This is a genomic window from Actinomadura terrae, assembly GCF_022751215.1.
Taxonomy (GTDB): domain Bacteria; phylum Actinomycetota; class Actinomycetes; order Streptosporangiales; family Streptosporangiaceae; genus Spirillospora; species Spirillospora terrae.
In genome coordinates, this window is the sequence record NZ_JAICDG010000004.1 from 343981 (window position 1) to 799907 (window position 455927).

At 70.7% G+C, this 455927-nt stretch carries 418 protein-coding genes, 3 tRNA genes, 1 other RNA gene and 7 pseudogenes; 197 read left to right on the forward strand and 232 right to left on the reverse strand.

Annotated features, from left to right (window positions below):
- The first annotated feature begins 682 nt into the window (after window positions 1-682).
- Together K2F47_RS26180 and K2F47_RS41795 are read left to right on the forward strand one after the other, a co-directional pair.
- Window positions 683-1342 carry a class I SAM-dependent methyltransferase gene (locus tag K2F47_RS26180; RefSeq protein WP_242907966.1) on the forward strand — a complete coding sequence of 220 codons (660 nt, stop codon included), beginning with the start codon at window positions 683-685 and terminating at the stop codon, window positions 1340-1342.
- A 458-nt stretch (window positions 1343-1800) separates the two neighbouring features.
- Window positions 1801-1962 (forward strand): DUF6192 family protein, encoded by a 162-nt coding sequence (locus tag K2F47_RS41795; RefSeq protein WP_372490933.1) that lies wholly within the window; start codon window positions 1801-1803, stop codon window positions 1960-1962.
- A gap of 1387 nt (window positions 1963-3349) precedes the next feature.
- Here the strand turns inward: K2F47_RS41795 and K2F47_RS41805 are convergent.
- The 6 genes and pseudogenes from K2F47_RS41805 to K2F47_RS26210 all read right to left on the reverse strand — a co-directional run.
- Window positions 3350-4975: pseudogene (locus K2F47_RS41805) on the reverse strand (DNRLRE domain-containing protein); the annotation flags it as partial.
- Between the two features lie 41 nt (window positions 4976-5016).
- Window positions 5017-7245 carry a DUF8189 domain-containing protein gene (locus K2F47_RS26190; RefSeq protein ID WP_242907970.1) on the reverse strand — a complete coding sequence of 743 codons (2229 nt, stop codon included), beginning with the start codon at window positions 7243-7245 and terminating at the stop codon, window positions 5017-5019.
- A 490-nt stretch (window positions 7246-7735) separates the two neighbouring features.
- Window positions 7736-9136, reverse strand: coding sequence for a glycosyltransferase family 39 protein (locus K2F47_RS26195; protein ID WP_242907972.1), 1401 nt, complete (start codon window positions 9134-9136; stop codon window positions 7736-7738).
- A gap of 537 nt (window positions 9137-9673) precedes the next feature.
- A complete protein-coding gene (locus K2F47_RS26200; RefSeq protein ID WP_242907974.1) occupies window positions 9674-10213 on the reverse strand; it encodes a dihydrofolate reductase family protein in 540 nt (179 codons plus the stop codon).
- A complete protein-coding gene (locus K2F47_RS26205; RefSeq protein WP_242907976.1) occupies window positions 10203-11117 on the reverse strand; it encodes a carboxylesterase family protein in 915 nt (304 codons plus the stop codon). Before K2F47_RS26205 ends, K2F47_RS26200 begins: the two co-directional genes overlap by 11 nt.
- A 5-nt stretch (window positions 11118-11122) precedes the next feature.
- Window positions 11123-12166, reverse strand: a pseudogene (locus K2F47_RS26210) (IS30 family transposase); the annotation flags it as partial.
- A gap of 1293 nt (window positions 12167-13459) precedes the next feature.
- Between K2F47_RS26210 and K2F47_RS40890 the strand changes: the two are divergent.
- Window positions 13460-13585 (forward strand): hypothetical protein, encoded by a 126-nt coding sequence (locus K2F47_RS40890; RefSeq protein ID WP_272497507.1) that lies wholly within the window; start codon window positions 13460-13462, stop codon window positions 13583-13585.
- Window positions 13586-14190: 605 nt separating this feature from the next.
- On the opposite strand, the gene K2F47_RS41505 is transcribed toward K2F47_RS40890, so the two are convergent.
- Window positions 14191-16041, reverse strand: a complete 1851-nt coding sequence (locus tag K2F47_RS41505; protein WP_242907980.1) for a recombinase family protein — start codon at window positions 16039-16041, stop codon at window positions 14191-14193.
- Here K2F47_RS41505 and K2F47_RS26220 point away from each other — a divergent pair.
- From K2F47_RS26220 to K2F47_RS26230, 3 genes are all read left to right on the forward strand, one after another.
- Window positions 15949-16644, forward strand: a complete 696-nt coding sequence (locus K2F47_RS26220) for a lantibiotic dehydratase (RefSeq protein ID WP_242908796.1) — start codon at window positions 15949-15951, stop codon at window positions 16642-16644. The two genes, K2F47_RS41505 and K2F47_RS26220, sit on opposite strands and share 93 nt — an antisense overlap.
- Window positions 16645-16835: 191 nt before the next feature.
- Window positions 16836-18545 carry a SpoIIE family protein phosphatase gene (locus tag K2F47_RS26225; protein WP_242907982.1) on the forward strand — a complete coding sequence of 570 codons (1710 nt, stop codon included), beginning with the start codon at window positions 16836-16838 and terminating at the stop codon, window positions 18543-18545.
- A gap of 309 nt (window positions 18546-18854) precedes the next feature.
- Window positions 18855-19178 carry a UBP-type zinc finger domain-containing protein gene (locus K2F47_RS26230; RefSeq protein ID WP_242907983.1) on the forward strand — a complete coding sequence of 108 codons (324 nt, stop codon included), beginning with the start codon at window positions 18855-18857 and terminating at the stop codon, window positions 19176-19178.
- A 35-nt stretch (window positions 19179-19213) separates the two neighbouring features.
- Here the strand turns inward: K2F47_RS26230 and K2F47_RS26235 are convergent, their stop codons facing one another.
- Window positions 19214-19678 carry a hypothetical protein gene (locus tag K2F47_RS26235; RefSeq protein WP_242907986.1) on the reverse strand — a complete coding sequence of 155 codons (465 nt, stop codon included), beginning with the start codon at window positions 19676-19678 and terminating at the stop codon, window positions 19214-19216.
- A 28-nt stretch (window positions 19679-19706) separates the two neighbouring features.
- Here K2F47_RS26235 and K2F47_RS26240 point away from each other — a divergent pair, with 28 nt between their 5' ends.
- Together K2F47_RS26240 and K2F47_RS26245 are read left to right on the forward strand one after the other, a co-directional pair.
- Window positions 19707-19943 (forward strand): hypothetical protein, encoded by a 237-nt coding sequence (locus K2F47_RS26240; protein WP_242907988.1) that lies wholly within the window; start codon window positions 19707-19709, stop codon window positions 19941-19943.
- A gap of 377 nt (window positions 19944-20320) precedes the next feature.
- On the forward strand, window positions 20321-21481 hold the full coding sequence (locus tag K2F47_RS26245) for a N(5)-(carboxyethyl)ornithine synthase (RefSeq protein ID WP_242907990.1): 1161 nt from the start codon (window positions 20321-20323) through the stop codon (window positions 21479-21481).
- A 23-nt stretch (window positions 21482-21504) separates the two neighbouring features.
- On the opposite strand, the pseudogene K2F47_RS26250 reads toward K2F47_RS26245, so the two are convergent.
- Window positions 21505-21849, reverse strand: a pseudogene (locus K2F47_RS26250) (fatty acid desaturase); the annotation flags it as partial.
- An 892-nt stretch (window positions 21850-22741) separates the two neighbouring features.
- On the opposite strand from K2F47_RS26250, the gene K2F47_RS26255 reads away from it, so the two are divergent.
- The 3 genes from K2F47_RS26255 to K2F47_RS26265 all read left to right on the forward strand — a co-directional run bounded on the left by K2F47_RS26255 (window position 22742) and on the right by K2F47_RS26265 (window position 24981).
- Window positions 22742-23317, forward strand: coding sequence for a DUF5994 family protein (locus K2F47_RS26255; protein ID WP_242907991.1), 576 nt, complete (start codon window positions 22742-22744; stop codon window positions 23315-23317).
- Window positions 23318-23704: 387 nt separating this feature from the next.
- The gene (locus K2F47_RS26260; RefSeq protein ID WP_242882264.1) at window positions 23705-24001 is read left to right on the forward strand and encodes a hypothetical protein; all 297 of its coding nucleotides are present in this window, start codon (window positions 23705-23707) and stop codon (window positions 23999-24001) included.
- 65 nt (window positions 24002-24066) lie between these two features.
- Window positions 24067-24981: a LysR family transcriptional regulator gene (locus tag K2F47_RS26265; protein WP_242882265.1), complete on the forward strand. Its 915-nt coding sequence runs from the start codon at window positions 24067-24069 to the stop codon at window positions 24979-24981.
- A 277-nt stretch (window positions 24982-25258) separates the two neighbouring features.
- On the opposite strand, the gene K2F47_RS26270 is transcribed toward K2F47_RS26265, so the two are convergent.
- On the reverse strand, window positions 25259-25894 hold the full coding sequence (locus K2F47_RS26270) for a fasciclin domain-containing protein (protein ID WP_242882266.1): 636 nt from the start codon (window positions 25892-25894) through the stop codon (window positions 25259-25261).
- Between the two features lie 53 nt (window positions 25895-25947).
- Window positions 25948-27609 carry a molybdopterin-dependent oxidoreductase gene (locus tag K2F47_RS26275; RefSeq protein ID WP_242907992.1) on the reverse strand — a complete coding sequence of 554 codons (1662 nt, stop codon included), beginning with the start codon at window positions 27607-27609 and terminating at the stop codon, window positions 25948-25950.
- A gap of 126 nt (window positions 27610-27735) precedes the next feature.
- Between K2F47_RS26275 and sigK the strand changes: the two genes are divergently transcribed.
- From sigK to K2F47_RS26295, 4 genes are all read left to right on the forward strand, one after another.
- On the forward strand, window positions 27736-28317 hold the full coding sequence (gene sigK / locus K2F47_RS26280) for an ECF RNA polymerase sigma factor SigK (protein WP_242907994.1): 582 nt from the start codon (window positions 27736-27738) through the stop codon (window positions 28315-28317).
- The gene (locus tag K2F47_RS26285; RefSeq protein ID WP_242882269.1) at window positions 28314-29024 is read left to right on the forward strand and encodes an anti-sigma factor; all 711 of its coding nucleotides are present in this window, start codon (window positions 28314-28316) and stop codon (window positions 29022-29024) included. Before sigK ends, K2F47_RS26285 begins: the two co-directional genes overlap by 4 nt.
- A 417-nt stretch (window positions 29025-29441) precedes the next feature.
- Window positions 29442-30650: a molybdopterin-dependent oxidoreductase gene (locus K2F47_RS26290; protein WP_242907996.1), complete on the forward strand. Its 1209-nt coding sequence runs from the start codon at window positions 29442-29444 to the stop codon at window positions 30648-30650.
- A gap of 1 nt (window position 30651) precedes the next feature.
- Window positions 30652-31155 carry a hypothetical protein gene (locus K2F47_RS26295; RefSeq protein WP_242907998.1) on the forward strand — a complete coding sequence of 168 codons (504 nt, stop codon included), beginning with the start codon at window positions 30652-30654 and terminating at the stop codon, window positions 31153-31155.
- Between the two features lie 23 nt (window positions 31156-31178).
- Here the strand turns inward: K2F47_RS26295 and K2F47_RS26300 are convergent, their stop codons facing one another.
- The 4 genes from K2F47_RS26300 to K2F47_RS26315 all read right to left on the reverse strand — a co-directional run bounded on the left by K2F47_RS26300 (window position 31179) and on the right by K2F47_RS26315 (window position 33933).
- The gene (locus K2F47_RS26300) at window positions 31179-31691 is read right to left on the reverse strand and encodes an STAS domain-containing protein (protein ID WP_242908000.1); all 513 of its coding nucleotides are present in this window, start codon (window positions 31689-31691) and stop codon (window positions 31179-31181) included.
- A gap of 258 nt (window positions 31692-31949) precedes the next feature.
- Window positions 31950-32705 carry a GAF and ANTAR domain-containing protein gene (locus tag K2F47_RS26305; RefSeq protein ID WP_242908002.1) on the reverse strand — a complete coding sequence of 252 codons (756 nt, stop codon included), beginning with the start codon at window positions 32703-32705 and terminating at the stop codon, window positions 31950-31952.
- A 68-nt stretch (window positions 32706-32773) separates the two neighbouring features.
- Window positions 32774-33523, reverse strand: coding sequence for a GAF and ANTAR domain-containing protein (locus K2F47_RS26310; protein WP_242908003.1), 750 nt, complete (start codon window positions 33521-33523; stop codon window positions 32774-32776).
- On the reverse strand, window positions 33517-33933 hold the full coding sequence (locus K2F47_RS26315; protein ID WP_242908004.1) for a hypothetical protein: 417 nt from the start codon (window positions 33931-33933) through the stop codon (window positions 33517-33519). The genes K2F47_RS26310 and K2F47_RS26315 overlap by 7 nt, the downstream gene beginning before the upstream one ends.
- Before the next feature lie 26 nt (window positions 33934-33959).
- Between K2F47_RS26315 and K2F47_RS26320 the strand changes: the two genes are divergently transcribed.
- The 4 genes from K2F47_RS26320 to K2F47_RS26335 all read left to right on the forward strand — a co-directional run bounded on the left by K2F47_RS26320 (window position 33960) and on the right by K2F47_RS26335 (window position 39403).
- Complete coding sequence (locus K2F47_RS26320) at window positions 33960-35300, forward strand: tetratricopeptide repeat protein (RefSeq protein WP_242908006.1); 1341 nt, start codon at window positions 33960-33962, stop codon at window positions 35298-35300.
- 89 nt (window positions 35301-35389) lie between these two features.
- Window positions 35390-36871 (forward strand): High-affinity nickel-transporter, encoded by a 1482-nt coding sequence (locus tag K2F47_RS26325; protein WP_242908008.1) that lies wholly within the window; start codon window positions 35390-35392, stop codon window positions 36869-36871.
- Window positions 36872-37108: 237 nt separating this feature from the next.
- Complete coding sequence (locus K2F47_RS26330) at window positions 37109-38686, forward strand: DUF4331 domain-containing protein (protein WP_242908009.1); 1578 nt, start codon at window positions 37109-37111, stop codon at window positions 38684-38686.
- Window positions 38687-39403 carry a class F sortase gene (locus K2F47_RS26335; RefSeq protein WP_242908010.1) on the forward strand — a complete coding sequence of 239 codons (717 nt, stop codon included), beginning with the start codon at window positions 38687-38689 and terminating at the stop codon, window positions 39401-39403.
- A gap of 183 nt (window positions 39404-39586) precedes the next feature.
- Here K2F47_RS26335 and K2F47_RS26340 read toward each other — a convergent pair whose 3' ends face one another.
- The 4 genes from K2F47_RS26340 to K2F47_RS26355 form a co-directional block, all read right to left on the reverse strand.
- Window positions 39587-40933 (reverse strand): hypothetical protein, encoded by a 1347-nt coding sequence (locus tag K2F47_RS26340; protein ID WP_242908011.1) that lies wholly within the window; start codon window positions 40931-40933, stop codon window positions 39587-39589.
- A gap of 77 nt (window positions 40934-41010) precedes the next feature.
- Complete coding sequence (locus K2F47_RS26345; RefSeq protein ID WP_242908013.1) at window positions 41011-41673, reverse strand: class I SAM-dependent methyltransferase; 663 nt, start codon at window positions 41671-41673, stop codon at window positions 41011-41013.
- Window positions 41670-42320, reverse strand: a complete 651-nt coding sequence (locus tag K2F47_RS26350) for a TIGR04282 family arsenosugar biosynthesis glycosyltransferase (RefSeq protein ID WP_242908015.1) — start codon at window positions 42318-42320, stop codon at window positions 41670-41672. Before K2F47_RS26350 ends, K2F47_RS26345 begins: the two co-directional genes overlap by 4 nt.
- The gene (locus K2F47_RS26355) at window positions 42317-43027 is read right to left on the reverse strand and encodes a glycosyltransferase family 2 protein (RefSeq protein WP_242908017.1); all 711 of its coding nucleotides are present in this window, start codon (window positions 43025-43027) and stop codon (window positions 42317-42319) included. Before K2F47_RS26355 ends, K2F47_RS26350 begins: the two co-directional genes overlap by 4 nt.
- Before the next feature lie 663 nt (window positions 43028-43690).
- Here K2F47_RS26355 and K2F47_RS26360 point away from each other — a divergent pair.
- The gene (locus K2F47_RS26360) at window positions 43691-44461 is read left to right on the forward strand and encodes a transposase family protein (protein WP_242908018.1); all 771 of its coding nucleotides are present in this window, start codon (window positions 43691-43693) and stop codon (window positions 44459-44461) included.
- A gap of 599 nt (window positions 44462-45060) precedes the next feature.
- Entirely contained in the window at window positions 45061-45381 is a 321-nt protein-coding gene (locus K2F47_RS26365) for a hypothetical protein (protein ID WP_242908019.1), read from the forward strand.
- Between the two features lie 60 nt (window positions 45382-45441).
- Here K2F47_RS26365 and K2F47_RS26370 read toward each other — a convergent pair whose 3' ends face one another.
- The 3 genes from K2F47_RS26370 to K2F47_RS26380 all read right to left on the reverse strand — a co-directional run bounded on the left by K2F47_RS26370 (window position 45442) and on the right by K2F47_RS26380 (window position 48660).
- On the reverse strand, window positions 45442-46164 hold the full coding sequence (locus tag K2F47_RS26370; protein ID WP_308198464.1) for a very short patch repair endonuclease: 723 nt from the start codon (window positions 46162-46164) through the stop codon (window positions 45442-45444).
- Window positions 46165-46301: 137 nt separating this feature from the next.
- Complete coding sequence (locus K2F47_RS26375; protein WP_242908020.1) at window positions 46302-47576, reverse strand: DNA cytosine methyltransferase; 1275 nt, start codon at window positions 47574-47576, stop codon at window positions 46302-46304.
- A 142-nt stretch (window positions 47577-47718) separates the two neighbouring features.
- A complete protein-coding gene (locus tag K2F47_RS26380) occupies window positions 47719-48660 on the reverse strand; it encodes an Eco29kI family restriction endonuclease (RefSeq protein WP_272497508.1) in 942 nt (313 codons plus the stop codon).
- 366 nt (window positions 48661-49026) lie between these two features.
- On the opposite strand from K2F47_RS26380, the gene K2F47_RS26385 reads away from it, so the two are divergent.
- Genes K2F47_RS26385 through K2F47_RS26400 form a run of 4 tightly spaced genes read left to right on the forward strand, consistent with a single transcriptional unit; the run spans window position 49027 to window position 54966 of the window.
- Complete coding sequence (locus K2F47_RS26385) at window positions 49027-51372, forward strand: ATP-binding protein (protein WP_242908021.1); 2346 nt, start codon at window positions 49027-49029, stop codon at window positions 51370-51372.
- A complete protein-coding gene (locus K2F47_RS26390) occupies window positions 51369-53030 on the forward strand; it encodes a DEAD/DEAH box helicase family protein (protein WP_242908023.1) in 1662 nt (553 codons plus the stop codon). The genes K2F47_RS26385 and K2F47_RS26390 overlap by 4 nt, the downstream gene beginning before the upstream one ends.
- Window positions 53031-53040: 10 nt before the next feature.
- Window positions 53041-53619: a hypothetical protein gene (locus K2F47_RS26395; RefSeq protein ID WP_242908025.1), complete on the forward strand. Its 579-nt coding sequence runs from the start codon at window positions 53041-53043 to the stop codon at window positions 53617-53619.
- Entirely contained in the window at window positions 53620-54966 is a 1347-nt protein-coding gene (locus tag K2F47_RS26400; protein ID WP_242908027.1) for a sigma factor-like helix-turn-helix DNA-binding protein, read from the forward strand.
- 1477 nt (window positions 54967-56443) lie between these two features.
- Here K2F47_RS26400 and K2F47_RS26405 read toward each other — a convergent pair.
- Together K2F47_RS26405 and K2F47_RS26410 are read right to left on the reverse strand one after the other, a co-directional pair.
- A complete protein-coding gene (locus K2F47_RS26405; protein ID WP_242908029.1) occupies window positions 56444-56926 on the reverse strand; it encodes a VOC family protein in 483 nt (160 codons plus the stop codon).
- Window positions 56923-57783 carry a sigma-70 family RNA polymerase sigma factor gene (locus tag K2F47_RS26410; RefSeq protein WP_242908030.1) on the reverse strand — a complete coding sequence of 287 codons (861 nt, stop codon included), beginning with the start codon at window positions 57781-57783 and terminating at the stop codon, window positions 56923-56925. The genes K2F47_RS26405 and K2F47_RS26410 overlap by 4 nt, the downstream gene beginning before the upstream one ends.
- A gap of 129 nt (window positions 57784-57912) precedes the next feature.
- On the opposite strand from K2F47_RS26410, the gene K2F47_RS26415 reads away from it, so the two are divergent.
- Entirely contained in the window at window positions 57913-58326 is a 414-nt protein-coding gene (locus K2F47_RS26415) for a VOC family protein (RefSeq protein WP_272497509.1), read from the forward strand.
- Between the two features lie 123 nt (window positions 58327-58449).
- A complete protein-coding gene (locus K2F47_RS26420; protein WP_242908032.1) occupies window positions 58450-58884 on the forward strand; it encodes a YdeI/OmpD-associated family protein in 435 nt (144 codons plus the stop codon).
- A gap of 77 nt (window positions 58885-58961) precedes the next feature.
- Here K2F47_RS26420 and K2F47_RS26425 read toward each other — a convergent pair whose 3' ends face one another.
- Both K2F47_RS26425 and K2F47_RS26430 read right to left on the reverse strand, forming a co-directional pair.
- Window positions 58962-59819, reverse strand: coding sequence for a helix-turn-helix domain-containing protein (locus K2F47_RS26425; protein ID WP_242908033.1), 858 nt, complete (start codon window positions 59817-59819; stop codon window positions 58962-58964).
- Between the two features lie 23 nt (window positions 59820-59842).
- Complete coding sequence (locus K2F47_RS26430; protein WP_242908035.1) at window positions 59843-60667, reverse strand: alpha/beta fold hydrolase; 825 nt, start codon at window positions 60665-60667, stop codon at window positions 59843-59845.
- A gap of 193 nt (window positions 60668-60860) precedes the next feature.
- Here K2F47_RS26430 and K2F47_RS26435 point away from each other — a divergent pair, with 193 nt between their 5' ends.
- Entirely contained in the window at window positions 60861-61568 is a 708-nt protein-coding gene (locus K2F47_RS26435; RefSeq protein WP_242908037.1) for a poly-gamma-glutamate hydrolase family protein, read from the forward strand.
- A gap of 53 nt (window positions 61569-61621) precedes the next feature.
- On the opposite strand, the gene K2F47_RS26440 is transcribed toward K2F47_RS26435, so the two are convergent.
- The 9 genes from K2F47_RS26440 to K2F47_RS26480 all read right to left on the reverse strand — a co-directional run bounded on the left by K2F47_RS26440 (window position 61622) and on the right by K2F47_RS26480 (window position 73024).
- Window positions 61622-66610, reverse strand: coding sequence for a DNA repair ATPase (locus tag K2F47_RS26440; RefSeq protein ID WP_242908799.1), 4989 nt, complete (start codon window positions 66608-66610; stop codon window positions 61622-61624).
- Window positions 66611-66749: 139 nt separating this feature from the next.
- Window positions 66750-68804: an SPFH domain-containing protein gene (locus tag K2F47_RS26445; RefSeq protein ID WP_242908039.1), complete on the reverse strand. Its 2055-nt coding sequence runs from the start codon at window positions 68802-68804 to the stop codon at window positions 66750-66752.
- A 41-nt stretch (window positions 68805-68845) separates the two neighbouring features.
- The gene (locus K2F47_RS26450) at window positions 68846-69496 is read right to left on the reverse strand and encodes a hypothetical protein (RefSeq protein WP_242908040.1); all 651 of its coding nucleotides are present in this window, start codon (window positions 69494-69496) and stop codon (window positions 68846-68848) included.
- A gap of 534 nt (window positions 69497-70030) precedes the next feature.
- Window positions 70031-70228 (reverse strand): hypothetical protein, encoded by a 198-nt coding sequence (locus K2F47_RS26455; protein ID WP_242908042.1) that lies wholly within the window; start codon window positions 70226-70228, stop codon window positions 70031-70033.
- Window positions 70218-70745, reverse strand: coding sequence for an RNA polymerase sigma factor (locus K2F47_RS26460; protein ID WP_242908044.1), 528 nt, complete (start codon window positions 70743-70745; stop codon window positions 70218-70220). The genes K2F47_RS26455 and K2F47_RS26460 overlap by 11 nt, the downstream gene beginning before the upstream one ends.
- Window positions 70746-70967: 222 nt before the next feature.
- Entirely contained in the window at window positions 70968-71204 is a 237-nt protein-coding gene (locus K2F47_RS26465; RefSeq protein WP_242908045.1) for a hypothetical protein, read from the reverse strand.
- 479 nt (window positions 71205-71683) lie between these two features.
- Window positions 71684-71866 carry an alpha/beta fold hydrolase gene (locus tag K2F47_RS26470; protein ID WP_242908047.1) on the reverse strand — a complete coding sequence of 61 codons (183 nt, stop codon included), beginning with the start codon at window positions 71864-71866 and terminating at the stop codon, window positions 71684-71686.
- Window positions 71867-72393: 527 nt separating this feature from the next.
- Window positions 72394-72633, reverse strand: a complete 240-nt coding sequence (locus tag K2F47_RS26475) for a hypothetical protein (RefSeq protein WP_242908049.1) — start codon at window positions 72631-72633, stop codon at window positions 72394-72396.
- 133 nt (window positions 72634-72766) lie between these two features.
- A complete protein-coding gene (locus tag K2F47_RS26480; protein ID WP_242908051.1) occupies window positions 72767-73024 on the reverse strand; it encodes a hypothetical protein in 258 nt (85 codons plus the stop codon).
- Between the two features lie 156 nt (window positions 73025-73180).
- Between K2F47_RS26480 and K2F47_RS26485 the strand changes: the two genes are divergently transcribed.
- On the forward strand, window positions 73181-73507 hold the full coding sequence (locus K2F47_RS26485; protein ID WP_242908053.1) for a DUF2795 domain-containing protein: 327 nt from the start codon (window positions 73181-73183) through the stop codon (window positions 73505-73507).
- Window positions 73508-73523: 16 nt separating this feature from the next.
- Here the strand turns inward: K2F47_RS26485 and K2F47_RS26490 are convergent, their stop codons facing one another.
- Both K2F47_RS26490 and K2F47_RS26495 read right to left on the reverse strand, forming a co-directional pair.
- Window positions 73524-74258: a formylglycine-generating enzyme family protein gene (locus K2F47_RS26490; protein WP_242908054.1), complete on the reverse strand. Its 735-nt coding sequence runs from the start codon at window positions 74256-74258 to the stop codon at window positions 73524-73526.
- A gap of 149 nt (window positions 74259-74407) precedes the next feature.
- Window positions 74408-75622, reverse strand: a complete 1215-nt coding sequence (locus K2F47_RS26495) for an MFS transporter (RefSeq protein WP_242908055.1) — start codon at window positions 75620-75622, stop codon at window positions 74408-74410.
- Window positions 75623-75761: 139 nt separating this feature from the next.
- On the opposite strand from K2F47_RS26495, the gene K2F47_RS26500 reads away from it, so the two are divergent.
- The 4 genes from K2F47_RS26500 (at window position 75762) to K2F47_RS26515 (ending at window position 77838) form a co-directional block, all read left to right on the forward strand.
- A complete protein-coding gene (locus K2F47_RS26500; RefSeq protein ID WP_242908056.1) occupies window positions 75762-75908 on the forward strand; it encodes a hypothetical protein in 147 nt (48 codons plus the stop codon).
- 111 nt (window positions 75909-76019) lie between these two features.
- On the forward strand, window positions 76020-76181 hold the full coding sequence (locus K2F47_RS26505) for a hypothetical protein (RefSeq protein WP_242908057.1): 162 nt from the start codon (window positions 76020-76022) through the stop codon (window positions 76179-76181).
- A 125-nt stretch (window positions 76182-76306) separates the two neighbouring features.
- Window positions 76307-76897 carry an RNA polymerase sigma factor gene (locus K2F47_RS26510; RefSeq protein ID WP_242908059.1) on the forward strand — a complete coding sequence of 197 codons (591 nt, stop codon included), beginning with the start codon at window positions 76307-76309 and terminating at the stop codon, window positions 76895-76897.
- Window positions 76894-77838 carry a hypothetical protein gene (locus K2F47_RS26515; protein WP_242908061.1) on the forward strand — a complete coding sequence of 315 codons (945 nt, stop codon included), beginning with the start codon at window positions 76894-76896 and terminating at the stop codon, window positions 77836-77838. Before K2F47_RS26510 ends, K2F47_RS26515 begins: the two co-directional genes overlap by 4 nt.
- Before the next feature lie 5 nt (window positions 77839-77843).
- Here K2F47_RS26515 and K2F47_RS26520 read toward each other — a convergent pair whose 3' ends face one another.
- The 6 genes from K2F47_RS26520 to K2F47_RS26545 are packed head-to-tail and all read right to left on the reverse strand — an operon-like array spanning window position 77844 to window position 85199.
- On the reverse strand, window positions 77844-78626 hold the full coding sequence (locus K2F47_RS26520; protein ID WP_242908063.1) for an enoyl-CoA hydratase/isomerase family protein: 783 nt from the start codon (window positions 78624-78626) through the stop codon (window positions 77844-77846).
- Window positions 78623-80134, reverse strand: a complete 1512-nt coding sequence (locus tag K2F47_RS26525; RefSeq protein WP_242908065.1) for an AMP-binding protein — start codon at window positions 80132-80134, stop codon at window positions 78623-78625. Before K2F47_RS26525 ends, K2F47_RS26520 begins: the two co-directional genes overlap by 4 nt.
- The gene (locus K2F47_RS26530) at window positions 80131-81516 is read right to left on the reverse strand and encodes a S41 family peptidase (protein ID WP_242908067.1); all 1386 of its coding nucleotides are present in this window, start codon (window positions 81514-81516) and stop codon (window positions 80131-80133) included. The genes K2F47_RS26525 and K2F47_RS26530 overlap by 4 nt, the downstream gene beginning before the upstream one ends.
- Entirely contained in the window at window positions 81516-83594 is a 2079-nt protein-coding gene (locus tag K2F47_RS26535; protein WP_242908069.1) for a S9 family peptidase, read from the reverse strand. Before K2F47_RS26535 ends, K2F47_RS26530 begins: the two co-directional genes overlap by 1 nt.
- A gap of 2 nt (window positions 83595-83596) precedes the next feature.
- Complete coding sequence (locus K2F47_RS26540) at window positions 83597-84508, reverse strand: electron transfer flavoprotein subunit alpha/FixB family protein (protein WP_242908071.1); 912 nt, start codon at window positions 84506-84508, stop codon at window positions 83597-83599.
- Entirely contained in the window at window positions 84501-85199 is a 699-nt protein-coding gene (locus K2F47_RS26545; protein ID WP_242908073.1) for an electron transfer flavoprotein subunit beta/FixA family protein, read from the reverse strand. Before K2F47_RS26545 ends, K2F47_RS26540 begins: the two co-directional genes overlap by 8 nt.
- A 254-nt stretch (window positions 85200-85453) precedes the next feature.
- Between K2F47_RS26545 and K2F47_RS26550 the strand changes: the two genes are divergently transcribed.
- The 5 genes from K2F47_RS26550 to K2F47_RS26570 all read left to right on the forward strand — a co-directional run bounded on the left by K2F47_RS26550 (window position 85454) and on the right by K2F47_RS26570 (window position 91885).
- Window positions 85454-86611, forward strand: coding sequence for an NAD(P)/FAD-dependent oxidoreductase (locus K2F47_RS26550; protein ID WP_242908075.1), 1158 nt, complete (start codon window positions 85454-85456; stop codon window positions 86609-86611).
- 111 nt (window positions 86612-86722) lie between these two features.
- Window positions 86723-88351, forward strand: a complete 1629-nt coding sequence (locus tag K2F47_RS26555; RefSeq protein ID WP_242908077.1) for an ABC transporter substrate-binding protein — start codon at window positions 86723-86725, stop codon at window positions 88349-88351.
- On the forward strand, window positions 88351-89304 hold the full coding sequence (locus K2F47_RS26560) for an ABC transporter permease (protein ID WP_242908079.1): 954 nt from the start codon (window positions 88351-88353) through the stop codon (window positions 89302-89304). The genes K2F47_RS26555 and K2F47_RS26560 overlap by 1 nt, the downstream gene beginning before the upstream one ends.
- Window positions 89301-90119: an ABC transporter permease gene (locus K2F47_RS26565; protein ID WP_242908081.1), complete on the forward strand. Its 819-nt coding sequence runs from the start codon at window positions 89301-89303 to the stop codon at window positions 90117-90119. The genes K2F47_RS26560 and K2F47_RS26565 overlap by 4 nt, the downstream gene beginning before the upstream one ends.
- Window positions 90116-91885, forward strand: coding sequence for an ABC transporter ATP-binding protein (locus K2F47_RS26570; RefSeq protein WP_242908083.1), 1770 nt, complete (start codon window positions 90116-90118; stop codon window positions 91883-91885). Before K2F47_RS26565 ends, K2F47_RS26570 begins: the two co-directional genes overlap by 4 nt.
- Before the next feature lie 4 nt (window positions 91886-91889).
- Here K2F47_RS26570 and K2F47_RS26575 read toward each other — a convergent pair whose 3' ends face one another.
- From K2F47_RS26575 to K2F47_RS26585, 3 genes are all read right to left on the reverse strand, one after another.
- Window positions 91890-93107, reverse strand: coding sequence for a PucR family transcriptional regulator (locus K2F47_RS26575; protein WP_242908084.1), 1218 nt, complete (start codon window positions 93105-93107; stop codon window positions 91890-91892).
- A gap of 17 nt (window positions 93108-93124) precedes the next feature.
- Window positions 93125-94366 carry a metal-dependent hydrolase family protein gene (locus K2F47_RS26580; protein WP_242908085.1) on the reverse strand — a complete coding sequence of 414 codons (1242 nt, stop codon included), beginning with the start codon at window positions 94364-94366 and terminating at the stop codon, window positions 93125-93127.
- A 109-nt stretch (window positions 94367-94475) separates the two neighbouring features.
- Window positions 94476-96299, reverse strand: coding sequence for an asparagine synthase-related protein (locus tag K2F47_RS26585; protein WP_242908086.1), 1824 nt, complete (start codon window positions 96297-96299; stop codon window positions 94476-94478).
- Window positions 96300-96548: 249 nt separating this feature from the next.
- Between K2F47_RS26585 and K2F47_RS26590 the strand changes: the two genes are divergently transcribed.
- Window positions 96549-97562: a hypothetical protein gene (locus K2F47_RS26590; RefSeq protein WP_242908087.1), complete on the forward strand. Its 1014-nt coding sequence runs from the start codon at window positions 96549-96551 to the stop codon at window positions 97560-97562.
- 6 nt (window positions 97563-97568) lie between these two features.
- Here K2F47_RS26590 and K2F47_RS26595 read toward each other — a convergent pair whose 3' ends face one another.
- The gene (locus tag K2F47_RS26595) at window positions 97569-97742 is read right to left on the reverse strand and encodes a hypothetical protein (protein WP_242908088.1); all 174 of its coding nucleotides are present in this window, start codon (window positions 97740-97742) and stop codon (window positions 97569-97571) included.
- Window positions 97743-97761: 19 nt separating this feature from the next.
- Here K2F47_RS26595 and K2F47_RS26600 point away from each other — a divergent pair, with 19 nt between their 5' ends.
- Window positions 97762-97947 (forward strand): protoglobin domain-containing protein, encoded by a 186-nt coding sequence (locus K2F47_RS26600; protein ID WP_242908089.1) that lies wholly within the window; start codon window positions 97762-97764, stop codon window positions 97945-97947.
- Between the two features lie 10 nt (window positions 97948-97957).
- Here the strand turns inward: K2F47_RS26600 and K2F47_RS26605 are convergent, their stop codons facing one another.
- From K2F47_RS26605 to K2F47_RS26690, 18 genes are all read right to left on the reverse strand, one after another.
- Window positions 97958-98488 (reverse strand): flavin reductase family protein, encoded by a 531-nt coding sequence (locus K2F47_RS26605; protein WP_242908090.1) that lies wholly within the window; start codon window positions 98486-98488, stop codon window positions 97958-97960.
- 9 nt (window positions 98489-98497) lie between these two features.
- Window positions 98498-98842, reverse strand: coding sequence for a cupin domain-containing protein (locus K2F47_RS40900; RefSeq protein ID WP_272497511.1), 345 nt, complete (start codon window positions 98840-98842; stop codon window positions 98498-98500).
- A 14-nt stretch (window positions 98843-98856) separates the two neighbouring features.
- A complete protein-coding gene (locus K2F47_RS26615) occupies window positions 98857-100299 on the reverse strand; it encodes a 4-hydroxyphenylacetate 3-hydroxylase family protein (RefSeq protein WP_242908803.1) in 1443 nt (480 codons plus the stop codon).
- Complete coding sequence (locus K2F47_RS26620) at window positions 100299-100952, reverse strand: DUF2848 family protein (protein WP_242908091.1); 654 nt, start codon at window positions 100950-100952, stop codon at window positions 100299-100301. Before K2F47_RS26620 ends, K2F47_RS26615 begins: the two co-directional genes overlap by 1 nt.
- Window positions 100949-101752, reverse strand: a complete 804-nt coding sequence (locus tag K2F47_RS26625) for a carbon-nitrogen family hydrolase (RefSeq protein ID WP_242908093.1) — start codon at window positions 101750-101752, stop codon at window positions 100949-100951. Before K2F47_RS26625 ends, K2F47_RS26620 begins: the two co-directional genes overlap by 4 nt.
- Window positions 101749-102420, reverse strand: coding sequence for a GntR family transcriptional regulator (locus K2F47_RS26630; RefSeq protein ID WP_242908095.1), 672 nt, complete (start codon window positions 102418-102420; stop codon window positions 101749-101751). Before K2F47_RS26630 ends, K2F47_RS26625 begins: the two co-directional genes overlap by 4 nt.
- A 53-nt stretch (window positions 102421-102473) precedes the next feature.
- On the reverse strand, window positions 102474-103964 hold the full coding sequence (locus K2F47_RS26635) for a CocE/NonD family hydrolase (protein WP_242908096.1): 1491 nt from the start codon (window positions 103962-103964) through the stop codon (window positions 102474-102476).
- A complete protein-coding gene (locus tag K2F47_RS26640) occupies window positions 103961-104920 on the reverse strand; it encodes an alpha/beta hydrolase (protein WP_242908098.1) in 960 nt (319 codons plus the stop codon). Before K2F47_RS26640 ends, K2F47_RS26635 begins: the two co-directional genes overlap by 4 nt.
- Window positions 104917-106458, reverse strand: a complete 1542-nt coding sequence (locus K2F47_RS26645) for a carboxylesterase/lipase family protein (protein ID WP_242908099.1) — start codon at window positions 106456-106458, stop codon at window positions 104917-104919. Before K2F47_RS26645 ends, K2F47_RS26640 begins: the two co-directional genes overlap by 4 nt.
- On the reverse strand, window positions 106440-107249 hold the full coding sequence (locus K2F47_RS26650; RefSeq protein ID WP_242908101.1) for an ABC transporter ATP-binding protein: 810 nt from the start codon (window positions 107247-107249) through the stop codon (window positions 106440-106442). Before K2F47_RS26650 ends, K2F47_RS26645 begins: the two co-directional genes overlap by 19 nt.
- A complete protein-coding gene (locus K2F47_RS26655) occupies window positions 107242-109158 on the reverse strand; it encodes a dipeptide/oligopeptide/nickel ABC transporter permease/ATP-binding protein (protein WP_242908103.1) in 1917 nt (638 codons plus the stop codon). Before K2F47_RS26655 ends, K2F47_RS26650 begins: the two co-directional genes overlap by 8 nt.
- A complete protein-coding gene (locus K2F47_RS26660) occupies window positions 109155-110096 on the reverse strand; it encodes an ABC transporter permease (RefSeq protein ID WP_242908105.1) in 942 nt (313 codons plus the stop codon). The genes K2F47_RS26655 and K2F47_RS26660 overlap by 4 nt, the downstream gene beginning before the upstream one ends.
- Window positions 110097-110134: 38 nt before the next feature.
- Window positions 110135-111751 carry an ABC transporter substrate-binding protein gene (locus tag K2F47_RS26665; RefSeq protein WP_242908107.1) on the reverse strand — a complete coding sequence of 539 codons (1617 nt, stop codon included), beginning with the start codon at window positions 111749-111751 and terminating at the stop codon, window positions 110135-110137.
- A gap of 160 nt (window positions 111752-111911) precedes the next feature.
- Window positions 111912-113099: an ROK family transcriptional regulator gene (locus K2F47_RS26670; protein WP_242908108.1), complete on the reverse strand. Its 1188-nt coding sequence runs from the start codon at window positions 113097-113099 to the stop codon at window positions 111912-111914.
- Between the two features lie 97 nt (window positions 113100-113196).
- Complete coding sequence (locus K2F47_RS26675) at window positions 113197-113961, reverse strand: SDR family NAD(P)-dependent oxidoreductase (protein WP_242908110.1); 765 nt, start codon at window positions 113959-113961, stop codon at window positions 113197-113199.
- A 65-nt stretch (window positions 113962-114026) separates the two neighbouring features.
- The gene (locus tag K2F47_RS26680) at window positions 114027-114623 is read right to left on the reverse strand and encodes a TetR/AcrR family transcriptional regulator (protein WP_242908112.1); all 597 of its coding nucleotides are present in this window, start codon (window positions 114621-114623) and stop codon (window positions 114027-114029) included.
- 19 nt (window positions 114624-114642) lie between these two features.
- Window positions 114643-115878 carry an FAD-dependent oxidoreductase gene (locus K2F47_RS26685; protein WP_242908114.1) on the reverse strand — a complete coding sequence of 412 codons (1236 nt, stop codon included), beginning with the start codon at window positions 115876-115878 and terminating at the stop codon, window positions 114643-114645.
- Window positions 115875-117272, reverse strand: coding sequence for a carboxylate--amine ligase (locus K2F47_RS26690; RefSeq protein WP_242908116.1), 1398 nt, complete (start codon window positions 117270-117272; stop codon window positions 115875-115877). Before K2F47_RS26690 ends, K2F47_RS26685 begins: the two co-directional genes overlap by 4 nt.
- A gap of 630 nt (window positions 117273-117902) precedes the next feature.
- On the opposite strand from K2F47_RS26690, the pseudogene K2F47_RS26695 reads away from it, so the two are divergent.
- Window positions 117903-118112, forward strand: a pseudogene (locus K2F47_RS26695) (glycosyl hydrolase); the annotation flags it as partial.
- Window positions 118113-118366: 254 nt separating this feature from the next.
- Here the strand turns inward: K2F47_RS26695 and K2F47_RS26700 are convergent.
- From K2F47_RS26700 to K2F47_RS26730, 7 genes are read right to left on the reverse strand one after another with little or no spacing between them, the layout of a single operon-like run.
- Window positions 118367-119623, reverse strand: coding sequence for a glycosyltransferase (locus K2F47_RS26700; RefSeq protein ID WP_242908118.1), 1257 nt, complete (start codon window positions 119621-119623; stop codon window positions 118367-118369).
- Between the two features lie 8 nt (window positions 119624-119631).
- The gene (locus K2F47_RS26705) at window positions 119632-120378 is read right to left on the reverse strand and encodes a YveK family protein (RefSeq protein ID WP_242908120.1); all 747 of its coding nucleotides are present in this window, start codon (window positions 120376-120378) and stop codon (window positions 119632-119634) included.
- Window positions 120379-120391: 13 nt separating this feature from the next.
- Window positions 120392-121672, reverse strand: coding sequence for a glycosyltransferase (locus K2F47_RS26710; protein WP_242908122.1), 1281 nt, complete (start codon window positions 121670-121672; stop codon window positions 120392-120394).
- A complete protein-coding gene (locus tag K2F47_RS26715) occupies window positions 121669-122421 on the reverse strand; it encodes a polysaccharide deacetylase family protein (protein ID WP_242908124.1) in 753 nt (250 codons plus the stop codon). The genes K2F47_RS26710 and K2F47_RS26715 overlap by 4 nt, the downstream gene beginning before the upstream one ends.
- The gene (locus K2F47_RS26720; RefSeq protein ID WP_242908126.1) at window positions 122418-124010 is read right to left on the reverse strand and encodes a lipid II flippase MurJ; all 1593 of its coding nucleotides are present in this window, start codon (window positions 124008-124010) and stop codon (window positions 122418-122420) included. Before K2F47_RS26720 ends, K2F47_RS26715 begins: the two co-directional genes overlap by 4 nt.
- Complete coding sequence (locus tag K2F47_RS41510) at window positions 124007-125323, reverse strand: O-antigen ligase family protein (RefSeq protein ID WP_242908128.1); 1317 nt, start codon at window positions 125321-125323, stop codon at window positions 124007-124009. Before K2F47_RS41510 ends, K2F47_RS26720 begins: the two co-directional genes overlap by 4 nt.
- On the reverse strand, window positions 125320-126759 hold the full coding sequence (locus K2F47_RS26730) for a sugar transferase (protein ID WP_242908130.1): 1440 nt from the start codon (window positions 126757-126759) through the stop codon (window positions 125320-125322). The genes K2F47_RS41510 and K2F47_RS26730 overlap by 4 nt, the downstream gene beginning before the upstream one ends.
- Window positions 126760-127313: 554 nt before the next feature.
- Between K2F47_RS26730 and K2F47_RS26735 the strand changes: the two genes are divergently transcribed.
- Together K2F47_RS26735 and K2F47_RS26740 are read left to right on the forward strand one after the other, a co-directional pair.
- Window positions 127314-128546, forward strand: coding sequence for a L,D-transpeptidase (locus K2F47_RS26735; RefSeq protein ID WP_242908132.1), 1233 nt, complete (start codon window positions 127314-127316; stop codon window positions 128544-128546).
- A 4-nt stretch (window positions 128547-128550) separates the two neighbouring features.
- The gene (locus K2F47_RS26740; protein WP_242908134.1) at window positions 128551-129138 is read left to right on the forward strand and encodes a GNAT family N-acetyltransferase; all 588 of its coding nucleotides are present in this window, start codon (window positions 128551-128553) and stop codon (window positions 129136-129138) included.
- Here K2F47_RS26740 and K2F47_RS26745 read toward each other — a convergent pair.
- Both K2F47_RS26745 and K2F47_RS26750 read right to left on the reverse strand, forming a co-directional pair.
- Complete coding sequence (locus K2F47_RS26745) at window positions 129116-129463, reverse strand: VOC family protein (RefSeq protein WP_242908136.1); 348 nt, start codon at window positions 129461-129463, stop codon at window positions 129116-129118. The two genes, K2F47_RS26740 and K2F47_RS26745, sit on opposite strands and share 23 nt — an antisense overlap.
- A gap of 80 nt (window positions 129464-129543) precedes the next feature.
- On the reverse strand, window positions 129544-129972 hold the full coding sequence (locus K2F47_RS26750) for a MarR family winged helix-turn-helix transcriptional regulator (protein WP_242908137.1): 429 nt from the start codon (window positions 129970-129972) through the stop codon (window positions 129544-129546).
- Between the two features lie 84 nt (window positions 129973-130056).
- On the opposite strand from K2F47_RS26750, the gene K2F47_RS26755 reads away from it, so the two are divergent.
- Window positions 130057-130794 (forward strand): SDR family oxidoreductase, encoded by a 738-nt coding sequence (locus K2F47_RS26755; RefSeq protein WP_242908139.1) that lies wholly within the window; start codon window positions 130057-130059, stop codon window positions 130792-130794.
- Between the two features lie 17 nt (window positions 130795-130811).
- On the opposite strand, the gene K2F47_RS26760 is transcribed toward K2F47_RS26755, so the two are convergent.
- Both K2F47_RS26760 and K2F47_RS26765 read right to left on the reverse strand, forming a co-directional pair.
- Window positions 130812-131474, reverse strand: a complete 663-nt coding sequence (locus K2F47_RS26760) for a response regulator (protein ID WP_242908141.1) — start codon at window positions 131472-131474, stop codon at window positions 130812-130814.
- Window positions 131471-132616 (reverse strand): sensor histidine kinase, encoded by a 1146-nt coding sequence (locus K2F47_RS26765; protein ID WP_242908143.1) that lies wholly within the window; start codon window positions 132614-132616, stop codon window positions 131471-131473. Before K2F47_RS26765 ends, K2F47_RS26760 begins: the two co-directional genes overlap by 4 nt.
- A gap of 133 nt (window positions 132617-132749) precedes the next feature.
- On the opposite strand from K2F47_RS26765, the gene K2F47_RS26770 reads away from it, so the two are divergent.
- The gene (locus K2F47_RS26770) at window positions 132750-134069 is read left to right on the forward strand and encodes an alpha/beta fold hydrolase (RefSeq protein ID WP_242908145.1); all 1320 of its coding nucleotides are present in this window, start codon (window positions 132750-132752) and stop codon (window positions 134067-134069) included.
- A gap of 9 nt (window positions 134070-134078) precedes the next feature.
- Here the strand turns inward: K2F47_RS26770 and K2F47_RS26775 are convergent, their stop codons facing one another.
- Entirely contained in the window at window positions 134079-134966 is an 888-nt protein-coding gene (locus K2F47_RS26775) for an NAD(P)-dependent oxidoreductase (protein ID WP_242908148.1), read from the reverse strand.
- Between the two features lie 120 nt (window positions 134967-135086).
- Between K2F47_RS26775 and K2F47_RS26780 the strand changes: the two genes are divergently transcribed.
- Together K2F47_RS26780 and K2F47_RS26785 are read left to right on the forward strand one after the other, a co-directional pair.
- Entirely contained in the window at window positions 135087-138248 is a 3162-nt protein-coding gene (locus tag K2F47_RS26780) for an AfsR/SARP family transcriptional regulator (RefSeq protein WP_242908150.1), read from the forward strand.
- Window positions 138245-139072, forward strand: a complete 828-nt coding sequence (locus tag K2F47_RS26785; protein ID WP_242908153.1) for an arylamine N-acetyltransferase family protein — start codon at window positions 138245-138247, stop codon at window positions 139070-139072. The genes K2F47_RS26780 and K2F47_RS26785 overlap by 4 nt, the downstream gene beginning before the upstream one ends.
- A gap of 3 nt (window positions 139073-139075) precedes the next feature.
- Here the strand turns inward: K2F47_RS26785 and K2F47_RS40910 are convergent, their stop codons facing one another.
- The gene (locus K2F47_RS40910) at window positions 139076-141844 is read right to left on the reverse strand and encodes a helix-turn-helix transcriptional regulator (RefSeq protein WP_272497600.1); all 2769 of its coding nucleotides are present in this window, start codon (window positions 141842-141844) and stop codon (window positions 139076-139078) included.
- A gap of 111 nt (window positions 141845-141955) precedes the next feature.
- Here K2F47_RS40910 and K2F47_RS26800 point away from each other — a divergent pair, with 111 nt between their 5' ends.
- Window positions 141956-142507 carry a hemerythrin domain-containing protein gene (locus K2F47_RS26800; RefSeq protein WP_242908155.1) on the forward strand — a complete coding sequence of 184 codons (552 nt, stop codon included), beginning with the start codon at window positions 141956-141958 and terminating at the stop codon, window positions 142505-142507.
- A 43-nt stretch (window positions 142508-142550) separates the two neighbouring features.
- Window positions 142551-142745, forward strand: a complete 195-nt coding sequence (locus K2F47_RS26805; RefSeq protein ID WP_242908157.1) for a hypothetical protein — start codon at window positions 142551-142553, stop codon at window positions 142743-142745.
- Between the two features lie 13 nt (window positions 142746-142758).
- Here K2F47_RS26805 and K2F47_RS26810 read toward each other — a convergent pair whose 3' ends face one another.
- The gene (locus K2F47_RS26810) at window positions 142759-143535 is read right to left on the reverse strand and encodes an MgtC/SapB family protein (protein WP_242908159.1); all 777 of its coding nucleotides are present in this window, start codon (window positions 143533-143535) and stop codon (window positions 142759-142761) included.
- A gap of 102 nt (window positions 143536-143637) precedes the next feature.
- Between K2F47_RS26810 and K2F47_RS26815 the strand changes: the two genes are divergently transcribed.
- Window positions 143638-145104 (forward strand): aminotransferase class I/II-fold pyridoxal phosphate-dependent enzyme, encoded by a 1467-nt coding sequence (locus K2F47_RS26815; RefSeq protein ID WP_242908161.1) that lies wholly within the window; start codon window positions 143638-143640, stop codon window positions 145102-145104.
- Here the strand turns inward: K2F47_RS26815 and K2F47_RS26820 are convergent.
- The 3 genes from K2F47_RS26820 to K2F47_RS26830 form a co-directional block, all read right to left on the reverse strand.
- Complete coding sequence (locus tag K2F47_RS26820; RefSeq protein WP_242908163.1) at window positions 145091-145897, reverse strand: polysaccharide deacetylase family protein; 807 nt, start codon at window positions 145895-145897, stop codon at window positions 145091-145093. The two genes, K2F47_RS26815 and K2F47_RS26820, sit on opposite strands and share 14 nt — an antisense overlap.
- Before the next feature lie 153 nt (window positions 145898-146050).
- Window positions 146051-147268 (reverse strand): FAD-dependent monooxygenase, encoded by a 1218-nt coding sequence (locus K2F47_RS26825; RefSeq protein ID WP_242908165.1) that lies wholly within the window; start codon window positions 147266-147268, stop codon window positions 146051-146053.
- A 183-nt stretch (window positions 147269-147451) separates the two neighbouring features.
- The gene (locus K2F47_RS26830; protein WP_242908167.1) at window positions 147452-148495 is read right to left on the reverse strand and encodes a helix-turn-helix transcriptional regulator; all 1044 of its coding nucleotides are present in this window, start codon (window positions 148493-148495) and stop codon (window positions 147452-147454) included.
- A 172-nt stretch (window positions 148496-148667) separates the two neighbouring features.
- On the opposite strand from K2F47_RS26830, the gene K2F47_RS26835 reads away from it, so the two are divergent.
- On the forward strand, window positions 148668-149048 hold the full coding sequence (locus K2F47_RS26835) for a VOC family protein (RefSeq protein WP_242908169.1): 381 nt from the start codon (window positions 148668-148670) through the stop codon (window positions 149046-149048).
- Window positions 149049-149146: 98 nt separating this feature from the next.
- Here K2F47_RS26835 and K2F47_RS26840 read toward each other — a convergent pair whose 3' ends face one another.
- From K2F47_RS26840 to K2F47_RS26870, 7 genes are all read right to left on the reverse strand, one after another.
- Entirely contained in the window at window positions 149147-149605 is a 459-nt protein-coding gene (locus K2F47_RS26840; protein ID WP_242908171.1) for a carboxymuconolactone decarboxylase family protein, read from the reverse strand.
- Window positions 149606-149692: 87 nt separating this feature from the next.
- On the reverse strand, window positions 149693-150007 hold the full coding sequence (trxA, locus tag K2F47_RS26845) for a thioredoxin (protein WP_242908172.1): 315 nt from the start codon (window positions 150005-150007) through the stop codon (window positions 149693-149695).
- Entirely contained in the window at window positions 149889-150383 is a 495-nt protein-coding gene (locus K2F47_RS26850) for a MerR family transcriptional regulator (RefSeq protein ID WP_242908173.1), read from the reverse strand. The genes trxA and K2F47_RS26850 overlap by 119 nt, the downstream gene beginning before the upstream one ends.
- 163 nt (window positions 150384-150546) lie before the next feature.
- The gene (locus tag K2F47_RS26855) at window positions 150547-151899 is read right to left on the reverse strand and encodes a glycosyl hydrolase family 18 protein (protein WP_242908174.1); all 1353 of its coding nucleotides are present in this window, start codon (window positions 151897-151899) and stop codon (window positions 150547-150549) included.
- A 133-nt stretch (window positions 151900-152032) separates the two neighbouring features.
- Window positions 152033-153280 (reverse strand): FAD-dependent monooxygenase, encoded by a 1248-nt coding sequence (locus K2F47_RS26860; RefSeq protein ID WP_242908176.1) that lies wholly within the window; start codon window positions 153278-153280, stop codon window positions 152033-152035.
- Window positions 153281-153304: 24 nt separating this feature from the next.
- On the reverse strand, window positions 153305-156358 hold the full coding sequence (locus tag K2F47_RS26865) for an ATP-binding protein (protein WP_242908178.1): 3054 nt from the start codon (window positions 156356-156358) through the stop codon (window positions 153305-153307).
- A gap of 1 nt (window position 156359) precedes the next feature.
- Window positions 156360-157367: a nitronate monooxygenase gene (locus K2F47_RS26870; protein WP_308198477.1), complete on the reverse strand. Its 1008-nt coding sequence runs from the start codon at window positions 157365-157367 to the stop codon at window positions 156360-156362.
- A gap of 42 nt (window positions 157368-157409) precedes the next feature.
- Here K2F47_RS26870 and K2F47_RS26875 point away from each other — a divergent pair, with 42 nt between their 5' ends.
- Window positions 157410-158315, forward strand: coding sequence for an NAD(P)-dependent oxidoreductase (locus K2F47_RS26875; protein WP_242908180.1), 906 nt, complete (start codon window positions 157410-157412; stop codon window positions 158313-158315).
- 5 nt (window positions 158316-158320) lie between these two features.
- On the opposite strand, the gene K2F47_RS26880 is transcribed toward K2F47_RS26875, so the two are convergent.
- Together K2F47_RS26880 and K2F47_RS26885 are read right to left on the reverse strand one after the other, a co-directional pair.
- A complete protein-coding gene (locus K2F47_RS26880) occupies window positions 158321-159421 on the reverse strand; it encodes an NAD(P)-dependent alcohol dehydrogenase (protein ID WP_242908181.1) in 1101 nt (366 codons plus the stop codon).
- A gap of 12 nt (window positions 159422-159433) precedes the next feature.
- Window positions 159434-160681: a cytochrome P450 gene (locus K2F47_RS26885; protein WP_242908182.1), complete on the reverse strand. Its 1248-nt coding sequence runs from the start codon at window positions 160679-160681 to the stop codon at window positions 159434-159436.
- 329 nt (window positions 160682-161010) lie between these two features.
- Between K2F47_RS26885 and K2F47_RS26890 the strand changes: the two genes are divergently transcribed.
- Entirely contained in the window at window positions 161011-161748 is a 738-nt protein-coding gene (locus K2F47_RS26890) for a PaaX family transcriptional regulator C-terminal domain-containing protein (protein ID WP_242908183.1), read from the forward strand.
- Window positions 161749-161758: 10 nt separating this feature from the next.
- Here the strand turns inward: K2F47_RS26890 and K2F47_RS26895 are convergent, their stop codons facing one another.
- The gene (locus K2F47_RS26895) at window positions 161759-162295 is read right to left on the reverse strand and encodes a carboxymuconolactone decarboxylase family protein (protein ID WP_242908185.1); all 537 of its coding nucleotides are present in this window, start codon (window positions 162293-162295) and stop codon (window positions 161759-161761) included.
- Between the two features lie 149 nt (window positions 162296-162444).
- Here K2F47_RS26895 and K2F47_RS26900 point away from each other — a divergent pair, with 149 nt between their 5' ends.
- Window positions 162445-163863 (forward strand): amino acid permease, encoded by a 1419-nt coding sequence (locus K2F47_RS26900; protein WP_242908187.1) that lies wholly within the window; start codon window positions 162445-162447, stop codon window positions 163861-163863.
- A gap of 48 nt (window positions 163864-163911) precedes the next feature.
- Here K2F47_RS26900 and K2F47_RS26905 read toward each other — a convergent pair whose 3' ends face one another.
- The gene (locus K2F47_RS26905; protein WP_242908188.1) at window positions 163912-164460 is read right to left on the reverse strand and encodes a UTRA domain-containing protein; all 549 of its coding nucleotides are present in this window, start codon (window positions 164458-164460) and stop codon (window positions 163912-163914) included.
- Between the two features lie 9 nt (window positions 164461-164469).
- A pseudogene (locus K2F47_RS41810) lies at window positions 164470-164676 on the reverse strand (GntR family transcriptional regulator); the annotation flags it as partial.
- A gap of 331 nt (window positions 164677-165007) precedes the next feature.
- On the opposite strand from K2F47_RS41810, the gene K2F47_RS26910 reads away from it, so the two are divergent.
- Window positions 165008-165274, forward strand: a complete 267-nt coding sequence (locus K2F47_RS26910; RefSeq protein WP_242908190.1) for a hypothetical protein — start codon at window positions 165008-165010, stop codon at window positions 165272-165274.
- 449 nt (window positions 165275-165723) lie between these two features.
- On the opposite strand, the gene K2F47_RS26915 is transcribed toward K2F47_RS26910, so the two are convergent.
- Window positions 165724-166911 carry an NsdA family TPR-like regulatory protein gene (locus K2F47_RS26915; protein ID WP_504913428.1) on the reverse strand — a complete coding sequence of 396 codons (1188 nt, stop codon included), beginning with the start codon at window positions 166909-166911 and terminating at the stop codon, window positions 165724-165726.
- A 185-nt stretch (window positions 166912-167096) separates the two neighbouring features.
- Here K2F47_RS26915 and K2F47_RS26920 point away from each other — a divergent pair, with 185 nt between their 5' ends.
- On the forward strand, window positions 167097-167345 hold the full coding sequence (locus K2F47_RS26920; RefSeq protein WP_242908194.1) for a hypothetical protein: 249 nt from the start codon (window positions 167097-167099) through the stop codon (window positions 167343-167345).
- Window positions 167346-167350: 5 nt separating this feature from the next.
- Entirely contained in the window at window positions 167351-167686 is a 336-nt protein-coding gene (locus tag K2F47_RS26925) for a hypothetical protein (RefSeq protein ID WP_242908196.1), read from the forward strand.
- Window positions 167687-167763: 77 nt separating this feature from the next.
- Here K2F47_RS26925 and K2F47_RS26930 read toward each other — a convergent pair whose 3' ends face one another.
- Window positions 167764-168363 (reverse strand): superoxide dismutase, encoded by a 600-nt coding sequence (locus K2F47_RS26930; RefSeq protein WP_242908198.1) that lies wholly within the window; start codon window positions 168361-168363, stop codon window positions 167764-167766.
- Between the two features lie 47 nt (window positions 168364-168410).
- Window positions 168411-168554 (reverse strand): hypothetical protein, encoded by a 144-nt coding sequence (locus K2F47_RS26935; protein ID WP_242908200.1) that lies wholly within the window; start codon window positions 168552-168554, stop codon window positions 168411-168413.
- A gap of 222 nt (window positions 168555-168776) precedes the next feature.
- Between K2F47_RS26935 and K2F47_RS26940 the strand changes: the two genes are divergently transcribed.
- The 6 genes from K2F47_RS26940 to K2F47_RS26965 all read left to right on the forward strand — a co-directional run bounded on the left by K2F47_RS26940 (window position 168777) and on the right by K2F47_RS26965 (window position 173085).
- Window positions 168777-169349, forward strand: coding sequence for an MFS transporter (locus K2F47_RS26940; RefSeq protein WP_242908202.1), 573 nt, complete (start codon window positions 168777-168779; stop codon window positions 169347-169349).
- A gap of 67 nt (window positions 169350-169416) precedes the next feature.
- Window positions 169417-170133, forward strand: a complete 717-nt coding sequence (locus tag K2F47_RS26945) for a YcnI family copper-binding membrane protein (protein ID WP_242908204.1) — start codon at window positions 169417-169419, stop codon at window positions 170131-170133.
- A complete protein-coding gene (locus K2F47_RS26950; protein ID WP_242908206.1) occupies window positions 170130-170639 on the forward strand; it encodes a copper resistance CopC family protein in 510 nt (169 codons plus the stop codon). The genes K2F47_RS26945 and K2F47_RS26950 overlap by 4 nt, the downstream gene beginning before the upstream one ends.
- An 88-nt stretch (window positions 170640-170727) precedes the next feature.
- The gene (locus tag K2F47_RS26955) at window positions 170728-171495 is read left to right on the forward strand and encodes a group II truncated hemoglobin (RefSeq protein ID WP_242908208.1); all 768 of its coding nucleotides are present in this window, start codon (window positions 170728-170730) and stop codon (window positions 171493-171495) included.
- 141 nt (window positions 171496-171636) lie between these two features.
- Window positions 171637-172185 carry a GNAT family N-acetyltransferase gene (locus K2F47_RS26960; protein WP_242908210.1) on the forward strand — a complete coding sequence of 183 codons (549 nt, stop codon included), beginning with the start codon at window positions 171637-171639 and terminating at the stop codon, window positions 172183-172185.
- A 75-nt stretch (window positions 172186-172260) separates the two neighbouring features.
- Window positions 172261-173085, forward strand: a complete 825-nt coding sequence (locus tag K2F47_RS26965; RefSeq protein ID WP_242908212.1) for an alpha/beta fold hydrolase — start codon at window positions 172261-172263, stop codon at window positions 173083-173085.
- A gap of 48 nt (window positions 173086-173133) precedes the next feature.
- Here K2F47_RS26965 and K2F47_RS26970 read toward each other — a convergent pair whose 3' ends face one another.
- Window positions 173134-174633, reverse strand: a complete 1500-nt coding sequence (locus tag K2F47_RS26970) for an alpha/beta fold hydrolase (RefSeq protein ID WP_242908214.1) — start codon at window positions 174631-174633, stop codon at window positions 173134-173136.
- A 144-nt stretch (window positions 174634-174777) separates the two neighbouring features.
- Here K2F47_RS26970 and K2F47_RS26975 point away from each other — a divergent pair, with 144 nt between their 5' ends.
- Together K2F47_RS26975 and K2F47_RS26980 are read left to right on the forward strand one after the other, a co-directional pair.
- A complete protein-coding gene (locus tag K2F47_RS26975; RefSeq protein ID WP_242908216.1) occupies window positions 174778-176919 on the forward strand; it encodes an MMPL family transporter in 2142 nt (713 codons plus the stop codon).
- Between the two features lie 67 nt (window positions 176920-176986).
- Complete coding sequence (locus tag K2F47_RS26980) at window positions 176987-177583, forward strand: acyl-CoA-like ligand-binding transcription factor (protein WP_242908218.1); 597 nt, start codon at window positions 176987-176989, stop codon at window positions 177581-177583.
- Between the two features lie 3 nt (window positions 177584-177586).
- On the opposite strand, the gene K2F47_RS26985 is transcribed toward K2F47_RS26980, so the two are convergent.
- Both K2F47_RS26985 and K2F47_RS26990 read right to left on the reverse strand, forming a co-directional pair.
- On the reverse strand, window positions 177587-177877 hold the full coding sequence (locus K2F47_RS26985) for a DUF1905 domain-containing protein (RefSeq protein WP_242908220.1): 291 nt from the start codon (window positions 177875-177877) through the stop codon (window positions 177587-177589).
- Window positions 177878-177927: 50 nt separating this feature from the next.
- Complete coding sequence (locus tag K2F47_RS26990) at window positions 177928-179388, reverse strand: aminotransferase-like domain-containing protein (RefSeq protein ID WP_242908222.1); 1461 nt, start codon at window positions 179386-179388, stop codon at window positions 177928-177930.
- Window positions 179389-179458: 70 nt separating this feature from the next.
- On the opposite strand from K2F47_RS26990, the gene K2F47_RS26995 reads away from it, so the two are divergent.
- From K2F47_RS26995 to K2F47_RS27010, 4 genes are all read left to right on the forward strand, one after another.
- Complete coding sequence (locus tag K2F47_RS26995; RefSeq protein ID WP_242908223.1) at window positions 179459-180976, forward strand: DUF885 family protein; 1518 nt, start codon at window positions 179459-179461, stop codon at window positions 180974-180976.
- A gap of 156 nt (window positions 180977-181132) precedes the next feature.
- On the forward strand, window positions 181133-182815 hold the full coding sequence (locus tag K2F47_RS27000) for an AMP-binding protein (protein WP_242908224.1): 1683 nt from the start codon (window positions 181133-181135) through the stop codon (window positions 182813-182815).
- Window positions 182812-184455 (forward strand): AMP-binding protein, encoded by a 1644-nt coding sequence (locus K2F47_RS27005; RefSeq protein ID WP_242908225.1) that lies wholly within the window; start codon window positions 182812-182814, stop codon window positions 184453-184455. Before K2F47_RS27000 ends, K2F47_RS27005 begins: the two co-directional genes overlap by 4 nt.
- A 205-nt stretch (window positions 184456-184660) precedes the next feature.
- The gene (locus K2F47_RS27010) at window positions 184661-185494 is read left to right on the forward strand and encodes a helix-turn-helix transcriptional regulator (RefSeq protein WP_242908226.1); all 834 of its coding nucleotides are present in this window, start codon (window positions 184661-184663) and stop codon (window positions 185492-185494) included.
- Here the strand turns inward: K2F47_RS27010 and K2F47_RS27015 are convergent.
- On the reverse strand, window positions 185440-186873 hold the full coding sequence (locus K2F47_RS27015; RefSeq protein ID WP_242908228.1) for an MFS transporter: 1434 nt from the start codon (window positions 186871-186873) through the stop codon (window positions 185440-185442). The genes K2F47_RS27010 and K2F47_RS27015 overlap by 55 nt on opposite strands.
- A 317-nt stretch (window positions 186874-187190) precedes the next feature.
- Here K2F47_RS27015 and K2F47_RS27020 point away from each other — a divergent pair, with 317 nt between their 5' ends.
- The gene (locus K2F47_RS27020) at window positions 187191-187820 is read left to right on the forward strand and encodes a TetR/AcrR family transcriptional regulator (RefSeq protein WP_242908229.1); all 630 of its coding nucleotides are present in this window, start codon (window positions 187191-187193) and stop codon (window positions 187818-187820) included.
- Between the two features lie 11 nt (window positions 187821-187831).
- On the opposite strand, the gene K2F47_RS27025 is transcribed toward K2F47_RS27020, so the two are convergent.
- The 4 genes from K2F47_RS27025 to K2F47_RS27040 form a co-directional block, all read right to left on the reverse strand.
- A complete protein-coding gene (locus K2F47_RS27025; protein WP_242908230.1) occupies window positions 187832-190024 on the reverse strand; it encodes an NACHT domain-containing protein in 2193 nt (730 codons plus the stop codon).
- Window positions 190025-190099: 75 nt separating this feature from the next.
- Window positions 190100-190294, reverse strand: a complete 195-nt coding sequence (locus K2F47_RS27030; RefSeq protein WP_242908231.1) for a DUF397 domain-containing protein — start codon at window positions 190292-190294, stop codon at window positions 190100-190102.
- 13 nt (window positions 190295-190307) lie between these two features.
- Window positions 190308-190493: a DUF397 domain-containing protein gene (locus K2F47_RS27035; RefSeq protein WP_242908232.1), complete on the reverse strand. Its 186-nt coding sequence runs from the start codon at window positions 190491-190493 to the stop codon at window positions 190308-190310.
- On the reverse strand, window positions 190484-191293 hold the full coding sequence (locus K2F47_RS27040; protein WP_242908233.1) for a helix-turn-helix domain-containing protein: 810 nt from the start codon (window positions 191291-191293) through the stop codon (window positions 190484-190486). The genes K2F47_RS27035 and K2F47_RS27040 overlap by 10 nt, the downstream gene beginning before the upstream one ends.
- A gap of 174 nt (window positions 191294-191467) precedes the next feature.
- On the opposite strand from K2F47_RS27040, the gene K2F47_RS27045 reads away from it, so the two are divergent.
- Both K2F47_RS27045 and K2F47_RS27050 read left to right on the forward strand, forming a co-directional pair.
- A complete protein-coding gene (locus K2F47_RS27045; RefSeq protein WP_242908234.1) occupies window positions 191468-191845 on the forward strand; it encodes an ATP-binding protein in 378 nt (125 codons plus the stop codon).
- Complete coding sequence (locus tag K2F47_RS27050) at window positions 191833-192201, forward strand: hypothetical protein (protein ID WP_242908235.1); 369 nt, start codon at window positions 191833-191835, stop codon at window positions 192199-192201. The genes K2F47_RS27045 and K2F47_RS27050 overlap by 13 nt, the downstream gene beginning before the upstream one ends.
- A 413-nt stretch (window positions 192202-192614) precedes the next feature.
- Here K2F47_RS27050 and K2F47_RS27055 read toward each other — a convergent pair whose 3' ends face one another.
- From K2F47_RS27055 to K2F47_RS27075, 5 genes are all read right to left on the reverse strand, one after another.
- Window positions 192615-193961, reverse strand: a complete 1347-nt coding sequence (locus tag K2F47_RS27055) for an HNH endonuclease signature motif containing protein (RefSeq protein WP_242908236.1) — start codon at window positions 193959-193961, stop codon at window positions 192615-192617.
- Between the two features lie 434 nt (window positions 193962-194395).
- Window positions 194396-197653 (reverse strand): NACHT domain-containing protein, encoded by a 3258-nt coding sequence (locus K2F47_RS27060; RefSeq protein ID WP_242908237.1) that lies wholly within the window; start codon window positions 197651-197653, stop codon window positions 194396-194398.
- Between the two features lie 185 nt (window positions 197654-197838).
- Window positions 197839-199272 (reverse strand): GntP family permease, encoded by a 1434-nt coding sequence (locus K2F47_RS27065; protein WP_242908238.1) that lies wholly within the window; start codon window positions 199270-199272, stop codon window positions 197839-197841.
- Between the two features lie 30 nt (window positions 199273-199302).
- Window positions 199303-200892, reverse strand: a complete 1590-nt coding sequence (locus tag K2F47_RS27070; RefSeq protein WP_242908239.1) for an N-acyl-D-amino-acid deacylase family protein — start codon at window positions 200890-200892, stop codon at window positions 199303-199305.
- Window positions 200892-202157, reverse strand: coding sequence for an amino acid deaminase (locus tag K2F47_RS27075; protein WP_242908240.1), 1266 nt, complete (start codon window positions 202155-202157; stop codon window positions 200892-200894). Before K2F47_RS27075 ends, K2F47_RS27070 begins: the two co-directional genes overlap by 1 nt.
- A gap of 126 nt (window positions 202158-202283) precedes the next feature.
- On the opposite strand from K2F47_RS27075, the gene K2F47_RS27080 reads away from it, so the two are divergent.
- The 3 genes from K2F47_RS27080 to K2F47_RS27090 are packed head-to-tail and all read left to right on the forward strand — an operon-like array spanning window position 202284 to window position 204533.
- On the forward strand, window positions 202284-203378 hold the full coding sequence (locus tag K2F47_RS27080; protein WP_272497513.1) for a sugar kinase: 1095 nt from the start codon (window positions 202284-202286) through the stop codon (window positions 203376-203378).
- A complete protein-coding gene (locus K2F47_RS41515) occupies window positions 203375-204127 on the forward strand; it encodes an IclR family transcriptional regulator (protein WP_242908242.1) in 753 nt (250 codons plus the stop codon). Before K2F47_RS27080 ends, K2F47_RS41515 begins: the two co-directional genes overlap by 4 nt.
- A 1-nt stretch (window position 204128) precedes the next feature.
- Window positions 204129-204533: a RidA family protein gene (locus K2F47_RS27090; protein WP_242908244.1), complete on the forward strand. Its 405-nt coding sequence runs from the start codon at window positions 204129-204131 to the stop codon at window positions 204531-204533.
- Here K2F47_RS27090 and K2F47_RS27095 read toward each other — a convergent pair.
- Window positions 204530-205306, reverse strand: coding sequence for an ABC transporter permease (locus K2F47_RS27095; RefSeq protein WP_242908246.1), 777 nt, complete (start codon window positions 205304-205306; stop codon window positions 204530-204532). The genes K2F47_RS27090 and K2F47_RS27095 overlap by 4 nt on opposite strands.
- 80 nt (window positions 205307-205386) lie before the next feature.
- On the opposite strand from K2F47_RS27095, the gene K2F47_RS27100 reads away from it, so the two are divergent.
- Window positions 205387-206226 carry a polysaccharide deacetylase family protein gene (locus K2F47_RS27100; RefSeq protein ID WP_242908248.1) on the forward strand — a complete coding sequence of 280 codons (840 nt, stop codon included), beginning with the start codon at window positions 205387-205389 and terminating at the stop codon, window positions 206224-206226.
- Here K2F47_RS27100 and mca read toward each other — a convergent pair.
- The 3 genes from mca to K2F47_RS27115 all read right to left on the reverse strand — a co-directional run bounded on the left by mca (window position 206223) and on the right by K2F47_RS27115 (window position 210823).
- Complete coding sequence (gene mca, locus K2F47_RS27105) at window positions 206223-207092, reverse strand: mycothiol conjugate amidase Mca (protein ID WP_242908250.1); 870 nt, start codon at window positions 207090-207092, stop codon at window positions 206223-206225. The two genes, K2F47_RS27100 and mca, sit on opposite strands and share 4 nt — an antisense overlap.
- Window positions 207089-208507, reverse strand: a complete 1419-nt coding sequence (locus K2F47_RS27110) for an MDR family MFS transporter (protein WP_242908252.1) — start codon at window positions 208505-208507, stop codon at window positions 207089-207091. The genes mca and K2F47_RS27110 overlap by 4 nt, the downstream gene beginning before the upstream one ends.
- Before the next feature lie 78 nt (window positions 208508-208585).
- Window positions 208586-210823: an MMPL family transporter gene (locus tag K2F47_RS27115; protein ID WP_242908254.1), complete on the reverse strand. Its 2238-nt coding sequence runs from the start codon at window positions 210821-210823 to the stop codon at window positions 208586-208588.
- A gap of 245 nt (window positions 210824-211068) precedes the next feature.
- Here K2F47_RS27115 and K2F47_RS27120 point away from each other — a divergent pair, with 245 nt between their 5' ends.
- From K2F47_RS27120 to rho, 4 genes and pseudogenes are all read left to right on the forward strand, one after another.
- Window positions 211069-212364: a sensor histidine kinase gene (locus K2F47_RS27120; RefSeq protein ID WP_242908256.1), complete on the forward strand. Its 1296-nt coding sequence runs from the start codon at window positions 211069-211071 to the stop codon at window positions 212362-212364.
- A complete protein-coding gene (locus K2F47_RS27125; RefSeq protein ID WP_242908258.1) occupies window positions 212328-212972 on the forward strand; it encodes a LuxR C-terminal-related transcriptional regulator in 645 nt (214 codons plus the stop codon). Before K2F47_RS27120 ends, K2F47_RS27125 begins: the two co-directional genes overlap by 37 nt.
- Before the next feature lie 63 nt (window positions 212973-213035).
- Window positions 213036-213905, forward strand: coding sequence for a hypothetical protein (locus K2F47_RS27130; protein ID WP_242908260.1), 870 nt, complete (start codon window positions 213036-213038; stop codon window positions 213903-213905).
- Between the two features lie 562 nt (window positions 213906-214467).
- A pseudogene (gene rho / locus K2F47_RS27135) lies at window positions 214468-215622 on the forward strand (transcription termination factor Rho); the annotation flags it as partial.
- Here the strand turns inward: rho and K2F47_RS27140 are convergent.
- The 3 genes from K2F47_RS27140 to K2F47_RS27150 all read right to left on the reverse strand — a co-directional run bounded on the left by K2F47_RS27140 (window position 215623) and on the right by K2F47_RS27150 (window position 220388).
- The gene (locus K2F47_RS27140; RefSeq protein WP_242908262.1) at window positions 215623-217116 is read right to left on the reverse strand and encodes a serine/threonine-protein kinase; all 1494 of its coding nucleotides are present in this window, start codon (window positions 217114-217116) and stop codon (window positions 215623-215625) included. It abuts the pseudogene before it with no gap.
- A 134-nt stretch (window positions 217117-217250) separates the two neighbouring features.
- Window positions 217251-218861 carry an acyl-CoA synthetase gene (locus tag K2F47_RS27145; protein WP_242908264.1) on the reverse strand — a complete coding sequence of 537 codons (1611 nt, stop codon included), beginning with the start codon at window positions 218859-218861 and terminating at the stop codon, window positions 217251-217253.
- Window positions 218862-219059: 198 nt separating this feature from the next.
- Window positions 219060-220388, reverse strand: a complete 1329-nt coding sequence (locus tag K2F47_RS27150; protein ID WP_242908266.1) for an esterase-like activity of phytase family protein — start codon at window positions 220386-220388, stop codon at window positions 219060-219062.
- Window positions 220389-220632: 244 nt separating this feature from the next.
- Here K2F47_RS27150 and sigE point away from each other — a divergent pair, with 244 nt between their 5' ends.
- A complete protein-coding gene (gene sigE / locus K2F47_RS27155) occupies window positions 220633-221178 on the forward strand; it encodes an RNA polymerase sigma factor SigE (RefSeq protein ID WP_242908807.1) in 546 nt (181 codons plus the stop codon).
- Window positions 221179-221342: 164 nt separating this feature from the next.
- Entirely contained in the window at window positions 221343-221891 is a 549-nt protein-coding gene (locus K2F47_RS27160) for a YceI family protein (RefSeq protein ID WP_242908268.1), read from the forward strand.
- Window positions 221892-221957: 66 nt separating this feature from the next.
- On the opposite strand, the gene K2F47_RS27165 is transcribed toward K2F47_RS27160, so the two are convergent.
- Window positions 221958-223301 (reverse strand): sensor histidine kinase, encoded by a 1344-nt coding sequence (locus K2F47_RS27165; protein WP_242908270.1) that lies wholly within the window; start codon window positions 223299-223301, stop codon window positions 221958-221960.
- Window positions 223302-223623: 322 nt separating this feature from the next.
- On the opposite strand from K2F47_RS27165, the gene K2F47_RS27170 reads away from it, so the two are divergent.
- The 3 genes from K2F47_RS27170 to K2F47_RS27180 all read left to right on the forward strand — a co-directional run bounded on the left by K2F47_RS27170 (window position 223624) and on the right by K2F47_RS27180 (window position 226967).
- Window positions 223624-225105: a glutamate-cysteine ligase family protein gene (locus K2F47_RS27170; RefSeq protein WP_242908272.1), complete on the forward strand. Its 1482-nt coding sequence runs from the start codon at window positions 223624-223626 to the stop codon at window positions 225103-225105.
- Window positions 225106-225213: 108 nt separating this feature from the next.
- Window positions 225214-225909 carry a response regulator transcription factor gene (locus K2F47_RS41520; protein ID WP_242908274.1) on the forward strand — a complete coding sequence of 232 codons (696 nt, stop codon included), beginning with the start codon at window positions 225214-225216 and terminating at the stop codon, window positions 225907-225909.
- Between the two features lie 62 nt (window positions 225910-225971).
- Window positions 225972-226967: a HAMP domain-containing sensor histidine kinase gene (locus K2F47_RS27180; protein ID WP_242908276.1), complete on the forward strand. Its 996-nt coding sequence runs from the start codon at window positions 225972-225974 to the stop codon at window positions 226965-226967.
- A 16-nt stretch (window positions 226968-226983) separates the two neighbouring features.
- On the opposite strand, the gene K2F47_RS27185 is transcribed toward K2F47_RS27180, so the two are convergent.
- Window positions 226984-227565 (reverse strand): NUDIX domain-containing protein, encoded by a 582-nt coding sequence (locus K2F47_RS27185; RefSeq protein ID WP_242908278.1) that lies wholly within the window; start codon window positions 227563-227565, stop codon window positions 226984-226986.
- Window positions 227566-228315: a GntR family transcriptional regulator gene (locus K2F47_RS27190; RefSeq protein WP_242908280.1), complete on the reverse strand. Its 750-nt coding sequence runs from the start codon at window positions 228313-228315 to the stop codon at window positions 227566-227568.
- Between the two features lie 272 nt (window positions 228316-228587).
- Between K2F47_RS27190 and K2F47_RS27195 the strand changes: the two genes are divergently transcribed.
- The 7 genes from K2F47_RS27195 (at window position 228588) to K2F47_RS27225 (ending at window position 233967) form a co-directional block, all read left to right on the forward strand.
- The gene (locus K2F47_RS27195) at window positions 228588-228797 is read left to right on the forward strand and encodes a hypothetical protein (protein WP_242908282.1); all 210 of its coding nucleotides are present in this window, start codon (window positions 228588-228590) and stop codon (window positions 228795-228797) included.
- Between the two features lie 179 nt (window positions 228798-228976).
- Window positions 228977-230557 carry a cytochrome bc1 complex cytochrome b subunit gene (qcrB, locus tag K2F47_RS27200; protein WP_242908284.1) on the forward strand — a complete coding sequence of 527 codons (1581 nt, stop codon included), beginning with the start codon at window positions 228977-228979 and terminating at the stop codon, window positions 230555-230557.
- 36 nt (window positions 230558-230593) lie between these two features.
- A complete protein-coding gene (locus tag K2F47_RS27205) occupies window positions 230594-231397 on the forward strand; it encodes a DUF4360 domain-containing protein (RefSeq protein WP_242908286.1) in 804 nt (267 codons plus the stop codon).
- A gap of 6 nt (window positions 231398-231403) precedes the next feature.
- Window positions 231404-232027, forward strand: a complete 624-nt coding sequence (locus tag K2F47_RS27210) for a DUF4360 domain-containing protein (protein ID WP_242908288.1) — start codon at window positions 231404-231406, stop codon at window positions 232025-232027.
- Window positions 232024-232638, forward strand: a complete 615-nt coding sequence (locus K2F47_RS27215; RefSeq protein WP_242908290.1) for a DUF4360 domain-containing protein — start codon at window positions 232024-232026, stop codon at window positions 232636-232638. The genes K2F47_RS27210 and K2F47_RS27215 overlap by 4 nt, the downstream gene beginning before the upstream one ends.
- Complete coding sequence (locus K2F47_RS27220; protein WP_242908292.1) at window positions 232635-233231, forward strand: DUF4360 domain-containing protein; 597 nt, start codon at window positions 232635-232637, stop codon at window positions 233229-233231. The genes K2F47_RS27215 and K2F47_RS27220 overlap by 4 nt, the downstream gene beginning before the upstream one ends.
- 70 nt (window positions 233232-233301) lie before the next feature.
- Window positions 233302-233967: a hypothetical protein gene (locus K2F47_RS27225; protein WP_242908294.1), complete on the forward strand. Its 666-nt coding sequence runs from the start codon at window positions 233302-233304 to the stop codon at window positions 233965-233967.
- 53 nt (window positions 233968-234020) lie between these two features.
- On the opposite strand, the gene K2F47_RS27230 is transcribed toward K2F47_RS27225, so the two are convergent.
- From K2F47_RS27230 to K2F47_RS27255, 6 genes are all read right to left on the reverse strand, one after another.
- Window positions 234021-235082: a S1 family peptidase gene (locus K2F47_RS27230; RefSeq protein WP_242908296.1), complete on the reverse strand. Its 1062-nt coding sequence runs from the start codon at window positions 235080-235082 to the stop codon at window positions 234021-234023.
- Window positions 235083-235495: 413 nt separating this feature from the next.
- Window positions 235496-237028 carry an alpha/beta hydrolase gene (locus K2F47_RS27235; RefSeq protein WP_242908298.1) on the reverse strand — a complete coding sequence of 511 codons (1533 nt, stop codon included), beginning with the start codon at window positions 237026-237028 and terminating at the stop codon, window positions 235496-235498.
- 14 nt (window positions 237029-237042) lie between these two features.
- Entirely contained in the window at window positions 237043-238233 is a 1191-nt protein-coding gene (locus K2F47_RS27240) for a serine hydrolase domain-containing protein (protein WP_242908300.1), read from the reverse strand.
- Window positions 238234-238346: 113 nt separating this feature from the next.
- A complete protein-coding gene (locus K2F47_RS27245) occupies window positions 238347-238544 on the reverse strand; it encodes a hypothetical protein (protein WP_242908302.1) in 198 nt (65 codons plus the stop codon).
- A gap of 113 nt (window positions 238545-238657) precedes the next feature.
- The gene (locus K2F47_RS27250) at window positions 238658-239803 is read right to left on the reverse strand and encodes a Cmx/CmrA family chloramphenicol efflux MFS transporter (RefSeq protein ID WP_242908303.1); all 1146 of its coding nucleotides are present in this window, start codon (window positions 239801-239803) and stop codon (window positions 238658-238660) included.
- 456 nt (window positions 239804-240259) lie between these two features.
- The gene (locus K2F47_RS27255) at window positions 240260-240712 is read right to left on the reverse strand and encodes a hypothetical protein (RefSeq protein ID WP_242908304.1); all 453 of its coding nucleotides are present in this window, start codon (window positions 240710-240712) and stop codon (window positions 240260-240262) included.
- A gap of 306 nt (window positions 240713-241018) precedes the next feature.
- Between K2F47_RS27255 and K2F47_RS27260 the strand changes: the two genes are divergently transcribed.
- Entirely contained in the window at window positions 241019-242005 is a 987-nt protein-coding gene (locus K2F47_RS27260; RefSeq protein WP_242908305.1) for a hypothetical protein, read from the forward strand.
- A 9-nt stretch (window positions 242006-242014) separates the two neighbouring features.
- Here K2F47_RS27260 and K2F47_RS27265 read toward each other — a convergent pair whose 3' ends face one another.
- The 4 genes from K2F47_RS27265 to K2F47_RS27280 all read right to left on the reverse strand — a co-directional run bounded on the left by K2F47_RS27265 (window position 242015) and on the right by K2F47_RS27280 (window position 243728).
- A complete protein-coding gene (locus K2F47_RS27265; protein WP_242908307.1) occupies window positions 242015-242254 on the reverse strand; it encodes a hypothetical protein in 240 nt (79 codons plus the stop codon).
- Window positions 242255-242329: 75 nt separating this feature from the next.
- Entirely contained in the window at window positions 242330-242557 is a 228-nt protein-coding gene (locus K2F47_RS27270; RefSeq protein WP_242908309.1) for a hypothetical protein, read from the reverse strand.
- A gap of 44 nt (window positions 242558-242601) precedes the next feature.
- Window positions 242602-243186 carry a hypothetical protein gene (locus K2F47_RS27275; protein ID WP_242908311.1) on the reverse strand — a complete coding sequence of 195 codons (585 nt, stop codon included), beginning with the start codon at window positions 243184-243186 and terminating at the stop codon, window positions 242602-242604.
- An 83-nt stretch (window positions 243187-243269) separates the two neighbouring features.
- Window positions 243270-243728, reverse strand: coding sequence for a hypothetical protein (locus tag K2F47_RS27280; protein ID WP_242908313.1), 459 nt, complete (start codon window positions 243726-243728; stop codon window positions 243270-243272).
- A 941-nt stretch (window positions 243729-244669) separates the two neighbouring features.
- Between K2F47_RS27280 and K2F47_RS27285 the strand changes: the two genes are divergently transcribed.
- Complete coding sequence (locus tag K2F47_RS27285; RefSeq protein WP_308198465.1) at window positions 244670-245413, forward strand: IclR family transcriptional regulator; 744 nt, start codon at window positions 244670-244672, stop codon at window positions 245411-245413.
- A 213-nt stretch (window positions 245414-245626) separates the two neighbouring features.
- Here the strand turns inward: K2F47_RS27285 and K2F47_RS41525 are convergent, their stop codons facing one another.
- On the reverse strand, window positions 245627-245989 hold the full coding sequence (locus K2F47_RS41525; protein WP_242908315.1) for a YkvA family protein: 363 nt from the start codon (window positions 245987-245989) through the stop codon (window positions 245627-245629).
- Window positions 245990-246310: 321 nt separating this feature from the next.
- Between K2F47_RS41525 and K2F47_RS27295 the strand changes: the two genes are divergently transcribed.
- Window positions 246311-247294: an alpha/beta hydrolase family protein gene (locus K2F47_RS27295; protein WP_242908317.1), complete on the forward strand. Its 984-nt coding sequence runs from the start codon at window positions 246311-246313 to the stop codon at window positions 247292-247294.
- A 3-nt stretch (window positions 247295-247297) separates the two neighbouring features.
- On the opposite strand, the gene K2F47_RS27300 is transcribed toward K2F47_RS27295, so the two are convergent.
- The 5 genes from K2F47_RS27300 to K2F47_RS27320 all read right to left on the reverse strand — a co-directional run bounded on the left by K2F47_RS27300 (window position 247298) and on the right by K2F47_RS27320 (window position 252111).
- Window positions 247298-247855, reverse strand: a complete 558-nt coding sequence (locus K2F47_RS27300) for a septal ring lytic transglycosylase RlpA family protein (protein WP_242908319.1) — start codon at window positions 247853-247855, stop codon at window positions 247298-247300.
- A 534-nt stretch (window positions 247856-248389) separates the two neighbouring features.
- On the reverse strand, window positions 248390-249100 hold the full coding sequence (locus K2F47_RS27305) for a hypothetical protein (protein WP_242908321.1): 711 nt from the start codon (window positions 249098-249100) through the stop codon (window positions 248390-248392).
- Between the two features lie 366 nt (window positions 249101-249466).
- Window positions 249467-250573, reverse strand: coding sequence for a ferritin-like domain-containing protein (locus K2F47_RS27310; protein WP_242908322.1), 1107 nt, complete (start codon window positions 250571-250573; stop codon window positions 249467-249469).
- Window positions 250574-250758: 185 nt separating this feature from the next.
- The gene (locus K2F47_RS27315) at window positions 250759-251367 is read right to left on the reverse strand and encodes an LURP-one-related family protein (protein ID WP_242908323.1); all 609 of its coding nucleotides are present in this window, start codon (window positions 251365-251367) and stop codon (window positions 250759-250761) included.
- A 120-nt stretch (window positions 251368-251487) separates the two neighbouring features.
- Window positions 251488-252111 (reverse strand): TetR/AcrR family transcriptional regulator, encoded by a 624-nt coding sequence (locus K2F47_RS27320; protein ID WP_242908324.1) that lies wholly within the window; start codon window positions 252109-252111, stop codon window positions 251488-251490.
- Between the two features lie 181 nt (window positions 252112-252292).
- Between K2F47_RS27320 and K2F47_RS27325 the strand changes: the two genes are divergently transcribed.
- The gene (locus K2F47_RS27325; RefSeq protein WP_242908325.1) at window positions 252293-252577 is read left to right on the forward strand and encodes a chorismate mutase; all 285 of its coding nucleotides are present in this window, start codon (window positions 252293-252295) and stop codon (window positions 252575-252577) included.
- Between the two features lie 15 nt (window positions 252578-252592).
- Here the strand turns inward: K2F47_RS27325 and K2F47_RS27330 are convergent, their stop codons facing one another.
- Complete coding sequence (locus tag K2F47_RS27330) at window positions 252593-253447, reverse strand: sigma-70 family RNA polymerase sigma factor (protein ID WP_242908326.1); 855 nt, start codon at window positions 253445-253447, stop codon at window positions 252593-252595.
- 140 nt (window positions 253448-253587) lie between these two features.
- On the opposite strand from K2F47_RS27330, the gene K2F47_RS27335 reads away from it, so the two are divergent.
- A complete protein-coding gene (locus K2F47_RS27335) occupies window positions 253588-254247 on the forward strand; it encodes an FMN-dependent NADH-azoreductase (RefSeq protein WP_242908327.1) in 660 nt (219 codons plus the stop codon).
- A 112-nt stretch (window positions 254248-254359) separates the two neighbouring features.
- On the opposite strand, the gene K2F47_RS27340 is transcribed toward K2F47_RS27335, so the two are convergent.
- Complete coding sequence (locus K2F47_RS27340) at window positions 254360-255115, reverse strand: SDR family oxidoreductase (protein WP_242908328.1); 756 nt, start codon at window positions 255113-255115, stop codon at window positions 254360-254362.
- An 81-nt stretch (window positions 255116-255196) separates the two neighbouring features.
- On the opposite strand from K2F47_RS27340, the gene K2F47_RS27345 reads away from it, so the two are divergent.
- Window positions 255197-255805, forward strand: coding sequence for a TetR/AcrR family transcriptional regulator (locus K2F47_RS27345; protein ID WP_242908329.1), 609 nt, complete (start codon window positions 255197-255199; stop codon window positions 255803-255805).
- A gap of 3 nt (window positions 255806-255808) precedes the next feature.
- Here the strand turns inward: K2F47_RS27345 and K2F47_RS27350 are convergent, their stop codons facing one another.
- Window positions 255809-256192 carry a YybH family protein gene (locus K2F47_RS27350; RefSeq protein ID WP_242908330.1) on the reverse strand — a complete coding sequence of 128 codons (384 nt, stop codon included), beginning with the start codon at window positions 256190-256192 and terminating at the stop codon, window positions 255809-255811.
- Between the two features lie 64 nt (window positions 256193-256256).
- Here K2F47_RS27350 and K2F47_RS27355 point away from each other — a divergent pair, with 64 nt between their 5' ends.
- On the forward strand, window positions 256257-256655 hold the full coding sequence (locus K2F47_RS27355) for a winged helix-turn-helix transcriptional regulator (protein WP_242908331.1): 399 nt from the start codon (window positions 256257-256259) through the stop codon (window positions 256653-256655).
- Here K2F47_RS27355 and K2F47_RS27360 read toward each other — a convergent pair.
- Together K2F47_RS27360 and K2F47_RS27365 are read right to left on the reverse strand one after the other, a co-directional pair.
- The gene (locus K2F47_RS27360) at window positions 256622-257335 is read right to left on the reverse strand and encodes a hypothetical protein (RefSeq protein ID WP_242908332.1); all 714 of its coding nucleotides are present in this window, start codon (window positions 257333-257335) and stop codon (window positions 256622-256624) included. The genes K2F47_RS27355 and K2F47_RS27360 overlap by 34 nt on opposite strands.
- 67 nt (window positions 257336-257402) lie before the next feature.
- The gene (locus K2F47_RS27365) at window positions 257403-257903 is read right to left on the reverse strand and encodes a hypothetical protein (protein WP_242908336.1); all 501 of its coding nucleotides are present in this window, start codon (window positions 257901-257903) and stop codon (window positions 257403-257405) included.
- A gap of 156 nt (window positions 257904-258059) precedes the next feature.
- Between K2F47_RS27365 and K2F47_RS27370 the strand changes: the two genes are divergently transcribed.
- Together K2F47_RS27370 and K2F47_RS27375 are read left to right on the forward strand one after the other, a co-directional pair.
- Complete coding sequence (locus K2F47_RS27370; protein ID WP_242908338.1) at window positions 258060-258392, forward strand: YnfA family protein; 333 nt, start codon at window positions 258060-258062, stop codon at window positions 258390-258392.
- A gap of 95 nt (window positions 258393-258487) precedes the next feature.
- Window positions 258488-258976 (forward strand): DUF4231 domain-containing protein, encoded by a 489-nt coding sequence (locus K2F47_RS27375; RefSeq protein WP_242908340.1) that lies wholly within the window; start codon window positions 258488-258490, stop codon window positions 258974-258976.
- On the opposite strand, the gene K2F47_RS27380 is transcribed toward K2F47_RS27375, so the two are convergent.
- Window positions 258964-259218 carry an aromatic-ring hydroxylase C-terminal domain-containing protein gene (locus tag K2F47_RS27380; protein ID WP_372490935.1) on the reverse strand — a complete coding sequence of 85 codons (255 nt, stop codon included), beginning with the start codon at window positions 259216-259218 and terminating at the stop codon, window positions 258964-258966. The genes K2F47_RS27375 and K2F47_RS27380 overlap by 13 nt on opposite strands.
- A 39-nt stretch (window positions 259219-259257) precedes the next feature.
- The gene (locus K2F47_RS27385) at window positions 259258-259599 is read right to left on the reverse strand and encodes an FAD-dependent monooxygenase (RefSeq protein ID WP_242908343.1); all 342 of its coding nucleotides are present in this window, start codon (window positions 259597-259599) and stop codon (window positions 259258-259260) included.
- 325 nt (window positions 259600-259924) lie between these two features.
- On the opposite strand from K2F47_RS27385, the gene K2F47_RS27390 reads away from it, so the two are divergent.
- Window positions 259925-260356 (forward strand): MerR family transcriptional regulator, encoded by a 432-nt coding sequence (locus tag K2F47_RS27390; RefSeq protein WP_242908345.1) that lies wholly within the window; start codon window positions 259925-259927, stop codon window positions 260354-260356.
- A 69-nt stretch (window positions 260357-260425) separates the two neighbouring features.
- Window positions 260426-260659 carry a hypothetical protein gene (locus tag K2F47_RS27395; protein ID WP_242908347.1) on the forward strand — a complete coding sequence of 78 codons (234 nt, stop codon included), beginning with the start codon at window positions 260426-260428 and terminating at the stop codon, window positions 260657-260659.
- An 8-nt stretch (window positions 260660-260667) separates the two neighbouring features.
- Here K2F47_RS27395 and K2F47_RS27400 read toward each other — a convergent pair whose 3' ends face one another.
- The 6 genes from K2F47_RS27400 to K2F47_RS27425 form a co-directional block, all read right to left on the reverse strand.
- The gene (locus tag K2F47_RS27400; protein ID WP_242908348.1) at window positions 260668-261177 is read right to left on the reverse strand and encodes a hypothetical protein; all 510 of its coding nucleotides are present in this window, start codon (window positions 261175-261177) and stop codon (window positions 260668-260670) included.
- A gap of 139 nt (window positions 261178-261316) precedes the next feature.
- Window positions 261317-263068: an SDR family oxidoreductase gene (locus tag K2F47_RS27405; protein WP_242908349.1), complete on the reverse strand. Its 1752-nt coding sequence runs from the start codon at window positions 263066-263068 to the stop codon at window positions 261317-261319.
- Between the two features lie 102 nt (window positions 263069-263170).
- Entirely contained in the window at window positions 263171-263707 is a 537-nt protein-coding gene (locus K2F47_RS27410) for a GyrI-like domain-containing protein (protein WP_242908350.1), read from the reverse strand.
- Window positions 263707-264462, reverse strand: a complete 756-nt coding sequence (locus K2F47_RS27415; protein ID WP_242908351.1) for a MerR family transcriptional regulator — start codon at window positions 264460-264462, stop codon at window positions 263707-263709. Before K2F47_RS27415 ends, K2F47_RS27410 begins: the two co-directional genes overlap by 1 nt.
- A 38-nt stretch (window positions 264463-264500) precedes the next feature.
- On the reverse strand, window positions 264501-265598 hold the full coding sequence (locus tag K2F47_RS27420; protein ID WP_242908352.1) for a CapA family protein: 1098 nt from the start codon (window positions 265596-265598) through the stop codon (window positions 264501-264503).
- Window positions 265599-265826: 228 nt separating this feature from the next.
- On the reverse strand, window positions 265827-266912 hold the full coding sequence (locus K2F47_RS27425) for a CapA family protein (protein WP_242908353.1): 1086 nt from the start codon (window positions 266910-266912) through the stop codon (window positions 265827-265829).
- Between the two features lie 221 nt (window positions 266913-267133).
- On the opposite strand from K2F47_RS27425, the gene K2F47_RS27430 reads away from it, so the two are divergent.
- The 3 genes from K2F47_RS27430 to K2F47_RS27440 all read left to right on the forward strand — a co-directional run bounded on the left by K2F47_RS27430 (window position 267134) and on the right by K2F47_RS27440 (window position 269793).
- Complete coding sequence (locus K2F47_RS27430) at window positions 267134-268588, forward strand: catalase (RefSeq protein WP_242908354.1); 1455 nt, start codon at window positions 267134-267136, stop codon at window positions 268586-268588.
- A 311-nt stretch (window positions 268589-268899) separates the two neighbouring features.
- Window positions 268900-269316, forward strand: coding sequence for a peptidase inhibitor family I36 protein (locus tag K2F47_RS27435; RefSeq protein WP_242908355.1), 417 nt, complete (start codon window positions 268900-268902; stop codon window positions 269314-269316).
- Window positions 269317-269376: 60 nt separating this feature from the next.
- A complete protein-coding gene (locus K2F47_RS27440) occupies window positions 269377-269793 on the forward strand; it encodes a peptidase inhibitor family I36 protein (RefSeq protein WP_242908356.1) in 417 nt (138 codons plus the stop codon).
- Window positions 269794-269887: 94 nt separating this feature from the next.
- Here K2F47_RS27440 and K2F47_RS27445 read toward each other — a convergent pair whose 3' ends face one another.
- Window positions 269888-270925 (reverse strand): SPFH domain-containing protein, encoded by a 1038-nt coding sequence (locus K2F47_RS27445; RefSeq protein ID WP_242908357.1) that lies wholly within the window; start codon window positions 270923-270925, stop codon window positions 269888-269890.
- Entirely contained in the window at window positions 270922-271362 is a 441-nt protein-coding gene (locus K2F47_RS27450) for an NfeD family protein (RefSeq protein ID WP_242908358.1), read from the reverse strand. The genes K2F47_RS27445 and K2F47_RS27450 overlap by 4 nt, the downstream gene beginning before the upstream one ends.
- A 376-nt stretch (window positions 271363-271738) precedes the next feature.
- Between K2F47_RS27450 and K2F47_RS27455 the strand changes: the two genes are divergently transcribed.
- On the forward strand, window positions 271739-272656 hold the full coding sequence (locus K2F47_RS27455; protein ID WP_242908360.1) for a Rieske (2Fe-2S) protein: 918 nt from the start codon (window positions 271739-271741) through the stop codon (window positions 272654-272656).
- Window positions 272657-272663: 7 nt separating this feature from the next.
- Here the strand turns inward: K2F47_RS27455 and K2F47_RS27460 are convergent, their stop codons facing one another.
- The 3 genes from K2F47_RS27460 to K2F47_RS27470 form a co-directional block, all read right to left on the reverse strand.
- Window positions 272664-272906: a DUF8836 family protein gene (locus tag K2F47_RS27460; protein ID WP_242908362.1), complete on the reverse strand. Its 243-nt coding sequence runs from the start codon at window positions 272904-272906 to the stop codon at window positions 272664-272666.
- A gap of 99 nt (window positions 272907-273005) precedes the next feature.
- Complete coding sequence (locus K2F47_RS27465) at window positions 273006-273776, reverse strand: sulfite exporter TauE/SafE family protein (protein ID WP_242908363.1); 771 nt, start codon at window positions 273774-273776, stop codon at window positions 273006-273008.
- A gap of 117 nt (window positions 273777-273893) precedes the next feature.
- A complete protein-coding gene (locus K2F47_RS27470; protein ID WP_242908364.1) occupies window positions 273894-274682 on the reverse strand; it encodes an ABC transporter ATP-binding protein in 789 nt (262 codons plus the stop codon).
- A 184-nt stretch (window positions 274683-274866) separates the two neighbouring features.
- Here K2F47_RS27470 and K2F47_RS27475 point away from each other — a divergent pair, with 184 nt between their 5' ends.
- The gene (locus K2F47_RS27475) at window positions 274867-275622 is read left to right on the forward strand and encodes an Rv1486c family protein (protein ID WP_242908365.1); all 756 of its coding nucleotides are present in this window, start codon (window positions 274867-274869) and stop codon (window positions 275620-275622) included.
- 54 nt (window positions 275623-275676) lie between these two features.
- Here K2F47_RS27475 and K2F47_RS41530 read toward each other — a convergent pair whose 3' ends face one another.
- From K2F47_RS41530 to K2F47_RS27500, 5 genes are all read right to left on the reverse strand, one after another.
- Window positions 275677-276387 (reverse strand): RDD family protein, encoded by a 711-nt coding sequence (locus K2F47_RS41530; protein ID WP_242908366.1) that lies wholly within the window; start codon window positions 276385-276387, stop codon window positions 275677-275679.
- An 88-nt stretch (window positions 276388-276475) separates the two neighbouring features.
- Window positions 276476-276916, reverse strand: a complete 441-nt coding sequence (locus K2F47_RS27485; RefSeq protein WP_242908811.1) for a DUF2752 domain-containing protein — start codon at window positions 276914-276916, stop codon at window positions 276476-276478.
- 451 nt (window positions 276917-277367) lie between these two features.
- A complete protein-coding gene (locus K2F47_RS27490) occupies window positions 277368-278153 on the reverse strand; it encodes a PP2C family protein-serine/threonine phosphatase (RefSeq protein WP_242908367.1) in 786 nt (261 codons plus the stop codon).
- A gap of 36 nt (window positions 278154-278189) precedes the next feature.
- On the reverse strand, window positions 278190-278864 hold the full coding sequence (locus tag K2F47_RS27495) for a response regulator (RefSeq protein ID WP_242908368.1): 675 nt from the start codon (window positions 278862-278864) through the stop codon (window positions 278190-278192).
- The gene (locus K2F47_RS27500) at window positions 278861-280012 is read right to left on the reverse strand and encodes a GAF domain-containing sensor histidine kinase (RefSeq protein ID WP_242908370.1); all 1152 of its coding nucleotides are present in this window, start codon (window positions 280010-280012) and stop codon (window positions 278861-278863) included. The genes K2F47_RS27495 and K2F47_RS27500 overlap by 4 nt, the downstream gene beginning before the upstream one ends.
- Window positions 280013-280251: 239 nt before the next feature.
- Between K2F47_RS27500 and K2F47_RS27505 the strand changes: the two genes are divergently transcribed.
- The 8 genes from K2F47_RS27505 (at window position 280252) to K2F47_RS27540 (ending at window position 288491) form a co-directional block, all read left to right on the forward strand.
- The gene (locus K2F47_RS27505; RefSeq protein ID WP_242908372.1) at window positions 280252-280920 is read left to right on the forward strand and encodes an SDR family NAD(P)-dependent oxidoreductase; all 669 of its coding nucleotides are present in this window, start codon (window positions 280252-280254) and stop codon (window positions 280918-280920) included.
- Entirely contained in the window at window positions 280917-282272 is a 1356-nt protein-coding gene (locus tag K2F47_RS27510; protein WP_242908374.1) for an MFS transporter, read from the forward strand. The genes K2F47_RS27505 and K2F47_RS27510 overlap by 4 nt, the downstream gene beginning before the upstream one ends.
- Window positions 282269-283303 (forward strand): S-adenosylmethionine:tRNA ribosyltransferase-isomerase, encoded by a 1035-nt coding sequence (locus tag K2F47_RS27515; protein WP_242908376.1) that lies wholly within the window; start codon window positions 282269-282271, stop codon window positions 283301-283303. Before K2F47_RS27510 ends, K2F47_RS27515 begins: the two co-directional genes overlap by 4 nt.
- 535 nt (window positions 283304-283838) lie before the next feature.
- A complete protein-coding gene (locus K2F47_RS27520) occupies window positions 283839-284576 on the forward strand; it encodes an ATP-binding cassette domain-containing protein (protein WP_242908378.1) in 738 nt (245 codons plus the stop codon).
- Window positions 284577-284579: 3 nt separating this feature from the next.
- Window positions 284580-285854, forward strand: coding sequence for a DUF7224 domain-containing protein (locus K2F47_RS27525; RefSeq protein WP_242908380.1), 1275 nt, complete (start codon window positions 284580-284582; stop codon window positions 285852-285854).
- Window positions 285851-286435, forward strand: coding sequence for a hypothetical protein (locus K2F47_RS27530; RefSeq protein WP_242908382.1), 585 nt, complete (start codon window positions 285851-285853; stop codon window positions 286433-286435). Before K2F47_RS27525 ends, K2F47_RS27530 begins: the two co-directional genes overlap by 4 nt.
- A 54-nt stretch (window positions 286436-286489) precedes the next feature.
- Window positions 286490-287341, forward strand: a complete 852-nt coding sequence (locus tag K2F47_RS27535; protein ID WP_242908384.1) for an ADP-ribosylglycohydrolase family protein — start codon at window positions 286490-286492, stop codon at window positions 287339-287341.
- Between the two features lie 292 nt (window positions 287342-287633).
- The gene (locus tag K2F47_RS27540; protein ID WP_242908386.1) at window positions 287634-288491 is read left to right on the forward strand and encodes a methyltransferase domain-containing protein; all 858 of its coding nucleotides are present in this window, start codon (window positions 287634-287636) and stop codon (window positions 288489-288491) included.
- 104 nt (window positions 288492-288595) lie between these two features.
- Here K2F47_RS27540 and K2F47_RS27545 read toward each other — a convergent pair.
- From K2F47_RS27545 to K2F47_RS27555, 4 genes are all read right to left on the reverse strand, one after another.
- Window positions 288596-288683 (reverse strand) — tRNA-Ser (locus K2F47_RS27545).
- 10 nt (window positions 288684-288693) lie between these two features.
- Window positions 288694-289038 (reverse strand): DUF952 domain-containing protein, encoded by a 345-nt coding sequence (locus K2F47_RS27550; protein WP_242908388.1) that lies wholly within the window; start codon window positions 289036-289038, stop codon window positions 288694-288696.
- A gap of 53 nt (window positions 289039-289091) precedes the next feature.
- Window positions 289092-289316, reverse strand: a complete 225-nt coding sequence (locus K2F47_RS41815) for a DUF397 domain-containing protein (protein ID WP_372490921.1) — start codon at window positions 289314-289316, stop codon at window positions 289092-289094.
- Between the two features lie 65 nt (window positions 289317-289381).
- Complete coding sequence (locus K2F47_RS27555) at window positions 289382-289645, reverse strand: hypothetical protein (RefSeq protein ID WP_242908390.1); 264 nt, start codon at window positions 289643-289645, stop codon at window positions 289382-289384.
- Between the two features lie 706 nt (window positions 289646-290351).
- Here K2F47_RS27555 and ffs point away from each other — a divergent pair.
- From ffs to K2F47_RS27590, 7 genes are all read left to right on the forward strand, one after another.
- Window positions 290352-290447, forward strand: an RNA gene (ffs, locus tag K2F47_RS27560) — signal recognition particle sRNA small type.
- 40 nt (window positions 290448-290487) lie between these two features.
- Window positions 290488-292962, forward strand: coding sequence for a DNA polymerase III subunit gamma and tau (locus tag K2F47_RS27565; protein WP_242908392.1), 2475 nt, complete (start codon window positions 290488-290490; stop codon window positions 292960-292962).
- A 273-nt stretch (window positions 292963-293235) separates the two neighbouring features.
- Window positions 293236-293703, forward strand: a complete 468-nt coding sequence (locus K2F47_RS27570) for a YbaB/EbfC family nucleoid-associated protein (protein WP_308198466.1) — start codon at window positions 293236-293238, stop codon at window positions 293701-293703.
- 79 nt (window positions 293704-293782) lie between these two features.
- Window positions 293783-294382 carry a recombination mediator RecR gene (gene recR, locus K2F47_RS27575; RefSeq protein ID WP_117397332.1) on the forward strand — a complete coding sequence of 200 codons (600 nt, stop codon included), beginning with the start codon at window positions 293783-293785 and terminating at the stop codon, window positions 294380-294382.
- The gene (locus K2F47_RS27580) at window positions 294375-294920 is read left to right on the forward strand and encodes a DUF5063 domain-containing protein (RefSeq protein WP_242908394.1); all 546 of its coding nucleotides are present in this window, start codon (window positions 294375-294377) and stop codon (window positions 294918-294920) included. Before recR ends, K2F47_RS27580 begins: the two co-directional genes overlap by 8 nt.
- Before the next feature lie 155 nt (window positions 294921-295075).
- Window positions 295076-295645, forward strand: a complete 570-nt coding sequence (locus K2F47_RS27585) for a hypothetical protein (RefSeq protein ID WP_242908395.1) — start codon at window positions 295076-295078, stop codon at window positions 295643-295645.
- Window positions 295646-295935: 290 nt separating this feature from the next.
- The gene (locus tag K2F47_RS27590) at window positions 295936-297210 is read left to right on the forward strand and encodes an aspartate kinase (RefSeq protein ID WP_242908397.1); all 1275 of its coding nucleotides are present in this window, start codon (window positions 295936-295938) and stop codon (window positions 297208-297210) included.
- A 26-nt stretch (window positions 297211-297236) separates the two neighbouring features.
- On the opposite strand, the gene K2F47_RS27595 is transcribed toward K2F47_RS27590, so the two are convergent.
- Entirely contained in the window at window positions 297237-299018 is a 1782-nt protein-coding gene (locus K2F47_RS27595; RefSeq protein ID WP_242908399.1) for a DUF2637 domain-containing protein, read from the reverse strand.
- Between the two features lie 258 nt (window positions 299019-299276).
- Here K2F47_RS27595 and K2F47_RS27600 point away from each other — a divergent pair, with 258 nt between their 5' ends.
- Both K2F47_RS27600 and K2F47_RS27605 read left to right on the forward strand, forming a co-directional pair.
- Window positions 299277-300371, forward strand: a complete 1095-nt coding sequence (locus K2F47_RS27600) for an aspartate-semialdehyde dehydrogenase (RefSeq protein WP_242908401.1) — start codon at window positions 299277-299279, stop codon at window positions 300369-300371.
- A gap of 623 nt (window positions 300372-300994) precedes the next feature.
- Window positions 300995-301663: a TetR/AcrR family transcriptional regulator gene (locus K2F47_RS27605; protein ID WP_242908403.1), complete on the forward strand. Its 669-nt coding sequence runs from the start codon at window positions 300995-300997 to the stop codon at window positions 301661-301663.
- A 9-nt stretch (window positions 301664-301672) separates the two neighbouring features.
- Here the strand turns inward: K2F47_RS27605 and K2F47_RS27610 are convergent, their stop codons facing one another.
- The 4 genes from K2F47_RS27610 to K2F47_RS27625 all read right to left on the reverse strand — a co-directional run bounded on the left by K2F47_RS27610 (window position 301673) and on the right by K2F47_RS27625 (window position 307266).
- Window positions 301673-302125: a hypothetical protein gene (locus tag K2F47_RS27610; RefSeq protein WP_242908405.1), complete on the reverse strand. Its 453-nt coding sequence runs from the start codon at window positions 302123-302125 to the stop codon at window positions 301673-301675.
- A 1449-nt stretch (window positions 302126-303574) separates the two neighbouring features.
- Window positions 303575-305347 carry a S9 family peptidase gene (locus K2F47_RS27615; protein WP_242908407.1) on the reverse strand — a complete coding sequence of 591 codons (1773 nt, stop codon included), beginning with the start codon at window positions 305345-305347 and terminating at the stop codon, window positions 303575-303577.
- Window positions 305348-305409: 62 nt separating this feature from the next.
- Entirely contained in the window at window positions 305410-306129 is a 720-nt protein-coding gene (locus K2F47_RS27620) for a serine hydrolase (RefSeq protein ID WP_242908408.1), read from the reverse strand.
- A gap of 354 nt (window positions 306130-306483) precedes the next feature.
- Window positions 306484-307266 carry a MerR family transcriptional regulator gene (locus K2F47_RS27625; protein ID WP_242908409.1) on the reverse strand — a complete coding sequence of 261 codons (783 nt, stop codon included), beginning with the start codon at window positions 307264-307266 and terminating at the stop codon, window positions 306484-306486.
- A gap of 277 nt (window positions 307267-307543) precedes the next feature.
- Here K2F47_RS27625 and K2F47_RS27630 point away from each other — a divergent pair, with 277 nt between their 5' ends.
- The gene (locus K2F47_RS27630; protein WP_242908410.1) at window positions 307544-307750 is read left to right on the forward strand and encodes a hypothetical protein; all 207 of its coding nucleotides are present in this window, start codon (window positions 307544-307546) and stop codon (window positions 307748-307750) included.
- A gap of 122 nt (window positions 307751-307872) precedes the next feature.
- On the opposite strand, the gene K2F47_RS27635 is transcribed toward K2F47_RS27630, so the two are convergent.
- The 3 genes from K2F47_RS27635 to K2F47_RS27645 all read right to left on the reverse strand — a co-directional run bounded on the left by K2F47_RS27635 (window position 307873) and on the right by K2F47_RS27645 (window position 309548).
- Window positions 307873-308016, reverse strand: a complete 144-nt coding sequence (locus K2F47_RS27635; protein WP_242908411.1) for a hypothetical protein — start codon at window positions 308014-308016, stop codon at window positions 307873-307875.
- A 216-nt stretch (window positions 308017-308232) separates the two neighbouring features.
- A complete protein-coding gene (locus tag K2F47_RS27640) occupies window positions 308233-308499 on the reverse strand; it encodes a hypothetical protein (RefSeq protein ID WP_242908412.1) in 267 nt (88 codons plus the stop codon).
- Window positions 308500-308660: 161 nt separating this feature from the next.
- The gene (locus tag K2F47_RS27645) at window positions 308661-309548 is read right to left on the reverse strand and encodes a DUF5753 domain-containing protein (protein ID WP_242908413.1); all 888 of its coding nucleotides are present in this window, start codon (window positions 309546-309548) and stop codon (window positions 308661-308663) included.
- Between the two features lie 132 nt (window positions 309549-309680).
- On the opposite strand from K2F47_RS27645, the gene K2F47_RS27650 reads away from it, so the two are divergent.
- Window positions 309681-310745, forward strand: a complete 1065-nt coding sequence (locus tag K2F47_RS27650) for a GlxA family transcriptional regulator (protein WP_242908414.1) — start codon at window positions 309681-309683, stop codon at window positions 310743-310745.
- A 12-nt stretch (window positions 310746-310757) separates the two neighbouring features.
- Here K2F47_RS27650 and K2F47_RS27655 read toward each other — a convergent pair whose 3' ends face one another.
- The gene (locus K2F47_RS27655) at window positions 310758-311390 is read right to left on the reverse strand and encodes an N-acetylmuramoyl-L-alanine amidase (RefSeq protein ID WP_242908415.1); all 633 of its coding nucleotides are present in this window, start codon (window positions 311388-311390) and stop codon (window positions 310758-310760) included.
- Window positions 311391-311935: 545 nt separating this feature from the next.
- Window positions 311936-312403: a hypothetical protein gene (locus K2F47_RS27660; RefSeq protein ID WP_242908416.1), complete on the reverse strand. Its 468-nt coding sequence runs from the start codon at window positions 312401-312403 to the stop codon at window positions 311936-311938.
- Between the two features lie 133 nt (window positions 312404-312536).
- Between K2F47_RS27660 and K2F47_RS27665 the strand changes: the two genes are divergently transcribed.
- From K2F47_RS27665 to K2F47_RS27675, 3 genes are all read left to right on the forward strand, one after another.
- A complete protein-coding gene (locus K2F47_RS27665; protein WP_242908417.1) occupies window positions 312537-313766 on the forward strand; it encodes a vanadium-dependent haloperoxidase in 1230 nt (409 codons plus the stop codon).
- A 150-nt stretch (window positions 313767-313916) separates the two neighbouring features.
- A complete protein-coding gene (locus K2F47_RS27670; RefSeq protein WP_242908418.1) occupies window positions 313917-314501 on the forward strand; it encodes an RNA polymerase sigma factor in 585 nt (194 codons plus the stop codon).
- Window positions 314502-314515: 14 nt separating this feature from the next.
- Entirely contained in the window at window positions 314516-315175 is a 660-nt protein-coding gene (locus K2F47_RS27675) for a Rieske (2Fe-2S) protein (protein WP_242908419.1), read from the forward strand.
- A 224-nt stretch (window positions 315176-315399) separates the two neighbouring features.
- On the opposite strand, the gene K2F47_RS27680 is transcribed toward K2F47_RS27675, so the two are convergent.
- The 3 genes from K2F47_RS27680 to K2F47_RS27690 form a co-directional block, all read right to left on the reverse strand.
- A complete protein-coding gene (locus tag K2F47_RS27680) occupies window positions 315400-315591 on the reverse strand; it encodes a hypothetical protein (RefSeq protein ID WP_242908421.1) in 192 nt (63 codons plus the stop codon).
- Between the two features lie 912 nt (window positions 315592-316503).
- Window positions 316504-316577, reverse strand: a tRNA-Pro gene (locus tag K2F47_RS27685).
- 535 nt (window positions 316578-317112) lie between these two features.
- Window positions 317113-318009, reverse strand: a complete 897-nt coding sequence (locus K2F47_RS27690) for a metallophosphoesterase (RefSeq protein WP_242908423.1) — start codon at window positions 318007-318009, stop codon at window positions 317113-317115.
- Between the two features lie 57 nt (window positions 318010-318066).
- Here K2F47_RS27690 and K2F47_RS27695 point away from each other — a divergent pair, with 57 nt between their 5' ends.
- Window positions 318067-318555, forward strand: coding sequence for a GatB/YqeY domain-containing protein (locus tag K2F47_RS27695; protein ID WP_242908424.1), 489 nt, complete (start codon window positions 318067-318069; stop codon window positions 318553-318555).
- A gap of 76 nt (window positions 318556-318631) precedes the next feature.
- Here the strand turns inward: K2F47_RS27695 and K2F47_RS27700 are convergent, their stop codons facing one another.
- Complete coding sequence (locus tag K2F47_RS27700; RefSeq protein ID WP_242908425.1) at window positions 318632-320968, reverse strand: penicillin-binding protein; 2337 nt, start codon at window positions 320966-320968, stop codon at window positions 318632-318634.
- A 316-nt stretch (window positions 320969-321284) separates the two neighbouring features.
- Between K2F47_RS27700 and K2F47_RS27705 the strand changes: the two genes are divergently transcribed.
- A complete protein-coding gene (locus K2F47_RS27705; RefSeq protein ID WP_156217217.1) occupies window positions 321285-321596 on the forward strand; it encodes a WhiB family transcriptional regulator in 312 nt (103 codons plus the stop codon).
- 1413 nt (window positions 321597-323009) lie between these two features.
- Here the strand turns inward: K2F47_RS27705 and bagB are convergent.
- Both bagB and bagA read right to left on the reverse strand, forming a co-directional pair.
- Entirely contained in the window at window positions 323010-324164 is a 1155-nt protein-coding gene (bagB, locus tag K2F47_RS27710; RefSeq protein ID WP_242908426.1) for an ATPase BagB, read from the reverse strand.
- A gap of 1012 nt (window positions 324165-325176) precedes the next feature.
- On the reverse strand, window positions 325177-326172 hold the full coding sequence (gene bagA / locus K2F47_RS27715; RefSeq protein WP_242908428.1) for an ATPase BagA: 996 nt from the start codon (window positions 326170-326172) through the stop codon (window positions 325177-325179).
- Between the two features lie 195 nt (window positions 326173-326367).
- Here bagA and K2F47_RS27720 point away from each other — a divergent pair, with 195 nt between their 5' ends.
- A complete protein-coding gene (locus K2F47_RS27720; protein ID WP_242908430.1) occupies window positions 326368-327435 on the forward strand; it encodes a slipin family protein in 1068 nt (355 codons plus the stop codon).
- Between the two features lie 578 nt (window positions 327436-328013).
- On the opposite strand, the gene K2F47_RS27725 is transcribed toward K2F47_RS27720, so the two are convergent.
- Window positions 328014-329264, reverse strand: a complete 1251-nt coding sequence (locus K2F47_RS27725; protein WP_242908432.1) for an MFS transporter — start codon at window positions 329262-329264, stop codon at window positions 328014-328016.
- 311 nt (window positions 329265-329575) lie between these two features.
- Between K2F47_RS27725 and K2F47_RS27730 the strand changes: the two genes are divergently transcribed.
- A complete protein-coding gene (locus K2F47_RS27730) occupies window positions 329576-330025 on the forward strand; it encodes a MarR family winged helix-turn-helix transcriptional regulator (RefSeq protein WP_242908434.1) in 450 nt (149 codons plus the stop codon).
- Window positions 330026-330458: 433 nt separating this feature from the next.
- On the opposite strand, the gene K2F47_RS27735 is transcribed toward K2F47_RS27730, so the two are convergent.
- Window positions 330459-331409, reverse strand: a complete 951-nt coding sequence (locus tag K2F47_RS27735) for an NADP-dependent oxidoreductase (RefSeq protein ID WP_242908436.1) — start codon at window positions 331407-331409, stop codon at window positions 330459-330461.
- A 115-nt stretch (window positions 331410-331524) separates the two neighbouring features.
- On the opposite strand from K2F47_RS27735, the gene K2F47_RS27740 reads away from it, so the two are divergent.
- The 5 genes from K2F47_RS27740 to K2F47_RS27760 all read left to right on the forward strand — a co-directional run bounded on the left by K2F47_RS27740 (window position 331525) and on the right by K2F47_RS27760 (window position 334936).
- Entirely contained in the window at window positions 331525-331980 is a 456-nt protein-coding gene (locus tag K2F47_RS27740; protein ID WP_242908438.1) for a winged helix-turn-helix transcriptional regulator, read from the forward strand.
- Window positions 331981-332062: 82 nt separating this feature from the next.
- Window positions 332063-332221, forward strand: a complete 159-nt coding sequence (gene sp36, locus K2F47_RS27745) for a Sp36 family protein (RefSeq protein WP_021591512.1) — start codon at window positions 332063-332065, stop codon at window positions 332219-332221.
- Between the two features lie 199 nt (window positions 332222-332420).
- Complete coding sequence (locus K2F47_RS27750) at window positions 332421-332882, forward strand: RidA family protein (RefSeq protein WP_242908440.1); 462 nt, start codon at window positions 332421-332423, stop codon at window positions 332880-332882.
- Window positions 332883-332972: 90 nt separating this feature from the next.
- Entirely contained in the window at window positions 332973-333860 is an 888-nt protein-coding gene (locus K2F47_RS27755) for an NUDIX hydrolase (RefSeq protein ID WP_242908442.1), read from the forward strand.
- Window positions 333861-334141: 281 nt separating this feature from the next.
- On the forward strand, window positions 334142-334936 hold the full coding sequence (locus K2F47_RS27760) for an MBL fold metallo-hydrolase (RefSeq protein WP_242908444.1): 795 nt from the start codon (window positions 334142-334144) through the stop codon (window positions 334934-334936).
- A 110-nt stretch (window positions 334937-335046) separates the two neighbouring features.
- Here the strand turns inward: K2F47_RS27760 and K2F47_RS27765 are convergent, their stop codons facing one another.
- Complete coding sequence (locus K2F47_RS27765; protein WP_067450375.1) at window positions 335047-335733, reverse strand: Crp/Fnr family transcriptional regulator; 687 nt, start codon at window positions 335731-335733, stop codon at window positions 335047-335049.
- 112 nt (window positions 335734-335845) lie between these two features.
- Here K2F47_RS27765 and nth point away from each other — a divergent pair, with 112 nt between their 5' ends.
- The 3 genes from nth to K2F47_RS27780 all read left to right on the forward strand — a co-directional run bounded on the left by nth (window position 335846) and on the right by K2F47_RS27780 (window position 338907).
- Window positions 335846-336601 (forward strand): endonuclease III, encoded by a 756-nt coding sequence (gene nth / locus K2F47_RS27770; RefSeq protein ID WP_242908446.1) that lies wholly within the window; start codon window positions 335846-335848, stop codon window positions 336599-336601.
- Window positions 336602-336833: 232 nt separating this feature from the next.
- Window positions 336834-337493 (forward strand): NUDIX hydrolase, encoded by a 660-nt coding sequence (locus K2F47_RS27775; protein WP_242908448.1) that lies wholly within the window; start codon window positions 336834-336836, stop codon window positions 337491-337493.
- Between the two features lie 217 nt (window positions 337494-337710).
- Window positions 337711-338907 carry a MarP family serine protease gene (locus K2F47_RS27780; RefSeq protein ID WP_242908450.1) on the forward strand — a complete coding sequence of 399 codons (1197 nt, stop codon included), beginning with the start codon at window positions 337711-337713 and terminating at the stop codon, window positions 338905-338907.
- A 289-nt stretch (window positions 338908-339196) separates the two neighbouring features.
- Here K2F47_RS27780 and K2F47_RS27785 read toward each other — a convergent pair whose 3' ends face one another.
- The 5 genes from K2F47_RS27785 to acs all read right to left on the reverse strand — a co-directional run bounded on the left by K2F47_RS27785 (window position 339197) and on the right by acs (window position 345025).
- Window positions 339197-339763 (reverse strand): DUF309 domain-containing protein, encoded by a 567-nt coding sequence (locus K2F47_RS27785; RefSeq protein WP_242908452.1) that lies wholly within the window; start codon window positions 339761-339763, stop codon window positions 339197-339199.
- 29 nt (window positions 339764-339792) lie between these two features.
- Window positions 339793-340716: an alpha/beta fold hydrolase gene (locus K2F47_RS27790; protein WP_242908454.1), complete on the reverse strand. Its 924-nt coding sequence runs from the start codon at window positions 340714-340716 to the stop codon at window positions 339793-339795.
- Between the two features lie 8 nt (window positions 340717-340724).
- Entirely contained in the window at window positions 340725-341159 is a 435-nt protein-coding gene (locus tag K2F47_RS27795) for a phage holin family protein (RefSeq protein WP_242908456.1), read from the reverse strand.
- Window positions 341160-341250: 91 nt separating this feature from the next.
- A complete protein-coding gene (gene nhaA, locus K2F47_RS27800) occupies window positions 341251-342489 on the reverse strand; it encodes a Na+/H+ antiporter NhaA (RefSeq protein WP_242908458.1) in 1239 nt (412 codons plus the stop codon).
- 571 nt (window positions 342490-343060) lie between these two features.
- Window positions 343061-345025 (reverse strand): acetate--CoA ligase, encoded by a 1965-nt coding sequence (gene acs / locus K2F47_RS27805; RefSeq protein WP_242908460.1) that lies wholly within the window; start codon window positions 345023-345025, stop codon window positions 343061-343063.
- Window positions 345026-345509: 484 nt separating this feature from the next.
- On the opposite strand from acs, the gene K2F47_RS27810 reads away from it, so the two are divergent.
- From K2F47_RS27810 to K2F47_RS27855, 10 genes are all read left to right on the forward strand, one after another.
- Window positions 345510-346280 carry a Fic family protein gene (locus tag K2F47_RS27810; RefSeq protein WP_242908462.1) on the forward strand — a complete coding sequence of 257 codons (771 nt, stop codon included), beginning with the start codon at window positions 345510-345512 and terminating at the stop codon, window positions 346278-346280.
- Between the two features lie 48 nt (window positions 346281-346328).
- Window positions 346329-346946 carry a pentapeptide repeat-containing protein gene (locus tag K2F47_RS27815; protein WP_242908464.1) on the forward strand — a complete coding sequence of 206 codons (618 nt, stop codon included), beginning with the start codon at window positions 346329-346331 and terminating at the stop codon, window positions 346944-346946.
- Between the two features lie 874 nt (window positions 346947-347820).
- Window positions 347821-348900, forward strand: a complete 1080-nt coding sequence (ssd, locus tag K2F47_RS27820; RefSeq protein WP_242908466.1) for a septum site-determining protein Ssd — start codon at window positions 347821-347823, stop codon at window positions 348898-348900.
- A 648-nt stretch (window positions 348901-349548) separates the two neighbouring features.
- The gene (locus K2F47_RS27825) at window positions 349549-350709 is read left to right on the forward strand and encodes a TadA family conjugal transfer-associated ATPase (protein ID WP_242908468.1); all 1161 of its coding nucleotides are present in this window, start codon (window positions 349549-349551) and stop codon (window positions 350707-350709) included.
- Entirely contained in the window at window positions 350706-351464 is a 759-nt protein-coding gene (locus tag K2F47_RS27830; protein WP_242908470.1) for a type II secretion system F family protein, read from the forward strand. The genes K2F47_RS27825 and K2F47_RS27830 overlap by 4 nt, the downstream gene beginning before the upstream one ends.
- Before the next feature lie 341 nt (window positions 351465-351805).
- Window positions 351806-352351 carry a type II secretion system F family protein gene (locus K2F47_RS27835; protein WP_242908472.1) on the forward strand — a complete coding sequence of 182 codons (546 nt, stop codon included), beginning with the start codon at window positions 351806-351808 and terminating at the stop codon, window positions 352349-352351.
- A 105-nt stretch (window positions 352352-352456) separates the two neighbouring features.
- A complete protein-coding gene (locus K2F47_RS27840; protein ID WP_242908474.1) occupies window positions 352457-352651 on the forward strand; it encodes a DUF4244 domain-containing protein in 195 nt (64 codons plus the stop codon).
- A gap of 26 nt (window positions 352652-352677) precedes the next feature.
- Entirely contained in the window at window positions 352678-353139 is a 462-nt protein-coding gene (locus tag K2F47_RS27845) for a TadE family type IV pilus minor pilin (RefSeq protein ID WP_242908476.1), read from the forward strand.
- A gap of 1249 nt (window positions 353140-354388) precedes the next feature.
- Window positions 354389-354754 carry an Rv3654c family TadE-like protein gene (locus K2F47_RS27850; RefSeq protein ID WP_308198468.1) on the forward strand — a complete coding sequence of 122 codons (366 nt, stop codon included), beginning with the start codon at window positions 354389-354391 and terminating at the stop codon, window positions 354752-354754.
- Between the two features lie 405 nt (window positions 354755-355159).
- Entirely contained in the window at window positions 355160-356422 is a 1263-nt protein-coding gene (locus tag K2F47_RS27855) for a hypothetical protein (protein WP_242908478.1), read from the forward strand.
- Window positions 356423-356712: 290 nt separating this feature from the next.
- Here the strand turns inward: K2F47_RS27855 and K2F47_RS27860 are convergent, their stop codons facing one another.
- Window positions 356713-357795 carry an aromatic ring-hydroxylating oxygenase subunit alpha gene (locus tag K2F47_RS27860; RefSeq protein ID WP_242908480.1) on the reverse strand — a complete coding sequence of 361 codons (1083 nt, stop codon included), beginning with the start codon at window positions 357793-357795 and terminating at the stop codon, window positions 356713-356715.
- A gap of 794 nt (window positions 357796-358589) precedes the next feature.
- Between K2F47_RS27860 and K2F47_RS27865 the strand changes: the two genes are divergently transcribed.
- Window positions 358590-358958 carry a hypothetical protein gene (locus tag K2F47_RS27865; RefSeq protein WP_242908482.1) on the forward strand — a complete coding sequence of 123 codons (369 nt, stop codon included), beginning with the start codon at window positions 358590-358592 and terminating at the stop codon, window positions 358956-358958.
- Window positions 358959-359060: 102 nt separating this feature from the next.
- Here the strand turns inward: K2F47_RS27865 and K2F47_RS27870 are convergent, their stop codons facing one another.
- A complete protein-coding gene (locus K2F47_RS27870) occupies window positions 359061-360080 on the reverse strand; it encodes a hypothetical protein (RefSeq protein ID WP_242908484.1) in 1020 nt (339 codons plus the stop codon).
- Window positions 360081-361234: 1154 nt separating this feature from the next.
- Window positions 361235-363559 carry a DEAD/DEAH box helicase gene (gene sftH, locus K2F47_RS27875; protein ID WP_242908486.1) on the reverse strand — a complete coding sequence of 775 codons (2325 nt, stop codon included), beginning with the start codon at window positions 363557-363559 and terminating at the stop codon, window positions 361235-361237.
- 248 nt (window positions 363560-363807) lie between these two features.
- On the opposite strand from sftH, the gene K2F47_RS27880 reads away from it, so the two are divergent.
- From K2F47_RS27880 to K2F47_RS27905, 6 genes are all read left to right on the forward strand, one after another.
- Window positions 363808-364161 (forward strand): STAS domain-containing protein, encoded by a 354-nt coding sequence (locus tag K2F47_RS27880; RefSeq protein WP_214615564.1) that lies wholly within the window; start codon window positions 363808-363810, stop codon window positions 364159-364161.
- Window positions 364162-364177: 16 nt separating this feature from the next.
- Window positions 364178-364618, forward strand: a complete 441-nt coding sequence (locus tag K2F47_RS27885; RefSeq protein WP_242908488.1) for an ATP-binding protein — start codon at window positions 364178-364180, stop codon at window positions 364616-364618.
- Window positions 364619-365820: 1202 nt separating this feature from the next.
- A complete protein-coding gene (locus K2F47_RS27890) occupies window positions 365821-368247 on the forward strand; it encodes a sodium-translocating pyrophosphatase (RefSeq protein ID WP_242908490.1) in 2427 nt (808 codons plus the stop codon).
- Window positions 368248-368730: 483 nt separating this feature from the next.
- Window positions 368731-369867: a hypothetical protein gene (locus K2F47_RS27895; protein ID WP_242908491.1), complete on the forward strand. Its 1137-nt coding sequence runs from the start codon at window positions 368731-368733 to the stop codon at window positions 369865-369867.
- A 52-nt stretch (window positions 369868-369919) separates the two neighbouring features.
- Window positions 369920-370453: a hypothetical protein gene (locus K2F47_RS27900; protein WP_242908492.1), complete on the forward strand. Its 534-nt coding sequence runs from the start codon at window positions 369920-369922 to the stop codon at window positions 370451-370453.
- 138 nt (window positions 370454-370591) lie between these two features.
- Window positions 370592-371065, forward strand: a complete 474-nt coding sequence (locus tag K2F47_RS27905) for a SixA phosphatase family protein (RefSeq protein ID WP_242908493.1) — start codon at window positions 370592-370594, stop codon at window positions 371063-371065.
- On the opposite strand, the gene K2F47_RS41535 is transcribed toward K2F47_RS27905, so the two are convergent.
- A complete protein-coding gene (locus K2F47_RS41535) occupies window positions 371062-373293 on the reverse strand; it encodes an FUSC family protein (RefSeq protein WP_242908494.1) in 2232 nt (743 codons plus the stop codon). The genes K2F47_RS27905 and K2F47_RS41535 overlap by 4 nt on opposite strands.
- Before the next feature lie 110 nt (window positions 373294-373403).
- Window positions 373404-374600, reverse strand: a complete 1197-nt coding sequence (serB, locus tag K2F47_RS27915; protein WP_242908495.1) for a phosphoserine phosphatase SerB — start codon at window positions 374598-374600, stop codon at window positions 373404-373406.
- A 575-nt stretch (window positions 374601-375175) separates the two neighbouring features.
- On the opposite strand from serB, the gene K2F47_RS27920 reads away from it, so the two are divergent.
- The 5 genes from K2F47_RS27920 to K2F47_RS27940 all read left to right on the forward strand — a co-directional run bounded on the left by K2F47_RS27920 (window position 375176) and on the right by K2F47_RS27940 (window position 382937).
- Window positions 375176-376543: a cytochrome P450 gene (locus K2F47_RS27920; protein WP_242908497.1), complete on the forward strand. Its 1368-nt coding sequence runs from the start codon at window positions 375176-375178 to the stop codon at window positions 376541-376543.
- 48 nt (window positions 376544-376591) lie between these two features.
- Window positions 376592-377701, forward strand: coding sequence for a terpene synthase family protein (locus K2F47_RS27925; protein WP_242908499.1), 1110 nt, complete (start codon window positions 376592-376594; stop codon window positions 377699-377701).
- A 1101-nt stretch (window positions 377702-378802) separates the two neighbouring features.
- Window positions 378803-379243: a MarR family winged helix-turn-helix transcriptional regulator gene (locus K2F47_RS27930; protein WP_242908501.1), complete on the forward strand. Its 441-nt coding sequence runs from the start codon at window positions 378803-378805 to the stop codon at window positions 379241-379243.
- A complete protein-coding gene (locus tag K2F47_RS27935) occupies window positions 379240-381021 on the forward strand; it encodes an ABC transporter ATP-binding protein (RefSeq protein WP_242908503.1) in 1782 nt (593 codons plus the stop codon). Before K2F47_RS27930 ends, K2F47_RS27935 begins: the two co-directional genes overlap by 4 nt.
- Window positions 381018-382937 (forward strand): ABC transporter ATP-binding protein, encoded by a 1920-nt coding sequence (locus K2F47_RS27940; RefSeq protein WP_242908505.1) that lies wholly within the window; start codon window positions 381018-381020, stop codon window positions 382935-382937. Before K2F47_RS27935 ends, K2F47_RS27940 begins: the two co-directional genes overlap by 4 nt.
- Window positions 382938-384609: 1672 nt before the next feature.
- Here K2F47_RS27940 and K2F47_RS27945 read toward each other — a convergent pair.
- Window positions 384610-385503, reverse strand: coding sequence for an NADP-dependent oxidoreductase (locus tag K2F47_RS27945; RefSeq protein WP_242908507.1), 894 nt, complete (start codon window positions 385501-385503; stop codon window positions 384610-384612).
- Between the two features lie 70 nt (window positions 385504-385573).
- Between K2F47_RS27945 and K2F47_RS27950 the strand changes: the two genes are divergently transcribed.
- Window positions 385574-386206, forward strand: a complete 633-nt coding sequence (locus tag K2F47_RS27950) for a TetR/AcrR family transcriptional regulator (RefSeq protein ID WP_242908509.1) — start codon at window positions 385574-385576, stop codon at window positions 386204-386206.
- Between the two features lie 665 nt (window positions 386207-386871).
- A complete protein-coding gene (locus tag K2F47_RS27955) occupies window positions 386872-387021 on the forward strand; it encodes a nitroreductase/quinone reductase family protein (protein ID WP_242908815.1) in 150 nt (49 codons plus the stop codon).
- Window positions 387022-387213: 192 nt separating this feature from the next.
- Here K2F47_RS27955 and pgl read toward each other — a convergent pair whose 3' ends face one another.
- The 3 genes from pgl to K2F47_RS27970 form a co-directional block, all read right to left on the reverse strand.
- Window positions 387214-387939, reverse strand: a complete 726-nt coding sequence (gene pgl, locus K2F47_RS27960) for a 6-phosphogluconolactonase (RefSeq protein WP_242908511.1) — start codon at window positions 387937-387939, stop codon at window positions 387214-387216.
- A gap of 335 nt (window positions 387940-388274) precedes the next feature.
- On the reverse strand, window positions 388275-388481 hold the full coding sequence (locus K2F47_RS27965) for a DUF397 domain-containing protein (RefSeq protein WP_242908513.1): 207 nt from the start codon (window positions 388479-388481) through the stop codon (window positions 388275-388277).
- 125 nt (window positions 388482-388606) lie between these two features.
- Window positions 388607-389350 carry a hypothetical protein gene (locus K2F47_RS27970; RefSeq protein WP_242908515.1) on the reverse strand — a complete coding sequence of 248 codons (744 nt, stop codon included), beginning with the start codon at window positions 389348-389350 and terminating at the stop codon, window positions 388607-388609.
- Window positions 389351-389536: 186 nt separating this feature from the next.
- Between K2F47_RS27970 and K2F47_RS27975 the strand changes: the two genes are divergently transcribed.
- The 3 genes from K2F47_RS27975 to K2F47_RS27985 all read left to right on the forward strand — a co-directional run bounded on the left by K2F47_RS27975 (window position 389537) and on the right by K2F47_RS27985 (window position 391426).
- On the forward strand, window positions 389537-390382 hold the full coding sequence (locus tag K2F47_RS27975; protein WP_242908517.1) for a helix-turn-helix domain-containing protein: 846 nt from the start codon (window positions 389537-389539) through the stop codon (window positions 390380-390382).
- A gap of 313 nt (window positions 390383-390695) precedes the next feature.
- Window positions 390696-391007 carry a type II toxin-antitoxin system VapB family antitoxin gene (locus tag K2F47_RS27980; RefSeq protein ID WP_242908518.1) on the forward strand — a complete coding sequence of 104 codons (312 nt, stop codon included), beginning with the start codon at window positions 390696-390698 and terminating at the stop codon, window positions 391005-391007.
- Window positions 391004-391426, forward strand: coding sequence for a GNAT family N-acetyltransferase (locus K2F47_RS27985; protein ID WP_242908520.1), 423 nt, complete (start codon window positions 391004-391006; stop codon window positions 391424-391426). Before K2F47_RS27980 ends, K2F47_RS27985 begins: the two co-directional genes overlap by 4 nt.
- 2 nt (window positions 391427-391428) lie before the next feature.
- On the opposite strand, the gene K2F47_RS27990 is transcribed toward K2F47_RS27985, so the two are convergent.
- From K2F47_RS27990 to upp, 6 genes are all read right to left on the reverse strand, one after another.
- Entirely contained in the window at window positions 391429-392691 is a 1263-nt protein-coding gene (locus tag K2F47_RS27990) for a CynX/NimT family MFS transporter (RefSeq protein ID WP_242908522.1), read from the reverse strand.
- Window positions 392692-393021: 330 nt separating this feature from the next.
- A complete protein-coding gene (locus K2F47_RS27995) occupies window positions 393022-393708 on the reverse strand; it encodes a FadR/GntR family transcriptional regulator (RefSeq protein WP_242908524.1) in 687 nt (228 codons plus the stop codon).
- Window positions 393709-393869: 161 nt separating this feature from the next.
- On the reverse strand, window positions 393870-395369 hold the full coding sequence (locus K2F47_RS28000; protein ID WP_242908526.1) for a helix-turn-helix transcriptional regulator: 1500 nt from the start codon (window positions 395367-395369) through the stop codon (window positions 393870-393872).
- Window positions 395370-395820: 451 nt separating this feature from the next.
- The gene (locus tag K2F47_RS28005; RefSeq protein ID WP_156217159.1) at window positions 395821-396345 is read right to left on the reverse strand and encodes a PH domain-containing protein; all 525 of its coding nucleotides are present in this window, start codon (window positions 396343-396345) and stop codon (window positions 395821-395823) included.
- Between the two features lie 254 nt (window positions 396346-396599).
- Entirely contained in the window at window positions 396600-396854 is a 255-nt protein-coding gene (locus K2F47_RS28010) for a hypothetical protein (protein ID WP_242908528.1), read from the reverse strand.
- A 164-nt stretch (window positions 396855-397018) separates the two neighbouring features.
- Window positions 397019-397657: a uracil phosphoribosyltransferase gene (upp, locus tag K2F47_RS28015; RefSeq protein ID WP_242908530.1), complete on the reverse strand. Its 639-nt coding sequence runs from the start codon at window positions 397655-397657 to the stop codon at window positions 397019-397021.
- 85 nt (window positions 397658-397742) lie between these two features.
- Between upp and K2F47_RS28020 the strand changes: the two genes are divergently transcribed.
- The 5 genes from K2F47_RS28020 (at window position 397743) to K2F47_RS28040 (ending at window position 399740) form a co-directional block, all read left to right on the forward strand.
- Window positions 397743-398036, forward strand: coding sequence for a hypothetical protein (locus tag K2F47_RS28020; protein ID WP_242908532.1), 294 nt, complete (start codon window positions 397743-397745; stop codon window positions 398034-398036).
- Window positions 398037-398191: 155 nt separating this feature from the next.
- Window positions 398192-398677, forward strand: a complete 486-nt coding sequence (locus K2F47_RS28025; protein ID WP_242908534.1) for a tRNA adenosine deaminase-associated protein — start codon at window positions 398192-398194, stop codon at window positions 398675-398677.
- 82 nt (window positions 398678-398759) lie between these two features.
- Window positions 398760-399197: a tRNA adenosine deaminase-associated protein gene (locus tag K2F47_RS28030; RefSeq protein ID WP_242908536.1), complete on the forward strand. Its 438-nt coding sequence runs from the start codon at window positions 398760-398762 to the stop codon at window positions 399195-399197.
- Between the two features lie 7 nt (window positions 399198-399204).
- Window positions 399205-399642, forward strand: a complete 438-nt coding sequence (gene tadA / locus K2F47_RS28035) for a tRNA adenosine(34) deaminase TadA (RefSeq protein ID WP_242908817.1) — start codon at window positions 399205-399207, stop codon at window positions 399640-399642.
- Window positions 399643-399652: 10 nt separating this feature from the next.
- Window positions 399653-399740, forward strand: a tRNA-Ser gene (locus tag K2F47_RS28040).
- A gap of 478 nt (window positions 399741-400218) precedes the next feature.
- Here the strand turns inward: K2F47_RS28040 and K2F47_RS28045 are convergent.
- From K2F47_RS28045 to K2F47_RS28065, 5 genes are all read right to left on the reverse strand, one after another.
- Window positions 400219-401106 (reverse strand): EamA family transporter, encoded by an 888-nt coding sequence (locus K2F47_RS28045; protein ID WP_242908538.1) that lies wholly within the window; start codon window positions 401104-401106, stop codon window positions 400219-400221.
- A complete protein-coding gene (locus K2F47_RS28050) occupies window positions 401106-401768 on the reverse strand; it encodes a B3/B4 domain-containing protein (RefSeq protein WP_242908540.1) in 663 nt (220 codons plus the stop codon). The genes K2F47_RS28045 and K2F47_RS28050 overlap by 1 nt, the downstream gene beginning before the upstream one ends.
- A 313-nt stretch (window positions 401769-402081) precedes the next feature.
- A complete protein-coding gene (gene dnaN, locus K2F47_RS28055; protein WP_242908542.1) occupies window positions 402082-403209 on the reverse strand; it encodes a DNA polymerase III subunit beta in 1128 nt (375 codons plus the stop codon).
- 82 nt (window positions 403210-403291) lie between these two features.
- Complete coding sequence (locus K2F47_RS28060; RefSeq protein ID WP_242908544.1) at window positions 403292-403798, reverse strand: methylated-DNA--[protein]-cysteine S-methyltransferase; 507 nt, start codon at window positions 403796-403798, stop codon at window positions 403292-403294.
- Window positions 403799-403812: 14 nt separating this feature from the next.
- Entirely contained in the window at window positions 403813-405282 is a 1470-nt protein-coding gene (locus tag K2F47_RS28065) for a DNA-3-methyladenine glycosylase 2 family protein (protein ID WP_242908546.1), read from the reverse strand.
- A 167-nt stretch (window positions 405283-405449) separates the two neighbouring features.
- Between K2F47_RS28065 and K2F47_RS28070 the strand changes: the two genes are divergently transcribed.
- Window positions 405450-405812 carry a nuclear transport factor 2 family protein gene (locus K2F47_RS28070; RefSeq protein ID WP_242908548.1) on the forward strand — a complete coding sequence of 121 codons (363 nt, stop codon included), beginning with the start codon at window positions 405450-405452 and terminating at the stop codon, window positions 405810-405812.
- Between the two features lie 178 nt (window positions 405813-405990).
- Here the strand turns inward: K2F47_RS28070 and K2F47_RS28075 are convergent, their stop codons facing one another.
- Window positions 405991-406752, reverse strand: a complete 762-nt coding sequence (locus tag K2F47_RS28075) for an SDR family NAD(P)-dependent oxidoreductase (protein ID WP_242908550.1) — start codon at window positions 406750-406752, stop codon at window positions 405991-405993.
- A 28-nt stretch (window positions 406753-406780) separates the two neighbouring features.
- Window positions 406781-408274, reverse strand: coding sequence for an MFS transporter (locus tag K2F47_RS28080; protein ID WP_242908551.1), 1494 nt, complete (start codon window positions 408272-408274; stop codon window positions 406781-406783).
- On the opposite strand from K2F47_RS28080, the gene K2F47_RS28085 reads away from it, so the two are divergent.
- Entirely contained in the window at window positions 408273-409079 is an 807-nt protein-coding gene (locus K2F47_RS28085; RefSeq protein WP_242908552.1) for a DUF4097 family beta strand repeat-containing protein, read from the forward strand. The genes K2F47_RS28080 and K2F47_RS28085 overlap by 2 nt on opposite strands.
- Before the next feature lie 77 nt (window positions 409080-409156).
- Complete coding sequence (locus tag K2F47_RS28090; RefSeq protein ID WP_242908553.1) at window positions 409157-410020, forward strand: helix-turn-helix domain-containing protein; 864 nt, start codon at window positions 409157-409159, stop codon at window positions 410018-410020.
- Here the strand turns inward: K2F47_RS28090 and K2F47_RS28095 are convergent.
- The gene (locus K2F47_RS28095; RefSeq protein ID WP_242908554.1) at window positions 410007-410384 is read right to left on the reverse strand and encodes a YrdB family protein; all 378 of its coding nucleotides are present in this window, start codon (window positions 410382-410384) and stop codon (window positions 410007-410009) included. The two genes, K2F47_RS28090 and K2F47_RS28095, sit on opposite strands and share 14 nt — an antisense overlap.
- Before the next feature lie 122 nt (window positions 410385-410506).
- Here K2F47_RS28095 and K2F47_RS28100 point away from each other — a divergent pair, with 122 nt between their 5' ends.
- Entirely contained in the window at window positions 410507-411700 is a 1194-nt protein-coding gene (locus K2F47_RS28100) for a methyltransferase (RefSeq protein ID WP_443611976.1), read from the forward strand.
- Between the two features lie 113 nt (window positions 411701-411813).
- Here K2F47_RS28100 and K2F47_RS28105 read toward each other — a convergent pair whose 3' ends face one another.
- Window positions 411814-412662: a helix-turn-helix transcriptional regulator gene (locus K2F47_RS28105; protein ID WP_242908556.1), complete on the reverse strand. Its 849-nt coding sequence runs from the start codon at window positions 412660-412662 to the stop codon at window positions 411814-411816.
- Window positions 412663-412775: 113 nt separating this feature from the next.
- Here K2F47_RS28105 and K2F47_RS28110 point away from each other — a divergent pair, with 113 nt between their 5' ends.
- From K2F47_RS28110 to K2F47_RS40950, 3 genes and pseudogenes are all read left to right on the forward strand, one after another.
- The gene (locus K2F47_RS28110) at window positions 412776-413552 is read left to right on the forward strand and encodes an alpha/beta fold hydrolase (protein WP_242908558.1); all 777 of its coding nucleotides are present in this window, start codon (window positions 412776-412778) and stop codon (window positions 413550-413552) included.
- Window positions 413553-413691: 139 nt separating this feature from the next.
- On the forward strand, window positions 413692-414483 hold the full coding sequence (locus K2F47_RS28115) for an SDR family NAD(P)-dependent oxidoreductase (RefSeq protein WP_242908560.1): 792 nt from the start codon (window positions 413692-413694) through the stop codon (window positions 414481-414483).
- Window positions 414484-414613: 130 nt separating this feature from the next.
- Window positions 414614-414937, forward strand: a pseudogene (locus K2F47_RS40950) (NAD(+)/NADH kinase); the annotation flags it as partial.
- Window positions 414938-415397: 460 nt separating this feature from the next.
- On the opposite strand, the gene K2F47_RS28125 reads toward K2F47_RS40950, so the two are convergent.
- Complete coding sequence (locus K2F47_RS28125; RefSeq protein ID WP_242908562.1) at window positions 415398-415862, reverse strand: MarR family winged helix-turn-helix transcriptional regulator; 465 nt, start codon at window positions 415860-415862, stop codon at window positions 415398-415400.
- A 55-nt stretch (window positions 415863-415917) separates the two neighbouring features.
- Between K2F47_RS28125 and K2F47_RS28130 the strand changes: the two genes are divergently transcribed.
- Window positions 415918-416832, forward strand: coding sequence for an LLM class flavin-dependent oxidoreductase (locus K2F47_RS28130; protein ID WP_242908564.1), 915 nt, complete (start codon window positions 415918-415920; stop codon window positions 416830-416832).
- Here K2F47_RS28130 and K2F47_RS28135 read toward each other — a convergent pair.
- Window positions 416810-417631 carry a class I SAM-dependent methyltransferase gene (locus K2F47_RS28135; RefSeq protein WP_242908566.1) on the reverse strand — a complete coding sequence of 274 codons (822 nt, stop codon included), beginning with the start codon at window positions 417629-417631 and terminating at the stop codon, window positions 416810-416812. The genes K2F47_RS28130 and K2F47_RS28135 overlap by 23 nt on opposite strands.
- Before the next feature lie 79 nt (window positions 417632-417710).
- Between K2F47_RS28135 and K2F47_RS28140 the strand changes: the two genes are divergently transcribed.
- Window positions 417711-418313 carry a TetR/AcrR family transcriptional regulator gene (locus K2F47_RS28140; protein ID WP_242908568.1) on the forward strand — a complete coding sequence of 201 codons (603 nt, stop codon included), beginning with the start codon at window positions 417711-417713 and terminating at the stop codon, window positions 418311-418313.
- A gap of 108 nt (window positions 418314-418421) precedes the next feature.
- Here the strand turns inward: K2F47_RS28140 and K2F47_RS28145 are convergent, their stop codons facing one another.
- Window positions 418422-418772 (reverse strand): hypothetical protein, encoded by a 351-nt coding sequence (locus tag K2F47_RS28145; RefSeq protein WP_242908570.1) that lies wholly within the window; start codon window positions 418770-418772, stop codon window positions 418422-418424.
- A gap of 294 nt (window positions 418773-419066) precedes the next feature.
- Between K2F47_RS28145 and K2F47_RS28150 the strand changes: the two genes are divergently transcribed.
- Window positions 419067-419918 (forward strand): patatin-like phospholipase family protein, encoded by an 852-nt coding sequence (locus K2F47_RS28150; RefSeq protein WP_242908571.1) that lies wholly within the window; start codon window positions 419067-419069, stop codon window positions 419916-419918.
- 294 nt (window positions 419919-420212) lie between these two features.
- Entirely contained in the window at window positions 420213-421424 is a 1212-nt protein-coding gene (locus tag K2F47_RS28155; protein WP_242908573.1) for a glycosyltransferase, read from the forward strand.
- A gap of 66 nt (window positions 421425-421490) precedes the next feature.
- On the opposite strand, the gene K2F47_RS28160 is transcribed toward K2F47_RS28155, so the two are convergent.
- Window positions 421491-422288: an alpha/beta fold hydrolase gene (locus K2F47_RS28160; protein ID WP_242908575.1), complete on the reverse strand. Its 798-nt coding sequence runs from the start codon at window positions 422286-422288 to the stop codon at window positions 421491-421493.
- A 45-nt stretch (window positions 422289-422333) separates the two neighbouring features.
- The gene (locus K2F47_RS28165; protein WP_242908577.1) at window positions 422334-423575 is read right to left on the reverse strand and encodes an MFS transporter; all 1242 of its coding nucleotides are present in this window, start codon (window positions 423573-423575) and stop codon (window positions 422334-422336) included.
- Between the two features lie 100 nt (window positions 423576-423675).
- On the opposite strand from K2F47_RS28165, the gene K2F47_RS28170 reads away from it, so the two are divergent.
- Window positions 423676-424248, forward strand: coding sequence for a TetR-like C-terminal domain-containing protein (locus tag K2F47_RS28170; protein ID WP_242908579.1), 573 nt, complete (start codon window positions 423676-423678; stop codon window positions 424246-424248).
- An 11-nt stretch (window positions 424249-424259) separates the two neighbouring features.
- Here the strand turns inward: K2F47_RS28170 and K2F47_RS28175 are convergent, their stop codons facing one another.
- Window positions 424260-425039, reverse strand: a complete 780-nt coding sequence (locus K2F47_RS28175; protein ID WP_242908581.1) for an NAD(P)-binding domain-containing protein — start codon at window positions 425037-425039, stop codon at window positions 424260-424262.
- Between the two features lie 37 nt (window positions 425040-425076).
- A complete protein-coding gene (locus K2F47_RS28180; protein ID WP_242908583.1) occupies window positions 425077-425529 on the reverse strand; it encodes a hypothetical protein in 453 nt (150 codons plus the stop codon).
- A gap of 83 nt (window positions 425530-425612) precedes the next feature.
- Here K2F47_RS28180 and K2F47_RS28185 point away from each other — a divergent pair, with 83 nt between their 5' ends.
- Entirely contained in the window at window positions 425613-426248 is a 636-nt protein-coding gene (locus K2F47_RS28185) for a TetR/AcrR family transcriptional regulator (protein ID WP_242908585.1), read from the forward strand.
- Window positions 426249-426441: 193 nt separating this feature from the next.
- Here the strand turns inward: K2F47_RS28185 and K2F47_RS28190 are convergent, their stop codons facing one another.
- A complete protein-coding gene (locus tag K2F47_RS28190; RefSeq protein ID WP_242908587.1) occupies window positions 426442-426621 on the reverse strand; it encodes a hypothetical protein in 180 nt (59 codons plus the stop codon).
- A 208-nt stretch (window positions 426622-426829) separates the two neighbouring features.
- Between K2F47_RS28190 and K2F47_RS28195 the strand changes: the two genes are divergently transcribed.
- Window positions 426830-429130 carry a sigma-70 family RNA polymerase sigma factor gene (locus K2F47_RS28195; RefSeq protein WP_242908589.1) on the forward strand — a complete coding sequence of 767 codons (2301 nt, stop codon included), beginning with the start codon at window positions 426830-426832 and terminating at the stop codon, window positions 429128-429130.
- Between the two features lie 163 nt (window positions 429131-429293).
- Here the strand turns inward: K2F47_RS28195 and dnaB are convergent, their stop codons facing one another.
- Entirely contained in the window at window positions 429294-432335 is a 3042-nt protein-coding gene (gene dnaB / locus K2F47_RS28200; RefSeq protein ID WP_242908591.1) for a replicative DNA helicase, read from the reverse strand.
- A gap of 341 nt (window positions 432336-432676) precedes the next feature.
- Between dnaB and K2F47_RS28205 the strand changes: the two genes are divergently transcribed.
- The gene (locus K2F47_RS28205) at window positions 432677-434005 is read left to right on the forward strand and encodes an MATE family efflux transporter (RefSeq protein ID WP_242908592.1); all 1329 of its coding nucleotides are present in this window, start codon (window positions 432677-432679) and stop codon (window positions 434003-434005) included.
- Window positions 434006-434419: 414 nt separating this feature from the next.
- Here K2F47_RS28205 and K2F47_RS28210 read toward each other — a convergent pair whose 3' ends face one another.
- Window positions 434420-434950 carry a GNAT family N-acetyltransferase gene (locus tag K2F47_RS28210; RefSeq protein WP_242908593.1) on the reverse strand — a complete coding sequence of 177 codons (531 nt, stop codon included), beginning with the start codon at window positions 434948-434950 and terminating at the stop codon, window positions 434420-434422.
- 98 nt (window positions 434951-435048) lie between these two features.
- Between K2F47_RS28210 and K2F47_RS28215 the strand changes: the two genes are divergently transcribed.
- Window positions 435049-435237: a hypothetical protein gene (locus K2F47_RS28215; RefSeq protein ID WP_052357975.1), complete on the forward strand. Its 189-nt coding sequence runs from the start codon at window positions 435049-435051 to the stop codon at window positions 435235-435237.
- A gap of 29 nt (window positions 435238-435266) precedes the next feature.
- On the opposite strand, the gene K2F47_RS28220 is transcribed toward K2F47_RS28215, so the two are convergent.
- The 6 genes from K2F47_RS28220 to K2F47_RS28245 all read right to left on the reverse strand — a co-directional run bounded on the left by K2F47_RS28220 (window position 435267) and on the right by K2F47_RS28245 (window position 439518).
- Window positions 435267-436175 (reverse strand): peptidoglycan recognition protein family protein, encoded by a 909-nt coding sequence (locus tag K2F47_RS28220; protein ID WP_242908594.1) that lies wholly within the window; start codon window positions 436173-436175, stop codon window positions 435267-435269.
- A gap of 226 nt (window positions 436176-436401) precedes the next feature.
- The gene (gene rplI / locus K2F47_RS28225; protein WP_242908595.1) at window positions 436402-436848 is read right to left on the reverse strand and encodes a 50S ribosomal protein L9; all 447 of its coding nucleotides are present in this window, start codon (window positions 436846-436848) and stop codon (window positions 436402-436404) included.
- Window positions 436849-436865: 17 nt separating this feature from the next.
- The gene (gene rpsR / locus K2F47_RS28230; protein ID WP_019631633.1) at window positions 436866-437102 is read right to left on the reverse strand and encodes a 30S ribosomal protein S18; all 237 of its coding nucleotides are present in this window, start codon (window positions 437100-437102) and stop codon (window positions 436866-436868) included.
- Between the two features lie 148 nt (window positions 437103-437250).
- Entirely contained in the window at window positions 437251-437847 is a 597-nt protein-coding gene (locus tag K2F47_RS28235; protein WP_242908596.1) for a single-stranded DNA-binding protein, read from the reverse strand.
- A 37-nt stretch (window positions 437848-437884) separates the two neighbouring features.
- Window positions 437885-438175, reverse strand: a complete 291-nt coding sequence (rpsF, locus tag K2F47_RS28240; RefSeq protein WP_242908597.1) for a 30S ribosomal protein S6 — start codon at window positions 438173-438175, stop codon at window positions 437885-437887.
- 1175 nt (window positions 438176-439350) lie between these two features.
- Complete coding sequence (locus K2F47_RS28245) at window positions 439351-439518, reverse strand: hypothetical protein (RefSeq protein WP_242908599.1); 168 nt, start codon at window positions 439516-439518, stop codon at window positions 439351-439353.
- Window positions 439519-439712: 194 nt separating this feature from the next.
- Here K2F47_RS28245 and K2F47_RS28250 point away from each other — a divergent pair, with 194 nt between their 5' ends.
- From K2F47_RS28250 to K2F47_RS28260, 3 genes are all read left to right on the forward strand, one after another.
- Complete coding sequence (locus K2F47_RS28250) at window positions 439713-440012, forward strand: hypothetical protein (protein WP_242908601.1); 300 nt, start codon at window positions 439713-439715, stop codon at window positions 440010-440012.
- Between the two features lie 75 nt (window positions 440013-440087).
- Window positions 440088-440858 carry a deoxyribonuclease IV gene (locus tag K2F47_RS28255; RefSeq protein ID WP_242908603.1) on the forward strand — a complete coding sequence of 257 codons (771 nt, stop codon included), beginning with the start codon at window positions 440088-440090 and terminating at the stop codon, window positions 440856-440858.
- 507 nt (window positions 440859-441365) lie between these two features.
- Complete coding sequence (locus K2F47_RS28260; protein ID WP_242908605.1) at window positions 441366-441758, forward strand: DUF4190 domain-containing protein; 393 nt, start codon at window positions 441366-441368, stop codon at window positions 441756-441758.
- A gap of 4 nt (window positions 441759-441762) precedes the next feature.
- Here the strand turns inward: K2F47_RS28260 and K2F47_RS28265 are convergent, their stop codons facing one another.
- Window positions 441763-442233 (reverse strand): barstar family protein, encoded by a 471-nt coding sequence (locus K2F47_RS28265; RefSeq protein ID WP_242908607.1) that lies wholly within the window; start codon window positions 442231-442233, stop codon window positions 441763-441765.
- A 194-nt stretch (window positions 442234-442427) separates the two neighbouring features.
- Here K2F47_RS28265 and K2F47_RS28270 point away from each other — a divergent pair, with 194 nt between their 5' ends.
- Both K2F47_RS28270 and K2F47_RS28275 read left to right on the forward strand, forming a co-directional pair.
- Window positions 442428-442889, forward strand: coding sequence for a hypothetical protein (locus K2F47_RS28270; protein WP_242908609.1), 462 nt, complete (start codon window positions 442428-442430; stop codon window positions 442887-442889).
- A gap of 216 nt (window positions 442890-443105) precedes the next feature.
- On the forward strand, window positions 443106-444035 hold the full coding sequence (locus K2F47_RS28275; RefSeq protein ID WP_242908611.1) for a MerR family transcriptional regulator: 930 nt from the start codon (window positions 443106-443108) through the stop codon (window positions 444033-444035).
- Between the two features lie 63 nt (window positions 444036-444098).
- Here K2F47_RS28275 and K2F47_RS28280 read toward each other — a convergent pair whose 3' ends face one another.
- From K2F47_RS28280 to K2F47_RS28295, 4 genes are all read right to left on the reverse strand, one after another.
- The gene (locus K2F47_RS28280; protein ID WP_242908613.1) at window positions 444099-445541 is read right to left on the reverse strand and encodes a glycosyltransferase family 87 protein; all 1443 of its coding nucleotides are present in this window, start codon (window positions 445539-445541) and stop codon (window positions 444099-444101) included.
- Window positions 445542-445649: 108 nt separating this feature from the next.
- Window positions 445650-448025, reverse strand: a complete 2376-nt coding sequence (locus K2F47_RS28285; RefSeq protein ID WP_242908615.1) for a transglycosylase domain-containing protein — start codon at window positions 448023-448025, stop codon at window positions 445650-445652.
- 776 nt (window positions 448026-448801) lie between these two features.
- Window positions 448802-451009, reverse strand: coding sequence for a transglycosylase domain-containing protein (locus K2F47_RS28290; protein WP_242908617.1), 2208 nt, complete (start codon window positions 451007-451009; stop codon window positions 448802-448804).
- 1269 nt (window positions 451010-452278) lie between these two features.
- Window positions 452279-452641: a DUF5318 family protein gene (locus K2F47_RS28295; RefSeq protein WP_242908619.1), complete on the reverse strand. Its 363-nt coding sequence runs from the start codon at window positions 452639-452641 to the stop codon at window positions 452279-452281.
- A gap of 350 nt (window positions 452642-452991) precedes the next feature.
- On the opposite strand from K2F47_RS28295, the gene K2F47_RS28300 reads away from it, so the two are divergent.
- The gene (locus K2F47_RS28300; RefSeq protein WP_242908621.1) at window positions 452992-453615 is read left to right on the forward strand and encodes a PadR family transcriptional regulator; all 624 of its coding nucleotides are present in this window, start codon (window positions 452992-452994) and stop codon (window positions 453613-453615) included.
- A gap of 73 nt (window positions 453616-453688) precedes the next feature.
- Complete coding sequence (locus tag K2F47_RS28305; RefSeq protein WP_242908623.1) at window positions 453689-454768, forward strand: inositol-3-phosphate synthase; 1080 nt, start codon at window positions 453689-453691, stop codon at window positions 454766-454768.
- Window positions 454769-455927 lie beyond the last annotated feature (1159 nt).

Here is a 455927-nt window from a genome sequence, read left to right on the forward strand (position 1 = left end):
GCGCCGGAAACACCTTGCGCTTTCAACATCCAGCAAGGAGAGGAAACGCAAATAGCTAACGATGGAACCATCGCCAAAACGCAATCGTTTTCTCACGCTTACGAGACCCTCCGAGAAAATTTCCTGATATTTGCTATTTTGTTCATTGCTCGCGCGTACTGTACTCGCCGCGTGCGGATCCGGTGCGTCTCCTGGTTCAGGGTTCTCCCAGGTTGCCGATCGTGCGCTGGTTCAGTCGGCTCATCGAGTCACCGATCCGCCCGTCGACCTCTTCGACCAGCGTGCAGGGCCCAGCATCGCGTTGCCGAGCGCGGTGGAGCGGGCTGGGGTCCGCCGCCCACCCGGGAGGGCACATCGGCCGCGAACCGGCCGCCGGCCTTGTCGAGGTAGCGGACGCGGGCGTTCGACCACCTGGTCGTCACCCCCGCCGCGGTCCGAGCCCGTGCTCTGCTGGCCGAGCGCCAGGGACAGGGCGGGGTCTACCACGCCGGGAGCCATCTGACCGGAATCGACAGCCAGGAGAGCGCCGTCGGCTCGGCGTTCGAGGCCGCACGCCGGAACGATCCCGCGGCCCGGCGGCTCAAGGAGATCTCATGACCGTACGGAGCCGATTCGACGAGTTGGCCAAGGTCTATGAGGACTGGCCGCCACGCCCTTCCGCCGCCACCTGGAAATGCCGAGCGTGTTCGCCGCGCTCGGCGACGTGCGCGGCTCCACCGTGCTCGACCTCGGCTGCGGCGCCGGGAACTACGCCCGTGCCCTCGCCAGGCGCGGCGCCGCCAAAGTCGTCGGCCACGACCGGTCGCTCGGAATGGTCAAACACGCCCGTAGGCGTGAACGAACCGCTCCCCTCGGAATCCACTACATCACCGATGAGTTTGGCGCCGACCTCCACCACGCCTTCGACGCCGTCCTGTCGGTGTATGTGATGCCCTACGCCACGACCAGGGACAAGCTCGCCGCAGTCTGCGCGAACGCCACCTGGCTGCTACGCCGGGGCGGGCTGTTCGTCACCCTTCCCATCCAGCCGGATTTCCCCTACGACGAGCCCGACTACTATCGCCGCTACGGCTTTCGCATGTACAGCGGGGAACGGCCCGCCGACGGAAGCCCCGTCACACTGGAGCTTCTGTGCGGTGGCCCTCAGGAGAGCGTCACGGCCCGCTACTGGAGCCACGACGCCCTCACCGGCGCGCTCTCGGATAACGGCTTCACCCAACCGGCCTTCCCGCCCTTCCAGGTGACGCCCGCGGGGTTCGAGGAACAGGGTCGCGACTTCTGGGACAACTATCTGGCCCGCCCCCACGCCTCCATCATCACCGCCAGATCACGCCGCGCCTGAGCGCCCTCTCCAAGGGCCGGGCACCGCCCGACGCGCCGCGAGCAGCTCCCAGGCCTGCGCTGACGCTCCGGCCGTGGAACACACGGGCAGCGAAAGGGCATCAACGAGTGTCGAACAACCGCTGATCTCGGTCAGAGGCGGTGGAGGTTCTGTGGCGTGGTCAGGAGCGGTAGTGGCGGGCGGCGGTGTCGGCGCTGACGTCCAGGGCGCGGCGATCTCGGTCCAGGTGGCTCCTGCGGCACGGTCGGCGGCGACGGCTGCGGCCAGGACGGCGCGGGCGTGGGCGATCAGTGGGAGCGCGGCGGTGGTGTATCCGGCGATCGGGCCGGTCTTCCAGCCGGTTTACTGGCTGGGGTGGGCGAGGTCTTCGGCGCGGGCGGCCGAGCGGATCACGCACACCGGCGAGCGTGGACCTGGTCGGGGCGTGTGCGGCGTTCACCGCGGCGGCGGGCCGGATCGTGCCGAGGTTGGGCGAGCACCACTTCACCCAGGAGGAGCGTGCCACGATCCACTCCAACCTGGAGCGGGTCCGCGGGGCGGCCGGGTGGATCGAGGCGGCGGTCGACACCGGCCGGGTCGGTCTGGACGCCGGGTTGGCGGCGCTGCTGAAGGGCGAGTGAGGCGGTCATGGCCGCGGTGGTCGACAACAGGTACGACACGGCGGGGAACCTGGTCAGCGAGTCCCAGACGGTCGACGGCACCACCCACACCACGTCCCACACCTACGACCAGCGCGGCCTGCGGACCTCCACCACCGACCCGCGCGGCAACGTGCCCGGCGCCGACAAGGAGGCGTACACCACCCGGTACGGCTCCGACGAGATGGGACGGCCGACCACCACCACCGGCGCGGCGGTGTCCGCGGAGAGCGGCGGCGGCGCTCCGCAGACCGTCCACCCGGTCCAGGCGATCGGCTACAACACGTTCGGCGAGCAGGTCATCGACCTCGGTGATCGATGTCGAGCGGCGGTCAAAGACGGAATGGTTACGATAATGCGTGAGGCGGTTTACGGTGATCATGAGGATATGCTCGACATCATGGAGTTGGTCGACGGGGACGAGGTGAGGCTCGACTTCTATCGGTCGTTGCCGCCGAGGAAGCGTGAGCGTCATTAGCACCGCGGGAGCCTGCGCGTGAGAGCGAATCAGTTCGCGCGGATCGAACTCGAGCGGCACGACTGGGCGAGCCGTCGGTGAGCTGACCGAGCGGGCCGTCGCGTCGACGGCGGCGGTGGAGAAGTTGCCGACCTGCGGGTCGAACTCGCGCTCCTGCGATCCGTAGGGGGCGCCCGCCACGTGCGAGGTCACCGCGGGCTGCGGCACGTCGGTCAGCAGCACCGACCGCGGCGACGGCACCTCCGACGTGGCGTCCTTGACGAAGGCGCGCCACTGGTACGCCTTGCTCCACACCAGCCGCCCCGAAGGCGGCGTCCACGCCGGGCTGCTCTGGTAGGCGGACGTCGTGCAGTTCACCGGTCTGCCTGCGGAGTCCTGGTCGCAGACCTCGAACTTGTACTGCAACGACGAACCGGCGGGGGCGTCGATGTCCACCGCCCGTGCCCACAACTGCGGTGCGAGAGTCTGCGCCTGGTATCCGTTCGGCGGGTACAGCTCCTGCACCACGGGAGGGATGTCGAAGACCTCCAGGACGATCCGTCCGGGAGGGACCTGCTCGTCAGTGAACACCACCCCGCCGCTGCGGACCATCGTGAAGTCCAGGAAGTACTTGCCCACCGGCATCGGCTGGATCGTCGCGTCCAGGGTCACCTTGCCGTTGCGCGGCACGTTCACCGGCAGCGACGCCGCACGCTGCTGCTTCACCGCCTTGCCGGTCTTCGCGTCGTAGGCGCGGTAGGCCAGGTAGTACGTGCTCGGCGTCCACGCCTCGGCGCTCAGGTTCGTGACGGTGACCTTCACCTTGCCCGCCTGGTTCTGCAGGACAGGCGGCTGCGGAACCGGGCTAGGAATGGAGTACCTGGCGTAGTAGGGGCTGTGCGTCACGTAGAGCGTGGGAGAGTTCGCCGTACTGGAGCCCGCGAAGCGCTTCCACGCGCGGTCGTCGGTGGCCGAGGCCCGGAGCGACAGACCGTTGGCGGGGGCTCCGTCCGCCCATCCCTGGACGAGCTTGCGGCCCGCCGACCCCAGGTTGAACAGGGTGCCCTTGGCCGGGCACCGGGACCGCGACTCCCCGAACGGGATATGGCCGTAGGCGAACGTCTCGTCCGCCATGGCGGCACCCACGTCCGGGCCCGGGTAGCTGTAGTTCGAGCCCGGCGACCACGACTGGGTCACCGGGTGGACGGTGACCTTCCTCGCCGAGCAGGACGCCGCGTCGAAGTTCACCACCTGCAACTGGGCGCCGTAGACCGTGTGGCCCTTCAACCGGTCGGCCAGGCCCGCCCACCTGAGGTAGGACGCGGACGCCGCCCCGTCCTTCTTGCCCACCAGCAGTTCGCTGCCGCCCGAGGACGAGCCGCCGCCGTGCACGACCATGCTGGAGTCGGCGCCGTCCGAGGCCACGCTCGGGTCGACCCGCACGGGGTACTTGCGCGCCGGGTCGCGCAACCAGGCGTCGTCCAGGTCGACGCGCAGCGCGGGACGGCCCTTCTCGGTCACCAGCCGGTAGGTCACGCCCGCCGATGCCGCGCCGTCATCGGAGGAGTCCCACATGAACCCGGCCGGGATCACGGCCCGCCGCCGGCCCGTCTCGTCGGTCAGCACGACCTGGGCTCCCTCGGCCCTCGCCGTCAGCCCTGTCAGCGAGAGCGGGAAGACATAGGTGCGCGGCGCGTCCGGTGACCGCAGGACGAGGGTCTCCTTCACCCCGCCCGGCGTGGCCTCCAGCAGCAGGCCGGTGCCGCCGGGCAGGGCGTCCGGGTAGTCCACGGCGCTGCCGGCGGCGCGGCCCCGAGCGGCGGAGCCGGCCGCCAGGCCGAACCCGATCGAGTGCCGGGCGTCCAGCCGCAGCGCGGCCACCTGGGACTCGTCCGCCCGTCCCGCGAGCCGGAGGTCCACCGCGTCCGCGCGGTTGCGCCAGCCCGTGCCGGCGCCGGTGAGCCGGGTGTCGATCGGCGCCCAGGCCCGGCCGTTCCAGTAGTTGACCGGGGTCTCCGAGAACGCCGTGGTCTCGGTCCCGTCCGGATTGGCGAACGCCCGTTCGCGCGCGCCGCGCCGCGCGGGCAGTTCCCGGCTCCGCTTCTCGTCGAAGCCCGTCGTCCGCGGCTGCGGCGGCGTCACCTGCCCTGCCGCGTTCCGCTGCCGCGGCACCGCCGCCCGGACGGGCCGGCGCTGCGGATACCTGCTCCGCAGCGTCGGCGGTTTCGTGCGGTTGCCGGGCCCCCGGACGAGATGCTCCTGGCCCGCCGCCGAACCCCACCGCTGCTTGGGCCTCTTGTGCGCGTGATGGCCGCCGTCCGGATGCAGCCGAACCTCCAGGCCGACGCTGTCACCGAGCGTCGAGCACGCGAGCCCGGCACCGAGGAGCAGCATCACCACCTTGCCGAGGAACGTCAGCCGCCCCACCGCCCACGGACGCGCCGCGCCCGCGAGCATGCCGAGCAGCGCCGACCCGGCCGCTCCCGGCCTGCGGAGCAGGCGGGGAGCGGCGGTCGCCGCTCTCTTCAGGCGAGACATCGCGTCCTCGGTTTCTCAGGTGCGGCGACCGGTCGGCCCCGTCAGCGGGTCGTCCGCGCGGGCGGCTTCGGCAGCGTGTGCCCCTGGAAGGGAGAACCTCCGCCCCCGTCACCGCGGGCCGAGACCGAGGAGCTCCGCGGGAAGTAGACCCGCGTCGTCTGGTCGGCGTCCCGGGCCAGGAACGCCCATGTCGGGCCGCTCGCCTTCGTGTAGGTGAACACGGTCGGATCCGTCTTCGGGGCGAAGGTGTCCTCCGCTCCCTGGGCGTCGATCCAGTCGCGCCACTCCCCGGCCCCCTGCGTCGTCTCGCCGGTGCTGTGGATCCGGCCGTCGGTTCCCAAGGCGAGGACCTCCGTCTTGCCCGCCGGGCTCAGTAGGGCCTGAGGCGAGCCCGCCACGACCAGTGAGCCGACCGTGTCCCACGCCGAGGGGAACGCGCCCGAGGAGTTCTGCGCGATGGTCTGGACCGAGCCGTCCGCCGCCCGGGCCACCACGCGGACCTTGTTGCCCGGGAACGCGACGACCGCGGGAGTCCCGGTGAAGCCCGTACCGGGGAGCGTCTGGCAACCGGACAGGAGCCCGCCGTTGTACAGCGCGGTCTGCAAGGTCCCGGACGACGTTCTGACGATGACCCGGACCCCGCCGCCCGTCGCCTCCGCCGCGGGAGTGCCTTGCAGGTCACTGAAGCCGAGCCTGATCCAGCCGCCGTATGCGGCGTTCGCGCCCGGCTGCGGCAGCGCCCAGAGCGCCCCGTCCGCGCCCACGGCGAACATCACCAGGGCGTCGCCGAGCCGGACGAGCGCGGCGTGCGAGGCCATCGCCTGCGGCACGGTCCCCCACGTCCCCCAGGCCGGCGGGTCCTTGGTCACCTGCGTGTTCGACCACACGTGCCCGGCGGTCGTGTGCTGCGCCGCGACCTGGAGCCGGCCGTCCTGCTGTTCGGCCAAGCCCGGCCGCCCGGTGAACTCCTCGCTGCCCGAGAGCACCGTCCACTGGACCGAGTCGAAGTTGTCGAGGTAGGACTGGTGGCCCTGAACGACCTGCCCGATGTTGTTGGTGTAGGCGTACTCCAGTGCGCCGAGTGACCCGGTGGCGACCGGGGACGCCTGGAGCGCCGCCGTCGGCGTGTTCCGCTCGACCGGCAGCGGCTCGGCCGGCGGGGACCCGGCACGAGTCGGCGCCCGGACCGCTCCCGCCTGCGTGCATCCCGCGGACGGGGTGAAGTAGACGTGCGCGCTCACCCACACCGTCACCGCCGAGGCGCCGGAGTTGTGGACCACCACCTTGCCGTCCGAGCCCAGCCTGGCGTTGATGAACCCGGTGAAGAAGCCGTTCGGCACCGGATAGCCGACCGTCCACTCCCCCGGACCCGCGACGCCGGACGGGCGGACGGTCACCGTCCCGTTGTCGGAGCCGTGCGCCATGACGGCGAGCCCCACCGCCGTCACGCCGGTCGCGGGCACGCCGCCGTGGCCGAGCGGCCCGACCGTCAGATCGGCGTTGGAGGCCAGGCTCACGTTGCCGACCAGGGACGCCGGCTGCACGGCCGTCGCGACCCCACCCGCGATCGGCGCGCCGGGCGCCGCGAAATAGCCCGAGACGTAGGCCCAGACGGTCGTGGGGACGGTCCCGCTGCGCCCGCTGATGGTCACCTTGCCGTCGGCGCCGACCGCGCCGATCACCAGGTTGCTCCGGTGGTTGCCGGGGATGACGCTGAGTTGCGTGTCGGTGGGATCGGGCGTCCCGGACGCGTGCACCGACAACTGCACCGCCGCCGTGGCGGAGCCGACCAGCGTGAACACCACGTGCGAGACGCCCGACGCCGGGACGCCGTCCTTGCCGAGCGGGGAGAACGAGTAGTCGCCGCCCGCCGGGACGTTCGCCTTGCTCACAACCTCTGCGGGCGTGACGCCGACGTAGGTCGAGCCCGCCGACGCCCCGGGGGACGTCAGCGTGTACCCGTGCAGCGTGACGTACGCCTTGGCCGCCACAGCGGAGGCGCCCGTGTTGGCGATCTTCACGTTTCCGTCGGCGCCGACCTTCGTCCACAGCAGGGTGTGGTCGTAGAGGTCCTTGTCGTAGCGGGCACCGTTCGCGTTCGGCTGCGCCGCGCCCGACGGGTAGACGATCAACGCGCCCTGCCCGGTCGTGGTCGCCTTCGCGGCGACGTCCAGGAGCACCGAGGCCACCCCCGAGGAGGGCGTGCCGCCGACGTCGGTGACCTTGACCGTCGCGGTTCCGTTCGCGGCGATGGCGATGCCGTTCGCCACCTGACCGCGCGCCTCATGGAACTGGCCTGCCGCGGCCGGGATCGAAGGGGCGGCCGTCGGTCGGGTCCGCGCCCCGGCGGAACCAGGATTGACCAGGGAGAACGTTCCGGAGAGGAGGCAGAGAACGGCACTGAGAAGAATTGTGGTACGCGAGCGGAGGGCGAAATCAGGCACATCGAATCCCCTGGAATGAGGCCCGATGGAAGCGTCTCTACACGTCGTTGACAAGGGAGTCAGATCGGCGAGTCCCGGTGATCGTAACCCCGGACGATCATCCCGTCCAGCCTCCGATCGGCGGCGAATCACCCGCCGCCACCTGGGCACGGCCAGCACATCGAGCCAGTTTTCCCGTCGTTCACTCGGCATTCACGTGATCTTTGGCCAAGAATTCCGGAACCGCTCGCCCCCGGACAGAGCTTCCTTGGAATGCACAGGGTCTTCAGGGCTTACTTGGCCAAAGGCAGCCAGAAAAACAGTGGGGAAGCCGTCCTCAGGTGCTCTTGCCGTTTCGCTGGAAGAGTGTTAGGAGTACGCCGCCGAATGACCATTTCTGGACAGTATGGAAACGCGGGTCTCTTTGCAGGGCCGTCCGGTTGTGCAGGGGGACGGGCGTCCGGTAGCGGTGGCCGGGCGGGGGGATCTCCACCACCCAGATCCGGGACCGCCCGGCGAGGGCGGCCTTGAACCGGGGCGTGGGGAGGTCCCCGCCGTGGTCGTGCAGCGGCGCCGCGTCCAGCCGGGCGAAGGCGTCGGCGTACGCGGTGGCGAACACGCGGCGGTCGGCGGGCAGGTAGACGACGGCGTCGCCCGGACGTGCGTTCTGCCGCAGCACCGTCGCGAGGCCGCGCAAGTCGTCCGGACGGCTGCGCGGCCTGCGCATCGCCGCCTGGTCTGGAAGGACCGCCACCGCAAGGCACGCCAGAGCCACCGTGGCGGCGGCGGGCGCGGCCCACGCCCGCCTGCCTGGAAGCCACTCGCCGGCCGTCGCCAACCCCATACCGGCCAGGAGCGCGAAGGCGCAGACGCAGTACAGGACGTAGCGCGGATGGTAAACGGGGTGGGCCTGCGAGATCGTCCACGCCACCGCCACCGGGACGAGCAGCCACGGCGCGACCAGCGCCACCGCGTCCCGGTGGCCGCGCCCGAGCAGCCCCACCGCGACGGCCGCCACGAGGACCGCCAGCACGACGCCTCCTCCGGCGATCAGCACGCCGAAGTCGTACAACGCTCCCGCGCCGGGGCGGCTCAGCCACGACACCTGCGTTCCCTCCTGGCCTCGCGCGGCCAGGACGAGCGGTACAACGGCGAGCACCGCCACGAGCGTCGCCGAACCCCAGTACGCGAGCCGGCGCAGCCGCCCGTCACCGTTCCAGAGCGCCACGGTCAGCCCATGCGCGGGCACCAGGAACAGGGCGTACAGGTGAAACCAGCCCATCAGTCCCATCGCCCCTGCGTAGGCGGCGTACCAGCCGACGCGGGGACGCGGATCCTCCAGCGCCCGCAGCAGCAGGTAGGCCGCCAGGACGGCGCCCGCGCTGACCAGCGCGTACTGCCGGACCTCCTGTCCGTACCGGCTGGTGATCGGCAGCAACCCGTACACCAGACCGCCGTACAGCCCCGCTCGCGCCGAGTGCAGCCGCCACCCCAGGACGGCGATTCCCACAGCCGCCAGCGCGGCGGCCACGGCGGACGGCGCCCGGGTGACGGCCTCGCCCGTCCCGAAGACCGTCACCAGATCGATCAGCAGGTAGTACAGGCGGTGGACGGCGTCGATGTGCGAGGTGAAGTCCCCGATGCCGCCGACACCGGAATGCCCGACGACGACACTGACCGACTCGTCCCGCCAATAGGTCGGCGTCCCTATTCGCCAGAGGCAGATCCCGAGCGTCACCGCCCCCGGAACCGCCCAGCACGCCCACCCCGGAGCTCGCCCCCGGGCCGCTCCGGACAACTCGGCGGACCTATGCCGATCGGCGACCGACGCCATGAATCCTCTCTCCGAACACAACGGCCGCGATGACCGGGTCGGGGTACGGCGCCCATGCCGTCATCGCGCGCGAACAACCGGCACAGGGCATCACCGACGCCCTTGTGGCGACTTCAAGAAGTAGCGCCTGAGAACCATAACCCTGTCCCGCCGAATCCCGGCGGTCCGGGCGATGTTCCACCCGCGGCACGCGGCCACCGGAAACGCGACCGTTTGCGTTTAGATGGACCAAAGCTCATGCAGGAACGAAGACGACATTACTAGGCCGACTACGGCTCCGAAACACTCTCATCGCACCGGACAACTCCCCTCGACCGACCAACGTTAATTGGCGGTGTCGAGGAGGAGTCCTACAGAAGACAGGCGTTGATCACGTCGGAGTGGTGCTGGATCTCCTTGAGTCGATGCTCGACCACAGAGCGTTTCAGCAGTGAGAGGAGGTCAATGACCGTCGACGGTGTAGGTGGACTGGACGAGTCCGGTGCCGAGGACGCGGGTCGAGCGGTGCGTGAGCGAGACGTCATCGTCCAGCGCGCCGGACAGGGGCAGGCCGCCGCCGAGCAGGATCGGCAGGGTGGTGACGGTGAGTTCGTCGAGCAGGCCCGCGCGCAGGCACGTCTCGATGCCCTTGCCTCCGTCAACGCAGACGCGCCGGGCACCGCTCTCGGCGAGGTCCTTCACGAGCGCGCCCAGGTCGCGGTGAACGGTGACGCGGGGATCGGAGCCCGGTGGAAGCCGTGTGCTGAGCACGGCCACGCGCTTGCCCGCGAAAGGCCACTGCCCCAGCGTCAGCGCCATTTCGTAGGTGCCCCGTCCCATGACGTGGGTGTCGACATCGGCGGCGAAATCCGAGTAGCTGGCGTCCCATGCCTGCTCGGCGTGCTCGGCGATCCACTGGATGTCACCGTCGGCGCGGGCGGTGTACCCGTCCAGGCTCGCGGCTACGAAGGCCACCGTGGTGAAGGGACGGTCACCGGCCACGCGCGCCTCCATTCATGCATGCGGTTTCATCAACTCTAGGCTGCGCGTGCCCCGCGCGCTGCTCGACCGTTCTGCCGACCCAGCGAGGACGCCACGGCCGACGGCGGTCGATCCGCCGTCGGCCGTGGGGTGAAACATCGCCCCTCTTACATCCTTCGTCTGGCCAGAGGTTCTTCCAGAACGTGTACCGGTGCTCCCTCGCGAAGTCGATCCGCCGGATGCCGCCCTCGCCGGGGGCGAGCACCTGGGTGGTGGCTCCTCCCGCCCGCCAGGTCGGCGCACCCGTGCCGTTGGGGTCGCCGGTGCGGGCGAACCTCGTCCAGTAGCCCGTCATCTGGTCGGCCAGGTGCCGCTGGGCGGCGGTCATCCGGTTCTCGTCGAAGTAGTCGGTTTCGAACTGGTATTGCAGTTCGGCGGCGTGGAACGCGCCGGTCGGGAAACCAGGGTCGGCGGCGTTCGCGACCCACGGCGCTTTACCGTCGGCGAACTCGTAGCCGTACGCGGGCACCCGCCTTGCGGCGGAACGGCCGAAGTCCGTTACCGAACGGGCGAACGAGGCGTCCGTGACGAGAGCGGACCATGCCTCGCTCGGCGAACCGTAGTTCCGGAGGGGGTACCGGGCCGGCACCTTCGGCGCCTTCTCCGCGCCGACATAGGCGCGCACGCGGGCGGCGTATTCCGCCTCGTTCGCCAGCGGGGGAACGCCCATGAGCTGCTGCGCGGCCTCGAACGTGCGGTATTCGTCGCGCGTCATACCGTACATGACCGGGACCTTCGCGAACCTGCCTTCGAGCAGCGCCCGCTTCGGCGAGTACGGGAGCACGCCCCCGCCGCCGTACACCGGCGCGAAACCGTACTCCGACTCCTTCAGCAGCTTCGACGTCGGCAGCGCGCGCAGGCACAAGGCGGCTGGTCAAGGAGCCTGATATCGGCGCTTTTGCCCAAGTACTGGCGCAGTAGTCCGTTGGTGTTCTCGTTGGTGCCGCGCTGCCAGGGGCTGCGTCTGCGGCAGAAGTAGACCGGCATGCCCGTCTGGGCGGTGAGCTGGGCATGATCGGCCATCTCCCGGCCCCGGTCCCAGGTGAGCGAGCCGCGCATCGGGGACGGCATCTGCTCGATGGCCCGGACCAGATGCGGACGCACCTGGTGGGCCTTGAGGCCGTCGGGCAAAGCGACCAGCCGGACGAGGCGGCTGGTCCGCTCCACGAGCGTAGCGACCGCGGAGGGACGTTTGTCCATGACCAGGTCTCCTTCCCAGTGGCCGGGCACGAGCCGGGTCTCGACCTCGGCAGGGCGCTGGCTGATGGGCACCATGTCCCGGATCTGTCCGCGGCCGCTGGGACGGCGAACGACGCGTGGATGACGCATGGTTCGTCCGGTGCGCAGCCGCCCGGTCAGTGTCCGGTTCAGTGCCCGCCGGCGCGGATCGAACAGCGATAGGTAGATCGTCTCGTGTGAGACCCGCATGCTGGGCTGGTCGGGGTAGGCCAGCGGGAGCCAGCAGGCGATCTGTTGCGGTGACCAGCGGCATTCCAGCCGCTCCTCGACGATCTGGCGCAGGGACGGGTGGATGGTCAGCTCGGCGGGCTTGGGCCGTCGCGCCAGGCTGGAGGCGCGGTCCTCGGCGTCCAAGGCGCGGTAGGGTTCGCGGCCGCCGTTACGGCGGACCTCCCGGTCCACCGTCGAGGCCGATAGGTTCAGCCGACGGGCGATCGCACGGCCCGAAACCCCGGACGCGATGCCCCGGGAGATCTCCTCCCGTTCGTGCAGCGTCAAGTGCCCCGCGGCACGGCGCTGGGCTTGGACCCGCAACCCTCCGCTTTGGGCCAGGAATCGCCGCACATGATGCTGCCCGGCCCCCACACTGCGGGCGATCGCGCGGATCGGCTCGCCTTACCTCCACTGCCGCCACAACTCGTCCTGCTGGCCGGGCGACAACCCGTAGTCCCGCACCACACCTCACCTCAAGGATCAAGATCATTAAAGGTGATGCCCTGACCCCCTTGAGCCCAAGATCGGTTTCTGGCCACTGGGCGCGAGCGTGCTGGGAGATGGGGAAGAGGTGCCCGGGAGGCGTTGGGAATCGTGTCGTGCTCGGATGCCGCCCCGGCTCGTTCGCGCTGCGGGGCCGGCTTGGACGCCTGCTCAGACGCGCGGCCCCAGCCCACCGTTCATCCCGGAATGCCGAGTGAGTCGTTGCTGGCCGCTCCGATCCTTCACGGCCGGAGTCGCGCACGACCAGAGCCGACTCCCCTCACCTGCAGAGACCATCCAACTCTAACGCCCTCACCCCCATCCGCTTGACATTGCGAGGAGCTCACTTGAACACCGCAGAGCAACCACAACCGTCTCCCACTGAACTGGCGCGGGTTCTGGGGCAGCGCGGAGAAGAGCGTTCCGGTACTGCCTCGCAGGGCGTGGTCTTCGGCTACGTCGACAATTCGAACGTCTGGATCGAGGTCCAGCCCTTCAAGAGGGCGGCCCAGCGCCACCCCGCGGGACGCGGGGCGGCGCTTCTGGTTCCCCGAGAAGTTCAGCTCGTGCGGACCGAGGATGCCGCCGACGAAGTCCGCCCGCTCGGGGTACCGCACCCCTGCTGCGCGCGGAGGGGTGGCGTTGGTGGTGATGGAGGACGGCGACCGTGTCGTCCAGCGCCAATACCGCCTAGGTGCTGTGGGAGACGAGAGGTGTAGCTCGGTCCGAGAAGTTCCACCTCCCCCACGTCGAACATGAGGGATGCGAGAACAGGAGGTCCCGATCTGCGCAAGGTTTGAGGTCTCTCCTCGCCTCCAAGAGGCCGTGTAAGGGTCCATTTAATTTCATCCCTGACACTTGGCCTTCTGCTCCCCGAGTAGCCCCTTTGGGCGATGACCTGGGACGATGCCCCGTTTTGGTCGTTCTGGTTCGATTCCGTATGACGATCAGCCAGCGCGGAGTGGTGGGCGATGGGTGAGGTTAGTTCAGGATGAACGCCCTGGTAGCAAACGGTGTGATGATGTTCTGACCGGTTCTGCCGCGTGGTTGGTGAGTGACAATCCCACCCAAACCCGGCGCTCGTGCCGACTGTACGTCTCGGGATGTGTACCGCCACGTTGCTAGACTCGCCGATGCTGCACCGGTTCTTGAACTTCGTCACGTCCACATCGAGGGTTCTCCGCCCGGACTTGTCCGGCCGAGCTCGCCGGATGATCTCCACCGGCGGGGCCCTACCGACCGGCCCTCATCGGTCGGAGATGTGAGGTCGCGATGGACCATGAGCAGGGCCGGTCAGTCTGGAAGCGACTGTACGAGTGGACGCGCAGACATGCGTGGCTGTTCGAGACCGTCATCAAGGTGATCGCCTGGGTGGTCATCGCGATGCACGGCCGCTAGTCGATTAAGGACGGACGCAGCAACGGCCTCCTGCCAGGGTCCCTAGGAAGATCCAACCGGCAGGAGGCCGTTTCACGTTCGGGCCGCGCAAGTGACTTGCGCACCTCCGTTGCAGCCCCGAGAGTACACCACCCCTCACATCACATCCGCAGGTGAGGGCGGGTTTCGGGGCAGTCGCACCGAGCCCATGGGCCGCTTGACCAGCGAAATGTACCCTGACTTACTGTGACCCACGTCACTGCCACGAGTAGCGCATTCGTGGCTACAAGGAATATCCGGTCATGTGAAAAATGGGTTTAAGGAAAGGCCGGACCTGGCCGGTAGATGCACTCCCATCCGCGAAGGCACCCCGCACCGCACCTAGCCGATCTTGTGCACGTTCCGCACCAGGCACTGCCGCCTTCCGATCGGTTCCGGCGCCCGTCGCCGTCTGCCATGAGGGCTCGGTTTTACGTCACGCGGCGGTCGGTGACGGTCATCATTCGTCGCCGATCCAGTCCAGGCCACCCCGGTCGCTCGCGGAGGACGGTCGCGGGCGAGGGGTGGTGGCCCTTCTTATTGCCCTGGACAGCCGTCGCCGGAGGCGCTGTTTCATAGGTGACCACCTATGAACCGGGTTCACTCCATCGGTTGACTAGGACTGCGGTGGCGGGGTCGACATCGTCGGCGTGAGCCAGCGTCGGCAGCTCGGTGCTGGCGAGCCCAGCCAACTCAAGGGCGGCCTGGGCGGACAGGTGGGCCGACCTGATGGATTGCCCATTGGCCACCGCGGCGTAGAACTGCGCGGCGTAGATGATGGCGTCACCGTCCTCGATCTCGTCGGCCATCCCGATGGCGAACGGCGCGATCTGCTCTTGAACCAGGCGGTCGATCTGCGCGGCGGAGTTGCAGGAGTTGAGTAGGACCAGCAGCGGCGGATCGTCGGTGGCCCTGACCGCCGAGGCGAATGCGCGGGCGGTGACTACCACGCCTTTGTGGTAGTCGTCGATCTCCTCCTCGAACTCGATCAGGTCGTCGTCGCTATGACCGGAGAAGTGCACGACGTGTGGACGGTTCTTGGTGATGCCGTCCAGCAGGTCCTCGGTCGTCGCGGCTGGCCGCACGTCGAGTTCGACGTAATCGCGCAGCAATGCGGATTCGACCGCTTTGCGGATGCGTTTCTGCTCGCGTCCGACGCACAGGGCGCGTTCGCCGCGCTCGGACGAAGAGCCCAGCAGGAGAATCCGTAGCTGCTCCGTCTTGGGAGCACGGATGTCGCGCATAGCCCTGTCCACCTTCGCCTCGACCGGGAACCGGCACCGGTAGTAGGCCTGGTCGTTGTTCCAATTCCCCTGCATCCGGCGCTCGCAGCATCCGCAGTGCAGGCATCCACGGAATGCGTAGGGGCGTCGGGTCCGGTGGGGCTTGTGGGTCGCCTGGCCGCGTCCGCGTGAGGCCAGGACGGCCTGGGCGCGTTCGAAGTCGGCGACCGACACCAGCGGTTCGTGGGCCTGCTGCTCGGACCAGACCCACTGGTCGCGGTCGTTCCAGCGCAGCTTGGTGGTGTGCCCCAGCGCGACGTCGTCGACGTCGAGCAGGACCTCGTCCTTGCGCTGCTTGTTCCACACCTGATGGCCGGTGTAGCGCGGGTTGGTGATGATGACCCGCACGGCCGACTTCGACCAGGCCACCTGTACCCGGTGCCGGTTGCGGCCCGGGTCGGCCGCCGATGGAGAAGGGACGCCTTCGCGGGTGAGTTCCTCGGCGATGTCGAAGATGCCCCGTCCGCCGATGAACTGGGCGAAGATCCACTTCACCATCAGCGAGAACGCCGGATGCGGGACCAGACGGCGCAGGCGTTTGCCGTCCGCCGCCTTGGCCGGGTTCGGATGCGGCCCGGCGTCGATCAACTCGTATCCGTACGGCGGGCGCCCGCCCAGATAGCGGCCCTCGGTCGCGGTGATCGCGGCCATCGCCGAACGGACACCGATCTTGACCCTGTTCCGCTCGCCCTTGGACAGGCCACCGAACACACCCATGATCATGTCGTGTGCTGCGTTGCCCGGATCGATCGCCCCGCCGACCTCGGGCACCCACAGCGGCACCCGGAAATGCTCGAACAGCGGGAAGGTCAGCGAGTACTGGTTGCCGTAGAAGGCCCGGTGCGGCTCACCCACAACGACCGCGTCGAAGTCGCGCCCAGCGCTCTTGAGCGCCTCGATCAGCGCCGAGGCCCGCGAGCGGCGAGCCCACGGGATCGAACGGGACTTATCGACGTCGAAGTACTCGGCGACGATCGTCCCGCCCTTCGGCTCGACGAGACCGCTCGCGCGGCGGAGCTGCCAGGCGCGAGATGCGGCCGGGTCCTGATGTTCAACTGCGTGATGCTGCCGACCGTCCAGGAACCGCTCGTGCGGTTCCTGACCGAGATCTGGACAGCGTGGACCGCGCCGTGCGTCCGGTTCGACTGGGGGCACGCCGCCGGCTTACCGTTCCTGCCCAAGGTCCGGCGTGGCCGCGCCGTCCTGCACCCGGCTCGCTGGAGCGTCCGCGCGGCCGCGCTGCCCGGCCGCACCGCGCCGTGGCCGCAGTGGCGAGACGCCTGGCAGCGGTACCGCGAACGGCACCGGCTGCCGCACCAGGTGTTGATCAGTGCAGGGCGCGGCGGCGATGACGTGCGATTGCGCCGGGACCTGGACGAGACCGCCCACCTGGCGGTGCTGCGCAGTCACCTGCACCGGCACGACGCCGCCGTCCTCACCGAAGCCGACGGACCGTCCGGCTGGATCGGCGGCAGACCGGCCGAACTCCTCCTCACCCTCACCTCCACCCCACCGCACCCCCGCCGCCCACCCCGACCTGTCCGCCCCGCCAGCACCCACCATCGATTCCAACGACTGGGACGACATCCCGCTCCGTCATCGTTCCGGGACGCGAGGTCAGAGCGGGCTGGCGACCGCGTGATCGCGCTCGCCTGGAGCCGCGCTGATCCAACGTTGCTTCTCGTCATCCACCCGACGTGTCGTGGGCGTCGGGGAAGGACGCCTTGGTCAGATTCGCGACCGAGATCGGTGGCCTGATGCCGCAGGAGATCCCGGCCCGTGCGGCATCCCCACCCGCCGCGGTTGAGCCGTCCAACGCCTGCCTGCTCCCCTCCCGCCGCCGACGATCTCGCCTGGCCATCTCACCTTCCTGAGGGCCGACCCGCGCCCGACGTGTTCCGGATGAACCGAAGGGAATGAGAGCTTGATGTCCGACTCAGGGGGTGCGGATGGCCGACCAGATGGACGATCGACCGGGCACGATTCATGACCGTCTCGTGGAGGCGATGAACTCCGGGGTTCTCGCCACCGACGGGTCCGGCCGGATCACGGCGTGGAACCCGCGCGCGCAGCAGCTGCTCGGTTACACCCGTGACGAGGTGCTCGGAAGACCCATGCACCGGTTTCTGCACCGGGACGCCGACGGGCACGTCCCGCCGGAACGGGACTGCCGCCTCCTGCACGTGCTGCGCACCGGTGTCCCCGACCACGGAGACGGCCAGAGATTCGCGCATCGCGATGGGCGGATGGTGATGTGCTCCTGGTCGTCCGCGCCGATCCACACCAGCGACCAGGCCGGCACCCGGCCAGACCCTGGTGCGGTGGCCGGGCTGGTCATCGTCTTCCAGAACGCCGCCGACCGGGTCGCGGTCGAGCGTGAGCGGCGCGACCGGATGGCGCAGGTGCAGCGGGCCAACTCCCGGTTGAGGCTGGTCGCCGAGATCACGACGGTGCTGTCGTCCACGTTGAACGAGGAGGAGCTGCTGCGGCGGCTGGTCCGGCTCGTGGTGCCCGCGCTGGGGGACTGGGCCGAGATCGACCTGCTGATCCCCGACGGCCGCGTCGAGCGGGTGGCCGCGACGCACCACGAGCTCTCGCCCGCCGACATCGCCGGGCTTGAGGGGCCGCTTCCGCCCCTCCCACGGACGCCGCGCGGACCGCTGGCCCAGGTGCTGCGCGGCGGCGCCGCGGTCGTCGTCAGCGGTGAGGCCGACGCGCGCTCCGACGAACCGCTGGGGGCCGCCCAGTACGAGTTCTTCCAGGCCATGGGCGCCCAGAACGCGATCATCGCCCCGCTGGCAGCGCGGGGTGAGACCTATGGCGCGTTGACGCTGGGCTACTCCCGTCCCGGGCAGGTCTACGGGCCGGACGACCGGCTCGTCGTGGAGGACGTCGCGCGTCGCACCGGTCTTGTGCTGGCCAACGCCCGCCTGTACGCCGAGCAGCGCAACACGGCCGAGGCGATGCAGCGCAACCTGCTCACGCCGCTGCCGCAGCCGGGCGAGCTGCGGCTGGAGGCCAGGTACGTGCCCGCGACCCAGGTCAGCTGGGTCGGCGGTGACTGGTACGACGCGTTCTCGTTGCCCGACGGCGGCACCGGACTGGTCATTGGGGACATCGTGGGCCACGACCTGCGCGCGGCCGCCCGCATGGCCGAGGTCCGCAACATGCTCAGAGCCCTGGCCTGGGACCTGGCCGGGCCGCCCAGCGCCGTGCTGGCACGCCTGGACGGCGTCATGGCCGCCGTCAGCGAGGCAGAACTCGCCACCGCCGTGTTCGCCCGCGTCGACGAAAACCCAGTCGGGCGATGGCGCCTGCTCTGGTGCAACGCCGGCCATCCCCCGCCCCTGCTGATCAGCCACGACGGCGGCACGCGCTTCCTGGAGGAGCACGGGGTCCTGTTGGGCGACCCTGACCTCACCGGAACCCGCCCCGACAGCACTGACCCCCTGCCACCGTCCTCGACCCTCCTGCTCTATACCGACGGCCTCGTCGAAGCCCGCGGCTCCGACCTGTCCGACCGTCTGACCAGCCTCCGCCGCCACGGCTCCCATCTGGCCCAACTCCCCTTGCCCGAGTTCTGCGACAAAATCCTGGAACGCATGGAGCCCGCCGGTGAGGACGACGTCGCGCTTCTGGCCCTGCGCGTCCCCGGCTGACGGCCACGGTCGCCGCGTCACCACCGGTTCGGTGAGCGTCCGCCGCAAGGTTCCGGGCAGCGTTCACGACACCGCAGCCGGCCGGAGGGCTCCGCCGTGGAGAGGGTGCTCGCACCCGACTGGCCGGAAGGCTTCGGCCGCTCAGCCCGGCGTTATGGGCGCCGGTGATGAGTTCCGCTCGACTTGGCGGTTTCAGGACGACGTCGGCGGCGATTGACTCGGAAGTGCCGTGCCCGGACCCACCGGCCGGACGAGGAGCGCCGCGAGGACGCGGAAGTGCCGCGAGGACGAGGGAGAGGAGAACCCCCTATGGGCACCGACCGTGGCAGGCGCCTCCAGGCCATGTCCCTCATCCCGGCGGTCAGCCCGAACGGATCGGCGCCGCGTTGCGAGCACCTCGACGGGCTGGCGCCGGTGACCCCGCGTTCGGACCGGTGCCCGGGCTGCCGAGCCCTCGGCGCCACCTGGACAAGACTGCGGGTCTGCCTGAACTGCGGCTGGGTGGCGTGCTCGGACGACTCGCCCAACCAGCACGGCCGAGCGCACTACCAGGAGACCGACCACCCCGTCGTCGGCGCCCTGGAGCCCGGATCGACGTGGAAATGGTGCTACGTCCACGGGCGCGAAGTCTGACCCGTCGGTGGATCCGCGGCCTCGGACCTCGTCGATCAGGTGGGGGACGGCAGGGCGGCGCACCGGTCCAGAAGGGTTTCCAGCCGTCCGCGACGTTCCTCGGTTTCCCGCACGCTGATGCCGAGTATGGCGGCGAGTTGCTCAAGGCCGACGCCCGAGACCTGGGCGGTGCCGAGGAGCCGCGCCTCGGCCAGGTCCAGGTTCGAGCGGAGCGCGCTCAACAGGATCAGTGCCGCTGCCACATCCATCGGGGGCGGGGCCTCGCAGCCGTCCCGCCGGGCTTGGCCGGACGCGGCGATGACCGCGTTGACGGCGGCGCTGTCGGGCATCGGCCGCTTCCTGGCCTCCCAGAGGAACTCATCCAGGCCGGTGGCGTGACGGGAGGTCAGATGGGCCCGCGCGGCTCGCACCTCCTCCGGTCGCGGGGCGGGAAGGCCGCCGGGCGGTGCGTCGCGGCCCGCCGTGCCACGGGCCCCAAGGTCATCGTTCATGCCGGTCATCAGTGCTTCTCCTCGATTTGTGGCGCACATGGCCACGGCTCAGCTCTCTCGGCGGGCGGGCGGGCGGGACGGCGGCGAGCGCGGCGGCGCGTGCCTCCGGGCCGACCGGGACGGCGCCACAGGCGGCCTCCACGATCGCCCCTGTAAGGACCGCGCGGCCAAGCTGGAGCGCCGTCCCGGACGGCCGAGCCGAGCCGGTGCCGTCAAATCGGTGGCGGCGTCGGCGGACGGCGCACGCGCGGCCGGGGAGGCGTCGATGGCGTGATCAGCGTTCAGAGCGTCCTCCAACGGCGGGGCGGTCGACGGCCCCAGCGGACCAGCGCGGCCGCTGGCAGTGACCGGCCTCATTCCAGCCAAGCCCGGTGATCTCTTCGCGGACACAGGCGATCGGTGAACGGCTCATCACGTTGGCTGATCGGCGGCACGACGGCACGGCGGGCACCGCCTGCCGTCCGGGGACGGGCGAGGTGTGCGTACACTGCGGGCACCCGGCGAATGAAGCCCCTGGCGGCAACGCTGACCGACCCGTCCGGTGGACGGTCCGGACTTCCACCGGTCAACGATCGGAGACTCCATGTCCGCCCGAAGCCAAGCCGGAGGGGAGACTTCGTCTCCCGGCCGTCCCCATGTCCTGACCGTCCGTTGAACGGCGGCGGAACGCCGACCGGCCCGACGCTCGGAGTCACCGCGCGATCGGGCAAGGAGAACGAGCGCCGGCAACCGATCCACCCGCTGCACCTCGACCGGCTCGCCCCCGCGCTCCGCTCGCGCGTCTACCTCGAACGCGGCTACGGCGAACGGTTCGGTGTCCCGGACGAGCACCTGGCACCGCACGTCGCCGGGCTGCTGCCCCGCGACGAGCTCATCGCCCGCTGCGACGTCGTCCTGATCCTCAAACCCCGACCCGATGACCTCAGGCGGATGCGTCCCGGTCAGATCCTGTGGGGTTGGCCGCACTGCGTCCAGGACCCGGAGATCACCCAGCTCGCCGTCGACGGGCGGCTGACGCTCATCGCGTTCGAGGCGATGAACCACTGGACGTCCGACGGCGGGTTCGCCTTGCACGTCTTCCACAAGAACAACGAACTCGCCGGATACTGCTCGGTGCTGCACGCCCTCGCCCTGACCGGGGCCACCGGCGCCTACGGGCGGCGCCGGCGCGCCGCCGTCATCAGCTTCGGCGCGACCGGCCGCGGCGCGGTCACGGCCCTGAACGCGCACGGCGTCCACGACGTCGACATCCTGACGCAGCGGGGCGTGAGCGCGGTCGGCTCGCCGATCCACTCGGCCCGGATCGTCCACTTCGATCGGGATCCGGACGACCCGGCCCGCACCCGGGTCCTCACCGACGGCGGTCTGGTCCCGGCCGCCGCCTTCCTCGCCCGGCACGACATCATCGTCAACTGCGTCCTTCAGGACCCCGGCGCCCCTCTGATGTTCGCCACCGGCGGCGACCTGCCGCTGTTCCCCTCAGGCACCCTGGTCGTCGACGTGTCCTGCGACGCGGGGATGGGCTTCGAGTGGGCCCGGCCGACCCCGTTCGACGACCCCATGTACACGGTCGGACGTGATGTCCGCCATTACGGCGTGGACCACAGCCCGTCCTACCTGTGGGACTCGGCGACGTGGGAGATCAGCGAGGCGCTGCTGCCGCATCTGCGAACGGTCCTCGACGGCCCTTCAGACCCGCGGGCCGGCGAGGTCATCGAGCGTGCCGTGGAGATCCGCGACGGCGTCGTCCAGAACCCCGACATCCTGTCCTTCCAGCACCGCTCACCCGCCTACCCGCACTCCCGGCTCTGACCACGGTGCGGCGATCCGTCCGGTCAGTACTCCAGTTCGGGACGCAGGGGCCCGCCGACCGCGTGGAGATGCCGCAGCACCTGCGCGTAGGAGTGGAGCAGACCCGTCTCGCAATAGGCGACGCCGTGGCGGCGGCAGAAGGCGCGCACGAGCGTTTGCGCGCGGCGCAGGTTGGGCCGCGGCATGGACGGGAACAGATGGTGCTCGATCTGGTAGTTCAGGCCGCCGAGCGCGAAGTCGGCGATCCGGCCACCGCGGATGTACCGCGCGGTCAGGACCTGCCGGCGCAGGAAGTCGGTCTTGTCGTTCCTGCCCAGTATCGGCATCCCCTTGTGGTTGGGCGCGAACGAGCAACCGAGGTAGAGGCCATGACCAGATTCGAGACGATCCTGACCGTGTAGTGGCCCGGCCGCCGGGCCACTAGCCCGGCTCGCTTCACCTCGCGGGACAGCAGCGCGTAGTCCCTTCCGCGCGGAGCCGCCTCCGCCCGGCCAGGGGCCGAGGGCTGGCTTCGGGGCGTGGGCTGGCCTTGGGCCGAGGCTGCCGCGCGGGTCGAAACGGCCGTCGTCGGACTCGTGGTCACACTGTCTTCTTCCAGCAGGGCGAGCGCCCCCTGAAAGGGGAACTCTGGTGACTCCAGTCAAGCTCAACGGCCTGGGAAACCGAAACAGGCGGTCCGAGCAGGGCCCATCAGCGGAGCAGATGGGCCGGGCCGGGCGGGTGGTCGAAAGCGTGGCGCCGCGAGCGTCGCGGCTGCTCGGACCCGGAGCGTGGAGACTGCTCCAGGGCCGTCCAACTCGGGGAGGAGCGGACGGCCCTGGAGCGTCCGGTCCCTTCCCCCAAGCAGTGGGACCGGTGGAATAACAGCCAAGCGCGACGATCCGAGGATGGACACAGCCAATCCATGCACACCCCATCACTCGCGCTGATAACCCGCCGCCTCGGCTGGAAATCAGCGGAAATGGAGGCCGGTTTCCCGCACCCGGACGGCTCTGGGCCCCGATGCGGGGGCGAATCACTCTGAGAATCTTAATATTTTCCCGTATACTGGCAATTATCGGGTAAGGTAAAAGTATCCGGCAAAATGACGACACAACCCGTTCTGAAAGTGATCCGTCACACCGGCCCGCGCCCGGAGAGGGAGTCGCGCGGACCTCGCACAAGCCGAGCCTCAGCGGGCGCAACCGCCCGCTGACCCGCAGGCGCCTCTTCTGAGAAACCACCCACCGCACCGGTCAGAACCCGAGGAAGGCACCTGCCATGTGGACCACCAACGAACGCCGCACCGCGATCAGCCTGTCGACACCCTCGACTCCACGGCTGCGGCTGCGCCCCGCGGCCCCTCCCGGCTCGGCGCGGACCGCGCTGGACGGCGCCTGGTGGCCCCGCTCGGCCGACCCGGTCGCGGAACTGCCGGGCCTGATACTGGCCCTGCAAGACCACGGCCCCATCGACGACCACCGTCCCATCACCCACGTCCTGCTCCGGAAGGACGACTGGGACAGCCGGCCCCGCAGGCTCCGCGTCGACGGCCCGGACGACACCCGCGTCGTCCGGCTGAGCTGGTTCGACTCCCTTCCCTCCGGGCTGCTCACCGCGATCCACGCCGACGGCCGGCGCGTCGACCTGTTCACCGTCCCGGCCGCCACGCCCTGGACCGAAGCCGAGGCCGCGATGAACCTGGCGATCCATCCGCACGACCACCTCGGCGTCCCCGGCCTGCTGGCCGCCCTCGTCCCACCCGGCCGGACGGCGCGGGCCGGCACTCCGACGGCCTCGGAGAGCGCCTGGGAGTCCGAGGGCGGGCGGCTCCGGAGAGACCTCGGGGCACGTTGATCCGGCCGCCGCCCGGTCGGCCCGCCATCGCCCCATCCGGTCCGGTACTCCTGCCTGCCACGATCGGTGATCGCGAGTGCGGCGGAACCGCCGGCGGGGGAAACAGCCGTTTTCCGAACGCCCCTTATCTCCGGAAGCAGGTTTGGCCGCCATCAGCCGGACCGGAGGTGCCGAGTGCGCGGAACAGGGAGCGGAGACGGAACTCCGCACAAATGTCGCGCCTTGCCCGTTCGATCGGTACTCCGGTTCCGGACATAAGGGTCCGCCGACGACCTGTGAGCAGACCGGGTCGCGCATTAGCGTGGACCGGCGTTCGCCACCCACTCGTGGCGGCGAACCGCTTATGCTGGGTAGTGGCGGGCTGTCGGAGCCGAGGAGATGAGTTCCATGAGCGGGATGGCGACCGATGTCTGGGTCGAGGCCGGCGGCGGCCATGACATCGTTCGCGCCGATGCGATCGTGATGCTCCGTCTGGACGAGACCGGGCGGTTGACCGCGCAGCTCCGCGATGACGCCAAGGTCAGCGTGCCCCTCCTGGAGGGCTCGTCCGGTGTCCGTCCGCCCGATGACTTCCATCGCCAGCTGATCCGGGCGGTCGCCGAACTCGCCGACTCCAGCGGTGGGCAGCTCGTCCGCGCACGGCACGAGGGCGGAGTCTGGCACTGGACCAGCGAACCCCTCTAGGGGGCCGAGCCACGAGGTAGGCTCGGCGAGCAGGCCTCGCTGTTCCAGCTCAGAAGGTGGGAGATGTGGAACTGCGCCAGCTCCGCTACTTCGTCGCCGTTTCCGAGGAGCTCAACTTCGGTCGCGCGGCGGCCCGTGAGCACATCGTCCAGTCGGCGCTGAGCCAGCAGATAAAGCGCCTGGAACGGGAACTGGGCGTACGCCTGCTGGAGCGCACCACCCACTACGTCGCCCTGACCCCGGCGGGCGCGGCCTTCCTGGTCGAAGCGCGGCAGATCCTGGCCCACGTGGAGCGCGCCGCCCAGGTCGCCCGGACCGCCCAGGGCACCTCCCCGGCACTACGGGTGGGCATCATCGACGCCAGCTACGACTCGATGCCGCAGATCCTGCACGAGGCGCAGGCGCTCTATCCCGACCTGGTGATCCACCAGGTGGAGGTCGGCGTCCCCGAGCAGTACCAGCAACTCCTCGACGGACGCCTCGACGTCGGCATCGGCCGCGCCGCCCTGGCGCCGAGCGGGATCGCCTCCCACCTGTTCCGCCAGGACCGGCTCGGCGTCCTGGTCCCCCGCAGGCACCGCTTCGCCGAACTGGACGCGGTGCCGGTCGAGGCCCTCACCCGGGAACCGCTGCTGCTGGCCGAGGAGATGAAGGCGCCGGAGTTCAACCAGTTCACCGTCGAGATGTGCCGGGCCGCCGGCTTCACCCCGAGGGTGCACCAGGGCACCGTCGACAGCGTCCACGCCGCCTCCACCCTGGTCGCCCAAGGCCGCTGCCTGTACTGCGTGCCCTCCTCCTGCATCTCCGCGCTCCCCGGGACGATCTGGCGCCCGCTGACCGAACCGGCCTCCTTCTACCCCTGGTCGATCCTGTGGCGCGTGACCGACGACTCCGACCACGTACGCGCCGTCGTCACCTGCGCCCGGAACATGTCCGAACGGCTCGGCTGGCTGGCCCCCGCGGACCAGGCGGCAGGCTGACCACCAGGACAACGACCGGTCCGGGCCCGCTCACGATGAGGGCCGGAGACCCCGGCCCCGCGATCACCGCGGTCGTTCGTCGAGCATTCGCCACCGGCGTGCCCTCCTCTCCGGAGCGGGTCGCTCCCGCCGCCCTTGTCCACGGTCCGGAGCGGGCCTCACGGAGGATGGGCACGGACGCTGCCGGCCCAGGTGAGGGCCCCGCGAGAAGTCCCAGCGCGCCCGGCGGTCGGGGCCCGAGTATCCGGGCCCCGACCGCCGGGGCGTGCGGCAAGGGTCACTTGGGGGGCATCAGGACGCTGTCGATGATGTAGACGGTGGCGTTGGCGGTGTGGACGTCGCCGCATCCCACCTTGGCGCTGTCGCCGATGGTGAACGATTCGCCGGAGCCGCTGGTCTTCAGCATCGCGCCGTTCAACGTCTTGAAGTCACCGGCGGACAGCCCGCTCGGCGCGACCGGCTGCCCGACGACGTGGTAGGTCAGAATCCCGGTGAGGGTCTTCTTGTCGTTCATGACCTTGTCGAGTGTCGCCTTGGGGATCTTCTTGAACGCGTCGTTGGTGGGCGCGAACACGGTGATGTTCTTGGCCGAGTTGAGCGTGTCCACGAGACCGGCCTGCTTCACGGCGCTGACCAGCGTTGACAGCACCGGGTTGTTGGACGCGGCGGTCGCCACGGGGTCGGTGGACATGCCGGTGAAGCTGCCCTTGCCGGATTTCGGGACGGCCGTGCACGCCGCGCCGAACGGCTGGTCGGCCGAGGGCGAGCTCTCCGCGGCGGTCGCCGGGGCCGAGCTGGCGGGGGCGGTGGTGGGGCCGTCGGCCTTGTCGTCGTCGTCGCTTGAGCAGGCCGACGCTGCGGTGGCGATGGCGGCTGCGGCCAGGACGCCGGCGGCGATGCGGGTGCGATACATGGGTGATCTCCTTGTGTTGGATTCTGTGTTGGCTGTCTCGAATGAGTGATGGTTCAGGTGATGGTGACCACCACCGAGTGCCAGCCCGTCGCGCCGTCGGGGAACGGCGGGGTGCGGTGCTCCGGCTGGGTGTGGCCGGTTCCGTCGGTGGCCCGGCAGCGGAGCGTGTGGGAGCCGGGCGCGGCGTCCCACTCGGCGGTCCACTGCCGCCAGGTGTCCAGGCCGGGGACGGGCGCGAGCCGCGCCTGCCGCCACGGTTCGCCGTCGACCTGCCATTCGACGGCGTCGACGCCGCGGTGCTGCGCCCACGCGGTGCCCGCGACGGCGACCCTTCCCGCTTTCACGTCGGCGAGCGGCTTGGGGACGTCGATGCGGGAGAACGTCTTGATCGGGGCGCGGTCGGCGTAGCCGCGTCTGGTCCAGTACGCGTGGTCGGTCGCGAAACGGGTGACCTTGAGGTCGACGACCCATTTGGTGGCCGAGACGTAGCCGTACAGGCCGGGGACGACGAGCCGCGCGGGGAAGCCGTGGGCGATCGGGAGCGGCTCGCCGTTCATGCCGACGGCGATCATCGCGTCCCGGCCGTCCAGGATCGTCTCGATCGGGGTGGACAGCGTCATGCCGTCCGACGAGCGGGACAGGATCTGGTCGGCGCCGGAAGAGATCCCGGCCCGGCGCAGCAGCGGCGCGAGCGGCGCGCCGAGCCAGCGGGCGTTGCCCGCGAGGTCGCCGCCGACCTGGTTCGACACGCACGACAGCGTGATGTCGCGTTCGATCAGCGCCAGGCGCAGCAGGTCGTCGAAGCTCAGCTCGACCGGGCGGGCGACCATGCCGTGGATGCGCAGCGTCCAATCGCGCGGGTCGACCTGCGGCAGCGTGAGCGCGGTGTCGACCCGATAGAAGTCGCGGTTGGACGTGCGGAACGGCGTCATCCCCGGCAACCGCACCTGCGCGGCCGGGGGCACCGGACGAGCCAGGCTCGCCGGTCGCGGCAGCAGCAGGTCCGCCCGGACCGAGGAGACGTCGCCGCAGTGCAGCAGCACCCGCCCGCCGACACCGCCGGCAGCGGCGACGCCGGCAACACCGGCACCGGTGAGCAGTACCCGCCGCCGATCGATCCCAGAACCTGCCCCGGAGGCGGGCTCGGGGTGCTTGGGGCGGCGTTCCGGGCCGTTCTCCCACTTCTCCTGGGGGCCGGTTGCCTCGTCTTCGCCCGGGGTAGCGGTGCCGTGGGCGGCTTCGCCTGCGGACACACGCTCGGGAGGTCGGATGCGTGAGGGACGAATCGACGGGCGGACACTGCGCGCCAGCAGGACCAGGGCCGCCATGCCGGCGAGCGCGCCGACCGCGGACGGCGCCGCGTCCACCGGCTCGGCGACCGGCCGGGTCAGCGCCGCGAAGACCCCGACGATCCCGAAAGCGGCGAGCCCGATCAGGCCAACGGCCAGGCGGCGCCGGCTCACCAACCCGATGACCAGCGCCGCGACCGTGATCCCGGCACCGAGACCGATCAGCAGGACCGTCTTGTCGTTGCTGCCGAAGTGGCGGATCGCGAAGTCCTTCAGCCACACAGGGGTGAGGTCGATGAAGCCCGCGCCCACCGCCAGCAGCGGCGACGCCGATGTCCGTCCGAGCGCACCGGCCGCGAGCTCCGCGATTCCCAACGCGGCCGCGGCGGCCAGGAGCCCGCGGAGCGCGGCGATGCCCCACCGCATAGGCTCGACTGCTCGTTTGCCTGTCACAACCGGTGTTCGGCGCCGGACGGCCGGTGGATGGGTCGGATCTTCGCCGCGTTCCGCACCCATCCTCGGGGCCGCCCGCACCGAACCATCGATGTGAAAATGAGAGAACCGGCCAAAACGCCGCAGCCGCTCGGCGGGGAGCCGCTGGACCTGGCCGACCTGCTCGGCCGCGTCGCACGCGGCGACCAGGACGCGTTCGGGCAGGTGTACGAGCGGCTGTCCGGGCCGATCTACGGGTTGGCGCTCCGGGTCGTCCGCGACCCCGCCCAGGCCGAGGAGGTCGCGCAGGACGTGCTGGTCGAGCTGTGGCGCAAAGCGTCGCACTACCGCCCGGACCGGGGCAGCGCCACGTCATGGGCGCTGACCGTGGCGCACCGCCGCGCCGTCGACCGGGTCCGCTCCAGCCAGGCCGACCGGGACCGCGAGGAGCGCTCCGCCGCGCCCGCCCCCGAGTACGACGAGGTCGCGGAGGAGGTCGGCACCCGGTTGGAACACCAGCAGGTCCGCCGCTGCATGCGCGGCCTGACCCCGACGCAGCATGAGTCGATCACGCTCGCCTACTACGGCGGCTACACCTACCGTGAGGTGGCCGAACTCCTCGGCGTCGGCCTCGCCGCCGTCAAGACCCGGATGCGCGACGGGCTCATCCGGCTTCGTGACTGCCTGGGAGTGCAGCCATGACCCACGACCCGCACGATCTCACCGGCGCGTACATGGTGGACGCGCTCACCGACACCGAACGGCGCCGCTACGAACGTCACCTGCCCCGCTGCACCACCTGTGCCGATGAGGTCGCCGGATTCCGCGAGACCGCCACCCGCCTGGCGCTCGCCGCCTCGCGGCCGCCCCCGGACGCGCTGCGCGGACGTGTCCTGGCCGAGATCGCCCGGACCCGGCAGTCGCCCCCGCCGCTCGCCCGCCGCCTGCCCTCCCCCCGCGCCGGCGGGCTGAGCCGGCTGGCTGCGGCGGCCTGTCTGGTGCTGGCCCTGGCCGGCGGCGGCGCCGCGCTGCACTTCCAGCGGGACGCCGACCACGCCCAAGCCCTGAACCGGCAGGTCACCGCCGTGATGACGGCCCCGGACGCGCACACCTCCACCGCCGGTGCGCAAGGCACCGCCGCCGTCACGGTCGTGTCGTCTCGATCGCTGAACAAGGCCGTCGTCACCACGTCCCGGCTGCCGCGCCTGCCGTCCACCAAGATCTACCAGATGTGGTGGCTCAGCCTGACGGCGCCGCGTTCGGCCGGAACGCTCGACCTGACGGAGAAGTCGCGTCCGATCATCACCGGGGGTCTCGGCAACGCGCGGAGCTTCGGCGTCACCATCGAACCGGCCGGCGGTTCCCCCCGCCCGACCAGCGCCCCCATCCTGACCCTCGACCTCGGCTGACCCACGACCTCAGAGCACAGGCCCAAGCAAACACCACCGTGGTTCCCGGTCACCTCGTGCCACCTCCGGCCGGGCAAAGACACGTGAGGGGGTGTACTCACGGCGCACTACATGACCGACAAACGCCCACAGGCTCGTTAGGACACCGCACCTGTGGGCACGACAAGCACTCCTGGCGACGCCGAAAAAGGGGGGGCCTTGCCATGAGCGGTATCGACCGTATCGCCGGGCAGCGACCAATGGACACCGCATCCGACGGCCTCATGGGCCCTCTCATCGGCGCCGTGCCACATGCCTGAACCCGACCCGCATCCCGGCGAAGGCGGCGGCGCGCCCGCCTTTCCGAAGGGGCTCTGGCGGGCCTTGGAGCGAGCCCGCCCGCCCGGGTTCGGTCGAACCCGGGCCTGGCGCAGCCCGTTGCGCGGACCCTGGCTGACCGCGATGTTCGGGTCGGTTCTGCTGGTCACGCTTCCCGTGGTGATCGTCACGGGGCTGGTCTCGTACGTGGCGTACGCGCCGTGGTTCGGGCAGGCGTACCCGGCCCATACCGGCTGGCTGCACCTGCCGTACTTCACCTGGCCGACCCGTCCCGCCTGGCTGTACCGGCTGAACCAGGGGTTGCACGTCGGCCTGGGACTGGTCCTGGTACCGGTCGTGCTGGCCAAGTTGTGGTCGGTGGCGCCGAGGCTGTGGGCTTGGCCGCCCGCTCGTTCGCTCGCCCAGGTCCTGGAACGGCTCTCGCTGCTGCTGCTGGTGGGCGGCATCCTGTTCGAGATCGTCACCGGCGTCCTGGACATCCAGTACTGGTACGCGTTCCCGTTCGACTTCTACACCGCCCACTACTACGGCGGGTGGGTGTTCACCGGCGCGTTCCTCGCCCACGTGACCATCAAACTGCCGCGGCTCGTCCGCGCGCTGCGCTCACGTTCCCTGCGCGGCGAACTCCGGACCTCGCGCACCGGCACCCGGCCCGAACCCGCCGACCCCGACGCGCTGGTGGCGGCCGACCCCGCACCGGCGACCCTTAGCCGCCGCGGCGTGCTGGCCGTGGTAGGCGGCGGCAGCACCCTGATCGCCGTGCTGATCGGGGGTCAGAGCATCGGCGGTCCCGCCAGGCGGGTGGCGCTGCTGGCTCCCCGCGGCGGCTACCGGGACACCGCGGATGACTTCCCGGTCAATCACACCGCGGCCGCGGCCGCGATCACGCCCGCCGACATCGGCGCGGGCTGGCACCTGACCCTGACCAATGGCGGGCAGGTCATCCGACTGGACCGGACGCAACTGCTCGCGATGCCCCAGCACACCGCCGCGCTGCCCATCGCCTGCGTCGAGGGCTGGTCCACCATGCAGACCTGGACCGGTGTACGGCTGCGCGACCTCGCCGCCCTGGTCGGCGCCGGGCACCCGTCCGCAGCTCACGTCCGGTCGCTGCAACGAAGCGGTGCCTTCAACCAGGCCACCCTTCAGCCCAACCAAGTCCGCGACCCCGACGCGCTGCTGGCTCTGAAGGCCAACGGCACCGACCTGTCCCTGGACCACGGCTACCCCGCCCGCGTCATCGTGCCCGCCCTGCCGGGCGTCCACAACACCAAATGGGTACGTTCCATCGAGTTTCGGGACAGCTGACATGCGGCACAGGCTGACGGCGATCAAGAGCTTCTACGGCGCCGCCCCGCTGCACCTGCTCGCCCTGACGGTGTGCTTCGCGCTGGCCGGACACGCGGCCGTGCGGACCTTCTCCGCCCCGCACTGGCCTTGGATCTTCGTCTGGTTCGCCGGTGCCGTCATCGGCCACGACCTCGTGGCGTTCCCCCTGTACGCTCTGGCCGATCGTTCGCTGGTCCGGTTTCTGCGGGCGCTGCGCCGCTCCCCGGCCATGACACCGCCGCTCGTTCCGGCGGTGAACCACATCAGGTTGCCGGCCCTGGGAACCGGCCTGACACTCCTGCTGTTCTTCCCCATGATCATCCAGCGGGGCCGGGCCACCTACACGGCCGCCAGCGGACGCACCCAGCAGGACTACCTCGGCCACTGGCTGCTGGTCACCGCCATCTTGTTCGCCACCAGCGCCGCCATCTACGCCCTGCGACTCAGCCACGCACTACGCCACCGTCCTGCCCCAGGCAACTGATCGAGGATCGAGGTGATGCCGGCTCAGCGAGCCCTGCCAGGCCACCCGTTCCAAGGCGCCGGTCGGTGGCCGGTGATGGCGTGAAGCGCGCCGTCCAGGTCGGCGTGGAGGGGCAGGTCCCGATCGACGCCGGTGAGGCGCAGGATGCGGGCGACCCTGCCGTGCGCGCCGGCCAGTTCCAGCGCGATCTGGTGTCCGCGGCACCGTTTCAGCGCGTTGACCAGGACGCTGATGCCGCTGGCGTCGCAGAAGTTGATCCCGGTCAGATCCACCACGACCGCAGAGGCCGCGGTTCGATCGGTGATCGCGGTGGTCAGGCGGCCCAGCAACCAGCTGCTATTGGAGGCATCGATCTCACCGGCCAGCCTCACCAGCAGTTCGCCACCGGTCAGATCGGTGGTCTGGAACCTCAAAGCGGACCCGCGGTGGCGGCCGTCGGCACTCCGCGTCCCAAAGACTCTTTCGCCGGCGAGCCCGATCTCATCCGGCTCCGCTGTGCCTTCGCCGAGCGTGACCCGGTTGTTCAGCTTGGTCATCGCGATTCCCCCCTGGCGCGGGTCATGATTGCCACCAGGGACTGGAGTGGCGAAAAGCCGATCTTCGCTGTCAGGGTCAGCCTCCCATGAGGCATGACCTTCAGCATCGAATGTAGGCGGCACGAAGCTCACCTTCAAGCGAACATCAGCACCAAAGCAAGGACGCCCCCGCGTTCGGCGGTCCCGACCGGCCAATCCACCCCATCCGGTACGGCGCCGGACCTCCGCGGCCACCAGAGGTCATGGGCCGGACACCCCCTAGTTGTTTCCTCTGGTCGTCGGCGTCTCGTCGGCCGCCAAGATGATGGGGTCCAAGTCGAGTTCGCCTCGGGTGATGGCGGCGGCGACTTCGGTGAGTTTGCGGTTGTTGTTGCGGGCGTTCAAGCGCATCGCTGTGAAGGCCCGGTCGACCGAGACCTGGGCGCGTTCGGCGATCATCCCCTTGGCCTGTTCGATCAGGACGCGGGTGTTCAGCGCGGTCTGTAGTTGCTGGGACAGCAGCGCCTGCTCGCGGGCCGCGCGTTCGCCGACCAGCCCGATGGTGGCGATGTCGGCGAGCCCCTGTCCCAGGACGGCGCTGTCGGTGTCCAGGGCGCCGGGTTCGGTCTGGAAGAGGTTGAGCGCGCCGATGACCTGGCTGCGGAGCCGCATCGGCAGCGCGTGGACGGCGGCGAAACCCCGGCGTGATGCCACTTCGGTGAAGGCCGGCCAGCGGTCGCGGTCGGCGCCGAGGTCGGCGGAGGACACTGGCCGCCCGCTGGAGTAGCACTCCAGGCAGGGGCCCTCGTCACGTTCGAGCTGAAACACCTCCAGCAGCCGGGTCTGTTCAGAGGACGCGGCGACCAGTTGCAGCCGGCCGGTCTCGTCGGACAGCACCAGGCCCGCCTGATCTATCTCCAGTAGTTGCACGCACCTCTCGGTGAGCAGGTGCAGGAACTCGATCACATCGAAATCGGCCACCAAGGTGTCCGCCAACTCCACGAACACCCGTGTCAACAACTGCTCACGCGCCACGCCGCGCTCCCTTCGTTCGTGGGCGGGCTCCCGTCGGCGCCGCCAGGCGGTTCGTCCATCGGCCGGATTCATTCATCGGGATCGGATCCCGCGGCGCCATCGGGCGTGAACCGCAAAACGCGGTCCAGCACCTGCTGTGCGATCTCGGCCAGGCTCACACCGGTGGCGAACGCGTGCGCACGCAACCGGGCCAACGCCTCGTCCAGGTCAGCGTTGAGCTGGACCGCGACCATCCCAGTAGCCTGATACACCTCCGCACGGTCCTGGCCGAGTCCACCGGGCACGGCCGGCGTCGATCGGCCGTCCGTGCCGTCCGATCCCACGGTGTCCAGGGTGACGGTCAAGGCAACGCGCGCGAACACCAGCGCATCGGCCAGTTGCTCCTCCGACAGAGGCCCGGGCTTTGCCCGGTGAAGGACCAGAACACCCGGCCGGATCGCGCCCGCCTGCAACGGGAAGGCGAACAACGCCCCCGCCCCCGCCGCGACCGCCGATGCCGCAAACCAAGGCCAGCGGGCCCCGGCCCCCACCGAACCCAGATCAGCGACCAGCACCGGACCACCCTGCGTCCAGGCATCCATGCACGGCCCCTCACCCAGACCGAATTGCAGATCATCCAACCGCCGAGCCACCTCATCGGTCGCGTACAGCAACGTCCGCTGCCCCGGAGCGGTGACCAGCGACAACGCCGCCCCGTCCGTACCCGCCGAGGGGGCAACGGCTCGGCACACGTGCCCCACCGACATCGCCTCGGCGCCGACCAGCCCGGCAATCAGGGACCACACCCGTGAAGCCCTGTCCTCGTCCTTGATCACCATACGGTGATCACCGCCTCACCACCCGAAGATCCAGGTCTCGCCCTACCGGCCTGTCCGACCAGCTGGTCCCGCGCCGCCGACAACGCCATTTCCCGACCTGCCGACGCCCAACCGTCCCAGAGCAGAGGGGTCAGTACTCCGGTGGCATCGACGATGTCGGAGAGGAACTCCGCCGTCACAGGAGTGGCCTGGTGAGGTGGTCGGCGCTGCCGCCGCTCGGCGAGGACCACGTCGGCGCGCCGGGCGCGGCGGTGGGCGCCAACGGCGACGGTGGCGAGCACGGCGGCGTTCAGGCCGTGGTCGAAGGAGGCCGCCAGGATCGGCAAATGACCGCGGACCGACTTCGGTGCTTCTGCAAGAAACCACCAAACCCGAGTCTGGCGGTCGCTGTCGGCGAATACCGTTTTCACTGAAGGGTATGTTGCGATTCCAGAGGATGAAGGATCGCGAGGAGACTGTGGGGATTTTGGTCAGCTGGCGAGGTAAGCGTGATTCCGGAGGTTTCGGGCGCCTGCGTTTTGCTGGTTTCGTGGTACTCGCGATCATTGTCGCAGTGACGGCTTCGGCCGTGGTCGGGGTCGTTCGCAGGGGCCCATCGACAGACTCGACCAACATCTCGGCGCCACATGGCGCATCCGATGCCATTACCCGCTATCAGTGGAGGCTACGCGAGGTTCCTGGCGACTACCGAACCTGGGCCGAATTGGGAGGGGCCTATGTCGAGCGTGCCCGGATCAGCGCTGACCCTTCATATTATCCCAAGGCAGAGGGGGCGCTGCGGCGTTCCCTGGCACTGCACCAGGCCGATAATTACACCGCGATGGTCGGCATGGGTGCCTTGGCCAACGCACGTCATGACTTCCGCTCCGCTGCACGCTGGGGCGAGCAGGCCAAAATGATCAACCCCGCCAACCCGGATGTCTTCGGGGTGCTGACCGACGCCTACACCCAACTGGGGAACTATGAGGCGGCCACCGCTGCGGTCAGCCGCATGACAACGCTGGCCCCAGGCGTGCCCTCCTTCACCCGAGCCTCCTACGACCTGGAAATACACGGCGACCGGGCCGGCGCCCGCAAGCTCCTCATTCAGGCCCTGCGGACCGCATACACTCCATCCGATATCGCTTACTGCCGATACTACCTGGGTGAACTGGCCTTCCATGCAGGCGAATTCGGCCAGGCCGCCCACCAGTACCGTCTCGCTCGTAGCGCGGACGACTCCTACACCCCGGCGCTTGAGGGCATCGCGAAAACCGCGGCACGGCGTGGCGACCACGGCCAGGCTGTCAAATTGTTTCAGGTGGTGGTGGGCCGTATGCCGCAGCCGCAGTACATCATGGAATACGCCGAGTTGCTGAATTTTCTGGGCCGCGAACGCGAAGCCGATCAGCAAAACCGGCTGCTGGCCGACTCCCAACGACTACTTGCCGCGGGTGGCGTGGCCGACCACCTGTCGGCCTCCCAGTACGCCGCCGATACCGGTGATGCCCGCGAAGCCCTCAAACGGGCCCGGGCCGAGTGGAAGCGACGCCATAGCGTGATCGTCGCCGATGCGCTTGCCTGGGCCTTGCACCTGAACAAACAGAACCGGCAGGCACTTGGTTTCGCGAAGGCGGCAACGCGGTTCGGTTGGCAGAATGCGCAATTCTACCGGCATAAGGCGGCCATCGAACGGGCGCTCGGCGAGCATGAGGCGGCCCGCCGTGACGACGCGAGAGCCGCCCGCGCCAATCCCCGTCTGGACGTGACGGTCCCCGCGTTGGGGCATCTGGCATGAATGGTGCAGGTCGGCGGTCGCCGATGCGCACGGCGCCGGTGGTGCCGGCGCGGGCAGGCCGGGCATCGGTAGACCGGATACTGGTCGGGATGGCTGTGCTGGCCTTGATCGCGGGCCTGAGTTGTGGATCGGCCGCTGCCGCGGCGGCGCACCCACTGGGCAACTTCACCGTCAACCACTATGACGGCCTGACGCTGCTGCCCGACCGCGTGGACAACCTCGCGATCGTGGACTCGGCGGAGATCCCCACCCTCCAGGAGCGAAGCACGGTCGACTCCGACCACGATGGCACGGTGACCTCCGCCGAGTTGGGAGTCTTTGCGCGGGATACATGCGCCCGGCTGGGCCGGGCCCTATCGGTGAAGGTGCGGGGCCGTGCACTGGCCTGGCGAATCGGATCGTCCTCCTCCGTCCACACCTCGGGCGCGGCGGGCTTGCCGACCAGCCGAACCACTTGCGCCATGACCGCGCCGGCATCCCTCAGGCCGGGGGACCAAGTGGAGTTCACCGATGGCTTCCGCGGCGACCGCATCGGCTGGCGTGAGATCACCGCGGCAGGGAAGGGCGTGCAGATCGACCACTCACCGGTTCCGCAGCGGAGCGTGAGCCGGCAACTGCGGCGCTATCCCGGCGACCTCCTGGCATCTCCGCTCGACGTGCGTTCGGTCACGCTGAAGGTCGGGCGTGAGAGCGGCTCCCCGAGGGGCGCGCTGCCCGATCTGCCCGCGGCCGACGTCGTGACCCGCACGTTGAATCATCTGACCCGCTACTTCGACTCGCTCGTCGCGGCCCGGCACCTGACCCTCCCGGTCGGGTTGCTCGCGCTGTGCCTGGCGGTCGTTCTCGGCGCCTCCCATGCCGCCATGCCAGGCCACGGCAAAACCGTGATGGCCGCCTATCTCGCCGGCCGCCGCGGGGGCCTGCGCGACGCCGTCGTCGTCGCCGCCACGGTCACCGTTACCCACACCGCGGGCGTCCTGGTTCTTGGTCTGCTTGTCAGCGGATCGGCGTCCTTCGCAGGCGAGTCCCTCCTGCGGGTGCTGGGCCTGGCCAGCGGCCTGCTGGTGGTCGCCATCGGCTTCGGTCTGCTGCGCAGCGCATGGCATGCCCGCCGCAGCCTCGGCTCGGTGGCCGGCCATCCCCAACCCGTCCTCGAACCGGTGATGGCAATGGCCGGCCACGCTCCCGACCCTCCACACGGGCATGGGCACGGGCACGGGCACGGGCGAGAACATCGTCAGGGTGGAGGCGTTAGCCGCACCTGGTTGCTTGGTCTGGGCGTCGTCGGAGGGCTGGTGCCCAGCCCCTCCGCGCTGGTGGTACTACTCGGCGCGATCGCGCTCGGTCGTACCGGGTTCGGCGTGGCGCTGGTTCTCGGGTACGGCGCCGGTATGGCCGCCACGCTCACCGCGACCGGTGTGCTGCTGGCTCGCCTCGGCCACGTGCTGCGCCGGGTGCCGTTCTGGCAGCGAGCAAGGAATCTGGCCGGTTACACCCGCTTCCTGACCGCCGGGCTGGTGATCGTTGTGGGAACCGGGCTTGCCCTGCGCAGCCTCGCCGGTTCCGCCTGAAGGCATAACCCCGGCCCCCACCCTGCCGCCTCGGTGAGACACATCAACGACTCACTGCGCGCAATACACCGCGATCGCGGCCTACCACCAGCATTCTTCAAAGAGTGATCAAGTAATGCTCCATGTTCCCTTCGGGAGCGTGTTCGTTTCGGTGGCCGGGTATGACAGTTCTGGTGATCGAATACGAGTATTAGCTGACCGGCGCCGTGTCTGTGCCGTGCCGAAGGGAACAGTGGAATGCTTCAACTGCGTGAGCGTGTGCGTGCAAGAAAAACTCTCATCGCGGCGACAACGGCGGGCACGCTCGGCGCGGCCAGCATGCTGGCCGCGCTAGGGCCAGGTACGGGCACGGCATCAAGCCACCGGGAGGCGCCGCTCATCGCCGGAGACCCACAGGCTGACAACACCGACGTGTACGCCTTCACCAGCCCCGACGCCCCGGACACCGTAACGATCGCCGCGAACTGGATTCCGTTCCAAGAGCCCAACGGCGGCCCGAACTTCTATCCTTTCGCCACAAATGCCCGCTACAACATCAAAATCGACAATGATGGTGACGGGGCCGCCGACATCACCTATCGCTGGACCTTCCGGAACGAGGACCGCCGGGGCAACGACACGTTCCTGTACAACAACGGGCCGGTCAGGTCGTTGCGCGACGCGACGCTGCTGTTCCGCCAGCACTACACGCTGACCGAGATCACCAAGGATCGGACCCGCACCCTGATCAAGGACGCGATCGCCGCGCCGTCCTTCGTCGGCAAGGCGTCGATGCCCAACTACGCCGCACTCCGGCAGCAGGCGATCGAGGCCGTGCCGGGCGGAGGCAAGACCTACGCCGGGCAAGCCGATGACTCGTTCTTCCTGGACCTGCGGGTCTTCGACCTGCTGTACGGCGGCGACCTGAGCGAGACCGGCACCGACACCCTCAGGGGCTACAACGTCAACAACCTCACCCTGCAGGTGCCCAAGTCGGCCCTGGCGCTCAGGGGAAACACCAGCCGCAACCCCGTGGTCGGCGTCTGGGCCACCACCGACCGGCAGGGAGCAGGCGTCGGGGTGGGCAAGGCCCCGGCCGGCCAGTACCCGCAGGTCTCCCGGCTGGGAAACCCGCTGATCAACGAGGTCATCTCGCCCGCAGGTCTCAAGGACGCCTTCAACCGGCTGGACCCCTCGCAAGACCACACCGTCAAACCGCTGGTGAACCGTGTCCTCGACCCCGAAGTGCCGCGGCTGATCGAGAAGATCTACAAGATCAAAGCGCCCGCCGTCCCGCGCAGGGACCTTTCAGAGATCTTCCTGACCGGCATCTCCAAGAACTCCGGTGGCCCGATCAAGGCCGACCTCAACTCGCAACTGCTCAACAAGGACGTCAACACCAAGCATTTCACCCCGGCCGAGGAACTACGGCTGAACATGGCCGTCCCCCCATCCTCCGAACCGAACCGGCTCGGAGTGCTCGCCGGCGACCTGCAAGGCTTCCCCAACGGACGCCGACTCGCCGACGACGTCGTCGACATCGAGCTCCAGGCCCTCGAAGGGGCGGCGCAGACCGGCAAAATCGTTCCGGCGCTGGCCAAGGGCGATCGCGTCAACACCAACGACAAGCGCTTCGGCCACTCCTTCCCCTACCTCGCACTCCCGCACAACAGCGGGTCAGGCAGCGCCATGCCCAACGGCGGAGCCGCCACCGGCGGCGGATCCACCTCGGGCCTGCAACACCCCGGCCTGCTCGGCCTCGGCGCCGCCCTCATGACCGCCGCTGCCGGAGCGGTGATGATCCACCGGCGCGGGCGCACCATCTCGCCGGGCTGAATGATCCCGCGCACCGCAGCCGCGTGCCTCCACGCCGCGCTGGCCGCTTTGGGCCGCCGGGACCGCACTGTCCCGGCGGCCGCGGCGATGCTGGCGGCCGCCGGCGCCGGCGTCATCGCGTCCACCCTCGCCCTTCAACAGCACGCGCCGCAGCCACCACTCACCGCCGCGAACGCAGCGGCCCCACCACAGCAGCCTGCCTCGGCAGCACTCGCCGGCGAACCCGGGTCGTCGGCGCCCCCGCTTGACTACGCCGCACCGACCCGGATCCAGATCCCCGCGATCAAGGTGAACGCCGCGATAATCCCGATCGGCCTGCACGAGGACGGCAGCCTCCAAGCGCCCGTACTCGGCCCGGACTACGACAAAGCCGCCTGGTACACCGGCTCCGCCGCACCCGGCCAAGCCGGAACCGCAGTCATCGAAGGCCACCTCGACTCCGCCCGCAGCGGCCCCTCCGTCTTCTACCGGCTCGGAGCAGCACGACCCGGCGACGTCATCACCATCATCCGTGCCGACCACCACGACGCGACCTACAGAGTCGACACGGTCAGGCGGTATCCCAAATCCGCCTTTCCCACCGACACCGTCTACCGCGACACCGACATCCCGACACTCCGACTGATCACCTGCGCCGGCCACTTCGACGCCGACACCCACCACTACACCGACAACACCGTCGTCTCCGCCACCCTCACATCATCTCGTGGAAGCTGATGTGCCCCGAGTTCGCTGGTGCCGGCCTAACGGAATCTCATGGCGGTAGACGGGCCGGGACACCTCGGCCCACGGTCTGCTTGCCGAGCGCGGCTGTCATCTCCGGGGCCTCTTTGAGGCCGTCGTCGATCTCGCCTGTGATCGTTCCGGCCGGGTACGCCGGGGTTGGTCGCGGGCCGGTGGTCACCATGGGGACAGGACGAGGGCCTGGACGGTCAGCGCGGTCAGCGCCTGTGCGGCCAGCCAGCCGCGTGCCGGGAGGCGGTGCAGGGCGGCGGCGGGGATGATCCAGGCGGCGTAGGGGATCCAGATCCGTTCGACCTCACCCTTGGTCACTCCTGAAAGGTCCAGCGCGAAGGTGCCGAGCAGCGCCGCTCCGACCAGGAGCGCGATCGGCAGGTTCGGGTGCGCGGCCGCTGAGTCGATCTTCGAACCCGTCGACGGCCCTGGCGCCCCCGACCCTGACAGGAGGGCACGGGGGCTCCGCCGGAGCGTGTGCAGCGCCCCCGGGAGTGCGTAGGCGATGGCGGGGCCGGTGAGCAGGCCGAGGACGGCGAAGTCGGCGAAGGCGTAGTAGGCGAAGGAACGCTGCGCCGATCCGCGGCTGATCAGGTAGGTCTCGTGGGTGGCGCGGACCCCGTCCCACCACCAGAACCCGCCGGCGGTGAGCAGGGCCGGGACGGCGCCCAAGCCGCAGGCCAGCGCGACCAGGACCGGGGGGCGCGGGCGGCTGAGCACCACCACGGCCAGCGGCACGGCGTAGAGCGGCAGCAGGCCGTAGCTGAGGTAGGGCAGCGCGCCCAGCAGGATCCCGCCGAACATGGCGGCCACGAGGTCGCCGTACCGGTTGCTGCGGGCGGTCGCCACCGCCAGCAGCGCGGTTCCCCACGCGCCGGTCGCGAGGAAGAAGGCGTCCATCGTGGTAGCGATCCACAGCGCCGGCGGCGCGAGCACCAGGAATGGCACGGCGGCGCGGGCGACCCGTTCACTGGCCAGGCACCGCAGCGTGACGGCGATCGCGATGACCGCCGAGCTTCCCGAGCCGATGAGGAGCACCGCCGCCCAGCCCGTCCCGCCGAGCCCGGCCTCTTGCAGGAGCCACAGCACCAGCATGGGCAGCGGTGGGTGGCCGCGTACCTGGGTGGTGTAGCCGCCGAGCCTGTCGCTGAAGGTCGCCAGCCATGCCAGCGGATCCGGGCTGAGCTGCGGTAGTCCGGCGAGATACTCGGTCGGCGCCTTCAGCGGCTGAGTCAGCGCGTCCGCCCCGTCGGCGGCGGCCAGCGCGACCGCCCACAGCGCCGCGATCGCCCAGGCCGCCAACAGTGCCGTCGGCCAGCGAAGCCGTCGTGCCAGCGCCGGCAGCGCCGCGACGGCGACCGCGGCCACGGCCGCGGCGGGCAGCATCTGCCAGGTCAGCAACCTGGCGTGGGCGAACAGCGGCGGGAGCGGGTCCTCGGGCGCCAGTCCCGCCCGTCGCCGCCACCACCCGACGGCGAACGCCGCGGCGATCCCGGCGGCCCACACGGCCACCGCGATCCGGCCGGCTCGCCGCGCGCGCGGTCCGGGCGGGCCGGTTCCGGTGTGGCGCGGCCGGGGATCGGTAAGGGTCACGGCCGCCCAGCCGGACGGGGTGCCAGCGCTGGACGGAACGTTGCGGAGCGCAGGGCGACGAACCACCGATCCGCCTCCTGCCAGGTTCCGGTGATGGTCGCGGCGCAACCGGTGGCGACGCCATGGATCGCATCGACCGATACCCGCGCCCAGTTGAACCACTCGCCGACCCTGCCGGGAGCGCGCAGCCGCAACGGCTCGATCTGGGAGTCCGACCCCGGTGGTCCTACCTCGATCAGGACGCGTCCGCCGGGGGCGAGCAGGTCGAGGACCCGCCGCAGCAGCGTCTGCGGGTCGCCGCCGATGCCGATGTTGCCGTCGGCCAGGAGCGCGGTGTGCCAGTGTCCGGTGCCGGGTACCAGCCCGAACACGTCCCGGCACAGCGCGGGCCCTCCTGCCTGGACCGTGAGCGCCACCGCGTAGGGGACGACGTCGATGCCCAGCACGGGGACGCCGCGCTGGGCCAGTGCCACCGTCAGCCGTCCTGCTCCCGACCCGACGTCCAAGGTGGTGCCCGCGCACCGGGCCAGCAGTCCGCCGTCGCCGGGCCGCAGGGTCAGCCAGTCCTGGATCGGCAGCGGCCGGCGGCTCCCGTCGGAGTGCTCGATCTCCACCGGTGCGCGCCCTTGCAGCGCTTCCTCGTACAGTTCACCGATCACGCCGGGATGCTCCTGACTCCGAGCATCCGCACCGTCGCCGCGAACCGGCCCCGCCGGGCGGAGGCGGCGACGGCGGCGGCGTCGGCGGCGGTGTCCACGTCGGTCAGCTCCGGCAACAGCCTCACATCCAACCCGGCCGCCTCCAGCCGCGCTAGCTGCCGCGTGCCGGTGTCGGAACGCGACATCGGCACGCCGTACAGCAGCCGCACGTCGGGGCGGCGCAGCCCCAGCAGCCAGAACCCGCCGTCGCTTGCCGGCCCGTACACCGCGTCGGCTCGGCGCAGGGCGCGGCACGCGCGGGCGAGGAGCGCGGGCGTGACCTGCGGGGTGTCCATCCCGATCAGGACCAGCGGGCGGCCGTCGTCGGCGTCGGCGAAGGCGTGCGCGAGCCGCTCCGCCAGGCCGCCGCCGCGCTGCGCGATCACATGGAACCCCTCCGGCAGCCACGCCCCGGGCGTGCCGGCGAGCGCGAGGGTGCGGCGGCCGGCGGGAGCGGCGGCGACCGCGGCGAAGGTGTCGGCCAGCGCCGCCTCGGCCAGCGCCGCGGCCTCGGCGGGAGTGTAGGCGGGCGTCAAGCGCGTCTTCACCTGCCCGGGAAGGGGCTCCTTGGCGATCACGACCAGGTCCGAGGCCGGCGCGGCGCTCACGGGGTGACCTCCAGCAGGACGCGACGCATGTCGCGGACGGCGCGGACTGTACCCCCCAGGGTCCCGGTCACCTTCGAGGTCCCGGTACGGGGACGATAGGCCACCTCGACCTCGGCGATCCGCCACCCCGCGCGGGCAGCGCGCAACACCATCTCCAACGGGTAGCCGAAACGGCGGTCCGCCACGCCCAGCGCCAGCAGTTCGGCGCGGCGTGCGGCGCGCATCGGGCCGAGATCATGGAGCCGGGTCCCGGCACGCCGGTTCAGCGACCGCGCGAGCACCGCGTTGCCGAGGCGGGCGTGCGGCGGCCACGCGCCACGTCCGACCGGACGACGGCGCCCCAGCACCAGTCCGGGCCTGACCGGCTCCTCGGCCTTGCTCACGGATTGGAGTCCGTCAAGTGCGCCAACCAGCCGGGACAGTTCGGCCGGGTCCAGCGAGGCGTCGGCGTCCATCACGCACACCACCTCGCTGCGGGCCGCCAGCAACCCGGCGTGGCAGGCGGCGCCGAACCCACGCGTCGGCGCCGCGACGACCTCGGCGCCGCGGTCGGCGGCCACACGAGCGGACTCGTCGGTGGAGGCGTTGTCGACCACTAGGGCACGGAATCCCGCGGGCATCCGCGACAGCACCCACGGCAACGCCTCCGCCTCGTTGAGACACGGAAGCACCACGTCGATCACATGTCCGGCGCTACTTGCATTCATGCGATCACCCCCGTTACGGGCTGATTGCGTGCCCGCATAGCAGTCATATAATCACCAGGAGTAAGATCTTTGCCGCAGGACAGCCGCGCGAACCGCCCTCGGTTCGAGCCCGAGCCCGCTGGTAGGCAGGCAGCCGGCACAGTTGCCACGTGCGCCTCGGCAGAGTGCCGTCGGCGAGGAAGTGGGCATCGCGATCAGTGACCGGCCTAGGAGCGGTTCCGTGCGCCGACTCCAGCGCACGCGCACCTCGGGCGCTCCAGCCCAGATCACCGCGATCGCCCGTCGCCCGTTCCTCTCTGGCGCCATCGACCCCTCCCGGGCCAGAGGTGTTCCGGCCCTCTCCAGTGATTCGGAGCCGGAAGAGGCGCGGCTTGCTCGCTACGCACCAATGTGACTCACATCACTTCCGCTGTGGACCCGCTGCGGCGTGCGCACTCCGCCGCCAAAAGGTTGTTGACCGGTCGGTCCTCAACGAATCGGATGACCGGTTCATTGCAGTCTGGCCAGTAGCAGCGCCTACCGCACAGTGAGCCTTTTCAGCGGCAGTTGGGTGTGTGATGATCACAGCTTGATCGCGGGCGGCGTGGGCGGTGCCGGACGTTGAGAAGCCCCTGGTAGGACGGTTGGTCTCTCACAACGTCCCGTTCCCACCAGAGGCTTCACGTGCTTTTGTACCGTGCTTCGCTGTCGTTGTCACGTCGGACCCTGGCCTACGCCACCGGTGTCGTCCGCCGCCACCGCCGGGCTCTGGGCAGCAAGGGCCGGTGCCTACCTCCGGGCATGCAGGCTCTGATGACCCTGGTCTACCTGCGCAAGGGTGAGACCTACGCCGAGTCGGGCGCCGGATTCGGAGTATCGACCACCACCGCGTGGCGCTATGTCAACGAGACCGTCGACCTGCTCGCCGCCCGATCGCCCAGGCTCGGCGCGGCCATGGCCAAAGCGGTCAAAGCCGGGCTGCCGTACCTGGTGCTGGACGGCACCCTGATCTCGATCGACCGCGTCGCCGCCGACCGGCCCTACTACTCGGGAAAGCATCGCCGCCACGGCATGAACCTCCAGGTCATCGCCGCACCGGACGGGACCTTGCTGTGGGTGTCGGGACCGCTGCGCGGATCGGTCCACGACCTGACCGCGGCCAGGATCTGGGGCCTCATCCGAGCACTGGCCGCCACCGGGCTACTCGTGCTGGCCGATAAGGCCTACCAGGGCGCCGGCGTGCACATCCTCACGCCCTACAAAGGACGTGACAAGCCCGAGCGCCAGAAGGACGCCAACCGCGCACACGCCAGGCTCCGCGGGCCCGGCGAACGCGCGAACGCCCAGCTCAAGTCATGGAGGATCCTGCGGAAGCTGCGCTGCTGCCCCAACCGCGCCGGACACCTCGCCAACGCCATCCACACCTTGCAACTCCGCGAGACCGCATCACGCTGAAAAAGGCTCAGTGCATGCAGGGCTGCTGTGACCCCAGCGTTGTAGCTATGGCCGCGCTCTGCCATGGCTCTCCCTCGACGAGACTCTGCCGGTGCCCAATTGTTGCTACGGGCACTGACAGAACTTCACTGCCTAGCAGTACTTGCTGCTGAGCGTGCACTAAGATCCTTACCCTGAGTGCGCCGACGCCCGTCGCACGCCGCGAAGACACTGCCCATGTACCAATGCGCCACACTTTCTTCACCCTTTCCTGCGCCGACCACGCCCTGTCAGTCCCTGCATGCGATGTAGAGGGGTGCAAGGCCGAGTGCCAGAGGTGCGCATTGTTGACGGTGAGGTGGTCACAGCGCCCGAAGTGGGCGCGGATCTCACTTCAATCTCGGTGATGGCAGCGTTCGCGATCGGCGATGCCCGGCCGCAGCACGTTCGCTGAGGTAGAATGGTGTACGGCCGGTTACGCCCCGACCGTGATTAGAAGCGGTTTCCCGATGGGACACCAGCGGGGCCATGTGCTGTCGGTGCGTGTCGCCCCTCGGACACATTTTTGTACATGATCGCCCGGTTCCGCTCGGGTGATCACTGTTTTTCGGGGCAGGGTCGTGGATGAGGGGGAGCCCGAGGTTCCGGTAGATCTGGACCTTGTCCGCAGGGTCGGCGGTGCGCAGAACCTTGAGCAGGTCGCCGAACGTGGTGGTGAGGGTCACGATCTCCTCCTTGGTGAGGCGGTGGGGCCGCTCTCCGGTGATCTCGCGGAGCCTGGCCTGGTGGACGGCGCGTTGGGCCTGGATCTCGGTGATCCAGCCGGACACGACGGCCGGGTCACGCCACTACAGCGGCAGCCCTCGCCACCATCCGAAGTCGATCTTGATCTCGCTGACGGCCACAGGGAGCCTTCGAACAGCGGAGAGGATGTCGGTTAGCCGGACGCGGAGAAAGCGAAATCGCCACAGATGGCGATGATGACTTCTGCTTAGGCAAGATCACCGAAACGGCCATCGTAGCTGCCGGAGCTGCTCTTCCTCGCCCTGCCCCGCTTCGAGCTTCGGCCTTGGTTGGTGGCGGCTTCCACGATGGGCTCGACTCCGAACGATCTCTCGCACTCGAGTGGCGGCCTCGACGGGATCTTCATGCTCCCATACTCGTACCACCATCCAGCCGGCTTCGGATAGCTTCCGCTCGGTCTCTCTGTCCCGTTCACGATTGCGCTCTATCTTGGCGGACCAGAACTCGCTATTGCGTTTGGCGGGGCGATGATGTTCAGGGCAACCATGCCAGAAGCAGCCATCGGAGAAGACTGCGACCTTCGCGCCAACGAACACCAAGTCGGCAGTCCGTCGAATCTCCGGGATGGGACGCCGGTCGATGCGGTATCGAAGTCCAAGCGAATGGACAGCCGACCTCAACGCGAGTTCCGGCTTGGTATCCCGGCTGCGATTACCGCGCATCACCGAACGAACTGCAGGCGAACTCGCCCAGGATTCCGTCGGCTCTGGTGTCTCTTTGAGAAGTCCCTTGGCCGCTGCCATCTTCCATGCTTGCGCCAAGTTCTTCGCCCGTGTTTCTTGGTCTACCTCACCAACGTACACCTCAGGCGAGCGTCCCTTATCTGACCAGCGAAGATAGGCTCGTATACGCCGGTTCTTGCGCGGCAGCCGCAACGCGATTGACGCGCACGCGATACGCCCATCATCAAGATCAACCATGCGGCGCTCACGGCCACCCGCCGCGCGATCCTGCTCCGCGGTCCGCGCGGCCCTGTTTTGCCCTGGTCGCCCCTTCCAAGCCCTGTCAGGCGGCGGCTTATCCTTCCAGCGTCCGGGGTCAGCGCTTTCGAGAGCGGTCACCGCTGGGCCTCTGCCTCGTCGAGTACTTGGGCCACCGCCTTAGCGAAGACCTCGCCAAGCAGGACGGGCACCGCGTTGCCGAGTTGCCTCATCTGCTCACCGCGGGGCCCCTCAAGCTTCCACGTGTCGGGGAAGGTCATGACGCGTGCCGTCTCGCGGACCGACATGTAGCGGTGAGTCCCGTCGTCACGCAACATGACGGACTCACCTCCAGGTACCCCGTGGACACCGGCCTTGACGGTCTTGGCGGGACGGTCGAGCACGTTGGGGGTGTGCCCATCATAGATCCGGGCGCCGGGCCAGCCAATATGCTCTGTTACACCCCGGACCTTGCGAGGTTCACGGTTCAGCTGCTCATCTTTGATGTCTGGAAGCTTTGGCTCATTCTCGAAGTTGCCGGCGATCGCGTCACGTAGGGTTCTCCACGGCTTGAGGCCGTCGGAAACTAGAGCCTCAGGGGGGAGATCCGCCATGACTTTCTCCCGAACCTTCTTCCTGACTTTATGACGTTCCCAGTACTCTCCATTGGTCATGGAATGTATGAGGGCGTCGTTCGAGTGAGTCTCCGAGACAAGTTTTTCAAATTTTTCAAGGTCGACACCGAGGTCGGCCCGAAAGGCCACAATGATGATTCTGTGCCTAATCTGAGGTACACCGTAATCCGCCGCGTTCACGGGCTTCATAAAGACCTGGTAACGTCGGCGTGAATCAGAGGAACCGTCTTCGATACGCCGCCGCAAGATCGCGTCATGCTCTTGCCAGGCAGCACTCTCACTGCGCTCCTCGAAGGGTAGTTGCATCTCTCGGAGAATGTATTCAAAGTATGGCTTGAAGGAAGGGCGCAGCAACCCTCGAACATTTTCACATATAACAGCCTTGGGTTCCATTTCGCGGATAGCTCGAAACATCTCAGGGAACATGTTTCGTTCATCCTCGTCACCTTTGGCTACGCCGCCAAGGCTAAACGGTTGACATGGGGGGCCGCCAGCCAGAATATCAACTTTATCCTTCAGGTGGTCAAAATCGACCTTGCGAATGTCGCCGGACTTGAGCGGGCAAGGCTGACCGGGTTCGGGGATGTTCGGGACTTGTCCCTCGTCTAGCAGTTTGGCCCCGTTTGCTTGGAGCGTCTCACAGGCCCGCTTGGCGAACTCGTTGAACAGGAGCGGCCGGAAGCCCGCTCGCTCGACCGCCTGGGCCAGCCCCCCGCCCCCAGCAAACAACTCCACGCTCGTGCGGTCGTTGCCTGCCCCCTGCTCCTGCTCAGACATGGCGAAAGCATACCGCGGAGTTGTGGATCTTGCGACCCGCCCGTCGAAGAATTTTCAGGTCATACCGCTCCACCGACAGCAGCGCGCGCCGGGCCGCCACGAGCGTTGTGGACAACGCGGCGCGCCTCCCCGTCTCCGGGAGTCAGCCCGCCTCGTCTTCAGCGACTTCCCCGTGCTCCGCGTCGAGAACATTGCCTTCCGTCGCTTCCTCGGGATCAGGCTGCGCGCTAGCCGTGTCTCCGCGAGCGTCCACCCAGTCGTTCGGGCCGATGTCGACACCGAGCGCGGCGTTCTCGGCGATGAACGCGTCCACCCTGTAGACACGGAGGCGCTGGTCGCTCGCCCCCTTCTTCGCGGGAGACCAGATCATGTTCGCGCGCCGCCAACGCACCGCTCGAACTCGAGCCTCGCGCTGCGGATCCTCTTCCGGCAGAAGAGAGATCGCGATCCCGTCGCGGATACGATCTTCCATCTCCGCGCGGGTGAAGCGCCGGTTGCAGGTCCGGTTGGCCGCGCGAGGCCGTCCAGGATGAATCGTGTCCCAGATGGATCGAGCGTTGGTTCGTGCGGTTCCGGATGGGTTCGCGCCGAACCCGGGTATGAGCGTGTTCCAGAGAACGGGAGAGTACGCGCGGAGAAGCGCTCGCTCGCCGAGGACGATCCATACGTCGTCGAGGGGCAGGATTCGCACGTCGAAGTCGGTCAAGTTGAGGTTCCCCCCGCAGTCCTCTGCCGACGCCTCTTCGAGGCTCACCCGGTGCTTGCCGACGATCCGGTCGTACAGGGCGGGCTTCGCCTCGTCAGGAGGATCGCCATAGCTGCTGTTCCCTGCTTCGGCCTTGCCGACGTACACCGGAACGTCGCCGTCCTTCAACCGCTCGTAGAGTGGGAGAGACCCCGTGTAGTAGAGCGCGTACAAACCGGCTCCAGGGAACGAAGGAAGAGACTTCAGGGGGATCCGAGGTTGGTCGTCCAACGCCTCTCGAAGATTCCGGCTCAGTTGATCCAAGCTCAGTGGATCGAATCTGTCGCCGATCTCCTTGGGACGCGCGGGAGTGGAGTTGCGGCTGATCCGAGAAGGCATGATCAGAGGCTATCGCGAAATCCCTGACAGAAATCAATCTTTGAGTCAACCCGCCTCTGTCCGTCCAGCGCGATGAGCAGCCCCTGACCTAAGGTGATGTGAGCTAGTTCGTCACCTCGCCAGGCGATCGTCACCTCGCCAGGCGAAGGGCCCGAGCGAAGGGCCTCCGCGGGAGCGCCGAGCGAGAGGTGCGGCTGGAGCGATTCACCTCTAACACAATTCGCATAAATATGCAAGAACAACTGCAACCTCGTCGGTCCCACCGCATATCATCGGTGCCAACTCGATCCCGATGCTTGCGCGCGCCACCCTTCGGCGGTGCCGAGGGGTGGCGCGCCCAGCCGAGGATCAGAGACAGGAGGGCCGTTGAAGATCACACCGTCCTCCCGCATCCTCCGGATGCTGGGAGAGATTGAGTTCGATGAGTGGCAGTGCGTCGCCGAGTTGGTGGACAACTCCCTGGATGACTTTACCGAGATCGTACGCTCGGGAGTGCCTTGGGCCGGGGGCTTCAAGATCAGTGTCGCACTGCCCAGTCCCGGAGCCAAGCCCTCTGACGCCGTCGTGAAGGTCACGGACACCGGGCGCGGCATGAGCTACGAACGGTTGGAGCAATCCGTCCGGGCCGGGTGGTCCAGCAACGATCGATTCGACAAGCTCGGTCTCTTCGGCATGGGCTTCAACGTCAGCACCGCTCGTTTGGGGCGTCGCACACGAGTTCTGACCACCCGGCCAGGGGACGATCAGTGGATCGGCGTGGAGATCGACCTCGACCGTATCGGGGATGATTTCGAGGCCAGCGACATCACTGAGCCAAAGACGGACCTCAACGAGCACGGGACTCGTATCGAGATCAGCGGCCTTCATCCCGAACGCGCTGACTGGCTTCGGCGCAACGCGAGCAACCTCCGTGACACGCTGGGGCGCACCTACTCATGGATCCTCGACAACCAGCCCTTCGAACTCTGGGTGCAGGGACAGCGAGTCAGGCCACGGCGCCACTGCCGGTGGGGTGACGACCGGCACGTGATCTACGGCAGCGGCGCCTCCTCACAGAAGATCCCTGCCTACATCCCCATCGATGAGACCTTCGAACCAGCGGAAGCCTGCGCCAATTGTGGAAACTGGCAGACGCCTGACAAGGGAACGTGCGACCAGTGCGGTGGCGACCGCCTCACTCTGCGTGAGCGGCGGATCCATGGCTGGCTTGGTGTCCAGCGCCATTTGGACAAGCGCGAATTCGGTATTGATTTCCTACGCAACGGCCGCAAGATCCTCCAGTGGGACAAGCGGCTGTTCGACTGGAAGAACCCCAATGACCCACTTGGCGCTGTGGACACCGAGTATCCGATCGAGCTAGCCAACCAAGGAGGCCGGTTGATTGGAGAGATCCACCTCGATCACGTGCCGGTCACTTACCAGAAGAACGCGTTTGAGTACAGCGACCGCGGCTGGCGTGCCGCCGTGGACTTCTTGCGGGGGGTCGGTCCTCTTCAACCCGAGAAGGCCAAGAGACTGGGCTACCCAGAGAACACAAGCCCGCTCGGGCTCCTCTTCAAGGGATACCGGAGGAACGCGGCGGGGATGCGTTGCCTCGTCCCAGGTGACGGGACCCGGCCGATCCATGACTTGACCCGCCGCTGGGCGCAACTCTTCCATCGAGGAGACTCTGAGTTTCAGAGTGATCAACGGTGGTGGGAAGCCGTGGTCAATCACGAGGAGCAGAGCAAGAGGGCCAAGCTCGCGAAGGTCGAGGGGGTCTCCCAGAACAGGCCTGATGAGCTCGCCGTGCTGGAAGCACTCGGTGTCAACTCCGACGGCGCTCCCGATGTAGCGAGCGACTCGGCTCTAGTTCCGCCCAAGGCCGTGGCGGCATCACCCAAGCCCTCGAAGGAGACCGCCCAGGAACGAATCGAGCGTTACCACGCCGACTCCATAATCGTTCCTGAGCTGACCCGGGACTTCGGAATCCCGCGGGTCGGTGACCTTGTCGTCGAGACCCGCAGGCTCAGGACGCTCAGCCTCCGCGACGACAACGGACAACCCACACCCGCGCTCCTGGTCCAAGGACCCGGCGGCACCGCGACTGCTTTCCTGGACCCCGCCCACGACGCTTTCGCGAAGCTGGGAGTCGACGCGGCCGAACTACTGGTAGTGGAGATCGCCGCAATTCTCAAGGTCAAGGCTGATAGTGACCTCACCTACGCCCAGTTGGTCTCGTCACTCCGGGCCCACAGCCTGCCCGACTCGGCGCTGCGTATGGATGTGGTCTTCAGGCAAGCTCGGGAGTTGCTAACCGACGTCCGCAGGATGATGGCCGCCAGGATCGAACCCGATCCCGGGCGAGCCTTCCAACACCTGTCCCCCGACGAACTGACGGCCACAGAGAACGAGATGATCGCGAACGGTCAGGTCATGCTCACTCAGAAGCTTGGGGAGACTGGGGAGTTCCTGCTGTACGCTCCGCCTCTCTTCACGGTGAAGTTGTTGGAGGAGTGGCCTGAGGCATTCATGGACGGGAAGGTCTTCGCCGGCCCGTACGCCTCGCTCTCCTCCCCTTCGGCGCAGCGGCTCAGCCTGGCGAGGTTGTCTGGCTACCTCAACGACATCGCGACGTTGGTGAGCTTCACTGTTGACCTCGGTCCGCAGCAGCTTCAGCGGACCAGGCTCAGTATCCAGCTACTCGCCGACGAACTCGTGGCGGAAGCATGACGGGTGGGCTCCTCTCGGCCGAGGCTCTCCTGGAAGGAGGGCCTCGCGGACTACCGCGCGCGGTCGAGCGCGCACTGTGGCACCTGGGTTTCGTCGACGTGCGTGTAGTGGATGGCGCCGGTGACGGTGGCGCTGACCTGCTGGCGGTGCGCAGCCGTGAGCAGTGGGTCTTCCAATGCAAATGGTCCGCGAACCGGCCAATAGATCGCGAAGGTGTGGACGACCTTGAGCGAGCCCACACTCGCTATGGCGCCGACAGGTCGGTGCTGGTCACCAACACGGGACTCGCGAGATCAGCCGAAGAGCGCCGACGCGCGCTCGAAACGGTTGGCATCAAGATCTCGGTATGGGACGGCCCCACGCTGGGGGCGATCTGGGAGCGCATGCCCGATCGGGTAGCCGAGCAGTATGAGTTGCGTGGCTACCAACTCTCGGCGGCCGAGGCGATCCTGGCCGACCTGAACGGCACCGGCAGGGCCCTGCTGGTACTGGCCACCGGGTTGGGCAAGACCGTTGTCGGCGGAGCGGTTATCCGTCGGTACCTCGAAACGGATCCGAAGCTACCAATCCTCGTGGTCGCGCACACCAAGGAACTAGTAGAGCAGCTGGAACGGGCACTGTGGCGACATCTGAGCAAGGCCATTCCGACACGCCTTCTCACAGGCGACAACAAGCCACCCTCGTACGATGGCGTCCTAGTCGGCACGGTCGAGTCGGTCCTTGGCGTGGTCCGCGCGGGCTGGCGCCCGAGTCTCATCATGGTCGATGAGACCCATCACGTCAGCGAGAACGGAAGGTTCGCGGATCTGCTAGATCTGTGTGGCGACGCGGCCCAGTTCGGAGTGACCGCTACCCCGTGGCGTGGCGACAAGTTCGATATCACGGCACGTTTCGGCCCAGCGAGCTTTATGATGGGTATCGCCGAAGGGATGGCCGCTGGATACCTTTCCGCAGTCGACTACAGGCTCTTCGTCGACAACCTCGACTGGGAGACGGTCCGGCAGATGAGTCAGCATGGATACTCGATCAAGGAACTCAACCGAGCCCTGTTCCTGCCTCAGCGCGACGAAGAGATCGTCGAGCAGTTCCGGGAGACGTGGCGACAGACCCCGGACCCACGGGCCATCCTGTTCTGCCAGACCATCGAGCACGCGGAGCGGATCGCTACGTTGCTGTCCTTGTCGGACACCGCGTGGCACCGGGCGTCCTTCCTGCATAGCGGGCTGCCAAGACAACGGCGCCAGATCCTGCTGAACGAGTTCCGGCTCGGCCGAGTGCCGATCATCACCTGCGTCGACGTCTTTAACGAGGGAGTCGACGTCCCCGACGTCAACCTGATCGCTTTCCTACGCGTCACTCATAGCAGACGGATTTTCGTACAGCAGCTCGGACGTGGCCTACGGCTGAGCCCAGGCAAGAAGGCGCTCAAGGTATTGGACTTCGTGACGGACATCCGCCGAGTCGCCGCCACACTGGACCTCAAGCGCTCACTCGAAGCCACCGAGGCCGAGCATCTCCGGCTCCGACTTCCGTCTGGGTCCCGTATCGAGTTCAACGACGAGACTGCGGGCACCCTCCTCGACCACTGGATCCAGGACGCCGCAAGCCTGGAAACCGCAGCCGACGAAGTACGGCTTCAATTCCCCCCACCCCTCTAGGAACCCTCCTGTGACAATCAACCAGCGACTTCAGGGCAAGATCGTTCGACGTCTTTTTCAAGAGGCTGAGGAGATCGACTGGATCTACCTTCCTGACCAGAGGCGGACCGAGACGTACAACCAGTGGGTGCAGAACCCTGAGATCGGAGGGAGGCTGACAGAGTTCATGCCCGCCGCACAAGCGAGGGTTTGGATCAAAGACGGCCCCATGAAGGAGTTCGCCCGCGCCAGATTCGGTGTGGGGACCTACGCTCAGTACGTATCCAACCCCACCGCTGGCGCCAACCAACTGGTTCGGAGCGCTCTCGGCGAAGACTGGGAAGCGGACATAGAGACCAGGAATATCAAGCCTCTTCGACTCCGTGTCTACAAGGGCGAGGAGGAAGTCATGTTCACATGGGCTCCCTTCAAAGACTTCAAACACCTCGTCTGGGCTGCGATCAAAGCCAAAGCCGAGGGCAATGAGATGCCCTGGGTCTTGTGCGCACTAGGCTCCTTCGAGAACCCGATCCCCGAAGATATGAAGGCATTTCACCGTCGCGTTGCCCAACAGTGCCAGGTACGAGTGGTTCACGTGGAAGGGGTCTGAATGCCAGCGTTCCAGAACCGACTGTTCGTCGACGCTCACTGGTTGTCGACGGCATGGGCGGCTCTGGACGATCGGGCTCGAGACATGCTGGCACGCCGTCGCGGCAATCAGACCCTTGAGGCGATCGGGCGCGTTCACTTTGTCACTCGTGAGCGCGCCCGTCAGATCATCCGTACGGCCAGTGAGGCCTTGGTCACAACCGCCCGCGAGGTCGAGGAAGGCTGGCGCGAGCAGATCGACGAGTTGTTCCTTGACGCGCCTGCCGTGCCGGACACCGCACTCCGAGAAATCTTCCCCGACCCGGAGGGAACGGCCCGTTACACACTTCTGCGGGCTCTCGGCTTCGAGAGCCCGCGTACTTGGGCGGGCGCACTTCAGGGGTTCTGGACCCGTCTGCCCGGTGAGCTAGACAAGCTCTTTCGTGACCTAGCGAAGAACGGCCCGTACCGGTCGGCCGAACTCCGTTTCCGCGCCGTCGTCCTTGGCATCCCGGACGCCGTACCGATCGAGTCAGTCGCTTCCCACGAGAAGAGTCCCCTGACACGTGCCGAGCGGGGCGTGTGGGTAAGGCGCGGAGCACGCTCCCGCGATGCCGCATACCTCTGGCTGGCGGAGGAAGGCGCCCCGCGTTTCCTCGACGAGATCGTGGCCGCGCTCGGAGAGGGGCATCGAGCCGTACGGGAGTCCCTACGGAGGGACGATCGGTTCCGCCAGATCCGCCCCGAGGGAACGTGGGCGTTGGAGGAGTGGCCGCTCAACGGTGTCGGCGAATACCGCACCACTCTTGAGGTAGTACTCGCGGTGCTCGCCGAACTCGGCCCGATACCTAAGGCCCGTCTCATCACCGAGACTCGGCGACGCTACCCCGTAGGTTATAACCGCGTCGCGCAGTGTCTGCTCAGCGACCGTGTGGGGATCACCGCCGACGGCATGTGGGATCTCGTCGAACGTGGCGCCACGCCCGTGGAGGAGAGTGAACCCAGGCGCCCTGACCACGTTGTCGTTGACCTGGCCGGGAAGGTCCTGGGCTTCAGGATCCCTGTGGATAAGGACCTGCTCCGTGGTAGCAGTGTGGTCATACATCGCTGGGTCACTTGGCACTTGGGGCTGCGCCAGGCCCCAATGTCCCGGACGTTCAACCTCATCGGGACTTCCGGCGATCTGACGGTGACGCGCAATACCAGCGCCGCGCAGGTCTCCAGTCTGCGGGCCCACGTCGAGTCCATGGGCTTGGCCGAAGGGTGCGAACTGGCAGTGGTGCTTCGGCTGGAGGAAGGCTCGGCTCGACTCGAACACGCCTGCGCCCGCGAAACCTGTCCAACTCAATGGCACCTCCAAGAAGCGTGATCCCGAGCTCCCGCGGGAGCGACGCGCAGCACCCAAGCCCCATGAGATTCACAGGTAGCGCAACCTTCATCAATTTCGCAAGCACCCCTTTGCCCTCTCGATCAACAGGAGTACCTTTGCTTTCAAGCTATATCAAGGAGGCCGCTATGTAACCGGAGTGAGCATCAGATGTCACCAGGATCGCCGTCTTCCCGAGAGATAGAGGCGTTCTATTAAGCCTGCACCTAAAGCGGTTGCCGCAGAAATTTCCGCTGCGGCTCGAGCGTGTTGACGTGCGGGTTCAATGCTCCCGTTCATAGGGCGCACGCTTAAGGACAGTCATGGATAATTCGCGCACGTAATCCACGGCACGGGGAGATTCGTTCCACTTGCATCTAGTTCATCCCGGGCCAGGGCGTAACCATAATTCGATGTGCTTGCACACCGGGTTTATTTTCCCATGCAGGTCGGGAGGAAGGGGAACGACCCCTTCCTCCCGACCTGCATGGGAACGCTCGGCCCTCGATCCAACGCTCGGCTCACCACCTTCAGTGAACGCATGGCCTTGATGTCAGAGGCCAGCGCAGCGAGGGGCGGTCCTCCGCGGCGAACGGAGGACCGCCGGACAGCCCAACCACCCCACCGGTTCGTATCAGGAGGTCAGACCACCCATGAATGTGCCTTCCAGCCCGGGAGGAAGTCAAACCCCGCCTGAGAAGCCCCCGCGTCATCCCCGCAGGTGGAGGCGGATGTCCGCCATGATCGGGGGTGCCAGCGCACTGACACTCGCCACCTACCTCTATCCTCCGTCAGCCGCCCTGATCGCCGTCTGGCTCGGGGCGTGGGAAAGCTTCTACCGGCTCTCGCGTCGCCCACCGCAGGACTCAGACGACGACAAGTAGCCCTGTTCAGGACCTCGCTGCCGCCCGGACACTGCGCGACGGAGGCGGCAGCGAGGTGACCGCATCCCTCTTCACCGCGGTGAGGAGGTGCTTCGCCGTGAGGCGCCCCAGGGCAAACTTCGCGGAGGCGGTCGTTGCGGCGGGCCTGGTGTGGATCGCCCCCCGCTGCAGGCGATCCGCGACCTCGGAGACAAGATCACCGCACGGCGGATAGCCCGAGCTGCGGCCGCCCCGCTCGCTCCCGGAACCGAGCGGCCCGTCGAGGGCGCAGGCCCGCGACACCGATCAGCAACGACAGCGCGACCAGATTCGGAGCGTGCGGGCTCATACAATCTGATGGGTCCGCTGCAGGCTATGTGCCAATCGAAATGCGGTGGGACGCGCCGAGCGGTGAATGGGCTGGCCATGTGCTGTCGGGGCGTGTCGCCCCTCGGACACACACCATTTGCACATGTGGAAGCCGGGATGACCTTGGCTTCCACTTGCTGTTTCTGCTCGGTTTCTTTGATCTACTTCGTGGCATGGACGGCGTTGGCGCGGGTGTTGAGGGCGCGAAGCTTGTCGACTGACGTGGGGCCGCGCTTGTGTGGTCGTGTTTAGGGGGTTCGGCGGGCTGTTGTGACTTGTGCCTGCGGCTGGGTGAGCGTCTTGACGGCCGGGGGCGGTTGGGTGAAGCGCAGTGTGTTGCCGGAGGGGTCGAAGAAGGCGCAGTCGCGGACGCCGTCGGGCCGGCTGATCGGTTCTTGCATCACTTCGGCGCCCGCGGCCTCGATACGTTCGAAGGTGGCGTCGCAGTCGCCGGTCACGAAGACGAGACCGCCGCTCAGCAGGCCCCTGGCGATGAGGTCTTCGATGGTCTGCCGGTCGGCGGGTGAGATGCTCGGCTGCGTGCCGGGCGCTTGGAGGAGGACGCGCACGTCCGGCTGCGCCGGCGGGCCGACGCTCACCCGCCGCGTCCCCTCGGATCCGGCGTCGTCGCGTACCTCGAAGCCGAGCACGTCGCGGTAGAAGTCGAGCATCTCGTCGACGTCGTGGACGGTGAGGGCGCAGGACGAGAGCTTCAGGTCCGTGCCGGTCAACCCCGCTCCTTGCCGCTGGCGGAGAGGAAGACGATGTCGAGGGCGTTGATCCGCTCGGGGACGGTGTCGATGGCGATGCGGGTGATCTTCTCGTCGTGGACGGTGAACGTGAAGACGGCCCTCGGCCGGCCGCGGTGCGACCAGACGGCCGCCGGGACGCCGTCGACCAGGGCGAGCCGGGCGGCCTGAGCCCGTCCGGCGAAGAAGGCCGCCACCTCGCGGGCGCCGCGGACCTCCACGGCCACGGCGTCCGGATCGAGCAGGTCGAGCAGGGCGGCGAAGTCTCCACCGCGGGACGCGGCGAGGAAGGCCTCGACGATCTCCCGCTTCGGCGATCGCGCGGCATCGGACGCGTCCGCCGTTCCCCGCACCCGCTGCCGGGCCCGGCTCGCGAGTTGCCGGGCCGCCACGGGAGAGCGGTCGATGATGGCGCCGATCTCGGCGAACGAAAGGGCGAAGACGTCGTGCAGGACGAACGCGAGCCGTTCGGCGGGGGTGAGCTTGTCCAGCACCACCGTCAGCGCGACACCGACCGAGTCGGCCAGCAGCGTCTCGTCCTCGGGGCCGGCCTGGCCGTTCCGCTGCGGCGCGGCCGGCTCGGGCGGCAGCGACCCCGCCGACTCCTCGCGCCGGGCCCGGCGCGCTTCGAGCATGTTCAGGCAGACCCGGGCGACGATCGTGGTCAGCCACCCGCCCAGGTTCTCCACCTGGTCGGTGTCGGCGCGGCTGACCCGCAGCCACGCGTTCTGCACCGCGTCCTCGGCGTCGCTGGAGGAGCCGAGCATCCGGTAGGCCACCGCATGCAGGTGGTCCTTGTGCTCGACGAACCGTTCGCTCAGCCAGTCGGGTTCAGCCATCTGTCACGTTCCTCTGTCCGGTTCTGTCATACCTACTGACCGGCGAAACCACGTCGATGTGACAGCCGGGTCCTGACTCAGGACGTCCGGCCGGTCGTTACATACACCTGAAGCGCAGGGAGGCAGAGTATGAAAGCGCACGTCAGTTCGATTCTTCTCGGTGTCCGAGACATGGACCGGGCCAAGGAGTTCTACACCGAGGGGCTCGGCTGGAAGATCAAGAACGACTACGGCATCTCGGTGTTCTTCGAGTCGGACGGAGCCTCGCCCGTCGGCTTCTACGGCCGCGAGGGCCTGGCGAAGCAGATGGGCACGAGCCCGGAGGGCAGCGGCTTCAGCGGGTTGGTGCTGACCTACGTCGTCCGCAGCGAGGCGCGGGTCGACGAGGTCATGGCGGAGGCGCAGAAGGCCGGCGCCACCATCCTCAAGCCCGCCGGCGCCCTGCCGTGGGGCGGGTACGGCGGCACCTTCGCCGACCCGGACGGCTACATCTGGAGTCTCGGGTACAGCTCCCAGGGAACGGACCAGCCCTACGCGGAGTAGCCGACTCACGGCAGTCCGGGACGGCGCGGCGGGGCGCGCGCCGTGGCCGTCCCGGACGCGGCGATGGACGAGCGGGGAGAGCCGGCTCGGCGGCGAGTCGGGGGGACAGCGGGGAGGAAGATCATGAAGTTTCGGACCCAGGTCGAGCCACCCGAGCCCATGCGGGGGCTCGAAGTGCCACCCGAGGTGGTGGAGGCGCTCGGCGGAGGCGCGCGGCCGCCGGTGACGATCACCGTCAACGGGCATTCCTGGAGGAGCCGGGTGGCCATCATGCGCGGCCGCCACCTGCTCGGCCTCAGCAAGGCCAACCGGCAGGCCGCGGGCGTCGAGATCGGCGAGGAGGTCGAGGTCGAGCTGGAGCTCGACACCGAGCCGCGCGTCGTCGTCGAGCCCGCGGACTTCGCCCGAGCCCTGGACGGCGACTCCGCCGCCCGCGCCGCCTACGACGCCCTCCCGGACGGCCGCAAGCGCGAGCACGTCCGCGCCATCGAGAGCGCGAAGAGGCCCGAGACACGCCTTCGGCGCATCGAGAAGGCCATCGCGACCTTGCGGGGCTGAGGCTTCGAAGCGAGACCCCGGGCAAAATCATCGTTATGGGTCGCCCTGATCCGCGAAGCACCTGGTGACAGGCCGATTCACGAGGGGACGGGTGGTCGTGCCGATGACGCGGGCCATGCGACGTCGTCGATCGAGAGCCACGGCGCGGCGGCCACGGCGGTGGGCGTGAGACCGGTGAACGTCCTGGCCTCGCGGTGGAGGTGGGACTGGTCGACGTAGCCGCTCTCGGTCGCGGCGCTCGCGGGCGTGTGGCCCGCCGCGAGGAGGTGGGCGGCGTGGTCGAACCGCACCAGCCGGGCGGCGCGTTTGGGGGTGATGCCGAGCTGGGACCGGAAGCGGGACCAGAGGCGCTTGCGGCTCCAACCGACCTCGCCCGCCAGGTCGTCGACGCGCACGCGTCCCCGGCTGGTGGACGTCCGCCGCCAGGTGTGGGCGACTTCCGGATCGACCCGTGAGCGGGCGTCCAGCCGCCGTCCGAGGAGCTCGGCCGCGATCGCGAACCGTTCGTCCCACGACGCGGCGGCGCGCAGCCCGTCCTCGGCGCGGCGGGCGTCGCGGCCCCAGAGCTCTTCGAGGGGCGCCATCGTCCCACTGAGCTCGGTCGACGCGCCGAACACCGCGGCCGCGACGACGGGCTCCAGCCTGAGCTGGAGGTATTCGCCCTCCCCGCGCCCGGCCACCCGGAACTCGCCGGGGAGGAGCCCGACGACGATGCTGCCGCGCTCGCTCTGACCGCGGGCGTGGTAGGCGAGGCCGCCCCCCTCGCCCAGGTCGACGAGCACGGTGACGCAGGGGTGCGGGACCATGGCGATGTCCACGAGCCCCGGGGCGCGGGAACCGAACCCGGCCATGCTGACCCCCGGCAGCCGGTCCGCCGGGCGCGGGACCGCGATGTCCACCCGCGCCCAGTCGGGAGGTGTCCCGATCGGCGTCACGGGACCAGCTTATGCCGGGAGGATCACAGGGACGGTGTGTCGCGGCCCGCCGCCGCGAAGGCCAGCAGCAGTTCGCCGGTTTCCTCCGGCGCTTCGATGATGGGCAGGTGCCCGACGTCGGGCAGCGACTCGACCCGGACGTTCGGGACCGCCTCGTACTGCCGCGCCGACGCCGGGTCCCAGCGGGGGTCGGCCGCGCCGACGATCGCCAGCACCGGGACCTCCAGGTCGGCGAGGCGCTCGGGGACGCTCCGCTCGGTGATGTACGCGGTGTTCTCGCGCATCACCATCCGGAACGCACGGTAGGTGGTCCCCTGGACCTCGGCGACCAGGTCGTCGGGGACGTCCACGGGACGGGCGGCCGTCGCCATGATCCCTTTGCGGATCCACGCTTCCGGACGCCTCGACCAGATGAGCCGGCCGAACGGCGGGCCCAGCAGCACTCGTAGGATCAACGGCTGCGGTAGGAGCGCGTCGAGACTCGGGCCGGTACTGATCAGCGCGATCGACCCCACCAGGTCGGGACGCCGCTCGGCGAGCGCCGTGGCGACGTATCCGCCGCTGGAGTGCCCGGCCGCGAGGACGCGGCCGAGGCCGAGGTCGTCCAGCAGCGCCGCCACCCGGCCCGCCTGCCCGGGGACGTCGTAGGACCGCGCGGGCGGGGATTTGCCACAGCCCGGAAGGTCGACGCGGACGAGGTGGTGGTGGCGGGCGAGCGCCGGAACCATCGGCCCCCACGAAGCGCCCGAGGCCCCCGAGCCGTGGATGAGCAACAGCGGCGGCGCCTCCCGCGGGCCGTCGCGGACCACATGCATCCCATGCGCGTGCCCGACGTCATCTTCAGTCATACCGGGACTATGCAGGGGCCACCGGTCATCGGTCTTGGACAAATGTTCCCGGAGCCATGTGCTGTCGGGGCGTGTCGTCATCGGTGCTGGGGGCTGCCGGAGCGTAGGCCGGGAAGCAAGATCAAACCTTGTCCGTACTGGCGTCGGGTCTCCGTGCAAGGGATCTTGGGCTTTCGCAACGAGGAGGTCGGGGATGAGGAAGGCCGTGTCCATCGCCGGGATCGTCGCCGTGGCCGTGTACGGGCTGGGCGGGATCGCGCACGCTGCGGACGACAAGTACCAGAACTATGCCGAGCTCGCGCAGCACGAGAAGGAGGGCCAGGACTACCGGCGTACGCTCCGCGCGCCCGGCGAGCCGAAGGTCGCGCACATCGCGATCCACGGAGGTGCGATCGAGCCGGGCACCACCCAGCTCGCGGACCGTGCCGCCGCGTCCCACAGCGGTTACGCCTACTACTCGTTCGAGGGCATCAAGCCGTCCGGGAACGGGGACCTGCACATCACCTCGACGCGTTTCGACGAGCCGCGGGGACTCGCGCTGGCCCAGCGGGTCGACTACACCGTCTCCTGGCACGGCGCGGGCGGCAGCACGCCCCTGACCTACGTCGGCGGTCTGGACGCCGAACTGCGCGAACAGGTCGCCTGCCGGCTGGGCAAGGCCGGGTTCGCGATCGCACCGACGTCCCCCGACGACATCGACGGGAACAACCCGCGCAACATCGCCAACCGGAACCGCCGTCACAAGGGCGTCCAACTGGAACTGAGCACCGCCCAACGCAAGGCGTTCTTCACGGACGGCCGGCTCGACCGCGCCTGGATCGAAGACCCGGCCCACCGCACCGAGGCCTTCGAGAAATACATCAAGGCGGTCGACCAGGCCCTCTCCAACGGAGATTGTTGAGAAAGCGGCCTGTCGATGGGCCACTTAGGTTGTGGTCGCACTGGTGGCCCTGGCTATGGCCTATGGGGCTGATTGTTTTCGCTGTTGATGCTCCGGGACGAATGCCTGCCGTTGGGATGCTGTGCGGCTCGTTCGATGGCGGTCTGCACGGCCGCGACGCGGTCGGTGAGGAGGGTGAGGGCTCCGACGGCGCGGCCGACCGGGTCGTCGGTCGCGCCGCCGAGGGCCTGGGACCGCAGGTAGCCGGCCTTGACCTCGCTCCAGCGCGCCGCCTGCTCGGGAGTCGCGCGGCCGCGGAGTTCGGCGAGCTTCAGGAGGTTCGCCTCGGCGTCGCCGGTGAGGGTCTGGGCTTCGGCGGTGTAGTGGTCGTCGACGAGGGTGTCGAGTTCGTCGTCGTTCATCGCCGGGACGATCCGCTCGGCGAGCTTGTTCATGTTCCGGTACGACCCCTGGAACCGGAACGGGGGTTCGGTGCGGGACGCGTCGTTCTGGGCGGACGAGGCGATGTAGGCGTGGTTGACGGCGAGGACGACGTCGCGGGCGCGCAGGAGTTTGCGCAGCACGGAGAGGATCTGCTCCAGCTCCGTCCGGGAGTAGGGGTGGACGAGACGGTCGGGCCGTGCGGACGGGTCGCCCTCCGCCAGCCGGACGAGGAGCCGCAGGTCGCCGGGGTCACGGGCGGACAGCGGCGCGAGGACGGGGTTGGAGGTGAGGGCGTTCTCGATGTAGCTGAGCGCGAACAGGTCGTCGCGTCCGGACAGGACGTCGCCGAGGTTCCAGACGTCGGCGCGGTTGGCCAGCATGTCGGGTATCTGGAAGCGCGTACCCGACTCGGTGTAGGGGTTGCCGGCCATGCAGACCGCGAAGCGTTTGCCGCGCAGGTCGTAGGTGCGGGTGCGGTCGTTCCAGGTGCCCTCGATGCGGCGCTGCGCGTCGCAGAGGGGAATGAACTTTTGCAGCAGCTCGGATGAGACGTGCTGGATATCGTCGAGGTAGAGCAGCACGTTGGTGCCGAGCTCGAATGCGAGGTTGATCTTTTCGATCTCGCGGCGGGCAGTGGCGTCCGGCGCCTGGGCGGGGTCGAGTGAGGTGACGGAGCGGCCGAGGGCGGGGCCGCTGACCTTGACCATCAGCAGGCCGAGCCGTTCGGCGACGTACTCGATGAGCGTGGTCTTGCCGTAGCCGGGGGGCGAGAGGAGCAGCAGCATCCCCATCTGGTCAGTGCGCTTACCGGTTCCGCTGGCGCCGAGCTGTTTGGCCAGGTTGTCGCCGATGAGGGGCAGGTAGACCTCGTCGATGAGCCGGTTGCGCACGAAGGCGCTCATCACGGCGGGCCGGTGTTCGCCGAGGCGGAGCCTGCGCTGTTCGGCGGAGATCAGTTCGGTGCGGTGGCGCTGGTAGGCGCGGTAGGCCGGGACGTGTTCGCCGCGGAAACGGCGGACGCGCGCGAGCGTCTCGTCCAGGCGGAGGTCGAGGCTCCGGCCGGTAATCCTCGGGTGGGCGCCGAGCAGGCCGGTCGCGGTGGCGGTCAGGTCGGCGTGGGAGTCGTAGCGGACGGCGGTGCCGCACACCAGCATGGCGATCACCTCGGGGTGGTCGAGCCGGTCCGCGGCGCCGTAGGAGTCCAGCCACGCCTTGGCGAGGTGGTGGCGGGCGGGGAGCGCGGCGGTGTCGTCGCCGAGGGAGCCGAGGTCGTGGTCGAGTTCGTCCGACAGGGTTCCAAGTGCGGCGCGGAAGTCGCGGAGGAGGTCGCGGGCGCGGGCGCTGACGACGAAACCCGGTGGGGCCGCCGCGAGTTCCTCGAACAGGTACTCCCCCGCCATCGCGTCGGACGGCAGGTCCGTGGCCGCGCAGAACGCGGTGATCGCGGCGTTCAACTCGGCGCACAGGTCGTCCACCGCGTCGGGGCGGCCGAAGGCGGCGCGGGCCTGGGCCAGCGAGGCGGCCCGGACCGTCCAGGCCGCGCGGGCGGGCTCGTCGGTGCCGTGGTTCCAGAAGAGCAAGGCCGCGGCCCGCGCCGCGGCCGGGTACCGGAGCAGGGCGGCACCGGCGTGCAGGCGAAGGAGTTCGGTGAGGACGAGCGCGGCGTCGTGGTCGTGGACGCCCCGCTCGTAGCCCTCGTCGTACCGGGCCGACGCGATGTTCCGTACCAGGTCGGACAGGCCCGCCTCGGTGGCGGCGGCCTCGTGCAGCGCGGGCACGGACGGTTCGCCGGCACCGGTCCCGGCGTCCAGGAGGATCGAGGCGGCCAGGTACTCGGCCCGGTACACCTGCGGAGTCTCCGATATCAGGGGCTGGTCCCAGAACGGCCGGGTCCGCTGGAACGGCTCGTCCCGCACCTCCGCACGGTAGTCGGTGCCCGTCACGGCGAAGGCCATGGTCCCGGCGTGGGGCACGAGGGTGAGTTCGGCCGGACGGGTGTTGACGGCGAAGCGGTGGCGCCCGAGGCGGAGCGTCTCGCCGCCGTCGGCGTAGAGGTCGAGCCGGTCGCGGAGCGCGCGGCCCGCCTCCTGGCGGGCGGCCTTGACCCGGCCGTCCAGTTCTTCGGCGCGGACGTGGTCGCCGAGCGTGCGGAGTTCGGCGGCGACACCGTGCAGGCGGGCCACCGAGGGGTCGGTGGTGAAGTAGGTGTTGACCTCGTCCAGGGAGGTGAAGGCGGCGGCCCTGCGCTGGACGCCGGCGAGGATCCGCTCGGCCGACTCGGTCAGCCGGCCGGCGTGGCGGGCGCGTTCGTCCAGCAGCGCCTGCTTGCGGGCGGTGAACGCCTCGTAGACGTCGGTTCGCTTGGCCTCCAGTCGCCGGAGGAAGTCGTCGAAGTCGGCGAACCGGGCTTCCAGGCCTTCGACGCGCAGGAGCAGGCGTCCGAGTTGCTCGTCGCAGCGGTCGGGGGTGTCGGCCGTGGTGAGCGCGCCGGCAACGGCCTGGTCGAGCAGCGCGTGCTCGGCGGCGAACGCGGCGCGGCCCTCGGTGTCGAGCAGCTCGCGGCGGCGGGCGTCCAGCAGGGCGCGGGCGCGGTTGACGCCGGCCAGCACCTCGCCGATCCGTTCCAGGATCGCGGTGCGGACGGTCGCGTCGGCGATGTCGAGGCCGCCGACGACCTCGATGAGGATCTCCAGGCCCTCGGTCTGCGCGGCCAGCCGCTCGTGCACGGGCGCGGCCGCGGCGGCGGTCCCGATGCCTTCGGCCTCGGCCGCGAGCCGGTCGATCTCGGCGTGGTAGCCGGTGAAGGCGCCCTCGCCGCGCAGGAACGCGACCGCGCCCCGGCCGGTGTCGTCCTGGGCGCCGGCGAGGGCGGACGCCAGCTCGTCGATGCGGTCGTGGTCGGCATAGCGCAGCTCGCGCAACGTCTCCAGGTGGCCTCGGGCGCGGCGCAGCTCGGCGAGCCGGGCGACCCAGGCGTCGGCGGTGTCCGGCTCCTGCCCCCGGACGAGCCGGACCAGCGCCGTGACCGTGCCGGCGGCCTGCTCGACCGCCTCGCGCGCCTGCCCGGTGAGCGCCTGGACGTTGCCGTACTCGGCCAGGACCTGGTCGGCGGTCGCGCGGACCTGGGCGAGTGGGGTGAGGAGGTCCCCGAGCTCCCCATCGCCCAGCCAGTGGTAGAAGTCGGCGGCGCGGACGCAGGCGGCGATGAGCGCCTGGAACATCGGAGCGGACGGCGCCGTCTCCTCGGCCATCCGGGTCACCGCGAGGCAGTCGGAGATACCCCGGACCAGGTCGGCGTTGCCGACGCGCTCCAGCGGTCCGGTGCCGACCGGCTGCGCGGCGGCATGCGCGTCCGAGACGTACGGGGTCCGCCACACCTGCACGGGGTGGACGCGGGACGGCTCGTCGGAGAGCGCGCGCAGCACCACGAGCGTGCCATCGTCGAACAGCGAGTGGCCGTGGCAGGTGATCGGGGCGGCCACCCGCTCGCGGATCACGTTGTAGTGCAGCAGCAGCGACCGGCCGTCCGCGCGGGAATGGAACACGTACAGGACGTCCTCGCCGTTGGGCGAGTGGACGGCCCGCTCGTACTCCAACCCGGCGACCTCGGTGTCGAAGGTCTTGGCGGTCCCGGTGTCGAGGTAGTAGCCGCCGGGGAAGATGATGCCGCGGTCGTCCGGGAGCCGCCGGCACGCCTGCTCGATGCCGTCGAGCCGGACGACCTCCTTGGTGCGGGTGTTGAACACCAGATGCCGCCAGGCGCTCTCGTTGTACGGACGGATGCGCAGCAGGATCAGCGCACCGACCCGGGCATGGAGCACGTCGGCGTCGGCGAGGCTCTGCAACGGCTCGTCGACGGGCTCGGCGTGGATGCCGCTGTCCGTCTCGGTGTCGTCCTCGATCTTGACGATGAGGGTTCCGCCGGTGGTCCCGACGAACACCTCGCCCTCGATGGAGATGTGCGGGTGGCGGCCCTGGACGTGGTCCTCGCGGGTCGTCTCCGTCCAGTCGAAGTCGTGGGACGGCGGGAAGACGTGGTCGCGCTCCCCGCGGTTGTCCAGGTAGCGGACGGTGCCGTCGGCGCCCGCCGACCAGCGGAGCACGCGGACGTCCTCCAGCCGCGGGCCGGTCTGGAAGACCGCCAGGAGCCGGCCGTCCAGCCGCCGCAGCTGGAGCAGCCGGGCCTCCCGGTAGTACCGGTACATCTCGGCGAAGTCGCGCTCGAACCGCGGATCACGCAGAAGCCCGGGCGCCGCGCCGGGCCCTTCCGCCGTGAATACGAAGCCGTCCCCGTCTTCGTCGCGGGTGAGGCGGTGCAGCGCGAAGACGTCGTCGACGCCCGTCTCGGCGCTGAGCCCGGTGACCGAGTTGTAGCCGAACAGCAGGAGCCCGCCTGCCGACACGATGTCGCGGGGAACGCAGCTGTTCTCGGTGCGGATCCGCTCCGTCCCGAGCAGGCGCAGATCGGTGCCGCCGAAGACCTCCACGCGGCGGGCGTTCAGCGCCTCGGCACGCTCGGCCAACTCGGTCGCGTGACCCGCCAGGCGAGCGCGCAGCACCTCGTAGGTGCCGTGGTCAAGCCCGGTCCCGGCGTCCTCGGACGCCTTCGCCTCGGTCACATCCGCTTCCCCGGCGGCGAGCCCGCTCACAGATCCTCCTCCTGTCGTTCCACCCGACCGCACCGGCCCGCCGATGACCTCACCGGCCGTTCCGCACACCTGGACGGGGTCACCGGGCCCGGCCGGTCATTCGTGTGGTTCAGTGCTTGACCGCGTTGGCGGCCGGCGTGGGCATCTCGGCGAAGGACGCCTCGGCGAGCGGCACGTCCCCGAGCGGGACGTCGGCGACGCCCAGCTGCCGGGCCGTCTTCAGCAGTTCGCGCATCTTGCCGGTGTCCGGGCCGCCGGCCGTGATCTCCCGCATCAGCAGCGCCGACAGCGTCAGGTCCCGCACGCCCGCGCTGCCGAGCGAACCCAGCAGCCGCGTGACGTCGTCGGTGAAGCTCGCCGACCCGTCCAGCCACGGACCGGCGAGCGTCTGCGCCACCTCGGAGTTCCGCACGAACCCGTCCACGCCCTTGCCGAGCGCGATCGAGCCCATGAGGCGGTCGAAGAACACGCTCTCGCCGCCGACGATGCTGATGTCGGCCTGCTCCAGCCCGGTCGACAGCACCGCGGCCTGGGCCTCGGCGACCTGCCGCTGGACGTCGATGCCGGCCAGCCGGACCTCCTTCTCCGCCTGCAACCGCAGCCGGTACTCCTCGTGCCCGCGGCCCGCGTCGTCCAGCGCCGCCATCGCCGCCGCCTTCTCGGTGAGCCCCTCCGCCTCCGCCTTCGACCTCTCCCGGACGCCCGCCGCCTCGGCCAGCGCCTTCTCCCGGGTGACGGCGGCCTCGGCGCGTCCCACCTGCTCGATCGCCGCCGCGTCGCGCTCGCGCACCTGGACTTCGGCGAGCCCGGCCGCGGCGGCCTCCGCCTGCGCCCCCTCGGCCAGCCGCGTCTTGGCGTCGGCGTCCAGCTCCGCGGCCTGCCGGCGGGCCTCGGCGAGCGTCAGCTCCTCACGCGCCCGGTGGACGGCCGCGGCCTCGGCCGCCTCGGCCGCCTTGATGCCCTTGACCAGGTTCTCCTGCGCCTCGGCCTCGGCGCGGATGACCACGGCCTGGCGGGCCCGCTCGGCCTCCTCGACCGCGCGCAGCCGCTTGATGTTCTCCTCCTGCTCGGCGACGGTCCGCTCGACCGCGATCCGCTCCCGGATCACCTCGGCGATGTCCCGCTTCTGCCCCTCGACCTCCTTGTCCGCCGCGATCCGGGTCAGCTCGGTCTCCCGCTCGCGGGCGATGACCTCCAGCAACCGGTCCTTCTCGATCCGCTCGCCCTCGATCGCGATGACCCGCTCCCGGTTCTTCTCCGCGACCGCGATCTCGCGGGCCTTGTTCTCCTGCTGGACGCCGAGCTGCTCGTCGGTGCGCAGGTGCGCCGCCTGCGCGCGCAGCCGCTCCTCGGCCTGGACGCGCTGGGTCTCGGCCTCCTCGCGGGCCCGCACCGTCTCGATCTCCCGCTGCTGCCTGAGCTCGGCGTCCGCCTGCCGGCGCTCCAGCTCCAGGATCGCCTCCCGCGCCTCCACGTCCTGGCGGGCGATCTCCTTCTCCTCGTTGCGGGCGTGCTCGTTGGTGCGCACGTGCTGGATCGCGGTGAGCTCGGTGATCTTGCGGATGCCCTGGGCGTCCAGGATGTTGCTCTTGTCCAGCGACAGCAGCGACGTCTGCTCAAGGTGGTCGATCGCCGCGTCCTCCAGGCTGTAGCCGTTCAGGTCGGTGCCGATCACTTCGATGATGTGGTCGCGGAACTCGTTGCGGCGCGTGTAGAGGTCCTCGAAGTCCAGGTGCTTGCCGACGGTCTTGAGCGCCTCGGAGAACTTGGCGGCGAACAGTTCCTGCATCGTCGCCTGGTCGCTGGCGCGGGCGGTGCCGATCGCCTGGGCCACCTTCTTGACGTCCTCGACGGTCTTGTTGACCCGGACGAAGAACGTGATGCGGATATCGGCCCGGATGTTGTCCTTGCAGATCAGGCCGTCCCGGCCGGACCGTTCGATCTCGATGGTCTTCACCGAGATATCCATCATCTCGGCCTTGTGCAGTACCGGCAGCACCACCGCGCCGGTGAAGGTGACGTCCACCCGCTTGAGCTTGGAGACGATCATCGCCTTGCCCTGTTCGACCTTGCGGAACAGCCGGGTCACCATCAGCACCAGGCCGAGGGCGATGAGCAGGGCCACGGCGAGAAGCACGCCGAGCCCGATCGTGATGACGTTCATCGAAATCCCTGTCTACGGAGAGGAGGAGAGACGCGTGAGGATCAGGAGGGCGGACGGTCCGGAGCCATCGCCGCGTCGTACGGCATGACCCAGAAGAACTCGCCGGCCGCGTCGAAATCGAAGATCAGCGCCGTGCTGCCGAAGGTGAGGGCAGTCACCGGAAGGTCCGCTGCGGGCTGCCTGACCTGGACGGTGGCGATGGACCCGTCGGCCGCGGTGACCTCGGCCTGCCCGAAGTCCGGCCCGACCCGTCCCGTGCGGATGACGCACGCCAGGCCCACGAAGTCGCGCAGCGAGGTCTCCGCCCCGTCCTGGAAGACGCGGCGCAGCGGCAGCACGGCCAGCCGCGTCCCCAGCCAGGCACTCACCGACGCCACCACCAGCACGACGACCGAGAGCACGGCCGCCCCGCCGAGCAGCGCCGAGCCCGCCAGGCTGACGAACCACCCCAGCGAGACCAGCAAGGACACCGCCACCGTCGCCGGCACCCCACCGAGCCCGCCCGCCACCAGCAGACCGCCGAAGCCGCCGTCCTCGCCGCCGACACCGGCCCCTGTATCGGTGTCGGCGTCGAGGAGGTCGACCCCCAGGCCGCCGAGCAGCACCAGCGCCCAGTACCCGGCGACCACCATCAGAGAAAAGCTGAAAAGTACCGTCGGAAAACCGAGCACGGCGTCCATGAACTCGCCCATGTGAATGCACGCCTTCGCATCGAGGCCATGACTGATCAGACCGCCGCACCATGTGCGTGGCCAATCCAGAAAAGAAATGAAAAGCGCAGCTCAGCCGAGCGCGACGGCGCTCTGAGACTTAACTATCGGGGAAGGCGGTCGCCCGGAAGGCGACGAGAAGGCCGACTCGCATGGCCGTGACCTCGGTCATCGACATGGGGAGACGTAGCGCAGTGAAGTGGCTCCGGGGAGTCATCCGACCTCCTGATGGGAGACGTATCCTGTCTCGCCGACCAGGCTTCCCGGCACACCAGCGGCTACTTTAGCGCATTCTTGACACCCAGGAAAAGCCCCTTTTCCGCTTCCCACCCGCTAGCAAAAGCGCGCCCGAGGCCAGCCGGCCAGAACCCCGGAGCGGCCCCCAACGGATGCCCAAGGACGACCGGCGGCGGCGGTGTCCTCCGCCAGAGCAGCGCGCCCAGGCCACCGGCGAGGCCTGCGGCGCCAATGGCGCGAGGGCGCCCTGGTCCGCGGTTCCGTATCCGTACGCGGACGCTAACGATCCAGGGGGCCTGCGCGCTGCCTGTCGGGTAGCGGCTCTTCCTGATCGGCGAGGGCGGGGTCGAGGCCCATCTGGCGGTAGAGATCGTGGAGGTGCTGCTCGACGTCGATGCTGGCGTCGAGAGACTCGCGCCTGGCTGTGGATGCCTGCCGGAGGAGCAGGTCCACGTCCAGGTCCGGATCACGGTCCATCGCTCGCCTCCTTCCGGTTCCTGAGTTCCTGACCGAGGCGGCGCCGGGCATGGCGCAGCTGGGAGCGCACGGTCGCTGGCTTGTGGCCGGTCATCTCGGCGATCTCGCCAGGGGAGTAGCCGTCGATCGTCCAGGCCATGATCGCGCACTGCTCGGGCGCCAGCAGGCCGAGGAGTTCGAGTACGAAGCGGCCGTCGGCCTGCTGCGCGGCGACGTCGGGGGAGCCGGCGGTGCGGTGGTGGTCGACGTCCTTGAGGACGGCCTCGCGGATGCGCCGGCTCTTCTCGACCTCGCGCAGGAAGACCCTCTCGGCCACCTTGCGCGTGAAGGCGTGCGGGTACTCGATCTCGGGCCAGGCGCGCACCGCCGCCTGCATGGCCTCCTGCGCCACGTCCCGCGCCTCCTCTCGCTTGGCGCCCAGATTCATCACAAAGTTGATCAGCGGCGTGAAGTCGGTCCGGTAGTAGGAAGGAAAGCCCGTCAGGGACGACGGGTCGAGGCCCACCTTCTTCGGCATGCGCTAGCGCTCCATTCCATGGCTCGGGAGGGTGTTCCTAGAGCGCGCATCACGAAGCTTCCTTTCTAGGGGGAGGTGAGTGGGTGATGCGGCTGGCTGGTCAGGCCCCAGTACTGCCCAGACAGCCGCCCCCGTCCAAAGACCTCACTGATTAAGTACGCGCGGAGGGCTGAACGTGCAGCCCGTCCCCCAAGATTCTTTGAGGACGGGCTGCGGTGGTGTTCACCGGGGACGACGCAACGCGTAGACGATGACGAACACGGTCGCGACCACAGCAGCGAGCACGGTGACCAGCACGGATTGGGAGGTGGCATAGGCGGCGGGCACGCCGACCAGGGCGGCGTTCGCCACGATCACCAGCTTCGCCGGGTCGTCCCCCCGCTGCTCGCGCCGGTGCGGGTCCGGAGTGCCGTCCTGCGGAGGGGAACGGTGTGCACTCGGGTCGGTCTCGTCAAGCACGCCTGCCTCCTGATGCTGGATTCTCGCCGTCGTTGAAGAAGTGCTGACGCGCATCCAGGCGTGCAGCACCACCCGCAGCGTTGTGGCGGCCAAACAGCGGCACAGGGGTGGGGCTTGGAGGGGCGGATCGGCTCTGCTGCCGGGGGTTACTTGGGGGTGGGGTGGGGTGGGGTGGACGGGGCGGGCTTTCGATGCCGTAGGGGTCGGTGCCGTCGAGGTATTGGAGGTGGTGGACGGGGAAGTCCGACAGGTCCGCGAGGAGGGATCTGTCGCAGCCCCATTCGGGCTTCCGGGCTGTCGCCGTCCGGGGACGGGGCGCGCCAGGCGCGGTGGGGTGAGCCGTTGCGGGCGAGGAAGTCGGCTACTCGGGGGCTGCCCTGGTGGAATTCCTGGGCGGTGCTGCCGCCGTAGGCGCCGTGCTGGAAGCGGCCTGCCTGCTCGGACAGGCGCAGGCCCTCGCGCGAGTCGTCGGGGTGGGGTCAGACGAACGTGTGCGCCCGGGGCAGCTCGACGAGCCGTCCGTCCGGGGCCGTTCGGGTGAGTTCACGCGCCCACTTCTCGGTGAGGAGCCGGTCCTCGCGGCCCCGCAGGAGGAGGACGGGGACGGGGATTCCCGCCAGGACGTCCTCAAGGTGGTCATTGAGGGGTCGGCGCGCAGTCATTCCGGTCGGTGCGCATGGCTGAGATCGTCTGGCTTGGGCGGGGCGTTGAGCCGCCATCGGGCCAGCAGCCGGGGGATCGAGCGTCCGATCGGATCGATGGAGGGCTGGCCAGCGCCAACGCGACTGTCGCGTCTGGACGCTGGGCGGCGGCCTGCCGCTGTTGTGCCCGGCCACGATCACCGGGCCGAGATCGGCGGCGTCCAGCCATTCCGTCACGGAGTCGCCGTACTGCGGGATGTCGAGCTCGTGCGGTGGATCGCCGCTGGCGGCGAGGCCCGGCGGCGCGTGGCCAGTGCCCCACGCAGGCCAGCGCGGGGCACGAGGTAGTTCGACACCGCCGTTCCCTGGACCAGGGCGAACTCCGGGACACCCGCCACGGACTCGCCATTGGTCCGCGCCCGCATCCGGCCGTGCGGCAAGTCCCGGTAGGACACTTCGAACCGGTCGGGCGCCCTCGGATGATTGATGTCCGTGGCCGCCCATTACTTAAGCAGTCCAGGGAATGCTCGTGTTGGTTTACGCGGACGTCAGCCGGTCAGGCGGCGGCGCAGGAAGTCCTTGCCCTGCTCCGCGCCCTTGCGGCTTTCGGCCTGGGCGCGGCGGAACAGGTCGGCCAGTTCGTCGTCGCCGTCGCGTTCGGCGTCGGCGATGTAGGTCTCCAGCCGCAGGACGTTGCTCAAGCACTGCTCGACGAACCAGACCAGGTTGTAGTCCTTGTCCTTGGTACCGGTAACCCCGCCTGTTTCCTGCTCGTGTGCCGAGCCCATCGGTCTTCACCGCCTTCTGTCTCAGGTTTTGGCGGCCCTTACCCGTCCGGCCGTGTCTCATGCTCGTCTCCGCGGAGTGCCTGGTGGAGCGCGGTGCGGCAGCGGCGCTGGACGGAAGGCGCGCTGAGCGGGGTCAGGTCTGGCGGTGGCGTTTGGAGCCGGGGACGCCGTAGCCGGGCTTGGGCTGGGGCGAGCTCGGCTGCTGCTTGCCCTTGTGGATGTCTTCCAGCCGCTCCGTGTGGTGGTGCCGGTCGTGCTTGGGCTTGGTGTGCGGCTGCTTGGAGGCTCCCCTGGTCACGTGCTCGGCGCTCGGCGTGGAACCGGCGGCCCGTGCCTCCCTCGCCTTGGCGCGGCGCTGGACCTCGTTCCCCTCCATCTTCTTGCCCGGCATGGGTGTTCACCTCCGCCTAGTCGAATGCGGCCAAAACCAGCCCATACCCGCGAAGTCCCAGGTGAACCGGGTGGTTCGGTCGTTTGGACGGCGGCCGGCGCGGGCAGTCTCGGCAGGGCGGCGCCACGGCACGGAGCGAGGCGGGGGGAGATCATTGTGAGACTCGCTGACACGCGGCAGATCAAGGAAGTGCTCGGGGACCTGGCGTTTCCGGCGAGCAAGCAGGGGATCGTGCAGCATGCGCACGGGAGGGTGCCCGGGACGCGGGCCGAGCGGGCGCTGTCGTCGCTGCCGCTCGGCACCTACGGGAGCGTGGGCGAGGTCGTGCGCTCGCTCCCGATCGACCCGGACCCGGAGCGCAGCCCGTCCGAGCAGGACCATCAGCGCAGGCACCACAACAAGCCCGGCCTCGCCGAGCACATGCGGCACACGGAGCGGTCGCCCATCGAGGACGAGCTCCACCGCGGGGACGAGAGCCCCTGACCTGCCGCTGGGCTGGTCAGGCGTTCGCGGCCAGGCGGAAGCCGATGCCGACCGCGGCCAGGTCGGTGTCGTAGGCGGCGTGACGGCGGGCGCACCGGGCGAGGTCGCGGTCGTGGACGTAGGCTCCGCCCCGGGTGATGTGCGGGTCGGCCGCCCAGTGCTCGACCGGGGGAACCTCGGCGGGTGCGCCCGGGTAGGGGGCGTAGAGGGTCGACGTCCACTCGTCGACGTTTCCGGCCATGTCGAGCACGCCGAACGGGCTCGCGCCGCTGGGCAGGGATCCGACTGGGAGGGTCTGCCCGACGCCCATGTCCACCAGGTTCGCCAGGCCCGTGCGGTACTCGTCGCCCCAGGGGAACTCGCGTGTGTCATCTCCGCGCGAGGCCCGTTCCCATTCGTCCTCTGTGGGGAGTCGAATGTCCTCGCCCAGGCGTTCGGTTAGCCAGCGGCAGTAGGTGTTCGCGTCCGCCCAGCTCACGCCGGTAACGGGATGGTCCGGGCCTGGGGCGTCCGGTACGTGGCGTCCGGTGTCGGTGGCGAACGGCGTCCATTCGGCGACCGTGACCGTGGTCCGGGCGATCCGGAAGGCCGGGACGTGGATGGCGGCGCGCGGAGCCTCCTTCACGAACCACTCGATCGGAACCCCGGTGTCGGCGTAGGCCTCGGCGACCTTCGGCACGTCGCCGGTCGGGGTTCCCCGCTGCACCACACCGGCCGGAATGGGAACCCAGTCCACGGGCCCGATGCCCATGCTTCACCTCCGCTGACAGGCACCATCAGGGTTGATCATGATTGCATCGGCGGGCGGGAGCGTTTCGGGCGGGGGGTGGCACCATCCGGCGGTCGCGGCGGAACGTCATGCGCGCCGCAACACGTGCGGGCTGATGCGGCAGCCGCGCTTTATGCGGTTTCGGGCCAGGGGACGCGTTTCGCGAAGTGCAGCCATACGGTGAATGTCATGAGGACGGCCGCTATTCCGCCGAGCACCATGACGGTCGAGGGAGAGAAATTGTCCACGGTTATGCCTCCGACAAGTGCGCCTGTGGAGAGGGTCGCCTGGAAGGAGGCTGTGAAGAGTACGGAGGCCGCTTCGGGGGCGTGCGGCGCGGATTTGGCGAACCAGGTCTGGGAGCAGACCGGGATCGTTCCATAGCCGATTCCCCAGAGGACGAGCAAGGCCAGCGCTCCCGCGTCCCACCTGCCGAGGACGGGCAGCAGCAGCGTCGCGCAGGCGATCATCCCGGCGGCGATCCCGAACGTGGCGCGCGGGAAGCGTCCCACGAGCGAGCCGCCCACGAAGTTGCCGGCGATGCCGGCCGCCCCGTACGTCAGCAGGAACACCGTGATCATGCTGGAACTCACGTGCGTGACCTGCTCCAAGAAAGGGGTGACGTAGGTGTAAGCCCCGAAGTGCGCCATCACGATCAGGAACGTCAGGAGGAGCCCGACCCTGGTGTTGGTGCCGCGGAACATGCCGCGCAGGACGTTCAGGCGGGTGGCCCGCTCGGCCGGCAGACTCGGGACGAACGCCAGCGTGGCTGCGAGGACGGCCGAGGTCAGCACGCCCATGACCACGAAGCTCACACGCCATCCGGCGAGGTCGCCGACGAGGGTGCCGGCGGGCACGCCGAGCACCGAGCCGAGCGGGACGGAGGAGAAGATCACCGCGGTCGCCCGGGTGACCGACCCGGGCGGCACGAGCCGGTCGGCGAGTCCGGCCGCGATCGACCAGAAGCCGCCGATGGTGATGCCGACCAGCACGCGGGAGAGCAGCATCACCCAGAAGGCGGGCGCGGCGGCGGCGAGGAGGTTCGCGGCGGCGAGCAGGGCCATGAAGGCGCACAGCATCACCCGCCGGTCGAGCCGCGCGGTCGCGACCGTGAGCGTGGGCGCGGACACGGCGGCGAGATATCCCGGCGTGGTCATCATCAGACCGGCCGTTCCGTCCGAGATCGTGAAACTGGATCCGATCGAAGTCAGCAGGCCGATCGGGAGGATCTCGGTGGTGACGATCGAGAATATCCCCATCATGACCGTGACGACGGCCAGCCAGCCCAGCAATGGCGATCGTTCCGTTACGGGAGGGCCGTCGACGGTCGTGGTCGCTGCGGACATGGCATCCATTTCTGTGGTTTCTCGTCAATGGCCGTACGCATCAGTACAGCAGTCGCCAAAGAGGGGTGTCTGGCAGGTTCGCGACACCAACGTCCAGCGGTTCATGGGGTGATTGGTATTTGTGGCGTGGGGCCGATGGATGGGGGAAGCCCGGTGCCCGCGCGGTCGTAAGGGCGATGCGGTCGTCGCGGCCGTGGCGTTCGTCCTGGATCTCGCCGAGCTGCTGGTTCGCGCGGTCGACGATGCCCCCGCGTCCCGGATCGTCGTGGTCGCGGCGGGAGCGTGACGGCCGGGGCGCTGATGGTGCGGCGGCGGCATCCCGTGGTCACGCTCGCCGTCGACGTGCCGAGGGGCATGCTCGCCGGGTCGTGGAGCGACTCGATCAGCACCGTGTCCCTTGTCGCCCTCTACAGCGCCGGCCGGTACCTGCCCGGCGGCCGGGGGCGCCGCCGTCGCGCCGCTGGCGGTCCCGGTCGCCGTCCGGACGGGTGCCGACCGGCTGGCGGACGAGCTGCTCACGAACGGCCTGGTCGTGGTCGTGAGGAAGACCGGCCTCTGACCGCGTAAGGAGGGAGGTCGGCAGCTGGAGATCATGTCTCCTGAAACGCTCGTCCGCAAGCCGGACATTCTCCGACCGTCGGGCACGCGGCGTCCCCTCCGGGGCGCCCGCCGAGAGGAGATGGCTTGGGACACGAACGCTCGGCCCGGTTCGAGGAGCTGTACGAGGCTCATCTCGGGCACGTCACCGGCTACGTGCGGCGGCGGACGGGCGACGCCGACGACGCCGCCGACGTGATCGCCGAGACCTTCCTGGTCGCCTGGCGCCGCCTCGACGACGTCCCGCCGGGGGACGAGGCGCGCTTCTATCTCTACGGCGTCGCCCGCCGGACGCTGGCGAACCTGCACCGGGGCCAGCGAAGGCGCCGGGACCTGACCACGAGGATCGGGCAGCAGCTCGCCGCCGACCTCGCGTCGGCACCGGCTCCGGAACCGGACCGTCCCGAGATCGGCGCGGCCTTCCGCGCGCTGCCGGACGGCGACCGGGAACTGCTCGGCCTCGCGTCCTGGGAGGGGCTCGACAACGGACAGATCGCCACCGTGCTCGGGGTGAGCCGCAACGCGGTGCGGGTCCGGCTGCACCGGGCCCGCCGCCGGTTCACCCGCGAGCTGGAACGCCGGGGGATCTCCCGAGAGGTCGCCCGCGCGCCCGCCGCGCGGTCCGACCGTCTCGCACCGGACACCCGCGTACCGTCCAGAAAGGCAGAGTCCGCATGACCCACGACCTCAACTCCCTGATCCGTCACGCGGCTCCGCTCTCGGACGCCGAGGCCCTGCGCCCGGTGCGCGAGGAGACCCGGCGGGAGCTGCTCGACCGGATCACCCTCGCGGCCACCGGCGAGGCGGCCCCGGCGCCGGGGCCGCGCCGCCGCCACCGCCGCTGGACGATCGGACTGCCCGTCGCCCTGGGGGCCGCCTGCGCCGTCGCCGTGACGGCCCTGGTCGTGCAGCCCACCGAGCATGCGCCGAAGCGTCCCGCGTCGTCCCAGAGCGGCAGGGCCGGCGGGTTCGACCCGCAGCCGGTCGCGGCGCTGAGCTTCACCAAGCGGAAGGGCTACATCGAGGTCCGGATCAAGGACCCGCTCGCCGATCCGCAGCGCTATGCGAAGGAGTTCGCGGCCCACGGCATGCACGTCAATCTGACGCTGGTGCCCGCCTCGCCGAGCCTGGTCGGCTCGATCGTCATGCAGGGCGACGACGGCGAGGGCACGGACACGCGCAAGATCCTGCCGATCGAGGAGGGACGCTGCGTGTCCGGTGGCGGCGGCGACGGGAAGTGCCTGCGCGGGCTGCGCATCCCGATCGGCTACCGCGACAACGCGGATGTCTCGTTCGGCCGCGAGGCCCGTCCCGGCGAGCAGTACAGCAGCACGGCCAGCGCGTTCGCGCCCGGCGAGGCCCTGCACTGCTTCGACGTCAGGGGGCTCACGGTCGAGCAGGCGGACCAGCGGCTCAAGCAGCGCAAGGTGACCGCGACGATGTTCCGCTGGGAGGCGAACGGCTACGGCTACAGCGAGCCGCGCGCCAAGCTCCCCGGCAACTGGTACGTCACCAACGCCGACCCGTGGGCCCCGGGACAGGTCGTGCTGTCGATCCAGAAGGACCGGCCGGACATCGGGAAAAGTTCCTACAACAAGGCCCTCTTCAAGGGCTGCTGACGCCGTCACCCGTGGTCAAAGGAGGGGGCGCGGTTCTCGCCGAAGGCGGTGACGCCTTCGGCGAGGTCGCGGCCGGTCAGGCAGGCCAGGGCGGCTTCGGTCTCCAGGGCGAGGACGCCTTCCAGGTCGCGCTCCCAGCTCTCGCGCAGATGTTGCTTGATCATGGTGACGGGGAGGGGCGCGGCGGCGGCGATGGTCCGCGCCAGGCGGGCGGCGGTGGCCGCCAGGTCCGGGCCGGGGACGACCCGGCTGACCAGGCCGGCGGTCAGGGCGTCCGGGGCGTTCAGGGGGTCGCCGGTGAGCAGGAGGTCGAGGGCCCGGCCGTGCCCGACCAGGCGCGGCAGCAGGTAGAGGACGCCGTTGGTCGGATACAGGGCCCTCGTCGCCTCCGGGAACGTGAACCGCGCCTCGGCGGCGGCGACGCGGATGTCGGACGCGATCGCCAGTTCGGCGCCCAGGCCGACGGCGAGGCCGTTGACGGCCGCGATGACGGTCTTGGGGAGCGTCGTGAGGCGGCGGGTGAGGTTCTGGAGGTCGGTGACCTGCGCCGCGAGCACCTCGGGGGCGGCCGACAGCCGGTCCGCCGTCTCGGTCAGGTCGATGCCCGCGCAGAACGCCCGGCCGGTGCCGGTGAGGACGACCGCGCGGACGGCGGCGTCCCGTTCCGCCGCGTCGAGCACCGCGCCCAGTTCGGTGAGGGTCTGCCGGCGGACGGCGTTGAGCACCTCGGGCCGGTCCAACGTGATCGTCAGGACCGGGCCGGAACGGGTCACCTGGAGGTCGCTCATCGGGGGTCCTTCCGCATGTCGTGCGCGGCGCCTCGGCCGGTGGGCAGGAGGTGTTTCGCGATCCGCTCGGACGGGGTCATCGGGAACTCCGCCACGTACTCCAGGAAGCGGGGCACCTTGAACGGCGCGAGCCGCTCGCGCACGAAGGCGATCAGCTCGGACGGGTCGGTCCGCTCGCTGACCTGCACGAACGCCTTGACCTCCTCGCCGCGCAGTGCGTCGGGGACGGCGACCACGGCGGCCGCGCGCACGGCCGGGTGCCGCACCAGGACGGCCTCGACCTCGGCCGCCGCGACGTTCTCGCCGCCGCGCCGGATCATGTCCTTGCGGCGGCCGACGAGGTGGAAGCGGCCCCGCTCGTCCTGGCGGGCCAGGTCGCCGGTGTAGAGCCAGCCGTCCCTGATCCGCTCGGCGGTTGCGGCGGGGTCGTTCCAGTAGCCGCGCATCATCGGCTCACCGCGGACGGCGAGCTCCCCGTCCACGATCCGGACCTCCTTGCCGGGGACCGGCACCCCGACGGCGCCCGACCCCACCGAGGCGGTGTCGTCTACGGGAACGTAGAGGTCGGCGCCGGTCTCCGTCGTCCCGTACGCCTCGCGCCACGGCACACCCCAGCGTTCTTCCATCGCGGCGTGCAGTTGCGGCACGATGCCCGAGCACAGCACGAGCCGGACGGCGTGGTCGCGGTCGGCCGCGTCCGGCGGCTGCCGCAGCAGGAACACCGGCATGGTGCCGAGGACGTAGAAGAACGTGACGCCGTGCTCGCGTACCGATTTCCAGAACGTGGAGGCGGAGAAGCGCGGCAAAATCACCAGGGGGATGCCGGTGAGCAGGCAGAGGACCGTGTTCCACTGGGGGTCCATATAGGAGAACGGCTGCGCGGTGAGGTCGACGTCGGTCTCCGACACACCGATCATGTCGCGGACGAGTTCGGCCGTCCGCAGCCAGTAGCCGTGGGTGAGGACGCAGCCCTTCGGGAAGCCCGTCGTCCCCGAGGTGTACTGGATGTTGACGAGGTCGTCCGGGCCGAGCTCGGGCGGGTCGAACGCGGCGGACGCCCGCCCCATCTCGGTTCCGGCGTCGAACGTCCCGGGGATGGACGGAGCGGGGCCCGCGTCCGCCGGGTCCAGCACCCCCACCTGCTCGACGCCCGCCTGGAGGAGCGCCGCCGCCGCGTCGGGGCCCCCGGCGAGCGCCGTCCGGGCGCCCGAGTCGCCGATCACATGGGTCAGGTCGGCGCTGCGATAGCCGATGTTCACCGGCACCGCCACCGCGCCGAGGGAGGCGATCGCGAGCCAGGCGACGGGGAAGCCCGCGCCGTTGGGCATCATCACCGCGACCCGGTCGCCACGTCCGACACCATGGGCGCGCAGGACGTTCGCCAGCCGGGCGGCGCGCTCGGCGACCTGGCCGACGGTCAGCGTCACCGCGCCGAAGCGCAGCAGCGGACGCTCCGGCGCGGTCGCCGCGCGCCGTCTCAGCAGCGCGCCGAGGCTGGTCGCGGTCATGTCCGGCGGCCGAGGACGGCGAGGGCCCGGTCGAACGCGGAGTCGCGGTCGCCCGCGAACTCGGCCGGGGTGAAGACCGGGACGCGGATGTGCGGCGGGACGCCCGCGCCGTCGAACGTCCTCCCGGTCCGGGTGAGGAACTCCTCGTTGGGCACCCAGAGGCTCCAGCCGTTGGGCAGCGGGCATTCCATGACGTCGGAGAAGACGCCCTGGGTGTTCTGCCCGATCCGGACCACGCGTCCGGGCCGCGCCATCAGGGCCTGGGTGAAGGTCTCCCCCGCGCTGTTGGTGGTGCCCGAGGTGAGCAGCGCGATCGGACCGGTGTAGCGGGGCGCGTTGGCGGGCCTGACCGTGATCGGCTGCGGCTGGGTGAACTTGGCGGGGTCGCCCGGGTCGTTGCGGGCCCGCTTGCGGTAGGCGACGAACGGCCGGTCGGTGAGCCGCGCGGCCAGTTGCAGGCCGAGCGCGTCGTAGCCGCCGGGGTTGTACCGGACGTCGATGATCAGCCCGCGCAGCTGCCGGCCCGGCGTGATGATCTTGTCGAGGGCCTCGGCGAGCCGGGCCTTGTCGGCGGCGTAGTCGAAGTCGCTCCCGGTCTCGTATCCGAAGAACCCGGCGACCCGCAGGTAACCGACCCGGCCGGGCAGTTCGGCGAACGTGAGCTGGCCCGCCGCGTAGTCCCGCCCCGCGCCGCGCAGGTCGCGGCGGTCGATCAGCTCCTTGGCCCGGACGCCCAGCTCGCGGGTCGTCGGCTGGGTCCCGGGACGCAGGCCGGTGAACTCCCGGTCGCCCGCGAACACGCCGGTGTGCGCGTCCCCCAGCGGCTCGATCATGTCCCGCAGGATCTCGAACAGCCGCTCGTCGGTGGTCTGCGCGTTGACCATCGGCCGGTACCGCTTCCGCTGCGCCGCCCAGTCGACGTGCCGCTGCCGGAAGAAGGGATAGTTCTCCGCGAAGCTCTGCCAGAAGACGTCGAACGTGCCCACCGGCCCGGACGGCTGCGGCCCGCCGCAGGTCGCCGGCGGCTTGCCGAGTTTGATCAGGTTGCGGTCGCCGCTCGATCCGTCGGCGTGGAACGTCGCGGCGTTCGGCCGTGCGCCGGGGCGGAGCTGGATGGTGTTGCCGTCGCTCAGCCGGTAGACGGCGGCGGCCCCGGGACGCGGCGTCCCGACACGGGTCGCCTCGTCGATGGGCATGCAGCTGATGGCCGTCGTCTGGAACAGCGTCGCCTTGGACGGTTCGACCGACAGCACCATGCCGTATCCGTCCGTCCGCCAGATACCCGTCATGGACGCGGCGGGCGCGGCGGGCGTCGCGGCCGTCGCGGCGGGGGCGGTGATCAATACCAGCGAGAGCGCGGCCGCGAGGGTCGGGGCTCGCATCAGTGGTTCTCCTCAGGTCGGAGGGTTTCCAGGAAGAAGGCGCGGACGGCGTTGTCGTAGTACTCGCGCGCCGCGCCGCGCGGATGGTGATCGACCCCGGGCAGCAGGACGAGGTCGTGGCGCTTGCCTGCGCGGACCAGGGCGTCCACGAGCTTGACCGTGGCCGAGAAGGGGGCGTTGACGTCGCTGGTCCCGGCGATGACGCACAGCCGTCCGCGCAGCCGGTCGGCGAGGTCGAGGCTCGACGCCGCCGCGTACCCCTCGGGGTTGTCCTGCGGGGTGGACATATACGGCTCGATCGCCATGGCGTGGTGGTCGTCGAGGTCGGCCACGGGCATCGCCGCGACGCCCGAACGGTAGAAGTCGGGGGCGGTCAGCATGCCGCGCAGCGCCATGTAGCCGCCCCAGGAGTGCCCGAAGATCCCGACGCGGTCGAGGTCGAGGTAGGGCCGGGCGGCGGAGGCCTGCCGGACGGCCGCGACATGGTCAGCGATCTCGTGCTGCCCGAACCGCCGGTACCCGGTGTCGTGGAACGCCTTGGACCGGCCGGGCGTCCCCCGCCCGTCGAGCAGCACGCAGACGAAGCCGAGCGCGCTGAGCCGCGCGGCGAACGCGCCCCGGCCCGGCCCGAAGCGGCGCGGCACCCGGGTCTCCTGCGGGCCGCCGTAGATCAGGTCGATGACGGGGTAGGAGCCGCTTTCGTCGAGGTCGGGAGGCAGGTAGAGCAGCCCGTGCAGCTCGGTCCGGCCGTCGGCGGCGAGCGCTGTGAACTCCTCGGGCGGACGCCAGCCGGGCATCGGCGCCCGGTGGAGAACCGAGATCAGCTCACCGGACGCGGCGTGCAGGCGTGTCTCCGGTGGGCGGTCGGTGGCGGAGTGGGTGTCCAGGTAGAACCTGGCGGACGGGCTGAACTCGATGTCGTGCTGCCCGTCGTCGTCGGTCATCCGGCGCAGTCCGGTGCCGTCCAGCCCCACCCGGTAGAGGTGCCGGTCGTAGGGGCGCTCGGGCGAGGCGGCGGCCTTGAAGTAGAGGAGCCCGGCGGACTCGTCCACCGCCGCGATCCCCTGCTCGGGGGTCTCGGCGCCCATCTCGGGATAGTCCAGGTCGCTTCCGGCCACCGGCAGGTCGAGGTCTCCGGTCAGCGGTGTGTGGTCGCGGCCGTCCGGCGAGTACAGGTAGAGCGCGGCCAGCCCCGACCGCTCGGACCGGACGACGAAGCGCCCCGACTCCGGCAGCACCCTGACCATGTCGACGGCGATCCCGAAGGCCGAGGGCAGCACCGAGTCCCGCGCCTCCTCGAACAGCAGGTCGGCCGTGCCGTCCGGGTGGGCGGCGAGCAGCCTGATCCGCGTCCGGACGCGGTTGAGCGTGACCAGGTGCAGCACCTCTTCGCGGAAGCCGAGGAAGGCCACGTACTGGTCGGGCTCGGCGCCGATGTCGATGGTCTCCGCCTGGCCGGTCCGGACGTCGATGAGGTGCGGGACGAGCTGCGGCAACGGGCCGCCGCTGCGGGTGTAGGGCACCCACTCGATCTCCTCCCACGCCTTCAGCCAGTGCACGACCGGCATCCGGCGCACGCCGGTGAGGTCCACCTGGAGCGCGGCGATCCGTCCGCCGTCGGGTGACCAGCACGCGCCCGCCACCTCCCAGGGCCGATCGTCGGTGCCCGAGGTCGTCAGCCGCTCGGAACGGTCGTCGGCGGTGTGCCGGAGGCTCAGGTCGGGGCCGATCCGGCCCAGCGCGAGCCGCTCCCCCGGGTCGAGCACCTCGACCAGGTCGGGATCGCCCGCGAGCGCGCCCGGCCCGAGCGTCCGTGGCCGCCTGCGCTCCCGCTCCTGGACGGCGCGGGGGCCGAGATGCTCGACCTCGCCCGTCCACGGGTCCAGCCGGACGCGGCGCCCGTCGCCGCCGAACTCCAGCGCGCCGCCGGAGCACGTCATGCCGTCCAGCCCGCCGGGGAGCCCGGTGACGTCGATCTCCTTGGGCACCCCGCCGGCGGCGGGATCGACCAGGTAGAGCCGCCCGTCTTCGACCAGGCACAGCCCGTCCCCGTCCGGCAGCCAGAAGCTCCGGTCCATCGCTAGCCCTCCCTTTCCAGCCGCCGCAGCAACGCGTCCGCGACCTTGTTCGCGTCGGCGACGATCACCAGATTGGCCAGCCGGACGATCGGCGCCTCCGGGTCGGTGTTGACCGCGACGACCCGGCCGCTGGCGCGCATGCCCGCGACGTGCTGCACCGCGCCGGAGATCCCGAACGCGACGTACAGGTCGGGGGCGACCGTGGCCCCGGTCTGGCCCACCTGGTGGGCGAAGGGCAGCCAGCCGCCGTCCACCACGGCCCGGGACGCGCCGAGCGCGGACCCGGTCAGCTCGGCGAGCCGCCGGTAGCGGCCGACGGCCTCGGGGGCGCCGACGCCGCGTCCGACGCTCACGATCATGCGTGCCCCGGCGAGGCCCCGCGCGGACATGGCCACCCCCTGTTCCAGCGGCCGAACCGTCAACGCGCTGGGCGCCGCGCGAAGATCGGCGCGCTCCACCACGGGCCGCCCGGCCTCCCGCGCAACCGCCCCCGGCCTGGCCAGGACGATCACGGGACGCCCCTCGGGCAGCCGCTGGACGAGCCGGTGCCCGCCGTCGAGCACCGGCCGCTCGGCCTCGATCCCGCCGTCCGGACGGCAGGCGAGCCGCTCCACCGCCCAGACCAGCGGCAGGTCGAGGGTCGCGCACAGCCAACCGGCCAGGTCCCGGGCGGGCTGGCCCGAGTCGAGCACGATGAGCCGGGTGGCGGCGAGAAGGGGGGCGAGGGGCGGCCCGATCGCCGCCGGATCATGCCCGGACAGCCCGGGCGCCACCAGGACGCGGTCGGCCGCGAGCCCGTCGGCGCCGTCCGCCTCGCCGAGCAGAACGACCCGCGTCGCCGCACCGGACGGGACGATCCCCAGTAGAGCCCCCGCACTCACGACGTCCCGCGCGATGACCGTCACCTCACGCATCGGCGGCCTCGCCGGTCAGCAGCGCGAGCAGCGCGTCTACGCCCTCGTCGAACCCCAGCACGGACGTAACCCGCTTCGGGACGGCCGCCTCCACAACCCGCACATCGCGGACGGCCTCGTCCGGTATCCGCACGCCGAGATCGTCCGCCGCGAACATGGTCGGGACGACCGACCGGGTCTTCAGCACCTCGCGCAACGCCGGGCTGCGCGGTTCGATCACGCCCTCGACGAAGGACACGACGGCGGGCAGCGGCGCCGTGACCCGCTCGGGTCCCGCGCCGAGGTCCCGCACGACCGTCACCTCACCGCCGTCGAGCACCGCCTGCCCGGCCCGGCTCAGCAGCGGCACGCCCAGGCATCCCGCGACGGCCGCCGGGACCGCGCCCGAGGAGGCGTCCGCGCTCTCGTATCCGCAGGCGACGAGGTCCGCGCCGATCTGGGTCGCCACCGCCGCGATCACGCGCGCCGTCGTACGGACGTCGGCGCCCGCGAACGCGTCGTCCTCCACCTGGACGATCGAGTCGGCGCCCAGCGCCAGCGCGCGCCGGAGCGCACCGGTCGCCGCCGCGGGCCCCAGCGTCATCGCGACGACCCAGACCGCCGCGCCGCCGTCCCGCAGCCGTCGGGCCCATTCCAGCGGCACCTCGTTGACCGGGTCGAGCCGGTGCGGCACGCCGTGTCCGGTCAGCACGCCGCCGCTCACCCTCAACCGGGCCGGTCCCTTGTGGGGGGACGACCCCCCACGCCCCCCGGAACTGACTAGTACATCTTTCACCGGGACGAGAATCGTCAGGCGCATGACGACGACGCTAGGCCCGGACGGGTCCCGCGCTCGCCCGTCATCTGACGCGAAATCGAGCGGCCCGCCTAGACATGCGTCGCACGACAGGCGCACGACCCGGAACCTAGCGTCGAGGCGAGATCCTCGACCAGGGACGGAGCGAGATGGCGGGTTACGACGTCGCGATCATCGGTGCCGGCGTCCACGGGGCGAGCGCCGCCCTGCACCTGGCGGAGCGCGGGGCCGAGGTCGCGGTCCTGGAACGCGCGGGCCCGGCGTCCGGCCCCACGGGCCGGTCCAGCGCGGTCGTCCGCGGCTACTACGTCAACGAGTTCCTGGCGACGCTGACGCGCGACTCCCTCGACCTCTTCCACGGCTTCGCCGACTGGACGCACGGCGGCGACGCGGGTTTCGTCACCACCGGCGCGCTCTTCCTGCACGAGCCCGGCGACGGCGAGCGAATGCAAGCGACCGTCCAGCGACTCAACACACGAGGCACCCCGACCGACCTGCTGACCCCCGTCCAGATCGCCGCCGACTTCCCGGCCTTCGACCTGTCCGGCATCGGCTGGGCCGCGTGGGAGCCCGGCGCCGGATACGCCGACCCGGTCGGCACCACGCTCGGCATGCTCAACCGCGCGCGGTCGCTCGGCGCCCGCCTGCTTCAAGACACCCAGGTCACCACCATCGAGCCGCTCGCCGAAGCCGTCCGGCTGCATACCGCGTCCGGCGAGCGGGTGACGGCCGGACAGGTCCTGCTGGCCGCCGGGCCATGGACGTCCGCCCTCCTGAGCACCCTCGGCGTGACACTCCCCCTCCGCGCCGAACGCCACATCATCGCGACCTACGGCTGGGGCGAGGTTCACCCGGTGCCCTACATCTGGGCCTCGATGCCGGACGGCCTGTACGTCAAACCCGAGCCCCGCGAACAGTTCCTGGTCGGGACACTCTGGGAGGAGCCGGAGGCCGACCCCGACGACTACTCCGGCGAGCTGTGGCCGGACGAGCAGCTCCGCATCGCCGAGGCCCTCGTCCGGCGAATGCCGGGGACGGCCGGGGCGGCAGCCTCCTCCGGTTACGCGGCGCTCTACGACGTCGCGCCCGACTGGCAGCCGGTGATCGGCGCGGTCGCGGACCGCGTCACGGTCGTCGCCGGGACGGCCGGGCACGGCTTCAAATGGGCACCGGCGCTCGGCAGGCATGTCGCCGACCTACTGACCGGCCGTCCCGCCCACCCCGGGCTGACGCAGTTCCGCCCCGGCCGGTTCGGGGATGGCGCGCTGCTGACCGGCGGCTACGGCAACGCGAAGATCATGGGATGAGACGCGACACATGTCGCGAAGGTCGATACGACGACCTGACGATCGTCGGTCGTTTCCCGGCCGGACGGCTTCTAGGTTCTCCCCAAGTGCCGCAGGCAGGGAGGCAGATCCATGAACCGTCCCATCAGCGGCTGGCACCGCCTGTCAGCCATCATCGCAGCGTCGGCGCTGCTGCCGGCCGCCGGGTGCGGTGGCGGCGCGGGCGACCGGTCCGGGTCCGGCCGTCCGGCCAAGGCGGGCACCGGCGAGATCGCCAAGGTCACCTGGGGCCTGGACGGCGCGCCGCGCAGCCTCGACCCGGCGCACGGCTACGACGGCAAGTCCGCCCTCGTCTACGAGCAGGTCTACGACTCGCTGCTCTACCTGGACGCGTCGGGACGGATCGTCCCCGGCCTCGCGACGTCCTGGAGCCGGCCCGATCCCCTCACCTACGTCTACAAGCTCCGCACCGACGCGAGGTTCTGGGACGGGCGGCCGGTCACCGCCGAGGACGCCGCCTTCTCCCTCGCGCGGCACGCCGACCGGAAGGTCGCCAGCGAGTTCGCCACCTACTTCGGCGCCGTCAGCAGCGTCAAGGCGACGGACTCCGCCACCGTGACGGTGAAGCTCAGCAGGCCGGACCCCTTCTTCCGCTACATCCCGGCGCTCGCCGGGCAGGTCGTGCAGAAGGCGTTCGCCACCGCGCACCCCAAGGACCTCGGCACCCCGCAGGCCGGGACGATGGGCAGCGGGCCGTACAAGGTCGAGTCGTTCTCCGCCGCGACCGGCGCGACGCTGGTGCGGAACCCGTCCTGGTGGGGGCCGAGGGCGGCTGTCCGCAAGCTGGAGTTCAAGGTCGTCAGCGACCCGGAGACGCTGCGCCTCGCGGTCAGGTCCGGGGCGGTGGACGGAACGTTCCTGTCCGATCCGTCGCAGTCCCGGCGCTGGCGCGACGGGGGCACGGTGGCCGTGCGGTGGGTGCCCTCGCCGCAGACGGTCTACCTGTCGTTCGACATGGCCACGCCGCCCTTCGACGACGTCCACGTCCGCCGCGCGGTCGCGCTCTCGGTGGACCGCCACGGCCTCGCCAGGGCGCTGTTCGGCGGGCACGCCCGGGTGGCCCGGAGCATCACCCCGCCGGAGAGCTGGGGCGACCTGGCCGCCGCCGACCAGGTGCGGTCCCTCTACGCCGGGCTGCCCGAACCGGCCTTCGACCTCGCGAAGGCCAAGGCCGAGCTGGCGTCGTCGCGCCATCCGCAGGGTTTCCAGGTGACCGTGCCCTACCCGGCGTCGATGAAGTGGCTCGGCGACGTCCTGCAAAGCCTCCAGCAGAACCTCAAGCCGCTGGGCATCGCACTGACCCCCAAGCAGGTGCCCTTCCAGGAGTACCTCGGCAACCTCTACAGCCACCAGAAGCTGGGGCTCCAACTCGTGCCCTACACACCTGAGTATCCCGATCCCGCCGGGATTCCCTCGCTCGTGCTCGGCACCGAGCAGATCAAGAACGGGTTCAACACGTCCGGCTTCAGCACGCCCGAGGTGGAGACGCTGCTCGCCCAGCAGCGCGCGGCGAAGCGTCCCGACCCGGTCGCCGGGCTGCGCCGGATCGACGCGATCCTCGCCGACCAGCAGCCCTACGCGCCGCTCTTCTACACCGACAGCGGCCTGGCCCTCAACCGGCGGCTGGTCCTCGACGGCGACCACAGCGTCTGGCTCAACTTCTCCCAGCAGTGGGCCACCCGCCTGAAGCCGGCCGCCTGATGGGCCCGGCGACCCGGCTGATCGCGCGGCGCGTCCCGATCGCGGCCTGCCTGCTGTTGGGGATCTCGCTCGCCGTCTACGGGCTGCTGGCGATGGCCCCGGGCTCCACCGAACGGGCGCTGCTCGGCAGCCGTCCCGCGACGCCCGAACTCCTCGCCGCCATCCGGGCGCGCAACCACCTCGACCAGCCGTTCCCCCTCCGCTACGCGCACTGGCTGGGCGGCCTGCTGCGCGGCGACCTCGGCGACTCGGCGCAGACCGGCGAGCCGGTGACCGCCCGGATCGGCGAGCGGCTGCCGGTCACGCTGGAGCTGGCCGGCTACGCCACGCTGCTGATCGTGCTGCTGGGCGTGCCGCTCGGGCTGCTGGCCGCGGCCCGCCGCGAGCGCGCCGCCGACCGGGCGGTCACCGCCGGGGCCGTGCTCGCCGTCAGCGCGCCCAGCTTCGCGGTCGGGACCCTGCTGCTGTACGTCTTCGGGGTCAGGCTCGGCTGGTTCCCCGTGTTCGGCGCGGGCACCGGCGTCGGCGGACGGATCCGCCACCTCACGCTGCCCGCCGTCGCGCTCGCGCTGTCCCAGATCGCGCTGGTCACCCGGCAGACGCGGGCGGCCGGGCTGGACGTGGTGTCCCGCGACTACCTGACGTTCGCGCGGGCGCGCGGGCTGCCGTCCCGGGTCGTGTGGGGACGCTACGCGCTCCGGAACACGGCCGTGCCCGTGGCGACGTCCGTCGGGCTGGTGCTCGCGTACGCGATGACCGGGGCCGTCCTCGTCGAGGTGACGTTCTCGCTGCCCGGCCTCGGCGCGCTCATCATGGACGCGGTCGCGGCGAAGGACGTCCCGGTCGTCCAGGGGGTCGCGCTGGTCGCGGGGGCCGCGACGATCGGCGTCAACCTGCTGGTGGACCTCGCCTACCTCGCCCTGGACCCGCGCCTGCGCCGGGCGGCCGCATGAACGCCCGCCTGAGCCCGCGCCGGTGGAGCCCGCTCGTGGTGGTCGCCTCGCTGATCGTCGCGGTGTTCGCCGTCGTCATGGTCGCCGGTGACGCGCTGGCCCCCATGAACCCGGGGCACGGCGAACTGATGGACACCGCCCTTCCGCCCGGCGGCGACCACCTGCTCGGCACCGACGAACTGGGCCGCGACATCCTGTCCAGGGTCCTCGCCGGAACCCGGGACGCGATCGTCGGCCCGATCGCCGTCGCGCTCGCCGCGACCCTCGCGGGCACCGCACTCGGGCTGCTCGCGGGCTTCCTCGGCGGCTGGGTCGACGCGGTCGTGATGCGCTGCGCCGACTTCGCCTACTCGCTGCCGGTCGGACTGATCGCGATCGTCGTCGTCGGCGTGCTGGGCGGCGGCTACCCGGTGGCGGTCGGGACGCTGATGGTGCTGGCGATCCCCGTCGACACCCGCGTCGTGCGGGGCGTGGTGCTGACCCAGCGCGGCCTGCCCTACCTGGAGGCGGCGCAGGTGCTGGGCCTGCGCCGGAGCCGGATCGCCGTCCTGCACCTGCTGCCGAACGTGCTGCCCACGGTCGTCGCGAACTGCCTGCTGACCTTCGTGTACGCGCTGGTGTCGCTGTCGGCGCTGTCCTTCCTCGGGCTGGGGTCGCCGGCGGGCTCCCCGGACTGGGGCCGCATGCTCTCGGAGAACAGGACCCTCTTGGACGTCAACCCCTGGGCGAGCGTCACGCCCGCGCTGCTCATCGTCCTCGTCGCGGTGAGCGTCACCATCCTCGGCGACCGGCTGCTCGACCGGGCCACCGCATGAGCCCGCTGCTGGACGTCGCCGACCTGCGCGTCACCGCGCGTCCCAGCCGTCTATTGGTGGACGGCGTGAACCTCACCATCAGCGAGGGCGAGAGCGTCGCGCTGGTCGGCGAGTCGGGCAGCGGCAAGTCGCTGACCGCCAAGGCGCTGGTGGGCCTGCTGCCGCCCGGGCTCACCGCGTCCGGCGAGGTCCGCTTCGACGGCGCGGCCCTTCCGGCAAAGCCCGGCCGCAGGGCGCGCACGCTGCGCGGATCGGGCATCGGACTGCTGCTCCAGGACCCCTTCACCATGCTCAACCCCGTGACCCGCGTCCGGACGCACCTCGACGAGACCCGGCGCGCGCACGGGCACGAGCGGCTCACCCGTCCGGAGATCGCCGAACGGCTCGCGGAGGTCGGCATCACCGACGCCGCCGTCGCCGACCGCTACCCGTTCGAGCTGTCCGGCGGCCTGCGGCAGCGGGTCGCGCTGGCCGCGAGCCTCGCCGCCGACCCCCGTCTGCTGGTGGCCGACGAGCCCACGACCGCGTTGGACGCGACCACCCAGCGCGAGGTGCTGACCCTGATCCGGCGCACCCAGCGGACGCGCGGGATGGGCCTGCTGCTCATCACGCACGACCTGCGGGTCGCCTTCTCGCTCTGCGACCGCGTCCTCGTCATGTACGCGGGGTCGATCGTGGAGTCGGGCCCGCCCGGGGCGGTCCGCACGGCCGCGGCCCACCCCTACTCGGCCGCGCTGCTGGCCGCCGAACCCCCGCTCGACCAGCGGCGCGGCGTGCTCAGCACGATCCCCGGGCGGGTCCCGCAGGCCGGGGCCGTCACGGGCCGGTGCGCCTTCGCCGACCGCTGCGCCTGGCGGGCCGATCCCTGCCTGGAGAGCCGTCCCAAGCTCCTCGGGTTCGCCGAGGACCACGCCGCCGCCTGCCACCGCACCCAGGAGATCCAGCCCGACCTCGCCGCCGAACACCTGGCGACCGTCCCGCTCCGCAAAGCCGGGCAGCCGGGAGGCGAGGTGCTGCGGATCTCCGGGCTCGGCAAGGCGTTCCGGGGGCCCGACCGCACGGCCGTGACCGCGTTGAAAGGCGTGGAGCTGCGGATCGGCGCCGGGGAGAGCGTGGCGGTGGTCGGCGAGTCCGGGTCGGGCAAGACGACGCTCGCCCGGTGCGTACTGGGCCTGGAGCGCCCGGACGAGGGACGCATCGACATCGCCGGAACCACGGTGTTCCCGCCCCAACCGGGTACCGGATCGGCGCACCGGCTCGTGCAGTGCGTGTTCCAGGACCCGTACTCCTCGCTCAACCCGCGCCACACCATCGGATACGCGCTCGCCGAGGCGCTGCGGCAAGGGGACTCCGGCGAGAGCGTCGCGGACCTGCTCGCCCGGGTGGGCCTCCCCTCGGACTACGCGTCCCGGCGTCCCGCCGCGCTGTCGGGCGGGGAGCGGCAGCGGGTCGCGATCGCGCGCGCCATCGCCGTCCGGCCCCGGCTGCTGGTCTGCGACGAGCCGGTCGCCGCGCTGGACGTCTCCGTCCAGGCCCAGATCCTGGAGGTGTTCCGCGCGTTGCAGGCCGGGGGCCAGAGCATGCTGTTCATCAGCCACGACCTGGCCGTGGTGCGGCAGGTGGCCGACCGCGTCGCGGTGCTCTACCGGGGCGAGGTCGTCGAATCCGGCGACTGCGGCCCGGTGCTCGACCGGCCCGGACACCCGTACACGCGGCGGCTGATCGACGCCGTCCCGACCGGGACCCCCGGCTGGCTCGCCGGCTGACGCGTCAGCGGCGGCCGGTCAGCCGGGCCAGCCTCAGCCCGAGGTGCACCACCAGCCGGTCGTCGCCGTTGCGCAGGTCGATGCCCGCCAGCTCCTCGAACCGGCGGAGCCGCAGGTAGAGCGAGGCGCGGTGGATGTTCAGCAGCTCCGCCGTCGCCTTGACCTCCCCGGCGTTGTCGAGGTAGCTCTCCACGGTCGCGATGATCGTGCGGATCTGCGGGTCGTCCTGGGCCAGCAGCGACTGCAACCCGGGGTGCAGCCCGACCTTGCGGAGCCGGTCGCGGGGGATCTCCGCCAGCAGCCCGTACACGCCGCAGTCCTCGGTGCGGACGACGGCGCCGAGCGTGCGCACGAAGCGCGCCACGTCCACCGCGCGCAACGCCTGGTCGTAGGAGTTGTCGAGGTCGGCCAGCGCGGCCTGCGGGGCGCCGATGCCGACCCAGACCCGCTCGTCCTCGCCCAGCTCCGCGAGGTAGTGCCGGCGGAGGATCGCGCCGACCTCCGGCAGCCGGCGACTCGGCCAGGACGTCCCGGACGGGACGACGACGAGCAGCCCGTGATCGGGGCGCACGAGGTGCAGGCAGTGCCGCGCGGGGAACTCCCGGCGGGTGCGTTGCAGGGCGAGCTCCATCGCGACGCGCCGGTCGTCCTGGAAGACGTCGGCGGTGGGCCCGGCCGCCACGAGCACCGTCGCCGCGCCGCCCGCGAACAGGTCGTTGTCGATCAGCTCGGACGCGGCGAACTCGCGCACCGGCCGGTCGTGGCTGAACAGGTCCCGCACCAGCTCGCGCTCCCGGCTGTGCGCGATCTGCTCGATGAAGCTCTCACGGAACAGGACGTCGCCGGCCTCCAGCGCCGCGTCCCGGACCCGCTCCAGCAGCCGGTCGTCCGGCGGCTCGGTGAGCAGCACCCACAGGAACCCGAGCAGCGTGCTCCGGTGCCGGATCGGCACGCACAACCGCTCGATCGTGAGGCCGAGGTCGGGACGCAGCGGCAGCAGGAACGGCTCGTCCGACCCCTTGGGGACGTGCCGGTGCACATACTTCACCAGCTCGTCGGGCACCCGCCGTTGCAGGATCGACTGCTTGCGCGCGCTGTCGACGCTCGTGTGGTGGGCGCTGTAGGCCAGCAGGCGCAGCCGGGGGTCGTCGACGGCCACCGAACGCCGCGAGCGCTCCGCCAGCCCGTCGACGAGACGTTGCAGCTCCCACACCACGTCCATAGTTTATGTGGCACATTTCACCGGTTACGGTCGGCTGAAACGACCCGTCCCCGATGGACGACCAGCCGGAGCCGTGCCGGGTCGGCGAAGATCGACGGGTCGTCCAGCGGGGAGCCGTCGAACGCCGCGAGATCGGCGGACTTGCCGGGCGCGACCGTGCCCACCTCGTCGTCCAATCCCAGGATCTCCGCGTTCGTGCGGGTCGCCGCGACGAGCGCGTCCATCGGGCCGAGCAGCTCGGCCTTCCACACGAGCTCACGTCCGCGCCCGGACTGGTCGGGCCCGATCAGGTCCGAGCCGGAGCCGATCCGCACCCCGGCCTCCCGCGCGACGAGGATCGCCTGCCGCATGCCGTCCAGGACGGTCTCGGCGCGTCCGGCCGTCTCCTGCGGAAGGCCCACCGCCTCGGGCGAGGCGATGATCGCGTGGGTGACCGACAGGGTCGGCACCAGGCTCGCACCGTGCCTCCGCATCTCCGCGGCGGTCCGCTCGTCGAGCCGGCTGCCGTGCTCCACACAGCTCACCCCGGCCTCAAGCGCGTTGCGGATACCGGCGTTGTTGTGCGCGTGCACCGTGGCATACGTGTTACGGGCCCGTGCCTCCTGGACGGCGACGGCGATCTCCTCGACGCTGAACTGCGTGTAATCGAGCTCGTCGCCGTGGGCGAGCACCGCCCCGGTGACCATCAGCTTCAGGAAGTCGGCGCCGCGCCGGAACGCCTCCCGCGCCGCGCGCCGCGTCCCGTCCCTGCCGTCGGCCAGCAGGCTCATGCCCAGCAGCCCGGGCATGTCGCGGGCCTCCCAGTTGCAGGCCGGTTCCCAGGGCGGCGCGTAATGCCCGCCGCCGCCCGTCTGCGACAGGATCGGCCCGCTCGTGAGCACCCGGGGCCCGCGGACCGCGCCCGACCCGATCGCCCGCACGACCCCGATGTCGATCCCGCCGACGTCGCGAACCGTGGTGAACCCCTCCCGGAGCGCGCGCTCGGCCGCCCCGAAGATCGCCGCCGCGATCTCGGCGGCCGAGACCTGACCGGTGACCAGGTCCTGAAGATCGGTGGACAGCCCCAGATGCGTATGCGCGTCGATCAGCCCCGGCGTCAGCGTGCACCCGGCCAGATCGAGAACCTCCGCCCCCTCCGGGACCGTGCGCGCGATCTCCCGGATCAGCCCGTCCTCCACGACGACGACCCGCCCCGAGACGGGATCCGCTCCCGTCCCGTCGATGAGCACGGCTCCCGCCAGCGCGAGCGTGGTCGTCATAGCCGCCTCCTCCGATACCGCAGTCCTCCCCCACCCTCCCGCGCGCACACGACCATCGCCAGCGACATCGGTCGCGCCCCCCAATCCAGAACAACAACAAACGTCGCACTCAGTTGGGGATGGGGATTCTTACCGAGGGGAGGTCGGGCGTGGGGAGCCGCCATTGCCGGGAGAGCAGCACGCTCAGCGTGTAGACGTGCCAGATCTGCTTGGCCCATCGCCCCGGGGAGTCGCGGACCAGGGAGGTGAACGCCTCCCGGTCGACGATGTCGAACAGGGCCTCCGGGCCGTCCAGGATCTGCTCCAGAAGGAGTTCGCGGAAACTCTGGTCGAAGGAGACCCGCCAGTTGAAGCCCGAGGTTCCGCCGCGCGCCGTCAGGGGTGCGCGGGCCTGCCAGGCCCGCCTGCCGAAGAACCGGGGCGCCCTGCCCCGGTCGAAGCGCCAGCGCTTGCCCTCGGGCGGAATCGCCGCCAGCGGTTCGGCGAGTTCCTGGATGAGCAGGTAGAAGGGATACTCGCTGCGCCGCCATTCCGCCGACAAAGCCAGCGCCTCACGGACGACCCGATTGTCGAAGAACGGGTGATAGTAGGGCGAGTTCATCAGCGTCGCGGTGTGCGATCCGACGATCCATCGCCCCGTGCGGTAATGCAGGTAGAGCTTGTCAAGGACATCGAAGCCGTCGCTCCTCGCCCGCTCGGCCCATGGCAGGTGCTCCACAGCGGCCCGCTCTTTGGCAGTGGAGGTCATGAACCGCTCGGCCGCGTGAAATATAAGCCTGACCCGCTTCTGGAGGCCGTCACTACTGATGTCGTCCTGGTCGTACAGGAAACCACCGCGCAAGGTCTCGCCGCCCGATCCCGACGTGCGCGGAGCCAGCGTGTACGGCCGGTACCGGTTCACGCTCTCATACGCGGAGTTCATGCCCTCGCACATGCGGATGAGGTCGTGCGTCCGGGCGAGCGGATGCTGTACTTCGACGAATTCCTTACGGTCCTCGGGGACGGTCAACTCCACGTGGTGCTCGATCTGGAGTGCTTGAGCGACCCGCGTGCCGAGGATGACGTCCGGGGCGTCGGCGAACCCGTGGGTCGAGGCGGTGAACGCGACACCGGCCGCTTTCAACACGGCCGCCATCAACCTGCTGTCGCGCCCTCCCGACAGGGCGAGCGTCACCGGATCCCGGTGCCGGGCCAGCGGTGCGGCCGAGGCGACCAGCGCCTCGGCAAGCGGGCGGACGAGCTCGCGCCGTCCCTTACCGTTGCGCGGGGTCTCCTGCGTCGGCGGCGAAGGCTGCTGCCGGACAACGGTCGGCTCGCCCGGCATCGCCCGTATCAACGAACCCGCCGGAAGTGCCCGCACCCCCCGGAAAGGCGTGTCGTCATTGCAATAGAAACCGTGCCGGACGAGCGGATGCAGCGCCTCCACCTCGAGTTCGACCTCGGGATCCTCCCGCCCGGTACGCACGGCCTGGGCCACCAGGTGAACCAGCAATGCGCGACTACCCATCACCCGCAGCCCGCCGGATTCGGCGTGATAAACGGGACAGACCCTCGCCATGGCGGTCGCGGCCTCGGCCCCTTTCGCCCCAGCCCGAAAGATGGAGAACACACCGCCCAGTTCAGAAGCCGTACCGGCCAGGTCATCCCGAGCGAGCAGGAGGTCGACGTCCCGCTTGGGCTCGGCCAGATAACCGCAGTGTCCAAGCCGCCATCCGCCGCCGCTGACCAAGGTCTCGGGCAGCAACTCGTGCTCCGGCTCATTCGACCACCCCAGCAACGCGACCTGCCCGCCGGGCGCCACCCACTCGACCGGCCTGACGACGTCCGCGGGAACCGGAAACGCTTCGTGCACGGCGCGACGTGCCGTCCATAATGCCAGCGGAGGAATCCGCTCACGCGCTTCGCGAGTGACCAGGACAAGGTAGACGCGCACGCGCACTCCGCTCCTCTGATGAGACTGAGGGCGGTCGAACCCCCATCCGACCGCCAGATTCTCGCGATATCCGCCGCCCATCGCGTTCTCATCAGCTTTAGTGGCCGTAACAGGCCATCCGCGTCCTACGCCGCTTTCCACACCCTGAGTAGCCCGGCCGTTCCAGGTCGCAACCGTCACCCCTCTCGGCAAAGCTCCGGGCGCGACTTTTGACATCGTCCCTCCTAAGCGCCATGGTCGCCATGGCGCATGGACACGGCCATCCCAAGGAGAAAAATGTCGCCTCATTCTGGACGAGCGCTCATTCTGTGCGCCGTAACGCTCCTCATCAGCGCCCCGCACGGCACATCAAATGCAGAAACGGCGCGGCTGCCGTTAGAAAAGACGAACTTCGCCGTCGCCATCGGCGGGCTCGACGCCGCCTCGACGACGAACTGGGTCCGCCTCGGGCAGTACACGTTCGCAGCGGACGGCACCGTGTCCGCACAGGACTGGTACTGGTCGCAGCGCATCCGTGTCAGGCGGGCCAGCACCGGCGTCCCGGCCGAGAACTGCGCCGGACGGGACTGCACGGTGCTCACCGCGGCAGGCTGGCAGACGACCGAAACAGCACAGGAACAACGCGGTACCTACACCGTGGCGAACGACTCCCTGAACGTCACCTGGACCGACGGCCAACACGAGGATTGGAAGATCAGCTCGCTCGCCGGCGGCAAGCTCAGCGGTATCGAACTGACCGGCAACAACTTCGGGGCAACCCTGGGCTTCGGTAACGGAAGCAACGCCCCCTGGACCGCCCGCGTCCCGGCCACCGTGATCGCCGCTGCGCAGCACGCCGAACTCGTGCACCGGTACTACCTCTGGAAGACCCGGTACAGCCCCGAGACGGGCTACACCGGCTACATCGACCACGGCGACGGCGCACCATTCTGGGTGCGGAAATGGAACCGCTGCGACGGCGACCAATGCCTCGGCGCCCAGACGACCAGCAACGCCGGCGCCACCCACACCGCCTACTACATCTCGCCCGCCGACGCCCCGGCGGGACATCGGCGCGATGCCCTGTGGCACTGGCACATCGAACTCGCCGACGCGCGCAACGAGGACTGCTACACCGGAAACTCCCACGTCAAACCCATGATCCAGGTGGTGGACGACGACGGCGGCTTCCACGGCTGGGTCGGCGTGGAGGCGTCCTTGAACCAGTCGACCAAAGCCGGTGTCAACGACGACGACATCGGCATCTTCCGCATCGTCGGCTGAGGCGGGTCAGGGGGGTTGGTGGTCGGGGCATTCCAGGCGTAGTTCGCCGTCGTCGAAGGGGTTGTCCACGAAGGCGCAGTGGTGGGGGCGGTCGGTGCCGGGGTGGGCGTTCGGGCGGAAGTAGGTGCAGGTCAGGCACATGCGGGCCACCGGGATCGCGCGGCGGTCCTGGAGGGACACGACCGACGGCGCCGATTCGGTGGCTTATATTCCGCTGCGCCACCTCGTCGCGTTCATCTATCCGATCACCGCGACGATCCGTCCCTTCCTCGCCGCCGGAGGGGACGGCGAGGAGCAGGTCGAGGCGATGTTCCAGGCGTGGTTCAAGGCCGTCACGCTCCAGGTGGCCCTGTGGTCGCAGCCCTACGCCGGTCCCGCCTGGTGACCCGGAGGGTTCAGAAGAACCAGGACGGGGGTTGGTGGCCGCGGGGGGTGAAGTCGCCGAACCGGCCGCCGAGGAACGCCAGCGGCGGGCCCTCGCGGTCGCAGGTGCGGCGCACCGCGCCGAACACCACCATGTGGTCTCCGGCGGCGACGCGGCGCTCGACCGTGCACTCCAGGTGCGCGAGCGCGTCCGGGACGACCGGGACGTCGTGCTCGCCGTAGGTCAGCGGCAGCCCGGCGAAGTGGTCCTCGCCGCGTCCGGCGAACCGCAGCGCTATGGGTTCCTGGCGGGCGGCGAGGACCGAGACGGCGAACCGTCCGGACTCGGCGACCGCGAGGGCGGTGCGGGCCCGCACGCCGAAGCAGACCAGCAGCAGCGGCGGGTCCAGGGAGACCGAGGTCAGCGAGTTGACGGTCATCCCGTGCGGGTCGCCGCAGGCGTCCAACGCGGTGATGACGGCGACCCCGGTGGCGAAGCGGCCCATCACGCGTCGCATCGTCGCCGGGTCCACGGCACGGCTCGTCGGAGCGGCAGAAGACATGGGGTTTCCTTAGGGGCGGTAGCGGACTTCGAAGGTGAGGCATCCGTCGTCGCTGCGCCACGGCCCGTGCTCCATGCCGGGCGGGCGGCACGCGTACATTCCGGCGGTGAACGTCTCGCCGAGCCGCAGGTCGGTGATCGAGCCTTCGAGGATGTAGACCTCCTCCCAGAAGTCGTGCGTCTGGACGCCGTTCGGCGTGGTGTCGGTCCCGGGCTCGAACCGCAGCATGCGGGTGGCGACGCCGGAGGCGGCGTCGGCTGCCAGGACGCGCTCGGTGAGCTCGCGGACATCCCCCGCGCAGGGGGTGAAGCCGATCTTGGCGGCGGGGAAGAACTCGTGTTCGGGCTTGGCCATGGCGGTCCTCCGGGTCAGGCGGCGGTGTAGGCGGCGAGGAACGCGTCGACGTCGGCGATGGCGCTGTCGTAGCCGAAGTTGCGGTAGGCGTAGCCCTTCGCGACGAAGGGCGCGCCGGCGTAGAACATCTCGTACTGGTGGTGGCGCCCGGCGAACTCGGACCCGACCGCGTCCCAGACGAGCTTGAACAGCTTCACCCGCTCGACGGCCTCGACCCCGGGTGACTGGACGTAGCGGTCGATATCCGCTCGTGTCGCGGGGTTGTGGAGGTCGGCGACGCTGGACGGCAGTTGCAGCACCCCGCCGCCCGCGAGGTCGCGCAGGATCGCGAGGACGCGCGGGTACAGCTCGGCCTGGAGGCCCATCGCGCCGTAGACCGCGCGGGCGTCCGGCCGCCACATGCCGTTCGCGTCGGGCGCGGCCCGGTACTCGGCCGCGTACACGGCGGACTCGACCAGCGACGCCAGCCCGGCCAGCTCGCCGAGCCGCTCCTGGACGCCGGGGATGCGGCCGACGCCGTTGACGTCGGCGATCTTGCCGGCGAGGCCGCCGATGAACCGGAGCTTCACCGCGAACCGGATCTGCGCCTGCCAGTTGCCGAGGAGGTGCGCGCCGGTGTCGAAGAACTGGCGGCGGAGGCCGTCCACGTCGCGGTCGACGAAGACGCGCTCCCAGGGGACGAAGACGTCGTCGAGGACGACCAGCGCGTCCGTCTCGTCGTAGCGCGTGGACAGCGGGTAGTCGTAGGACGCGCCGGTCGTCGCGTACGGGCGGCGGCAGTACAGCTTCAGGCCGTCGGCGGAGACCGGGACGGTGAACCCGACGGCGAAGTCCCGGTCGTCGGCGGTGAGCGGCTTGATGCACGAGATGAAGATCTCGTCGGCGACGGCGGCGCCGGTGGCGAGCATCTGCGCGCCGCGCACGACGATCCCGTCCGGCCGCTCCTCGACCACGCCCGCCTGGACGAACTCGCCGTCCCAGGCGTGCGCGGTCGCCGCCCGCGACACCTGCGGCGGGATGATCGCGTACGAGACGTACAGGCTCTCCTCCAGCAGCCGCCGGTGGTAGCCGGTCACGCTCGCCGACAGGTCGCGGCGTCCGGCGGCGAACGACTCGGGCGAGGAGGCGAACGCGGCGAGGAACGACCCGACGTGGTCGGGGCTGCGGCCCACCCAGCCGTGGGTGTGCCGCGCCCACGTCTCGATCGCGTGCCGCCGGGCGGCGAGGTCGTCGCGGCTGCGCGGGATCGTGAACACGAGGTTGGCCTCCGTGCCGCTCTCCGGCGCGTGGCAGGTCATCTTGTTCGCGGGGTCGGCGGCGAGGTCGAACAGCTCGGCCATCGTCGCGGCGATCGGCGCGAACGCGGGATGGGCGGTCACGTCGGCGACGCGCGCGCCGTCCAGGTAGATCTCGCGCGTGTCCTTCAGGGCGGTGAGGTACTCGGCTCCCGTGCGCATCACAGTGCCCTCCGTTCGGTCTCGTAGTCACAGGTCAGGGTGGTGTCGCCGGCGGTGAGGGCGAGGCTCCAGCGGCGTCCCGGCACGAACGCGCCGGCCAGCAGCGGCAGCGTCCCGGCGAAGACGACCAGGTCGCCGGGGAGGTCGCCGCACGCGGCGGCGAGCCGTGCCAGCAGGTCGGACGGCGTGCGCAGCGCGGCGAGGGAACCGGACTGGTAGGGGCGGCCGTCGACGGTGCTCTCGACGCGGACGCCGTCCCAGGAGCCGTCGGCGGGCAGTTCCACGAACCGGTCGCCGACGGGCTTCGGGCAGGCGGCCTTCGCGGCGGCGATGTCGGTCCGCTCGATGTCGCGGTCGGTGTGGTCGGAGCCGACGCCGAGGTAGTGGCGCCCCGCGTGCCGGACGAGGACCGGCTCCACCTCCCCCGATGTGTTCCCGCCCGCCACCGCGATCGTGGGGCCGCTGGTCAGCAGCGCCGGGTCGAGCGGGTAGAACGCGGGGACCGTCGGCGGCTCCGGGACGCCGATCGCGGCCAGCTCCTCGATGTGCGCGCGGGTCGCGGCCTCGTCGCGTCCGGTGTACCCGGCGATGATCAGGTGGTCGGGCGTGCAGCGCAGCTCGTCCGCGCCGACCCGCATCGTCAGCGCGCTCATGGCCGGACCGCCTCGGCGACGCGCACCGGGCGCCGGTCGCGCAGGACGGGGAACTCCTCGCGGGTCCGCGCCACCACGTCCGGGTCGACGTCGCAGTACAGGATCTCCTCGGCGTCGCCCGCCTCCGCGAGGACCGTGCCCCACGGGTCGACCACGCGGGACGCTCCGCCGAGCGTCACGTCCCCCTGCGCGCCGACCGCGTTGCAGGCCAGGACGAGCAGTTGCTGCTCGACCGCGCGGGCCGAGGTGAACAGCCGCCAGTGCGCGCGGCGCCGCGCGGGCCACGCGGCCGGGACCGCCACCGTCTCGGCGCCCGCGTCCACCAGCGCCCGCCAGATCTCCGGGAAGCGCAGGTCGTAGCAGGTGGTGGCGCCCAGCGCGCCGAGCGGGGACGGGGCCGTGCCGACCGTGTCGCCCGGCGCGAGCAGCTCGGCCTCGCGCGACCGGTACCCGAACACGTGGATCTTCCGGTACGTGTGGACGACCGCGCCCGACGGGTCGATGAGCACGGCGGTGTTGTGCAGGCGGCCCTCGGGCGTCCGCTCCAGGACGCTGCCGAGATGCAGGAAGCAGCCGAGGTCACGGGCCCACTGCCGACCGGCGGTGACGGTGTCGCCGTCCAGCGGCTCGGCCAGCTCGGCGTACCGGTCGAACGCGAAGTAGCCGGGCGTCCACAGCTCGGGCAGCAGCACGAGGTCGGCGCCGCGCGCGTCGGCGACCATCCGTCCGACGCGCTCCCTGCGCCAGGCCGGTGGCTCCGACGCGGGGCTCGCGACCTGGACGAGTGCGACGCGCGTCATCGGCCGTCCCAGTTCGCGACCGAGGGGAGGCGCAGGACGCCGAGCGTCCCGTCCAGGTGCGCGGCCAGTGCCTGGGCGGCGCGCAGCGGGTCGCCGGACGCGATCGCCTCGACGATCGCGCCGTGCTCGGCGAGCACGGCCCGCGCGCGGTCCTCGGCCGCCGCGATCGCCCGCAGCCCCATCCGGACCTGCCGGTCGCGCAGCGACTCGTAGAACTCCGCCAGCACGGGGTTGCCCGCCGTCCGGACGATCGCGCGGTGGAACGCCCGGTCGCACTCGATGAACGCGACCGGGTCGTCCAGCAGCTCCTCCTGGCGCGCGACCAGTTCCGCCAGCTCGGGCTCCAGTTCCCGCGCGAGCGGCGCGACGCGGCGCACGCACCAGTCCTCGACCAGCTCGCGGGCCTGCATGACGGCCTCGATCTCGGCGTCCGACACCGGCGGGACGAAGGCGCCCTTCTTCGGCATGATCTTCAGGAAGCCCTCGGTCTCCAGCCGGAGCAGCGCCTCCCGCACCGGGGTCCGCGACGTCCCCGTCGCCTCGCACACCTCCGCCTCGGTGAGGAACGTCCCCTCCTGCCGCGGCAGCGACCCGATATGGCGTTTCAGCCACCGGTACGTGGCGTCCTGTGCGCTCTCCCGTGGCCGCGCCCCTCGTGTGCTACTCATAGGCGTAATGTATACAACACGTCGACATCAATGCAACAGCCTCTTTCCGCAGTTCAGCCGCGTGGGAGCAGCACGAAGGTGGCCGGCAGCAGCGTCGCCTCGACCGGGACGTCGCTCGCGTCGCTCCGGGTGAGCGTCACGCCCAGCCGCAGCCGCTCGCCGGGCGAGAGCCGCAGGTGGACCGGGTAGATCTCGACCACGAGCCGCACCGGCTCGCCGTCCGGCACCGGCTCGGCCGTCTCGTGCGGATGCCCCGGCAGCACGACCTCACCGTCGGACGTGTGCTCGCTGCGGCGCTCGTCGAGCGCGCGATGCGACGCGCGAAGCCGTCCCTCGGTGAGCTGCCGGACATCGCCGTCGGCCCCCACGACCGACAGCCGCGCGTTGAGGTCGAAGTCGGCGCATCCCTCGGTGACCAGCACCGCGTGCAGCGCCACCGGCCCGAGCAGGTGCACCGGCTCCTCGCACGGCGCCGAGTCGAACGCGGCGGCCTCGCCCCACAGCCGGAACCCCGAGTTCGTCGAGACGTCCACCATCAGATGGACGTCGGTGGGAGGAGGCGGCGGCACGCTGGTGATCGACGGCAGGATCGGCACCGCCGCCGGACCATCGACCGGCTCCCACCGCCACCAGTCGATGTCGGACGTCGCGGGCCAGCCGCCCCGGGTGTGGAACTCGTCCGCGCCGACGCACCACAGCACGGCGTTGCCCTCGGGCGCGCAGGGGTCCTCGCCGGTGTCGCGCAGCCAGTAGCCGAGCCATCGCGACAGTTCCTCCCGGCGTTCCTCGGTGAGGAAGGGCTCATGGCTCCACGGGCCGATCTGGAGGCGCTTCGGCCCCGGGAGCGCCCGGAACGCGCGGACGGTGCCCGCCAGGAAGTAGTCGAACCAGCCGGTCCCGAAGAACGCGGGCACGCGGATCGAGGCGAGGTCGGCGGAGGTGGCGCGGAAGGTCTCGCCGTCGAACGCGGTGCCGACGATGTCCTGGTAGAAGGCCCGCAGGATGTCCGTCTGGGACTCCGGCCGCTGGCTGTTCAGGAACACGCCCGCGCCCCACGACGTGTGCGACGGGATGCCGCCGCGCTTCCACATGTCCCGGTAGGTGTCGGCGGGCGCCACCCACGGCGCGATGCACCGCAGGCCCCGGGGTTCGCGGCGCGCGATCAGCAGCTGGTTCAGGCCCGAGTAGGACCCGCCGACCAGCGCCGTCCGGCCGGTGCAGAAGCCGGCGGCGGCGATCCACTCCAGCAACTCGACGCCGTCGTCGATCTCGCGCGGCGACAGGACGCCGTGGTAGGCGCCGGTGGAGCCGCCGAAGCCCCGGACGTCCGCCACCAGCACCTCGTAGCCCTCGGCGATCGGACCGGCGAGCAGCTCCATGTGCATCGCCGACTCCTTGCGGTACGGCGTGATCACCACGACCGCCGGGGCCGGCGCGCCGGTCGAGGACGGGTAGCGGAGCACCGACAACCGTCCCCCGTCGCTCATCTCGACGGTCAGCGGAAGCGGCCGCGGAATCCGGGCGGGCCGGACGGACTCCGTCAACACAGCTTCTCCTCGAAGAACGCCACCGCCTGCACGACCAGGGGCTCGACGTCGACGCCGACGAAGCAGTGGTCGGCCCCGGCGACGATCGAGAGGCGGCTGTCGGCCCCGCTCTCGTCGAGCGCGCGGTGCAGTTCCTCGCTCTGCGCGGCGGGCACCACCCGGTCCGCGCCGCCGTGCACCAGCAGCATCGGCGGCGCGTCCGCGTGCGCGTAGGTCACCGAACTCGCGGCCCTCGCGGCAGCGGGCGCGGCGGGAATCGGCGCGCCGAGCAGCAGCGCCTCCGGCGAGCCGGGGGCGTCGTGGTCGACGACCCCGTCCGGCCCCGTCTGCTCCTGCATCGTGAGAAAGTCGCTCGGCGCGTACCAGATGACCCCCGCTTGCAGGGACGCGTCGTCGCCCGGCACTTCCTCGTCGCCGTCGAAGGCGAAATCGGGCGCGAGACAGGCGAGCGCCGCCAGGTGCCCGCCCGCCGACTCGCCCCAGATGCCGAACCGTGCCGCGTCGATCCCGAGCGGACTCGCATTGCGGCGCAGCCAGCGGATCGCCGCGCGGACGTCGAGCGCCTGGGCGGGGAACCGCGCCTCGCCGCTGAAGCGGTAGCTCGCGTGCGCGACGGCGAAGCCCGCGCCGAGCAGGTGCTCGTCGAGCCGGGCCGACTTCAGCGGCGGCGGCATCTCCCGGTGGGTGCCGCCGAGGTAGGCGCCGCCGTGAATCCAGATGACTAGTGGAACTAGGCCGTTCCGGGGGGTGTGGGGGGTCGTCCCCCCACAAGAAGCAGGCTCGGTGCGCACGGGACGCAGCAGGTTCAGCGTCAGCTCGCGGTAGCCGGGGACGCGCGCCACCACGGCGTCCGCGTACAGGTCGTAGGCCACGGCCGAACCGGTGACGCGCCGGGGCTCCGGCGGCGGACCCGGCTCGTTCGGCGGCAGACCCTGCGGGGGTGGGACGGTCATGCGCCCGCCCCCTTCGGAAGGTCGCGCGGGTCCTGGCCCGCGTACGGGGTCCAGGTGCTGTCGATTCGCATGGTGGTCCTCGTCTCGGTGGTGTAGGGCTCCCACGACGGGATGTCGCGGTGGTTCGGGTCGCCGTCGCGTGCGAAGGCCGTCCATGCCAGCGCCATGCGCGTGGAGACCTGGCGGCGGTCGGCGCGGTCGCCCGCGAGCGGTGACAGTTCGGCGTTGTGGAACACGAACGGCAGGTCGAGGCTGTGGGCGGCGCCGAGCAGCCCGCCGAGGATCGGCGTCTCGTAGGCGAACTCGTAGCAGTGGACGGGGTGCCGCGTCGACAGCCGCGACGCCAGTGTGATCGCGGCGGGCGCGAACGTCATGTCCGTGACGATCCGGGCCAGGCGCAGCCGTGCCGGTTCGCACCCGACCCGGTCGTCGTAGCCCGCGAGGACGCCGGCCGCGTCCGCGCCGAACCTCGCCGCCGCCCAGGCGGTCAGCTGGGCATCGGAGAACGTCGCGTACTCCGGCGCGTTGCAGAGGATGAGCGAGGCGTCGTGAGTGGTGTGGCCGATGAGGACGGGCACGCCGCCATGCGGCAGGTCGGGGGCGACGATGTCGGGCGCGAAGGACGCCTGGGCCGCGTCGAGCGGGTCCCGGTCCAAGGTGAAGCCGCCCATGACGTCCCCGGTGAGGGCGCGCTGGAGTTCGAGGAGCGGGCCGGTGGTCCACGTGGTCAGCTCCCGGGCCCGCGCCGGGGTCAGCCCCGCGAGGTGGACGGCGCGCTCGGCGAGCTCCCGTCCCGCCCCGGCCGACCGCGGCAGCGGGCCCGGCGAGCTCTGGACGACCGCCCGGTGGAACAGGCCGGACGCCTCCGGCATCGCCATCAGGTTGCGCACCTTGTCGCCGCCGCCCGACTGCCCGAACACGGTGACGTTGCCGGGATCGCCGCCGAACCCGTCGATGTTGGCGCGGACCCATTCGAGGGCGAGCACGAGGTCGAGCAGCCCGGCGGTCCCGGCGTGCTCGAACTCCGCGCCGAGGAGGGCGTCCAGGGCCAGGTAGCCGAAGATCCCGAGCCGGTGGTTGACGGTGACCACGACGACGTCGCCGAGCCGGGCGAGCCGGTCGCCCATGAACAGCGACTCCGAGCCCGCGCCGTGCTGGTAGCCGCCGCCGTGCAGCCACACCATGACCGGACGCCGTCCCGGCGGCGCCGCGTCCGGCGTCCAGACGTTGAGGACCAGGCAGTCCTCGCCCATCGGGACGCCCTCCAGCGCCGAGCCGGTACGCGGGTAGAAGTAGTCGAGCGCCTCGACCCACGAGCCGGTCGCCGCGAGCCGGATGTCGTTCTGCGGCGCGGCGGGGCCGAACACGGTCGCCTCGCGCACGCCGTGCCAGGGCTTCGCGGGCTCCGGCGGGCGGAACCGCGCCGCCGGGCCGCCGGTGGGCGCGCCGTAGGGGATGCCGAGGAACGACGCGATGCCGCGGTGCCGCACGCCCCCCACCTTCCCGGACGTGGTCTCGACTATGACTCGCTGCTGCATTGGGGCGCCTTCTCGTGCGTGGTGGCCCGGGGGATCGCGGCGATGAGCCGCCTGGTGTAGCCCGCGCGGGGATCGGCGTACACCGACGCGGTGGCGCCGGACTCGACGACCGAGCCGCGGTACAGCACGACCAGGTCGTCGGCGAGGTACCGGACGACGCCGAGGTCGTGCGAGATGAACAGGTAGGCGACCCCGAGATCGGCCTTGAGCTCGTTGAACAGGTTGAGGATCTGCGCTTGCAGGGAGAGGTCGAGCGCGCTCACCGGCTCGTCGCAGACGATCAGCCGCGGCCGCACGACCAGCGCGCGGGCGATCGCGATGCGCTGCCGCTGGCCGCCGGAGAACTCGGCCGGGTAGCGGTCCGCCGCCGCGGCCGGGAGGCCGACGCGCTCCAGCGCCTCCAGCACCCGGGCCCGGACGGCGCGCCCGTCGAGGCCCCGCCGGCCGCGCAGCGGCTCGCCGAGCGCCCGGCCGATCGGCCTGACCGGGTTCAGCGAGCCGTACGGGTCCTGGAACACCACCTGGATCTGCCCGCTCAGCTCGCGGCGCTCGCGACGCCCGGCGCCGGTGATGTCGCGGCCGTCGAAGGTGATCGTCCCGTCGCTGACCGGCACCAGGCCGAGGATCGCCTTGCCGAGCGTCGACTTCCCGGAGCCGGACTCGCCGACCAGGCCGACCGTGCGCCCGTGGCCCGCGGTGAGCGAGACACGGTCGAGCGCGGTGACCGGCCCGCCGCGCCGGCGCGGGTAGCGGACGGTGAGGTTGTCGATCGTCAGCAGCGGCTCAGCCATCCCTGCCTGCTTTCGTGGGCGCCGGGCGCAGGCAGCGGCCGCCGTGCTCGGCCGTCCCCGCCATGGCGATCGGGTGGGTGACGCACGCGTCCATCACGTACGGGCAGCGTGCCGCGAAGTGGCAGCCGGCCGGCCACTCGCCGGGCGCGGGGACCCCGCCCGGCATGACCCGCAGCGCCGTGCCGGGCGTGCCGAGCTGCGGGTTCGCGGCGAGCAGGCCCTCGCTGTAGGGGTGCCGCGGGGACGCGACGACCTCGGCGGTGGGCCCCGACTCCACGACCTGCCCGGCGTACATGACGAGGGTCCGCTCGCACAGCTCGCCGACCGTCCCCCAGTCATGGCTGATCAGCAGGATCGCCATCCCCGTCTCCTCCCGCAGCGTGCGCAGCAGCCGCAGGATCTCCGCCTGGACGGTGACGTCGAGCGCGGTGGTGGGCTCGTCGGCGATCAGCAGCCGGGGGCCGCCCGCGAGCGCGATCGCGATCGCGACGCGCTGCGCCATCCCGCCGGACAGCTGGTGCGGGTACATCCGCGCGACGCGGTCCGGGTCGGGCAGCCGCACCTGGTCGAGCAGCTGGACGGCGCGCCGCCGCGCGTCCGCCCGTCCCGCCCCGGTGTGGACGCGGACGGCCTCGGCGAGGTGGCTCCCCACGGTGAACAGCGGGTCGAGCGCGGCCATCGGCTCCTGGGAGACGAACGCGATCGTCGAGCCGCGCAGCGCGGCGCGCTCGCGGCGGCCCAGGGCGGTGGCGTCTGTGCCGCCGATCCGGATCGACCCGCCGGTCACGTGTGCCCCGGCGGGCAGCAGCCCGAGGACGGCGCGTCCGGTCATCGTCTTGCCGCACCCCGACTCGCCGACGATGCCGAGCGTCTCGCCGGCCCGCAGCTCGAACGACACGTCCTCGACCACCGGGACGGGCCGCCCGTCGGCTCCGGTGAACGCGACGGTCAGGCCGTCGACGCTCAGCAGGGCGTCCGAGGGCGCGACCGGAACGCGGCTCTCCTCCTGTACTCGGGACGGCCTCCGCGCGCGGGCAACCGGGCGGGCCCAGCCCTCCGCCGTGGCGTCCCGGACGCCGTCGCCGAGCAGCACCAGCGCGACCACCGTGCAGGCGACGACCCCGCCGGTCGGCACCAGCATCCAGTTCTGCCTGCTCATCACCGCGGAGGCGTCGGCGACCATGCCGCCCCAACTCGCCTCCGGCAGGTGCACGCCGAGGCCGAGGAAGTTCAGCCCGGTCTCGGTGAGCAGGGCCGTCGCGGCGACGAGCGCCAGGTTGACCAGGACCGGGCCCACGATCCGCGGCAGGACGTGGCGGAGCGCGATGCCGACCCTGCCGACCCCGTACACGCGGGCGGCGGCGACGTAGGGTTCCTCCGCCACGGTCAGCGCGGCGGCGCGGACGACGCGGACGAGCCCCGGCGCGGTCAGCACGCCGAGGGCCGCCATCGCGGCGAGGAGTTGCTGGTCGAAGGTCGCGAGCACCATCAGCAGCACCACGATCGCCGGGACCGACATCAACAGGTCCACCAGCGGCGACACGACCCGGTCGGCGCCGCGGGCCAGCGCCGCCGACAGCCCGACCGGGACCGCGAGGGCGGCGGCGACCGCCACCGTCACGAGCACGCCGAGCAGCGCGGGGCGGGCGCCGAACATCAGCCGCGCGGCGACGTCGCGTCCGAGCGAGTCGGTGCCGAGCCAGTGGTCGGCGGACGGCGTCGCGAGGACCCGGGTGAGGTCGGCCTCCTGCGGCCCGTAGGGGGCGAGGAGCGGCGCGAAGACCGCGAGCACGACGACAGTGACCAGGTAGAGCAGCGCGCCCGCCGCGAGCGGGCGGCGGAGCAGGCGGCGCGCGAGCCCCGGACGGCCGGTCGGGACGCCGGTCGCGGCCTCGGTGATCGCGGTCATGAGGCCCGCACCCGGGGGTCGATCAGCAGGTAGGCGATGTCGGTCAGCAGGTTGGCGGCGACGACCAGCAGCGTGAAGTACACCGCGACGCCCTGGATGACCGGGATGTCCTTCGAGCCGGTCGCGCTGACCGCGAGGCTGCCCAGCCCGGGCAGCCCGAAGACCTGCTCGATCACGACCGACCCGCCGAGCGCGCCGACCATGAGGATGCTCGACATCGTGCAGATCGGGATCGCGGCGCCGCGCAGCGCGTGCCGGAACACGACCCGCCGTTCGGGCACGCCGTTCGCCCGCAGGTTGTCGATGTAGGGGCGGCGCAGGACGTCCAGCATCGACTCCCGCGTCTGCTTCGCGACCGCCGTGACCCCGCTCAGCGCGAGCGCGGTGACCGGCAGCAGCAGCGACTGCGCCCAGGCGTTCGGCGAGTCGGTGAACGGGACGTACCCGGTGGCCGGGAGGAGCCCGAGCCGCACGCTCATCAGCGAGATCAGCAGCAGGCCGAGCCAGAAGCTCGGGACCGCGAGCCCGCCGACGCTGAGCAGGTCGATCACCCGCCCGGCGAACGACCCGGCCCGTCCGGCGAGGACGCCGAGGGCGACGCCGAGCACGGTGGCGAGGAGCGTCGCGCCGAGGACGAGCGAGAGCGTCACGGGAAGCCGCGCGCCGAGCGCGGCCGTCACGGGCTCCCGGTTCGTCAGCGACGTGCCGAGCGAGCCGTGGAACACGCCGCCGAGCCAGCGCCAGTACTGCTCCCAGACCGGTTCGTCGAGGTGCAGTTGCTGTTGCAGCCGCAGGACGTCCTCCCGCGTCGCCTGGAGGCCCGCCAGCTGGCTCGCCGCGTCACCGGGGATCAGCGATTGCAGGACGAACACCACGGCGGACGCCACGAACAGCAGCGGCACCGACAGCAGGAGCCTGCGCATCAGAATGCGTTTCATCAGGCATTCCTTCCTTCAGGAAAACGCGCCGCAATGGGTCAGCCGTGTGCGGCGGTGAAGAAGACCGGGTTCGGGTCGGGCGACCTCGGCGACGCCGTGACGCCCTCCAGCCCGGGCCGGGAGACCGTGACCTTGTCGATGCTCGCGAACGGCACGAACCACGCCTGCTCGACGAGGACCTTCTGCAACCGCCTGTAGACGGCCGGACGCGACGCGTCGTCGGCGGCGGCCCCCTCCCGCATCAGCGCGGCGATCCGAGGGTCGGTGTTGTTGAAGGGGTTGAACAGGCTTCCGGAATTGAGCAGCTGGTCGGCCACGAGATACATCGGCAGGCCGCCGTACTCGAACATCTGCGCCTGGTACTTCCTGCCGGTGAGCCCGGCGGTGTAGGCGCTGATGCTGACCGGAACCTCGATCTTCGCCTTGACGCCGATCTTCGACCAGTAGCTCGCGACGGCCTGGGCCGCGTCGGTCTCCCCCGGTTGCAGGTTGTAGGCCGCCATCGTCATCGAGAACCCGCCGGGGTAGCCCGCCTGCGCGAGCAGGTTCTTCGCCTTCGCGGGATCGTAGGCGTAGTGGCCGTCCAGGGCCGGGTCGTACCCGTCCGCCTTGGGCAGGAGGATCTGGTCGCTCGGCGTGGCGTACTTCCCGAAGAGCGCCTTGGCCAGCGCCTTCCGGTCGATCGCGTGGTTCAGCGCCTGGCGGACGCGGACGTCGCCGAGCGCCTTTACCTGCGTCCCCTGGCGGTCGAGCAGCTGGACGTGGCCGAACAGATAGGGCCAGGTGCGCACCTCGAACCCCGCCTGCTTCGCGGCGTCGGCGTTCTTGGAGTCGCTGATCATGTAGTCCACCTGCCCGGCGCGCATGGCGCCGAGGACGGCGTTGGCGTCGGGGATGACCTTGACGACGACCTTCTTCCACCGGATCGCCTTCGGGTTCCAGTAGTTCGGGTTCGGGGTGAACGTGTACGACTGGTTGGTGACGCTCCCGCCCGCGTCCAGGACGTACTGCCCGGCTCCGGCGGTCGAGGTGCCGAGCCTGTTCGGGTCCTTGAGCCCGGCCGGGCTGACCACGTCGCCGATCGCGAAGCCCTGCGTCAGGATGTAGGGCAGTTCGGGATTGGCCGCTTTCAGCTCGATCCGCAGGCTCAGCGGCCCGGTCGCGGTGACCTTCTCGAAGTTCTGGACGCGGGACGCGCCGAGCCCGCCCGCCTTCGCGAAGTAGGCGAAGTAGTCCGCCACCCCCTGCGCGGTCAGCGCCGACCCGTCGCTGAACTTCACGCCCGGACGCAGATCCAGCTCGAACACCTTGTTGCCCGAGCCGACGAAGCGCCACCCGGTGGCGAGGCCGGGCGCGAAGGTTCCGTCGGGCTTGAGGTAGATCAGCGGGTCGTACGCGAGCTCCACCGGAATGATCAGGGGGTCGCCGTTACCCGCGAGCGCCGGGTTCAGGCTCTGCGGCGGCGCGGCGACCGCGATCGTGAGCGTGTCGGGGTTCTGCCGCGCCGGGTTGCCCACCGCGCCGCCCGCCCCGCCTCCGCAGGCGGCGGCGAGCCCGGCGACCAGCACGGCGCCGCCGAGAAGGCTCGCCCGGCGGCTGCGGTGCGCCTTTAGGTGCGCCCTTACAGGTCGGTGGTTCTTCTTCCTGTCGACCACGATCTCTCCATACTTTGAAGGCAGTCGATAAGGACCGAGGCACACGCGACCAGGCAAAATGCTCATTGCGGTGCAGGTCACTTACTGTGAGCACACCGTAGGACGCATGCGGCAGCCACCGCAAGCTCTAAATTGATAGAACCTCAGATTGGGCTGCTACCTACAAAGACTGAAGACAGAGTTCACTGCCGCCGAACGCGAACCGCGCCGCGCCGCGCGCGACGGCCTGCCCGCCCAGTTCGGCCAGGACGACGCTGCCGCGCCAGTTGCGCGGGCTCGCCATCCTCCGCATGCCCCGGCCGACCGGGTCCAGGAGCGCGGGCCCGGCGTCCGCCAGTTCGCCGCCGAGGACGAGCCGCTCGGGCGCGAGCACCGCGACGACGTTCGCGAGCCCGGTGACGATGTCCTGCGCCGCGTCGGTGACGATCCGGACGCAGCCGGGGTCGCCGGCCCGGGCCAGCCCGGCGAGCCGTCCGAGGGTGAGGTCGTCCCCGTGCAGGGCGGCGACGTGGCCGAGCAGCGCCTGCCCGCCGACCTTCGTCTCCAGGCAGCCGCGGTTACCGCAGGCGCACAGCCTGCCGTTCGCGTCCGTGGAGGAATGCCCGAGTTCCCCGATCCCGCCGAGCCCGCCCCGGTACAGCAGCCCGCCGAGCAGCATCGCGCCGCCGACCCCGGCGCTCAGGTGCAGGTAGAGCACGTCCCGGCAGCCCCGCGCGGCGCCCCAGCGAGCCTCGGCCAGCAGCGCGGCGTCGCCGTCGTTGATCAGCTGTACCGGAAGCCCGACCTGCTCGCTCAACTCGCCCGTGACGTCGGCGCCGTACCAGGAGGGGTCGAACGCGGGCAGCCGTCCGCCGGACACCTCCGGGACCGTGCCCGAGACGGGGTCGATCGACACGCACAGCGCGAGCCCCACCCCGGCGAGCGGCCGCGCCGCGACCTCGCCGTCGGCGCGCACCTCGTCGATCAGCCGGACGAGGGCGGACCGCTCCGCCTCGTAGGGAAGGTCCGCCCCGCGCGGGCACGCCCGCTCCACCAGCACCGATCCCTCGTGGTCGACCGCCGCCGCGCTGATCGTCTCGCGCCCGACCGTGACCGCCAGCGCCAGTTCCCCGGCGGCCGCGTCCAGCTCGACCAGGTTGACCCGGCGGCCGTTCCGCCGTCCCTTCGAGAGTTTGACCCGGTCGTCCTCGATGAGTACACGGACGAGATTCGAGACCGTGGCCTCCGACAGGCCCGTCATCCTCGCCAGCTCGGACTGGGACAACGTCCCGCCCTGTCGGAGGGCCGAAACGACCTTCTCCAGGTTCCCCCGCCGCAGCTCCGCGAGCGCCCCGCCGCCTGGTCCCATCGCCCCAACACTCCCCTGGTGCCAACAAGCTTTGAACCATCAGCGTATCGCCGTGGCGCACCGGATCACCTGGTCGTTCGCGCCTTCCAGGGCGGGGTCAGGCGGCGATCACGGCCGTGGTGGTCCGGCCGCCGTCCACGTCCAGGGTGATGCCGTGGACGAAGGCGGCCTCCTCGCTCGCCAGGTAGACGGCGGCGTGCGCGATCGTCTGAGGCTTGCCCATCTCACCCGCCGGAGTCCCGTTCATCATCGCCTCGCCCGGGCTCGGGGCGCCCGGGTCGGGTTCCAGGATCACGCCGGGGGAGATCGCGTTCACGCGCACGTCGCGGGGGCCGAACTCGGCGGCCCAGGCGCGGGTGAGGGTCTCCATCGCGCCCTTGGTGGAGCTGTAGAGCGCGCCCATCGGGACGCCCAGCCGGGCGATCCAGGAGCCCAGATTGATGATCGCGCCGCCGCCGGACCCGGCCATCGCGGGGGCGATCGCGGCGGTCAGGAAGAAGGGCGCCTTGACGTTGACCGCGTAGACCTCGTCGAAGGTCTTCTCGTCGGTGCCCGCCGTGGTGTCACCCGGGTAGATCCCGGCGTTGTTGACCAGGATGTCGATGCCGCCGCCCAGCGCGGCCGTCGCGGCCTTCGCCAGCCCGGCCGAGGCCTCGGCGCTGCCGTCCAGGTCCGACTGGACGAAGTCGGCGCGGCCGCCCCGCGCCCGGATTCCGGTGACGACCTCCTCGCCGCGCTCGGCATTGCGTCCGGACACGATCACGTGTGCGCCCTCGGCCGCGAACGCCTCCGCGATCGCCCGACCGATGTTGCTCGTCGATCCGGTCACCAGCGCCCGGCGGCCCTGCAAACGTCCACTCATCACTCGCTCCCAAGTAGTTGCGGTAACAACACTCTGTGAGGTGAAAAATGGACTCGCAAGTCCAATCAGCGGGCGGCGCGCAGGTCGGCCAGCGCCTGGTCCAGGGCGGCGCGTAGGTGGGTGGAACTGCCCGTGGACTGGAGGATCGTCACACCGCCCTGGATACCCGCCAGGATCGCCGCCGCCCGCTGCTCGACGTCGGTGTCGGACGGCAGCTCCCCCGCCGACTGGAGTGCGCGGATACCGGCGGCGATCCCGGCCTGCCACTGGCGCATCAGCTCCACCACGATCGCCCGGGCGCCGGGTGTGGAGCGGCCGACATGCAGGAACAGCGAGCCGAGCGGGCAGCGGTCGCCCTGCTCCTCGTAGCGCTCGACCACGAGGTCGCGCCACCGCTGCCAGGCGTCCCAGGAGTCGAGGCGTCCGAGATAGGGCTGCTGGTCCTCCAGGACCTGGTCGGCCTCGTGCTGCGCGACCGCCAGGAGCAGCTCGTCCTTGCCCTCGGGGAAGTAGTGGAAGAGCTGGCTCTTGCTGGCGCGGGTCCGCGCCATGACGTCCTCCAGGGTGGCGAACGGCACGCCCAGCTCGCGCATCACCTCGGCCGCGCCCTCGATGATCCGCTCGCGGGTGGCGCGGCCCTTGGCCGTGAGCTTCCTGTCCACGGACGCCCATTCTGGCTCGTCACGTGTTGCCCTCGGGCTCCAGGGTGCGGGGCGCCGGGCGGAGCTGCGGCGTCCGGCGGATGATGTGGTGGGCTATCCGGCGGCCCGCGAAGTCCGAGCCGTGGACGAAGCGCATCACGGGCCCGAACGTCGCGGCTGCGGCCAGGCCCGTGAAGTACAGGCCGGGCAGCGAGGACTCGAAGTCGCGGGTCAGCACCGGGGCGCCGAGGCGGGTGTCGACGCGGACGCGGATCTCGGGCGAGAGCATCGTCAGTCGCTGGACGTTCGGGACGAAGCCGGTCGCGGCGATGATGTGGTCGGCCTCGATGACGAGGCGGTCGCCGGTGCGGTCCACGGTGGTGAGCGCGATGCCGTCGTCCTGCTCGACCGCCTTCACCAGCTGCCGCCCGGTCGTGACCTGGACGCGCGCGTCGAGGCGGTCGCGCAGCCACCACGCCCCGGCGGGCGGGAGCGTCTCCCGGACGATCCGCTGCCGCCGCCGGTAGGGCAGGTGGCGGACGAGGCCGGGCCGCTCCGCCCACAGCCACGTCCGGTACCCGGTGCCGAGGCCCGACCGGGGGCCGCCGGCGATCTTCGCGCGGAGCGGGCGCGGCTCCTGCGGGACCGTGTTCCAGTCGAGCGTCGAGCGCCGCGCGATGACGTGCGGGCGGCTGCCCGCGTCGGCCAGCAGCACGGCCGTCTCCAGCGCGGACTGCCCCGCGCCCACGACCACGACGTCCTTGCCCGCGAACAGCGACAGGTCGCGGTGGGCGCTGCTGTGCGAGAGGAGCCAGGACGGCATCCCGGACAGCTCATCCGGAATATGGGCGAACGGCCCCACGCCGACCGCGAGGACGACGGTGCGCGTCACCGCCGTCTCGCCCGTGGACAGCGTGACGACGTACCCGGCCGGGCCCCCGCGCTCGACGCTGACCACCTCGGCGTCCTCGATGTCGGGGACGGCCTCGGCCGCGAACCAGCGACCGTAGGCGACGAACGTGTCGAGGGGGATCGGCTGGCCCGTCCGCCACCCGGGATGGCGGTCGGTGAAGGCCAGCCCCGCCTGCGGCGCCCCCAGGTTGGAGGCGAAGGGCTCGGACTTCAGGAACATGCCCTCGGGCATGTTCTCCTCCCAGAAGCGCATCGGCGTCCCGATGACCCTGACCTCCAGCCCGACGTTCCGCAGGTGCGCGGCCGCCGAGAGCCCGTAGGGTCCGGCGCCGACGATGACGACGTCGCTGGCCGACTCGTTCATTCTCGTTCCCCCGTGTGTGAATCGTGCGTGTCATCCAGGCGGCCTGAACTACGTCCGCCGGATTCGCGGCCTGAACTACGTCCGCCGGGATCGTCGCGGCCTGAAGTACGTCCGCGGGAATCGCGGCCTGAGGTACCTCCGTTGGATTCGCGGCCTGAACTACGTCCGCCGAGGGTGCGGCGGGTGGCGGTGAGGAGGGTGCGGCGGCCCATCGCGAGGAAGGGCGGCAGGTCGTCTCCGGCGTACCAGGCCAGTTCGTCGGCGCGGCGAAGCGCGCCCCGGGGTGGCGCGTCGCGGCGGAAGGGGCGGCGCAGGGCCTGGCGGAGGTAGTCGTTCTCCACCAGGAGGCGGCGCCCGTAGGCGGGACGGGGGCGCGGGACGCGGCGTCCGGACTGGTGCAGGTGCAGGACGCGGGCGAGGTCGAGGCCGCGCCGGTCGGTGAACAGCCGGAACTGCGCGCCGATCCGGGGGTTGAAGTCGAGCAGGTGGTAGGCGCCGGTGCGGGGGTCGCGGCGGAAGTCCAGGTCGACGAGGCCGCGGCAGCCGAGCAGCCGGACGGCCCTGATCGCGAGTTCGGCGAGTTCGGGGTTGTCGACCCATTCGCCCGAGACGGTGTGCCCGGCCTGCGGGGGGTGCGCGAGGTGCTTGCGGCCCGTCCCGCCGAAGAGGCAGTCGAGGGCGCCGTCGAAGTAGCCGTGGAAGAACCAGTCGCCGCCGCCGGACGGGATGTGCCGCTGGAGGATCAGCGGTCCGGCGTCGTGGGAGGCGGCGAGCAGGCGGTGCGCGTCCTCGCGGGTGTGGACGAGCGTCGTGCTGCGCAGCCCGGGGCCGAGCCGCCACGGCCGCGCCCACTTGGCGACGAGCGGCAGGCCGAACGCGCGGGCGGCGGCGTCGACCTCGGCGGACGTGCCGGGCGTGCGGCTCTCGGGGCAGGCGAGGCCGTATCCGGCGCAGGCGTCGAGGAGGCGTGCCTTGTCGGCGACGAGGCGGGGGACGTCCGGGTCCTGGCGGGGGAACACGAACGCGGGGGCGAGCGCGTCGGCGTGCTCGGCGACGAAGATCGCGCCCGCGTCGTCCACGGGCAGCAGCAGCGCCGCCCCGCCGACCCGTTCGGCGATCACCCGCAGATGGCTGACCAACGCGGACGGCCGGTCGACCGGGGGCGCCCACGGATGCCCCTGGCGCAGGTACCGGGAGCGCGACACCGGGTTGCCGCGCCCCTCCAGGATCGCGTGCACCGGGACGCCCGCGCGGCCGAGCGTGCGGATCGCCCCGAGCGTGCCGTGGTGGAAGAAATTGTGATTCGTGCGCAGCAGCAGGACGGGCAGCCCCGGGTCCAGCGGCGGTGTTCCCGGGGGGCGCGTGTCGAGGGACGCCCGCGAGTTGTGGCGCACAGTAGCCTTCCTCGTCGTAAGGTAAATTCTCCCGTCGGCCCCTCGGCCGATTCGTTCACGGTCAACGCCAGAGGGCATACGATACGCATGCGAGCTGCGGATATCCATCCAGCCGGGCGGCCATTCCGGCGCCGTCGGCAAAGGCATGTTCCGCGCTACCCGCTCCCTCCCGTTATGGCCGTGTCCGCGGTCCTGGCCGCGCTCACGGCGTCCTCTCTGATCACCTGTGTCGAGCCCCGGGCCGCGGCGCATCCGTCGAAATATGTGCCGTTGGGCGCCTTTCTCGGCTCCGGTCCCGAAGGGGTGGCGAAAGTGGCGGGGTTCCAGGAATGGCTCGGCGCGCCGGTGACGGTCGGGCACACCTACCTGCCGGGCGACGGCTGGCCCGGCGTGGAGGGCCCGGAGCAGATCCTGCGGCCGTGGGCGCGCTGGCGGCTGGCGGATCCGCGCAGGTCACTGGTCGTCAACGTGCCGATGATGGCGCCGAACGAGGCCCGGCTGCCCTCGCCCGCACTGCCCTCGCTGCTGCGCGCCGGCGCCCTCGGCCTGTTCGACGAGCACTACCGGACGCTCGCCCGGCGCCTCGTCTCGCTGGGCGTGAACGACACGATCATCGTGCTCGGATGGGAAATGAACGGGAAGACCTACGGCGGGCGCTGCTCGCCCGATCCGGCGGCGTGGAAAGGGTACTGGCGGCGTATCGTCGCGTCCATGCGGGGTGTCCAGGGCGCGGCGTTCCGGTTCGATTTCGCGCCGACGCGCGGGCCGGACACCATTCCCTGGACGAGCTGCTACCCGGGTGACGACGTCGTGGACATCATCGGCTCCGACACCTACGACCAACCCCAGGGAAAGACATTCCAGGACTACGTCAACGAACCGTACGGGCTGCGGATGCAGGCGGATTTCGCCGCCGCCCACGGTAAACCCATCTCTTTCCCAGAATGGGGCCTGTTCCACAACTCCGACAACCCGGAGTTCATCCGGGGAATGCACGACTGGATCGCCTCGCACGACGTCGTCTACCAGACGATCACCGACTACTGCCCGCACGGCGTCTGGGGCTGCGGGCAGAACCCGCGCTCGTCCGCCGCCTACCGGGAGCTGTTCGGCGGCACCACCGCGCCCTCGCTCACCACGCCCGCGCCCCTACCTGCGCCTGTACCCGCGCCGGTCGAGCCGCCGATGACGCCGCCGTTCACCGTGCCCCCGCCGATCGCGCCCGCGCCGACCCCGGGCTGACCTGAGGCGACGTCGCGGGTGACGGCGGCGAGCATCGACAGCGTGCCGGTGAGGTCGAAGGCCGCCGCCGCCACCGCCGCCGCGTGCCCCTCCTCCTCGGCGACGCCGGGCGACAGCAGCCGGGGCGCGATCGCGGCGGCGAGCGCGGCCGGGTCGTCCGGCGGGACGAGCGCTCCGCAGCCGGGGCGGACGACCTCGCGGATGCCCGGGATGTCCGTCCCGACGAGGCAGCGGCCCATGGCGATCGCCTCCAGCGCCGTCAGCGGCAGCCCCTCCCAGCGGGACGGCAGCGCGACGAGGGACGCGGCGCGCAGCCAGTCCCGGGGGTCCGCGACCGCCGGGACGAACAGCACGCCCACCGGGGCGCGCCCGCGCAGCCGGTCGAGGTCCTCGCCGTCCCCGACCAGGACGAGCCGCGCCCCCGGGCAGCGCGCGCTGACGGCGGGCCAGGCCGCGATCAGGACGTCCTGCCCCTTCTGCCTGGTCAGACGGCCGACGCACAGGACGAGCGGGGCATCGGCGGGCAGCCCGAGCCGGGTCCGCGCGGCGAGCCGGGCCACGCCGTCGGCCGGATGGAACCGCCGCCGGTCCACCCCGTTGCGGACCAGCCGGTACGGCCCGCGCACCCCCGCGCGCATGCCTTCGCGCAGTTCGCCCTCGCCGACGCAGACGAGCGCGCCGGTGCGGCCCGCCGCGTACCGTTCCCACAACGTGCTGAACGACGCCTGCCGCCCGGTGGCGGCGAGCCAGGACCAGCCGTGCGGCTGGAAGATCGTCGGCGCCTGGGGCGCGAGCCGTCCGGCGAGGCCCGCCTTAGAGGAGTGCAGGTGGACGACGTCCGGCGCGAACCCCCGGACGAGCCGGCGCAGCCGCACCGCCTCCGGCAGCGTCCCGGGGCCGGGCGCGCGGGCCGCGTCCCAGCCGAACCAGGGCACGCCGGCGGCGGCGCAGCGCCTCGGCAGATCACCGCCGACCGGGCACGCCACGGCGACGTCCCAGCCGCGTCGCCGCTGGTCGCGGACCACCTGGCCGATATAGACGGCCACCCCGCCCGCGTTCGGCTGGCTGACGTGCAGCACCCGGAGCCGCCCGGCGCCGTCCCCGGTCATGCGGGCGCTCAGACCCCGTTCGCAGAGTTCGCGGCGTTCCCGGCGTTCCCGGCGGACGCCTGCCGGGGACGGGACGCCGCGTCGTGCGAGCCCTTCCGGCGCCGCCCGCTCAGGATCGCGGCGCCGAGCCCGGCGAGCAGCACCCCGGAGGCGGTCCCGACCGCGACGTCCAGCGGAAGGTTGGGCGAGGTGGGCGCGGCGGGCCGGGCGGCGAGGCTCATCAGCGCGACGCGCACGCCGGTGTCGGTCCGGTGGGACGTGCCGTAGCGGACGAGCGCGTCGGCGGCGGCGTTGGCGAACCCGGCGGCGTCGGCCGCGCTCGCGCCGCTGCCGGTCAGCCGGACCAGCGGCGTCTCCGGCGAGGTGGACGCCTGGATGTGCTCGCGGGTCGTGCCGGGCGCGGTCTTCGGCAGCGGAAGGGCGGAGTGGTCGAGCGTCTCCGGGAGCGGCGCGAGGCGTCCGTAGGCCTGCGCGAAGCTGACCGCCGCGGGACCGGTCGCGCCGCCCGGACCCTCGCCCACGACCAGCACGTACGCGGTGGCGGTGTAGGTCGCGGGCACGACCAGGGAGTAGCCGAGCCCGCCGAGCGTCCCGGTCAGGACGAGCGCGAGCGCCGGCCCGAACCGCCTGCCGAACGCGGCGGCCGGACGCCCGACGCGCCGCGCGAGGAACCCGCTCCCCCCGTCGGCGGGCCCGTCCGGGTCCGGCGGCTCGGCGATCTCGTCCTCCGGCTCGATGGCTTCACGCTGCGGCATCACAAGCCCTTCCTCATGTCGGTCGGCACCGCATGTCGTTCGGCATGGCGGTCTGGTAGAGCCGGGCGAGCCTGCCCGCCTGCTCGGCGACGGCGTAGCGGCCGACGACGGCGGGGACGGGCCGCCGCCCCACCGGCGCCGCGTCCCCCACCGGCGCCGCGTCCCCCGATGGCGGAACATCACCCGACGGCGGCACGGGCACGCGCGCGCCCTCGGCGAGGCGGGCGAGCTCGGCGGCCCAGGCGTCGACGTCGGTGGGCAGGCGCACCGCGTCCGCGTCATCACCGGACGGCGGGTCGGCGGGAAGGTCGTCGAGCGCGGGGCAGGACGTGTACCGGACCGGCAGCCCGGCGGCGAGCCCCTCCAGCACCCCGAGCCCGAACGTCTCCTGGACGGACGGCGCCGCCAGCACGTCCATCGCCGCCAGCACGCCCGGCATGTCGTCGGTCGCCCCGGCGAAGATCACGCGGGTGGCGACGCCGCGGCGCGCGGCGAGCCGGCCGAGCGCGTCCCGCTCGGCCCCGGCCCCGGCGACCAGCAGCCACGGCGCGCCCGGCAGCCGCGCGAACGCGTCGATGAGCAGGTCGAACCGCTTGCCCGGGACGAGCCGTCCGGCGCCGCCGACGACGAACTCCGCCGGGCCGATCCCGAACCGGGCCCGCGTCTCGGCGCGCCGCGCGGGGTCGAACGCGAAGGCGGCGGCGTCGATCCCGTTGGGGATCACGACGATCCGGCCGGGCGGCACGCCCCAGCCGCGCAGCCGGGCGGCGACGGTCGGCGACACGGCCACGGTCAGCGTCCCGAGCCGCTCGGTCGCCCGGTAGAGCGCGCGGACGCCGCGGGTCGTCGGGCGGCCCTCGATGAGGCCGTCGCCGAGCGAGTGCTCGGTGGCGATCACGCGCGGGGCCCCGGCGAGGCGGGCGGCGATCCGCCCGTACACGCAGGCGCGGTAGAGGTGGGTGTGGACGACGTCGTACCGTCCCGCCCGGATCAGCCGCGCGAGCCTCGGCAGCGCGGACGGGTCGCGGTTGCCGCGCATGCCGATCTCGTGGACGGCGATCCCCTCGTCCAGGAGCGCGGCGCCGACCATCCCGGCGCGGGTCAGCGACGCGACCTCGCACCGCAGCGACCGGTCCTCCCGCCAGTGCCGCAGCAGCAGCGCGAGCTGGCGTTCCGCACCCCCGGCGTCGAGCCCGGTGATCACGTGCAGCACCCGCGTCGCCCGCGCCCCCGCAGCCCCCGGCGCGCCCACCGCGCCCACCGCGCCCGCCGTGCCCGCCGCGCCCGCCGTCATACGCGGCTCCGGCGCCGGAGCTCGTGCCGGGCGAGCTTGGCGCGCAGCCGGAGCCGCCGGTCGCGGTCGCCGACGTAGGTGCGGGGCAGCGCGTGCCGTCCCGGCTCGGCCGGGCGGATGTCGCACGCGTAGTCGTAGCCCGCCGCCCGTACCGCCTCGATCTCGCGTCCGGTGGCCGCGCCGTAGGGGTAGGCGAACCCGGTGACCGGACGGTCAAGCACGTCCTCCAGGCTCGCGCGGCTCTCCTCCAGCTCCTCCCGCAGCTCGCAGCCGCCGGTCTCGGTGAGCGGCACGTGGTGCCGCCCGTGCGAGCCGACCTCCATGCCCGCGTCGGCGACGGTCCGGATCTGGTCGACGGTCATCAGCGGTTTGCGCGGGCCGTCGTCCCAGGCGTTGTAGGAGCCGATCCGTCCGGAGACGACGAACACCGTCGCGCCGAACCCGAACCGCACCAGCGCCGGGACGGCCCGGGTCGCGAAGTCGGCGTAGCCGTCGTCGAAGGTGAGCCCGACGAGGCCGTGCGCGTCGCCCGCGTCCCGCGCCCGGAGCAGCTCCGCCATGCCGACGCCGCGCAGGCCGCGCGCCCGCATCCAGGCGAGCTGGCCCTCGAAGCGGCGCGGCGAGACCGTGACGAGGTGCGGGTCCTCGCGGTAGTTGTCGACCGAGTGGTACATCAACACCCAGGGCGCCGGCCGGAGCGCCTCCACCGGCCGGGCGACCCCGGTGACACGTGTGGCGGGTTCCCTCACTGATCGTCCTCCTGCGGTTCGGCGGGGCCGCGCCCCGCGATGCTGCCTGTGCTGATCCAGGTGGTGCTGAGCCAGGTGGTGATGAGGTGCCGACCGGCGAGCGCGACCAGCCCGGCGAAGGTCAGGACGGTCGCGACCCCGCCCACGACCAGCCGGACGAGGGGCGGGCCGCCCACGGCGGCCACCAGCAGACCCGCCGCGCAGGCCCCGGACGCGACGAGCACGAGCCGCGCGACGTCCGCGCCGATCCGGCGCAGCGAGATCGGCGCGACCCGCCGCCGCACCCCGGCCAGCATCAGCACGGCCGCGAGCGTGATCCCGGCGGCGTTCGCGGCGGCCAGCGCGACCGTCCCGGCGACGGCGGTGAACACGGCACCGATCACGGCGGTCACGGCGAGCCCCACGGCGAGGACGGCGGCCGGACGCCACGTCGGGCGCCCGTGCGCGAAGAACGCCCGCGCGGCGAGGCCCACCGTCGTCTGCCCCCACAGCCCGAGCGCGTACACCCGCATGATCGCGGCGGTCTCCGCGGTGTCGGCGGAGGTGAACGCGCCGTGCTCGAACAGCGCCGCGACGATGGCGGGCGCGAACGCGACGAGGAAGGCGGTCGCGCACAGCACCATGCCGCTGACGGCGGCGAGGTCGCGCTGGATCCGGACGGCGACGCGGCGGGTGTCGCCGTCCGCCGAGGCGCGCGCGAGCCTCGGGAACGTCACCGTGACGATCAGCAGCGACAGCACCATCGGCACCTGCGCGACTTTCTGCGCGTAGTTGAGCTGCGAGATCGACCCGGCGGCGAGCCCCGAGCCGAGGAACCGCTCGACGAACACCTGCGCCTGCCGCGTCACCGTGTACACGACGATGGGCACGACGGCCGCGACTTCGAGCCGGAACTCGTTCTTCTCCACCGAGAGGCCGGACCCCGAGCGCAGGCACCGCAGGAACGCGGGCGCCTGCACCGCGACCATCAGAACACTCCCGCACGCGACGCCGATCGCCGCGCTCGTGATGCCGACCAGGCCGGACAGCCCCGCGATCAGCGCGAGGATGCCGACGTTGTAGGCGAGGTAGATCGCCGCCGGGGGCCCGAACCGATGGTGGGCGCGCAGCGTCGCGCTCATGAACCCCGCGATCCCGAACGTCACGACCGTGACCGCTGTCAGCCGGACGCACAGCACGGCGGGCCCCACCTGCGTCAGCCCGGGCGCGAGCACGCCGACGAGGAACGGCGCGCCGACCGCGAGCAACAGCGTGACCAGCGCCAGGCCCGCGACCATGTGCGGCAGCGTCGCGAGGACGAACGGCCGCACCCCCCGCCCGCCCGCGAGCAGCCGCGTGACGGCGGGGACCATCAGCAGCGCCATCGCGTCCTCGATGAGCAGCGGCGACACGGTCTCGGGGATCGTCCAGGCGACGAGGAACGCGTCGGTGCTGCCGCTCGCGCCGAACAGGGCCGCCATCGCGAGGTCGCGCAGGAACCCGAGCACGGTGCCGCCCGCGATCAGCGCGGCCGACAGCGCGGCGGCCCGTCCGACCGACGTCCGGCGCTCCTCCGCGACCCGGCGCGGGGCGGTCCCGGTGGCGGTCACGGCTCCGGGTCCAGGCCGAGGGCCCGCGCGGTCACCGCGCCGAGCAGGATCGCGGTCAGCACGCAGGTCGGCCCGCCGAGGTCGGCGTAGAGGAAGTTGGTCAGCAGGAACGCCATGGTCCCGGCGCCGATCAGCCAGAACGGGTCGCGGACGCGGCGCCGCGTCCACAGCCCGCCGAGGATCACCGCCACCAGCGCCGCGAACCCGGCGAACCCCGCGACGCCCTGCTCGGACAGGATCAGCAGGTACTCGTTGTGCGGCGACAGCAGCGGCTGGCGGACGTATCCGTTGACCGGGTCCTGCGTCTCGCTGCCGGACGACAGCTCGATCGTCGCGTAGGTGTCGCGGTAGGCGGGGAAGTTCTTCACGCCGACGCCGGTGAGCGGGTGGTCCTCCCAGATCCGTTCGGCCGCGCCCCACAGCAGGTACCGGTCGCTGACCGACTGGTCGGGGGAGGACGTGACGGCGCTCGCGATCGACCTGGACCGCGCGACCACCGCCTGCGCCCCGCCGCCGAGCCCCGCGACCACGACGAGCAGCAGCGCGGCGCAGCACGCCAGCGTCCGCACCGCGACCCACCGGTCGTAGACGACCAGCATCAGCACGGCGGCGGCGCCGAGCGCGAGCCAGGTGCCCCGGCTGAGCGCGCCCGCCAGCGCGACCGCCAGCACCCCGAGCCCGCCGAGCGCGGCGACGACCGCGACCGGCCCGTGCCGGGGCGCGTGCAGCGCGAACGCGGTCAGGATCAGGACGGCGAACCCGGCGACGACCGACAGCGCCATGACGTCGACGGCGCCGAACGTCCCGACCGCGCGGATCGCCCGCCCGTCGATCGTCGCGCCGTTCCCGCTCGTCGACTGCCAGATGCCGTAGGCCGCCTCCCCGAGACCGAGGAGCAGCACGGACGCGCAGACGATGCCGAGGTCGCGGCGGTCCCGGACGAGCAGCACGACCGCCAGCGGCACCAGCACGAAGATCTGGAGGCCGCGCGCGTAGCCGGGCAGGCTCGTCCCGATGTCGGACGAGCACACCGTGCTGACGCCGAGCCCGACCACCAGCGGCCCGAACGCGAGCGGCGCCGCGCGCGGCACCTCGACCCGCCGCGTCACGGCGAGGAACACCGCGAGTAGCACGAGCCCGGCGCTCGCGACGTCCCCGATCGTGACCTGCACCCCGTCGCCCGCCCCGGCTCCTCCGGCCGGAACGCCGACGCACAGGACGGTCGCCGCGACCGGCCAGCTCGGCCGCCGCGCCCAGGCCGCGATCTCGGGCCTCGTCCAGACGGGGCGCGCGGCCACCGCGTGCGCGTTCACCCGGGGTCCCGGCAGAGCAGGGCCCGCGCGGTCAGCAGCAGTATCCGCAGGTCGGACGCGAACGACCAGTGGTCGATGTAGTGGTTGTCCAGGCGCGCCCGCAGTTCGATGGACGTGTCGCCCCGGAACCCGTGCACCTGCGCCCAGCCCGTCATCCCCACCGGGACGCGGTGCCGCAGCCGGTAGCCGGGGCACGTCCGGGAGAACTGCTCGACGAAATGCGGACGTTCCGGGCGCGGCCCGACCAGGCTCATGTCGCCCCGGACGACGTTCCACAGCTGCGGCAGCTCGTCGAAGGAGGAGCGCCGCAGGAACCGTCCGACGGGGCCGACGCGGTCGTCGTCCTCGACCGTCCAGCGGGTGTCGGACTCCTCCTCGTCCACCGGCTTCAGCGTGCGGAACTTCAGCAGCACGAACTCCTCGCCGCCGAGCCCGACCCGCCGCTGCCGGAACAGCACGCCGCGCCCGCCCTCCAGCCGGACGGCCAGCGCGCACGCCGCGAGCAGCGGCGCGGCGAAGACCAGCAGCAGGCTCGCCACCACGAGGTCGAACACGCGTTTGGCGAGCCGGGCGCCCGGCTCGCGCAGCGGCCAGTCCACCCGCGCGCACGGCAGCCCGGCGAGGTACTCGCGCCGCGCCGCCGCCACCGGCACGACGTCCGAGGGCGGCTGGACGAGCAGGGTCTCGCAGGCCAGCCCGAACGCGACGCGCAGCACCGCGTCCAGCCGTCCGGCGCCGATGTCCTCGGCGACGACCATGACCGTGTCGGCGCCGTGGTCGCGGACGAGCGCGGGCAGGTCGGTGGTCTCGCCGAGCACGGGCAGCGTGGCCGCCGCGTCCGACAGGCCCGCCGTGACCTGCCCGACCGGCACCAGCCCGAACTCGCCGCGCACCCGCAGCAGGTGCACGACGTGCGCGGCGGCCGCGCCGGTGCCGACGACCAGCGCGAGCCGCGCGCGGGTGCGGCGGCACCGGTAGGTCCGGACGGCGGCGTGCGCGACCGCGCGGGCCCCGAGCGACAGCGCGCACGCGACCACCCCGATCCAGACCACCGTGAACCAGGACGAGCCGGGCAGCAGCGCCGCGACCAGCACCCCGGCGGCCAGCGCCCGGACGAGCAGCGGGCGCAGGTCGGCCAGCAGCGAGGGGCAGCGCCTGACCCGGTACAGCCCGCCCGCCGCGTTCAGCCCGACCACCACCACCGCCGCGAGCATCGAGGGTCCCCTGGCCGGGACCTGGAGGGAGGCGACCGCCGTCGAGGCGGCCCAGCCGTCGGCGAGCGCGAGGCACGCCGGATACAACCGGGCGAGCAGGCGGGACCCGGCCGCGCGGCGGGCGGGCAGCAGGGGCAGGGCGGCGGCGTCCCCGGACGTGGGAGAGAGATCCGAGCGGGGCGCCCCCGGGTCGAGGGATGCGCTCAGCCCCTGGGCTCTCATTGACTCACCACTTTCCCTACCGCCGAATACGGGGACACACGAGCGCCACGATCAGCATCGCAGCACACCGCGGCACAGATCACCGCTCTTTAACGAAGGGCGCCCCAACCTTGAATAGAAGATCAACACAGGTCGGAAGCCCCAGCTCACAGCTCGTTTCACCGATTCACCCACCGGACACCCGCCCCCGGGCAATCTTCCTTCCAAACCCTTTACCGGTGCCGCTGCGTCCCCCTTTCAGAGGAATGGGAGAAATGCACGACAAGGCGGCACGACCGCCGCGCCGACACCGCACGTCCCCCAGGGCGGGGCGACACGTCCGGCACGGCGGGGGCGACACGTCCCGACACGGCGGCAGGGCGCCGTACCTGGGGCGACACGGTCATGGAAAGATCCAGGAACCGGTCCCGTACCACGAACCTTCGGGGCACGATGGGCGTCACAAGGGATCGGACGCGAAACCCGGCCGCCGGCCGGGCATGAGACTCGTTCCGTAGGCGGTCGTGTCGCGGGTCCCCCGCTTGCGTGACCCGCGTTGCTGATGAGGGAGAACGGTGCGAGGTAAGGCCTTGGTGCTGGCGCTGGTCATGGGGCTGGCGGCGGCGTGCGGCGGCAGTGACGGTACGGGCGGCACCACCGCCAAGGGCGGCGAGGAGGGGGCGCCCCAGGTGGCGATCACCCCGGCGAACGGCGACGCCCGCGCCCGCCCGGACGCGGGGATCACGGTCACCGCGTCCGGCGGGACGCTGAGCACGGTGTCGGTCAAGCTGAAGGACGCCGACATCCCCGGGACGCTGTCCCCCGACAAGAAGACGTGGCGCTCCACCTGGACGCTGATGCCCGGCAGCCGCTACCAGGTGTCGGCGACCGCGACGGCTCCCAAGGGCAAGACCACGACCGCGACCAGCGCGTTCCGCACGTCCAAGGCGACCGCCGCGACGACGATCAACAACGTGATCCCGAGCCCGAACGAGACGGTCGGTACCGGGATGCCGGTCTTCGTCCAGTTCAGCAAAGAGGTCCCGGTCAAGGCCCGGCCCGCGGTGGAGCGCGCCATCGAGATCTCCTCGACGACGCCGACCGAGGGCGCCTGGCGCTGGCTGAGCGCGGGCGAGTCGTTCAACGGCCTCCCCTCGGTCGTGTTCCGGCCGAAGCAGCCGTGGGCGCCGCACCAGCGCGTCTCCGTCACCGTCCACTACGCGGGCCTGAAGATCGGCGACAACGTCTTCGGCGACAAGGACGTGAAGCGCACGTTCCGTGTCGGCGACTCCCACACGATCAGCATCAGCGCCAAGACGCACAAGCTGATCGTCAAGAAGAACGGCGGCACGGTCCGCTCCTGGGGCGTGAGCCTCGGCGCGGGCGGCGACCGGCAGGCCGACGGCGTCGACCACCTGCTCACCACCAGCGGCGTCCACCTCACGATGGACCGCAGCCGCCTGGAGCGCATGCGCCCGCCCGGCAAGAAGAAGGGCGACCCGGGCTGGTACGACGAGCAGGTCCCGTGGGCGACCCGCATCTCCAACAGCGGCGAGTACATCCACCAGAACATGGACGACCCGACCTGCCTCGGTAACCGCAATTGCAGCCACGGCTGCGTCCGCTCCCCCGCGAACGCCGCGCAGTGGTTCTACAACTGGGCCTACCGCGGCGACATGGTCACCATCACCGGGACCAAGCGCGACCTCCACTGGACGAACGGCTGGGGCTACTGGCAGATGCCCTTCACCAAGTGGACGTCGGGCAGCGCGCTCGGCAAGCCGGTGACCACCACCAAGTCCGCCTGAGCCGATGGATTTCTGGAGCGGCCGGCGCGTGCGGCTGCGCGGAATCGAACCCGAGGACTGGGAGGCGTTCAAGGAGTTCGACGCCCATTCCGCGGACATGCGCGGCGGCGACATGCTGCACCCGCCGCGCTCGGACGAGGGCTACCGCCGATGGGCCCTGGAGGAGGCGATCCACCGGCCGGACAGGGACGAGTTCCGGCTGGCCATCGCCACCGTGCCGGACGGCGCGCTCGTCGGGAACGTGAACACCGTGGACGCCGACCCGAGGGCGGGGCGCTTCGGCTACGGCATCGCGATCGGCCACCGGTACCAGCGGCGCGGATACGCCCGCGAGGCCGTCGAGTTGCTGCTCGCCTTCATGTTCGGTGAACGCCGCTACCACAAGTGCGAGGTCGGGGTCTACGCGTTCAACGAGCCCTCACTGCGGCTGCACCGCTCCCTCGGTTTCGTCGTGGAGGGGCGGCTGCGCGACCACGAGTATTTCGCGGGCGCCCATCACGACCTGGTTCTACTGGGGCTGACCGCCGCCGAGTTCGCCGAGCGCCGTCCGTTCCCGGCGCTTCCCGATGTCAACGGTGGCTCAGCACGTTGACGACCTTTCCGTTGGGGTCGCGGACGAAGAAGCGCCGCACCCCCCATTCCTCGTCCTGGAGGGGATGGACGATCTCGGCGCCGCTCGCCCGGACGGCGTCGTAGGCGGCGTCCACGTCGTCCACCTCGACGCTCATGTCGGGGACGACCGGCGCCGTGGCGTCCTCGGTCATGACGCTCACCTGCGCCAGCGGCGTGGACGGCGAGGCCAGTGTCACGATCCAGCCGTGGTTCATGACCTCCTCGAACCCGAGCAGGCCGTAGAACTCCCGGCTCTCGTCCACGGCCTGCGACCGGACGTTGGGCACGACACGACGAACGGTCATCGACGACTCCACGAGGCAGCGGGTTTCCAGGGGCCAGCGGCACGGCCAAGCCCAGCTCAACGCTATCGCGCGCGGTCCGCCTAGGCGCGGAGGGCCTCGGTGGTGGCGCGGGCCAGGGCGAGCAGCTCGTCGTGGCGCGCGGACGGCCCGGACGTGAGCCGCCCCGCGATCGCGGCGGTGACCGCCGTCCGGAACCGGGCGACCAGCTCCACGCCCTCGTCGGCGAGCGACACCCGGGTCACCCGGCGGTCGTCCGGATCGGGCCGCCGCTGCACCAGCGCGCGCCGCTCCAGCCGGTCGACCAGTCCGGTGACGTTGGTCTTGTCGCAGTTCAGCCGGTGCGCGAGCTCGCCGTGGGTCAGCTCCTGAGGGGCCACCAGCGTGAGCAGCTGGGCCTGCTGCGGGGTGAGGCCGAGGTCGCGGCTCACGACGCCCCTGATCCCCTCGACCACGCACGCCAGTTCGAGCAGGGCTTCGGCGACCTCCCGATCGCCCGCTGGACGGCTCATGCGCCGAGACTACTTGACAGTCCATGATGTCCACTATTTAGTAGATGATCTCAACAGTTCATGACATCGACTATTTGGAGCATCATGGGGACGCGGACACCCGACCGGGTCGCGGTCGTGACCGGGGGCTCGCGCGGGATCGGCCGGGCGACCGCGCTGCGGCTGGCCGCCGCCGGGACGGCGGTCGTCGTGAACTACCGGTCGGACGCCGCCGCCGCGGAGCGGGTCGCCGCCGACATCGAGGCGGGCGGCGGGCGCGCCACGACGGCGCAGGCGGACGTCGCGTCACCGGCGGAGCTGCGCGTCCTGCTCGACACTGCCGAGCGGCGCTACGGCGGCCTGGACGTGCTGGTCCACAACGCCGGCGGCTACGTCCGGGGGCCGCTGGAGGACGCCACCGACGACGATTACACGCGGGCGTTCGCGCTGAACGCCCACGCGACCTTCCACGTCCTGCGCGAGGCCGGGCGCCGGATGCGCGACGGCGGCCGGATCGTGTTCGTCTCGACGGCGGCCACCGTCCTCACCCCGCCGACCCAGGCCCTGTACGCGGCGGGCAAGGTCGCCGGGGAGCACCTCGTCCGGACGTTCGCCCGCGAGATCGGCGGGCGCGGCATCACGGTCAACAGCGTCCTGCCGGGACCGACGGAGACCGAGGGGTTCGCCGCGTCCGGCGCCCCGGTCGAGCAGCTCGTCGCGCAGACCCCGCTCGGCCGGCTCGGCAGGCCGGAGGACATCGCCGAGGTCATCGGCTTCCTCGCCTCGGACGCGGCCCGCTGGATCACCGGCAAGAACATCGTCGCCGACGGCGGCCTGTCCTGACCCGCCCACCTCGATCGTCAGTCGCGGGGGCGGACGAGGCCGTGGTCGAAGGCGAAGACGACCGCCTGGATCCGGTCGCGCAGGTCGAGCTTGGCGAGGACCCGCTTCACATGCGTCTTGGTCGTCGCCTCGCCGATGTGGAGGCGGACGGAGATCTCCGCGTTGGACAGGCCGCGCGCCATCAGCAGCAGCACCTCGTGCTCGCGACCCGTGAGCCGGTCCAGGCGGCGCCGCACCCCGGCGTCCGGCGGGGCGGGCGAGGTGCGGGCGAACTCGGCGAGGAGCCGCCGCGTCACCGAGGGGCCGAGCAGCCCCTCGCCCGAGGCGACGGTCCGCACGCCCTCGACCAGCGTCTCGGGCGGGGTGCGCTTGAGCAGGAACCCGCAGGCCCCGGCGCGGACGGCGGCGAACACGTACTCGTCCAGTTCGAAGGTGGTCAGCACCAGCACCCGGGACGCCGGGTGCCGGGCGGCGATCTCGGCGGTGGCGGCGACGCCGTCCATGACGGGCATGCGGACGTCCATCAGGACCACGTCCGGCGCGAGCGCGGCGGTGCTCCGGACGGCCTGCGCGCCGTCGGACGCCTCCCCGACGACCGTGATGTCGGGCTGGGTCTGGAGCATCATGCGCAGGCCGCCGCGCATCAGCTCCTCGTCGTCGGCCAGCAGGACGCGGATCACGCGACGGTCCGCACGGTGAGGGGGACGCGGGCCTCGACGCGCCAGCCGCCGTCCGGGCCGGGGCCCGCCTGGAACGTCCCGCCGAGGCGGGCGGCGCGCTCGCTCATCCCGGCGAGCCCCCGGCCAGGCGCGGCGGGCACACCGGCGCCGTCGTCGGTGACCGTCACGCCCACGCCGTCGTCCACACCAGAAACCTCGATCCGCACCGTGCGGGCCGACGCGTGCCGGACCACGTTGGTGAGCGACTCCTGGACGATGCGGTGCAGCGTCTGGACGACGGGCTCCTCGACCGGCGGCAGCTCGCCGTCCACGACGAGGTCGGCGCGCAGGCCCGGCGGGAGCCCGACGACCAGGCCGCGCAGCGCGGAGGCCAGGTCGGGCGGGTCCGGCGGTCCGGCGCCGTCCAGCAGCCCGAGGACGCGGTCGAGGTCGCCGAGCGCGGCGCGGCCCGTCTCCTCGATGCTGCCGAGCGAGCGGCGCACGTCCTCGTGGACGACACCGGAGGCGCCGAGGGCCAGCCGGGCCGCTCCGGCGTGGGTGACCATGACCGTGACGGCGTGCCCGACGGCGTCGTGCAGCTCGCGCGCCATCCGGGCCCGCTCGTCGGCGAGCGTCCGGCGCTGGAGGGCCGCGACCCGCTCGGCCTCGTGCGCCTGCAACGCCGTGGCCGCCTCCCAGCGCGAACGCGCCGCCTCACCGGCGAGCAGCGCGCCGCCGTGCAGGAGCGCGCCGAGCACGAGGGCCGAGGTCCCCTGCGTCGCGAGCCCGGCGAGCGCCGCCGCGACCGGGACGGCGGCGAGCCGCGCGGTGTGCGGGCGCGGCCGGGTCTGCGCGACCATCGTCAACGCCAGCGCGGACGCCGCCGACAGGTTGGTGAACGGCTCCCCGGCGAGGGCCGTCGCGGCGGTGGCCCCCGCCGAGGCCCACAGCGCGGTCGCGGGCGCGAAGCGGCGTCCGGCGATCGCGGCGAACCACACGACGGCTGCGGCGCGGGTGACGAGGGGCCCGCCGAGCACCGACGCGGTGGCGTCGGACTCCCCGATCGCGATGGTCGCCGACACGTAGGCGACGAGCAGGTCGAGGGCGACCCAGCGCCACCGGCGGTCGGCGTCCCGGTCCGGGCCCCACCGGCGAAGGTCCATGGCGGTCAGCGTACGGAACGTCCGTGATCTGCGGAATCACCCCGGCTGAGGACGTCTCGTCCCCCTCCGGGGGGACCAACCTCATCCCGCCTGAAGGACGACCGCGCCCCACGCCCGTTCTTAGCGTCGCGGCATGATTTCGACACAGTCCTCCCAGGCAGAGTCCCCCAGATCCGCCAGGTCGCTGCCGCGCCGGGTGGGCGGCGGCGCGCTGATCCTCGCCGGGGCGCTGCTCGCGCCGCCCGCCGCGATCGTCGCGTTCCTCCTCGCCGCCGCGGCGAACGCGCCCCTCCCGCTGTGCGCGGCGACCGCCCTGGCCACCGCCGCCCTGGTCGCCGGTGCGGTCGCCTACCTCGGCGGACGGGTCGCCCGCACGCGCCGCCGCAGGCTCCTTACGCTGCTGGTCGCAGCGGGCACGTCCGGGGTCGTGGCGGTCGCGGGCCACTGGCTGGTCTTCCGCCCGCTCGGCGTCGAGGCCGTCCCGCTGGCCGCTCAGGACACCCGCTACTGGCAGCTGTCCACCGGTTCGCGCATCGCCTACACGCGCACCCCGGCGCACGGCCGGGCCCGGCCCGAGCCGGTCGTCCGGCTGCACGGCGGCCCCGGCACCCCGGGCGCGGGCCCGGACGACCTCGACCGCGCGCTGGCCGCGACCGGCTTCGACGTCTACACCTACGACCAGCTCGGGTCCGGACGTTCGCAGCGGCTCGACGACCCGCGCGGGTACACGGTCGCGCGGCAGGTCGCCGACCTGGAGGCGATCCGGTTGCGGATCGGGGCGCCGCGGCTGATCCTGGCGGGCAGCTCGTGGGGCGCCACGCTCGCCGCCGCCTACCTCGCCGCGCATCCGGGCAACGTGGCCCGCGTCGTGTTCACCTCCCCCGGCGCCCTGTGGGCGCGGGAGTGGGAGAAGTCCGGCGAGGGGGAGATCTGGGACCGGCTCAGCCCGGCGCAGCGCGCGCGGATGGACGAGCTGGAGAACCGTCCCCAGCTCGTCGCGTGGTCACTGCTCATGGCCGTGAACCCGCGCTCCGCCCACGCGCTGCTGCCCGACGAGGAGATCGACCCGCTGTTCGACGAGCTGCTGTCGTCGGTCGGGTCCGCCGCGACCTGCCACCCCGGCCGCCCGCTCCACGAGGCCGTGTCGCGGTCGGGCTTCTACTCCAACCAGCTGACCTCCGAGGACGCGCGCGGCGTCCCCGACCCGCGTCCGGCGCTGCGCCGCGCCGCGGCGCCCGCGCTGGTCCTGCGCGGCCAGTGCGAGTTCAAGCGCTGGGAGATCGCCCGCGAGTACCGGGACACGATCCCTGGCGCGCGGCTCGTCCAGATCCCCGGCGCCGGGCACGTGATCGACGCCGAGCAGCCCCGGCTCTACCGGGACGCCGTCGTCGCCTTCCTCACCGGACGCCCGCTGCCGCTCACCCCCTACACGGGCCAAGCCGCCCCGCACTGACCAGCACGTTCAGGACGCGGGGGTGCGGATGGCCTCGTAGACGCTGGACAGGCCGCCGCCCCCGTGCCCCATCTCGACCGCGCGCCAGAAGAGGTCCTTCAGGGCGGTCGGGCCCGCCGTGTCGATGCCGGCCTCCTGGCCGGCCTCGACCACGTGCTCGGCCCCGACCGCCTGCATGTGGAGGCTGTTGGCCTCGCCCGGGGACAGGCCCGAGTCGACCTCCTCGGTGATGATGCGCAGGTAGCCCATCGGCCCGTCCGACGCCAGGGCGGAGACGAGCGAGGTGGCGAACGGGCGGAACTGCTCGCCCGACACGCCCGCCGACCCCACGAGTGCCAGCGCGTGCATGTAGGCCGTGGTCGTGGACCAGAACATGTACAGCTGCGCCTGGTAGTAGAGCATCGCCAGGCCCACGTCCGTCCCGACGAACGTGGTGTCTCCCAGGACGCGCAGCGTCTCGCGGTGCGCGTCCAGGGTCTCCTCCCGCCCGCTGTAGAAGACGTAGGAGCCCGGCTTACCGATTCCTGGAGGCGGCACCATAATGCCCCCGGTGAGCAGCTCCGCTCCGTGCTCGGAGGCCCATTCGCCTGCGCGGCGCAGCTCGTTCGGGCTGCCCGAGCTGAGGTTGGCGAGGACGCGTCCCTTCAGCGCGTGGGTCGCGTCCTCCAGCGAGTCGTACATCGCCTGGTAGTCGGTCTGGCTGACGACGACCAGCTCGGACGCGGCGAGCGCGTCGGCGGGCGTCGCGGCGAGGACCGCTCCCTTCTCCACCAGCGGGGCGGCCTTGGCCGCCGTCCGGTTCCACACCGTGGTCGGGTGCCCGTGCTCCAGGAACGTGGCGGCCATCGTCGCGCCCATGGGGCCGAGCCCGATGACGGTCACGGGGGTCTTCGGCATCGAGATCTCCTCTGTCTCGTTCGTTCAGAGGGTGCAGCGTCGCGCCCGCCGCTACGGGAACGCTTCGGGCCGGTCCGTAGCGGTGACAGGGCTGTCGGAGGTGCTGCGTACGCTGGCGGGGTGCGTTTCGGGGTGCTGGGCCCGCTCGCCGTGTGGACGGACGGCGCGGCAGGCGTCGAGGTGCGCGTGCCCGAGCTGAAGGTCCGCGTGCTGCTGGCGATGCTGCTGGCGGAGCCGGGGCGTCCCGTGTCCGCCGACCGGCTGGTGGACGCGCTGTGGGGCGACCGTCCGCCGCGCAACGCGACCGGCACGCTCCAGGCGCGCGTCTCGCAGCTCCGCAAGGTGCTGGACGACGCGGAGCCCGGCGCGCGGCGCCTCATCGTGGCGCGCCCGCCCGGCTACCTGCTGGACGTGCCGCCGGACGCCGTCGACTCGGGCCGGTTCGCGGCGCTGCTCGTCCGGGCCGGGGAGACCGCCGACCCGGCGGCCAGGGTACGCCTGCTGCGGGACGCGCTGGCGCTGTGGCGCGGGCCCGCGTTCGACGGGTTGGGCGGGTTCGATTTCCTCCACGCCGCGACCGCGCTGGAGGAGCGGCGGCTGGTCGCGCTGGAGGAGCACGCCGAGACCCGGCTTGAGCTGGGCGAGCACGCGGCGCTCGCGGCCGAGCTGGCGGCGGAGGTCGCCCGGCACCCGCTGCGCGAACGGCTCCGCGCCGCGCACCTGCGCGCCCTGCACCGCGCCGGACGGCGGAACGAGGCCCTCGCCGGGTACCACGACGTGCGCGAACGCCTCGCCGAGGAGCTGGGCGTCGACCCGGGGCCCGCGCTGACCTCGCTCTACCGGTCGATGCTGGAGCAGGACCCGGCCGAGGAGGAGCGGCCGCGCGTCCCGTCCCGGCTGCCGGTGCCGCTCGGCGAGCTGATCGGCCGCGACGACGCGGTCCGCCGCGCCCGCGACCTGCTCGCCTCCGCCCGCCTGGTCACGTTGACGGGCCCCGGCGGCGTCGGCAAGACCCGGCTCGCGCTGGAGGCCGCCGCCCGGTCGGCGGGCGATCATCCGGGCGGGGTGTGGTTCGTCGAACTGGGCGCCGTCCGGGCCGGGTCGGCGGACGAGGTGGCCGAGCAGGCGGCGCGCGTCCTCGGCCTGCGCGAAGACGGCGCGGGAGGCACAGGCGGCGCGAGCGGCGCGAGCGGTACGGGCCCGGTCGAGCGGCTGGCCGGGGCACTGCGCGGGCGGCGGGCGCTGCTCGTCCTGGACAACTGCGAGCATGTCGCCGGGCCCGCCGCCGACCTGGCCGCGCGGCTGCTGGAGGACGCGCCGGGCCTGCGCGTGCTCACGACGTCCCGCGAGCCGCTGGGCGTGCCCGGTGAGCGGCTCCAGATCGTCCCGCCGCTGGCCCTGCCCGCGAGCGGCGATTCGGTCGTGGAGCTGCTGGAGTTCGGGGCGGTGCGGTTGTTCGTCGCGCGGGCGGAGGCGGCGGCGCCCGGTTTCGTGCTGGACGCGGCGTCCGCGCCCTGGGTCGTGTCGATCTGCCGCCGTCTGGACGGCCTGCCGCTCGCGCTGGAACTCGCCGCGACCCGCGTCCGCGCGCTCGGCGTACGGGACCTCGCCGCCGGGCTCGACGACCGGTTCCGCCTGCTCGCGGACGTCCGGCGCGGCGGCCCGGCCCGGCAGCGGACGCTCCGCGCGGTGATCGACTGGAGCTGGGAGCCGCTCACCGAACCGGAACGCGCCGCGCTGCGGCGCCTCGCCGTGCACGCGGGCGGCTGCACGCTCGCGGCGGCCGAGGCGGTCGGCGGCGGATGCGCCGACGTGCTCGCGCGCCTGGTCGACCGCTCCCTGGTCGTGCGCGGGGACGACGGCCGCTACCGGCTGCTGGAGTCCGTCGCCGCCTACAGCCTGGAGCGCCTCCGGGAGTCGGGCGAGGAGGACGAGATCCGCCGCCGCCACGCCCGTTACTACACCGAATTCGCCGAAGAGGCTGCCCCCGAACTGCGCGGGCACGGGCAACCGGAATGGCTCGACCGCCTCGACGCCGAGGCCGCCAACCTCCGCCTCGCACTCGACCACGCGGACGGCGAGACCGCGCTTCGCCTCGTCCACGCCCAGGCCTGGTACTGGTTCCTCAGAGGACGGTTCGCCGAGGCACGACGCGCATTCTCGGCGGCCCTCGCCACAGCCGGGAAATGCCCGGAAACGGAAACCTGGCTGGCGGGCTTCACGATGGCCTCCGGTGAATCCACCGACTCCGAAGAACTCCGCCGGGCCGCCCTCGCGCATGTCGACGACGAATACGAACGCGCCAAGGCCGAATGGTTCCTCACCCACGTCCACTGGGCTTATGGCGATCTGGCGGCGAGCGAGAAACGCGTCGAGAGCGCCTTGGCCGTGTTCCGCTCGCGCGGCGACCGGTGGCACACGGCGGCGGCGCTCGCGATCCACGCCAAACAGGCGATGGGACGCGGCGACCTGCACGCGATGGGCCGCGACGGCGCCGAAAGCCTCGCGATCTTCACCGAGCTCGGGGACGGGTGGGGACGGCTGGAGGCGAGCGACGTCCTGTCCCGGCGCGCCGAGATCACCGGCGACTATGCCGAGGCGGCCCGGCTCCGACGCGCGGAACTGCGGCTCGCGCGGGAGCTGCGGATGTGGCCCGACGTCGCGTTCCGCCTCGCCATGCTCGGCCGGATCGCGCTGCTGACCGGCGACCTCGCCGAGGCCCGCGTCCAGCACGAGCGGGCGCTGGAACTCGCGGAACGGCACGCCGCCCCGTCCGCCGCCGAGTTCGCCGAAATCGGGCTCGGCCTCGTGGCCCGGCGCCGCGGCGACCTCGACGCGGCCGAGGCGCACCTGCGCGCCCCGCTCGGCTGGCTGCGCGGCATCGGTGGCACGGCCGGGATCGCGTTCGCGCAGGCCCAGCTCGGTTTCGTCGCCGAGGAGCGCGGGGACGCGACGGCGGCCCGGGCGCTGCACACCGAGGGCCTCGCCGCCGCCCGCGCGATCGGCGACCCCCGCGCGGTCGCGCTCGCCCTCGAAGGGCTCGCCGGAGCGCGCTCGCTAGCGGGCGAGCACGCGCCCGCCGCACGGCTCCTCGGCGCCGCCGCCGCGCTCCGCGCGGCCACCGGGGCGCCCCTTCCGGCGGCCGAACGCGGCGACGTCGACCGAATCACCGGAAGGATCCAGGCCACCGTCGGCGTTTCCACTTTTGAAACCGAATTCGCCCGGGGTCACAGCGAGCCCCCCGGCACGGCCGTGCCAGACGCCCCTGAAAGGACGCCATGACCGAGGATCTCGGATACGGCTGGCAGAGCGACCTGCTCGACCTGCCCGCCTACCTGAAGCGGATCGGCTACGACGCCGACCCGAAACCGGACGCGGCGACGCTGCGCGCCCTGCACCGCGCGCACGTCACCTCCATCCCGTTCGAGAACCTGGAGGCCATCCTCGGACGGCCGGTCGAGCTCGGGGTGGCGGCGCTCCAGGCCAAGCTCGTCGACCGTCCGCGCGGCGGCTACTGCTTCGAGCACACCGAACTGTTCGCGGCCGTCCTGGAGAAGATCGGCTTCGAGTTCACCGCGCTCGCCGGACGGGTGACGCTGGGCGCGGAGAAGCTGCGCCCGACCACGCACGCGCTGCTGCGCGTCGAGATCCCCGGCGAACCCGCGCTGCTCTGCGACGTCGGCTTCGGCTCCGGCCCGCTCGAACCCGTGGCGTTCCCCGCCGAGGGGGTCAACGAGGTCGAGCAGGACGGCTGGGGCTTCCGGCTGTTCGAGGGCCCGCGCGCTTGGGAACTGCACCAGCGCGGCGCCGACGGCTGGGTGCAGCGCCACACGTTCACGCTCAACGAGACGTTCCACATCGACTACGAGCTGTTCAACTACTTCATCTCGACCAGTCCGCGCTCGCCGTTCACCGCACGGCCGTTCGCGCAGAAGTTCACCGCCGAATCCCTGCTCGTCCTGGACGGAACGACCCTCACGACCAGCGGCCCCGACAGGCCCGAGGAAAAGCGCGAACTCCTCCCCGAGCAAATCGGCGCCGTTCTCGCCGAGGACTTCGGAATCGTCCTCGACCCGGCGGACATCGAACGCCTGGCCGCGTCCTAATCGTCAGGTCAGGTTCAGGCGGGCCAGTTCGTTGCGGGAGGCGACGCCCAGTTTCGGATACGCCTTGTAGAGGTGGTAGCCGACCGTCCGGGGGCTGAGGAACAGGCGGGCGCCGATCTCCCGGTTGCTCAGGCCGTCGGCGGCGAGCCGGACGACCTGGAGTTCCTGCGGGGTGAGGCTGCCGACCGCGTCGTCGCGTCCGGTGCCGCCTCCCGACGGGCTCTCCCCGGCGGCGCGCAGTTCGCCGCGGGCGCGGTCGGCCCAGGGCGTGGCGCCGAGGCGCTCGAATCCGTCCAGGGCCGCGTGCAGCAGGGTCCGCGCGTCGTTGCGGCGCCGGACCCTGCGGAGCCACTCGCCGTACAGCAACTCGGTGCGGGCCCGCTCGAACGGCGTCCCGCCCTCGCGGTGCAGCTCAAGGGCGCGGGTGAAGGTCTTGTCGGCGTCCTCGTCCGGGCCGAGGAGCGCGGCGCAGCGCAGCGCGACCGCCTCCACCCACGGCTCGCGGACCTGCGCGGCCCACTCCCGGTAGGAGTCGGCGGCGTCGCGTCCGCGCTCCGGGCGGCCCAGCCGGACGGCCGCCTCGACGAGGTCGGGCAGGCTCGCGATCGCGCCGTGCCGGTGCGGCCCGGACACCGCGTCCGACAGCCGTTCGAGCGCCGCCTCGTACCGTCCGAGGCCGAGGTCGAGCAGGCCGCGCGCCGCCGCCCCGTGCACGCTGCTCGGCGGGACGCCCCGCTCGATGCCCTCCGCCGTCAGCTCCAGGCAGCGCCGCTCGTCGCCCTCGATCGCGGCGAGCAGCCCGAGGACGGTCGACAGGTACACGCGGACGCGGTGCTGGCCGGTGTCGGCGGCGATCCGCAGCCCCTCGGTCGCGTCGGTGAGCGCGTCGCGGTGCCGTCCGAGGAGCAGGCGCGTGCGGGAGCGGATCATGAGCGCGGACGCGAGCAACCCGATCTCGCCCCGCTCGCGGAACCGCGCCTCCAGCTCGTCCGCGGCGGCGTCGGCGCCCGCCACGTCCCCGAGCATGAGGTGCCACATCGCGACGCGGACGCGGTCGCGCGGGCCGTAGCAGTCGCGCATCGCCCCCATCAGCTCGCGCAGCGCCGCGACCCCGTCGGCCGCCCCGGCGCGCAGGGCGCGCGGGTCCTGCCCGGCGAACAGCCTGGCCAGGGCCCGCAGGTGGGCCGCGTTGGGCAGGCCGAGCTCCTCGCCCCGCGCGGCGATCCCGTCCACGACGGCGAAGTCGCCCGCGTGGACGGCAGCCGACGCGGCCTGGAAGAACAGGTAGCCGGACGTCCGCGGGTCCAGCTCGGCCACCGACGCGGCCGTCTCGGCGAACATCCGGTACGCCTCGCCGGTGCGGTCCTGGTCGTCGGCGAGCGAGGCGCGGATCAGCGTCAGCTCCGCGCGGGCCAGCGGATCGTCCAGGTCGGCCTGCGCGCGCGTCGCCAGGTCGACCCCGCGCTCGGGCAGCCCGGCGTCGGCCGCGATCCGCGCGGCGACCGCCAGCCGCCGGCCGCGGTCGGCGCGGTCGGGGCTGAGCACGGCGGCGGCCTCGTACGTCGCGGCCACCGACTCGCTCCCGCCGACACCGCGCGCCCCGGGCGCGCTGATGCCGCGCGCCGCGGTCTCCTCCAGGACGGACGCCACGCTCTCGTCCGGCCCCGTCGCGGCGCGGGCGAGATGCCAGGCGCGGTGGCAGATGTCGCCGCGCTCCAGGTAGACGTCGGCGAGCGCGCGGTGCGCCTCCAGCCGGAGGCCCAGCGGCGCCGACTCGTACGCGGCGGACCGGACCAGCGGATGCCGCACCTCCAGCCGCCCCTCGCCGGTGGTCCGCAGCAGCCCGCCCCGCTCGGCGGGCTCCAGATCCTGGACGGCCGCGCCGAACCGCCGCGCCGCGTCCATCACCACGCCCACCGCACCGAGATCATCGGACGCGACCATCAGCACGAGCAGCCGCGAGGGCTCGGGCAGCGCGGCGATCCGCCCGGCGAACGACCGCCGGATCCGCTCATACGCCGTGGACCGTTCCCCGCGCGCGCCCGCCTGCATCCCGGGGAGCTCCAGCAGCGCCAGCGGGTTCCCCATCGCCTCGGCGAGGATCTCGCGCCGGACGTGCTGGGGCAGGCCGTCCGCCCGCGCGGCCAGCACCTCCGCCGCCGCGTCCGGCTCCAGCCCGCGCAACCGCAGCTCGGGCAGCCCGGTCGCGGAGAACTCCGCCGCCAGGGGACGTCCCAGGACGTCCAGCCCCGCGGGTTCCGGCACGTCTGGGTCGCGGGCGGCCAGCAGGAGCGCGATCGGCTCGGCGTCCAGGCGGCGGGCGGCGAACAGCAGCGCCTGCGCGGTCGGCTCGTCCAGCCAGTGGGCGTCGTCCACGATGCAGAGCAGCGGACGCTCGTCCGCGAGGTCGGACAGCAGCGTCAGCACCGCGAGCCCCACCAGGAACCGGTCGCCCTGGCCGGGCTCCTCACTGCCGCCGAGGTTGAGGGCGCCGCGCAGCGCGTTCGCCTGCGCGTCCGGAAGATCGCCGACCCGGTCCAGATAGCGGCCGAGGAGCAGGTGGAGGCCCGCGTAGGGCATGCCGCTCTCGTACTCGACGCCCGTTCCGCGCACCACCCGCATACCGTCGGCGGACGCCGCCGCATGGTCGAGCAGCGCGGACTTGCCGATCCCGGCCTCGCCCCGCAGGACGAGCACGCCGCTGCGTCCGGAACGGGCCCGGTCGAGCAGCCGGACGATCTCGGCCGCCTCGCCGTCCCGCCCGTAAAGCATGCTCACCAGCCTACTCAAGCGCCCGCCCGCTCCCACCCCATGGTTGAACCGCGTCCGTCGGGTATCGGCTCTCACCGAGCGCACGCGAACCGAGAGAGAGCGGGGACAACAGTGGCCGAGAACTCCGAGAACGTCGTCGACCTGCTGCTCGCGCAGCACGACGAGATCCGGCGCCTCGCGTCGATCGTGGACGGCAACAGCGGCCAGGTCCGCCGGGACGCCTTCGACCGGCTGCGGCGGCTGCTCGCGGTGCACGAGACCGCCGAGGAGGAGATCGTCCACCCGTTCGCCCGCCGGGCCATCGGCGACGGCGGCGCGGTGATCGACGCGCGGTTGGAGGAGGAGCACGAGGCCAAGGGCGTGCTGTCCGACCTGGAGAAGCTCGACCCCGACTCGGACGAGTTCACCGCGAAGTTCGGCAAGTTCCACCGGGACCTGGAGGAGCACGCCGCCCGCGAGGAGCGCGAGGAGTTCCCGCGCATGGTGCGGGGGGCGACCCCCGAGCAGCTGCGCGGCATGGCCGCCACGGTCCGGGCGGCGGAGGCGGTCGCGCCGACCCACCCGCACCAGGGCGTCGAGTCGCCCCTGGCGAACCTCGTGGTCGGCCCGTTCGCCGCCGTGGCCGACCGCGCCCGCGACGCGATCGCGAAGGCACGGCACTGAACCCGGCACGCCCGGCACTCTTCGACAGCGACAGGGGGAGGACATGACCGACGACCGCAGGAACGACGAGGACAAACCGCTCGCCGACCGCCGCGCCGAGGCCGGGGACGACCCGACCGCCGCGGACCCGGACTTCGCCGAGGAGCACACCCCGGGCCCGACCGACCCGCCGAACGCCGAGGCGGACACGCCCGGCGGCGAGGACGACGGCTACTCCCCGCAAACCGAAGTCCCCTAGGGAGCCCGCGCGGCTACTCGCTGTCGTCGTCGTGGTCGGAGCCGACCGTCACGCCGACGATGTCGGGAAGCTCGCCGAGCACCGCCGTGAGGTCCGGGACCGAACCCGCGCCTTCCAGGACGAGGGTCACCACCGCGTTGCCGGGACGCCGCGCGGGCGGCTCGCGCCGGTCGCGCCGCTCGTCCCGGCCGCGGTCCGAGTCGTCCGGGAGGTACTCGCGTTCGACGTTGAGCTCGGCGACCGCGAACCCCCGCCGGGTGCATTCCATGAGCGCCCGCCGCAGCGCGCCGCGCCCGTCCCGGTAGACGAGCCGGACCCGCGCCACCTCGGCGGGGCGGAACCGGTCGAGCGGCAGCCTCCGGCTCAGCCCGCTCAACCCGTACACGACCAGGAAGTGCCCGACCGTGACCGCCACCGCGAGGACGGGCAGCCCGCCGCCCGCCGCCATCCCGACGGCGGCCGTCACCCACACGACGGCGGCGGTGGTCAGCCCCCGCACCGCGTCCCGCCGGACGAAGATCAGCCCGCCGCCGATGAACCCGATCCCGGACACGATCTGCGCCGCGACACGGGAGGGGTCGAACGACACGTGCTGGCCCGGGACGTTGTCGAAGCCGTACTTGCTGACCAGCATGAACAGCGCGGCGCCGACCCCGACCAGCGTGTGCGTGCGAAGCCCGGCGCTCTTGTTGCGCAGCCCGCGCTCCAGCCCGATCGCGGCCGACAGCACGAGCGCCAGCGCCAGCTCCCCGATCTGCGCGAACCCCTGCCCCGGCGCCAACTCGATCACCGGCCCGGTCTACCCGATCACGATCGCCCCATTCGTCCGCCGTGTCCTCCGGTGGAGCACAGGCCCGCGTTACATCGCCCGGCCGCGGGGAAGGCGTCGCCCATGGACCACTCGGAAGCCCCCGTCCTGGACGCGATCGCCGCCTACCACCGCGAAGGACAGCTGCCGTTCACCCCGCCCGGCCACAAGCAGGCCCGGGGCGCCGACCCGCGCGTGCGCGAGGTGCTGGGCGACGCGGTGTTCCTGGCCGACGTCCTCGCCATCTCCGGACTGGACGACCGGACGTCGTCCCACCGGGTACTGGAGCGGGCCCAGGAGCTGATGGCCGACGCCGTCCACGCCGACCACACCTTCTTCTCGACCTGCGGAAGCTCGCTGTCGGTGAAGAGCGCCATGCTGTCGGTCGCGGGCCCGGGCGAGAAACTGCTGGTCGGACGGGACGCGCACAAGTCGGTGGTGTCGGGCCTGATCCTGTCCGGCGTCCGGCCGATCTGGGTGGAACCGCAGTGGGACGCCGAACGCCACCTCGCGCACCCGCCGTCCGCCGCCGCGTTCGCGGCCGGGCTCGACGAGCATCCCGACGCGCGCGGCGTCCTCGTCACCAGCCCGACCCCCTACGGGACGTGCGCCGACCTCGCCGCGATCGCGGCGGAGTGCCATCGGCGCGGCAGGCCGCTGATCGTGGACGAGGCGTGGGGCGCCCACCTGCCCTTCCACCCGGACCTCCCGTCCTGGGCCATGGACGCGGGCGCCGACGTGTGCGTGACGAGCGTCCACAAGATGGGCGCCGGGCTGGAGCAGGGGTCGGTGTTCCACCAGCAGGGATCGCTGGTCGATCCGGCCGTGCTGAAGTCCCGCGAGGACCTGCTCGGCACGACGAGCCCGTCCGTGCTGATCTACGCGGGCCTGGACGGATGGCGCCGCCAGATGGTCGAGCACGGCCGTGAGCTGATGCAGGGCACGCTGGACCTGGCCGCGTCCCTGCGCACCGACCTCGCCGCGATCCCCGGCTTCGACGTGCAGGGCCCCGCCGAGTTCACCGGCCCCGGCCTCGCCCACGACCTGGATCCGCTCCCCCTCGTGATCGACATCGCCGCGCTCGGCACCACCGGCTACCGCGCCGCCGACTGGCTCCGCGAGCACCACCGGGTCAACCTGCACCTGTCCGACCACCGCCGGATCAGCGCCCAGCTCACGTTCGCCGACGACAAGGCCACCACGGGACGGCTGCTCGCCGCCCTGCGCGACTTCCGCGACAACGTCGAGACGCTCCAGGACGTGCCCCGGGTCGAGGTGCCGCCGCCCGACGAACTCCGCCTCGAACTGGTCGTTCTTCCCCGCGACGCGTTCTTCGGCCCGGCCGAGCAGGTCTCCGCCGAGGATGCCGTCGGCCGTATCGCCGCCGAGATGATCACGCCGTATCCGCCGGGGATTCCGGCCGTCCTGCCCGGGGAGCGGATCACCGGGCCCGTCCTGCGGTACCTGCGCGACGGGGTCGCCGCCGGAATGATGCTGCCGGACACCGTGGACTCGAAACTCGACAGCGTCCGCGTGCTCATCGAAAACTGATGTAGTCCTCAAGCCGGGCGACCGCGAAGCCCTGCCGCCGGATGCGCTTCAGCATCTCCGCGAACATCTTCGTCATCGACTCGCCCTTGAGCTGCTTGGGCCCCCGGAAATGCGCCAGCAGCACGTCACCGTCGTGCAGCTTCTTGTTCGGGTCGTCGTACTGCATGTCGTGGATCTGCGTCGACGCCGTCCACAGCACGATCCCCTGGATTCCGCACTCCCGAGCGGCCTCCTGCGTCGCCGAGCTCCACATTCCGAACGGCGGGCGGAACAGCTTCGGCACCGTTCCGTACTGCCTGGTCAGGGACTTCTGGGTGCCGCAGATCTCCTGCCGCTGCCCGTCCGGCCCGAGATGGGACATCACCGGATGGGTCAGCGTGTGGTTCTGGATGTGGTTCCCGAGCGCCTGGATCGGCTTGAAGTAGCCGTAGTCGTCGCGCACGTTGCCGTCGGTGAGGAACATCGAGACCGGTACCCGCAGGTCTTTCAGCATCTCGACGAATTTCGGGTCCTTCTCCTGCCCGTCGTCGATCGTGACGAACACGACGCGGTCCTTCGTCGGCACCTTGGAGAAGACCTTCACAGGCCCTTTCCCACCGAGCTTGAGCGGCTTGTCCTGCGGCGGGGGCGGCGCCGGACGCAGCGCTTCCAGCCCCCATTTCCCCCAGTCGGGCCGCGCGGCCTCGCCGTCTCCGCCCGGCCCGGTCACCGACGGCTCCTCGGCCACCGGCCTCCTGCACCCGCCCAGCAACAGGGCGAGCGCGACCACGCCCGCCAGCACGCGGACCCACACCCGATGGCCTCCCCACAGACCCGCCCGAATGTCCCAGAACCTACCCCGTGATCAGGAGGTCCCGAACATCCGCCCCCGCGGTGATCGGGCTGTTTCGCGCGGACGGCGACGGCCGGACCCGCCGAGACCGCCGCCGTCCGCCGTCCGCCTGGGTCAGGCGGCCATGGCGCGCGGTTGCGGCATCGGGTAGTCGGGCAGGGTGATCGCTTCGGCGCGCGGCGTCGTGAATCTGCTCGCCGTGGCCAGCGCCCGGCGGGCGAGCGAGGTGTCCGCGAGGCGCAGGGCGGTGTGGACGAGCGTGCGGTGCGCCCGGCCGCGCGGTATGACCGCGTGCGGTACGCCCGGGGCCAGCTGCTGGGCCTGCGTGACGAGGGGACGCAGCACCCGCTCGTACCGGGCGAAGGCGGTGCGCGGGTCGTCGTGGGCGGTGAGCTCCCCGGCCAGGATGTAGGCGCCGGTGAGGGCGAGCGTCGTGCCCATTCCGCTGATCGGTGTCGCGCAGTACGCGGCGTCGCCGAGCAGCGCGATCCGGCCCTCGCTCCAGGTGGGCAGCCTGGTCTGGGCGACGTCCTCGAAGTACAGGGTGCCGTTGTCGAGCGACTCCAGGACGCGCGGCGCCTCCCAGCCGACGTCGGCGAAGGTCTCGCGCAGGATCGCGACCGTGTCGTCGCGGCCGAGGCGGTCGAGGCCGCGCACGTCGGAGGCGAAGAACATGCCCGCGCGGGTGGTGCCGACGTTGTCGGGGCGCAGGAAGACGACGCGGCCTCGGCCGCAGAGCATCGTCCGCCACCAGCGGGAGTCCGCGGCGGTGCGGGGAATGGCGAGGTGGGCGATATAGAGGCCGATCTCGTGCGGCCGCGCGTCCGGCATGATCATCGATCGGGTGCGGGAGCGCAGGCCCTCGGCGACGACGACCGCGTCGAAACGGCGGTCGGGGCCGTGCCGGAATTCCACGTCCACGCCGGTCCCGTCGTCGCGCAACGCGCTGATCCTGTCGCCGAAACGGTATTCGACTTCGTCGGCGGACTGTTCGTAGAGCAGTTTGGCGAGCTCACCGCGCAGGATCTCGATTTCCGCGGTGCCGCCGCTGCTGTCGTCCGTCCCGGCCGGGAACGAGGCCACCGGGCGCCCGTTCTCGTCGACGAACCGCACGCCGAGTTCGCTGGTGTGCGCGGCGCGGACGGCGTCCTCGATGCGCATCCGGCGGAGCACCTGGCGTCCGACGCCCCGGATGTCGACATTCTGCCCCCGGTCGGGCAGGTGGTCGAACTGCTCCACGACGGTCACGTTCCAGCCGGACCGCGCCAGCCACGAAGCCAGGGCCGGCCCGGCGACGCTTGCGCCCGAGACGAGAACATTGCGGTGAACCATGACACCTCTCCTCGCTGATACGGCGGAAATTCACCAAAAACCTACCTAGCGATTCGGCCGGCAACAACGGGATTACCCGGCGACCAAGATCATTTCCATATCAGTTCCGAATGGTCGGATTTCACGCTGGCATGCGGGCCGAAACGGTCGCGGCGAAGAGGAGAAGCAGGAGAATTGCCGTCCCTAACCGGTGAGGACGGCGAGGAGTTCGTCACGCCCACAGGCACCGGTCTTGCGGAAGACGGCCTTGAGATGGTCGTTGACGGTGTGAACGGAAAGCTCCAGCGCGCGGGCGATCTGCTTGGGCGGCATCGCGTCGCGCAGATGGGCGATGATCTGGCGTTCGCGGGGGGTGATGCCGTACCAGTCGCAGAACGAGGGCAGCATCTGGCGGGGCGTCGCCGCCTGGATGACGATCGCGACGTCCCCGGAGTCGCCCAGCGGCTGCCCCTGGGTCGCGAACCATCGGCCGTAGACGGGGGGCGGCCCGATGACGAGCGGTTCGGCGGTGTGCGGGTCGAGGGCGTGGATGCGCGTCTGCATCGCCAGCCCGATCGTGAACGACTCGGCCGTCCATCGCAGGCATTGGGATCTGTGCTCCGGCCGGCCCCGCCAGTGGTTCGCCTGCGGGGTGGCCGAGCGGATCACGTTGTCCGCGCCGACGATGATCACACCCGGCGCCGGGGGCGGGCCGGGCGGCATCCGCCGACCGCCCGTGACGTAGGCCCGAAGGAACTCGATGAGCCTGGGGGTCAGCCGCGTCACCCGCTCCGCGTCGTCGCCGCAGAAGGGCCTGGCGCCCTGGCCGCGCAGCAGTTCCAGCATCCCCCAGATGCCCCGGGCGTCCTTCAGCACCACCCGCATCACGCTGCCCGCGCCGTGGCGGGACATCAGCGAACGGAACCGGCGGTGCCGTCGCTCGTCGCCGACCCCGAGCAGGGCCACCGGCAGCGGGCGCCGCGCCAGATCGCCCGGCGGGCCGGGGTCGTGGCCCGCGTAGTAGTCGCACAGCAGTGCCCGGCCGAAGTCGGCGTCGTAGCCGTGCCAGAAGCTGAAGGAGGACGGAATGGAGCGGGCGGCCGGGCTGGTTCCGACCAGCCTCGCCGCGTCGTGCGGTAGGACGGAGGCGATCGCCTGTGACAGCGCGCACGCCAGTTCGTCCATCCTCGCGCCTTCATTGGCGATCATGCGCAACTCGCCCAGCAGCCGTTCCCCCGACCCCGTCATGCGCTCAGTGTGACCGGCCGAACTCAGTCCGGCAACGGGGATGACCGACTGTTGTCAACTCGCCTTAACCGCTTGTGTTCGGCCGGGGTGGATGGTTGACCTCAAGCACGGTTGAGGGCACAGGGTAGATGTGGAGGCCCGGAGCGGCCGGGCCCTGGCGGCAGGGGGCCGCATGCCCATCCAACTCGATCACATCATCGTCCCGGCCAAGGACAAGCGGGAGTCCGCCGAGTTCCTCGCCCGCATCCTGGGGCTGGACGTGGGCGCGCAGGTCGGACCGTTCCTTCCGGTGCGGACGGGGAACGGGGTGACGCTCGACTTCATGGACTCCGACGACTTCCGCTGGCACCACTGCGCCTTTCTGGTGCCGGACGAGGAGTTCGACGCAATCTTCACTCGGATCAAAGAATCGGGCGCGCACTACTACGCCAATCCCGACGGCAGCGGTGAAGGTGAGATAAACACGCGCGACGGCGGACGCGGGGTCTATTTCTCCGACCCCGGTGGTCATGCCATGGAAGTGCTCACCGTTCCGTACGGCGGCTCGCCCTAAGCGACGGTAAAGCACGGAAAGCGGCATCGAACGGCGCTGAGAACCGGTGAACTCCGTCCAATGCGGCGGGACGGAGTTCACCGGGCCTCAGACATGGGTCACCAAATGGCGCCCGCGGGCTCCTGGACGACGGCGTTCAGCCGGTTGAACATGTTGATCATACCGAGCAGGAGAATGATCGCCGAGAGCTCCTTCTCGTCGAAATGGCCGGACACCTCGTTCCACAGCTCGTCCGGGACGGCGTCGCCGGACCGGTCGGCGATCCGGGTGGCGTGCTCGGCCAGCGACAGCGCCGCCCGTTCGGCGTCGGTGAAGAACGGAGCCTCACGCCAGACGGCCACCGCGGCGATCCGCTCCTCCGACTCCCCCGCCTTCCTGGCGTTCAGGACGTGGCTGTGGACGCACGCGCTGCACCCGTTGATCTGGCTGGCCCGCAGGGCGACGAACTCCAGCAGCCCCTCGGGCAGGCCGGCGGAGGCGACGGCCTTGCTCAGCGTGCCGACGCCCTTCACCACGTCCGGGAGGACGTACGCCGGGTTCTTCATTCGCGCTTCCATGCTCGCTCCCTCAGATCGCTTCAGATCGATGTCGTGCATCGAACTGACGGAGCGCGGCGGGCGGATGTGACGGCGTCCGCCGGAAACTCAGAAATGGCCCTCCAGGTCGGCGAGCAGGCGGCGCTTCGGCCGCGCGCCCACGATCTGCCGGACGACCTCGCCGTCCCGGTAGAGGTTCAGCGTGGGGAAGCCCAGCACGTTGTACCGGGCCGCGATCTCGGGGTGGTCGTCGCCGTTGAGCTTGGCGACCGCGAGCCGGTCGCCGTACTCGGCGTCGATCTCGTCAAGGATCGGCGCGATCATCTTGCAGGGGGGACACCAGTCCGCCCAGAATTCGACCAGTACGGGCCTGTCGGAGCGGAGCACCCGCTCGTCGAAGTTCTCCGTCGTCAGTGTGATCATCCGTCGCCTCCTGAGAGAACATGCACCCGGGGCAGGCCCGCGTGAGTTGGTCGGTCACCTCGGCCCGCAGGCGGATCAGCGAGCGGATGTCGGCGTCGATCTCCGCGAGCTTGCGCTGGTAGACCGCGACCGACTCGGGGCAGGACGCGCCCTCCGCGTGCCCGGCGCGCAGGCAGTCCACGAACGGGCGCGCGTCCTCCAGCGTGAACCCCGACGCGAGCAGCGTCCGGATCTCGGCGACGAGCCGCAGGTCGGACTCCTCGTACTGGCGGTACCCGTTGGCCGCGCGCCGCGCCGAGAGCAGCCCCTGCTGCTCGTAGTAGCGCAGCGTCCGCGTGCTGACCCCGGCCCGTGCGGCCAGTTCCCCGATCCGCATCGGCCCTCCCGACTCTCCGTGACCAGCACCGACGTTAACCCCTGACACCGACGTCAATGTCAACCCCGCCCGGGACGTGAGAATGCCCCGGCCCGCACGAGGCAGGCCGGGGCACTCTCAGGAGCCGGACGCGGGCGAACGAGCCCCGCGTCCGGCTACCGCGTCAGCGGCCCTGGAGGGAGCGGACGTTGTCGCCGAAGGAGAAGCTCTTCGAGCCGTCCCAGTTGAAGGACCAGGTCATGAGCCCCTTCAGCTGGCCGTTGAAGGCCTTCCACGCCTGGCTGACCAGGCCGGGCGACATGTAGCCGCCACCGGCGCCCGGCTGCGCGGGCAGGCCCGGGACCTGCTTGTCGTAGGGCACCTTGATCGTGGTGCCCTGGACGACGAGGCCCTTGTTCAGGCACTCGGTCTGGACGGTGAAGCCCTGGACCGTCCCGGCGCTGTAGGAGTCGCCGGAGCAGCCGTACATGCTGCCGTTGTAGTACTGCATGTTCAGCCACCACAGCCGGCCGTTGTCGGCGTACTTCTTGACGATCGGCAGGTAGGCGCCCCAGATCGAGCCGTAGGTGACGCTGCCGCCGGTGACGTAGGCGGTCTCGGGCGCCATCGTGAGGCCGAAGTTGGACGGCATCTGCGCGAGCACGCCGTCGATGATGCGGATCAGGTTCGACTGCGAGGCCGAGAGCTGGTTGATGTTGCCGCCGCTGGACAGGCCGGTCTCGATGTCGATGTCGATGCCGTCGAAGTTGTACTTCTTCAGGATCGGCACGATCGTCTGGACGAACTTGTCGGCGACGGAGCTGGAGCTGAGGTCGATGCCCGCGGTGGCACCGCCGATCGACATGAGGATGGTGGCCCCGGCCTCCTTCGCCGCGCACATCTCGGCGGGCGTGGAGACCTTGACGGTCGCGTCCATCCCGTCCTCCCACAGCACCGTGCCGTCGGAGCGGATGACGGGGAACGCCGCGTTGATCACGTTGTAGCCGTGCTGCTTCAGCCGCGCGTCGTTGATCGGCACCCAGCCGAACGGCGGGTGGACGCCGTTGCTCGCGCCGTCCCAGTTCTCCCAGTAGCCCTGGATGACCTTGCCGGCCGGACGGGACTTCACCGCGCAGGTGTCACCGCCGTTGCCGGGCGGGTCGGTCGGCGGGGTGGTGGGGTCCGTCGGCGGGTCGGTCGGCGGCGTCGTGGGGTCGGTCGGCGGCGCGCCGTCGCAGGCGCCGAGGTCGCGCCACAGGGTCGGGGTCGACGCGGGGTTCCAGTTGGCGCCGTTGTAGGCCGTGTGCGTGACGAGGGCCTCGTAGCCGTGGTTCTGGTCGTTGCGCTGGTAGTGGACCTTGGTCCCCGCCGTGTACTGGGTGCCCTCCGCCCACATGGCGAAGTCGCAGGTGATCACGGCTCGGGCGGACGACGGGGTGGACAGCACGAACACGGCGCCCAGCGAGAGCACCAGGGCGGCCGTCGCGGCGGCCAGCGCCGCCGCGGCGCCCGACCAGCGCCTGTACTTGTAGTTCACGGGTCGACTCCTCAACTGGCGGGGACACAGAGGAGCCGGCGTAGAGCCAAACAGTTCCCGCGGACGGGACCCTCCCAGGCGAAAGGCGCATACGGCCGGCGTGGACGCCACCAGCAGGGTAACCGCGCCGGGTCTAGGCCGGGAAGACCTCAGAATCCGAAATGCTCCGAGGGTAGTTGTGAAGATTGACGGATTCGGCGGTCCGGCGGGCCATCTTCGCCATCAGTTTCTTCCCGGGCAGGTACGGGATGAGCGCGTAGTAACGGTTCAGCAGTGCCGCCGCGACCCGGCTGGAGGGCACCATCATCTTCGCCACGCCGTCGCCGATCTTCTGGCAGCGCGCCACGTACTCGCGCAGGATCGCCTCGTAGCCGGCGAACGCGGCCCGGTGGTCGGTGTGCGCGGAGGAGTGGTCGGTGTGCGCGGAGGGGTGGTCGTCGTGCGCGGCGGCGAGTTCCCCCGCGAGGACGTAGGCGCCGACGATCGCGAGGCCCGTCCCCATGCCCGTCAGCGGGGACGGGCACCACGCGGCGTCGCCGAGGAGGGCGACGCGGCCGCGCGTCCAGGCGTCCATGCGGACCTGGGCGACGGCGTCGAAGTAGAAGTCGGGGGCCTCGCGCGCCCAGTCGAGGATCCGGTCGGTCTCCCAGCCGCTCCCCGCGAACCGCTCGGTGAGGATCGCCCGCTGCGCGGCGGTGTCGTGGCGGTCGACGTCCAACTGCGGCGAGCCGAAGTAGAACAGGGCCCTCGCCTCGGTGTTGTGCCGCGCGCTGTAGACCATGACGAGCTTGTCGGCGGTGCGGTAGCCGAGTCCGGCGTGGTCGAGGCCGAGGTGGTTGGGCGTGGTGCAGATCGCGAGGTACAGCCCGAGGTGCCGGACGAACTGCTCCTCCGGCCCGAACGCGAGCCGCCGGACGCCCGAGTGCAGGCCGTCCGCACCGACGACCAGGTCGAACCGGCGCGGCGCGGCATGCTCGAAGGTGACGTCGACGCCGCCGGGGTCCTCGGTGATGGACGTGATGGAGTCGCCGAAGAGGTACTCGGTGTCGTGCCGCGTGGCGTCGTAGAGAATCCGCGCCAGGTCGCCCCGCAGGATCTCGATGTCCCCGGAGAACAGGTCGGTGGGTATGCGCGCCTGCACCTTCCCGTGCGTGTTCACATACGAAACGGGGCCCATGCCGGTGGCGGCCCGCTCGATCTCCTTCAGAATCCCCATCTTGTTCAGGACGGACAGGTGCGCCTCACCGCGGAAGTCCACGGCGTGACCGCCGTCGCGCAGGGTCTCGGCGCGCTCCACGATCGTGGGGGTGAAGCCGTGCCGGTGCAGCCAGTAGGCGAGGGCGGGCCCGGCGACGGACGCGCCCGAGATCAGGATGTTCATGCCGGTGAGCCTGCCGGGCGGCGCTCACCGTCCCCTCACCGCGCGCTCACCCGCGCCTCGCCGTGCGGTGAGTTCGGTGACGACGGTTTCGGGCAGCCCGGCGAGGCGGAGGACGTCCGCGCGTCCCAACCGGGTGGCCTCGGCGTGGACGCCGGCGTACGCGGGGTCGATCTCGGGCGCGTCCCGGGCCGGGACGACGCGCAGCACGGCGGCGGCGCCGAGCAGCCGCGCATGCGATTCGGGGTCGCCCTCGGCGGCGGCGAGTTCGGCGAGGGCCTCGACGCCCCGGGCGCCGTCACCGGACGCGCCGAACCGCTCCGCCGACTCGACGGCCTCGCGGAAGCGGGCGCGGGCGGTGTCGTGGTCGCCGTGCGCGGCGGCGACCCGGCCGAGGCCGACGAGCGCGCCGACGCGGTGGCCGACGCTCTTGACCCAGTGCGGCTCGAACCGTTCGAGGGCGTCCTCGTAGCGGCGCCGTGCCCCGGTCAGGTCGCCGTAGAGGAGGGCGATGTCGCCGAGCCCGCGCAGCGCCGCCGCGAGCGTGGTGGGGCTGCCCGCGCGGCGGGCGAGCGCGGCGGCGCGCCGGTAGTCGGCGAGCGCGCCCGGCACATCGCCGGGCACGCGGTGGTCGCCCCGGTTGACCAGCAGGTCGGCGCTGTCGTCCAGGGCCCCGACCTGCTCGGTGAGCGCGAGCGCCTCGTCGGTCAGCGCGATCGCCTGCGCGCGGTCGCCGCGCAGCGCCGCCAGCCCGGCCAGCGCGTCCAGGGCGAGCGCGGTGCCCCAGCGGTCGCCGAGCGCGCGGAACCCGGCGGCGGACGCGGCGAACTCCCGTCCGGCGGCGCCGGTGTCGCCGGAGGCGAGGTGGGGGAAGCCCGTGACGAAACGGGCGGCCGCGCGGGCCCACGGGTCGCCGTCCTCGCGGGCGCCGGTGACGATCGCGTAGGCGGCGGGGCCGTCGGCGTTGCGCATCAGCCACAGGAACGGGACGGACGGGTACCGCGCCGCCGTAGCCGCGTTCTGGGCCAGCGCCGCCTCGGCCGCCTGGCGATGCCGCTGCCACGCCTTGTCCGCGTAGGCGGCGAGGAGCACGCAGGTCACGTACTCCTCGTCGAGCCCGTCCGGTGGGTGGGGGCCGAGCGCGGCGAGGACGGCGGCGGCGTCGGACGCGGCGGCCGTCGAAAGTCCCCGGATCCACAGGTAATGCGACAGCGCCGCGCACAGCCGCAGCGCGAGCCGTGTTTCCCGTGTTTCGGCCGCCCAGTGCAGCGCGGCGAGGAGGTTGTCGTGCTCGGCGGCGAGGACGGGCAGCCACTCCAGCTGCTCGGCCCGCCGCAGATGCGGGTCGGCCTCCTCGGCCAGCGCGAGGTAGTGGCGGGCGTGCGCGTGCCCGATGTCGTCGGCGGGATCGAGTTGCTCCGCCCCGAAGGCCCGGATCGTCTCCAGCATCCGGTAGCGGCCGCCGGCGAACTCCAGCAGCGACTTGTCGGTGAGCGACTCCAGCGCCTCGTCCCCGCACAGGCGCCGCGCGGCCGCGGCCGTCGCGCCGCCCGCGAACACCGTGAACCGGGACGCGGCGCGCCGCTCGTCCACCGTGAGCAGGTCCCAGCTCCACGCGACGACGGAGCGGAGCGTGCGGTGCCGCGCGTCGGCGGTGCGGGCGCCGCGGGTGGGGACGCTCAGCCGACCGTGCAGCCGGTCGTCCAGCCGGGAGGCGAGGTCGGACAGGTCCAGCGTGCGGGTCCGGGCGGCGGCGAGCTCGATGGCGAGCGGCAGGTCGTCGAGCGCCGCGCAGATCCGCCGGACCGTGCCCGGATCTCCGGCGGCCCCGCGCCGGACGGCCTCCGCGCGCTCGGTGAACAGCCGCACCGCCGCGTCGCCGTCCAGCGGCCGGACCGGCCACAGGTGCTCGCCGGTTATCCCGAGCGGCTCCCGGCTCGTGGCGAGGACGCGCAGGTCGGGGCAGGCGGCGAGCAGCCGTCCGGCGAGCGCGGCGACGCCCGCGACGAGGTGCTCGCAGTTGTCGAGGACGAGCAGCAGCGCCCGCCCGGGCAGCGCCGCCACCAGCCGCTCGACCGCGTCCCCACCGCCCTGGCGGAGGCCGCTTTCGCGGAGGCCGAGCGCGCCGAGCAGGGCCTGCGGCAGCCCGGCCGGGTCGCGCAGCGGCGCCAGCTCGACGAAGCACACCTCGCCCGCCGCCCGGGACGCGACCTCGACGGCGAGCCGGGTCTTCCCCACGCCGCCCGGCCCGTGCAGCGTGACCAGCCGGTTCGCGGCGATGAGCCGGCCGACCCCGGTCACGTCGGCGTCGCGTCCGACGAACGAGGTGAGCTGCGCGGGCGGCGCGGCCGGGTTCGGGTCGGCGCGCAGCAGCGCCGCGTGCAGGGCGGTCAGCTCGGGCGAGGGGTCGGCGCCCAGCTCGTCCGCGAGCCGCCGCCGGGTCCGCTCGAACACCGCGAGCGCCTCGGCGCGGTCGCCGCCGTCCCGCAGGGCGCGGACGAGCAGCGCCGCCAGCCGCTCCCGGAGCGGGTAGAGGACGGTCAGCTCCCGCAGCTCGGGGACGGCGGCGCGGTGCCGCCCGAGCCGCAGGTCGGCTTCGAGCCGGTCCTCGATCGCGGCCGCCCGCCGCTCCTCCAGCCGGACGGCGTCGGCGGCCACCGGCGCCGGGACGTCGGCGAGCGCCGGGCCCCGCCACAGCGCGAGCGCGGCGCGGAGCAGGTCGGCGGCGCGGCGCGGGTCGCCGTCGCGCAGGGCGGAGCGTCCCTCGGCGGCGAGGCGCTCGAACCGGTGCGCGTCCACGTCGTCCGGGGGCACGAGGATCCGGTAGCCGTCCCCGGCCCGCTCGATCGGCGCGTCCGCGCCCAGCGCCGCGCGGAGCCGCGACACCTGCGCCTGCAACGCGTGACCGCCCGGGCTTCCGGTGCCCTCGGCCAGCCGTCCCATCGAGACGATCTCCCCTGGGGAGACGAGCAGTAGCGCCAGCAGAGCGCGGCGCGCGGGCCCGCCGAGCGCGACCTCATCCCCGCGCTCGTCCCCGTCCTCGCGCCACGCCCGGGTGTCGCCGAGGATGCCGAACCGCATGTCAGGGTGTCAGCGACGCGACGATCTCGGCGGCGGGGGCGGCGGACGCGTGCCGGAACCCCTCGCCCGCCCACAGGTTGACGGTGTCCGGGTCGCCTTGCGCGGCCGCCGCTTTGCGCAGGGGCGAGGTCACGTAGTGCACGTCCGGATAGGCGGCGGGCGCGGCCTTCGAATGCTCCGCGAGAAAGCGGTTCACCAGGCCGCGCGCGGGCCGTCCGCTGAAAGCCCGGGTCATGGCGGTGGACGTGAAACGCGGATCGGTGAGCGCCGCCTTGTGCACCTCACTGGCACCGCTCTCCGGGCAGAGCAGGAATCCGGTCCCGATCTGCGCCGCGACAGCACCGAGCGACAAGACCTCGGCGACGTCCTCGGACGTGGCCAGTCCCCCGGCCGCGATCAGCGGCTGCGGCACCGCATCGCGCACGAGCCGGAGCAGTTCCCGAATGCCGAGCGCGTCCTCGTCCAGGGAATTGGTGAACGACCCGCGATGCCCTCCGGCCTCCAGTCCCTGGACGCACAGCACGTCGGCCGCGGACGCCGCGCGCGCCTCGTCCGCGCTGGTCACCGTGACGATGACGACGATCCCGCGATCCTGGAAGGCGCGAATGACATCGGGCGCCGGGCACCCGAACGTGAAGCTCACAAAGGCGACGGGGTCGGCGAGCAGAGCGACGATTTTGGCGTCATAGTCGTCATCGCGCTCGGCGGGCACGCCGAGCACGACCCCCAACCGCTCCGCCTCGGGCGCCAACCGCTGACGGTAAGCGTCCACCGCGCCGGGATCGATGTCGTCCAATGACGGCATGAAAAGGTTCATCCCGAACGGACGCGACGTCATCGCCCGCGTCGCCGCGATCTCCTCGCGCATCGCGTCGGCGGTCTTGTAACCGGCGGCGAGGAAACCGGCGCCGCCCGCGTCCGAGACGGCGGCGGCGAGGGCGGGCGTGGACGGCCCCCCGGCCATCGGCGCCTGGACGATCGGCCTCTCCAACTTCACGAAGTCGGGCACGAGGGCAAGATAGCTGACCGGAGCCGTTCTAAGGGGAGCAGGATGCGGGTGTTGCTGCACTACGACATGGACCATTCCGAACCCGGACTGGACATCGTGAGCTGCTCGGAGCAGGACGACGCGCGGCTCGCCCGGCTCCTCCCCGACACCGAGGTCATCTGGCATGTGCTGCGTCCGCTGACGGCGGCCGACATGGACCGGGCACCGAAGCTGCGCCTGATCCAGAAGCTCGGCACCGGCGTCAACACGATCGACCTCGACGCGGCCCGGGAGCGGGGCGTCCAGGTCGCGAACATGCCGGGACGCAACGCGCAGGCCGTCGCGGAGACCAGCCTGCTCCTGACCCTGTCGGTGCTGCGCCGTATCGTCGCGTTCGACGCGCGGACGCGGCGCGGGGAGGGCTGGCCCGCCGACCGCGCCCTGGTCGGCGGCGAGCTGCGCGGACGGACGGTCGGGCTGCTCGGCGGCGGCGAGATCGCCGGGCTGCTGCGCGGGATGCTGGAGGCGGTCGGCGCGCGCGTCGTGTTCACCTCCCGGCGCCCGCGCCGCGACGACCCCTCCTGGATGGAGCTGGACGACCTGCTGCGGATCAGCGACGTCGTGTCCGTGCACATCCCGCTGACCGAGGAGACCCACCACCTGCTCGACGCGCGGCGGCTGGCGCTGCTGCCGCCGGGCGCGATCGTGGTCAACACGGCGCGCGGCGCGGTGATCGACGAGGCCGCGCTCGTGGACGCGCTGGCGTCCGGGCGGCTCGGCGGCGCCGGGCTCGACGTGTTCGAGCGGGAGCCGGTCGACCCGGCGAACCCGCTGCTCACGCTCGACAACGTGGTCGTGATGCCGCACGTCGCGTGGCTGACCCGCGAGACCTGGGCCCGCTACTTCGCGGTCGCCGCCGAGAACTGCCGCCGCCTGGCGAGCGGCGAAGAGCTGCTCCACCTCGTCTAGCCCATCTAGGCAGGGAGCATCACCGGCTTGACCACCTCCCCGGCGAGCGCGTCGGCCTCGGCGCGGTTGATCTCGGCGAGCGGATAGGTGCGGATCAGCCGGTCGAACGGGAACCGCCCCTGCCGCCACAGCTCGATCATCTTCGGGATGAACGTGTGCGGAACGGCGTCGCCCTCGATGATCCCCTTGACCGTGCGTCCCATCAGCAGGAGCGTCGCGTCCAGCCGGTACTCCGGCGCGCCGACGCCGACGAGGCCGCAGACGCCGGTCGTGCGCAGCGACGCGACCGCCGCCGAGACGACCTCGGGGACGGCGGTCGTGTCCAGCGCGAACTGCACGCCCTCGCCGCTGGGAACCGCCGCCCGCACCCGCGCCGCGAGATCGCCGTCCGCGCCGTCCAGGACGTGCGTGGCGCCGAGCTCGCGGGCCAGCTCGCGGCGCGCGGGATGCCGCTCGACGGCGACGATCACGGTCGCGCCCGCCAGCCGCGCGGCCAGCACCGCCGCGAGCCCGACCGCGCCCGCCCCGAAGATCACGATGCTGTCCCCCGCCCGGACACCCAACGAGACCAGCACGGACGCGGCGCCGGTCTGCACGCCGCAGCCGAGCGGCCCGAGCAGTTCCAGCGGCAGATCCCCGGGCACCGGCACGACGCACCGCGCCGAGGCCAGCGCGTGGGACGCGAACGACGACTGCCCGAACCACCGGTTGTGCACGGGCGCGCCGTCGAGGCCGGCGGCGCGCGGCGTCCCGTCCAGCTGCACGCCCGTCAGGTTGAGCGCGGCCATGTCACGGCAGTTCCCGGGACGCGCGTCCCGGCAGTTCGCGCACGTCCCGCACGAGTCGATCGACAGCACGACCGGGTCGCCCGCCGCCACCCCGCGCACGCCCGGCCCGACCGCCTCCACGACGCCCGCGCCCTCGTGCCCGAGGATGACGGGCTTGGCGACGATGTCGCCGTCGACGCGTCCGAGCTGGTCGGTGTGGCACATGCCGGTGCCCGCGATCCGGACGAGCACCTCCCCGGGCCCCGGGTCGGCCAGCTCGACCTTTTCGATCGCGTACGGCGCGTCGGCCGCACGCAGCACCGCCGCATCGATCAGCACACCGCGCCCCCCTCAGACGAGCGAGTAGCGGACGGGCAGCCGCTTCAGACCGCCGACGAACGTGGTCGCGATGCTCTCCGGCGTCCCCGCCAGCTCGATCGACGCGAGCCTCGGCACCAGCTCCTCGAAGAACGCGCGGACCTCGATCCGCGCCAGCGCCGCGCCCAGGCAGTAGTGCACGCCGAACCCGAACGCCAGGTGCTTGTTCGGGTCGCGGCCGACGTCGAAGGCGAACGGGTCCGCGAAGACGTTCTCGTCCCGGTTCGCGGACGGGTAGGACAGCAGCAGCGAATCACCCTCGGGAATCGTGACGCCGTGCAGCTCGTAGTCGCGCGCGGCCGTCCGCATGAACTCCTTGACGGGCGTGACCCAGCGGATCATCTCGTCCACGGCGAGCGGCATCAGCTCGGGCCGGTCGCGGAGCCGTGCGAGCTGGTCCGGATGCTCCACGAGCGCGTGCAGCCCGCCCGCGATCACCGCGCTCGTCGTGTCGTGCCCGGCGGTCGCGACGATGACGTAGTAGGACGCGGTGTCGAAGTCGTTCAGCGGCTCGCCGTCCACGCGCGCGTTCGCGATGGCCGAGGCCAGGTCGTCGGTCGGACGCGCGCGCCGCGCCTCGGTGAGCCCCTGGAAGTAGGCAAAGAAGTCCAGCAGCACCGCCACCTTCTCCTCGCTGGTCCGGCCGCGCTGCAACTCGTCGTCGTCGCCGCCGAACAGCTCCTGGGTGAGCTTCAGCATCCGGTCGAAGTCGCTCTCCGGCAGGCCGAGCAGCGACAAGATCACATAAAGCGGGAAATGCACCGCGACCTGCCGGGCGAAGTCGCACTCGCCGCCGAACTCCACCATCCGGTCGACGTACCGGCGGGCCAACTCCCGGACGCGCGGCTCCAGCGCCCGCATCGCGCGCGGCCGGAACCAGTCGGCGCCGATCGCCCGGATGACCCGGTGGTCGGGGTCGTCCATGTGGATGAGCGTGCGCAGCGCGATCCCCTGCTCCTGCCGCTGCCGGTTGATCTCGTCGAACTCGGCGGTGGTGAGCAGCGGGCGCGGCGCGTTGAGGAACACCTCGTGCTCCCGCTCGACCTCCATGATGTCGGCGTGCCGCGTGACCGCCCAGAACGGGTTGTACCCGGGTGCCTCGACGCGGTGCACCGGCGAGTCGCGGCGCAGCAGCGCGAGCGCGTCGTGCAGCCGCGTCTCGTCGGCGTAGCAGGCGGGGTCCGCGAGCGCGCGGCCCGCCTCGTCCACGGTCAGGATCATGCGGTCGGCTCCTCCGTCGTTGCCCACGCGCAACGGGACCTGGGAGCCGCGTCCGGCCAGGCCCTCCCACCCGGCCGTAGCCGGGCCACCCTGCCGTACCCCCGGGCGAAACCGCTGCGCGCCCTCAATCGCATTTTCCAGGCTGCGGCGCGGATGGCCATACCTCGCACCCCGCGCGTCGCCCCCGGGTAACCCGGTTCTCCGAGGTCAGCACCCATGAGCAACCGGACAAGACAGAATGGGAGCGGGCCAAGACGGCAGCGGTGGCGGGCCAAGGCGGTGAAGGCCATCTCACAGTGGGCGACCGGCGGGTAGGGTTCCGAGCAGACATGACCTCTCGCTCCCTGGAGATCCGGCCGCTCACCGCACGATCGGTGGTGCTGAGCACGCTGCTCGGCGTCCACCCGCCCCGGCTCCCCGCCCGCTACCTCGTGCGCGCCGGCGACCTGTTCGGCATCGCGGAGGGCACGATCCGGGTGGCGCTGTCGCGGATGGTGGCCTCCGGCGACCTCGTCCAGGACGAGGGCATGTACACGCTGACCGAACGCCTCCTCGCCCGGCAGGCCCGCCAGGACGAGAGCCGCCTGCCCCCCACCCGCGCCTGGGACGGCACGTGGGAGATCGCCGTGATCACCGCCGAGCGCCGTCCCGCCACCGAGCGCGCCGCGCTCCGGCAGGCGATGTCGGAGCTGCGGCTGGCCGAACTCCGCGAGGGCACCTGGCTCCGTCCGGCGAACCTGACCCGTCCGCGCCCCGAGACCGTGGTGCGGCAGTGCACGTTCCTCAACGCGCGCCCCGAGTCCGACCCCGCCGCGCTCGCCGCGTCCCTGTGGGACCTCGACGGCTGGACGGAGTCGGCCCGCGCCCTGCGCGACGCCCTCCGGCGCGCCACCACGACGTCCGAGAAGTTCACGCTCTCGGCCGCCGCGCTCCGGCACCTCCTGCGGGACCCGATCCTGCCGCCGGAACTGCTCCCCCGCGACTGGCCGGGCCCCGACCTGCGCGCCCTCTACGAACGCTTCGAGACCGACCTGGAGCAACTGCTGATGGACAGGGTGCTGTCCTGACCGTCCCGGATCACAGGGCCTGGTAGCCGCCCTCGACGATCACCTTGGCGACGGCGGCGTAGTCGTCGGGATTGTCGGGGACGGTCGTCGCGAGCCCGTCCACATACCGGTTGAACATGCAGAACGCCGCCGCGATCAGGACGGTGTCGTGCAGTTCCAGATCGGTCGCCCCGGCGGCCCGGGCCGCCGCGATGTCCTCCGGTCGGACGTCCTGCCCCGATCGCTGGACGGCCGCGGCCACCCGCAGCAGCGCCTTCAGCTTCTCGGGGATCGGCGCGCCGTCCAGATCGGCCCGGACCCGGGCGACCAGCTCCATCCCCTCGGGGAGCTGCGCGGCCGCGAACGCCGAATGCGACGACGCGCAGAAGTCGCAGTCGTTGAGCGAGGACACGTACGCGGCGATCAGCTCGCGCGCGCCCCGCGTCAGCGTGCTCGGTCCCCGCAGCAGGATCTCGGCCAGCTCGTTCATCGGACGCGCGGTCTCGGGCCGGTAGGCGAACAGCGACAGGATGCCCGGGGCGTCGTTTCCGAGGGCGATGTGCGGCACGGCTTCCTCCAGGGGGTCGATACACACAGCATGGGGGCGGACGGGCCGGCTTGCCTGAATCGTGATCTAGATGGCCTTGTCCGGTCAGGGATTCCCGGGCACAGTCACGGTGGCCCGCACTGTCGCGGGAGACGTCGGGAGGTAGACGGATGGCCTCGGTGTTGGACGGGATGCTTCGCCGCAAACCCATCGAGCAGATCGACGACGAGCACGCCCCCTCCGGCCTCACCCGGACGCTCGGGCTGTGGCAGCTCACCGCGATCGGCATCGGCGGGATCATCGGCGCCGGGATCTTCTCGCTGGCCGGAGCGGTCGCGAACGAGAAGGCCGGGCCCGCCGTCCTGATCTCGTTCCTCGTCGCGGGCATCGCGAGCGCGGCGGCGGCGTTCTCCTACGCGGAGTTCGCCGGGCTCATCCCCCGCGCGGGTTCCGCGTACACCTACGGGTACGCGGTGCTCGGCGAGTTCACGGGCTGGGCGATCGGCTGGGACCTGCTCCTGGAGTACACCGCGATCGTGGCGGTGGTCGCGATCGGCATCTCCGGCTACTTCAACGACCTGCTCGGCTTCCTCGACATCGACCTCCCGCTCTGGATGGTCGGCGCGCCCGGCACCGAACCGAAGGGCGTCGCGGACGGCAGCTACAAGGTCAACCTGTTCGCCGCCCTGCTCTGCCTGCTGATCGCCTGGATCCTCAACCTCGGCATGAAGAGCGCCGCCCGGTTCGAGACCGCGCTGGTCTACCTCAAGGTCGGCATCGTCCTGCTGGTCATCGTCGTCGGCGTCTTCAAGATCAAGAGCAGCAACTACTCGCCGTTCCTGCCCTTCGGCTGGTCGGGCGCCTTCACCGGGGCCGCGACCGTCTTCTTCGCCGTCTTCGGCTACGACGCGATGTCGACCGCCGCCGAGGAGTCGCAGGAGGCCCGCAAGCACATGCCGAAGGCGATCATCTACTCGCTCGCGATCTCGATGGTCCTGTACGTCCTGGCCTGCCTGGTCCTGACCGGCATGGTCGACTACCGCGACATCGACCCGAACGCGGCCTTCTCCTCCGCCTTCGACTCCGTCGGCATGGACGCGCTCGGCGCCGTCATCGCGGTCGGCGCGATCCTCGGCGTGCTGACCGTCCTGTTCACGTTCATGATGGGCGCCACCCGCGTCTGGTTCTCGATGAGCCGCGACGGCCTGCTCCCCGCCTGGTTCGCCAGGACCCACGAGACCCGCCACGTCCCGACCCGCATCACCTGGATCCTCGGCGCCGGGTCCGCGATCATCGCCGGTTTCCTGCCCATCGCGGAAGCGGCGGAACTCACCAACATCGGCATTCTGCTGGCCTTCATCGTGGTCTGCGTAGCCGTGATCGTCCTGCGTTACAAGCGTCCCGATCTGCCCCGCGAGTTCCGCACACCGGGCATGCCCGTCGTCCCCATCATCGGCGTCGTCTTCTCGATCTGGCTGATCACCTTCCTGCAATGGGAAACGTGGGTCCGCTTCGCCGTCTGGTTCGCCCTCGGCTGCCTCGTCTACTTCGCCTACAGCCGCTTCAAATCACACCTGAACACCCGCTGAAACGGTGGCGGCGGCCCCAGGGAAGCGCTGGGGCCGCGGCACCCCGAACTACGACCTCTTGATCTGGACGCGGTAGACGAACTCGCCCCACAGATGCACCGGGCCGCGATGCCAGGACACCTCGACCGGCCGTCCGTTCACGTCGATGGCGACGTGGTAGAGCTCGAATACCGGCTGGTCGTCCTGGATGTCGAAGAATTCCTGCTCACCGCCCGTCGGAGGCCGGGACAGCGTCAGGTATTCGTCGGCGTAGACCTCCTCGTGTCCGAGGTCCTTCATTGTGGTGAGCATGCCGCCGCTCGGCTGGGTGAGGTCCTCCAGCCGAGTTCCGAACGCGATCTCGCCTGGAATGTAGGACGGCGCCTTCTGCACGAGGGTGTCGTCGGCGTACATGTCGCGGTCGCGGACCAGAACCTGGGCGTCCGGCTCGATGCCGAGGAACTCGGCGATCCGGCGGGGCGGAACCTCCCGGCGCACGCTGGTCTCCGAGCGCGGCGTCATCCCCTGCCGCCGCACCTCGGCGGCGAACCCGCCGCGATCCTCGACGCGCTTCGCCTCGTTGTATCGATCGCGTGCGTCCCTGGTGATCTGGGGCATGTGGGTCACCTTCGTCTTTCTTCCTTGGCCCAAGCTGAGCAAGCCCTGCCTGCGCAGTCCTTGAAGCGCGCGGTTGATCGTACTGTCGCTCACGCCGAACTCGGCGGCGAGCGTGCGCTGGCTGGGGAAATCCGAGCCCCTGGGATACGGCGAGTCCTCTCTGAGAATCCGATCTCGCAGGACCGCCGCGATGTCGTTGGCACTCAGACCCGCCATGCGCGTGCTTCCTCCACTCTTCGGCAACTTCCCCGATCAGTTGCGCCGATCATTCACTCAGTGGCCGAACTGATTGAAGCTCATGCCGCTTCCGACATGGTTGGTTGACCAGTCCGTCCGGGGTCCAGCACTCTGAGCGAGACAACGAACGTTTAAGCAGTGAAGCACATCGGCGAAGATCCCCACCAGAATCCCCCTGGACCCGGAGTTTCAGATGTCGTTAGACCAGTCCAAAATCGGAGAAATCACCCCTGGAACCACCAATCACATCTATTCCCCCGAACCCCAACAATCTCCCCGGTCGGACGAGGCACACCTGTATGACGTCGAGGTGAGCTGGCTCCGCGCCGTGGTCGACGCGCTTGACGCGGCCGGCGGATTCAGGACGTCGATCAGCCAGCCGTTCGGAAGCGGCGCGCCCTTCCTCCACGTCGTCGGCGAGGGCGGCGGCCGCTTCGCCGAAACAGTCCGCACCCGCCGCGTCCCCGACGACGGAGGCGTCCGAGGCGTCTGGTCCTGGGGCGAGGACATCGCCGGCGGCGGAGACGCACAGGAGGCGGCAAAAGCAATCAGGCGGGTCGTCAACCCCCGGATGTGACCCGCACAAAAAGCGGCGCCCTCTAGGCCCCGAGCAAAGACCTAGAGGGCGCCGTGATGCAAATCAGCGAACCCGCCGCTCGATCTCCTCAAAAATATCGGCATCCGTCTCCCGCTGCCAGGAAGGCATTTTCCCCCAGTCAGCCGTATAGGACGGCTTCGGATCCGAGAAGTGCTTGTAAATCTGCGCCGTCCAACACAACGCAACAAACCGCCCCTTCTGCTCCCGAGACAGCTTGCCCGTCGCACCCCCAGCCACACGCACGAACTGCTCAACCTGCCCATAGACGGCTGCCGCCGCCTCCCGCTCCCACTCAGGAGTGTCCTCCCAAGGCGCGACATACCCCGCCTTGGGCTCCCCGGGAAAGTGCCGCCGAACCCCCGCGACCCAAGCCTCCCGAAAAACACGCCCACCCTGCCGTCCCTCAGAAGACCCTTGCACGACGCTCCTCACACTAGGTCGATGCGCTCAACAAGCTGCGCAATTCGCGTGTCACCTGAAACCGAGCCCAGCTCAGCCCGAAGCAAACGCAGTTTCCGGCCGACGTACCCCGACGACCGAGTCCGGTCGGCGATGTCGATCGCCTGTGCACCGTATTCAAGAACCTGGTCGAGATCCCGCACCCGCACACCAAGCCCTGCCAGGTCTACAAGAATGCTCCCCTTGCGCCGCAAGGAGTTCGCCACCCCAAGCGCTTCACCCAGTGCTCCAGAGGCAAGTTCAGGACGACCAAGGGCCGCATAACACGTCCCCCGCTGCTCCGCGAGCCGAGTGCCGTCAAAGCGAAGCCAACCACCCGGGACGTTCGCGTCCGAAGAGCCCCCGACCCGCTCGGCGACCCCAAGCGCCCTTTCGCAGAAGCCCAGCTCCCCAAGACCCGCGTGAACCTCCGCACGAACAGCCGCTACCCAGTAACGCGTCGGGAGTTGCCCGTCGCCACGCCCAGCGACACGCTCGGCCGAGTCCAGAAGGTCGAGAGCCGAGCCGTACTCCCGCTCATACAGGTCCACATAGGCGTGGCGGGTAAGGGCACACGCCCACTGATCGAAGGCTCCCCCCTCCTTACTCGCATCGGCGGCCAGCTTGTAGCAGTGGGCGGCCTCGACATACCTGTTCGCGTCGAACATGATCTCCCCGGCGAGCTGGAGGAGATCACCGGCCAGCACGCAGAGCCGCACATGCTCCTCGTGGGAGCGCGCGTCACGCAGCGCGGCGGTCAGCAGCCCCAGTTGTTCACGCACCGCTGGATGAACCGCCCTCTTCGCAGGTGAGAGGGCGAAGACCTGCCACAAGTGCGAGTTCAACAGCTCGAACTGGTCGATCTGCTCGATGTCATCGGCGTGGGCGGCGATCGGGGCAGGGGTGGCGATAAGCGCACCCATGATGCTCAGCAGGCGAAGCAGCTCGCGGCGTCCCATGCGTTCCCCACCGCGCAACGCACCGGGCCGTCTCCCTGCCGCCATGGACTCCTCGTGAAGGGACGCTGGTGCATCCTGCCTGGTCAGCGTACGACGCGTACCGACGATGCAGTGGCGATGCACCAGAGATGCACCAGGGACGCGCCGTGCTTGCCCTGGGGCGAACGAGCGGGCTCGTGTTCCCTGGTCCCGAGCGAGCCACTCCCAACGAAGGGGCACCGGTGACCAGCCGACCCGATCGTTCAGCTTCGTCCAGGGGAAAAGATCTCTCCCCGCGCATCAATGAGGCGTCGGGCGCACGCGACGACACTTCCCAGCGAGCCTCGCGACCCGACGTTCAGCCCGAGGGACGCCGCGCAGGCGAGGTTCGGACCTATGGCATCGAGGTCCGGTGGCTTCGGGCCGTGGTCGAGGCGCTCGACGCGGTCGGTGGGTTCAAGACGTCGATCAGGCAACCACTCGGCGGTGAGGCGCCGTTTCTCTACGTCGTGGGTGACGGGGGCGGCCGGTTCGCCGAGACCGTCCGCACGCGACGGGTCGCCGGGGACGGAGGTGTCCGGGGCGTCTGGTCGTGGGGCGAGGACGTCCCGGGTGCCGGGAGCCCACAGGAGGCGGCGAAGGCGATCGCCAGGGTCGTCAACCCCAGGATGTGACCTCGATGGATGAGGCGGAGGACGGTGGCATGGACGAGGCGCGGTCCGAGGCGTATCCGCTCAGGAAGCTGGGGCTCGTGGCGCAGGTCAACAACGTGCCCGCGGATACGTGGATGGCGTCCAGGTTCGCGGCGATCCTGGTCGGTGTCAGCCCTTCGCGGCTGGATGGGTGGGCGTCTGCGGGGTTGTTGTCCTATCGGCAGGACGGGCCGTCCGGGCCGATGAGGTATCTCAGGGCCGAACGGCTGATCGTGTGCGGGCTGGGCGTCGGCGGGGAGCCGCCTACCGTCGAGGCCGTGCGGCGGCATGTGCGCCATAGGAAGGGGCACGGCGCCCTCTAGGTCGCGAGGGAAAGGTTCTGAGCACGATCCCGGCCTAGAGGGCGCCGTGGTCTTTGGGGGTTAGGAGCTCGGGGGTGTCAGGCGCGGGCGTTGTCGAAGCGGGTCTTGACGTCCGTCCAGTTGACGAGGGACCACAGCTTCTGGACGTAGTCGGGGCGCACGTTGCGGTACTGGAGGTAGTACGCGTGCTCCCAGGCGTCGAAGACCAGGAGCGGGGTGGTGTTCAGGCCGACGTTGCCGTGGTGGTCGTAGACCTGCTCGACCACGAGGCGGCGGCTGAGGGGCTCCCAGGCGAGGATGCCCCAACCTGAGCCCTGCACCAGGGACGTCGCATTGGAGAGCTGCTTCTGGAAGGCCTCGAACGAGCCGAAGTGCTCGTCGATGGCGGCGGCGAGTTCGCCGTCGGGGCGGTCGCCGCCGTCCGGGGAGAGGTTGTCCCAGAAGATCGAGTGCAGGACGTGTCCGGACAGGTTGAACGCGAACGTCTTCTCCAGGCCGACCAGGCCGCCGTACTGCTCCTTGTCCCGCGCCTCGGCGAGCTTCTCCAGCGTGTCGTTGGCCCCCTTGACGTAGGCGGCGTGGTGCTTGGAGTGGTGCAGCTCCAGGATCTCGCCGGTGATCGCCGGTTCCAGGGCCGCGTAGTCGTAAGGAAGGTCGGGAAGCGTGTAGTCAGCCATACCGCCACTATTGCAAATCAGTTGCAGGTACGTCTAACTCGCATCGCTCAACGGCGGCCGCGGACGCGGGCCAGGATGCCGCGGACCTTCGCCTGGGTGCGGGGGTCCCGCGCGGCGCGTTCGGCGCGTGCGCGGGCCTTGCGTCCCTGGGGGCTGTTCAAGAAGCGCTTGATGCGGTCGGCGAGTGCCATCGTTCGTCCTCCTCGGGCTGGGCCTGTTCTCCGTCCAACGGACGCGGCGGCCGGAAGGTTCGGGCGCCGCGCCCCCGCCGCGTACGGCGGGGGCGGACCAGCACGGGACTCAAACCCTACATGTAGGTGAGTGCTCTTGGGCAGGCCCCAGATGTTGGGCGTGTCGGTGTTTCTTCCAAAGGGCGCCTCCACATCTGGCGCCGCGGGTGGGACGATGGGTCGGTGCTCCCGCAACCACTGTTCCGCACGGCGCGCTCGACGGTGTTCGCCACCGTCTGCGTGGCGCTGGCGGCGGTCGGGCACGCGCTCGCCTCCCGGGACGCGGTTCCCGCGTGGGCGGTGCTGACCGGGTTCGGGGCCGTGCTGGGCGTGTCGCTCATGCTCGCCGGGCACGAGCGTTCGCTCGCGACGATCGTGGGCGGGCTCCTCGGCGGGCAGTTCGCGCTGCACACGCTGTTCTCCGCCGCGACCGAGCCGATGATCCACCACGCGTCCGACGCGGGGCATCCGGCGGCGCGGGGGTCGGGCGTATCGATGACGCTCGCGCATGTCGCCGCCGCCGTCCTCGCGGCGCTGTGGTTGCGGCGGGGCGAGCGGGCGGCGTGGGCGCTGGCGCGGCGGCTGGCGGAGCGGCCCGTCCGGCTGCCGGTGCCGATCGTGGTCGAACCGGTCGCGGCCGTCGCGCGTATCCAGGTGGTGGCGGCGGACGCCGTCGTGGTGGTCGGGGAGGTGCTGCGGCACCAGGTCGTCCGGCGCGGGCCGCCGGGCCGTTCGAGGGCGCTCGGCTCGGGCTGAGCGCCGCACGCCACCGGACGCGGCGCGCGTCCGGCTCTTTCACCTGCGTCTCGAACGGAAATTCGCCATGTCTGCTAGTTCAGCTCGCCGCCTTTCGACGGTCGGGGCCCTGGCCGCGCTGTCGGTCATCGGGCTCGCCACCGCCGCGTCCGCCCATGTCACGGTCAACCCCGGGACCGCCGAGCAGGGCGGGTTCACCAAGGTCTCCTTCCGGGTGCCGAACGAGCGCGACGACGCCTCGACCACCAAGGTCCAGGTGGACCTGCCGACCGACACGCCGGTCGCGTTCGTCTCGGTCCGGCCCGTCCCCGGCTGGACGGTGAAGGTGGAGAAGGCCAAGCTCAAGACCCCCGTTGAGGCGGAGGGGTCCAAGCTCACCGAGGCCGTCTCGCGGATCACCTGGAGCGGCGGCAAGATCGACGCGGGGCAGTTCGAGGAGTTCGACGTGTCGATGGGCCCGCTGCCCTCGAACGCGACCCGGATGCTGTTCAAGGCGACGCAGACCTACTCCGGCGGCGAGGTCGTCAAGTGGGACCAGGACCCGGGCAACGGGCAGAACGAGCCCGAGCACCCGGCGCCGGAGTTGAAGCTGACGCCCAAGGGCGCCGCGCAGGCCGCCGCGACGGGGCCGACCGCGCAGGTGAAGCCCGCCGCCGAGTCCTCCGCCAAGGAGGACGCGAGCGACGGCACCGCGCGGGTGCTCGGCGGTGTCGGCATCGCGGTCGGCGTGATCGGGCTCGGCATCGGCGGGTACGGGCTGTCCCGCGCGCGGAGCCGGGCGTGATCGCGAGGTTCGCGGCGGCGGTGGCGGCCGCCGGGCTGGTGACGGCGCTCGGCACCGCCCCGGCGGCGGCGCACACGACGCTGAAGTCGGCGACCCCGGCGCCGAACTCCACCGGGGCCGCACCGTCCAAAATCGTCCTGACCTATGCCGATCCGGTGATGGTGCCGCAGATCGTGCTGACCGACGGCGCGGGCAAGCGGCACGCGGCGGGCAAGGCGGAGGCCGTCGACAACACGGTCACCGTGCCGGTCACCGAGAGCCTGCCGGGCGGGCGGTACACGGTCGGGTGGCGCGTCGTCGCCACGGACGGCCACCCGGTCACGGGCACCTACCGGTTCACGGTGCAGGGCGCGGGCGGCACCGGTTCGGGCGGCGCGGTCGCCTCGGCGGAACCCGAGAAGGACGACTCGGGCGGCTCGTCCGGCTGGCTGTGGATCGGGCTGGGCGCGCTGCTGGTCGCGCTCGCGGGCGGCGGTATCGCCTGGGCCAGGCGCGCGAAGGGATGATCCGACCCGGGCCTCCGGTCGGGTGATTACAACGTTACGTCCATTACGCGGTACGTTGGTCACCCGACCGGATGCCAGGGAGCCCCCGATGATCGTCGAGTACGTCCGCTACCGGATCGCCCCTGGACAGGCCGAGGCGTTCGAGGCCGCCTACGCCGAGGCCGCGGTCTCGCTGTCGGCCGCGCCGCAGTGCGTGGACTACGAGCTGTCGCGGTGCGTCGAGGAGCCGGAGTCCTATGTCCTGCGCATCGGCTGGACGTCCGCCGAGGACCACATGGAGGGGTTCCGCGGCGGCGAGCACTTCCCCGCGTTCTTCGCCGCGATCAAGCCCTATGTGAAGCGGATCGAGGAGATGCGGCACTACGAGCCGACGGGCGTGCGCGGCACCGGCTCGTCCGTTCCGACCCTGTACGAGTGGGCCGGCGGCGCCGAGGCGTTCGAGCGGCTCACCGAGGTCTTCTACGCGCAGGTAATGAAGGACGACGTGATCGGCCCGCTGTTCGCCCACATGGACCCCGGGCATCCGCACTACGTCGCGCTGTGGCTGGCCGAGGTCTTCCGCGGCCCCGAGCGCTACAGCGGTGAGCGCGGCGGCTACAACCACATGGTCCGCCAGCACCTCGGCCGGGCGATCACCGAGCCGCAGCGGCGGCGCTGGGTGAGCCTGCTCATGGACGCGGCGGACGCCGTCGGCCTGCCCACCGACCCCGAGTTCCGCGCCGCGTTCACCGGCTACATCGAGTGGGGGACGCGGATCGCGGTCGAGAACTCCCAGCCCGACGCGAAGCCGCCGCTGCACGCGCCGATGCCGCACTGGGGCTGGGGCGTGGCTCCGCCCTATGTCCCCGGGTCATGACATAGTTCCCTTGTCGCTGTTCGCTCCTGGGACGAGGGGGGTTGATGAATATGGCCCGCGCCGGGCTTCGTCGCCATGCCCTTGTCCGGGTCGCGCGGGACTGAGCGCGGCCCGGTCGTCCCGAACGACCAGGAGCTTCGCTTGTCCGTTTCAGACCAGCCCTTTCCGGGCCTGAGCACCATCGAACTGACCACCGACCGGCTCGCGCTGCGCGCGTGGACGCGGGCCGAGGTCTCCGCCGTCACCGGCGGCGGCCGCCTCGCCCACCGTGCCGACAACCACTGTGCCGACAACCACTGGGCTGCCAACCACTGGGCCGACGACTTCCCCGCCGACGGCGACCGCGTCATCGCGGAACTCGTCGCCGGGACGCCGTCCGCCCTCGGCGAGTACGGCCAGCGCCAGATCGTCGAACGCGCGACCGGCCTCGTCGTCGGCTCCGCCGGGCTCTTCTGGCCGCCCGCCGGAGGGGCCGTCGAGTTCGGGTACGGCGTGGTCCCGTCCCGGCGCGGACGCGGATACGCCACCGAGGCGGCCCGCGCCCTCGTCGCGTTCGCGCTGACCGCGCCCGGCGTGGACAGGGTCACGGCGTCGGCCGAGACGTCCAACCCGGCGTCGATCCGCGTGCTGGAGAACGCGGGCCTCCGCCGCGTCGACGGGAACGCGGAGATCGTCCGATACACCACCTGACCGCCCGGCCCCGGCGCGGTCCGCGCCGGGGCCCTCACCCGGGTTGCCGCTGGTCAACATGGGTATCGGCTCGCCATGGGCTATGTCAGGACACGTGACGGTGAAGAGATCTTCTACAAGGACTGGGGGACGGGCCGCCCGGTGGTGTTCATCCACGGGTGGCCACTGAATTCCGACGCCTGGTACGACCAGCTGCGGCACGTCGCCGCCAACGGCTTTCGCGGCGTCGCCCACGACCGGCGGGGGCACGGGCAGTCCAGCCATCCGTGGGACGGCTACGACTTCGACACGTTCGCAGGCGACCTCAACGACCTGCTCGAAACCCTCGACCTCCGGGACGTCACGCTCGTCGGCCACTCGATGGGCGGCGGCGAACTCGCCCGGTACGTCGGACGCTACGGGACCGGCCGCGTCCGCCAGACGGTGCTGCTGTCGGCGATCACGCCGCTGATGCTCCAGGGGCCGGACAACCCCGAGGGCGTCCCCGCGCAGGCGTTCGAGGACATCAAGAACGGCCTCCTCAAGGAGCGCTCGCAATACTGGCGAGACGCCTCAGAGCCGTTCTTCAGCGCGGGGCCCGGCAGCAAGGCGACGCAGGGCAACCGTGACGCTTTCTGGTTCATGGCCATGCACGAGAACCTCCAGGCGGGTCTCAAGTGCGTGGACGCCTTCGCGCGGACCGATTTCCATGCCGATCTGCGCAAGTTCGACGTCCCGACGCTGGTGGTGCATGGCGACGACGACCGGATCGTCCCGCTGGAGGCCACCGGCCGCAAGGCGGCGGCGCTGATTCCCGGCGCGATCCTCAAGGTGTACGAGGGCGGTTCCCACGGAATCGGGATGGTCCCCGGCGACAAGGAGCGGTTCAACTCCGACCTGCTGGAGTTCATCAAGAGCTGACGCCGCCGGGCCGACGGGACGGGTTCCCGTCGGCCCGGGGCGACGAGGTCAGGCGGCGGTCCGCACCTGAACGGGCGGGATCTTCGCCAGGCACGCCGTGTCGCCGACCCTCAGGTCGCGGAGGAAGGCGGACTCGATACCGGCGACACAGCCGCTGCCCTCCTTCTCGGCGACGTGGCCGGTGTTCGGCACCTCCAGAACGGACGCGCGGCGGAACTGCCGCGCGGCGAGCCGTCCCTCCTCGGTGGGCGTGTTGGGGTCCAGCTCACCCGACACGACCAGCACCGGGACATCGGGCATCGGGCCGTGCGCGGGTCCGGCGGCCTGGTGACCCGGCCAGCGGACGCAGGTGTTGCCCCGGTCCTCGATCGCGCTCGTCCAGGCCGTCTTGCCGAACGGCCAGAACTCCTCGTCGGGCAGGGCGGCGCGTCCGGCCGCGTACTGCCGGAGGCGTGTCTTGACCGGCGCGGCACGGTCCCACAGCGTCGGGTAGTCGTTGCACATCACGGCCATGGCCTGCGCCGGGTTGAACGGCTGCTCCTCCTCACCCGAGCCGCCCGGCGCGGACGACCCGCTCATCGGCCCGACCTGCCGGGCGGCCTCGACCAGCGGGCCGGTGTCGCCGCGCAACGCCGTCCTGACCACGTACGGGACGTTTCCGATCGACTCGGACGAGCCCTCCGTCGCGCCGTTGTAGACGATCGAGGCGAGCGCGGTGCCGTCGACGACCCGCTTCACGCCGTCCAGCGTCGTGTAGGGGATCGGACGCTTGCCCAGCCGGTCCGAGAGCCGGTCGAGGTCGCGCAGGACGGCCCGCCCGTCGCAGGCACCGCCGCTCCGGTCGCACAGCACGCCGATCGTGCGGCGCGCGGCGCGGACGTTGGGACGCGCCCACATGTCGAAGTCGATCGGATACGCGCTGGACAGCACGATCGACCGCACGTTCTCCGGATGCCGCTGCGCGTAGACCGACATCAGGTAGGTGCCGTAGGACTCGCCGAGCAGGTCCAGCCGGTCGACGCCCAACTCGGCCCGGACGGCGTCGATGTCGTCGGCGATCTCGGCGGAGGTGTAGCCGCCGGCGCGCGCTCCGAGGGCCGTCCCGCAGCCGCCGACCGCGCGGACGAAGCCGTCCCGGGTCGCGGGCGGCACGTCGAACCCGCAGTCGAGCGCGTCGGAGCGGCCGACCCCGCGCGGCTCGACCAGCAGCAGGTCGTGGTCGCGCAGCAGGCCCCCGAAGCCCTCGGCGTACATCGCGGCGCGGGCGAAGGCGGAGTCGCCCGGCCCGCCCGGGTTGACGGTGAACATCCCCTTGGCCGGACGGGACGTGTCGCGATGCCGGATCACCGCGTAGGCGACGTTCGTCCGTCCCATCTCGGGACGCGACCGCACCAGCGGCACCTGCAACGTTCCGCATTCGGCGCCCGGCACCGCGACGCAGTCGTCGCGGACCCTCGCGTCGGCTGCCCCCGGCACGGCCACAACGCCGCCCACGACGACCGCGCAGACGGCCGCGGGCGCGCAGATCTTCCTCAAGATCTTCCTCATCCCCCGATGGTCACCGCCGGACGGCCGGACGCGCATCGCCCGTCCCGGGTAGTCCGCGCCCGCTACCGCAGAGGGAGCCTTCATTGACAAAAAACGCTAGCGGACTAGTATTTGCTATCCAACTAGCGACAAGGAGCGCCCATCATGGCGGTGGCCCTCTCCCGGCTCGGCCGGTTCTGCTTCCGGCGGCACTGGACGGTGCTGATGGTCTGGCTGGCCCTCCTCGTGGCGGCGGGGCTCGGCGCCGCGACGCTGGCCGAGCCCGCGCCCGACACCTTCACCGTCCCGGGCACCGAAGCGCAGCGCGCGAACGACCTGATCAAGAGCCGCTTTCCGGACGCCGCGACCGGGGGCGCCACCGCGCGCGTCGTGTTCGCCGCGCCGGACGGCCGCACGGTCACCGAGCCCCGCGCGCGGGCCGCCGTCGAGCGGGCCGTCGCGAAACTGAAGGCCGCCCCGCAGGTCGCCTCCGCCAGCGACCCCTACGCCCACCAGTCCGTGTCCAAGGACGGACGGATCGCGCTGGCGGAGGTCGGCTACCGCGTCCCGTCCACCGAAATGAAGTCCGCCGACCGCACCGCCCTACGCGCCGCAACCGCCCCTGCGACGGACGCGGGACTCCGCGTGGAGATGGGCGGCGACGCGGTGGCCCGCCCCGGGCAGGGCGCGGGCGAGCTGATCGGCGTCGCCGTGGCCGCGCTGGTGCTGATCGTCACGCTCGGCTCGCTGGTGGCCGCCGGGCTGCCGCTGCTGACGGCGGTGGTCGGGATCGGCATCGGGTTGTCGGCGATCGGCACCGCGTCCGCCTTCGTCGAGCTGACGTCCGACACCCAGTCGCTCGCGCTGATGCTCGGCCTCGCGGTCGCGATCGACTACGCGCTGTTCATCATCTCCCGCTACCGCCACGAGGCCACGGCGACCGGGGCCGGGCGGACCCCGGAGGACGCGGCGGCGCACGCGGTCGGCACCGCCGGGTCCGCCGTCGTGTTCGCGGGCCTCACGGTGATCATCGCACTGGCCGGGCTCGCCGTCGTCGACATCCCCGTGCTCACCCAGATCGGCCTCGCCGCCGCCTTCACCGTGGCCGTCTCCGTCGCCGTGGCGCTCACGCTGCTGCCCGCCCTCCTCGCGATCGCGGGACGCCGGGCGCTGACGACCCGCACCAGGAGCCCGAAACAGACGAACGCGGGCCTCCGCTGGGGCCGCTTCGTCACCGCGCACCCGCTCCCGATCCTGCTGACAGGCGTCCTGGCGCTGCTCCTCGCGGCCGTCCCCGCGCTGGACCTGCGGCTCGGCTTCCCCGACGACGGCACCGCCCCGTCCGGGTCGACGCAGCGCGCCGCCTACGACCTGCTCGCCGACGGGTTCGGCCCCGGCTTCAACGGCCCGCTGACCCTGGTGGTCCAGGCCCCGCACGACACGGCGACGGCGGCGAAGCGGGTCGCCACGGATCTCGCGCGGCTGGACGGCGTCGCCCTGGCCGAACCGTCCGCCCTGAACAAGGGCGGTGACACGGCCCTGGTCGCCGTCGTCCCGAAGACCGGCCCGGCGGACGAGGCGACCGCCGACCTCATCACCACGATCCGCGACCGCGCCCGGGAGTCCCGCGAGGGAACCACGATCGCGGTCACCGGCCAGACCGCCCTCGACATCGACACCTCCGCCAAGCTCGCCGGCGCGCTCCTGCCCTACCTGGCGGTCGTCGTCGGCCTGGCGTTCCTGCTCCTGCTGATCGTGTTCCGCTCGCTGCTCGTGCCGCTCACCGCGACCGCCGGGTTCCTGCTCAGCGTCGCCGCGACGTTCGGCGCGGTCGTCGCGGTGTTCCAGTGGGGCTGGCTGGACGGCCCGCTCGGCGTCCAGGCGTCCGGGCTCATCGTCAACCTGCTGCCGGTCATGATGATCGGGATGGTATTCGGGCTCGCGATGGACTACCAGGTCTTCCTCGTCACCCGCATGCGCGAGGAGCACGTCGGCGGCGCCGAGCCCACCGCGGCCGCCGTCACCGGCGTCGCGCACGGCGCGCGCGTCGTCACCGCCGCCGCGATCATCATGATCAGCGTGTTCTCGGGGTTCCTGCTGTCGGACACCCCGATGGTCCAGTCGTTCGGCTTCGCGCTCGCCGCCGCCGTGTTCTTCGACGCGTTCGTCGTCCGGCTGACGATCGTGCCCGCCGTGATGGCGCTGCTCGGACGCGCGGGCTGGTGGCTCCCGACGCGGCTCGCCCGCGTCCTGCCCAGCGTGGACGTGGAGGGAGAGCGCCTGGCAGTAGGCTCCGAGGCGGGCTAGGAACGCGTGAGGGAACGCGTGAGGAAACGCGCGAGGAATCAGGGCGGAACAGGCGGAACAGGGCGGGATGATGGCAGCGAAACGGTCCACCGGCCTGCGGGAGCTGAAGAAGGCCAGGACGCGCGCCGCGATCCAGAAGCACGCGCTCCGGCTGTTCCGCGAGCGCGGCTACGAGGCCACGACCGTGGAACAGGTCGCGCAGGCGGCGGAGGTCGCGCACACCACCGTCTTCCGCTACTTCCCGACGAAGGAAGACCTGGTCATCACCGACGAGGCCGATCCGCTGTTCTACGAGTCGCTCCGCACGCAACCCGCCGGGATGACCTCCGTCGAGGCGTTGCGGGCGGCCATGCGCGACGTCCTCGGCACGTTCGCGCCCGACGAACTCGCCGAAGCGCGCGAGCGGGCCGTCCTGATCCTGTCGGTCCCCGCGCTGCGCGGCGCGGCCTTCGGCAGCTTCGTCGACACGATGCGCATCGTGGGCGCGATCCTCGCCGAGCGCGCCGGACGTCCCTCGGACGACACCGCCGTCCGCACCCTCACCGGCGCGGCCTTCGGCGTGATGCTCGACCAGATGATCCGCTGGGCCGAGGACCCCGACCTGAACCTGGTCGAGGCCCTGGACACGGCCCTCGCGACCCTGGAGAAAAGCCCGCCCCGCTGAGCGCTAGCGGATGCGTTCCCGCAGGTGAACAGTGATGTCGTCCCCGGCGTCCTTGCCGATCGCCGCCCGCAGCGACGCCTTGACGGCGAGCTTGTGGTTGCCGTCGCCGAGCGCCATGAAGGACCCCTCGAACGGCTGCCCGTCGATCGTCCCCCGCACCTTGACGAGCCCGCGCGTCCCGAAGAACTCGGCGGACTCGGGCCAGACCACGTACGTCCAGCCGCCCTTGTTGGGGCTCTTGCGCAGGTTCGCGGTGAACTGCTTGTCCAGGACCGTGCCCATCTCGACCTCCATTGTCGGACGCTTCACAAGAACAGACCGGCGAAGCCGTCAAAACTCATCGGCTAGAGGACAAGAGAGGGATGGGCGGCGGAGCGCTGGAGTTCCGTCCAGGCGCCGCCCAGCCGTTCGACCAGCTCCGTGAGGGTCTCGGTGGGGAAGGTGAACGGCAGCCGGACGTGGTCGTCGTGCTGCCCGTCGGGGTCCATGGCGGCGCCGGGGACGATCTCCACGCCGTGGCGCAGGGCGACGTGGGCGAAGGAGCGGGCGTCGATTCCCGGCAGTTCGATCCACAGCGCGCCGCCGCCCTGGGGCGGCGTCCAGCGCCAGGTGGGGAAGCGGTCCCGGAGCAGGCCGGTCAGGTGGTCGAGGCGCTCGCGCGCGAGGGCCGAGCGGCGGGCCTCCAGCTCGGGCAGGCGCGGGAGGAAGCGGGCGGCGAGGGCCTGGTCCAGGACGGGGCTGCCGAGGTCGGCGAGCGCCTTGTGCCGGGCCAGGCGCTCGGTCGTCTCGGCGGACGCGCGGATCCACCCGATCCGCAGCCCGCCCCACACCGCCTTCGCGAGCGACCCGGCGGTGAGGATCTCCGCGCCGGGCCGTCCGTAGGCGGCGATCGGCGGCGGGACGTCGCCGGTGAGCCCGGTGTAGGCGTTGTCCTCCAGGACGGGCACGCCGTGCCGTTCCGCGAGCCGCGCGATCCGCGACCGGCGCGCCGCCGACATCAGCACGCCGGTCGGGTTGTGGTAGGTCGGCATGACGAACAGCAGCGAGGGCCGGTGCCGCGCGAACGCGCGCTCGATCTCGTCCGCGCGGGCGCCCTCCTCGTCCAGCCGGACGCCGCGCAACCGGGCCCCGGCCGCGCGGAACACGTCGAAGCAGCCCGGCCAGCCCGGCGACTCCACGACCACGTCGGAGCGTTCGCGAAGGTGCATGCGCGTGACGAGCCCGATCGCCTGGGACGCCCCGGCCGTCACCAGCACCTGGTCGGACGCGGTGGGCAGGCCGAGCCGGGTGAGGTGTGCGGCGATCGCCTCGCGCAGCGCCGGGAGGCCGCGCGGATGGTATCCGGCGTCGGCGGTCAGGTGCGGCAGATCGTCCCGAACGAGGTCGAGCAGCGCCTGGCGGAGGTCGGGCACGGGCCCCTCGATCGCGTGGGCGAGCGAGATGACCTCGCCGGGCCCGTCCACGAAACGCTGGAAGATCGAGGTCGCGCGGCCGCCGGGGACGCGGCCGTCGGTGCCGGGCGGCGGGCTCGGCGGCCCCTCGGCGACCCGCGTCCCCGAGCCGCGCAGGCTCTCGACCAGGCCCCGGGCGCGCAGCTCGTCGTAGGCGGCGGTGACGGTGGCGCGGCTGACGACGAGCGTCCTGGCCAGTTCGCGTTCGGACGGCAGCCGCTCGCCCGCGCCCAGCGCGCCGGACGTGATGGCGCGCACCACGGCGGTGACGAGCCGCCGGTAGAGCGGCCCGGTCGCGGTGGCCCAGTCGCCGAGGATCTCGATCAGCTCGTCGGCGCTGCGATAACGGTCCAATTCCCGTCCCAATGGCTCGGGTGGCCTGCGATTTGGCCTGCAACGCTAGCACCGACGGAAAGGAACCGAAATGCGTAACACAGCCGACGAACGCCTGCGGGCGATCTGCGACCTGAGCGTGCCGACCGTACGGGAGCAGGCCGGACGCCACGAATACGACGGCATCGTCCAGGACCTGTCACCAGAGGGCGTGGAGCGCGCCTTGAGCAGGCTGGGCGGAGCGGTGTACACGGACCCGCACGACGAGGCCCAAGCAACGGCAACCGAGAACGCACTATGCGTCACCTTCGGTGAGCTGGCACAGCATCGCGCGAACCCGCTATGGCACATCAAGAACCTCGACCTGTCCTGCTACGACCGCGACTACGCCCCCGAGGGGGAACGCCGGAAAGCCCGCCGCACCCACCTGAACGCCTGGCCGGACGCGGTGAACGCGGCGCTCGAAGCCCTGGATCGAGTACCCGCCCCCATAGCGGCGGCGACCCTCCCCGCCGCACGCGGCCTGCACTACCACCTGTACGACGCATCGGAGGCGACCCGAAAGGCGCACGCGCGATTCGTCACCCACCTGGAGGACGCGGCCGAACACGGCGACCCCTCGGCGGCACTCGGCGGCAACGCCCTGACCCGCCTGATCTCCTCGGCCGAGGCTTGCGAAATCGACCTGGACGACCTGGCGTCCCAAGTCGAAACAGAACGCACGCGAGTGCGAGCCCTCCTGAAGGACGCCTGCCACCGCATTGACGGCCACGCCCCGCCGAAGGAGACGGTGCGCCGCCTCCTCTCCGACCACCCACCGGCGAAAGACCTGGTCGCGGAAGCCCGCGCGGTAACCAAGGACGTGCTGGCCTGGACGACCGCAAGCGGGCTGCTCCCTTACACCGACGGCGAATGCCTCGTCGGCGAGATACCGCCGTCCCAACCATGGGAGGTCGCGACGATGACGCCCGCCGCCCCCTACGAATCGGACGGCCCGAGCTGGTTCCGCGTCAACCTGCCCGCGCCCGGCGCGTCCGAGAACGAACAACACGAATGGCTGTCGATCTTCAGCTACACGACGCTGCCGAACATCGCCATCCACGAGGTGGCGCCGGGCCATTTCTCCCACGCACGCGCTCTCCGCCACGTCCCCACCGACGTCCGCCGCACCCTGCACTCGCAGGCGTTCACCGAAGGCTGGGCCCACTACTGCGAGGAACTGGCCGTGGAGGAGGGCTTCCGCGCACACGACCCCCGCCACGCCGTGGGCGCCTACCGCGACGCGCTCTGGCGCGTCACCCGCCTGGCGACGACGATCGGCCTCCACACAGGGACGATGTCCCTCGCCGAGGCCGAGCACCGCTTTACCGCCGACGCCTTCCTGGACGGTCCGGCCGCCCGCACCGCCGCGCACCGCACGCTCATCGACCCCGGCTCCGGCTTCAACTACACCGGCGGCAAACTCGCCATCCGCCGCCTCCGCGACCAGGCGAAGCAGCGCTGGGGCACGGCCTTCACCCTCCGCCGCTTCCACACGGCCCTGCTGGCCCTGGGCGCCCCTCCCCTGGGCGTCCTGCCCACGGTCCTGGACGGGGGCCCGAGATTTTGACCAAGACCTACCCCGCCACCCCCGTTCGGGGGTGGCGTAGGTCACGCCGCCGGACGACGATCGGGGAGTAACGAGAGCAAGAACACAAGCCACCTGACACACGAACCCCAAGCCGTCTGACCCACGAGCCTCAAGCCACCAACAAAGGGAATACCAATGCCCGCAGTCGAGTTCCGGGCGGCGCGCGACTTCCTGCTCGCGCATCGCGACGACTACGCGACCGCGTACGAGAAGTTCCGCTGGCCGGTGCTGACCGGTTTCAACTGGGCGCTGGACTGGTTCGACGAGATCGCGAAGGACAATGACGCCCCGGCGCTGTGGATCGTCGAGGAGGACGGTTCGGAGGCGCGTTTCTCGTTCGCGGACATGTCGCGGCGGTCGAACCAGGTGGCGAACCGGCTGCGGGCGGCGGGGGTGCGGCGGGGCGACCGGATCATTCTGATGCTCGGCAACCAGGTCGAGCTGTGGGAGACCGTCCTGGCGGCGATGAAGCTGGGCGCGGTGCTGATCCCGTCCACGCCGCTGCTCGGCCCGGTCGACCTGCAAGACCGGCTGACGCGGGGGCGGGCGCGGCACGTGGTGGCGAGTTCGTCCGACGCCGGGAAGTTCGACGGGCTGGAGGGCGACTTCACGCGGATCGCGGTCGGTGAACCGGTGCAGGGGTGGCTGCGGTACGCGGACGCCTACGACGGGCCGGAGAAGTTCTCCCCGTACGGGCTGACGATGTCGCGGGACACGTTCCTGCTCTATTTCACGTCCGGGACGACGGCGAAGCCGAAACTGGTGGAGCACACGCACGCCACCTATCCGGGCGGGCACCTGTCGACGATGTACTGGCTCGGGCTGCGGCCCGGGGACGTCCATCTGAACATCTCGTCGCCGGGCTGGGCGAAGCACGCGTGGAGCAATGTGTTCGCGCCCTGGAACGCCGAGGCGTGCGTGTTCATCTTCAATTACACGCGCTTCGACGCCGACCGCCTCCTCGACACGATCGACCGCTGCGGGGTCACGAGTTTCTGCGCGCCGCCCACGGTCTGGCGGATGATGATCCAGGCCGATCTCGGACGCCTCGCCACGCCGCCGCGTGAGGTCGTCGCGGCGGGCGAGCCGCTGAACCCGGAGGTCATCGAGCGGGTGCGGGACGCCTGGGACCGGACGATCCGGGACGGGTACGGGCAGACGGAGACGACCGTCCAGATCGCGAACACGCCGGGGCAGCCGGTGCGGCCGGGGTCGATGGGACGGCCCGTCCCGGGTTACCGGATCGCGCTGATCGATCCGGCCACGGGCGAGGAGGGCGACGAGGGCGAGATCTGCCTCGACCTGGAGGAGCCGCCGCTCGGGCTGATGGTCGGCTACCACGGCGACGAGGCGCGCACCGACGAGGCGATGGCGGGCGGCTACTACCACACCGGCGATATCGGCTCCCGGGACGAGGACGGATATATCACCTATGTCGGGCGGTCCGACGACGTGTTCAAGGCGTCCGACTACAAGATCTCGCCGTTCGAGCTGGAGAGCGTGCTGATCGAGCACGACGCGGTCGCGGAGGCGGCGGTGGTGCCCTCGCCCGACCCGGTGCGGCTCGCCGTCCCGAAGGCGTACGTGACGCTCGCGGCGGGCTGGGAGCCGACCGCCGGCACCGCCAAGTCGATCTTCGAGCACAGCCGCGCGCAGCTCTCCCCGTACAAGCGGGTGCGGCGGCTGGAGTTCGGCGAGCTGCCGAAGACGATCTCCGGGAAGATCCGCCGGGTCGAGCTGCGGACGAGCGAGATCACCAAGCATCCGGGCGCGGACGACCGTCCGGCGGGCGAGTACCGCGAGGAGGACCTGCGATGACACCCCCGCACCCCCCACGTCCCTCCTACGCGTCGGGCACGTCCGCCGTGCCGCTGCTCGGCGACACCATCGGCGAGAACCTCGCCCGGACGGTCGCCTGCCACGCCGACCGCGACGCCGTCGTCGAGCGCGCGACCGGTCGGCGCTGGACCTACGACCAGTTCTCCGCCGACGTCGACGCGGTCGCGCTCGGCCTGCGCGCGCTCGGCGTCGGCAGGGGTGACCGGGTCGGGATCTGGGCGCCGAACTGCGCCGAATGGATGCTCGTCCAGTACGCGACGGCGCGGCTCGGCGCGATCCTCGTGAACATCAACCCCGCGTACCGCGTCCACGAGCTGGAGTTCGTCCTCAACCAGTCGGGCGTCCGGACGCTGATCGCCGCGCCCGCGTTCAAGACCTCCGACTACGCGGCGATGATCGAGGAGGTCAGGCCGCGCTGCGTCGCGCTCACCGACGTGCTGCTCCTCGGCTCGGACGCGTGGGAGGCGCTGCTGGAGACGGGCCGCGAGGCCGACCGGACCGTCCTCACCGCGATCGGCGCGGAGCTGAGCGCCGACGACCCGATCAACATCCAGTACACGTCCGGGACGACGGGCTTCCCCAAGGGCGCCACGCTCTCGCACCACAACATCCTGAACAACGGCTATTTCGTCGGCGAGCTGTGCGGCTACGACGAGGAGGACCGGATCTGCGTCCCGGTCCCCTTCTACCACTGCTTCGGAATGGTCATGTGCAACCTCGCGGCGACCAGCCACGGCGCGTGCGTCGTGATCCCCGCGCCCGCGTTCGACGCGAAGCAGACGCTGGAGGCGGTCGCGGCGGAGCGCTGCACGTCGCTGTACGGCGTCCCGACGATGTTCATCGCCATGCTGGACGAGCCGTCCGCGGGCACGCTGGACCTGTCCAGCCTGCGCACCGGGATCATGGCCGGGTCGCCGTGCCCGGTCGAGGTGATGAAGCAGGTCATCGACCGGCTGGGAATGGCCGAGGTCACGATCTGCTACGGGATGACCGAGACGTCCCCGGTGTCCACCCAGACCCGCGCGGGCGACTCGCTGGACCGCCGCGTCTCCACGGTCGGGACCGTCCACCCGCACCTGGAGGTCAAGGTCGTCGATCCCGTCTCCGGCGTCACGGTGCCGCGCGGCACGCCCGGCGAGTTCTGCACGCGCGGCTACTCGGTGATGCTCGGCTACTGGGACGAACCGGACCGCACCGCCGAGGTCGTCGACGCGGCCCGCTGGATGCGCACCGGCGACCTCGCGGTGATGGACGAGGAGGGCTACCTCAGCATCACCGGCCGGATCAAGGACATGGTGATCCGCGGCGGCGAGAACGTGTACCCGCGCGAGGTCGAGGAGTTCCTCTACACCCACCCCGACGTCCTGGACGCGCAGGTCATCGGCGTCCCGGACGAGAAGTACGGGGAGGAGCTGATGGCGTGGGTGCGGCTGCGCGAGGGCGCGCCCGAGCTCACCCCGGACACGCTGCGCGAGTTCTGCCACGGACGGCTCGCGCACTACAAGATCCCCCGCTACGTGCACGTCGTCGACGCGTTCCCGATGACGGTGACCGGCAAGATCCGCAAGGTGCAGATGCGCGCCGAGGCCGTGGACATCCTCGCTCTGGACGGCACCTGAGGGACGCCGGGCCGTCTTACCGGGGCGGGCGGCCCGGCGTCGCCGGTCGAACACAGTCCCCGGTCGAACACAGTCACCGACCGAAAACAAAACCGGTCGGACACAAATGCAGCGCCGGGGTTTTCTCAGCGGACGACCTTCCGTGACCGGCACCGTCCGGGGCATGCTTCGGTGCATGGACACGCCGATGCCAAGGGGTGCCGTGATGAGCGACGACGCCGGTGCGGTCAGGGCGGCCGTGCTGACCCTGCACCGGACCACCCGGTTGCCCGTCGTGTTCGGCGGTGCGCTCAGTGGACCCGGCAGCCTGCACATCACCGAGATCGTCGGCAACACGACCGACTCCCTCGACGGGCTGGTGGTGCGGGAGCGCAGCGGGCTCGGCGGCAAGGTGATGGCGCTGGGCCGTCCGGCCTGGGTGAGCGACTACCCGCGCGCCGCGTCCATCAGCCACGACTACGACGGGCCGGTCGGCCGCGAGGGGCTGCTGTCGATCGTCGCGGTCCCGGTGGTGGTGCGCCGCAGGGTCCGGGGCGTCCTGTACGGGGCGCTGCGCGATCCGCTGTCGCTCGCCGACCGGGTCGTGGGCGCGGCGATGGAGGTGGCCCGCGACCTGGAGCAGGACCTCGCCGTCCAGGACCGGGCGGGCGAGACCCTCGCCCTCGCCCGGCGCGCACCGGCCGTCGACCGGGGCACCGCGCGCTGGGAGGAGGTCCGGGCCGTCCACGCCGAACTGCGCGCGCTCACCGAGCAGGTACGGGACGCGCCGACCCGCGACCGGCTGCGCGCCGCGACGCTGCGCCTCGCCGCCGCAGGCCTGGACGGCCGGGACGGCGCCCCCCGCGCGGCGCTCTCCCCGCGCGAGCTGGACGTCCTCTCCTACGTGGCGGTCGGCTGCACCAACGCCGAGGCCGCCGAACGCCTCGGCCTGCTCCCCGAGACCGTGAAGAGCTACCTGCGCTCGGCGATGCGCAAGCTCGACAGTCACTCCAGGTTGGAGGCGGTGACGGCGGCCCGGCGGGCGGGGCTGCTGCCCTGAGCGTCGGCGCGGGCGGCGCGTCCGCCGAGGAACGCGGCCCCGCACGCGGCGAGCGCGGTGATCCCGAACGCGGTCATCACGACCGTGAACGCGTGCCGGGGACCGGACACGCCGAGGTAGAGCGTCCCGAAGACCGCGAGCCCCACCGACCCCGCGAGCTGGAAGTTGGTGTTGATCAGGCCGCTCAGATCGGACGCGAACCGGGCCGGGACACCGGAGGTCAGCCGTCCCAGCTGCGGCGCGAAGCCGAGCCCGAGCCCGAACCCGCCGAATCCGAGCAGCACCACGAGCGCCGCACCGTCCGCGTGCGTGAGGCCGATGCCGAAGTACACGCCCGCGAGGATCAGATACCCGACGATCGGCCCGAGCGCGACGACCCGGGCGGGCATGCGCGGTAGCAGCGGCCCCGCGACCCCGAACGCCGCGACCCACGACACCAGCACCAGACCCGAGAACAACGCGCTCCGCCCCAGCCCGTCCTGGACGTAGAGGGCGAGCACGAACAGCATCGCGAAGTAGGTGCCGGTCGCCGCGCCGAGCGCCCCGAGCGTCCACGCGACGACGGGCCTGGCCAGCACGGACAGGTTGAGCAGCGGAACCCCGCCCCGCGCCGCGACCCGCCGCTGCCGCCGGACGAACGCCACCAGCACCGGCCCGGACGCCGCCAGCGACACCCACGTCCACAGCGGCCAACCGGCCTCCCGTCCGAACAACAACGGAACGGTCGCCAGCAGCACGGCCCCCGACAGCAACGCGACCCCGCCGAGATCGAGCCGGGTACGCTCGCCGCCCGAATCCCGGGGCAGCAGCCGCACGCCCGCCACCAGCAGGACGATCCCCACCGGCACGTTCACCAGAAAGATCGGCCGCCAGCCCAGCCCGAACAGGTCGGCGGACACGAGCACGCCGCCGAGCACCTGCCCCGAGACCGCCCCACCCGACAGCGCGACCGCCAGCAACCCCTGCGCCCGCGCCTGGGCACGTCCGGTGAAATGGAGCTGGATACCCGACAGCACCTGCGGGATCATCAACGCGCCCGCGACCCCCTGCGCGAGCCGCGCGGCCACCAGCGCACCCGTCACCGGCGCGAGCCCGCAGGCCAGCGACGCGACGACGAACGCCGCGAGCCCGAGCAGGAACATCCGCCGATGCCCCCGCGCCGCCCCGAGCCGCGCCCCGGTGATCAGCAGCATCGCGTACGCGAGCGCGTAACCGGAGATCACCAGCTCCAGCGCCCCCGCCGACGGATGCAGCCCGTCCTGGATCGAGGGCGCGGCGACGTTCACGATCGACACATCGACGTTCGCCATGAACTGGCCGGTCAGCAGCACGGCCAGCATCCCCGTCCGGCGGACGGGAGGTGCGGAGGGATCGGTCATGGCGGAACAACCCCGGCCGCCGCCGCGAGGTTGCGGCGGACGGCGGGTCACTCCGCTAATCGGCCCGGCGACGGGGTCAGCACTCGCGCGGCGGGCGCGCCATCCAGAACAGATCGGCCCCCGTGGCGCACTGCCTGGTCGGAACGGTCACCACGAGCCGGCTGCGCCGGGCCATGATCGCTCGGCCGCCCCTCCCCGTTTCCGGGCAGGACGCGTCCGCCCCCGATCATGCATAGAGAACCGTAACACCTGCGAACAAGAATGTTCGTGATGTTGGAATTGTTCTCCTGGAACGCCCCGGTTGGTAGCTTTGGCACATGGACTCCCATCGCCGCGGCTCCCTGCCGCGCGGGCGTCACCACCTCACCCGCGAACAGGTCTGCGCGTCGCAGCGGGCACGCCTGCTCCACGGCATGACCGACGCCGTAGGCGAAAAGGGCTACGCCCGAACCTCCGTCGCCGACGTGCTGAAACGCGCACACGTCTCCCGCGAGACGTTCTACGAGCACTTCGCCGACAAGCACGAATGCTTCATCTCGGCCTACCAGCTAGCCGCCGACCGCATCGGCCAGCTCGTCCACGAGGCCCTGGTCACCGGCGACGCGCCAGTGATGCAGCGGTTCGAACGCGCCCTGGTCGCCTACCTCGGCGAACTCTCGCTGGACGCCGCGACCGCCCGCACCTTCCTCCTGGAGGTCTACGCGGCGGGCCCGAGTGCGGCGGCACTACGCTACGGCGCCCAGCACCGCTTCGCCGAGACCGTGGCGGGCCTGATCCTGGAGGACGACCGCTACCGCACCCACCCCGACCCCCACCTGGCGGGCCGGATGCTCGTGGGCGGCGTGGCGTCCCTGGTCACCGGAAAGGTGGCCATGGGCGAACACGCCACCCTCCCGGCCCTGTGCGCCCCGATCCTCGCGCACATCCGCTCCGTCCTGGACCCCTGACGGAGCGCCGCTCAGGGTTGGTAGGTGGCGGCAAGGTGGTCATGAAGCTCGGCGTGCCGGAACTGGTAGATCGGCCCGACGGCACGCAAGAGCCCGAGGCGATGGCAGTCGTCCAAAAACGGCATCAACCGCCGCGGCAGACGGCGGGCCAGGGCCAGCCGGTAGGTGGCGACCAGATACGCCTGCCAAGCTCGATGGCCGCCGGTCGTAAGCCCGACCGTGCTTCCGATTGGGAGCGCGACCGCCACCCCGGCCCCAGGCGCGGCCACGAGGCCGATTGCGAGGCCAACTGGGAGGCCGAACGCAAGGCCACCGTTTGCGGCGCGAAGTAGGTTCAGGGTCCGGTCGGCGTGCCAGTTGCCCATGGGGGTCTGGGTGCGACGCTTAAGCGCGGGCGTCTCTGCCCATTCGGTGAGACCGGCCGCGAGCCCAACCCCGAGCCCGACCCCGACTACGAGCCCGACCGCGATCCCAGCCGTAAGCCCGACTTCGAGCCCAAGCGTAAGCCCGAGCCCAAACGTAAGCCCCGCCGCGAGCTCAATCGCAAGCCCGGCCTTGAGCCCGAACGCGAGTGCACGCAAGAGTTCGGAGGCACGTCCCCGAACGCGCAGGTCGGCAAATCCCGGCCGATCTTGTGCCCAGGCTCCGACATTGGAAGAGTTCAGCACGACCATGAGTCCGACCATGAGTGCGACCACGAGCCCGAGCGGGAGCCCGGCGGCGAGCCCGAGCGCGAGCCCGGCCACGGTAGTGAGGATTGTGAGGGCGAGTCGGGCGGTGGGGGTTATGGCGTGGGTGGTGGCGGCCAAGCGCCACCAGGCCAGGTCGCGGGTACCGGTTCCGGTCGGGGCGGGTTGGTGGGTGAGGTGGTGAGCCAGGTAGCCCAGCCAGTGGCGGACCATGGCGGGGTCGTGTCGGCGGCGGGGGCGGAAGGGGTCGGCGGGGTTGTCGGTGGGTGGGCGGGTGGCGATGAGGGCGGGGATGAGCTGGTCGAACAGGTGGGTCTTCAAGGCGTCGGGGGTGGGGAAGCGGGTCGGGTCGGTCAGGGGTGTGGGATCGGTGCCGGGGGCGAGGTAGACGGCACGCAGCAGCCACAGCCCCAGCGGGGTCTGCGTGACCTCGGCCAGCGCCGCCGCCGGGCGGCCGGGCGGTGGTGCGTGGCGCAGGGCGGTAAGAGTGTATTGCCAGTGCGGACCGGGCTCGGGAGGCAGGCAAGCGGCCAGGTAGTCGGCGGCGGCGACGGCGTCGAGCGGGCGGGGCTCCAGCACGGCCGCAGAGGTGATCACGTCCCCGGCCTGGGTGACCGCCTGGGTGAACTCGGTCGTGCGGCTGGTAAGAATGAGCTGGTCGTCTCCGTCCAGCGACCGGTTCAGCGCGCCGATCACTTCGGCCTGCGCGGGGACGGGCAGCTCGTCCAAGCCGTCGAGGACGGGCAGGAGATGCCCGCGCGCGGACAGCGCCCGCACCACGCTCTCGCCGAGCCTAGGAGCACGCAGTGCGGGGTAGTCGGCTAGGAGCTGATCGGCGAGCCAGTCGTGCAGCCGGGGATAGCGCGCGGTGTCCCAACCGGCGATCGGCAGCAGGACCGGAACCGGCTCATCGCCGTGTTGGGGGCGGGTGGCCAGCAGGTGTAGCAGCAGTTGCAACGCCAGCGTGGTCTTGCCCGCCCCCGGGCCGCCCAGGATCACCAAGCGCCGCCGCCGGGTTTGGCGAAACCGCGTCGAGAGCGCGGCGATGTCGGCGCTGGAGGCCGTCCACCACAACCCGCCCCCACTTGCGGCGGGGTCGATGAGGGCGGGATGGTCCATGATCGCGGGGGCGTGCGCGCCGGGCGCGGGCACGCGCCAGCGCACCGGAATCGGATCGGGGTCGTCCAGCGACCGCAGCCGCGCCTCTTCCCTCCACTGCTCGCCCACCAGCTCGGCAAGCAGCTCCTTGGCGCGCGTCACCGCATCAGGGGCGGGGACGGCCTGCGCGGCCAACTCGCGGGTGCGCCGCCGCGCCCACCACAACACCGAGATCAGCGGCACGACGGCTGCCAGCACGAACCCGCCGGTGAGCTGGGCACGGTTGGCCGCGATCTGCAACCCATCCTTGCCGGTCAACGGGGCGAACGTCACCGCTCCCAGCACCAACACCCCGGCCACCGCCGCCAGGAAGACCAGCCATGGCCACCCGGCCCTGCCGTTGCGCATGGCCGCCATCTTCGCCCCTCACCCGCCACCACGTGGACGAAGTCCACAAACGGCCTCACCAGGTGGCTGCGTCGCTGAAGGCCGCTAAAGGTGCTTGAGGGACGCGGCGAGGTGCTGAAAATCGGCCCGCGTCAGCACGATGTGAGGGCCGCCGGGGTCCTTGCTGTCCCGAACGGCAACGTGACCAGGTGCATCGGCCACCTCGACGCAGTTACCGCAGTTACCGCCGTTACCTGTGCTGCGGCTTGCCTTACGCCAGGTCAGGGGCCTGAGTTCCACCGACTCCTCCTCGCTAAAGGCTCTTGATCGCTTCCGCAAGCCCTCGGAAGTCTTCTCGCCTGAGGGTGAGGTGGGGGCCGTGGGGGTCTTTGCTGTCCCGGACGGCGACATGGCCCGGCGCGTTGGCCACCTCGACGCACTCTCCACCGTTGCCCGTGCTACGACTTGCCTTACGCCACTTTGCGCTGGTCAGGTCCATCTTTCCTCCGCTGTCCTGCGTATTAGGTCGAGTGACTGGTCTTGAGGCAGGGCTAGTGATCGAACCTCCAGCAAGGTTCGCGACATTGTCGCAAGATCCTCTGGGTCGCCCAATGTCAGACCCCGAGCGGCTGATTCGACATACGCGACCTCGGTTCGATCCTCCAGTGTTGCGATCGTAAACGAACCGCTCGCCCCGAGATGACCCCTCGCGGGAACGATCTGGACGCGTAGTCGCTCGGACGTTTTGCTGACCAGGTACTCCAGTTGCTCATACATGACCTCAGGACCGCCTACATCCCGGTATAGCACGCTTTCGTCGAGGAGCAGAGAGAAGATCGGCGGCTGCGGTTCCTCACGCGTGAGGACTTCCTGCCTACTCATCCGTGCGGCGACAGCGTCTTTGGCGCCGTACAGCAGCGTCGATGCATAGGCCGGAGTCTGGAGAAGTCCGTGCACGACAGAGAGGTGGAAGGAAACGAGCTCGTTGGCGGCGGCCTCGACGGGAGGCCAGTCGAACCAGGTAGGGAAGGCGGCATCCATGACGAGGTCGTCCCACAGCTCGACCAGTTCGCCGTTCGCGCCGAGCTCGCGGTCCATGGTCTCGGCGAACTCGCGGGTGCAGCGGGTCTTGCCCTGCTCGACCTGGCAGACGTACTGACCGGTGACCCCCTGGCCTTCGTTGGCGCGCCGACCTGCGCGTTCCTGGGAGAGCCCGGCGGCCTCGCGGTACCTGCGGAGCCGCCTGCCGAACGCGACGAGCGTGGGGGATATAGCTGCGCGCTTCTGCGTGGGGGGCATTGAACCGATCCTCTCAAGTGCTCGAAAGCGGCCCGAAAGCGTGATCTCGTTCAGCGTTCTCAGATCCTCATGAGAGACCCCGCTTGCTACGTAGCGTAACTAGATCATCGCTTATATGGAGGTGCAACGCCCAAACAGGTCCGGGAGGTAAGCCTCATGGGTCCAGCGGTGCTTATGCCGGAGATTCCGACGCTTGTACTGGATTCGACCGATCGCGCGCCCGGGGTGGCGCGGGAGTTCGTGTCGGCGCGGCTTCGGGAGTGGGGAATTTCGGACGACTTCATTGCTCGGCTTGTGGTGTCCGAGCTGGTCACGAACGCGTGGATGCATGGGGAGGGCCCGATCGTCGTGCGGGTGTTCCAGGACGGCCGGGCCGACACGGTCGTGATGGAGGTCTGGGACAGAGGGGAAAAGCATCCCTTTATCCGGCACACCGACTGCGGGGCCCTGAACGGGCGCGGCCTGCTGCTGGTGTCACAACTCGTGCTCGCCTGGGGAATCCGCCCCTTGCTGGAGAGAGGAAAGATCACGTGGGTGAAATGCGCGGTCTGAGCGACCGAGCGGAGCGGTACGTCCTCAAGTGGCGGACGCGGCTCGGGAAAGAGACGACGACGCAGCACTTGGACCTGCTCGTCGCGGCCCTGCTGCCGGGCGAGTGGCGGTTCGTGAAGTTCTACCGGTCGGACGTGCATCCGATGCCCCTGCCGTTGCTGTGGATCTCGGGCGCCGAGAACATCGGGCTCGTGGTCACCGTCCTCGCGACCCCGGGCGGGACGTGGGGCTACTACGAGGCCCAGCGAGGCAGGCACGGCTACCTGTCCCCCTGCGGCAACGCGGCCCAGGCGGGCATGCAGATCGACCGCCTACTCAGGGACCGAGCCGAGCAGCGACGGACGCCCGGCTGCTAGCGACGTTGCGCCAACCGTCCACCCTTCCAAGTGCGGGTCGAACAGCCGGGCGGCGTTCTTGCCCACAGGCACGGGACGGACCACCGCTTCCGAACGGCAGGGCCCATGCGATATCCGATCCCGAGCACAAATGGTGTGGGCGGCGTAGCTGGTTTTCGATGAGGGCTCTGGCTCTCGCTGAGGGCTCCGGCCATCGCCTCCGTGAACATCCGCGGTTGGGTCTATGGCACGGGACGCTGGGTAGCTGCCGCCGACGGAGTGGTTCGAATGCCTGGGATTGGTGGCGTAGTTCGGCCAGGTCGCCGTCTAGCGGGGTCGGTTCCGCAGGCGGCAGGGCTCGAGAAGGCAGCGTCGGATAGACCAGCGTCAAATAGACAGCGTCGGGCACCTCACCGGCTGGTGCTTGGCTGCGCTCAAGCGGCTTCGTCGATGGCAGTGGAGGCGTCGTCGCCTGGTATTCGCTCGCCTGGTACTCGGTCGGCAGGTCTGCGTTCGCCAGGTAGGTGGTCGACGGGTGTGTGTTTGGTGGGTGGGTGGTGGATGTTTCCCGGGGCCCGTGGGTGTGTCTCTCCGGGTGACCGTAGTTGGTAGGTGTGGAGGCCCTTGGCGGTGCGGCGGACGGTGACCTGACTTGGGTGGGTGTGCTTGAAGCGGTTGTGCCATCCGCAGGCTAGGGCCAACTGGTCGATGTCGGTGGGGCTGTGTTGGAGTGCCCATCCCTGGACGTGATCGACCTCGCACAGGGTGCCAGGGACTTCGCAGCCCTCGACGGCGCAGGTGGGGTAGAGGGTTTCCAGGACTTGTCGTTGTCCTGGGCTGGCGAAGCGGAATCGGTGGCCGAGGTAGAGGGGGAGGTTGCCGCCTCCCAGGATCAGGGGTGAGACTCCGGCGGACAGAGCGATGCGTCGGGCTTGCTCGGGTGGGATGGGTGATCCGTCGGTGAGGCGGGCGGGGGTGGTTCCGCCGGTGAGAGTGTCCAGGTCGAGGATGAGGGTGACCTTGGTGGCCTTGTGCCCGCCCGACAGCACGGCGGTGAGGGCGGCGGCGGTGCGCTCGGCCTGGTCGCGGGTGTCGTCGGTGCCGACGGGTTTGGCGAGCGGGGCCAGGGATCCGTCCCAGATGGCGGCGTCCTCGGCGTTCAACCATCCTTTGAGGTAGCGGCCGCCGTCCAGGGAGCGGGTGGACTCGATCCAGGAGCGTTCATAGCCGCGCCGAGTGTCGGTGTCGGCCGCCTCGGTGTCGTCGCGTTGGGCAATAACCTCGCGGATGCGTGAGCCGAACGCGGCGACTTTGCCCGCCGAGCATCCCTGGTCGACTAGGGACAGCAGGACGTCTTGGGCGGCGGCGCAGTCGTGGTCGTCGAGGCGGGCGATGGCGCCGGCGATGGTAGCGGCGTGGCCGTAGGACAGGGTCCCCTCGGCCAGCCGGTCGGTGACCTGGGTGAGTCGGTGCCGGTGGCGGGCCAGAATGAGGCGTTCTTTGGCGCGGGCTTCGCGCATGCCCAGCCGGGCCCGCAGCCATGCCTGGGTGGAGGGCAGCCCCCAGCGCTGTACCTCCCGTGCGCCGTCCACCACGCCGATGAACGCACTCAACGCCGCCTCGTGTTTATCGATGGCGCCCGATAGCGTTTCTGTCAGCTCCATGCACGCTGTGGCGGATTCGGGCGCGGGGCGGCGGGCGAGTTCGGCCGCGATCGCTGCGACGGCGTCCACCAATTCTGTGGTGGACGAGTCCGCAAGATCGACCGCGACTGTCTCCATAACACCAATCCTAATCCACCCCACTACCCACGGTGACCACAATGAGACGCTATTACTGTTACCTTTCGGTGACAGTAGGTGGTTGGCGATTTGGGGTAATTGAGGCGCAAAGAAGGTGGCTGGGGTGCCGTGGGGACATGTGGGGTTAAGGGATGGGGCCTGTACGGACAGGCGGTCGTGGGGTGTGTTGCCGGGCTAGCGGGTGCTGGCGGATGCGTTCGGTGCGGGGGGCGTGGGCTTCGCGGGGTGGTCTTTCGACAGTTAAGGGGGCACAGCGGGCGTAAGGGGGCACAGGGGGCGTGGCGCGTCAGACAGAGGGCAGGCGGCGGGGGAGCCTGCCCGACGAAAGCCGCACTGAGGGGCGGTCCCGTACGCAGCACCACCCACCGCAGCACCACCCAATCGCACCGCCAACCAATTCGCTGGACAGCCGGTTAGTTTCGGACGAGGACCAGTAGTTTTTCCTTGGGTGATGCGGTGGTGCCCGGGGTCAGCGCTATCAGGGCGGCGAGGGCGGCGCGCAGGGGTTGCGACAGTTCCGATGATGCTCCCTCAGCGCTGACCAGGACCGCGAGTATAGAGGTGGCTGCCAGTACCACATCGCTCTGCCTGAGAGGACGGCTTCGGTCCCACAGCGGAGCGGCCAGACGCTGCGCGTTCTCGATCAGGGGCCCTAGGACCGGCCCGTAGCGCGCCCTCACGAAATCCAGTGCCAGATCGAGCGCCGCTGCCGGGTCGTCGGCCGGTGACCAGGCGTCAGCCGCTCCCAGTTCGCGGTGCAGGAACTCCGAAATCGATGGCATCACTCCCTCCCTGCTACCTGTGCGCGGCGTGCTGTTGATCAGGAGGCGGCGCATCAATTGGTTGCATGTCCGCCCCAGCATTGCCAGAGTTTCCAGGTCCAGGGCACCAAGGTCGCTTCTGGCCACAGCGTGGGCGAAGGTCAGATCCAGGTCGAGGGAGAAGTCAAAGTCACCGCTGGAATCAAGGTGGTGGATCAGATCGCGGTCGGTGTCGAGTTCGCGAATGAGATCAAGGTCCCGGACATGCTGGGGAGTGACAACGAAGGAGAAATTGGACTGAAGGATGAGACGAAGATCATGACCCATGTCGTCGGCGGTATAAAACGGGACGACGTGCTGAGAGAGAATGCGGCGAAGCGTACTGGAGAAAATGAGAGCCCGACTGAGGGGGTCACCGGCATCAACGGTGTCGGGGAGATGGAATTCGCGCGCCAGCGCACGGGCGAAGCCAAGGACTCGGGCATGGATGTGGACAAGGTCGCGTTCGAACGCGGCGGGATCGTCGGGGTTGACGATGGGGAGATGATCGAGATCAAGGGTGTAGTCGAGGATACGTCCGAGGGTGACCGTACGTTCACGGTCGAGACCTCGTTCGGCAAGGCGATCGTGGACACGGTCGAAGGTACTGCCGCGAGCTCGGTCGATCAGGCTGAGGCGGTCGAAGGTGTGCAGTAGATCGAGGGAGTGCAGAAGCTGGTGGTCGGGGTTGGTGAGATCTCTGGGCTGGGCGTAGGCCAGTAGTTGCGGGAAGTCGAGGGGCGACTGCGGTTGGAGCAGGCGGAAGAGAAGGTAGGTGTGTTCGAGAATCAGCTCGGGATATTCGTTGACCTGTTCCGGAGTGGGGCGGTGCGGATGAAGGGCCGGTGTGGCTGAAACCAGGCGCACTCGGCTACGGTCGGCGAACCAATCTCTGTCCGTGGCATAGAGGGCCCTCCCCACACATAGGTCACTGTTCAGGGCATGGCGGGCTTCGCCCGAGGTGGGCGAGCGGTAGCTGATGCCGTCGCCGAACAGGCCGTTGAGCCAACGGAGAAAGCCCTCAATGTCGTATGCCCACAGGTCGACGTTCTGGAGTTCGGTGGACCCGGAGGGCCAAGGACCGCCGCCGGTGTGGTTGATGTAGCGGTTCCATAGGTCGGCGGATACGGGACGGGAGCAGATACGGGTTCCCTCGTCGTCCAGGGCGTGGGTCTCCTGTAGCTCGCGGGCGGCGGCCACGCCGTCCAGCAGCCGGACTTCCTCGGGATTCGTGGGGTCGGTGGTGAGCAGTGCGTCCAGCCGGGCGCGTAGGGCGGGGTCCAGTTCGCGGGCCTCGGCCACGCAGGCGAAGGCGAGGTTGAGGGCGGTCACGGTGCGGACCGCCAGGCAGGCCTCGACGACCGGTCCGGCGTCGGCGCGAGCCGCCCACAGGAGGGTGGTCTCACGCCACCAGGGGTCGCCGACGTTGTCGATCAGGAGCTGGCGGCGGGCAGCATGCCCGGGGATGAGGGCGGCTGCCAGGTATTCCTGAAGGGTGAGGTGGGCGAAGCCGTAGCGTCCGTACTGGCGTTCCATGAGCAGGCCGCTGCGCCGCGCCTGAGCGAGGAACGCCTCGGGGGCGAGGTCGGGGGCCGTGCGTTCCAGGATGGAGCGGATCGCGCGCTGGGCGTCCTGGACGGGGATGTCGCGCATATGGTGACGCATCATGTAGAGGGCCAGTTCCTGGACGATGCGTTCCTGCTTGTCGCCGTCCAGGCCGTCGGTGAGGTGCTTGGCCTCCTGGCGGCGGTGGAGGAGGACCTGACAGACCTCCTCGTAGAGCGCGGCGCGGCTGCCGGGGAGGCTGCCCCGGTAGCGGTGCACATTGGCGATCATGGTGAGCAGCAGCGGGTTCGCGGCGAGATCGTAGAGCGCGGGACGGCCGCTGATCCGCTGAAACAGGTCGTCGGCGGCCTGGGCGGCGAGCCGGTCGATGTCGTGCGGGTCGTCCTGGCGAGCGCGGTGCTCGATGGCGCGGTACCAGGCGTGCAGGAACGTCTGGATCTGGCGGTTGGTGAATCGCTGCACTTGGAGGACGTCGGCGGAGGAGAGGCGGGGGGTGTAGCCCTGGGGTCGCGAGGTGATCACGAAAGAGTTGCCGGGATAGCGGCTGATCTGGGCCTCCACCCAGCGCACGACGCGGGTGCGGTGCTGGGCGTCGGCGACCTCGTCGAGGCCGTCTAGCAGGACCACGCACTGGCCGCGCTCCAGGCACCGCTCCAGCCACTCGGCGGAGATCACGCCGTGCAACCACTCGGCCGTGACGGCGATCTGCGGTAACCCCTCGGGCTGGTCGGCCTGGAGCGCCTCGGCGTGGTCGCGCAAGTACAGCAGGACGGGCAGGCGGCGGCGAGGTCCGGAGGGCCAGCGGTGTTCAGCCATCTCCAGTGCGGTGTGGCGGGCGAGGGTTGTTTTGCCGGAACCGGCGGCGCCGAGGACGGCCAGGACGCATCCGCTGGTCAGGAAGGCCGACAGCGGCGCGCGTTGGCCGACCGCCGGAGGACCGGACGGTGGGGTGGGGCCGATACCGCTGTCGGTCTCGGCGGCCGTCACCGTCTTGGGCTGGAGCGTCACGTCCACGTAGACCTGTTTGGTGCGCAGGACGAACTCCGCCTGGGTAACGAGACCGAGGGTCTCCATCGACCCGACGGACGAGCGCACCCGGCGCAGGTAGTCGCGCTGCGATCCCCGTCGGCGGGTGCCTTCGGACGATCCCGATGCGGGCAGGGGCGCCTGGGCCAGGGCCCCCATGAAGGTGAACACGAGCGCCAGGTAACCCCAGCTCCCACTCAGTTTCCCGCCGTCCAGGACCTGGTTGACCGCCACCCCGGCCACGACCGTCAGCGACGCCGCGATGAGGGCTCGTCCCATGAATCTCAGCCGTCGCACAGCACCCCGCTCCGGGCAGAGACGTCGTTCTCCGGATTCCACCTAAGCGCGTGGAAGTGCCCCCCGTGCCGGGCCGTCACCGATCCGATACGAGGGGCACGAAATTGGGGGTTTGGGTGGGACGCATTTCGGGTCGGGGTACGCGTCCCAAAAGCGCGTACCCCGAGCTAGATGAAGGTGCTGAGGAGGGCGGCCATGGCGAAGCCGACGACCGAGAGGATCGTCTCCAGAACGGTCCAAGTCTTGAGCGTGTCGCGGACGGACATGTTGAAGTAGCGGGAGATGATCCAGAAACCGCCGTCGTTGACGTGCGAGGCGATGATGGAGCCCGCGGAGATCGCGATGGCGATGAGCGCGATGTGCTGCTGGGAGAAGTCCTTGTCCTGGATGAGCGGCGCGACGATCCCGCCGGTGGTGACGATCGCGACCGTCGCCGAGCCCTGGGCGACGCGGAGGCCGCAGGCGATCAGGTAGGCGAGGACGATCACCGGGAGCCCCGCGTCCGAGAGCGTGTCGGCGAGGGCCTTGCCGACGCCGGTCGCCGAGACGACCGAGCCGAAGAACGCGCCGCCGCCGATGACCAGCAGGATCATGCCGACGGGACGCAGCGACCGGGTCGCGAGTTCGGACAGTTCGGCGGAGGAGATGCCGCGCCGTATGCCGAGCAGGTACATCGCGAGCAGCACCGCGATCGTGAGCGCGACGACGGGGTTGCCGAGGAAGGTGAGCGTCGGCAGGGCGGGGCTGTCCTCCCACCAGACGGTGCCGAAGGTGGCGAGCAGGATCAGCACCAGCGGCACGGCGATGATCAGCCCGACCAGGGTGAGCGACGGCTCGGGCTCCGGCTCCTTCGCGGGAGCGTCGTCCTTGGACGGAGCGTCGTTCTTCGCGAGGTCGACCTTCGCCTCCTCTCCTACGACGTACTCCTCGGGCACCTCGACGATGACGCGCTTGCCGATCCAGGCGCCCCACGCGACACCGGAGACGAGGAAGGCCGGGATGCCGCAGATCAGGCCGAACACGATGAGCCAGCCGAGCGGGACGCCGAGGAGTCCGGCGGCGGCGACGGGGCCGGGGTGGGGCGGCAGGAAGGCGTGGGTCATCGAGAGGCCGGCCAGCAGCGGCAGCGCGTACAGGACGAGCGAGCGTCCGCCCTGCTTGGCCGTGATGTAGACGAGCGGCGCCAGCACAAAGATGCCCACGTCGAAAAAGACCGGAATGCCAAAGATCAGTCCGGCGAGGCCCATCGCAAGCGGCGCGCCGCGTTCACCGGCGACGCTCAGCAGGCGGCGGGTGAGGACGTCCGCGCCGCCCGAGCGTTCCAGGATCGCGCCGAGGATCGTGCCGAGGCCGACGATCGGCGCGATGTGTCCGAGAAGGCCGCCGAAGCCCGTCTCCAGCAGGGACTTCTTGGAGCTGAGCGCGGTTCCGACGATCTCCTCGACGCTGAGCCCGGCGACCAGCGCGAGGGCGAGGCTGGAGATGATCAGTGCGATGAACGGTTCCAGTTTGACCTTGATGATGAGGAACAGGAGCACCGCGATCGACACGGCGCACAGCAGCAGCAGGCCGCCGGTCTCGTGTTGCAGCCAATGGACCATGAACGTGACCTCTCGGGGTGGAAGGGTGAATCAGCGGGTCGCCCCGTCGGGAGTCCGGCGGAGGGAGCGGCCCGGCAGGGCGCCGGTGCGGCGCCCCGCGTCGATGACGGCCGTCCCGGCGACGAAGACGTAGGGGACGCCGTCGGCGGGACGCCGCGGGTCGTCGAACGTGGCCGTGTCGCGGACGGTCGAGGGGTCGAACAGGACGAGGTCGGCGTGGTATCCGGGCCGGATCAGCCCGCGGTCGGCGAGCCGGAGGCGCCGGGCGGCGCGTCCGGTGAGGTGGGCGACGCACTCTTCGAGGGACAGGACACCGAGGTCACGGACGTAGTGCCCGAGGTAGCGGGGGAAGGTCCCCCAGGCGCGGGGGTGCGGTTTCGCCGCGGCGAGCAGGCCGTCGCTCCCGCCGGTGTGGCAGGGGTGCCGCATGATCGCCTGGACGTTCTCCTCGTGCCCGACGTGCTGGAGGATCGTGGTGGACATGTCGTCGGCCGCGAGGATCTCGCAGTAGACCTCGAACTCGGGGCGGCCCGACTCGGCGGCGAGGTCCGCGACCGTCCGGCCGATGACGGCGGGGTCGCGGGAGCCGGAGATCTCGATGGTCTCCCACTCGGCGGGGACGCCGTGGCAGCCGTCCGACCCCTCGACCTCCATCGCGTGCCGGATCCGCGCGCGTTCGGCGGGGTCGGCGAGGCGGGCCGCGAGCGCCTGCGGGCCGCCCGCCGCCGCCCAGCTCGGCAGCAGCGCGGCGAGCGTCGTGGAGCCGGGCAGGTAGGGGTAGGTGTCGAGGGTGATGTCGCAGCCGTCGCCGATCGCCGCGTCCAGCAGCGCGAGCAGTTCGGGCGCGCGGCCGCGGTTGACGCCGAAGTTCATCGTGGCGTGCGCGAGGTGGAGCGGGCAGCCGGAGCGGCGCGACAGCTCGACCATCTCGGCGTACGCCTCCAGCGCGCCCGCGCCGTACGAGCGGTGGTGCGGCGCGTAGAAGCCGCCGAGGGACGCGACGACGCGGCACAGTTCGGTCAGCTCGTCGTCGCGCGCGTACATGCCGGGCACGTAGGTGAGGCCGCTGGACATGCCGACCGCGCCCTCGCGCATGCCCGCCGCGACGAGTTCGCGCTGCTTGTCGAGTTCCGCCGGGGTGGGCGGACGGTCGTCCCAGCCCATCGCGAGCATCCGCACCGCCCCCTGCGGGACGAGGTAGCAGGCGTTGACCGGGATGCCCCGGTCGAGCCGGTCGAGGTACCCGCCGACGGTCCGCCAGCTCCAGTCGAAGCCGGGCGGGTCGCCGTTCCAGCCCGCGATCGTGCGGCGGATCTCGGCCAGCGTGCCGTCGTCGACGGGGGCGTAGGAGAGGCCGTCCTGCCCGATGACCTCGGTCGTCACGCCCTGGCTGACCTTGGCGAGATGCTCGGGGTCGGTGAGCAGCGCGAGGTCGGAGTGGGCGTGCATGTCGATGAACCCGGGCGCGAGCACGAGCCCGCCGCCATCGACGGTCGTCGCGCCGGACGCGCCGGGGCCGATCTCCGTGATCCGTCCGTCGGCGAACGCGACGTCGGCGACCCGGCCGGGGGCGCCGGTGCCGTCCACGACGGTCGCGCCGCGGATCACGGTCGAGGACATCAGAACCACGTCCTGATGTAGTCGACGACGACCGGGTCTTCGGCGTGCGCGTCGTCCACGACGGGGATGAGCAGCCACTTGTCGAGCGCCGTGCACGGGTGCGACAGTCCGAGCCGGACGACGTCGCCGACCTCCGCGTCCCCGTCCACGACGAACGTGTGCTGGTCGTTGAGCGCGGTGACGCGCGCGTTCTCGACCGGCGCCGTGCCCCGGCCCCGGACGAGCTGCGGTTCGGGCAGCCCCTCGTCGTAGGACAGGTCGCGCTTGCCCGCGTCGACCAGCGCGAGCCCGGGTTCGGGACGGGACACGACCCGCGCCCAGCCGTGCATCGCCGACCGCAGCCGCGTCCCGGCGGTGCCGCCGGTGCCGCGCGAGAACGGGGAGCGCTCGCGGTAGAAGCCGTCGTCGTGCACGATGTACGCGCCCGACCTCACGACGACACGACCGCCGAGGCCGCCGAGCACGTCCGCGACCACGTCGAAGAACGCGCTGCCGCCCGCCGTCACGATCGGGTCGTCGGTCTCGTACTCCAGGTCGCCGAACAGCGACGCCATCCGGCGCAGGTACGTCTCGACGGTCGCGAGCCCCTCGGTGTCGGCGTCGTGCGCGAGCGCGCCCTCGTATCCGGCGACACCGGCGAGCCGCAGCGTCGGCGCCTTGCGCACCGTGTCGGCGATCGCGCGGGCCTCGGCGTCGTCGCGCACGCCGGTGCGGCCGTGCGGGCCGCCGAGTTCGACGCACACCTCGATCGGACGCTCCGCCCCGGCGGCGCGGAGCGCCTCGTCCATCAGCTCGACCGCGCGCGCGGAGTCGACCCACGACACGAACGCGAACTCGGGGTCCTCGGCCATCCGCGCGGCGAGCCACGCGAGGCCGACCGGGTCAAGCAGCGTGTTGGCGAGCTGGATCCGGCGGACGCCGAACGCCCGCGCGACGCGGATCTGCGGCAGGTTCGCGAGCGTGATGCCCCAGGCCCCGGCGTCGAGCTGCCGTCGCCACAGCTGCGGTGCCATCGTGGTCTTGCCGTGCGGCGCGAGCAGCAGACCGGCCGCGTCCGCCCAGCCCGCCATCGCGCGCAGGTTGTGGTCGAGCGCGCCCGCGTCGAGCGTCAGCAGCGGCGTGCCGAAGTCGGCGAGCGGCAGCCGCGCGGCGCGGGCCTGCTCGACCGTGAGCCCGTGCGCGGACGCCGGAACCGCCTTGTGGCGCCAGTCGAGCCGCTCCTCCCCGAGCGCCTCGACCGCGCTGACGTCGATGTTCGCGACCATGATGACCTCCCGTATTGCACTATACGCAACCTCAATTGCGCTATGTGCTGTTGTGGTTGTAGCATCGCCCTCGGGTACCGGTCAACGGTCGGTCGACGATCGTGACCCACTCGGGAGGGCAGGAAGATGGAACACTTGCCGGCTGCCGTTTGCGTGGGCGAATCGATGGCCGTGCTCCTTCCCGACCAACCCGGTCCTCTTGAGGACGTCTCCTCATTCCATCCCGCTTCGGGGGGCGCCGAGGCGAACGTCGCCCGGGGACTCGTCGCGCTCGGCATCCCCACGGCCTGGGTCGGACGTGTCGGAGACGACGGCTTCGGCCGCCGGGTGACGCGCGACCTCGCCGCGGGCGGAGTCGACATCCGCGGGGTCTCCGTCGACTCGCGCCGCCCGACCGGCCTCTATGTGAAGGAGGTCGGGCTCGGCGGCAGTGTCCTGCATTACTACCGGGACGGGTCCGCCGGGTCGGCGATCGGGCCGTCCGTGCTGGACGACCCGTCCGCCGGGCCGCTGCTGGGCGGCGCGCGGCTCGTCCACCTGTCGGGCATCACCGCCGCGCTGTCGGACTCCGCGCTCGAACTCACCCGCGAACTGCTGCTGCGCCCGCGCGACGGGCAACTGGTGAGCTTCGACCTGAACTGGCGTCCGGCGTTGTGGCGGCGGCGCGGGCCCGGCCGTCCGGAGGCGGTGCTGGCGCCGCTGCTGAACGCGGCCGACATCGTCCTCCTCGGTGCGGACGAGGCGACCGCCGTGCTCGGCACCGGCGACCCGGCCGAGCTGCGCGAACTGCTGCCCGGCCCGGCGACGCTCGTCGTCAAGGACGACGCCCACCACGCGACCGCCCTCACCCGCCGTTCCGGGGACACCGCGGAGGACACCGCCGTCACCGAGCCCGCGCTGAACGTGGAGGTCGTCGAGCCGGTAGGGGCGGGGGACGCGTTCGCCGCCGGATACCTCACCGGTACGCTGCGCGGGTACGGTCCACGGCGCTGCCTGCGGCTCGGCCACCTCGCGGCGGCCGCGACGCTGGTCGTGCCCGGCGACCACGGGCCGCCGCCCCCGCCCGCCCTGGTGGACGGACTGCTCCGCGCGTCCCCCGCCGAGTGGGCGGCGACGACGGTCCGCGCCTCCGGCATCGGCCACCCGCTGGTGACGGGCCATCCGGTGCCGATGGGGCGGGCCGGGGAACCGGGTCGTTCGGTGGAGGAGGGGAGCCGGTGAGCCAGAGCCTCGCCCGCGCGCTCGCCATCCTCGGCGAGCTGGGCGAGGGCGCGCGCACCCTCGACGAGCTGGCGGCGAAGGTCGGCGTGCACAAGACGACCGTGCTGCGGCTGCTGCGCACGCTGGAGGACGCGCGGTTCGTGCACCGCGACGCCGACCACCGCTTCCACCTCGGCGCCGGGCTGTTCGCGCTGGCGGGCGCGGCGCTGGAGCAGCGCGGCGTCCGCGACATCGCCGCGCCGCACCTGGCGCGGCTGAACGACGCGACCGGACAGACCATCCACCTCGGCGTCTACGAGGGCGGCGACGTCGTCTACCTCGACAAGTACGACTCGCGGCACGCGATCCGCATGTACTCGCGGGTGGGGCTGCGGATGCCGCTGCACGCCACCGCGATCGCGAAGGTGCTGCTCGCCGACCTGCCGGGCCCCCGCCGCGCCCGCATCGCGGGCGAGATCGAGTACACCCCCTTCACCGAGCACACCATCACCGGCCCGGACGCGCTGCTGGACGAGCTGTCCCGCGTCGCTGCCCAGGGCTACGCGATGGACGACGCCGAACACGAGACGTTCATCCGCTGCGTCGCGGCACCCGTCCGGGACGCGTCCGGACGCGTCGTCGCGGCCGTCTCGATCTCGGTGCCCGAGGTCGTGCTGAGCCGCGACGAGGTCGTCGCGCTGCTGCCCGACCTCCTCGCGACCACCCGCGCCATCTCCGCCGACTGCGGCCACACCGAAGGGAATCCTTGAAATGAGCGACAAGACGACCGTGCGCACCGACGGCGCCCCGACTCCCGCCTACGCGTTCTCGCAGGGCGTGCGGAAGGGACCGCTGCTCCAGGTGTCCGGGCAGGGCCCGCAGGACCCGGCGACCGGCGAGTTCCTCTACCCGGGCGACGTGAAGGCGCAGACGCGGCGCGTCCTGGAGAACATCAAGGCGGTGCTGGAGGCGGGCGGCGCGAGCGTCGAGGACGTGCTGATGCTGCGCGTCTACCTGAAGACGCGCGACGACTTCCCCGCGATGAACGAGGAGTACGAGGCGTTCATCAAGGAGAACTGCCCGAGCGGTGTGCTGCCGAGCCGGACGACGGTCGCGGTCGAGCTGCCGCACCCGGCGATGCTCGTGGAGATCGACGCGCTCGCCGTCGTCGACTAGCCCCTGCCCGGCCGGGAGAGTCTGCCGGTCGCGACCAGCTCCAGCGTGATCAGCACCGCGATCGCCTCGATGGCCAGCAGGCCGATGAGGACGAGGAGCTGCGTCGCACCGGCCTCGACCGGGTCGGCGCCGCCGAGCAGCACGCCGACGAACGCGCCCGGCAGCGTGACGAGCCCGACCGTCCGGGTCTGGTCGAGGACGGGGAACAGCGCGAGCGCCGCCGCCGGACGGGCCACCTCCAGCGCCGCGTCCCGTACCTGGAGGCCGAGCGCGAGGCCGCCCTCGTACTCGCCGCGGCGCGTGGTCAGCTCGTCCAGCGCGCGGCGCCCGGTGAGGCCGGTCGCCGACATCGCGCCGCCGATGAAGATCCCGGCGATCGGCAGCACCGCCACCGGACGCGCCGGGACGAGCGTCGAGGCCACCAGCAGCGCGAGCACGGGCGCGACGCCCGCCACGATCGGCAGCGCCGTCCACCCGGCGGACCGGAGAGTAGAGCCGGTGATGCGGTGGCCCGCCGTCGCCGCGGCGACCACGACCATCCCCGCGATGAACGCCGACGTCCAGCCCGCGCTGCCCAGCACCGCCGCGATGACCAGCGACACCACCGCGAGCTGCACGGTCGCGCGCGCCGACGCGACGAGCATGTCGCGGCCGAGGCCGAGCCCGCCGAAGCGCGCGAGGATTCCGGCGACCGACGCGAGCGCGACGAGGACGAGCACGAGCAGCGGGCCGACCTCCGGCGCCGCGTCCACCGACCCCGCCATGTCGGCCATGCCGCCCATTATTCCAATTGGGTTGCTTGTGATCTCATAGCGCTCTCCTACCCGCTTAAAACCCCGATAGCGTGGGACTTGTGGAGGATGAGGACGCGGGCGGGACGTCCCGCCGCAAAGCGCTCTGGTTGATGGCCGCGGCAGCCGCCGGGCTCGGAGCGCTCGGGGCGGACGGCGCGCATCCGTCCAACGGGTCCCGGTCGGCGGCGCAGGCGGTGCCGACGCCGCGCGCGCGGCCGGTCATCCATCCGACCCCGACGCCGACCCCCACGCCGACGCCGCGTCCGGCCCCGTGGACTCCGGCGAAGCTCACCGCGACGAAGACGCCGGTGCGCGAGCTGACGCAGCTCGTCCCGCCGCCGCCGCCGAACACGATCGCGCTGACCATCGACGACGGGCCGAGCCCGCTGTGGACGCCGCGCGTGCTCGACCTGCTCGCCGAGCACCAGATCCACGCGACGTTCTTCATCATCGGCGAGCAGGTGCAGGAGTTTCCCAAGCTCACCCGCCGCATCGCCGACGCCGGTCACCAGATCTGCAACCACACGATGACGCACCCGATCACGATCGGCGGCCTCTCGCACAAGCGCGTCACCAAGGAGGTCGTCGACGCGCACAAGCGGATCGCCGACGTCACGGGCGTCGTGCCGCAGTTCTTCCGCTCGCCGGGCGGCGCGTGGTCCAAGACCGTGCTGGAGGTCGTCGCCGAGCACGCGATGCTGCCGATCGACTGGGCCGTCGACCCGCGCGACTGGTCGCGTCCCGGCGTCGGGCACATCCGCAAGACGCTGCTCAGCGCGAAGGCGGGCAACATCATGCTCTGCCACGACGGCGGCGGCGACCGGTCGCAGACGCTCGCGGCGCTGAAGACCGTCATCCCGAAGATGAAGAAGCGCGGCCTCACGTTCGTCGCGCTCTAACCCGCGACCCCGGCGTCCCCGGCGACGCCCGCGAACAGGTCGGTCTCGGGGATCGGCGCCGCGACGTGCGAGCGGGCGAGGTGGTAGTCCTCGGTCGGCCAGACGGCGCGTTCGACGTCGCGCGGATGCGTCATGAAGCCCGCGTCCGGGTCGATCTGCGTCGCGTGGGCGAGCAGGGCCCGGTCGCGGACGTCGAAGTACTCCGCGCAGCGCACGCGCGTGGTGATGTCGAGTTCGGGTGCATTGGACGGCCAGTCCGCGAGGATCGGGTCGATCTGCGACGCGAGACCCCGTTCGGTTATCCCGTCGTGGAGCGCCTGGAACCACCGCCGGGAGAAGGCGCCCTGGTAGTAGAGCTTGAGCGGACGCCACGGACGTCCCGTCCCGGGGTAGCGGGCCGGGTCGCCGGACGCGCCGAACGCCTCCACCGTCACCTCGTGCGTTCTGATGTGGTCGGGGTGCGGGTAGCCGCCCGTCTCGTCGTAGGTCACCACGACGTGCGGACGGAACTCGCGCATCAGCCCCACCAGCGGACGCGCCGCGTCGGCGAGCGGCGTCACCGCGAAGCAGCCGTCCGGGAGCGGCTCGCCCGCGCCCGGCAGCCCGGAGTCGGTGAAGCCGAGGAACCGGTGCCGGACGCCGAGGATCGCGCGCGCGGCGTCCATCTCCGCGCGGCGGACCGAGGGCAGGGCGGCGCGGACGTCCGGCCGGTCCACCGCCGGGTTCAGGATGTCACCGCGCTCCCCGCCGGTGCAGGTCGCGACCATGACGTCCGCGCCCTCGGCCGCGTACTTGGCCAGCGTCGCGGCGCCCTTGCTCGACTCGTCGTCGGGGTGGGCGTGGACGCTCAACAAACGAAACGTCATCGGGACACTCTCCTAGCGGGGTAGAGGAAGGCGGGCACGAGCGTGACGGCGGAGAGCCCGACCGCCCACCAGAACGTCGCGCCGTACGCGGCGGCTCCGTCGGCGTGGTGGTCCAGCGAGTGCTGGAGGACGACCGCGAGCACGGCCGTGCCGAGCGACCCGCCGACGCGGTTGACGGTGTTGACGGCTCCGGCGGCTCGGGCCGTCTCGTCCGGACGGACCGACGCGTAGATCGTCGCCATGCCGGGCGCCATCACGACGCCGAGCCCCGCGCCGCGCAGCACCAGCGACGCGACCAGCAGCCACCCGGGCGGACCCGCGCCGAGCTGCGTGAACGCGAGCGTCCCGGCGAGCGTCAGCACGATCCCGGTGAGGATGAGCGGGCGCGGCGCCATGCGGTCGGAGAGCCGCGACGCGAAGAACGTCGCGATCGCGGTGCCGAGGGCCTGTGGAGCGAGGAGCAGCCCCGCCTCCAGCGCGGACGCGTGCTCCACCCGCTGGTAGTAGAGCGGGAGCAGCAGCATGGAGCTGTAGAGCGCGGCGCCCTGCAAGAACGAGTTGGCGGTCGCGACCGCGAAGCCGCGCCGGGCGAACAGCCGCAGGTCGATGAGCGCGTTCCCCCGGCGGCGCAACGCGTGCACCACGTAGCCGACGAGCAGGCACGTTCCAGCGGCGAGCGAGACGACGACGCGGGACGGGCCGCCCGCGTCCCCCAGCTCGGAGAACCCGTAGACGATCGCCGCGAGGCCGGGCGAGAGCAGCGCCAGCCCGAGCACGTCGAGCCGCCCGCCCTTGCCCCGCTCCCGCGCGGCGTCGGACGGGACGTACCGCTTCGCCAGCACCAGCGTCAGCAGCCCGACTGGGACGTTCACCAGGAACATCCACCGCCAGTCGAGCCGTCCGACGACCAGGCCGCCGATCACCGGCCCGAGGACGGGCGCGAACGTCAGCGGCAGGACCGTGATGCCGAACACCCGCCCGAGCCGCGCCGGCCCGGCCGCGCGGACGACGATCGACTGGCCGATCGGCTGGATCAGCCCGCCGCCGATGCCCTGGAGCACCCGGAACGCGATCAGGCTTCCGGCCGACCAGGCGAGCCCGCACAGCGCGGACCCGGCGGTGAACAGCGCGACCGAGGTCAGCCACATCGTCTTCGCGCCGAACCGGTCGCTCGCCCAGCCCGCCAGCGGCATCACCATCGAGATCGCGAGCAGGTATCCGGCCGACACCCACTGCAACGTGCCGACCGGGCTGCCGAACTCGCGGGCGACCGCGTCGAGCCCGACGGTGACGATCGTCGTGTCGAGCATGGCGAGGATCGGGCCGAGGACGAGGACGAACGACGTCTTCAGCAGCGCCGCGTCGAGCCGGTCCCCCGAGCGGGCCGCGTCGGGCGCACGAGTGGCGGTGGGCATCGAACCTCCAAGTAGTTGTGATGAACCTAAAAGTAGGCTCATCACAACTACTTGGTCAAGCAGATATTTATGCTCATCCTAGGTTTCTTGGACGACCGGCTCAGGGCGACGTCGCCGCGGCACCTCCTCCAGCGCGGTTTCCCCGTGGGAGACGCGGGGCAGCCACTCCAGCCAGCGCGGCAGGTACCAGTTCGCCGGTCCCAGCAGCGACATCAGCGCGGGCAGCAGCACCACCCGCACCACGGTCGCGTCGATCAGCACCGCGACCGCGAGGCCGACGCCGAGCTGCTTGAAGTCCTGCATCGACAGCGTCCCGAAGATCGCGAACGTGGCGATCATGATGGCGGCGGCGCTGGTCACGACGCCCGCCGTCGAGCGGACGCCGTCCGCGACCGCCTGGGTGGTGGGCAGCCCCCGGTCGTGGGCCTCCCTGATCCGCGAGACGACGAACACGTGGTAGTCCATCGACAGGCCGAACAGCACGACGAACACGAACAGCGGGATCCACGACTCCAGTGCCCCGGCGCCCTCCGTCCCGACGAGCGAGTCGCCCCAGCCGTGTTGGAACACCGCGACCATCACCCCGTACGCGGCGCCGACCGACAGCAGGTTCAGCGCGATCGCGCTGACGGCGATCACGACCGAGCGGAAGAACACCAGCATCAGCAGGAACGTGATCCCCATGACGAACAGGAACACCGGCACGATCGCCGACTTGAGCTGCGCGTTGTAGTCGGTCGAGGACGCGAGCTGCCCGGAGACCGCCGCCTGCCCGACCCCTCCGACCGTCTCCGGGACGATCTTCTTCCGCAGCGTCTCCAGCGCGTGCTTGGACGTCGCGTCCGTCCCGGACCCCGCCAGCGGCACGTCGATCTCCGCGATGTTCTCCCGCTTGTGGACGGTGACGTCGATCGGCTCGTTCATCTCCCCCGACGCGACCGCCCGCCGCTTCAGCTCGCCGATCGCCGCCCGTACGTCCGGCGCGTTGATGTCGCGCGCCTTGACCACCACGGCGGCGGGCTCGGGGTTGCCGGGGAAGGCCGCGTTCAACCGCGTGTAGGTCGCGACGATCGGCTCGCCGGGCGGGATCTGCTGGTCGAGCGAGAGCCGCTCGGTCCGCATGCCGAGCGCGGGCGCGGCCAGCACGAGCAGCACCCCCGCCGACACCACCGCCGCGATCCCCGGACGCGCCAGGACGGGCTTCAGCAGCGTCCCCACCACACCGCCGCCCCCGCGGTGACGGTGTGACAGGTGGCCGTGGCCCGACGCATGTGACCGTCGGTGCAGCCTGTGGAGCCGGATACGGCCGAAGTCGACCTTGTCGCCGAGCAGCGACAGCAGCGCGGGCAGCACGGTCACCGAACCGAGCATGGCGATGAGCACGACGAGGATCGTCGCGACCGCGAAGCCCTTGAACAGCGTCAGCCCGGACAGGAACATCCCCGACATCGCCACCATCACGGTCAGGCCGGAGACCAGCACCGACCGTCCCGAGGTGGCCGCCGCGATCGCGAGCGCGCTCTCCCGGTCGCGTCCGCGCGCCCGTTCCTCGCGTTCGCGCTGGAGGTAGAACAGGCAGTAGTCGACGCCGACCGCGAGCCCCATCAGCAGCATCACCGAGTTCGTCGTCTGGTCGACGTGCAGGGCGTGGCTGGTCACCGCGAGCAGCCCGCCCGCCGCGAGGAACGCCGTGAACGCCAGCACCACCGGGAGCACGGCCGCGAGCAGCGCCCCGAACGCCACGAGCAGGATGCCGATGGCGAGCGGCACCGCGGTCAGCTCCGCGCGCTCGAAGTCGCTGCCGAGCGCGTGGTCGAACCACGCGTCGGCGGTCGCGCCGCCGAACTCCCCCATCTCCACCGACGGGTTCGCGCGCTGCGCCTTGGCGACCGCGTCCTGGAGGGCGGGCAGCGGGTCGGGCGCCTCGTCCGGCACCTCCCGGAGCGTGAACTGGACGATCACGTGGTGGCGGTCCTTGGACACCACGTCCGGACGGAAGCCGGTCACCACGCCGGTCGCCCGCACGTTCGCGCGGACGGCGGCGGCCGCGCGGGTCATCTCCGGCGACCCGGCGGCGTGCGCGCCGCCCGAGATCAGCACGGTCTCCTGGTCGGGGTCCTCGATGCCCGCCTCGTCGAGGATCTTGGAAGCCCGCGCCGACTGGCCGGTGCCCTGCTCGTGGTCGGCCATCGTGACCTGCCCGGCCATCCCGCCGAGCACGGTGGCGAGGACGACGAACAGCAGCCAGCCGGAGATGGCGAGGAGGCGATGGCGCGCGCTCCAGCCGCCGAGCGCGGCGGCGAGATTCCGTTTCATGGTGTCCCCCCGGGGGTCAATGGGATGTGCGCGCAAAGGGGAATGCGACACATCTCGAACGCTAGAAAGCGGCAGGGGGAGGCGACATGGCGCTAGATGCCGGACGGGGGTGCACCTGAGTACACCCCACGTCCGGGTTGCGGGCACACTGTGCAGGCAGGACGTCCGCCGGAGACTGGAACGCGGAACGAACGAATCCCTAACGGGCCGGGCGGACGACGGAGGATCTGGTGAACGGTCAACTGGTGCGACAGAGCAGATACCAGCGGCACCTCGTGGCCCCGGTGCGCGGGCTGGGGCTGTGGCTGCTCGCCATCCCCACGATCCTGGTCGCGAGCTGGTTCATCACCGTGGTCTCGATGATCACCGGGTTCCTGGGCGTGCTGCTGTTCCCGTCCGCGGCGCACCTGATGCGCAAGCAGGTCGACTGCTACCGCGGCCTGATCAACCGCTGGACGGACGAGAACATCGAGCGGCCCTACCTGCCCGAGCCGCCCCGCGAGCCCGGCGTCCAGGGGCTCATCAAGCGGTTCATCGCCCTGCTCAGCGACCCGGCGACCTGGCGCGACTACCTGTGGGTGGCCGCCGACCCGATCGTCGTGCTGTTCACCGCCGCGCTGCCCGCCATGCTGATCCTCTACGGGATCTGGGGGTTCCTGCTCGCCGCGTTCGCCGGGAAGTTGATCACCGAGCACGGCGGCAACGAGTGGTACGCCTTCGTGCACATGCAGTCCGGCTACGGCGACGCCGCCGAGCTCGCCACCACCGTCGCCGTCGCCACCGCGTTCCTGGCCACGGGTCTCCTCATCGGCCCGCGGATGATGGCCGTGTACGGGCGCTGGGGCCGCCTGGTGCTCGGCCCGACCGAGAAGTCCCGGCTCGCGCTGCGCGTCCAGCACCTCTCCGAGTCCCGCTCGGAGGCCGTGGACGCCTCCGCCGCCGAGCTGCGCCGCATCGAGCGCGACCTGCACGACGGCGCGCAGGCCCGGCTCGTCGCGATGGGCATGACGCTCGGCGCCATCGAGCACCTCCTCGACAAGGACCCCGACAAGGCGCGGCTGCTGCTGGCCCAGACCCGCGAGTCGTCCGCGACGGCGCTGCACGAGCTGCGCGACCTCGTCCGGGGCATCCACCCGCCGGTCCTCGCCGACCGCGGCATCGGCGACGCCGTCAAGGCCCTCGCGCTCGACCACCCGCTGAACGTCGAGGTCAACGTCGAGGTGCCCGGACGTCCCGAGCCGCCGGTCGAGTCCGCCGCCTACTTCGCGGTGTCGGAGATCCTCACCAACGCGGCCAAGCACTCGGGCGCGCGGCGGGTGTGGATCGACATGCGGCACGAGGCGGGCATGCTCCGAATCACGATCACCGACGACGGGCGCGGCGGCGCGAGCCTCGACGCGGGGACCGGGCTGCGCGGGATCGAGCGCCGGATCGGTACATTCGACGGCGTCCTCGCCCTCAACTCGCCCGTGGGCGGCCCGACCATCGTCACGCTGGAGCTGCCGTGCGCGTTGTCCTCGCCGAAGACCTCGCCCTCCTGAGGGAGGGCCTCGTCAGCCTCCTCGAAACGCACGACTTCGAGATCGCGGCGGCCGTCGACAACGGCCCCTCGCTCCTGAAGGCACTGCTCGACCACCGCCCGGACGTGGCGGTGGTCGACGTGCGGCTGCCCCCCTCCTTCACCGACGAGGGGCTCCAGGCGGCGCTGGAGGCGCGCCGCCAGGTCCCCGGGCTGCCCGTCCTCGTGCTGTCGCAGTACGTCGAGCAGCTCTACGCCCGCGAGCTGCTCGCCGACGGCACCGGCGGCATCGGATACCTGCTGAAGGACCGCGTGTTCGACGCCGCCCAGTTCGTGGACGCGGTCCGCCGGGTCGCGGGCGGCGGCACCGCCATGGACCCCGAGGTGATCTCCCGGCTGCTCGCGAGCAACACCCGCGACTCCCCGGTCGGCCGCCTCACCCCCCGCGAGACCGAGGTGCTGGAGCTGATGGCGCAGGGCCGCTCCAACGCCGCGATCGCCGAGAAGCTCGTCGTCACCGAGCGCGCCGTCACCAAGCACACCGCCAACATCTTCGCCAAGCTCGACCTGCCGGTGACCGGCGACGACAACCGCCGCGTCCTGGCCGTCCTCGCCTACCTCAACCACTGAAGGCGCTCCGCGGGGCCGGAGGGGCATGATGTAGCTCCGCGAGAAGGCCCCTTGGAGGGTGCGATGACCGTGGTCCTGATCCTGCTCTGCCTGGCGATCGCCGGACGGGAGCTGTACCTGGCGTCCGAGCGCAGGCGCGGCGCGGGCGCACCCGAGATCGCCGAGATCCGCACCCAGCTCGCCGCGCTGAAGGGCACCCGCGAGGAGCTCGGCCGGTTCCGCTCCAAGGCCACCGGGACGTTGGAGGAGACCGACGCCCGGATCCGGTCGCTGATCGCCCAGATCAACGACCGCATGGTCCCGGACGTCAACGAGCGCCTCGGCCGCCAGCGCGAGGCCGTCGAACGCCTCACCGGCGACGTCGCCGCCCTCCGCGCCCACCTCGTCAACCGGCTCGACCAGGCGGTCGCCGCGTCCCTCGGCGCCGACCCCGTCGACATCGTCGCGGGCGCGCTGGCGGCGGAACCGTCCGCGCGTCCCGCACTGGCCGAGCCGTACGAGCGCTTCGCCGCGCATTACGGCCTGCGCGTCGAGCTGACCGACCACACCCGTTATGACGATGCCCGTTACGCGCATGACCGTTACTACCTTTCCGGACGCAGCCCCCGCGCGCTGGAGAGCGACTTCCTCGACCTGCTGACCGCCCTGCGCACCCAGTGCGCGGCGCGGGAGAGCCCGCAGCCGGGAGACTCTGGCTCGGGGGACTGGGCCCGCCCCCTGGTGTCGGCGCTGCGCGACCTCGACCGCGGCGGCGCCGGAATCGGGCCGCTGCTGCTCGCCCGCACCCCCGAGTCGCTGCTCTGCGGCGTCCTGCCCCTCGCCGAACTGCTCCGCCCCGAGACCGCCCACCTCCTGGACGACCCGCACAACGCCGCCCTCCGCCTCCGCGACCTCCCCGACACCCGCGCCTGCGACCTCTCGGTGTTTATCTAAGTCCCGGCCCACGCCCCTCGCCTGGCGGCTCGTGCCTTGACCGTGCCTTGGCGGGCGCGGATCGCTTCGCGATCTTCCCGGTGGGGGCTCGCCTCCGGCTTCGCCCCCACCGGTCAGCTAACGCGCCCGCGTGACGGCTGAGGTCGCTGGGGGACGGGCCCCAGGGCGGTCGAACTGCCTTCCGACCTCGGGGAATGCGCGAGGGGGGCCGAGTGTTGTACATTGCTGGCAGCGTCTTCGGCTTTCCGCCGTATGCGGCGAGGACGTCTTCACTTCCCCGCCCGGGCCATCTGAGCGCCCGGTGATCACCGATCCGAGGCGCGTCCACGCGCCAGGGTCGCGGCAGTAGGGAGCCGACGTCAGCTCTGACAGCCGGGCTGCATTTCTTCCATTCCTCTCGCGTACGCGCCGCGGGTTCCGCCGCCGTACGCCGGGATCGACACCGGGCCACGCGGACTGTTCCGCGCGGGCCTGAGAAGGGACCCCCATGTCCACTTCCACCATCACCGAACATCCCACCGCCACCGAGCACAAGCCGCGCCGCGCCGCCGCGCAGGGCGCCCGGACACAGGGCAGGCGCTCGGCGGCGGCCCGGCAGGCCGCCGAGGAGCAGCCCGCCGTCCCGTTCCACGGCCTGCTCGCCGTCCAGGACAAGCACGCGTTCGTCCGCACCTCCGGCTACCTGCCGGGCCCGGACGACGTGCACGTGTCGCTCACCCAGGTCGCCAAGTACGGGCTGCGTCCCGGCGACGCCGTCTCCGGCACCGCGCGGGCGAGCAAGAGCGGCCGCGACAAGTTCGCCGCGCTCGCGTCCGTCGAGATGGTGAACGGCCTCCCGCCGGGCGAGGCGGCGGCCCGACCCGAGTTCGCCAAGCTGACGCCGCTGTTCCCGAACGAGCGGCTCCGGCTCGACACCGGCCCGCTCGCGACCCGCGTCATCGACATCATCGCGCCGATCGGCAAGGGCCAGCGCGGGCTGATCGTGTCGCCGCCCAAGGTCGGCAAGACGATGATCCTCCAGGCCGTCGCGAACGCGATCGGCCAGAACAACCCCGACGTGCACCTCATGGTCGTGCTGATCGACGAGCGTCCCGAGGAGGTCACCGACCTCCAGCGGACCGTGCGCGGCGAGGTGATCCACTCGACCTTCGACCGTCCGGCGCAGGACCACACGACGCTGGCCGAACTCGCAGTGGAGCGCGCCAAACGCCTGGTCGAGCAGGGCCGCGACGTCGTCATGCTGCTCGACTCGATCACCCGGCTCGGCCGCGCCTACAACCTGGCGGCCCCCTCCAGCAGCCGCATCCTCGCCGGCGGCGTCGCGACCACCGCCATCTACCCGCCCAAGAAGTTCTTCGGCGCCGCCCGCAACATCGAGAACGGCGGCTCGCTGACCATCCTCGCCACCGCGCTCGTCGAGACCGGCTCCCGCATGGACGACGTGTTCTTCGAGGAGTACAAGGGCACCGGCAACATGGAACTGAAGCTGGACCGCGGCCTCGCCGACCGGCGTGTCTTCCCCGCCGTCGACATCGAGGCGTCCAGCACGCGCCGCGAGGAACTGCTGATGACCCCCGAGGAACTCGCCCTCAACCAGCGCCTCCGCCGCGCCCTCTCGGGCATGGAGCGCCAGCAGGCGCTCGAACAGCTGCTGGAGAAGATGAAGGGCACCTCGTCGAACGCGGAATTCCTCCTCCGCGTCCAGCAGACGACCTGATCAGCCCCTCCGCTCCGGCCTGAACGACTTCAGGACGCGGTCGTAGAGGCGCTGCCCGGGGGTCCACTGGGAATCGGGCGCGAAGAAACAGAATTCGTATCCCGCGGCACGGCCGCACAGCACATGCTTTTCCACCGTCGAGCCCTTCTCGCCCTCGCGCCAGGTGAACTCCCATTCCGCCGCGCCCGCGGCGAGTTCCGGCACCGCCGCCAGCCTTAGCCGGTGGTAGCCGGGGTAGCGGTCGCCCGCCACCGCCGCGCGCTCGGCCGCGCGCAGCCCCGTGAGGGGGTCGCCGGGCGCCGGGGCGATGCGCAGCGCCTGCCCGGAGCCGCCGTCCCACCACCGCATGATCGGACCGTCCCGCACCGACCGCCAGCCCGCCGGAACCCGCACCGAGTAGCCGCCCGCCTCCCGGTACTTCGCCGTCGTGGGAACCCCCACGGCCGGACGCAGCGCGACCGCGTCGCTCTTGCCGATCGACGTCCAGCGCGCCGCCCACGTGCCCATCCCGGCCGCGATCGCCGCGAGCACCGTCACGCTGAGGACGGCGCCGGGACGCACCCGCGCGCCGTGCCGGCGCCCCCACGCCATCGGCAGCGACGGCGCGCGCCGCCGGGACGGGACGCGGCGCGGCGCCGCCACCAGCGTGGCGCCCGATGACTCGGGCGGCCCGGCCGCGTCGCGCAGCAGCGCCGCCGTGGCCTCGCCGGACAGCCGGTCCTCCGGGCGCTGCCGGAGCAGGCCCTCGATGACCGGCGCCAGCGCGCCCGCCCGCGCGGGCGACGGGTACTCGCCGAGCAGCACCGCGACCATCGACGCGAGCGCGTGGCAGCGCAGGAACGGCGAGAAGCCCTCGACCGCCGTGTACAGGGTCGCGCCGAGCGACCACAGGTCCGACGCCGGGACGCTCGGGTGCCCGTTGACGCGTTCGGGCGGCAGGTAGGCGGGCGACCCCTCGATGCCCGCGACCAGCGTCTCGGCGGTCTCGCGGCCGGGGTCGGCGTGCACGGCGAGCCCGAAGTCGGTCAGCAGCACGCGGCCGTCCTGGCAGATCAGCACGTTGCTCGGCTTCACGTCGCGGTGCAGGATGCCGGCGGCGTGCGCGGCGCGCAGCACCGCCAGCACGTCCGCGCCGATCCGGGCGGCGCGCCGCACGCCGAGCGGGCCGCCGTCGGCGATGATCCGGTGCAGCGACCGCGACTCCAGGAACTCCATGACGATCCAGGGGCGGCCATCCTCGACGATCAGGTCGTGCACCGCGACGACGCCGGGATGCTTCAGCGCGGCGGTCGCCCGCGCCTCGCCGAGCAGCCGCCGGCACAGCACCTTGCGCTCCGCCTCGGTGATCCGTTCGGGAAGGTGGACCTCCTTCACCGCGACGTCGCGGTCGAGCATCTCGTCGTAGGCCCGCCAGACGGTGCCCATTCCGCCCCTGCCGACCACGGACAGCAGGCGATACCGTCGCGCGAGCGGTATCAACCGATCCCCGCTCATGAGACGGTTATGCGCCCGGAAGTGCTCAAGCCACGCCCCGAGGGCGACAATCATTTCTTGACCGCGCCGCGCTTGCGTCCGCGCCGCGCGGACGCATCCCCCTACGGCTGCGGGGACGGGACGGTAAAGGCGTGTTATGCCGTCGCGTCCGCGAACACCTTCTTGGCCCATTTGTAATCGGACTTGCCGACGGCGGTGCGCGACACCTCGTCCACGATCTGGATCTGGCGCGGCAGCTTGTATCCGGCGAGCCGGCCCCGGCAGTGCCCGGTGAGGCCCTCCAGCGTGACGGTCGCGCCCGGACGCGGCGCGACGACGGCCGCGACCCGCTGCCCGAACCGCTCGTCGGGCAGGCCGACCACGACGACGTCGGCGACGTCCGGGTGGCCCTTGAGCGCGACCTCGACCTCCTCCGGGTACACCTTCTCGCCGCCCGTGTTGATCACGAGGGAGCCGCGGCCGAGCAGCACGATCGTGCCGTCCTCGGCCGGGACGGCGTAGTCGCCGGGGATCGACCAGCGGGTACCGGCCGGGTCGGTGAAGAACGTCGCTGCGGTCTTGACCGGGTCGTTGTAGTAGCCGATCGGGATGTGGCCGGACCGGGCGAGCCTGCCGATCTCCCCGGGCCGGACGGCCTTCAGGTCGTCGTCCAGGACGGCGATGCCCGGCTTCATCTGGAACCGGGCGGTCCCCTCCGGTCCGCCGTCCCCGCCGGAGGCCGCGCCGGCCACCGACGGCCCGCACGCGCCGGTCTCGGACGCGCCGTAGTTGTCGCGGAACAGCAGATCGGGCAGGTGGGCCCGCAGCTCGCGCCGCGCGACCTCGGTCAGCGGCGCGCCGCCGGAGGCGACCGCGAGCAGCGAGGACGTGTCGTGCTCGCCCTCCGCCATCGCCCGTGCCAGCGGGCGCGCCATGGCGTCCCCGATCACCATCAGCGCGTTCACCCCCTCCTGCTCGACCAGCCGGAGCACCTCGTGGGGGTCGAAGGCGTGCGGGGTGTACAGGACGACCCGGGTGCCGCCGAACAGCGCCATCAGCACGACCCACTGCCCGGCGCCGTGCATGACGGGCGGGCAGATCAGCGAGGTCAGCCCGGGCTTCTGGGTGTTCGCGGCGAGGTCCTGCGGCGCGCCGACCGGCTCGCCGAGGGGGTTCCCGCCGCCGAGCGCGCCGTAGAAGGCGTCCTCGCAGCGCCACACGACGCCCTTGGGAGTGCCGGTGGTGCCGCCCGTGTAGACGATGTAGCGGTCGTCGTTGGACCGCTCGGGGAAGGCGTGGCCCGGGTCGGCCTCGGCGAGGGCCTTCTCGTACTCGATCGCGCCGGGGACTTCTTCGTCCGCGCCGTCCTCCAGGACGACGACGTGCCGCAGCGCGGGCAGGTCGGCGCGTACCTCCTGGACCCTCGCCAGCAGCGAGCGCTCACCGATCACCGCCACCGCGCCGGAGTCGGCCAGGACGTGCCGCATCTCGGCGGCGACGTAGCGGTAGTTCACCGGGATCGGGACGGCGCGGATCTTGAAGGCGCCGAACAGCGCCTCGATCCACTCCACCCGGTTGTAGGCGAGGATCGCGACGTGGTCGCCGGGCCGGACCCCCGCCTCCGCGAGATGGTGGCCGACCCGGCTCGCCCGCTCGTCGAGCTGCCCGTAGGTGCGCCGCTGGTCCCCGGCCACGAGCGCGGGACGTTCCGGCCCCGCCGCGGCCATGATCTCCAGCAGGTCGGCCAGATTGTAGCTTCGCGGCATGCCACGTCCTCGCGTTTCGGGGTCCGGTACGAGTCCTCCGCATCATCCCCGATCGTACATAAGCACTCAATTACCCAAGGGTTGTTTCGTGCCGACAGAATGGGTCACCCCGAAATGGCGTTCAGGTGAGCTCGGCGAACATCCGGGATCGGCACGGAACACGCCGGATCGGCGCGGTTCAGCGCGGATCGGCGCGGATCAGCGCGGTAGCGGGACGTAGGTGATCGAGGTGCGGATTCCGCTGTCGATGAGGCGGCCGTCGGGGCCGAAGGTACCGAGCCCGAAATCGTTGTCGTTGATCACCGCGAGCGTGCGGCGGTCGGCGAGCGCGAGGCCCTCGATCTTGCCGGGGATGCCGGGGACGGCGGCGAGGTCGACGGTCAGCCGCTTGGGCAGCGCGGCGACGCCCGCGGGTACCCCGGCGGACTTCTCCAGCGACGGCGTGGTCGCCGCGTCGTCCCAGCGTGAGCCGAGGATGTCGGTGGCGCCGCGCAGATCGACGGTGTAGACGCGGGCGGTCTTGTCGGTGCGCTCGTCGACCAGGAGGCGGTGGTCGTCGAGCGCGGTCAGCCCGGAGATCTTCATCTCGTTCTGGTCGCCGCAGGAGGACGGGTCGAACGAGCAGACGTCCTCGAACCGGTAGACGTACTCGCCCGAGACCTTGCCCTTGCGCAGGTCGAACCGCAGGATGCGGCCGTTCCTGGACGCCTTGTACGTCTTCTTGTCCGGGTTGGACAGCGGGCTCTGCACCGCCACGTACAGGGACTTACCATCTGGTGAGATTGTTAGTCCCTCGAAGCCACGGTTGTATGTCCGCTTGTTAAGGATCGCGGGCAGCGTCGCCTTGACCGGGTAACCCGGCTTCCCCGTCCAGCCCTCGGGGACGTACCGCTCGATCACCCGTCCGCGCCGGTCGAGGTGCAGCAGCGAGGGCCCGTACTCCTCGGCGACCCAGAACTCGCCGTCCTTAGTGCGGACGAGCCCCTCGGAGTCGATGCCGTCGGCGTTGAACGGCAGCCGCGTCCTCCCGTCGAACTCCCAGGGCGCCTCCTCGCGGCCCTCCACGTTCGGCAGGCCCGTCACCGGACGGCCCGCGCGGTTCGTGATCGGCAGCGCCCGGGTGACCTTGAGCGCGCCCTTGCGGACCCGGAGCTTGACGATGACCGGGTCGAACCCCGGAACGGGGAACGTCACGTGCTCCTCGCCGCCCACGTCCACGCTGCCGTTCGGGCCCCGGTCGGTGATCGCCCAGAACTCGTCCCGACGGTCGCCCTTCTCATGGAAGAGGTCGCTGCCGACGCCGCCGAGGGCCACGCCCCGGTCGTCGGCGACCGTCCCGGGCAGCAGCTTGTTCTGGAACTGCGCGAGCGGGATGCGGGGCAGAACGGCCGTCCTGCTCTCCGGGCGGGCTTCCGGGCGGGCTTCCGGGCGGGCGTCCGGACGGGTGGCCGCCTGGGCCACTCCGGGGACGAGGCTGAGCGCGATTCCCGCGGCGAGGGCGGGGCGGAGCAATGAGCGATGTGTCACACGCGGACGTTACGGGCATCGGATGTCCGTCGGGTGAGACGCAGGTGAAGGACCCGGTTCGGGGCCTGGCCAGGGGCGGACGCCGACCCGGACCGCGCCTTGGACGCCGGGCGCGGGCGGCGGGTTCGTCCCGGCGCCGGATCCGGCCACGCGGGGCGTTCTTACACGGCTCTTATCCGGGTACCGGCATGCTTGGCCGTAACGATTTCGTATCAGACCGGGGGTAGTGGTGAGCGCAGGCGCGATGGCGTGGACGCCTCCGACGTGGGAGGAGATCGTCAGCGAGCACTCGACACGGGTGTTCCGGCTGGCGTACCGCCTTACCGGCAACCGGCACGACGCGGAGGACCTGACCCAGGACGTCTTCATCCGGGTCTTCCGTTCCCTGTCCTCCTACAGCCCCGGCACGTTCGAGGGCTGGCTGCACCGCATCACGACCAACCTCTTCCTGGACCGGGCCAGGCGCAAGCAGCGCATCCGCTTCGACGCGCTGGCCGACGACGCCGCCGAGCGGCTCCAGGGCCGCGAGCCCAGCCCCGCGCAGGCCTACGACGAGCGGCACCTGGACGCCGACATCCAGCGCGCGCTGGACGGCCTGGCGCCGGAGTACCGCGCCGCCGTCGTCCTGTGCGACATCGAGGGCCTCACCTACGAGGAGATCGCCGCGTCCCTGGGCGTCAAGCTCGGCACCGTCCGGTCCCGCATCCACCGGGGCCGCGCGCAGCTGCGCGCCGCGCTGGAGCACCGCCGTCCGATGGAGTCCGTGACCACCGCCACCGGCGACCTCTAGGCTTCGCGGGCAGGCGCCTCCGGCCTCCGCGTCCGGCGACTTCGAAGAGGTTCCGCCGCCGCGGGAACACTCCGGGATTGACATGTGTTTGAACCCTCAACTAACCTCACGACCAGGTCGTTGAAGTTTCAAGCATCCACCATCGAGCAGCACCGGAGAGTCCCATGAGCATCGAGACCGTCGCCCCCGGCCTGACCGCCGGCACCTGGAACATCGACCCCGCGCACTCCGAGGTCACGTTCACGATCCGGCACCTGATGACCAAGGTGCGCGGCAGCTTCACCGAGTTCAGCGGCGTCGTCCAGATCGCCGAGGACCCCGCGAACTCCACCGCCACCGCCGAGATCAACGTGGCCTCGCTGGACACCCGCAACGCCGACCGCGACGCCCACGTCCGCACCGCCGACGTGCTGGACGTCGAGAACCACCCCACGATGACGTTCGCCACCAAGCTCGTGCGCACCGAGGGCGGCGAGCACCGCCTGGACGGCGATCTGACCATCAAGGGCGTCACCCGCCCGGTCAGCCTCGACGTCGAGTTCCACGGCATCGGCGAGGACCCCTGGGGCGGCACCCGCGCCGGGTTCTCCGCGACCACCACGATCAACCGCAAGGACTGGGGCATCGAGTTCAACGTCCCGCTGAAGGGCGACAAGGCCCTGCTCGGCGACAAGGTCGACATCCAGCTTGAGATCCAGGCCGTCCGCGCCTGACCCCCCGCAGCACCCCCGGAAAGGGCCGTCCTTTGGACGGCCCTTTCCGTGTTCATCCGTGCAGAGTCATCCGTGCAGAGGCAGGCGCAGCGCGAAGCGGGTGCCGTGGTCGCGGTCCTCGATGCGCAGCGTGCCGCCGTGCGCGTGGGCGATCTCGCGGGCGATGGCGAGGCCGAGCCCGGTGCCGCCGGCGCCGCGGCTGCGGGCGGTGTCGAGCCTGGTGAAGCGCTCGAAGACGCGCTCGCGGTCGGCCACCGGAATGCCCGCGCCGTCGTCGGTGACGGTCAGCAGCGCGTGCCCGTCGCGGCTCGCCACCTCGACCGAGATGACCTCGTCGGCGTACCGCTCGGCGTTGTCGAGCAGGTTCCCGAGCAGCCGGACGAGCTGCATCCGCACCCCACGCACGACGACGCCCGCGGCGAGGTCCGTGCCGATCTTCAGCGCGAAGTTCCGCCGCGCGATCTCGGCGGCGGTCATCTCGGCCAGGTCGATGGACTCCTCGGCGGAGGCGCCCGTGCCGATCCGGGCCAGCAGCAGCAGGTCGGTGACGATCGACTCCAGCCGGTCGGTGTCGCGCAGCGCCGAGTCGACGACGGCCCGCAGGTCGTTGTCCTCGGGGTGCATCGAGGCGTCCTCCAGGTTGGCGCGCAGCCCGGCGATCGGCGTCCGCAGCTCGTGGGAGGCGTCGGAGGCGAACTGCCGCTGCCGCCCGACCGCGCGCTCCAGCCGGTCGAGGGTCGCGTTGGCGGTGCGGGCGAGCAGGGCGATCTCGTCCTCCCCCGACGGCTGCGGGACGCGGCGGCTCAGGTCGCTGGCGCTGATCTCGGCGAGCTGGGCGCGGATGGCCTCGACCGGGCCGAGCGTCCGTCCGACGACATGCCAGGTGATCCAGGCGGCGAGCGCGGCCAGCAGCAGCACGCCGGTGCCGAGCAGCACCTCCAGCAGCCCGTTCACCAGGTAGGACGGCAGCGGCTCCCACGCGTACACGACGACCGAGTCGGGCGCGGTCGTCGCGCGGATCGCCTCGACGACCACGCACTCGCGGCCCGGCCAGGCGCCCCGGCACTCGACGAAGTCGCGGACGCGCATCGCCGCCGGCGGCCACACCCGGCTCGCCGGCGGCCTGCCGGTCGCGGCGGGCGTGGCGTCCAGGACGTGCCCGCCCGGCCCGACGACCTGCACGAGGATGCGCCCGCCGGTGTCGTCGGGGATCGGGGTGACGAGGCTGCCGTCGCGCACGCCGCCGCTGGAGCGCCGCGCCGCGACCTGGATCTCCTGGAGGAGGTCGGCCTGCGTGGTGGCCCGGACGGCGAGATCGACGCCGACGGCGGTGATCCCCAGCACCAGGACGGCGAGCACCGCGGCGATCAGCGTGTCCCGCGTCCTGATGGACCGTGGGAGTATCCGCATCGACCCTCCCGTTCCGCCGCGCCGTCACGTCCTGCGGCGCCGCCCGGGGGTGGGCCGCCAGGAGGGAACGCCTGGCGGCGGCGGTGGGCCTCGCCGTCCAATCACAGAGTGTCACGTTTCGCAGTACGCGCACCCAGAAGTCCACCAACGCTACCCAGCGGTCACAAAACGGGGGTCCAAAAAGAAGCGCGGTGTTTTTACCTGCCCGTACCGGGACATCCCGTTTGATGACGTTTCCTTCAAAACAGCATCCCCCAGGCACCGCCTCCCAGCGGGTACTGCCCGCCGGTAGGCACCATCTCCTAAGTACAGGGACGGACACATGGGCAGGGACGTGGCCTCGGCCACCATCAGGGGCGAGGACAGGCGGCGGTACAGGAACAAGGTCCGCGCCTGCCTCGACGTGCTGGCCCGCATGCTGGGCGAGTCTCAGTTCGACTTCGAGCGACCCCACATCGGCCTGGAGATCGAGCTCAACCTGATCGACGCCCTCGGCGACCCGCTGATGCGCAACGAGGACGTGCTCAAGGCCATCGCCGATCCGGCCTGGGCGACCGAGCTGGGCCAGTTCAACCTGGAGATCAACATCCCGCCCCGCGAGCTGGGCGGGGAGGGCACCGGCGAGCTGGAGGCCGAGGTCCGCGACCAGCTCGACCACGCCGAGACGCGCGCCCGCGAGGTCGGCGGGCGGCTGGTCATGATCGGCATCCTGCCGACGCTCCGCCGCTCCGACATCGGCGAGGAGATCCTCTCCGCCAACGCGCGCTACAAGATGCTGAACGACCAGATCTTCGCGGCGCGCGGCGAGGAGCTGCACATCGCGATCGACGGTCCCGAGCCGCTGCGCATGCACGCCGACAACATCACCCCGGAGGCCGCGTGCACGAGCGTCCAGTACCACCTCCAGGTCAGCCCCGAGCAGTTCGGCGCGTACTGGAACGCCGCCCAGGCCCTCGCGGGCGCGCAGGTCGCGATGGGCTGCAACTCGCCGTACCTGTTCGGCCACCAGCTCTGGCACGAGACCCGCATCACGTTGTTCGAGCAGGCCACCGACACGCGGCCGGACGAGCTGAAGACGCAGGGCGTCCGCCCCCGGGTCTGGTTCGGGGAGCGCTGGGTCACCTCCGTCTTCGACCTGTTCGAGGAGAACACCCGCTACTTCCCCGCGCTGCTGCCGCTCTGCGACGAGGAGGACCCGGGCGCCGTCCTGGACGAGGGCGGCATCCCCGAGCTCGGTGAGCTGACCCTGCACAACGGAACCGTCTACCGCTGGAACCGTCCCATCTACGCGGTCGTCAAGGGCCGCCCCCACCTGCGCGTCGAGAACCGTGTGCTCCCCGCGGGCCCCACGGCCGCCGACGTCATCGCCAACGGCGCGTTCTACTACGGCGTCACGCGGATGCTCGCCGAGGAGGAACGCCCCGTCTGGACGCGCATGTCGTTCAGCAGCGCCGAGGTGAACCTGCACCGCGCCGCCCGCGACGGCCTCGAATCCAGCCTCTACTGGCCCGGCATGGGCGAGGTGCCCGCCGCCGAGCTGATCCTGCGCAAGCTCCTCCCCCTCGCCCACGAGGGCCTGGAGCGCTGGGGCGTGGACGCGTCGCGCCGCGACCGGCTCCTCGGCATCGTCGAACGCCGCTGCCTCACCGGCCAGACCGGGTCCGCATGGCAGATCGACACCGTCCACGCCCTGGAGAACTCCTACGGAGCCAGCCGCCACGACGCCCTGCGCACCATGACGCGCGCGTACGCGGAGCACATCCGCGACAACGACCCCGTCCACACCTGGGAGGTCGGCCCCTAGGCGGTCTTCACGATTCCTCCACAACTCGCACGCGGATCCTCCACAACTCGCACGCGGAGCACACATCTCGGGCTTCTAGAGTCTGGGCTTGTGACAGCGTCCGGGCTTGTGACAGCGACAGCGCCCCGCGTCCTCCTCGTCGAGGACGAGCCGACGATCGCGCGGGCCGTGGTGGACCGGCTCGTGGCCGAGGGATTCGCGGTGGACGTCGCCGCCGACGGCCCGGCCGCGGTCGACATGGCCCGCGCGTGCGAACCCGACCTCATCGTCCTGGACGTGATGCTGCCCGGGTTCGACGGGCTGGAAGTCTGCCGCCGCGTGCAGGCCGAGCGCTCGGTGCCGGTGCTCATGCTGACCGCCCGCGACGACGAGACGGACCTGCTCGTCGGCCTCGCCGTCGGCGCCGACGACTACGTGACCAAGCCGTTCAGCATGCGCGAGCTGGTCGCCCGCATCCGCGCGCTGCTGCGCCGCGTCCAGCGTCCCGCGCCGGACGCGGCGTCCGCGCCGCATCCGCCGGTGCTGCGGATCGGCCCGCTGGAGGTGGACGCGCGGGCGCGCCGCGTCCGCCGGGACGGCCGCGAGGTGCACCTGACGCCGACCGAGTTCGACCTGCTCGCCTGCCTCGCCCGGAACCGGGGGGCGGTGCTGACCCGCGCCGTCCTGCTCGAACAGGTGTGGGACTGGGCGGACGCGTCCGGGACCCGCGTGGTCGACAGCCACGTCAAGGCGCTGCGCCGCAAGCTCGGCCCCGACCTCATCCGCACCGTGCACGGCGTCGGCTACAGCCTGGACTCCGCGTGAGGGTTATCCACAGGTTGTGGGCGAGCTTGCCGCGCCCGCTGGACCCGCTACGCTCGATCAAGGTGAAGTTCGGCGTCGTGGTGGTGGTCACGGCGTGCGTGGCGGTGCTGATCGTCCTGTGGGGCTACCCGCTGGGCTTCCGCGCGCGGCAGACGATGCCGGTCGGCGTGCTGATCTCGCTCGTCGTCATCCAACTGCTCGCGCACGGCATGACGGCCCCGCTGCGCGAGATGACGGCCGCCGCGCGGGCGATGGCGCGCGGCGACTACAGCCGCCGCGTCCGCGCCACCTCCCGCGACGAGGTCGGCGAGCTCGCGCACGCGTTCAACCGGATGGCCGCCGACCTCGCCGAGGTCGACCGGCAGCGCCGCGAGTTCGTCGCGAACGTCTCGCACGAGCTGCGCACCCCGATCAGTGCGCTGCGGGCCGTCCTGGAGAACGTCGCCGACGGCGTCACCCTGGCGACGCCCGACGTCCTCGACTCGGCGCTCGACCAGACCGAGCGGCTCGGCCGCCTGGTGACGCAGCTCCTCGACCTGTCCCGCGCCGACGCGGGCGCCGCGTCCCTGGACCTGTCCCGCCTGGACGTCGCCGCGTTCGTCGCCGACGTGACCGCCGAGGCCGCCGCGAGCCACCCCGGCGCCCGCTTCGTCTCCGACGTCACGCCCGGCCTGCACGCCACCGCCGACCGCGACCGCCTCCACCAGGTCATCGCCAACCTGCTGGACAACGCCGCCCGGCACGGCCCGCCCGGCACCCCGGTCACCGTCACCGCGCGCCCCGGCGCCGCCCCGGGCGGCCTGGTCCTGGAGGTCGCCGACGAGGGCCCCGGCATCCCGCCCGCCGAACGCACCCGCGTCTTCGAACGCTTCTCCCGAGGCGCCCCCAGCACCCCCGCGACGCCCCGGGCCGCCCAGGGCACCCCCGGCGGCGGCACCGGCCTCGGCCTCGCCATCGCACGCTGGGCGACCGACCTGCACGGCGGCGACATCACCGTCCTGGACACCCCCGAAGGCTGCCGAATCCGCGTCCGCCTCCCCGCCGCCCCCCTCCCCTGACCGGCGGGGGGCCGGGTCAGGGGTTCTCGTGGAGGGTCAGCAGGGCGTAGGCGGCGACGGAGGAGTCGTCGGTGATGCGGCCGTCGCGGATCATGGTCTTGACCTCGGCGCGGCTGAACCAGCGCTGGCGCATGTCCTGCTCCTCCGGCTCGCGGTCGGTCTCGCCCGGGCTGAGGTCGGCGGCGACGAAGACGTTGAAGCCCTGGCCGGTCGTCCCGTGCGAGCAGTTCAGGTAGCCGAGGTGCGTCAGGGACGCGGCGCGCAGGCCCGTCTCCTGCGCGAGTTCGAGGCGGGCGAGCTCCTCCGGGTCGGCCTCCTGGCGGCCCGGGAGCGTGCCCTGGGGAAAACTCCAGGTGCGGCGCCGGATCGGGTAGCGGTACTCCTCGACGAGGTGGAACCCGCCGTCCTCCATCGGGATCACCAGGACGAAGTCGGGCTTGTCGACGACGCCGTAGATGCCGCGCGAGCCGTCCAGCCGCTCGACCTCGTCCTCGCGGACGAGCATCCACGGGTTCTCGTACACCACCCGCGTGGCGACCCGCCGGACCGCGTGCTCCCCGCCGTCGTGCTCCCTACCCTGCTCCCCGCCGTCGTGCATTCAGGCTCCCGACCCGTATCGGTAGACGAGTTCGTGCCGGTCGCCCACCACCACCCGGTGGGTGACCTCGACCACCCGGTCGTCCTGGTCGTGGGCGCGCCGCCACACGGTCAGGACGGGCTGCTCGGCGCCGATCGACAGCGTCCGCTGCTCGTCCACGAGCGGCATCCGGCAGGTGACCGACTCCTCGAACGTGATGCGGTGACCGGCCTCCTCCAGCCGCGAGTAGATCCCGCCCGGGCCCGTGTCGATCTCGCGCAGCACCGGGAGCCGCGCGACGATGTCCATGATCACCCACGTGGTCGCGGTCTGCACGGGCGGCTCCCCCTCGACGCCCTGGACGCGCGCCCGCTCCAGCACCCGCGTCCCGGCGGGCACCGCGAGCCGGCGGGCGACCTGCGCGTCGGCGTCGGTCTCGCGGACCGTGGTGCGGGTGAACGGCCGCCGCCCGTCCGCGCGCACCGACACGTGGAAGCCGCGCCAGCCGCCGACCTGCCGGGTGACGTCGGACGCGGCGCGCCGCACCGGCCGCTCCGGCCGCACCTGCACGCCCGCGCCGCGCGTGGCCTGCACGAGGCCCTGTTCGGCGAGCATCCGCAGCGCCCGCCGGACGGTCGAGCGGTCGGCGTCGAACTCGCGCGCCAGCTCCCGCTCGGACGGCAGCCAGGCGCCCGCCGCCAGCTCGCCCTCGACGATCCGGGCGGCGAGCGCGCTCGTGATCGCCTGGGCCTTGGCGGGGGGACGCGGCATAGCTGATCTGCTCCGAACTGCGTGCTTTGGTCGTCCAACCTACAGCGTGGCCCGGTCGTGCCGAGGCCCCGACCTGGGGATCGGGGTCCCGTGGGCCCGCCGGACGCGGGGGGGCGGCGGCGCGGTGCCCGGCGGTGACCGGTTCCGGCCGTGCCGCGCTCGGCGTCGCGGATGGGGTCTTCGTCCATAGGCCCTCCCGCGTCGCGGTCGCCGACCTAGGGTAGACCTACCATGACGCGACCAAGGAGTCCGCGGTGTCCTTAATGAGGTGCATGCCGGGTTGGCACGCCGAGCGCTCGGCGAGGGGGCTCCGGGCGACCCGGGTGACCTCCCTGACGAACTACCAGATCAGGAACGGTTGCCTGAGGGAACTCGTCGCGGGGGACGAGGGCGAGCTGTGGCTGCTGTGCGACGCGCAGACCCGGCTCGCCGAACGCGTCGCGACCGCCGAGAGGCTGCGCGTGAACCGGAGCGACGCCTGACGTTCGCGTGGCCCGTGCGGGTCGAACCGCGAGCTGGCGGCCGCCGGGGCGCGAAGTCCAGGTCGAGAAACGCCCAATTCGCGCCCTTTATGTGAATAAATAATACAAACAGGACACTCTGGTTCATCTTGCTACTCGGTGCGACAGTGAGGACACGACCGACCGATGCGTGAGGTGCCATGTCCGGCGACGGCGAACGTCCGAGCGCGTTAGCGGCGACCGGACGCGCCCTGGACGACCGTTTCGGCGGAACCGCATTTCTGCGCAAGGCGATCCGCAAGGCGTTCCCCGACCACTGGAGCTTCCTGCTCGGCGAGATCGCGATGTACTCGTTCGCGATCATTGTGCTGACCGGGGTCTTCCTCACCCTGTTCTTCCGGCCGAGCATGCACGAGGTCGTCTACGACGGCTCCTACGAGCCGCTGCGCGGCGTCCGAATGAGCGAGGCGTACGCGTCCACGCTGGACATCAGCTTCGACGTGCGCGGCGGGCTGCTCGTTCGGCAGCTGCACCACTGGGCGACGATCATCTTCATGGCGGCGATCGTCGTCCACCTCCTGCGCAACTTCTTCACCGGAGCGTTCCGCAGGCCGCGCGAGCTCAACTGGCTGATCGGCGTCACCCTGTTCCTGCTGGTGATGCTGAACGGACTGTTCGGCTACTCGCTGCCGGACGACCTGCTGTCGGGCACCGGCATCCGCATCCTCGAAGGCGTCATCGCCTCGCTCCCGCTCGTCGGCTCCTACCTGCTGATGTTCCTGTTCGACGGCGAGTTCCCCGGCGAGATGATCGTCCCGCGCCTGTACGTCGTGCACATTCTGCTGATCCCGGGCATCCTGCTCGCGCTCATTCCGCTGCACGCCGTCGTGCTGACCTGGCGGCAGACGCACACGCAGTTCCCGGGCAAGGGCAGCACCAACCGCACCGTGCGCGGCTACCCGTTCTTCCCGGTGTTCGTCGCGAAGACGACCGCGTTCTTCCTCTGGGTCCTCGGCGTGACGGCCCTGCTCGCGACGTTCTTCCAGATCAACCCGATCTGGCTGTTCGGCCCCTACGACCCGGGCGCGATCAGCTCCGGCTCCCAGCCCGACTGGTACATGGGTTGGCTGGAGGGCGCCCTGCGCATGATGCCCGCCTGGGAGATCAACGCGTGGGGGCACACGCTTCCGCTGAGCGTCCTCGTCCCCGCGCTGGGCGTGCCCGGGCTCCTGTTCACCGGCCTCGCCGCCTACCCGTTCCTCGAACGGTGGGTGACCGGCGACGACCGCGTGCACCACCTGCTCGACCGGCCCCGGGACGTCCCCGCGCGGACCGGCCTCGGCACCGGAGGCGTCGTCTTCTACGGCGTCCTCTGGGCGGCGGGCGGCAACGACGTGATCGCCGACCGCTTCTCCGTCCCGTTGTTCTGGACGACCTGGTTCTTCCGCGGCGCCATCGTCCTCGGGCCCGTGCTGGCCTACGTGATCGCGTACCGCGTCTGCCTCGGCCTCCAGCGCCGCGACCTCGCCCTCGCCGCGCACGGCCTGGAGACCGGCGTCATCCGCCGGTCGCCGTCCGGCGCGTACACCGAGGTCGAACGTCCGCTGGACGGGGAACGCCTGGCCCCGATCGTGGACGACCGTCCGCCCGCCGCCATGCCACTGCCCGAGGACGCCCCCGCCCGGCTCGGCCGCCTGCGCCGCAGCCTCAACCGCCATTTCACGCGCGACCTACGCGTTCCCCCAGCACGCGAATCCTTGGAAGCCTCCACCTCGGACTAACCGGCCTTTCCAGGGCATCGGTAACCACGAAACTCAATGTCCGATTCTCCCCGGCACGCCGCACACCAGGGATATCCGCCGCCACCCGGGAAAAAATACTTCGACCGCGATGCAATCAAGGCCGCACCGGTTGAAAAAGGGACCGTTGACCGCTTCTGCGGCGCGGCTTACCGTCGCGGTGAACTCGCCGGTGAGATATCGCTGCGAAATGGAGACACGGCCATGGAGAAGACCGGAAAGGCGGCGTTCGCCGCGGTCGGCGCCACCGCCCTCCCCCTGCTGACGGCGCTCCCCGCGTCCGCCGACCCGGCACCGCCCGCCGTCATCCAGGTCGAGTCCACCCCGACGTCCTGCCCGGTCGAGACGATGGTCGTCGCCTCCTCCCCGAAGGACGGCAGGATCAGCCTCCACCCGTCGTCGTTCAGGGCGTCCGTCGGGAAGGACGTGCCGGCCGAAGCAGCCCAGAAGTCCTGCAAGCTCGCACTGCGGCTCATCATGCCGGTGAGCTCCACCTGGGCACTCGAAAGCATCGGCACCAACGGCACGGCGAACCTGGACCGCGGGGTCACCGGCAAAGTGACGCAACGCTACCGCCTCCAGGGAAGCGCCCGGCACCACGAGATCTCGCACACGCTCAAGGGCCCCGACGCCACCTTGCAGTTCGACGACGAGACGCCACTGGAATTCGCCCCCTGCGCGGAGCAGCGCACCCTTGAACTTGAAACTCACCTCCAGGTGAAGTCGCCCGACGAGACCCGCTCCGGCTCGATCGCAACGGAGTTCCCCGGCGGCGGCACGACGTACAACTTCGTCTACAAATCCTGCACGCCGGAGGAATGATCCCCCATGAGGAACACCAGAAAAGCAGCGCTCGCCGCACTCGGCGCGACCGCCCTACCCCTGCTGACGGCAACCCCCGCGTCCGCCGACCCGCCACCACGGGTCACCGTCAAAGTGGTCTCCCTTTGGGGGTGCGGGGGCACTAATTCGGCGGTCGCCACCGTTACTCCCCCTTCACCTGACGGATTTGGAGTCAGCGTCTACACTGCGGCCTTCAAAGCGTCCGCTGGGAAGGATGTACCCGCCGAGGAGGCCCGGATTACCTGCAATTTGACCCTGATCATCAACCTCCCACTGGAATACACCTGGGTGCTCAAGAGCACCAAGCTCCGCGGCACGGCGGACCTCGCCCCTGAGGCAACTGGCGAGGTGGCGACCAGGAACTGGATCCAAGGAAAAGATCCGGGCCGCGAGATCTCACGCACGATCAAGGCTCCGACACAATCCTGGCGGCTCGAAGACCAAACGCCACTGGAAAATCCCTGTGGAGAAGCCCGCTTTTTCACCATTTCTACGCGACTCCAGGTGACGGCGGCCGACACAGTCAGGGCGAGCTCGATATCGATGAATGAACCACCCGACGGCAGAGCAGATTTCACCTTCGGCTACAAGTCCTGTAAGCCATCATGAAGGCGACAAGGGAGGCGGCGCTCGCCGCGATCGGCGCCACCGTACTGCCCCTGCTGACGGCACTCCCCGCGTCCGCCGGCCCGAAATTACCGGTCAGCTTCGAGATAGCGACGGTTTCCTGCCCGCTCGGGGCGGTGAACATCTCTATCGCCACGGCACCAGAGGAGGCAAAGCTTCGCCTCAACGGGGCGGACTTCACGGCGTCCGTCGGAAGGGACGTGCCTCTTAAGGACGCCCGGAAGCTCTGCCAGCTCATCCTGATCCCCCACTTTGCGGTTCCCTCGACCTGGGCACTCAAGAGAATCGAGTCTCGCGGTACCGCAAACCTGGAGCCAGGTGTCACCGGCGAGGTAGCGAACAGGTACTGGATCCAGGGAAACGCTCCGGCCCGAGAGATCTCGCACACGATCGAGGCTCCGACGCGGTCCTGGTACTTCGACGACGAAACACCGCTGGAATTCGCTCCATGTGGACAAAGCCGAAGTCTCAGCCTTGGAACGCGGCTTCAGGTAGAGTCGTCCGACGTGAAGGGGGCCGGCTCGGTATCGCTGAATTCTCCGGACGGCGGAATAACGTACACCCTCGTCTACAAGCCCTGTCAGCGGTCATGAAGACAAGAAATACGACGCTCGTCGCAATCGGCGCCATCACCCTGCCCCTGCTGACGGCGGTTCCCGCGTCCGCCGCGCCAAAACCGGCCGCCAAAGTCCAGGTCATCCGGTCCATCTGCCCGGGGGAGGTCTCCGTCTCCGAAGACGGGGGCAGGGTCAACGTCACAATCAAGAACTTCAAGGCGTCCGTCGGGCCGGATGTGAATCCCGCGGAGGGTCAAAAATCGTGCGGTTTCCTCGTAAACATCCACATACCGCAGGGTTTTACCTGGGCGATCGCGAACACCGACACCCGCGCCACGGCGGACCTGGACCCCGAAGTCGTCGGCGAAATCATGCAGAGCGCTCGGATGTGGGGAAGCCCAGGGGCCGACGTGAGCACGCACCAGTTCACCGGTCATAAGGGCAACCTTCTGTTCACCGATAAAGTACCAGTTTCACAACTGAAGTATGCCCGCTGCGGCGCGCCGGACCTTCTCGATCTTGAGACGCGCATCCGCGTGACCTCATCCGACCCGTCCGGGGAGGGCTGGGTCTCATTGGACTTCCCCGAGGGCGGGATAACGTACTCCATCGCCTACAAGAAGTGTTAGCGGTAGCACTGGGACCCCTCCCGCCAGGAGCGGGCTACCGTCCGAACCTGTCCCAAGACAGGAGGCGGACGTGGGAGCTGCGGCACTGGTCACCGGCATACTGGTCGTGCTGGCGGCGGTAGGCGGAGCGATCGCCGCACAAAGGCTTCGCGCCAGGGCTCGGCGTCCGAGCGTCCCGGATCTGGCGCGGGGCAAGGTCTGTCTGTTCTGCCTCACGCGCGTGTCGGTCGAGGGACGCTTCGCCACCGTGGACGAGCCCACGGCGCGAAAGGCGCTCGGTGCGACGCCGCCCGAACAGTCCGGGTTCACGAACCACAAGGGCGAGCGGCATTTCCTCACCCACATAGATTGCCTGCGCGACGCGCAGGACGAAGTGTGCATGTTCTGCCGCCAGGGAATCCTTCCCGGCGAGACGATCGCGTTCCTCGATCCGCCGTACGCGCGGGCGCAGCTCGGCGAGGAGCCGATCGAAAGGTCCGCGGGTGTGAGCCCCCAGGGCGCCCCCGGCTTCTTCTCCCACGCGGACTGTGCGCACGAGGCGGTGAAGACCGTCTGCATGTTCTGCCTGAAGGAGATGGAGGTCGGCGACGTCACCATCGCCTACGAGACGCACCGCGCACGCGAGCTGCTCGGTGCGGAGCCGTCCATACTCTCCGATTTCACGGACCGGAAGGGACGGGAATGCCATGTCGCCCACGCGGAATGCGCACGCGCCGCCGGAGAGGGCACCGGCTGAAGTGGATGTGGGGCCCCCGGCGGGGGTTCGGGAGCCCCACATCCGCGGGATGGCTACCGCTTGAAGGTGAGTCCCTGGGACTGGAGCGCCTCGTCCAGCGGCTGGAAGTAGGACTGGAAGCCGCTGCGGCAGCTGCCGGTCGTGCCGCCGGAGGTGATGCCGATGGCCGTGCTGCCCGCCTGGAGCGAGCCGCCGCTGTCGCCCGGCTGGACGCACGCGGTGGTCTCGATCAGGCCGCTGACCGAGCCCTCCTGGTAGTTGACCGTGCGGTCATAGCCGCGGATGGTCCCGGACGTCGTGCCGGTCGTCGAGCCCTTCTTCTGGATCTGGCTCCCGGTCTGCGGGCGTCCGACCTGCGTGAGGTTGGCGTTGGTGAGGGAGACCGAGCCCGTCTTGCGGATCGTCCCGTAGTCGTTGCCCGGGAAGCTGCTCGCCTGGCGCGTGCCAACGGTCTGGCCGCCGGACGTCGTCCACGTCGAGCCGATGTTGGTGCAGTGCCCGGCGGTGACGACGTACTCCGTCCCGCCCTTGGTGCCGATCGCCGACACCGAGCAGCGCGAGCCGCCGGTGAGGATCGCCTCGCCGGGGCCGAGCGTCAGCCGCGGCGCGGCCGCGACCCGCTTGATCTGGACGGTGTCGCCGAGCGCCCGGGCGCGCTTCACGAACGCCGTGGTCGCGGCGTCGTTGTCGCCCTGCGGGACGCTGACGACGACCGCGTTGGAGATGACGTCGACGCCCCAGGCCAGGCCGGTCGTCCCGTCGGTTCCGGCGAGCCGGTCGAGCGTGGTCTTGGACGCGGTGAGCGGGGCGAGGCCGTGCTTGACGACGCGGGCCTTGGCGCCCGACGCCCTGACCTGCTGCGCGGCCGCCGCGCTGGTCACGTTGACGACGAGGTCGCCCGCGCCGTCGACATAGGTGCCGGCCTGCTGGCCGCCGAGACGGCTGGTGAGCTGGTCGGCGAGCGCGTTGTGGGGAAGCTGGGCGAGCCGAACCGTACCCGCGTCCTGCGGCTGCCGCGCCGAGGCCGGAGCGATCCCGGACACCGACACCGCGATCAACGCGGCGGCGCCGAGCAGTGGGGGGACCACGCCTTTGAGGTGCTCTCCACGGTTCACTTCTGTCCGCCTTTCGCCACCGACCACTGGGGAGCGTCGGCGGCAACTCGGGGGTTGCGGGGCACGTTCCCGGCCACCGAATCCGCTGGGTGCGGGCCCGGTCGATAAAGGCAACGTGTGGGAGCAAAGTACTTCGCCATGATGCCGCTGAACCAGATTTCAAGGCACAACTGGAATTTCAACGCCCGGCGCGGGCGCCCCCGCGCGGCGCCCGCACTCGGGGGGCGGCGAAATGAGCTTCGACCAGGCGATTCGCCGGGGCGCCGCGTCCACTCGCGCCAATTTCTAGCCTGGAATGCCGAACGGCGTTGTCGCCGGTCACAGCGCGTTTTCACAGCACGACGCCGCGTGCGCTCTAACGCCGTGAAGAGGCGCGCCCCGGCGTGGGACGCGCCTCCTCGGGCCGTGTGCGGTTACTTGTCGGGCGGGCAGGTGAGGTCGCGGGCCGGGAGCCGACCGGTCAGCAGGTAGTAGTTGACCCGGTCGCGGACGCAGGTGTTCGGGTATCCGCGCTGGTAGGGCGCGTGCACGTTGGCGTCCAGCGTGATCATCCGACTGCCCCGCACCAGCCCGTGGACGATCTGGTTGCGTTCGTAGGTGGTGCGGGTGTCGCCGGTCGCGGCGACCATCAGCGCGGGCAGGTCCGCGCCGACCTTCGTCGGGGCCTCCGCCGGACGCGTCGGCCAGAACGCGCACGGGCCGATGTTGTGCGCGAGCGCCCCGAAGACCGGCGCGCCGCCGCGGTGCGCCTGGACGTCGCGCCAGTAGAACGCGGGGTCGCGCGGCGCGGCCGCGTCGCCGCAGATGATCGCGGCCTGACCGCTGCCCTCCCGCGAAGCGGCGCCGGTCAGCAGGTAGGCCAGCTCGTCGTCCAGGTCCTGGGTCGGCTTGGCGGGACGTCCGGCCGCCGCGTCCCGCAACACCTGCACGGACTCGGCGAAGCTCGTCCGGGCCGGTTCGTCGTCGGTCCCCAGGTTGTCGACCAGCACGACCGGCAGCATCGACGCGTCCAGCTTGTACTGCCCGATCGCGAGCGGCGTGCGGGCGGACGTCGCGAGAATGCGGTGCACCAGCCCGACGACCTCGTCCTTGGTCTTGCCGAGGCCGTACTTGTCATCGCGCTCGGCCGCCCATCCGGCCCAGTCCGCGAGCGCCTTCTCGTTGGCGTCCTCGGTGCCCGCGATCAGGCGCGGCCCCCAGCTGTAGGGGTCCTGCGAACTGTCCAGGACGACGCGGTCGAGCCGTCCGGGAAACATCGTCGCGTAGACGGAACCGAGGTAGGTGCCGTACGAAGCGCCGTTGTAGGACATCTTCTTCTCACGGAGCGCGCCCCGGATGACGTCCATGTCGCGGGCGATGTTGCGGGTGCTGATGTACGGGAGCACGCCCGCGTTGGTCTTCGCGCACCGGTCCGCGAGGTCCTTGGCGTAGCGCACCGACGTGTCGAAGGAGGCCCTGGTCGCGCCCGGTCCCTTGATCCAGGTGGCGCTCGGCCAGCCGCAGTCGATACCGGCGCTGCGTCCGAGCGACCGCGGGTCCATGCCGACCAGGTCGTAGCGCGGGCCGGCCTTCCCCATCAGCTCCCGCATGTAGGGCGGCAGGTCGATGGACGCGCCGGGCCCGCCGCCGTTGAGCAGCATCGTGCCGAGCCGAGGCCCACCGCCGGACGCCTTCAGCCGCGAGATCCCGACGGTGATCGTCCGGCCGCCCGGGTTCGCGTAGTCCAAGGGGACGGTGACGTCCGCGCACTGCGCACCGGCCTTGTCGAGCTCCTTGCCGACCTCGTCGTCCGGGCCCAGCGTGCACGCCTTCCAGTCGAGATGCTGCTGGTAGAACCGGCTGAGGTCGCCCTTGGCGTGGGCGTCCGCGGACGGCGCCGACACCGCCGCGGTCGCCGCGGCCGCGGCGCCGACCACCAGCACCGCCGTCCTTCGCGCGTTGATCATGCTCGCTCCGTTCCTCATTCGCACAGGGCGGACTGGACGAGGTTCAGCTCGTCGTCGAACGCCTCCTGGGACGACGGGTTCTCGTTGAAGGCGAGGGACACGCGGCGCCCGGACGGCGCGACGCCCGCCATCGCGGTGAAGCCGTCGATGTCACCGGCGTGCCCGAGCCACGTCCCGCCGCAGCGCAGCGGCGTGCCGATCAGCCCGAGCCCGTACCGCGCGTCCGTCCAGACCTGGTCCGGGTCCAGCTCGACGGTCCGCTTCATCTCCGCCAGCAGTCCCGGCGGCAGCAGGCGCCCGCCGAGCAGCGCGCCGTAGAACGCGTTCACGTCCCGGAGGCTGGAGATCAGCGCGCCTCCGGTCCAGGCCACGGTCGTGTTCATCTCCGTGTAGTCGGCCCACCGGGTGGTTCCGCCCTCGTCCTGCCGGACGTATCCGCGCAGGTGAGAACCCCTGATCCGGACGTCGTCACCCGGCCAGTACGTCTCGTGCAGCCCGAGCGGGACGATGATCCGGCGCCGGATCTCATCCGTCGCGCGGTGCCCGGTGACCTTCTCGATGATGAGCCCCGCGACGACGTAGTTGGTGGTGGAGTAGGACCACTTCTCCTTCGGCGCGGGCATCGACAGCGACCGCTCGACCAGCTCCTCGGGCTCGAAGTGCCGGAACCGCCACTCCTCGGTGGACGCGAAGCCGTCCATGTGGTCGGGCAGCCCACTGGTGTGCTGCAACAGGCTCCGCACCGTGATCTTGCGCCCGTCGTAGCCGTTCTTGGCGATCAGGCCGGGCAGGTAGCGGTCGACGGGCGCGTCCAGCGAGATCCGCCCCTCGCCCGCGAGGTCGAGCACGGTCGTCGCGGTGAACGTCTTGGTGATGCTGCCGACCCGGGTCCGCGTGTCGGCGGTCATCGGACGCCCGGTCCGCCGGTCGGCGACGCCGTTCGCGGCCGTCCACGTTCCGCAGCGCGGATCGTCCACCCGCACGGCCGCCCCGGTCAGCTTATGGACGCCGGTGAGGCGGTCCAGCACCCGCCGGGTGGCCGAGTGGTCACCGCAGCCCCGGGCCTCCCCCGCCCGCGCGGGGACCGCCGCGAGTCCCCCGATCGCGGCGCCCGCGGCGACCACCGCGACCGTCCGCCGGACGCCGCGCCCCCGCTGCGTCCGGCGGGCGCCGCGCCCCCGCTTCACTTCATTTGTTGAGGTCATTGCCGCGAGATTAGGAGCCGCCCCGGCCCCGGCACACTGCGGCGCTCACCCCGAAATCCTTTCGGGATGCCCGCATGGCACCCCTGGGGATAGCCCCACCTCCCCGGGCTTGGTCAGAACCAGAACTCGGCAGGCGCGAAGTTATGGATGCCCCCGTAGCAGACCAGCCCGGTCATGCTCGGCCCCGGTGCGACGACACCGCCGCCCCTCTCGCACTCGACGCGCGGTAAAGGCGACGAGGCCCCCGCGGGTATCAGCGACGCCCCGATGACGAGCATCACCACTGTGATGACGACCAGGAATCGCCTCATCGTCCGCTGCTTTCTGCCGTGTGTTTCGGACCGTCCCCCTATAGCTACCCTTGGTAATAGTCGTCGCACATATCGTCACGGATGCCTTTGTGTCGCCGCCCCGAGCACATACCTCACCGCGTTGGACGTGCGCCGAGCACATAGCGGAAAGGCAGCGCGACGACCAGCGCCACCGCGACGAGCACCCCGCTCGCCCAGAACGGCCGGGCGGCCCCGCCGTCCAGAACCACGGCTCCGACCAGCGGCCCGACCACGGCCCCGAGGTTGAGCGCCGCCGTCGCGTACGATCCGGCCATACGAGGCGCCCCCGCCGCCTCGTACAGGACGCGCGCGATCAGCGTGCTCCCCAACGCGAACGACAGCGCGCCCAACGCGAACACGAGCGCGAGCAGGACCGCACGCTGCTCGGCCAACAAAGCCAATGCGGGCCACCCCACGAGCAGCGGTCCCCCGCCGACCGCGACGACCAGCCCGGGGCGCCGATCGGACAGCCGTCCGGCGACACTGACCCCCGCGAACGAACCGGCACCGAAAAGCACCAGCGCAACGGGAACCCACCGCTCGCCGTCCACGATGAGCGCGAGAAAGGTGAAGCCGCAGAAAGTCCCCGCGTTGACCAGCGCGCCGAGCACCATGACCAGGATCAACCGCGGGCTCTTCAACCGCGCCAACTCAGCCCGCAGGCCCCGCCCACCTGTTTCTTCCTCCTGGACGGAACGCCGGGGAATCCCCCTGACGATGCCGATGAATGCGGGCAGGCAGAGCGCGGCGACGGCCCAGAATGCGGCCCGCCATCCGAACAGCGCGCCGAACACCGTCCCGCCCGGGACCCCGGCGATCGTCGCGACCGTCGTCCCGGACAGCAGCACGGCGAGCGCGCGTCCCTTCCGCTCGGGCCCGACCAGCGCGGACGCGGTCGTCAACGCCACCGCGAGAAACCCCGCGTTGGCGAACGCCGCGACGACCCGCGTCGCGAACAGCACCGCGAAACTCGTGGTGACGGCCCCCGCGACATGGGCCGCCGCGAACACCAGGACGAAACCCGCGAGGCTCGTCCGGCCCGGCCGGTCGCGGATGAGCCCGGCCATGAGCGGCGCGCCGACGAACATCCCGATCGCGAACGCGGACGTGAGCGTGCCCGCCGTCCCTTCGGACACATCGAGCGATTCGGCGATGTCCGGGACGAGACCGGCGAGCATGAATTCCGAGGTGCCCATGGCGAACACGGCCAGGGCGAGCAGGTACAGCGACAGAGGCATCGAGTGAGCTCCGAGGTGAGGAGAGGCGAGGACGTCTCGTCACCGCGGCCAGCACCCCGAAGGCGCGCCGAACCCGTCCGGCCGCGCTGGACGCGGCGGAACGGCGATCTCAGTGGTGCAGGGGGCTGACGGCGTGACCGAAAGCCCCCACCTTGGATGCCTCGGGGCTCACCATGCCCCGCAACCTACCCGCCCCCACCCACCACAGCACCTCGTTTTCCTCCGGCGTCCGTCCGGCGGGGCTCTGACGTCCTGCTTCGATCCCGCCTGGTCGGCGGCCCTGGTCTCCGCACGCCTCGTCCCGCTCATCGCCTGCGCAAGGCGTCCTGAAAGCACCGTGCCCACGGCACGGTGCTCACTTCGGCTCGGACGCGACCTATCTGCGTCCAGGCGAATACCCGTACCGTGCCGTGGCGCCGAGCTGGCGCCACGGCACGGCGCCGACCGCTGTTCGGGTCAGCAGGTGAAAGCGCGAGAGGGGGCCGTCGTCCGCCGCCCGGCGTACTCGAAGGTGAACAGCCCCCGGTAGACCTTGCCGCGTACGCAGCGGCGCCAGCCGGTTTCGCTGACGGCGTGCTCCCACCTCACGACGCGGGGTCCGGTGTAGACCGTGGTCCAGCGACGCCCGTCCTTACGCTGGATGCGGGCCTGGACCCCCACCCGGACCCTCCTTGGAGAGGTGTCCTTGATCTCGCCCCGTGCGCGTGCGCGGTGGGTCCGGGAGTTCACCCAGAATTTGCCGGTTGCCCGAGCGTTGTCCAGGGCGGGCGCCGTCGCGGCCGTCCCGGCGCCGGCGGTGGCGGCCGTGTCGGCGTTCGCGCTGGGCCCGGCCACGAGGATTCCCGCGGCGAGAGTCGCGCCCACTCCGGCCACGACGACTCGGCGGCCAGGGATCGTCGGCATGGTCATGTAAACCTCCCGTGACGACGCGACGTGATCGGTCGCGCCTTCGTGGATTCGCCGCTTCGGATCGGCGGCTCACGCATCACCGTGACCGATCGGGAAGCCTTTCGAAAGGGGTTCACCCCAAGCCCGCCGAATTGCTGGACGAGAACGCGCGAATCCACGCGAACTCACGCGATCTCGCGCGTTAGCACAGGCCCGGCGGAACCCGTCCCGCCTTGGCGAGATCATTTGGCACGGATAGTGTTTGCGAGCCGTCCAACGGCTGGGGCACACTTCTGGCACGGGCCAGTCACAGGGGGAGTGATCGACGTGAGCAGCGATCCAATCAACGCCTTCTACGGTCGACTCGCGACAGTTTTCGGTCGGTGCGGCCGCGGCACCTATGGGAAGTTAGAAACCTACGGGGAGCAACTTGACATACCGGTCAGATTGCCAAAGGCGACCGTCCGGGGGTGGATCACTCAGCGCAAGGCGCTGCCCGACGCGGTGCAGTTCGCCGCCATGCTGCGCTACTTCGAATCGACGCCGAGGGCTCTCCAGGACGACGACCGGGACCTTCTACCGAAGCTCTACCAGGCCGCCCTCCAGCACAAGAACGGGAGCTGCTACTCCCCCAAGCCCCCCGCCGAAGACCCGGACGCCCCGGACGACCCGCCACCGGTAACGAGCCCCCGCACGGTCACCTTGCAGGTCGAGGCCCACGCCCACGCGCACGCCCTGTCCGACGGCGGCTCCCGCGTCGCACGCACGGCGATCTGGGCCGGGGCCGCATTCGGCCTCGGCGTCGTCTTATCGACGGCCACCGTCATGTCGGGCACGTCGAACGCCCGGAGGGTCGACCAGTCGATCTCCACCCCGCCACCGGCCGCGCCCCAGGTGGTCGCCGCCACACCCGATGTCCCGAACACCGAAGCCCCAGAGCCGAAACCGGAGCCGAAGCGCTCCACCCCCCGGCCTGAGCCGACGCCGCTGCCGGCACGCCCCGTCCCTCGCAAAGTGCGGCCCACACGTCCAAAACCCAGCAAGCCCCCGGTCGCCGCCCCCTCAACCCCCGAGAAATGGCAGTGCACCAGCGTCACCGCCGAAACCGCCACCGTCTACGAATTCTCAGACACGAGCAGCCGCGTAATCAAAGAAAAGGCACGCGGGCAGGGCATCCAGGTAGTCCGCTGGACGGATACCCCACACGGCTGGGTCATGGTAGCCATCTGGAAACCACACCAGTCCCACTACTGGATGCAACGAGCGACCCTGGGCCCATTCCGCCCGTCCTCGTCCCCCTGCGAAGACAAATAACCCCCGGCCTCAGTCGAACAACTCCTCAGCCCTCTCGACCAACAGGGCACGATCGAGCCAGCGGTCGAGCTGGTCATGATCCGTGCACGCACTGATCCGCTCACGAACCTCATCAGACACCGACACCTCTCGCTGCCCCAGCACGCTCAGAACCCCCTTGACCATGCCCTTCGCAAAGCCTTCACGCCAGCCCTCTGCACGGTATTCCTGCGCGTAGTCCTCCAGCGTCGGGAGGCCGGTCTTCCGCATAGACCACTCCAAGAACTCACGGGCGAGGTCCGCCTGCCACTCGCACAGGCGGACCTACATCGGGCCACGCTTCGGTCAGATGAACAGTTCCTCGGCGGCCTCGACCGACGTGGCACGCTTGACCCAGCGCTCAAGCTGGTCAAGGTCCATGCATGCGCTGATCCGCTCACGAACCCCGTCAGACACCGGGACGCCCCGCGCCTCCAGCACAAGCAGAACCGACTTGGCCTCACCTCTGGCCTCACCTCTGGCCTCGTGCTCGTTTGCGTAGTCCTCCAGCGTTGGGAGGCCGGTCTTCCGCATGGACTCCTCCAAGAGCTTGCGAGCGACGTCGGAGAGTTGTGGCGCTACGTGTTGATGGTATAGCTGCCGGGTGTCCTCGGGCAGGACCCCAGTGCGGTGACCAGGCTGGTCAGGACGGCTTCGCCGGAGGGTCCCTCGTGGTGGGCGACGGCGCTGAGCACGGCGAGCTCGGGGAGGCGGCGCGCTGTGGCCTCGTCGGTTACGGGGGGTACTCCTTCGGGGGACATCGTCAGGGGTTCCAGTACCCAGCCGGGATGACCCATTTCGATCGGGACGGCGCAGCCGCGTGCGGTGGCCTGGTCGGGGCAGATCACCAGCAGTAAGACCGGGCACTTGCGGCGCAGGCGCAGCGAGGCCAGGTAGGCGGGCCAGCTGTAGGACTTGGCCTCCTTGACCCGCAGCTGCGACTCCACCACGACACCGAGGGTCGGGGCGTCCGGCTCGCCGAGCAGGACGGTGGCGTCGCAGCGGAGTTCGGCGGGGTTGGTGTCGGCATAGGACTCCGACGTCAACGTGACCGCACTCTGGTCCGGCACGTCGATATGGAAGACGGTCCGCAGTAGTTCGGGGACGAGTGCCGGCTGGTTACGGACCATCTCCAGCGGGAGCTCGTGCAGGTTCGTGGGCACGGAGATAAACTAACAGTAGTCAAATGACTACGCAAAGTTTTCGTCACTGTTCGTGAGAGTTCGATCTCCGCAGTTCGCGGCCGCTACTCGGCGGTGCCGGGGTCCGGGAAGCGCCTGAGCACCAGCCGCCGTCTCCACAGCCCGACGCACGCGGCCCCCCACAGCAGCCCGATCTCGGCGATGAGGACGATCCCGAGCACCACGGCCCAGTCCGTCCCGTCGCCCTTGTCGTCCGTCGCGGTGGGAGAGACCAGCGTCATCTGACCGTTCGCGTTCGTCCGCGGCGACTGCTGGTGCGGCACGGTCACCGGCGGCAGCACCACCGAATCCGACGGCCGGGGCGCTACCGACATCTGGGGCACGCTCCCCTGCGGGGCCTCGGGCGCCGTCTGCGAGTACGGAAGGCCTGCGGCGTCGTCCTCAAGAGGCTCCCCCTTGGCCGAGGGGTTCTTATAGGACGGCTTGCCGCTGAACCCCTTGCCGTGACTCGCCTTCGGCTTCTTGCTCAGGAACACCTCGGGCTTGTCGCTCACGAACGGCATGCCGTTCCCCTTGGGCTTCCCGCCAGCGGACGGTTTGCCATGCGGAGTTGCCGGTTTCCCGTGCGAAGTCGGCTTTCCCCCGGGCTTTGACGGCCCGCTGGACGTCGGTGGCCCACTCGATGCTGTTGGTGTTTCGTTGGACGTCCGTGGTTTGGGTGGGGTGGTCGGTGCTGCGTTGGGACTCGGCTCAGCGGGCGGCGGTGGCGCGGCGGCGCTGGCAGACGGCGCGGGCTTGTCCGTAGGGCAGGAATGGGCGTCATGGGCCGTCTTGCCATGCGTGGTCGGACGGGGACCGCCCGGCTTCCCAGGCGGCTTGGCGCCCGAAAGGTTGATGATCGCGCGAATGGTCTGGGTGGGGGCATTCCTCGCGGACGCGACAAGGGAGACGTTCATCGCCTTGGACGTCAGCGCCGACGTGGGCACCCGCACCGTCGCGACACGCTTTTTGGCCGCCTTCCCCACGGTCCCCAGGGCACAGTTGAGAGCCTGCCCGTGCTTGGCGCAGCCCGGCGGGTGCTCCGCCCACTTCATCGGACGGTCAGCGGAGAGACGGATGACGGTGCCGCGCGCGGTCCCGCCGGTCGCGTGGACGCTGGCGATGTAGGTCATCGCGTAGTCCGGCCCGCTGCTGGAAGCGGGGTTGGCGGTGAGGTCGGCAACCAGGCGGACGCCCGCCTGGGACCGCGCGGCCGCCGGCGGACCGGCCACCGTCATCGGCGCGACGACCAGTGCCCCACCTGCGGCGATCGCGCGCCAGCGCCTTTTCCGTGCCCCCGTGTACACCCGGTCCCCTTTCGCGGTCGTACGTTGCCAGGGGGGCGGCTCTCGCCGGGCGTAGACAGTTCTGCCCGATGATGACCATGAGTAACGTGGCACTCGCCTTTCGTATACCGAAATCAGTTCTCCGTAGAATCGGGTGACCGAAAGAAGGGGAGGCGCAGGTGGCGGAGGCCGTACGGTCGCTGGAGCGCGCGTTCGAGCTGCTGGAGCATCTGGCGGACGCGGGCGGCGAGATGGCGCTCTCGGAGCTGACGGAGGTCTCGGGCCTGCCGATGCCGACGATCTACCGGCTGATGCGGACGCTGGTCAACCACGGATACGTCCGGCAGGAACCGTCCAAGCGCTACGCCCTCGGCCCCCGGCTGATCAGGCTCGGCGAGGGGGCGAACCGGCTGCTCGGGACGTGGGCGCGCCCCGTCCTGGCCAAGCTGGTGGACGAGACCGGCGAGACCGCCAACATGGCCGTCCTGGACGGCGACGAGGTCGTCTATGTCGCGCAGGTGCCGTCCAAGCACTCCATGCGCATGTTCACCGAGGTCGGACGGCGCGTCCAGCCGCACTGCACCGGTGTCGGCAAGGCGTTGCTGTCACGCCTGCCGGAGCGCAGGGTCCGGGAGATCCTCGCCCGGACGGGCATGGACGCCCACACCCCCAACACCTTCACCGACCCCGACGTCCTCATGGCGGAACTGGAGCGCATCCGCGAACAGGGCTATGCGCTGGACGACGAGGAGCAGGAAATCGGCGTGCGCTGCATAGCGGTCGCGCTGAGCGCCGGACCCGCGCTGACCGCGCTCTCCGTCTCCGGCCCGTCCGCGCGAATGACCCGCGAGACCGTCAACGACGTCGCCCCCGTCATGCTGGCCGCCGCCGAACGCTTCACCAACGAACTCCGCCCCGCCTAAGGCAGGTCCAAGCGTCCGGGCCAACACAGCCGACAGTCGACGGACGTGCAGCTGAACGGTGGGACCGACGCCGGAGGCGAAGCCCCACCGGGAAGACCTCGAAGCGGTGCCGCGCCCCCAGAAGAGGGTGCGGGCCGCGGGGCGTAGATGGCGATGAAACAGCCGCGCCCACGGTCACGTCCCGGGCAGCCAGCCCGGGACGTGGGTCCAGCCTTAGTCGACCGGTTCGCCTACCAGGACGGTGGGGCGGCCGCCGCGTTCCCAGGTGACGAAGTCGCCCGCGGCCCTCACGAGGGCGGCGGCGAGCCACAGCGCCATGCCCGTGTCGTCGACGATGCCGACGATGGGGAAGACGTCCGGGATGGCGTCGATCGGGGACACGATGTAGATGAGGCCGAGCGCGAGCAGTCCGAGCGTTCCGAACGACATGCCCTTGTACCGTCCGCGCAGGACGGCCTTCAGCATCCGCGGGACGGCGCGCATGCGCTCCCACAGGCCCGGTGCGTCGGGTTGGAGGGTCTCGCTGTAGATCTGCCAAGCCTGCCCGGCGGCGGCCGCGCTGCGCTTCCTGTCCACGGGTCCTCCTCGGCTAGGGGGCGCGCCCCCGCGGCGCCCACGACTCACTACGACGCGACAGACGCCCGAATTGTTCCAATAAGAGGTACATGAGGTCGGCCACAGCTCAGCGCGCGCTCAGGTTGGCCATGCTTTTCGCAGCGGTTTTCAGTTACCCGAAGTGAGTTCTACGTCACTCCGGTGACGATCCAGCCACGGTTCCCGCAGTCGGCTGCGAGTATGGGACGCGGGAACCTCGCTTGGTTCGCGGGATTCGCGCGATTCGCGGGAGGAGCGCCGCCTCCCTGGCCCGGCCGTCCAGCATCGTGGGAGCTGACCGACATGAGCGGCGACCATCCGCACGACCTGTCCCTGCCCCTGTACGGCACCGCGGCGGGCGTCGCCTATGTGGCGCTGCCGCCGACCGCCGTCGACGTGGTCGCCTCGGGGCCGACCCGGCTGATCGTCGCGTGGCCGGGGTTCGACCCGCCGCGGACGGCCGGTGCGCTGGCGGCCGCGGTGCCGATGACCGGCGTGCCCGCGTGGCGGGTCTTCCTCGACCTGCCCGGCGGCCCGTCCGGCGGCCTGGGCTCCGGCGCGATCCTGGAGAGCGAGGCGATCGAGGGCTACGGCGCGGCTGTGGAACGTGCCGTCGAGTCGCTGCCCGCCGTCGTCGCCGAACTCCGCGACGCCCTTGGCCTCCCGGACGGCGCGGACGGGCCAGGGAGCCCGGGCGGGCCGCTCGGGCTCGCCGGGTTCAGCGCGGGCGCCGCCGTCGCGCTGCTCGCGCTGGCGCGGAACGTCGTCCCGGTGACCACCGCCGCGCTCGTCGCGCCCGTCATCGCCCCCTCGCGCGTCGCGCGCGCGGTGGAGAAGCGCGCCGCGCGCGAGCGGACGTGGAGCGAGCAGGCCCGCGCGCTCGCCGACCGGCTCGACCTCGGCGCCCTGGCCCCCGACATCGCCGCGCGCGAGACCGCGCTGCTGCTCGTCGCGGGCGCCAAGGACCGGGTCGTCCCGCCCGGCGAGGTGACCGCGCTGTGCGACCGGCTGCGCGAGGCGGGCGCGCCCGCCGCGGAGTCTGTGACGCTGCGGATGGGGCACGCGCTGACGCCCGAGCCGGGCACCGAGGCGCTGCCCCCGATCACCGAGGCCGTACGGGTGGACGGCGTCCTCACCGACTGGTTCCGCGACCGGCTGGCCGAGCCCCGGCCGCGGCCGCCCGCCGACGTCCCGCCGATCAGGCTCCGCCTTCCCGAGCCGCCGGCCTCCGCGCCGGTGCCCGGTGACGAGCCGAAGCCGCGGGCGACGGCCGTCCACCCGAACTGACCGTCAGTCGCGGGCCAGCACCTGGTAGCGGACGGGGATCACGCCCGCGCCCGTCCCGCCGACCTGCTGCATCGCGGCCTTGGACAGGTCCAGGCAGCGGCCGCCCGCGTAGGGGCCCCGGTCGTTGATGCGGACGATGACCGACCGGCCGTTGTTGGTGTTGGTCACGCGCACCTTCGAGCCCATCGGCAGCGTCTTGTGCGCCGCCGTCAACTCGTTCGGGTTGAAGTGCTCGCCGCTCGCGGTCATCTGCCCCTCCCAGTAGTAGGAGGCCGTGCACGTGCCCGACTTCAGCACCTTGTAGGTCTTCTTCGCCGGCTTCTTCGCCTTCTTGCGCACCTTGGGCTTCGGCTTGACGCTCTCCTTCGGAGCGGGCGCCTCCGAGGGCTTGGCCGACGGCTCGGGAGAGCGCGTCCCGCCCCGGCTCGCCCGGGTCGGGGTGCTGCGCGGCGGGTCGGCGACTGGCGCGTTCACCTGCGGTGATGTCTGTGCGGCGCGGGCCGAGTCGGCGGAGCCGTCGCCGCTGAAGAGGACGAACGCGCCGGCCGCGAGAACGGCCACGGCGACGCCGGAAGCGATCAGGATCGTGCGAAAGCGAAATCGAGGGCTACCCACGAAGGAGTCCTTTGATCGGGGACAGGGCCCCGGACGCCCGGCGTTTGGTCACCGCCGTGTCGCGGTGGGCACGGGTGACCTCTCGTCCCCGTTTCCCTTACCGCTGGCCTGCTCATCAGGCGTGTCCGCGTCATCGCGGAACCGGCGTCCGGCAGGTGCGGCGGGAACGCTTTTTCACTTTTGGTCACCGTAGGCGCCGCACAAGTCCCAGACCGTACGTCGTGTCCGGCCTAGATCACGACACTGGGCCCTACTTTGTGGGGTTTATCACCCTCTTCTTTGCCCTCCGAAGCTGATCAACTCCATTGAGTCATCGGATTTGAAGATCGACTTTACTCGCCATGGAAGGCATGATCACAGCCCGATAACACGCACTCTGGGAGAAGCGAAACGGGGCGTTCCACGCAATGTGGAACGCCCCGTTCGGCGTTTTCCAGGGGCCCCGGGACCGGTTCGGCCCGGCCCGCGGCCCCTCGGGCTCTAGCCCACGTTGAGCACCTTGACCACCTGTCCGATGGTCTGCTGGACGCCGCCGACGCCGCTGGTCGCGGAGTTCGCGGTCTGGCTGAGCTGGCCGACCAGGTCGCCGCCCGGCGTCGGGCCGCGCATCGCGCGCCGTCCCGCGGGCGGGAACAGCATGGACGAGCTGACCGGGAGCCCGGCGGTGTCGGCGGAGCGGACCAGGCCCGGGACCTCCGGCACGCCGAGGATTCCGTCGCCCTGGGCGAGCGTCCCGTTCACGAACCGCCCGCCGGGGAGCGTGCTGGGCAGCGCGGGCGTGCCGCCGACCTGCGCTTTCCTCGCGTTCGCGGACCTGCCCGCGGGGTTGACGCCGGCCACGCCCAGCCGGTTGGTGACCTTGCTCGCCGTGGTGGCGACCTTCCCGGTCGTCTGGACGAGCTTCCCGGCGGGGTCGAGGGGCAAGGGCGCGGGCGTGTCCGCGTGCCGCTCGGCGCGCGGCTCGGCGTGGCGCCCGGCATGCCGGTCGGCATGTCGGTCGGCGTGCAGGCAGTCGCCCGGCTTCTTGTCCAGGGCGCCGAGCGGGAGGTCGGCGGCGCCGTCCAGCGTGCAGCCGACCGGCCCGTCACCTGGAGCGGAGGCGAGGCCCGCCGCGTACGCGGGCACGGTCGAGAGGACGAGCGCGCCGGTGAGGACGGAGACGCTGAGCATGCTTCTGGCGGATCGCTTCATTGTTTTCCCCGGTTGTCGGATAGACCCTGCGCGATGTGTGCGCCCGCGATTTCCCGGCGCACCGTCATCGGGGGACGTTAGTACACAAGAGCACCGCGCACAGGCGATGAGGGAATCCGTTGGGGGAGAAATAAAGATCTACGAGAATGAACCGTTGACATTGCGCTGGGTGTTACGTGCCGATAATTCCCGGCAAGCCGGAAATATTTAGCGGGAGAAAAGGCGCCACCCGGACCAAACGACGAGCGCGCCCCCGCGACATGCGGCGGAGCCCGGACATGCGAAGTGGACGGCCCCGGACGTGCCACGGGGGTGCCCCGGAGCCAGGCTCCGGGGCACCCCCGCCCTGTCCCGCGCGGCGCGCCGCTAGCTCGTGCCCCCGACCGCGATCGCCTCGTCGATCTCCTCCTTGCGGGCGGCCACCTCGGCCGCGTACCGCTCCTCGTCGATCTTCTCGGCGATCTCCTCGTCCTGGTGCATCAGCTCGTCCAGGCTCGCCTTGGCGTGGTCGAGCACGCCCATGTCGGTGTAGGCGGCCTGCACCTTCTCGCCCCACAGCCCGATATCGCGGACACAGGGCACGATCCGGGTGAACAGCAGCGACTGGTAAAGCTGGTACATCGGCGCGTTGTTCGTGTATTCCAGGCACCGCTCGACCGGCATGTCGAGCTGCTCGAAGATCTCGCGTCCCTGGAATCGGTCGCGCATCAGGTAGCAGCCCTCAACGATGAACTCCTCGCGTTCGGCGCGCTCCTTCTCGGTCAGTTCGGCGTAGTAGTCCTTGAGCGCGAGCCGACCGAACGCGACATGCCGCGCCTCGTCCTGCATGACGTACGCGAGCAGCTGCTTGACCAGCGGGTTCGTCGACAGGTCGCGGTAGACGCCGAACGCGGCGAGCGCGAGGCCCTCGATCATCACCTGCATGCCGAGGTAGGGCAGGTCCCAGCGGCTGTCCTCCAGCGACTCCGCGAGCAGCTTCGCGAGGTCCTGGTTGATCGGGTAGTACATCCCGATCTTCTCCTGGACGAACCGCCCGTACAGCTCGACGTGCCGCGCCTCGTCCATGACCTGGGTGGCGGCGTAGAACTTGGAGTCGAGGTCCGGGACGGACTGGACGATGCGCGCCGACACGTTCAGCGCGCCCTGCTCGCCGTGCAGGAACTGGCTGAACAGCCACGAACCCTGGTGGCGCCCGAACTCGTCACGTTCCTTTTGGGACATCTTTTCCCAGATGTCCGAGCCAAGCAGCGGGTTGAACTCGTCGGGGAGCCCGGCGACGTTCAGGGGATCGACCTCGATGTCCCAGTCGATGCGCTTCTGCGCGTCCCACTGCTTGTCCTTGCCCTTCTGGTACAGGCCGAGCAGCCGGTCGCGGCCGTCGTCGTACTCCCAGGAGAAGCGGGCCTGGCCCGCCATCTGGACGTTCCACGTGTCGGTCGTGACCGGCGTGGTGTAAAGGTCATGGGAACTCACGGGGGAAGCCTCCTCCGGGCGTGACGCCGCGCGGTCGCGACGCCGGGGGACGCGGGGTTGCGGGCTGTATTCCACCCTAGATGCTTTACATGTCTTCGTAACATGTAAAGCTCCGGCAAACCAGACCTATGCGAGGCCGTTTCACCTTCCGCGCCGCTCCCGCGCCGGCTTCCCCTGCCGCCCGCTCACCGTGCCTGAAGGGCGTCCAGCGCGACGGCCTGGGCGATCACCAGGCGGCGGTCGAGGCGCGGGTCCCGGATCTCGACGGCGTAGCGGTCGCGGAACCCGAACTTCTTCTCCACCGAGAACACGACTTGGTCGCCCGCGTAGAAGTCGAAGTGGTACGGCCAGGCGAACGGCAGTACGTCCACATAAGGGATGAACTGCCAGACCCGCCGCAGGAGCGCGACGGCCTTGTTGCGCTCGCTGCCGGTCGTCACGCCGAGCCCGGGCTGCTCCAGGTGCCAGGTGGAGGCGAGCAGCGACTTCTTGAAGTCCTTGCGGAAGACGCCGATCGGCTGCCCGGCGGCGTCGGTGACGTCGTAGGCGGAGGCGAGGTCGATGCGCTTGCGCGCCTTGAACCCGAGGAGCGGACGCGTCTTGCTGTCGTCGGCGTACAGGGTGACCTGCTCCTTGAACGCCATCCGCTTCTGCTGCGCGAAGGCGAGCATCTCGCCCTCGGAGCCGTCGGGGTTCTCGGCGTGCACCTCGTACTGGTTCACCATGAACCGCAGCCGCTGCCGCACCAGCAGGCGGTGCTGCGTCTGGAGCCGCTCGTCGTCCAGTGAACTCACCCATCCTGATCGTGATTTTGGGAATCAAAGGCGGAGTCTGCCACAAAACATCCGTTTAAGGTGACAATTCGTCCCAGGTGGGACAGAGGTACTCCGCCTCGCCTTCGGGAGCGGCGCGGGTCAGGACTCGCGGATATGGGAGGCCAGGTAGCCGTGGATCAGGCGCTCGGCCTCGGCGACGATCTCGGGGTCGCCGTCCGGGTCGCGGCGGAACGCCATCTTCAGGACGGCGTCGCCGGCCTCCACCGCTATGGCGAGCGCGGTCGCGAGGCCCGGGGTGTCCTGGACGCCGAACGTCTCGGTGATCATCATGCGCAGCCGTCCGGCGACGACGGCGTTGTTGTCGGCGTCGGAGTCGAGCAGGTTGACGTCCGCGACGTCGCCGAACCGCAGGACGCGGAAACCCGGGAGGGTCCGGTGCATCTCCACGAAGATGTCGATGATCGCGCCGACCGTGTCGGACCAGTCCTCGAAGGTGCCCTCGGCGAGCGTCCTGGAGATCCGTTCGCCGAAGACCTCCAGGTTGCGCAGCGCGAGCGCCTGGGCGACCGCGCGCTTGTCGGGGAAGAACTGGTAGACCGAGCCGATCGCGACCTCGGCACGCTGCGCGATGCGCGTGGTGGTGAGGCCGTCGTAACCGTCCTCGTCGAGGATGTCCGCGCACGCGTCGAGCATCCGTTGGACGCGTTCGGCACTGCGGCGCTGGGCGGGGAGGCGGCGGAGCGGGGTCCGGATTTCGGTCACCCGACCATTGTCACCCGAGCCGGACACGCCATGGCAGGCCACGACCACCATCCCGTCCTCGCGGACACCGGACTCTTCCGGTCAGAACACCACAAGACCCAAAATCCCGAGTGATGTTCGCATTCGGTGGGGATAGGGGACAGGCCGCCGGGCGGGGACGGGAGGGTGCGAGGATGGCGCCATGGAGTCGTTGGACGAGGTCCGCGCACGGATCGACGCGCTCGACGGCGAGCTGGTGCGCCTGCTCGCCGAGCGGCAGGAACTGGTGCGCGCGGCCGCCGCGTTCAAGCGGGACGAGCAGGCCGTCCGCGCCCCCGGCCGGGTGGAGGCCGTCGTCGCGCTGGCACGTGAGCGGGCGGAGGCGGGCGGGCTGGCCCCGGACGTCGCCGAGGCGGTGTGGCGGGCGATGATCGGCGCCTTCATCGAGCTTGAGCTGGACGAGCACACCGCCCGCTCCGACCGGTAAACGCCGCGCCCGGCGTTAGGCGTCCAGGACGGCCAGTTCGACGCGGGCGAGCGCGTCAGGGTCTTTGACCACGGTGAACGCGGCGACCCGTCCGTCCTGGACCTCGATCCGCAGGACGAGCAGCAGCCGCCCGCGCGGCGCGACGACGAGCCCGACCGCGCCGTCCACGAGCGCGGGACGGGCCACCCGCGCCAGCCCGCCGTTGGTGAGCGTCTCGCGCGCGACGTGTTCGGCGCCGCGCATCACGGCCGCGCCGTCCCGCCTGACCACGTCGGGTGCCAGCACGGCGAGGAGGCCGTCGAGGTCCCCGGCGCGGGACGCGGCGAGGAAGGCCTCCACCACCTCCCGCTGCCGGGCGAGATCGCCCGCCGGGACCGTCGCGGCGCCCTGGACGCGGGCGCGGGCCCGGCTCGCCAGCTTCTTCGCGGCGACCGGTGACCGTCCGACGATCTCGGCGATCTCCGCGAACGGCACAGCGAACAGGTCATGCAGGACGAACGCGACACGCTCGGCGGGCCCGAGCCTGTCCAGGACGACCAGCAGCGCGAGCCCGACCGAGTCGGCGAGCACCGCCGCGTCCTCGGGGTCGGCCGCGCCGTCCGGGACCGTGACGAGTTCGGCCAGGTCGCAGGGGTCCTCGGGACGGCGCTTGCGCGAGCGCAGCACGTCGAGGCAGACCCGGCCGACGATCGTGGTCAGCCAGCCGGTCAGGTTCGCGACGTCGCCGGACCCGGCCCGGTCGGCGCGCAGCCACGCCTCCTGGAGCGCGTCGTCGGCCTCGTCCGCCGAACCGAGCATGCGGAACGCGACCGCCCGCAGATGCCCGCGCGCCCGGTCGAAATGGTCGGCCAGTTCGGCCCGCTCGTCCATCGGTCACCTTCCCTCGCCACCTGCCGTCATATCAGTGAGGAGAACGACGAACGAACGAGGAAGCCGACCCGCCCCCATGCTAGCGGCGCCCGCCGCCGGGCCGGGCGCGCGGATCGGCCCGGCCATTCTGCGAGGACGACGTGACCCTGCTCCACCTTGATTCAAGCCATTCCAGCGACTCGGTCACCCGAAGGCTGACCAGGATTTTCGCCGACGCCTGGACGGCGTCGAACGGCCATGCCGGATACCGCCGCCGGAACCTCGCCGCCGACCCGGTCGCGCCGATCACCGCGGCCTACTGCACGCTCGGACGCCGCGTGGAGAGCCACGGGCTCGTCCCGCCGGAGAAGGTCGCCGCCCTGGTCGAGGGGCCGGCCGAGCAACGCGAATGGGACCTGACCCTCCCGCTGATAAAGGAGGTGCACGCCGCCGACACCCTTCTGCTCGGCGTCCCGATGTACAACTTCTCGGTGCCCGCGTCGCTGAAGGCGTGGATCGACCGGATCACCTTCCCCGGCGCCTACATGGAGGACCGGCTGCGCGGCACCCGCGCCGTCGTCGTCACCGCGCGCGGCGGCGCCTACGGCCCCGGGACTCCCAACGAGGCCCTCGATTTCCAGGAGCCCTACCTGCGCGCCTATTTCGGGAGGCTCGGGCTCAACGAGGACGGCATCCATTTCGTCCACGCGGAGATGACGCTGACCGACATCGTCCCGCACCTGGCCCGCTTCAAGAAGCTGACGGCCGACTCCCTAGCAGCGGCCCAGGAAAAGGCGAAGACCCTGGGCGCCACGCTCTGAGCCATTGCCCCGGGCGCTGCCTCCGCGCCGCATCCGCTCGGGTCCTCGTCCCCGCTCAAGGTCGCAGGCGACCGTTCCGAGGACCCGAGCCTGACCGCGGCCGGCCCGCCGGTCAGATCAGCGAACCGCCGGTCGCGTCGATCACCTGCCCGGTGATCCAGCGCGCGTCGTCGGACGCGAGGAACGCGACGACGTCGGCGATGTCGCGCGGCTCCCCTACGCGTCCGAGCGCCGAGATCGCGGCCGACTGCGCCCACGCCTCCTCGTTGCCGCGCAACCAGTCGGCGTTCATGTCGGTGTCGACGAAGCCGGGCGCCACCGAGTTGGCGGTGATCCCGCGCGGGCCGAGCAGTTTGGCCAGGTGGAGCGTGACATTGTCCATCGCGCTCTTGGTGGGCGCGTAGGCGATGATGTTCGGCATCGCCAGCCGGGCCGCCCCGCTGGAGATGTTGATGATCCGGCCGCCGTCCCGCATCCGCTTGACCGCCTCCTGGATGATGAAGAACGGCGTCCGGACGTTCACCGCGAAGACCTCGTCGAACTCCTCCTCGGTGACCGAGGCGAGGTCCTGGTTGCTTCCCTTGGCCGCGTTGTTGACGACGATGTCCACACCCGCGCGCGGCGTCTGCGCGTCGAACGCCTCCCAGAGCCGTGCCGCGTCGCCGCGCCGCCCGAACTCGGCCTGGATCGCGAACGCCTCGCCGCCGCCCTCGCGGATCCGGCCGACGACCTCGTCGGCCTCCTTGCTCGCCTGGGCGTAGGTGAGCGCGACCAGCGCGCCGTCACGTCCGAGCCGCTCGGCGATGGCCCGTCCGATGCCCCGGCTACCCCCGGTGACCAGCGCGACCTTGCCGTCCAGTGCTCCCATCACGGGCCTCCCTTTTTCTTGAACGATCACTCAAGAAGTACCGTAGCACACTTTTTTGAGCGAACGCTCTACAATGGGTTCATGAGCAGAACAGGCGCCACCCGGGGCCGCCCCCGCGGCTTCGACCGCGACGCCGCGCTCGCCCAGGCCACCCGGTTGTTCTGGGAGCGCGGCTACGAGGCCACGTCCGTGGGCGAGCTGACCGCGGCGATGGGGATCAGGCCGGGCAGCCTCTACGCGGCCTTCGGCGACAAGAAGTCGCTGTTCAAGGAGGTCGTCCTCGCCTACGGCGAGTGCCCCAGCGGGGCCTTCATGGGCGCCGCGCTCCAGGAGGAGCCCACCGCCCGCCAGGCGATCGCCCGCCTCCTGCGCGAGGCCGCCGAGATCTACACCGACCCGTCCCACCCAGCGGGCTGCCTGACGATCAGCGCGGCCACCAACGTCAGCCCCCAGGACGACGAGGTCGCCACGTTCCTCCGCGACCTGCGCGCCGCCTCACTCCAGAAATTCGAGGACCGCTTCCGCGCGGCCCAGAAAGACGGCGAACTACCCCCGGACGTCGACCCCCGCGCTCTGGCCCGCTTCTACGCGACGGTCGTCCTCGGCATCTCCCAACGCGCCCGCGACGGAGCCGACGCCGCCGAACTGGCCCAGACCGCCGAGTTCGCCCTGGCGGCCTGGCCCAGCTGAGACTCAGCCGGCGACGCCGAACGGATTGTCGACGACGTACCGCCAGTACCCATCGTCCCCACGCCGCGCGACGTCGGTGGCGGTCCCCTCGATATGGACGGGCCTCCCGTCCGTCGCGGTGCCCTCGATGATCCAGTCCACGATCAACAACGCGACATCGCCCGCCGTGTAGACATGCCGCGGGTTCACCTTGATCGGTACCCCCATCCCCACGAACTGGGCATTGGCGTCATGCGCCAGCTGCCCGGTCACGGGCGCCCCCGGTCCGGGAACGAACACCGCCCCCTCCTCATAGACCTCCGCCACCGCCTCGGGATCGCCGCTGTTGAACCGCTCGGCGAACACCGCGGGCACATCCTCGGGACGAACGGCCAGCCTCCGCGCCATCAGCGCACACGTCCTCTCACCAGGTAGAAATCACTGAGCCACGGCAACGCTAGGAGGCCCCCTCGTGACTCACCAAACGGTTCGCCGCCCCCGTCCGGGCCTGCCCGACGACCCGCACGGGCACACCCCCGAACCGTCCCCGTCCTGCCCCGTGGAAGTCGCCCTCACCGCCCTGAAAGGCCGCTGGACGACGCTGGTGATCCGCGAACTGCTCCGCGGCGAGCACACCTTCACCGAACTCCGCGAAGCGCTGCCCGCGCTCTCCGACAAGGTCCTCTCCGACCGCCTGGCCCACCTCACCGAAACCGGCGTGGTCACCCGCCGCCGCGAACCCGCCTGGCCGTCCCGCACCCACTACGAACTAACCCCCAGCGGCAAGCGCCTCGGCCCCGTCCTCCAATCCCTATGGAACTGGGGCACCGCCCACCCTCACCAAGAGCCGAGCACCGCCGCCGCCCACTGACCCGCCTCGTCGACCAGGGCAAGCTCGTCTTCAGTCAATGAGCGCATGGCGTCCGGACTGAGCCGGAGAAGGACCACATGGCCCTTCACGCGAATCCTGGCTTCGACCACCGTCCTGTACCCGGCGGCGCCAGTGAACGAGTAGGTGGTGACCTTTTCGGGCCTACCGTGGTTGTTGCGCACGATTTCGTCCTCGACCCGCAACCGCAGCGTCCCATAGGGCGGCAGCTGAACGTAGCTGTCTCGGCACTTCCGTACGACCTTGGTCGACATGAGCTTCGCGGCCCCGGCGTCCGGCAGGTTCACGACGACCTCCTGCACGATGAGCGAACGCTTCTGATCCATCCACAGGGCGATGGACGCCCGCCTGCCGAGAGGTCCGACCGCTGCTTTGACCAGAGCGGAGGGCGTCATACCCCACAGACACACGTCCGGCTTCTCTGCCCCCTGCAAGAAGTTGGCCATCAGCCCATCGAAGTAGCCCGCCTTCGGGCCGTACTGCGGCACGTTCGGCTTTACGGGCCTAGGCGGCACAGGCAACAGCGCCTCCGCCACCGGCTCCAATGGGGTGCCGGAAACCGACGACGGCGCAGGCCGCCCAGCCTTCTCACCCCCGCCCCCGCAGCCAGAAACGACGAGCGTTACACCAACAACACCGAACGCAACAACCCGCACCAACATGCGTCAACCCTAGCGATCTACACCTCCAGGCCAGCGAGAATCGGAACATCCACAGTCCCGCACGGATTCAAAGCTGATAAACGACCGGAGGTACAGGCCCGTCCTTGGTGACGAGCCGCACGTCATGCGGGGGGAATGTCGGCAGGCTGGCACCGTGTCCGACGAAGCCCCTCTGACGTTGTGTGGTGAAGCTCAGCGGGAGTACGGCGCCCATCCCCACGGCGGAAACACCGATCAGGAAGGAGGCCATATCATCCGTTACGTCAATCAGAACTAGGGCGAGAACCATAGAGACCACCGAGATGCCGAAGGCGACGCACCCACCGACAAGTCCAACAACCACCCTGCGACGAGTGGCGGCGACGCTTTGCACGGTGTAGTTCAGCGCCCTGCCGCACACCGGACACCGGACCGACCAGCGACGCGCAGGAGCACCGTCCGCAGGCCTTTCGACCAGGTAGCGCCTGCCTTCGTACCTCTGGTACCCCATCCTCCAGGAGTAGCGCATGCGATGGGAAACGAGCGTCCACTGCTTCTGCTCCAGCGGCTGCTCGAAGACTATGGCCATCAGAGCGCTCCCTAAAGCCGGCGATCGCGACGAAAGTGTTTATCGCTGCGAGGGAGATCAACGTCCATTATCCGAGTTGCCGTCGGGACCCCTCCCGCGCCACCCCGGGGCGGAGTCGGCAACCTGCTTCTGACCAGCGGGGGTACGGTTCTGATCATGACGGTGGTGCGGTCGCTGGTGCTGTTCGCGTTGGCGGCGGTCGCGGAGATCGGCGGGGCCTGGCTGGTCTGGCAGGGGGTGCGCGAGCACCAGGGCGCCTGGTGGATCGGCGCCGGGATCGTCGCGCTGGGAGTGTACGGATTCGTGGCCACATTGCAGCCCGAGGCGAATTTCGGCCGGATTCTGGCCGCGTATGGCGGCGTTTTCGTCGCCGGGTCGCTGGCGTGGGGCATGGTGATGGACGGTTTCCGCCCCGACCGCTGGGACGTCATCGGCGCCGCCGTCTGCCTGGCCGGAGTTCTCCTCATCATGTACGCCCCGCGCGGCTAGCGGAAACGCAGGCCGTGGGCGGGGCGGATAGAGTCCCCGCAGGGCGGGGGCGGCGCGCGGCGGCCGTCCGTGCTCGACGATGGGAGGGGTGGCCTGTGGCCGGGACGGACGGGCATTGGGTCGTGCGGATCGTCGAGGCCGACCAGGGGTTCCCCGAGGTGGTGTTGCAGAGTTGGCGCTGGTACGCGCGGTCCGCCACCCGGGCGCGCTTCAGCTATTACGGGCTCGAACTGTCGAGCCTGCTGGTCGCGGCGACGATTCCCGTGTCGGCCGTCGTGTGGAAGAGCTCGACGGTCGCGGCGGTTCTCGGGGCTGTTCTGGTCCTCGTCACCGGTATCCGTCAGGTTGTGGGGTGGCACGAGAACTGGATGAGCTTCTCGCAGACGCGGCACCAGATCGAGAAGGAGATCGCGCTCTACGACATGAAGCACGGCCCCTACGGGCAGGCGGAGGACCCGCGGGCGCTCCTTTGCGCGACGGTGCTGGAGATCGCCGAGGGCGAGGGGCAGCGGTGGACGGCGCGGCGGGCGCAGGCCTCCGCCGCGCCGCCGGTGCTGCCGCCCGCGCCGAATCAGCCCCAGTAGGAGGCGCGGAGGGAGTCCTCCGTCGTGCCCTGCCAGGCCACGAAGCCGTCGGGACGCACGAGCACCACGCCGTCGGTGTCGAGGGTGTGGACGTGCGGGTTCAGGTGGGCGGCCGCCCGCCAGTCGGAGATGTTCCGGCCGCTGAACAGGGTCCAGTGGGAGCCGATCAGGTCGAGGGTGGAGACGGAGTCGTCCACCCAGCGGTGCGGGAAGCGGTGGCCTGGGCGGACGGCGTCGTCCAGGACGTCCGGCGCGGGGTCGTGGGGGGTAGGTGTAGCACATCATCGCGCGCAGGTAGTCGACGGCGATCGTCGCCGATCGTGGCCCGGAGCAGCGCGACGGCCTCGGATTCCGAGGTCGGCGCGGAAGAACGCGGTGTCGAGGTGTGCGATGGCCTCCCGATCGGGGACGGTGATGCCGAGGTGCCCGCGGACGTCGCTGTTCGCCCCATCGGCGCCGACGACGTATTCGGCCCTGATCTGCCATTCCTCGCCCGAGGCGTCGACGGCGTGTGCGCGCACGTGGTCGGGGCCGGGGACGAGATCCACCAGCCGGACGCCGAATCGCGCCTCGCCGCCACGGCGGCGCAGTTCCCGCAGCGCCAGACCCCTGGATCTGGTCATGCGTCAGGATCAGGCGGGAATTCACCGGGCTACAGGTCTCCAGCATCGCGGCGTAACGCGCCGGTGGGCCCGACCGGTGAAGGGTGACGCCCAGGCCGCTGGTCTTGAACACCGTCCGCATCGGGGGGCCGCCCTCGAATCCGAGTTCGTCCAGCGCCGGGCCGAGGCCGATGGAGCGGAACACCTCCAGCGTGCGGAGTGACGTGCTCGCCCGCGGCACCGGCCCACCACTAGCACCGGCGCATCGTCAGTTCGCATCTGCCCACCCCTTTCTGATCGGTGTCCACCCTGCGCGCTCAAGTTCACTTGAGTGCAAGATGGGACCATGGAGAAGGACCGTTACTCGATCAGTGAGGTCTCGCGCTGTTTCGGCGTGCCGATTTCGACCCTGCGGTACTACGACGACCTGGGCCTGCTCCCGTCCCCCGGACGCAAGGGGAATGTCCGCCACTACGGCCACGCGGAACTGCGGCGGCTCGCGCTCATCCAGCGGCTGCACCATCGCGGGCTGGTCAGCCTGGCCGACACCGCCGCGCTGATCTCCGAGCGTCCGGCGGCGGACGAGCCGTCGGGCCGCGCCGTGCTGACCGCCTCGATCGAGACGATCAGGGCCCGGATCGAGGATCTGCGGACCGCGCAGGAGCTGCTGGAACACCTGCTGACCTGCCCCCGAACCGACCCGGTGCGCGACTGCGCCGAGCTGCGCGTCGAGCTCGACAAGGCCGTCGAGGAGGGCCTCGGCGAGCTCGACGAGTGAACCACCGGACGCGGCGCATCGACCTTGGTCGCTATCGGGGGCGGGACGGCCGACCCTACGTTGGCCCGCATGAACAGTCCGAAGTCCTATGACGGGTTGTCGGCGGTGGTCTTCCTCGTCGGGCTGCACGAGGGCGTGATGCCGTTCGTCGCGAAACTGTGGGACGGCAAGCCGAAACTGTCGCTTCCGACGCGGCTGCCGAGCCCCGCGTGGTGGCTGGTGTCGGCGTCGGTCATCGTCGTCGGATTTCTGCTGCTGTGGTGGATCGACTCGGCGAAGAAGCGCCGTTTCCCCGACACCTGATGGCCGGATCACATCCCCGGCGGCCTCGGAGCCCGGACTTTGAGCGTGTGGTCGGCGGCGTCCCACAGAAAACGAACCGTATGGACGGGATCGACGCCGAACGTTCCGCCCGCCATGAAGACGAGGTTGCAGTAATGGCAGTAGTCGAGCAGCGGCCATAACCGCCGGACGGTCTGGTACACCCATCCGGCCGTCCGCCATTGCCTGCGCACCTCCCCCGAGGACGCCAGCAGGACGAGCCCGACGATGAGCACGAGCAGCCCGAGCGTCGACATCGCCGCCCCGACCTGGGCCGCCGCCGCGTCCCGCCGGTTCTCGGGGTCGGACGTGGAGCCGAGGCCCGCGATGAACAGGATGAGCCCGACGACGATGCAGGCCCGGTACGCCTTGATCTGGCCCGGCATGGGCGGAGGGGCGGGCAGGCACAGGAGGCCGGACAGCGGTCGCATCCCGCGTCCCACGATCGCGTGGGCCCGCTCGACCCGGTCGGCCGACCGGCAACGCGGACAGATGTCCATCTCGGCCCCATTCCTGCCGGTGCCCGGCGTCGGGATGCGGGACGAGCAGCCTCACATGGACGGCTCGGGACCCGTCCCGCCCGCATGCGAGAAGGCCGGGTGCGCCCTTTTCACCCGGCCTTCTCGCCCGTGACGTTCGCTAGCGGGGTTGGAGTCCGGCGCGGAGGCGGTCGCCGGCGCGACGTCCCCTGCGGGCCAGGGCGCGCGTCGCCGACGGGGACACGCGTGCCAGCACACCGGCCGCACGCGCCTCGACGCCGACGGGCACGACCGGCGCGTCCCGCCGGACGGCGCGCAGGATCGCGTTAGCGACCTTCTCCGGGGGGTGGCCCCGGCGCTCGAACGTCCCGGCCACGCGGTCGCGGAGCGCGGCGACGGCCGCCGGGGGCAGGCTGACGAAGTCCGTCCGGCCGACCATGCCGGTGTCGATCACGCCGGGGCAGATCGTGGTCACGCCGATGCCGTGCCGTTCCAGGTCGGCGCGCAGGCACGCGCCGAGGTGCAGGACGGCGGCCTTTGTCGCGCCATAGGCGGGCATGTCCGCACTCGGCCCGAACGCCGCCATCGACGCCACGTTGACCAGGTGGCCGCCCTCGCCGCGCTCGACCATCTGCCGCCCGAACAGGCGGCAGCCTCGGTAGACGCCGTCCAGGTTGATGGATCGGACGCGGGCCCAGTCGTCCTCGGACGTCTCCAGCAGCGAGCCCGCCATCGCGATACCCGCGTTGTTCACGACCACGTCGGGGACGCCGTAGGCGTCGCGGACGTATGCGGCGAAAGCCTCCATGTCCGAAGCGTTCGCCACGTCCACCCGGTGCGGGTGGGCCTGCTCGCCGATCTCGGACGCCGTGCGGCGCGCGGCGGCCTCGTCGATGTCGGCGACGATGACGCGGGCGCCCTCGGCGGCGAACGCGCGGGCGGTCGCGCGGCCGATGCCGTTGCCCGCGCCGGTGACGACGACGAGCTCGCCGCCGAAGTCGCGGTCCGGTTCCCCGGCGGCGCGGGCGGCGGCGAGCGCCGGGGTCTCCGGGGCGCCCCCGATGTGCTCGGCGAACTCGGCGACCCAGCGGGCGACCAGGTCGGGGTGGCTGCGCGCCACCCAGTGCCCGGCGGGCGCGCGCCGCACGTAGAGGCGGGCGACCGGGCCGCGCGCCGACAGCAGCAGCGGCTGCGAGCCGTACCGGTCCTTGATCGGGACGATCAGCTGGACGGGCACGTCCGTGCTCCCGTCCCCCTCCGCCTTGGCGTCGCGGCCCAGGTTCGCGCGGTACAGGCCGAGGCCGTTGACCGCGTCCTGCGGAAGCGTGTCGGCCGGGTGGCCGGGACGCGGATCGGCGCCCTCGCGCATCCGCATCCCGCGCGCGAACGCCGCCGCGAGCCCGCGCGCCATCAGCTCGCCGACGCGCGGCGCCCGCAGCACCGGCATGTAGACGCTGCGCCGCGCCTGCTCGATGACGTCCGCGACGCCGCGCGGCCCCGACCGGAGCGACCGCCGCACCCACTGCGCCATGTGCCGCCGATCGGGCCCCGAGATCGAGGTGTAGGACGCGATACGGCCGCGCAACCGGTCGCCGATCACGGCCTCCCAGCCGAGCACCGAGCCCCAGTCGTGGCCGACCAGGTGCACGGGCTCGTCCGCGCCGACCCCGTCCAGGACGGCGCCGAGGTCGCCGACGAGCGCGTCCAGCCCGTAGTCGAGCGGGTCCCGGGGCGCGGTCGAGGCGCCCGCGCCGCGCAGGTCGTAGGTGACCACGCGAAACCGGCCCGTCAGCCGGTCCGCGACCTCGTCCCATACCGCGCCGGTATCGGGATACCCGTGGACGAGGACCACCGTCGGCCGGTCGCCCCCGCCCCGCTCGCGCACCGCCAGCTCGATCTCTCCCGACTTCACCCGGAACTCCCGCACAGCCCTCTCCCACTCCAGAAGGTGCCGCCCAGGAGAAACCTACGCCTGTCCGGTCCAATGCGTGTTATCCGCACGGAACAATCGATGTCACCGGACGGGCTGCCGCAGGATCACGCGGATCTTCTCCGGGTCCTCCTCGCGCGGATCGGTCAGGTAGACCTCGTGGTGCAGCCCGTTCGGGACGAGACCCTCGTCTTTCATCAGCTTGTCCATGCGGGCGAGGCTCGCGGGCTCGTCCGAGTACGGTCCGCTATGCAGGATCTGCACGCAGCGCCCATCCGTGAACGTCACCTGCTGGACGCGCGCCGCGGACGGCACTCCAGGTCGCACCGCCTCCCGCGCCCGCTCCACCGCCCCCGGCGCGACGTCCCCGGTGAGGCGCAGGAACAGGTGCCACCGCCATTCCTCGCGCGGGACGTCGAACGGCGACCGCTCGTCCTCCACCCACCAGCGCCCCTCCAGCGGAACCATCGGTGCGTCGAGCGCGCCCATCACCGCGTACAGGGCCGCGACGCTCGCGGAGTAGGCGGCGCCGCCCGGCTCGCCCTGGCCGGAGACGGCCAGGCCCGAGGCCGGACCGAACTCCGCGATCTCCGGCGCTTCGGCCGCTTCGTACACGTTCATCACGCATCCTCCAGTCGGATCAACACCCGGGTTCGCAGGCGCTCGGGCTCGGTGGTCGCGGGATCGTCCAGATAGACCTCCCGCACCGGACCGCCGGGCGCGTGCCCGTGGTCGCCGATCCACGCCAGCACCCCGTAGACCGTGAGCTGGATCTCCTCGTAGGGGCCGACGTGCGTCGCACCGGCGAACAGGCCGCCGGGCAGCAGGTCGCCGCCGTCCGCCGCCTCCATCGCCACGCGGACGTCGAACTCGTCGGCCAGGTCCAGGGGGAACAGCCCGACCAGCGCCCCTTCCAGCGTCCCGCCGGCCAGAAGCCGCGCCACGCACGCCGAGGTCGCCCTCGCGATCGTGGTCGGCGTCGCCGCCTCGACCGCGAACCGCACCCGCCGCGCGGGCTCCCGGACCGTCGCCACCCGCGCCTCCGGCAGCCCCTCGGCCAGCACGCGGTCGAGGAGCGCCAGCGCGCGACGGCGCTGGACCAGGTCGTCCTCCATCCGGTCGCGTGCCTCGCGCAGGGCGTCCGCCGCGTCCCCGGACAGGACGCGCGCCACGGCCGGTAGCGGCACGTCGAGCGTCCGGAGCAGCCCGATCGACAGCGCGTCACGCGCCTGGTCGGCGCGGTAGTAGCGGTAACCGGACGCGGGGTCGATCCAGGCCGGTGCGAGTAGCCCGAGGTCGTCGTAGTTGCGCAGCTGCTTGACGCTCAGCCTGCACAGCCGCGCGAACCGTCCGATGGGCAGGAGATCTTCGCTCACACCCACAGCCTTGCCCCTCCCCTAAGGGGAGAGTCCAATCAGGGGCGCGCTTGCAGGCCGGTGCATCCGCGCAGGCCGTTCCAGCGCTTGGCCTCGGCCGTCGCGGCGGCGCCCTTCAGCGGGATCGGGAGGCCGCCGGAGATGCGGGCGGGCTTCCACTTGTCGGCCGTGATCTTGCCGTTCTGGACGCGCAGCAGCAGCACGCCCGAGTTGGCCGTCTGCCCCGACGCGGACGAGAACACGAAGTTGCCCATGCCGTAGTGGACGTACTTGCCGTTCAGGTAACCGCCGCCCAGCGGGACGTGCGCGTGGCCGCCGACGACGATGTCCGCGCCCGCCGCGACGAGCTCGCGGGCGAGTTCCTGCTGGCGCGGCAGCGGGCACGCCTTCAGCTCCTGCCCCCAGTGCAGGTGGACGATCACGACGTCGGACCCCTTGCGGGCCTCCTTCACCGCCTGCACCATCCGGGGCACGTTCTTCGCGGACGCGAGGCCGCCCTTGGCATCGGTCGCCGTCCACGCCTCGACCAGGTTGTCGTCCAGCACCTGCGTCGCGCCGACGATCGCGATCCGGTTGCCCTTCACCGTCGTCCGGTACGGCCGGTACGCCTCGTCCGCGTTCCTGCCGATGCCGACGACCGGGAACCCGGTGCGCCTGATCGCGGCGAGCGTGTCGCGGAGGCCGCCCTCCATGTAGTCCATGCCGTGGTTGTTGGCCATGGACGTCACGTCCACCCCCGCGCCCTTGAGCGCCGCGAACGCCGACGGCGGGGCGCGGAAGGTGAACTCCTTGCCGGGCGCGGGCGACCCGCCGGTGGTGATCGCCGTCTCCAGGTTGACCATCGCGAGGTCCGCGCTGCGCAGCTGCGCCGCGACCGGGCCGAGCGCCGTCCTCGGGCTGGCGAGACGCGAGCGGAGCTGCCCCTCGAAGTGGGTGTCGCCGCCGAACGCGATGATGATCGGCTTCTTGGCGGGCGCCGCCTCCGGGCTCACCGACTTCTCCGCCGGACGGGACGCGGCGCGCGGCGTCGCCCCCTGCGCCTCCTTGTCCCCGGACCCGCCGGAGCCGCCGCACGCGGCCGCGACCAGCACCGTCACCCCGGCGACGGCGGTGACCGCGAGCGTGTTCCCCCGCATCGGACCTCCCTGTTCGACTCGGGCCCAGCATGACAGAAACCGCCCGTAGCACCCAGAGGCGCCCGCATGTAACAACCGTCCGATGATTCACATGAAACCCACGCTTAGCGGGAGGACGCCCGCGCCCGCCCACCAGCGGGAATGATCATGGCAATGCCTTGACGAGACACGGCCCGCCACATCAGGGACTCGCCTTGACATCGGTACAGCGGGCGGCACCCGGGGGCGTCAGGGGGCGGCTTTGACGTCGGCGCAGCGGCGCAGGCCCTCCCACTGCGCGCGGGCCTCCTGCGCGGCGGCGCCCGACAGCGGCTGCGGGACGCCGCCGGAGATCTCGGCCGGGGCCCAGTCGGCCCGCGTGACCCGCCTCTCCTTCGCGGACGGGTCGAACGTCAACGTCAGCACGCCGCTCTGCGCCGTCCGCCCGGAGGAGTTGTAGAAGACGAAGTTGCCGAGCCCGTAGTGGACGTACTTGCCCTTCAGGTAACCGCCCGCGAGCAGGACGTGCGCGTGGCTGCCGACGATCGCGTCCGCCCCGGCGTCGGCGAGCTGTGAGGCGAGCTGCCGCTGGACGGGTGTCGCGCACGAGTTCAGCTCCTGCCCCCAGTGCAGGTCGACGATCACCACGTCGGCGTCCTCGCGCGCCTCCTTCACGGCCTGGACGAGGCGCGGCGCGTCCTTCGCGGACGCGAGGCCCGGCTTGGCGTCCGTCGCCGTCCACGCCTGGACGAGGTTGTCGTCCAGCACCTGGGTCGCGCCGATCACCGCGACCTTCGCGCCGTTGACCGTGGTCCGGTAGGGACGGAACGCCTCGGCGGCGGTGCGTCCGATGCCGACGACCGGGAACCCGGCCTGCTTTCCAGCGGCGAGGGAGTCCTGAAGGCCTGTGTCGCCGTAGTCCATGCCGTGGTTGTTGGCCATCGTCGCCACGTCCACCCCGGCGGACCGGAGCGCGCGGAACGCCGACGGCGGCGCCCGGAACGTGAACTGCTTCGGCGCCGGGGTGCCGCCCCCGGTGACCGCCGTCTCCAGATTGACCATGGCGAGGTCGGCGCGCTTCAGGTTGCCCGCGACCGGGCCGAGCGCGGTGTCGGGGGACGCGTCGAGCCGGGCCCGCAGCTCGCCCTCGAAGTGCACGTCACCGCCGAAAGCGACGGTGAACGGTTTGCCCGCGGGCCGCTTGCCCTCCCCCGATCCGGCGGCGTCGGCGAGCGCGCCGCACCCGGCCGTGGCCAGCGTTACCGCCGTTACCAGCGCCAGCAGTGGCGACCCCGGCAGGGCGAACGCCCGTCTCGTCCCACGTCCGGTCCCCATGTCCGCCTCCCGCGTGTTTGTGCCTGCTTGGACTCGGGTGATCAAGCGAAGGTTCGCGCTCGGTCCCGCGACCAGGGCCGGAGGAGATCAAACCGGCAGAGTTCCAAAACTTGAGTCACTCAAGTTAAGCGGATAGGTTGGGTTCACCCCGAACAAACCATCCAGACGACCCGAACGGCTCAGACGCCCCACAGCGCCGACGGAGCGAGGAGAACCGCGCCATGTCCGACAGGCCCACCACCACGAACGACTCCGGAAACCCCGCGCCGAGCGACGAGCACTCGCAGTCCGTGGGGCCGAACGGCCCGCTGCTGATGCAGGACCACTACCTCATCCAGAAGATGGCGCACTTCAACCGCGAGCGCGTGCCCGAGCGGGTCGTCCACGCCAAGGGCGGCGGCGCGTACGGGGTCCTGGAGATCACCGAGGACGTCAGCCAGTTCACCAAGGCCAAGCTGTTCCAGAAGGGCGCGCGGACCGAGTCGATCGTGCGCTTCAGCACGGTCGCGGGCGAACTCGGCAGCGCCGACACCGCGCGCGACCCGCGCGGCTTCGCGATCAAGTTCTACACCGAGGACGGCAACTACGACCTCGTCGGCAACAACACGCCGGTCTTCTTCATCCGCGACCCGCAGAAGTTCTCCGACTTCATCCACTCGCAGAAGCGCCGCGCCGACAACCACCTGCACGACCACAACATGCAGTGGGACTTCTGGACGCTCTCGCCCGAGACCGCGCACCAGGTGTCGCTGCTGATGACCGACCGGGGCACCCCGTACTCCTGGCGCCACATGAACGGGCACGGCTCGCACACGTTCCTCTGGTACAACGCGGCAGGGGAGAAGTTCTGGGTCAAGTACCACTTCAAGACCGAGCAGGGGATCAAGAACTACACCGCCGACGAGGCCGCCGCGCTCCAGGCCGTCGACCCCGACATTCACATCCGCGACCTGTTCGAGGCGATCCGGCGCGGCGACCACCCGTCCTGGACGGTGCAGGTGCAGGTCATGCCGTTCGAGGACGCGGCGGGCTACCGGTTCAACCCGTTCGACCTCACCAAGGTCTGGCCGCACGCCGACTACCCGCCGATCACGATCGGCCGGTGGACGCTCACCCGGAATCCCGAGAACTACTTCGCCGAGATCGAGCAGGCGGCGTTCGAGCCGTCGAACTTCGTCCCCGGGATCGGCGCGTCCCCGGACAAGATGCTCCAGGGACGGCTGTTCTCCTACCCCGACGCCCACCGGTACCGCGTCGGGCCGAACTACCTCCAGCTGCCGGTCAACCGTCCGAAGAGCCCCGTCCACTCCTACAGCAAGGACGGCGCGATGGCCTACACCAACTCCGCCGACCCGGTCTACGCGCCGAACAGCGCGGGCGGGCCGGTCGCCGACCCGGCGCTCTGGGACGGCGAGGGCTACGAGGTGGCGGGCGAGATCATCCGGAGCGCCTACACGCTCCACGCCGAGGACGACGACTACGGCCAGCCCCGCACGCTGTGGGAGAAGGTGCTGTCGGACACCGACCGCGCCCACATGGTCTCCAACATCGTGGGCCACGCCTCGGCCCCCGAGGTGTCCGCCGACATGAGGAAGCGCGTCGTCCAGTACTGGCGCAACGTGCACAAGGACCTCGGCGACCGCGTCGCCACGGGCCTCGGAATCAACGGCTCCTGACCTTCTGCGCAGAAGGGGCGGCCTCATTCGGGCCGCCCCTTTTTGCTGCCCGGACGCACACAATAACCGGTACCCCGTAGCAGCGGCCTGTCAACCCGGGGATCGCGAACGAAATACCGAGCACCGCAATACAGCCGACCGAGCAATCATAAAGTCGCTGGTGAGACGTTTAAGCGATCGTTGACGTTCCCTAACAAGCATCCTTACGATCTGAGTCATCAAAGCAGTGGAAAGTGTCTGACTTTCCACGCGGGCGAAACCCTGAGTTTCGCTTTCCGGACACGATGACCGACCGGAAGAAGGTGGCGAGAATGAAGGCCAGAAGGATGCTGCTGGGCGGCGCGATCGCGGCGGCGTGCACGGCGGGGACGATGGTCTCCACGGGCATCGCGCAGGCGAGCGCGCCGCCCGCCCCGTCCACCGGCGGCAAGACGGGCACGGTCCGCATCGCCAACCCCAACGACTGCCCCAATGGCTATGTCTGCGTGTGGGGCGACATCAACTACGAAGGCCGCTTCCTCTTCGCTCCCGGCCCGGAGCGCCAGAACGTCGGCGACTTCATGAACGACCTGACGAGCTCGGTCTGGAACCGCACCGGCTCGCAGGTCTGCTTCTACCAGCACGCCGACTGGCGCGGCGGAACCCTGCTGATCGTCGGTGCCGGCGACTGGCGCGCCAACGTCGGACGGGACGCCAACGACGCGATCTCGTCCTGGCGCGCCTGCTGACATTCGACGGCACCAAACAATTCACAAAATCCACGGGGGATCAGCGGAAAGGCAACGGCAATGAACATCAAGAGGACGATGACCATCGGCGCGCTCGCCGGCGCCTGCGCGGCGGCGACCATGACCACCACGGGCATCGCGCAGGCGAGCGCGCCGCCCGCCCCGGCCGGCAGCGGGAAGACGGGCACGGTCCGCGTCGCCAATCCCAACGACTGCCCCAACAACTACGTCTGCGTGTGGGGCGACATCAACTACGAGGGCCGTTTCCTCTTCGTCCCCGGAACCAGCCGCGCCAATGTCGGCGACTTCATGAACGACCTGACCAGCTCCCTCTGGAACCGCACCGGCTCCCGGGTCTGCTTCTACCAGGACTCGGACTACCGAGGCAGCCTTCTGGCAATCGTGGACGGCGGCGGCTACCGTGCCAATGTCGGCGCCACGGCCAACGACAGGATCTCGTCGTGGCGGGCCTGCTAGGTCGCTGATCGGCGGTCCACGACATTCGCGCCCTCCGGGGGCACAGGGAACTCGGGTCCCTGTGCCCCCTCAGGCGTCCGCGCCCCTCAGGCGGCTACCGGGCCTTCCTGCTCGCGACGTCGTGGGGCTCGCCGGGCGCCACCTCGTAGGGCGCCACGTCGTCGCTGGACGACAGCTCCCGCGACTCCGCCTGCGCCGGAACGTCGGGGGCGGGACGCGCGGCGCGGGTGATCGACGACGCGACCTCGTCCAGCGACCCCTCGAACGCCTTCGAGATCGCCTGGAGCGCCGTGGTGACCTCGCTGGGGATGACCCAGAACGTGCTGCCCTGGCCCTCGGCGAGCTTCGGCAGCGTCTGGAGGTACTGGTAGGCGAGCAGCTTCGGGTCCGGGTCGGCGGCGTGGACGGCCTCGAAGACCTGCTCGATCGCCGCCGACTGCCCCTCCGCCTCCAGGATCGCCGCGCGCTTGCCGCCCTCCGCCTTCAGGATCGCCGACTGCTTGTCGCCCTCGGCGGTGAGGATCTTGGCCTGGCGGGCGCCCTCGGCGGTCAGGATCGCGGCGCGCTTCTCCCGCTCGGCGCGCATCTGCTTCTCCATCGCGTCCTTGATCGAGGTCGGCGGCTCGATCGCCTTGATCTCGACCCGGGTCACGCGGATGCCCCATTTGCCGGACGCGTCGTCCAGCACGCCGCGCAGCGCCGTGTTGATCCGGTCGCGGGAGGTCAGGGTGGCCTCCAGGTCCAGCGTCCCGATCACGTTGCGCAGCGTCGTCGCGGTGAGCTGCTCGATCGCCTTGATGTAGTTCACGATCTCGTAGTCCGCCGCGCGCGGGTCGGTGACCTGGAAGAACAGGACGGTGTCGATGTGCACGACGACGTTGTCCTCGGTGATCACCGGCTGCGCCTTGAACGAGACCACCTGCTCGCGCAGGTCGATCAGGGACTTCACGCGGTCGACGAACGGGACGACGAAGCTGATCCCCGGTTCGAGCGTGCGGTGGTAGCGGCCGAGCCGCTCCACGTTGCGGGCCCGCGCCTGCGGGATGATCCACACCGCCCGCAGCACGGCGGTGGCCAGCACGACCACCCCGGCCACCAGGACGACGAGCACGGCTATCGCGATGTCGGTCATGACGGCTCCCCGAGCGGATACAGCAGGGCCGTGGCCCCTTCGATGGCGAGGACGTCGGCGGGCGTGCCCGCGGGAATCACGAGGTCGGGGTCGTAGGGGCGGGCCGTCCACTCCTCGCCGCCGATCCTGGCCCGGCCGCCCGCGCGGCTGACCTCGGTGAGCGTGAGCGCCTCCCGTCCGACCAGCGCGGCGGTGCCGCTGCGCAGCGCGGGCGGCTGCCTGATGTGCCGCCGCGCGATCGGCCGCACCACGACCAGGCCCGCGACGGCCCCGGCCGCGAACACCGCGGCCTGCGCGCCGACCGGCAGGCCCAGCGCGCCCACCAGCCCGGCGGCCAGCGCGGCGGCGGCGAGCAGCCCGAGCGCCAGGGTCAGCGTCAGCAGTTCGGCGATCCCGAGCAGCGCCGCCAGCAGCAGCCAGGCGATCCACGCCTCCATAGCGGCTCCCTGAGGCGGCCGAAGTCCTCACTTTCACGGTAACCCCGGAACGAACGAGGCGACAGCCCCCGGCGACCGCCAGGGATTTCGACCGGTTTAGGCCTTCTACCTGTAGGTAAGCTCCCCAGCACGGCCGCCGGAGAACGCGGAGGCTAGGGTGTGTCGTGAAATGGCCTGAGCGTCACGCGAGCGCGTCGACCGCCCTGTGGGGCGACGCCGGCGGCGAGCCGCACGGGGAAGATCGCGAAGCGGGACCGCACCCGCACGGGGCACGGTCGCGACCCGAGCCGTCGGGCGCGGGCCGGGCCTCCGGCGCGGGCCGGGCTCGATGACACCGCCGTGACTTCGTGAATACTGCACGCACCCGAGGAGGGACATGAACCGACGGGCGAGCAACATCTTCCGGAGGCCGGGGCCGCAGGCGTCGCAGCGGCTGGTGGACGCGGCCGAGGGCCTGGAGCACGCGCGGGGGCTCGACCACACGATCCGGCTGCTCTCCTCGGCCGTCCGGCGGACGCTGCGTCCCGGACCGGTCAAGGACACGCTGCACGGCGTCCCGTTCGGGCATCCCGCCCACCCCCCGCTGACGGACGTGCCGATGGGCTGCTGGGTCTCGGCCGCCGTCCTCGACCTGCTGCCGGGCACCGGCCGCGCCGCGAAGGCCCTCGTCGCCACGGGCCTGGCGGCCGCGGTCCCGACCACGCTCGCCGGGCTCTCCGACTGGGCGGACCTGCACCGCGAGCAGCAGCGCGTCGGGCTCGTCCACGCCTGCGGGATGCTCACGGCGAGCACGCTGTACTCGGCGTCGCTCGTGGCACGCTCCCGGGGCCAGGAGGGCACCGGACGCGCGTTCGGGTTCGCGGGGCTGGCCGCGCTGCTGGCGGGCGGCTACCTCGGCGGGCACCTGGCGTTCCGGCTGGCCGCGGGCGCCAACCACGCCGACCAGGTCGCGCACCTGGTCTCGCTCGGCTGGCACGACCTGTGCCCCGCCGACGACCTCCCCGACGGCTGGCCCGTGCACCGGCGCCTCGGCTACATCAGCCTGTTCGTCCTGCGGACCGGCGACGAGATCCACGTCCTCGCCGACCGGTGCAGCCACCTCGCGGGCCCGCTGCACCAGGGGCGCATCGTCACCGACGACGACGCCGTCCTCTGCGTCGTCTGCCCCTGGCACGGCAGCACGTTCCGCGTCGTGGACGGCTCGGTCGTGCACGGCCCCGCGACCGCCCGGCAGCCGTCCTTCGAGACCCGCGTCACCGAGGAGGGCCTCGTCCAGGTGCGCCCCCTCGGCTGAATGGGCGTCACTCCGCCTCGTCGGGGTCGGCGGCGTCGGCGCTCGGGTACTCGACCAGGGCCAGGACGCGGCTCGCCATGAACCGCGCCGTGCGGACGGCGTTGCCCGTGCGGGTGACCTCGCTGACCTCCACGACGCCGCGCCTGGTCGCGACCTCCACCCGGCGTCCCGCCCGGCTGGCGAGGACCTCGTAGGTCCGGGTGCCCTCGCCGCCGGCGTCGATCATGATCTCGACCCTGTCGCCCTTCATCGGCGCATCCTCCAGTAGTCGAACGTATATTCGACTTATACCCGCCGACGGTCTCCGGCAACCCTTCCCAGCCCGCACAGGACGGCGCGAAACCGCAGGTCAGAGCAGCAGATTGGCGATCGCGACCAGGCCCACCGCGACGATGACACCGCGCAGGACGAGCGGCGGGATCCGGCGCCCGACCCGGGCGCCGACCAGGCCGCCGACGATGGACCCGGCGGCGATCAGCAGCACCGCGAGCCAGTCGATCCGGGTGTCGGAGAAGATCCACATGCCGATGAACACGATCGCGGCCGAGCCGTTCACCACGGCCGACAGCACGTTCTTGGCCGCGTTGACGCGCTGGAGGTCGTCGTCCAGCGCGATACCGAGCAGCGCGATCAGCACGATGCCCTGCGCGGCGCCGAAATAGCCGCCGTACACGCCCGCGAGCAGGACGCCCAGCCACAGCCAGGGCCCGCCGTGGGCGCGGCCCTCGTCCTCACGGCGGCTCAACGTCCAGGCCTGGAGCTTGGGCTGCACCACCACCAGCACCAGCGCGACCACGATCAGCGCCGGGACGATCACCTGGAACGCGCCCGCCGGCAGCCCGAGCAGCAGCACCGCGCCGATCAGCGCCCCGACCAGCGAAGCGCTCCCGAGCCGGACCAGCCGCGCCCGCTGCCCCTTCAACTCCTCGCGGTAGCCGTAGGCGCCGGTCACGCTGCCCATGACGAGCCCGATGTTGTTCGAGACGTTCGCGACCACCGGCACGTAACCGAGCGCCAGCATGGTCGGGAACGTGATCAGGGACCCCGATCCGACGATCGTGTTGATGCCGCCGGCGGCGACCCCGGCCGCGAACACCGCGAGCGCGTCGAGCACGTTCAAGGGCGTCCCATCCAAGCGCTAGCGGTTTCTCAACTGCGCTCACGATGGTAGAGACCGCGCGCCACGCGATGTGAACAGGGGGTCACTCCCACCCGCTCACGGCCGGCCGGCGCGGGGTCAGCGGGCGGCGCGGGCGTACCAGCGGCCGTTCTGGCGGTCGATGGTCAGCGGCAGCCCGAAGCACGATGTGAGGTGCTCCGCGGTGAACACCTCGTCGACCTTGCCCTGCGCGACGACCTCGCCCTTGCGCAGCAGCAGCGCGTGCGTGAACCCGTCCGGGACCTCCTCGACGTGATGGGTGACCATCACCATCGTGGGCGCGGCCGGGTCGTCGGCGAGCCGGGCGAGGCGGGCGACGAGGTCCTCGCGGCCGCCGAGGTCGAGCCCGGCGGCGGGCTCGTCCAGCAGCAGCAGCTCGGGGTCGGGCATCAGCGCGCGGGCGATCTGTACCCGTTTGCGCTCGCCTTCCGACAACGTGCTGAACGTGCGTTGGACGAGGTCGGTGCAGCCGAGGGCGTCCAGCAGCGCGAGCGCGCGGGTCAGGTCGGTGGACTCGTACTCCTCCTGCCAGCGGCCGAGGATCGCGTACGAGGCGGTCAGCACCAGGTCGATGACCTTCTCCGACGTCGGCACCCGCTCGGCCACCGCCGAGCTCGCCAGCCCGATCCGGGGGCGCAGCTCGAAGACGTCCGTCTTGCCGATCTCCTCCTCAAGGATCTCGACCGACCCCCGCGTCGGATGCAGCATCGCCGCCGCGATCTGGAGCAGGGTCGTCTTGCCCGCGCCGTTCGGGCCGACGATCACCCAGCGCTCGTTCTCGTTCACCGTCCACGTGACATCGCGCAGGAGGTCGGCGCCGCCGCGCGTCACCCCGACTCCGTGGAGCTCCAGTACCTCGCCGGTCATCGCGCGCACTCGACCTCGATCCCGCAATCCAGGTGGCCTGTTCTCAGGAAAGAACCTATGTGATTGGCGACGCGCGTGGCCCGCCGGGCTCCCCGGACGGGAGACCATGAGCACGTGTGCGGTGGCGCCCGCGATGGGAACGCTTATCGTGGATCGCATGCCCACTGGGGATTTTCGGGGATGGATGAGCAAGGACGTCGCGACCGCGCTGGTCGCGTGGGGAAACGCGTGGCTGACGGGGCACGTCGGGCTGGACGAGGCCGTCGACGCGGTCGAGAAGTCGGCGGGCCCGCAGATCCTCGGCGGCGCGCCCGCCGAGGTCACGCTCCGGCGGGGACTCGGCGACCTGCGGGTCGGGGGCATGAGCGCGTTCCGGCTGGCGCTGCCCGCGCCGGGCGACCCGCTCGGGCTGACCGGGCCGCCCGACCTCAACAGCGCGGCGATCGACGCGGGCTCGGCCGTCGTCGTCCGGCTCGGCGAGCGGGCGATGGGGCTCGTCCCGTCCGAGGACCGGCGCGGTTCGTCCTACGTCGGCGTCCGCTGGACGACCTGGGGCGCGGCGCCGGGGCTGCCCGACGTCCCGTCCCTCGCCGACGCCGACCGGCAGCTCACGCTCGCCATGCGCGACGCGACCGAGGCGCTGCTCACGGTGGACGGCGTGTCCGGCGTCCCGCCGGAGATCACCGACGCGCTCGCCGACCTGCGCGACCCGCACCGCGGCGACCACCCGCTCGCGCCCGGCTACCCGCCCCGCGCACACCGGCTCGCCGCGCTCGCGGGACGGCTCTCCCTCGTCGTCGACCTTGCCCGGCGGCTGGACGACCATGGCCTCACCGCGGACCAGATGTTGCGCCGAGGTGAGGCGCTGCGGCTGCTCGACCGGGCCGTCCGGCGGGCGCAGGTCGCCGCGTGCAACAGCGCCTTCGACCCGGTTCCCTAGCAAGACGAAAGCGGGGCGCCCCCGATGGGGACGCCCCGCTCGTACCGCCGTCGGTCAGGCGCGCACGACGATGGTGTTCACGATCTTGTCGGCGAACGTCTGCTTGCGGTCGTCCCACAGCGGCCAGAAGAAGCCGAGGTAGCACAGGAACTGGTCGGCGATGTGCGCGAGCTTGCGCACGAACGCCATGCCGAAGCCGATCGGCTGCCCGGTCTGCGCGCTGACGAGGCGGATGCCCATCTGCCGCTTTCCGATCGACTGCCCGGTCGTGCCCTCCTGGTAGCAGATCCAGAGGCCGCCGGCGAACGAGATAAGACCGCCGACCATGAGGAGCAGCAGGCCGACGACCGCCGCGCCGCCGCCGCTGGAGGCGAGGAGGAAGAAGAGGAAGTACAGCACGGTCATCGGAGCACCGAAGATCAGGGCGTCGATGATGTAGCCGCCCGCGCGCGAGCCCCACTCGGCGAGCTGGCCGGTCGAGCCGTAGTGGTGGTGGTGCACCTCCTGGTAGGACTGCCCGGGAGGCGCCGCCGGAGGCTGGCCGTACCCGGGCTGGGCCGCGGGCGGGTACCCGGGCTGCGCCGCGGGCTGGCCGTAACCGGGCTGCGCCGGAGGCGGGCCGTACCCCGGCTGGGCGGGAGGCTGACCGTAGCCCGGCTGCGCCGGGGGCTGACCGTAACCGGGCTGGGCGGGGGGCTGGCCGTACCCGGGCTGCTGTTGCCCGTAGCCCGGCTGCTGACCGTAGGGGTCGTAGGGGTTACCCACACTTGCTCCTTATTGATTGACCCTGTGGATATGTGACGCCCGCCGGACCCGGAGGGCTCCGCAAGTCTGACCGACGACGGACATCGGCTCAAACTCGAAGAACACCGAGCCGGACGAGCTGCCACAACTCCGACCCCACGAGGGCGGAGCCGAGCAACCAGGCACGGGTCCTTGGCTGGAGTGCCCACCACCGTCCACCCGGTCCCAGCGGCGCTAGGGCCACGCCGACCGCGGCGGTGAGCGCCACCGGGTTCGCGAGCACGGCTTCGGCCGGACGGCCCGCCCCGAACTCGATGAACACGGTGGTACCGCCGCAGACGGGACAGGGAATGCCGGTGAGCGCCCGGAGGGGGCACAGCACGCCGGGGTCGTTGACACGGTGGATCCATGACGCGCCGACGGCCGCGATGGCCATCGCCGTGACGCGCAGAAGGACCCCCACGGGGCCGTGCCGCGCCGCGGTGAGGGTCCGGCTGACGATCCCTCCGAGCGCACCTTCCGGTACGCCCGTGGCCGCCGCCCCGGGCACTCCCCCCAAGGATTCCTCCGCCTCGATGACATTCGTCCGAGTGACCCATATACCGGGTTCACCCCGAGGTGGGTCAAGTCTCCGCGACCATCCGCGATGGGACCGTTACCAAGAGCGTGCGGACACCACCTCATGGCAAGAGTAGGACAAAGCGCCAGCTACATGGGCACCTTTCCTGCCCCATGTACGAGCAAAACGTTCAGATCAACCCGCCCCGCCCCTCCAGGACGAGCGCGAGAAGCAGAGCAGACGACGCCGCGCTGTGGAAGGTGCGCAACTCGCGAGGCGAGAACGGCGCGGAGCGGAAGGCTCACAAGTACGCGAAGCGAGGACGGCGCGGTCATACAGAGGACGGCGCAGAGCGGTTGCCCGGTGTGCGGCGCGGGGCGTGTGCAGGTGGGGACGGCGCGCGGCGGGGGCGGGGCCGGGACGCGCGCCGGTTCGGGAAGCGTCAGGCGTTCGCGGCGGCGCCTACCACGCGGGGCGCTTCGGGCTCGCCGATGTGGTCGGACTCGACGACGTCCGCGACGACGGCGGTGATGTTGTCGGGGCCGCCGTTCTCGCGGGCCAGTTCGATGAGCCGGTCCACGGCGCGCTGCGGGTCGGCCTCCGCCGAGAGGATCTCGTAGATCCGCTGGGCGTCGACCGGGCCGCTGAGGCCGTCCGAGCACAGCAGGTAGCGGTCGCCGAGGCGGCCCTCGCGCAGCCGGAGGTCGGGTTCGCGGTCCTCGCGCCCGTCCAGCACCCGGTACAGCACGTGGGACAGCCGGGACGTCTCGGCCGGGTCGGCGCTCTGGCCCGCCTGCTCGGCCTCGGCCTTGAGCAGCTCGTCCATCGTGTGGTCCTGGGTCATCTGGAACAGCTCGCCGTCGCGCAGCAGGTAGCCGCGCGAGTCGCCGATGTGCGCGAGCGCGACGGACTCGCCCGACCACAGCATGGCGGTGAGCGTGGTGCCCATCCGGCTGAGGTCGGGGCGCTCCTCGCGGACGATGCGCAACTTCTCGTTGGCCTCGGCGACGGCGCGTCCCATGATCTCGACAAGGTCGTCACTGTGGGCGGCGGTGTCCAGCGAGCGCAGGGAACCGATGACGGTCGAGCTCGCGACCTCGCCGCCGGCATAGCCGCCCATGCCGTCCGCGACCGCGATCAACCGTGCACCGGCGTAGCCCGAGTCCTCATTGTTCTCTCGGTTGCACCCGATGTCGCTGCCTGCTGCGTACCTGATTGCTACGTTCATACCAATTTCGATGACGATCCTGTCAGAGGAGTTTTGTCAGTCACGGGCGGCCTCCCCGGCGGCTCCGACACCGTGCCGGACGGCGTACAGCGCCGCCTGCGTCCGATCCTGTACTCCCAGTTTCATGAGCAGATTACTCACGTGCGTCTTGACCGTCTTCTCGGAGACGACGAGCGCGCGGGCGATCTCCCGGTTGGACCTGCCGCGCGCGATGTGCACGAGCACCTCCCGTTCCCGTTCGGTCAGCGCGGCCAGGCCGCGGTTCTCCTCGGACGCCGCATCCGCCCGCAGCATCGCCTCGGCCGCGTCGGGCGCGAACAGGACGTGCCCGTCGTGGACGGCTCGGATGGCCTGCACGAGCGCCTGCGGGTCCACGTCCTTGTACAGGTACCCGGCGGCTCCCGCCTGTACTGCCGGCAGCACGTGTCCGCGTTCCGTGACGCTGGTCAGGATCAGGACGCGCGCGGCCACCCCACGAGCCCGCAGCTCCGTCAGCGCGGTCAGGCCGTCGACGCCCGGCATCTTGAGGTCCATCAGCACGATATCGGGCTTCAGCGATTCGGCCAGTGTCACGGCCGCCGTGCCGTCGTCGGCCTCGCCCACGACCTCGATGTCGTCCTGGATGCCGAGGAAGGTGCGCAGGCCCTGCCGGACGACGGGGTGGTCGTCGGCGATCAGCACCTTGATCGGCGTGCCGGGACGCGCGGTCACAGCGGCACCTCCAGCCGGACGGTCGTGCCGCGGCCGGGCGCGGCGTCGATGGTGAGCGTCCCGCCGATCGAGCAGGCCCGGTCGCGCATGGACGCGAGGCCGAGGCCGCCCTCGCCGCCGCCGTTCGGCCGGCCGGACTCCGACGTCTCGAACCCGGACCCGTCGTCGGCCACCTCCAGCACGACGTGCTCGTCGCGCGCCGCGAGACGGACGTCGACCGTGCGCGCGTCGGCGTGTCGCAGCGCGTTGTAGAGAGCCTCCTGCGCGATGCGGTACGCGACGGTCTCGTGCTCCTCCGGCAGGACGTCGGCGCCCTCGGCGGCGAACCGCACCGACGTCTCGTGCGCCCGGTCGAGCACCTCGACGTGCTTGCGCAGCGAGGCGACCAGCCCGTCGGCGAGGTCGGCGGGGCGCAGCTCGAAGATGACGGCGCGCAGCTCGGCGAGGGCCTCGGCCGCGAGCCGCTCCACCTGCTCCAGCTCCTGGACGGTGCGCACCGGATCGCGTTCGGCGAGGGCCGACGCCGTCCGCGCCGTCAACCGCAGCGAGAACAGCTTCTGCGCGACCGCGTCGTGCAGTTCGCGGGCGAGCCGGTTGCGTTCGGCGACGACGGTCAGCTCGCGGTTGTGCTCGTAGAGGCGGGCGTTGATGATCGCGATCGCGGCGTGCGCGGCGAACAGCGACAGCAGCTCCTCGTCGTCCTCGGTGAAGCCGCCCGGGGTGCGCTTGTTGGCGAGGAAGACGATGCCGAGCACGTCCTCGCCGTCGCGGATGGGCACGCCGAGGAAGTCCTTCAGGACGGGGTGCGCGTGGGGCCAGCCCTCGAACTCCGGCTCGCGGCGGATGTCCTTGAGCCGCTTGGGCGTGTCGCCGTGCAGCATCGCGTCGAGCATGCCGTGCTGGCGGGGCAGCGGGCCGATCCGGTCCCACTCCTCCTGCGAGACGCCCTCGACGACGAACTCGGCGAACGACCCCTCGTCGTCGGGCACGCCGAGCGCCGCGTACCGGGCGTCCAGCAGCTGCGCCGCCGCCCGGACGATCACCTGGAGCACCTCGTGCACCGACAGGTGGCGGGTGACCGCGAGCACGGCGGAGCTGACGGCGTGCAGGGTCGCCCCCTCGCCCCCGGCGCCTGCGTCGGTGCCCATCGCGGCCTCTCGTGTCCCGTGGTGGACGCCCGCCCGACGCCCACATGTGGAAACCGTACTCTCTGGCCAGGTCATCCCGAATCAGCCCGGGGACTTAGGTTCCGGCCGCCCGCGTACTCCCGGGGTCGGGGAGGGGTCCTCCGGAAAGGCGGGGACGCGGGTCCTACGACCATTTGCGGACCCGTCCCGGCCCCGGTGGCCGATGCCGTGAGCTGCACCGGTTCCTTAGCGTCGCCGGTATGAAGACCGCATTGATCACCGGAGCCTCGCGCGGGCTCGGCAGGGCACTCGCCCACGAGCTCGCGCGGGACGGCTGGCACCTCGTCATCGACGCGCGCGACGCCGCCGCCCTGCACGCCGCCGCGCGCGACATCGGATCGGTGACCGCCGTCGCGGGGGACGTCACGGACGCCGCGCACCGCGCCGCGCTCGCCGCGGCCGTGTCCGGCGGCCTCGACCTGCTGGTCAACAACGCCAGCACGCTCGGGACGACGCCGCTGCCCCGGCTCGCCGACCAGCCCGTCCAGGACCTGGCGGACACGTTCGCGACCAACGTGCTCGCGCCGCTCGCGCTGCTCCAGGCCGTCCTGCCGAGCCTGCGGGCGCGCGGCGGCGCCGTCCTCAACATCAGCTCGGACGCGGCGGTCGAGGGCTACGAGACGTGGGGCGGCTACGGGTCGAGCAAGGCGGCGCTGGAGCAGATCTCGCGGGTGCTGGCGGCGGAGGAGCCGGCGCTCGCGGTGTGGTGGGCGGACCCGGGCGAGATGGCCACCGACATGCTGCGCGCCGCGGGTGAGGACGCCGACGCCGCGCCCCCGCCCGCCGCGGCCGCCGCCGCGCTGCACCGGTTGATCAGCGAACGCCGTCCGAGCGGCCGGTACCGGGCCGACGAACTCGCCGTGCGATGACCACCGTCCTGGACGCCCCGCCTCCCGCGCGCGGAGTGCTCGGCGGCGGGAACCGTGCCCTGACCATCGGGATCGTCCTGCTGGTCACGCTGCTCGCGTTCGAGGCGATGGCGGTGAGCACGACCATGCCCGCCGTCGCGCGCGGCCTCGACGGCCTGTCGCTGTACGCGTGGGGGTTCAGCGCCACGTTGATCACCAGTCTGCTGTCCACGGTCGTGGCGGGCGGCTGGGTGGACCGGTCGGGCCCGGCGCGCCCGTTCCTGGTCGGGATCGCCGCGTTCGTCGCCGGGCTGGCGATCGCGGGCAGCGCGCCGTCCATGTGGGTGTTCGTCGCCGGACGCGCCGTCCAGGGCCTCGGCACCGGCATCCCCATGGTCGCGCTGTACGTGCTGATCGCCCGCGCCTACCCCGAGCACCTGCGCTCGCGGGTCTTCGCGGCGCTGTCGGCCGCCTGGGTGCTGCCGTCGCTGGTCGGCCCGGCCGTCGGCGGCGCGGTCGCCGACCACGTGGGCTGGCGCTGGGTGTTCCTCGGCCTGATCCCGCTGGTGATCCCGCCGACGCTGATGCTCGTCCCTGTCCTGCGCGGGCTGCCCTCGACTTCTGAGGAGTCGACCGCACCGCTCCGGCCCCGGCTGGTGGCGGCGGTCGCGATCACGGCGGGCGCCGCGATCCTCCTCTACGGCCTGGACGGCGCGGGCTGGACGATCGTCCCGATCGCCCTCGTGGGCGTCGCGGGGCTCGGCTTCGGACTGCCCCGCCTGCTGCCTCCGGGCACGCTCCGTATGCGACCTGGTCTGCCAAGCGTGATTCTCGCCCGCGGCCTCCTGGCCGGGGCGTTCTTCGGCACCGACGTGTACATCCCCCTGACCCTCACCTCGCTCCACGACTTCACGCCGACCATGGCGGGCGTCGTCCTCACCGTGGGCGGCCTGGGCTGGTCCGCCGCGTCGCAGATCCAGGGCAGGTCGGAACGCCCCCGCGAGTTCTTCGTCCTGCTCGGCGCCGTGCTCGTCGCCACCGGCATCGTCAGCGTCACGGTCGCGCTCCAGTTCTCCGGCTGGGCCGCCGTGCCCGCCTGGATGATCGGCGGCGCCGGGATGGGCTTCGCGAACGGCAGCCTCAGCGTCCTGACGCTCGACCGCTCCGCCGAGCGCGAGCAGGGCCACAACTCCTCCGCGCTCCAGATCAGCGACACCCTCGGCGCGTCCCTCGTGGTCGGCGCCGCGGGCGCGCTGGTCACCGGCTTCGGCGAGGACCGGCTCGGCACCGGCCTCGCCGTCGCCGGGACGCTGTTCGCCGTGATCGCCGTCCTCGGCGTCATCGCCGCTCTCCGGCTGGAGGCCGTGAAATGACCGACACCTTCGACTTCGTCCTCCCCGCCGCGCTGGAGGCCCGCGAGCCGCCCGAGGCCCGCGGCCGCGGCCGCGACGGCGTCCGCCTGCTGGTCGGACGCCGCGCCACCGGCGAGGTCTCCCACCACGGGTTCGGCGACCTGCCGTCCCTCCTCGACCCGGGCGACCTGCTGGTCGTCAACACCTCGGCGACACTGCCCGCCGCCGTCCGGCTCGACCGGATCAGCGTGCACTTCTCCACGCCGCTCCCGGGCGGCGGCGACGAGGACCGGCTCTGGCTCGTCGAACTGCGCCGCCGCACCGGCAAGACCAGCCTCCCCTACGGCGGCGGCTGCCCCGGCGAGTGGATCCCCATGCCCGGCGGCGCCACCCTCACCCTCGTCCGGCGGCGGACCGCCCGCCTCTGGGAGGCGCGGCTGAGCACCGACGTCGTCCCCTACCTGCGCTGCCACGGGACGCCGATCCGCTACGGCTACGTCCGCCGCGACTGGCCCACGGCCACCTACCAGACCGCGTTCGCCCATGACAGGACGACCGGCAGCGCAGAAATGCCGTCCGCCGCCCGCCCGTTCACCCCCGAACTCGTGACGCGCCTGGTCTCGCGGGGCGTCCTCATAGCCCCGATCACGCTTCACACGGGCGTGGCGTCCCCCGAAGCGGGGGAGCCGCCCTACGCGGAACGCTACGAGGTCCCCGCTCCGACCGCCGCGCTGGTGAACCACGTCCATGCCCAATCGGGTCGCGTAATCGCCGTCGGAACCACAGCCGTTCGCGCGCTGGAAACGGCCGTCGCGCCCAATGGCCGCGTTACCCCGTCCTCAGGTTGGACGGAACACGTGATCACTCCCGAAAAGGGCGTCCGCGCCGTGGACGGCCTTCTGACCGGCCTGCACGAACCCCGCTCGTCCCACCTGATGATGCTCACCGCCATAGCGGGCCGGGACCTGCTGACGACCACCTACCAGGCCGCCCTGGAAAAGAATTACCTCTGGCACGAATTCGGCGACACCAACTTGCTGCTGCCCCACTAGTACCCAAAGGCCACAAGGGCGGGCGGGGGCTGGCCGGAGGCGGCCACGATGCAACGCCAGCCGATTAATGCAGGTCAGCCGCCCATTACCGGCCCCTCCGCCGACAATGGCAGCCCATTCGCGCGGACTTTGTAAATACTTAATTGACCATCAGTCACGCGCTGGCCAAGATGATCTGACAAGCATGATCAGGATGACCCGCCACAGATATTGGCGTGTCGGCGGCGGGCCACCCTGACCGGGCGCCCAGCTGGAGTTGCGGCGGCACCGCAGGGGACTGCCAGACGAGAGCTACGGGAACCGCGGCTACGGTGACTGCTCCCGCAAGCGCCTGCGCGGGGCGTGGGGTGACGTGAAGTCGTCCAAGTACCACTTCAGGCTGAAGATTCGAGGTGACAGCTGGTACCGCTTCTCGGCCCGCTCGGTCGGTATCTACTGGTAGCCGCCTCCTGGCGTGCCGGCGGCCGGTCGGCCCGGGGGTTCCCCGGGCCGACCGGCCGTCCGCGCCGTATCCTGATCGGTTTTTAGGGACTGCATGTCAATCGAACTCGTGAAGTGCACATTCGGCTATGGGCGCGGCGTGGACGTGCTGAGCGATCTCAGCATCGCTTTACCCGCGGGGACCACGGTGCTTCTGGGGCCGAACGGCGCGGGGAAGTCGACGTTACTGGCCATCCTGGCGTCGAGGTACACCCCTCACGCGGGCAACGTCAGCTACAAGGGATTAGACCCGGCGCGTCGCCGCGACAGGACGCGCTATCGGCAACTGGTCGGCTGGATGCCGCAGGGAATCCAGGCCATCCCCGGCCTCACGGTGCGCGAACAGGTCAGCTATGCCGGATGGCTCAAGGGCATGTCACGGAGCGCCGCATGGCGCAACTCAATGGCCGCGCTTGAGCGCGTCTCCCTCGCCTCGCTCGCCGATCGCCGCTCCAACCGGCTCTCCGGCGGCCAGCTCCGCCGCGTCGGCCTGGCGCAGACCCTGATCCATGACGCGAGGGTCCTCCTGCTGGACGAGCCCACCGCCGGGCTCGACCCCCACCAGCGCGAACGGTTCCGGAACATCATCGGCGCCATCGCCCAGGAACGGGACGTGATCGTCTCGACCCACCAGACCGAGGACCTCACCGACATCTACGACTCCGTCGTGGTCCTCGACGCCGGAACCGTCCGCTACGCCGGAGCCACCGCCGGTTTCCTCGCGCTGGCCGGGCAGGGCTCCGCCCGGCCGGTCGACGACGCCTATGCCCGCCTCGTGGCCGCGGAGATCTGAGCGATGCCCATTCTGCGTTGGCTGCGGTCGGCCGCCGCCCTCTACACGATCCCGTTGATCGCGTTCTACGAGTACATCGTGCTCTCGGGGGAATTCGAATTCCTCTCGGACAACTTCCTGGCCGCTACCGTGCTGGCCACGTCGGGAACGGTGGTGGCGGCGACCCCCGTCTGCGCGGCGGCCGGTGCCTGGGAGGGATACCGCCTCCGGCGCGGCGGAGTACGAGAGGTGCCCTCCGCGCGCTCGACGCCCACGGTGATTCTGTGGTCGCTCTTCCCCGTCCTCATCGCGGCGGCCGTGTCGATGGCGTTCTCTTTCGCGCTCGTCCTCCCCCGGGCGACCGGCTCCCCGGGCCCACTCGACGCCGCGATCGTCGTCCTCGCCCTACTGGTAATCTGCGCCTGGACGGTGACCGGCCTCGCGGCAGGACGCTTCCTGCACCCGGCCCTAGGGGTTCCGATACTCCTAGTCGGACTATGGTTCTGGATGGCGTATCCGGACGCTCTGGAGCCCTTCTGGCTGCGCCACATGACCGGCAGCAACCTCGGCCACTGCTGCGAGACCCACAGCACATTCGACAGGCGAGCCCTCTACTCCCAAGCCCTCGTAGCACTGGGAGTCCTCGCCGCCGGATACCTGATCTGGTCTTTCCGAGGCCGAACCCGCTGGGCGCTGACCTCCGGCGCACTCACCGTCGTGGCCGTCATCACGGGGGCAGCCACGCTGATACAAGGAATGGGTCCTGAAGCAGAGCGCCCACGCACCAGCGGCCTCGTGTGCAAAACGCAGGAGAACATCTCGATCTGCTTATGGCGCGAGCGCGAAAAGCGAATCGACGACGTAGCGCCCCCGATCCTGTCCGCGGCCCACGGCATCTCAGCCGCGACGGGACGACCGCTCCCCGCCACTGTGACCGAAGGCCCCGCAGACGGTAACCGTTCCTGGCGTTTCAGAGCTGCCCCCGGCTCCACCGAGTCGCAACTCAGATTCGCACTAGCGGGACTGATGCCGTCCTCGCCCCCCAAAGGCTGCGAGGACGGTGAAGGTCAGCTCGCCTACGAACCCCTAGGCGGGTGGCTCGGCGTCAAGGCGGGCGTGGACAAGGACGAGATCGCCCAGCGGATCGGACAGGACAACGTCGCGATAGTAAAGGAAGTGCTCCGGCGGTCAGCGTCCTACCAGAGAACATGGTTCGAGCGGAACGAACGCGCACTGACGCAATGCGGCGTCAAGCCGTTCGACCTTCGCAGCCGATCCGGCAAAGGGGGCTCGCCATGACGCTATGGCTCAAGGTTCACCGAGCGGTCCCCTCCCTGGCCGGGCTCGCGCTGTCCTTCCTCGTGATCACCCTCTCGGGCGACCGGAGCGTCCCGCTGCCCAGCGTGGTACGCAGCGCCATGCTCGGCACCCCCATCGCGTTGATCATCCCCCTCCTGGCGGCGGCCCTCCTCATACGCGGCCTGATCAACGGGCTAGGCGAACTGGAACTCACGTCCGCGCGTCCCAACAGGGCCTACGCGGCCACGTTCGCCATCACGGCATCCCTGGCCGCCGGTCTCCTAGGCGCCCTACTGACGCTGAGCGGAACCCAAGACCTCGGAATCGCCGCCGCACGAAACTACGCGGCATTCCTGGGCCTCTCCCTGATCTCGGGACATTTCCTCGGAAGCAACGTCGCGACGGTCCTCCCGGCCGGTTACCTTTTCGGCACGGTGCTCGCCGGACGCTCGGAAAACCCCCCGCCCTGGCTGTGGCCCCTCGCCGACTCCGACGATCCCTGGGCCCTAGCCATTTCCATGACAAGCCTCGCCGCCGGAACGACACTGCTCCTACGCAACAACAACAAAATCCTGGAGTGACGACCGGCCACCAGAGAAGATGGGCGGATGACGCCTGCCCCCACAGCCGCACACATGCATGCCTCCCTGACAGGCCTGTCGGTCGGCGACGCATTCGGTGACCAGTTCTTCCTCCACGCCAACCGGCACCTCACCCCCGCCGACCTCCCCACCCCGTCCTGGGAGTGGAGCGACGACACAGAAATGGCCTGCTCGGTCGTCGCCTGCCTGCACCAGCACGGCCACATCGACCAGGACGCCCTCGCCACGTCCTTCGCCACCCGAATGGACACCGGCCGCCGCTACGGCGCCGGAGCCCTGGAACTCCTCGAACGCATCCGCGACGGCCACCCGTGGCGAACCGCCTCAGCCGAATCCTTCGGCGGCAACGGCTCCTACGGCAACGGCGCCGCAATGCGCGTAGCCCCCTTGGGCGCCTACTTCCTCGGCGACCCCGCACGCGCCGCCAAAGAGGCCGCCCTACAAGCCGAAATCACCCACGCCCACATCGAAGGAATCGCAGGCGCGATAGCCGTCGCCGTCGCCGCGTCCCTAGCCACCACCACCGAGAACCTGATCGAAGCAACGCTCGACCACGTCCCCGGAACCTACGTCCGACAAGGCCTCCACCGCGCCCACGCCCTAAAGAACGCCTCACCCGAACAAGCGGCCCACGCCCTCGGCAACGGCTCACGCATCACCGCCCAGGACACCGTCCCCTTCACCCTCTGGACGGCCACCCGCTACCTGAACGACTACCCCTCCGGCATCCGCGCCTGCGTCGCAGCCGGCGGCGACATGGACACCACCGCCGCAATAGTAGGCGGCATAATCGCCACAAACACCAACCTAAAAGGCATCCCCCCAACCTGGCAAACCTCCCGAGAACCCCTCCCCAACTGGCTAACACCCACCCCAACTACCTAAAACCCCGCCCTACTCAGAGACGAAAGACTGATGTCGAAAAATAGGAAAATCCTTCCAAATCACACCCAGCGCCACACGTAGAATATCGGACACTCGAAGGTATTCGTTCTGTAACTCCACAGACACAGGCACCCCTTGGCAGGCGGCGATACAATCAGCAACCGCCAATTAAGGACGTTCAGAGGAAGACCATGGGCAAGCACAAGAAGGAAGTGGACTGCGGAGGCTGTCAAGGCAAGAAAGGCCAGTGGGGGACCAACGACAGCAAGAGGTTCTGGATACCGTGCGTACTGTGCAACGGGACAGGAAAGCAGTGACGCCGGAGGCCGCTATCAGAGCGCTCCCCCGCGATCTATTTATTCCTGATCAGATCTTCGTGCTCAATGAGATCAACTATTGGGTTCCTGTCAACCGTCAGGAGGACCCGGAGCGTTGGCGGGCCGCGGTGGACGCTGATGACGCGGTGGTCACGCAGACCGCCTTCGACCCGTCCATACCCGCCGAGTACCGCAATGCCGCTACCGGCGCCGGCGTGGAGGCGATGAGCTCCAACAGCACCCCCCACCTCGTCCGGCGGATGCTGGAGGCCCTTGACCTCCAACCCGGAATGACCGTCCTGGAGATCGGGACCGGGACGGGTTGGAACGCCGCCCTGCTGGCCCAGCTCACCGGCGCAGCGAGCGTGACCACAGTCGAAATCGACCCAGCACTGGCAGATCGAGCCCGCACCGCCTTGGAGCGCGTCAGCTGCCCGGTGGACGTCATCACCGGGGACGGCGAACTCGGCCACCCAGCGAACGCACCCTACGACCGCGTGATCTGCACGGCAGCCGTCTCGACCCTGCCCTACGCGTGGGTGAGGCAAACGCGCGCCGGCGGCATCATCCTGGCGCCGTGGGGCCCAATCCATCCCGACTGGCCATTGTGCCGACTTGTCGTAGATGAAGACGGCACCGCGCACGGCCGCTTCACCGCCCCGTCATGGTTCATGCCGCTCCGAGGCCAGCGCCCCGCCAAGTCGACAACACAGGACGCCGAGGAGCGTTGGAAGGCCCTCGGCGAACCCACCCTCGACCGCTACGGCGTGACCGTAACCCCAGGGGGCCAGACCATCTGGCTAGACTCCCCCACCAACCCCGTCCACCCATAGCCAAGGGTCCCGTGGTGCGACCTCAGGGCTGAGCGCTCGCCCCGGGGTCTGCGGTTGGGGACAGCAAGAAGCCGGTGCCCGTGCGGGCACCGGCTCCTGATGAGTGGCGGAGGATACGAGATTCGAACTCGTGAGGGCGTGAACCCAACACGCTTTCCAAGCGTGCGCCCTAGGCCACTAGGCGAATCCTCCACGGGACAGCCTACCGGGTCCCGGGCAGTGGGCGGACCTCAATAACCGCCGAGGTGGGGATGGGGCCGTACACGTGCGGGAACACTTGATCGCCCACAGGGTCGTAGCGGACGGGCGAGCCGAGGCCCGCGACATCGATGACCAGCAGCACGAGCGCGTCCCGGTCCACGCCGGTGTAGAAGTTGGCGAGCACGCCCTCCACCTGCGACATATCGGACGAGCAGTGGACGAAGCCCTCCTCCTCCAGCGTCCTCCCCAGCGTGGACATGGTGTAAGGCGTACCAGCGTCGCGGGCCGGTTCCCAGTGCTGCCGTTCGGCGATGTGCAGGAGCGTCTCCTGCCGAGGCGCGGACATGGGACGAGCCTAGAGCCCGCCTGCGAGCCATGGTGTTGAGTGAAGCGTATGCCTCAACCCTTGCCAGAACCGAGGCTCATGCTGTGGGGGGTCACCGCTTGAGGGCGGCTACCAGCGAAGCGAAGGCGTCGCGAGAGAAACCAGCTTGGGGCCTTCAGGGTCCTTGGGTCTCGGATGCCGATATCCGCTGGCAATCGGGTGAGTTCTACGCAAGTGTCCGCCGTCCCACCGGAATGACTGGGCTTTCTCCACGTCGGCTGAGCCGTCATGTCTTCCATCGCTCCTCCGCAGTTTGCCTTGTGATGGAGGGGCGCGGAGGGAGGCTCGTGTTGCTCAGCGGGGCCTAGACGAGGCCGTCGGCGAAGAGGGCGAGCCGGGCTGCCAGGTCGGCGCGGTCGCCCGAGTTCGATCGCGCTATCTCCTTCAGGGCGCGGCTGAGCAGGATCACTGAGTCCTGGTCCTGGCGGGCCTTCTCGTGCAGTCGCAGCTTTGCCTGATCCTCGCTCATGGTGAGCAGGTATTCCGCTTGCTGCCTAGCGGCCTCGTAGTCACCGATGGCGCGAGCGAGCGCGCCGATCGTCTTTCCGGCATTCTCCAAGAAACCCATAAGGGCCTCCAGACGTGGGAGGGAATCCCTCCTTATCGTATCCCTTGAGGGTGAGTCGATCTTGGCGAGATCCGGTCAACTCGCAAAACTCAGGCAAGGGCTCGGTTGCTGCTCATGTTTGACCACCAAGCGTCCCGGTCGCGGAGGACAGAGAGCGGGTAGAGGGCAGCGTCCTCGCAGGTCATTCCATGCGCATGGGGTGGTGTGTATCGTCAGGCGGCGGATAAGTCGGACCTATCGGCGTCGACCTGGCGGTAAATGTGTTTACTGCGAACTCTGCTTGAAGAATTGGCCTTCGTGCGGAACGCCTAGCAGTCGTACTGCGTGTTCCACTGGCCTTGGTGTGGGAGCGGACGCCGGCGCCGCCATGGTGACCCTTATCGGTCCGGCGGGTCACGCGAGGCGGATATGGAGTAGGGCCGCCCCAGGAGGGAGGGGTTCCCAGGGCCTGGGGGTGGGGTGTTGGGGCTCGCCGGTGGCCCCAGTCGGCAGCGGTTCTGGCGTGGGGCTGGACGATGGGAGCTGGGCGGGGCGCCTGGTCAGTCGTCCTATCGGCGGTGTCGGGACGGCTGGCGCACGGGGCGCGAGCGTCCAGGGGCCTGGTCGTGGTCGGGGGATCAGGCCTTGTTGCGTGGGGGTGGGTGGGGTGCGGCGTGGCTATCTCGGGATGCGGGCCATCCTGGGGCGGGGATGTCATAGACTCGGGGCAGACCCCTCGCACGGCGTCACCCTGTGAACCTCCCCAGGGCCGGAAGGCAGCAAGGATAAGCAGGCTCTGGCGGGTGTGCGGGGGGTCCTTTTCGCTTCTGACGCTCCGCTTCTTGAGGGAGGGCGGGCCCCCGATGAGTCTGGCTCTGTACCGCAAGTACCGGCCAGCGACGTTCGCCGAACTGAAGGGGCAGGAACACGTCGCCGAGCCCCTGCGGCAGGCGTTGCGCAACGGCCGGATCAACCACGCCTACCTGTTCAGCGGTCCGCGCGGCTGCGGCAAGACGTCCAGCGCCCGTATCCTCGCCCGTTCGCTCAACTGCGAGCAGGGGCCGACCGCCGATCCGTGCGGCGAGTGCGACTCCTGTGTCGCGCTCGGGCCGTCGGGTAGCGGCCACATCGATGTCATCGAGATCGACGCGGCCTCGCACGGTGGTGTTGATGATGCCCGTGACCTGCGGGAACGTGCGTTCTTCGCGCCGGTGTCGGCGCGCTTCAAGGTGTACATCATCGACGAGGCGCACATGGTCACCCGCGAGGGCTTCAACGCGCTGCTCAAGCTCGTCGAGGAGCCGCCGCCGCACCTGAAGTTCGTCTTCGCGACCACCGAGCCGGAGAAGGTCATCGGGACGATCCGGTCCCGGACCCATCACTATCCGTTCCGGCTCATCCCGCCCGGGGTGCTCCAGGACCTCGTCGAGGAGATCCTCCGGTCGGAGAAGGTGCCCTACGAGGAGTCGGCGCTGCCGCTGGCGGTGCGGGCCGGGGCGGGTTCCGCCCGTGACACCCTGTCGATCCTTGACCAGCTTCTCGCGGGGTCGGACGAGCAGGGCATCACGTACGCGCGGGCCGTCTCGCTGCTCGGTTACACCGATTCCACGCTGCTGGACGAGGTGGTCGCGGCCTTCGCGGCCCGGGATGGCGCGGCCGTGTTCGCGGCGATCGACCGGGTTGTGGAGAGCGGCCAGGATCCGCGGCGGTTCACGGCCGACCTGCTGGAGCGCGTCCGGGATCTGGTGATCCTGTCGAACGTGCCGGAGGCCGGGGGTTCGGGGCTCCTCAATGTTCCGGCTGATGAGTTGGAGCAGATGCGGCGGCAGGCGTCGTCCATGGGGCCGGGAGAGCTGACGCGTGCGGCGGACCTGCTGCACACCGGGCTCACGGAGATGCGCGGCGCCACGTCCCCGCGCCTGCTGCTTGAGCTGATCAGCGCACGTATTCTCCTTCCCGCCGCATATGAGGACGAGGCGTCGATGTTCGCCCGGCTCGACCGGCTGGAGCGGCAGGCCGCGCAGGGCGGTGGCTTTGGCGGTGGTGGCTTCGGCGGCGGTCAGAGCGGCGGCGGTCAGGGTGGCGGTGGTGGGTTGGCGCCTGCCTTCCAGGCTGGGCAGGGTGCGCCTGTCCAGCCCCCGGCTGGTCGGGCGATGACGCCTGGCGGGGGCGGGGGGCAAGGGCAGGAATTCGCGCAAGGTTCTGCGCAAAGCCCTACGACTCCTAGCAACGCGCAGAGCTCCGTCCATGGTTCTGCGCAGGGCCCCGCACACGGCACAGGGCAGAACGCTGCGCACGGGTCTGGGCAGCGTCCCGGACGAAGCTCCGAACAAAGCCCGGGAGGACAGCCCCCGCCCGCCCAGGGGGGCGACCCCACTTCCAGTGTCAACCGCGGAACCGCATCCTCGGAAGTGGAACGCGGTTCTGTGGATAACCGCTCGGACGCTCGTCCAGGCCAACCCGCCGCGGCCGCCCCACCTCAGGCCAGTGCACCTCCCTCACCTGCGCCTCAAGTCGCCGCGGGCTCGTCCTCCCTGACGCCGGCCCCCTCGGCGACCCCGCAAGGGGGTGCGCCCGGCGCTTCAGGCGGCGGGATGGACGTCGCCACCGTCCAGCAGTACTGGCCGGACATCGTCGAGGCCGTCAAGCAGGTCAGCCGCGCCACCTGGATGGTCATCATGTCCGGGGTGCGGCCCGTCGCCCTCGAAGGACGCGTGCTGACGCTCTCGTTCGACGCCGAGGGGTCCCGGCTGGGCTTCGTCAACGGCAACCGCGACGTGATCCTCTGCGAGGTCCTGAAACAGCGCATGGGCGTCGACTGGCGGATCGAGACCGTCGTCGGCGGCTCGCCCCCTCCGGGCGGACGTCCCGGCGGACGGCCGGGAGGCGGCGGCAACCCGCCCAACCGCGGAGGCAACCCGGGCGGCGGCGCCCCGGGCGCCAGGCCAGGCGGCGGCAACAGCGGCAACAGCGGAGGCGGCAGCGGTTTCGGGTCCTCCCCGGCGAACCAGGCGGCCCCGGCAGCGGCGGGGTTCGGCGGTGCGTCCAACCCGTCCAGTCCCGTCGGCTCGCCAAGCGGAGCGCAGACGCCGCCCGACGGCGCGCAGAGCGGCCGGGCTCCGGCGCCCCGATCCGGTCATGCTCAGAATGATCCCGGGCCGATGCCCCCGCCGCCGGACGAGCCTCCCCCGCCCGACCCCGGCCCGCTGGACGAGAGCGACGAGGTCGACCCCGAAGGTGACGCGGACGCGGACGGCAGCGAGGCCGAGATGAGCGGGATGGCGCTCATCCAGCGGGAGCTCGGCGGCCAGATCATCCGAGAGATCGACAACTCGTGAGGCAGCCCTGGAGCAACCTGAAAGAACCTGAAGCGACCTGAAGCAAACCCCAGGCAGACCGAGGCAGGTCGAGGCAAGCCTGAGGAGAGCTCCAGGACCGCTCCAGCGGAGCCCAGGGGAAGCCCGAGGGGGCGGCGCACCGGACGGCCCGGACGTACCGCATCATGGTCGGACCCCGTAGTCTCGGGAGGACGGACGTCCGGTGGTCGGCTGGTCGCCAGACAGAAGGCCCTCGCGCAAGGGCCGGAACAAGGCCGGAATAAGGAGTGGACCGTGGAACCCGGTGGTCAGTTGAACATCCAGGAGCTGCTCCAGCAGGCGCAGGCCGTCCAGGAGCAGCTCTTCACCGCGCAGCGCGAGCTGGCGGAGGCCGAGGTGAAGGGGACCGCCGGGGGCGGGCTCGTCACCGCGACGGTCAACGGTGAGGGTGAGGTCACGGGGCTGTCGATCGACCCGAAGGTCATCGACAGCGGCGATCCGGCCGACACCGCCGAGACCATCGCCGACCTGGTGCTGGCCGCGATCCGCGACGCGGCCCGGGAGGCGCGCGAGCTGCAACAGGAGAAGATGGGGCCGCTCGCCGCAGGCCTTGGCGGCGCCATGCCGGGCCTTGGTGGCGGCGGCGGGTTGCCCGGTGGTCTTCCGGGTGGTTTCCCCGGCCTTGGCGGTGGCCCAGGCCAAGACCCTGGCCCAAGCGCCGGAGGTCCCGGTGGGCAGCAGAGCGGCGAATCCGGATCCTGATCGCCAAAAAGGCACAAAGGACGGCCCCTCGGGCGGAACGTCCTAGAAGGTAGTTGGACGCGAAGAAAGGGAGGGTCCGTTGTACGAAGGGGTGGTTCAGAACCTCATCGACGAGCTGGGCAGGCTGCCCGGCGTCGGCCCCAAGAGCGCGCAGCGGATCGCCTTCCACCTCCTCGCCGCCGATCCCGCCGACGTCGAACGGCTGGGCAAGGCGCTCAAGGAGGTCAAGGACAAGGTGCGCTTCTGCAAGACGTGCGGGAACGTCGCGGAAGAAGAGGAATGCCGGATCTGCCGTGACGCGCGCCGCGACCCGCAAGTGATCTGCGTGGTGGAGGAGTCCAAGGACGTCGTCGCCATCGAGAAGACGCGGGAGTTCCGCGGCCGCTACCACGTGCTGGGCGGCGCGATCAGCCCGATCGAGGGCGTCGGCCCGGACGACCTGCGCATCCGGGAGCTGATGCAGCGGCTCGCGGACGGCACGGTGACCGAACTGATCCTCGCGACCGACCCGAACCTGGAGGGCGAGGCGACCGCCACGTACCTCGCCCGACTGGTGAAGCCCATGGGCCTCACGGTCACTCGCCTGGCCAGCGGCCTGCCGGTGGGTGGCGACCTCGAATACGCCGACGAGGTGACGTTGGGCCGCGCATTCGAAGGACGGAGGCTGCTCGATGTCTGACGCCAACAGCCCACAGGACTGGAACGTCCTCGCCGAACGCGTGGCGCGTCATGTGGAGAACTATCTGAACGGACTGGAGGCCGTCGCGCGCGGCGACGGCGAGGAGCACACGATTCCGCTGCTCCTGCTCGAGGTGTCGCAGGTCATCCTGGCCGGTGCGCAGCTCGGCGCCAGCGCCGACGTGATCCTTCCCGACAACTGGGAGCCCGAGGTCGGCGACGACCCGGACCTCGACGCCGTCCGCCAGGGCCTCGCCGAGCGGCTCGCGGCGCTGGACGAGTACGTCGAGGTGTTCGATCCGTACAAGGACACCGAACCCACCTCATACCGGCTGTCGGACGACCTGGTCGACGTGGCCAGCGACCTCGTCCACGGGCTGCGTCACTACCAGCAGGAACGTCCGCTGGAGGCGCTCTGGTGGTGGCAGTACTCCTACTTCAACCACTGGGGCAACCACGCGGGCGCCTCGCTGCGCGCCCTGCACGCGGTGGTCGCGAACGCCCGCCTGAACGTCGCCCAGGAGGCCGCCACCGCCTGACCCACCCGGACGTCCCACGGCGTCCGGCCCACCTCACCTTCCCCATCCGGCCCGTTCGATATCCGGTGTGACGCCTGTCCCTTATCCCCGGTACCGGTCCCGGACGGTCGCTGGCACGCTGTCCTCCCGATCGGCGGATGGGAGGGAGACCGTGCGTGGACGCCGTGGGGACGAGATTACGCGGCACGCCCCGTACGGCGGCGGCCGTCCTCCTCGTCCTGCTGCTGATGACGATCTTGGACGCGGCCACCAGGGCCGCGGCGGCGCGGCCGACCGGCTGCTCGTCCCCCGGCAAGGTGTATCAGGCGAGCATCCTCGTCAAACACAAGGGCGATGCGTCCGAGGCGAAGGCGCTGTTCCTCGTCTGCCAGCAGAACCGGTTCGTGAAGATCGTGGACTCCGACGGCCGTTCCTATGACGACCTGGACGACTTCCGCGCGCACAACCACCTCTTCGGCGAGGACGACATGATCATGGTGCCGCGCTCCTTCCCGGCGGTCGACACGAGGCAGAGCCCGGGGTTCGGGCCGTGGATCTCGGGGCATACGACCACGTCGCAGGCGTGGCGGTGGCTGCCGGCCGGAATCGTCCTCGTTCTCGTCCTGAGCATCGGCGGCGGTTTCGCCTGGCTGGTCACCCATCGGCGGAGCGTCGGCGCCACGAGCAGCGGAGTGTCTGGTGACGGTACCCCTGATGTTGGACGTTCTGATGGCGGAGTTTCGTGACTTCGGACGCCTCGGGCGAGCCACACCGCACCAAGCACAACCCGATGCGACGACAGAGCCGGAATCACCAGGGCCACCGACAGCGGAAGCAGTGACCGAATAGGCCCGGCCACTTCAGCCGACCCGCTGCGGACGCCTCGAAAGCGACCGTCGCATACGACCCGCGGCGATCCCCGCACCTCGTGATCTTGGTTTTCCGTGACAGGTGTTACCTGGTCGTAATCCACTGGGACGGGCTCGGTAGACTCGTCGATCGATACGCCTGACCCCGATCCGAGGAGCGCCCACTCGTGGCTCTAGTCGTGCAGAAGTACGGTGGCTCCTCCGTCGCCGACGCCGAGTGCGTCAAGCGGGTCGCCCAGCGCATCGTCGCGACGAAGAAGGCGGGCAACGACGTGGTCGTCGTGGTGTCCGCCATGGGCGACACGACGGATGATCTCATCGATATGGCCAAGCAGGTCAGCCCCCTGCCACCGGGCCGTGAGCTGGACATGCTGCTCACCGCCGGTGAGCGGATCTCCATGGCGCTGCTGGCCATGGCCATCGCGAACCTGGGCCACGAGGCCCGCTCGTTCACCGGCTCCCAGGCCGGTGTCATCACCGACGGCTCCCACGGTAGAGCCAAGATCATCGACGTGACGCCCGGGCGCATCCGGACGGCGCTGGACGAGGGCTCCATCTGCATCGTCGCCGGGTTCCAGGGCGTCTCGCAGGGCACCAAGGACATCACCACCCTCGGACGCGGCGGCTCCGACACCACGGCCGTGGCGCTCGCCGCCGCGCTGGACGCCGACGTCTGCGAGATCTACTCCGACGTCGACGGCGTGTTCACCGCCGACCCGCGCATCGTCCCGCCCGCCCGCAAGATCCCGCGGATCTCCTACGAGGAGATGCTGGAGATGGCGGCGAGCGGCGCGAAGATCCTGCATCTGCGCTGCGTGGAGTACGCGCGCCGCTACAACATCCCGATCCACGTGCGGTCCTCGTTCAGCCAGAAGGAAGGCACGTGGGTCGTCGACAGCAGCGACATCGAAGGGCACGACATGGAGCAGGCGATCATCTCCGGGGTCGCGCACGACCGGAGCGAGGCCAAGATCACCGTGGTCGGGGTGCCCGACAAGGTCGGTGAGGCCGCGACGATCTTCACGGTGCTGTCCGAGGCCGAGATCAACATCGACATGATCGTGCAGAACGTCTCCGCCGCGTCCACCGGACGCACCGACATCTCCTTCACGCTGCCCGCGAGCGACGGGCAGAGCGCGCTGACGGCCCTGAACAAGCTGAAGGAGCGCATCGGGTTCGAGTCGCTGCGCTACGACGACCGGATCGGCAAGGTGTCGCTGATCGGCGCGGGCATGCGCTCGCACCCGGGCGTCACCGCGGCGTTCTTCGCCGCGATCGCCGACGCCGGGGTGAACATTGAGATGATCTCCACGTCCGAGATCCGGATCTCGGTCGTCGTCGCCCAGGACGACATCGACACCGCCGTCGCCGCCGCGCACCGCGCGTTCGACCTCGACGCCGACCAGGTCGAGGCCGTCGTCTACGGCGGCACCGGCCGCTGATCGCGAGCCGCCCCGTTCTTCCGGCTTCAGGAGGCCGCGGAGGACGGGGCGGGCCGGGACAGCCGATTAAGCAGCCGCTGCCCCTGCCTGGCGCTGAGGTTCAGCCGCCGTCCCAGCTCCGCGCCGGTGATATTCGGATCGGCCGCCAGAATTATCTGCGCCCGGGCTTCCGTCCCGGCGGTCGCCGTCGTGAGATCACGCCGAGGCGCAGACGACTCACGCACCTTCCCGGCCGCCACCGAATTACGCCCCTGCGCGACCCCCGCCGAATCGAGGGATGACCCGGCCGCAGCAGATTCACGCCCATGCGCGGCCGCAGCCACATTGCGCGATGGCGCGGACGCAACCGACCTACGCGATTGCACAGACTCCGCCGGACCACCCGCGTCAACAGACCCCGCCGTATTACCCACCTGCGCACCCGCCACGGAGTCAACCGCCTGCGCAGTCGCCGGACTACCTGCATGCGCAGCCGTCGGACCGCCCGCCTGCACAGAAGACGTCGACACACCTCCCCGCACAGAAGTGGCCGGACTAGTCACGCGCGCGGACGACGCCGGACCGCTTGCCTGCGCAGAAGCCGCCGGACCACCTGCCTGCGCCAAGGTCGTCGGACTACCTGCGCCCGCAGACGATGCCAGACCACCCGCCTGCACAAAAGTGGCCGAACTACCCGCGTGCACGGACATCGCCGGAGCGCCCACCGGCACAGAAGCTCCCGGAGCACCCGCCGGCACAGAGGTCGTCGGACTACCTGCGCCCGCGGACGACGCCGGATCGCCCACCTGCACAGAAGCCGCCCGACTACCTGCCTCCCCGGACCCCGCCGGGTTGTCCAGCTGCACCTGCGCGGCGGGACGCGCTGTCGCTGGACGCGGCGCCCGTCCGTCAGCCGACCGGCCTGACGCCACCGGAGGGGCGTCGACCGGCGCCCCGGCCAGACTGTCCGACGCCTGTGCTTTGGTAAGGACAGGCGGTTCTCCAACGAACACGGCGGCAGCAACCTCGGACGGGGCCTCATCCAGCGCGGCCCCAACCAGCCCGGTCCCCACCGGCGAACTCTCAACCGGTGGGGCCTCGGACGACGAGGTCCCAACCGGCGGGGCGGAGGTGGTCAGTTCGGTGACGCGGGCCAAGGCCTGGTCGAGCATGACGCCGTCCGACAGCATCCAGACGACGTCCGCCGGGGCCTTGCTCTTCCACGCACGGCCATAGTGGTCACGCAGCAGCGCCAGCGCGCGCCGGCGGCGCTGCTCGGCGGTGAGCGCCCGAGGGTAGGAGGTGATCTGCCACAGCACCATCCGCCGCCACATGCGGAACGTCGAGACCGGTGCCAGGAGCCAGCGTGCCAGCGGGACGCCCTCGCGGACCGTTCCGGCCGCGATCCCCGCGCGCCGCCGGATCGCATGGCGGACGGCCTCCACGAACGTCACGAACAGCACGGGCATGGCCGCGTGCATCACGACACCGGCCGGGTCCCCGTGCGCAGCGGACACGTTCAGCCAGACCGTCGCTCCGGTGAAGGCCATCGCCATCCAGCGCAGCGCGGGCATCGGCATGGCCAGCCATTCCAGCAGCAAGGCCACGGACACGAGCGCCAGGATGCCGAGGTCGACCCCGGCGGGCACGATCCACGCCTGCCCGCCGAACCAGGGCTCGGCGACATCCTGGACGGACGCGTACGAACCGTAGCCGCCGAGGCCCGCGAGCCCTGCGAAGAACACGCCCCCGATCCCGGCCAGAATTCGCTGGGCCCACGTCAAGGGCGGTACGGGCGGGCCGGAGCCCGCCGTCGTGTCCTCGTCCATGGCGATGTCCCTTTCCGCGCGCCCGGGCATGGGTGCTTGGCCGACGATCTCCCAGGGACCGTAGCGCGGCGACGCCCCTGATAAAGGGCAAAGCCGACGAATGGTGTAAAAGCGCCGGTCAGCGGCATGCCGTCCCGCCTGCGTCGCGTGACGCGGTCCGCCGGTGTCACCACGATCGTGGGAACCGGCTGGCGCCGGTGAGAGTTCAGTTGTGAGGACCTGCGGACGCGACTCGATGACGAGAGGGCGGGTGCGACCATGGCTTCGACCGCCGGGCCGGCCACCGCGAACAAGCCGGACGGCCGGGCGGGCAGACCCACCCTCACCGTCGTCGGCGCGACCGGGACGGTCGGCGCGGTGCTGCTCGACCTGCTGTCCACCCGCCTGGACGTGTACGGGGAGATCCGCCTGGTGGCCTCACCACGCTCGACGGGCCGGAAGTTGTCGGTGCGCGGCGAACCGTCCGAGGCCATGCCGCTCGCGCCGGAGGTGTTCGACGGGGCCGACATCGCGATCTTCGCGGTGCCCCCACCCGTGTCCGCGGAATGGGCACCGGTCGCGGCGGCCGCCGGCACCGTGGTCGTGGACGCCTCGTCCGCGTTCCGGACGAACCCGAGCGTGCCGCTGATCGTCCCCGAGGTGAACCCGGAACGCGTCCACGACCGTCCGCGCGGCATCGTCGCGAGCCCCGGCTGCGCGACGCTGTCCATGATCGTGGCGATCGCGGCGCTGCACCACCGCTACGGCCTGCGCGAACTGGTCGTCTCGTCCTACCAGGCGGCGTCCGGGGCCGGACGCAGCGGCATCGAGACCCTGTACGCGCAGCTCGAGAAGGTGGGCGGCGACCGCGCGCTCGGCAACCGCGCGGGCGACGTGCGCGGAGCGGTCGGCGAGTTCGGACCGTTCCCGGCACCGCTCGCGATGAACGTCGTCCCGTGGACGGGCTCCCTGGGCACCGGCGGCTGGACCTCCGACGAACTCGGCATCCGGGACGAGACTCGCAAGATCCTGCGCCTGCCCGCCCTGAAGGTCGCGGCGACCTGCGTCCGCGTCCCGGTGATGAAGGCGCATTCGCTGTCGGTGCACGCGGTGTTCGGCGACCGCGTCGACCAGCGCGAAGCACAGGCGATCCTCGCCGGATCCCCCGGCGTCGTCCTCTGCGACAACCCCGAGTCGTACGAGTTCCCCACCCCGGCAGACGTCGTCGGCACCGACCCGACCTGGGCCGGCCGGGTACGCTGCTCGCTCGACGACCCGAAGGCGCTGGAACTGTTCCTCTGCGGCGACGGCCTCCGCAAAGGCGCAGCCCTCAACGCCGCCCAGATAGCCGAACTGATCGCCCCCGAATTCTGACGCCCCCAGCGCAAGCAATCACTTCCGCCACCCCGTCCCCGCCCCAGCCCGCACAACCTCCCCATGAGCTCACCCGCACGATCCCGGCCTCCATACGACGTCCGCCCAGCCTCAGCTGTCATGCGCACCGCCTGAGCCGCCCCGCGTCACCTCCGACGGCTTCCACGCGGTCCCGGACGACGTCCGTATCGGCGTCCACACGGCTTCGGACGGCACCGTTCGTCCAGCTCTAACCCCAGACGATGTTCGTGTCGGCGACCGCGTGAGCCCCGTAGCGTGCGCATCGCCTGGTCCGCGCCTGCGCCGCCTCGAACGACCTCTATGCAAACCCGGTCGGCGTTCGTATCGGCGCCCGCATGGCCATGGACAACGCGGTTCGCTTAGGCCTGGACCGTGTCCGGGTGGCTCCGCTCCGCTTCAACATGCTCCCCGGACAGTGTTCGCGTCGGCGCCCGCGTGGGCCCGGCTGGCGTGCGCATCGGCTTGGGCGTGTCTGCGTGGCAAGACCGCGTCCTCGTGAGGGTGGACGACGTCCGTATGAATCGGCGTCGGGCCGGACCGGTCCTTGGACGGGGTTCGATGGCATGAGCGAGACGGCGCGACTGGCCTTTAGGGTGGCAAGGGTGACCGAGACGAAGGCCGTGAAGTCCGAGCAGACGCGCGCCCTGATCGTCGTGACCGCGTTGAGGCTGTTCCGCGAGCGCGGGTACGAGGCGACGACGATGCGGGCCATCGCCAAGGAAGCGGGCGTCTCGGTCGGCAACGCCTACTACTACTTCGGCTCCAAGGAAGCGCTGATCCAGGCGTACTACGACGAACTCCAGGAGGAGCACGCCGCCGCCTGCCGGGCCGTGCTCGCCGCCGAGAAGGACTTCGCGCCCCGGCTGCTGGGCGTCCTGAAAGCGCGGGTGGACACCATGGTCCCCTACCACGAATTCGCCGGAAAGTTCTTCAAGTTCGCCGCCGAGCCGACGAGCCCGCTCAATCCGTTCAGCGCCGAGTCCGGACCGTCCCGCAACTCCGCCGTCGCGATCTACCGCGAGGTCGTGGACGGCTCCAACCTCAAGGTCGACAAGGAGTTCCGCAAGGAGCTGCCCGAGTTGCTGTGGCTGTACTCGATGGGCATCGTCCTGTACTGGGTGCACGACAGCTCGCCGGGCTGCCGCAAGACCTACCTCCTCGTCGAGCGGACGGTCCCGCTGGTCAACCGCATGGTGTCGATGTCGCGGATTCCGGGCTTCAAGTCGGTGACGAGGGAACTGGTCGACATCATCCGCGACGTCCGGGCCTGACGCACCGGGTCAGCGGAAAAGGATGTCCCAGTGGTCGCTTTCGCGGGCGAATATCGCACCCGTCGGTGAGCGATAGAGCTTGGCGCCGTCGCCACGCACCCCCACGAACGGGTAGCGCGTGACAGCACGGTCGACGCACGGCCCCGTCGCGATGTCGAGTTTGTAGCCGTTTTCGTGACTGTACTGCCCGCCCGCGTGCCCGCGTTCCGTCCCGCCGGTGACGGTGATCTCGCAGCCGCTCTCGCCGGCGAACACGAGCAGCCCTTTGAGCGAACCCCAGCGCAGTCCCTCGAAGGACGTGCAGGTCGGGATCGACGCGTCGGAACAATTGCCGGTCGAGCGCCAATCGATCCCCTCCGCGCGCAGGACATACTCGGCGAACTGCTGATCCACCCGAATAGAAGCGGGCATGTCCTTGATATCGGAACGCGGCGGGACCGTCTGATCCGGCGCGTCCACCATGCCCAACCCACTCCCCAAGACGGACCGCTGCGGCATGGCCCACGACTCCGCCGACCGCGGGCTCGCGGAAGCTGACGGAGACGCGAGGAAGAACAGCGCAGCAGCCACGGCAAACGCCGTCACTAACCCAGTCGGACCAACCACCGGATGACCATCCAGCCCCCCACGCCCTGGCCGCACAGCCCCCCGCATACCGGCCGTTCGAGCACCGGACACACCCGTCCCAGACTCCCGACCGCCGCCCCCTCCAGCACCAGGCACCCCCCTTTCGGCCCCTAGAGCCTCAAGCCCCCAGCTATCGAACACATGCATGCCAGATATTCCCGCATCTGACGCCTGCGTTCCACACACTCGATTATCGACCGCTCGCATATCGGGCACGCACGCCTCAAACGATCGGATACCTGGCATTCGAGCGCTAAGCTCCCGCGCCCCGACCTCTTGGCTGTCGATAACCCAGGAGCTCACGGCTCGCGCGTCAGCCACTCGTATCGCGGGTGCTCGGACATCCGATGTTCCGGTAACAGGCGCCGAGGCTTCGGCCCCCCGCATCTCGGACGGCTCAGTCCTAGGCGCGGCGTCGCCTCCCGGAGTGTCGGACGCTGTCCTGCGTTTAAGGGAAGACGTCTGATTGAGCCGTGTCATGTGTCCCCCGTGTTGGCTCTCCGGCGCGGAGAGCGACGGTTCGAGCGCTGCGCCGCCGCTTCGGGCGGCGACGCCGGGGGGCGCCGGTCGGCTGGACCGGCTCCTGCTCACTGGCGGCCGTTCGGAGGAATGCCCCTCACTTTGATCTTGTAAACCCGCAGGCCAAGCACCACTCCCTGGCGGCACAGCGACCCACAGGGCCTGCGTGCTGGACGGGGGCCACCTACCCGCATGCCAGGCTGTCAGCCCGCGCACTCGCTTTCGGCACAGCTGCCTGCGTATGGGTGCGCAGGGCCGCGCGAAGTGGACCACTCATCCGCCTGCTGGGATGAGGGAGGCCCTTAGTGTTGCTGCGCCTCGCGTGGCTGTGCGAGCGGAGTGACCTGCCCTCCGCATACGAGAGGTAGCCCGCGTGCTCGCGGACGCGGGGCTTGCGTGGCTTGCGTGCGAACGGCGGTGGGCTGTGGGGTCGCTTGCGGGCGGACGGTGAGCCGTGGGTTTGCCTGGAGGCGAGCGGAGGCCCGGCGTTGCTGTGGCCTGCGCGGTTCGGGAGTGGGGTGGCCTGCCTTTCCGCGTATGGGACGCTAGCCCGCAGGGGCGTCCTGCGCGGCGCCCGAGGTGGCCTGCTTGCCCTCCAGCGCGTCCGGGAGGGTGACCACCTTGCGCAGCGCCTCGTTCGCGGACGCAGGCCTAGCGTGGGCCTGCTTGCGGACGAAGGTTGGATGCGGGTCTGCGGTGGGCGGATGGGGTTGTGGGTCTGCCTGGGGCGGGCGGGGTGGGGCCGCCCGCCCTGGGGCGGAGGGGTCAGGGCATGTTGAGGTGTTTGCGGGCGAAGCCGATCTCGGTGGCCATTTGCTTGATCCGTTCCTCGACGACGAGGGAGCCGTGGCCCGCGTCGTAGCGGTACATCTCGTGCGGGAGGCCCAGCTCGGCGAGCCGTCCGAGGTAGTTGTCGATCTGGCGGATCGGGCAGCGCGGGTCGTTCTCCCCCGCCAGGACCAGAACCGGGGCCTTGACCTGGGAGACGTAGGTGATCGGGGACGATTCGCGGTAGCGGTCCGGTACTTCGTCGGGGGAGCCGCCGAACAGGGAGCGGTCGAAGGCCTGGAGGCCCTCCATCTCGTCCTCGTAGGCGGCGACGTAGTCGGCGACGGGGACGCCCGCGATCGCGACGCTCCAGTCGTCGGGCTGGGTGCCGATGCCGAGCAGCGTCAGATAGCCGCCCCATGACCCGCCGGTCAGGACGAGGCGCTCCGGGTCGGCGAGGCCCGAGGAGACCGCCCAGTCACGGACGGCCTTGACGTCCTCCAGTTCGGTGAGGCCGACCCGCCCCTCGATCGCGTCGCGCCACGTCGAGCCGTATCCCGTGGAGCCCCGGTAGTTGACGCGCACCACCGCGAAGCCGTGGTCGACCCACGCGGCGACGGCCGCCACGAACGAGTCCTCGTCCTGCGCGGTGGGGCCGCCGTGGATGTCGAACACGGTCGGGTACGGGCGGTCGCCCTCCGGTTTGCTGACCAGCGCGTGGATGCGGCCTCCCGGGCCGTCCACCCACACGTCCTCGACCGGCACGGACGGCGGGGCCGTGGGGCCCGGCGGGGTCAGCACGACCGCGCCCGACGTCGAGCGGATCACCGGTGGCTCGGCGGCGGACGACCACGAGAACTCGACGGTCCCGTCCGGACGGACGGCCGCCCCGCCGATCACTCCGCGCGGCGTCTCGATCCGGCTCAGCGCGCCGGTGCCGAGGTCGTAGCGGTACAGCTCGTCCCGCGCCTCGTGCGAGTGGGAGATCAGCAGCGCGGACCCGTCCGGGTACCAGCTGGCGCCGATCTCGCCGGGCAGGTCGAGGACGATCTCCTGCTCGGCTCCCGCGACCGCGTCCCAGATGAGCAGTTCGTCCCGGCCGCGCCGCTCGTGCCCGACCAGCAGGCGCGCGTCGCCATCCACGGGCGCGAAACCGGCCCCGTAGACGCCCTTGCCAGGCCCATCCCACAGGTCGCCGACCGTGGACCCGTCGGCGCGGACGACCCGGAGCGCCATGTGGCGGCTGTCGCCGTGCTCGCTGTGCCCGATCGCGACGAGTGTCTCGTCTCGCGAGAGGCCCGCGACGTGCGCGTCCTCGGCGTGGTGGTAGAGCACCTCGGGTTCGGCGCCGGGACGGCACAGGTGGACGGAGTTGCCGGTGTCGTTCGTCCGCCCGACCACGGCCAGGCCGCTCGCGCCCAGCGCCAGCCCCGCCGGATACGAGGGCTCCAGCCCCGGAACCGCCGGAACGCTCTCGGTTCCCTCCGGCGCGCCGAACGCGACGCGCTTCCACACGCCGAACTCGTCGCCGTCGGTGTCGGCGAACCACCACACCCAGGCGCCGGACGGATCGATGGTGCCCGTCCACGTCCCGTTCGGACGGTCGGTGACCTGCCGCCGCTCACCCGACCCGCGATCCCAGGTGTAGATCTCCCAGGTCCCCGTGACATTGGACTGGTAGATGCTGTGATCCGGGGCGTCGCGCGCCCACCGGGGCAGGCTCATCCGCGCGGCCCGGAACCGCGCCCGCCAGCGCTCTTCGTCGACCATGCTCCCCAGTATCGCGGCTCACGACCGTCCCGAACGAAAACCGGTCCGCCTGTGGATAACTCTCAGCGATCAAGGGGGACGGAGCCGTCCGATTTCTCCCAAATGTCATCGGGGACGGTCCTGACCTCCGCCGACCGCGAGCCCGGATTGAGCGTCCGGTGCACGGCCCGCGCGACGCGCTCGATCGTGGTCACCCCGTACGCCATGGACGGCGTGTCCTGCGTCAACACCACGATCATGTAGTCCTCGCCGTGCCCGTCGAACGCGCCGATGCTGTGGACGCGCCAGTAGCGGCCCTTCCGGGGCAGCCATCCGTTCTTCACGTGCCACGTCACTTTCGCCGGGCTCCCCGCCGGGGCGCCCCACCGCTGGGACGCGATGACGTCGTTCATGAGCCCCAACGCATACGCGCGTGACTCGTCCGGCAGCAGCGCGTTTTGGTGCGTATAGCGGCTGAGCAGCTCGATCTCGTCCTGCGCCGTGATCTGCGTGAGCCCCCAGTAGCCGGACGGGCCGAGCGTCGTATGCGACATCCCGGCCAGTTTCAGGAACCGGTCCATCCGGGTTCGTCCCACCGAGCGCCACAGCCGGGACGCGGCGTCGTTGTCCGAGCGCGTGATCATCTTGTCGGCCAGCGACTTCTCCGTCACCGTCATCGAGCGGTGCTCGTCCGAGACCTGGCGGAGCAGCCCGCCCAGGATCGTGACCTTGACGACGCTCGCCGAGTCGTAGTGGCGTCCGGCGGCGACCGTGCAACGGATGCCGCGCTTCCGGTCGAACACCGCAACCGATTCCGTCCCGGCGCGGTCGGCGAGCGCAGTCCGTATGCGCGTACCGAGCGTTTTCGCCATCGTGGGATGCGTGGATGACGCGCAGACCTCCGCGGCGGCTGAAGCATGGGCCGTCGGTAGCAGAACACTGACCCCGAGCACGGCTACCGACAGCAGGGTCGACGATGGGAGTCCTGGCACGCCGTCACGGTAACGATCGCTGGGCGAGAAGTCCCGGACATGACCGGCAACGGACCCCTACGGAACCGTCAGGATGCGGCCAGCACGGAACGGGCGGGGTGGTGCGTGACTTCAGGCGGGGCCGGGGGCGGCCCGAGACGCCCCGTGCGGCACCTTGCGGAGCCGTCAGGAAGTGGCCAGGCGTCCGCCGAACTGGTCGATCGCGGCGCGGACCTGGCGGTCCATGGCCCGCGCGAAGCCCGCCTCGACGGTGACCTCGGCGCCGGGACGCAGCCGCGTGAGCGTGTCGGTGAGGTCGCCCAGGCTGTGGTCGCCGACGCGTCCGACGACGTGCTTGGCGATCAGCCGGACGAACAGCGCGGCCAGATCGTCCATGGTGCGCTGGATCTCGCATCCGGCCGTCAGCACCTCCTCCAGCGGGACGCCCGCGCCGACGAGCGTGACGGCCGCGTCGAGCTGGCGGCGGCTCCAGAGTGTGACGCGTTCGCCTTCCATTTCGAGGAGGCCGAGGCAGGCGGCGCGGTCGATGACGCTCGGCAGGTCGTCCTCGCCTGGGAAGAGCGCGGCCAACTCGTCCAGCGTCATCGTCACCGGGACCTCATGCGACCACGGCGTCGTCGCCGCCTTCTCGACGCCGAGCACGACGCCGATGTCGCGGCCGAGTTCCCATGCGGACAGCAGTTCGCGGATGCCCTCCAGGGTGTGTCCGCGCTCTAGCAGGCTGCCAATCATGCGCAGGCGCGCCAGGTGTGTCGCCGAGTACAGGCCGACACGGCCCGAGCGTCGCGGCGGCGGAATCAGCTTGCGTTCCTGGTAGTAGCGCAGCGTCCGTACGGGAACCCCGGCGGCCTCCGCGAGCTCGCCGATACGGTACTCGCGTCTTGCTCCGGTCGCGGCGGGCCTGCGGCCCTGCACGCCGTCCCGGCCTCGCGCCGGTTCTTCGCTCACGGCCGCCAGCATAGTTCGTGACGGATGGCAACCCTCCGTGCCTGGGAAGGGCTAGGGAGGGGCAAGGGTAGGACAGGGGAGAGGCCCAGACCTGCGCGGGGACGCCCAGGGTCGAGCCGGAGGGCGGACGGGCAAGAGGGTGGCCGGAGTCGGGCAGCGGCCGGACGCGGACGGGCTCGCGGCGATGCGTCGGACGCGGAACGCCTCCATGATCGCGCACGTCAGACCTGCGTTACCCTCGGCCGGGCTCCGGCATCCGCGAAGAAAGAGGCCCCTGATGCGGAAGATTCCCTCCGTCGTGCTCGCGACGTCCGTTCTCGTCGCAGGGCTGGGCCTCGCCGGATGCTCCGAGAAACGCTGGTGTGAGCACGACGCGACGGACACGAAGGTGAGCGACCGTTACTGCAAGAACGGCACGCCCGGATACGAGTGGGAGTCGGGCAGTAGTCACAAGAAGCACAAGAAGACCAAGAAGAAGCACTGACGCATGCGAACCACGTCCACCTGACGTGCCCCGTCTACGCGACGCAACCCCTACGTGGCGTGGCCCGTATGCGCGACGTACCCATCTGCGTGACATGGCCGTATGCGCGGCGTACCCGTGGTCTACGTGACGCGCCTCGTGGTTATGACCTTGCGTGGTCGGCGGCGCCGCTTCTCGTCGGTCTCCTGGGTCGCCTCGGCGGCGATCAGGTCGCGGAGCGTGCGGGGAAGGATGTCCTCGCGACGGTCGGTGAACTGTGAGCGCATCGGATCTCTCCCTCGGCAGAAGTCCTTGGTGTGAATCCTCTTGCGGGTCGTGCTCGCTGGGACGCGGTGGCCTCAGGCTCAGCGGATGTGGTGGTTTCGAGCTCGGCGGATGCGGTTGTCTCAGGCTCGGTGGGACGAGATGGTCCCGAGCTCGGCGGACGGGCCGGTTTCAGCCCCCAGCGGTGTGGGCCCCCCAGGCCCCGGCGGTATAGGCCCTCAGGCGGCGGTAGCGTAGGCAGCGGACACGGTGGAGAGCGCCCAGCGCATCCGAGTGGTGTAGGTCTCCGGGTGGTCGCCCGCCTCCTGCGCGACGACCGCGGTGCATACGGAACGGTCGCCGCCGCAGGCGCAGAGCCGTGCGTCTATAGCGGTACGGACCTGTTCGGCGGACGGGGCGTCGGACGCCTGGAGCCCGGAGGCGAACAGGATCTGGGCCAGCTCGGATGTACTCAACGGGGTGAGGCTCAGCGTGTTGTGTGACATCGTGCGCCTTCTTCCTGCGGAGGGGTTCCTCATTCCCCTGCTTGCTACTTACGACTCTGACGGCTGGCGCGAGTCATCGCTATCGGGGAAAACCCCGACCAAAGGTGGAGTCTTCCCGCAGACGATCCGTAGGGTTGCCTCCACCACCAGAACGAAAGACTCTATTCCGCAAGACGTTCCATGAGGCGGGACAGCAGGGCGCGGCTCGCGTCCGGGGAGAGGGCCTCGCGCTCAAGCCGGCTCCAGACGCGCTCGAACGCGTCCGTGTCGGCCGGCTTGTCGAGGTAGAGCGCCGTCGTGAGCAGCTCCACGTAGACGACGTCCGGAATGGCCTGTTCGTCGAAGCGGAGCACGGTGAACGCGCGGCCCGTGGGTGCGAGGGACGCCCGGTCCGCCGGGATGATCCGCAGGTCCACGGTCGCGGTCTCGCTCATCCGCAACAGGTGCCTCAGCTGCCCGCGAATCAGGTCGGGGCCGCCCACGAAACGCCGTAACGCCGCCTCCTCCACGATCGCTCCGAGCGTCCGGCGCCGAGACCGCGCGAACACCCGCTGGCGCATGAGCCGGACGCTGAGCCGGCCCTCGATCTCTATCGGCGGCATGCCCTCGCGGATACCGTCCCGGATGGCGAGGCTCGCGCGCGCGTAGTCCTCAGTCTGGAGCAACTCGGGGATCTGGCAGGGATCGTAGGTCCGGACGGATCCGGCGGCCTCCTCCAGGTCCAGATAGGGGTGCGTCCAGGACGGGATCATGTCGCTGTAGCGGTGCCACCAGCCGCGCGCGTTCGCCTCGCGCGCGAGGCGGAGCAGGTTGCGGCGCTCCCTCTCGTCGGTCACGCCATAGAGGATGAGCAGGTCCGCGATGTCACGTTCCTTGACCGCGGTGCGGCCGAGTTCCATTCGGCTGATCTTGGAGTGGCTGCCCCGGATCGCGTACCCGGCCTCCTCGCGGGACAGGCCCTTCAGCTCGCGGAGCCTGCGCAGCCGGGCGCCCAGCAGCATGCGCCTGACCGTCGGCCCCCGGGCGTGGGCGGCCGGCCCCGCAGCCATCAACGGCGCTCCTCAAGATCGTCACGGCACGTGCATATGCACGTGCATCGGAACAATCTTCCCATGCCTGGCGGACGCTCGAAGGACTATTTCGGGGATGGCCAGAATATGGTTATATGTCAAAATTTGGCCATGCATCGTGTCGTCGTCCTGGCCCTGGAGGGCGTGTACCCGTTCGAGTTGAGCATCCCGACGCGGATCTTCACGTCCGCGCGGTCGGCGGCGGGCGAGCCGCTCTACGAGGTCCTCACCTGTAGCATCGACGGCGGTCCCGTGCGGACGTCGGCCGACTTCTCCATCGCCGTCGACCACGGGTCCGAGCTGGTCGACACGGCCGACACCCTGATCATCCCGCCCTTCGGCCGCGGCCCAGCGGACGAGACGGACTGGTACCCGCCGTCCCTCGCCGTCACCTTCTCCCGGTTGCGGCCGAAAACCCGAATCGTCTCGATCTGTACCGCTTCCTACGCCCTCGCCGCCGCCGGGCTGCTGGACGGACGCCCCGCGACCACCCACTGGCAGGAGGCCGACCGCCTCCAACGCCTGCATCCGGAGATCAAGGTCGATCCGGACGTCCTTTTCGTCGACGACGGCGATGTCCTCACCTCCGCCGGCGTCGCCGCCGGAATCGATCTGTGCATGCACATCGTCCGCCGCGACCACGGCAGCGAGGTCGCCAACGGCGTCGCGCGGCGCTGCGTCATCCCGCCGTGGCGTGAGGGCGGGCAGGCGCAGTTCATCGAGCGCCCCGTTCCCGGGCCGTCCGCCGCCACCACGTCCGCGACGCGAGACTGGGCCCTCCGGCATTTGCACCGTCCCATTCCGCTGACCGAACTCGCGCGCCACGCGCGCATGAGCGTCCGGACGTTCTCGCGCCGTTTCCGGGACGAGGTCGGCATGCCGCCGGGCCAATGGCTGACCCAGCAGCGCGTCGAACTCGCCCGCCGCCTGTTGGAGACGACCGATCTCCCCGTGGACCGCATCGCCGCCGATTCGGGTTTCGGCACCGCCGCCTCCCTTCGCCAGCACCTGGTCGCCACGATCGGCGTCCCGCCGTCCGCCTATCGCCACACTTTCCGCACGGCCGAACCCCGCCCCGCCGACCCCGGCCCCGCCGAATCTCGCCCTGCCGAACCGGACCCGGCCGAATCTCGCCCGGCCGCGCCGTACCCGACCGAGGCCCGGGAGACGGTCTGACCATGGACGTCGTCAACGCAGGAAATTCTGGAACCCGTTCGCCAGCGCCGCGGCCATACGCTGCCGGGACGTGGCGTCCGACATCGCCGACGCGTCCCCCGGATTGCGCATGTTGCCGCATTCGATAAAGACGACCGGGACCGTGGACATGTTGAGGCCGCCGAGGTCGTCCCGCCGATCCAGGCCGTCCCGCCCCACGTACGTGGAGTAGGGAATTCCCGTCCCGGAACGGAACGCGTCGCGCATCAACCTGCCGAGCCGTCCCGACTCGGAAACAATGGAAACGTTCTTTCCCACCGGAAGCGGCTGAATCACATGGAACCCGTGCCCCTTGACGGCGGCCCCATCGGCATGGATGGACAGCACGGCATCAGCGTGAGCCCGATTGCCGATCGCCGCCCGCTCGGTGACGCAGGGGCCGACACCCTTGTCGTCCTGCCGCGTCAGCACGACCCGGGCACCCGCCTCCCGCAGGACGTTCGCCAGCCGGTTGGCGAGGTCCCAGGTGAAGGCATGCTCGCTGTATCCGCGGGCCGTGCCGGTTCCGGTCGTGTTGCAGGGCTTGTATCCGTTGCCGATGAACACCTTCCTGTTGATCTCCTGCAAATGTTCGGCGTTCCCCCCGTTGTGCCCGGGATCGAGCACAATGACCTTCCCGCTCAACCCTTGCCGAGAAGGCGAAGCGGAGGACGAAGTCTCCCTATCCGGACTCACGCCATCGTCACCCCCGGAAGAACAGCCGCCGACCAGGCACAATCCAAGCAAAACCCATCCACGCCACCCCATGCCCCGTCCCCCCGGTTCCGAAGCCCCCGATGCTCGAAACCTAACCGCCACCCAATGCCCAGGCAATCACCCTCCGCCCCGACCTACCCGAAGAGGAAAACGCGACCAACCTCGGCGGCGGTGGGGCCGCCGAACCCGCACCATCTCGAAACGGCACGCCCTCACACCGTCCGACCCACTACAACCTCGTCGATGGGCGCGATGCGCCCCTGATAAGCATCGCGACCAGATCGTCCAATAGCCACATAGCCACTCAGTATCGAAAACACTCGACGAATTTACCGTTCATCCCAAAGGCGAGAGCAAGCACCTCGAAGTCGCCAAGCGCCCTCTCTACCCCCCGATACACAGAACCGTCCAGGAGGACGCCCGGCCGGAGGGGACGGCCGGGCGCCACAGGTGTGTCAGCGCGCGCAGCGCGCCGGCGGCGGCGCCAGGTCGACCGCGCCGTCGATGACCTCGATCACGTTGCCGGACGCGTCCAGATGCTCGGCGTGCGCGGCCATATGGTTCCCGACGCTCCGACCGACCGGGTTGGGATGGACCTCCCGGATCCCGGTCGCGATCGAGATGTCGTTGTCATTGCGGAAGAACTCCGTGCCGTTGTCGGTGAAGCTGACCGACCAGCGCTGCCCGGCCGCCGCGGTGGCGATCTCGAACTCCTCCCCCGCGACCAGCCGGTTCGGCGGGGTGCCGTCGTCGTCGTACTGCGACTTCAGCGTCCACGGTGTGCCCTGCGATCCGGTCCCGCTGGTCTCGACGGGCCGCCCGCACGGACGGTCCTTCGCCTGCGCGGCGGTGCCGGTGGCCACGGCGGTCGTCAGCGCCAGCGCCGCCGAGGTCAACAGCCCCACCGCTATTCGCGTTCGCATCGAATTTCCTCCTCTTTTCGGCTCCTCCGGTTGATAGCCGCAGGGGTTACACAGGGGGGACGTCGAAGACCGGGCCGTGTAACCCGTCCCCCTATCCCTTGTCGAACCTGACTGTCGGAGAAGGGACGGGGAGATGGGGAGAGCAAGGGCGGTCATGGCCGCCGCCGTGGGTGCCGTGTTGTCGACCGGTGCGGTGTACGTGCCGCAGGCCGCACCCGCGCAGGCCGCCACCACCACACAGGGGGAGGTGGTGATCCAGTGGAACCGGACCCTGCTGGGCATCGTGCGGACGCCCGGCGCGCAGCCGGCGACCGTCCACGCCACGCGCAACTTCGCGATCATGCACACCGCCATCGCCGACGCTATCGACGCGAGGTCCGGCTCCGGCTACGCCGCTGCCGCCGAGGCCGCGCACGACAGCCTGGCCGCGCTGTACCCGGCGCGGCGCGCCGACCTGGACCGGCAGCTCCACGACGAGCTCGCGAACGTGCCGGACGGCCCGGCCAAGACGGCCGGTATCCGCGCAGGTCAGCGGGCAGCCACGACCGTGTTGGCGGACCGCGCGCACGACGGCTCCGACGCGACCCCGCCGCCGTTCGTCCCCGGCGACAAGCCGGGTGACTACCGGCCCACCCCACCGGCGTTCGCGGCCCCGGTGTTCACGCACTGGTCCGGCGTGCGGCCCTTCGTGCTGCAACGCGGTGGCCAGTTCCGGCCGCGCCCGTACCCGGCGCTGACCAGCCGGACCTACACCAGGGCGCTCAACGAGGTACAGCTCCTGGGCCAGGACACCAGCACCAAACGGACACCTGACCAGACCACCCAGGCGCGTTTCTGGGCCGCGCCGATCTGGAACTACTGGAACGAGATCGCCCAGGACGCCGCGCACCGGCACGGAACCGGGCTGGCCGCCACGGCCCACCTGTTCGCCACGCTCGACCGGACGTTCGCCGACGCGGCGATCGCCTTCTACGACGGCAAGTACCACTACCGGATCTGGCGTCCCGTCACCGCGGTCCGCGCGGCCGACACCGACGGAAACCCCGACACCCACGGCGACCCGGCCTGGAACCCGCTCGCGGTGACGCCGCCCGACCCGTCCTACCCCGGCGCGCACAGCGTCGTCGGCGAGGCCGGGGCGACCGTGCTGTCCGCCTACTTCGGCCCGTCCGACCGCTTCACCGTCCGCTCGGAGGCGCTGCCCGACGTCACCCGCTCGTTCACCGGCTACCAGGACGCGGCGGACGAGGCCGGCCTCAGCCGCATCTACGCCGGCATCCACACCCGCATCGACCATGTGGCCGGCGAGAAGCTCGGTTCGCGCGTCGCCCGTTACGTGCTCGCCCACACAGGTAAAGACTGACCGACCCGTCCGGGAGAGGCGGCCGAGTGCGCCCATCACCGGGGGCGCACTCGGCCGCGACGGCGGCGGTGGACGGAGGATCACCCGGCCCCACGGGTGATCCTCCAAGCCCGTTTCGACGTGTTCCAAGAAACGGCGGAAAGGATCGTCATGCGCCGCTGGAACCCAGTACGACGCAAACCAGCCGAACCGGCCGCGACGCCGCCCGACGGCCGGGCGCCGCTGCATCTCGTCCAGGCGGACACCTATGCGAACTGGGAGGCGATCTACCTCCACAACGTCGACCGCATCTACCGGCTGATGTTCTCCAAGGTCGGCAACCGTCCCGACGCCGAGGATCTGACCGCCGAGGTGTTCCTGACCGCCCTGCGCCCGCTGCGGGTCTCGGCGACCGTCGGCGAGGTCCGCGCCTATCTGCTGGCCACCGCCCGCACCGTCCTCGCCGCGCACTGGAAGCGCACCCTCGGACACGAGATCACCAGCATCGACCTGGAACAAATAGCCATCGGCGACGAACTGCCCCCGGAGACCGAGAGCTCCCAAGGACGCGTCGAACGGCTGCTGGCCGCACTACCCGAACGCTACAGGCGCGTCCTCGAACTACGCTTCCTACATTCCTGCACAATCCGCCAGACGGCGGCCGAACTAGGAATCACAATCGGCAACGTCAAAGTGATCCAACACCGCGCCTTACGTCTCGCAGCAGAACTGGCCCGCGACGACCCAAGCCTTTAGGGATGAGGGTGACCATGAGAGGACTGCCCCGTTTCGTCGAGGCGCTGCTGTCCGGCCGCCGCCCCCGGCCGTTTCGGCCCGACGACGCCGACGCGGAAGCGCTACGGGTGGCCATCGACCTGCGCGCGACCCGCCCCGGCTCAGATGCCCCTAGCGAGGAGTTCATCGCCGCCCTGCACCGCCGCCTGGCCCATGACCTGGCCGAACCACCCACCCCGTCCCCCGCCCCGGCCCGCCGCCGCCTCCTCCTGGGCGGCGCCGTCGGCGCGCTGGCGGGAGCCGTCGCCGGCGTCTTCGCCGGACGAGCGTCCTCCGACGACCCGCCCACCATGGCCGGTGGCCAACTGACCCCTGACCTGGGCGTCTGGCACCCCGTCGTGGCCGCCGCCGACCTCCCCGAAGGCGCCGTCCACGGCTTCACCGCCAGCGGCATCGACGGCTTCGTGACCCGCAGCAACGGCCGCCTGCGCGCCGTCTCCGGCGTCTGCACCCACCAGGGCTGTCGCCTGACCCCCCACCCCGAAAAGGGCCTCCGCTGCCCCTGCCACGGCGCCCATTTCGCCCCCGACGGCACCGTACTCCACCACCGCATGAAAGCCCCGATCCCCGCCCTCCCCCGCCTAGCAATCCGCCAAAAAAACAAAACAATAGAGGTCTACATCCCCAAACCCTGACCCACCAGCATCCCTTTAGGCACCGAACGCATCATCCTTGAGCCACCCAAGCATTGTGGCGGACCCTAGCCTCCCACAGGAGGAGCTACCTAAGCCGGTCACCCGTTCGTCCCCACGTCTTGGTGGCATGACAGTTGGCACAGAGGGCGCTCATCTGGATCGGGTGGTCACGCCCTCGTTTTGCCATTTCCTGAACATGCTCGTCCTCAAGATGGGCCCCCTTTTCATTTGACATCATCGAGTTGTCCGGCGCACATCGAATTCTCGCAGTGCCCCCCAATCCGCAGCAGAACGGCCTTCACCGGCGCCGGGACCGTACGGGCGCGCACCCTCATCGCGTTGGCCACCGATCCCACGTAGTCCAGTTCGATTTCGCGCGGATGCGGCAGTGCGGCGGACGCGACCTCGGGAGCCACGACCTCGCACGCCCGGGCGTAGGTGGGATGCGCAGATCGGCGTGCGGCCCATCACTACCTCCGGGGACCTGACCGATTGCCCGATAGCGGGCTATATCGCCGGATACGCCACCAAAACCGCTTCCCCAAGCACGCTCTGAAGGATCACCTCACCCTTACGGCTCCTAATCCGTGCACCTGCCACGGAAAGGCCTACGGCTTCCGGAGCCAGCGGTGCCGCACGCAGTCCGAGAGCCAAGCTCGTCGATGTGGCACGTCGCGCGGTGTCTCACGGGCACTGTGTGCGACGTCCTCCATCGTCCCGACACGGTGGCCGAACCAACTCGCCTCAACGTAGGGGCCGCCATCGCCGACCTTGGATACGTCCGTAACGCCGCCGCAGGAGACTGGCAGCCACTGGAGACACTCGGGTATTGCCACCTGGCTATTCCAGCCAGCTACAACGGGCCGGTACCCCAAGAGCGGAAAGCAATCTGCGCACGCGGTAACCCTCGTCCCTGAGTCCTGGCCGGAAGTTCTGGCACGTGGCCGGGGCGCGCCCCACCGGGCAGAGTTGAACTGGCTGCCGATTGCGCCGGGCCTGACGCCCCATGGGCTCCGTCACACCCACAAGACCCTCATGCGGGCACTGGACACTCCACCAAGCTCATGGACGAGCGGATGGGCCATCTCGACGGGTCGGTCCAGGCTCGCTATGACCACGTGACACAGAAGATGAGAGACCCCTGTTGAAGGGCCTTACCGCCATGTGGGAAGAGGCGCTGCAAGCACGCCGGGCCATGCACCCTCGCTCGGCCGTGAAGATCCGGGACGAGCTGCTGAGAGGCTGGCTTTCTCCAGAGACCCCCGGAGAAACACTCAGGGCCGATCTCCCATGGCGGGAGTATCGGCCCTGACCTGCTGTTTCGGCTGTCGGGGTGGCGGGATTTGAACCCACGACCTCTTCGTCCCGAACGAAGCGCGCTGCCAAGCTGCGCTACACCCCGATGGTGGCTGCCCGGGAGTCGTACGTGCTCCCGGCGCCTTGACCACTTTAGCGGATGCTCGGGGGTGCTGCGTCCTCAATATCGGCGTGCTTGCGGCCATACGGCCGATCATGGTGCTGGTGGGGTGGGCCTGGCCTCCGTCCGGGGCCGGTGGGTGGGGCCATCCGCAGGTCGGGGCGAGAAGGAGGATATGGCGGCGCGTGAGGGACCCAGGGTGCGCTGCAAGTGGTGGGTCGGCGGCTGTCGCTGGCGAAGAGGGCGAGCCGGTGTGCGGCGTGAGGGCGGACTGATGTTGGTGATGCGGAAGTGGGGTGGGAGGGCTGTGTTACGACCCTTGTTCGTGGCTCTGGTGGGGCTGAGGGCGATCCGGCCAGAGTTGGTGGTCGTGCCGCTGTTCTTGGGATCGGTTTGAGGTGGGACGGGCTGACGGCACTGATTGTCGGTGGCGTGTGATTGCTTTGTCACAGTGCGGAGTGGACGGGCGGATGGCCTGCTCGTGGCACCTCAAGGGTTGTTGATCTCTTGTCGTGCCAGGTCAGCGCGGGACGAGGGTGAGGAGGGAGGCTTCGGGAGGGCAGCAGAAGCGCATGGGGGCCGTGGGGGATGTGCCGAGGCCGGCTGAGACGTGCAGCCAGGAGCCGCGGTGCCGGTGGAGGCCCTTGACGCGGGGACGGTCGATGCCGCAGTTGGTGGCCAGCGCGCCGTAGAAGGGGACGCAGACCTGGCCGCCGTGGGTGTGGCCCGCGAGGAGCAGGTCGTAGCCGTCGGCGGTGAAGCGGTCCAGGTTGCGGGGCTCAGGGGAATGCATGACGCCCAGGTGGATGTCCGCCTGCGGATCGACCGGACCGGCGATCTTGTCGTAGCGGTCGCGGTTGATGTGGGAGTCGTCGATGCCGCCGAACTCGACGTCGAGCTCCCCCACCTTGAGGCGGCCGATCCGGTTGTTCAGGTCGAGCCAGCCGGCGGCCTGGAGGGAGGAGCCGAGCTCGCGGTACGGCAGGTCGGGCTCGCGGCGATGCCGTTTGTAGTCGGCCTTGCTGGTTCGCCAGATGTAGCGAAGGGGGTTCTTGAAGACGGGCGAGTAGAGGTCGTTGGACCCGTACACGAACACGCCTGGACGGTCGAGGAGTGGGCCCAGGGCGTCCAGGAAGGGCCCGATCGCGTCACGGTGCGAGAGGGTGTCGCCGGTGTTGACCACGAGGTCCGGTTCCAGCGCGTCCAGGGACCGCACCCAGCGGATCAGCCGTGACCGGCCGGGCGTGAGGTGCGCGTCGGAGATGTGCAGGATCTTCACCGGCGGACGGCCGGGCTGCAACACCGGAACGTCGAAGCGGCGGAGGCGGAACCAGTTCCGCTCGATCACCGAGGCGTACCCGAAGGTCGCGGCGCCCGCGCCCAGGAGGCCCAGGGGCACGGTGTAGATCTTTCGCACGGTTCTCCCTTCTCAGGTCTCCATGCTTCCAGACACGGGCACCCTCCGGTAATCCTGATGAGGCAACTGGGTCTGGACGGGCATGATGTCACCATGGCCCTGAAGGAGAAGCTGGAGACCGATCTGTCCGCCGCCATGAAGGCTCGCGACGGCGTGCGCACCCGCACGCTGCGCATGGCGCTCACGGCGGTGAAGAACGAGGAGGTCGCCGGCAAGCAGTCCCGCGAGCTGTCGGACGACGACGTCGTCAAGGTGCTCACCCGGGAGGCGAAGAAGCGCCGGGAGGCCGCCGCGGCGTTCGATGACGCGGGCCGTACCGAGCAGGCCCAGGCCGAGCGGGATGAGGGCACGGTGCTGGAGGAGTACCTGCCCGCGCAGCTGGGCGACGAAGAGCTGACCGCGCTGGTCGCGGACGCGATCGCGGCGACGGGCGCGGCTGGTCCGCGTGCGATGGGCCAGGTCATGAAGGTCGTGAACCCCAAGATCGCCGGACGCGCCGAGGGCGGACGCGTCGCCGCGGAGGTTAAGCGCCAGCTCGCCACCTGATCGACCGCCGGTTCACGGCGGCCTCTGAGGCGGACAAAAGGGAAGGGCCCGGCGGAGGCCGGGCCCTTCTTAGGGGCTACTGGCCCCAGCGAGGCCAATCGAAGTTCGGTGAGGTTTGGCCGTTGTCGCGACCGCTGCCTCCCTTTCGGCCACTGCTCACGTAGAGGATCACGGTGGTGCCGGGCGGAACCTCGGTGCCCGCGTCCGGGGACGTGGAGACGACGGAGCCCTTCGGCTGGTTGGAGTCGACGGATCCGGACGCGACGGTGACCTTGAGGTCTGCGGCCTTCAGCTTGGCGGTCGCGGCGGCGACCGACATGCCCTTCACCTTCGGGACGCTGGTGGTGTCGCCGAAGTCGCGGGACGGGGTGTTGAAGCCGGGCGCGGGCGTCCCGGACAGGGCGTTGCGCATGCTCTGCTGCCACATTCCGCCGGGAATGTCCGCGCCGTATACGCCGTAGACCTTGTACTGCCAGGGGCCGCGGAAGTCCCAGTAGGCGGTGGCGGCGGCGAGCGTCGGGGTGTACCCGGCGAAGACCGCGCAGGTGAACTCCTCGCAGGTGCCGGTCTTGCCGGCGGCCGGACGTCCGAGGCTACGGCCCGACGCGGTTCCCTTGGTCAGGACGCCCTGGAGGATGCCGTTCACCTTGTCGGCGACGGCCGTGTCCACGGCCTGGTGACAGTCCTGTTTAGGCAGTTTGAGGCGCTTGCCGTCGGAGTCGATCACCTCGGTCACCGAAATGGGCTCGCAGTACTTGCCGCGCGCCGCGAAGCCCGCGTAGGCGGCGGCGAGGTGCACCATGTCGATGTCGTTGGTGCCGAGGACCTGGGACGGAGCCGGGTACAGCGCGTTCCCGTTGCCCTGCTTCATACCGAACTTCTCGGCCATCTTGACGGCGTTGCAGACGCCGACGCGCTTCTCGAGCTGGGCGTAGAACGTGTTGACCGAGTGCCAGGTGGCGGTCTTGAGGTTGAAGTTGCCGGCCTCGCTGTCACCCGCGTTGGACAGCGTCCAGTTGCCGCCGCCCGCCATGTCGTTGTCGTACTTCTTGCCCTGGTACGTCCCGGTGTACTTGCAGGGGGCGAAGCCGTTGACGCTCGTCGTCTGCGGCGAGTTGATGTTGGTGCTGACCGGTACGCCCTGGTCGAGCGCCTCCGCCAGCGTGAAGGTCTTGAACGTCGATCCCGCGGACACGCCGTTGCCGCCGCCGTGCTGCGCGTCCGCCGGGAGGTTGATCGTGGTCTTGCCCTTGCCTGCGCCGAACTCCTTGCTCAGCCCGATCGCGCGGACCTTGCCGGTGCCGGGCTCGACCATCGCCTCCGCGCCGACGCGGTTCCCGGTGGGCTGGACGGTGCCGCGCAGGGCCTGGTCGACCGCGCGCTGGTCGTCCATGTCCAACGTGGTGCGAATCGTGTATCCGCCGCGATTGAGCTTGTTGACCACGTTCTGCCGCTGCTTCGGCTCCATCTCCCAGTACTTGCCGTCCGACAGGATGTTGAGCATGTCGTACTTCACGTACTCGCAGAAGTACGGCGCCTTGCTCGTCTCACATCCGCCGACCGGGTCGGTCCGGTTCAGCTGGATCGGCTTGGCGGCCTCCTGGTCGGCCTGGGCCTTGGTGATGTGCTTGAGCTGCACCATCCGGTACAGGACGGTGTCACGCCTCTTGCGCGCGTCCGTCGGGTTGCGGATGGGGTCGTACGCGGAGGGGTTCTGGGTGATGCCCGCCAGCAGCGCGGCCTCACCGAGACTGAGCTTGGACGCCGGCTTGCTGAAGTAGCGCTTGGACGCGGCCTGCACGCCGTAGGCGCCGGCGCTGAAGTAGGCCACATTCATGTAGCCCTCAAGGATCTGGTCCTTGGTCATCCGCTGCTCGAGGTCAAGCGCGTAGCGCAGCTCGCGGAGCTTGCGTCCGAGGGTGGGCGCGGTGACCTCGCGGTACTCCTCCTGCGTCGTCGCGCTGTCGACCAGGAGGTTCTTGACGTACTGCTGGGTGAGCGTCGAACCGCCCTGCGTCTGCTCGGATTCGACATTGGACGCCAGCGCGCGGATGGTGCCCTTCAGGTCGAGCGCGCCGTGCTCGTAGAAGCGCGAGTCCTCAATGTCGATCATCGCCGTGCGCATGATGGGCGCGACCTGGTCGAGCCGGACGGACTCGCGGTACTTGTCGAAGAACGTGGCGACCGGCTTGCCCCCGGCGTCGTACATCACCGTCTTCTCGGACGGCGGTGTCGTCTTGAGCCGGCTGTCCATGTCCTCGAAGTTGTTCGCCGCGTCGCGCGCGCTCAGTCCCGCGCTGCCGACACCCGGCAACGCGATGAACGCGACCAGGACGCCCGCGACGACACCCGCACCCAGCAGCCTGAACAGCGTGGATAGGGCCTTACCCCGATCTGATTTCGCAACGCGCACGGGGTCTAGAGTACGCGGGACGAGCAGTGCATTCGGGACAGGTCCCCCGTGGGCGACATCGGATCGGCGGCCGGCCGTCCGTTCTGTCCCCATCGTGACAACCTGCGCCATGTCTGGCGCGTCAACTACAGGTAACTAGTCCGTTCCGGCGGTATGGCCCCGGTGGGCTATATCGAGAATGGGCCCATCGGGGACTGTTGAATCGTCCCTCGCTTCCGTAAGTTCTTCCCCACGGCTTTCGTTTGGCGGCCTGACGTCCGCGCCCGTCCGGCCAAGGAGCGCAAATCGACACAGACCCTAGGGGAGTGGGGCCAAGATGTGGATCACGGATTGGACCGCCCGCGCCGCCTGCCGTAACGCGGATCCGGACGCCCTGTTCGTGCAGGGCGCCGCGCAGAACCGAGCCAAGCTCATCTGCCGCGGCTGCCCAGTGCGCACGGAGTGTCTTGCCGACGCCCTCGACAACCGGATCGAGTTCGGAGTCTGGGGCGGGATGACCGAGCGGGAGCGCCGCGCGCTGCTGCGTCGGCGGCCGGACGTGAAATCGTGGCGCGAGTTGCTAGAGACCGCCAAGGACGAGTACGAACGATCGGTGGACATCGAGGAGCAGGAACTCGTCGCCAGCTGACCCGTTCGGGTGGTTGATCCGTTTCGAGTGGTTGACTCGTTCGGATGGTCGGCTTGATGAGTCGGTTCGGTTCGTCCGGGTGATCGCTGTAGCCGGGTGGCGGGAGATGCTCCGTCCGGCGGAGGTCTCTGGGCTGGACAAGATCTTTGGGGCAAGGGCTTAAAGAAGCGTGGCCGCGGGCCTGCACCGTTGGTTGGGTGCGGGCCTGCTGCTGCGCGCGCCAGACGTAGCCTGCACTGCTCAACGTCATCCCATTGCGACGTTGGGTGATCATTGGCCGGACAGGTGGAACGATTTCGGACACGCTTCGGTAGGGATACGGTCCGACCCAAGTCCGGCTGGAGGTAGTGAGCTCGGGGCTTTGAACCGCTGGTGAGGCTCAGAACATCTTGTGTGTGAGCCGGGGAGAGACGCCGACGCCGTCCCGGTCTTGAGGATTGGTGTGCTGCGATCGGCTCGGTCAGCCCGTTCGTTGCAGGCTCGATGCGCTGTAGCACGCGATTCCAGCCCGGCCGGCGCCCGGCAACCGCCTCGGACATACGTCCGCAACAGCCAAGTAATGCTCCCTAAGCGGACCAGTTACGAGTAGGGGCCGAGACTGCGCCCGCATGAACATCAGCGGTGCCTGCGAAGCGAGGTCACGCTGATCAGCGTTGCGGTTGTGTATTTCCGCAGGTCAACCCTCTTGTACGGCAGCGTCAGTGCTCAGATTGCGCGGCGGCTGGACGGGGGTCCGCTGAGGATCTCCGGCTGGACAGAGCCGCAAGGTCCCAGGCCCACGGCGCGCTTGGCGGCTGTGTTCGCCAGATCCCGACCAATGCTCGCGCCTGGCAGCTCGGGTCGTGGCCATGCACCGTGTCGAGCGCGCCAACTTGTCGCGATCAGTTCCCATGGCCTTGTCTCCGACATCGCCTCACCGGCCCCAAACGCACTCGCGCGACGGCCGAGGGCCCACCTGCACGGCCCAGGTCCTGCGGCAGGAGGCCGACGTGCCTCTGACATGCGACGTTGACCTGCGCTCTAGGGCGGTGCGTGTCCTGAAGGGCTCGCGCGTGTCTTGGACGGGTCGCAGGGCGCTGAGGTTGGTCAGCTGTCCGCGTGAAGCAGTGGCAGCAGTACATCGCGACGTCCTGCCGGGCTGGCACCCGAGCTTGGGCACGGCCAGAGGGCGGCGGCCCGCCTAGGAGTTATCCACAGCAATGTGGATGCACTCGGCTCAGTGTCGTTGACCTGGACCGGGATGGGCAAACTACGTCTCTACCTGGAAGAACGGCACTGCCCGAAGATGAAGACACCAGCCCTGTCTCCCCACGAGTTATCCACAGAACCCCGTTCGACTTACCTCGTCTGGACGGATGGCCGACCATGGTGGTGGTCAAACAACGAAAGGAGGAAGTGATGATGCGACGAGGTTCATGCAGCGGTGCGGGTGCTGGGGGCGGCTAGGTCTTCGCCGACTCTGCGCAGGCCGTCGAGGTCGTGAACGTCCTCGGCCTGGGCAGGGACGGCGGTGACCGGAACGGTCGGGTGCGTGGACGCGAAGTGGTCGCGGAGCCGCTCCTCCCGAGCCGTCAACTGCATGCGGTCGGTGTGCAGGCGTAGCAGGGCGGCGGTCAGCTTGTGTTCGCCGCGCTCCTCCAGTGTCTCGGCGGCGGCCTGGCTGCGGGCCGCGGACGGGCTGCCGTCCGCGGACTCGTGGACACGGTTGACGACGAGCCCGGCGAGCGGCATGCGCTCCTCGGCGAGGCGTTCCACGAAGTAGGAGGCCTCCCGGAGCGCGTCCGGCTCGGGGGCCGCCACGACGAGGAAAGCGGTGCCGGGGGTCTGGAGCAGCTTGAACGTCTTCTCGGCGCGCTCGCGGAAACCACCGAACATCGTGTCGAAGGCGGCGACGAAGGTCTGCACGTCCCGGAGTAGCTGGACGCCGAGCACTTTGTTGATCACACCGGTGAACATGCCGAACCCGGCACTGAGGACCTTGACGCCGAAGCGGCCGCCGGTCTTGGCGGGGGCGGCGAGGATCTTCATGAAGCGGCCGTCGAGGAAGCGGCCCATTCGCTCGGGTGCGTCCAGAAAGTCCAGGGCGTTCCTGGACGGCGGGGTGTCGACGATGATCAGGTCCCAGGCGCCGGAGCGGTGGAGCTGGCCGAGCTTCTCCATCGCCATGTATTCCTGCGTGCCGGACAGACTGGAGGAGAGCGACTGGTAGAAGGGGTTCGCGAGGATCTGCTTGGCCCGGTCAGGGTCGGCGTGGGCTTCGACGATCTCGTCGAAGGTGCGCTTCATGTCGAGCATCATGGCGTGCAGCTCGCCGTTGCCCTCGATCTCGATCTTGCGCGGGTTGTTGTCCAGCTCGGACAGGCCCATCGACTGCGCGAGCCGGCGGGCCGGGTCCACGGTGAGGACGACCACGTCACGTCCCCGCTCGGCGGCCCGGACACCGAGGGCCGCGGCGGTGGTGGTCTTGCCCACGCCACCGGAACCGCAGCACACGATGATCTTCGTGCGCGGGTCGTCGAGCAACGCGTCCACGTTCAACGCGGGCGGGGTCTTGCCGGTCGAGCTCATCGGTTCGTCTCCCCCGTTCGTGACACCGCTCCGGCGAAAGGCATCACACCGAGCCTCCCACCGGACACACCTGAAGAGTCCCTGCGGCCAGCGTGAACCACAAGCTCTGGGGTGTGCCCGAGGCTGTGACGGCTCGCATCAGGAACGCCTGGCAAGGAGGTGCGTCCGGTTGCGGTGACGCAGATGACGCCAGGGAGTCGCCGACGGGTGCTGCTTTGACGGCCAGCACCCGGGCCGCCTGGCAAGGAGGTGCGTCCGGTTGCGGTGACGCAGATGACGCGAGGGAGTCGCCGACGGGTGCTGCTGTGGCGGCCAGCGCCCGGGCCGCCTGGCAAGGAGGTGCGCCGATTGGTAGTCGCTGCAACTTCGCTGCGGGAAGCCTGTTCAACAGGCATTGAGATGCACACGAGGCCGTGGCGCGCGGCGCCAGGGGCGTTTGGCGGGGAGGGGCGTCTGGTCCTCGTGTGCTCTGAAGCGTGGCTGCGGGCAGCGTCGGCCACAAGCTTCGGGGTGTGTGCAAGGCCGTAGGGGCTGGCGACAGGGCCGCTTGGGAGGGAGGCGCGCGGGGTGATGGTGACGCGGATGACGCGACGGGATCGGCGGTGGCTGTTGCTGTGGCGGCCAGCGGCAGGGGTGCCTGATGTGGTGGTACGTCGGGTGGTGGTGGTCGGTGACGTGCCGCTGTGGGCAGCGTGGGCCACGGGCTCTGGGGTGCCTGCGAGGGCGTGAGGTGCGGCGTCAGAGGCGGCCGGTGGGGAGGCGCGCCTGGTCATGATGTGCCCTGAAGCGTTGCCGCGGGGGCACGGACTCGGAGGGGTGATGAGGTCGGGGGCGCGCATGTGGGGGGTGGGCGGGACGATGGGCCCAGCCGTAATCCTGGACTGCTTCGCTGCGTCGGGGGCGCGCCCGTGGGGGTGGGCGGGGGTTGTGCAGGTTTTGGCGGCCGTCGGATGTGGGGCAGTGGGGGGTTTGGGGGGCGGCATGTGGAGGGCGACGGGGGTGGTGGGCGGGGTCATGCGGCGCCTTGGGCGCGTAGGGCGGCGGCCAGGTCGTAGAGGCCGGCCAGGTCCATGCCGTCAGAGAGGAGGGGGAGGGTGTAGCGGGGGCGGTCGATCAACTCCAGACGCTCTTTTTCGCGGCGTTGGAGGGCGGTGCGACGGGCGTGTTCGACGGCCTCGGCGGCCAGGACGGCGGCGATCGGTTCGGCGTCGTGTTCCAGGCCGGCGGCCTTGACACCGCGCAGGATCTCGTCGGTGTCGAGGGTGCCGGCGGCGGCCGCGGCGAGGTCTTCTTCGGAGAGGACGGAAGGATGTTCCATATTGACGATCACGCCGCCGATGGGCAGGCCGACCTCGGTGAGGTCGTGGATGCCGTCCATCGCCTCCTGGACGGGCATCTCCTCCAGGAGCGTGACGAAATGCACGGCGGTCTCGGGGCTGCGGAGCACCTTCATCACGGTGTCGGCGTGGTTGCGGACCGGGCCCACCTTCGCGAGGCCGGACACCTCGTCGTTGACGTTCAGGAACTTCGTGATGCGTCCCGTGGGCGGGGCGTCCATGACGACGGCGTCGTAGATGAAGGAGCCGTCCTTCTTCTTGCGGCGGACGGACTCGCTGGTCTTGCCCGTGAGGATCACGTCGCGCAGGCCGGGGGCGATGGTGGTGACGAAGTCGACGATGCCGAGCTTGGTCATCGCCTTTCCGGCGCGCTTGAGGCTGTAGAACATCTCCAGGTATTCGAGGAGTGCCTCTTCGGTGTCGACGGCGAGCGCGTAGACGTCCCCGCCGTCGGGGGCGACGGCGACCCGTCGTTCGCCGTACGGGAGCGGCGGGCAGTCGAAGAGCTGGGCGATGCCCTGGCGGCCCTCGACCTCGACCAGCAGGACCTTGCCACCGCCGGCGGCCAGGGCCAGGGCGAGTGCGGCGGCGACGGTGGTCTTGCCGGTGCCGCCCTTGCCGGTGACGACGTGCAGGCGCACGCCGTCCCAGTCGGTGTCTCTCGCGCTCACCTGTACGACCATATCGTTCACTCGGCAAGGACTTTAGAGGGCGTCCGCCATGGTGCAAGTGATCCCTGACACGGTCGTCAGGGCCGTTGTTTTGAGCGTGTCCGCGCGGTTAGCTGGAAGTGCGGGGCCGGTCTTTGGGCCGGGTCCGTCCTGGGCCCTCGGGGCTCAGGCGCTCTGTACAGAGAGGTGCCCGTGATGGAAGCGGTAGCCCTAGTCATCTTGCTCGTCGTGGTCGTGGGCGGATTGCTCACGATGGCGTCGTCGCTCCGGGTCGTCCAGCAGTTCGAGCACGGGATCGTGTTCCGGTTCGGGCAGGTGCAGCGGCGCGGGCAGTTGCGTCCGGGAGCGGTTCGCACCCCCGGGCTGACGATGATCATTCCGATCGCCGAGCGCATGCAGAAGGTCAACCAGCAGACGGTCACGATGGGAGTGCCCGCCCAGGAGGGCATCACCCAGGACAACGTGAGCGTCCGCGTCGACGCCGTCGTGTACTTCCGGGTGGTCGATCCCGTGAAGGCGATCGTCAACGTCCAGAACTACGGATACGCGGTCTCGCAGGTGGCGCAGACGTCGCTGCGGTCCGTCATCGGCCAGGCCGACATGCAGGAGCTCCTCGGCGAGCGCGAGAAGATCAACCTCCGGCTGCGCGGGATCATCGACGAGATCACCCAGGACCCGTGGGGCCTGCTGATCGAGCGGGTCGAGATCAAGGACGTGTCGCTGCCCGAGGGCATGAAGCGGTCCATGGCGCGGCAGGCGGAGGCGGAACGCGAGCGGCGTGCCCGCATCATCACCGCCGACGGCGAGTTCCAGGCGTCCAAGCGTCTCGCGGCGGCCGCGGAGATCATGTCGCAGGACCCGGCGGCCCTTCAGTTGCGGCTGCTACAGACGGTCGTGGAGGTGTCCGCGGAGAAGAACAGCACTCTGGTCATGCCGCTGCCCGTCGAGATCCTGCGCTTCTTCGACCGCGCGGTCGGGGGAGGCGCCCAGTCTGGCGCTTCCGGGTCCGGCGAGGGCGGCGAGGACAAGCCGGGGCTTGGTGAGCGGCTCGCCAAGGCGGAGGAGGAACTGGCCAAGGCGGCGGAAACTCCTTCCACGCTGGAGTCGACGGACGATGTTCCGCCCGTCATCGGACTGGACGAGCCCAAGCACAAGTCGCAGCACGGGATCGGCTCGACCGAGCAGCCGCCGGAGGTCTCTGGTCCGTCCGCCGACCAACCGCGCGGTATTTCCGGCGGGGAGGGGGAGAGTGGGCAAAGCTGAGTTGGGGCTAGGAGGCAGGCCTGGCTGAGGGGTGACGGTAGGCCCCTTGTGTTCGTGCTTGTTTGAGTGGGGCTGGTTGGCCTGGTTGGTTGGCTTGGCGGTGGGCGAGGTGGCCAGTCGCTTGTTTTGGGGTGGGTGTGGCGCGATGACGTGCGCCGATGGTGGCTGATCGACCTTGTCAGGCGGTGGCGGGTGGGGGTGGCTCCCGTGCGGGGGGCTGGGGGCGGGTTGGTTTGGGACGTGGTGGCGCTGTCAGGTTGGTTTGGCTTCGGGCCGCTGAGGTGTTGGGAGGGGGCTGCTGGCTAAGGCGGGCCGGGTGAGGACGCCTTGGGAAGGGTGGGAGTGGGTTTGCGGCCCTTTTGGCACGTCGTGGCCGGGTTTTGTGTTGTTGGACGTCGGCGAGTTCGACGGTCCGGATGTCTTCGCTCGGTCGGATCGGGTCTGGGGCTGGGCTTGGCGGAGGGGCGGGAGCTACGGGGCGTGTTCGGTTTCCGCGCCTTGTGGATGGCGGGATGTCTTGTTGCGTGAGCGGGCAATGGGGTCGTTCGCGGGTTGCTGTGGGTGTGCAGAGGGGCCGATCAAGGGGTTGGTGCCGGGTGGGGTGTGGTCGGGGTTTGGGTGATGGGCGGGGTTGGGGCGGTCGGCATTCGGAGGTTGCGGACGCCGGGGACGGCGATCGTCCCCAGGCAGCTCACGGCCACCAGGGACGCGGCGATCATGAGGGGCGTGGACGGTCCCCAGGCCGACGCCGCCCACGGGGCCAGGGCGTATGCGACGGGTGCGCCGGCGAGTGAGAGCAGCCAGTCGTAGGAGGTCACGCGGGCCAAGGCCTGTTGCGGGACGGTCAGTTGGACGACGGTCTCCCACAGCGGGTTGAGGACGCCCAGTCCGATCAGGGCCAGGCCGTATGTGCCGATGACGAGGGGCGCCGGCGCGGTGATGGCCAGCAAGGCGAGGGGGATCGCGAACAAGGCGAGGCCCACGTTGGCGACGAGCACGGGGCGGCGCGGGCGGATCCGGGCGGCCAGGAGTGCGCCCATGACCAGGCCGATCGCACCGACCTGGACGGTGGCGATCCACACCCCCTCGCCGCCGAGCCGGTCAATCGCGAGTGCGGGGCCGAGGGTGAGCAGGACGGCGGATGCACCGTTCCAGACCGCGTGCGCGATCAGGCTCTTCCAGTACCAGTCGCGCGAGCGGACCTCTGACCAGCCCTCGGCCAGGTCCAGGCGGAGCGAGCGGCGCGGAAGTGGCACGTGCCGGACGCGGGTCGCCGCGAGCAGGGCGCCGCTGAGAGCGAACGAGGCGGAGTCGAGAACGAACGTCCAGCCAGGGCCGATGGTCAGCACGAACGTCCCGGCCAGGGCGGGGCCGATCAGGCGGGTGGCGCCGTTCGTCGCGCCCAGTAGCGAGTTGGCCCTGTGCAGACCGGCGGGGTCAACGGTGCCAGCGACCAGTGGCGAGATGGTGGGAGTCTGGAACGCCGATGCCGTCCCCCCGATCACCTGTGCGACGGCGAGATGCCACAGCTCGACCTGCCCGCTGAGCAGCTCGAGCCCGGCGAAGAGCTGGGCGGCGCATCCGACCAGGTCGGTGACGAGGGCGACGGTGCGGGCGTTGAACCGGTCCGCGATGACGCCGCCGATCGGGAGCAGGAGCAGGCGTGGCACCATCGCGCAGCCCAGGACGAGCGCGAGCGCGGACGTGGAGCCCGTCGTCCGCAGGACGGCCAGCGCGAGCGCCGCGGGCACCGCCGCGTCCCCCGTCATGGACAGGGCGCGCGCGGCGAAGAGCAGGCGGAAGTCGCGGCCGTGGAGTGGATCAGCCATGGCCGACAATGTAGTTCGCCAAAGAATTATTCGTCAACGAACTATTCGGTGTCGAGGGTTCGTGCAGGGGTCGCGGGGCCTACGATCCGTGCATGGACCACAGAGGGGACTCGCACCGGCAAGCCGGGAAGGACGGCCTGCGACCCGTCGACACCGGGACCGGGCCGTCCTGTGGCGTCCCCGCCTCCCATGCCGGTGCGTCGGCTGGTGATCTCTCGTCCGCGGACGAATCCGGGGGCGGCTCGCCGTCGCCGACCGGCCCGGGTGGGGATGTCGTCCGGGATCGGACGGATGCCCATGTGGAGCGGTGGATGCCGATCATGCTCGACCTCGATCCGGACATCGAGGGCGCCGTCACGCGCATGGTGTTCTTCGTCGAGCACCTCAAGCGCGTCCGCGAGCGGTCCCTGAGCGAGTACGGGCTCCAGCGGCACGAGTACGACACGCTGCACGGGCTCGCCGGACGGCACGGGCGGGCCACGCCCTCGGAACTCGCCGCCGACCTCGACATGGCGCCCAACTCGATCACCGGACGGCTGGACGCGCTGGAACGCCGCGGCTTCGTCCGCCGGACGCCGTCCGCCACCGACCGCCGTCGCGTGGTCGTGGAGCTGACCGAGGAGGGGCGGGCCGCCTGGCGTGGCGCGATCGGCGGCGTCGGGCATGAGGAGGAACGCACGCTCAGCGCGTTGGACGCGGACGAACGCCGCACCCTTTCCGACCTGCTGCGCCGCATCATGATCCGCGCCGAGCACGGCTGAGCGCAGCGGCGAGCCGTCCTGAGGTGGCGGACGCGTCGGGTCTGGGCTGAGGGCGCGGGGCCGGGGGCGGTCGAACCCTGCTCAGCAGGGCTCGGGGAGGGCGAGCATCGGACAGGCCGCGCCAGAGCGGCCGGGGTCGAGCCTGGGCGAGCGGGGGTCGGCCAGGCAGGCAGGGCGATGGGTCGGGCCTGGGTCAGCCGGCGGCTCAGGCCCGGAGGAACGGACGAGATGGACAGGACGGACAGAGCCGACGTGTCGGGCCGGGGTGAGTGGACGGGGGCGGACATGGCTGACGGGGCGCACGGTGGGCGCGGCAGGCGCAGCGGACCGGACGCGGTAGACGAGGCGGACCGGGGCAGCCAGGACGCATGCGGCGAACAGGGCGAACGCAGCAGACGCGGTGGGAGGGGCGGACCGGGGCGAACAGGTGCTTTTAGGGGATCAGGACTAGGCGGCCGCGCAAGGGGGTGCCCGACTCCAGTCGGATGTGGGCCTCGACCGCTTCCGCCAGGGGGAGCGTGGCGGCGACGCGGGGGGTGAGGCGGCCCGCGTCCACGAGGGCGGTGAGGTGCGCGAGTTGGGCGGCGTCCGCGCGGATCCACACGTTGTGGACGCGGATGCCGCGCAAGGGCACCGGGACGGCCGGTCCGCCGTTCACGGCGACGAACGCCCCGCCGCGCCGGACGGCGTCCAGCGCGGCGGCCGCCAGGAGCGCCGCGTCCACCACCCCGTCGACGCCTCCGGGTACCAGTGCGCGGACGGCGTCGCCGAGGTGTGCGCCGCGCGGGACGAACAGCTCGGCGCCCAGGCCGCGCACCAGGGTCTCGTCCTCCGCCGACGCGGTGGCCACCACGCGCAGTCCGCGGTCGGCGGCGAGTTCGACCGTGTAGCCGCCGACCGCGCCCGCCGCGCCGGTGACCAGCAGCGTGCTCCCGGACGGAAGGTCCAGCAGGTCAAGGGCTTGGAGTGCGGTGAGGCCGTTCAGCGGGAGCGTCGCCGCGTGGACGTCGTCGATCGTGCGCGGTGCGGGGCCCACGGCGGCGACGTCCAAGATCACGGCGTCGGCGTAGGTGCCGAGGGGCGCGTCGAGGCGATCTTGGAGTCCGATGACCCGGTCGCCCGGCGTGAAGCGGGTGACGCCGGCGCCGACCGCGTCCACGACTCCGGCGACGTCCCAGCCGATGCCCACGGGACGGTCGGCGCCGAATCCGGCCATCAGCCCGGCGTCCGCGAGGGCGCCCGAGCGGGTCGCCACGTCCACCGGATTGACTCCGGCGGCCGCCACCCGGACCCGCACCTGACCTGGCCCGGGGAGGGGTTCTTCCACGTCCGTGTCCGTCAGGGTCTCGGGGCCGCCGGGCGCGGTCACGGTGAAGGCGCGCATGCCTGTACTCCTCTGTGAGCGGGGATCTCCGTGCGGCCCACTCTCACCGGAACATCACCGCACGGGAAGGAGTTACTTGCGAGTGCGTTCAGCACCCGGAGGTGAGTCCCAGGCCATGACCACGATGACGGCGGCGCGGCGTCGGCAGGAGGCGAAGGCGGCGTTCGACGCCTACATGGACGAATGTCCGACGTACCGGCTGCGGGGCATCATCGGCAACAAATGGACCTCGATGATCCTGCTGCGGCTGGAGGACGGGCCGCACAGGTACGCCGACCTGGGCCGCGCCCTGCCCGGTGTGAGCGCGAAGATGCTCACGCACACACTTCGCTCACTCGAACGGGACGGTTTTGTGGCGCGCAGCGTGACACCGACCGTGCCGGTCCAGGTGGAGTACACGCTGACGGTCCTGGGCGAACGGTTGATTCCGCTGCTCGACGCGGTCCGGCAATGGGCGGACCGCCACATGGGCGAGGTGGACGAGGCGCGGGCGCATTACGACGCGGCGCACGCGGATAACGGCACGGCACCCGCGGATAACGGCGCGGCGGGCGCGGAGACGGACGCGTAACACCTCCTCCGGACTTCTGGACCCGCTTCCAGACGGCGGGTTCGAGGCGGTCGGGGACAGGCCGATCGCTAGGGTGATGGCCATGAAGAAATGGGAGTACGCGACCGTTCCGCTGCTGGTTCACGCGACCAAGCAGATCCTCGACAACTGGGGTCAGGACGGGTGGGAACTCGTCACCGTCCTGCCGGGTCCGAACCCGGAGAACCTTGTGGCGTACTTCAAGCGCGAAGTCCAGTCCTGACGCCGACCGCGCGGAGTGCATATTCGCTGAGCCGACGCGTCTCGCGATTGTCGTGCATCGAGCGTGGCCGCCCGTTCGAGCAGTGGCCGCCGTCCGAGCGGAGGCCGTCCGTTCGAGCGGTGCCGCGCGGCGCGGGCTGTGCGAAGCTTGATCAGGATGAGGGCCGTCCGGCCCGTCGTCGCCTGGGAGGGGAGTGGCCATGAGTACGCCCGAGGAGCGGATCAGCGAGCTCGGACTGGAGATCCCGGAGGTCGCCGCGCCGCTCGCGTCCTATGTCCCGACGGCCCGGACGGGTTCGCTCGTCTACACGGCCGGGCAGCTCCCGCTGGTCAAGGGCGAGCTGGCCGTCGTCGGCAAGGTGGGCGCCGAGGTGACCGAGGAGCAGGCCGTCGAGCAGGCCCGGATCTGCGCGCTCAACGCCATCGCGGCGCTGCGGGCCGAGGTCGGCGAGCTGTCGAAGATCGCGCGGATCGTCAAGGTCGTCGGCTTCGTCGCCAGCGACCCCGGCTTCCACGGGCAGCCGAAGGTGGTCAACGGGGCGAGCGAGCTGTTCGGGCAGGTGTTCGGGGACGCGGGCAAGCACGCGCGCAGCGCCGTGGGCGTCTCCGTCCTGCCGCGCGACGCGGTGGTCGAGGTCGAGGTCATCGCCGAGGTCCGCTGAGGGCTTGAGTGAGGGCCGGGGTCTGCCGGCCGGACTGTCCGACCCGGCCGGCATGCTTGGGCTTGACGGGACGATGTGCGGTATGTCCGAATGACGGGCCATGAGGATCTTGCCGAACGCGGCCGGTGGGCGTTGAGGGGGCCCAGGCTCCCCCGGGAGCTGTGGCCGAGGGCCGAGGACGTGCTGGCGGGACGGGTCGAGCCGGCCCCGGCGCGGCATTCGGCGACGGTGGCGATCCTTCGTGACCACGCCGACCACGGTCTTCAGGTGTTCCTGCTGCGGCGCGTCCGATCGATGGCGTTCGCGCCGGGCGCCTACGTGTTCCCCGGCGGGGCGGTCGATCCGCGGGACGGGGAGGCGACGCTCGCCTGGTCCGGCCCGTCGCCCGCCGAATGGGGCACGGCGTTCGACGCGGACGAGACGCTCGCCCGCGAACTGGTCTGCGCGGCCGTCCGGGAGACGTTCGAGGAGAGCCTCGTCCTGCTCGCGGGCCCGACCGCCGAGTCGGTGGTGGGCGACACCCGCGGGGACGGCTGGGAGGCCGATCGCCGGGCCCTGCTGGATCGTTCCCAGTCGCTCGGCGGCTTCCTCGATCGGCGCGGCCTCGTCCTGCGGTCGGATCTGCTCCGGCCGTGGGCGCACTGGATCACCCCGGCGGTCGAGCCGAAGCGCTACGACACCCGGTTCTTCGTCGCCGCGATCCCCGCCGGCCAGCGCGCCCGGGACGTCAGCACCGAAGCGGACCAGGTCGCGTGGGTGCGCCCGGCGGAGGCGGCCGAACGCGACCGCACGGGCGAATGGCTGATGCTGCCGCCGACCGTGGCGACTCTGTCGGAGTTGGCCGAGTTCGAGACGGTCGCGGACGTCCTGGCCGCGCCGCGCGAGATCACTCCCTACGAGCCCGCGACGGAGATCGTCAACGGCGAGGCGTACCTCGTCCTCCCCAAGGACATCGAGCGGTATTACGCCGCGCGCTAACGTCGAGCAAGCTGGGACGCGTTGCCTCGAATGCGCCTGCTGGACGGTTCGCCTCGGGCGCGCCTGCTGGGACGTCTCACCTCGGATGCGCCTGCTGGACGTGTCACCTCGCGTGTGTCTGCTGGGATGTGTCGCCTCGGCGTGCCTGCTGCGGCACGCTGGCTCAGCGCGCCTGCTGAAGCGTCGCGTCGTGTGTCTGCTGGATGTGCTGTTTCGCGGCCACTGGCTGCGGCGTGCAAGGGCGGAGGCCGGTCCGGTGGGTTGGGCGAGGCTCGGGCAGTATGGGGTGGATGAGCGAGATCGACGGGATGGGAACGGAACGGGCGACGTGTGTGCTTGCCCCCAATCCGTCCGCGATGACCTTGGACGGGACGAACACCTGGATCATCGCTGAACCCGGCGCCGAAGAGGTCGTGGTCATCGATCCGGGCCCGGAGGAGGAGGGGCACCTGCGCCGCGTCCACGACAAGGCGACGGCCCAGGGACAGCGCGTGGCCCTCGTACTGCTGACTCATGGGCACCATGACCACGCGGAAGGCGCGGCGACGTTCGCCCGGCTCGCCGGTGACGGCGTCAAGGTCCGCGCGCTCGACCCTCAGCATCGCCTCGGTGACGAGGGCCTGGCCGAGGGGGACGTGATCACCACGGGCGGCCTGGAGTTGCGCGTCATGGAGACGCCCGGCCACACCGACGACTCGCTCACGTTCTGGTTGCCCGCCGACGGCGCGATCATGACCGGCGACACGGTTCTCGGGTACGGGACGACCGTCCTGGCGGGCAAGCTCGGGGACTACCTCGGCTCGCTGGACCGGCTGCGCGCGTTCGCCGCCGAGGCCGGGGCCGCCACGATCCTCCCTGGTCACGGGCCGAAGCTGGACGATCCGCTCGCCGTCCTCGACCACTACATCGACCACCGGCGCGCGCGTCTCGCCCAGGTCGAGGCGGCCGTCGCGGCGGGGGCGCGCACCGCCCGCGAGGTCGTCGAACGCGTCTACGCCGACGTCGACAGGTCGCTGTGGCCCGCCGCCGAGTGGTCCGTTGAGTCACAGCTGGAGTATCTGCGAACGCGCGACTGAACCGCGTTCCGAGCCGCCCGTCCTCGGGGGGCGGCAGCGAACAGGAGGGGAAGTCGCACGATCACGGCTCCGATGGCGTGATCGTGCGGGGGGGTGGGACGCGGAGCCCGCTACTTGGAGCGCTTGCGCAGCCGGTCGATGTCCAGGATCACCACGGCCCGCGCCTCGATCCGCAGCCAGTTGCGCTGCGCGAAGTCGGCGAGGGCCTTGTTGACCGTCTCGCGGGAGGCGCCGACCAGCTGCGCCAGCTCCTCCTGCGTGAGGTCGTGGTGGACGTGCAGCCCGGCCTCGGACGGCTGTCCGAAACGCTCGGCCAGGTCGAGCAGCGCCTTGGCGACACGCCCGGGAACGTCGGTGAACACCAGGTCGGCCATCACGTCGTTGGTCTTGCGCAACCGCTGGGCCAGCGCGCGCAGGAGCTGGACGGCCACCTCGGGGTGCCCGGTCAGCCACGGCCGCAGATCGTCGTGGCCGAGCCCGGCGAGCCGGCACTCGGTCACCGCGATCGCGCTGGCGGTGCGGGGACGCGGATCGAACAGCGACAGCTCGCCGAACATCTCGCTCGGGCCGAGCACGCTCAGCAGGTTCTCCCTGCCGTCCGGCGCGGTCCGGGTCAGTTTGATCTTGCCTTCCAGGACGACGTACAGCCGGTCGCCCGTCTCACCCTCGTTGAACAGCGTCTGACCGCGGGCGAGCCGCACCTCGGTCACGTTGGCGCGCAGCGCCTTGGCGCCCTGCTCGTCGAGGGCCTCGAAGAGCGGGGCTCTGCTCAGAACGTCCACGTCGCGGTCGGTCACGCTTCTCCTCCTCGAACACCTACATGCATAGTGTGACCTACGTCCCACGGCGGACGTGAAGGTAGGGTCACGGCGCGCCGAAACGCGGGACCGAACAACTACCCTTGCCCTCGTGCCTCGCAACGGTAGTCCCGCCCCCGCGGCGGCGCCCTCCCGGCCCCGCCGGCCCCGGGAAGAGACGCGCCTCGCGCTCGTCCGCCGCGCCCGGCGGATCAACCGCGAGCTCGCCGTGCTCTACCCCGACGCCCACTGTGAGCTGGACTTCACGAATCCACTTGAGCTGTTGGTCGCCACGATCCTGTCCGCCCAGTGTACGGACCGGCGGGTGAATGCCGTCACACCGGCTCTCTTCGCCCGGTACCGGACCGCCGAGGACTACGCCGCCGCCGACCGGGCGGAACTCGAAGGGCTGATCCAGTCGACGGGGTTCTTCCGGGCGAAGGCGAACAACCTGATGAAGCTCGGGCACGACCTCAGCGAACGCTACGGAGGCGACGTCCCGGGCAAGCTGAAGGACCTGGTCACGCTGCCCGGCGTCGGGCGCAAGACCGCCAACGTCGTGCTCGGCAACGCCTTCGACGTCCCCGGGATCACCGTCGACACCCACTTCGGCCGCCTCGCCCGCCGCTTCGGCTGGACGGAGGAGACCGACCCGGTGAAGGTCGAGAAGGAGATCGGCGAGCTGATCCCCCGCAAGGACTGGACGATGCTGTCGCACCGGCTGATCTGGCACGGCCGCCGGATCTGCCACGCGCGGCGTCCGGCCTGCGGCGCCTGCCCGCTCGCCCGCCTGTGCCCGTCGTTCGGCGAGGGCCCGACCGACGAGGCCACCGCCGCCAAGCTCGTCAAGCCGGGTCCGTTCTCCTGATGCCATCCGCCCTGACGCCGCCTCCCCTGCCACGCGCCCCGAGGCCGCTTCCCCCGCCGTCCGCCCCGATGCCGCCTTCCCCGCCGATGCCAGCGACAGCCGCGCCCAGGCGTGCGCACGCCGCGCCGACGTCCGGTCGTCCTATGCCCCGTGCGGAACGCTGCGACGCTCCCCCAGCCGCCCCAAATGTCTCACCGGGAAGGAACGCCACCGTTCCGTGGTTGGGACAGCCGTGACCGACACCCCACTGACCTGCCCTCCGTGGCTCGACTGCTTCCGCGCGGAGGCGCCGCGCATGCCGGTGCAACCGTTCTTCGAGCCGGCGCCGCGGGCGCGCGCCGCGGCGGTGCTGATCCTTTTCGGGGAGGGTCCGGAGGGGCCGGACGTCCTGCTCACCGAGCGGGCCGCCACCCTCAACAAGCACGCCGGCCAGCCCGCCTTCCCCGGCGGGCGCATCGACCCCGAGGACGACGGGCCGGTCGCGGCGGCGCTGCGGGAGGCGTGGGAAGAGGCGGGGGTCGAGCCGTCCGGCGTGGACATCCTGTGCTCGCTGCCGGAGCTTTATCTGTCGTACAGCGAGCATAGGGTGACGCCTGTCGCGGGATGGTGGCGCGAGCCGTCCGAGATCGCGCCTGGTCACCCTGGGGAGGTGGCGACGGTCACGCGGGTGCCGATCTCCGAGCTGGTCGATCCGGCGAACCGGCTGATGGTCCGGCACCCGTCCGGGATCAAGCTGGGCCCGGCGTTCCGCGTCCGCGGCATGCTCGTGTGGGGGTTCACGGGCGCGCTGCTCAACCAGGTGCTGGCGGTCGGCGGCTGGGACCGTCCCTGGGACGAGGAGCACGTCGAGGAGCTCCCCCCGGCCGTCGCGAACCCGCGCCCACGCCGCTAGCTGGTCCCCCACCTCCACCGCTCCCGCCGCCTGCCGGTCGGCGTTCGAGGTGGTCCCCGGTCGATCGGCTAACGATGATCGAGCAGGTCAGCCGCGAGATACCAGCCTGAGGGCGGACGGTGACCGTTCCGCATCGCCCCGGACGGCTACCCGCGGTACGCCAATCTGGTACAGCGAGGGGACGTGCGGGACACCCGCCGCCCTATACGGTGAAGCGGTGCTGCACGACCACGTTCTCGACCTCATCCTGCTCGTGCTCGTCGTGCTGTTCGGAGTCTCGGGCTACCGGCAGGGCTTCATCGTGAGCCTGTTGAGCTTCGTCGGCTTCGTCGGCGGCGGGGTAGTCGGGGTGCTCGTCGCGCCGCCGATCGCCGAGGCCACCGTGGACGGCGGGGCGCAGCAGGCACTGCTCGCCATAGTGATCGCGTTCCTGGCCGCGACGCTCGGCCAGCTCGTCGCGTCCTCGCTCGGCGCCGTGCTGCGCAACCGGGTCACCGGCATGAACGCGCGGACCGCGGACGCGGTCGGCGGCACCTTCGTCAGTGCGCTTTCGCTGCTGATCGTCGCCTGGTTCTTCGGGAACCTGGCCTTCGAGTCGGAGTTCAAGCCGGTCCGGACCCAGGTCCGAGGCTCCTCGATCATCAACGGCATGAACGGCGTGATGCCGCCGCGGGCGCAGGGCTGGTTCTCCTCGTTCCAGGGATTCGTGCGGAACAGCGAGTTCCCACAGGTCTTCAACGGCCTCGGCGGTGAGTCGGTAGTGCCGGTGCCGCCGCCGGACGACTCGATTCTGAACACCGGCTCGCTGCGCGAGGTCCGGCGCAGCATCGTCAAGATCGTCAGCCGGGCGCCGGAGTGCGAGCGGCGGATCGAGGGCACCGGCTTCGTGTTCGCGCCGAACCACGTCATGACGAACGCGCACGTCGTCGCCGGTGCACGCGGCGCGTCGCTGGTCCAGTCGCTGAACGGCTCCAACGATCGCGGACGGGTCGTCCTGTACAACCCCAAGCGCGACATCGCGATCCTCTACGTGCCCGGCCTGGACGCGCCGCCGCTGAAGTTCGCAGAGTCGGCCAAGGTGCGCGACAACGCCATCATCGCCGGATTCCCGAAGAACCAGCCGTTCCGGACGGGCGCGGCCCGCATCCGCGCGCGGCAGACCGCCAAGGGCCCGGACATCTACCACAGCGGCCAGGTCAAGCGCGAGATCTACGCCATCCGTGGAAAGGTCGAGCCGGGCAACTCCGGCGGCCCCCTGCTCTCCACGGACGGACGCGTCTACGGCGTCATCTTCGCCGCCGCCCTGGACACCCCGGCCACCGGCTACGCGCTCACCGCCGGGGAGGTCTCCCCGGACGCGAGCGCCGGCGCGAACCTCACGTCCGCCGTGTCCACCCAGGACTGCTCGGACTGACCCCGCCCTCGCGGCGCCGCGCATGCCCGCAGAGCCGCGAACAAGCTGCCGCACCTGCCTCACGGGACACGCACCCAACGAGGCGCCAGCGTGCCTAGACGACCACCTCCTAACCGTGCACGAAGACGAGACCATGCCAAAGACGCGGCCGTGCACAGGGGCGCGCCGTTTGCGGAGACGCGGCCCAGCGCGAAGGCGCGGCCCTGGGTCGCGTAGCGAGGGATGAGGCCGTCCGCGCGCCGCCGACCGTTGCCGCGCCCACCCCTCCCGTCGTCAGCGCCCCAAGCCCCTACGGCGCCTTCGTCAGGACGAGGTCCACAGCCGCTCCGCCAGGACGGTCCGCGAGGGCGCGGGTTTGCTGGACGACGCCGTCCACATCTATGCCGTGCGGCGGGTTCGCCTTGTACGGCTCCAGCCTGTCCGCGGCGCGGCTGAGCAGCGCCTGAGCGCCCTTCAGGTTCCCCCTGCGCAGATGGGTGACGCCTACGGCGACCTGGGCGAGGCCCCGCCACAGCTCCCGCTCGTCCTCCGGTGCGGCCTTCCAGACGGCCTCTAGGACCTCGTGCGCATGGAAGGGACGGTCGTCGTCCAGGAGGCGCTGAGCTTCGACGAGCGCCTCCGCGGGCTCCAGGTCGAGGTCGTCGGGCATCGTCGGTATCCCGGTGGCGCCATGGGGCAGTGGGCGCCCGTAAGCGTCACGTGGCCGCGCGTTACGCGGCCTCCCCACCTCGTCCCGGTCTCGCCGCCCCCGCGCCGCCTCGTCGCGGCTTGACGGTATCCGTGCCGCATCGGCGTGGTCCTGGGCGCGCGCCGCCGCCTCGTCCTGGTTCTCGGTGCGCTCCGGCTCGTCCCGCATGACTCCACGGTACGCACGGCGTACGACGGTCAGCGGTCGGGCTCCGGGTCGGCCAGCCAGCCCAGGAGTTGGGAGTCGAACGCGCGGGGCCGTTCCTCATGCGGAAAGTGCCCGGCACCCTCGATGAGCTTCCACCTGTAGGGAGCCGTGACGTAGCGTCCCGACCCCTGGGCGCTGCCGGGGAGGGTGTAGGTGTCCAGGGCCCCGTGCAGTTGGAGGGTGGGCGCCTGGACGGGAGTGCGCATGCGGTGCGCGTACCGGATGCCGTCCGGACGCGGTTGGGAGCGGATCAGCCAACGGTGGTATTCGAGCGCGCAGTGCGCCGTCCCCGGGATCTGCACGGCGCGCCGGACGAGCCGCTCGGTGCGCTCGTCCGGCCAGCCGGGACCCGACCAGTCGTGCAGGAGGTGCCCTACCAGGGCCGCGTCGTCCCGGAGGAGGCGCCGCTCGGGCCACATGGGGACCTGGAAGCCGAACGTGTGCCGCGCCGCCCACCCCTGCCCGCGCGGGTCTCCCCGGATGGCCTGCCGCAGGCGCAGCGGATGCGGGGCGCTCACCACCGCCAGCCGCTGGACGACCTTCGGGTGGTAGACGGCCATCGTCCAGGCCAGCAGCCCGCCCCAGTCGTGTCCGACCACGACCGCGCTGGCCTCGCCCAGGGCGCGGACGAGCCCGGCCGCGTCCCCGGCCAGGGTGACAAGGTCATAACCGCGCGGTGGTTTGTCGCTGCCCCCGTAGCCGCGCAGGTCCGCCGCGGCCGCGCGAAAGCCCGCCGTGGCGAGCGAGACCAGCTGGTTGTGCCATGACCACCAGAACTCCGGGAAGCCGTGCAGCAGCAGCACGAGCGGCCCCTCGCCCGCCTCGACGACGTGGAACCGCGTCCCGCCGGCGCTGACCGCCCGGTGGGTCCACGGTCCGTCCACCTCGACGAGCGACGTGTCGTGCCCTGCCATGGCCTGGCTCAGTCCTTGATCGCGGGGGTGTCGCCGGGATCGCCGCGGTGCCGCAGCATGGTCAGGTCGTCCTTCAGCGTCTGGCGCGTCCGCTTCGCCCCGTCGATCTTGCGGATGCGCAGATAGCCGATACCGATCAGTATGGCGGCCAGCAGCAGGTACACGCCCGAGACGATCAGGAACGCCGCCCAGTGCCAGATGCCGACCGCGACCAGGCCGTAGGCCGCCGCGATCGACAGCAGAATGACGATCAGCCCCCCGATCAGCGCGGCGATGCTGAACATCACGCCACCGAGCGCGGCCTTCTTGGCGTCGGCCTTCAGCTCCAGCTTGGCCAGGTCCATCTCCGCCCTGACCAGGTTGGAGATGTTGCTGGACGCCAGCGCGACCAGCTCGCCGAGGGACTTGTCCTCGACGCGCTCGCCCGGCAGTGCCTCGGACATATCGCTGTTCTCCTTTCAGAGCCCCCCGGCTTTCCCGGCTCGCCCAAGCCTGTCAGCCGGACGGCTCGTCCGGCCACCCGATGTCACCACGTCACTCCAGGCGGGCGCGCTGGCGCACCCTCCTGCGAAAGACGACGGTGGCGGCCGCCGAGGCGAGCATGCTCGCGATCAGGACCGCAGTCGTCACTCTCTCGAATTGTGACGGGTCGGTATAGGCCAAACCGCCGATCAGCAGGGAAACGGTGAAACCCACCCCGGCGAGCAACGCGACCCCCGCGATCTCACGCCAGTGCAGCTCCTCTCCGAGCGTCGCCAAGCCGAACCGCACGGCCGCCCACGCTCCCCCGAGGACGCCGACGAACTTACCGATCACCAGACCCGCGATCACCCCGAGGGCCACACGATCGGTGAACACCGCCCCCAGGGAGGACGCGCTGAGCGTCACTCCCGCGGACAGGAAGGCGAACAGGGGGACGCATACGCCTGCGGAAAACGGTCGCAGGGCGTGGTCCGCACGCTCCGCGTTCGTGGGCCGCTCGTCAGGTGTCTCCCTGGGGCTGGTCAACATTCCCAGAGCGACACCGGCCACCGTGGCGTGGACCCCACTCCGCTGGACGCAGTACCAGGCGGCCAGCGCCAACGGCACGTACACCCATGGAGAACGGACGTCCTTGGACTGCAACACTCCATACGCGGCTATCAGCAACACCGCGAGCGCTAGGGGAATCCACTCCAGGGAGTCGGTGTAGAAGAGCGCGATGATGGTGATGGCGATCAGGTCGTCCACCACGGCGAGCGTGAGCAGGAACGCGCGCAGGGGCGCCGGGCATGACGAGAACGTCACCGCGAGCACTGCGAGCGCGAATGCGATGTCGGTGGCGGTCGGCACCGCCCAGCCCTTCATGGCGTCCGGCTCCCCCGCGCTGACCGCGAGGAAGATCACCGCCGGCGCCACCACCCCGGCGGTCGCCGCGATCACCGGGAGCGCCGCGTCCCGCGCGTGCCGCAGCTCGCCGTGCGTCAGCTCCTCGCGCAGCTCAAGCCCGGCGATGAAGAAGAACACCGCCAACAGTGCGCTGGACGCCCAGTGCTGCACGTCCATGTGCCCTATGTGCAGCCATCCGGGGCTGAACTCGTACTGCTGGAGATCGGCGTAGGACTCGCCCCACGGGGTGTTCGCCCATACAAGCGCGGCCACCGCCGCGAAGAGCATGATGACGCCGCCGACCGTCTCCATCCGCAGCGCCTTCGCGACTTGCCTGCTGTACCGGACGGTGGGCCGGAACGGCCAGATCGTGGCGACACGGCTCGGCCCGGACTGGCGCGGCATGGAAGAACCCCCGAGAAGACGACGAACGGCCTGATCGGAGCCGATCCCCGTCCAAGACGGGAACGACCCCTGCCGACCAGACTTCCCGGCGCTCCTCTGCGCACCTTACCCACAACGTTCAAGCTCACGCGCCGCACGCGCCTCCACAGACACCGGCGTCGCGTCCATGCCGCTGCGGCCGCACGCGCATACGCGTACGCCCCGCGCCCGCGTTTGCAGCGGTGAAGCCCGCCCCGCTGGCAGGCCGGTCGAGGTCGCCGGGATGCGTTGCGGGGCTGGAGTGAGGACGTCCAAAACCTGACGGCCGACGCGTCGGGATGGGCGCTGAGCGTTCGCACGCGGGCCGATTCCGCTCGTTGCCGTGCACGTGGGAGCGTGCATGCGAAGGCCCGCGAGCAGGACGGGATGTACGTGCCGTCCTGGACGCGGGCCATCGTACGCAACGCCACTCAGCACGCGCGGCCGTTCAGCAGGCAGACCGTCATGCAAGGCCGTTCGGCAGGAAACAGCCGTCAGACGACGCGAGGCGACGCAATGCGACGCGGGGCGGGCGTTCGTGTGGGGGTGCGGGTCAGTCCTCCGACTTGGAGCTGGGGAGTTTCTCGGAGATCAGGTCCATGACGGTGCTGTCGGCCAGCGTGGAGACGTCCCCGATGCTGCGGTTCTCGGCGACGTCGCGCAGCAGCCGACGCATGATCTTGCCGGAGCGGGTCTTGGGCAGCTCCGGGACGATCATGATCTGGCGGGGCTTGGCGATCGGGCCGAGCGTCTTGGAGACGTGGTCGCGCAGCTCCTTGAGGAAGTCCGCGCCCTCGACGTCGCCGGCGCTGCCGCGCGGGATGACGAACGCGACGATGGCCTGCCCCGTCACCGGGTCGGTCGCGCCGACGACGGCCGACTCGGCGACCTTCGGGTGCGAGACCAGCGCAGACTCCACCTCCGTCGTGGAGATGTTGTGGCCGGACACCAGCATCACGTCGTCGACCCGGCCGAGCAGCCACAGGTCGCCGTCCTCGTCCTTCTTGGCGCCGTCACCGGCGAAGTACAGGCCCTCGAAACGCGACCAGTACGTCTTGACGTAGCGCTCGTCGTCTCCCCAGATGGTGCGGAGCATGGACGGCCACGGCTCCTTGACCACCAGGAACCCGCCGCCGCCGTTCGGGACGGGCTCGCCTTGGTCGTCCACCACGTCCGCCACGATGCCCGGCAGCGGACGCATCGCCGCGCCCGGCTTGCCCGCCGTGACGCCCGGCAGCGGACTGATCATGATGCCGCCGGTCTCGGTCTGCCACCAGGTGTCCACGACGGGGGTCTTGCCCGCGCCGATGTGCTCCCGGTACCAGACGTACGCCTCCGGGTTGATCGGCTCGCCCACACTTCCCAGCACGCGCAGGGACGACAGGTCGAACTTCGCGGGGATGTCGTCGCCCCACTTCATGAACGTACGGATCGCCGTGGGCGCCGTGTAGAAGATGGAGACCTTGTACTTCTGGATGATCTCCCACCAGCGGCCCTGGTGCGGCGTGTTGGGCGTGCCCTCGTACATGACGCTGGTGGCGCCGTTGGCGAGCGGCCCGTACACGATGTAGGAGTGCCCGGTCACCCAGCCGATGTCGGCCGAACACCAGTAGACGTCGGTTTCCGGCTTCAGGTCGAACACCGCGTGGTGCGTGTATGCGATCTGGGTCAGGTATCCGCCCGTGGTGTGCAGGATTCCCTTGGGCTTACCCGTCGTACCGGACGTGTAGAGGATGTACAGGGGGTGCTCGGAGTCCATCGGCTCGGCGGTGTGCTCGTCGCTCTGCCGGTCGACCACGTCGTCCCACCAGATGTCGCGCTCGTTCTGCGTGACCTCCTGGCCGGTCCGGCGCACGACGATGACGTTCCCCACGGACGGGGTCTGCTCGACGGCCTCGTCCACGGTCGGCTTGAGCGCGGACGCCTGGCCGCGCCGGTATCCGCCGTCCGCCGTAATGACGAGCTTGGCCTGCGCGTCGTCGATGCGGGTGCGCAGCGCGTCCGCCGAGAAACCGCCGAACACCACCGAGTGCGTGGCGCCGATGCGCGCGCACGCGAGCATCGAGATCGGCAGCTCGGGGATCATCGGCAGGTAGATCGCGACCCGGTCGCCCTTGGCGACGCCGAGCTCCAGCAGCGCGTTCGCGGTCTTGTTGACCTCGCGTTGCAGGTCGGCGTAGGTGAGCGTACGGCTGTCGCCGGGCTCGCCCTCCCAGTGGAAGGCCACCTTCGCGCCCTTCCCGGCCTCCACGTGCCGGTCCACGCAGTTGTAGGCGACGTTCAGCTCGCCGCCCACGAACCACTTGGCGAACGGCGGGTTGCTCCAGTCCAGGACGTCGTCCCAGCGCTTGGTCCATGTCAGCCGTTCCGCCTGCCCGGCCCAGAAGCCCAGGCGATTCTCGGCCGCCTCGTCATACGCCTCGGCCTTGACGTTCGCCGACTCGGCGAGCTCGGCCGGGGGTGCGAAGCGCCGCGTCTCCTGAAGGAGGTTCGACAGTGTCTCTTGGCTCTGGCTCAACGCATACTCCTCGCTAGCTGAAACGACGGTCGCCCGGTGTGCCCACTTCACCAGGGAAGGTCCCGCCCACACAAGGCCGCTTCCCACGTATTGAGCACCAATTCCCACGTATTGAGCACCTAAGGCGCCTGGCGCGCCTACCGCCGGACGGGTTCCCTGTGACGCCCGACACAGCGGCCGTGCCCACGCGCGCGAAACGGGGAACCGCGCTGTTCAGCGTACGACGGCGACCAACTAGGGTCGGGCCGTGACCGATGCCTCCGCAGCTTCCGGCCGTGACAAGGCCGCCGCCTCCGGACGCGAAGCGCCTACGGCTTCCGAACGCGACGCGTCTGCGCCTTCCGAACGTGGCGTGCCCGGGACCTCCGCACAGAGCTCACCCGGGCCCTCCGAACGTCGCACGCCTGGGGCCGTCGCGCATGGGGTGCCCGGGGCCTCCGCACGTGGCGTTCCCGCGGCCTCGGCGCGCGATGCCTTCGCGGACGTGGCGAACCTGCCCGGCGTGGCCGAGGCCGTGGCCGAAGCGCGCTCGGCGGTAGACCGCCTGCTTGGCCATCGCGTGCTGCGGCGCCGCAGCGCGGAGGTCTCCACGGAGTCCGCGCTACGTGGAGCCAGGGCGTCGGCCGTCCTAGAAGGTGTTTCGGTCGCCCTGGACGAGCTCCGCACCGGTGAGCACCCGTCCGACCCCGTCGTGCAGGGAGCGCTGCGGGTATCGGCGGAGCTCGGCCCCCTGACGGAGACATGGAGGCAGGCGCCACGGCAGGTTCTCGCGCGGCTGCACGTCCTCGCCGCAGCGGATGTGGTGGAGAACGCCGATCTCGGACGTCCGCGCATAGACGATCGACCTGTTCAAGACGTACTCGGCCTTGGCGAGCCCCCGGCCCCGTCCGAGGTGGCGGCACGCCTGGATGTGCTCAGCGGGCTACTCACCCAGCCCACCAACGCCCCCGCGCTCGTGGTCGCGGCCATCGTGCACGGCGAGATTCTGACGCTGCGTCCGTTCGGCTGGGGGGACGGCGTCGTCGCCCGCGCCGCGCAACGTCTCACCCTCGTCGCCCGTGGTCTCGACCCGAAATCGCTGACCGCGCCTGAGGTCGGCCACGCGGAACTCGCCGACGACTACGCCAGGGCCATCCGTGCATACGCGTCGGGCACGTCCGAGGGCGTCGTCACATGGATCGCCCACTGCGCCGCCGCCACGTCCGCCGCAGCGCGCGACTCGCAGGCGATATGCGAGGCATACCAGCGAGGCTGACGCGACCCCTGGGGCGAGCTTGTCAGTGGGGGACGTCATGGTGGTCCCATGGCCGATCGCAAGCACGGACGTCCTGCCGCGCCCACGGAAACGACCGTCTCGTCCGCCGACTGGGACTCCCGCGACCTGACGGGCGAACAGCACGAACGCGTCCTGTTCGTGGACGTGGACATGACCGAGGCCAGCGGTGTGGGGGCGGCCTTCACCGACTGCACGTTCCGCGGCGTGCGGTTCAACGCGTCCACCCACACCGACTCGGCGTTCGTGAACTGCACGTTCGTCCGATGCCGCTTCTTCGACACGACGTTCAGCGGCTGCAAGCTGGTCGGCAGCATGTTCGACGACTGCACCTACGACCTGCTCAAGGTGCAGGGCGGCGACTGGTCGTTCACCGGCCTCCCGGGGGCCGACCTGCGACGCGCGTCCTTCACGGACGTCCGCATGCGCGAGGCCGACCTCACCGGCGCGCGCTGCGAGGGCGCCACGATCCGGGGCGTCGACCTGTCGGGCTCGTGGCTGCACAAGGCCGACCTGTCCCGCTGCGACCTGCGCGGAAGCGACCTGTCCGCCGTCGACCCGCGGACCGTCGAACTCGGGCGGGCGGTGATCGATCTCTACCAGGCGGTCGTGATCGCGACGACGCTGGGCCTGGACGTGCGCGACTGAACGTCCTCGCACAGCGAGCGGCGCCCCTCTACGAGACGCCGCCGCCAGTCACGTCATACCGGGTTACCAAGCGTGCACCTCATGTTCGTCGGATCGGGTCAAGCCCGTCTCGACGCGCCTCCCGCGGCTGGTCGCGCGTGGGTGCCCGGCTGCCGTGCTCGGACACATGGTCCGTAGCACTTGTCTACGCCTCGTTTGCCCAGATGACAACCCCCTATTCGCAAAGCGGGCGTGCCATTGGGAACGCGGCCCGCGATGGCCTCGCCGCGGCCCGCACCAGTGAACTGGGATGTAACTAATCATTTCGGACTATCTGCGGCTTCAGGAATCGATCACACGCTGTGATCGATTCCTTTCGCGTGCCGATCAGCGAAAGATCTTTAGTTCTCCTGTACGCTCCCACTCCCGTCCCGTTGCGGAACACGGGGTGGAGACGGCGCAGGCCGGCGCCGTTTCGGCCCCTGACGGAGGCGGATCGTCCAACCCGGATGAGAAAAACCGTTAGATCCGGCTCCAGTTTGCGACTCGACGGAACTCTCGACGATCGGGCAGCATATGTTGTATCCACCTAGACTGGAGACGGCGAGTTTGCCTCTCCTAAAGATCGAGCTTGCGCGCAGAACCCGATCTTCCTGAGACTTTCTTGGAAAGACGGGCCGGCTCTACCCCCCCGGAGCCGGACCGTTACGGCGGCCCCCGCTATCCCCCCCGGCGGGGGTCGCCAGGACATGGAACGCGGCCGGGCGGTGGCGATGCCACCGCCCGGCCGCCGCCTTGTGGGGCCGGGCGAGGTTATCCACAGTTGGCGGAACCTCTTCCGCGGGCCTCGGGGCGGGTCGCAAGGTGGAGTCCTCCGGATGACGAGGGGGACCCGATGGACCTTGCCGCGCTGATCGTCACGAGCGACCCCGTGATCGCCGACGCCCTGCTCCGGCTCGCGGCCGCCGCCGACACCCGCGCCGAGATCGCCCACGGCGCCGACGAGGCCCGAGCCGCCTGGGCCTGGCCACCGCTCATCCTGGTGGGCGCCGACTCAGCGGCGGAACTCGCGTCCGCCGCACTCCCGCGCCGTCAGGGGATCGTGCTGGTCACGAGTTCGGACGCCACGTCCGAGACGTACCGCATGGCCGTCGAGGTCGGCGCCCAGGACGTCGTCCTCCTGCCCGACCACGAAGACTGGCTGATCAACGCCTTCGCCACCGCCGGCGAGCCGGACGGCGCCCTGGCGTCCACCGTCTGCGTCGTCGGCTCCCGGGGCGGCGCCGGAGCCAGCGTCCTCGCCGCCGCCCTCGGCCTGACCGCCGCCAACTCGGGCCTGCGCACACTGCTCGTGGACGCCGACCCGTTCGGCGGCGGCATCGACCTCCTGCTCGGCCTGGAGGAGCAGGAGGGAGCCCGCTGGCCCGACCTCGCCGACCGCCGAGGCCGCCTCAACGCCGCCGTGCTCCGCGACGCGTTGCCCAACACCGGCGAGCTGTCCGTCCTGTCCTGGCGCCGCGGCGACCCCGTCCCGATCCACCAGGACGCGGCGAACGCGGTCCTCGACGCCGCCGCCCGTGGCTTCGACCTGATCGTCGTGGACGTCCCCCGCTACCCCGGCGACGTCGGACGCATGGCCCTGCGCACCGCCGACATCACCTACCTCCTCGTCCCCGCCGAGGTCCGCGCCACCGTCGCCGCCGACGGCCTCTCCACCGCCCTCAGCCGCGACACCGCCGACGTCCGCCTCATCGTCCAGGGCCCGGCCCCCGGCGGCCTCACACCCGAGATGATCGCCAGGGCGCTCGACCTCCCGCCCGCCGGAACCTTCGACCGCGACCGCCGCCTCCCCACCGCCCTGGACGAAGGCCACCTACCCCGAGCCTGCCGCCGCGGCCCCCTGGCCGACTTCTGCGACCGCCTCCTGACCGACCTCTCCCTGACCCCCCACACCCACCACGCAGAAGCCGCCTGACCCGCAAGCACTAGCCCCCGACCCAGGGCACCGAAACGTCAACCAGACGCCCCCAACCCGAAGGAGCGACCTCCACGAAGACCTGCGAGCTTGCCCCAGAGCTACACGTGCCCCGCCCCAGAGCCCAGGGTGATCCCCTATGCCAGAGAGGCACCCACATCACGCCGAGCCGGCGAGCCAGACCGCGCACCCCCAGTCGCCCCGGCCCGGGTGAGGCGTATCGCCCGACGCCACAGCCGAAATGGAGTGCGCAAGAGCCCGACAGGCAGACCGAACGACGTGCAGGTGCCCCGGACAGCACGAGGCGCACCGCCCGAGCCGACGAAGAACGGAAGGCGCAAAAACCCACAACAGAACCGACAGCGCACAGACGCCGTGGCCCGGGCAAGGCGTACCACGCGACAAGCCGAGCCCAGGGAGGAGACGGAAGGCGCGAGAACCGGCAGACAGGCCATGCGCCTCGCAGGCCGCCAGGCCGGGGCGAGAGGTACTGCTTCCGTCAAGGGTCGGGTGGAGCCCGATCGCGTAGAGGCCGCCAGGCCGGGGCGAGAGGTACTGCGCGACAGCCCAGTGGTGGGGAGCGGACATGGAACTGAGAACGACCTGGACGAGGACGTCCAGGGCACCGAGATCGTGTGGAGGGGCGGCATGAGCAAGTTGTCCGAGGCTGTGCGCGACAGGCTCGCCGACTCCGGCGGTGAGGCCACGGCCGGACGGGTCGCGGCGGCGCTGCGGGCCGAGGAACGGCTGCTGGGCGATCGCGAGATCCTGACGCTCGCCGACGAGTTACGCGCCGACTTCGTGGGAGCCGGTCCCTTGGAACCGTTGCTGCGTTCTCCGGAGGTCACCGACGTTTTGGTGAACGGCCCGCAGGAGGTGTGGGTCGACGCGGGCTCCGGCCTGGTCCGCACACCCCTGCGCTTCCAGGACGAGGCCACCGTCCGCCGCCTCGCACAGCGTCTCACCGCCGCGGCCGGACGACGGCTCGACGACGCCTCCCCCTACGCGGACGCACGGCTGCCAGGCGGAATCCGGCTGCACGCCGTCCTGCCGCCGATCGCCCCGAGCGGCACCTGCCTCTCGCTGCGCCTCCCGCGCCGCCGAGCCTTCACCCTGGACGAGCTGGTCGAGAAGGGAACAGTCCCTCCGGACGGGGCGGCGCTCCTGGCCGCACTGATCGAGACCCGTGCCGCGTTCCTGGTCAGCGGGGGCACCGGCACGGGGAAGACAACCCTGCTCAGCAGCCTACTGAGCTTGGCCGACCCCATCGAGCGGCTCGTCCTGGTGGAGGACTCCGCGGAACTGAGACCCGACCATCCGCACGTGGTTCGGCTCGAAGCCCGTCCGCCGAACGTCGAGGGCGCAGGAGGAGTAACGCTGAACGACCTCGTCCGCCAAGCGCTGCGCATGCGTCCCGACCGCCTGGTCGTAGGCGAGGTCAGAGGACCTGAAGTAGTGGTTCTCCTGCAAGCGTTGAACACCGGACATGAGGGTGGTTGCGGCACCCTCCACGCGAACACGGCAGCGGACGTTCCGGCCCGTCTCGAAGCGCTGGCCTGCGCGGCCGGTCTCAGCCGCGAAGCCGTGCACAGCCAGCTCGCCGCCGCGCTGGACATCGTCGTCCACCTCGTCCGCGAGCCGGGCGGTGGTCGCCGCCGAGTCGCCGAGATCCATCTTCTGTCCAGGGGGACCGACGGCCTGGTCAGCGCCGTCCCCGCAGTGGCGTTCACTGCCGACGGCGAAATGATCGCGGACACCGGCGCCCCAGACCTCACAAACCGCCTGCGCCGCCCCCGGAGACCTGCATGATCAACGCGACACAGCTGGCGATGCTCTTCTCCTCGGCCGCCGTGTGGATGCTGCTGACCCCCTCCCAGGCGACCGAGCGTCTTGACCGCCTGCTCACCCCCGCGCAGCCGCGCGCCGAGAACGCCCTCATATCCAAGCTCAAGGAGTACAAGGAACGCAGGAGTCTCCCCTGCCGGTGGCGGACCGCCGTCATCGAACTTTGCGACGGCATGGCCGCAGAGCTCGCCGCTGGACGCACCCCGCACGAGGCGTTCAGAGCCTCCGCCACCACCTTGGACCCGCACGTCTCCAAGACCCTCCTCAACCCTCCGCGCCCACCCCCGACCGGTCGAGAAGAGTTGCCCGATCACCTGGAGCGTTTAGCCGAAGAACCGGGAGCGGAGGGCCTGCGCCTCCTCGCGGCGTGCTGGCGCATCGGCTCCGAGCGCGGCGGCACGCTCGCCACCGTCCTGGACGGCCTGGCCGCCGCGCTTCGCGATGAGGAAGCGCAGCGTCAGGACGTGGCCGTCCAGCTGGCAGGCCCGCGTGCCACCGCACGCCTCCTGGCGGCGCTGCCCTTGCTCGGAGTCGCCATGGCCGCCGCCCTGGGCGCCCACCCGGTCTCGTTCCTGTGCGGCTCGCTCCCCGGCCTCGCATGCCTCGCCGCCGGCGTGGGCCTCAACGCGACAGGCCTGTGGTGGACGCGACGCCTGGCCGGAGCAGCCGAGTCTCCAGGCCGAGCCCGTCGAACCTCACGCAGACTGGCGAATCGATGACAGTCCTCGTGACCGTTCTCTGTGCGGCCGGGGCCGGATTTTTCTGGCCCAAGGGCACGAGCGCCGCCACCCGACGACTCGCGGGCCAACTGTCCCGCGCCTCACCGAGGCACGCAGCACCCAAGAAGCGAGCCGCTCAGGGGCAGTGCTGCGATCCCGGCACCCCACGACGAACCATGTGCCCACTCGATGGGCAGCCAAGGGGGCCGCGGGCCGCGTCCAACGGTCGTCACGCAGCGACAACCCCCGACGGAATCCCCTGCCACAAAGCGGAGGCCCAGCGCCGCGAGCTCTTGCTGCGACGCGCCGCATCGGTCGCCGCAGGCCTACTCTGCGCCGTGATGTTCGGAGGCCTTCCAGGGGCGGTGCTGGGCGTCCTGGCGGGGCTGGGGGTCTGGCATTCCTTCACCCGTCTCGGGAGCTCCGAGCGAAAGCGCAGACAGGCACGACTGGTCGCGGACCTTCCCATAGCGGTCGACCTGCTGGCGGCCTGCCTCCGCGGCGGGACGCCCTGGCATGACGCGGTCGAGGCGGTCGCGGACGCCATCGGCGGGCCGCTCGGGGACGAGCTGCGGGGTGTCGCCGTCCAGATCCGCCTGGGTGCCGACCCCACAGACGCCTGGCGGGCACTGGCGAAGGAACCGATGCTGGCGCCCCTGGCACGCAGCGCGATCCGCGCGACCTCGAGCGGCGCCGCGTTGGCACCGTCTCTCAGCCGCCTGGCCCGCGACCAACGCCGCGTTGCCCGCACGGCGGCGGCCGAGCGGGCCCGAGCAGCGGGCATCCGCGCGCTCGCCCCGCTCGGTCTGTGCTTCCTCCCCGCGTTCGTCCTCCTCGGAGTGGTGCCGGCCATCGTCGGAATCGCCTCGACGATCCTCATCCCGTAGCGGCCGGGTTATCCACAGAATGACGTTCACCTATCACTCACCGTCGCGACGCAGCAGGCTAAGAACGGACGCGATCGAGCGTCTACCAGCAAGGAAAGGAACCTGATGCGGGCGATCGACATGGTGGTGCGGCGGTGGCGCAACACGGCCAGAGACGAAGGCATGTCGACAGCGGAGTACGCCGTCGGCACCATCGCGGCGGCAGCGTTCGCCGGTCTGCTCTTCAAGATCGTAACGAGTTCGGAGGTGAAGGGAATGCTGACCGACATCATCGAAAAGGCGCTCCAGGCAGCCGGCTAAGAGGTCCGGACGAGCGCGACCGAGGCATGGCGACGGTGGAGATCGCCGTGGCTCTGCCCAGCCTGGTCCTGATCACCGCGTTGGCGCTGTGGGGAGTGCTGGTCGCATCCGTCCAGCTCACATGCGTGGACGCGGCCCGCACCGGCGCCCGCGCGGCGGCACGAGGCGAATCCCTCACCGCTGTGCACGCCTTGATCGCCGAAGCCGTACCCACCGGCGCCTCGGTGAGGGTCCGGCGAGACGCGGCGACGGTACAGGTCGATATCTCCGCTCCGGTCCAGGCCCCCGCAGCCGCAGGACTGCCACCAATGACCATCCACGCCCACGCCACCGCCGCAACCGAGCCAGGCGCCCTGGACGACCCGAACACCCAGGCCAGGCCCAACACGAGGCCCACTTCACACCCGCAGCAGGAAGGAGCACCCATGGCAGCAAACGTCCTGACGACCAGGCCTGACACTGCGCCTTCACCAACTGCCACCCGCTGAACCTGCAGTGCCCACACCTCAAACACAGCAACCCCCGAACGAGGACGGCTCCCCAAACGCGGTGCCAACCAACTCGCGCTAAGGCAAGCCCCACATGAGGACGGTTCCAGGACTGAGAAGGCGTTCCAGACAGGCGGACATCCCGCGTGAAGTGGCTGGCATCGCGCCCTCGGCAGTGGCCAACTGTCGACGGCGCCGTGCCAGCTCACCTCAGCCACACGTGTCCGGGCAAGGTGCATGCATGCCCATGGTCGAGAGGCACCTCGGCAGACCGCTGAGGACACGATCCGACTACCCCGGCCAGGACGCTGTTGAGCCCTGAGAGGGTGCACTTTGCGGCGGGGTCCTGTGTGGAGCTGGCTGGCATCGCGCCCTTGGTAGTGGCCAACCGCCGATAGCTAGTAGTGGCCGACGAAGGCGTGGTGTCGGCTCACCTCAACACGGGTCACTCAGGCGAGGTGTATGCCCGCAGGGGGCCATCTCGACTGGCTGCTGAGGAAGCGGAACGAGCAGCCCGGGTGCGGCACTCCGCGTTTCGTCTAAGGCTGGACGGGTCGGGCTACTCGGATGCGGACGCTACTCAGCTCAGGCGCGGCGATCCTGGAAGTCCTCAAGGCTGGATGGATTGCTTCGTGGACACGGTGGCGGCCAGGTCGTGTTCAGGCATGGGGACGGTTCCGGTCGGGAGGGTGCTCCTGGCGGGTGGCCGGCCCGGCGTGGAGTGGCCGGCATCGTGCCCCTGATGGTGGGTGACTATCGAGAGCACTGTGCCTGCTCGCTTGGGTAGGGACGGCTGACCGGCGAAGAGTCCGCGGCTTCGGCGCCGCCTACGGGCGGTGGTGATGGAGCCCTCCGCTTCTGGCAGGGACAGCACCGGGCGGGGCGCCTGATTGGGGCAGCCAAAGGGGAGGCCGAGCAGGGCAGCCGAGCAGGGCAGCCGAGCAGGGCAGCCGAGTAGGGAGGCCGAGCAGGGAGCCAAGTAGCGAGGCCAAGGGGAGGCCGAGCGGGGCGGCTGGTTCTGTGGCTCGTGTGGGGCCAGCTGGCGGGTTGGACCGGGGGGCGTACGCGGAGGTCGGGTGTTGCGGCGGGGGTTGGGGGTGGTCGGGGCACTAGGGGCTTGCTTTTGCTCCGAGATGGCGGGGTCACCAAGCGGGGTCACCAAGTGAGGCCACCAAGTACGGCTAGCTGGTGGTCGGGGCTCTGGGGCTTGCTTGTGCGGGAGATCCGTTGTGGAAGGAGGGGAGTGGGGGTGCACCCTTTCAAGGGTGGGGAGCGTGATCGGGGGGCTGGCACGTTGTGGGTGCTGGCCTTTACGGCGATCGTTTGGCTGGCCGGGGTGAGTGCCATGGCCGTGGGCGGGGTGCGGACGGCTCGGCATCGCGCGGAGGCGGCGGCTGATCTCGCGGCGTTGGCGGCGGCCGCGCGGGTGCCCGAGGGGGCCGTGGCCGCGTGTGCGAAGGCTCGCGTCATCGCGGCTGAATCGGGGGCGCGCATCGCGCGATGCGTGGTCGAGGACGGGAGCGTCGACGTCTCCGTGATGCTGGCCTTGAGAGTGCCGCTGGGCGTCGGTGCGGTGCACGTTGGGGGGCGGGCCAGGGCGGGTCCCGTGGAGTAGGAGGCCCGGGGCAGTCGGCCACTGGTAGGGGTAGGAGGCGCGGGGTGGTCGGCCGCCGGGTGGGCTCCTCGGGGAGGGAGACGCGAGGTCGTCGGCGGCCGGGTGGGCTCCTCGGGGAGGGAGACGCCAGGTCGTCGGCGGCCGGGTGGGCTCCTCGGGGAGGGAGACGCCAGGTGGTTGCGGCCGGGGGGCTCCTTGGGGAGGGAGGTGCGAGGTTGGACGTGGGTCTTGCGCTGCTTTGTCATCGAGCTGTGACTTTTGCTACCGGCTGGTACGTTACGCTGCCTAAGCGCACAGTCATCACTCGACACGGTGGCCGCATCGATCCCTTGCGCCCAGAGGTCTTACGGCTGGGTGAAGCGGGGAGAGACCGTCGGCAGGTTGCTTGATGAAGGGATTGGGGCCGTGACAATCATCCGCAGGATCGGCGTGGTCGCCCTCGCGACGCCCCTTGCGATGAGCTTCCCGGTACTCACCGCGCTCCCCGCGCAGGCCGCCGAACCCAGCGTCATGGCGCCGGCCGACGGCTCCGTCATCACCAGCGGTTCCCAGGTCACCGCCAGCGCGCACTTCGACCTCGGGCTCAAGATGCAGCTGCGGGTCATCGCGCCCGGGGCCGGTGACCGGCTCCTCAGGGAACGGGCCTTGTCGGGCGACATGTCGGCCCCCGTCCAACTGCGTAGGAACGGGGAGTACACGGTCCAACTGAAGGGCGCGCTGACCCGTCACGTCTACGACTCCAGCGTTTTCACCGTCCGCATCCCGCCGGCCGTGCCCAGTGGTGTGACCGCGAAGGTGTCGGGCGGCAAGCTCATGGTGAAGTGGAACCGCGGCTCCGAAGAGGACCTCAACGGCTACGCGTTGGCCGGGACGGGCGTCCAGTCCAAGTCGGGATCGGTGGGCTCGCTCTGCTCAGGCGCGCGTTGTTTCGCCAGCCTTCCATTGACGCAGTCGAGCGGGCCCGTCTCGGTGGGCGTCCGAGCGAAACGTCCCGGCGGAAAGCCCGGCCCTGTCTATTCGGGCGCGGCCTCCGCGAATGCCATGGTGGGCAGCGGCGCGGCTGGCTCCTCGTCCGGCGGGTCCACGTCTCGACTTCCGTCGGGCAGCGCCGGCTCCGCACCCTCCAGTAGCGGGAACCCACTGACACCGTTCAACACCGATTCGCCGATCACGCTGCCGTCCGTCCAGCCCAATGGGGCGACGCCCGGCTTCGCCTACCCCACGCCGCAACTTGCGGATGCACCGAAGACCCAGAACGTCGCTGCGACCGACCAGTTGCAATGGGGAAAGAGCGTCGGCATAGCGCTCGTGCTGCTGATCGTCGCGGCTCACCTCGGCACCTGGACGCGTCACCTGCGGGTCGTCCAGGCCGGGACGAGCAGCCGCGGCATGGCGGCCCGTGTCGCGCGCGGTGGGACCGGACGCAAACGGGTGAGCAGATCGCGCGAGAAGATCGCCCGTGCTGAGGCCATCGCCAAGACGGCTCCGGGTATGGCCAGGGAAACCGAACGTCCCGTGCCACCGCGTGGGATTAGGGCTGCTCGCCGTCCCGCCTCTGGTGTCAGGGAGGCCGCTGCCAGCGGCGTGAGCGTCCGTATCGCCGAGAACTCTTCTGAGAAGACGAGCGACGACCGTCGCCGTGGCTCACGCGGGCGCCGCCGCAAGTAGCAATCTGCTGGATGGCTTCTACAACGGGTCTGCCCAGCGGAGGGGGTTCGTACCGCCGAGCCCTATCCCCAAGGTGACCGGGAAACCGTCAGCGTGGTTCAGGCAGGTGGCGCCGTAGGGGTTCTGCTGGGTGGTTTCCGTTAGGGAATTGCTGGCGGCGTCAGGGTTCGCATCGCTGCGATCTCTCCCGCAGGCGGGCGGGATGCATTTTGGCGTTTCTTAGGTGGACGTCTGCCAGCGCTTTGAGGCTTGTGTCTGCTGGGTTGCGGGGGCTTTGGTGATGTTGCGTCTTATCTGCCGGTGAGCTTGGTCGTGCGGGGCGGGGTTGGGTCGGGTGCGGGGTAGAACTGGCGTGCCCAGCGGCGGTAGGCGCTGATGGCTTCGTCGCCGCGGGCCAGGTGGGGGTGGCGTTGATGGCGCTGGTGTGTCCAGATCGCGATGTCCTGCCGGATGACTCGGACGGTGCTTCGCACGGCGGTCCAGGCGATGGCCCGGGACAGGGCCTGGTCTGTCAGGGGCCGGTGCGGACGGTCGGGCAGGCAGGCGGCGACCTGGCGGTGTTGTGTTCGCCGGGGGCCGATGGGGGTGTCGAGTGACCATAGATAGAGGGTCAGCCTCAGTCCGGTCAGGCGCACCCGGATCACGGTGCAGCCCAGGCCTTCCATGACGATGGACGCTTCGCCCTGCACCGTGCGAAGGCCGGGTAGCCCGTGGCCCGGGGCCGAGCGCGACATTCGCAGATGTAGCTCCGGCCCGTTGGTTTCGATAGGGGATGCCTGGACCGAGCGCAGGCCGTGCAGTGGTGCCAGATGCCGGTTGTCGACGACGTTCTCCACCACGTCTTGCAGGTGGGCGTCTATCGAGGTGGTCCAGGACGCGGTGGCCGTCACGGTGGCGGAAACCGCATGCGGCGGTTCGAAGTCGGGGGCGGCGCCGTCATGTCCGTGCCAGAGGTACACGATGCCGTTGCGTTCGGCCAGGTGATGGTGGCGCAGACGGCCACGTGTCATCGCGCCGTCGGGACTTCCGGCACATGTGCCGTCCGGGGCGAAGGCGAACCGGTGGAACGGGCACACCAGGTTCTCGCCCTCCACTGTGCCGCCGACGCCGAGGTGGGCGCCCAGGTGCGGGCAGTGGGGGTCGACCGCGTAGGCCCGGCCTGTTCGGGTGCGGTAGAGCACTATGTCCTGGTCTGCGAGCCTGCGGCGGAGAACCTTCTGGCGTGCCAGCTCCCGCGTCATTGCCACGGCGAACCAACCCTTGGGGTAGCCGAGTTCTTTGCGGGGTCTCGTCGGTCTGGCGGCGTGCGTACGGCGTGGCGGCGCGGTCGGCTCAGCATGAGGAGGTTTGTCGAGTTTTTCCTGGTCGGGCACAGCATCCATGATCATTACCTACCCGAACGCCCCAATAACACACTGTTGTTGGACGTTACTCAGTGTGGATGGTGGGTGGGAGAAGTGCTTGGAGGGGTTCGTATTAGCGGGGCGGGATGTGATCGGGGGATCGCGGGCGGTGTGGCCGTCAGGCGGCATCCCCTGGTTGGGCATGGCGAGTCAGGCACCGTTTGGTTCTTCGGTGACCGTAGGTGAGGATGTCTGCTCCTGCTCAACTACCGCGCACCCGGGGGCGGCCTCTGGGAGCGGTGAACGAGTGCGGCTAGCCGGGAGCGGTTGTGCTTGTTCTTCTCGCTTCCATTGATGCCGCAGGACGGCCGGGCTGGGCAACGACGGGCTGGTCAGGCAGTTTTGCGTGGGCCGGTCAGGTTGGGTCGTCGGGGGGAGTCCGTCGTACAGGGTGGCGACGCTCGGGCGCCGACGCCGGGGGCGCACGCTTCGCCGGGGCGGCGAGGCCCAGCAGAGCGCCGGGCAGGTTGAACAGCCGGCTGTCGCGGGTAGTCGGGCAACCGGAGCAGCTACAAGAGCGTGGGCCAGAAGCAGATCCGGAACTCGGCACGCTGCCTGGTAGCCCCTGAGGCAGCGTTCTCGGTAGCCGTCCGTCCGGTACTCAGGGGCTGTGCCAAGAGCGGGTCCATGACCGGCCGCGGAGGGCATTCGATTTGGTTCTTGAGGCTCTTGCCGGGGTGGCGGGTGGATTGGGGGCGGGTCTAGGCTGCCTTGCCAGTCGGATCCCCCTGGATCGTCCGGCAGATGGAGAGGAGACCCTCCGCATGATCTTCCTGGGGTTGGTCATCGCGCTCGCCGCCGTCGTGGTCGGGGCGGCGGTCGTGCTGGACGGTACGGGCGCGGCGCAGCTGACCTTGTTCGGGGACAGCGTGCCGGGGGTCACCGAGCAATGGCATGTCTTCATGGCCGGGGTAGTGGTGGCCATCGTTTTCATGGCCGGGGCCGGGGTCGCGGCGCTCGGGTTCAAGCGGGTCATGGGGATGCGGCGGGAATTGCGGGATCTGCGGGACGAGCATGCGGAATCCCTGCGAACGCTGGAGTTGGAGCGGCGCAAGCTGCAACAGGCGCTCGCCCAGGCGCGGCGTGGAATGGACGAGACGTCGGTCCCGGTCCAGCGGGTCGCGCCCGGTTGACGGGCGGCCGCGCGAATCCTGGAGCGTTGCCGCCCCGACGGGTTCGCGCAGCCGTCGCAACTACAGATCTCCGACCCGGACCGCGGTCGTCAACCGCCTATGTCACGAGCCGGGCGGCGGCGTGACGAAGGTGTATTCGCCGAGCAGGATGAACCGACCGGGCTCGGCGCCCTCCTGTGCGCCGGTGAGAGGGGCGGCGAGCCGGTGTGCGAGTGTTCCGGGGCTGCTGGTCACCGGGTTGTAGGCGCGCAGCACGAGCGTGGCGTCACACGGCAGGGGTTGGGCGAACTCGACCACGACCGTGACGGTCCCGGAGTAGTGGGCGGGCAGGGTGATAGCGCGTGAGTACACCTCGTCCTCGCCGGGCGCATAGATCTGCACCGGCGGCAGAGTGAACGGGAACCGCTGGTCGGTGCTGGAGAAGATGGCGGTGCCATCGGGCAGGTGGGTGCCCGACACCCCGAAGACGTATTTGGTCGGGGTGTCGTTGAGGTTGCCGATGGCCAGATTGGACAGGACGTACCTTCGCTGCTCGCACGGGATGACGTCGATGTTGCGCCAGCAGACGTCGGGGTTGTACTTGACCCAGTTGACGTAGTCGACGTTGGAGTTGAACACCGGAAGTTGCGGGGAGACGGGGTGGGCGGGTGTGTCCACCGTGCCGATCAGGCAGTAGTGGCCTGGCGGCAGCTGGGGCAGTACGAAGGCGGTCCTGCTGACGCAGATCTGCCCGGGAGCGATCTGCCTGGACCCGCCGCGGTTGATAAGCGGCACGGTGGTGTCGCCGTTCTCCGAGCGGATCGCATGCCATGCCCGCGGGTCCAGGAACAGCCCGCCGGGTGCGTAGTAGAGCCTGGCGTCGCCGGACGCGGGACAGCCGCTCCTCAGGCTCTTGCCGCGCACGTAGATGCGGTTGAGCGCCCCTTGCACGATGGGGTGGCGAATCCCGAGGTCGGGCCCGTTGTAGCTGGATTCCAGCAGATCGAAGTCGAGGATGTCGCTGCCGAAGGGGATGAGGTCGGGGGACCGCCACATGGGGTCGGGCGTGGGAGTCTGCCCCTGATCCTGGAAATTGTCCCTGACCAGGATGTCGTCCCAGCCGGCGTTCTGCTCAACGGTCACGGTTCCTCCCCTGCTCGCGATGCTGCCCCTGTTCGAGGGCCGTGGCTGGTTCAACTGTCGTCCCAGCTAAGCGGGAGAAGCCATGCCAGAGAGGGGAAATGGATGGTGACTGCGAGGAGACACATTTCCCGTTGCGCGGTTTTAGAGGCGATCCGAATCGATCTGGCCTAGATCATCGGCAAACAAAGGAAGCCGGCACGCAGCGCTGACCACCCGGTTTTGCCAGGGGAACCGAGCCTGCCAGCGGTAAGTGGCGCTCTTAAAGGAGCAGACCCCGTAGCGTCCGAAAACAGGAAACGAACGGATGGCTGTCGGCCACCGCAGCAAGCCGCGTCATCATTTGGGTTCGGTAGAGCGCAAACCCGCAGGTCATGGCATACGTTTGCCATCGCCCGTCGAGAGTCACGCGGGGTCTGGATGCGGCGCTTACCGTCCCGATCCCGACACGCCATCTGGGGGATGGCCGGAACACGCGATACCCATACCGCGCCGCGCCCAAAACGTCAGATCAGGCGGCGGACCACAGATGACTGGCTTTCGAAGTGATCGAGGCGCTGAACGAACCCCCAGCGCCACCGCGCCACGACCCCTATTGATTTGTCCTCCGAAGTGAGATATTAGGAGACGCGCGCAGGAGGCGACCTCACTCACCCCGGCCGAAAGTTCTCAACTTTTTTCGAAACCCCAACATGCGGGTTGCGCAACTTGGGCGCTACGAAACCCGGGGACGGACGGTGTGGGCATCCAATCAGGAAGTCAAGTGGCCGCGACGATCTCTCGTGACGGAACGACCTCGAAGAGGCGGCTGTTACGAACAAATGCTTTCAGCACGTTGAACCGTCAGCAGAGCAGATCCAGGGCGGCCTGTTCGCGGGTCTCCCTCGGCGCGTTCGAATTCCTTCGACCGGGGCCCGACGCCAAGCGACGACCTGGGCGAAAGCTAAGGAACACAACGACCGGCGGTTGAGGCAACGGAGACCTTTTCAGGTTTCCGCTGATGCGTCCGGAGTCAGGTGCCAGGTCGGCGAAGCTGGTCAGGCGTCTGCCAGGGGCGGAGGCGTTCGTTTTGTCCGGGCGGGGCTCTCTGCCGGGGCACGGGCAAGAAACGGACGGCCTGGCACCCTAGGACGGCCTCGCCGCCGAACACGCGGTGGTCAGCGGGTCGCGTCCGGTCGGGGAGCCTCCGCCAGGAGAGCGGCGAGGAGGTCCAGGGCGCCGTGCTTGTCCAGGGGGTCGTTGCCGTTTCCGCACTTGGGTGACTGAATGCAGGACGGGCAGCCCGACTCGCATTCGCATGCGGCGATCGCGTCGCGGGTCGCGCGGAGCCATTCGGACGCGTCGCCGTAGCCGCGTTCGGCGAATCCGGCGCCGCCCTCGTGGCCGTCGTAGACGAAGACGGTGAGCAGGCCCGTGTCGGGGTGGACGGCGGTGGAGACGCCGCCGATGTCCCAGCGGTCGCAGGTCGCGAACAGGGGGAGCAGGCCGATCGAGGCGTGTTCGGCGGCGTGCGCGGATCCGGCGAGGTCGATGTCTCCGAGGGCGTCGATCTGGGCCGGGGAGAGCGTCCACCAGACGGCGCGGGTGCGGAGCGTGCGCGGTGGGAGGTCGAGGGGTTTCTCGCCGAGCATCTCGCCCGTCTGGAGGCGCCGCATCTGGTAGGCGACCACCTGGCGGGTGACGTCGACGGTCCCGAAGCAGAGGGTGGCCTCGCCCCAGGACGTCGAGCGGAGCCGTTCGGCGATCGTGATGTCGGTGACGTCGCGGGCGGTGGTGGTGTAGTCGGGGTCGGCGGGTTCGACGAGCGCGACGGAGTCGTCGAGGTCGAGGGTCTGGACGACGAACGAGTCGCCCTGGTGGATGTAGACGGCGCCCTCGTGGACGGTGGTGTGCGCGGACGCCTCGTCCACGGTGCCGAGCAGGCGTCCGGTCATCGCCTCGACGACCTGGATGGGGGTGCCGCCCGCGCCGCGGATGTCGGCCAGGTCGGCGGCCCTGTCGCGGCGCGTCCAGTACCAGCCGGCGGGGCGGCGGCGCAGGAAGCCGCGGCGGACGAGGTCGGGCAGCAGGTCGGCGGTCGCGGGGCCGAAGAGGTCGCGGTCGTCCTCGCTCAGCGGCATCTCGGACGCGGCGGCACAAAGGTGCGGTTCAAGGACGTAGGGGTTGTCCGGGTCGAGGACGGTGGCCTCGACCGGTGTCCCGAAGATCGCCTCGGGGTGGTGGACGAGGAAGGTGTCGAGCGGGTCGTCGCGGGCGACGAGGACGGAGAGCGCGGCCTGCCCGGAACGTCCGGCGCGTCCGGCCTGCTGCCAGAGGGACGCGCGGGTGCCGGGCCAGCCGCAGACGAGGACGGCGTCGAGCCCGGACACGTCCACGCCGAGTTCGAGCGCGTTCGTGCTGGCCAGGCCGACGAGGTCGCGGGAGCGCAGGGCGGCTTCGAGGGCGCGGCGCTCCTCGGGGAGGTAGCCCGCGCGGTAGGCGGCGACCTGGTCGGCGAGGTCCGGGGACACCTCGTGCAGGGCCCGTTTCGCCCCGAGCGCGACCGATTCGGCGCCTCGGCGGGACCGGACGAACGCCAGCGTCTGGACGCCCTCGACGACGAGGTCGGCGAGCAGGTCGCCCGCCTCGGCCGTCGCCGTCCGGCGGACGGGGGCGCCGCGCTCGCCGCGCAACTCGGTGAGCGGCGGCTCCCACAGCGCGAACGTGGCGGGGCCCCGCGGGGACGCGTCGTCGTCGACGGCGACCACGTCCAGGCCGGTGAGGCGGGACGCGGCGCTCGCCGGTTCCGACGTGGTGGCCGAGGCGAGGACGAACGTCGGGTGCGCGTGGTAGCGGGCGCACAGCCGGCGCAGGCGGCGCAGGACGTGCGCGACGTGCGAGCCGAAGACGCCGCGGTAGCCGTGCGCCTCGTCGACGACCACGTAGCGGAGGCGGCGGAGGAACGACGACCAGCGCGCGTGGGCGGGCAGGATCGACCGGTGCAGCATGTCCGGGTTGGTCAGGACGTAGTTCGCGTGCTGCCTGACCCACGTCCGCTCGTCCCGCGGGGTGTCGCCGTCGTAGGTCGCGGCGCGGACCCGGGTGAGCCGCAGGGCGCGCAGGGCGCGGAGCTGGTCGGCGGCGAGGGCCTTGGTGGGCGACAGGTAGAGGGTCGTCCCCTCCTGGTGGCGGTTCTCCTCCCCGTCGTAGATCGCGGCGACGGAAGGCAGCAGGTAGGCCAGCGATTTGCCGGACGCGGTACCTGTGGCGATGATCACAGACCGGCCGACGTGCGCGTGCTCGGCCGCGACCGCCTGGTGTTGCCAGGGCGCGTCGATGCCCTGGGCGGCGAGCCGTTCAAGCAGCAGCGGCGTGGACCACGTCGGCCATGCCGCGCGACGGCCCTCACGTGCGGGAACGCTCTCCACATGGGTGATGCGGCCGCGACGGGTGGGGTCGGCGAGCAGCCGGTCGAGGGGAGGTGAGGATCTTTGGACGCCCATCAGGTTTTCAGTTTGCCAGCCGGGGCAATACTACGGGAACGCCCCGGCGCCGGAGCGTCCCTCCCCCTTGCCCTGACCATTAGATCAGCAGGTCAGACGGGATGGCGCGAACTTTCGCCCGAGTGGACGATAACGTGCGTGCACGTCGCCGGGGCGTGGTTGAATCACGGCTAAGTCTCGCCGACCGAACGCCGCTCCGGGGTCGGACAATGCGAGATCAGATTGTGCTGCACGGCGCTGGAGGATCTGTGGACCTGAAGGTGAACGACTACACCACCGACGATGGCCTCACCGTCATCAACGTGGAGGGTGAGATCGACGTCTACACGGCGCCGAAGCTTCGCGAGAAGCTCATCGACCTGGTCAACAAGGGCAAGTTCCACCTGCTCGTGGACATGGAGAAGGTCGAGTTCCTCGACTCGACCGGGCTCGGCGTCCTGGTCGGCGGGCTCAAGCGGGTGCGCGCCCACGACGGGTCCCTGGAGCTGGTGTGCACCCAGGAGCGCATCCTCAAGATCTTCCGGATCACGGGGCTGACCAAGGTCTTCGGCATTCACGACACGATCGCCGAGGCCGAGGAGAAGCGCAGGGGCGCCAGGTAGGCGGCCTGAATCTGAGATGGCGACCGTTGAACTGTCCTTCAGTGCGCTGCCCGTCCACGTCCGGACCGCTCGGCTGATCGTGACCGCCGTCGCTCGTCGCAGCGGCGTCGCCGAGACGCTGCTCGACGAGGTCCGGCTCGCGGTCGGCGAGGCGTGCTCGCGCGCCGTCGAGGCGCACCGCCGGCACTGCCCGGACGAGCCCGTCCGGCTCGAACTGGTCGGTACCGAGCACCGCTTCGAGGTCATCGTGAGCGACACCGTCCCCGGCGACGACGCGGCGGGCGGCCTCCCCTCGATCGACGAGGCGGAGGAATTCGAGTACGGCCTCGGCGAGGGCACCGCCGAGCTGGGACTGGCCGTCATCGCCGGGCTCGCCGACGACGTTGACATCGAGGCCACGCCCAAGGGCGTCCAGATCCGCATGAGCTGGCCCGCCGAAGCCGAGGCGACGATCTGAGGGCCGCACCCGTCAGGTCCCGGCCCACCGTGCTCGCCCGGCGGCCCGCACCCCGGCCCTGCTCGCGCGAGCACCGTATCCGCTTAGCGATCACCCTGGGGTGAGGCACGCCTACGCCTCACCCCGGGCCCGCTGGCGTGCCCGAATCCGGTGACACCCCGTACCGTGCCCGCCTCCTGCCTGGCCGAAGGCAGCGTCGGCATCGACGCGCTGAGCGCGGACCGCACGCCACCGCCCGGCCCCGCGTCCCTCACTCTGTTTTCGAAGCCGGACGCGTGGTGTTCGCCTGGCGGCTGTGTTGATGCAGTCCCGCCCCGATGCCCTTGCTCGGCAGCTGGTTCCCGAGGACTAGACGTACCGGCGGCTGTCCGGGCTACTGCCCTTGTGCGGCACCGCTCCGCGTTCCGCGCTCAGGGCCGAGGGTCTCGCCCTCGACCGTCCGGCAAACGCGCTCGTGCCCCCGCTGAGGTCCTCCTGGACACGGGCGCTCTAGGGCTGGCGCCGTTCGCGCCTGACCTTTGCTTGTTTCCTGCTGCCCCGCCTTGCGCGCTCTCCGCCTTCCGCGCTCCTTCAGCATGCAGACCCCGTAGGACGGCTGCCTGGGCGTCGCGCTCCCCTGGCGACCCCTTCGGGCGGACGTGGATCAGCGCGCGTTCTGGGGCCGGACGTGCGGCACCGCGCGTGCAGGGTGTCCTGTGGGGCGCAAGAGGCTCATGGGACGGGCGGGGATTGCGGCGGTTCTCGGAGCTTCCGGGCGGACGGCGTTTCAGGTGGGGGCCGTTGTCGGGCGCGGGCCGGGTGTGTGGCATCTTCTGGGGGTCGATCTTGATTTGCCGCGATTTTGGGTCTGGACATTTCCCATGATAATGCCTAGCTTAAATGGGGAGCGCCGGTGACTCTGATGCGGAGGGATGCGGCGTGGACGCGTCAAGGTGTCTGCGAGGCAAGGGCTTACTGCCCGCCGCTGACCTGCGTCGATGCCGAAGCACGGCACTTAAAGGTCAATTTCCGGCGTAACGCTCATTGCTTTTCCGTGACATCTCTGTAAAGGAGGTCGCGGCCTTCTCATTCGCATGCCGCCTGCGTAGACTCCCGGAACCCGCGCTGCCGTGCGAGGCGTTCGAAATCATGACTCGCGGGGTACGCGGTAAAGATCGTCTTTTGACGGTCCTAGAGCGCAACGCCCCTGTCGAGGAGGACGGATGTCTGGGCTTTCCCTGTCAAGCCCGGCCAGCGCAGACGTGGATCTCGGCGGCGGCGACCTCACCCTGGTCGTCGTCGTGGCCGTGATCGCACTGCTGGCACTGGCCGTCGCCGCAGGTCTGGTACGCGAGGTGCTGGCCGCGGGCCAGGGCACGGAGAAGATGCAGGAGATCGCGCGGGCGGTCCAGGAGGGCGCGAGCGCCTATCTGAAACGCCAGTTCCGAACGGTCGGCGTCTTCGTCGTGCTCATCCCGCTTGTTCTGCTGTTCCTACCCGCCGACTCGACGTCCGAACGGATCGGACGCTCGGTCTTCTTCGTCATCGGCGCGATCTTCTCGGCCGTCACCGGGTTCACCGGCATGTGGCTGGCGGTCCGGGGCAACGTCCGGGTCGCCGCGGCCGCGCGCGAGAAGGGCGGCGAGAAGACGGCGATGCGGATCGCGTTCCGCACCGGCGGCGTCGCCGGGATGTTCACGGTCGGGCTCGGCCTGTTCGGCGCGGCGGTCGTCGTCCTCGCCTACAAGGGGGACGCGCCCAAGGTGCTGGAGGGCTTCGGCTTCGGTGCCGCGCTGCTCGCGATGTTCATGCGGGTCGGCGGCGGGATCTTCACCAAGGCCGCGGACGTGGGCGCCGACCTGGTCGGCAAGGTCGAGCAGGGCATCCCCGAGGACGACCCGCGCAACGCGGCGACCATCGCCGACAACGTGGGCGACAACGTCGGGGACTGCGCCGGGATGGCGGCGGACCTGTTCGAGTCCTACGCGGTCATGCTGGTCGCGGCGCTGATCCTCGGCACCGCGGCGTTCGGCACCGAGGGCCTGGTGTTCCCGCTGATCGTGCCGATGATCGGCGTGATCACCGCGGTCATCGGGATCTTCGCCGTCGCGCCCCGGGACGGTGACCGGTCCGGGATGTCCGCGATCAACCGGGGCTTCTTCATCTCGGCGATCATCTCGGCGGTGCTGGTGGCGATCGCGGCGTTCGCCTACCTGCCCTCGTCGTTCGCCGACCTGTCCGGCGTCACCGACCCCGACATCCGGAACCTGGACGCCGATCCGCGCTGGGTCGCGCTCGGCGCCGTGATCATCGGGATCGTGCTGGCGAGCGCGATCCAGCTGCTCACCGGCTACTTCACCGAGACGAACCGCAAGCCCGTCCAGGAAGTGACCAACAGTGCCAGGACGGGCCCGGCGACCGTCATCCTGTCCGGTATCTCGCTCGGGCTGGAGTCGGCCGTCTACACCGCGCTCGTGATCGGCGCGGCGGTGTACGGGGCGTTCCTGCTCGGCTTCGGCAACACCACCGTGGCGCTGTTCGCGGTGGCGATGGCCGGGACCGGGCTGCTGACCACGGTCGGCGTCATCGTCTCGATGGACACCTTCGGCCCGGTGTCGGACAACGCGCAGGGCATCGCCGAGATGTCCGGCGACGTCCAGGGCGAGGCCGCGTCGGTGCTGGAGCGGCTGGACGCGGTCGGCAACACGACCAAGGCGATCACCAAGGGCATCGCGATCGCGACGGCGGTGCTGGCCGCGACCGCGCTGTTCGGCTCGTTCCGGACGACGGTCGTCGAAGCGCTCGGCGACGCCTCGGCCGACGCCAAGGACGCGCTCGGCGACTTCAAGGTGTTCAGCCTGTCGATCGACAACCCGAACGTGCTGATCGGGCTGATCATCGGCGCGGCCGTCGTGTTCCTGTTCTCCGGCCTGGCGATCATGGCGGTCGGACGGGCGGCCGGACGGGTCGTGGTGGAGGTGCGCGAGCAGTTCCGCACCAAGCCCGGGATCATGAACTACACCGAGAAGCCCGACTACGACCGGGTCGTGGACATCTGCACCCGGGACGCGCAGCGCGAACTCGCCACCCCCGGCCTCCTGGCGATCATGACGCCGATCACGGTCGGCTTCGCGCTCGGGTACGCGCCGCTCGGCGCCTTCCTCGGCGGCGCCATCGCGGCCGGGGTGCTGATGGCGGTGTTCCTGTCCAACTCCGGTGGTGCCTGGGACAACGCCAAGAAGCTCGTCGAGGAGGGGCACCTCGGCGGCAAGGGCAGCCAGGCGCACGAGGCGACGGTGATCGGCGACACGGTCGGCGACCCGTTCAAGGACACCGCCGGTCCCGCGATCAACCCGCTGATCAAGGTGATGAACCTGGTCGCGCTGCTGATCGCGGACGCCGTCGTCACCTACGCGGGCAACGTCCCGCTGCGGATCGGCGTGACGGTCGTGTCGGTCGGCATCGTGGTGGCGGCGATCGTGGTGTCCAAGCGGCGCGCCGACCCGATCGCCGAGACCCCGGCCACGCCGCCGGCCGCGGAGGGCCCGGGGACGTCCGGGTCCCTCGGCGGCGCGTCGGTCGTCGAGCCGCGCAACGGCGAGACCGAGGCCGAGCCCGCGGGTGAGGGGTCGGCGGCCAACAAGGGCTGACCGTCCTGGATAGGCGAGATCGAGGGCCGGTGGCGCGCGAGGCGGCACCGGCCCTCTGTCGTGGGCACGCGGGGGTGGTCATACGCTGTACGTGAACGCGCCGGGACGACGGCCGGCCGACGAAGCGTGGAGGTGGACGGTGGCGAGCGGAGGGAAGTCGGCGATGTCCGGGCCCAAGGGGTTCGCGCTCGTGCTCGGCGGGATGCTCGGCATCATGCTCCTGCTCTGGGGCCTCGCGGCACTCGTCGCCCCCTGACCCCCCAAGCGGTTCCCCCGGCACGAACACTCCTGACAAAACCTCCATTCGGCTTGTCCGTTTTTGGAGGGCGGCCGAGCTTCGCAGGTGAAGCCCGGTTTACGCGGGTTGCCGTTTCCGGCCGTGCCGGATGCGGACCTTGAGGAGCCGCCGGAACGGCGGGCACCGTGGCGGGTGACGGTCCCCGGTCGCGGGTGATGCTCCCCCGTCCGACCTCAGGAGCCCGGATGTCGCCCAATCCCCTCAGCCGCCGGACCATCCTCACGGCCGGTGCCGCCGTCGCCGCCACCCCCATCCTCGGCCAGACGGCCGCCTCGGCGGCATCCACCCCGACCTGGCGAGACATGCCGATATCCCTCGGGGCGGACGTCGCCTCCCTCAACGAAGTCGCCGTCGTGAACCGCCGCTGGGGATGGGCAGGGGGCCTCCTAGGAGGGACGGCCTACAACCTCGCCCTGGCCAGCTGGGACGGACATGCCTGGAGCCGTTTCCCCATCCCGGAGCCCTTCGGCGGAGGAGGCGTCGTCATGGCGGCGGACCGTCGCCACCTGTGGCTCATGGGCTACGGCACCAGCTACAGCGCCTTCTGGAACGGTTCCACCTGGCGCCCGGCGGAGATCCCGACCAAGCCCGGTTTCAGCTTCCCCATCTGGGTCGGCCCGTACTCGATCTCGGCGGCGCCCGACGGGACGGCCTGGGCGGTGCTCGTGGACGTGGTGCACGACCTCTCCCTCGTCCTGCACTGGGAGAACGGCGCGTGGGCCCGGGCGGACGTGCCGGTGCCCGAGACGGGGATCGCGCAGCAGGTCGCGGTCCGGTCGTCCCGCGACGTGTGGATCAGCGGGTGGTACCGCGACGAGAGGCAGACCCGGCTGCCCTACAGCCTCCACTGGGACGGGCGCTCCTGGAAGAAGGTGGCCGTCTCGCCGCCCGACCAGCCCCGCGAGAGCCAGAGCGTCAAGCACATCCTTCCGGTCTCCAGGTCACTGGCCTGGGCCTATCGGAACTGGGACGTGATGCCCTCCAGGCGGGTCCTGCTCCGTTGGACGGGCGGCGACTCCTGGCAGGAGTTCCCGCTCCCCGACGACGTCCCCCAGGTCGGCCCGGCCCTCGCCGACGACGGCCGGCACGGTGTGTGGATCGGCGGCGGAGGCTACGGGTCCACCGCCTACGCGCACTTCCGGAACGGCGTCTGGACGGTCATGCGCGGCCCCGCACGCGACCCGCAGGCCAGGGTCGACGCCATGAGCCTGGCCAGGGTGCCCGGCACGCGCACGATCATTGCGGTGGGCGAGATCCTCTACTCCGACGCCGGATCTCCGACCGGATACGGGAAGAAGCCCCTCACTGAGCGCCTCCACTAACGCGCCCCCAGCTATCATCGCTCGGATCGTCGCCGTCCGGTCGTCCCGTGACGTGTGGATCGGCGGGGGAGCCCTCGACGGGACGGGAAGGGAGTACCCGCTCAGCATCCACTGGGACGGCCGCTCCTGGACGAGTGTCGCCGTCGCACCCCCCGACGAAACCCGCGCGGCTTACCGCATCAGACACATCCTCCCGATCTCCAGGTCACTGGCCTGGGCCTTCGCGATCGCCGGACCGAACGGCTTCCCCCAGACCCTGCTCCGTTGGACGGGTGGGAGTTCCTGGCAGGAGATCCCGCTCCCCTCGGGGTTCTCCAACGCCAACGCGCCCATCACGGACGACGGCCAGGGCGGCGTGTGGCTCGGCGGCGACAACCCGGGCGCCGCCAGCTACGCGCACTTCCGGAACGGCGTCTGGACGGTCGTGTACGGCCCCTCGCGCGACCCGCAGGACGGGGTCAGCGTCAGGGGTCTGTCCAGGGCACCCGGTACGCGGACGGTCCTGGCAACGGGCGAGATCATCCATCGCGACCCCGGAACCCCGTCCGGCCACGGAAGGAAGCCGTTCGTCGAGCGCCTGCACTAACGCGGGTTACGGGCGCATTCACCAATCGCAGTCGCATTTCCTAACACCTCAACCGCATACGCGTGCAACCTCAGGCGCATACGCGTGCAGCCGACAGGTCGCTGCCGGCCAAGACGGGACAACACCTAGGGTGGCGCCATGCCGACGCTCATCGTGCTCCGCCACGCCAAGGCCGTCTCCGGCCTGGAGATTCCCGACATCGACCGCACCCTCGCCGACCGCGGACGGCGCGACGCCGCCGCGGCCGGGGAGTGGCTGCGCGCGAACGACCTCGTCCCCGACCGGGTGCTGTGCTCGGTCGCGGTACGGACGCGCGAGACCCTCGACCAACTCAAGATCGACGCGGCGACGACGTTCGAGCCGAAGATCTATGACAACGACCCCGACGAGCTGCTCGCGCTCGTGGCCGAGACCCCCGCCGAGGCGGGCAGGCTCCTGCTGATCGGGCACAACCCGTCGGTGCACCACCTCGTCCACGACCTGACCGGGCGGGCGCCGGACGCGTTCCCGACCTGCGCGCTCGCGGTGATCGAGCTGCCGGGCGCGTGGGCGGACGCACGTCCCGGCACCGGAACGCTGACGACCGTCCGAACCCCGAAGGACGAGGACTAGGACGACCCGGCCGCGAACGATCCGTCGATGACGCGTCCGGTGTCGCGGCGCAGCGCCCTGATCGTGTAGCGGATGCCCGACACCTGGAGGAGGGCGTGCCGGAGCGGCGTCAGCTCGTCCCGGTCGACGCCCGACTTGATCTCGGCGCGGCGGCGGCGGGTGAGCGTGGAGAGGTAGTCGTCGAGCCCGGCGAGCTCGTCGTCCAGCTCCCGGACCGGGGACGGGAGCTCGCGCTCCTCCGCCGGTTCCTTGAGCGCGGCGGCGGCCTCCTCCAACGTGTCCGCGAGGCGGTCGAGGATCTCGGGGACGGGCCCGGTGTCGGGCGCCTTCTCGCGGGAGATCCGCGCGACCGCGATCAGGTGGTCGCGGATCCGGTGCGCGGCGCGGACGACGGTGTCCAGCCTGTTGATCAGCAACGCGTCGGGGACCCGTTCGTGGCCGAGCCGGGTCCGGGTCTCGGCGACCGCCTCGGCCGCCTGCTCGGCGGCGACGATCTTCTCGTGCGGGAGCCGGACGCGTTCGCCGCCGGTCACGTCCGCCGCCGCCCGGACGAGGTCGGCGTGCAGCGACAGCAGCCGCGACAACTGGACGGGCAGCCGCTCGCGATGACCGGTCGGCCACAGCAGCGAGACCGCGAGGAACGACAGCAGCGTCCCGGCGAAGGTGAGCCCGATCCGCTCGCCCGCGGTGTGCCAGTCGGCCGGGACGGTGAAGTCCAGCAGCAGCATCGCCTGCGGCGTCCCGAACAACGCCCAGTAGGTGAAGTTCACCGGACGCAACGCGAACCCCAGCAGCGCGAAGCAGGAGAGGAGCAGCGCGGTGGAGATGCGCCCCGGCGCGAGCGTGAGCAGCAGCGCCGCGACGACCGAGCCCGCGGCCGTGCCGCCCACGCGCTGGACGAGCCGGTCGACGGTCTCGCCGTAGCTGGCGCGCAGGCTGAGCATCGCCGTGATCGTCATCCAGTGCCCGTGCGGCAGGTGCAGCGCGGCGGCCAGCGTCATCGACACCAGCGCCGTCACGAACACGCGCGAGACCTGCCGGAACGTCGGCGACCGCGTCCGGACGGCCTTGCGCAGCCGCTCCAGCGCCGAGACGGGATGCGGCGCGTCCGGCATCCGCGGCGGACCGAACCCGATGCGCAGCCCGCCCGCGATGATCCGCCGCGCGGACGCGACCTCACCGGCGATCCGGTCGATCGACCGCCGCACCTGGCCGATCAGCGAGACCGCGACGAGGTCCTCGTCCCCGGCGAGCCCGGCGCGCCTGATCGTCTCGGCGGCCCGCCCCATCCGCCGGACGGCCGCCGACTCCTCCCCTCCCAGCGGCGCCTCGCCCCACGTCTCGATCGCGCCCGCCAGCAGCCGCAGCCGCGCCGCCAGCGCGGACACGGCGGTCTGCGCCTCCAGCTCCCACTCGCGATCCGGCGGGTAGTTCCGCGCGGCCTCCAGCACGGCCTGCAACGTCACGGTCTCGTGCAGGACGCGCGACAACGCGTCGATCAACCGCTCGGGACGCGTGGGGTCGCCGCCGCCGCGTCCCGTCCGGTACAGGGCGTAGGTGCCGCGCGCCGCGGTGAGGGCTTCGGACGCGTCGCGCCGGCACCGCTCCCAGTCGGGCTTGCGGGTGACGGCGAGCAGATCGGGGTGGACGTCCTCCAAGGGGCTCTCGTCGGGGGCGCCGATGTCCTGCGCGACGGCGTCCAGCGTCAGCGCGACCGCGTCTGCGGCCTCGAACAGCGCCTCCCGCAGCGGCCGCAGCCGCCGCGCGGGCCAGGGCGCGAGCAGCAGCGCGGTCGTGAGCAGCCCGCCGACCAGCTCCAGCACGCCGGTGTGGACAACATCGGCGGACGGCGGGCGGACCGCGCTCAGCAGCACCGCGAGCCCCGCCGTCGCCCCGATCCGCGGGACCGCGACGCCCAGCGCGATCAGCGGCGGCACCACGATCACCGTGGGCCAGGTGTGCCCGGCGAGCGCCCCGCCGACCCCCGCGCCGAGCGCGACCAGGACGACGCCCCCGGCCAGGTCGCGGGCCCGCGCCCCGTACGGCCCCTCCGGCGCCCGCAGCGCGACCAGGTACGCGCCGAGCGCGATCACCGAGCCCTCCGCCGCACGCCCGGTCAGCGACCCGGCGACCAGCGGCAGCGCCATCGCGAGCGCGGCGGCCAGCCCATAGAAGGGCGCGATCTGCCCCTCCACCTGGGCGTACGCGTCCCGCGCACGCTTGAGCACCCTGCCTCCGCTGTCCGGCGACCCGCTATCTGATCACCAATACCCCGACCGGGACCCAGTAGGCTCCGGTACCCCACGGGGACTCAGGAGGCTCGGGTGCCCCAGGGGACTCAGTAGGCCCCGGCGTCCGCCGCCTCGACTTCCTCGCGCGAGATGCCGAGAAGGAACAGGATCGTGTCGAGATAGGGCACGTTGACCGTCGTGTCCGCGGCCTCGCGGACGACGGGCTTGGCGTTGTAGGCGATCCCGAGCCCGGCCGCCTGGAGCATGTCGAGATCGTTCGCGCCGTCGCCGATCGCGACCGTCTGGCTGAGCGGCACCCCGGCCTGCTCGGCGAAGCGTTCGAGCGCGGCGGCCTTGCCCGCCCGGTCGATCACGGGCCCGGTGACGCCGCCGGTGAGCTTGCCGTCCTTGATCTCCAGGGTGTTGGCCATCGAGTAGTCGATGCCGAGATCGTCGACCAGAGCGTCGGTGACCTGCGTGAACCCGCCGCTGACGATCGCGAACGCGTACCCGAGCCGCTTCAGCGTGCGGACCATCGTCCGCGCCCCGGCCGCGAGCTGGAGCTCGCCCCGGACCAGTTCGATCGCGCCGGCGTCGAGCCCCGCCAGCAGCGCGACCCGCTCGCGCAGCGACCCCTCGAAGTCCAGCTCACCGCGCATGGCGGCCTCGGTGACCTTGGCGACCTCGTCCAGACACCCCGCGTGGGCGGCGAGCAGCTCGATCACCTCGCCCTGGATGAGGGTGGAGTCGACGTCCATGACGATCAGCCGCTTCGCCCGCCGGTGCAGGCCGCCGCGCTGGACCGCGATGTCGACCTGCTGCTCGGCCGCCTCGGCGGCGAGCCCGGCCCGCAGCTCGTCGGGGACCGCGCCGGAGACGTCCAGCTCAATGCAGGTGACGGGGGTCGCGGCGAGCCGCTCGATCCGATCGATGTTGGCGCCGTTGGCGGCGATCCGGCTGGCGATCCCCGCCATCGCGGCCGGTGCGAGCGGCGCGCCGAGGACCGTGACGTGCAGCCGTCCGCGCCGCTTCGGCATCCGCTTGTTGCGGCCGGTGGACAGCTCGACCTCCATGTCGAGGTCCGTCGCGACCTTCTCGGCGGCGTTCCACACCCGTCCGATGTCGGCGCCCTCGGTGTAGGCGAGCAGCACGCCGAGCACGAGTCGGCCGCGGATCACGACCTGCTCCACGTCGGCGACCGTCAGCGGGAACTCCGCGAGGGTACGGAACAGCCGAGACGTGACGCCGGGGCGGTCACGTCCGGTCAGGGTGATGAGCAGCGTGCGCTGTGCTGGGCCGTCCATGCTGTTCACAACGGTACCGGGCGGGACGTCTGGATCGGCTGTGACGTCCACCATGCAAGACGTCGGGTGCGTGACAAGGTCTTTACGACCGCGGAACCAGGAGGTTGACCGCGCCTCCGAACTCGGATGGATCCCCCTGTCAACCCCACGGCAGGACCCACCCCCTCAAGCCGGACGAGCACTTCGCATCGTTCCGGCCATATAACCCAACCCTAACCATAGTTTGAGACACCCCCACAAGCCCGCCGCCCCCGCCCCCAACGACCAGTCCCCGCGGTCACAGTGGCCACCGCGCACGCCCGCGACCAGGTGACCAGATCAACGCGGCGGACACGACGCTCCCTGACACCCCTCAAACCACACTGAACCCTCGGCGCCTCGGGAGGCCGAGGACTGCGACCAGCGCGGCGGCCGCACTCGTCATGCAGCAGGAATCTCGCCCTTGTGTCAGGCGGGCCTTACCTTACCGATAGGTCGGGACCGGTCCCGACCTGTCGGTGTAACACTCGGCATAGCTCGCGATATTCGCCATCTCCACGGGTGGAGAGCGGCCTAACAGTTCGGACGGAGTAGCCATGAAGTCTCCGGACATCCCCAAGGCGCGCGGTGCCCTGCCGCTGGTCGGGCATGCGCCGCGGTTGTTCCACCGGCCCCATGAATTCCTCACCGCGCTACCCGACTACGGAGATCTCGTCGAAATCCGTCTGGGACCTGTCAGGGCGGTGGTGGTCTGCGATCCCGAACTGACCCGCCAAGTACTGCGGGGAGACCGCACCTTCGACAAAGGCGGTGCCATCTACAGGCGCCTGCGCGAATTGGGCGGCGACGGTGTTATCACCTGCACACGCGATCGGCATCGGAGGCAGCGGCGCCTGACCGGGCATGCGCTTCACAGCGCCAACCTCCCCGGTTACGCGCAGACCATGACCGATCAGATCACCTCGCTCACCGATCGTTGGGCGGACGGGCAGATCCTCGACGTGCCATCCGAGATGCTCGGGTTCACCATGCGGGTGCTGACGGAGACGATGTTCTCCAGCGCACTACCGCAGCACGCCCTCGGCGACACGGTCGACGACCTCGTCGTGATCATGAGGGGAATCTTCCGGCGGTCGGTCATGCCCGCGCCGCTGAACCGGATTCCGACCCAGGGCAACCGTCGCTACCAACGAGCGCTCACCCACCTGCGGACCACACTCGACGCGACCATCGCCGACCGCCGCGCCGCGCCGCCCGAAGGCGAGGACCTGCTGTCCCGGCTGCTGTCGGCACGCGACGTCGCCGATGGCGGCGACGGCCACGGCCTGACCGACCGGGAGGCCGCCGACAACGTCATCACCTTCTTCGTCGCCGGTTCCGAGACCACCGCGAACGCTGTGGCCTGGTCCCTGCATCTGCTCGCCCGGCATCCGCATATCGAAGACCAGCTCTACACCGAAGTGCGTCAGGTGCTTGGAGACGGCCCCGCCAGATACGAACACTTGCCGCACCTCGGCCTGACCAATCGCGTCATCGCCGAGACCCTGCGCCTTTATCCGCCCGCACTGATGTTCTCCCGTATCACCACCACCGACACCCAACTCGGCCGACATCGGATTCTGGCAGGCACCACGATAATCTTCTCCCCATATATCATCCACCATCGCGGCGACCTCCACGATAACCCCGAGAGCTTCGATCCAAGCCGGTGGGAATCCACGTCGCAGCCGCCGGTCAGCCACTACGTACCGTTCGGCGCGGGACCCCGAAAGTGCATGGGAGAGCAGTTCGGAATAACCGAGGCCGCCCTCGCTCTCGCGACCATCACCGCCCGCTGGCACCTCGAATCCGTGCCCGGCCGCCGCGTCCGCACCGCCATGTCCCTGAACCCGCACGGCCTCCGGATGCGAGTCGTCGCGCGAACCCGGGACGCCGATAGCGCCGCCAAAACGGCCAAGTCATAATCTCCTCGCGGCCAGGCAGCGCGAAAACAGGAAACTCCGGAGGGATCAGTGAACGTCGGCCAGGCCCCAGACCTACTCGCCGTACGACCATTTTACTGCCCGATAGCGCCCGCCTCCTCATCCTGGGCCGCCGAACTCAACGCCCTGGCAGAGGACTGGCTTTCAATCCAGGGATTCGAACCGGATGAGGAACAGCGGAAACGCCTCTCACGCGCGAACCTCGGAGAGCTCGCCGCCAGAACCATGCCGGGCGGCCACAAGAACGCACTAGCGAACGCCACCCGCCAGTACATCGCATTCTTCGCCCTGGACGACGCCTGCTTCGACGAACTCCCCATGCCACTGAGCGAGCTTACGAGAAAACAGTCGATCATCCTCAGCGCCATCCAGCATCCGGAGATTCGTTGGCCCGACGAAGACGCGTATGTAACAGCATCGCGCGAGATTGCAAGCGGATGGAAGGCAATTGCTTCCCCCGCGCAGTTCCAGCGCTGGGTCGAGGGAATGCGCGCGTTCTTCTTCGGTGTTACCTGGGAAGCGGTCTACCGTCACAGAGATAAACTTCCTGGCCTCAATGAGTATGTCGCCATGTGGATGCGCGCGATCGGCATGAGCCCGGTTCTCGCCCTCGTCGACACAGTCGGCGGGTACGAGGTTGCATCCTCCGACCTCGCACGTCCCAGAGTACAAGCCCTGATAGAAATGGCTCACTTCTTGGTGGCGTGGGACAACGACTTCATCTCCCGAGCCAAGGAAATACGACGGGCCCACGACCGCCTCAACATCGTCGACGTCATCGCAGCCGAAAGAGGCATCGAACCTGCCCAAGCGCTAAACGCGGCCACGGCGATGCGCGATCGAGTAATGTGCCTGTTCCTGCACACGCGCGACCAGGTGACGTCGTCCCAAGACGTCCACGAGAACCTACGAAGATACGCAGCCGGCCTGGCGCATTACATACGAGGCCATCTGGATTGGGCATTGTCGTGCGAGAGATACACCAACGTCCGTCCCACCGAAAATGCCCACCGGGAAGCCCCGCCGTCCCCCTGGAAAGACAGCCCGGACGACGACGACTTCATGAGGCCGCTGCCCATCCCCGCCATCACCTGGTGGTGGAACCCCTCGGTGAGCTCTCCCCTTGAAGATGGCCGCTAACCAGGGTTAATAAGTCATGGCGGTTGGGTGGGTACACCGCCTGGCAGCGGGGGCGTATGCCGGTGACATGGCCAGATATCCCCAGGGGGCGGGATGACCGACACCGGGCATGCGTGTCGAGTGCGGGTCCGGTTGCAGGCGGCGCAGTGATTTGCTGAGGGTCGTCCGCGTCGCCGTCCACGGGCACGCACGGGCGACCGGGACCGGGCGAGGCATAGTTCGCCAAGCTGGAAGCCGACTTGAACCGTGGCCTGGCTGCACACGGCTACGCCGATGACCAGCCGTGGACGCTTGGCCTGGTGACAGTGCTCATAAAAGAGCTGTTCGGCATCGACTACACCTTGCCCGAGGTGTCGCTGCCGCCGCGCCGTAACAGGTGGTCGGTGCAGGTTCCTGGGCACGGTCCGTCCAACGCGACGAGCAGGCCATCACCGCAGGCGACCTTGGTGCGGACACCGGCCGCAGGTGAGGGTGCACGGTGGCCAGCACGGCATCTGGGTCTCGGTAGCCGGGATGGTCTGCCGCTGGTCGCGACGGCGGTAGGCGGCGGATCCACAGGCTTGTGAGTAGTAGATGGCATCGGCTCGCTGGCGAACGCCCTGGTGGAGAACCTGACGGCAGAGCGGGCAGTGCGGCCCGTCCGGCCGGTAGTCCTCCGGGAGCGCGCCCTCACGACGCAACCGGTCAGCGGCGAACCCTGTCTCCAGGATGCGGGCGTGCAGCTCTCGCTTCCGCGCGCCCCGCACGCGCGCCCGACAGGCTCGGGCGGCACAGGCGTGTCGCACTACCGCCGACGAGGGTTGGCGCCACGGGGCAACGGCTTCCCACAGCCCTCACGACGTCCACGACCTTCCGACCACGCTCAAGCCCGACGAGCACCGCCCCTGACGCACGCCAGAACACGCAGCGGCCCTTGGCTAGGTCGGGAGGCCGGGGCTTCGGCCGTCCATCCCGCGTGTGCGGGCACGACAGGCCGAAGCGTCGATGCCGAACTCCCCAAACACACCGACAAGCGGCGCGCTCGTAGGCCGCTCGGTACTGCGGACGGTGTATTCAGTTTGATAATCTAAATGTGTGTCTCCCGAAGCAGTTGAGCCGGGCGTGGTCGTGGCCGCGCTGGCCAAGGCCGTTGAACATGCTCTGCTCCGTGTGGAGCTGACGTTGCCGCAGTACCGGATGCTGTCCGTGTTGGCGCGGGAGGATTCGCCGACGGCGTCGCGGGTGGCGTGGGAGTTGTCGGTGATGCCGGCGACCGTCACCGCGGTCATGGACGGCTTGGTGGCGGGCAAGTACGTGCGGCGCGAGCCCGATCCCCATGACCGACGCAAGATCGCACTCGTGATCACATCCGAGGGTCGGCACCTGCTGGCCACGGCCAACGAGGAGATCGGACGGAGGCTAGGCGAGCTGACCTCGTTCCTCGATGGGGACCAGGCCAAGCGGGCGATGGACGCGTTGGCGCTGTGGCGCGAGGCGCTGGCGAGTGAGCGGCAAGCGGAGTGGGTCGCCCGGGAGGACGCGCGGCGGAAGGAATCCAGGTGAGCCCGCCGGGTGCGGCGATCGACCCGGATCCGAGTCGTTCCTGGCTGCGGCGGGCGTGGCCGCTGGTCCGGGCGCACAAGTGGATGTTCGGGACGGCGCTGGTGTCGTCCGGGGCCAGCACGTTGGTGGCCGTTCAGGTGCCGAAGGTGATCCAGGAAGCGCTCGACAACTCGGTCGTCTCGGACCGGGTGCCGCTGGCGCACTACCTGTGGTGGCTGGTCGGGCTGACGGTGGTCATGTTGATCGTCGGCTTCGCGTCCAAGCAGCTGCTGTTCCGCGCCGCGGCCAGGATCGAGTACGACCTGCGCAACATGGTGTACGAGCACCTGACCAATCTGTCGTTCCCCTTCTACGACCGGGTGCAGAGCGGGCAGCTGATCTCCCGCGCCAACTCCGATATCCGCACGGTGCAGATGTATCTGGGGTTCGCGCCGTATCTGCTGGTGCAGTGCGGCGTCTCGCTGGTGGCGTTCGTGTACATGCTGGCGATCAACGTGCCGCTGGCCGTCCTGGCCATGCTGCCGATGCCGTTGTTCTATGTGACCGGCAAGCGCATGCAGCGGGAGATGTTCCCGGTGTCGTGGCTGATCCAGGCACGGCTGGCCGACGTGGCGACCGTGGTGGACGAGAACGTCCACGGCGTCCGCGTGGTGAAGTCGTTCGCGGCCGAGCGGAACCAGCTGTCGCTGCTCCAGAAGGCGGCGGCGAGAGTTCGCTGGGCCTATGTGAAGGACGCCGACCTGCGCGCGCGGTGGACGCCCTTGGTGCAGAACCTCCCCAGCATCAGCATGGCGATCGTCCTGCTGTACGGCGGGCACCTCGTGATCGAGGGCAGCCTGGGCATCGGCGCGATCGTGGCCTTCAGCTCGTACCTGCTGATGCTCCAGGTGCCGTTCCGGGTGCTCGGCAGGCTGATCACGTTCGGGCAGCGGGCGTCGGCCGCGGCGAAACGGCTGTACGAGGTGCTGGACGAGAGGCCGGAGATCGTCGACGCCCCCGGGGCGCTGGTGCTCACCGAGGCGCGCGGCGACGTCGAATTCCACGACGTCGCCTTCGGCTACGGCGACGGGCCCGACGTGTTGAACGGGTTCTCGCTGCGGCTGCGCGGCGGCGAGACGGTCGCGCTGGTCGGACGGACCGGCACCGGGAAGTCCACCGTGGCCAGGCTGCTGCCGCGGTTCTACGACGTGCGCGAGGGTTCGATCACCGTGGATGGACACGACGTCCGGGACCTGACGCTGCACAGCCTGCGCGACACCGTCGGCGTCGTCCTGGACGAGCCGTTCCTGTTCTCGGCGTCGGTCCGCGACAACATCGCCTACGGACGGCCGGACGCCGACATCGCCGACATCGAGCGGGCGGCCCGGCTGGCCGGGGCGCACGGGTTCATCGCCGAACTGTCCGAGGGGTATGGCACCGTCATCGGTGAACGCGGCTACACGCTGTCGGGCGGGCAGCGGCAGCGCATCGCGATCGCGAGGACGCTGCTGGTGAACCCGCCGGTGCTGGTGCTCGACGACGCCACAAGCGCCATCGACGTCCAGGTGGAGCAGGAGATCCACGCCGGGCTGCGGACGCTGTTCGCCGGCCGGACGACACTGATCATCGCGCACCGGCCGTCCACGATTGGCCTGGCCGACCGCGTGGTGCTGCTGGACGGCGGCCGGATCGTCGCCGACGGCACGCACACCGAACTGCTGGCGAGCACGCCGCTCTACGCGGAAGTGCTCGCGCAAGCGGACGAGCGCGTCGAGGCACTGGAAGGGACGGGCCGATGACGTTCCCCGGCGGCGGTGGCGGGAGCGGTTTCGGCGCGACGTCCACCGGCGGCGGCGCGACCGCGTCGGCGCACCCGTTCGCCGGTGTGCCGCCGGAGATGCGGCCGGGTGTCGAGATGTTGCTCAAGACAGAGCCGGAACACTCCGAGCCCGAGGTCGTCTTCGAGCACGCCCGGCCCGATCCCGACGGCGCGAGGCTGAGCCTGCGGCGCCTGGTCCGTCCGTACGGGACGATGGCGCTGCTGGCCGGCGTGCTCGTGGTCGTGGAGGCGCTGACGTTGCAGGCCGGTCCGCTACTGACCCAGATCGGCATCGACGACGGCATCACGGCGAAGGACTTCGGCGTCCTGGTTCTGGTCGCGGCGATCTACCTGGTCAACCTGGTGGTCACCGGCCTCACGCAGGCCGCGCGGGTCAAGGTCACCGGGCGGGTCGCCGCGTGGGTGATGAACGACCTGCGCGTACGGGTCTTCACCCAGTTGCAGCGGCTGTCGCTGAACTTCTACACCGGGGAGAAGGCCGGCGTGATCATGACCCGGATGACCGCCGACATCGAGAACCTCCAGGCGCTGTTGCAGGAGGGCCTGGCGCAGTTCGCCATCCAGGGCCTGACCATGGTCATCGTCTCGGCGGTGCTGTTCACCTACGACGTGCGGCTGGCGCTCATCACGATCGTGTTGGTCGTGCCCGTCATGACCGCGATGTCGCTCTGGTTCCGCTGCGCGTCCGGCAAGGGATACCTGCGGGTACGGGACGCCACCGCCGACGTGATCGCCGACCTCTCCGAGAGCCTGCAAGGCGTGCGCATCGTCACCGCGCACAACCGGCAGCGGCGCAACACCGAGCACCACCGGCGGGTCACCGGCAGGTACTTCGACGCCAGCCTCCAGACCGGACGGATCAATTCGATCTACACGCCCGGCACCCAGGTCATCGGCGTCGCCGGGCAGATCGTCCTGCTGGCCATCGGCGCGGGCATGGTCACCGACGGAAGACTGACCATCGGCGAGCTGGTCGCGTTCCTGCTCTACCTGGGGTCGTTCTTCCAGCCCATCCAGCAACTGGTGCAGCAGTACAGCACCTACCAGCAGGGACAGTCGTCGATCGTGAAGCTGCGGCAACTGCTGAGCACCCGTCCGGACGTCGTGGAAAAGCCCGAAGCCGTCGACCTGCCGCGCGTCGAGGGCGAGGTCATCTTCGAGGACGTGACGTTCGGCTATCTTCCCGACCGGCCAGTGGTCTCCGACGTGTCGCTGGAGATCAAGGCCGGTGAAACGGTGGCGTTCGTCGGCCCGACCGGCGCGGGCAAGTCCACCCTCACCAAACTGATCACCCGGTTCTACGACCCGGGCCACGGCCGGATACTCATCGACGGACGCGACCTCCGGGACGTCCGGATCGAATCCCTGCGCAGGCAGCTCGGCGTCGTGCCGCAGGAGCCCTTCCTGTTCGCCGGGCCGCTCCGGGACAACATCCGCTTCGCGATCCCGGACGCCTCCGACGACCAGGTGCGGGAGGCGCTGCGTGCGGTCGGCCTGGACGACGTGGTCGACCGGCTGCCCGACGGCCTCGACACCGCCGTCCAGGAGCGGGGCCAGTCCATGTCGTCCGGTGAACGGCAGCTCGTCGCCCTGGCCAGAGCATTCCTGGCCCAGCCCCGGGTGCTGATATTGGACGAGGCCACGTCCAACCTCGACCTCCAGTCCGAGCACAAGATCGAGAACGCCCTGGACGTGCTGCTGGAGGGCCGCACCGCGATCCTGATCGCGCACCGCCTCTCGACCGCCATGAAGGCCGACCGCGTCGTCGTCGTGGACGAGGGCCGGATCGTCGAGTCCGGCTCGCACGACCAACTCATCGCCGCCGGCGGCAGGTACGCCCAGATGTACGCCACCTGGACCACCGAGGTCACCTGACGAATCCCGAGTGATCAGCTCGGGCTCGAAGAGGACAGAAGACCCTCGACCAGATCGACGTCAGGGGACGTCAGAGCCGTACAGCGAACGGACCCGGCCGCGGAGCCACGAAATATCGACCAACTCCATCTGGGACGCGGGGTACTCATCCATCGGCGTTCGGCCCGCCCCGCCGCCGACGAACACGCCAAGCGGCAGCGCGGCCGCAACCCACCACGCAGGGAGCGGGCGCACGCTTGGCGCACGTAGCGCAGCCGGACGTCCAACATAGGGGCGTTGTCGAACGTCCCGCAGTCAGGGCGCAACCGCTCGCCAGCGCGCGGAGCACCGTCACACGACCGCACGCCCGATACACAGAGCGCAGTCGAACGCCCAGCAGACAGGGCGCGGGCACTCGTCCAGCGTGCGGGGCCGCCGCACGCAAGCCGCGAAGCACGGCCGCACGCTTACCGCGTGGAACGCAGCCGGACGTCCCACACGGGAGCACGGTCACACGCCCGGCCCGCAAGGCGCAGTCAAGCGTCCACCCCGCGGCGCCCGGCCACACGCATCACGCGGGGCCGCCGCACGCAACACCCGGAACACGCCCGCGCGCCCAGCGCGCGGGCGCGGCCACTCGCAGCACGCGGGGCCGCCGCACGCAACCCGCGAAGCACCGCCGCGCGCCCAGCGCGCGGGCGCGGCCACTCGCAGCACGCGTAGTGCAGCCGGACGCCCCGCACACAGAGGGCGCTCGAACGCCCACCACGCGAGGCACAGCCGGAGATGCATCAGACAGGGCGCGGCCATTCGTCCAGCGTGCGGGACCGCCGCACACAACACCCGGAGGACGGCCGCACGCCCAGCAGGCGGAACACCGTCGCACGCTTAACACGCGCACGGCCACTCGCACACGCGCAGAACGGTCGGACGCCCCGCACGCAGAGCGCAGGCGAATGCCCCACCACGCGAGGCGCAGTCGGACGTCCATCAGGCAGGGGCCCGCACGCACAACACGCGGGACACGGTCGGTCGTTGAGGGCGTGGGCCTCTTGGACGCGTTGCGCTTCTGCGTGGCCTCGTCTTCCTCAAGGTTTGGGCCGCCATGGAGAGGGCGAGGGGGATGTGCGAGGGCCGGGACTGCGGTCGCTGCTGCGGCCGGGGCTGCCGTGGTTGCTGTCAGGTGTCGGTGGATGGACGGATCGGCGGCGTTCCTTCGTGGGATCGCCAACCGAAGGGCGCCCTTACAGGGTTCTAGCCGGGTGGATACCTGCCATCTACCGGCTTCTCGCAGGTACTGGGCATCTGTGTTGCCGTCGGGGCCTCGTGAGCGCGCTGGACGACTTGGTTGGGATCCCGCGGTCCCGCCGACCTGATTGGCGAGCGCTTCCCTGTGTGCGTCCTGCTGCACGGGGCGGTGAGCCGCTGGCGAGTTGGCGCGCAAGCCTGGGGGCTTGGAGTTCAGCTGTCACATGGGTTGCAGGCCCCCTTCTCGGTCGGGTCGGTGCCGGGCTGGTGTTCAGGACGGATCAGGGCGATGTGGTCCGGTGCCCGGGGTGTGGGGCGTCGTCCAGTTATGGCGACCTTCCTGATCAGGCCGGACGAGTTGACACTGTGAGATTCGGCTTGGACACCTTCTTGGTGGGGGTGGTGACTGAGAGGTTCGGGCTGCCGGGGTGGGCGTAGGCGGGGGTCAGACGAGGATCACTCGACGTCCGCGTGTGTGGCCGGAGCGGCTATCGGCGTGCGCGGCGGCGGCCTCGGGCAGCGTGTACGACTTCTGGACGGGAATGTGGAGCTTTCCGCCCGAGATGAGGCGGACGGTCTCGGCGAGCGCGTCCCTTATGCTCCCGGCCTGGTTGGAGAACCGGACACCGAGCTTCGGCGCGTCGAGGTCGGCGATGGAGACGACCTTCCGCGGATCCCCGGTCAGCTCGACGAGTTCACTGATCACACCCGCGCCGGCCAGGTCGAGGGCCGCGTCGGCCTTGCCCAGCCCCCGCACCCGCTCGACCCAGCCCGCGCCGTACGTGGTGGCGACGGCGCCCAGGCCGCGCACGTACTCCTGGTTCGCGGGGCTGGCTGTGCCGATCACCGTGATACCGCGTTCGCGGGCGATCTGTAGCACCGCGGATCCGACTCCCCCGGCCGCGCCGCTGACCAGCAGCGTCTGGCCCGGTTGCACACCGACCTCGCGGAGGACGCGCAGCGCGGTCTCCATCACGGAGGGGTACCCGGCCGCCTCCTCGAACGTCAGGCCCGTGGGCATTTGGGCCCAGGCGTTCAGAACCGAGAACTCGGCATAGGTGTCGGTCCCCTCACCGAACACGTGGTCGCCGACCGCGACCCCTTCGACGCCGTCACCGACCTCGTCCACCACACCGGCGGCGTCCAGGCCGACCCCGGCGGGGAGGGTGACCGGGTGGGCGCCCAGGACCTGGCCTTCTCGGAGCCGCCAGTCGACGGGGTTCACGCCCGCCGCCCGCACGGCGACGCGTACTTCGCCGGGGCCCGCGTGGGGCTCCTCGGCGTCCAGGAGTTGCAGAACGTCAGGACCGCCGAACTCGGCGTAGATCACCTTCTTCATGCGGTCGACGATAGCACTAACAGTTAGCTTTTTGAATCTGATACGATTTTGAATCTGGTAGCATCTGGGCATGACGGTGCCGCCGGGACGTCGGGAGCGCAAGAAGGCCGCGACCCGCCAGAAGATCGCCGACGCGGCCATGCGACTCTTCCTGGAGCGCGGGTACGACGCGGTGGGCATCCGTGACGTGGCCGCCGAGGCCGACGTGGCCGTCACCACGCTCTTCTCCCACTTCGCCTCCAAAGAGGCCCTGGTGTTCGAGCAGGACCAGGACTTCGAGCAGCGCCTCACCCGGGCCGTCACCGACCGGGACCCGCACGAGCCGCTCATCCCCGCGCTGCGTCGCGAGATCGAGGCCCTGCTGCGACACTGCGGGGCGGACAGCGCCCTTCCGATCTGGCAGATGGTCGACGAATCGCCCGCCCTGCGGCAGTACGAGGGGGCGATGCGGCTGCGCCACGCGGAGTCGGTGGCGACGGCCATAGCCGGAGCCCTCGATCTGCCGGAGTCCACGACGTCCTGCCGGACGATCGCCAGGTTCGCGATCGACGCCTTCTCACTGGCCCGCGAGGCGGCCGATCCGGATGCCGCGCTGAACGAGATCTTCCAGATGATCGAGGCGGCCTGGGAGGTCTCCGGCCTTCCCTGGCATGGGCGAGGGACCGATAAGGCCGAGGCCGGTCAGGCCGTCACCAGCTCCTGAATCCCAGGGCCCACCTGACTTGATTGGTAGGACGCCGTCCCCTTGGCAAGGGGCGACTCCGGCGGGGGCAAGCGGCAATCTGACCTGGGCACCCGTGTGCAGGGGCCGTAACGATCTCGTATGCGCATTACAAGGGCAAACTTCCGGCGGGCTGCCTGCGCAGGGGCGCCCGCCGATCACGTCTACTCACGGCTGCCTGGCTGTAGGTGAGCGTGGCTCATGCGGCGCGATACGCACGCTGTCGCGATAGCGCGGGATAGCCCGTTGGGCCTGATTGCTAAGCGATGCCGCGCTCGGGCCCGGGGCGGGCTTCAGGGGCCGTAGCCGCCATGCCTTCGGGACGGGACGGAGGCGGGCGACCGGGTAGGCGTGCTGCGCCCGCGCCCGGCCCCGGCGTCCCACACGGTGAGCCGTTGGATGGATTCCACGTGCCCTGAAGGCCAGGGAAGTGGTCAAAATTCGAGAACGTTCGTAGGTGAAGGTCACCTAGCGTCACCGGCGTTGCTGATTCGTTGACGGAGGTCGCGCAGGGGACAGGATCAACGGGTGGACGGGCGCGAAAACGGGAGCCCCGAACGCCCGGGGTGTTCTCGCGGTGCATGCAGCGCCGAATGAACGCCCGTATGAATCGCAAGGTCCGCCGTGGTCGTGGCACGTTCATGGGCATGTACGTGCTCAACCTGCACACGTCCGGCTGCCGGAGCGGGCGGCCTCGGGAAACGCCGCTGGCGTGGTGCGCCGACGGTGACGACGCGCGCCTCGTCGTCGCGTCGGGCGGGGGGGGAGTCGGCACCCCGACTGGCATGCCAATCTGATGGCGCATCCGAGCAGACGGCTACCGATTTACCGGGACACGAGGCCGTGCCGGTGACGCCGCACCCGCTCGACGGTGCGGAGCGCGAGGAAGCGTGGCGCCGGATCGCGGCCGCTCAACCTCGGATCGCCAAGTACCAGGCCGAGTCAAAACGGGTGTACCCGGTGATTCGGCTCGCCCCCGCGATGACTCGCTAATTTCCTGCGGCGGCCTCGTCCAGGAGCCAGGTGACATTTCCACCCGCCTGTTCGATGGTGTGGGCGGCCAGTGCCACTGGAAGGTCGAGGCTGCCCGATCGCGCTTCGGAGACGGCGGCGGCCTTGCCCTTGCCCGCCGCGACGATCAGGCAGTTCCGGGTGGCGCGGAGCGCGCCGAGAGTGAGGGTGATGCGGGTCGGCGGCGGCTTGGGGGAATCGAGAACGGGAATGACGCTCGGGGTGGTGATGTCGAGTTCCGGGTGGCCGGGGAAGAGGGAGAGGCAATGGCCGTCCTCCCCCATGCCGAGCCAAACATGGTCGAGGCGGGGGCCGAACTCGGTTTGCCCGGGGAGTTCGCTCAGGATTTTCGCGTATTCGGCGGCCGCTTCGTCCGGCGGCAGGTGGACGGGGGGCGGCGTCCGGCCGGACTCGGGGATCGGGACCTTGGAGAGCAGCAGGTCGGCGGCCTGACGCCAGTTGGAGTCGGGGTGATCGAGCGGCACGCATCGCTCGTCGCCCATGATGACGCTGACGCGGTCCCAGGCGACGTCCGCCGCGTGTTCGGCGATGACGCGGTAGGCCGCCGCCGGGGTGCTGCCGCCCGCCAGGACCCAGGTCGCCGAGCCATTCTCGCCGGCGGATTCGTTGATCTCCCTTATCGCTCTCGCCGCGACCTCCCGCGCGAGCGAGGCGGGGTCGGGGAAGACCTTGAACTCAGCCATGAAGCGCCTGCCTCCGGTGGGGCTCTGGTGATGCCTTGTTGCAAGCTATACCCCGGCTCGCGCCGGTACCCCGTCCGGGGGCAGGCCGATGGTCTGCCCCCGGCGGCCGACAGTCCTTCGCAGTCAAGCGTCCCGAGGCCCTCAGGCCCGGGCGCTCCAAGGCTCTCAGGGCGGGCGCTCCAATACGTGCGGACGCATGACGAAACGCGGCTTGGACGCGTTCTCAACGAATAATGCGTCCAAGCCGCGAAGATACTCCGAATTCGCCGGTCATGACCGCATGGCACCGCGCGTTGATCAGCGGGGAACGAGCGAAAACCGGGAGAGGGAGCGTTTCAGTGACGGCCGCCGGCCGCCTTGATGGCGCCGGTGAACGCCCGCCAGTCGTCCTTGGCGAAGACCAGCACCACACCCGCGGAGATGTTCTTGGAGTCGCGGACCCCGATCAGGTCGCCGGATGTCGCGACCTCGACGCAGTTGCCGATACCGTTGCTGCGGGCGCTCTTACGCCATGCAGTGTTGGACCAATCAGGAGCCGACATTACACATCCCTCTCAGCCAAACTACCCCGGCATCGGATGATGCCGGGGTTCGAACACCTACCGGAGCCTCGTCCCTGATCGAGTTCTATCCCGTGATTGTCCGTTCGGCAAGAGTTCGTCCCCGGTTATTGTGGCGCCGTGATTGTCCGCCCGCGCCCTCTCGGCCTTCGGCGGGGCGAAAATGGGAGAACCGGCGTCCGCGGCGGGCCGGTGCGCACCCGGGCGGTGGGCGCGGACGGCTCCCGGTCGCCGCGGATGTAGCCCAGATGCGGCACGTCCTTGACCATCTGTTCCACCGGGTAGAAGCCCTCCGGATCGAGGCCGCGGAAACGGCTCCTGACCACGTCGTCATAGAGCGCGGGGGAGATGATGAGGGCGAGGTCCTCGTCCTCCTGGCGGGACAGTTCGGCGCGCAGGGCGTCGAGGTCGAGCAGGCGCGAGATCACGATCGGGGCGCTGCCCGCCGGGCCGAGATGGCCGTCGGCGACGGGGCCGTGGTGCAAAGCGAGCCGTACCCGCAGCCGAGGTGTGGACGCGGGCGTTGTCAGATGCCGGGTCCGGTTCACGGTGGCGAGGGCGTCGGCGAGTTCGTGCGGATAGTCGGCGACGAGGCTCGGCCCGTCGATTCCGGGCGGCAGGACGGCGAGTTCGCCGTCACCGGTGACCTGGATCGACCAGCGGTGCCGGTCGAGGCCGGCCGCGTGCGCGGCGGCGTCCAGCGCTGCCCTGAGCGCGCGCTGAGCCCACACTTGTTGGAGGGTTTCGAGGCGGCTGAAGCCCTCGATGTCGACGGCGGCGAGGAAGTGGTATCCGAGCCGCCCCTCGTCCGGACGCGGCTCCCCCGCGATCATTCCGTTTCGCTCGTCCATCCGCGGTCACGCCCGCGCCGGACGTGCGTGCTCTGGTTCCGGTATCGCCAAGGCTCTCGCCTCCCGAGGGCACAGGGCCCCACTCCCCGGTTTCAGGATGCGGGAAAGTAGAGATTCGCGCAAGCTTTCACGTAGTATTGCTTGCAGCTTTGCAACATAGCAGTCGGCTGCCTGGCGGAGGTCCATATGGCAGAACGCCGCTCACCACCGGTGCGGGCCCGGCAGCTCGCCCGCGAACTGCGCAGGCTGCGCGAGATCGAGGGGCTGACGGGCGAGGAGGTCGCGGGCAGTCTCGGCTGGTCCAGCGCCAAGGTCTCCCGGGTCGAGACGGCCGCCACGCTCATCAGGCTTGCCGACCTCCGCAAGCTCGCCGAGCTCTACCACGTCACCGACAGCCACCGCGAGCGGCTGCTCGCGATGGCGCGGGCCGCCGGCGAACGCGGCTGGTGGGACGCTCTCCCGGACGTCGGCAGCGACTATGCCGACTACATCGGCCTCGAAGCCGACGCCCAGGCCCTACGCTGCTACAGCGCCCAGTCCCTGAACGGGCTCCTCCAGACCGAGGAGTACGCCCGCGCCCTGATCGGCATGGTCGTCGACCCCGCGCCGGGCAAGGTCGAGAGGCGGGTGGACGTGCGGCTGCGCAGGCAGCGCCGCCTACGCGAGGAGCCGCCCATCGATCTGCACGTCGTGCTGGACGAGGCGGCCATTCGCCGCCATGTGGGCGGCCCGGCGACCATGAAGGCACAGCTCGAACATCTGTCGATGCTTACCGAGACGCCGAACGTGGTGATCCAGGTGCTGCCGTTTACCACCGGCGCCCACGGTGCGATGGCCGGGTCATTCATCACGCTCAAGTTCCCCCATCCGCAGACCGACATCGTCTTCGTGGAATTTCTCGGGGGGAACGTCTATGTGGAGGACGAGGTGGAGGTCTACCGCTACCATCTCGCTTTCGAACAGCTGCATAGGCGCGCGCTCTCGCCGGACGAATCCACGGCCTTCATCCACCGCGTCGCGGAGGAGTTGTAGGGGAGTTCGCCACCGCGGAGGAGCGGCTTGGCCCCACCCTCTCCACCTGGAGAAAGAGTCGGCACAACGTGGATGGGTTAGGACTGCGGCGAATTAGTCCGGGATGGATGCGAGGCATTTCCCGTCCGAAGCCAGGTAACCATCTCGGCCGGACGCGGCGGTGCGCGGCCCGGGCGCCGAACCCGTCCGGCGCGGTAGTTATTCACCATGGCGCCGAGGCGGACCGTCAGTGGTTTACCAGGGTCGCGCGACTCGGTGATCCATCCAGTTGCCGTGCCTTCTCCAGCCCCATGCGACCCCGTAGACTCAAGGCGTGATCTTCAAGGCGGTGGGCGACGGAAGGCCTTATCCGGAGCACGGACTCTCGTCCCGGGACTGGGCCAAGATTCCACCTCGCCAGGTCCGCCTCGACCAGCTCGTCAGCACCAAACGCGAGCTCGACCTCCAGTCGCTTCTGGCGAAGGACTCGACCTTCTACGGCGACCTGTTCCCGCACGTCGTCCAGTGGAAGGGCGAGCTCTACCTGGAGGACGGCCTGCATCGCGCCCTGCGCGCCGCGCTGCACCAGCGGGTCGTCCTGCACGCGCGGGTCCTCGACCTCGACGCGGTGGACATGCCGGGATGATCGTCCGTCCGGCGGTCCGCGGCGACCTCGGGGCGATCGTCGCGCTGATCACCGACGAGACCATGATCGCGGACGAGGCGCACGTCCGCGCGTTCGAGACCATCGACGCCGACCCGCGCAACGAATTGCTCGTCCTGGACGAGGACGGCGAGGTCGTGGGCTGCCTCCAGGTCACCTACATCCCCGGGCTGGGGCGGCACGGCCAGGAACGCGCGCATGTGGAGGCCGTCCGGATCAGGCCCGATCGGCGCGGCGAAGGGCTCGGACACTTCCTGCTACGTCACACCATCGACCGCGCGCGGGCACGCGGTTGCACGTTGATGCAGCTGACCAGCAACCTCCGCCGCAACGACGCGCACCGCTTCTACGGCTCGCTCGGCTTCGTCCAGAGCCACGCGGGCTTCAAGCTCGAACTCTGAGGTCAGCGCGCCCGGGCGGGTTCGGGGAGCTTGATCTCCTTGGCCTCGATCAGGTGCTCCACGCGGGTCGGGCTCGGCCGGACGAACCCGGGTCGCGCCGCCAGCAGGCCGAAGACCAGCTCGGGCACCACGAGCGCCAGCAGCAGGACGAGGGAGACCTCCCAGCCGCCCGTGACGCTGTGCAGGACGCCCACGGCCAGCGGCCCCAGCGCGGCCAGGAGATATCCCCCGGTCTGGGCCATCCCGGACAGCCGGGCCGCGACCGCCGGGCTCGGCGACCGCAGGCTCAGCAGCGTGTACGCGAGCGGGAACGCGCTGCCCGTCCCGATACCGAGCGTGAGCACCCAGACCCATCCGGCGGCGGGCGCGGCCAGCAGGCCGACGATCCCCACGACCATGGTCACCGCCACGGCGACGACGAGGAAACGCTGGTCGCGCAGTCGCGCGGCGAACACCGGGACGAAGAACCCGAGCGGGATACCGACGATCATCATGGCGGAGACCATCATTCCGGCCGTCGCGGGGGCATATCCGGCGTCCCGCATGATCTCCGGCAACCACGACATCAGCACATAGAACATCAGCGACGCGAGGCCCATGAACGCGGCCACGAACCAGGCCTTGGACGAGCGCAGCAGCGTCCCGCCGGCGGGGGTCGCGCGCGGGGCCGTCTCCTGACGGGTGGTGTCGCGGCGGGCGTTGCGGGCCAGCGGTCCCCAGGTCAGCGCGGCGATCAGCGACGGGACGGCCCACACGGCGAGCGCGAGCCGCCAGCCGCCCGCCTCGTCCAGCGGTACGGCGAGCCCGGCGGCGATGGCGCCGCTCGCGGCCATCAGCATCATCGCGAGGCCGGTCAGCGACCCGACGCGGTCGGGGAAGGCGCGCTTGATGACGGCGGGCAGCAGGACGTTGCCCATCGCGATCCCCGCCCCGGCAAGGACCGTTCCAAGGTAGAGCGTCACCGGCGACGGGACGACCCGGACCACGATCCCCGCCGTGATCATCACCAGCGAGCCGGCGATGGCGGCTTCCGCGCCCACCCGGCGCGCGAGCACCGGCGCCAGCGACGCGAACAGGCCGAGGCACAGCACCGGGAGCGTGGTCAGGACGCTGACCTGCACGCCCGTGAGTGAGAGCGCGTCCCGTAGATCACCGAGCAGCGGCGCGACGCCGGTGATCGCGGCGCGCAGGTTGATCGTCAGCAGCACCAGGCCGACGAGCGACCAGGCTGCTGTGGCGCGCGAGACGCGTGCGGTCGGGGTCATGGCCGAGGAAGTCATTTCACCTTCGTCATGCGCCGTGCTGGCGCGTCGAACTGGACAGGTCTTCGGGTTTCGGGCGGCCTCGCGTCGGGGCGGCTCAGCACACGCGCTTACTCGGCGCCGGGCTGTCGGGAGCTGCGATGACGCCTGGCGAGCGCGGATGCTGGAGGCGGCTTAGTGGAAGCGTCGCTTTAAGCAGAGGCCCGGTGAGGGCGCCCCTGCCGGAGGCTCTCGCTGGGGGCGTCCCTGCCAAAAAATCCCGGTGAGGGCGTCTCTGCCAGCGGCTCCCGCTGAAGGCGTCCCTGCAAGAAGCGGCCCGGTGGGGGCGTTCCTTCAAGTGGTGCGCATGCGGGGTTTCGTCGAAGCGAGGATCTGGTCCAGACACGCATGCGTAGCGGACGTGGCGGCCGCCGCGTCTCCGCTCTCGATGGCCGCGGCGATAGGGCCGTGCGGAACGTCCGCGTGCTCCAGCAGAATCCCGGCGGCGCGGATGCTGGCGCGGAGCGCGTCGCTGAAGTCGCGGTAGAGGTCGGTCAGCACCCGGTTATGGGTGGCGTCGACGACCGCGGTGTGGAACGCGAGGTCGGTCTCGACGAAGACGGCGTGGTCGCCCGCCGCCCAGGCCGCGTTCCGCTCGGCGAGCGCGGCGGTGATCGCGGCGATGTCCTCCGGGGTCCGGCGCTCGGCGGCGAGCCGGGCCGCCTCGACCTCCAGCCCGCGCCTGACCTCCAAGATCTCGATCAGCTCCGCCGTCTCCAGGCGCCGCCGAACGGCGCTGGACAGTTCACTGACGGCGCGCACGTACGTCCCGTCGCCCTGGCGGCTCTCCAGGAGCCCGGCGTGCGTGAGGGCGCGCACCGCCTCCCGGACGGTGTTGCGGCCGACGCCGAGCGTCTCCGACAGCACGGGCTCCGCCGGGATCTTCGCGCCGAGCGGCCAGGTCCCGCCGGTGATCTCGCTCCTGAGCTGCTCGATCACCTGGTCGACCAGCGACGAGCGGCGGGCGGTGCGCAAGGTCATTGGTCCCCCTCGGTCGGCTGCGGCTCGGGACGGCGCCGGGCGACGTCCGCGGGACGACATCCGGTCATCCCATGTCTCTATGTTAGGAACACTGGGACCCGGGTTTTATTCCGGGGCCAGCGTTTCCTAACGGAGAGCCAGTGTTCCTAGACCAGAGCGGGTCAGACGCGGCCCAGGTCGCTGGTGGCCTCCTGCGCCCGCGCGGGGTGCAGTCCGGCGGCCTCCAGCGCCCGGCGGTAGGCCGCCGCGGCGTCGGCGTTGCTCCGGACCAGCTCGTACATCTCGCCCAGCTCACGGTAGAGATGGGCGGCCGGACGTCCCGCGGGAAGGGTCGCGAGCTGCTCCGCGGCGGCCCTGAGGACGGCCTGGGCGCCGCCCGGGTCTCCCTGGGCGACGCGTGCCCGCGCCAGGACCAGCCGCGCGAGGACGGTTCGCTGGGTGCGCGCGACGAGCTCGTTGTCCGGCGGCGTGGGCACGGGACGCGGTCCGTTGCCCGGCGGCGGCGCGAGCGCCATGCCCGCGTCGATGAACTCCTCCAGGAGCGCGATCGCCTGCTCCAGCTCGCCCACCAGCACGAGAGCGCGCGCCTTGGCGATCACGCTCTCGGTCGCCTCGGCGCCCTTGAGGTCGGACGTCCCCTGAAGGAGCCCGAGCGCCTCCCGCGCGCTCTCCCGCGTCCCCTCCGCGCGGGGCCGCGCGATGCCCGGCAGATCCGTCCCGGCGTATTCGCCGGACGTGGGGACCACCCCGCCCGCGTCGCCCGGAAGCGGCGACGGCGCGGCGTCCGAGAACGGTGGAACGCCCCTGAGCAGCGCCTTGGCCGCCGCCAGATGCAGGCGTGCGTGCGTCTGGACGGGGAGGCTGTCACCGCGCGCCGCCAGGGCCTGGTCGGCGAAGTACAGCGAATCGCCGATCGTGCCCTCGTCCAGCGCGAGGAGGCTGGCCCGCTGGTAGGACGCGCTGGTGGACGAGACGTCCCCCGGCACCTCGGGGAACAGCAGGCGCCGTCCGATCTCGTGGGCGCGCCGCGGGTCGGAGCGATCCACGTAGGCGAGCAGGAGGATCCGACCCGCTTCCGTGTGCTCCTGTCCCACGCCGAGCCCGAGCCGCCGCAGCCGCTCCATGGCGCGCTCGCCGAGCGCGATCGCCTGGCCGAGGTCGCCGACCGCGTGGTAGCAGCGGGCCAGCGCGATCACCGGCGGCAGCCAGCTCGCCCGGCCCGGATCGCGTTCGGCCTGCTCGCGCAGCTCCTCGAACAACGCGATGGCGTCGTCGGTGCGGCCGAGCTCCTCCAGGGCGCGGGCGCGGCCCCAGCGGGCGCGCGCCGTCAGCTCCTGGTCGTCGCTGCGCGCGATGACCTCGTCGAAGCCCGCCTCGGCGGTCACGGGGTCGCCGCCCAGCAGCGCGAGGTGCGCATGGCGCTCCCGCACCTCCAGATGGGCGCGCTGCTCCGGCTCGACGCCCTCGGCGAGGTACTCCGGAGTGCAGCCGAGGCGCTCGGCCAGCATTCGAAGCACGGTCGGCGTCGGCGTGCGCTTACCGGACTCGATCAATGAGATGTAGCTGTCGGAAAGGTCGTGACCGGCGAGCTGTGCCTGCGACAAGCGTCTGGTCAGCCGCAGGTTGCGGACACGTTCGCCGACGTTGCCTGGACCCGGCATGTGGACTCACTTAGCGGAAGTAATCAGGCGGCTGGGGTGCCGACATGATTGCACATTGCGGGTTATCGCACATCGAGAGTAACGAAGCGGCAAGACAGGCACCCGCGCGTTCAGACCTGTCCACCCCCCTTGGACCGGTGGTTCGAGCGTCGCGCGGTGCCGGTTCGACGGCGGTTCGGCCCGCCCCGCGCGGCCCGCCGCGTCCGTCCGCGCTGTCCTGCCGCGCCCCTGCGCACGGCCTGCGGACGGGTCGGCGGCCCGCCGGGTCCGCCCGGCGATCGCGACGCCTTTCGCCTCCGACCGTATCCGACGATCCCCCCAAGATCGCCGGTAAACCCGGGATACCGGCCCATCCACTTGGAAAACCGCAGGCCGATCGGCCACCCGGGGCGCGGCTCGCTCGTCCCGCGTGGCGCTCTCCGAGCGGAACGCGGGTCGCATGGACGGGCCGTCAGTCGTCGGAGGGGTTCTTGTTGGGGAAGATCATTTCGCATACCTCCAGGTACAGCTGCTCCGGGTAGGGGAGGTACTCGACGGTGGACAGGGCCTGGTCCTGGCCGGCGGACTCCAGGACGAACTCGCCGTAACCAAGCATGCGTCCGGCGATCGTGCGCTTGAAGCTCATGTCGGTCACCTTGGCCAGCGGCATCATCGCGACCTTGCGCGTGATGAGGCCGGTGGTCAGCAGCATGCGCTGGTTGGTGATCACGAAGTAGTCGACCGACCATTCCGCGACCCGCCAGACGAACCAGGCGAGCAGGATCAGCCAGGCCCACCAGATCCACGAGATGGCCGAGCCGCCGCCCCCGGCGGTGTTGCTCAGGATGCTCGCGACGATCAGCCCGCCGAGCAGGAACCCGACCGGCACCATCAGCACCGCCGGGTGCCGCCGGACGGTGATGACCTGGTTCTCGTGCGGAAGGAGGTACTTGTTGACGGACGCGGGGGCGGAGTCTCCGGGGGTGACGAGCCTCATCCGGGCCTCAGCCGAGCGAGCGGACGAGGGCGGCCGGCGAACCCGCCACGGGCACGAAGGCCGCGGCGGCCCATGTCATGTACTTCCCTGCGGGCAAGGCTGCCTCCCGGAGCGTCACGAACCCCGGTTCAGTTTCGCACAGCCCGCATCACCGGCAAAGCAAGGACTATGGCGCGTTGGCGCGACTCCTTAGCCCACGCTCACGGCACGAACCGCGCCACGCCGCCACGACGGCGACGTCCCGCGCGGACGCGTCATGGTGCGTTGTCGAGGGAGGAGCGGCGTGCCCGGCGCCGTTTCTCGGCGGCCACCGTGGCGAGCACCTCCAGATGCCGGCGCGCGATCCGTTCGACCAGATCGGGCGGCGCCGCCCCCGTGACCTCCTCGGCTCCGTATCGCGCGGCGGACACGCAGCGGGCCACCGTCTCGCCCCCGTGCACCCCGTCGAACTCCTCGCCCAGCCGCTCGCCGATCGCGGCGTAGCGCTCGCCATCCCCTTGGTGAGCCATCACGATTCCTCGGCCTCGCTCGCGCCGCCCGGTCCGAAACGGTCCCCTGTGCCGGGACGGCGGAGGGGAACGCGCACTGACGTTCCGTAGCGCGTTATTACCCCTTGCCACCTGGAACGAACATTCGTCGTCCCATTCGCGAACGAATCCTGAACGTCCTGAGGTCAGACGACGCCGTAGAGGCGGTCTCCGGCGTCGCCGAGCCCGGGCATGATGAAGCCCTGCTCGTTCAGATGCGAGTCGATCGCGGCGGTGACGACCCGGATGGGGGCGACCGTGTCGGCGAAGGCCTGCTCCAGGCACTTCAGCCCCTCGGGGGCGGCGAGCAGGCAGAGGGCGGTGACGTGATCGGCGCCGCGGTCGAGCAGCAACTGGATCGCGGCCGCGAGCGTCCCGCCGGTGGCGAGCATCGGGTCCAGGACGTAGCACTGCCTGCCGGAAAGATCGTCCGGGAGGCGCGTCGCGTACGTCTGGGCCTGGAGGGTGCCCTCGTCGCGGATCATGCCGAGGAAGCCGACCTCGGCGGTGGGCAGCAGCCGCGTCATACCGTCCAGCATCCCGAGGCCCGCGCGCAGGATCGGCACGACCAGCGGCTTCGGGCTCGCGAGCTGGACGCCCCGCGCCTGCACGAGCGGCGTCTGGACGGTCGCCTCGACGACCCTGACGTCGCGGGTAGCCTCGTATGCCAGGAGGGTGACCAGTTCGTCCGCCAACCGGCGGAACGTGGGCGAGTCCGTGCGCACGTCCCGCAGCGTGGTGAGCTTGTGCGCGACGAGCGGGTGGTCGACGGCGAGGGTCTGCATCCGCTCACCGTAGCCCACCGTGCAACGCCTGCCAGTCCCGTGCCGAAGCAGGATAGGACGTCCCTGAGCTGGGCAGTATGCCGATATGAGCAGCGAGAGTGATCAGCAGCCGACACCGCCGGCGCGGCTCCGCGAGCCCGTGCCCGAACTTCCCGAGCCCGCGGTGACCGAAGTCACAGCCGGGTCGGACGGCGACGCCCGTCCCGTCCAGCAAAGCGACATATCCCCCGAAGAGGTGCGCGAGCGCCTGCGCCGACGTGCGATCTTCCTGCGGGAACTCGCCGAAGCCCGCGAGCTGCGCCGACGCGTCACCCCGCACCGCTCCCGCCGAGCGCGGATTCACGCGGCACTCCGCCGCCGGACCTTCCGCCTGAACTGACGGACATCCAGTAGCTTTCTACATCGTGCGCCGGAAATGCGGCACTGACTCCCGATCTCACACTCGGGTGCGGTGGCGAGTTTGGCCGTGGGGCACGCGAGGGCGCGCCGCATCTGCGACCATGCCCTGGCAGGAACCGCGCCGGTGGGGTGGAAATGACGGATGTTGACGCGACGGACTTCGCCGTCGTGGTGTACCGGGAAGACGAGCGCTGGGAGGCCGAGATCCTCCCGGTGGCCCTCACCGGGGATCTGGCGGGCTTGATCCATGCCCTCCGCCAGCAGCCGAGCCTCGGCGGCACCATCGGGCTCGTTTCGGTCGGCGACGACTTCTTCGTCGCGATCCGGCTGCTGGGCGACGAGGTGATGGTGTTCCTGTCGGACGTCACCGCCTCGGTCGACTGGCCGCTGGCCGGGCAGGTCCTGGAATATCTGGACATCCCGATCCCCGACGACGAGGAGCTCGACCAGGTGCTCCCCGTCGGCGACATGTCGATCTTCTCCGACCTCGGCCTGGACGAGATGGAGATCGGCGCGATCTCCGGCGACCTGGAGCTCTACCCCGATGAGATGCTCCTCAGCATCGCCGGCCGGCTCGGCTTCGCGACCGCCTTCGAGCGCGCCCTGGACACCGTCGCCTGACCCCGCACCGGGAACCGAACGAATCGGACTCCTTGCTGGCCAGGGGTGTGATCGGAGCGACCACCTGGGCCACAATGGCCACGTGTCGTACTTCGCCGCCGTCTTCGCGCGGACCCCGCAGGGCTGGATCGGGACCGAGGCCGTCCTGGCCGAGGCCGAGGGCGTGGACGATGTCGCCGACCTGATGCGGGAGGCGGCCTTCGAGTCCTACGGCGACCCCGTGGTGCTGCTGATCGAGCAGGACGACGACTGGTTCGCCGTCCTGCGCCTGGACGGGGAGGACGAGCCCCGCGCCTACGTGTCCACCGTCCGCGAGGACGGCATCGGCTCGCTGTTCACCCAGCTCGTCGGCGAGGTCCCGGACGGCGACGCCGCCGGCGACCCCGCCCTGCTGGACGACCTCGGCGTCGACCCCGGCCGGCTCAGCGACCTCGGCGAGCGGGCACTGCCCGGGGACGCCCTGCTGGCGGTCGCCGAGCAGGCCGGTTTCGGCGAGGAGTTCGACCGTCTCCGTGACTGACAAGGCGATGCGCCGCGCGCTGGACGAGGCGCGCCTGGCCTTCGACACCGGCGAGATCCCGGTCGGCGCCGTCGTCCTGGACGCCGCGGGCGAGATCATCGGCACCGGCCACAACGACCGCGAGCGCACCGCCGACCCGACCGGCCACGCGGAGATCGTCGCGATGCGCCGCGCCGCGTCCGCCCTGGGCACCTGGCGCCTGTCCGGCTGCACGCTGGTCGTCACCCTCGAACCATGCACGATGTGCGCCGGAGCCGCCGTCCAGGCCCGTCTCGACCGCCTCGTCTACGGCGCCGTCGACCTCAAGGCCGGCGCCGTCGGCTCACTCTGGGACGTCGTCCGCGACCGCCGCCTCAACCACCGCCCCGAGGTCGTCGCCGAGGTGATGGCCCCCGAGTGCGCCGCACTGCTCACCGAGTTCTTCGCGCACCGCAGAGTCCGGTAGGCTTCCCCGCGGTGGTGTCGCCTAGTGGACGAGGGCGCACGCCTCGAAAGCGTGTGAAGTGCAAGCTTCCGTGGGTTCGAATCCCACCACCACCGCCACCAACCACCCGAACGCTGTGAGGGCGGGACCAACGGTCCCGCCCTCAGCGCTTTCCAGTCTCAGTTCTAGTCTCGTCCGCCCCCGCCAACCCGCCCCGTGCTCCTCCTCGGACCGTCGAGGCCGGTCCTGATCGTTTCAGCGACACACCGAGGGCTCGTGCACAACCGGAGGCTTGCTGCAATCGCGCTCCACGAGCGGTCGTCCAGGCGGCATCCAGCCAGCGGCTTTACCATGGGGTCCTCATCGCCCCCACGAGGGTTCGCAACACGACGCGGAGTATCTCGTAGGCGTTGGCCGTCCGGGTCCTCATCGCCCCTGCGAGGGTTCGCAACCTGACCTCTACGGAGGGCCCGATCAACGCCGCGCCATAGTCCTCATCGTCCCGAAGAGGGTTCGTGACGAGGTTCGTGAAGGCAGGCGCGCTGCGGGTTCGCGGTTCCTGGGCTTTCGCGAGGCTGGTGAGGGAGGGGAGGGGGGTCAGCCGACGGTTACTAGGGCTACGCCGGCTACGGCTATGGCCATGCCTAGGCGTTGGACGGTGCGGAGGCGCTCGCTGTAGGCGATTCGGGCCAGGAGGACCGTGATCGCTGGGTAGAGGGACGTGAGGACGGCGGCGAGGCTGAGCATGCCGTCCTGGACGGCGATGAAGTAGAGGGCGTTCGCTCCGGCGTCGAGGGCGCCCGACAGGAGGGCTAGGGCGATCAAGGTTCGTCGTGTCGTGCGGGGGGCGCCGGGGTCTGCGGCGGCGGCGAAGAGTTTCAGGTACAGGAGGGCCGCGAAGACGATCACCACGTTGCCGACGCGGGCGGCGACCAGTGGCCACAGGCCTCCGCCGTCGCCGGCCTCCTTGAGGAGGATGAAGAAGATCCCGAAGCAGGCGCCGGACACCCCGGCCATCAGCGGGCCGGAGTCCAGGAGGCGCCGCCACCCGGACGCGGCGGGGGCGGTGTCGTCGGTGCCGCCGGCCTCCATGCTGACCAGGGCGATCGCGACCAGGCAGAGGAGGACTCCGAGGAGGACCGTCGCGTCCAGGCGCTCGCCCTGCATCGTGCCAACGGCGACCGGCAGGACGGCGGCGGCCAGCGCGGACACCGGGGCGACCACGCTCATCGGGCCCCGCGCCAGCGCCCGGTAGAAGGTGATCAGGCCCGTTCCGCCCGCGAGGCCCGCGCCGAAACCCCAGGTGAGTGGGCCCCATCCGGTGCCATCGCCGGTGAGCAGTGCGGCCACCAGGACGACGGCCAAGCCCATCGGGACGCACCAGGCCAGGGCCTTCAGCGCGGTCGAGCGGCGGGCCGCCGCGCCGCCGAGGAAGTCCGCTACGCCGTAGGCGAGGGCCGCGCTGAGCGCGAGGATCGTGACCATCACCGCCCGCCGACGAGGCGGCTCTGGATCTGGACGGCGGGCGAGATCGCGCGGAGGCGCGTCGAGAGCTCCTCGCCCGCCTCGGCAAGGCGGTCCAGGGAGTAGGGCTCCAGGCGTTCGAGGAGGAACAGTCCGTTCTTCGTGTTCTCGGTCAGGCGCGTCCGGACGCATTGGCGCCAGTTCCAGCGGCGGCACGTCACGCCCTCGTCGTCGCGCCAGACGACCTCGCCCGGTGTCGGGTGCTCGATGGCGGGTTCACCGCCCGCGATCACGTCGAACGGCTCGTCGCCGGTGGCCCTGACCAGGCGTGCGGGGCCCCGGTAGGCGTCGAGGTCCTCGCCGCCGATCGGCAGCGCGTACTCGACGCTGACCGCGTTGTAGGCGTCGACGACCCTGTTGATGGACGGCAGCGCGTCGGCGCGGCGGAGCAGAGCGTCCACCGAGGGACGGGTCCGCTGCGGTTTGGCGCCGAACGCCCGGTACGCCTCGCGCCACGCCTCCACATGCGGGTCGTCGGCCGCCTTCGCGGCGGCCCCGGCCAGCCAGCCCGCCGACTGCTCGTCGCTGGGGCCGTTCGCCAGGCCCTCGGCCGTCATGACCAGCACCGCGAAGTCGGGACGCAGCGCGCGCACGGCTTCATCGACGACGATCCGCTCCAGCATTCCGGTCCCTCCGTTGTGGTCGCTTTAATGAACCCGCCGGTCATCTTACTGACCTGCGGCTCGGTTTCGCCAATGGGTAAGGGGCGGCGCCTGGGTTGGGACTGGCTGTGGCACGCCGGAGGCGGGGGGCGTCGGTTATGGCGGCGCGGTGTGGGGCGCTGGGCGAGCGTGAACGAGAACCGTCGTCTCCGGGCCGGGGTAGACGCTCTCCGCATCGGTCATGCGGGCGAGGGTGCCGTCGTGGACGACGACGAGCTTGTGGTCCTTGGTCTTCTTTGGCCATGGGCGCTCGGAGGCCGGGAGCTGGGTGAGGTCAGGAGGTCAGGCGGACGGGCATGACCAGGTAGCGGTAACCGGTGTCGGCGGATTCCTCCTCTTCGGAGATGGCGGTGAGGAGGGCGGCCTTGGTGGGGCCGGCGCATTCCAGGCGGGCTCGCGGGGTGTCGATGCCTGCCAGGCCGTCCAGGAGGTACTGGGGGCTGAAGGCGACCTCGACGTCGTCGCCGGTGAGGTCGACGGGGAGGCTCTCGTTGGCGCGGGCGGAGTCGCCGGATGCGGCGCTGATGCGGACCTCGCCGGTGGTGAACGACAGCCGGATCGGGGTGCCGCGTTCGGTGACGAGGGCGGCGCGCTTGAGGGCCTCGGTGAAGGGGGCTGTGTCGATCTCGGCGGTGGAGACCCAGGTGCCGGTCAGGCGGGATTTGTAGTTGATGTACTGGTCGTCCAGGAGGCGGCTGGTCATGCTGCGGCCGCCGCCGGAGACGCCGATGAGGGTGTCGGCGGTGCCGGCGAGGTCGATGGCGACCTCGGCGCCGGGACGGATGGCCTTGGCGGTGTCGGCGAGGGTGCGGGCGGGGACGACGACGCCCGCGGTGAACGCCGGGTCGGACGGGGTCCAGGTGAGTTCGCGGGCGGCGATGCGGTAGCGGTCGGTGCAGGCGAGCCACATCGCGTCGCCCTCGATGTCGATGCGGACGCCGGTGAGCATGGGCAGGGTGTCGTCGCGGCCCGCCGCCGGGACGACCTGGGCGACGGCGGCGGCGAAGAGGTCGCCGGGGACGGTGCCCGCGCGGGCGGGCGGCTCGGGGAGCGTGGGGTAGTCCTCGACGGGCAGCGTGAGCAGGCCGAACTCGGCGGGCCCGCACCGGAGCACCACCTCGGACGCCTTGGTGAAGACCTCCACGGGCTGCGCGGGGAGGTTCCGGACGATCTCGGCGAGGAGCCGCCCCGGGACGAGGGCTCGTCCGGGATCGGCGACGTCCGCCTCGACGCGGGAGTGCGCGGACACCTCGTAGTCGAAGGCCGCCAGCGTCAGTTCGCCGTCGGTCGTGACCTCGATGAGCATGCCCGCGAGCACCGGCAGCGCGGGGCGGGACGGCAGCGTCCGCGCCGCCCACGCCACGGCCTCGGCGAGCGTCTGACGGTCGACCCGGAACTCCACCTTGACCTGCCCCTCCGCGACTTCGACAGGGCCGGAGCCCCAGCCCTGTCAAGCACGGTATCCCGCCCCCCTGACATTCCCGTCAGAAGAGCGCGGCCGCGGCGCCCTTCGTCCTGCGCTCGAAGTCGAGCAGGAAGCGCTTGCGCTCCAGGCCGCCGCCGTAGCCGGTGAGGTCGCCGGTGGAGCCGACCACGCGGTGGCAGGGGACGATCACGCTGACCGGGTTGCGGCCGTTGGCGAGGCCCACGGCGCGGGACGCGGAGGGCCTGCCGATCTCGGCGGCGAGTTCGCCGTAGGTGGTCGTCTCGCCGTAGGGGATGCCCTGGAGCGCCGTCCAGACGAGGTTCTGGAAGGGGGTTCCGCGCAGGTTCAGCGGGACGTCGAACTCGGTGAGGTCGCCCGCGAAGTAGGCGTCGAGCTGCTCACTGATGGTCCTGAACGGTTCGGGGTCCGTGGCGGGCGTTCCGAAGGTCTCCTCTTCCGGACGGTGTCGCTGCTGGTGCATGTAGAGGCCGGACAGGCCACCGTCGGTCACGACCGCGGTGAGCGGCCCTACCGGGCTGTCCAGGACGGCGTGCGTCGTTGTCATGGGGTCGATCCTCTCTAAGCCGGGAGGAGGTTGATGGCGTGATCGCCCGTTGCCCACAGGTACTGGACGGCGTAGGCACGCCAGGGGCGCCACGCGGTGGCACGCCGTATCAGGGCGGCCGGGGTGACGGGCAGGTCGAGTGCGCGTGCGGCTGCGCGTATACCGAGGTCCCCTGGAATGAACGCGTCGGGATCGCCGAGTGCGCGCATAGCGATGGTTTCGATGGTCCAGGGGCCGAAGCCGGGGAGTGCGGCCAGGCGCTTGCGTGCCCTTTCCCAGTCGCTCCCTACGCCGAGGTCGATTTCGTCCTGCGCGAGGGCGGCTACCAACGACGTGAGGGTCGTGCGACGGGATCGGGGGAACGCGAGGGTCTCCGGGTCCAGTTCTGCCAGGGCGGAAGGCGTCGGGAACAGGTGCGTCAGCCCGCCCGCAGGGTCGGCGACGGGCTCCCCGTAGGCGGTGACGAGGCGTGCCGCGTGTGTGCGCGCGGCGGCGACCGACACCTGCTGCCCGAGGACGGCGCGGACGGCGAACTCCGGGGCGTCCACCGTGCGCGGGACGCGGCGTCCCGGGGCCTTGTCGACCAGGGGAGCGAGCACGGGATCGGCGCGGAGGAGGTCGTCGACGGCGACGGGGTCGGCGTCGAGGTCGAGCATCCAGCGGCAGCGGCTGATCGCGATCGTGAGGTCGCGGAGGTCGCTCAGCGTGAGCGTGCAGGCCACATGGTCGGGCTGCGGACGAAGTGTCGCGACACCATGACCATGGGGTAGCCGCAGGGTGCGACGGAACGCACCGTCCCGCCACTCTTCGACGCCGGGGACGGCGGTCGCGGCCAGGTGGCCGAACAGGTTGTCCGGGCAGAGCGGCGCGCGGAACGGTAGCCGCAACGACAGAGATCCAGAGCCCGCGGGTGGGTGTCCCTTGGCGACACGGTCACGGAGCTGGCTGGGCGTGAGCGCGAAGACGTCCCGCACGGTGTCGTTGAACGCGCGGATGCTCGCGAAACCGGCGGCGAACGCGACGTCCCCCATGGGGAGGGGCGTCGTTTCGATCAGGAGCCGCGCGGTCTGCGCGCGCTGGGCCCGTGCCAGCGCGAGTGGACCCGCGCCCAGCTCCGCGTTGAGCTGGCGTTCGATCTGACGGGTGCTGTATCCGAGCCGTCCGGCGAGGCCGGGGACGCCCTCACGGTCGACGACGCCGTCGGCGATGAGCCGCATGGCGCGGGCGACGACGTCCGCGCGGTGGTTCCACTCGGGGGAGCCCGGCGACGTGTCGGGACGGCAGCGCTTGCACGCCCGGAACCCCGCCTGCTGCGCGGCCGCCGCGCTGGGATAGAACCGCATGTTCTCCGGCTTCGGCGGCACGACGGGGCAACTCGGGCGGCAGTAGATCCCGGTGGTCACGACCCCGGTGAAGAACCATCCGTCGAAGCGCGCGTCCTTCGACTGGACGGCCCGCACGCACCTTTCCACGTCCTCGTGCATGCTCCCCAGCATCACCTATGGCCAGGGCACATCACTAGCGAGAATCCGACATCAACGTCGCGGGGGCCGCGGCATGACCTCCCAGGTAATCGATCTTCGGCCGCGCACTTGGCACCGTAGTGGTCACCGGGACGGACAAGCCCGGACGAACACTAAGGGAGCAGACCATGAGCGACGTCCAGCAGCGTATCGAGCAGTACCTGGCCATCTGGAACGAGACCGACCCGGCCGCGCGCCGCGCCGCCATCGACGAGGTCTGGACGGAGAACGCGGTCTACGTCGACCCGCTCGGCGTGGCCGAGGGCCGCGACGCCGTGGACGGTTTCGTCGGCGCCGCGCAGCAGCAGTTCCCGGGCCTGGTGTTCCGCCTGGCGGGAGACGTGGACGCCCACCACGACATCGCCCGCTTCACCTGGGAACTCGGCCCCGAGGGCGGCGAGGCGCTGGCGGTCGGGTTCGACGTGGTGGTCTTCGCCGAGGACGGGCGCGTCGACCGCGTCCACGGCTTCCTCGACAAAGTCCCCAGCTGAAACCCGAACGTCGGCCGGGTCGGACCCCCCGAGCGGTCTGCCGGACCCCGCGTGCGGTCTGCCGAGCCCCGCAGGCAGTCTGCCGAAGCCCACAGGCGGCCTGCCCGGCCCGCCAGGCGGCCTGCCGAGCCCGCAGGCGGTCTGCCGAGGCTCGTTGGCTCGGCAGACCGCGTGCGGGTCAGAGTTGCCGGAGTGCGCCGCCGTCCACGGCCCATTCCGCGCCCGTGACCTGGACCGCCAGCGGGGACAGCAGGTAGGCGATGACGCGCGCCACGTCCAGCGGGGTACCGAGGCGCGCGGCGGGCAGGCGCCGCTCCTCGCGGACGAACCGGTCGATCGCGTCCTCGACCGGCAGTCCGAACTGGGCCGCGAGCTGGTCGGCGAACCCGCCCGGCGCGTCCCACAAGCGGGTGCGGGTCGGGCCGGGGACGACGACGTTGGAGCGGATGCCGCAGCGTCCGAACTCCCCCGCGAGCGTCTTGGACACCGACAGCATCGCGGTTTTGGACGCGGCGTAATCGACGAGCGGCGTGTCCGGGAACCGGGCGGCCTCGCTCGCGACGTGGACGAGGCTCCCCGCGCCCTGGTCGATCAGCGCGGGCAGGGCGGCGCGGGTCATGCGGATCGCGGCGTGCAGGTTCAGCTCGAACGTGTCGTGCCACTGGGCGTCGGTGACGTCCAGGAAGCCGACCCGCGATTCGAGGGCGCCGGCGTTGTTGACCAGGCCGTCGAGGCGTCCGTGCCGGTCGAGGGCGGTGTCCACGATCCGCTGGGCGGCGGACGGGTCGGTCAGGTCGGCGGCGACGCCGCCCTCCGCCGGACGCCGGGCGACGCCGACCACGTGCGCGCCCTCGTCCGCGAGGAGGCGGGCGGTGGCCTCGCCGATCCCGGCGGACGCGCCGGTGACGATGTAGACCTTGCCGGCCAGTTCGAGATCCATGGCGTTCTCCTTACGCGCGGGCGGCGGATCAGTGCGAGGAGCGGCGCAGGAACACGGCGGTGAGCACGGCGCCCGCGACCGCGATCATGGCATTGACCAGCGTCGCCGTGTGCACCCCCGTCAGGACGGACGGCCCGGCCGCCGTCGCGACCGCGCTCATCACCGGAATGCCGAGCGTGATGGCGACCTGCTGCGTCATGGTGGCGAGCCCCGTCGCGAGACCCTGTTCGCCGTCCGGCAGCCCGGAGGTCGCGATCCCCATGAACGCGACGATCGCGACGAGGTTCCCGAACCCGCCGATCGCGGTGGCGGCGAGCAGCAGCGCCAGCCCGTCCCGCGAGGACCCGAGGCCGATCAGCGCCAGCGTCGCGGCGGCCTGGAGGACGAGCCCGGCGGCGAGCGCCGTCCGGCCGCCGAGGCGGGCCATGATCCGGGGCGCGGCGACACCGCCCGCGAACGTCCCGGCGCCGAGCACGCCCAGCGCGAGACCGGTGGTGAGCGCCGAGAAGCCGAGGACGCGTTGCAGGTAGAGCGTCATCAGGAACACCAGCGAGGTCTCGGTCGCGAACGCCACGAACCCGCCGACGTTGCCCCAGGTCACCGTGCGCCTCGTCAGCACGCGCGGCGGCGCGAGCGGAGCCGGTGACCGCCGCTCGACCAGGCCGAACGCGACCAGCAGGACGGCCGCCGCGGCCAGCGAGCCGAGCGCGACCGGGTCGCCCCAGCCGTCCGCGCCCGCGGAGGTGACCCCGAAGACCAGCGCGAGCAGCCCGCCGGTCACGGTCACCGCGCCGGGCACGTCCAACCGGGTGGTTCCGGACGCGCGGCTCTCGGCGACCAGCGCGGGCGTGACGGCGAAGATCACCACTGCCACCGGGACGTTGACCAGGAACGCCCAACGCCAGCTCAGCAGGTCGGTCAGGACGCCGCCGAGGATCGCGCCCACCGTGAACCCGGCCGACATCAGCGCCCCGCTGAGCCCGAGCGCCCGCGTCCGCAGCGGCCCCTCGGGGAAGGACGTGATGAGCAGCGAGAGCGCGGCCGGGGTCGCGATCGCGGTGGCGAGCCCTTGCAGGACGCGCCCGGTCAGCAGCACCGCCGGAGCTGTCGCGAGCCCGCCGATGAGGGACCCGACGGCGAGCAGCGCCATTCCGGCGAGCAGCATCCGGCGGCGTCCGAACAGGTCGGCGACGCGTCCGAACAGCAACGTGAACCCGGCGGCGGGCAGCGCGAACGCGGTCGCTATCCACTGCAACTGGTCCAGGCCGAAACCGAGGCCCTCGCCGACGACCGGCAGCGCCACATTGAGGATCGAGAAGTCGATGGCGAGCATGAACTGCGCGCCGAGCAGGAGGGTCAGGGTCAGCTTGTGCCGCGACGACATCCGCTCGGTGGCGGGGACCGCGGCTGTAGTGAAGGTCATGAAGACGAGAGTCGCCGCCGCGCACCCGCCTACCCAGCCCTCCGCTGTTGGTACCACCACCGGTAGCAGGACAGGAGACCTGGGAGTGAGAACCGACATGGCTCCCCGGCGTGGCGACCGTCCGGCCTCCGGCTCCCTAGATTCTCCAGTGATCACCCTGAACGAGGAGGACCCCGTGCGTCGCCAGCTCTACGCAATCGCCGCCGTCGCGGTCGCCGCGACCACGCTGAGCGCCTGCGGCGCGGCCGACATGGCGTTCGCGTCGACCTACGAGGACGACGCCGCACCGAAAGGCAAGATCACCGCCGTCCGGCTGGACAACGGCGCCGGGAGCGTGACGCTGCGCGGCGGCGCCGCCAAGACGTCCCTGCACCGCGAGCTCAAGTACCGGGGGGAGCGCCCCAAGGGGGAGACGCACCGCGTCGAGAACGGCGTCCTGATCCTGGACGGCTGCGGCTCGGGTTGCTCGGCCAGCTACACCGTCGATCTTCCGGCCGGGCTCCCGGTCTCCGGCGGGACGTCCAGCGGCCGGGTCAAGCTGACGCGGGTGGGGAAGGTCGACGTGCGCACCAGCTCTGGATCGATCCACATGGACGGCGTCAACGGCCCGATCAACGTGCGCACGTCCAACGGCCGCATCGAGGGCACCGGCCTCAGGGGCGACCAGATCGAGGCGCGGACATCGAACGGCGCGATCCGGCTGACGCCCGTCACGCAGCAGAACATTCGCGCCAGGACGTCCAACGGCTCGATCACCGTCACCGTCCCGACCGGGCGCTACCAGGTGACCACGCACACCAGCAACGGCGACCGCAAGATCAGCGTCACCAACGACCCGGCGGCCCCGCACCGGCTCGACCTGACCACCAGCAACGGCGACATCACGGCGAAGCCCGCCGGATGATCCGGGCGGCCGCCGAAGGTTTCACGAGAAACCTCCCACCGGACATCCGCGCAAGCTCACCGGCTAGCCTCACACGCATGGCGAGGAACGGTGAGCTCGGCGAGTTCCTCAGGTCACGGCGTGCGCGCCTGCAACCTGAGGACGTGGGTGTCCGCTCCTACGGAGGCCGTCGCCGCGTCCCCGGACTGCGCCGCGAGGAACTCGCGCAGCTCGCCGGGGTCAGCGTCGCCTACTACATCCGCCTGGAGCAGGGCACCGCCGACAACGTGTCCACCGAGGTACTGGACGCGATCTCGCGGGCGCTGCGTCTGAACGCCGACGAGCACGTCCATCTGCACCGCCTCGCTCACCCGCCGCGCCGGGCGCACGCCCCGCGACCGCCTCGCCTGCGGGCCCCGCTCCAACACCTGCTGGACGCCATCGACCACGCGCCCGCCTACATCGTCGGCCACTACACCAACGTCGTGGCCTGGAACCGCCTCACCGCCGCCGTGTTCGTCGACCTGGCGAACGTCCCGCCGGACGAGCGGACCTGGTCGCACCAGATCCACCTCAACAACGACTACAAGGCCCGATTGGCCGACAACTGGCTGACCGTGGCGCGCCGCAACGTCGCCTACCTGCGGTTCCGGTCGGGCCAGGACCCGGACGACCCGCGCCTGCGGTCCCTGATCGACACCCTGCGGGAGCGCAGCCCCGAGTTCGGACGGCTGTGGGCCGCGCACCACGTCACGGACCTCACCCACGGCGAGGCCCGGCTCCACCACCCGGACGTGGGGCCGCTCGTCCTGCCGTTCGAGACCCTGCACCTGCCCGGCGACCCCGACCTGAGCCGCCTGATGCTCTACGCGGCCGAACCGGGCTCGCCGTCGGAGCAGGCGCTGCGAAAGCTGGCCGAGACGTCCGACCACCGATCGAGCGCCGACCTCACCGCCCCCTGACCTGCGGCTCCTCACGGGCATGGCGGTCGAGGGTGGCGAGGACGGTGTTGAGCAGGGCGACGACGGCGAAAGCGGGCCCGAGCGCATGCCGTCCGGCACCGTAGAGGGCCAACGCACCGGCTCCGAACACCACCGCTTTTACTAGCAGGACGAACGGCAGCGCCACCGCGAAGCGGGCCTTGGGCGCGGCGAACAGTCCCCACAACACGATCGCCAGCGCCGGTGCCCCGAGCCCGAGGACGACATGGACGAGCACGCCGTCCCCCGCCGTGAACCCCCACCAGGCGAGCGCGCCGATCGCCACGAGCTCCAGCACGAACGCCGCACCCTCGTTGATCACACGCATCGGCCCTGGTAGTCGCATCGAATGATCCTCCCACCCGTCCGGACCCCCAAGCCCACCGAGCCCTCGCTACGTCCCGCCCCCGGGGGTCGTACGATCGGCGGTGATCTCACGGAACTGTCGATGAGCGGCGATTGGACGACGTGAACCAAGGACCGGCCCGCACGGACGAGGCCTTCATCGGCTGGCGTGACGCGGACGGTGCGGAACGCCGCGTCCGGTGGCGGTCGGAGAACGGTGCGCCGCCGCCGCGCCGTGTCGTGGTCGCGGACGACGAGACTCGCGCGGACGACGCGTACCGGCTGGCCTGCGAGGGGACGGCGCTGCTGTGGCGCGGCGACTTCCAGAACGCGCGGCAGCTTCTGTCGGCGCTGGCGCGGCGGATCGACCGCCCGCCACGGCGTCGGCGGCGGAAGGACGCGGAACCGTCCCAGACCCAGGCGTTCCACCTTTATCGCCAGGCGAGAGCCCAGCGCGCGCGGACGCTGGGCATGCTCCTCATCCCCTTCGAGCCGGGACATGTCATTCCGCTCAGGCGCGCGCCCGACGTCGCCCAGGCGTGCACGGAAGCGTACGGGCCGTGCGACGAGCCATACGTGACGTCCCTACGCGAATTGCTGGGGCTGATCGGTGCGCATGAGTGGCGGCAGAAGGGCGTCCCCATACAGGCGCTGGGCGGAGACAGGATTCACCCGCATTACGGGGTCTTTTCCCCGGTCAGGGGCGAGTACGTGGATCTGGTCGCCCAGGCCCCGCTCCCCGAAACGACCGTCGCCTTCGACATCGGCACCGGCACCGGCGTGCTGGCCGCCGTTCTCGGACGCCGCGGCCTGCACCACGTCATCGCCACGGACCAGGACCCGCGCGCGCTTGCCTGCGCCCAGGAGAACCTCCACCGCCTGGACGCGTCCGACCGGGTGAAGGTCGTCCGGGCCGACCTGTTCCCTGACGGCCGCGCGGGGCTGATCGTCTGCAACCCACCGTGGGTGCCCGCGAAACCGACGTCGCCGCTGGAACACGCCGTGTACGACCCCGACAACCGCATGCTCCGCGGCTTCCTGCAGGGCCTCGCCGACCATCTGGAGCCGGGCGGGGAAGGCTGGCTGATCCTGTCCGACCTGGCCGAACACCTGGGCCTCCGCACCCGGGACGAGTTGCTCCGCATGATCGAGACGTCCGGCCTGGAGGTCGTCGGACGTCTCGACACCGCCCCCACCCACCCCCGCGCCGCCGACCCCGACGACCCCCTGCACGCCGCCCGCTCCGCCGAGGTCACCTCCCTCTGGCGCCTCAAGCCCGCCCAGCAGACCGAGCCGCCACGCGGACGCGTCAGCTGACCAGTACAGCGAAGCGTAGGCAATCGCGAAGCGACACCGCGCCCCCAAGACACGGGGACGAGCCGCCAGACGAACGGCCGTAGCCCGGCTACGCACAACCGGGCCCTCATGAACTACATATGGCTTCGATGGACGGTCTCGGGCCCGATGACGCGCAGCAGCTCAAGCGCCTCGATGCTCGGGCTGCCGGGCGGCGGCGTGAACACGAAGAGCCGCTGGTCCTCGGCGGGGGTGAGCAGCGCCTCCGTGTCGAACTCGATCATCCCGATCTCGGGGTGCCGGACCCGCATCCGACTGGTGCGGTGAACGGCGACCTCGTGCCGCTCCCACAACCGCGCGAACTCCCCGCTCGCCTCCCGTAGACGCTTGACCAGGGCGGATGCAGCCGCATCGGGGCCTCGGCGCGCCACGGCGGCGCGCAGGTCGGCGACATGCATGCGGCTGTAGAGCTCGTGCTCGTCCTCCGGATAGGCCTCCCGGACGAACGGGTCCGTGAACCAGCGCCACACGATGTTGCGGTCGGGCTCCTCGACCGTGCACACGCAGCCGAAAAGGAACTCCGCCATCGCGTTCCGCGCCAGCACGTCTCCCAGATCACCGATGATCTGCGCGGGCGTCTCCTGGAGGCGGTCCAGCAGGTAGAGCAGGCCGGGCCGGACGTGCTCGCCCGCGAACGGCCCGGCGGGCGGCCGGTGTCCGGCGAGGACGTACAGGTGGTCGCGCTCGTCCTCGGTCAGCCGGAGCGCGCGGGCCAGCGCGCCGAGCAGCTGGGTCGAGGGCTGCGGGCTCCGTGCCTGCTCAAGCCGCATGTAGTAGTCGGCCGACATGCCCGCGAGCTGCGAGACCTCCTCGCGGCGCAGCCCCGGCGTCCGGCGCCGGGGTCCGGCGGCCAGCCCCACCTCCTGTGGACGCAGCCGCTCCCGGGAGCGGCGAAGGAAGTCGGCGAGCTCACGGCGGTCCATATTCCTATGATCGGCGCCCGGCGGGTGTCCGAAAACCCCTCAGCCTGGGATCGGCCGTCCTAGCCACAGCGGTCCGCTCCTCAACTCCGCCGACCGCTGCTGAAGTCGAAGGCATGACGACACTCACCGTTGGAAACGCCCGTATCACCTACCGGACCGAAGGGTCGGGGCCCGCGCTCGTCCTCGTGCACGGCGCCGGACCCGGCTCGATCATGTGGGACGCCCTGATCGACCGGTTCGCCGACCGGTACACCGTGATCCTCCCCGACCTGGCCGGCAGCGACCCCGCCGAGGACGACGGCGCGCCGCTGACCATCGAGGCGCTCGCCGCCCAGGTCATCGCGGTCATCGAGGACTCCGGCGCGGCGCCCGTCGACCTCCTCGGCTTCTCTCTGGGCGCGCCGACCGTCGCGGCCGCCGCCGCGCTCCGTCCCGACCTGGTGCGGCGCCTCGTGCCCGTCGCGGGCCTGACCCACGTCGACGACGAGTACGTCCGGCAGATGATGACCACCTGGCTCCTGCTGGGGGACAACGCCGAAGCGTTCGGACGGTACGCCACGCTCCTCGCCTACAGCGGCCGGTTCCTCAACGAGATCGGCCACGACGCGGTGGAGGAGGCCACCACGTTCATGCGTCCGACCGACGGTCTGCTCCGCCAGGTGGATCTCGTCCTACGGCTGGACATCCGGTCCCTCCTTCCCAGGATCGAATCCCCCACTCTGGTGATCGGCTGCACGCGGGACGCCACGATTCCCGTCGAGAACCACCGTGCGCTGTCCTCCGCCATCACCGGAAGCGAATACGCCGAACTCGACACCGGCCATGTAGCGATGGCGGAGCTTACGGACGATTTCGTCAAGCTCGTCAGGGACTTCCTGGCCCGGCCCTAGCCGCCGGGCGGACCCTAGGTTCGTCACGCGACCTTAGGTCGCCGCGGAACCGGGATTACCACCCGACCAGGGGGTTATCGCCAGTACCACGACCCGCAGAACCTGGTTAGCGTGCGCGCGCGCCGAGCACGATGGGGGGATGCGTCCAATCAACGAGCAGACCATCCTCATCACCGGCGCGACGGACGGCCTCGGCCGGGCCCTCGCCGCCGAACTGGCGGCGGAGGGCGCCACCGTCCTCGTCCACGGCCGGGACGACCAGCGCGGCAAGGACACCCTGGAGGAGATCGGCGGACGCGCCTCCTGGTACCGCGCCGACCTGTCCTCGCTCGCCGAGGTACGGACGCTGGCCGAGGCCGTCCGCGCCGACCACCCGCGCCTGGACGTCCTGGTCAACAACGCGGGCATCGGCTTCGCCTCCGAGGACGGACGCCAGGAGAGCGCGGACGGCCACGAACTGCGCTTCGCGGTCAACTACCTCTCCGGCTACCTGCTCACCCGCCTCCTGCTGCCGACCCTGCTCGCCTCGGCACCCGCGCGGATCGTCAACGTCAGCAGCCTCGGCCAGCAGCCGATCGACTTCGACGACGTGATGATCACGCGCGGGTACAGCGGCACCCGCGCCTACCGGCAGAGCAAGCTCGCGCAGATCATGTTCACGATCGACCTCGCCGCCGAACTCGCCGGGACGGGCGTCACCGCGAACGCCCTGCACCCGGCCACCTTCATGCCGACCAAGATGGTGCCCTCGCCGATCAGCAGCCTGGAGGAGGGCGTCCACGCGACCCACCGCCTCGTCACCGACCCGGCGCTCGACGACGTCTCCGGCCGCTTCTTCAACGGCCTGGACGCATCCCGCGCGAACGACCAGGCCTACGACACCAACGCCCGCGCCCGCCTGCACGAACTCTCCGAACACCTCACCGCCTGACCCGCGCCCGCAACCAGGCCCCGCCAGCCCACGACCTCACGTACCGTCCAGCACCTCCACCGCGACCGGCGACCGATTGCGCGTCCGCAGCTCGTCGCCTACGGGCTGATGAGGGCGCCGGTGGGGCGGCTTGTCTGGGGCCGTCGTATGGAGAGGTACCGCAACCGGGACGGACGGCTCAGGACGGCGGGCGGGCGGGTGGTGTGGCCGGAGCTCAAGGCGATGCCGGTCGTCCCGATCGGTCGTCATGGTCCTCGGCGGGAACGGGACGCTGCTGCGCGCCGCCGACCTGACCCGCACGTCCGGCACGCCGCTGCTCGGGGTCAACCTCGGGCACGTCGGGTTCCTGGCCGAGGCCGAGCGCGACGACCTCGCCGCGACCGTCGACCGCGTCGTCGAGCGCCGCCACGACGTCGAGGAGCGAATGCTGGCGGTCGTCGCCGAGGTCGACGGCCGCCCGCAGCCCGTGGACAACGAGACGGTCGTCGGTACGCCAAGGCGATGCTCTCCGCGCTGATCGAGCACGCCCGCGCCGCTCCCACCGTCCGGACGGTCCGCGCGACGATCAGCTCCGACAACACCGCGTCCCCAGCGACTACCGTGCGGGCTTCGGCTTCACCCGCAACGGCGAGCAGTGGGACGAGGAGGCCGGCCTGGAGCTCATCTTCGACCTCCACATTTGAAGTTCGTGCTACGAACCAATATGGTTCGTAGCACGAACGACATGCGGAGGATCGGTGCACACGCCCAGAGCACGAGCACGAAGCACCACACACCTGGGCATCGCCGCACATCCAGGCGTCACCACGTGTTCGCGTGTTGCCGCACGTTCGAGCGTCGCGGCGCGTCCATGCGTTGCTGCGGCGCGGACGAGTGGTGCGGCACGGCTAGGGCTTGGGACGGCGGCGGGTGGGTCAGGGGGAGGGCTCGTCTTTTTCCATGAAGACGACCGGGACCTCGTTGTCGCTCACCAGTCGGCCGAGCAGGTCGGCGAGGGTCTGGCGCTCGGTCTCGTCGAGGCCGTTGGCCAGGGCTTCGATGCGGCGGCAGGTTTCGGCGTAGAAGTCGGCCACGAGGGCGGAGCCCTTCGCGGTGAGCGCGACGCGGGCGGCTCGGCGGTCCTCCGGGTCGGGCTCACGGCGCACCAGGCCGTTGCGGGCCGTCCGGTCGACGAGGCCGGTGAGGCTCGACTTCGCCAGTCCGAGCATGGCGCCCAACTCGCTCATCCCGTACGGCTGCGCCATCAGGACGCAGAGCAGCTGTCCCTGCTGCTGCGTCAGCCCGTATTCCCGCGCGGACGCGGCGTACACCGCGTCCACCAGGAATGAGGAGCGCACCAGTGCGGTGACGACGCCCATCCGATCCGCTCCGGCCTTCATACGCACAGGGTACGGCACTCATAATTCGGCACGCGAACTACCTGAGGAAGATGTCATGTTCGGAATCGGAATCGACAACTCCATCGCGGCGGCGCCCGAGACCCTGCGGCTCGCGGCGCAGGCCGATCGGCAGGGGCTCGACCTTTTCAGTGTCTCCGACCACCCCTATGCCGCCGCCCGGCTGGACGCCTACGCGGTCACCAGCGTGATTCTCGGCCGCACGACACGCATCTCCGGGATGGTGAACGTCACCAACCTGCCGAGCCGTCCCGCGCCGATGCTCGCGCGCATGGTCACGTCCCTGTCCGCCCTGACGGACGGACGGGTCGTCCTCGGCATGGGCGCGGGCGGCTCCTGGGACGACATCGTCAGGCTCGGCGTCCCGCGCCTGACGCCGGGGGACGCGGTCCGCGCCTTCGAGGAGGCGATCACGCTGATCAGGAGGCTCGGCTCCGGAACCGGGCCGGTGACCTTCGACGGCGAGTTCTACCAGGTCACCGACCTGGAACCGGCACCGGTTCCGATCCCGCCGATCTGGACCGGCTCGGTCGGTGCGAGATCGCTGGCCGTCACCGGCAGGCTCGCGGACGGCTGGCTGCCCGGGCGCGCCGCCGACTGGCTGAGCGAGCGGTACCGGACGTCCCGTCCGATCATCGACGAGGCCGCGGCCGCCGCCGGGCGCGATCCCGCCGACATCGCCACGATCTACAACCTGCCCGGCCGCATCACCGAGGCCCCGCTCAAGGCCACCCGGGACGGCGACGGCCGCTGGATCGGCGGCTCCCCCGGCCAGTGGATCGAGGAGCTGACCGGCGCCGTCTTGGAACACGGCGCGTCCGGCTTCATCCTCTTCCCCGTCGGCGGCGGCCCCCTGGACGTCACGCTGGGACGATGGGCCGAGGAGATCGTCCCGGCGGTCCGGGAGGCCACCGCCGGGGCCCGGAACGTCAGGGCTGGCGGGACGCGGTGACCGCCACCGTGACGTAGGGCATCGTGAAGCCGCCGCCCATCCCGTCGATAGCGGCGCCCACGCTCTTCTGCACTTCCGCCAGTTTGTCCGGGGGAAGTTGGGTGAGGACGCCGCTGGTCGGGATCTGGTCGAGCCATTCGTCCCGGCTGTAGTACCTCTCCCATTCGTAACGCCAGTGGTCGGGCTCGCCGAACCCGGTCGTGTCGCGGATGCCGTCGGAGATGCGGGCGGACATCTGCTCGTAGACGTTGAGCGGCTGCTTCGCCGCCTGGACCGGGACCGGCGAGTCGGGCACGACCCGCTGGTAGACCTCCGCGAACGCGTCGAACACCTCGTCCGGCATCTGGAAGATGTGCCAGAACACCGCGAGCAGGCCGCCCGGCCGCAGCACCCGTGCCGCCTTGGCCGCGCCCTCGACCGGGTCCACCCAGTGCCAGGCCTGCCCGGCGACGACCGCGTCGAACCGGCGTCCGGCGTCGTCCCATGCCTCGAATGTCGCGACATCGACCTCGAACCCGCCGCGCCGCGCGAACTCGGCCATCCGCGCGTCGGGTTCGACGCCGAGCACCGTGCAGCCCGCCGCGCGGAGCTGCCGGGCCACGATGCCGGTGCCGCAGCCAACGTCGACGACGTCAGGCCCGGGGCTTGCGGCGACGATCCGCTCCATCAGCGCGTCGGGATAGCTGGGACGGGTGCGGTCGTAGCGTTCGGTGTCCACGCCGAACGACTCCGCCATCTTCCGCTGGCGATGGGGCTCCGACACCGGGGGACTCGGCTGCTCCGAGGGTAGAGTGGGCATGTGCCCACATTAGTGGGCACTCGCCCACTCGTCTAGCGTGAGGCCGGTCCGTCCAGGACACGGCGGGGAAGGGGGCGTGGTGCCGACGGGAACGGCGATCCGCGACGTGCGCGAGCAACTGTTCGCCGCCGCCGAGCGCGTCCTGCTGCGGGACGGCCCGTCCGCGCTGACCAGCAGGGCGGTCACCACCGAGGCGGGCTGCGCCAAGGGCGTCCTGCACCGGCACTTCACCGACTTCGACGCGTTCCTCGCCGAACTCGTCCGCGACCGCATCGGCCGGCTCGACGGCCAGGCCGCCGCCCTGCACGCCTCCGCCGGGACCGGGACCGTCGCCGGCAATCTCACGGTCGTGCTCGCGGACCTGTTCACCTCCGTCGCCGTCGCGATCGTCGGCCTCATCATCTACCGGGACGGTCTGCGCGCCCGCCTGCGTGAGGACACCCCCACCGGCGTCCCCCTGCTGACCGACGCCACCGCCATGATCGCGTCCTACCTCGCGTCCGAACGCGACCTCGGCCGGATCGTCCCGGACGCCGACACCGGCGCCCTCGCCCCCGCCCTGGTCGGCGCCGGACATCTCCTCTACGCCGATCGGACGAGCGCGCCGCCCGAGCCCGAAGCCGTCCAGAAGGTGGTGGCCACGGTGATCAACCCGGTGCTCCAGCCCCCGGCGCCGCGCTGACCCGGCCCCGCCTCTGAACCGCGATGGCCATCCGACCCACCTCGGCCTCGTCCGCCTGAGCTCCACGGTCCGCCAGAGCCATCGCGAGGCCGGACGGTCCGCGTCTCGTCAGTGCGCGAGGAGGGCCGCGAAGCGGTCCAGCGCGTGGTCGGTGCGGTCGCGGTCGCCGGTGATCGTGAGATCGAACAGCAGGCCGCGGACGACGGCCATGACCAGCGTGGGCGTGACCGTGTCGCCGGCGCCGGTGGAGACGTCCCGGAAGGTCGCGCCGAGGGCGTTGAACCAGTCCGTGATCGCGTCGCCCTGGTGGGGATAGTTCTCGGGGTGGACGAGGCCGTCGGCGTGGACCTCGAAGAACAGCCGGACGTACGGCGCGCGCTCGTCCGCGCTGATCCATGCCCAGATGCTCCGCAGCCGGTCGTGGACGGACCCGGTCGCGGGCGGTACGTGCTCGGCCATGCGCGCCGCGCCCCGGCGCCGCGCCCCGGCGCCGGGCCTCGGCGAGGATCGCGGCGACCAGTTCCTGCTTGCTGCCGAAGTCGTAGAGCAGCATCCGCGGGCTGGTGCGCAGAGCCGCGGCCAGCGGCCGCAGGCTGAGCCCGGCCAACCCGTTGACCAGCACATAGTCGGTCGCCAACGCCAGTGTGCGCGCACGCCGGGCGGGATCCGCCGGTCGCCCCACGGCCGCCCTCCTCCCCCAGAACACCGGCGCCGGGAAGGCGTCCGCGAATTTATGGTACTAGTGTTTCAAGAATGAAGGCGCGCATCGATGACCGAGCCCTCGTCCTCGGCCCCGGCGGTGTCACCGGCACGGCCTGGATGGCCGGGCTGGCCCACGGCCTCCGCCGCGCGGGCGTGGACCTGGGCGGGGCCGACCTGATCGTCGGCACGTCCGCCGGTGCGATCGTCGGCGCGCTGCTCGCCTCCGGCCAGGACCTGGCCCGGCTCGCGACCCTGCCCCGTCGGCCGGGTCACCGCGTCGCCCCTGATCGCGGACGGTTGGACGCGGTGTTCGCCGTCCTCGGCGACCGCGACCTCGACCCCGCCGAGGCCCGCCGGCGCGTCGGGCGGCTCGCGCTCGACGGCTTCGACCCCGCGGCCGAGGAGGCGCTGGTCAACGGCCGCGCCGCGCTGACCGGCACGGACGCGTGGCCGGAGCGGCGACTGGTGATCACCGCCGTGGACGCGGCCTCCGGAGAGCCCGCGGTGTGGGATCGCGACAGCGGCGTGCCGCTGGCCCGCGCGGTGGCGGCGAGCAGCGCGTTCCCCGGGTTCGCGCCGCCGGTCACCATCGGCGGCCGCCGGTACATGGACGGCGCGCTGCGGTCGGGCACCAACACCGATCTCGCGGCCGGGGCCCGCACGCTGGTCGTGATCGAACCGATGGCGCGCTTCGACGAGCAAGCCGACGGCGCCGGAGCGGAGAACGCCGGGGCGGAGAACGTGGTGGCCGTCGGCCCCGACCCGGCCGCGGCGCGCGCTCTCGGGCCCGACCCGGGCGACGCGACGGCCTGGGAACCGTCCTACCAAGCAGGGTTGCGCCAGGCCGCTGATGTCGGCGAGCGACTCCGCGCCGTGTGGACGACGGGCATCAACGCCCCCTGACCACCACCCCGCGTGCACGACGCCGCGCCCCTCAATCGAGGCGGCGCGGCCCTCACCCCGCGTGAAGCTTCGCGACACCCTCTTGACGAGCCCTGCCCGGGAATGCCTCAGAAGGAAGAACTCCGTGCCGCGCGGAGCGCCGCTTCCCCCGCACCCCCTCAAAAGCAAAGGCAGGGAGATCACTCTCCCTGCCACTACTAATTTATAACACGAAGGGGGGCTTGCGGCAAGACCCCGGTCATGCTTCAAGATGGGCGGCCGAAAGGTCAGCACCAGCGAAATGGGGGACACGCAGTGCGTGTTTTGTTGTCGTCGTGGGGATCGCGCGGAGACGTCGAGCCGGTGGCGGGCCTCGCGGCGCGGCTGCGCGAACTCGGTGCGGAGGCCCGGCTCTGCGCGCCGCCGGACGAGGATTTCAAGGCGCTCGCCGACCGCGCCGGAGTGCCGCTGATACCGCTCGGCCCGTCCGTACGCTCGGTGGTCGCACGTCCGAAGCCGCCCTCGCACAAGGACGCGTTCAGCCTCGCTCCCGAACTGGTCGCCGCGCGGTTCGAGACGCTCGGCAAGGCCGCCGAGGGATGTGACGTGCTGCTGGCGACCGGACTGATGCCCGCAGGCGCGCGGGACGTCGCCGAGAAAATGGGAATCCATTACGTGTTGGCCTGCTTCCATACCCTCGGGCTGCCGTCGCGGCATTTCCCGCCGGGAAAGCGGCCGGGCGCACCTTCCCCGGAAGGGGAGACCGACAATCGGGTCCTCTGGAAGCACGACGCCGAGCGCGTTAACGCGTTGTACGGCGAGGCGCTCAACAGCCATCGCGCGCAAATCGGCCTGCCGCCGGTGGACAACGTCCGCGACTACGTCCTCACCGAAAGGCCGTGGCTGGCGGCGGACGAGACGCTGTGCCCGGCGGCGGGCATGACGGACCTCGACGTCGTGCAGACCGGGGCGTGGATTCTGCCCGACGACCGTCCTCTCCCGGCCGAACTGGAGGCGTTCCTGGACGCGGGCGAGCCGCCGGTGTACGTGGGGTTCGGCAGCATGGCGTCCTTCGCGCCGAAGGGCATCGCCAGGGTGGCCATCGAGGCGAGCCGCGCGCACGGCCGCCGCGTCGTGCTCGCGCGCGGTTGGGCCGACCTGACCCTGATCGACGGCGAGGACGACTGCTTCACCGTCGGCGAGGTCAACCAGCAGGCGCTGTTCCGCCGGGTCGCCGCCGTCGTGCACCACGGCGGCGCGGGCACCACCGGGACCGCCACCAGGGCCGGTGCGCCCCAGGTCGTGGTGCCGCTGATCGCCGACCAGCCCTCCTGGGCCGCCCGCGTCGCCGAACTCGGCATCGGCGCGGCGCATGAGGGACGGGAGCCGACCGTCGAGTCGCTGTCGTCCGCGCTCGCCGTGGCGCTGGCCCCCCAGACCCGCGAACGGGCGAGGACGGTGGCCGCCGCGAGCCGCACCGACGGGACGACCATGGCCGCGAACATGCTGCACGACATGGTCAACTAACCGGCCCCCGACGCCGGAGTCCTCGTCCCCGACAAAGCGTCTAGGACGAGGACTCCGGACTCGCCGTCAGCCCACTACCCCAGCCAGAAGTTTCGCCGTTCCCTCCGGAGCCTCCACCGGAAAGTGATGGCTGCCCAAATCGACGAGCACGATGTCGAGCCGGTCGCCGTAACGGTCGATCGCGTCCCGCGTCACCAGGTCGCGGATCGCGAACACGGTGATCGGCTGCCTCGTCTCTTCGAGCGCGGCGTCCATGTCCCAGCGCACCAGGCCCTCGATGGCGCGCAGGCCCCCGGGCTGCCGCACCGCGACCATCTTCTCGAAATACGCGCCCTTCAAAGCCGGATCGGTTCCGGCCGGCGAACCGCCCTCCACGAGGCCGCGCACCCCTCGGGCGAAGTCCTCACGAAAAACACGCTCGAACGCCGCGGCTCGTTCCTCGTCCTGTGCCGGGAACAGGGACAGGTAATGCAACGCGTCGAGCGCGACGACATGCGTGATGGTGTCGGGGAGCAGCCGTCCGACCTCGACGGCTACCGCGCCGCCGAGCGAATGCCCGGCCACGACCGCCGATTCCACCGATTCGGCGTCCAGCACCGCCGCCACGTCCCGGGCGAATTCCTCGATGGTCCAGACGTCCCGCGTCGACCGCGATTCGCCGTGTTCGGCGAGGTCGACCGCGAGAACGCGGTAGTTCTCGGGCAGATGGTCGGTCACCGCGTCGAAGTCGCCGCGCGAGCACGCCCAGCCGTGGACGAGCACCAGGACCGGGCCTCCGACCGGGCCGCTGGCCGTGTAGCGAATCGTCGTGTGGTCCGCCCGACGAGCCTCACGGTTCGTCCGGCCCCTGCTTACCGTGGTCACGCTGTCTCCTTATCAGACCGTTTCAATGTGCGGAAAACCGTCGGCTCAGCCGAGCCGGGCCGAGATTTCGCGGCGCTTCGCCCGTACCCGGTTCAGATGCAGGACGAGTGCGGAAAGCGAGATCACGGCGATCGCCACCGCGTAGATGTCGGTGGCGGTCCTCAGCCCCAACACGGTGACGGCGATTCCGCCGAGGACGGCGGGCACGCTGTTCCCCAGGTAGTTGATGACGTTCGCCAGCGCGAAGACCGCGCTGCGCTCGTCCGGCCTGGCTATGCGGGCGAAGGTGCCGAACGTCGCCAGCATCGCCGCGCCGACGCCGAGGCCCGCGACGACGGTGCCCGCGGCGGAGAGCCAGGCGAGATCCTCCGCCACCCCGGCGAGCGAGAGCAGCGTCCCGAGCGCGAGCAGCACGGACGACGGCCCCAGCAGCGAGGACGCGGAACGGGACCGCAGCGCGAGGACCGTGAGCGCTCCGGTGCCTCCGAGGAGCGTGACGACGACACCGCCGATCAGATGGCTACGCAGCCCCAGCAGTCCGGCGGCGACGGACGGGCCGAGCGAGAGGTACATCCCGGCCAGGGCCCAGCTCGCGATCATCACCGGCACCACCGGGACGATGTCGGCGCGCAGGTGCGCGGGCATCGCGACCCGGGGCCGCAGCGACGCGACGGCCCCCGGCAGGCGCGGCGAGGTCTCCGGCATGACCAGGGCGAACCAGGCCGCGAGCGCCGTCGCGCCGAGCAGCACCCCATAGACCAGCCGGGTCGGGGCGGGGGCGAACTCCACGAGCGCGCCGCTGCCGAGGGCGCCGAGGGCGAGCCCGGTCAGGGGGGCGACCGAGGTGACGGCGCCCGCGCGTCCGCGCGAGGGTTCGAGATCGACGAGCGCGGCGCTCAGCGTGGTCGTCGCCGCTCCGGTCGCGAGGCCTTGGAGCACCCGGGCGGCTGCCAGGACGAACACGTTCCCGGCGACCAGGAACAGGACGAGCGCGACTGCTTGGAGCGCGACCGCGGCGGCGAGCACCGGACGGCGGCCGAGGTGGTCCGACAGCGCTCCGATGGTGAGCAGCGAGCCCAGCACGCCGAGCACGTAGAGGGCGAAGACCACCGTCAGCACCCACGCCGTGAAATGCCATCGCTGCTGGTAGATCACGTAAAGCGGGGTCGGGGCACCGGAGGCGGCCACGAACAGGACGAGGACGGCGGCCGCGGAGGTGAAGGCGCCCCTCCACGGCGTGCGCGGCCCGCTGCCGGGCGGCGCGGTCGCGGGGGATTCGACAGGCATGTCAAGCCTCGCAGTGATCGTTGCGTTAGTGGCCTCGAACGTAACACAAACGCATCGATCACTGCATCTATAACGCAGTGATCAGTGCAATAATGGCCGCATGCCCGCCTCGACCTCGTCTTCGCCCCACACCGGCAGCCGGCCGGGCGGCCGCTCCGCCCGGGTGCGCGCGGACGTCCACCGGGCCGTCAGGGAATTGCTCGCGGACGAGGCCGGAGAACCGCCGACGATCCCGGTCGTTGCCGCCCGCGCGGGCGTGCACGCGACCACGGTCTACCGTCGCTGGGGCTCCGTCGCCGAGCTGCTCGCCGACGTCACCGGCAGCCGTTTCTCCGGCGGTTTCGTGGTGCCGGACACCGGAGACCTTCGCGGCGACCTGGAGCGCTACGCGTTCAACCTCGCCAAGGACCTCGGGGACCCCGACAGCCTCGCCCTGATCCGCGCCACCATCGGCGTGGCCGGAGCGCAGGGCGCCGCCGCGTGCCTGGGGGAGCGCCGGCAACAGCTCGAAGCCATCCTCGAACGGGAGGAGGCCCGGGGCGGGCGGCCCCCGACCCTCGATCACACCACGGACGCCATCATCGCCCCCGTCTACTACCGCGCCGTCTTCACCCACCTGCCCCTGAACCCCGACTGGACCCGCGAACTCGTCGCACGCCTCCTAGCGGACTGACGCGCGCACGCTCAGCCGGACCCCACGTCCTCAAGGTCGGTGAGCAGGCCGTCGAGCGCCCTGGCGAGAGCGTCCGCGTTGGCGTCGGTGAACCATGTGGTGCGGATGCGTTCGTTGTTGCCCTTCGGCGTCTCGTGGTCGGCCGCGAGCCGGCTCAGCGAGCGGGACCGGTCGTCCAGCGCGCGGCCGACGCCCTGGAAGAGCCCGCGCACGTAGGCGTCGGCGTCGGCGGGCGCGATGCCGTGGCCGGCGACCCACGAGGTGAGCGTGGCGAGGTAGGAGTAGTGCGTGGTCAGCGTCCCCGTCACCGCGGAGAGGACGTTGAAGGACGTCTCGTCGGCGACCGGAAGCGCCCCGCCGAGGCGCTCGAAGAGGGCGTCCACCACGGGGTGGGACGGGCAGGTCACCGTGACGGACCGGCGCTCGCGGATGGCGGGCAGCGGAACCGCCCGGACGAGCGGGGCGCCGGTGGCCAGCGCCCGGCGCAGGTCGTCGTTGCCGACACCCGACATCACGTTGATCATGATCTTGTCGTCGGGCACGCTCAGGCCGCCGAGCGCCTCATGCCGGTCCTGGCGCCGGACGGCGATGATCACGATGTCGGAGCGCTCCACCACCGCCTGGTTGTCGGGACAGACCAGCACACTTTCATAGCGTTCGGACAGCTCCGCGGCCGTGCGGGCTCCGCGCGGAGAAAGGAAGACCTCTGGCGCGTCGTCACCCCCGGCGCACAGGCCGTCCACGATGGCCCGGCCGATCTCCCCCACGCCGATGACGCCGATGCGCTTCACAGTGTCCTCTCCCTACCTCTGGCCGGTACGTTCCCTGTCACCTGCGGAGTTCCGGTCGTCTCCACAGCAGTGCGACCGCCACCAGCCCCGCCAGGCACGGCGCCATCCCGATCCACCCCAGTTCCGGCGGCAGGCCGGTCTCGCCCGAGGTGTCCTTGATGAGCAGCCCGGACGCTCCGACCCCCGTCCCGAGCACGAACATCACGGTCGCGGCGGAGCGCGCCCACCGCCTGCCGGTTCGCACGGCCCAGGCCGTCCAGAGCCAGGCCCCGGCGCCGAGCGCTCCGATCACCGACAACAGGATCAGGTAGGTGTTGACGGCCGAATCGACCTGCGAACGGTCGTAGTCGGGATAGCCGTCGCGGACGTGATCGGCCAACACGTGGCTGTCGGCGAAGGGAACAACCGCCGCGACAACGGTGAGCCCGAGCCCCGCACACATCGCCCCGACGACCCATCGCCTCCCCCTCACGCCGGCGAGCTCGGCCATCCTCATCTCCTAAACCTACGCCGTAGATTTCTCTGTCAAGGTAGATTCTACGCTGTAGGTTTGACAAGCCGGGAGGACAGGACGTGACCAGGCGCACACGGGGCACCTCGGCCGGGCTCGACCACGCCCGCATCGCGGCCGCCGCCGTCGCGCTCGTCGACCGCGACGGCCTGGACCGCTTCGGCGTCCGGCGGCTCGCCGACGACCTCGGCGTCGACCCGATGTCGATCTACCACCACATCAAGGGCAAGGCGGCGCTGCTGGACGCGGTCTCCGAAGCCGTGATCGCCGAGATGGACACCGGCACCCAACCGGCACCGCGGACCTGGGAACAGCTCGCCCGCCGGACGGCACACGACTACCGGCGGATGGCCTACCGGCACCCCCGGGTGTTCCGGCTGCTGGCCACCCGTCCCCAGACCTCGCCGGTGGCCCTGGCCGCCCTCGAACGCCTGTCCGCCGCGATGCGCCGGGCGGGCCTGCCCGACCAGGTGATCGCGGACGCGCCGATGGCCCTGTTCGGCTTCCTCAACGGCCACCTGCTCGCGGTCCTCGACGGCAACCCCGACATGCCCGCGCTCGACCCCACCGACCACCCGGCGATGGTCGCCCTCGCCCCGCTGCAAGCCGACTTCGGCTCCGAGGCCCAGTTCGACCGCCTACTCGACACCGTCCTGGCCGGAATCCAATCCCAAGCCGACCACCACCGGGGCGATTGACCCGAGCAGTCGCGGGACGAATCCCATACCGAACAAGCCGGGCGCGCTGGGAGGTCGTGGAGGCAGCGGCGGCCGCCACGTCCGATCATGTGCTTGCCTCCGGGGACGGCTTCGGGTGTGCTGTGACGAGCGGGTCTCCTGCCTACTGGATGCCGATTCCCTTGCAGCAGGAGACCCGTCCCTCACGAGCGGCCTAGATCAGCTGGGCGAGCCAGTAGAGAACCCAGGCCACCACGGCACCGCCGAGGGCGTAGGCCCCGCCGCGCACGGCGGCGAACAGGGCCGCCTGGGCCAGCCGCCGCAGCTTGCGCGCGTACCGGTGCCGCCGCCGCCGCCGCGAGTCAGGCCGAGCCCGTCCTGAGGACCGCGCCACCGCTGCCCCTTCGGGCCGGGCTGGACGACCGCGCCCGCGACCCTGAGGAGTGTCGCCAGTCATACCCTGCTCCCTCCGTTCGAGCCGGTGTCCCTTGCACCGGCTCGACAGCAGTCCAGCGGATATTCGGCTCTTGCACAGGAAGCAACCACCTTGTTGCCACGGCGGCGGCAAAATGACACTTAGGCGACAAGGGGGCTTTTGAAGCATGACGGGGCGGCAAGATCCGAGCGAAGGTAGTCCAAAAGCGCGTGGCCTTTCTCCCATCAAGCAGACCAAGACCAAGGCGTCGATCGCGTTCGCCGCCCATCTGCGCGAGCTGCGCGAACGGTGCGGCATGACGTCCAAGCAGGCGGCAGCGGCCCTCGGGGTGGACGAGAGCACGCTGTCCCGCTACATGGGTGGTGATCGATTGCCGGAGTGGCAATTCCTCACCAAGTTCCATGATCTGTGCGAGGAGCAGGCCGGAGAGCGGCTACCCGAACGGGTGCGCGAGACCAGTCGCGACCTGATGTACGCCGCCGCCCGCAGCCGGGGTGGCCTGCAAGGACGCAAGCTGGAGCTGGAAATTGCCGTCGAGGCAATGGAGCGGCAGGAAGAGCACACCCAGCAGCTGGTCAACGGCCTCCAGGAGGAACTCGACCTCGAGCGCTCGCACCGGAAGAACGTCGAGGAGCAGTTCGACCACCTGCGGGAGCAGGCCCACCAGGACGCGGACGCCGCCGCCCGGCAACTTCAGGAACTCACCCAGGAACGTGACGAGGCCCTCGACCGCATAGCGGTGCTGGAGGCCGCGCTCAGCGAGACCACGATGCTGCTGGAGCTGCAACGCGGCGACCGCGAGATGCTCAGCCACCGGGCCCAGGCCACCGAGACCAAGATCCAGGAGATCGACAACCGGGAGAGCTCGCGGCGGACTCTGCCGCCCGACAAGGACCCCAGCAAGGTCCAGTGCCCGCTGTGCAATGCCTACACCAGCGTCAACATGCGGTGGTGCGTGCGTTGCCTGGGCGAACTCTCCACCTCGGCCCCGGTCGGCACCCCCTCCCCGCTCGACCCACCAGAGCCCCCTTTCTATGATCCACGTTTGAATGACAGCTACGGACCGACTCCCCCCGGCTATGGGTTCACACACGGGTACGCGGGGTCGGACGGATACCCCGATCTTTCGTACGGGGATCTTGCGCCTCCATACGGAAAATACGAGCCCTCGTATGGGGGCCCTGAGCCAACGCCCCCCTACGGGTTCAGCGATCCACTGGGGCTTCCGCTCAGCGATCCGTTCAGCCCGCCAAAATCCGCCTCCGTCGCAGGAAATTCACCGTTCTCGCTTCCGACCGTGGACGAGTTGCTTCGACGCATCCAAGAAGATCGGCATCGCTTTGAGGCGGCGCAAAACCAGGCCGCGCCTCCGGCGCAATCCGGTGAGCAGGACATATCCAGTCCTCCGGAGCCCCCTTCGAGTTCCGACGTCTCCGCTGGGCATGTTCCGGCAGATCGGCCGCCTGTCATTCGCTCCAGCGTCCACTGGCTGGAAATCGACCGGGAAGTTGATCGTCGGCTGGCCGCATCCATGGCCGCCGGTGGCAGTGGTGCCCTGATGGAGGTCGTCGATCACTACGCGTATCGCCTATACGATTACAGCCATGCGCTGCTGCGCGACGAGGAGGAGGCGGCGGACGCACTGCACGCCGCCTTGATAGCCGCCTACTCCCATATCCGAGTGTTCGGCGGACAGGACCGCTTCCGAAGCTGGCTTTACGCCCTGGTTCGCAATGACTGCTTGCGTCGGTTGCGAGCGTCAGAGCGCCCCGCCGAACGTCACGAGGCCCAGGAGGTCCAGACCGTCCCCATGAACGCGGAGGAGCGCGCCCACCGCCAGGAGACCCGCCGGCTCGTTCGTGCCGCCATGTCGGGCCTGCGCGGTCGTGACCGCGAAACCCTGGACCTCATGCTCAGACACGGCCTGGCCGCGTCCGAGATCGGTGGCGTTCTGAGGCTCTCCGCGTCGCAGGCCACGACCCTGGCCGATCAAGCCTTCCGCGGGCTGGGCGACGCGCTGACCAGCGTGTACCTAGCCTGGCCCTACCGCGACACCACCGAGACCACGGCGCTGGAGGAGGCGTGCCCAGCGGTCACGGCATCGCTACTGGGCCAGAAGCAACCGATCAACTCCGCGGTGCAGCACGAACTCCTCCAGCACATCCCGACGTGTGCGATGTGCACCGGGCGGCGCCCGCAGGTCGACGCCACGTCGCTGTTCCAGACGTTGCCGGTCGCGCTGATGCCCGGCGACCTGCGTGGACGCATCCTGGCAACGGCCACGGAACCGGCTATGAGCGAGGAACTGGAGGCGTTGGCGCGGCGAGCCGAACCGTTCGACGACCGTGGCTGGCCGGTGCCGGCGACGGTGCCGGTCGAGCATGTGGCCCAGCCCAAGAAGCGGCTGACCGACAGGCTCAAGTGGCGCGGCTCCACCAACGCGTCCGACTCCGCGTCCGATGACTGACCAGACGGTCCTGGCCCCTCGCAGGCATCGCCCGACCCTGCCGACCGCCACATCCCCAGCTCAGATCCCGCCAACGGACGCCGAGCCCGGTAGCCCGCCAGAACGCGGACGCCTGCCAGAAGGGTTCGCTGCGGATCCGCGTCAGCCCAAGGCCACGGTTCGGCTATTGGGCCATGTCGACGAAGCGGCTGTAGTGGCCCTGGAAGGCGACCGTCACGGTCGCGGTGGGGCCGTTGCGGTGTTTGGCGACGATCAGGTCGGCCTCCCCCGCGCGCGGTGACTCCTTCTCGTAGGCGTCCTCGCGGTGCAGCAGGATCACCATGTCCGCGTCCTGCTCGATCGAGCCCGACTCACGCAGGTCCGACACCATGGGCTTCTTGTCGGTCCGCTGCTCGGGGCCACGGTTGAGCTGTGACAACGCGATGACCGGGACGCCCAGCTCCTTCGCGAGGAGTTTCAGCGAACGGGAGAACTCCGACACCTCGACCTGCCGGCTCTCCACCCGCTTGCCCGAGCTCATGAGCTGGAGGTAGTCGATGATGACCAGGCGCAGATCGTGCTGCTGCTTCAACCGGCGGCACTTGGCGCGGATCTCCATCATCGACATGTTGGGCGAGTCGTCGATGAACAGCGGCGCCTCGGCGACCTCGCTCATCCGCCGTGCGAGCCGCGTCCAGTCCTCGTCCTGCATGGTGCCGGACCGCATCGCGTGCAGCGCCACCCGCGCCTCGGCCGACAGCAGCCGCATCGTGATCTCGTTGCGGCCCATCTCCAGGCTGAAGAACGCCGAGGTCAGGCCGTGCTTGATGGAGGCCGCACGGGCGAAGTCGAGCGCGAGCGTCGAGTTGTGCGTGGGGACGCACGAGCGGCCCGCGAGGTACATGTGGTCGTCGTTGTCGACCTGGACGCACCGGACCGGCACGCTCTCCACCGGCCGAATGTCCACGATGTGACGGACGCGGGTGGCCGGCGAGGCAGCCACCCTGCCCCCCTCCACGCGCCGGAACACCTGCCCGGCGGGCGTGAAGGCGATCTCGTAGCTCACCTCGGCCGGACGTTCGCCGATCGGCCCACCGGTGTGGTGCGCGATCGGCCCTGCGGGAGGTTCGACGCCCAGCCTGGCCTCTCCGACGAGGGCCTTGCCGCCGAAACGCCCAGCGGCCACCTTGGCAAGACGTCCGGCACCCGCCTCAGCGAAACTTCCGGCGGCTGCATCGACAAGGTGTTCAACAACAGGCTCGTTGGAAGGTCCGGCGAGCGGCTTGGCGGGACGTCCAGTGGCCGCCTCGACGGGACGTCCAGCGACCGCATCGGCAAAACTTTCGGCGCCCGGGTCGGCGAAACGTCCGGCAGCTACCTCCGCAAGCCGTCCAGCAGCCAACTCGGCGGGACGTCCGGCGGCTGCGTCGGCGAGGCGTTCGGCGACCGGCTCGGCGAAGGTTCCCGTTGCCGGGACGGCCGGGGCGGTGGGGGTCAGGGTCGCGCGATGTCCGAGGGTGAGGACGAGTTCGTGGGCTGCTTCGGCTAGGTGCCTACCGACTACGGGCAGTCGGACCTGTCCGGTGTGCGAGATGTGACCGGCGGTGTCGAGCATGCCCGCGAACAGCGCCCGCCGTTGAGGCTCTGAGGCCCGAAGGTAGGCGTCGGGGATGTGCTTGTCGCGTCCCAGGCCCAGCTTTGCGAGCTTGGCGGCGAGGCCCGGGAGGGCGTACCGGCCCGGGGTACCGGTCGGTTTTACGTGCTGCCCTGCCGCCGCGATCTCCTCCAGCACCTCGGCGTTCGCACAGGTGAAGCTTTCGCCCTCGCCACTCCCGGCGAGCCAGGCGCCGAGGACGTACGGAGCTACTGGCAGGTCGGCGTCGGGCAGGTCGAACGGCGCGGCGACCTCCACCGCATGGCGTGGACCGCCGTCGGCGCAGCGCAGCGTCGCCGCCAGCTCCTCCGTCGTCCTGATCGTGCTCGTGCGGGTGACCCCGAAGAAGGACGCGTAGGGCATCGCCGGGTCGTGCGAAGGGCTCTTGCGCGGCGCGTCCAGGCCGAGCGGCGTCCGCGTCCCGCTACCGGACGAGTCGACCACCAAGCCGAAGTCCAGCCCGCCCGATCCCCCGCAAGAGGACGAGGCGGCGGTCGCGGCATGGCACTTGAGCAGCCGATCGTGTGTGTCGACGCCCGTCCTACCCGGCCCGGTACCGGCGACGACGGAAGGAATTCGCGACCAGGCTTCCAGGAACCTCAGCCGCGCGCTTCCCGCGCGGGCCCGCGTTGGGCGCAGCCGGTCTTGGGTCCTCATTCGCCGTGACGGGGCGGGCTCCACGGGAGCGGTCGTTGTGCGCCACTGGTGGTGGGCGTCAGCGATGATCACCTCACCGTCGGAGAACTCCACCTCGTAGCAGGGGCGGTCATGCATCACCTCGGTCGCGGCGACGACGCGCGTCGGGCGGCCGTCGGCGCCGAGCAGGTGGTCGCCGACGGCGACCTCGCCCATCGTCGTCCAGCCGGTCGGGGTCGGCAGGGGGGTGGGCAGGGCGAGGGCCTTGCCCATCGCGGGACGGGCGGCGACGACCACCATCTGGCCCGGGTGGAGGCCGTTGGTGAGGGCGTCGAGGTCAGCGAAGCCGGTGGGGCAGCCGACCATCTGGCCGCCGCGGCTGCCGATCGCCTCGATCTCGTCCAGGGCGCCGGGCATGATCTCGCTCAGCGGGACGTAGTCCTCGCCGGAGCGCTTCTCGGCGATCGCGAAGACCTCGGCCTGGGCTCGGTCGAGGACCTCGTCGGCGTCGGCCCCGTCGGCCGCGTAGCCCATCTGGACGATGCGGGTACCGGTCTCGACGAGCTTGCGCAGCACCGACCGCTCGTGGACGATCTTCGCGTAGTACCCGGCGTTGGCGGCCGTGGGCACCAGGGAGATCAGGGTGTGCAGGTAGGGGGCGCCGCCGATGCGTCCGATATCGCCGTTCTTGGTCAGCTCACCGGCGACGGTGACGGCGTCGGCGGGATCGCCGCGGCCGTACAGGTCGAGGATGGTGTCGTAGACGATCTGGTGCGCGGGACGGTAGAAGTCGCCGCTGCGCAGGACCTCGACGACCTCGGCGATGGCGTCCTGCGAGAGCAGCATGCCCCCGAGCACGCCCTGTTCGGCCGTGATGTCGTTCGGGGGCGTGCGTTCGAACTCGTGCTCGTGCGGTCCGAGCTCGGACACGCTCACGGTCGCACCCCCTTCCTCTCGGCCACCCGGCGTCCCCGTTCGCCCCAGCGCCGGCCGTCCATCCCACGTTTACCTGAGGCGTCCGACATTCTCGCCAGCCCGCGCCGTCCCGAGCAAAGCGACCTGTGGACAACCCTGTGGAGCCCCTGTGCAGACACGCCGGTCCGGTTGTGCACGACCTGTGGACAACTCTGGGGAAAACGCGTGGACGAGCCGCGCCGACCCCTTGTGAGCTGCGAAGACTTCATCCACCGGCTGTGCGGGAAAGAAAGTCGGCCACTTCTCTCGATGTAATGGGTGAAATTTCTTAGAAAGTTACAGGCTGGTAGTGTGTGGGCGACATGATCGGCTCCCCCCTGCGGCGCGCTACCGCCCACGACCGCGAGATCCTGCGGCTGGCCGTCCCGGCGTTCGGGGCACTGGTCGCCGAGCCGCTGTTCCTCCTGTCGGACTCCGCGATCGTCGGACGCCTCGGCACCGCGCAACTCGGCGGTCTCGGCGTGGCCGGGCAGGCGCTGAGCACGCTGGTCTACCTGTGCGTCTTCCTCGCCTACGGGACGACGGCGGGGGTGGCGCGGCAGGTCGGCGCCGGGGACCTGCGGGCGGCGGTCAAGCAGGGCGTCGACGGGATGTGGCTGGCGCTCGTGATCGGCGCCGCGCTGGTTCTCGCCGGGTGGCCGCTGGCGTCGTGGATCGTGGACGCGTTCGGGGCATCCGCGTCCGTGGCGCCATACGCCGAGACCTATCTGCGGGTGAGCCTGTTCGGCATCCCGTCCATGCTGATCGTGCTTGCCGGGACGGGAGTGCTCCGTGGCCTCCAGGACACCCGGACGCCCCTGTACGTCTCGATCGGCGGCTTCTCGCTCAACCTGCTGCTCAACGTCGTCTTCGTCCTCGTCCTGGACTGGGGCATCGCCGGTTCGGCCTGGGGCACCGTCATCGCCCAGACCGCGAGCGCCGCCGTGTACGTGGCGGTGGTGACGCGCGCGGCACGCGAGCACGGGACGTCTGTGCGCCCCGACCTGGCCGGGTTGCGGACGTCCGTCACCGCCGGTTTCGGGCTGCTCATCCGGACGGCGGCGCTGCGGGTCGTCCTCATCGTCGGGACGTCGATCGCCGCGCGCATGGGGGACGCCGAGATCGCCGCCTACCAGGTCGGATTCCAGGTGTGGACGCTGTTCGCGTTCGCCCTGGACTCCATCGCGATCGCGGGCCAGGCGATCACCGGACGCTACCTCGGCGCCGCCGACGTCCCCGGCACCCGCGCGGTGACCCGGCGGATGGTCGGCTGGGGCGTGGCCTGCGGCGTCGTGCTCGGACTGGGGATTCTCGCGGTCCGCCCGTGGCTGCCCGGCCTGTTCACCTCGGACGACGACGTCCGGCACCTGCTGCTCGTCTCGCTGATCGTCGTCGCGCTCCTGCAACCGATTGCGGGCGTGGTGTTCGTCCTGGACGGAATTCTGATCGGCGCGGGCGACGGCGGCTATCTCGCGGCGACCACGCTCGTCGCGACGGTCGTCTTCCTCCCCGCGGCCCTGCTCCTCTACTGGGCGGACGCGGGGCTCGTCGGCCTCTGGCTCGCGATCGGCCTGTGGATGGCGGCCCGGCTGCTCACCCTCGGCCTCCGCGCCCGCGGCGACCGCTGGCTGATCACCGGCGCCGTCCGCTGAGTCGCTGCCGTATTCCGCGAAGTCACGCCTGCGCTCATGAAGCCCCGGGCCCACGACCCTGGCGCGGCGGCTGTGCTCATGACGCCCCGCCCTGCGACCCTCGCGGAGCACATGCTCAAGAGGCCCATCGCGCCCCCCCCCGCGCGGAGGATGTGCTCAAGAAGCCCCGCCCTGCGGTTCTCGCGCGGAGGATGCGCTCGTGAGGCCCCAGCCCCCGACAGCTCGTCCGGCGGCTGTGTTTGTCCAAGTCCCGCCTGGTCCACGACCGCTCGCTTGGCGGCTCGCGGCCCTGACCGCTCCTCTGGCGGGCGCGGCATCGCTTCGCGATCATTCCCGGTGGGCCTTGCCTCCGGGTCGCTCTACCGCTCGGCTACGCGTCCGCGCGATGGTTGAGGGCGCTGCGGAGGGCGCGTCCTAGGCGCCGGTGGGCTTCTCGTGGACCCAGGTGAGGAGGGTGTGCTCGCGTCCCTTGTCCTCGACCAGCACCGGCGCGGCGTCGGTCAGCGTGTAACCGGCGGAGCGGGCGACGGCTGCGCTGGCGGCGTTCGACTGCTCGATCTCCAGGTACACCCGGGGCATCCGGTAGGCCTCGTGGGCGTGCTCGGTCAGCAGTCGGAGTGCGCGGACCGCCAGCCGCTGTCCGCGATACGCGGCCCCGACCGCGTACCCGATCGTCCCCGTGACCCTGTTCAGCATGACCTCGCCCCTCGGCTCGACGCCGTCGGTCGTGATGGCGAGGTGGAGCCGCTCGCCCCGCGCCTGGTTGTCGCGGACGCGGGCGAGGTACCGCGTGGCGGCGACGCGGTCGAACGGCGAGGCCAACGGGGTCCAGTGAGCGACCTCAGGGTCGTCGAACAGCTCCCTCAGCGCGTCGAGGTCGTCGTCGCGCCACTCGCGCAGGACGAGCCCGTGCCCGCTGAGCGAAACGGTGTTCGGCGATGTCATGCCCTAGATCACACCATGCGGAGGTCACGGCCGCGGAACCGCGGCGCAAATCCGCGAACCGCACCCGCACCGGCTGCCACACTCGCTACTATTCGAACATGTGTTCCACGCACGGCGAGCGGATGGCCCGGCTGACGCAGGCGATCGACGACCTGGCGGCCGAGGGCCTGGCCGGGCTGCCACCGGAGACCCTGGTGGAACGGGTCGCGGGCATCTGGTCGCTGGTCGAGGGCATCGACCCCGAGATCGCCCGCCGCCGCACCCGCTACACCACGCCCGAAACGTAACCGGCCTCCGCCGGTCCGACGGCGGCGGGTCAGTCGAAGTCGTCGAAGGACGGGAGGCCCGGGATGTCGGGCATCGGGTCGGGGCGCGGTTCGTCCGGCAGCTGGCCGAAGTCCTGGTCGTCCGGCGTCGGGTCCGGACGCGGCTTGGGTCGCGGCTTCGGACGGGGCGGTTCCTGCGCGGCCTTCGGCGCCCCGTCCAGGCGGGCCGCGACCGACCTGCGCAGCTCCGGCAGGCGCGCATAGAGGACGTCACCCGGGCACGCCGTCTTGTTGTAGTCGCGGTGCCCGACGATGGCGTCGGACGGCGTCAGGTCGTACCGGCGGCACAGCCACACGCACACCTCCACCAGCGACGCCCACAGCTGATCGGGGACCTCCTTCGTCATGTAGGAGCCCTCGTTCTCGATCCCGATCGTGTGCTCGTTGTGGTGCAGCACCTGCGCGCCGACCGCCAGCACGCCCGCCTGGATGGACTTCAGCGACTGGTTCCGCCCCTCCATGACGATGCCGCCACGGCTGATCGTCAACTGCTGACCCGCGTCGTCCCAGCCGCGTTTGTCCATGTGGAAGTTCTGGATGAACCGGGACAGGCCGTACGCGTGGGCGAGCGAGCCGTCGTCGGAGTTCGCCGTGTCGGTGTGGTGGACGATGATGCGGTCCGGCGCGCGGTTGAGGATGGTCGCGGGCCGTCTGGGGGGCCTGGCGCTCCAGTCGGCGCGCGGGCGGACGTTCGGCGCATCCGCCATGAACCGGCCCGGATCGTCCAGGCCGCCTTGATCGTCCGGGTCGTCCAGGGAAAGGGCCATGGCCATGTCGTCGGCCGTGGATCCGAGGGCCAGCACGCCCGCCCCCACCACGCCCCCGATGAGCGAACGGCGCGTCACCCGGGAGCCGTCGCGTCCCCGGTCGGTCATGCCGTCCGGCGATTGCTCGATCAACACCGTCCCCCTTCGTCCCGCGATGATCCCTAACGGAACGTAGCGATCACTGCGCCGAACGACCAAGCACCGGGCGATTCAGGGACGTTTCCGCTGAACCTCGACCCGCACGCGCGCGAATCGGCCGAGGCGGACAACCCAGAGTCACCGAAGGACGGACCGAGACAAACGAACGGCCCTCACGTCCCCGGCCAGGGGATGTGAGGGCCGTTTCGCCGAACGGGTGTCAGGCCTCGACGACGTTGACGTCGATCGTGGCGTTGACGTCGCTGTGCAGGCGCACGCTGACCCGGTGGGTGCCGACGGTCTTGATCGGGTTGCCGATCTCGATGCGGCGGCGGTCCAGGTCGGGGCCGTCGGCGGCCTTGACCGCCTCGGCGATGTCGGCGGCGGTCACCGCGCCGAACAGGCGGCCGTTGCTGCCGGTCCGGGTGCGCAGCGTCACCCGCAGCGCCTGGAGCCGACCGGCGACCTCCTTGGCGTGCTCGACGGTCGCGATCTCGCGGGCCGAACGCGCCTTCTTGATCGAGTCGATCTCCTTCTCGGCGCCCCGGGTCCACTTGATGGCGAACCCGCGGGGGACGAGGTAGTTGCGGCCGTAGCCGTCGCGGACCTCGATGACGTCCCCGGGCTCGCCGAGGCCGGAGACCTGCTGGGTCAGGATGAGCTTCATGATCGTGTCCCCCTGACTCAGCGCGCGGTGCTGGTGTAGGGCAGCAGCGCCATCTCGCGGGCGTTCTTGATCGCCGTGGCGACGTCCCGCTGGTGCTGGGTGCAGTTACCGGTCACCCGACGGGCACGGATCTTGCCGCGGTCGGAGATGAACTTACGCAGCAGACCGGTGTCCTTGTAGTCGACGTAGGAGATCTTCTCCTGGCAGAAAACGCAAACCTTCTTCTTCGGCTTGCGGGGAGGTGGCTTCGCCATCGTGGTGCTCCTTTATGAGAGCCCCGCTCTCGCGGGAATGGGCGTGTACATGTCCTGGTCTTGCTGTGCGCCCGGCGGACGTCGCGCGCCGCCGGGCGGGGTGGCCCGAACCGGAGCCCGCGGGCCCGGTCGCCTGGCCGGAGTCGGGTTAGAAGGGCGGGTCGTCGGAGTAGCCGCCGCCCCCGCCGCCACCGCCACCGGTGGCCCAGGGGTCGTTGGCGGGAGCGCCGCCGCCGCTCTGCTGGCCGCCGAAGCCGCCGCCGCCCTGCTGCTGGCCGCCGCCGAAGCCGCCGCCATCACCCTGGCCGCCACCGCCGAAGCCGCCGCCGCCCTGGCCACCGCCACCGCCGCCTCCGAAGCCGCCGCCTCCGCCGCCCTGCCGCTGGGTCTTGTTGACCTTCGCGGTGGCGTTGCGCAGCGACGGGCCGACCTCGTCGACCTCGATCTCGAAGACGGTGCGCTTCTCACCCTCGCGCGTCTCGTACGAACGCTGCTTGAGCCGTCCCTGCACGATGACCCGCATGCCGCGCTGCAAGCTCTCGGCGCAGTTCTCGGCCGCCTGCCGCCAGACGTTGCAGGTCAGGAACAGCGATTCGCCGTCCTTCCACTCGCCCGACTGGCGGTCGAAGCTCCGCGGGGTCGAGGCGATGCGGAATGACGCGACCGCCTGGCCGCTCGGGGTGAAACGCAGATTCGGGTCCTCGACGAGGTTCCCGACGATCGTGATTACGGTGTCGCCTGCCATGGGGCTCGCTCCGGCTGGTGTGAGGGCTGAGCCGGGCTCAGTGGACCTCGGGACGGATGACCTTGGTGCGGAGGATCGACTCGCTCAGGTTGAGCTGACGGTCGAGCTCCTTGACCGTGGCAGGCTCAGCCGACAGGTCGACCACCGCGTAGATGCCTTCGGACTTCTTCTGGATGTCGTACGCCAGGCGCCTGCGGCCCCAGACTTCGACCTTCTCGACGCTGCCGCCGCCGTCCTTGACGACCTTCAGGAACGGGTCGAGCGCCGCGTTCGCGGTGCGCTCGTCGATGGCGGGGTCGAGAATCGTCATGAGTTCGTAACGACGCATGCTGTGTCCCTACCTCCTCTGGACTGGTGCGGTCACGGTCTCTCCGTGACAGGAGGGCTCTTGCGTCTCCCGCGGTGGCACCTGATCCGGATTCGCCGGACGCGCCCGCCGCGAGACCGATACAGGCTACCAACTGTCAGCAGCGTACGAGCCGTTTCCACCCCGCCCCACCCCCTCCCGCACACCACGGCACCCCGTCCCTCCGCAAGGACCCCCGGACCAACGCACGCAGCCGACCCCAGCTCCGAAACGGTGACGGACGCAGTCGAACACATGGCAGGCGGACGACCCAGCCAACCGCCGGACCCCGCAACCGACAAGCCGCACGTCCAACCGCGACCCACGCAACCCGCCGCAACGGCAAGCAAACCAACCCGACGCGACCCGGCCCCGGCTCGGCCTGGCGCGTCCCGGCCGACTCCAGGCGGTGCGGCGCGACCCGGTCGACGTGACCCGGTCGACGTGACCCGGTCGACGTGACCCGGTCGACGTGACCCGGTCGACGTGACCCGGTCGACGTGACCCGGTCGGCGCGACGCGATCTGGCGCGGTGCAGTCCGACAAGGGGCGGCCCGGCACGGAGCAACCCGGCACGGCACAGCCCAACGCGGCCCGGCCTGGCGTGCCTGGCGCAGCCCGCCCCGACGCGGCCCAGCCGACCCGAATTGGCCCGGCCTGGCGCGGCCCGCCGACTCGAGCGGTCCAGCGCGCCCTGGTCCGGCGCGACCCAACCCGACAAGACCCGGCCTGGCGTGGCCCGGCGGCAGCCCGGCGCGGCCCGGCAAGGCGCGGCACGATGCCGTCCAGCCCCGCCGACCCGAAGCAGTCCGGGCGGTCCGACGCGCCGCGGCCTGGCCCGGCATGGCCCCATGGCGCGGCATGGCGTGGCATGGGGCGGCCAGCCGACCTGGTGCGGCCCGAAGCGGCCCGACCCGGCGTGATCTGTCGCGATCTGGCGCGGCGCAGCTCGACAGGACGCGGCCCGGTCCGGCCGACCCTGTGCGGCCCGGCCTGGCGTGACCGGGCACGGGGGGGCGGCCTGGCGTGGTCCGGATGCGTGGACGGGCGCGGGGGGCGGGGGCGGGATGCGTGGATGGACGTTGCCGGGCGCGGGCGAGTACGTGCACCCGGCAGCTGCGCCGTGGGCACTGGCCGGTTGGCGGGGGTGGGGCGTGTCAGCGTCTTGCGCCCGTCGGGTGGGTGGATTTGGCGCAGCGCCGGCGTTCCAGCTCGGCCATGATGTCGGCCATGCGGGCTCGCATCCGGGCCGTCTGGGTCGTCAGCAGCGACAACTCCTCGACCAGCTCCGCGTCACCGATGATCCCCAGCTCGCTCTTGTTCATCGCCTCGCCTCCGCTCGGCCGCTCGCGGGCACCTTTCGAAATCATGTTCGACGTTACCGGGTGCCGCCGACATTTTCCGCACGACCGCGCTGGTTGATCTACCGATCCCTTGGGAATCCTCTACCGCACGACCCGTCGGGCCGCAGGCACCGCTTGCGTCGGACGCGCTCGCCACGATCTGGAGGAGGGACCCGATGTCACAGGAGGCAGCCGGGCGCGAGCAGGCCGCCGTCAACGTCGACACAGAACGCCACCCGCTGGAGAACGCGCTGGCGGTGGCGGCCATCACGATCGGGGTGGCGGCCCTGATCCTCGGCTCGATCCCGGCCACGCACTTCTTCGGCGCGCTCGCGGCCGTGATCGGCCTGCCGCTGGCGCTCTACTCCCAGCTCATCTCCGCGACGACCAACGAGCGCTGGCTGAACGTCATCGGAATGGTCACCGCCTTCGTCGGCGGCGGCTTCGCGATCAGCCACGGCGGCTTCGCCTTCTGATCCCATCCCGGCCCGCGCCCGGCTCCCGTCCGGATCCGGGCGTGGATGTCGGACGTCGCGGCTAACCTCGGTGTCATGCGCATCGGAGCCCACGTCGACCAGACCAACCCGCTCGACAACGCGCGTGCCATCGGCGCGGACGTCGTCCAGTTCTTCCTGGGCGATCCGCAGGGTTGGAAGAAGCCCGTCCTGCCCGAGGGCGTCGAGGCGCTGGACGGGTCGGGCGTCGATGTGTACATCCACGCGCCGTACACGATCAACGTGGCGACGTCCAACAACCGGATCCGCATACCCAGCCGCAAGAACCTGACGCAGCAACTGGAGGCGGCCGCGTCGATCGGCGCGAAGGCGCTGATCGTGCACGGCGGGCACGTCCTGAAGGACGACGACCCCGAGCTGGGCTTCGAGAACTGGCGCAAGGTGTTCGAGCGGGTCGAGTGCCCGATCCCGGTCTACATCGAGAACACCGCGGGCGGCGGCAACGCGATGGCGCGGAAGTTCGACCGGATCTCCCGGCTGTGGGAGGTGCTGTCGAGTGTGGACGGCCTCGAAGGCAAGCTCGGCTTCTGCCTCGACACCTGCCACGCGCACGCGGCGGGCGAGGAACTCATCGACGCGGTCGACCGGATCAAGGCCATCACCGGACGCATCGACCTGGTCCACTGCAACGACAGCCGGGACGCGTTCGGCTCGGGTGCCGACCGGCACGCCAACCTCGGCACCGGCAAGATCGACACCGATCTCATCCTGTCGGTGGTCAGGGCGGCGGCCGCGCCCGTCGTCGTGGAGACCCCGGCCGCCGGGCACGCCGACGACATCTCCTGGCTGCGCGCCAACCTGGACTGACCGCCGACCGGCTCGAACCCCACCGGGCCGTCCCGAGCAGGCCGTCCGTCCGTACTTCCAAGCCGCGCTGGCCTCGACTGGGCTGACCTCCACCAACCGGGCCGTTCCCCCCTGGCCGACCTCCGATCAGGCTGCACCCACCTGGGCCGATCTCCAAGCGGGCCGACCATTGGGCCACGCCGACCCCCGTTCGGGCCGACTCCCTGACCGGGCTGAGCCCGGCCGAGCCGGCTGGGCTGAGCCTCGATCGGATCGAATCCCGGCCGGGGTAGTGGTCCTCGGGTGGATTGGATCGGTCCTGCTGGGGCTGACCTCGGACGGGCCGGTCCGGCGCTCGGCTAAGGATCACCGGGAACCGGACTGGATCTTCCAGCATCTAAAAGTGCGAGGATCTTCCTTGTGGTGACGTCGTTCGAACATCGACAGCGTTGACACAGTCCGAATCCCCAGCCCTCAGCGCACGTGCGGCACCCTTGCGACGGCGGGCGCGCGACCGATCGGGAAGCAATGGCACAACCTCCCTACGACCCGTACGGCGGTTACGGGTCGGATCCCTACGGCCAGCACTACCAGCAGCCCCCCGTGCAGCACCACTACTACGGCGGCGGCCCGCCGATAGTCCCGCGCAACAACGGCATGGCGGTGGCCTCGATGGTGCTCGGCATCATCGGCGTCCTGACCTGTGGCGGAGTCGTGTTCTCCGCCGCGGCCGTAATCTTCGGACACGTGGCGCACGGGCAGATCAAGCGCACCGGGGAGGGCGGCGGCGGCATGGCGACCGCCGGGCTCATCCTCGGATACATCTTCGCGCTGCTCGGCCTGATCTACTGGATCGTCATCGTCGGCATCTACGGCGCGGCGATCTGGAGCATCAACCACGACACGTCCACCACGTACTGACGGCTCAGGCGAGCCGGGGGACGCCCGCCACCTCCGCACCTGTGCTCGGCAGGAGCACGGTCATGGGGGTGGGGGTGTCCCGCCACGCCTCGACCGCGTCGGCGAAGACGTCCAGGATCGTCCGGAACGAGGCCTGGTCCGCTTCGGCCAACTCGGCCCACGATTCGTACAGCACCACGTAACCGGCGCAGGCGGGCGCCCAGGACAGGTCGGCCAGACAGTCCTCCAGGGCGTCCCAGTTGCCGCCGAACCATTCGGGGAACGCGAAGACCTCGGCGCACAGCCGTAGGAACGCGTCTTTGTCGCGGACGCGGTGTCCGTCCAGGTGGAACGCGCGCCAGCCGGCCTTCTCGGCCCGTCCCGCCCATCCGGCGCCGCCCGCCGCGCACGGCCCATCCGGAAGCGTCCGCCACTGGTAGACGCCCGGCCTCAGCCGTTCGGCGAGCAGTTCGTCCATCGCCCGGTCCGCGTTCACGGCCTCTCCCGCCCCTTCGGCCTGGCGTGATGCTCGCACACCGGCATCCGTTCCATCCCTTCGCGACGCGCTGACCCGGGTCGATCCTTCTTGGCACGCGCCATCCGTTGACGATTCTCTCTATCCTGGTTACTCTCTTAATTAGAGAGACTCTCCAAGCGAGGTTGTTGCCCGATTCCGGAAGGAAGACCGAGATGGACACCACGCCCACCACCCTCCCCGTCCGCGTCCACAGCCACTACAGGTCGATCAAGAAGCTCGGCTCCTGGACGGAGGCCCGCGCGTTCGAGGTGCGCGGCCGTCGCGGGTCGATCGTCCTCGACCTGCGTTCGCCGCTGATCGGGGACGGCGACATCGAGATCGACGTCGATCTCGACCACGCGATGCTCAAGCTCCTGGTGCCCGAGGACGCGGGCGTCGACCACTGGGACCTGCGCTTCCTCGGCCGGGGCCGCGTCAAGGACTGGACGGGGACCAACGGCGAGGGCCGCCGCGTCGTGATCAGGGGCGAGATGCGGCACGCGGAGATCCGCGTCCACCGCGGCGGGATCGCGATGCTGTCGGCGATGTTCACGCGCGAGTACGTCAAGGACGTGCGGCGCGCCCACCGCGAGGGCGGCTTCCCCACCATCGACGACCCCACGCGTGTCGCCTGACATCGGCGGCTGAGCCTGGGGCGCCCAAGGCACCCGACCCGGATTCGGTTGGACGGCCTGCTCTGGGATACAGCAGGCCGCCCGATACGGAATCCGAAGAGAGCGCGTACGGTCCTCCCCGTACGCGCTCTCTGCTTTACACGCTTTCGCGCTTCCACGCTTTCGCGCTCTCGGCGCTTGAGTCTCCACCAAGTGGAGGCCGCAAGGTAAGGGGACATGGACGGCGGCACCCTCTACACGATCGGGGACCTGGCACGGCGGACGGGGCTCTCCGTCCGCACGATCCGGTTCTACTCCGACTCCGGCGTGGTGCCGCCGACCCGCCGGACGGCGGCCGGATACCGGCTGTACGACCCGGCGGCGGCGGCCCGGCTCGACCTGGTCCGGACGCTTCGCGACCTCGGCGTCGACCTCGCGACGATCCAGCGGCTGCTGGCCCGCGAGATCACGGTCGGCGAGGTCGCGGCGGCCCACGCCGACGCGCTGGACGTGCAGATCCGCACGCTCCGGCTGCGCCGGGCCGTGTTGCGGGCCGTCGCCGAGCTCAAGTCCAGTCCCGAGGAGATGGAACTCATGCACAAGCTCGCGAAACTCTCCGCCGAGGAGCGGCGGCGGATCATCACCGATTTCGTCGACGCGTCCTTCGCGGGCCTCGACGTGGACCCCGGCTTCACGGCCAGGATGCGGTCCGCGCTGCCCGAGCTGCCGGACGACCCCGAACCCGAGCAGGTCGACGCCTGGGTGGAGCTGGCCGAACTGGTCGGCGATCCGGATTTCCGCGCGTCCGTGCGGCGAATGGCGGAACAGCACGCGGACTCGACGTCCGAGAAGAACCGGGACCAGGGCGTCTGGGCGGAACTCACCGAACTCACCCGGCAGAAGGTCGGGGAGGCGATCGCGGCGGGCGTCGCACCGGACGCCGCGTCCGCGCGCCCCGTCGTGGACGAATTGGCCAGCGCCTACGCCGCGATGCTGGATGAGCAGGACGGCCCGGAATTCAGGCGGCTCCTGCTGGCCCGGATCGAGGTCGGCAACGACCCGAGGGCCGAGCGCTACTGGCAGTTGCTCGCCATCATCAACGGCTGGCCCGTGCCGCCGACGCTAACGCCCACGTTCGCATGGTTCGTCGAAGCACTACGCGCCTGAACCGCCCGAACCCCCCGAACCTTCTGAAGCGGCTGAGCCGACTGGGGAGGCTGAGGAGGCTGGTCAGAGCGCGGCGACGGCCTCGCGGCGCGGCGCGCGCCACCGGCCCAGGGAGATGACGTCCTGCGCGCCGTCCAGGAAACCCCCGGCGGGGTCGTCCACCCCGTCCGCGCGGACGGGGTCACCGGACGGCCGCAGGATGTCCCACACGACCAGCGACGCCAGCAGCAGAACGGTCACGAAACGTGCCAGCAGAGCGATGCCGTAGACGTCGTGGCTGATCCCGCCCTCCGGCGCGTCCAGGCTGAAAACAGCGGACACCGTGGCACCCAGATCGGATCCCGGTACCTGGCTCGACACCGACAACAAATACCACCAGATACCGAAGAAATAGACGACCTCGCCGAGTTGCCACAGCAGGAACGCCGGGAGCTTGGGACGGGCCAGAACGGCGAGCGGCAGCAGCCACAGCACATACTGCGGCGACCAGACCTTGTTGGGCAGCATGAACGCGACCAGCACGAGGAACATCACCTGGGGGAGCCGTGGACGGCGCGGCGCCGCCAATGTCAGGACGGCGATTCCGGCGGCGAGAACCAGGAACGTGCCCGTGCCGAGCCTGTTGAGATGGTCGGTGTCGTCCAGCCCCTTCATTCCGTGGTCCTGGAGGAAGAAGAAGATCGAGCCCCAGTCGACGCCGCGTTTCTGGCTGAAGGTGTAGAACTCCTTCCAGCCGTCCCAGGCGAAAAGCATGACGGGCAGGTTCACGAGCAGCCACGCGCTGGCCGACCCGGCGAGCATCCGTCCCATCGCGCGCCACTGCCCCGCCCGGACGCACAACAGGACGAGCGGTCCCAGAAACAGCAGCGGATAGAACTTCGCCGCGATCGCGAACCCCAGCATCGCGCCGGCGAGTGCGGGACGGCGCGCCGACCACGCCGCCAGCGCCAGCGCGGACAACGCCACCGCCAGCAGATCCCAGTTGATATAAGCGGTGAGCAGGAGCGCGGGCGACAACGCCACCATCAGCCCGACCCGCAGGGAATTGCGACCCGCCGCGTACGCCGTCGCCAGAACGGCCGCTATCGCGAGCAGCGCGAGCAGGAGCGCGGTGACGTGGTAGAACGCCATCCCCCGGTCGTCCACCCCGAACGGACGGACGAGCCACGCCGCCACCTGCATGAACCCGCCGCTCAGCACCGGGTACTCCACGTGGTGGATATCGGATCCGGCGGTGTCGAACGAGTCGAAGTAGGGGACCTTGCCGTCGTTCAGCCCGCGCACGTAATAGAGCGGGTAGACGTCGGTGTAGCAGGCGCGTGTCGTCGTCTTCAGGAAGTCGAACTTCGTCGTCGCGCACGGTTGTTTCTGTAGCCAGCCCAGGGCGCACACAAGGGCCGTCACGCCGGTGAGGACGGGGACCAGCCGCACCAGTCGCCCGCGTCCGTCCGCCCCATCGCTGCCGGTGTCGGCGGTGGACATACCGAGCCTTTCCGAAGACGACATGGACAGCAGACTATTGGTCGACCACCGGCGCCCGCGCCCGCCGCGAACGTCCAGACAAGAAAGCGGCCCAGAACCCGTACGGGTTCTGGGCCGCTCCTCCAGCGATCGTCAGGGGTTCGGGCGCGTGGGGGTCTCTTCCTTGCACCTCGGGTGGTCCTGGTGGCCCCGCTGGCACCACCATTCGATGTCCGGCCCGTTGGGCGGCATATCGGGGTCGCAGCCGAGCGGCATCCCGAACTGGTCGCACGGCACCTTCGTGGTCGGCGGCTTGGTCGTCGGCGAGATCGTCGGGGTGGGCGACTGCGACTCGCACGGACGGCCGTTCGGCGTCTGCGGCCGCTCCTGACCTGGCCGGTTCGGGGTGCAGGTCGGCGAGGTCGTCGGCGTCGGCGAGGTCGTCGGCGAGGTCGTCGGCTTCGGCGCGGCCCACGGCGCGATGCTGCCGCCGTTGACGGGCGCGCCGAACTGGGCGATCTCCTTGCCCTCCAGCGCCTTCGTCATGAAGAGCCTGAACACCTTGGCCGGGACGGTACCACCGTAGATCTGGCTGTAGCCGCCGATACCGACCAGCGACTGCCGCACCTTGCGCTTGTCCTCGCGCCACATCGCGACCGAGGTCGCCAGCTGCGGGGTGTATCCGACGAACCATGCCGACTTGTTCTGGTCGGTGGTACCGGTCTTGCCCGCCACCGGGCGCGCGCCGAGGCTCGCGGCCTTACCGGTACCGGTCGTGACGACCGCGCGCATCGCCGACGTCGCGTCCCGCGCGACGCCTGTCGAGAACGCCCGGTCGCCCTTGCCGTCGTCCTTGTCCCACGGCAGCCGGACGCGCTTGCCGTTCCGGTCGACGATCTTGGCGATCACGTGCGGGCGGTGGTGCACGCCCTCCGCCGCGAACGTCGAGTAGACCGAGGCCATCGTGAGCGGGCTGGCGTTGATGACACCGAGCGGGAGGCTGGTGTAGCCGCTCTTCAGGTCGTCGGTGTCGGCCGGCATGCCCATCTTGATCGCCATGTCGGCGACCTTGTCGAGGCCGACCTTCTGCCCCAGCTCGACGTACGCCGTGTTGATGGACTGCGCCGTCATCTCCTTGAGGTTGTAGACGCCGTTCTCACCCTTGCTGTCGTTCGTGAACGGCGCCCCGTTGATGACCCTGCGATAGCTGCCGTCCATGGTGGTCTGGAGGCTGACCCCCTGGTTCAGCGCCGTCGCCAGCACGATCGGCTTGAACGACGACCCCGGCTGGACGGCGCCCTGGAAGGAGTCGTCGTACTGCTGCTTGGCGTAGTCCGGGCCTCCGTAGGCGGCCACGACGCCGCCCGTGGCCGGGTCGATCGAGGTGAGCCCGAAGTGGATGTCCTTCCCCAGGTTGGACTCCTTCTTGACCTGGTTGACCACGGTGGCGGTGTAGTCCTGGAGCTCCCGGTCGAAGGTGGTCGTGATCTTCAGACCGCCGGTCTCGACGTCCTGCTTGCTGATCTTGAGCTGCTCCAGCTCCGCCATGACCCGGGCCTGCATGTACCCGACCTGGGGGCCGCCCTTGACGTCGCTCCACGCCTTCTGGGTCTTCGGGAACTTCGCCGCCGCGTGCTGGGCGGAGGTGATCCAGCCTTCCTTCTCCATCCCGTTCAGGACGTAGTTCCAGCGCTGGACCAGCGCCTGCTTGGCCGGGTTGGACTCCTGGCCGTAGGACACGAAGTAGTACGGCCGCTGGATCATCGCGGCCAGCATCGCCGCCTGGGACACGTCGAGGTGGTCGACGGTCGTGTGGAAGTAGGCGCGGGACGCGGCCTGGATGCCGTACGCCGAACGCCCGAACGCGACGGTGTTGAGGTAGAGCTCCAGGATCTTCTTCTTGTCGTACTCCTGGCCCGCGCGGATGGAGATCAGGATCTCCTTCAGCTTGCGGCTGATCGTGCGGTCCTGGCTGAGCCCCTGGAAGTAGTTGCGGGCGAGCTGCTGGGTGATCGTCGAGCCGCCCTCGACGTCACCGCCGGTCGCCGCCTTGAACAGCGCGCGCGCGACGCCGGTCGGCGAGATGCCCGGCTCGTGCCAGAAGTTGCGGTCCTCCGCGGCGAGCACGGCGTTCTGCACGACCGGCGGGACCTTCGAGAGCGGGATGCTCTCGCGGTGCGTGCCGATCCGGGCGAACGCCGTCCCGTCCTTGTAGGAGATCACCGACTCCTGCTGGACGGCTTCCTGCTGCGCCTCGTCCGGGATCGGGGTGTTCTGGTAGGCGACGAAGACCAGCGTGGCCGCGCCGAGCACCAGCACCGTGAAGACGGCGAGCACGATCTTCCAGGACGGGACGTACCGCCGCCAGCCGGTCTTCTTCGGCTTGCCGGCCCGCTTGCCGCGCCGTCCGCGTCCGCCGTCCCCGGGACCTCCGGGACCGCCCGGACCGCTGGGTCCGCCGCGCCCACCCGGACCACCGGGGCCACCGGGACCGCCCGGCCCTCCGGGGCCTCCCGGACCGGTGCGCACAGCGTTGGGGGCATGGCGGCGAGGGCCGGGAGCACCACCGCGCGGGGGGGCCGCGCCGCGTCCGCCGGGTCTCGGGCCCGGACGGGCGACCCGGCCTGGCATCGGCGAACCGGCCTGCGCGCCACCACGCGGCGCGCCACCGCGGGGCACGCCGCCTCGGGGGGCAGCACCGGGGGGCCCACCAGCGGGGGGGACGGCACCGCGCGGTGCACCGCCGGGCGGCACGGCGCCGGACGCGCCCGGCGCGGCAGGACGGGGGGAGCCCCTCCGGCCCGGGCTGTCTCCGTATTCCGGTCCGTATCGGCTTGGGTTACTCACGCGACCTCATCACTGGGGTACGGCTGTGCGTCGTCCGAGAGTACTGCTCGTGTGGAGGCGTGGGGGTCAGTGGTGCAAGGTCCGCAGCGCCCCGAGAAGCCGGACAAATTGGATCTTGCCAGGTCGGCGCGGTTCGTCGGGACCGTTCCCATACACACACCGCTCCGGACGCGGGAACGGATGGACTCCCGAGCGGGCGCGGAGGCGTGCGCGGGCGTCGTCCATGGCCCATGTCGCATGCCTCCGTCCATCGCCATCGGTTCATGTCCATCCGTTCGTCCATGTCGTTCATCCATGCGGTTCGTTCGCGTGTGACGACGTCGCACGACATCCCACGCGTTGCCGGACGGCGTCCCGGACGCCGTCGCGGCTGCCCTCGCGTGCGTTGTCGCGTGCGTCGTCGCATGCGTTTTCCCGTGCGTCGGCTCGTGCTTCGTCGCCTGCGCCGCCGCGTGACTTCATTCGCGCGGCCTGACGAGAAGGGATGTCATGCCCTCCGAGTTGGGCCAGCCGCCTCCGCCCGGGAAGCCGCCTCCGCCGGGTCCGCCGCCGCCTCTGCGGCAGGCCGGATCGCCGTTGTGCATGTTGCACCACCAGCGCGGCGGCGGATTGCTCGGCGGCTTGTTCGGATCGCAGTTGCCGCCCTCGGGGAATGGCGACTGGCACGGCGGCTTGTCACCGTCGCCGTCGTCACCATCGTCGCCGTCGTCGCCCTGGCAGCGCGGGTCGAAATCGCCGACCGGGGTGTCGCACCACGGCGGCCTGCCGTCGTGCTTCTTCTTTTTCTTGACCGGAGGCTTGGCCCACTTCTGGACGATGCCGCTCCAGACCGGGGGCGGGAACGCCTTGGCCTCCATCGTCCTCGTCGCGTCCGCCATATAGCTGCGCCAGATCCGCGCCGGGATCGTCCCGCCCTGGACCTCGCCCACGCCCGGCAGGATGAGGGACTTCTTCTTCCCGTCCGGACCCGTCGCGTCGTTGTAGAGCGTCACCGCCGTCGACATCTGCGGAACGTAACCGACGAACCACGTCGCGACATTGCGGTCGGTGGTGCCCGTCTTGCCCGCGGCGGCCCTTCCGTCGGGCAGCGCCGCCGCCGTCGCCGTGCCGCCCCTGATGACCTGCTGCATCGCGTAGGTGGCGTCCGCCGCGACCTTCGGGTCGAAGACGCGGTGCGACTCGTACTTCGGCTTCAGCCGCATCGTCTTGTTGTCGGTCATCTTGACGTTGCGGATCACGTGCGGCTGGTGATAGACCCCGCCGTTCGCGAATGCCGCGTACCCGACCGCCTGCTCGATCGGACGAATGTTGTTCACGCCCAGCGCGAGGTTGATGCAGCAGGAGTGCGGCTTCAACAGGTCGGGCGCGATGCCCGCGTCCGTCTCGGTCTTGATGACCTCCTGGATGCCGACCTTGCCCATGAGCTGGAGGAACGCGGTGTTCACCGAGTCCTGTGTCGCCTTGATCAGGTCGATCGCGGGACCCTCATTGTGGCTGTTCGGAACAACGGTGGCGTTCGGCGTGCCCTTCGGCACGACATTGCCCTTCGGGTCGATCGGCGTCATCGACCGCCCCTCGACCAGGCTCTTCAGGCTGAATCCCTGTTTGAGCGCCGTCGCCAGCACATACGGCTTCATCGCCGACCCGGCCTGCGCCGACCCCGACCACACGTTGTCGAACGCCTGCGAGAGATAGTCGGGCCCGCCATAGAACGCGACGACCTCGCCGTTCGCCGAGTTCACCGACACCAGCCCCACGCGAATCTTCTTCTTCGCGAGCCGCTTCGGATTCACCTGCGGGACGGTGTGCTCGGCCGCCTGCCGCGCCTGCTCCATCTTCTTCTTGTCGAACGTCGTGTAAACGCGCAGGCCCTTGGTCGTCAGTTCCTTGTTGTCGACCCCCTGGCGGCGCAACTCCTCCTTGGCCCGCATCAGCATGTAGCCGCGCTGGCCGCTGTAGAGCTGGTCGCCCGTTCCCGCCTCGTGAATCTTCGGCAGCTTCGCCATGTACCGGTCGGCGTCCGCCTGGCTGAGCTTCTTCATCGAGACCAGACCGCGGAGCGTGTACTGGTACCGCCCGGTCAGCCACGCCCGGTTCGCCTTCTCGCCCGGGTCGCGGTTCGGGTTCTGAATGATCCCGCCCAGCACGGCCGCCTGGTCGGGGGTCAGCTTCCACACGTCCCTCCCGAAGTACTCGCGGGAGGCCGCCTGGATACCGTAGGTGTCACGGCCGAAGTAAATGGTGTTCAGGTAGAGCTTGAGGATCTCGTCCTTGGAATGCTTGTCCTCCAGCTTCAACGAGATGAACAGCTCCCTGAACTTCCGGTCCATCGTCCGGTTGGTCGGGTCGGAGTAGTAGTTCTTCGCGAGCTGCTGCGTGATCGTGGACCCACCGCCCGACCCGCCGGTCAGGTTCGCCCACACCGCCCGCGTCGTCCCCTTGACCGAGAACCCGGGGTCGGTGCGGAAGCTCCGGTTCTCCGCCGCCAGCACCGAGTCCTGGACGATCGGCGGTATCTGCTTCAACTCGACGCTCTGCCGCTTCTTGCCGATCCTTCCGATCTCGCTCCTGCCATCGCTGTAGTAGAAGATCGACGCCTGGTCCTCCACACCCGCCACCGTCGGCTCGGCGGGCGTCGGCGTGTTCGCGTACGCGACCCAGATCAACGTCACGAAGCTGGCGAACCCCAGCACGCAGACACCGGCGACGAGCTTCCACGAGGGGATGAACCGCCGCCATCCCGTATTGCGCGACCGGAAGTGATCGAGGAACGTCCGCTTCCGACCGGGCGGCCTGCCGGGCCCGCCCGGACCGCCGGGCCCACCGGGCCCTCCAGGACCACCCGGGCCAAGGGGACCTCCGGGTCCGCTGGGGCTGGCCACCGTGCCCATGCGCCTACGTCCAGGAGCACTGGTCTTCTTGAGGCCCGGCACGCTGAGCTTGGAAAGCCGTCCCTTGACCCCGCCCAGCCCACCGGCGACCCCGGCTCCACCACTGGCCGGTGCACCCATCCCGAACTGAGCCCCGCCCTGAGGCCCGCCGAACCCACCAGGAGCACCGGGTCCCGCCACACCACCGGGCCCAGCAGAAGGCACGCCCGGACCACCAAACCCACCAGGCCCGCCAGGGCCCACAGGAATACCAAACCCACCAGGACTGCCGGGACCACCAGGCGCACCGGGGCCTCTCGGAGCATTGCCTCCAGGCGGCACCGCAGGAGCATTCAGCCCGTTGGGCCCACCAAAACCGCCAGCTCCACCACCCGCGCCACCCGGTGTCGGGCCACCCATCGGCCCAACACCGTTCAACCCACCAATATCACCAACGGTATTAGCAACATCACTTTGAGCGGCATGAGCGGGACCACCCGAGCCGCCCGGAAGATCGGTCGGCCAGATATCGGACGATCCCAAAACACCCGTCTCACCGGAACCACCGGGAGAGCCGCCCTGCTGGAACCCGCCCGGCCCCCTGGGAGAAGCGCCCGGTGCGCCCATGTGGCCGGAAGCAAGCGGGTCCTCGCCCGGGGGAGTGCCGGGCGGAGGGCCGAAGATGGCGGTCGCGTCCGGCTCGGGAGCACCGCTCCCCGCAGAGGGAGGGACACCGAAGGGGCCTGGACTGGAGGACGCACCGCCTGGGGAGGGCGGACTGTCGTCCTGGCTCGCCTCAACTTGGGCATCCGGACTTTCCGGGACATCTGAGCGGCCGAGACGGGGGACCTGCTGCCCGCCCGGCCACTGCGACCCGGACTCCGGTCGGGGCTGGCTTGGATTACTCACGAGACCTCATCGACAGGGGGGACAAACGGCTCGTATGCCGTCCGAAGGGTACTGTGCGGGCTGGTGAGCGGGGGGAGCGCTGTTCACGCCGAGACGTCGTTCTGGCTGGTCAACGCCCTCGCGGACGGCGCGGTCGGCGGCTTCCTCCTTGGTCGTCTACCGCTCGGGGCTCTGCTCCCCGTGGCCGAGGACATACGACATGGCCAGATGGTTCCAGGCGCAACTTTGGCATACTTCCACCACATACACCCTGAATTCTCCGTATTCGCGATCCATCTCGGCCAGCTCGGCGGTAACCTTCACGCGCCCTGCGTAACGTCCCAGCTCGTCCCCGTACACGTAGGTCACGTGGGTGAGGCGCTCGCGTTCGCAGACCGGGCAGGGCTTGTCCGTGGGTTCGCCGTGGCACTTGGCCGCACGGAGGAGATAGGGGTGCGCGTCGCACGCGTCGTCCCTGGTGACGGAGCCGGATCTCAGCTCGGCCAGCGCGGCCCGCTTCGCCAGCCCGTAGTCGACCACGAGCCTCGGTCTCATCGGTGGCTTCGACCCCGCATGGCAGCAGGGTAAGCCCGGCCCCGGCCGCCCCGGTAGATCATCGCGGCGAGGTTATCCACAGAACCCCGTTCCACTTCCCTGGCCCACCCGCGCCCCCGACCATGGAACGACCGGACAACAACCACCCTGGTCAGGGGCGCCACTCGACCCCTGGACCCCCCGTTTCGGACGCCACCAAACCCCACCCAGGGGAGGGTCTCCAGTGCTGGACTTGCCAGGACGACCGCCCGTACGTATCTTTGCGATGTATCGAAGCGATACATTCACTCGATACATCGAACTGAGACATCGGCACTGCGGAAGCGGGAATCGAGATGGCGGGCAAGAAGGGCGCGGGCGTGCTGGAGCTCGCCGTGCTCGGCCTGCTGCACGAATCCCCCATGCACGGCTACGAGCTGCGCAAGCGGCTCAACACGTTGCTGGGCATGTTCCGCGCCTTCTCCTACGGCTCGCTCTACCCGTGCCTCAAGCAGCTCCTCACCAACGGGCTGATCATGGAGGACCGGCCGGAGGAGCCGAACACGGCGCTGGCGTTGCAGAGCCGCCGCTCAAAGATCGTCTACAAGCTCACCGCCGACGGCAAGGAGCGGCTCCAGCAGCTCCTCACCGAGGCGGGTCCGGCGTCCTGGGAGGACGAGGGGTTCGGCGTGCACTTCGCCTTCTTCTCGCACACCCGCGCCGATGTCCGGCTGAGGATCCTCGAAGGTCGCCGCAGCCGACTGGAGGAGCGCCTGGAGAGCGTCCGCGCCGCCCTGGCACGCACGCGCGAACGGGTCGACTCCTACACCCTCGAGCTACAGAACCACGGGCTCGAATCCGTCGAACGCGAGGTCAGATGGCTCAACGAGCTCATCGGGCGCGAGCGGGCGGAGCAGGAACAACAAGCAAGATCATCTTCGCAAACTAATCAGGACATGCCTCGGGACAACGGCCGCTGACCCGCGGCCCGGTGCCTTCGGGGTCGGGTGAAGAAAACACCACATGTTCCGCTAAGAGAGAAGGAGCAACCGGATGGGTTCGGTGCGCGTAGCCATCGTGGGTGTGGGCAACTGCGCCTCTTCGCTCGTCCAGGGTGTCGAGTTCTACAAGGACGCGGCCCCCGAGACGCGAGTCCCCGGCCTCATGCACGTGCAGTTCGGCGACTACCACGTGGGCGACGTCGAGTTCGTCGCGGCGTTCGACGTGGATGCCAAGAAGGTCGGGATGGACCTGTCCGAGGCCATCCACGCCAGCGAGAACAACACGATCAAGTTCGCCGACGTCCCGCCGACCGGCGTGATCGTCCAGCGCGGCCACACTTTCGACGGCCTCGGCGAGTACTACCTCGACATGGTCGAGGAGTCCGACGCCACCCCGGTCGACGTGGTGCAGGCGCTGAAGGACGCGCAGGTCGACGTGCTGGTGTCCTACCTGCCCGTGGGTTCGGAGGAGGCCGACCGCTTCTATGCCCAGTGCGCGATCGACGCCAAGGTCGCGTTCGTGAACGCGCTGCCGGTGTTCATCGCCAGCGACCCCGAGTGGGCCCAGAAGTTCACCGACGCCGGCGTCCCGATCGTCGGCGACGACATCAAGTCCCAGGTCGGCGCGACCATCACCCACCGCGTGATGGCCAAGCTGTTCGAGGACCGCGGCGTTGAGCTGCTGCGCACCTACCAGCTCAACTTCGGCGGCAACATGGACTTCATGAACATGCTGGAGCGCAAGCGCCTCCAGTCCAAGAAGATCTCCAAGACCCAGTCGGTCACCTCGCAGATCCCGCACGAGATGGCCAAGGCCGACGTCCACATCGGCCCGTCCGACCACGTGCCGTGGCTGGACGACCGCAAGTGGGCCTACGTCCGCCTGGAGGGCAAGTCGTTCGGCGACACCCCCCTCAACCTGGAGTACAAGCTCGAGGTCTGGGACTCCCCGAACTCCGCCGGCGTCATCATCGACGCCGTCCGCGCCGCCAAGATCGCCAAGGACCGCGGCATCGGCGGCCCGATCCTGTCGGCCAGCTCCTACTTCATGAAGTCGCCGCCGGAGCAGTACAACGACGACCAGGCCCGCGAGGCCGTCGAGAAGTTCATCCGCGGCGAAGTGGACCGCTGACCAAGCCCACACCCTTCAGATGGCGGCCTGACACAACGTCAGGCCGCCATCGCCGTCTCACACACCCCCACGCGCCCCTCCCCAAGCCGCCAGCCCAGACAAGCCTCCCCCGCGCAGCCGAAGAGACGCAGCACGCCCTGGCCCGCAACCACCACAAACACGCCCACCCCAAGCCCTCGCCCCAGAAGGCACCGCCCCACACCGCGCGGCCGTCCAGACCCTCGCCCGCAGACGCCCCAAGCCCCGGCACCGGGCGCGTCCAGGCCTCTTACCCAGGGCATCCCAGGCCTCGGCACCCGAGCGCGTCCAGACCCGGACCTGGGGTCCACGCCTCTCACTCAGGGACGGGCCCAGGGCCTTGGCACCCAAGGGCGCGCATACCCCGCGCCCGAGGCGTCCAGAGATCGCACCCGGAGGTGCCCACGCCTCCCACCCCGGCGCGTCCAGACCTCGCACTCGGCGGAGCCCCGCGCCTCGCACCCCGGCGCGTCCAAGTCCCGCCCCCGGGGGGATCCAGGCACTCGCTTGGGGACGCCCCAGGCCTCGACACCCGGGCGCGTCCAGGGCTCACCCCCGGGCCTCCGGGGCCCCTCACTTAGGGGCATCCACGCCTCGCATCCCGGAGGCGTCCAGACCTCCTAGTTGGGGCCCCCAGGCCTCGGCAACCCCGGGGCGTCCGGGGCTTGCGCTTCGCGGCGCCCCACGCCTCGGCCCCCAGGGGCGTCCGCGCCCCACATCTCGGGGGCGTCCAGGCCGCGTACTCGGAGACGCCCCGGGCCTCGTCCCCCCGAGGGCGCTCAAGTCTCTCCCTCGGCGGAACCCCAGGTCTTGCATCCCGAGGGACTCCCGCCCGGGCCGGCGCGTCCAGACCCCGGACCGGGGGTCCACGTCTCTCACTCGGGGGCGGCCTCAGGGCCTTGGCACCCGAGGGCGCCCATGCCCCGCGCCCGAGGCATCCAGAGACCGCACCCGGAGACACTTCACGCCTCGCTTACGGGGATGTCTAGCCCTCTAACTCGGGGACGCCCCGAGCCCCAGCACCCGGGCACCTCCGCGCCCCGAGGCGTCCAGGCCCCTCACGCGGGTACATCCACGCCTGGCACCTCGGAGACGTCTAGCCCTTCCCTCGGCGGTCGCACCCGGGCACGTCCACGCCTCG

Bases quoted from the DNA above. Each gene is read 5' to 3' on its own strand.
- K2F47_RS27245 (WP_242908302.1), bottom strand. From the start codon at position 238,544: ATGAGGCGATTCCTGGTCGTCATCACAGTGGTGATGCTCGTCATCGGG.
- K2F47_RS27760 (WP_242908444.1), top strand. From the start codon at position 334,142: ATGGGGTGGATGAGCGAGATCGACGGGATGGGAACGGAACGGGCGACG.
- K2F47_RS27110 (WP_242908252.1), bottom strand. From the start codon at position 208,507: ATGCCCACCGCCACTCGTGCGCCCGACGCGGCCCGCTCGGGGGACCGG.
- K2F47_RS27565 (WP_242908392.1), top strand. From the start codon at position 290,488: ATGAGTCTGGCTCTGTACCGCAAGTACCGGCCAGCGACGTTCGCCGAA.
- K2F47_RS26390 (WP_242908023.1), top strand. From the start codon at position 51,369: ATGACGGGTGGGCTCCTCTCGGCCGAGGCTCTCCTGGAAGGAGGGCCT.
- K2F47_RS26275 (WP_242907992.1), bottom strand. From the start codon at position 27,609: ATGCGGTGGGGCATCGCCGCGCTCCGCGGGCTCCTGGCCGCCGCGGCC.
- K2F47_RS26220 (WP_242908796.1), top strand. From the start codon at position 15,949: ATGCTGCCGACCGTCCAGGAACCGCTCGTGCGGTTCCTGACCGAGATC.
- K2F47_RS27395 (WP_242908347.1), top strand. From the start codon at position 260,426: ATGAACAGTCCGAAGTCCTATGACGGGTTGTCGGCGGTGGTCTTCCTC.
- K2F47_RS28235 (WP_242908596.1), bottom strand. From the start codon at position 437,847: ATGGCAGGCGACACCGTAATCACGATCGTCGGGAACCTCGTCGAGGAC.
- K2F47_RS27845 (WP_242908476.1), top strand. From the start codon at position 352,678: ATGGCGACGGTGGAGATCGCCGTGGCTCTGCCCAGCCTGGTCCTGATC.
- K2F47_RS26300 (WP_242908000.1), bottom strand. From the start codon at position 31,691: ATGACCAAGCTGAACAACCGGGTCACGCTCGGCGAAGGCACAGCGGAG.
- K2F47_RS26520 (WP_242908063.1), bottom strand. From the start codon at position 78,626: ATGAGCGACCTCCAGGTGACCCGTTCCGGCCCGGTCCTGACGATCACG.
- K2F47_RS26905 (WP_242908188.1), bottom strand. From the start codon at position 164,460: ATGCCCCAGATCACCAGGGACGCACGCGATCGATACAACGAGGCGAAG.
- K2F47_RS26565 (WP_242908081.1), top strand. From the start codon at position 89,301: ATGAACGCCCGCCTGAGCCCGCGCCGGTGGAGCCCGCTCGTGGTGGTC.
- K2F47_RS28210 (WP_242908593.1), bottom strand. From the start codon at position 434,950: ATGACATCGCCGAACACCGTTTCGCTCAGCGGGCACGGGCTCGTCCTG.
- K2F47_RS26650 (WP_242908101.1), bottom strand. From the start codon at position 107,249: ATGGCTGAGCCGCTGCTGACGATCGACAACCTCACCGTCCGCTACCCG.
- K2F47_RS28195 (WP_242908589.1), top strand. From the start codon at position 426,830: ATGACGGGGCGGCAAGATCCGAGCGAAGGTAGTCCAAAAGCGCGTGGC.
- K2F47_RS26490 (WP_242908054.1), bottom strand. From the start codon at position 74,258: ATGGGCATCGGGCCCGTGGACTGGGTTCCCATTCCGGCCGGTGTGGTG.
- K2F47_RS26570 (WP_242908083.1), top strand. From the start codon at position 90,116: ATGAGCCCGCTGCTGGACGTCGCCGACCTGCGCGTCACCGCGCGTCCC.
- K2F47_RS28005 (WP_156217159.1), bottom strand. From the start codon at position 396,345: ATGAGGCTCGTCACCCCCGGAGACTCCGCCCCCGCGTCCGTCAACAAG.
- K2F47_RS26965 (WP_242908212.1), top strand. From the start codon at position 172,261: ATGGGCTATGTCAGGACACGTGACGGTGAAGAGATCTTCTACAAGGAC.
- K2F47_RS27255 (WP_242908304.1), bottom strand. From the start codon at position 240,712: ATGACCATGCCGACGATCCCTGGCCGCCGAGTCGTCGTGGCCGGAGTG.
- K2F47_RS27965 (WP_242908513.1), bottom strand. From the start codon at position 388,481: ATGTCGGCTCCTGATTGGTCCAACACTGCATGGCGTAAGAGCGCCCGC.
- K2F47_RS27425 (WP_242908353.1), bottom strand. From the start codon at position 266,912: ATGGGGACCGGACGTGGGACGAGACGGGCGTTCGCCCTGCCGGGGTCG.
- K2F47_RS27270 (WP_242908309.1), bottom strand. From the start codon at position 242,557: ATGCGGAAGACCGGCCTCCCAACGCTGGAGGACTACGCAAACGAGCAC.
- K2F47_RS26765 (WP_242908143.1), bottom strand. From the start codon at position 132,616: ATGGACCTTCGCCGGTGGGGCCCGGACCGGGACGCCGACCGCCGGTGG.
- K2F47_RS26645 (WP_242908099.1), bottom strand. From the start codon at position 106,458: ATGCAGCAGCGAGTCATAGTCGAGACCACGTCCGGGAAGGTGGGGGGC.
- sigK (WP_242907994.1), top strand. From the start codon at position 27,736: ATGAGAGAACCGGCCAAAACGCCGCAGCCGCTCGGCGGGGAGCCGCTG.
- K2F47_RS27645 (WP_242908413.1), bottom strand. From the start codon at position 309,548: ATGGCTGCGGGGCCGGCCGCCCACGCCCGGGGGCCGACGGTCAGGCGC.
- K2F47_RS28145 (WP_242908570.1), bottom strand. From the start codon at position 418,772: ATGGCCGAGCACGTACCGCCCGCGACCGGGTCCGTCCACGACCGGCTG.
- K2F47_RS27475 (WP_242908365.1), top strand. From the start codon at position 274,867: ATGAGCAAGGACGTCGCGACCGCGCTGGTCGCGTGGGGAAACGCGTGG.
- K2F47_RS27390 (WP_242908345.1), top strand. From the start codon at position 259,925: ATGGAGAAGGACCGTTACTCGATCAGTGAGGTCTCGCGCTGTTTCGGC.
- K2F47_RS27190 (WP_242908280.1), bottom strand. From the start codon at position 228,315: ATGCCGCGTCCCCCCGCCAAGGCCCAGGCGATCACGAGCGCGCTCGCC.
- K2F47_RS28010 (WP_242908528.1), bottom strand. From the start codon at position 396,854: ATGGCTCACCAAGGGGATGGCGAGCGCTACGCCGCGATCGGCGAGCGG.
- K2F47_RS26620 (WP_242908091.1), bottom strand. From the start codon at position 100,952: ATGAGCGCGCTGACGATGCGGGTCGGCGCGGACGAGCTGCGCTGCACG.
- tadA (WP_242908817.1), top strand. From the start codon at position 399,205: ATGCGCCGCGCGCTGGACGAGGCGCGCCTGGCCTTCGACACCGGCGAG.
- K2F47_RS26550 (WP_242908075.1), top strand. From the start codon at position 85,454: ATGGCGGGTTACGACGTCGCGATCATCGGTGCCGGCGTCCACGGGGCG.
- K2F47_RS26330 (WP_242908009.1), top strand. From the start codon at position 37,109: ATGCTTCAACTGCGTGAGCGTGTGCGTGCAAGAAAAACTCTCATCGCG.
- nhaA (WP_242908458.1), bottom strand. From the start codon at position 342,489: ATGCCGCGCCAGTCCGGGCCGAGCCGTGTCGCCACGATCTGGCCGTTC.
- rplI (WP_242908595.1), bottom strand. From the start codon at position 436,848: ATGAAGCTCATCCTGACCCAGCAGGTCTCCGGCCTCGGCGAGCCCGGG.
- K2F47_RS27905 (WP_242908493.1), top strand. From the start codon at position 370,592: ATGCCGACGCTCATCGTGCTCCGCCACGCCAAGGCCGTCTCCGGCCTG.
- K2F47_RS26285 (WP_242882269.1), top strand. From the start codon at position 28,314: ATGACCCACGACCCGCACGATCTCACCGGCGCGTACATGGTGGACGCG.
- K2F47_RS27450 (WP_242908358.1), bottom strand. From the start codon at position 271,362: ATGGAGGCGTGGATCGCCTGGCTGCTGCTGGCGGCGCTGCTCGGGATC.
- K2F47_RS27835 (WP_242908472.1), top strand. From the start codon at position 351,806: ATGTTCGGAGGCCTTCCAGGGGCGGTGCTGGGCGTCCTGGCGGGGCTG.
- K2F47_RS27600 (WP_242908401.1), top strand. From the start codon at position 299,277: ATGGCTTCGACCGCCGGGCCGGCCACCGCGAACAAGCCGGACGGCCGG.
- K2F47_RS26355 (WP_242908017.1), bottom strand. From the start codon at position 43,027: ATGAATGCAAGTAGCGCCGGACATGTGATCGACGTGGTGCTTCCGTGT.
- K2F47_RS27595 (WP_242908399.1), bottom strand. From the start codon at position 299,018: ATGGACGAGGACACGACGGCGGGCTCCGGCCCGCCCGTACCGCCCTTG.
- K2F47_RS26935 (WP_242908200.1), bottom strand. From the start codon at position 168,554: ATGGCACTCGCCGACCGCATCAAGCGCTTCTTGAACAGCCCCCAGGGA.
- K2F47_RS27825 (WP_242908468.1), top strand. From the start codon at position 349,549: ATGAGCAAGTTGTCCGAGGCTGTGCGCGACAGGCTCGCCGACTCCGGC.
- K2F47_RS26840 (WP_242908171.1), bottom strand. From the start codon at position 149,605: ATGGAAGCGCGAATGAAGAACCCGGCGTACGTCCTCCCGGACGTGGTG.
- K2F47_RS27235 (WP_242908298.1), bottom strand. From the start codon at position 237,028: ATGATCAACGCGCGAAGGACGGCGGTGCTGGTGGTCGGCGCCGCGGCC.
- K2F47_RS26555 (WP_242908077.1), top strand. From the start codon at position 86,723: ATGAACCGTCCCATCAGCGGCTGGCACCGCCTGTCAGCCATCATCGCA.
- K2F47_RS26255 (WP_242907991.1), top strand. From the start codon at position 22,742: ATGTGGACCACCAACGAACGCCGCACCGCGATCAGCCTGTCGACACCC.
- K2F47_RS27370 (WP_242908338.1), top strand. From the start codon at position 258,060: ATGACGGTGGTGCGGTCGCTGGTGCTGTTCGCGTTGGCGGCGGTCGCG.
- K2F47_RS28025 (WP_242908534.1), top strand. From the start codon at position 398,192: ATGACGGATGTTGACGCGACGGACTTCGCCGTCGTGGTGTACCGGGAA.
- sp36 (WP_021591512.1), top strand. From the start codon at position 332,063: ATGAAGAAATGGGAGTACGCGACCGTTCCGCTGCTGGTTCACGCGACC.
- upp (WP_242908530.1), bottom strand. From the start codon at position 397,657: ATGCAGACCCTCGCCGTCGACCACCCGCTCGTCGCGCACAAGCTCACC.
- K2F47_RS26745 (WP_242908136.1), bottom strand. From the start codon at position 129,463: ATGACCGTTCGTCGTGTCGTGCCCAACGTCCGGTCGCAGGCCGTGGAC.
- K2F47_RS27090 (WP_242908244.1), top strand. From the start codon at position 204,129: ATGAGCGACAAGACGACCGTGCGCACCGACGGCGCCCCGACTCCCGCC.
- K2F47_RS26615 (WP_242908803.1), bottom strand. From the start codon at position 100,299: ATGCGCACGGGAGCCGAGTACCTCACCGCCCTGAAGGACACGCGCGAG.
- K2F47_RS26320 (WP_242908006.1), top strand. From the start codon at position 33,960: ATGAAGGATCGCGAGGAGACTGTGGGGATTTTGGTCAGCTGGCGAGGT.
- K2F47_RS26335 (WP_242908010.1), top strand. From the start codon at position 38,687: ATGATCCCGCGCACCGCAGCCGCGTGCCTCCACGCCGCGCTGGCCGCT.
- K2F47_RS27195 (WP_242908282.1), top strand. From the start codon at position 228,588: ATGCCGGGTTGGCACGCCGAGCGCTCGGCGAGGGGGCTCCGGGCGACC.
- K2F47_RS26310 (WP_242908003.1), bottom strand. From the start codon at position 33,523: ATGGTGATCAAGGACGAGGACAGGGCTTCACGGGTGTGGTCCCTGATT.
- K2F47_RS28165 (WP_242908577.1), bottom strand. From the start codon at position 423,575: ATGCCTGTCGAATCCCCCGCGACCGCGCCGCCCGGCAGCGGGCCGCGC.
- K2F47_RS26625 (WP_242908093.1), bottom strand. From the start codon at position 101,752: ATGACGCGCGTCGCACTCGTCCAGGTCGCGAGCCCCGCGTCGGAGCCA.
- K2F47_RS26535 (WP_242908069.1), bottom strand. From the start codon at position 83,594: ATGGACCGGAGCTTCTGGCTGCCGGACGGGGACGGGCTGTGCCTGGTC.
- K2F47_RS27995 (WP_242908524.1), bottom strand. From the start codon at position 393,708: ATGACCTTGCGCACCGCCCGCCGCTCGTCGCTGGTCGACCAGGTGATC.
- K2F47_RS26370 (WP_308198464.1), bottom strand. From the start codon at position 46,164: ATGGTTGATCTTGATGATGGGCGTATCGCGTGCGCGTCAATCGCGTTG.
- K2F47_RS27955 (WP_242908815.1), top strand. From the start codon at position 386,872: ATGTACGTGCTCAACCTGCACACGTCCGGCTGCCGGAGCGGGCGGCCT.
- K2F47_RS27140 (WP_242908262.1), bottom strand. From the start codon at position 217,116: ATGAGCGGGGATCGGTTGATACCGCTCGCGCGACGGTATCGCCTGCTG.
- K2F47_RS26640 (WP_242908098.1), bottom strand. From the start codon at position 104,920: ATGACCGTCCCACCCCCGCAGGGTCTGCCGCCGAACGAGCCGGGTCCG.
- K2F47_RS27945 (WP_242908507.1), bottom strand. From the start codon at position 385,503: ATGAAGAAGGTGATCTACGCCGAGTTCGGCGGTCCTGACGTTCTGCAA.
- K2F47_RS26240 (WP_242907988.1), top strand. From the start codon at position 19,707: ATGGCCACGGCTCAGCTCTCTCGGCGGGCGGGCGGGCGGGACGGCGGC.
- K2F47_RS26900 (WP_242908187.1), top strand. From the start codon at position 162,445: ATGGCCTCGGTGTTGGACGGGATGCTTCGCCGCAAACCCATCGAGCAG.
- K2F47_RS26850 (WP_242908173.1), bottom strand. From the start codon at position 150,383: ATGCGGATCGGGGAACTGGCCGCACGGGCCGGGGTCAGCACGCGGACG.
- K2F47_RS27045 (WP_242908234.1), top strand. From the start codon at position 191,468: ATGCCGGAGATTCCGACGCTTGTACTGGATTCGACCGATCGCGCGCCC.
- K2F47_RS27165 (WP_242908270.1), bottom strand. From the start codon at position 223,301: ATGCGGATACTCCCACGGTCCATCAGGACGCGGGACACGCTGATCGCC.
- K2F47_RS26470 (WP_242908047.1), bottom strand. From the start codon at position 71,866: ATGACTGCGCGCCGACCCCTCAATGACCACCTTGAGGACGTCCTGGCG.
- K2F47_RS26630 (WP_242908095.1), bottom strand. From the start codon at position 102,420: ATGAGTAGCACACGAGGGGCGCGGCCACGGGAGAGCGCACAGGACGCC.
- K2F47_RS27185 (WP_242908278.1), bottom strand. From the start codon at position 227,565: ATGCACGACGGCGGGGAGCAGGGTAGGGAGCACGACGGCGGGGAGCAC.
- K2F47_RS28270 (WP_242908609.1), top strand. From the start codon at position 442,428: ATGGACACCACGCCCACCACCCTCCCCGTCCGCGTCCACAGCCACTAC.
- K2F47_RS26885 (WP_242908182.1), bottom strand. From the start codon at position 160,681: ATGATCCTGACCGTGGACGAGGCGGGCCGCGCGCTCGCGGACCCCGCC.
- K2F47_RS26225 (WP_242907982.1), top strand. From the start codon at position 16,836: ATGGCCGACCAGATGGACGATCGACCGGGCACGATTCATGACCGTCTC.
- K2F47_RS27660 (WP_242908416.1), bottom strand. From the start codon at position 312,403: ATGCGAACGCGAATAGCGGTGGGGCTGTTGACCTCGGCGGCGCTGGCG.
- K2F47_RS27510 (WP_242908374.1), top strand. From the start codon at position 280,917: ATGACCACCGTCCTGGACGCCCCGCCTCCCGCGCGCGGAGTGCTCGGC.
- K2F47_RS41815 (WP_372490921.1), bottom strand. From the start codon at position 289,316: ATGGAAGACATGACGGCTCAGCCGACGTGGAGAAAGCCCAGTCATTCC.
- K2F47_RS27675 (WP_242908419.1), top strand. From the start codon at position 314,516: ATGAGAGGACTGCCCCGTTTCGTCGAGGCGCTGCTGTCCGGCCGCCGC.
- K2F47_RS26775 (WP_242908148.1), bottom strand. From the start codon at position 134,966: ATGCCGAAGACCCCCGTGACCGTCATCGGGCTCGGCCCCATGGGCGCG.
- K2F47_RS27010 (WP_242908226.1), top strand. From the start codon at position 184,661: ATGAGCGACGACGCCGGTGCGGTCAGGGCGGCCGTGCTGACCCTGCAC.
- K2F47_RS26380 (WP_272497508.1), bottom strand. From the start codon at position 48,660: ATGCCTTCTCGGATCAGCCGCAACTCCACTCCCGCGCGTCCCAAGGAG.
- K2F47_RS26295 (WP_242907998.1), top strand. From the start codon at position 30,652: ATGCGGCACAGGCTGACGGCGATCAAGAGCTTCTACGGCGCCGCCCCG.
- K2F47_RS27210 (WP_242908288.1), top strand. From the start codon at position 231,404: ATGAGGAACACCAGAAAAGCAGCGCTCGCCGCACTCGGCGCGACCGCC.
- K2F47_RS27130 (WP_242908260.1), top strand. From the start codon at position 213,036: ATGACCGTGGTCCTGATCCTGCTCTGCCTGGCGATCGCCGGACGGGAG.
- K2F47_RS27630 (WP_242908410.1), top strand. From the start codon at position 307,544: ATGCGGAAGATTCCCTCCGTCGTGCTCGCGACGTCCGTTCTCGTCGCA.
- K2F47_RS27750 (WP_242908440.1), top strand. From the start codon at position 332,421: ATGAGTACGCCCGAGGAGCGGATCAGCGAGCTCGGACTGGAGATCCCG.
- K2F47_RS27055 (WP_242908236.1), bottom strand. From the start codon at position 193,961: ATGGAGACAGTCGCGGTCGATCTTGCGGACTCGTCCACCACAGAATTG.
- K2F47_RS27975 (WP_242908517.1), top strand. From the start codon at position 389,537: ATGGCAGAACGCCGCTCACCACCGGTGCGGGCCCGGCAGCTCGCCCGC.
- K2F47_RS27460 (WP_242908362.1), bottom strand. From the start codon at position 272,906: ATGAAGGGCGACAGGGTCGAGATCATGATCGACGCCGGCGGCGAGGGC.
- K2F47_RS26430 (WP_242908035.1), bottom strand. From the start codon at position 60,667: ATGACTGAAGATGACGTCGGGCACGCGCATGGGATGCATGTGGTCCGC.
- K2F47_RS27050 (WP_242908235.1), top strand. From the start codon at position 191,833: ATGCGCGGTCTGAGCGACCGAGCGGAGCGGTACGTCCTCAAGTGGCGG.
- K2F47_RS28000 (WP_242908526.1), bottom strand. From the start codon at position 395,369: ATGCCGGGTCCAGGCAACGTCGGCGAACGTGTCCGCAACCTGCGGCTG.
- K2F47_RS28090 (WP_242908553.1), top strand. From the start codon at position 409,157: ATGGCGAGGAACGGTGAGCTCGGCGAGTTCCTCAGGTCACGGCGTGCG.
- K2F47_RS27705 (WP_156217217.1), top strand. From the start codon at position 321,285: ATGTGGATCACGGATTGGACCGCCCGCGCCGCCTGCCGTAACGCGGAT.
- K2F47_RS26660 (WP_242908105.1), bottom strand. From the start codon at position 110,096: ATGAAACGCATTCTGATGCGCAGGCTCCTGCTGTCGGTGCCGCTGCTG.
- K2F47_RS27865 (WP_242908482.1), top strand. From the start codon at position 358,590: ATGATCTTCCTGGGGTTGGTCATCGCGCTCGCCGCCGTCGTGGTCGGG.
- K2F47_RS26530 (WP_242908067.1), bottom strand. From the start codon at position 81,516: ATGCGAGCCCCGACCCTCGCGGCCGCGCTCTCGCTGGTATTGATCACC.
- K2F47_RS26925 (WP_242908196.1), top strand. From the start codon at position 167,351: ATGGATGAGGCGGAGGACGGTGGCATGGACGAGGCGCGGTCCGAGGCG.
- K2F47_RS27950 (WP_242908509.1), top strand. From the start codon at position 385,574: ATGACGGTGCCGCCGGGACGTCGGGAGCGCAAGAAGGCCGCGACCCGC.
- K2F47_RS27830 (WP_242908470.1), top strand. From the start codon at position 350,706: ATGATCAACGCGACACAGCTGGCGATGCTCTTCTCCTCGGCCGCCGTG.
- K2F47_RS27385 (WP_242908343.1), bottom strand. From the start codon at position 259,599: ATGACCAGATCCAGGGGTCTGGCGCTGCGGGAACTGCGCCGCCGTGGC.
- K2F47_RS27080 (WP_272497513.1), top strand. From the start codon at position 202,284: ATGGAACACTTGCCGGCTGCCGTTTGCGTGGGCGAATCGATGGCCGTG.
- K2F47_RS27305 (WP_242908321.1), bottom strand. From the start codon at position 249,100: ATGAAGCGATCCGCCAGAAGCATGCTCAGCGTCTCCGTCCTCACCGGC.
- K2F47_RS28180 (WP_242908583.1), bottom strand. From the start codon at position 425,529: ATGGCCGAGCTCGCCGGCGTGAGGGGGAGGCGATGGGTCGTCGGGGCG.
- K2F47_RS27725 (WP_242908432.1), bottom strand. From the start codon at position 329,264: ATGGCTGATCCACTCCACGGCCGCGACTTCCGCCTGCTCTTCGCCGCG.
- K2F47_RS40890 (WP_272497507.1), top strand. From the start codon at position 13,460: ATGGACCATGAGCAGGGCCGGTCAGTCTGGAAGCGACTGTACGAGTGG.
- K2F47_RS28095 (WP_242908554.1), bottom strand. From the start codon at position 410,384: ATGCGACTACCAGGGCCGATGCGTGTGATCAACGAGGGTGCGGCGTTC.
- K2F47_RS27265 (WP_242908307.1), bottom strand. From the start codon at position 242,254: ATGCGGAAGACCGGCCTCCCGACGCTGGAGGACTACGCGCAGGAATAC.
- K2F47_RS26975 (WP_242908216.1), top strand. From the start codon at position 174,778: ATGGCGGTGGCCCTCTCCCGGCTCGGCCGGTTCTGCTTCCGGCGGCAC.
- K2F47_RS28260 (WP_242908605.1), top strand. From the start codon at position 441,366: ATGGCACAACCTCCCTACGACCCGTACGGCGGTTACGGGTCGGATCCC.
- K2F47_RS27885 (WP_242908488.1), top strand. From the start codon at position 364,178: ATGGCGACCGTTGAACTGTCCTTCAGTGCGCTGCCCGTCCACGTCCGG.
- K2F47_RS26685 (WP_242908114.1), bottom strand. From the start codon at position 115,878: ATGAACGAGTCGGCCAGCGACGTCGTCATCGTCGGCGCCGGACCCTAC.
- K2F47_RS27730 (WP_242908434.1), top strand. From the start codon at position 329,576: ATGCCGATCATGCTCGACCTCGATCCGGACATCGAGGGCGCCGTCACG.
- K2F47_RS27035 (WP_242908232.1), bottom strand. From the start codon at position 190,493: ATGGACCTGACCAGCGCAAAGTGGCGTAAGGCAAGTCGTAGCACGGGC.
- K2F47_RS28110 (WP_242908558.1), top strand. From the start codon at position 412,776: ATGACGACACTCACCGTTGGAAACGCCCGTATCACCTACCGGACCGAA.
- K2F47_RS26700 (WP_242908118.1), bottom strand. From the start codon at position 119,623: ATGACCGGGGACGGCGCCGGGCGGCTCCGGGTGCTGCACGTCAGCCAG.
- K2F47_RS27365 (WP_242908336.1), bottom strand. From the start codon at position 257,903: ATGGCCATAGTCTTCGAGCAGCCGCTGGAGCAGAAGCAGTGGACGCTC.
- K2F47_RS27440 (WP_242908356.1), top strand. From the start codon at position 269,377: ATGAACATCAAGAGGACGATGACCATCGGCGCGCTCGCCGGCGCCTGC.
- K2F47_RS27160 (WP_242908268.1), top strand. From the start codon at position 221,343: ATGAGCATCGAGACCGTCGCCCCCGGCCTGACCGCCGGCACCTGGAAC.
- sftH (WP_242908486.1), bottom strand. From the start codon at position 363,559: ATGGGCGTCCAAAGATCCTCACCTCCCCTCGACCGGCTGCTCGCCGAC.
- K2F47_RS26670 (WP_242908108.1), bottom strand. From the start codon at position 113,099: ATGGGACCAGGCGGCGGGGCGCTCGCGGAGCTGCGGCGGGGGAACCTG.
- K2F47_RS26750 (WP_242908137.1), bottom strand. From the start codon at position 129,972: ATGAGCCGTCCAGCGGGCGATCGGGAGGTCGCCGAAGCCCTGCTCGAA.
- K2F47_RS26500 (WP_242908056.1), top strand. From the start codon at position 75,762: ATGGGGGAAGCCCGGTGCCCGCGCGGTCGTAAGGGCGATGCGGTCGTC.
- K2F47_RS27940 (WP_242908505.1), top strand. From the start codon at position 381,018: ATGACGTTCCCCGGCGGCGGTGGCGGGAGCGGTTTCGGCGCGACGTCC.
- K2F47_RS27515 (WP_242908376.1), top strand. From the start codon at position 282,269: ATGACCGACACCTTCGACTTCGTCCTCCCCGCCGCGCTGGAGGCCCGC.
- K2F47_RS26270 (WP_242882266.1), bottom strand. From the start codon at position 25,894: ATGTATCGCACCCGCATCGCCGCCGGCGTCCTGGCCGCAGCCGCCATC.
- K2F47_RS27325 (WP_242908325.1), top strand. From the start codon at position 252,293: ATGGAGTCGTTGGACGAGGTCCGCGCACGGATCGACGCGCTCGACGGC.
- K2F47_RS26755 (WP_242908139.1), top strand. From the start codon at position 130,057: ATGGGGACGCGGACACCCGACCGGGTCGCGGTCGTGACCGGGGGCTCG.
- ssd (WP_242908466.1), top strand. From the start codon at position 347,821: ATGGACCTTGCCGCGCTGATCGTCACGAGCGACCCCGTGATCGCCGAC.
- K2F47_RS27025 (WP_242908230.1), bottom strand. From the start codon at position 190,024: ATGGCGGCCATGCGCAACGGCAGGGCCGGGTGGCCATGGCTGGTCTTC.
- K2F47_RS26590 (WP_242908087.1), top strand. From the start codon at position 96,549: ATGGACACGGCCATCCCAAGGAGAAAAATGTCGCCTCATTCTGGACGA.
- K2F47_RS27695 (WP_242908424.1), top strand. From the start codon at position 318,067: ATGAGGCAACTGGGTCTGGACGGGCATGATGTCACCATGGCCCTGAAG.
- K2F47_RS28280 (WP_242908613.1), bottom strand. From the start codon at position 445,541: ATGTCGTCTTCGGAAAGGCTCGGTATGTCCACCGCCGACACCGGCAGC.
- K2F47_RS27115 (WP_242908254.1), bottom strand. From the start codon at position 210,823: ATGAAACGGAATCTCGCCGCCGCGCTCGGCGGCTGGAGCGCGCGCCAT.
- K2F47_RS27340 (WP_242908328.1), bottom strand. From the start codon at position 255,115: ATGGGAGCACTGGACGGCAAGGTCGCGCTGGTCACCGGGGGTAGCCGG.
- K2F47_RS27065 (WP_242908238.1), bottom strand. From the start codon at position 199,272: ATGGTCCATTGGCTGCAACACGAGACCGGCGGCCTGCTGCTGCTGTGC.
- K2F47_RS26235 (WP_242907986.1), bottom strand. From the start codon at position 19,678: ATGACCGGCATGAACGATGACCTTGGGGCCCGTGGCACGGCGGGCCGC.
- K2F47_RS26980 (WP_242908218.1), top strand. From the start codon at position 176,987: ATGATGGCAGCGAAACGGTCCACCGGCCTGCGGGAGCTGAAGAAGGCC.
- K2F47_RS26970 (WP_242908214.1), bottom strand. From the start codon at position 174,633: ATGAGGAAGATCTTGAGGAAGATCTGCGCGCCCGCGGCCGTCTGCGCG.
- K2F47_RS27755 (WP_242908442.1), top strand. From the start codon at position 332,973: ATGACGGGCCATGAGGATCTTGCCGAACGCGGCCGGTGGGCGTTGAGG.
- K2F47_RS27520 (WP_242908378.1), top strand. From the start codon at position 283,839: ATGTCAATCGAACTCGTGAAGTGCACATTCGGCTATGGGCGCGGCGTG.
- K2F47_RS27410 (WP_242908350.1), bottom strand. From the start codon at position 263,707: ATGAACGTGTACGAAGCGGCCGAAGCGCCGGAGATCGCGGAGTTCGGT.
- K2F47_RS26995 (WP_242908223.1), top strand. From the start codon at position 179,459: ATGCGTAACACAGCCGACGAACGCCTGCGGGCGATCTGCGACCTGAGC.
- K2F47_RS27280 (WP_242908313.1), bottom strand. From the start codon at position 243,728: ATGCCGTTCGTGAGCGACAAGCCCGAGGTGTTCCTGAGCAAGAAGCCG.
- K2F47_RS27785 (WP_242908452.1), bottom strand. From the start codon at position 339,763: ATGCGGGACGAGCCGGAGCGCACCGAGAACCAGGACGAGGCGGCGGCG.
- K2F47_RS27205 (WP_242908286.1), top strand. From the start codon at position 230,594: ATGTCCGATTCTCCCCGGCACGCCGCACACCAGGGATATCCGCCGCCA.
- K2F47_RS26560 (WP_242908079.1), top strand. From the start codon at position 88,351: ATGGGCCCGGCGACCCGGCTGATCGCGCGGCGCGTCCCGATCGCGGCC.
- mca (WP_242908250.1), bottom strand. From the start codon at position 207,092: ATGACGTTTCGTTTGTTGAGCGTCCACGCCCACCCCGACGACGAGTCG.
- K2F47_RS26450 (WP_242908040.1), bottom strand. From the start codon at position 69,496: ATGGGCGAGTTCATGGACGCCGTGCTCGGTTTTCCGACGGTACTTTTC.
- K2F47_RS27890 (WP_242908490.1), top strand. From the start codon at position 365,821: ATGTCTGGGCTTTCCCTGTCAAGCCCGGCCAGCGCAGACGTGGATCTC.
- K2F47_RS26770 (WP_242908145.1), top strand. From the start codon at position 132,750: ATGATTTCGACACAGTCCTCCCAGGCAGAGTCCCCCAGATCCGCCAGG.
- K2F47_RS27790 (WP_242908454.1), bottom strand. From the start codon at position 340,716: ATGGCAGGGCACGACACGTCGCTCGTCGAGGTGGACGGACCGTGGACC.
- K2F47_RS26230 (WP_242907983.1), top strand. From the start codon at position 18,855: ATGGGCACCGACCGTGGCAGGCGCCTCCAGGCCATGTCCCTCATCCCG.
- K2F47_RS28080 (WP_242908551.1), bottom strand. From the start codon at position 408,274: ATGTCGGTTCTCACTCCCAGGTCTCCTGTCCTGCTACCGGTGGTGGTA.
- K2F47_RS27555 (WP_242908390.1), bottom strand. From the start codon at position 289,645: ATGGGTTTCTTGGAGAATGCCGGAAAGACGATCGGCGCGCTCGCTCGC.
- K2F47_RS27145 (WP_242908264.1), bottom strand. From the start codon at position 218,861: ATGCCGCGAAGCTACAATCTGGCCGACCTGCTGGAGATCATGGCCGCG.
- K2F47_RS27240 (WP_242908300.1), bottom strand. From the start codon at position 238,233: ATGACCTCAACAAATGAAGTGAAGCGGGGGCGCGGCGCCCGCCGGACG.
- K2F47_RS28045 (WP_242908538.1), bottom strand. From the start codon at position 401,106: ATGGTCACGATCCTCGCGCTCAGCGCGGCCCTCGCCTACGGCGTAGCG.
- K2F47_RS27070 (WP_242908239.1), bottom strand. From the start codon at position 200,892: ATGTCCTCGACCGTGATCCGCGGCGCGACCGTCGTGGACGGCACCGGC.
- K2F47_RS27795 (WP_242908456.1), bottom strand. From the start codon at position 341,159: ATGTCCGAGGCACTGCCGGGCGAGCGCGTCGAGGACAAGTCCCTCGGC.
- K2F47_RS40910 (WP_272497600.1), bottom strand. From the start codon at position 141,844: ATGCTTTACGGGCGGGACGGCGAGGCGGCCGAGATCGTCCGGCTGCTC.
- K2F47_RS27635 (WP_242908411.1), bottom strand. From the start codon at position 308,016: ATGCGCTCACAGTTCACCGACCGTCGCGAGGACATCCTTCCCCGCACG.
- K2F47_RS27000 (WP_242908224.1), top strand. From the start codon at position 181,133: ATGCCCGCAGTCGAGTTCCGGGCGGCGCGCGACTTCCTGCTCGCGCAT.
- K2F47_RS27490 (WP_242908367.1), bottom strand. From the start codon at position 278,153: ATGAACGTAGCAATCAGGTACGCAGCAGGCAGCGACATCGGGTGCAAC.
- qcrB (WP_242908284.1), top strand. From the start codon at position 228,977: ATGTCCGGCGACGGCGAACGTCCGAGCGCGTTAGCGGCGACCGGACGC.
- K2F47_RS26575 (WP_242908084.1), bottom strand. From the start codon at position 93,107: ATGGACGTGGTGTGGGAGCTGCAACGTCTCGTCGACGGGCTGGCGGAG.
- K2F47_RS27075 (WP_242908240.1), bottom strand. From the start codon at position 202,157: ATGGTCGCGAACATCGACGTCAGCGCGGTCGAGGCGCTCGGGGAGGAG.
- K2F47_RS28060 (WP_242908544.1), bottom strand. From the start codon at position 403,798: ATGACAACGACGCACGCCGTCCTGGACAGCCCGGTAGGGCCGCTCACC.
- K2F47_RS27360 (WP_242908332.1), bottom strand. From the start codon at position 257,335: ATGTTGGTGCGGGTTGTTGCGTTCGGTGTTGTTGGTGTAACGCTCGTC.
- K2F47_RS26985 (WP_242908220.1), bottom strand. From the start codon at position 177,877: ATGGAGGTCGAGATGGGCACGGTCCTGGACAAGCAGTTCACCGCGAAC.
- K2F47_RS26655 (WP_242908103.1), bottom strand. From the start codon at position 109,158: ATGACCGCGATCACCGAGGCCGCGACCGGCGTCCCGACCGGCCGTCCG.
- K2F47_RS26375 (WP_242908020.1), bottom strand. From the start codon at position 47,576: ATGTCTGAGCAGGAGCAGGGGGCAGGCAACGACCGCACGAGCGTGGAG.
- K2F47_RS27170 (WP_242908272.1), top strand. From the start codon at position 223,624: ATGGGCAGGGACGTGGCCTCGGCCACCATCAGGGGCGAGGACAGGCGG.
- K2F47_RS26515 (WP_242908061.1), top strand. From the start codon at position 76,894: ATGACCCACGACCTCAACTCCCTGATCCGTCACGCGGCTCCGCTCTCG.
- K2F47_RS26875 (WP_242908180.1), top strand. From the start codon at position 157,410: ATGCGGGTGTTGCTGCACTACGACATGGACCATTCCGAACCCGGACTG.
- K2F47_RS26420 (WP_242908032.1), top strand. From the start codon at position 58,450: ATGAAGTTTCGGACCCAGGTCGAGCCACCCGAGCCCATGCGGGGGCTC.
- K2F47_RS27215 (WP_242908290.1), top strand. From the start codon at position 232,024: ATGAAGGCGACAAGGGAGGCGGCGCTCGCCGCGATCGGCGCCACCGTA.
- K2F47_RS27640 (WP_242908412.1), bottom strand. From the start codon at position 308,499: ATGTCACACAACACGCTGAGCCTCACCCCGTTGAGTACATCCGAGCTG.
- K2F47_RS28150 (WP_242908571.1), top strand. From the start codon at position 419,067: ATGAAGGCGCGCATCGATGACCGAGCCCTCGTCCTCGGCCCCGGCGGT.
- K2F47_RS27920 (WP_242908497.1), top strand. From the start codon at position 375,176: ATGAAGTCTCCGGACATCCCCAAGGCGCGCGGTGCCCTGCCGCTGGTC.
- serB (WP_242908495.1), bottom strand. From the start codon at position 374,600: ATGGACGGCCCAGCACAGCGCACGCTGCTCATCACCCTGACCGGACGT.
- K2F47_RS27740 (WP_242908438.1), top strand. From the start codon at position 331,525: ATGACCACGATGACGGCGGCGCGGCGTCGGCAGGAGGCGAAGGCGGCG.
- K2F47_RS26475 (WP_242908049.1), bottom strand. From the start codon at position 72,633: ATGGGCTCGGCACACGAGCAGGAAACAGGCGGGGTTACCGGTACCAAG.
- K2F47_RS27720 (WP_242908430.1), top strand. From the start codon at position 326,368: ATGGAAGCGGTAGCCCTAGTCATCTTGCTCGTCGTGGTCGTGGGCGGA.
- K2F47_RS27525 (WP_242908380.1), top strand. From the start codon at position 284,580: ATGCCCATTCTGCGTTGGCTGCGGTCGGCCGCCGCCCTCTACACGATC.
- K2F47_RS27020 (WP_242908229.1), top strand. From the start codon at position 187,191: ATGGACTCCCATCGCCGCGGCTCCCTGCCGCGCGGGCGTCACCACCTC.
- K2F47_RS28255 (WP_242908603.1), top strand. From the start codon at position 440,088: ATGCGCATCGGAGCCCACGTCGACCAGACCAACCCGCTCGACAACGCG.
- K2F47_RS27840 (WP_242908474.1), top strand. From the start codon at position 352,457: ATGCGGGCGATCGACATGGTGGTGCGGCGGTGGCGCAACACGGCCAGA.
- K2F47_RS27615 (WP_242908407.1), bottom strand. From the start codon at position 305,347: ATGGTCGACGAAGAGCGCTGGCGGGCGCGGTTCCGGGCCGCGCGGATG.
- K2F47_RS27530 (WP_242908382.1), top strand. From the start codon at position 285,851: ATGACGCTATGGCTCAAGGTTCACCGAGCGGTCCCCTCCCTGGCCGGG.
- K2F47_RS26825 (WP_242908165.1), bottom strand. From the start codon at position 147,268: ATGGTTCACCGCAATGTTCTCGTCTCGGGCGCAAGCGTCGCCGGGCCG.
- rpsR (WP_019631633.1), bottom strand. From the start codon at position 437,102: ATGGCGAAGCCACCTCCCCGCAAGCCGAAGAAGAAGGTTTGCGTTTTC.
- K2F47_RS27500 (WP_242908370.1), bottom strand. From the start codon at position 280,012: ATGGGCACCGACGCAGGCGCCGGGGGCGAGGGGGCGACCCTGCACGCC.
- K2F47_RS27970 (WP_242908515.1), bottom strand. From the start codon at position 389,350: ATGGACGAGCGAAACGGAATGATCGCGGGGGAGCCGCGTCCGGACGAG.
- K2F47_RS26815 (WP_242908161.1), top strand. From the start codon at position 143,638: ATGGACCACTCGGAAGCCCCCGTCCTGGACGCGATCGCCGCCTACCAC.
- K2F47_RS26400 (WP_242908027.1), top strand. From the start codon at position 53,620: ATGCCAGCGTTCCAGAACCGACTGTTCGTCGACGCTCACTGGTTGTCG.
- K2F47_RS28245 (WP_242908599.1), bottom strand. From the start codon at position 439,518: ATGAACAAGAGCGAGCTGGGGATCATCGGTGACGCGGAGCTGGTCGAG.
- K2F47_RS26740 (WP_242908134.1), top strand. From the start codon at position 128,551: ATGGATTTCTGGAGCGGCCGGCGCGTGCGGCTGCGCGGAATCGAACCC.
- K2F47_RS27610 (WP_242908405.1), bottom strand. From the start codon at position 302,125: ATGGTGGACGCGCCGGATCAGACGGTCCCGCCGCGTTCCGATATCAAG.
- K2F47_RS28085 (WP_242908552.1), top strand. From the start codon at position 408,273: ATGGCTCCCCGGCGTGGCGACCGTCCGGCCTCCGGCTCCCTAGATTCT.
- K2F47_RS28170 (WP_242908579.1), top strand. From the start codon at position 423,676: ATGCCCGCCTCGACCTCGTCTTCGCCCCACACCGGCAGCCGGCCGGGC.
- K2F47_RS27550 (WP_242908388.1), bottom strand. From the start codon at position 289,038: ATGTCCGCGCCTCGGCAGGAGACGCTCCTGCACATCGCCGAACGGCAG.
- K2F47_RS28205 (WP_242908592.1), top strand. From the start codon at position 432,677: ATGATCGGCTCCCCCCTGCGGCGCGCTACCGCCCACGACCGCGAGATC.
- K2F47_RS26415 (WP_272497509.1), top strand. From the start codon at position 57,913: ATGAAAGCGCACGTCAGTTCGATTCTTCTCGGTGTCCGAGACATGGAC.
- K2F47_RS28065 (WP_242908546.1), bottom strand. From the start codon at position 405,282: ATGCACGAGGACGTGGAAAGGTGCGTGCGGGCCGTCCAGTCGAAGGAC.
- K2F47_RS26860 (WP_242908176.1), bottom strand. From the start codon at position 153,280: ATGAACATCCTGATCTCGGGCGCGTCCGTCGCCGGGCCCGCCCTCGCC.
- K2F47_RS27650 (WP_242908414.1), top strand. From the start codon at position 309,681: ATGCATCGTGTCGTCGTCCTGGCCCTGGAGGGCGTGTACCCGTTCGAG.
- K2F47_RS27990 (WP_242908522.1), bottom strand. From the start codon at position 392,691: ATGACCCCGACCGCACGCGTCTCGCGCGCCACAGCAGCCTGGTCGCTC.
- pgl (WP_242908511.1), bottom strand. From the start codon at position 387,939: ATGGCTGAGTTCAAGGTCTTCCCCGACCCCGCCTCGCTCGCGCGGGAG.
- K2F47_RS27060 (WP_242908237.1), bottom strand. From the start codon at position 197,653: ATGGGACGAGCCCTCATCGCGGCGTCGCTGACGGTCGTGGCCGGGGTG.
- K2F47_RS26835 (WP_242908169.1), top strand. From the start codon at position 148,668: ATGCCCATCCAACTCGATCACATCATCGTCCCGGCCAAGGACAAGCGG.
- K2F47_RS27505 (WP_242908372.1), top strand. From the start codon at position 280,252: ATGAAGACCGCATTGATCACCGGAGCCTCGCGCGGGCTCGGCAGGGCA.
- K2F47_RS27985 (WP_242908520.1), top strand. From the start codon at position 391,004: ATGATCGTCCGTCCGGCGGTCCGCGGCGACCTCGGGGCGATCGTCGCG.
- K2F47_RS26435 (WP_242908037.1), top strand. From the start codon at position 60,861: ATGAGGAAGGCCGTGTCCATCGCCGGGATCGTCGCCGTGGCCGTGTAC.
- K2F47_RS27250 (WP_242908303.1), bottom strand. From the start codon at position 239,803: ATGCCTCTGTCGCTGTACCTGCTCGCCCTGGCCGTGTTCGCCATGGGC.
- K2F47_RS27015 (WP_242908228.1), bottom strand. From the start codon at position 186,873: ATGACCGATCCCTCCGCACCTCCCGTCCGCCGGACGGGGATGCTGGCC.
- K2F47_RS27445 (WP_242908357.1), bottom strand. From the start codon at position 270,925: ATGACCGACATCGCGATAGCCGTGCTCGTCGTCCTGGTGGCCGGGGTG.
- K2F47_RS28115 (WP_242908560.1), top strand. From the start codon at position 413,692: ATGCGTCCAATCAACGAGCAGACCATCCTCATCACCGGCGCGACGGAC.
- K2F47_RS26410 (WP_242908030.1), bottom strand. From the start codon at position 57,783: ATGGCTGAACCCGACTGGCTGAGCGAACGGTTCGTCGAGCACAAGGAC.
- K2F47_RS28050 (WP_242908540.1), bottom strand. From the start codon at position 401,768: ATGCTGGAGCGGATCGTCGTCGATGAAGCCGTGCGCGCGCTGCGTCCC.
- K2F47_RS26890 (WP_242908183.1), top strand. From the start codon at position 161,011: ATGACCTCTCGCTCCCTGGAGATCCGGCCGCTCACCGCACGATCGGTG.
- K2F47_RS26445 (WP_242908039.1), bottom strand. From the start codon at position 68,804: ATGAACGTCATCACGATCGGGCTCGGCGTGCTTCTCGCCGTGGCCCTG.
- K2F47_RS26830 (WP_242908167.1), bottom strand. From the start codon at position 148,495: ATGACGGGGTCGGGGGAACGGCTGCTGGGCGAGTTGCGCATGATCGCC.
- K2F47_RS28300 (WP_242908621.1), top strand. From the start codon at position 452,992: ATGGCGGGCAAGAAGGGCGCGGGCGTGCTGGAGCTCGCCGTGCTCGGC.
- K2F47_RS27420 (WP_242908352.1), bottom strand. From the start codon at position 265,598: ATGCGGGGGAACACGCTCGCGGTCACCGCCGTCGCCGGGGTGACGGTG.
- bagB (WP_242908426.1), bottom strand. From the start codon at position 324,164: ATGAGCTCGACCGGCAAGACCCCGCCCGCGTTGAACGTGGACGCGTTG.
- K2F47_RS27220 (WP_242908292.1), top strand. From the start codon at position 232,635: ATGAAGACAAGAAATACGACGCTCGTCGCAATCGGCGCCATCACCCTG.
- K2F47_RS27665 (WP_242908417.1), top strand. From the start codon at position 312,537: ATGGGGAGAGCAAGGGCGGTCATGGCCGCCGCCGTGGGTGCCGTGTTG.
- K2F47_RS28135 (WP_242908566.1), bottom strand. From the start codon at position 417,631: ATGCCCACTCTACCCTCGGAGCAGCCGAGTCCCCCGGTGTCGGAGCCC.
- K2F47_RS26460 (WP_242908044.1), bottom strand. From the start codon at position 70,745: ATGCCGAAGAAGGTGGGCCTCGACCCGTCGTCCCTGACGGGCTTTCCT.
- K2F47_RS27580 (WP_242908394.1), top strand. From the start codon at position 294,375: ATGTCTGACGCCAACAGCCCACAGGACTGGAACGTCCTCGCCGAACGC.
- K2F47_RS26455 (WP_242908042.1), bottom strand. From the start codon at position 70,228: ATGGACCGTGATCCGGACCTGGACGTGGACCTGCTCCTCCGGCAGGCA.
- K2F47_RS26930 (WP_242908198.1), bottom strand. From the start codon at position 168,363: ATGGCTGACTACACGCTTCCCGACCTTCCTTACGACTACGCGGCCCTG.
- rpsF (WP_242908597.1), bottom strand. From the start codon at position 438,175: ATGCGTCGTTACGAACTCATGACGATTCTCGACCCCGCCATCGACGAG.
- K2F47_RS27330 (WP_242908326.1), bottom strand. From the start codon at position 253,447: ATGGACGAGCGGGCCGAACTGGCCGACCATTTCGACCGGGCGCGCGGG.
- K2F47_RS27815 (WP_242908464.1), top strand. From the start codon at position 346,329: ATGGCCGATCGCAAGCACGGACGTCCTGCCGCGCCCACGGAAACGACC.
- trxA (WP_242908172.1), bottom strand. From the start codon at position 150,007: ATGATCACACTGACGACGGAGAACTTCGACGAGCGGGTGCTCCGCTCC.
- K2F47_RS26325 (WP_242908008.1), top strand. From the start codon at position 35,390: ATGGCTGTGCTGGCCTTGATCGCGGGCCTGAGTTGTGGATCGGCCGCT.
- K2F47_RS28125 (WP_242908562.1), bottom strand. From the start codon at position 415,862: ATGAAGGCCGGAGCGGATCGGATGGGCGTCGTCACCGCACTGGTGCGC.
- K2F47_RS27455 (WP_242908360.1), top strand. From the start codon at position 271,739: ATGAACCGACGGGCGAGCAACATCTTCCGGAGGCCGGGGCCGCAGGCG.
- K2F47_RS27095 (WP_242908246.1), bottom strand. From the start codon at position 205,306: ATGGCCGACATGGCGGGGTCGGTGGACGCGGCGCCGGAGGTCGGCCCG.
- K2F47_RS26710 (WP_242908122.1), bottom strand. From the start codon at position 121,672: ATGACGGCGGGCGCGGCGGGCACGGCGGGCGCGGTGGGCGCGGTGGGC.
- K2F47_RS26480 (WP_242908051.1), bottom strand. From the start codon at position 73,024: ATGCCGGGCAAGAAGATGGAGGGGAACGAGGTCCAGCGCCGCGCCAAG.
- K2F47_RS26525 (WP_242908065.1), bottom strand. From the start codon at position 80,134: ATGACCGCGACCAGCCTCGGCGCGCTGCTGAGACGGCGCGCGGCGACC.
- K2F47_RS28130 (WP_242908564.1), top strand. From the start codon at position 415,918: ATGTTCGGAATCGGAATCGACAACTCCATCGCGGCGGCGCCCGAGACC.
- K2F47_RS28215 (WP_052357975.1), top strand. From the start codon at position 435,049: ATGTGTTCCACGCACGGCGAGCGGATGGCCCGGCTGACGCAGGCGATC.
- K2F47_RS26730 (WP_242908130.1), bottom strand. From the start codon at position 126,759: ATGAGAGCCCAGGGGCTGAGCGCATCCCTCGACCCGGGGGCGCCCCGC.
- K2F47_RS28305 (WP_242908623.1), top strand. From the start codon at position 453,689: ATGGGTTCGGTGCGCGTAGCCATCGTGGGTGTGGGCAACTGCGCCTCT.
- K2F47_RS27350 (WP_242908330.1), bottom strand. From the start codon at position 256,192: ATGGCGCGGAGGCTGGCCGTTCGTCCCGAGGATGTGCCCGCGGTGTTC.
- K2F47_RS27430 (WP_242908354.1), top strand. From the start codon at position 267,134: ATGTCCGACAGGCCCACCACCACGAACGACTCCGGAAACCCCGCGCCG.
- K2F47_RS27470 (WP_242908364.1), bottom strand. From the start codon at position 274,682: ATGACCGGCGAGGTACTGGAGCTCCACGGAGTCGGGGTGACGCGCGGC.
- K2F47_RS26955 (WP_242908208.1), top strand. From the start codon at position 170,728: ATGATCGTCGAGTACGTCCGCTACCGGATCGCCCCTGGACAGGCCGAG.
- K2F47_RS27535 (WP_242908384.1), top strand. From the start codon at position 286,490: ATGCATGCCTCCCTGACAGGCCTGTCGGTCGGCGACGCATTCGGTGAC.
- K2F47_RS27005 (WP_242908225.1), top strand. From the start codon at position 182,812: ATGACACCCCCGCACCCCCCACGTCCCTCCTACGCGTCGGGCACGTCC.
- K2F47_RS26605 (WP_242908090.1), bottom strand. From the start codon at position 98,488: ATGTCTTCTGCCGCTCCGACGAGCCGTGCCGTGGACCCGGCGACGATG.
- K2F47_RS27670 (WP_242908418.1), top strand. From the start codon at position 313,917: ATGCGCCGCTGGAACCCAGTACGACGCAAACCAGCCGAACCGGCCGCG.
- K2F47_RS28275 (WP_242908611.1), top strand. From the start codon at position 443,106: ATGGACGGCGGCACCCTCTACACGATCGGGGACCTGGCACGGCGGACG.
- K2F47_RS27735 (WP_242908436.1), bottom strand. From the start codon at position 331,409: ATGCGCGCCTTCACCGTGACCGCGCCCGGCGGCCCCGAGACCCTGACG.
- K2F47_RS27040 (WP_242908233.1), bottom strand. From the start codon at position 191,293: ATGCCCCCCACGCAGAAGCGCGCAGCTATATCCCCCACGCTCGTCGCG.
- K2F47_RS40900 (WP_272497511.1), bottom strand. From the start codon at position 98,842: ATGGCCAAGCCCGAACACGAGTTCTTCCCCGCCGCCAAGATCGGCTTC.
- K2F47_RS28075 (WP_242908550.1), bottom strand. From the start codon at position 406,752: ATGGATCTCGAACTGGCCGGCAAGGTCTACATCGTCACCGGCGCGTCC.
- K2F47_RS26865 (WP_242908178.1), bottom strand. From the start codon at position 156,358: ATGCGGTTCGGCATCCTCGGCGACACCCGGGCGTGGCGCGAGGACGGG.
- K2F47_RS27435 (WP_242908355.1), top strand. From the start codon at position 268,900: ATGAAGGCCAGAAGGATGCTGCTGGGCGGCGCGATCGCGGCGGCGTGC.
- K2F47_RS26785 (WP_242908153.1), top strand. From the start codon at position 138,245: ATGACCGAGGATCTCGGATACGGCTGGCAGAGCGACCTGCTCGACCTG.
- K2F47_RS28250 (WP_242908601.1), top strand. From the start codon at position 439,713: ATGTCACAGGAGGCAGCCGGGCGCGAGCAGGCCGCCGTCAACGTCGAC.
- K2F47_RS27295 (WP_242908317.1), top strand. From the start codon at position 246,311: ATGAGCGGCGACCATCCGCACGACCTGTCCCTGCCCCTGTACGGCACC.
- K2F47_RS28020 (WP_242908532.1), top strand. From the start codon at position 397,743: ATGAGCAGCGAGAGTGATCAGCAGCCGACACCGCCGGCGCGGCTCCGC.
- K2F47_RS28105 (WP_242908556.1), bottom strand. From the start codon at position 412,662: ATGGACCGCCGTGAGCTCGCCGACTTCCTTCGCCGCTCCCGGGAGCGG.
- sigE (WP_242908807.1), top strand. From the start codon at position 220,633: ATGGCGTGGACGCCTCCGACGTGGGAGGAGATCGTCAGCGAGCACTCG.
- K2F47_RS26495 (WP_242908055.1), bottom strand. From the start codon at position 75,622: ATGTCCGCAGCGACCACGACCGTCGACGGCCCTCCCGTAACGGAACGA.
- K2F47_RS26945 (WP_242908204.1), top strand. From the start codon at position 169,417: ATGTCTGCTAGTTCAGCTCGCCGCCTTTCGACGGTCGGGGCCCTGGCC.
- K2F47_RS27400 (WP_242908348.1), bottom strand. From the start codon at position 261,177: ATGGACATCTGTCCGCGTTGCCGGTCGGCCGACCGGGTCGAGCGGGCC.
- K2F47_RS26705 (WP_242908120.1), bottom strand. From the start codon at position 120,378: ATGCCGCAGCGTGAAGCCATCGAGCCGGAGGACGAGATCGCCGAGCCG.
- K2F47_RS27895 (WP_242908491.1), top strand. From the start codon at position 368,731: ATGTCGCCCAATCCCCTCAGCCGCCGGACCATCCTCACGGCCGGTGCC.
- K2F47_RS27345 (WP_242908329.1), top strand. From the start codon at position 255,197: ATGAGCAGAACAGGCGCCACCCGGGGCCGCCCCCGCGGCTTCGACCGC.
- K2F47_RS26675 (WP_242908110.1), bottom strand. From the start codon at position 113,961: ATGAGTGGACGTTTGCAGGGCCGCCGGGCGCTGGTGACCGGATCGACG.
- K2F47_RS26260 (WP_242882264.1), top strand. From the start codon at position 23,705: ATGAGCGGGATGGCGACCGATGTCTGGGTCGAGGCCGGCGGCGGCCAT.
- K2F47_RS26540 (WP_242908071.1), bottom strand. From the start codon at position 84,508: ATGCGTGAGGTGACGGTCATCGCGCGGGACGTCGTGAGTGCGGGGGCT.
- K2F47_RS26805 (WP_242908157.1), top strand. From the start codon at position 142,551: ATGACCGACGACCGCAGGAACGACGAGGACAAACCGCTCGCCGACCGC.
- K2F47_RS28070 (WP_242908548.1), top strand. From the start codon at position 405,450: ATGAGCGACGTCCAGCAGCGTATCGAGCAGTACCTGGCCATCTGGAAC.
- K2F47_RS26580 (WP_242908085.1), bottom strand. From the start codon at position 94,366: ATGACGACCACGCTCGCGCTGGCGGGAGCCGTGCTCATCGACGGGACG.